Origin of the sequence: Stenotrophomonas koreensis (genome assembly GCF_001431525.1) — a bacterium.
Classification (GTDB): domain Bacteria; phylum Pseudomonadota; class Gammaproteobacteria; order Xanthomonadales; family Xanthomonadaceae; genus Stenotrophomonas; species Stenotrophomonas koreensis.
In genome coordinates, this window is sequence record NZ_LDJH01000006.1 from 55,162 (window position 1) to 497,147 (window position 441,986).

A 441,986-nucleotide genomic window follows, 5' to 3' on the forward strand; every position below is an offset into this window, starting at 1 on the left:
CATCGACGAGCGCTTCCTTGACGCGCATGTCGACGAGGAAATCTCGATCGGTGATTACATCCTGTCCGGCGGCGAGCTGGGCGCGGCGGTGATCATCGATGCGGTGACCCGGGTCCAGGAAGGGGCCCTGGGTGATGCGCTGTCGGCGGTGCAGGACAGCTTCGAGGGCGATGGCCTGCTGGACTGCCCGCATTACAGCCAGCCGGCCAGCCATCCATTGGGCGATGTGCCCGAGGTGCTGCGTTCGGGCAACCATGCCGCCATTGCCAGCTGGCGCCGCCAGCAGTCGCTGCTGCGCACGCGTCAGCGCCGGCCTGACCTGTTTGAACAGCACGACCTGTCCAAGGCTGACCGCAAGCTGCTGCAACAGGCCGACAGCGCGCAGGAAAAGCCCTAGGCCAGTGGCATTGGCTGTTGCCTTTGGTTACACTATGCGACTTCTTGCCGCCTGTTGATCGCGCGGCAGGGGCATAACAACAAACGTGCAGCGCAATCCGGTGACTGCATGAGATCCACGCTGTCGATATCGACACACCCACCCGAATAAACAATCGGTAGAGCCATGAGCAAGCTGAACAAGTCCATCGTTGCGGAGTTTGAATCCGCCCAGATCACCCGCGAACTGCCGCAGTTCAGCCAGGGCGACACCGTCGTGGTGAACGTCAAGGTGAAGGAAGGCAACCGTGAGCGTATCCAGGCCTATGAAGGCGTGGTCATCGCCACCAAGAATGCCGGCCTGAACTCCTCGTTCACCGTGCGCAAGATCTCCCACGGTTACGGCGTGGAGCGCGTGTTCCAGACCCACAGCCCGGTCGTTGACTCGGTGGAAGTCAAGCGTCGCGGCAAGGTCCGTCAGGCCAAGCTGTACTACCTGCGTGGTCTGGAAGGCAAGGCTGCCCGCATCAAGGAAGATCTGGCCAAGGCCGCCCAGGCCAAGGCTGCCCGCCTGGCTGCTGCCAAGAGCGAGTAATCAACCCGGCCGGCAACGGCAGGTTGAAAGGAAGGCCGCCGTCAAGGCGGCCTTCTGCTTTCTGCGTACCGGGTTTTCCAGCGCAAGCCGGTAGGCCGGGGAGGGCTGGCTTCAGCGTTCCGGGTCCGGGTCAGCCACCGGCGAAGGCGGCGTGGCCGGGACTTCGGCCGGGCTGGCGCCCACGGGCGCGTCTGCGGGCAGCATGTGTGCCCGGCGCCAGCGGCCCCAGCGGTAATAGGCCAATGACAGCAGCATCGCCAGCAGGGCGCTGACCGGGAAGCTCCACCAGATGGCATCGGCCCCGAGAACCGGCTGCAGCAGGTTGGCAAACGGTATGCGCACGCCCCACAGGGTCAAGGCCAGGATCAGCAGCGGCACCATGACCGCGCCGGTGGAGCGGACCACGCCGGAAACGACGAAATTCACCCCGAAGAACAGGAACGACCAGACCGCGATGTGGTTCAGGTGGCGGGCGATATCCAGTGCCGCGCTGGCACCGGGCAGGAACAGCGCCAGTGTCCAGCGGTCCAGCGCAATGATCGGTGCGATCAGTGCGCCAGTGAGCAGGAAGTTGAAGACCACCCCGTAGCGGGTGGTCGCCTCCACCCGTGACCACAGCCGTGCCCCCACGTTCTGGGCGGCCATGGTGGAGCAGGCCGCACCGATGGCCATCGCCGGCATCTGCACATAGGTCCACAGTTGCATCGAGGCGCCGTAGGCGGCGGCGGTATCGGTGCCATAGGCATTGACCATGCTCATCATCATGATCATCGCCAGCGAGATCAGCACCATCTGCAGGCCCATCGGGATGCCTTTGACCAGCAGGGTGCGCAGGATCACCGCGCTGGGAATGAACAGGGCGATGTCGCGCCGGCCCAGCCACAGCACGTGGCGCTTGTGGCGCAGGTACAGCGCCATGGCCAGCAGGGCGATGGCCTGCGATACCAGGGTGGCCCAGGCCGAGCCGGCAATGCCCAGCGCCGGCAAAGGGCCAAGGCCGAAGATCAGCAGCGGGTTCAGCGCGATATCCAGCACGACGGCCAGCAGCAGGAAGCGCAGCGGTGTGCGCGCATCGCCGGCGCCGCGCAGGGCGGCACTGAAAAAAGCAAAGGCATACAGCAGCGGCATGGCCAGGAAGATCACCCGCAGGTAGGCATCGGCCAGCGGCAGCGAGGCAGCCGGGGTGTCCATCGCGCTCAGCAGCAGGTGCGAGGCGAACTGCCCGGCAATGGCGATCAGCACCGAGAGGCCGATGAAAAAACTGGCGGCGGTGCCCATCACCTGGCGTGCCTGGCCGATCTGTCGACCTCCCATTGCCTGGCCGATCAGGATGGTGGCGGCCATGCCGATGCCAAACACCGAGCCGATCAGGAAGAACATGATGGTATTGGCGTTGGCCGTGGCGGTCAGCGCGCTCTCGCCCAGGAAGCGCCCGACCCAGATTGCATTGACCGAGCCATTGAGCGACTGGGCGATGTTGCCGGCCAGGATGGGCAGGGCAAACAGCAGCAGCGAGGACCCGATCGGGCCGGTGGTCAGGTTGCGTTGGCTGGCGGCCATGGGTGCAGCGCTGGCAAGGGGATGCCCACCCTACCACTGCCCCGGCACGCTGGTGGATGCGGTGCCTTGAAGCGGGTCGGGGGCGGCCCTATTTTGAGCTCAGAGCCGGCGATGGCGCCGTAGCGGAGTGGAAATTTGACGCAGCATCCTGAGCAGGCCCAGGCGGGTGCCGGTATCCGTCTGGATGTCTGGCTGTGGGCGGCACGGTTCTTCAAGACCCGCTCGCTGGCCAAGCAGGCCATTGAAACCGGCAAGGTCGAGGTAGCCGGGCAGCGTGCCAAGGCCTCGCGCAGTGTCCGCGTCGGCGATGCGCTGCAGGTGAGCCGTGGCGAGGAGACCTTCCAGCTCCAGGTGCTGGGCCTGAGTGACAGCCGTGGCCCGGCGCCGGTGGCCCAGGCCCTGTATGCCGAGACGGAGGCCTCGCGCCAGGCGCGCGAAGCGGCGCGGGCGCAACGGCAGGTCATGCGTGACGGGTTCCGCCCGCCGGAGCAACGGCCGGACAAGCGCGCACGGCGACTGATCCGCGCGCTGGGTGACTTGAACATGCTCTGAGCCTGGCCATTGAGGTAGCGGCCCGCTGAAGGTGTAGGTGCTGCGCGGGCCCGAGGCAACCCGGAGAGACCTCAACACCAGCAGCCAGGCGGGTGTTGAGGGTGGACAGTGGCAGCCTGGCGTACGTTCAGCGCTTGCCGCTGCCGAGCAGGCCGCTGCCCAGCTTGATCAGGTCCGAAACGCCGAACTGGCCGTCACCGTCCTGATCGATGATCCTGCCCAGCAGGCCACCGCCGATGCCGCCGGCCTGCTGCACATGCTGTTTTTCCTTGCCCAGGATCTGGCTCAGGCCGCCGGCGCTGGCCTGGCCACCGCTGCTGATCCGCTGGGCGATGAAGGCCATCACGATCGGGGCGAGGATTTTCAGCAGCTCGCTGGTCTTGCCCTGGCTCAAGCCGGTGGCCTGCGCCAGGCCTGCTTCGGCGCGGGCTTCGTTGCTGCCCAGGATATGGCCCAGGATACCGGCCCCGTTGGTGGCCTGCGGGCTTGCCGTCCCCCCGCCAAGCACGGCGCCGAGCACACTGCTGATGTCCAGGCCGCTGTGGTTGCTCTGCAGTGCGCCCAGCAAGGCTTCAGCACCCTGTGGTTTGGCCGCGTTGTTGCCCAGCGCGCCCATCAACAGCGGCAACGCCGCACTGATCGCGCCGGAGGCCTGCTGGCTGTCGATGCCCAGTTGCGCGGACAGCTGCTGCAGCGGTGCGCCCTGCAGCTGGGAGAGAAGATCGTCGGTCAGGCTCATGGCAAGGCTCGTTGCAGTGGGTTGGCACTGATGGTAGCGCTACCGGCCGCTCATTGTCGGCAAGGTCTGCCCGGCAACCGGCCTCGGCACAGGAAGGCTTGGCTGCCGGGCAAAAACAACACCGCCCGCAATCAAGCGGGCGGGGCTGCAGCCAGGCACAGGGCTGGGTGGTGGTTACGGCTCGATGTCTTCGGCACCCGGGGTGGCAGCCGGGAAGTCATGGCCGGGATGGGCGGGCGGAGCGAACGGATCGACCTGCATGCCGGCCAGCTTCTGCAGCGCGGCGGCAATGCCGGCGCCGTAGGCCGGGTCGGCCTTGTTGCAGTTGTCGATGTGGCGCTGCTTGATGAAGTCCGGTGCATCGCCCAGGGCGCGGGCGGTGTTTTCGAACAGGCGCTGCTTCTGGGCATCGTTGTAGCTGCGGAACAGCGCGCCGGGCTGGGTGAAGTAATCGTTGTCGTCTTCGCGGAAATTCCAGAAGTCGGCATCACCACTGATCTTCAGTGCCGGCTCGCGGTACTGCGGCTGTTCCTGCCACTGGCCGTAGCTGTTGGGCTCGTAGTGCGGCAGGCCGCCATAGTTGCCGTCGATGCGCATTGCGCCGTCGCGGTGATTGCTGTGCACCGGGCAGCGGGCAGCGTTGACCGGGATCTGGTGATGGTTCACACCCAGGCGGTAGCGCTGTGCGTCGGAGTAGGCGAACAGCCGCGCCTGCAGCATCTTGTCCGGTGACACGCCGATGCCCGGTACCAGGTTGCTCGGTGCGAATGCCGATTGCTCCACATCCATGTACCAGTTGTCCGGATTGCGGTTGAGCTCGAACTGGCCGACTTCGATCAGCGGGTAATCGCTCTTGGGCCAGACCTTGGTCAGGTCGAAGGGATGGAAACGGTAAGTTTCCGCTTCCAGCTCCGGCATGATCTGCACGTACATTTTCCACTTCGGGAACTCGCCGCGCTCGATGGCCTGGAACAGGTCACGGCCGTGGCTCTCGCGGTCCTTGCCGACCAGCACTTCGGCCTGGGCATCAGTGAGGCCTTCAATGCCCTGCTGGGAGAGGAAATGGAACTTGACCCAGAACCGCTCACCGTCGTGGTTGATGAAGCTGTAGGTGTGCGAGCCGAAGCCGTGCATGTGGCGGAAACTGCGCGGGATGCCGCGGTCGCTCATCACCACGGTGACCTGCATCAGCGCTTCCGGCAGCAGGGTCCAGAAGTCCCAGTTGTTGCGTGCGCTGCGCAGGTTGGTGTGCGGGTCGCGCTTGACCGCCTTGTTGAGGTCGCCGAACTTGCGCGGGTCGCGCAGGAAGAACACCGGGGTGTTGTTGCCGACCAGGTCCCAGTTGCCCTCCTCGGTGTAGAACTTCAGTGCGAAACCGCGGATGTCACGTTCGGCATCGGCCGCACCGCGCTCGCCGGCCACCGTGGTGAAGCGGGCGAACATCTCGGTTTTCTTGCCGACTTCACTGAAGATCCTGGCGCGGGTGTAACGGCTGATGTCACCGGTGACGGTGAAGGTGCCGAACGCGCCGGAACCCTTGGCGTGCATGCGTCGCTCGGGGATCACCTCACGGTTGAGGTTGGCCAGCTTTTCCAGCAGCCACACGTCTTCCATCAGCAGCGGGCCACGCGGGCCGGCGGTCTTGCTGTTCTGGTTGTCCACCACCGGGGCACCGAAGGCGGTGGTCATCGGGGTTACCGGGGCATCGCCATGGCGTTGGGCTGGCGTGGTCGAAAGGTCGCGCTGGGTCTGCGCGGCCTCAGCCGCGGACGGTGCGTGCTGGTACGGGCAGGTCGGCTTGCTGTCGTTGCTCATGGCGTGCTCCTGTAATCATCTGAATGGAATAACAGATGTCTGTTACAGGACTGTATCCCCTTGGCCGGTGGAAAGGCAGTTCAATGAATATGTCGGGGCAATAGTTTTTGGCTATCGGAACTGTTGCTGCCTACCGCCCTGGCCCCCGGGAGCGGGGCAGGACGGTGGCAATGGCATCGGCCGCAGCCTCAGCGCAGCGCTTTGAGCTGGTACAGCGCTTCCAGTGCCTGGCGTGGGCTCAGGCTGTCAGGATCGAGCTGGTCCAGTGCTTCCGATAGCGCATCCACGGGGGCCGGGAACAGGCCGAACTGCTGCGGTGCCGGCTCCTGTGCCGGGCGGCGGGCATCGTCCTGGCTGCGGGTTTCCAGCTCGGCCAGCCGGCGGCGCGCGGCGGCCACGGTCTGCCGCGGCAGGCCGGCCAGAGCGGCCACCTGCAGGCCGAAGCTGCGGTTGGCCGGGCCATCCTTGACCGCATGCATGAACACCAGCGCCTCGCCGTGCTCGACCGCGTCCAGGTGCACGTTGGCGATGCCTGACGGGCCGCCATCGACGGCTTCATCGGCCAGCGCGGTCAGCTCGAAATAGTGGGTGGCAAACAGGGTGTAGCAGCGGTTGACCTGGGCCAGGTGGCGGGCCACCGCATCGGCCAGGGCCAGGCCGTCGTAGGTGGAGGTGCCGCGGCCGATCTCGTCCATCAGCACCAGCGAGTGCTCGCTGGCGTGGTGCAGGATGTAGCTGGTCTCGGCCATCTCGACCATGAAGGTGGACTGGCCGCGGGCCAGGTCGTCACCGGCGCCGATGCGGGTCAGGATGCGGTCGACCGGGCCGATCAACGCCCGGCTGGCCGGCACGAAGCTGCCGATGTGGGCCAGCAGCACGATCAGCGCGTTCTGGCGCATGTAGGTGGACTTGCCGCCCATGTTCGGGCCGGTGATCACCAGCATCCGGCGGGTCGGGTCCAGCTGCAGGTCGTTGGGCTCGAACGGCACATCGCGCACCGCCTCGACCACCGGATGGCGGCCGCGCTCGATCACCAGGCCGGGCTCCTCGCGCAGCTCCGGGCAGCTCCAGTCCAGGGCCTGGGCACGCTCGGCAAACCCGGCCAGCACGTCCAGCTCGCTCAGCGCGGCGGCGCAGCGCTTGAGCGGTTCCAGCTCGACCACCAGCGCATCGAGCAGCTGTTCGTACAGCGCCTTCTCGCGCGCCAGAGACTTGTCGCGCGCGCTGAGCACCTTGTCCTCGAAGCCCTTCAGCTCCTCGGTGATGTAGCGCTCGGCATTGGTCAGGGTCTGGCGGCGGGTGTAGTGCACCGGGGCCTTGTCGGACTGGCCCTTGGAAATCTCGATGTAGTAGCCGTGGACGCGGTTGTAGCCGACCTTGAGCGTGCTGATGCCGGTGCTCTGGCGCTCGCGTGCCTCCAGCTCGACCAGGAACTGGTCGGCATGGGTGGACAGCCGGCGCAGCTCGTCCAGCTCCAGGTCAAAGCCGTCGGCAATCACCCCGCCATCGACCAGCTTGAGCGCCGGCAGTGGCGCGATCGCACGTACCAGCAGGTCGGCGGTGTGGCCGTGGCGGTCCAGTTCGCTGGCCAGTGCGGCCAGCCGCGGGGCATTGAGCGGGGCCAGCAGCTGGGCCACCTGCGGCAGCAGCACCAGGGTGTCGCGCAGGGTGGAGAAGTCGCGTGGGCGTGCCGAACGCAAGGCCACCCGGGTGAGGATGCGCTCGATATCGCCCAGGCCGCGGAAGGTATCGCGCAGGTCGGCATCGACGCCGCGGTTGATCAGCGTGGCCACCGCCTGGTGGCGGCGCTGCAGCACACCGCGGGTGCGCAGCGGGCGGTGCAGCCAGCGCCGCAGCAGGCGTCCACCCATCGGGGTGATGGTCGAGTCGAGCACACCGAGCAGGGTGTGACGGGTATCGCCATCGACCCGGTTGTCCAGCTCAAGATGGCGGCGGGTGGCGGCGTTCATTGCAATCGCATCGGCGGCCGTTTCGCTGCTGATCGCGGTCAGGTGCGGCAGCTGCTGCTTCTGGGTCTCCTCGACATAGCCGAGCAGGGCACCGGCGGCGGCAATGGCCTGCGGCTTGTCCTCGATGCCGAACCCGGTCAGGTCATGCAGCCTGAAAAAGGCCAGCAGCTGGCGGCGGCCCGAATCGGCATCGAACAGCCAGGGCGCACGGCGGCGGGCGCCGCGGCGCTGGGCCACGAAGGCCGGCCAGTTGTCCTCGTCGGGCACCAGCAGCTCGGCCGGCTCCAGCCGGGCCAGCTCGGCCTCCAACTGTTCCTCGGTCTCCACCTCGTTGACCAGGAAGCGGCCACCGGCCAGGTCCGCCCAGGCCAGGCCGAAGCCGCGCTTGCCGCGCGCTACCGCCATCAGCAGGGTGTCGCGGCGCTCGTCCAGCAGCGCCTCGTCGGTGACCGTGCCGGGGGTGACGATGCGCACCACCTTGCGTTCGACCAGGCCCTTGGCCAGTGCCGGGTCGCCGATCTGCTCGCATATGGCCACCGATTCGCCCAGCGCCACCAGCCGGGCCAGGTAGCTTTCATAAGCATGTGCCGGCACCCCGGCCATCGGGATCGGCGCACCACCGGAGCTGCCGCGCTGGGTCAGGGTGATGTCCAGCAGGCGTGCGGCCTTGCGCGCATCGTCATAGAACAGCTCGTAGAAGTCGCCCATGCGGAAGAACAGCAGCAGGTCCGGATGCTCGGCCTTGGCGGCAAAGAACTGCTTCATCAACGGGGTGTGTTCGGGCTGCTTGGCACTCACGCGGGGGTCCATCACTTTGTCGACGCAGGCCGCTGGCCTGCAGGGGCCGACCATTGTAGGGGAGGGGCCGGGAGCGGTGGCGATGGGCGCTGGAAGTGGCCGGGTAGCCTCCAGGAGCAGCAGGTGCACCGCAGCCGCTTGCCGCGTTGAGGCGACCTGCCCTGTAGTTGTCCACTGGCGCGGCAGGGGAGCGGCGGGTGCTGCAAAAACGCCGCCCTTGCGGGCGGCGTCTGTACATCGGGGCTCAGCGCACGTGGTCCAGGAACTGGCGGTGGCGTTCGTACTGGTCCAGCACGTCGTGGATCAGCTGCACCCGCGGCCAGCCCATCACGTCGTAGTCCTGGCCGCCTTCGCGCAGGTAGACCTCGGCGCGATAGTGGCGGGTGCCCTCCTTGACCGGGCGCCGGGGGTCCTGCAGGGCGAAACTGGGAGGGTCATACGGCTGGGGCCGCACGGCGTAGAAGAAGTCCATTTCCTCGCCGTGGCCGACCCGCAACAGGGCGCGGCCATCCTCGCCAAGGGTGACCTGCACCGGCAGTTCCTGCTTGCGCAGCTCGGCGGCCACTTCTTCCAGTGCCGGGATCACCTTGTCGGCAATGAAGCCGGTGACCTCGACCTTGAGCGGGTTGTGCGCCAGCAGGCGCAGGCGCGCGCGCCAGTCCTCGCTGGTGCCCGGAAGGATGCGCGCCTGACGCAGGATCGATCGTTTGGTCGCGTCCAGATGCATGGCCTTGAGCAGCCCCCAGCACATCAGGATCATGATCACGGTGAAGGGCAGGGCGCTGGCAATGGTGGCCGCCTGCAGCGACTCCAGCCCACCGGTCATCAGCAGGGCAATGGCCAGGCCACCGACCAGCATCGACCAGAAGATGCGCTGCCACAGCGGGGATTCCTCCTCCCCCTTGGAGGTGAGCATGTCGATGACCAGGGCACCGGAGTCTGCCGAGGTGACGAAGAACAGGGCCACCAGCAGCACGGCCAGCGATGAGGTGAGCAGGGTCATGGGCAGGTGCTCGAAGAAGGCGAACAGGGCAGTGGAACTGTCCGTCGACACTGTCTGCACCAGCTCCTCCAGGCCCTCCACGCGTACCATGTACAGCGCGGTATTGCCGTAGATGGTCATCCACAGGAAGGTGAAGCCCAGGGGCACCAGCAGGACACCGGCCACGAATTCGCGCACGCTGCGGCCGCGCGAGATGCGTGCGATGAACATGCCCACAAATGGTGACCAGGCAATCCACCAGCCCCAGTAGAACAGGGTCCAGCCGCCCAGCCAGCCGGTGGGCTCGTAGGCGTACAGGTTGAAGGTCATCGAGAACAGCTGTGACACATACATGCCGGTGTTCTGCACCAGGGTCTGCATCAGGTGGGCGGTGGGCCCGCATACCAGCACGAAGGCCAGCAGCATCACCGCCAGGACCATGTTCAGCTCGGACAGGCGGCGCACCCCGCTGTCCAGCCCGGCCACCACCGAGCCCGTGGCCAGCAGGGTGATCAGCACGATCAGCCCCATCTGCACCACGGTGCTCACTTCCAGCCCGAACAGGTAGTTCAGGCCGGCATTGATCTGCATCACGCCCAGGCCCAGCGACGTGGCCAGGCCGAAGATCGTGCCCAGTGCGGCAAAGGTGTCCACCGCATGGCCGATGGGCCCGTGGATACGGTTGCCGATCAACGGATACAGTGCCGAGCGGATGCGCAGCGGCAGGTTGTGGCGGTAGGCGAAGTAGGCCAGGGCCAGGGCCACCACCGCATAGATCGCCCAGGCATGGATGCCCCAGTGGAAGAAGGTGATGCGCATGGCCTGGCGGGCCGCGGCGGTGGATTCGGGGGTGCCGACCGGCGGTGTGGCGTAATGCATGATCGGCTCGGCCACGCCGAAGAACATCAGTCCGATGCCCATGCCTGCGGCAAACAGCATGGCAAACCAGGAGGCATAGCTGTAATCGGGCTGGCTGTGGTCCGGGCCCAACTTGAGCTGGCCATAACGGCTGAAGGCCAGGCTGATCACAAAGATCAGGAAGCCGGCCACGGCCAGCATGGTGAACCAGCCGGCATCATTGGCCGCCCAGGTCTTGGCCGCTGTGAACCAGCGGGTGGCCAGTTCGGGGGCGGCGATGGAGAAGGCGAGCAGGGCCAGAACACTGGCCGCGGTGGGAATGAACACCTGCGGAAGGATCCGCTGGCGGACGGGGGGCTGTTGCGGAGCAGGGCTCTGCATGGGTTCCTCCGTGGATGTGGATGTGGATGTTGGGCCGTCAGGTGGGGGTGCCTGGCAGCAGGGTGCCAACGATGGCGAGGGCTCAGAAATAGAAGCCTATGTTCACGTTCAGGCGCGAATGCCAGCGTGAGGGTGAGCCGTCATCGATGCCGATGCCCGGACCGCCGGCGAACCACATGTTGTTGCCGGCAATCCAGTCCACATAGGTGACCATGGGCCCCTTGTGCAGGCTGCAGCCGGTGACATTCTGCCACGAGTTGCGCAGGCCCGGCTGGCTGCCCAGCGGGCGGGTCATGCTCAGGTTGTTGTAGCAGGTCAGTTGTTCCAGCCTGCCGACCGCGCCGAAGTCGTAGGCCAGGTTGGCGGTGGGCACATCGGCATGGGCGGCCACCTCGAACGGTGCCTGGAAGGCAGACAGGGCGATGCGCTGGCCGGGCACGTCATGCCGGTAGCGGGCCCATTGCAGCTGGGTGGTCCATGGCCCGTGCTGCCACTGCGCGTGGACGGCTGCAGCGTACTGGCGATGGTGCTGGCGGCTGTGGATGTCCTGCAGCCGGCCGACAAGGCCGGAAGCTCCCAGCAACCACTGGCTGCCGGTGTCGCCGCCGCGGTGTTCGATGCGGGCATGTACACGGTCTCGCTCGCGGTAGGGCAGGGCGTCGGTGGCGGCGATGTCGAAGGAGTAGCGCCCGTAGCGGCGGGCATCGCCGTATTCATCGCCACTGAACCAGCCCAGATGCCACTGGGTGCTGCCGTGTTGCCGGCTCAGCACCAGGCCGGGGTCGTAGTCATCCTCCAGCCCGAGGTAGTAGCCGGAACCGAACCAGAAACTGTGCGAGGCGGTAGGCAACAGGCCAAAGGGTACCTGCTGGATGCCGGCTTTCAGGGCCGTGTCCGGAGTGAATTGCCAGCCCAGCCAGGCGTGGTGGATGGCATCGAAGCCGTCGTACCAGCGGTACTGGGCAGAAAAGGACAGAGGGCCGGTGCCGGCTTTCAGGTCGGCGCGCAGAAGTTCCAGGTCGATGCCGTCGGTGGAGCCGTAATCCAGCCAGCCGTAGTTGAAACGGATGGCGCCGCCGACGTCCAGATAGCTGTCTTTTTCTGTGCTGTTTTCGGCCATTGCGTTTCCGGTGAAACCTCCGGAAAGGGTGGCCGCGATGATCAGGGGGAGAGTCCTCACGAGCAGTTGCTGTGCCTCCATCTTCATTGCTGAAAACGGCCTAGTTTAGCGCCAACGGGCTTTTCCCCTGAAATTTTTCGAGTTTTTCACCATTTCAGGGGATTTTTTGCGGATTTCCTGCTGGCTTGCTGACCCGGCCTGCGCCTGCGGGGTGCTCCCGGTGCGGGCTGTGCCAAGCCATCATCATGCCTGGAACCCGGGGCGCAGGCTGTCGATGGGCGGGCCTGGCCGGGGTATTGCTCGAGGGTGTCTTGTTGTGCTGATATCGGCTCAGTCGCGTGGCGGATGCCCGGCCAGGGTGCGCGCGCCGGTAATGATCATCCGGATCATGTGGCTCATCTGCACGATCAGCTCTTCATCCCGGGTCGGCGGCAGGTCCAGGGCCGTGCTGCCCATGGCAAATACCAGCCGGGTGATGGCCTTGGCGGCCAGTGCCGGTTCCAGCAGCACCGCGCCGTTGTCGGCGGCGGCCAGCCGGATCAGGTCGCGTTGCAGCTCGTCTTCAAAGTAGTTGAGCTGGCGGTCCACTGCCTGCTTGTAGGCATCGGAGCCGGCGGTGCCCTCACGCAGCAGTACATGCATCAACTTGTCGTCGGCACGCAGCTGTTCCATGAAGGTTTCCACCGACAGCCGCACCACGCCGCGGTCGGAGCCGGCCGCGCGCTGCCGTGCCTGGCCGATGATCGTGCGCAGTGACTGCCCGGCCCGTTCGATCAGCGCGACGGTCAGCTCGTCCATGTCGCGGAACTGGCGGTAGAACGAGTTCGGGGCGATGCCCGCCTCACGGGCGACCTCGCGCAGGCTCAGGGTCGAGACACTGCGGTGCGGCCCGATCAGTGCCAGGGCGGCAGCGAGCAGGTCGTCACGGGAAATGCCAGCCTTGCGCGGCGCTGGCGTATCGAGGTCGTTGGCCGGGGCGTGGGATGTCATCGGGGCAATCGCGGTTATCAGCATGAATGATAGCGCGCCTGTGAATATACAGATGTATACACGCCTGTATGTGTGGCCGTATAGTCGCCACCCATGAAATACCGCTACCACAACCCGACGCCGCCGCCGATTCCGTGGGTCACTGAAGCCTTCTTTGATTTCTGGTCGACCCGCGTGCATCCGTTGTGGACCCTGCGCCGGCCGCTGGCCCGGCTGGTCAGCCGGCGTGCCGAAGGTTCGGCCGCGGTCACCCTGGTGCTCCAGCCCAACCGCCATTTCAGCGGCCTGCGTGCCGGCCAGCACATCAATCTCAGTGTCCAGGTCGATGGCCGCCTGATCACCCGTTCCTACAGCCCGACCGTGCTGGCCGATGGCCGGTTGGAAATCACCGCCAAGCTGGTCAAGGGCGGCAAGGTCAGTGCGTTGCTGGCCGGTGGCCTGCCGATCGGCGCGACCCTGGCCATCAGCCCGGCGTTCGGGCAGATGGTGGTGGCCGATGATGCCCGCCAGCCGTTGCTGCTGCTGGCCGCCGGCAGTGGCATCACGCCGATGCGCGCGCTGTTGCGCCAGCTCGATGCGGCCGGCATGCCGGTGGCGGTGGACCTGGTCTACTGGGTGCGTCAGCGCAGCGAGCAGTGCTTTGCCGGAGAACTGGCGGCACTGGCGGCGCGCCACCGCGGTTTCCGTTACCAGCTGGCCGTTACCGGCGATGACCCGGAACCGGCACCACGGGTGGACGGGTTTGATTTTTCCGGGATTGCCGGGCTGGCCGCACGCCGGGTACTGGCCTGTGGCCCCGCCGGTTTCGTGCAGGCGGCCGGGCAGCGCCTGGATGGCCAGGTGGCCGACTTCCAGGCCGAGGCGTTCAGCCTGCCGCCCATCGATGACGCCGCCGACGGCGAGGTCGAGCTGCAGCTGGCACGCAGCGGCCAGCGCCTGCGGATCCCGCGCGGCACCCCGCTGCTGGCTGCGCTGGAGGCGCAGGGCATCCACCCGCCGGCCGGCTGCCGGATGGGCGTGTGCAATACCTGCACCTGCGAAAAGCGTGAAGGCGTGGTGCGCAATGTCCTCAATGGCGATGTCACCGCCGAGCCGTCCACGGCCATCAAACTGTGCGTGAACCGCGCCAGTACCGACCTGATTCTGGAGTTGTAAGCATGTCTTCGGTAAACAACCGCCCCCTGACCCCGGCCGAGCTGGAGGCCTTCGGCAACGAGCTCGATGCGCTGCGTGCGCGCCATGTCGCCACCCTGGGTGATGCCGACGCCCGCTATATCCGCAAGGTCGAAGCGGCCGTGCGCTGGATCGGCGTGGCCGGCCGTGTGCTGCTGTATGTGGCCGCCTTCTCGCCACTGTTTGCACCGCTGCTGTTGTGGCCGGCGGGCATCCTCGGCGCGCTGCTGCTGGGACTGTCCAAGATCCTGGAAAACATGGAGCTGGCCCACAACGTGATGCACGGCCAGTACGACTGGATGGGCGATCCGGCGCTGCAGGGCAAGACCTACGAATGGGACATTGCCGGCACCTCGGAAAGCTGGCGCAAGACCCACAACTTCAGCCACCACACCTATACCAACGTGCGAGGCCTGGACGATGACATCGGTTACGGCCTGCTGCGCATCTTCCCGGAGCAGCGCTGGCACCCGTTCTTCCTGTTCCAGCCGCTGATCGCGATCATCTTTGCGCTGTATTTCCAGTGGGGCATCGCCATCCAGGACCTGCGCCTTGGCCGGCTGTTCCTGGGCAAGGCCACCGTGGGCCAGCTGTGGAAGCAGTCGGCGCCGGTGCGGCGCAAGGTGACCAAGCAGCTGCTCAAGGACTACGTGCTGTTCCCGGCGCTGGCCGGCCCGTTCTTCCTGACCGTGGTGCTGGGCAACCTGGTGGCCAACGGCATGCGCAACGTCTGGACCTACGTGGTGATCTTCTGCGGCCACTTCACCGCCGATGCCGAAACCTTCCCGAAGGAGTGCGTACAGAACGAAAGCCGCGGCCACTGGTACCTGCGCCAGCTGCGTGGCTCGTCCAACCTGACCGGTGGCAAGTGGATGCACATCCTCACCGGCAACCTGTCCCACCAGATCGAGCACCACTTCTACCCGGATGTGCCGGCCAACCGCTATGCGGCGATGGCGGTGGAAGTGCGCCAGATCTGCGAGCGCTACGGCCAGCACTACAACACCGGCTCCATGGCCCGCCAGTTCGGCCAGGTGGTCTGGCGCATCCTGCGCCATTCGCTGCCGAGCAAGCCGGCAGCCCGCCCTGCGCTGGTCGCCGAAGCGGCGCACTGAGCGGCAGCCAGCGCAGTCAACAGCAAACCCGCGCCTGGCGCGGGTTTGCTGTTTCCGGCAATTGGCTTGGCGATGTTCAAGTCCTGGGCAGTGTGGCCGCTCTGCGCTGCAATCCCCGCTTCCCGGTTACCTGCATGCGTATCGGCCACAAACTTACTGCCGGCTTCCTGCTGGTCATTGCGCTCATGGTGGCGCTTACCGTGGTCGGCATCATCCAGGTCAACCGGATTGATGCAGCGCTTACCCAGATCAATGAGGTCAGCAGCGTCAAACAGCGCCATGCCATCGATTTCCGCGGCAGCGTGCATGACCGCGCCATTGCCCTGCGCGATGTGGTGATGCTCGAGGATGGGCCATCCCGTCAGCAGGCACTGGCCGGTATCGATGCTCTGACGGCAGATTACCAGCGTGCCGCCAAGGCGCTGGATGAGGTGCTGGCGCGCGATGCCGATGCGCAGGATCACCCGTTGCTGCAGGCCATCCAGCTGAAACAGCAGCAGGTGGAGCCGGGAGTTGCGCGGGTGCGCGAACTGCGCCAGCTCGGGGCGCTGCCGCAAGACATGGCCGCTGCCATGGACGAGGTGCGTCCGGGCCTGGTGGACTGGCTGGCCAGCATCAATGCCTTCATCCGCTGGCAGGAAGAAAAAGGCCGCCAGGCCGCCGACCAGGCGCGCGATGTGGCCGCAGGGTTTGCCTGGTTGATGATCGGCGCCACGGTACTGGCCCTGGTGGTTGGTCTGATCATTGCCCGCCTGGTGGGCGCACAGGTGGTGGGTGCCTTCGGCGATACGGCGCGTGTGGCCGAGCGGATCAGTCATGGCGATCTGGATTTCGACATCCCCGCGGCCAAGGGACGGGACGAGGTGGCGCAGCTGCGTGCAGCGATGGCGCGTATGAAGCAGCGGCTGGTGGATGTGGTTCAGGCACAGTCGGAGATGGAACGGCAGCACGCCGCCGGTGCGATGGATTACCGTATCGATTCGACGCTTTTTCCCGGCCAGTTCGCGCGCATGGTCGAGCAGACCAACATGCTGGTAGCGGTGCATGTGCGTACCGAGAACGAATTGGCGCACCTGATGTCGCGATACGCCGAAGGCGACTTGAGCGAGGACATGCCGCGCTTGCCGGGCCAGATGGCAGCACTCAGTACCCACATGGATGGGGTGAAGGCCAATCTGATGCGCCTGCATGACGCCATCCAGCATCTGGCTGGCGCAGCGGCAGCCGGTGATTTCAGCCAGCGCGGAGATGCGCAGGCCTTTGATCATGACTTTCGTGCAATGGTCGAGCAGCTCAATGCCCTGATGGCCACCGTGGATGGCCATCTGGAACAGCAGTCCGGTTTCCTGCGCGCGCTTGCGTCGGGCGATCTGGGCGCGCGCCTGGCCGGCGCAGCGCAAGGTGTCTTTGCCCGCATCCAGCACGATGCCAATGTCTCGGCCGGCAATCTGGCGCAGATGGTGCGCGCCATTGTGGATGTGGCCCGCGGCGTGGAGGCCTCTGCCAACCAGCTGCTGGGTGACAGCAGTGCCATGGCCCCACGACAGCGCCCGCCAGGCGCAGGCCCTGCAGGCCGCTGCAGCCGGCCTGGGCGCACTGGCGCTGGCCATCCAGGACAACGCTGGCCAGGCCAGCGAGGCTGATGCCCTGGCAGGTAGCGCTGCCGGAGGGGCGCGCAGCAATGGTCAGCGCATGGAGCGTGCGGTGGGCCAGATGCAGGCCATTGCCCGGACGTCGGCACGGATGGTGGATATCGTTTCGGTCATCGATGGCCTGGCATTCCGCATCAACCTGCTGGCGCTCAATGCGGCCGTTGAAGCTGCCCGTGCCGGCGAGCATGGGCGTGGTTTTGCCGTTGTGGCCGACGAGGTGCGCCAGTTGGCCCAGCGTGAGGGCACATCGGCCAAGGACATCCGCACGCTGATTGATCTATCGCGCCAGCAGGTATCTGGAGGCGTGGCCGAGGTGGAGGACAGTGGCAAGCAGCTGGGCGACCTGGTGCGTGACATCGCAGCTGTCAGCGAGCGCATGACGCACCTGGCACAGGCAGCGCAGCGTCAGGGCCAGGAGGCTGTCGGACTGGGGGCAACCGTCACCACGGTCCTGCAGGCGACCGAGGTGATGGTGGACAGCACCCAGCGCGCCTGCCTGCAGTCCGAGCAGGTACGTTCGCTGGGTCAGTCGTTGTTGCAGGCGGCATCACGCTTCCGCCTGCCCTGATCGGCACAGGCGCCTGCCCGGCAGGACAGCTTGCCGGGCAGGCAGGCCTGCAAGTGGCCTCAGGGCGCCAGTTGAACCTGGTCGCGACCGCCGTTCTTGGCCTGGTACATCGCCGCATCGGCACGGGCCATCAGCCGCTGGTAGTCGGGGTGGCCATCGAAAGCGGCCACGCCAATGCTGGCGGTGAGCGCCAGCTCGCCGCCGGTGGGCAGGCTCAGCGGATTGCTGCTGACCAGCTTGCGCAGGTTTTCGGCGATCACCATCGCCTGCAGCGTGGTCACGCCCACCAGCACGACCACGAACTCCTCGCCGCCGTAGCGGAACAGGTAGTCGCTGCCGCGGGTGTGCTGGGACAGGGTCGCGGCCACATGCTGCAGCGCGCGGTCGCCGGTCTCATGCCCATGCTGGTCGTTGATCGCCTTGAAATGGTCCAGGTCGATCAACAGCACCGCAAAACGGGTGCCATTGCTGGTGGTCAGCTCGATCTCGCGGCGCAGCACGGTGGGCAGGAAACGGCGGTTGAGCAGGTTGGTCAACGGATCGCTGCCGGAATCGAGCTCGCCGATGCGCTCGAACAGCATGGTCTGCAGTGAGCGGATCTGTTCCAGCTGCTGGCGGAGGGCCGGCATCAGGTTCGCCGTCTGGGCGACGCCACCGGCCTGTAGCTGCGCCAGCAGCTGATCGGTCTGGGTGATCAGGCTGCTCAGGTGCTCGGTCTCGCTGTTCTGGCCGAAGCTGGGGATGCCCTTGTGGATGAACCACAGACCGAACTCGGAGGCGGCCAGCGGCTCGATCGTGGCCAGGCTGTCCGGACTGGCCAGCGCGTACAGCAGCTGGTTTTCCCAGTCCAGCAGCAGTGCACGCTGGCGCTCGCGCTCGGCGCTGACATTCTGCACCAGCGAAAACAGCCGGTAGGCAGCATCGGCACGCGCCGAGCGGTCCTTGGCCCGGGTATAGGCCTGGGTCATCCCCTCCTGGGCGATGCAGATCGAATGCAGCAGACACATGCTGGCGGCATGGGCGATCTGCCGGTCCTGGCTGCGCGCGTACAGCAGCTTGACCAGGGACACCAGCAGCACGCGCATGCCACGGCCGACCAGGTCCACCGGGATGCCGACGCGGGCATGCACATCGCCGATCACGCCCTGCAGGCTGATCAGCTGTTCCACCTGCCCGGCGCGGGCGCACAGAACCTGGACCAGCCAGCGCTGCATTGCCGGCTGCAGCCGGTTGCGCACCTGGTCATGATCCAGGAAGCGGCTGGCACGCGGGTCTTCCATCAGCGCAGCATAGAACTGCACTGCCAGCTCCGGTGGGGCATCGGTGGCCAGCCCGGACAGCAGCTCCAGGGCCGGGGCCGGGGTTTCCAGCAGGACCTGGCGCCAGGCGTGGGCCAGGGGGATGGCAGCGTCATCGAGGACGACAGGGGAGGTTGCGGGCATTGAAGGCTCTGCGGTCGGTCAACGTGCCAACCTTGATGATCGATCATTATCGGCCAGGCGTGGCCCGCGTTGAGCCCCGCCTGCAGCCCCGGGTACGGCCTGGTCAGCTGGCTGCCAGTTTTGTTGCATCGGCAACCGAAGCAGACGACAACGGCCACCCCGGGGGGTAGCCGTTGTCCTGTCTCCGGGCGGGCAGGCTCAGCTGCGCAGCGTCGGGTTGTCCCAGCCCGGGCGCGGCGCGAAGCGGTCGCCGTAACGGCCCTGCAGGGCCTTGAGCCGGGCCACCAGCACGTCCGCGCCGACACTGCGGATGTACTGGATCGGCCCACCGGTGAACGGTGCAAAGCCGGTGCCGAAGATCACCCCGGCATCGAGCAGGTCGGCATCGGCGACCACACCCTCGTGCAGGCACGCCACCGACTCGTTGAGCAGCGGCAGGATCAGCCGGTCTTCCAGGTCGCTGGGCATCTGGACATCCTTGGCCAGCGGCGGCTTGACCGCCTTGCCGTTGGTCCAGGTGTAGATGCCCTGGCCGTCCTTCTTGCCGCGCCTGGCCGGATCGACCGTGGCCAGCGCCGCGGGAATCTGCAGGCCCAGGAACGGGGCCAGCTCATGGCCGACACCGGCGGCCACGTCCAGGCCAACGGTGTCCAGCAGCTCGATCGGCCCCATCGGCATGCCGAAGTTGACCGCGGCCTTGTCGATCAGCGGGCCGGCAATGCCTTCGGCATACGCATTGGCGGCCTCGAGCATGTACGGGAACAGCACGCGGTTGACCAGGAAGCCCGGGGTGCCGGCCACCGGCACCGGGAACTTGCCCAGTGCCTTGCAGAACGCGGCCAGCCGGCGCTCGGTTTCCGCGGCCATGCCGTCGTGGTGGATGATCTCCACCAGCGGCATCTGCGCCACCGGGTTGAAGTAGTGCAGGCCGGCGAACTGGGCCGGGCGGGCGATGTGGTCGCGCAGCTCGGTCAGCGGAATCGAGGAGGTGTTGGTGGTCAGCAGGGCATCGGCCTTCATCTTCGGCTCCAGCACCGCGTACAGCTCACGCTTGGCCTGGGCGTTCTCGATGATCGCCTCGATCACCAGGTCGGCCCTGGCCACGCCGTCGCCATTGAGGTCGCCCTGCAGACGGGCGGCCACTTCCGGGCGTTTGGCCGGATCGCGCACCTTCTTCTCGAACAGGGTCTGGGCACGGGCCAGCGCGCCGTCGATGAAGCGCTGTTCGCGGTCCTGCAGGGTCACGTTGAAGCCCTTCAGCGCGGCAAAGGCGGCAATATCACCGCCCATCACCCCGGCACCGACCACATGCACGTGGCCGATACCCGATTCCTTGCCGCCCAGGCCCTTCAGGCGCTCGGACAGGAAATAAATCCGCATCAGGTTGCGTGCGACCGGGCCGGAGGCCAGCTTGACCACGGCCCGGCGTTCTGCCGCCAGGCGCGTACCGATGCCGGCGCCACCGGTCTTTTCCCAGGCGGCAATGGCCGCGTACGGGGCCGGGTAATGGGCCTTCTTCGCCTTGCGTGCGACCTGCTTGGTCATCTGCGGGGCCAGCAGCTTGCGCGCCAGCCAGGTGTTGCTGGCCCAGGCGGTGGCGCGTTGCTTGAACGGGCGCACGGCCCCCTTCAGTGCCAGTGCCGCGGCGGCATCTTCCAGCAGCGGCAGCTCCACCACCTTGTCCACCAGGCCATTGGCCCGCGCTGCCTTGGCCGACAGGTTGCGGCCGGTCAGGATCATGTCCATGGCCGCCGGTGCGCCGATCAGCTGCGGCAGCCGGGCGGTGCCGCCCCAGCCGGGCAGGATGCCCAGCTGCACTTCGGGCAGGCCGATGCGGGCGTTGTCGGCGGCCACGCGGTAACGGCAAGCCAGGGCCAGTTCGGTGCCACCACCCAAGCAGTGGCCGTGGATGGCGGCAACAGTCGGTACGCGCAAGGAAGCCAGCTTCTGGTAGACGTTCTGGCCACGGGCGATCGCATCGCCAACCGTGCCCTGCACATCGAACTGCTGGAATTCCTTCAGGTCGGCGCCGGCAATGAAGCCGGCGGCCTTGGCCGAAGTGATCACCACCGCCCGTGGCGGATCGATGGTGATGCGCTCGATCAGCGCATCCAGTTCCAGCAACACATCCTGTGACATGGCATTGACCGCGCTGTCCTTGCGGTCGAGGGTCAGTACCAGGACGCGGTCATCACGCAGTCGTGGCTGCCAGTGATTGAAGCGGAGCCCATCAAAGCCTGGGAGCATGGGACGTTCCATTCGGTTGTGTATGGATAAGGTGGCTATCATCGGAAGGTTGTTCGCCTGCCGTCAAATCCTTTGTCCACGGCGCAGCGGTTACGCTGGCCCACGGCAGGCCCGGACAACCGTGGTTGAATCCAGACAGGTGGAGTTTTCAAACCAGCGGGAACTTCTTTGCATCTTGGCAGTCTCAATGCCCGACTTCGGCTGGGCGGGAAGGAGCTTTGGCCCGTATGGCCGACGTAGTAATGCCACAAGAACCCGATCACACCCTGGTCGGGCGGGTACAGGCCGGTGAGCGTGCCGCCTTCGATGTGCTGGTGCGTCGCCACCAGCACCGGGTGCTGGCGCTGATCGGTCGGTACATCGCCGACTGGAGTGAATGCCAGGACGTGGCCCAGGAAGCCTTCGTGCGCGCGTTCCGTGCCATCGACAGCTTCCGTGGCGACGCCCAGTTCTCGACCTGGATGCATCGAATCGCCGTGAATACCGCCAAAAACCATCTCGCCGCGCAGAACCGGCGCCCGCCGGCCGCTGACATCGACCTGGTCGACGCCGAAGTGGCAAGCGACAGTGCCCGCCTGCGCGATACCGATACCCCCGAGCGCGAATTGATGCGCGAGCAGGTCGAGCAGTGTGTGTTGGCCGCGGTGGCACAGCTGCCGGCCGACTGGCGCCAGGCCTTCGAGCTGCGTGAGGTGCAGGGCCTGAGCTATGAGCAGATTGCGCAGGCCATGAACTGCCCGGTGGGCACGGTGCGCTCACGCATCTACCGCGCCCGCGAGGCGATTGATCAACAGCTGCGCCCGCTGCTGGAAGGGCGCAGCGCCACCCGTGAACGGAGCCGAGCATGAACCCGAACTCGCCTGACCACGACCCGGCCCTGCAGCGCGTGGATGCGTTGCATCGCCAGCAGTTGTCCGCCCTGATCGATGGTGAACTGTCGGCCGACCAGGCCCGCTTTTTGATCCGACGGCTGGAGCACGATCAGGAATTGTCGGCCTGCCAGGAGCGCTGGCAGATCGCCGGTGATGTGCTGCGCGGCCAGCTGGGGGCGGTGGCACCGGCTGATTTTGCCGCGCGCGTGGCGCTGGCGCTGCCGCCAGTGGTTGCCTTGCCCAGGACTGCGGCCGACCACCGGGCCAGGCCGCGGCGGTGGGTCGCCGGTGGTGCGTTGGCGGCATGTATGGCCCTGGTGGCGGTGCTGCTGTTGCCCGGCCGTGCGCCGGTGCCCGCTCCGTCGCCCCTGCTGGTGTCCGGGACGGCTGCGCCGGAGCTGCCGGTGAAGGGCGCCGAGCCGGCCACGGCGGTTGCCCCGGCTGCGGCACAGGCGCCACCGCTGCAGGCAGCTGTGGCGGCTGCAACTGTCGCTGCGCCCCGCGAAGCGACCGAATCGACCCTGGCCCGACGCGTACGGCCGGCACCACCGGCCGATGCGGCCGCAGCCCCGCCAATGGTGGCTGGGCAGATACCGCCTGACAGTGTGGCCTCGCCGTTCGCGCTGCCGATCGAGCCGGTGCATGCCCGGCCCTGGCCGCGCTCGCAGCTGGGGCGAGCGGATGCCTTCAATGTCCGCCTGCCCGCAGCCGGCAGCCCGTTCGCGCCACCGCGCGATGCGGCCGCCAGCAGCCACTGGCAGACGGTGCCGCAGCCTTGAGGCAGTGTCGGCAGATCCATGTCACCGCTGCATCCCCATTCGGCTGGCAGCAGCGGCTGCCGCAGGCCTGAATTTTCCTTTCATCACGAGGTATCACCCGGTATGAACCCCATCACCTTGCGTCCACGTGCGTTGCCGTTGTCGTGCCTGCTGGCCCTGTGCCTGCCGCTGAGTGCCTGTGCCAAGCCAGCCGAGCCCAGCGCACAGGCCGCCGCGCCGATTGCCACCCCTGCCGCGCCCGCGGCGCCGTTGGTCGCCGGCCTGCCCGATTTCACCCAGCTGGTCGATCGCGTCGGTCCGGCGGTGGTCAATATTGAAACCACCATCGTGCGCAGCCGTCAGGCCCGCCGCAATGGGCCTGACATGGACCAGATGCCGGAATTCTTCCGCCGTTTCTTCGGCCCCGAGTTCGGCTTCCCGGCGCCCGGTGGTGAGGGCGGCGCACCGGAGATCCGCGGTCGCGGCATGGGCTCGGGCTTCATCATTTCCGCCGATGGCTATGTGCTGACCAATCACCATGTGATCGACGGTGCGGCCGAGGTCAAGGTCAAGCTGCCCGACCGCCGCGAGTTCACCGCCACCGTGGTCGGCTCCGATGCCCAGTACGACGTGGCCCTGCTCAAGGTCGATGCCAAGGACCTGCCGGTGCTGGCCATCGGCGATTCCAACCGGCTCAAGCCCGGCCAGTGGGTGGTGGCCATCGGCTCGCCGTTCGGTCTGGACCACTCGGTCACCGCCGGCATCGTCAGTGCGGTTGGCCGCAGCACCAGCGCCGAGCAGCGCTATGTGCCTTTCATCCAGACCGATGTGGCGATCAACCAGGGCAATTCCGGTGGCCCGCTGCTGGATGTCTCAGGCCAGGTGGTCGGCATCAACTCGCAGATCTTCTCTGCTTCCGGCGGGTTCATGGGCATCAGTTTTGCGATCCCGATCGACCTGGCGATGAGCGCGGTGGAGCAGATCCGCAGTACCGGCAAGGTCAGCCGCGGCAGCCTGGGGGTCAGTGTCGGCGCGGTCAGCTCGGAGATGGTGCAGGGCTTTGGCCTGCCTGACAGCCGCGGCGCGCTGGTCAACGAGGTCGTGGCCGGCAGTGCCGCTGCCAAGGCCGGGCTGGAGGCCGGCGATGTGATCCGCGCGGTCAACGGCGTGGCCGTGGACAGCGCCTCGGACCTGCCGCCGCGCATCGGCCTGCTCAGCCCGGGCAGCAAGGTCGAGCTGGAAGTGCTGCGCGAGGGGCGCCCGCGCAAGTTCACCGCCACCCTCGGCGTGCTGGAGGAGGATGCCCAGCGTCCGGCCAACGGTGGCGAACAGGCCGCGCGTCCGGCCACGCCGGAGTCCGGCACGGTGGCCCTGCTCGGGCTGGACGTGGTCGAGCTGACCGATGCCCAGCGTCGCCAGGCGGGCCTGGAGGCCGGGCAGGGCGTGCGCATCGCCCAGGTCAGCGGCGATGCGGCGCGGCAGGCAAGGCTGACGCCGGGCATGATCATCCTGCAGGTCGGGCGCAACAAGGTCGGCTCGGTGGCCGAGCTGAACCGCCAGCTGGCCGGTTACAAGAAGGATGACGTGATCATGCTGCTGGTGCGCGCCGGTGGCGCCAATGCGTTCGTTGCGGTCAAGGCCGGGTAACCCCCGGCTGCCGGCTGGTACTGGATCAAGGCTCCGGCTGCGGCTGCGGCCGGAGCCTGCTGTATGAACCGCCGGGCTGGATCGGCCGACGCGATGGGCCACCAGCCGTGCGATAATGCCCCGTTATCTTTGACGACGCAGCGCCGCCGCCGCCACCTATGTCCCACGATTCGATGCAGTTCATCCGCAATTTCTCCATCATTGCCCACGTTGATCATGGCAAGTCGACCTTGTCTGATCGCATCATCCAGCTCTGTGGTGGCCTGACCGCGCGTGAAATGGAAGCGCAGGTGCTCGACAACAACCCGATCGAGCGCGAGCGTGGGATCACCATCAAGTCGCAGTCGGTGTCGGTGCCGTATACCGCCCGCAACGGCCAGACCTACTACCTGAACTTCATCGACACCCCCGGCCACGTCGACTTCTCCTATGAAGTCAGCCGTTCGCTGGCCGCCTGCGAAGGCGCGCTGCTGGTGGTGGATGCGGCCCAGGGCGTGGAGGCACAGTCGGTAGCCAACTGCTACACCGCCATCGAGCAGGGCCTGGAGGTGGTGCCGGTCCTGAACAAGATCGACCTGCCGACCGCCGACATCGAGCGAGCCAAGGCCGAGATCGAGGCGGTGATCGGCATCGATGCTTCCGAGGCGGTCGCGGTCAGTGCCAAGACCGGGCTGAACATCGAAGAGGTGCTCGAAGCGATCGTGCATCGCATCCCGCCGCCCAAGGACCGCGGCAGCAACAAGCTGCAGGCCCTGATCATCGACTCCTGGTTTGACAACTACCTGGGCGTGGTCTCGCTGGTGCGCGTGATGCAGGGCGAGATCAAGGCCGGTGACAAGATCCTGGTGATGTCCACCGGGCGCTGGCACCAGGTCGACAAGGTCGGCGTGTTCACCCCCAAGCGCAAGGAGACCAAGTCCCTGCGTGCCGGTGAGGTGGGCTGGATCAACGCCAGCATCAAGGACGTCCATGGCGCACCGGTGGGCGATACCCTGACCCTGCTGTCCGATCCGGCCGAGTCGCCGTTGCCGGGCTTCCAGGAAATGCAGCCGCGCGTGTTCGCCGGCCTGTTCCCGGTCGATGCCGACGACTATCCGGACCTGCGCGAGGCGCTGGACAAGCTGCGCCTGAACGACGCGGCGCTGCGCTTCGAGCCGGAAAGCTCCGAAGCCATGGGCTTTGGCTTCCGTTGCGGCTTCCTGGGCATGCTGCACATGGAAATCGTGCAGGAACGCCTGGAGCGCGAGTACAACCTCAACCTGATCAGCACCGCGCCGACGGTGATCTACGAGGTGCTCAAGAGCGACGGCGACATCGTGATGATGGACAACCCGGCCAAACTGCCGCCGGTCAATACCGTTGCCGAAATCCGCGAGCCGATCATCCGCGCCAACATCCTCACCCCCGAGGAGCACATCGGCAGCATCATCAAGCTGTGCGAGGAAAAGCGCGGCACCCAGATCGGCATCACCTACATGGCCAGCCAGGTGCAGATCAGCTACGAGCTGCCGATGGCCGAAGTGGTGCTGGATTTCTTTGACAAGCTCAAGTCGGTCAGCCGCGGCTACGCCTCGCTGGATTACCACTTCGTGCGCTTCGAGGCCGGCCCCTTCGTGCGCGTGGACGTGCTGATCAATGGCGACAAGGTCGACGCACTGTCGCTGATCGTGCACCGCAGCCATGCCGACCGTCGCGGCCGCGAGCTGTGCGAGAAGATGAAGGACCTGATCCCGCGGCAGATGTTCGATGTCGCCATCCAGGCCGCCATCGGTGCCCAGATCATTGCCCGGACCACGGTCAAGGCGATGCGCAAGAACGTGCTGGCCAAATGTTATGGTGGCGACGTTTCGCGCAAGAAGAAGCTGCTGGAAAAGCAGAAGGAAGGCAAGAAACGGATGAAGCAGGTGGGCCGGGTGGAAATCCCGCAGGAAGCCTTCCTGGCCGTCTTGCAGATGGACAACAAATAAGCCGCCGGCCTGGTGGTCCCCCTGCTGGCTGGCGCCAGGCAGTGACAAGGAACCTGCATGCAACTGTTCAAGTTTTTCGAGATCGCACTGGTGGTGCTCACGCTGGGCTCCGGGCTGGTGCTGCTGTTTGACCGCCTGTACTGGCGCAAGCGCCGGCTGGCGCGCGCCGGGCTTCTCGATGATGGCAGTGAGCCGGTGCTGGTGGACTGGTCACGCTCGTTCTTCCCGGTGCTGGCGGTAGTGCTGGTGGTGCGCAGCTTCGTTGCCGAGCCTTACCGCATTCCGTCCAGCTCGATGATGCCCAACCTGCTGATCGGCGATTTCATCCTGGTCAACAAGTTCTCCTACGGCCTGCGCCTGCCGATCAGCAATGCCAAGATCATCCCGACCTGGGAACCGGAACGCGGCGACGTGGTGGTGTTCAAGCCGCCGCATGACCCGGACCAGAACTGGATCAAGCGCATCATCGGCCTGCCTGGTGACCGTGTCGGCTTCCGTGGCAATACCCTGTACCTGAACGGTGAGCCGGTGACCTACCAGCTCAAGGGCAACTACATTGGCCAGGGGCCGGGTGCGGACATGACCGGCAAGTCGCTGCTGGTGGAAAACCTGCCCGGGCGCGAGCACACGGTGCTGGAAGACCTGCGTTTCGTCCACCCGTTTGGCCAGGGCGACTGGGTGGTGCCTGAAGGCCAGTACTTCGTGATGGGCGACAACCGCGACCACAGCGAGGACAGCCGGTTCTGGACCCAGACCAGCTTCCTGCCCGACGAGCTGTTGCGTGGCAAGGCCTTTATCATCTGGCTCAATTGCCAGGATTGGTTCTGCAAGGGGAGTTTCGATGCCTCGCGCATCGGGACGCGTATTCAATAAGACGGCGCTGGGCCGTTTTCTGCGGGGAGCAAGCACATGAAGCGCAAGCAGCAGGGGATCACACTGACCTCCTTCCTGGCCATCCTGGTGGTGGTCGGCTTTGCCCTGTTCGTCGGCATGAAGCTGTTGCCGATGTACCAGGAGTTCTATGCCGTCAAGGCGGCAATGAAGGGCGTTGCCCAGGAGCCGGGCAGCGGCAACATGGACCCGGCACGGGCGCAGGACCTGTTCTTCCGTCGTCTGGACATGAGCTATTCGGACAGCGTCAAGCCGCGCGATGTTAAGTTCGAGCGCATCGCCAGTGGCTGGAAGATGAAAGTCAGTTACGAGGTGCGCAAGCCGATGATGGGCAATCTCGACGTCGTGGGCCATTTCCAGGCCGAGCAGGAGTTGACGCGCAGCGGTGGCAACTAAACAGGTTTACCTCAAGGACCGGATCGGCCACCGGTTTGCCAATCCGGACCTGCTGGCACAGGCGCTGCGCCATCGCAGTGCCGGTGTGCCGCACAACGAGCGTCTGGAATTCCTGGGCGACAGCATCGTCAACCTGCTGATCGCGCAGACCATGTTTGAACGCTGGCCCAAGGCCGATGAGGGCGCGTTGACGCGTGCGCGTTCGGCGCTGGTGTGCGAGAGCGCGCTGGCGCTGATTGCCCGGCAGCTGGAGCTGGGCCCGCGTCTGCAGCTGGGACCGGGGGAGTTGAAATCCGGCGGTTTCCGCCGCGATTCGATCCTGGCCGATGCGGTGGAGGCGATCATCGCCGCGATCTATCTGGATGCGGGCTTTGAAGCCTGCCGCGCGGTCGTGATGCCGTGGTTCGAGGCCTCGATCGCCGAGTTGCCGGCAACCGGCAAGCCGGACAAGGATCCCAAGACCCGCCTGCAGGAATGGCTGCAGGCACGGCAGAGACACCTGCCCAATTATGAATTGATTTCCGAATCGGGCGATGATCACGCCAAGCACTTCCATGTGCGGTGTACCCTCCTCGACCCCACAATGGTGAGCGAAGGCGAGGGATCCTCGCGGCGCATCGCCGAGCAACAGGCAGCTGCGGCCGCCCTGGCCCAATTGGAACCGAAGTGAGCGATAACCCCCATCATCGTTGCGGCAGTGTTGCCGTCATCGGCCGGCCCAATGTCGGCAAATCCACCCTGACCAATGCCCTGGTCGGTGCCAAGGTGAGCATTGTCTCCAACCGGCCGCAGACCACCCGGCACCGCCTGCTCGGCATTGCCACCTTCCCGGAAGGCCAGCTGGTGCTGGTTGACACCCCCGGCCTGCACCGGGTGCAGAAGCGGGCGATGAACCGGGTGATGAACCGCGCCGCGCGCGGTGCGCTGGAAGGGGTGGACGTCGGCCTGCTGGTGATCGAAGCCGGCCGCTGGGATGAAGAGGACAGCCTGGCCTGCAAGGTGCTGGAGGATGCCGGCATCCCGGTGGTGCTGGTGGTCAACAAGATCGACCGGATCAAGGACAAGGGCAGCTTGTTGCCGTTCATCGCGCAGATCAGTGAAGGTCGTACCTTTGCCTCGGTGCACCCGATCTCGGCGCAGAAGCACAAGGGCCTGGAGGCCCTGGTCAAGGACCTGATGGGGCTGTTGCCCGAGGCCCCGCCGATGTTCGGCGAGGATGAGATCACCGACCGCAGCCAGCGTTTCCTGGCCGGTGAACTGGTGCGCGAGCAGCTGATGCGCCAGCTGGGTGAAGAGTTGCCGTATGCCACCACGGTGGAGATCGAGCGCTTTGCCGAGGACGGCAACCTGCTGCGCATCGGTGCGGTGATCTGGGTCGAGCGCGAAGGCCAGAAGGCGATCGTGATCGGCAAGGGGGGCATCCGCCTGAAGGAAATCGGTGCCAAGGCCCGCCTGCAGATGGAGCGTCTGTTCGGTGCCAAGGTGTTCCTGGAAACCTGGGTGCGCGTGCGTGAGGGCTGGTCGGACGACGAGTCCGCACTGAAGGCTTTCGGCTACGAGTAAGCCGCCCATGGCCGGTGTCGATGCCAGTGCCCAGCTGGTGCAAGCGCCGGCCTTTGTGCTGCATACCCGGCCGTGGCGCGAAACCAGCCTGCTGGTGGAAGTGCTGACCGCCCGGCACGGGCGCCTGGGCCTGATTGCCCGAGGGCTTGCCTCGGCGCGGGCGCAGCCACTGCGCGCGGCACTGCAGCCGTGGCAGTGGGTTGGGTTGGCGTATGTGCCCAAGGGCGAACTGGGGCAGCTGCGCGGCGCCGAGCCGCTGGATACCTCGCCGCGTCTGGCCGGTCCGGCCTGGCTGCCGGCCTTCTATGTCAATGAACTGATCCTGCGCCTGGTGCCGCGGCAGGACCCGCTGCCGGGGCTGTACCGCGCCTATGCCGAAGTCCGCCAGCAGCTGGGCGAGGGCAGTGGCCTGGCCTGGGCACTGCGTCGATTCGAGCGCGACCTGCTGATCGAACTGGGCCTGGGCATGGATCTGCACGAGGATTGCGACGGCGCGTCGATCGAGCCGGGTGCGCGTTATCTGCTGGATCCCGAACACGGGCTGCGACGTACCCCGGCTGACAGCCGTCAGCCAACGGCGGCCGGTGCGGCGATCATCGCGCTGGCCAATGACCAATGCCCGCCGGCGCAGGAATTGGCCAGCCTGCGCCTGCCGATGCGGGCCCTGCTGGCCCATCATCTGGGCGCGCGTGGCCTGCAGTCGTGGCAGATGGCGGCCAGTCTGGCGCGTTGAAACCGGCGCTGGCTCAGTTGAGCAGCAGCTGGTGGATCGCCTGGGTAAGACTGGCGCGCGCTGCCGGATTTTCCGGTTGCTGCTGCAGCTGCGCTGCCGCCGCGCCCAGCCGTGCGGCGCCGACGAAACCACAGCTGGCCTGCAGGCGGTGCAATTGCTGCTGCAGCTGGCCGCGGTCCTCATCGCGGAGTGCCTGGGCAATGGCATCGCGCACGCTGGGCAGTTCGCCCATGAACAGGTCACGCAGGGCCTTGATATGCGCCTGCTGGCCATTCAGGGCCGACAGCGCACGCGCCTCATCCCAGGCCGGCAGCGCCTGCAGGTCGGTTGCCACCGGAGGCAGCGCGGCGCGCACCGAGCGCAGCAGGGATTCGCGGCTCAGCGGCTTGACCAGTACGTTTTCAAAGCCGTCATCGCGCAGCTGCCGTGCCAGCGCATCGCAGGTGTCGGCGGTGTGCGCCAGTGCCGGGGTGAGCGGGTGGTAGCGGCGCAACTGCTCCAGCAGGTCACTGCCGCGGCCATCGGGCAGGTTGACGTCGATCAGCCACAACGCGTAGTCGTGCTGGCCGGCGCAGTCCAGCGCGCCCTTCAGGGTTTCTGCGCAATCGACCTGTGCGGGCAGGGCTTCCAGCGCGGTCTGCAGGAAGCTGCGGCTGATCAGGTCATCCTCGATCAACAACAGGCGCGGCAACGGGGGGGGAGTCTGGTGCATGGCTGTCATCCTTTTCAGCAGTGGTGATTCTGTGGCAGTGCCTGGGCAAGTGCAACGGCGGCTGGTTGCTTCTGCGACAATGGGCGCCCTTTTGTTCAGTTGTAGTGTCGCCGTGGCCCGTTCCCGCTCCCGCATTGACAAGACCCCTTTCCAGACCGAGATCCTGGACCTGAGCCACGATGGCCGCGGTGTGGCCCGACGTGAAGGCGAGGGTGGCAAGGTCACCTTCATCACCGGGGCCTTGCCCGGGGAGACGGTGATGGCCGAACAGAGCGCCAAGAGCCGGCATTTTGACGAGGCGCGCACCGTGCAGGTGCTTGTTGCCTCCGAGCACCGGGTACAGCCGCGCTGCGCCCATTTCGGCGTGTGTGCCGGCTGCGTGCTGCAGCATCTGGCCGAAGACCAGCAGATCATTGCCAAGCAGCGCGTACTGATGGACAACCTGCAGCGCATCGGCCATGTCAGCCCGGGCCAGGTGCTGCCGGCACTGGTCGGCGACAGCTGGGGCTACCGGCGCAAGGGCCGCTTCTCGGTGCGCCGGGTGGAGAAGAAGGACAAGACCCTGGTCGGCTTCCGCGAGCTGGATCCACGCTTTGTCGCCGACATCAGCCAGTGCCATACGGTGATTCCGCAAATCGGTGACAAGGTGTCGCTGTTGGCCGGGTTCATCGAAAGCCTGGAAGGCAAGCGCGACATCCCGCAGGTGGAGTTCATCGCCGGCGATGCCGCCATTGCGCTGACGGTGCGCCACCTGCAGCCGATGAGCGAGGCCGACAAGGCTGCGTGGACCGCCTTCGGCCAGCAGCACGGTTTTGCCATCTACCTGCAGCCCGGTGGCAACGAGAGCGTGCACCCGCTGTGGCCGGAAGCCGGCGCGGAGCTGTCCTTCCGGCTGGCGCCGTGGGATGTGGAGCTGGTGTTCCGGCCGCTGGATTTCATCCAGGTCAACGCCAAGCTGAACGTGGCCATGATCGAGCGCGCGCTGGCGCTGCTGGACGCCCAGCCGGGCGAACGCGTGCTGGACCTGTTCTGCGGCCTGGGCAACTTCACCCTGCCGCTGGCCCGTGGCGTGGCCCATGTCGTCGGTGTCGAAGGCGATGCCGGCCTGGTCGCCCGCGCCAGGGAAAATGCCCAGCGCAACGGCCTGGACAATGCCGAATTCTTTGCCGCCGACCTGACCCAGGATCAGCGCAACACCCCGTGGATGCGCCAGGGCTTTGACAAGCTGCTGCTGGATCCGCCGCGCTCCGGCGCCATCGATGTGCTGCAGCAGCTGCCGCTGGAGCAGTTCAAGCGCATCGTCTATGTCAGCTGCCACCCCGGTTCGCTGGCCCGCGATGCCGGCTACCTGGTCAACGAACGCGGCTTTACCCTGGTCAGTGCCGGTGCGATGGACATGTTCCCTCATACCGCGCATGTGGAATCGATCGCCGTGTTCGAGAAGCGCTGAAGCCCATGGCCATCGAAATCGAGCGCAAGTTCCTGGTCAGCGGTGATGCCTGGAAGGCGCAGGCCCATGCGGTGATCGAGATGGCCCAGGGCTATCTCAATCCGGTTGATGCGATCAAGGCCGGTGGCCAGAAGGCCTCGGTACGGGTACGCCTGGAGGGCGAGTCGGCGCGGCTGAACATCAAGTCGTGCGAGCCGGGCCATACCCGCCAGGAGTTCGAGTATCCGTTGCCGGTGGCCGATGCACGCCAGCTGCTGGCGCTGTGTGTGGGCGGTCTGGTGCACAAGCGCCGGCATCTGGTGCAGGTCGGCCTGCACCTGTGGGAAGTGGACGAGTTCCTCGGTGACAACGCCGGCCTTGTGGTGGCCGAAGTCGAGCTCGACGCGGCCGACGAGGTGTTCGTCAAGCCGGACTGGGCCGCTGCCGAAGTCACCGACCAGCGTCGTTACTACAACCTTGCCCTGGCCGACTACCCCTACTGCCGCTGGAGCAGCAGCGAGCGCGGTTGAACCGTGCCCGCTGCGCCTGCATTGGAGAAGCCCGTGATCACCATCGATATCTGGTCCGATTTTGCCTGCCCGTTCTGCTGGATAGGCAAGCACCGGCTGCAGGCAGCGCTGGCACAGCTGGGGCCGGCGTTCGGGCCGGTCAGCGTGCGCTGGCGTGCCTTCCAGCTGGACCCTGAGGCCAGCAGCGAGCCGGTGCCGCTGCGCCAGGCCTATGCCGCCAAATTCGGTGGGCCTGAGCGTACCGAGCAGCTGCTGGCCACGGTCCAGGCCCAGGCGCGTGCCGATGGCCTGGCGATGGATTTTGACCAGGGCCAGGTCAAGGTCAACACCCTGCAGGCCCACCGCCTGCTGCAGCTTGCCGCTGCGGAAGGGGACCCCCAGGCCGTGTCCGAGGCGCTGTTCCAGGCGCATTTCGCCCATGGCCGCAATCTGGCCGATCTGCAGGTGCTGACCGAGGCCGGGATGGCCGGCGGGCTGTCGGCCGCGCGGATTGCGCACTGGCTGGCCGGTGAGCAAGGCCTGCCGCAACTGCGCGCCGAACTGGCCCAGGGGCCGGCGCTGGGGATCACCTCGGTGCCGACCTTCGTGATCAACCAGCAATGGGCGGTGGCCGGTGCGCAACCGGTGCCGGCCTTTGTCCAGGCCTTGCGCCAGATTGCCGCTGAAACAGGGTTGCAACCGGCTCAACCTGCCGGGTCCGGATGCAACGATGACGGCTGCAGCCTCTGACACGGGCTGGATGCATCTGCGACAATGGCCGACCGCGCCGGCCGGTGCGGCGTAATCGAGGATCCTCTCCATGCTGGTGATCGGCGTCGCCGGGACCGAATTGAATGCAGTCGAGCGGCAATGGCTGCAGCATGATGCCGTTGCCGGCGTCATCCTGTTTGCGCGCAATTTTGCCTCGCGCCAGCAGGTTGCCGAGCTGACCGCAGCGATCCGCGCGGCCAGCCCGCGCCCGGTACTGGTGGCCGTGGACCAGGAAGGTGGCCGGGTCCAGCGTTTTCGTGATGGCTACAGCACCTTGCCGCCGTTGCAGGAACTGGCAGACAACTTCGCGGCTGATCCTGGCGGCAGCCTGGCGCGGGTGCGCGAGCATGCGTGGCTGATGGCCAGCGAGATCCGCGCCAGCGGCCTGGACCTGAGTTTTGCGCCGGTGGCCGATGTGGGCCACGGCAACCTGGCCATTGGCAACCGCGCCTTCCATGCCGATCCGGCCGTGGTCGCACAATGCCTGGCCGCCTATGTCGCCGGCATGCACGAGGCCGGGATGCCGGCCACCCTGAAGCATTTCCCCGGGCACGGCACCGTGCGCGAGGACACCCATGTGGCCATCGCCCGCGATGACCGCTCGCTGGAGCAGTTGCGGGCGCATGACCTGGTTCCGTTCGCCGCCGGTATTGCCGCCGGTGCCGATGCGGTGATGATGGCGCATGTGGTCTACCCGCAGGTCGACCCGGCACCGGCCGGCTGTTCGGCGCGCTGGATCAACCAGGTGCTGCGCGAGGAGCTCGGTTTCCGCGGCGTGGTGGTTTCGGACGATATCGGCATGGCCGCCTCGTTCCAGGCCGGCGGAGTGGCTGCCCGCGTGCACGCCCACCTGGATGCCGGCTGTGACCTGGTGCTGGTCTGCCACCCGGAGCTGGTCGAACCGGCACTGGACGCGGTCCAGGGCCGGGCCCTGAATACGGCTGCGGTAGCGGCCCTGCTCGGCCGCGGCGCCCTTGGCTGGGCCGGCCTGCTGGCTGATTCACGCTACCCCGGCGCACAATCCCTTTTGTTTGAAACTCCTGGAAGAACCGTCTGATGTCCAAACTCACTCTTGAACAAGCCGTGGCCCAGGCCGACCTGCTGGTCGACCGTCCCACCATCGACAAGGCCATCGCGCAGATCGCTGACGCCATTGCCCGCGATTACAAGGGCGAGATCCCGGTGTTCGTGTCGATCATGAATGGCGCGCTGCCGTTCTCCGGCCTGCTCGCACTGGCCCTGGGCGAGCGCGGCCAGGATGTCCAGTTTGATTACCTGCAGGCCTCGCGCTACCACGGCGAGACCGGCGGCCAGCTGGTCTGGAAGCACCGCCCGGTCAGCTCGCTGTACGGCCGCCGGGTGATCCTGGTCGATGACATCCTGGATGAGGGTTTCACCTTGCAGGGCGTGCGCCAGTGGTGCCTGGAGCAGGGCGCCACCGATGTGCGCATTGCGGTGCTGACCGTGAAGCAGCACGAGCGCTGCCTGGGTGATGTCAAGGCCGATTACGCCGGCGTGCAGCTGCCGGACCGTTTCGTGTTCGGTTTTGGCATGGACATCGACGAGAGCCTGCGTACGCTGCCGGCCATCTATGCGATGAAGCAGGCCTGATGGCGCGCCCGGCGCTGGCCTGCAGGCCAGCGCCGGCCCACCCGGCGGGCCGTTGCGGCCCGCTGGCGGCTTGATCTGCCTGGCGCCAGCCGCCAGGCCACCCTTTTGTCTGGAGTCCCATGCAACCCATTGCCTTGGCTGTGATTGGCGGTACCGGCGTGTATGCGCTTACCCAACTGGATGATGTCAGCACCGTGCAGCTGGATACGGCCTACGGTCAGCCTTCCGGCCCGATCCGGATCGGTACCCTGGCCGGGCAGCGGGTGGCGTTCCTGGCCCGCCATGGCGAAGGGCATTCGATTCCCCCGCACCGGATCAATTACCGCGCCAATATCGCTGCGCTCAAGCAGCTGGGCGTGCGCCGGGTACTGGCCCTGAACACGGTCGGGGGCATCACTGAAAACTGGGGGCCGCAGGTGCTGGGCTGCCCCGACCAGCTGATCGACTACACCTGGGGGCGCATCGCCACTTTCTGCGAAGAGGAAGGCAGCGAGGTGCTGCATGTGGATTTCGGCCAGCCGTACACGCCGTCGTTGCGGCGTGCGGTTCTGGCCGCCGCCGCCCGTGCCGGGGTGAAGGTGGTCGATGGTGGCTGTTATGCCGCCACCCAGGGCCCACGGCTGGAAACCAATGCCGAGGTCGCCCGCCTGCGTCGTGATGGTTGTGATCTGGTCGGCATGACCGGCATGCCGGAGGCGGGGCTGGCGCGCGAGGCTGGCCTGGACTACGCCTGCCTGGCCATCGTCGCCAACTGGGCTGCCGGTTGTGCCGGTGATGAAGAAATCACCATGGACGAGGTTTTGGCCAATGTTGCTGCCGCTTCGGCGGGGTTGCCGGCACTTGTGGCCCAATTGCTCAAGGAATGATTGATTCGTGCGTGAGGCTTTTGCATACTCTGGCGGTACGCGTCATCACGTACATCATCCATTCATTTGTTAAAGGTCACGCATCACCATGCCGAACGGTACCGTCAAGTGGTTCAACGACGCCAAGGGATTTGGCTTCATCTCTCCGGAGGATGGCAGCGCCGATGTGTTTGCGCACTTCTCCGCGATCAGTGCCAAGGGCTTTCGCTCGCTGCAGGAAGGCCAGCGCGTAAGCTATGACGTTGCCGAAGGCCCGAAGGGTGCCCAGGCTTCGAACATTACCGTGATCGACTGATCCAGTCCGGTTTCACGAGACAACCCCGTCTGGCGACAGACGGGGTTTTTTTTCGGGCGTTGGCGGTGGGGGAACAGATGCCGGTAAGCACGGTAGCCATCATCGGTTATGGCACGGCGGGACAAGCCTTGGCGGTACTGCTCGGGCGTAACGGTGTCGATGTGCAGGTGTTCGAGCAGGCCGGCGAGCCTGGCCCGGTAGGCGCGGGCTTCCTGCTGCAACCCAGCGGGCTGCAGGTGTTGTGGCAGATGGGACTGCTGGACCAGACGCTGCGCCATGGCGCGATCGTCAGCCGCTTGTTTGGCCAATCGGCCAGCGGCAAAACGGTGATGGACATCCGTTATGAGCAGCTGGACCGGCGTCTGTACGGGCTGGGCATGCAGCGTGGGGCCTTGTTCGAGCTGCTGGATGCGGCCTGGCAACCGCGGGGCCAGTTGCATGCCGGCACCCGCGTGGTCGAGGTTACGCCTGACCTGCGCCATATCCGAGACCAGCAGGGCCGCCACTACGGCCCGTTTGATCTGATCATCGCCGCTGACGGCGCCAACTCCTGCCTGCGCAGCGTGCCTGCCCCGGTCCGGCGTGATCGTGCCTATCCCTGGGGCGCACGCTGGTGCCTGCTTGATGCTGCGCAGTGGGAGCATGGTGATCAATTGCGGCAGCGCTACAGCGGTACCCACAAGATGGCCGGGCTGTTGCCGGTGGGAACGCGGCCGGGGGATCCCCATGCCAAGCTCAGCTTCTTCTGGTCGCTGCGCAGTGATGCGCAGCAGGCATGGGAACAGCAGGCGTTGTCACACTGGAAACAGGAGCTGGCCCAGCTGTGGCCGGAGTGCGCCGGGCAGCTGCAGGAAATCTCCAGCCACGGGCAACTGCTGCGCGCCAACTACCGTGATGCGGTGGTGCGTGCGTGGTCGCGCGGCAGGCTGGTGCTGGCCGGCGATGCGGCACACGCGATGAGCCCGCAGTTGGGGCAGGGGGTCAACATGGCCTTGCTTGATGCCTGGACCCTGGCCGAGCAGCTGCTGCACACGCACGATGTCGATCAGGCGCTGGCCAGTTACCAGCGCATCCGTCGCTCGCATATACGCATCTACCAGTTCTGGAGCCGCTGGCTTACCCCGCTGTTCCAATCCGATCTGGACAGCCTGGCGGTGATGCGCGACCTGCTGCTGGGGCCTCTGGGACATCTGCCACCAGGCAAGGGACACCTGCTGCGTGTGCTCAGCGGTACCCAGTCAGGTGTGCTGGGAAAACTGGCATTGGCCGATGAGTTCGTGCAGATCCTGCAGCAACACCGGGACAGGGTCGGGCCGGAATGAAAAACCGCCGTCATCGCTGACAGCGGTGTTGAGGCGGACAACCAAGCGCTCAGGGATTGTCGTCAGCAGCCTGTTTGGCCTTGTCGGCAGTCTGCTGCGCCTTGTCGGCGACAGTCTGTGCGGCGTTGGCCGTGCCCTGCGCCGCCTTGGCGGCCGCATCGCGGACGGCATCGCCTGCTTCATGCGCCGCTTGCTGGGTATGCGCGGCAGCATTATCCAACGCGTTCTCCGTCTTGCTCTCTGCGTTGTGCAGGGCCTGCTCGGTGTTGGCAGCGGCATTGTCCAGTGCCTGTTCGGTGTTGGCCGCCGCTTCGCGGGTCGCCTGCGCAGCGCGTTCTGCCGCATCGCGGGTCGCTGCGGCAGCATCGTCACCGGCAGCTTCAATACGGTCGGCTGCCTGCTCGGCTTCCGGCTTGTTGCAGGCGGTCAGGCCCAGCGCAAAGGTGGCGGCAAACAGCAGGGTAGTGGTGTGCTTCATGACGATGCCTCGATGAAGGGATGGAACAAACAAAGACAGGACACGTAAAGCGGCCGCCGGAATGGCTCCCGGCGGCCGTTGTTGTCGGAAGCGCTGTTACGGCTTGGCTTCTTCGGCGGCGCTCTTGGCTTCCTTGGCAACATCCTCGGCAGCCTGTGCGGCGTCCTTGGCGGCATCGGCGGCATCAGCCGTGGTCGCGGCAGCGGCCTGCTGGGCCTGATCCAACGCATGATCAGCCGCATTGTGCGCAGTATCGGCTGCGTTCTGGGCTACTTCTGCGGTGGCAGCACCCTCGGCCTTGAGTTCATCAGCGGTCTGCTGGGCTTCATTGGCAACTTCGCGAGCATCGGCAGCTGCTTCGGCAGCACGATCCTGTTTGGAGCAGGCAGCCAGGCCCAGGGCGATAAAACCGATCAGTGCGATGTTAAGGGTCTTCATTGCATCTCCAAATGGTGGGTGGGACGGGTTCGCATCCTAGGCAGGTGCACATTCAGAAGATGTCAAAGCAATGACCCGGGCAAAAAAAAACCGCCGACCATTGGTCGACGGTTCATGCTTTGTTTGTCGCCAGCCAGTGGCTGGCGGACAAATCAGGCAGCCGGGGCTTCTTCAGCAGCCGGAGCAGCAGCTTCTTCGCCTTCAGCAGCCGGAGCAGCGGCGTCGGTGCCTTCAGCAGCCGGAGCAGCGGCGTCGGCAGCGGTGGCTTCTTCAGCAACCGGAGCTTCCGGAGCAGCGACTTCGGTGGTGGCTTCAGCGGCCGGGGCTTCGACGGCGGCGACTTCAGCGGTTTCCTGCTTGGCGCAGGCGGTCAGGGCCAGGCCCAGGGCCAGGGCGATCAGCAGCTTGTTGATGCTCATGTGAGTATTCCTTGAGTGGTTTGGTGGGGCTGCGCGATTTCGCGCGGCGTAGACAATGATGACGAGGCTGATTCGAGAGTCAAGCGCCCCCCTATTCATTTTTTGAGGTTTGCTGCAATTTCCAATCAAATCAACTCGATGGCAAGCGCGGTGGCCTCGCCGCCGCCAATGCAGAGCGATGCAACGCCACGCTTGAGGCCTCGGTTGCGCAAAGCATTGACCAGGGTCACAACCAGACGGGCGCCGGAAGCACCGATCGGATGGCCCAATGCACAGGCACCCCCGTTGACATTGACCCTGGCCGGATCCAGGCCAAGCTGTTTGACTGGCGCCATCGCAACAACGGCAAAGGCTTCGTTGATCTCGAACAGGTCAACATCGGCAACATTCCAGCCGGCTTTGGCCAAAACGCTTTCGATCGCGGCGATCGGGGCGGTGGTGAACCACTCCGGCTCCTGCGAGTGGGTGGCGTGGGCCACCACCCGCGCCAGCGGCGCAATGCCCTGGGCGGCGGCGGTATCGGCCGACATCAGGACCAGCGCGGCGGCACCATCGGAAATCGATGACGAGCTGGCGGCGGTGATCGTGCCGTCCTTCTTGAAGGCCGGACGCAGTGTCGGGATCTTGCCGATGTCGCTCCTGCCCGGCTGCTCGTCGACGCTGAGCTGCACCTCGCCCTTGCGGCTGGCCACGGTGACCGGCGTGATTTCATCGGCGAAGGCACCGCTGGCGGCAGCGGCCTGCGCGCGCTGGACCGACTGGATCGCCCACGCATCCTGGTCTTCGCGGCTGAAGCCGTACTTGCTGACGCAATCTTCGCCAAACACGCCCATCGGCTGGCCGTCATAGGCATTGGTCAGGCCGTCGAAGGCCATGTGGTCCACTGCCTGGAAATTGCCGTAACGGTTGCCGCTGCGTGAGTTGGGAAGCATGTGCGGTGCATTGGACATCGATTCCATGCCACCGGCGACCACAACCTTGGCCGAGCCGGCGGCAATCAGGTCGGCGCCCAGCATGATCGCCTTCATGCCCGAGCCGCAGACCTTGTTGATGGTGGTGGCACCGGCCGACAGCGGCAGCCCGGCAGCAATGGCTGCCTGGCGGGCCGGTGCCTGGCCGAGGTTGGCCGGCAGGACGCAGCCCATGATCACTTCATCGACCTGCGCGGCAGGCAACTGGCTTTGTTCGACGGCGGCGGCAATCGCGGCAGCGCCGAGAGTGGTGGCAGGAACGCCATTGAACTGGCCCAGGAACGAACCGATGGCAGTGCGCTTGGCGGCGGTGATGACGATTTGGGTCATTGCGATGTTTCCGTGGAAAGAGCTATCGAAAGATGGTGAAGCCGGGAGCCGGGCCGGGCCATTGGACCAACGGTACATCCCTGCCAAATTCGGCAAAGATCACGCAGTATAGGCAGTATCTGGACCGCTGCATCCTAGCCTGATGCGGGGGGCGACCGAATCGGTTGTCAATACCTGGGGAGAGGTAATGAAAGTGCATCACAATGTCCCGTTGGCGCTGCTGGCTGGCAGCCTGGGCCTGGTGTTGTCGGCCTGTGGCGGAGGGGGCGGAGGCACCCGGCCTGATCCACCGCCGGCTCCGGCACCGGTTCCGCCCCCGGCGCCGCCCTCTCCGCCGCCGGCAAGCTATCCACAACCGGACTTCGACGCCCACCTGGCACTGACCGGGGCGCAGGCGGCCCGTGCTGCGGGGCTGACCGGCGCGGGGATCCGGATCGGCATCATTGATTCGGGGGTCAACCGCAACCATCCGGCGCTGGCCGGTCGCGTGCTGGCCAACTACACCTACCTGAACCCGAATACCAACAACCTGCGGGTCGATGATGTGGTCGGCCACGGTACGGTGGTCGCGCAGCTGGCCGCCGGCAATGCGGTGGCCAGTTGGCCGGGCGGGATTGCCCCCGGAGCGGGCGTGCTGTCGGCACGCATCATTGCCGACAAGGCGCCGGTCGACGATGGCTCGGGGCAGGGCAACGAGGTCAACGGTGCGCTGGGCCTGCTCGGTGTGCACAACGATCTGATTGCCGCCGGCATGCGGATCATGAACAACTCCTGGGGTGGCCTGTACTGGAACAACAGCAGTGCCACCGCGGCGATTGCCAGCGAGTACCGGCCGTTCATCGCCAACAACGATGGCCTGGTGGTGTTTGCCGCTGGCAATGAAGGGCGTGCCGACCCCACGGACATGGCGGCCCTGCCCAGCCAGCCCGGCTCGCTGGGCAGCCTGCCGGCTGCCGATCTGGAGCGTGGCTGGCTGACGGTGGCGGCGCTGGATACCGCCAGCCCCACCCAGCTGGCCAGCTATTCCAATGCCTGTGGACTGGCCGCCCGTTACTGCCTGGTCGCACCGGGCACGGCGGTGTACGTCGACCCCAAGGCCACCAGTGCCACGGCACCGGATTACTACTACGGGCGTGGCACTTCCTACGCCGCGCCGCTGGTGTCTGGTGCGGCCGCCCTGGTATGGGAGGCGTTCCCGTATTTTTCCAACGATGCGGTGCGCCAGACCCTGCTGGGTACAGCCACCGATCTGGGCAGCCCCGGCGTGGATGCGGTGTTTGGCAATGGCCTGCTCAACATCGCCGCGGCGATCAAGGGGCCGCAGCGTCTGGATTTCGGCGAACTGGCCGTGGACATGCGCGGGCAGGTTTCCGAATGGGGCAATCCGTTGTCCGGTACTGGTGGCCTGACCGTCAGCGGTGACGGTCATCTGCGTCTGGGCGCCGACCAGCACAGCTACAGCGGCCGTACCCAGGTGCTCGGAGGCACCCTGGAAGCCACCGCACTGGGCAACACGGCGGTGACCATCAGCCAGCCCGGACGGCTGCTGATCGGAGAGTCGGTCGGCGGCTCGGTCGACAACCGCGGCAGCCTGCACCTGCACCCGGCCGGCAGTGGCGTGGTACAGGTCGGCGGGGACTACCAGCATGGCAGCAACGCGGTGCTGATCCTGCAGGCCGGCGACCGGCTGGAGGTGGCCGGCACGGCCACGCTGCAGGGCGGTGCGGTCAGCGTTACCGGCAAGCGCGATTACGTCAGCCTGGGCCAGAGCTATGACATCGTCCGCGCCGGCGGCGGTGTGGCGGGGCAATTTGCCGCACTCACCGCACCGGCTTCGACCGTGTTCATCGATGGCCGCCTGGATTACCGCGCCGATGCCGTCAGCCTGACCCTGAACCGCCTGGATGTGACGGCCACCGCGATGGCGCTGGGCACGATCACGCCGGCCAGTCTCGGCTCGGCGCAACGCCTGGAGGCTGCCTTCAAACGCCTGGACGGGGCCGGCAGCGATGTCGTGATCCCCGATGGTTTCGTGCGTGCGGCCGGCGATATCCAGGCCATCACCAGCACCGGCGCAGCCGCGCAGACCCTGGACAGCCTGTCCGGCGACCTGCACGGGCAGGCGCTGGCCGCCAGCATCGAGCTGATCGGCAATGACCGTCGTGCACTGGCAGGGCAGGTCGCCACGCAACAGGGGCAGGGCAGCTGGCGGTTGCAACCGGCGCAGCGCCAGGGCAACGGCCAGCTTGGCAGCGGCTGGCAGGCCAGCGGCTGGCTGCAGGGCCACGGTGTGGCGTTGACCAGCGGGCTGCAGGTGGGCCTGGCGTTCGGGCAAAGCCGGCTCAATGCAGTGGATCAACGCGACCGGGGCCAGGATCGGCAGACCCAGGCGCACCTGTGGCTGGCGGGTCAGCACGGTGACCGTCATTGGCTGGCAACGGCTGCCAGTGGCCGGGTGGACCGGCGTATCGACCGCCGCCTGCAGCTGGGCAGCCAGGTGCTGGATGCGCAGGCACGCTATGACGCCGACCTGCACAGCGTGGCACTGGAGGCGGGCCAGCGCTGGCAGCATGGCCGTTGGCAGTGGCAACCCTGGTTGGGCACGGCCTGGGAGCAGGTCCGCAGCCGTGGTTTTACGGAAGCCGATACGGTCGGGCTGGGCCTGCAGGCCACGGCACTGGATGCCCGGAGACTGACCGCCAGTGCCGGTCTGCGCACCGGTGCCCAGCTGGCAGGCTGGCAACTGGATGCCCAGCTGCAATGGCAGCAGGTGCTCAAGGCCCGGGGGCTGGACTGGCAGGCGCGCTACCGCGTCGTGGATGCATGGTCGGCGCTGGATACCGCGGCGTTGCGGCAGTCACAGGGGCTGGTCGGGGTGGAGCTGGCACGCCCGTTTGCCGGTTGGGGCTGGCTGTCGCTGGGTCTGGAACATCGCCTGGGAGGCTGGGCCGACGGTCACGCGGCGCATCTTTCCTGGCACAGCCGCTTCTGAGCGGTGACCGTCGGGCGGCCATCGGCTGTCCCGGGGAGCTCCGCCCGGCCCGCGATGGCGGGCCGGAGCCGCCGGCAGCGGCTTACTCGCCACGCAGCCGGCTCATCCGCGGGGTAGCACGGCCCAGCGGCAGTTTCAGCTTGCCGATCGCAGCCAGGCGCTGCTCGGCGATCCGGTCGGCAGCCTGTTGCGGGGTGCAGCCGTGCTGCTCGGCGTGGTCGAACACCTTGCCCAGGTTGCTGTGGATGGAGCGGATCAGGCGCATCGCACGCTCGCGGTTGTAGCCATCCAGCTCCAGTGACACGTTCATCACCCCGCCGGCGTTGACCACGTAATCGGGGGCATACAGGATGCCGCGCCCGGCCAGGATCTGCCCGGCCTGGGCATCGCCGAGCTGGTTGTTGGCGGTGCCGCAGACCATCTGCACCTGCAGCCGGGCCACGCTGTCGGCAGTGAGCGCCGCTTCGTGGCCACAGGGGCAGAACAGGTCGGCCGGGGTGTCCAGCAGTTGTTCCGGATCGACCGCAGTGGCGCCGAACTCATTGACCGCACGCGCCACCCGTGCCGGGTCCAGGTCGCTGACCAGCAGGGTCGCGCCGTGGTCGCGCAGCAGCTTGGTCAGTTCCATGCCGATGTGGCCCAGGCCCTGGATGGCGATGCGCAGCCGCGACAGGTCCTCATGGCCCAGGCGCCGTGCACAGGTCGCGCGCATGCCCTGCAGCGCGCCATAGGCGGTGAACGGGGCCGGATCACCGGAGCCGCCATGGGCCTGGTGCACGCCGGTGACAAACGCGCTTTCCAGGTAGATGTGCTCCATGTCGGTGACATCGGTGCCGACATCCTCGGCGGTGATGTAGCGTCCGCCCAGCGCATCGACATAGCGCCCGAAGGCGCGGAACAGCACCTCGGTCTTGTCGGTTTTCGGGTCGCCGATGATCACCGCCTTGCCGCCACCGACATTGAGCCCGGCCATTGCATTTTTGTAGGTCATGGTCCGGCTGAGCTTGAGCACATCATCCAGTGCCTCGGCCTCGGTGGCATACGCGCGCATGCGTACCCCTCCCAGGGCCGGCCCCAGGGTGGTGTTGTGCAGGGCGATGATGGCGCGCAGCCCCGCATCGGGGTTGTGGCAGAAAACCACCTGTTCGTGGCCAGCGCTGCTCAGGATGTCGAAGATCATCGTGGAAACGGCTCCGAAAGCGTGTCGGCGGGGGCGTGGGGGAAACAAAAAAGCGATCACTACCGGGGGGGTGGTGTCGCTGCTGGCTGGCATTGTAGGCACAGTTGCCGCTGGCTGCATGGGCACGGAGCAGAGTCTGCTGCCGCTGCTGGCAATGGTGTGTGCACATCGCCGTGGCGGCGCGCTGATGGCGCAGGGCAGGTGGTTGGCGCCGGCCGGGCTCGGGCCGGTGGTGGCGGCCAGCGCCATTTCCGGCCCAGCATTGCCGCCGAGCAGGGGCGGGCGCTGCCTGCGTGGCGTGCGCCATTGCAGGAGCCATCGTTGTACCCTGTGCACCAATTTTTGTTGCGGATCCCCGGTGCCCCATGTTGTGGCTGCGTGTTGTCGTCATTGTTTCGTTGATTGCCCTGAACACGCTGGTGCATGTGCCGCCGTTGGTGTTGCTGGCCCTGGTCAAGGCCCTGCTGCCGTTTGCTGGCCTGCGGCGCTGGTTCAACCCGCTGCTGACCGGCCTGGCCGAGAGCTGGATTGCGGTCAACAGCGCGATGATTGGCGCTTTTACCCGGACCGACTTTCAGGTGGACCTGCCGGCGGGTCTGCAGCGCGATGGCCACTATCTGGTGCTGGCCAACCACCAGAGCTGGGTCGATATCGTCGTGCTGCAGAAGGTCTTCAATCGCCGCATCCCGCTGCTGCGGTTTTTCCTGAAGCGTTCCCTGTTCTGGGTGCCGGTGCTGGGCCTGGCGTGGTGGGCGCTGGATTTTCCGTTCATGGGTCGTTACAGCCGCCAGCAGATTGCACGCAACCCGGAACTGGGTCGGCGGGATATGGAAACCACGCGCAAGGCCTGCGCCAAATTTGCCGATATCCCGGTTTCGGTGATGAACTTTGTCGAAGGCACGCGGATGACCGCAGCCAAGCATGCCAGCCAGCAGTCGCCCTACCAGCACCTGCTCAAGCCCAAAAGCGGCGGCGTAGCCTTCGTGCTCGATGCGATGGGCTCCGGGCTGCAGTCGGTCATCGATGTCACCCTGGTCTACCCGGCCGGTCGGCCCTCGATGATCGACCTGATCGGCAACCGCGTTCCCCAGGTGAAGGTGCTGGTCCGCCAGCGGCCGATTCCGGCCGAACTGGTCGATGGCGATTACCAGGGCGACCGTCAGTTCCGGGTTCGCTTCCAGCACTGGATGAACACCCTCTGGGAAGAAAAAGACCAGCAGATCAGCCGCTTGTTGCAGGGCTGAGCGGCAGGCAAAAAGGCGCCGGGATGGCGCCTTTTTCATTGGCCGCGTTCCGCTGGGGGCAGTGCGGCAACTTTCCCATCCTGAATATTGCATGAGTGTTGTGATTGTGTTCACACTGTGGCGGCACGATGGATCGCCGGCCATGGTGTCGACGTGGGGGTTTACGGGCGTGTCTTCCGGCTTTCTGCTGTGGAGTACCACTTACATGAAGTTCTATGCTCTCGCCGTACTCGGTACGGCCCTGTGTTCTGCCGGTGCGTGGGCCCAGCAGCCTGCGCCGGAACCTGCGGCAGCAGACGCGATGATGGCCGGTATCGATGCGCGCACCGGCAAGCTGCGCCGCCTGACCGATACCGAAATTGCCCAGCTCTCGGCCAAGGCGCAGAGCGAAGCGGCCGCCGCTGCACGTAGCGGGCAACGCGCCAATGCTGCCTGGGCGGCGATCCCGTTGACCGGCGCCGAGGCCGAAAAGACCCTGCGGGTGCTGCCCAATGGCATGAGTGTGGCCAGCCTGCCGTTGTCGGCGATGCATTCGATGAGCGCACAGTTGAACGCGGATGGAACCCTGGTCATTACCGAAAGCGATGCCCACCCGGTGGCGGCACAGGAGGTCAGCGAATGAACAAGACCCTGCTTGCTTCGGCAACCGCCTTGTTGCTGGCCAGCGCCAGCGCCCAGGCAGCGGTAAACATCCAGCTGGTCAACCAGGATCCGGCCGGTCAGGGGCTCAATGACCCGCGGGTGATCAATCCGGTGGGCGGCAATCCCGGTACCACCGTCGGCCAGCAGCGCCAGATCGTCTACAAGTTTGCCGCCGACCTGCTGGGCTCGGTATTGACCAGCACGGTGCCGGTCAAGGTCGGTGCCAGTTTCCAGGGGCTGGCCTGCACGGCCACCGGTGGCACGCTGGGTTCGGCCGGTGCCTCCTGGGTGGCTGCAGCGCCGCCGACAGCCAATGCGCCGGGGATGATTTTCCACGGTGCACTGGCCAATGCCGTGTCCGGCAGCAACATCAACCCGGGGGCCGTGACTGACATCACCAGCCGCTTCAATGCCAACCTGGGCGGGCAGAATGCCGACGGTACGCCATGCATGACCGGTTCGGGCTGGTACTACGGCCTGGATGGCAATACCCCGGCCGGGCAGATCAATTTCCTGGATGTGGTCATCCATGAAATTGCCCACGGTCTGGGTTTTTCCGGCTTTGTCGGCTACACCAGCGGCGTGCTCGGTGAGCGCACCGGCATCACCGCCTACCGCGGTTACAGCGATGCCTACACCACCAATGCCTTCGACAACCTGCAGGCCCGCCGTTTCGACGACGCGGCGATGACTCCGGCCATGCGCGCGCTGTCGATCCGTACCCGTGGCGCACCGGCCTGGGCGGGGGCACAGACCAGCGCCCAGACCGCGCTGTGGCTGGATCCGGCCACGGTGCTGGAAGTCAGTGGCGGCAGTACGCCGCTGGTGACCCAGTTCTTCGGCGTGGCCTCGTTCGGCCCGACGGCCAGTACGGCCAACTTCAATGCCCCGCTGGTGGTGGTCAATGACGGCGCCGGCGATACCGCCGATGCCTGCGAGCCACTGCAGGCCGGCAGCTTGACGGGCAGGATCGCCTACATCAACCGCGGCGGTTGTTCCTTCGAACCGAAGGCGGTCAATGCGCAGAATGCCGGCGCGGTGGGCGTGATTATCGGCAACGTGGCGACTTCGGCCGATCCGGGCACCGCACCGGGCATGGCCGAAGACCCGAGCGTGACCGCGACGATTCCGACCATCAGCGTGAACCTGGCCGCCGCCACCCAGATCCTGGCGGGCGGTGAACTGCAGGCCCGCCTGGGAACCGTTGCCGGGCAACTGGCCGGTGCCGATGCCCAGGGGCGTGCACTGCTGTATGCGCCGGCCACGGTGGCCAGCGGCTCGTCGTTCTCGCACTTTGAAACCGCCCTCAAGCCCGATGCGCTGATGGAGCCGGCCAACACGCCCTCGACCAATGGCGCCTACATCGTCGACCTGACCCTGGCGCTGTTCAACGACATTGGCTGGGGGGTGGATACCAGCACCACCCGCATCAATGGCTGTGATACCGGTATTGCCCGCTTCACCAACCCGGGCCTGCTGATCGGTGCCAACCTGGTGGCCAATGAAAACGTGTGCCGGGTAGCGGCCAACGGCAACCGCGTGCGCTACCTGTCGTGCATGAACAACGTCGCCGACGACCTGCGTGACCTGGGTCTGATCAGCTCGGCGGATCGGCTCAAGGTACGTACCTGTGCCACCAAGGCCGGCAGCTTGTAAGCAGCTGCCGGTGCCCGCCCCTGCGGGTTGATGCTGAAACAGCAACGGGCGCCTGAGGGCGCCCGTTGCTGTTGCTGGGGCCGCGCAACGTGGCAGGCAGGCGGGGCAGTGCTGCCCACAAGGCACCAGCCCACGGATGCCACTGCTGCCGGCGGTGCACGGACAGGGCTGGCAGCGATGCCGGTGTTAACCTTGTGCCTTGTATTTTTTGTACCAGGTACAGTGATGACTTCGATTGAGCAGATCAACGCGATCGGTGTGGCCGGACAACCGTGGGGGGCGCCGGAAAAGGCGCGTTGGCAGGCCCTGCAGCAGGTGCAGCGCAGCTACGCCGATGAGGTGGTGACGCGGGTCCAGGCACTGGCCGGCAAGTGGCAGGTGCAGTGCTATGGCCAGCTTGACTACGGCGATGGCCAGTACCGGTTGCTGGCTCTGCGCAGCCAACCCTGGCGCCAGGACCTGCCGGTGGCGCTGGTGACCGGTGGTGTGCATGGGTATGAAACCAGTGGCGTGCATGGCGCCCTGCAGTTTGTCGAACAGCACGGTGACGAGTACGCCGGCAAGTACAACCTGCTGGTATTGCCGTGCATCAGCCCCTGGGGTTATGAGCGCATCCAGCGCTGGAACGCGCTGACCGTGGATCCGAATCGTTCCTTTGTGGCCGACAGCCCGGCACCGGAAGCGGCCGCGGCAATGACCCTGCTGGCCAGCATTGCCGAACCGGTGCGGGTGCATATCGACCTGCATGAAACCACCGACAGTGACGAGAGCGAATTCCGCCCGGCGCTGGCTGCACGCGATGGCAAGCCGTTCGTTGCCGGCAGCATTCCCGATGGTTTCTACCTGGTTGGCGAAAGTGAAAAGCCCCAGCCCGGTTTCCAGCAGGCCATCATCGCGGCCGTTGCGGCGGTGACGCATATCGCGCCGGCCGACGAGAACGGCGAGATCATCGGCGACAAGGTGGTCGCCCATGGCGTGATCAACTATCCGTGTCGCTCCATCGGACTGTGCGCCGGGATGACCGATGCCCCGTTCGTGACCACCACCGAGGTGTATCCGGACAGCCCGAAAGCCACCGCGCAGCAATGCAATGCCGCCCAGGTGGCAGCCGTACGCGCAGCCCTGGATTACGCGCTGGCCCACGCCTGAGTAGCGGCGCCGTGTACGCTGGCGCCGCGCCGGTGCGGTGACTGACGGCAGGTGCGCGGCGTTGGTTTGCAGGCACAATGGCCCGACTCCATCGATGAGCCGGACCCGATGTCTACTGCCGCAACACCGTTCCGCCTGGGCCTGATCCCCCAGATTGTCATTGGCCTGCTGGCGGGCATCGTGCTGGCCCTGGCCTGGCCCGGTGCCGGGCAGGCGGTCGGGCTGCTGGGGACGGTGTTCATCTCCGCGCTGAAGGCGGTGGCCCCGGTGCTGGTGCTGGTCCTGGTCACCGCGGCCGTTGCCAGCCAGCGTGCAGCCGGTGGCAGCCACATCCGCCAGATTCTGGGCCTGTACCTGGTTGGCACCGTGGCTGCAGCACTGGTGGCGGTGGCTGCCAGTTTCCTGTTTCCGACCACCCTGGTGCTGCAGGGGGACAGTGCGCAGGCCAGTGCGCCTTCGGGCATCGGCCAGGTGCTGCAGACACTGCTGCTGCAGGTGTTCTCCAACCCGTTCGACGCCCTGGTCAATGCCAATTACATCGGCCTGTTGGCCTGGGGTGTGGCGCTGGGCCTGGCCCTGCGCCAGGCCGGCGACACCACCCGCCAGGTGGTCAGCGACCTGGCACGTGCCATTACCACCGTGGTGCGCTGGGTCATCGTGCTGGCGCCACTGGGTGTCTTCGGGATTGTCGCCTCGACCCTGGCCAGCAGTGGCCTGGAAGTGCTGGCCGGCTACCTGCGGCTGCTGATGGTGCTGGTCGGGGCGATGCTGTTTGTGGCCCTGGTGGTCAACCCGCTGATCGTGCTGCTGGTCACCCGGCGCAACCCTTACCCGCTGGTGCTGACCTGCCTGCGTGAAAGCGGCATCACCGCGTTTTTCACCCGCTCCTCGGCGGCCAACATCCCGGTCAACATGCGTTTGTGCCAGAAGCTGGGCCTGCATGAGTCGACCTACTCGGTGGCGATTCCGCTGGGAGCCACCATCAACATGGCCGGCGCCGCGGTGACCATCAGCGTGCTGACCCTGGCTGCCGTGCATACGTTGGGCATTGCGGTGGATCTGCCCACGGCGCTGCTGCTCAGCGTGCTGGCCGCAGTGGGAGCCTGCGGCGCCTCCGGTGTGCCGGGTGGTTCGCTGTTGCTGATTCCACTGGCCTGCGGCCTGTTCGGCATCGACAACGATATCGCCATGCAGGTGGTGGCGGTGGGCTTTGTGGTCGGGGTGGTGCAGGACTCGGCCGAGACGGCCTTGAATTCCTCTACCGATGTGGTGTTCACCGCCGCGGTATGCCAGCGCCAGCAGGCCGGCAACGAGTGAGCGGCTGAGCGCTCCGACGCTGGCGGACCGGATCCGGGCCGCTGATGTCCTGCCTCAACGGCGCTTGCGCACCAGTGCGACCGAGGCGCTGGTCACCGCGCGGGTCAGTATTTCCATGCCCTGCACATCGCCCTTCCAGTGCTGCCAGTACAGCGGTACATCCTCGTACACGCGCTGGCGCAGGTAGACCAGCCGCCCGGCTTCCAGATGCCTGCGCACCAGCGGCAACGGGTTCATCGTCCAGCCCAGGCCGGCCAGGTTGGCATGGACGAAGGCGCGGGTGGAGGGAATCCACCATACCGGTGGCTGCAGCGGCGTGTCGTTACCAGCCAGGCGGCGTGCATGCCGTGCCTGCAGGTCATCCTTGCGGTTGAACACCAGTACCGGGGCATTGGCCAGGCTGCCGGCATTGACCCCCTTGGAAAAATACCGGGCATGAAATTCCGGGGTGCAGGTGGCGACATAGCGGATGCTCCCCAGGGCATGGATCTGGCAGCCCTGTACCGGCTCGGCCAGGGTAGTGACCGCGCCCAGCACTTCGCCCCGGCGCAGCAGCTCGGCGGTGTGGTCCTGGTCTTCCACGTGCAGGTCCAGGCTGGCGGTGGCACTGCGTGCAAACAGTACCGTGGCCTCGGGGAACCAGGTTTCCAGACTGTCGTGATTGACCGCCACCGGGATCGAGGAGCGTGGCAGATGCTCGGCATCGATGCCGATCCGGCTCAGTGCATCGTGTTCGAGCAGGGCAGTCTGCTCGGCCAGGCGCACCAGGATCTGCCCTTCGCTGGTGGCCCGTGCTGGACTCGTGCGCTGCACCAACAGCCGGCCGACCCGGTCTTCCAGTGCCTTGATGCGCTGGCTGATGGCCGACGGCGTCACATGCAGCACCGCCGCTGCACGCTCGAAGCTGCCTTCGCGTACCACCGCGCAGAGTGCCCGAAGCTGAGCGTGGTCCAAACGCATGCATTAGCCTTACTTAATTTGGTTAACCAAGTTTAGCTTAACTTCCTTATGGTGCATTGCGACAATGCGCCCATTCAGCGGCTGGGTCCACGCCGCTCCTGGAAGTAATCGGCAGGTTTCCCATGTTCAACGAATTCACAGCGACCCCGGGCCTGACCGCCTGGGTCAGTGGTGCCGCTACCGGTATCGGCCTGTTTGCCGTGGTCGGGGCACAGAGCGCCTTCATCCTGCGCCAGGGCATTGCCCGCAACCACATCCTGTCCATCATCGCCACCTGCGCCCTGATCGATGCCGCTTTCATCTTTGCCAGCGTGGCCGGGCTGCGCCGCCTGACCGAGGCGCTGCCGTGGTTGACCGGCGTGCTGCTGTGGGGTGGTGTGGCGTTTTTGCTCTGGTACGCGCTGCAGTCGGCGCGGCGGGCGATTGCCGGCAGCAGTGGCCTGCAGGTGGATGACACCCAGGCCAATTCGCGCAAGGCGATGGTGCTGGCTGCGGCCGGGTTTTCGATCATCAATCCGCACTTCTGGCTGGACATGGTGGTGATTGGCTCGATTGCCGACAATTTCGGCGCGGCGCGGATGAGTTTTGCCGCCGGTGTGGTCGGTGCCAGCCTGCTCTGGCTGACCCTGCAGGGCCTGGGCGCACGTGCGCTGGCCCCGCTGTTCACCCGGCCGCGCACCTGGCGTGTGCTGGATGGCTCGATCGCGGTGATCCTGTGCGTGCTGGCGCTGGGCCTGGCCTTCGGCGGCCTGCCCGAGGCGGCCCCGGCGGTATCGGCGTGAGCCGGAGCGCACAATCGCAGCCGATGGCTTGACCGTCACCGCCGCCGCTGTCAGCGTGTAGGCAGTCCGAGCAAGGTGTTGTGCTGTTGAAATCCGTCTGCCTGTCCCTGGGTCTGCGTCTGGCGGTGGTGGCGGGGCTGCTGCTGATGGCCGCCTGTGCCAGCCGCCAGCCGCGCGCACCGCTGGAAGTGGAACAGCTGCGCCAACGCATTGCCGCACGCATCCCGGCCGGGGTGGATGACCGTAGCGGCTGGGCGGCCGACATCCAGACCGCCTTCCATGCCCAGGGCATCGCCGGCAACGATGAGAACATCTGCGCCACCCTGGCGGTGATCGAGCAGGAGTCCGGCTACAAGGCCGATCCGGTGGTTGCCGATCTTGGCCGGCTGGCACGCGGCGAACTGGAACGCCGGGCCCGCGCCAAACGGGTGCCGCGGCTGGCCCTGAGCGCCGCGTTGAACCTGGCGTCGCTGGATGGGCGCAGTTACGGCCAACGCCTGGAGGCGGTACGCACGGAAGGCCAGCTCAGCGAACTGTATGAGGAAATCATCAGCCGTCTGCCGCTGGGCGCGCGCCTGCTCGGCGAGCACAACCCGGTGCAGACCGGTGGCCCGATGCAGGTTTCCATCGCCTTTGCCGAGCAGCACATGGACGGTTATCCGTATCCGGCCGGCAACGCGCGCCAGGAAGTCTTCAGCCGGCGTGGTGGGGTGTATTTCGGCATTGCCCACCTGCTTGGCTATGCCACCCCGTACACCCGCAAGATCCACCGCTTTGCCGATTACAACGCCGGCTGGTATGCCAGCCGCAATGCTGCCTTCCAGCAGGCGGTAGCGGTGGCCAGTGGCCGCCCGCTGGCACTGGATGGCGACCTGCTGCTGCCCGGCGCACCGCTGGACAAGCCCGGGCAGACCGAGGCCGCCGTGCGCAGCCTGTCGGTACAGCTGGGCATGGATGAGCAGGCGATCCGGCGCGAACTGGCCCGCGGCAACAGCCTGCACTTCAATGACAGCCCGCTGTTTGTGGCGGTGTTCGCGCTGGCCGAGAGAAAGCAGGGCAGCCCGCTGCCGCGTGAGCGCCTGCCCGGGATCACGCTGGAAAGCCCGAAAATCACCCGTGAACTGACCACCGCCTGGTTTGCGACCCGGGTGTATGAGCGCTACCAGCGCTGCATGTCAGCAAGCGCGGCCGGCTGAGCGCGGTTACCCGATGCGCTGGGTATGGCGCAGCTGTTTGCGCAGGTACATCGCCTCATCGGCCAGGCTGAGCACTTCGGTCGCATTGAGGCTGCCATCGACCCGGATCAGGCCAATGCTGGGGCCCTGGTAGTCGATGCTGATGTCAGCGCCCAGGGTGAACTGGCCACAGGTCATCGCCTCCAGGCGCTGTTCGATCTGGTCAATCACCGTATCGTGCTGTTCGTCGGCGAAGGCATGGCCCAGGCTGACCAGGATCACGAACTCATCGCCACCCAGGCGCGCGCAGTAATCTTCCGGACGCTGGGCCTGGCGCAACCGCTGGGCGATCTGGGCCAGGAAGCGGTCGCCGGTCGCGTGGCCCCAGCGGTCATTGATCTGCTTGAAATCATCCAGGTCGATGAAGCCGACCAGCAGCTGGGTTTTGGCCTGCGCGTGCAGCAGCAGGCGACGATCCAGCTCCTGCATCAGTGCACGCCGGTTGGGCAGGCCGGTCAGTGCATCGGTGTCGGCGGTGATCTTCAGTGCCTGATGGGCAATGCGCAGCTGTTCGATCAGCCTTTCACGCTCGATGTGCTGGCTGATCAACTCGGCGAACATGCACAGCAGACGTTCGGAGCCTTCGGCGATATCCACCTGGCCGGCGCTGGCCGCGCACAGGGTGCCGATCAGGCGGCCATCGGCCGCATGTACCGGGGTCGATGCATAGGTGCCGATGCCCAGTTCGCGGGCGGCCGCACTGTCGCCCCAGAGCGCGGCCACGTCATTGGTGCACGGCAGGTGCTGCAGCAGCGCCCGCCTGCAGCAGCTGCAGCAACGGCCGCACCAGTTCTTCCAGCGAGTGCGCCTCGCGCAGCGACTGGGTCAACGGGCCAACAAAGGCCGCATCGGGCAACGGGATAGATGGGGTCACGACAGGCGGGCTCCGTCCTGGCTACAAGAGACATCTGCAGGGTGCCATGATCCGCCTGTCGTGCTGGAAAGTCAGCGCAGGATCGCCGGGCCGTTCACCGGGCTGTAAGTGGCCGCACAATCACTGCTGCACTGGCTGTTGAGCATCCGCACCTGGATGGCACCGGTATTGGCCAGCGAGCGGAAGTGGCCCACACCGTTGTAATCACCACCGGCCAGGTTCAACGGGCTGCCGTCGGCCCAGTCCCAGTCATACAGGTAGGCGGTGCTGCCGTGGCCGACATCCAGCTGGGCAATGACATTGGCGGCCGGCGCATACAGGGCACCGGCATCGCAGCTGCCGGCCCAGCTGGTGGTGAAGCAGTGCACCTGGTCGCGCCGGCCGGCGGTGAGGGTGTAGAAGCGGATCGACGGCCAACTGGCCGGCAGGCTGCGCAGGCTGTTGCTGCCGCTGCCGGTCCAGCGGTTGTAGCCGTAGAAGCTCACCCCGCTGCTTGGATACAGGCCGAAGGTGTAGTGGTCGTAAGGAAAGGCATAGGCTTCGGCATTGCAGGTCTGCGCCACGGCGGACTGGTAGCCGGTCAGGCGGCAGGTCTGCAGGCCGCGGATGCCGCCGCCGATATTGATGAAGCGGCGCACCGTGGTCTGATGACTGTGGCGTTGGATCATGGCCATCGCCATGCTGCTGCCCAGCGAGTGGGCAATGATGTCCACCTGGGCCTTGCCGGTGTAGGCACGCACCTTGTCGATGAAGGTTTTCAGTGTCTGGTAAGTGGCCGGCTTGTGGTAGTTGCCCTGTGGTTTGGCGCGTTCGCTGGCGCTGAGCCAGGTGATGCCAAACAGCTCGCAGTCGTTGTAACCGGCGGCCTTGAATGTCGCATACGGGGATTGGCCAGGTGTGCTGTAACCGGCCACGCTGCCGGGCGGCATGTCAAAGCTGATCGCGCTGTCGCCATTGCCGTGGATGAAGATCACCGGAGTACGCGTGGCGGTGCAGTTGCCGCCGCCGAAGCCACCATGACCTACCCCGGGGGAAAAACCCCCGGCATATTGATCGCTGCTGCCGGTACAGGTGTAGCCGTTGTTGCTGCCACAGCTCAGGGCCTGTGCCGGTGCTGCCGGCAGGGAGCTCAGGCCCAGGGCCAGCAGCAGGCTGCTGCTGGCCGATGCCAGGTACTTGCCTGGCCAGCGGCGGGCGCGCTGCAGAAGATGATTGATGTGCATGGACAATGCTTCCTCGGTACTGGGAATGGGAACAGAACCGGCGGACCAGGCCGCGTGGGGGCGGTAAGCCCGATGCTGACGGTGCCGTGGCGCAGCGTCCATTGCCCGAAAGGGCAGCCGGGTGCCCCCGGCGCTGTGAAAATCCGGGCGGCTCCTTGTTTATGAATGTCAGGATCGGCCCATAATGAGCGCTGGCCTGCACTGTGGCGGGCGCCCCCCCTCTTTGAAAGGATATGCCCATGATTTTGCGTCGCGCTGGCCTGGTTGCTGCAGTCTGCTCGCTGGCCTTGTTGACGGCCTGTTCCTCCGGCCCGGAAGCAACGGTGAAGGGTTTCTACAAGGCCCTTGATGCCGGCAAGACCGACAAGGCCAAGGGTTATCTGTCCTCGCAGATCACCGAAATGCTGGGCGATGGCAAGCTGGACATGGCCCTGGCCGAAGGCGCCAAGAACATGGCCGACTGCGGTGGTGTGGACAGCATCGAGGTCAGCCTGAGCGGTGATGGCGAGGTGCGCCGCGGCAGCGCCGCGATCAGTTTCAAGGGGGAATGCCCGGGCAAGAACGATGACATCATGCTGGTGCGGGAAAACGATGAGTGGAAGATCGGCATCGGCAAGTAAGCCGTCGATGCGCCTGCCTGTTGCCCTGCTGGCGGCCGTGCTGCTGTGCGGCTGCCGCCCGTCAGCCACGCCGGTAGCGGTAACGCCCAGCGCCCAGCAGCAGGCAGTGCTGGCCCAGGCCGCACAGTTGCGCGATGGCGACCTGGTGTTTCGCCGTGGCCGTGACCTGATGAGCTCGCTGGTGCTGCAGCAGGACAGGCACAGCCGGTTTTCGCACGTGGGCATGGTCCGGCGTGAGGGTGGGCAGGTGTACATCGTGCATGCCATGCCTGACGAGCCAGGCAGCCCCGGTGGTGTCCGCCGTGAGCTGCTGGCCGACTTTCTTGCCCCGGCCCTGGCCAGCGATGCGGCCAGTTACCGCCAACCGGGGCTGGATCTGGGCGCCCTGGTGGCCTGGCTGGATGCCCAGCTGGGCAAGCCGTTCGACATGCGCTTTGCGCTCTCCGATGACGCCGCGCTGTATTGCAGCGAGCTGGTGCTGCGCGCGCTGGCGGCCGGCGGGCAAACGCCGTTGCCGGCCACGGTGCGTGCGCCGCTGCTGGACGAACAGGTGGTGACTCCGGATGCGCTGCGGCTGTTGGCCGGCCTGCAGCCACTGGCCGGGGTGTCTGCCGCCGCGCCTGACCCGGTGCTGGCGGTGGCCGCGCCCTGAAACCGGGCAGCGCCTGCTGCAGGCGACGAGCGCCCCGGCCGTGCGGCGGCCGGAGCGTGCCATGGATCAGGACTGTGCCTGGGCAATCCAGGCGTCGATGCGCTGTTCCAGCAGCGGCAGCGGCACCACCCCGGTGGTCAGCACCACGTTGTGGAACTGGCGCAGGTCGAACTTGCTGCCCAGTGCTGCCTCGGCCTTGTCACGCAGGCGGATGATCTCCAGCTTGCCGATCATGTAGGCGGTGGCCTGGCCGGGATTGACCACGTAGCGGTCCACTTCCGAGGGCGGGATGCCGTAATCGATGGCCTGCTGGCGGGTCCAGCGCTTGGCATGCAGGCCGGTATCGACCACCAGCCGGCGGGCCCGGAACAGGGCCGCATCCAGCTGGCCGAGCAGGCCTTCGACGTCGCCTTCGTACCAGCCATCATCGGCGGCCAGCTGCTCGGCATACAGCGCCCAGCCTTCGCTGAAGGCGGCGGTGCCGCCGAAGGCACGTACCTGGCGGAAGCGCGGGATCTGGCGGTTTTCCACGGCCAGCGCCAGTTGGTAGTGATGGCCGGGAACGGCTTCGTGGTAGGTCAGGGTGCGCAGGCCGAAGTTGGTCAGCCGCTCCGGGCGCAGCGGCATCTGGAACACGCCCGGGCGTGAGCCGTCCAGCGGTGGCGGGGTGTAGCTGGCCGCCGCTGCCGCCCAGCGATAGCGCGGGTAGGGCTGGGCCACCACCGGTGTCCTGGGCAGCAGGTCAAAGAACCTGGCCGCGCGGCTGTCGGCATCGGCCATGTAGCGGTTGATGTCGGCCATGATCGCGGCATGGCCGGCATCGGTATCCGGGTAGGCCAGGTCCTGCTTCAACTGCGCTATGCGCGCGTTGACGCTGCCCTCGCTGCGCCCGAGCTGGCGCAGCAGGCGGTCCATCTGGGCCTGGATTGTCTCCACCTCGCGCAGGCCGATGGCGTGGATTTCTTCGGCGATCAACGTGGTCGAGGTGAAGTTCTTCAGCTGGGCGGCGTAGTAATCGGCACCGCCTTCCAGGCGCCAGACCCCGGCGTCGCTGTTGCTCAGCGGGCGCTGGCGCTGCAGTTCGGCGATGGCGCGCTGCCAGGCCGGGTAGACCGCATCGCGCACCAGGGCGGTGGCTGTTTCCACTGCGGCAGCGTGCTGGCCCTGGGCCAGGCCGTCGATGCGGGCGCCACGTTCGGCCAGGGTGGTCACCAGCGGGTTGTCGCCGGCGGCCGGTGCGATGAACTGCTGCATCTGCGCCAGCGTGGCATCGATGATGAAATCCGGGGGCAGCACGCCGTTGTCGGCCATTGCCCGCGCTTGCGCGGTGGCCTGGTCCATGTGCACCGGCAGCAGTGCCAGCCGCGCCAGGTAGCTGTCCAGGTTGTCGGCGCTGGCCAGCGGATGGATCACCGTCAGCAGGTTGGGCAGGGATACATTGGCCCCGCTCATCTGCTGCAGCGGAAAGCGCAGGTGCTCATGCCGGGCGCTGTCCACCACCTGCTGCAACTGCTGCTGCATCAACTGCACCGATAGCTGCCGCCCCTCGTCCAGAGCGGCCCGGTCCAGCGCCTGCACTGCCTGCAGGCCCTCCCTGGCCAGGGCGACCCGGGCGTGGCGGCTGGCGGCATCGCGGCCGGTAATCTGCCGGTCCAGCAGGGCCTGTTGCGGGCCGCTGAAATAGTTGCTGGCGGTGGCGGCATTCGGGTCGGCCGCCATCCAGCGGTCAGTGAAGCCGGCAAACAGCGCATCGGCCGCCTGGTTGGCGGTTTCGCCCATCGTGCTGCCGGTGCCGGGCGTGACACCGGTGGCAGGGGTGGTTGCACCGGCGCAGGGCAGGGCCAAGGCCAGCAGCAGGCTGCAGGCCAGCAAGGAGGTGCGTGGCGCGATCGACATGTGGGCTCACCGGCGTTGATGGGGGTTGCCCATCGTGGCGGCTGGGAGGGCGCCCGGGCATGGGCCGCAGGTCATGCAACGGCGCAAGGCTGGGAAAGGGCCGTTTTCGCTGCCGTCTGCCTGCTGCCCCAACGATTGGCACTGATCCTGGGGGACAATGCTGGTTACAACAGGACCATCATCGTGCCGGCAGCCATGCCGGCGCCCACTACCGCAAGGAGTTTTCGCTTGAACAAGACCCTGCTCAGCCTGGCAACCGGCCTGGCGCTGGCCGTTTCCGGTCCGCTGGCCGCCCATGACACCACCCGCGACTGCCTGGACGATGCCTGCACCGTCACCAGCCTGTTTGCTGCCGATGACCAGGGCGGCGCCAGCGCCGGTGGCCCGATCGCCGCCCAGCGCATGGGCAGCTGGGGCATCGATACCGCCGGCATGGACACCAGCGTCAAGCCGGGCGATGACTTCTTCGGCTATGTCAGCGGCAACTGGGCTGCCAACACCCCGATCCCGGCCGACAAGTCCTCCTACGGCGCCTTCATGATCCTGCGTGACCTGTCCGAGGCCCGTGTCCACCAGCAGCTGGAGGGTTATGCGCTGGGCAACCCGGCCACCGACGGCGATGCGGCCAAGATTGCCGCGCTGTACCGTGGCTTCCTGGACGAGGCGGCCATCGAGGCGGCCGGCGCCACCCCGCTGGCGCCGTCGCTGACTGCGATCCGCGCTGCCGGCGACAAGACTGCCATTGCCGAGTTGATGGGCAAGCGCAATACCTCCTTCGGCGTGACCCTGTTCGGCGTGTCGGTGTCCGATGACCAGCGCGATCCGGACCGCTACACCCTGTACATGGGCCAGTCCGGCCTGGGCCTGGGTGACCGCGCGATGTACCTGGACGAGAAGTTCGCCCCGCAGCGCGAGCGCTACCTGGCCTACATCACCCAGATGCTGGAGCTTGGCGGCTGGTCGGAGCCGGCGGCCAATGCTGCCCGTGTGCTGGCCTTTGAAACCCAGATCGCCAACGCCCACTGGACCCGCGCCGAAAGCCGCAACCGCGACAAGACCTACAACCCGGTGACCCGCGCCGAGCTGGCTGCACAGGCCCCGGGTTTTGACTGGGATGTGTTCTTCACTGCGGCCGGCGTCGGCCAGGCGCAGCGCGTGGTGCTGCGCCAGGCCTCGGCCATCCCGGCGATGGCGCAGGTCTTTGCCGCCACCGACCTGGATACCCTGAAGGCCTGGCAGGCCTTCCACGCCATTGACGATGCCGCTCCGCTGCTGTCCAAGGCCTTTGTCGATGCCGAGTTCGAGTTCCGTTCGCGCTTCCTGGCCGGCCAGCCCGAGCCCAAGCCGCGCTGGAAGAATGCCGTCGGTCATGCCGAAGGCATCATGGGCGAGGCGATCGGCCGTGATTACGTCAAGCTGTACTTCCCGGCCGATGCCAAGGCCAAGATGGATGCGCTGGTGGCCAACGTGAAGGTGGCCATGGGCGAGCGGCTGAAGCAGCTGGAGTGGATGAGTCCGGCCACCCGTGCCGAGGCCGCCACCAAGCTGGCCGGCTTCGGCCTGAAGATCGGCCACCCGGATGTCTGGCGTGACTACAGCGCGCTGGAAGTGCGCAATGGCGATGTGGTCGGCAACACCCTGCGCGCCCGCGCCTTCGAGTGGGATTACCGCCGCGCCCGCCTCGGCCAGCAGGTCGACAAGGCCGAGTGGGGCATGACCCCGCAGACGGTCAACGCCTACTACAACTCGGTCAAGAACGAGATCGTGTTCCCGGCCGCGATCCTGCAGCCGCCATTCTTCGACCCGGATGCCGATCCGGCGGTCAACTACGGTGGCATCGGCGGGGTGATCGGCCACGAGATCATCCACGGCTTCGATGACCAGGGCCGCAAGTCCGATGGCCAGGGCTACCTGCGTGACTGGTGGACGGCCGAGGATGCGGCCAAGTTCGAGGCCCAGGCCGCCAGGCTGGGGGCGCAGTACGAAGCCTTCGAGTTCCCGCAGCTGCCGGGCATGCGCATCAATGCGCGGGTGGCGATGGGCGAGAACATTGGTGACCTCGGTGGCCTGACCATCGCGCTGGAAGCGTACCGCCGTTCGCTGGGCGGCCAGCCGGCCCCGGTGATCGACGGTTTCAGCGGCGAACAGCGCTTCTTCATGGGCTGGGCCCAGGTCTGGCGCACGCTGTGGCGTGACGAGGCGCTGCGTCAGCAGCTGGTCAACGGCACCCACTCGCCGGGCCATATCCGCGCGTTTGCCCCGCTGCGCAACATTGATGGCTGGTATGACGCCTTCGACATCAAGCAGGGCGATGCGCTGTATATCGCACCGGCAGAGCGCGTGCGGATCTGGTAACCGGCTGCCGCCAGCCAGATGAACAAGACCCCGGTCATTGACCGGGGTTTTGTTTTGCGCCGCTGGGGGATCGGCAATCCAGTGGCCAGCGGTGGCTGCGGCGTGCACGCCAGCGCCCGGTTCTGGCGGCTGAAGGCCCTGCTGCTGCGCGCTCGTCGCCGCTGTGCGCGGGGATGGCCGGCAGCGGCGCCCGGCGCGCTGCCGGCGCAGGTAGGGTCAACTTGGAAACGGCTCAGTATCGGGTGGTTACCATGGCGTGATGAATTCCCCCAAGCCTCGCCTGTGGACGCCCAGCTTCGCGCTGGCCTGCGCAGCCAACTTCCTGCTCGGCATGTCGTTCTATGTGCTGATGCCGACTTTGCCATTCCACCTGATGGCGCAGCTGCAGGTGGATGAGGCGGTGGCCGGCGGCATCCTGGCCAGTTATGTGATTGCCGCGCTGCTGGTGCGCCCGTTCTCCGGCTTCATCGTCGAGCGCATTGATGCCAAGCATGCGTATCTGGCGGCGCTGGCGGCGTACGTGCTGTGTACGGCCGGTTACCTGCTGGCGGCCTCGGTGCTGGCCTTTGTGTTCGTGCGCATGGGCATCGGCCTGACCTTTGCAATCCTGTCCACTGCCTCCAATACCCAGGCCATCGACATCATCCCCAGCCAGCGCCGCGGCGAAGGCATCGGCTACTTCGGCCTGATGAGCTCGCTGGCGATGGCCATGGGGCCGATGGCCGGCCTGTGGCTGATGGACCATTTCCCGTTTGCGCTGATCTTTGATGCCGCCATCGCCTCCGGTGTCGGTGGCCTGGTCATTGCCAGCTTCGTGCGTTCGCCGACCAAATCACGGGTGGTGCACTCGGCGGTGCTGTCGCTGGACCGCTTCCTGCTGGTGCGGGCAATCCCGTTGGCCTGCAACCTGGCGGTGATCGGTCTGGCTTACGGCATGCTGCTGGCGTTTGCCGCGGTCTATGGCCGCCAGGTCGGCGCGCAGAGCACCGGCTTGTTTTTCACCCTGATGGCGATCGGGATGATGGCCGCGCGCGCCTTTTCCGGGCGCCTGGTCGATGGCGGCAAGGTGGTGGCGGTGATCAATGGCGGTACCCTGGCGATCGTGGCGGGCCTGGCAGTGATGGTGATCTTCCCCGGGGCGGGCAGCTTCTATCTGACCGGTGTATTCATCGGCGCCGGCTTTGGCGTGGTCTATCCGGCCTACCAGACCCTGATCGTCAACCTGGGCAGCAACGCCCAGCGTGGCACCGCAGTGGCGACCTATTTCACCGCGCTGGATGTCGGCATCAGCCTGGGCATGGTGCTGGCCGGGGTGGTGGCTGCCCGGTTGGGAATGGCCGCAGCGTTCGCCAGTGGCAGTGCGCTGGTGCTGGTGGCCGGTGCCGCGTTTGCTTTTTTCTTTGCCCGCCGGCTGCCGGCCAGCGCGCACTAGTCATTCAAGTTTTGCCGATGCCGGCCGATCACAAGGCGCATAGGCAAAGGAGCGCTCCATGGCGATAGTGGTGGCAGGGACAATCTTGGTGCTGGTCCTGGTCGCAGTGCTGGTCTGCATGCGCCGGCAGCGGCCAGGGCCGGAGTGCTCCCGGGTGGTGGTCAATCCGCTCAGTGCCCCCCCCGCAGCAGGAGCAGGCCCAGGCCCTGGTCGCCGCCCTGGCACAGAGCGACACCGCCCTGCTGTGGTCGGCCCTGGACAGCGCGGACAGCCCGCTTCCTCCGCCCCCCGTGGTTGAAGGGCCGGGGGTGGCACAGGCACGGGCCCGCCTGCAGGCCGGTGCGCTTTCCGGCCAGGCATTGCCGCGGCGCCCGCAGCTGCTGCCGCAGCTGATGATGGCGCTCAATGACCCGGCCAGCACCGCGAGCAAGCTGGCCGGGATCATCGGCCAGGACCCGGTGCTGGCCGCCACCCTGATGCGCATTGCCAACAGTGCCGCGCACCGGCGCCGGCTGCAGCCGCTGGAAAGCCTGGAGCGGGTCGTGGTCAAGGTCGGGCACGAGGGCCTGGAGCGTTTGCTGTCCTCGGCCCTGGTCCAGCCGGTGCTGGCGCTGGAAGAGCGTGAGCTGCGCGGGTTTGCCTCGATCCTGTGGCGGCATGGCCGGCTGGCCAGTGCCGCCGCCGCCGACCACGCGCGGATTGTCGAACGCATCGATCCGCTGCCGCTGCAGCTGGGCTCGCTGCTGCCGGCGCTGTCGTGCCTGTTGGTGCTGCGTGCGTTGCCGGCGCTGGCCGACCAGCCGCTGGATGCCGGTGAGCGGCTGCAGTTGCTGCTGGCCAGCCAGTACCGGGTAGCAGCAGAGATTTCACGGCGCTGGGAGTTGCCCGAGACCCTGGCCCAGGCCCTGGAGGGAACGCCCGGGCAGACCCACGGTGCGCTGCAGTTTGGCCGGCGCATGGCCTGGGCATGGATGCAGGTCGAGGACGGGGTGCTGGACCAGGACCAGGCCCGTCAGGCGCTGTCGGCGCTGGCCAGCCCGCATGCGGTGGACTGGGTGTGGCAGCGCCTGCGCATCATACAGGACAACAGCTGACCCCGCCCGGCGTCAGCGCCAGGCAGGAAGCCGCCTGCGCTCATTGCGCTGCGCGCAGCACCGCTGCCATCGGGCAGGCGCCGTTCACAGCTGCGATTCGATCGGCAGCAGGCCCAGCAACCAGACCCAGCCGCGTAGCCACCAGCGGGTGTCGGGTTCGTGCGCGTGCAGGTGGCCATCGCCGTCGCGCCACTGCAGCCGGCCCTGCTGGTCCAGCCCGAGGCGGTAACTGCGATCGGACGCGGCCAGCCAGGCAAACTCCTGCTGCAGGCGTTGGCCCAGGACCGGGTCATCAAAGACCACGCCCATTTCGGTATTGACCGTGGCCGAGCGCGGATCCAGGTTGAATGAGCCGACAAAACCGCGCCGGCCATCGACCAGGTAGGCCTTGGTGTGCAGGCTGGCCGCGCTGGAGCCAAACGGCACGGCGATACCGGCGCGGCGACCGCGCCGCTTCAGTTCAAAGACCTGCACTCCGGCCTCGACCAGCGGCTGGCGGTAGCGTTTCCATCCGCTGTGCACTGCAGCCACGTCGGTGGCGCCCAGCGAGTTGGTGACCAGCTCGATGGCAATGCCCTGGCGGCGCATCGCGATCAGCGCCTGGTTGCCGTCCTGGCCGGGGACGAAATAGGGCGAGATCAACTGCATGCGTTCGGCGGCACTGCCGAGGTTGGCGATGATCCGCGTGACCAGCCAGTCCTGGCGCGGGCTGTTGCGGTGCTTGAGCGGTGGATCGGCCACTACCGCGATGCTGGCACTCCACTGCAGGCGGTGGCTCTGGCGTACCGCCGGCAGCGTGATCCGCTGCCGGACCCGGGCCAGGTACGGTGCCGCCTGGCTGAGGCGGCTTTCCCTTTCCAGCCTGAGCAGCAGCCGGTCCAGTTCGGCCTGGCTCTGCGGATTCAGGGCATCGATCGGTACCACCGCCTGGCTGTTCCAGTACTGGTCGAAAATGGTGCTGGCCTGGTTCACCGCCGGACCCAGCAGCATCAGGTCCAGGTCACGGAAGTTGACATCATCGCGGGCATTGAAATATTCCGCGCCGATATTGCGGCCACCGATGATCGCCACCTGGTTGTCGGCGATCCACGCCTTGTTGTGCATGCGTTGGTTGATCGAGAACACCCGCTGCAGCATTTCCAGCAGGCGCCAGAAGCCGCCGCGGTTGCGGATCGGGTTGTACAGGCGGACGTCGATGTTGGGATGGGCCGCGATCGCCAGCATGTGCGGGTCCAGGCCATGGGCATTGAGGTCATCCAGCAGCAGCCGCACGCGTACCCCGCGCTGGGCGGCCTGGTAGAGCTGGTCGGCGAGCAGATGGCCGGGGATATCGTCTTTCCAGATGTAATACATCACATCCAGGCTGCGACCGGCCCGTTGCGAGATCGCGCTGCGGGCGGCGAAGGCATCCAGGCCATCACTGAGCCAGAGCACCCCGGTCTGCCCCGGATGGGCGGTGAGCAACGGTGCGGCCTCGCGGTCCAGCGGCGTGGCCGGGCCGCTGGCCGGCAGCGTCCATGAGGGAGCACCGCTGGCGGCGGGGGTCAGATGGTCGGCCAGCAGCCAGCCACTGCCCACCAGCGCCACCAGCAGCAGCGGAAGGATCCAGGCAAGACGGCGCAGGCGGGCTTTGCTCATGCGCTGGATGGTAGACCGGGTGGTGGGCGTCGGCGAGGGGCAGCATGGCTGGTTTCCTTGCCCTGCCCAAGTTGGCATCATTTACCGATGAAACCTTTTCTGCAGTCCCCGGCCGTGCGCATGGGGCTTTCCATTTCCGTGGCCACGGGGCTGTATGGGTTGTCCTTCGGTGCGCTGTCGGTGGCGGCCGGGCTGGATTTCTGGCAAACCATGGGCTTGAGCCTGCTGATGTACACCGGTGGCTCGCAGTTTGCCTTTGTCGGCGTCCTGGCCGGTGGCGGTGCGCCGGCCTCGGCGGTCGGCGCGGCCAGCCTGCTGGGGGTACGCAATGCCATTTACGGCATGCAGCTCAATGCGCTGCTGCGTCCACGCGGCTGGCTCAAGCCGGTGGCCGCGCAGCTGACCATCGATGAGTCCACCGCCACGGCCAGCGCGCAGACCACGCCGGAGGAGCAGCAGCGCGGTTTCTGGACCGCTGCCATTGGTGTGTTCATTGTCTGGAACGTGTGCACCGCGCTGGGCGCCTGGGCGGGCAATGCCCTGGGGGACCCACGCCAGTTCGGCCTGGACGGTGCGGCGGTGGCAGCGTTTCTGGCCCTGCTGTGGCCACGCCTGCGCCAGCGTGATGCCCGCGCCATTGCGGTGTGCTGCGCACTGGTGACGCTGCTGGCGGTGCCGGTGGTCGCGCCGGGCCTGCCGATCCTGTTGGCCGCGCTGGTGGCCATTGGCTGGGGCTGGCTGCGCAGGGAGGGCCGCTGATGGACGGTCTGTGGGCCTGGTTGCTGCTGGGCGGGGTGCTGGCGTTTGCGACCAAGCTGGCCGGTTACCTGGTGCCGGCACGCTGGCTGGAAAGGCCGGCTGTGGCCGCAGCGGCCGGACGCCTGACCATTGGCCTGCTGGCCGCGCTGACGGTGATGAACACCTTTGCCCATGGCCAGCAACTGGCCTTCGATGCGCGGGTCGGCGCCCTGCTGGTGGCCGCGCTGGCGCTGTGGGCGCGGTTGCCGTTCCTGGCCGTGGTGGTGCTGGGGGCCGCGGCCGCCGCCGTTTTGCGCTGGGCTGGCTGGGGCTGAGGCCGGACGGCGCAGCTGCCGCCCAGGCTGGAGGCGTGCGGCGTCAGAAACGGGCGTCGCTGGGCAGGTAATGCCACTGCAACGGCGGCAGCTTGGACAGGCCGATACGGCCAATGCGCAGCCGGCGCAATGCAACCACCTTCAGCCCGGCCGCGGTGCAGGCGGTGATCAGGGCTGCGCTGTCAAAGCCCTTGCCGGCCACGCGCAGGCGCTGTTCGCTCTGCCAGCTGATCTTGGTGGCCGGGCCGGTGCGCAGGGAGGCCAGCACCTTGCCCTGGGTCCAGGTATCACGCGGGCCGGTGACATCGACCTCGAATTCATTTTCCAGCTGGCGGGCGTTCTCGCGCAGGTGGCTGATCATGCGTCCGTCCTGGCTGACCACCACCAGGCCATTGGCGATGTAAGGCAATGGCATGGCGATCTGCATCTGGTGGAAGTGGCGCTGCAGCAGGCGCACGCCACTGCTGTCATCACTGCGCTGGGTGGCCGGGGTAATCAAGGCCAGGATCTGCCCCGGGTCCATGCCCGAAGGCTTGTTGAAGATCATCGTGGCCTGTTCGATGGCATCAGTGCGGGCGCCTTCCAGCAGTTCCACCTGCTCGGTGGTGACCGGGGTCTGCGGCTGCTCCACCACCACACCGTCCACTTTGACCCAGCCATTTTCGATGTACTGGCGGGCCTGGCCGCGCGAGCAATCGAACAGTTCAACCAGGCGTTTGTCCAGGCGGACGGCTTCAGGGGACATGAGAGGTTTCCAGACGACGACCGGCAAGTTTAGTGCGCCAGGGCGCAGGATGCGCGCCGCGCCGGCGGCGGCATCAACCCTGCAGATGGGTCAGGTACAGCCGCAGGTCAAATTCCAGTTGGTGGTAATCGCTGCTGATATGCCGGCACAGGGCGTAGAAGGCCTTGTTGTGGTCGGCTTCGCGCATATGGGCCAGTTCATGGGCGGCGATCATTTCCAGGAACGGCGCCGGCGCATCGCGGAACACGCTGGCGATGCGGATTTCGCGGCTGGCCTTGAGCTTGCCGCCGTGGTTGCGCGAGATGGTGGTGTGGGTGCCCAGCGCCTGCTTCACCACCTGCAGTTTGCTGTCATAGACCACCTTGGCCAGTGGCGGGGCCGAGCGCAGGTAGCGGTTCTTCATTTCCTGCACATAGTCATAGAGCTGGCTGTCATTGCGTACCGCATGGCCCTGCGCGTACTTGTTGCCCAGGTACTCGCCCAGGCGGTCGGCCTCGATCAGGGCGCGCACCTGTGCCAGCACATGCGGCGGGTAACCGTTGAGGTATTTCAGGGCAGGGGCGGACATCGGGCGTGTTCAAGCGCAGCTGGCAGGCGGCTGGCTATCATAGGCGCCTGATTTGTGGAGGACAGCATCGTGGCCAAGGCCAATGCATTGCAGGCCCAGCTGCTCAAGGCTGGGCTGGTGAAAAAATCGCAGGTCTCGCAGGTGGCCAACCAGCAGGCCAAGGCACGCGTGGACAAGCACGACCCCAAGGCCGCAGCGATTGCTGCCGAGGCTGAATTGGCGCGTATCGAGGCGGAAAAGGCCCGGCTGGAAAAGGTCGAGCGTGACCGTCAGATCGCCGCCGAGCGCAACGCCGAACGTCGCGCCAATGAGTTGCGCGCCCAGGCCCGGCAGATCATTGCCGATAAAAAGGTCCTGGCCAAGGGCGAGGCCGAATACCGTTTCAACGATGGCGAGGTGATCCGCACGCTGCTGTTGACCGAGGCCGTGCGCAAGCAGGTGATCGATGCGGCGCTGGTGATTGTCCGTGACGGGGAAGGCTATTGCCTGCTGCCGCGGGTGGCTGCGGTGCAGGTGCGCGAGCGTGCGCCGGAGCTGATCGTGCTGGACAACGCCGGCCGCGACTATGTCGAACCGTCCACCGGCAATGCCGAGGACGATGCCTACTACGCCCAGTTCCAGGTGCCGGACGATCTGGTCTGGTAAGCAGGTACTGCGGTTGTATAAGGCCCGGCCGATCCCTGCGATAGGGCCGGGCTCTCGATTGGTTTTTGCGATCAATCAGATCCAAACAAACAAATTCACATCGAAACCGGCTATCGCGATGCTGGCGCCTCCCATATGGAGACCCTTTCATCATGAAGCTTCGCTCTTCGCTTCTTGCGCTGGCTGTTGCCGGCTCGCTGATCGCCACCGCCGCCAACGCCGGCAACCTGACCCGCGACAATGGCGCGTTGGTCGGCGACAACCAGAACTCGCAGACGGCGGGCGCCAACGGCCCGGTGCTGCTGCAGGACGTCCACCTGATCCAGAAGCTGCAGCGCTTTGACCGCGAGCGCATCCCCGAGCGCGTGGTCCACGCCCGCGGTACCGGCGCCTATGGCGTGTTCACCGCTTCGGAAGACCTGTCCGAGCTGACCCAGGCCTCGCTGTTCACCGCCGGCAAGCAGACCCCGGTGTTCGTGCGCTTCTCCTCGGTGGTGCACGGCAACCACAGCCCGGAAACCCTGCGTGACCCGCGCGGCTTTGCGGTCAAGTTCTACACCGAGCAGGGCAACTGGGACCTGGTCGGCAACAACTTCCCGACCTTCTTCATCCGTGATGCGATCAAGTTCCCCGACATGGTCCACGCCTTCAAGCCGGACCCGGACAAGAACTACGGCACCGACAAGACCCTGTTCGACTTCTTCCAGCATGTGCCGGAAGCCACCCGCACCCTGACCCTGCTGTTCTCCAACGAGGGCACCCCGGCCAGCTACCGCGAGATGGACGGCTCCTCGGTCCACGCCTACAAGCTGGTCGATGCCAACGGTCAGTTCCGCTATGTGAAGTTCAGCTGGAAGAGCCAGCAGGGCGTGCGCAACCACGACCCGAAGCAGGCCGCCGAGGTCCAGGGCCGCGACTTCAACCACATGTCGCGTGACCTGATCGAAGCCATCAATGCCGGCAACTTCCCCAAGTGGGATTTGTACCTGCAGGTGCTGGAGGCCGACCAGCTGGCCAGCTTCGAGTTCGATCCGCTCGATGCCACCAAGATCTGGCCGGAAGACCTGGTGCCCTCGCGCAAGATCGGCACCATGGAGCTGAACCGCAACCCGGCCAACATCTTCCAGGAGACCGAGCAGGTCGCCATGGCCCCGGCCAACACCATCCCGGGCATCGAGCCGAGCGAAGACCGCCTGCTGCAGGGCCGTCTGTTCTCCTATTCCGACACCCAGATGTACCGGCTGGGCGCCAACCACCAGCAGCTGCCGGTGAACCGCCCGCGGGTGGAGGTCAATTCCAACAACTCCGATGGCGCGATGAACGTCGGTGCCCGCAGCGGTGAAGTGAACTACGAACCCAGCACCATGACCCCGCGTCCGGAGGCCGTGGCTGCCCGCTACAGCAACCTGCCGCTGGAAGGTGTCACCCAGCAGCGCAAGATCGCCCGCGAGCAGAACTTCAAGCAGGCCGGCGAGTTGTTCCGTTCCTACAACCGCAAGATGCAGCAGGACCTGATCAACTCGCTGGGCGGTGCCCTGGCCGGTGCTGAAGATGCGGCCAAGCACACCATGCTGTCCTACTTCTACAAGGCTGATGCCGCCTACGGCGAAGGCCTGACCCGGGTTGCCAAGGGCGACATCGCCCGCGTGCGCGCGCTGGCTGCCAAGCTGGCTGATTGAGCGGTACTTGCCGGGCGGCCTTGAGCCGCCCGGTATCTGGCTGGCGCGGCCTCGCGGCCGCCCGGCTTTTTGAGTGGTGCGGCATCGGCCGCCTGCTTTCCACCGGCTGCGGCCACATGCCGCCCGGTCCCCCTTTCGATGACTGGAGCGTGCGATGCGACGTTTTACTGCACTCTGCCTGGCGCTGCTGCTGGGCCTGGCCGGCACTGGCGCACAGGCCGCTGCTGCCGGTTACGCAGTTGCCCCTGCCGACATCAAGAGCCAGCTGGATGCTTACCTGTTCGATGCCGCCCGTCGCGGTGACACCGCGATGCTGGCCGAGTTCATCCGCAGTGGTTATGACCTCGATCGTGCCGATGGCAAGGGCTATACCGCGTTGATCCTGGCTGCCTACAACGGGCGCAAGGACGCGGTGAGCCAGCTGCTGGCCGCCGGTGCCAACCCATGTGCCGAAGACAGGCGCGGCAACACCGCGCTGCTGGGCGCGATCTTCAAGGGCGAGGTGGTGATTGCCCGCCAGTTGATGGCCGCCGATTGTGCGCCCAACCAGCGCAACCATGCCGGGCAGACCCCGGCCATGTATGCCGCCCTGTTCCAGCGTGCGGAAATCCTGGAAGACCTGCGTCGGCGCGGTGCCGACATGCAGGCCCGCGATGCGGCCGGCAACAGCGTGCAGTCCCTGGCCCGCGGTGAGTTCGCCCCGCAGCGTTGAGCCGCATCGGGCGGGGGTAAACAAACAACGGCACCGTGTGGTGCCGTTGTCTGTCTGTATGGCAACCGGTTCAGGCCATCGAGCGGACCGGGTTGGCCTGGGCCTCCTGCTGCTGGCCCAGCCCGTGCTGCTGTAACTGCGACTGCGATGGATTCTGGGACTGCGCCAGCAGCTGTGCGCTGCTGTGTTCCAGCGGGGTGTGCATCGCGGTGGTGGTTTCCACCGCCACCCGCAGGTGGGCAGGATCGTGCGGGTTGCCCTGCACGGCAAAGGTACGGCTGGCGTCGTTGCTGAGCAGCACCGTATCGATGCGCTGGCCACCGGCGGCATGCATCTGCGTGGCCAGGCTGCCGGCCAGCTGGTCGCTCATCACATCGGAGCTGCGGCCGATCCTTGCATCCTGCGCCTGCACCCCGCGTTGGGCCTGGAAAAACAGGCTGCTGCCGGGGTGGGCCGGGTCGCTCATCAGCAGGCTGGTCTGGTTCTCGGCAGGGGCTGGCTGGCGCAGGCCGGCACCGGGGGCGACCGGGCCGCGCAGGCTGTCGATGGTATCGAGTACCCGGCCCGGCAGGCCGCGCGAACCTTCGGTGATGTCCTTGCGGATATCGCCGACCTTGTCGCGGTATTCCTCGATCATCCCGGCATTCTCGCGTGCCAGGGCCCGGCTCTGCGGGCGATCGAGTACCGAGTCGGGGCCGGCGAACTGGCTCATCTGGTGCGAGCCCAGCGAACGCGCAGCACCCAGCACGGCCGAGTCGGGCATCAGGGCCTGGGCCCAGCCGGCATTGCGGAAGCCGGACTGGTAGAGGGTGTCGATTTCCTTCTGGGTGGCATACAGCTGGACCTGGCCGTAGTGTGGCGAGGCGGCGCTGACCGCATCGGCAGCCATGGCGTGGTTGATCACCTTGCTGCCGCCTTCGGGGATGCGCTGGTTCAGGCTGACCGCACCGTAGGCATTGAAGGTTTCCCCCTTGAGGTCGAAGCGGTGCGCGGTGACCTGGGCCAGGGTGCCACCCAGCGAATGGCCGGTGACGCTGACCTCCGGTGTGCGGCCTTCTTCCTGGCCGATCCGGCGTGCATAGCCCAGTGCGCGTTCGGTCAGCGCCACCGCATCGGGTACCTGCAGGTTGTTGCGGGTGAGCACCATGCCGGCATCGGCCAGCACCCCGTCCTTGAAGATCTGCTCGGTACCGCGGTGGGCGACGATGATCTGGCCGTCCTGCTGGCTGCGGTAGATCGTGCCCTGGTAGCCGGTGCGCGGGTTGTCGGCGTGTTCGAGGATGCTGTAGTTGACGCCCTGGATGGTGACCGGCTTCTCATGCCCGGCCAGCTGGGTGCCGACCCTGCGGTCGGTGTAGGCATCGTTGGCCAGGGCGGCGTAGACGTGGCTGTTGGGCATCAGTTGTCCACCTTGTTGGCCTGCAGGGTGGCGCTGAACAGCTGATCGCGCAGCGTGGCAACGTAACTGCCGGCATCGGCCTTGCCGGGCTGGCCGTAATCGTCGATCTCGGCCACACGCGGATAGTCCGTGGCCGGGTAGAGACGGGTCACCGTCTGGCCTTCGGCAATGGCCCGGGCATCGATGAAGGCGGTGAAACGGGTTTCCCCGGCCGCGCCGGTGGCCTTGAGCAGGGTGCCGGCACCACTGAATTGCCACTGGCAGACGCCGCGGCCGTAGTAGTCCTCATCCAGCATCAGGTCCAGATAGACCCGGCCGCGGTACTGGCCCGGGCCGACCTGCTCCAGCGCCACCGGCTGCTGGTGGGTGATGCGCTCGGCGGCGCCGGTCAGCGGATTGACATGCCCGCACTGGTCTTCATTGACCACGTCGTACTGTGCCACGCCTTCGACCTGGGCGAACGGGCCGGGGACATCGGCCAGGGTCAGCAGCAGCTCATAGGCCTGACGGGGGGCAGGGTTGAGGGCGGCCCGGCCCTGTGCCGGGCTGGGGCCATCAGTGGGTTGGGGGGACATTGCGGCGGTCATGGCGTTCTCCGGGGTGCAGGCAGCCAGCAGAAGCGGCAATGCGCAAAGCAGTGAGGTAACCCGCATTGGTGTGCAATCCTTGGCTGTGTAGGTGACTTTGGGCAGTGCCCGGCAGGTCAGGTGACCGCCGCCGGGACAGCGCCATCACGCTAGCATGCAGCCATTGCGGGGTGACCGCAGCGGAGTGTGCTCTGGTGCACGGATTGCTGGATTGCCGGTGCTTTGGGCGGGCGTCAGTACCGCCGGCACGCGGCAGGCTGTTTGCTGGCCGGGCGATGACGTGGTATCGATCCTGGCCTGGGCCAGACAGTGGAGGAGGCCGCGATGGCAACCGGATGGGCCGGCGATGACGCCGTACAGCAGCAGATTGATGCCACTGTCGAGGACGCGGTGCAGCGTGCCCGCCGCCGCTTGGCCACCGGCCCCGGACGTGAGACCTGTGAAGAATGTGAGGCGCCGATTCCGCTGGCCCGGCAGCAGGCGGTGCCGGGCGTGCGCCTGTGTGTGGCCTGCCAGGAGGCCGCCGATGCCGAGGAGCAGGCCCACGCCGGCTACAACCGGCGTGGCAGCAAGGACAGCCAGCTGCGTTGAGCCCCTGCCGTAGCCGGCAACCTCGGCGCCGTTGCCGGCCCGGTGGCGGTTGCCCGGCCGGCCTGCTCAGGCAATCGATTCGACGATGCCACCGTCCACGCGCAGTGCAGCGCCGGTGGTGGCACTGGCCTGTGGCGAGGCGACATACACACTCATCGCGGCCACTTCTTCCGGGGTGGCAAAGCGGCCGAGCAGGCCGGAGGGACGGTTTTCCTGCAGGAAGCGCTGCTCCATCTGCTCGATACCGATACCGCGCTCGGCGGCCATTGCGGCCATCATCGCCATCGCACCTTCGGTGCGGGTCGGCCCCGGCAGGATGGTGTTGACGGTGACCCCGCTGCCGGCCAGCACCTTGGCCAGCCCGCGCGCGAGCCCCTGCATGGCCGCCTTGCTGACCCCGTAGTGGACCATTTCGGCCGGGATGTTCAATGCCGATTCGCTGGAGATGAACTGGATCCGGCCCCAGCCGCGCTGCTGCATGCCGCGGGCATAGTGGCGGGCCAGGCGCACGCCGCTGAGCAGGTTGACCTCCATCATGGTCTGCCACTGGGCATCGTCGATCTCGAAGAACGGCACCGCGCCGTAGATGCCCAGGTTGTTGACCAGGATGTCGACCTCCGGGCGCGCGGCAATCAGCGTGGCGGCGCCCTCGGCCGTACCGGGATCGGCAACCACACCGGTGGCCGGCGGCGGACCGGGCTGTTGATTGATCTGCTGCAACGCCGCTTCCACGCTCTGCGCGCTGCGCCCGCTGATGGTGACCGTTGCCCCGGCCTGACGCAGGCCAACGGCGATTGCCAGGCCAATGCCCTTGGTGGCGGCGGTGACCAGGGCGGTACGGTTATCCAGATTGATCTGCATCGGGGGGACTCCAGTGGGGGGGTGATACCCAACACAATGCGGGCGTTAGCTGCACAGCCAAGGCAGGCCCGGCGGATGCACTGTTCCAGCCACAGCCACAGCCACAGCCACAGCCACAGCGACAGCGACAGCGACAGCGACAGCGACAGCGACAGCGACAGCCGCGCAGGGCCGGGTACGGCGCAGGACGTGGCAGCAGGCGGGCAGGCAGTGGACGTTGACGGCTGCCAGGCAGGCAGACGCCTTATCCACCCCGGGTGTGGATGTGGCCGCAACAAACATGTGGATAACCTGCATCTTCCCTACTGCAGCAAGGCTTTGTGCTGGCAGGTGAAAGTTTCGCCAGCGCAGAGCAGCAGCGTGCAGGGTTTTCCACAGGCGATGTGCGTGGCGGCTGGTGGATCTTGTGGATATCCTCGAATATTTCTTTTGTAACAATGGCTTGTATGGCGTGGTGAAGTTTTGGTCAGGCCCGCGGACAGGTCCTGCAGCGCCGGCCCTGGCCAGATCATGTGCTTGTCCACTGTCGATGTGGATGCTGGATGCACAATGTTGTGGATATGTCGGAATAGTCTTTCAAAAACAGTGGCTTGTGTTGAACGGTGAAAAAAACGCCAGGGAAATGCACTCCGCCTTGCCGGGTTTTCCACAGCCGGTGTGGGTGGGTCGGGGAAGAGTGTGTGGGTAAGTCATTAATATTCAATACAAACAATAGCTTGCATTGAATGGTGAATAATTGGCCAAGGCGGTGTGGGCGGCTGCCGGGCAGAAAAAAACCGGCATCAGCCGATGCCGGTTTCCTGCTGGGCGGTGGGTGATGGCCGCGGTTACAGGCCCAGCTCGCTGCGGCCCTGGCGCAGGACGATGTCCACCGGAATGCCGGCCTTCTCGATCCGTGCCAGGTCGGCGGCCAGGTCGGTGCCGATCTGGCCATGGCTGTCCAGCAGTGCCTGGGCACCGGCGCGGTCGCCGTCGCCCTGCAGCATCAGGATGCGGGCAGACAGGTCGTTGACCGCCTTTTCCATCCTGTCAAAGTCCACCGCGTAGTGACCTTGCTCATCGCGGCTGAAGGCGCCGGCCTGGGCCAGGTAGTTGAAGGCCACCATGTTGGCCTGGCCGTGGGCCGAGGACGCACCGAAGCGCACCGAGCGGAAAATGCCGGCCAGGAAGGTGACGTAGTTGTCCATCCGTTTGGTCTTGTCCAGCTCCCCCATGTCACCCAGTGCGCTGATCATGTACAGGCCCAGGATGTCGGCCTTGCCTTCCTCGTAGGCGCTGTACAGCTCGCCCAGCGCTTGGCGTACCGTGCCCTGGCCGTCCAGGGTGTTCTTGATGCCCAGACCGTGGGCCACCTCGTGGAACATCACGTTCTCGAAGAAGGCATCGAAGGTGACGTGCTGCATCTGCGCCGGCGCGATCAGCTCGGCGGCAATGGTGGCCATGATGGTGTCGAACTTGGCGCGCATGCTGTTTTCCAGCTGCAGGCGGCGCGAACCCTTGGCCAGCTGCACCTGCTCGTCGTTGGGCAGGTTGATGGCGATGGTCTTGGCCCCGGCATTGGCATCGCCGCCGTAGTAGACGGCGAAGTAGGCGTTCAGATCGGCATCGGTGCCGGGCATCTCGGCCTTGTATTTTGCATCGACCGGCAGGCCGCGCTGCAGGGCCGGCAGGTGCTGGGCGAAACGGGCCAGCTTCTGGCTCCAGGCGATGTCCTTGACCAGCACGAAGGCCTCGAACGCGGTCTTGGTGCCGAACAGACGGTCCTGGTAGCTCTCGATCGGGCCGATCACCACATCGATCGGGCTGTCCTTCATGTCCATCCAGGCCATGTCGCTGGCCTGGTAATCATCGGACAGCAGAGCATCGGCACGCAGCCGCAGGTAGTGCGCGAAGCTGGGTGTACTGGCCACGCCGGCGGCCTGGCGCAGCAGTGCGGCGACCTGCTCCAGCTCGGCCTTGTAGGCCACCGAGTAGGGTACGACCACCAGCTTGCCGGCGTCGTCGCGGCGCAGCAGGGTGTACTGGCTGTCCTTGCCCGGCAGCTCGGCCGCAGCGAATTCTTCCCGCGTCATGTCGGCCGGATAGAAGCCGGCACCGGCCGGACGCTGCCCGATGCCGTCCACAAACGGCTTGTCGCCATCGAGCAGGTCCCAGGGGCCGTAGTTGATGTCGATGTAACGGGCAGTGGCCGGGTCGTTGGTCCTGGCCAGCAGGTCCTGACGATCGCCCCAGACCTGCTGCCAGAACAGGCCATCGATGATCTGGCCGGCATCGATCAGCAGGCCCACGGCCTGGCGGTCGCCTTCGGACAGGTGGGACAGGTCGGCGCTCAGGGTGACTTCGGCATAGCGGGCAACGCGCTCGGCCATGGCAGTGTTCTCGGCAGCAGTGGAAGCGGGAGGCGTTGCGGCTGGCGTGGCAGCCGGCTGGCAGGCGGTCAGACAGCCCAGGCCGAGGGCCAGGGCCAGGGAAAGCGGGCGCAGGGTCATGGTGGTGGTCTGCTGTGGATGTGTGGCCATCCTACGCCCCGGCGGCAGGCCGGTGGCAGCCAACCGATGGCACAACGCCCGGGCAATCCGGGCGTTGTGGGGGGGTATCCAGTGGGGCAGCTCAGCGGTGCGCTGCCGGCATCGATGCCCGGTAACGGGTCACCAGTACGGTGGCCATGACCGCACCCAGAACCGCAAGTGCCCCGCCGGCCACCCCGATCCACTGCATGCCCCGCTGCAGCGCGACCTGGCTGCCGAGCAGGGCGCCAGCGCCGATGCCGATGTTGAACAACGCCGAGAACAGCGACATCGCCACGTCGGTGGCATCGGAAGCCAGATGCAGCACCTTGGCCTGCATGTCCAGCGCGAACATGATCATCGCAATGCCCCAGATTGTCGCCACGGCGCACAGCACGGCTGGATGGGCCAGTGCCGGCAGCAGCGCCAGCAGGCAGCTGGCGATGCCGGCAATGCCCACCACCAGGAAACCACGCGGGTAGCGTGGGCCCAGGCGCGAGAACAGTACGCTGCCAATGATGCCCGCGCCGCCGTAGAGCAGCAGCACGCCAGTAGTCAGGCCGCTGGCATGGCCACCGATCTGCTGCACGAATGGCTCGATATAGGTGTAGACGGTGAACAGCGCGGTGACCACCACGATCAGCAGGGCGTAGAGCAGCATCAGCGGTGCACGGCGCATCAAGACCGGCAGGCTGGCCAGCGAACCGGTATTGACGCTGGGCAGCGCCGGCAGCAGCCGGGCCAGGATCAGCATCACCAGCAGCGCAACAGCGCCGATGCCGGCAAAGGTCATGCGCCAGCCCAGCGCCTCGCCGACCACCCGTCCCAGCGGGATGCCCAGCACCATCGCCAGCGAGGTGCCGGTGGCCAGCAGGCCCAGTGCCTTGGCCTGGCCACCGTCCGGGGCCACGCGCACCGCCAGCGCGGCGGTGATTGACCAGAACACCGCATGGGCCAGGGCAATGCCAATGCGGCTGGCCATCAGCAGCGGCCAGCTCCAGGCCACGGCCGAAACGGCATGGCTGGCGCAGAACAGCACGAACACGGCCAGCAGCAGCCTGCGGCGGTCGATGTGGCGGGTGGCCAGCATCAGCGGCAACGAGGTCAGCGCCACCATCCAGGCGTAGAGGGTCAGCATCAGCCCGGTGTGCTCCACCGGCATGCCGAAGCTGGCACCGATGTCGCCGAGCAGGGCGACCGGGGCGAACTCGGTGGTGTTGAAGATGAAGGCGGCCAGGGCCAGGGCAATCACCGCCGCCCAGCGCTGGCGATCGGTGGGGCCGGGCACGGCCGATGCCGGCGCAGTGGCCGGCGGACAAGCTTTGGAACAGGACATCAGGAGAGCAACTGCAACGCCGCCAGGCGGCAAGAACCGCCATTTTCCCACAGTGATGGCGGCAGCCCGCCGGTGCGGGTATGACCGGGATTGCGGCGTTTGTGGGCGCGCCTGCGCGTGCTGCCGGTCAGGGGTTCGTGCCATACCGCTGCGGCCTGTGCGCCGGCCGGCAGCGGCGCTGCCAGACGCCATCGCCGCTGCCTTCCGTGCCCGCCTCCGCTGCTGCCAGCCGTTTGGCCAGATACGTGCGTTGGGCTAGATTGGGCGACTGGACAAGACCTAAGGAGATGGGTTTGAAGACGTGGATGCAGGCTGTGGCAATGGTGACGGTGCTGGGTGGTTGTACCGTGGTGTCGCCAGACGTGGGGCAGGAAGCGGTGCTGGTGGACCGGCCGTGGATTTTCGGCAAGGGCGGCGTGCGCCTGGATGATGTGCGCAAGACCGGGCGTTCCTACACCTGGTTGTCCACCGAGAAGATCTATGTCGATACCACGCCGCAGACGATCAAGGTGGCCTTCAATGACTACTCGTCCTCGGACAACATCCTGCTCGACTTTGAAACCGCCATCCAGTACCGGATCACCAACAGCCCGCGCCTGCTCAGCACCAAGGGCGTGAACTGGTTCGAGAACAACATCCGCTCGCAGTACTCGGCCATCGTGCGCGACCAGGTCAAGCGGCATGACATGACCAGCATGATGAGCCGGCCGGAAACCGCTGCCGCCATCGATGCGGCGGTGACTGAAGCCATCCGCGCCGAGGTCAAGGAGCAGGCGATCGACGTGGAGATCATCAACATCACCCTGGGCCGGGCCCAGCCCAACCCGAATGTGCTGGAACAGATGAACCTCACCGCGGCCCAGCAGCAGCGGGTCAAGACGCTCAAGGAAGCGACCCTGGCCGAAGAGCAGCGCAAGCTGGAACAGGAAGCGGTGGCCGCGGCCGACAATGCCTACCGCAACCAGATGGGCCTGAGCCCGCAGCAGTACCTGGCCCGCCAGGTGGCCGAGATCAATGCCCAGGCCTGTGCCCAGGCCAAGGCGTGCTACATCGTGCCCAGCGGCACGGCGATCGTCGCCCAGCCGTAAACAACAACGCCCGGGGCGCGGATGCCGGCCCCGGGCGCGCTGGGGGCGTGCCGTGGTTCAGCCGCCGGCCTGCCAGCGGCCGCCAGCCGCGGCACACGAACCCGGCAGCTGCGCCAGGTCGGTGCGCTGGTAGTAGAACGCATCCATGCCCGAATTCATGAAGTTGCGGCAGCTGCCCTGGGCCGGGGTCGGGCAGCGGTTGCTGTATTCAATCTTCGCCGGGGCATTGCCGGTCTGGTTCAGGCCGTTGGCCAGGCCCTGGCAGGCCTGCTGGAATTCGGCCACCGACAGGCTGCCGTTGGACTGCATGCAGTCGCGGATGTCCTCGGTATGCCCGGCGATGGTGACCCTGCCGCTCAGAGTGCAGGCCTGCACCGGGCCGCCGCTGCCACGCCTGGCCGGCTGCTGGGCCAGTTGACGGCGGACGTGGGCAGCGGGGTCGAAGTTGGCCGGGTCGTCCAGCTCATCGCTGTCGTCCAGATCGTCCAGGCCGGCCTCCTCGCCATCATCGGCGGGGAGCGAGGGTGTGGCCATGGCGGTACTGCTGGCCTGCACGAGGGTGCTGGTGGCGGCATTGGTGTCCTGGCTGGCGGTACAGGCGGCCAGCAACACGAGGACGGAAAGCGGGGCAAGGGCGTGGCGCAGCAAAACGGTCGGCATCGGTCGGCCTCCATGGCAACAGGCCCGCAGGGTGGCAACCCGGATGCGGGCCTGTCAAAACCTCAGGCCTTGATCTGTGAACGCTGTTACGGATCGTTGGCCGCCACCGGTGCGGCACTGCCACCACCGGCAGAGGCCGCCGCCGGCGTGCTGCTGCTGTCCGCGGCCGGCGCAGGTGCTGCCTGCGGTTCGCTGCCGGGGCGCCAGCGGCGCAGCGCGCGCTGGAAGAACAGCGAATTGGGAATCTGCACGTAGTTGCCGCCGCCATGCGCGCCACCGGCTTCTTCCAGCGTGGAATAGATCAGGTTGACGTCGATCACGCGGCCGCGAAAACCCGGTTTTTCGCCGTTTTCGACAATCTCGATCATGTCGCCCAGACGGAACGGGCGCGTGGTGAAGATCAGCAGGGTGCAGAAGATGTTGGACAGCACGCTCCAGGCGGCAAAGAACGCCACCGCACCGACCGCGGCAAAACCGGTGAACGCCGTCCACAGCACCGTGGCCGATACCCCCAGCGCATCGAGCACCGCCAGCAGGGCGCCGACCCAGATCAGGAAATTGCTCAGGCGCTTGGCTGCCAGTTCCATCGAAGCCGGGAAGGTGTAGGCACGTCCCAGCCGCGACAGCAGCCGGCGGGCGATGAAGCGCAGCAGCCAGGCCAGCAGCAGGATCAGCACCACCTCCGCGGCGGTCTGGATCTGACCGGCCCAGCCCTGCAGCCAGTCGGGCAGTGTGCGGGCAATCATGGGCGCTCCTCCGGTGGGGTGATCAGGGCATCGAGGGTAGCGGCAAGCTGGCCATCGTGCGGCTCCGGGCTTACCCCGAGCAGGTGCGCCAGCAGCGGATAGACATCCACATTGTCGATCCCGGCGATGCGGTGGCCGCGCTTGAAGGCCGGGCCATGGACGATGAACGGCGAGTGCATCGCTTGAAGCTGGTTGTCATAACCATGTTCGCCCTGCAGGGCGTGGCCCTTGCGCTGGAACGCATCGCGGGTGGTCAGCTGCCACCCCGGGGCGGCCATGCAGTGGTAGCGCGGCACGCGCCGGTGTTTGCCATAGGCAAAGCGTGCCGGGATCTGCTCGCGGGTCATGCACTCAAAGTACAGGTGCTTGCCCAGCAGGGCATCGGCCTGGGCCTGGCCACCGGGCAGCGCATCGAAGGCGGCATAGGCGCCGGTCCAGATCGGGTCGATCAGGCTGGCGTCCAGGTGGTCGTCCAGGTACAGCACCTTGTCATCACCGGTGGCCAGCATGCCGTGGTCGGAAGCGATGACCAGGTTGACCGTGTCATCAAGCCGGCGTGCGCGCAGGCCGGCCAGCAGGCGGCCCAGCGCGGTATCGACCTCGACCAGGGCGCGGTCGAGCTGCGCCGAGTCCGGGCCATGGCGGTGGCCGGCGGTATCGACGCTGTCGAAGTACAGGGTGATGAAGTGCGGGCGCTGGTCGGCCGGCAGGTCCAGCCAGGCCAGGACGTTGTCCACCCGCTGGGTGGCGTCGACACTGATGTCGAACGGGTACCAGAACTCCGGATGCCGCCCGTGCACCGGGGCCTCGGAACCGACCCAGAACATCGCTGCCGAACGTCCACCCGCTTCACTGACCGTGGTCCACAGCGGTTTGCCGTCATTCCACCAGCGTGCATCGCCGGTGGTGGCGCGGTCGAACATCGAAAAGCGTGTCTCCGGGATGGTCGGGTCACGCATGAAGTTGGCCACCACCCCGTGCCTGTCCGGACGCAGGCCGGTCACCAGGGTGTAGTGGTTGGGGAAGGTGATCGACGGGTAGGACGGACGCAGGAACCCGGCGCGGGTGCCGTGCTCGGCCAGGTACTGCAGGGTCGGGGTCAATCCGCGCTCGGTGTAGTCGTTGCGCATGCCATCGATGGACACCAGCAGCAGCGGGTTGTGCGCCTGGCGCGGCATCACCGCGGTCACACCGGTGTGCGTGGATGCGGCCGCTGGCCTGGCGGACACACTGGCATGGGAGCCGGCGGTGCTGCAGCCCAGGCACAGCAGGGTGCTGCCCAGCAGGGCAAGGAAAAAACGGGGTTTCATGCAGACAGTACCGACAGCGGGGAACGGGGAATTGTCCCCGTACAGCCCCGTGCTGGCCAGTCATGCCGCAGGCGGGCGGATCGGCGTGCGTCTGGTCGTCCGCCGGCCGTACCGGCATTGCGGCCACGGCACAGGGTGTGGCGCGGGCACCGTCGGACGTCTCGTGCCCGACGGCGGCACCGCGCGGCTGCGCTCAGCGCATGGGGTCAGGCAGGATCCGCTTGAGCACATGGGTATTGCCAAGCACTTCGATCTGGCCGCCGGCATTGCAGAAGGCATCAACATCGGCAGCGATACGCTCGTGGCTCAGTTGTCCTGGCCCGTTCCTGCGTTCGCTCAGTGGGGTGTTGCGCGGTTGCTTGGCGGTCTTGCTCGATGGACGTGGCATGGTCCCTCCGGTCAGTGGTCAGTTGTGAAGCGTCAGTGCAATTCCCTTGCGCATGCGCGCGGAATATTCTTCGCGTGTACTGCGGCAATACGGCCCATTCATGGCAAAACGGCGACAGGTCCCGGGACGCTGCTCATAGATCGAACAGCGCATGTGCAGGTTGTCGATGGCAACACACCAGCCCTCCTCGTTGCGGGCCATTACATGCAGGCCCTCCGGGGTGGTTGCCGTGAGGTGGCCTGGCACCCGGTCTTCGGGCATCAGCACCACCGTCAAACGACAACATACCGCATCACAGTGGTGGCAGCTGGCAGTGGGGTCTGCAGCGGGAGCGGGGCAAGCGGACATGCGCGTCTCCGGAAGGGGGAGCCTGGCAGCGCCGCCATCAACAGGCAGGGCAGGATGCAGGCATGCCGCCGGGCGCGAGCCGGCAGGCGTAGAGCAGACAGGACCTGGGGCGACGGCTGGGCGTGGCGGCAGGAAGAAGGAGCGGTTGCCGGTTGGCAGGCCCGCCCCATCCTACGCGCTTTGGCTGCGGGCGTGTGAACCGTCACCGGTCCGCCAGGCCCGGCACCGCTCAGTCGGCGCCGGCAGCAGCGTGATAAGCCAGACCGTTGACCACACCGAAGGAGGGATCGCCGGTCACCAGTTGCGCGCCGGGAAAGGCCGCGGCAGCTGCGGCACGCAGGTAGGGCGCGCGCGACATGCCACCGGTGACGAAGACCACGGCCGGGTCATGGCCGATGTCGGCACGGACCTGGGCCAACAGGCTGTTGAGCTCGCGCAGATAACTGCTGGCGGCCTGGTCCAGCAGCGCAGCGTCGGTGCTCACTTCCAGGCCCGGTTCGATGAAAGCCAGCGCGTTGGCATGCAGGCTTTGGCTGCTCAGCGCAATCTTGCAGGCTTCCACCTCGCGGTACAGGCGCGCGGTGTTGCCGGTTTCCTGCAGCGCTTCAAGGCGCGGGCCGTAAGGGGCGGGGACCTCGTCGTACTTGTGGGTGCGGAAATCGCGCTGGCGCGGCATGTCCTGCACCATCGCCGCCTCGACGTAGTGATGGTTGGGCACCCGGGTGATGCCACGGCCGAACAGCGGCATGTAGCTGGACAGGCTCAGGGCCAGGTCGATATCGGTACCGCCGCGGGCAACACCCCAGGCGCGGTGCACCTGCGGAGCCTGGTCACCACCGACGCTGGCATGGGCGATGTCGGTGGTGCCGCCGCCGATATCCACCACCACCACGTCGTGGCGCTGGTGGCTGGCGGCGTGGTGGGCCATGGCCGCAGCGGCGGGTTCCTCGAGGAACTCCACCGCATCGAAGCCGGCCGCGGCGGCGGCCTCGCGCAGTATCGACAGCGCCTGCTCGTTGCCGGCATCGCCGATGGAGGAGCGGAACTGCACCGGGCGGCCCAGCACCGCGCTGCGGATGGTCCGACCGAACTGGCGGCTGGCGGTCAGGCGGATGTGTTCCAGGATGTGGGCGGCAATGCCGGCGATGGTCTGGCGCGCACGCGGGTGCAGCTGGTAGCCGAGCATCGACTTCGGGCTCTGCACCAGGTTGCCTTCCTCCTCGATGAAGTAGGCATCCAGCGCGGCATCGCCGTACACCGCGTTCTGCAGCAGGGTGGTGGAGCTGGCCGGCTCGCGCATGCGCGCTTCCATCCATTCCCGGCGCACGATGCGGATGGCCTCGCTGCGCATGGCCTGCAGCGTGCGGTTGCGTCCGGTGGCGCGGGCGTCACGGCTGAAGCCGTCCACCAGCTGATCAACCTGGGCGGCCATCGCATCGTCCAGTTCGAACTGGTCGGCATCGCGCATCACATCGGGAAACCACACCGTGGTGCGGAACTGCTGGGCGCCGTCAAAGTCCACCGGCACCACGGTGCCGTCCACCAGGGCGGCGGCGGCGCAGTTGCTGGTGCCAAAATCGATGCCGAGGCGCATGGGCCCACCGGGTCTGCAAAAGGGGGCGGGCACTGTGCGGCAAGCGGCCGGGGCAGGCAAGCCACGGCCGTTTGCCGATTCAGCTGAATGTGATCAGCTGTGGACCGGGTAGACGGCCTGGATGGAGCACTGGCCGGTGATGGCAGTGGCGATGTTGCCGCCGATGTCTTGCGGCGGCAGCAGGAAGGAGCCGGCATAGGCCAGGGCCGGGCTGCTTTCATTGACGAAGGTGTCGCGCACGGCCACCACGCGGTCTCCGGCATTGCCGCAGATCACACCCAGGCCCATGCCCGAGCGGAAGAACACACTCGGACTGGAGCTGAGCATCGGGCAGCTGCCCGACAGTTCCACCGCGTAGGTGCTGTTGCCGGCATTGCGGCGCGGCGAGACCTGGACAACAAGGCCATCGGGGGTTTCGTTCCAGCTGCGCATCTGGGCCGGGTCGAAGCAGTAGTCGGCGGTGCCGACAAAGCCACGGGCATAGCGGTCATCGCGGTTGATGCCGGCCTGGGCGGTCACCTCCACCGTGTCCAGGGTGGTGCCGTCGGCGCTGTGGCTGCCGTGTTGATTGCGCACGGCCTGACGTGCGGCCTGGGCGTATTGGCGGCTGTCGATCGGGGTCACGCTGGCCACCGGACAGCGGCTGCCGGCAGCGGTGACTGTTTCATTCGGACCACCGCAGACCCAGCCGCCGGGTGCGCGCAGGGACAGTTGGCTGTCACGATCCAGGCCAGGGCAGCTGGTCGCCAGTTGCACGCGGTAGTGCTGCTGGCCGGTGGCCACTACCACGGTGGTGTCATCGCTCTGGTACATGCCGGTGGTCTGGCGGGCATCCAGGCAGTGTGCGGCGGGGGCGGTACGTGGTTCGGCCATGGCCGGCTGGGCAACGGCCGTGGCCAGGGCGAGCAACAGGACGCTGGACATGATTACTCCTTGACTGTGCAGGGGTCATCGGAATGTAAGCCATGCCCGGGCCGGGTGCCAGCGGCCGGGCGGCTACACTAGGGCTTTGAAACAAGCCGTTGGAGGCTGCCATGTCGAACGTCCCCGCCTGCCCGCAGTGCACGCTGGAAAACACCTATGCCGATGGCGCACTGATGATCTGTGCCGACTGTGGCTTTGAATGGGCGGCCGGCGATGCCGATGCCACGACGGGGGTCGTGGTGCGCGACAGCAACGGCAATGTCCTGGTCGCCGGCGATACCGTGACCGTGATCAAGGACCTGAAGGTCAAGGGTTCCTCGATCCCGCTCAAGCAGGGCACGGTGATCCGCAACATCCGCCTGGTCGAGGACGATGCCGAACACATCGAAGGCAACTCGGACAAGATCAAGGGCCTGGTGCTGAAGACCTGCTTCCTGCGCAAGGCCTGAGTCATAGCCTGTAGTTGTCCACCGCGGCTGTGTGCAGCGGTGGACAAAGCCTGTGGAAAACCCTTGCCAGCCCCTGTGCGGCAAGGGTTTTTTTGTGCCTGATGAAAAAATGTCCAGATGCAGGAGGAGGACGCGTGCATTGTCCCGTCTGCCGCCATCGACCGGCCGATGTGCGTGGCTGCAGGCCCGGGTGGACAAGCCTTTTGGCAATCTGCGCAGCGCCTGTCAGCAGGCTGTGGCCAAGTGGCCGGGGAGGGCGCCGGCAGCGCCCTGCGTTGCTGGCCGGAGCATTTGTCCACGGCGGGTGTGGGCCAAGGTGCGGCAAATATGTGGATAACCGCAGCGGAGCATTGCCCCGCAAGGGTTTGCAGTGGCTGGTCAAAATTTGGCCAGTTGCCGGAACCTTGCCCACAGCCCATGTGCACAGAACCTGGGCAAGCATGTGGATAAGCCGCGGCAGGCCAGCTGGCACAAGGCTTCGCCAATGTTGGCGATAAATTGTCCAGTGTGCGCCGTGCCGCGGTTGCGCCTGCTAGTATCCCCAACCCGCCGTTGCGTTGTTCTGGCGCCCGCTTTTGCAGCGGCGCGCGCGCTGCCATGTCCAAAAAGACCTACCCGTCCTCGGCCGAGGCCCAGCTGTCGTTGGGCTTTGGCAATGACATTCCGACCCAGCGGCTCTACTTTGCCGTCGTGCCGGAGCCGGAGGTGTGCGAGCGGATTGGCGAATTGGCCGAGGCCCTGCGCAGTGAGCATGGGCTGCAGGCGGTGCTGACCGGCGAAGAGGTGCCGCTGATCATCCTGCAGCACATCGGCGACTTTGCCGGGGTCAATGCCCGTCTGCTCGGGCGTATCTGCCAGGCCGCGCGCAAGGTGCAGCGGCCGGCCTTCGAGGTCTGTTTCGATTACGTCGGCTCGTTGCCCGGTGATGGCCGCTACCCGTTCGCCCTGCAGTGTGGCCCCGGGGCCGACCTGCTGCTGGACCTGCAGGCCGATATCCTCAAGGCCATGCAGCCGGTGCTGGGCCGGATCCGGCCGGGGCTGCCGCCGCATATCCCGATGTTGACCGACAGCCGCCAGGTGGCCGAACAACCGGTGCAGTCGATGCGCTGGCTGGTGCGTGAGTTCGTGCTGCTGCGCCAGTTCCTGGGCCAGGATCGCGAAGAGCTGGAAGGCATCTGGTCGCTGGGTTGAGTGCTGTCGCCCTTGCTGCAGGCATCAGCTTGTGCCGATGATGGAGCGATGAGCGATTCCCCCCTTTTTCCACCACTGCAGCTGCCGGCGCCGATGCTGGAGCAGCTGCGCGCGCTGCATGCGCAACCGCCGCGGGCCTACCACCATTTCGGCCATGCCCAGGCGGTACTGCAGCACTGTGGCCAGGTGGCTGCCGGACCGGGCTGGCAGCAGCCGGCGGTGGCGCAGCTGGCCGCGCTCTACCACGATGCGGTCTACGTGCCCGGACGCAGCGACAACGAGGCGCGCAGTGCCGCGCTGGCCGCACAGGCGGTGGCGCGCTGGCTGCCCGATGCTGGCATCGATGTGCCGGCCCTGGTCCGCATGATCGAACTCACCGCCCGGCATGGCCAGCTGGAGCCGTCCCAGGTCAGTACCGACCAGGCCCTGTTCCTGGATTGCGACATGGCCATCCTGGCGGCACCGTGGCCGGTATTCAGCCGTTATGACGCCGACATCGCCAGCGAGTTTGCCGGGGTGGTGCCGCGCTGGCTGTTTGCCTGGCGCCGGCGGGCCTTTCTCAAGGCCCTGCTCAAGCGGCCGCGGATCTACCTCAGTGACTGGGGGCATGGCTGCTTCGATGCCCCGGCCCGGGCCAACCTGTCACGCCGTTTGCTGCAGGGCGTGGCGTGATGATTAGAATCACCGATGTCTGGTTGAACCCGCCTGGCGGGCAAGGTAATGACTGATCCTGTTGATGACCCACGGCCGCTGCCCCCTCAGCCGCCCGCCGATAACGAATGCTGTGGCAGTGGTTGCCCGTTGTGCGTGCTGGATCTTTACAGCGAGGAACTGGCTGCCTACCGGCTGCGTCTGGCGCAGTGGCTGCAACGCCATCCCGAGCAGGCGTGAACAACCCTGACCTCCGGCGTGTGCGCGGGTTGGCCTGGGCCGGTGTGCTGGGCTGTGTGTTTTTCCTGGTCGCGGCTGGCCTGTTGCAGCTGACCCGCAGTGACCTGGATCCCTGGCAGCACACCTTGAGTTTTTATCTGCATGGCCCCGGCAGCCTGTGGCTGTGTCTGGCTTACCTGTTGCTCGGTGTGGCGATGGCCGCCGGCGGCCGGCTGCTCTGCCGTCTGGCGCCGGCGCCGTCGCCTGCCGGGCAGGCGGTGATGGCCTGCCTGGCCGTGGCCGGTGTCGGGCTGGTCTGCGTGGCTACCGGTGACCGCCTGTTTCCACCGGATCAGTTGAGCAGGCCGGGCCTGTTCCATCATTTCACCGCCTATTGCGCGTTTGCCGCCGTGTTGCTGGCGCTGCCGGTCCAGGCTTTGCGCTTTGTCGCCCACCCGGGCTGGCAGCGCTGGGCCTGGACAGCGGCAATCGGCACCTTGCTGTGCTGGAGCCTGGCCTGGCTGCATGTCGCCGGCGTCGCCTGGCTGCCACGCGGCGGTGGCCAGAAACTGCTGATCGCGCTTCTGGTCAGCCTGCTGCTGGCGGCGCTGCTTGGCTTGTTGCATCGTCTTGCTGCAAAGCACGGCAACAGCAGGGACAATGCCGGCACGACTTTTTCAAGCGATGCAAACCACCACCATGATTGAACGCTTTGACTGCGGCCCGCGCCTGGCCGAAATGACCGTGCACAATGGCGTGGCCTACCTGGCCGGGCAGGTTCCCGAAGACACCAGTGCCGACATCACCGGGCAGACCGCCCAGGTGCTGGCCGAGATCGATGCGCTGCTGGCCCGTGCCGGCACCAGCAAGCAGCACATCCTGCGCGCCGAGATCTTCCTGGCCGACATCAACGATGCCCCGGGCATGAACGTGGCCTGGGATGCCTGGGTACCGGCAGGGCACGCCCCGGCCCGCGCCACCATGGAAGCCAAACTGGTGAACAAGGACTGGAAGGTGGAGATCGTCATCACTGCCGCCATTGCCTGATCCAGGCGGGCTTCTGGTGCAACGAAACCGGGCGCCGCAGGGCGCCCGGTTTCGTTGTTGCCGTTGCTCGGCTCAGTAGCGGTAACTGATGTTGGCCATCCAGGTGCGGCCCACTTCCAGGTCGGCACGGAACAGGTCACCGTTCGGGCCGGTCAGGCGGCCACGCTGGGCACCGAACAGGTTGCGGCCTTCCAGACGCACCTGCCAGGCCGGGTTGATCATCCACTTGGCGGTCAGGTCATAGGTGGTGAATGGCTTGATCCAGATGTTCTTCCACGGCTCGACAGCAAACTCTTCCAGGTACTTGCCCTGGTGGTTGGCCGACAGGCGGATTTCCGAGCCGCGTGGCAGGGCCCAGAACAGCGACGCATTGCCGGCCACCTTGGACTGGTACTGCAGCTGGTCCAGTGCCAGCTTCTGGCCCTGGTAGAGGTAGGAGGACTTGCCTTCCACCAGCATCAGGTTGAACGAGGCGCCCAGCGGGGCCAGTGCCGGATGCAGGGCCGCGAAACTGCTGTTGACCACACCCAGTTCCAGGCCGGTGTAACGGGTGCGCTCGCCATTGATCGGCGAGGTCACCGTCCATACCTGGCCATCGATGGTCTCCTGCTGGGATACCGACAGGATGTCATCGTCGATCTGCTTGTTGAACACCGTCGCGGTGAGCATGCCCAGGCCATCGCTGAAGTAGAACTCAGCGCCCAGATCCAGGTTGGTGGACCGGCGTGGCTGGATCTGCGGGTTGCCGCGGTTGATGGTCAGCTCCAGCTCGTCCACGTTTTCCACCGTGGCGATGGATTCGGGATTGGGGCGGCCCAGGGTCTGCGAGGCCGATGCCTTGAGCTTCCATCGCGGGCTGATTGACCAGCTGGCATTGAGGTAGGGCAGCCATTCGCTGGCGCTGTCACTGGCCTTGGCCTGGCCTTCCAGGATCTGCCCGCCCAAGGCCCGGGCCATGCGTGCGTCGAACTGGGTGCGGTCCAGGCGCAGGCCGGCAGACAGGCGCAGGGTGTCGGTGGAGTACAGGCCGTTGATGTAACCGGCCACGGTACGTTCGTCGTACTGGTAGTCATTGACCAGGCTGTTGTAACGCGACAGCGCCGGGTCCACGGCCAGGGTCGGAACCACGTTGTTCCAGAACTGGTCGGCATCCAGCCACAACGCCGGCTGGCTGTAGCCGGGGATGGCGAAGTCCGGGATGAAGGAGATGCCTTCCAGGGTGGCCTGGCGCTGGCGGTAGTAGGTCGCGTCGATGTCGCGCTGCATGTCCATCTGGCGCACTTCCAGGCCAGCGGTGAAGCCCAGGCCACGGTCGTCGGCATCGGCGTTGTGGCCGAAGTCCGCCCGCAGGTGCGAAACGTAGGAATGCGCCTCGCGCACGTCGCGGTAGGTATTGCGGTTGCTGAAGTTGGCCCCGTCCAGCAGGGCGCTGGCGTTGGCGGGGTCGAAGCTGGCCAGCTTGCCGGACATGTCGTAGTCCAGGCGGGTATTGGGGTTGTAGACGAAGGTCACAAACGGCCGGGTGGACTGGTACCAGGCGCGTGAACGGCCAGCATCCACACGCAGGCGGTTGTCATCGTCGATGGCCCAGTCCAGGTTGCCCTGCAGGCCCATCTGGTCGCGGTTGAAATCGTTGTAGCGCCACTGCGAGTCCACCCCGCGGATGCGGGCGCTGCCACTGCTGGCAGTCAGGTCCTGATGTTGGTCCAGGTTGAACACGCGGTTGGTGTTGCGGGTTTCCTGCTCATCGGAGTAGTAGGCAAAGCCAAACAGCGAGGCCTGCAGGCGTTCATTGGGGCGCCAATCCAGGCGCACGGTGCCGCCATGCTTGGTGAACATGTTGGTGTAGCTGTGGGCGCCGAAGGAGTCCGGTGCGGCCACGCCATTCCAGTCCGGTGAGGTCGGTGCCACCGCCGCGCCCTGGTCGTTGTAGTACAGGCGGTTGGTGACCACGTTGTTGGACTGGGTGCGCGGGCGCTGCTGGTACATGCCGGTGACCATCAGGCCGATGGTGTCGTTGGCAAAGGTCGGCGCCCAGCTCAGCTGGGCCGAGCGACCGTAAGGCGAGTGCTTGCTGTCGCGGCCGGCGCTGTTGTCATCGGGCACGTCCATGTAGGTGGAGTAGCTGCTGCCGACGGTGGCGGTGAAGATCGACTGGCCGGCGTCGAAGGCGCTGCTGGGCACAATGTTGATCAAGCCGGCCAGGGCGCCGGCATCGTGTTCGGGGGACAACGACTTGAACGCCTGCAGCTGTTGCACTGCGCCGCTGGGAATGACCTGCAGGTTGATCTTGCGGGTGCCTTCGCCGTGGTCGCCAGTGGTGGCGATGCTCAGCCCGTTGAGGGTGACCGGCACGTAGTCGGGATGGGCCGCGCGGATGGAGGCGAACTGGCCGATGTCATCGTTGTAGACGGTGGTGACACCGGCGATGCGGCGCAGGGATTCGGCAATGGTCAGGTCCGGCAGGGCACCGATGTCATCGGCACTGAGGCTGTCGACAATGCCCGCCGATTCGCGGCGGGCATCGATTTCGGCGCGGGCCTGCAGCTGCGAGCCGGTCACGGTGATGGCATCAAGCTGATGGGCATCGGTGGCCGGGGCGGTGTCATTGGCCAGCGCGGCGGTGGCCACCGGGGCCAGCGCCAGGGCCAGCGCGGTTGGCAGCAGGCGTGGGCGGAGGCGGGCAAGCGGAGGGGATACGGACGTTTTCACGAAGGCAATTCCTGTTTCAAGCATCAAGGCCATGGGGGAGGCGCAGGCGCAGCCCTCCCCGGGCAGGCCGGGGAGGGCTGGAACGTGGTGGGTGTCAGCGGGCGAAGCGCTGGTGGAAGCCGTCCAGGGCAATGCGGAAATCGTCGCGGGCCCGGAACTGGGCGTCGCTCAGATGGGACTGCTGCTCGGCTTCCTTGTACCAGCGGCCGTAGTCGGGGACCTGGGTGCTGTACTTGCCGTAGTGGGTGGAATAGGTGCGCACATGGATGGACGGATTGTCGTCATCCAGGTTGAACTGCAGCAGGCGCAGCCAGCCATCACCGGTCAGGGTCTTGCCCTGGTGCTGCGGGGCGGCCTGGCGAGCCACCTGGCCACGCGGCTGGAAGTCCGACAACAGGTGGTGAACCAGGTTGCCCTCATCGTTGCGGGCAATCCCGTGGCCCTGGCCGCCGATGTGGCCGCTGAGCACCAGGAAGATCTGGTCGTGCTGGCTGATGAAGTCATCCCAGACCATCTGCGGGTTGTTGTCCTGCGGATCGACCAGGCTCATATCCAGCGAGCCGCCGACGGCAAAACGGCCGGCGCGATCAGTGAACTTGTGGGTGGTGACGATGGTCGGCACACCCGGGTGCTGCTTGATCACCCGGCGCGCCCAGGCCAGCGAGCTGTCCGGCGCATCGAACTGCAGGCCGATGTGCAGCAGCTGGCACTGCCCGGCGTTGATCAGCTGGGCGCTGTCGGCACCGCCGTCATTGGAGGCCACATACCAGGGCTTGTCCTTGAACAGCGGGGACTGGTCAGAGAACACCGAACGGAAACCATCCAGGCCGCCGAAGTGGCGGATGCCCTGGTGCAGGCCGTAGGCGTTGTCCGGGTCGGGCAGGTGGCGATGGTCCACCCACACCGCGTCGTAATCGTGGTTGCCCGGCACGATGGAGAACGGCAGCGCACCGTCCAGCAACTGCATGCTGGCCAGGGCCATCGGGATCTCGTGGTTGCGTACCCCGTCCGGGAACACGGCCGGCTGGCCGTCGGTCTGTGCTTCGGTGGCGGCAATCAAGCCGCGGGCGGCATGGCCCGGGTCAACGCGCTGCACGCGGTTCTGCCAGATGTCGCCCAGGTGGGTGGCAAACACAATGTTGCCGCCGTTGCTGGCGGCATTGTCGGCAATCCAGCGGATCTGCTGCTGGAACATCCTGTGGCCGTCAACCGGGAAGCCGGCCGAACGCTGATGACGGAAATCCAGGTAGTTCTGGCTGTCAGGGATGGCGGCAATGGTGAAGCTGCCACACTGGCCATTGCGCCAGGCCGGGGACGTTTGCTCGGTGGCCAATGCCTGGCCAGACAAGGTGCAAGCCAACAGGCTGGCCAGCAGGGAGATACGCACAGTGGATGATGCAGGCACGGAAGACTTCTCGGACACGGGGGAGTCCAGGCCCGGTCGTCAGTGCATCGCATGATCAAGTGCGCCACACAGGCGCCTGCCCAGGTGGGGGTCATTGCAGCGCGTTTGCGTTACGCGCTGGTGACTTTGTGATGACCGTCAAATGTCACGCCTTGCGCCGGTGCAGTGGTTGCACGCGGCAGGGATGAGCCTGCTGCGCGCTGGCTGCTGCCGGCGCTGTGCGGCCTTGCAGGACAAAAGCCGGCCTGCAGGCACCGCAGGGGCACTTGGGCGGCGTCTGAGTGCCGGCAGGATGGCCGTTTGTGCAGGCGCTGGGCTGCTCAGGGTAACGCGTCGCTCCAGGCGGCAAATTCATTGCCGCCCGGCTCGACGAAATGAAAGCGACGGCCGCCGGGGAACTGGAAGATGTGCCGGGCAATCACCGCGCCGGCGGCGACCACCTGGTGCTGGGTTGCCTCCAGATCGGCACGGTAGAACACCACCAGGGCGCAGCCATCCAGCGCCGGGCTATCCGGCTGGAGATAAAGAAACCACCATCCAGCCCCTGGTCGGAGAACGCGCTGTAATCGGGCGCGTAATCGACCAGGACACAGGGTTACGGGAACGTGGTTGCCGTTCCAGCTACATGAAGTAGAAAACGGTTGGCGTCAGTTTGCCGGACGCGGTGGCGGCAAAGTCGGCAATGGTGCCCGCGCGCTGCCAGCCCAGCCGGGAGTACACCGTTTCGGCGGCCGGGCCTTGCTGGGTATCAAGCACCTGCAGGGAGCGCGCCCCGGCCCGCGCCACGATGGAAGCCAAACTGGTGAACAAGGACTGGAAGGTGGAGATCGTCATCACTGCCGCCATCCCGTAAGCGGCTGCGCCAACCAGACAAAAGCCCGCCAACCGGCGGGCTTTTTTGTGCAGCAGCGGCGGGGCTCAGGTGGCCGTGGCAGACCACACCGCCAGCTCGCTGCCGCCGGGCTCGATGAAGTGGAAGCGGCGCCCGCCGGGGAAGTCGAAGATCGCCTGTTCGATCACTCCGCCGGCCGCTTCGACATTGGCCTGGGTGGCTTCCAGTGCATCGCTGTAGAGCACCACCAGGACGCTGCCATTGCGCGAATGCGCCGGCGTGGAGGCCTGGAAGAAGCCGCCATCCAGGCCGGCACCGGTGATGGCCGCGTACTGGGGGCCGTAATCGATGAAGCCCCAGCCGAAGGCCTTCTGGAAGAATGCCTTGGTGGCTGCCAGGTCGCGGCTGGGCAGTTCGACGTAGTGGATCTTGTCGTGGGAGGGATGGGACATGGCGTGCTCCGGTTGGCAGGATGCGGCCGCATGCCGCGTCACCGAAGTGGAGCACGCGTGCGGGCCGGCTGTCACCGTTGGCGGCTCAGCCGCGCAGCAGGGTCTGCGTCAGCGGGTCGGGCTGGCCGTCGAACCACTGCGCCAGCGCCCGGGTCAGGCGCGGGTCGCCGGGCGCAGCCGCCAGCATCAGGGTCAGGCAGGAGCGCAGCTTCAGCGCATCCACGGTGCCGAGCACGGTGTTGGCATCGCGGCCGCACGCGTGCAGGGCATCGAGTGCGGCAAACAGGCGTGGCCCCAGCACCGGGTCGGCCAGCCAGGCCCGGGCCTCGTCCACGCTGTTGAGCGCATACAAACGCGCTTTCTGGCTGTGGCCCAGCCCGGCCAGCTGCGGGAAGACGAACCAGCTCCAGTGCGTGCGCTTGCGCCCGGCGCGCAGTTCGCCAAGCACCTGCTCCCAGACCGGTGCCTGGGCGGTGTGGAAGCGGGAGAGATCGATGTCCGTCATGTTCAAGCTGGGCGAAACGGTCAGATCAGTTTGAGATCGATGCAGTCCACCGGGCACGGCGGGATGCACAGCTCGCAGCCGGTGCACAGGTCGGCCAACACCGTGTGCATGTACTTGGCGCCACCGACGATGGCATCCACCGGGCAGGCCTGGATGCACTTGGTGCAGCCAATGCAGTCTTCCTCCACGATCACCGCCAACTGTGGCGGCTTGTGCGTGCCGCGCGAACGGTCATAGGGCAGCGGGGCCACGCCAAGCACCGTGGCCAGCTGGCGCGCGCCTTCGTCGCCACCGGGCGGGCAGCGCTCTACCCCGGCCTCGCTGCGGGCCATGGCCTCGGCATACGGGCGGCAACCCTCGAACCCGCACTGGCCACATTGGGTCTGCGGCAGCAGGCGGTCCAGGCGTTCTACAAGCGGGGTGGTCAGGCGCGACATCGGGCAGTTTCATGGACAACAGGCCGGCATTATCGCAGCCGGCAGCCATGGCTGCCCAATGGGCGGCCGGGCCGATTCTGTTGCTGTCGGCCGCGCAGGCACAAACGGTCCGGGGCAAGGCATGGCAGCATGGTGGCTCCCTTGTCCGGCCGGCCCCATGAGCGAGCAGCGTCACACCCGCGATGGCGTGCCCGCCAGTCGTATCCAGCTGCCGGACGGTCCCTGGCACAGCGTGTTCGAAGCGCTGTGTGCGTTGTTCCCGGCCATTGCTGCGGCCACCTGGGCACAGCGCTTTGCGCGTGGGCGGGTGCTCGACGGCGCTGGCCTGCCGCTGACGCTCCAGGCGCCCTATCGGCTGGGAGCGGTGATCCACTATTTCCGAGAGGTGGTCGAGGAGTCGGTGATCCCGTTCACCGAAGCCCTCGTCCATGCCGACGAACACCTCGTGGTGGCCTGCAAGCCGCACTTCCTGCCCGTGGTGCCGGCCGGGCGCTATGTGCGCCAGACCCTGCTGGCACGGCTGACCGAGCGGTTGGACAACCCGCACCTGGTGCCGCTGCACCGCATCGACCGCGATACCGCTGGGCTGGTGCTGTTCTCGGCCAACCCCGCCACGCGCGGGCGGTATCAGGCCTTGTTCCGCGAGCAGCGCATCCACAAGGACTACCTGGCCGTCGCCGCGCCGTTGCCGCATCTGACCTTTCCGTATGTGCACCGCAGCCGGCTGGTGCCGGGTGAGCCGTTCTTCCGCATGGCCGAAGTGCCTGGCGAGCCGAACAGCGAAACCGTGATCGACGTGGTCCATCGCGGCACCGACCACTGGACCTACCGCCTGCAGCCCATCACCGGGCGCAAGCACCAGCTGCGCGTGCACATGGCCGCCCTCGGCGCGCCGTTGCTGCATGACCGCAGTTATCCGCAGCTGCTGGATCCGGCGCCGGATGATGCGGAAAAGTCGCTGCAATTGCTGGCACAGCGGCTGGAGTTTGTAGATCCTTTGAGTGGTGTGGAGCGGCGATTCGAGTCATTCAGGTCACTGGCGTGCAGGCCTGCTGGTGAGTTGGCGGAATGACGGTTCACTCTGGATTTTTTGGGCGGCTGCGTGTTGCAGGCAATCGCTATCTCCCGACTCCTGGCTTTTCTTGCCGGCCGGGTTTGCTGCGGGGGATGCGGGGTGGTAGATCGCGAACGTGCCAGCTCATGTAAGCCAGTCCCAGCGCCCATAACGCCAACCCGGCAACGATCACCGGCCAGAAGAAGAAGATCCACAGCCATTGGTAGCTGGCAGAGGTGGACTTGACGCCAAGAGGTGGTTCCAGATGCAGCTCGACACGTTCTCCCAGCAGGGCTGGCCCAACCTGCAACACCGAGAACGTAACGGTCGAACGCCCACGCGGCAGCGTGGCCGGTGCCGGCTGAGTGGGGCCGCCAAATAGTTTCGGGTCGTCATCCGGCGCTTGGGGTCTCATGCCGCGGCTGATGGTGTGGGCACCGCGTCCGGTTCGTGGTCCGGCTTCGTAAACCACACTCTCGGTGGATGTGCTGACTTGGAGAATGACCGGCTGGCCTGGGTCATCCACATAGTAGCCTTGCGCCCGTTCCTCGTGGCTGTAGCGACCCAGTTCCGGCCGCTCCTGGCCCTGCGCATAAGCATGCCGGAGTTTAAGATCCACGTAGTCGGGGTGCAGGCGCAGTACATTCACCTGTGCGCTATGGCCGGGCTCCAGGGTGAGTGGAATGATGTAACTGTGCGAGGCAATACGGTTGCCTATGGTGCCCACCAATGTGTACAACGCAGCCAGTGCGAAAAGCCACCAGCCGATACGCGCAATCATGCGTTCCATCGTTACCTCCTTGTGCAGGTCTGGGGGCGCCAAGCCCCCGACATCCTGCCCACAGAGTTCCGTGCGTGGCAGCTGCAGTCAACAATCCTCGTCACAACAAGTGGAATTGAGGAGAGCTGCACTCTGGATCTTGCTGGTTCGCAACCGGCTATTGAGGCGGCAACGGGCGCTTGCTGGTTTGGGGCGATCACATCAACAGCTCAGGGATGACCATGCGTGCAGTGGCAGTCGGTTTGTTGTTGGCAACATTGGGAATGGCCGGTTGTGCCTCCATCCCCTTGAGTACCGCGCTACGTCTGTCGTCGATATCGCCAGCCACACTGGCGCAGGTGGATCCGTCGCAGGTGCGCGTGCGCATTGCCTTGCCGCAGGGTGTCGAGCTGGATGTGGCCAGCGCACGCTTGAATCTTGAAGTCAGCAGCGATGGGCACAGCCAGCGTGAGGCCTTGCCGTTGGTGCTGATCAACAAGGAAAAAGGCACCCGCAGCCCGGGTGTTTTCCGCAGTGACATGCCCGTTGTCATTTACCAGTTGCGTCTGGATGAGACCGGGCAGCAGTCCATGCGCCGGTTGCGTCAGGAACTGATGCGCCCAGGTCAAAAAACCATTGCGATGAGTGTGGACGCCCCGTTTGCCGGCTTGCCCAGCGGCACGCGGGAGGTCACGTTCTGGGTGGATACCAAGCTGTCGCTGGTCGATACCTGGATGCCGTTGATCGATGGCGCGACGGTCAAGGTCAGTTGGTCGTGATGGATGCAGGGTTTCGTTTCTAGAGTTTTTGCTCAGATGTATGTTTGAACATCGAAATTATTGGGGGATATGCTGTGGATGGAGTCGTTAGCTCAGATGTAAAGGATAAAATTTCAAGAATACGTGATGGTTGCAAGTTGATTCTTGATAACGCTTCTTCTCTTTATGACGAGGCGCAGATACTTGGTCAGGCAGGGGCTTTTCAGCGCTGCACATTTTTGCATCTGATATCTATCGAGGAGTGCGCGAAGATTGATTCTCTTGGTGCTGCTGCAAAGGGTTTAATAATTGGGTTTGATTTGGATCTTGATAGGTTGCATAAAAATTTGACCAGGCATGAGATTAAGAATCATATAAACTCTTGGAACTTCCCCTTCACGGCGGAGGAGGCTGATCATTCGGCAGGTGATAGAGATGCGGCCAGGGTGGCGGCAAATAAACTCAAGGGTGAATACCATAAGCTCGTCAATGGCATTAAAAACAATAGTTTATATGTTGACTTTGATGGGGTTGAGTATAGGAGGCCTCTCGAAAGTGTGGGTGAGTCCGCTGCGCTCTGGTGTCGAGATGTCAATGGTGAATTTCTTCGTAGGTCGGAGCTTTTTTTAAGGCTGCTTGATCGTATGGTTGAAGTTCCAGATGGCTACAAAAGACTGTGGGATGTTTGGGGTGGCCGGATTGTTGGATCAAAAGATGGCGAGGAACTTCGAGGGCATCTTTCAGCAATGCAGGGCGATTACGCCAGTTTTACGGGACAAGCCTCTCCATAAATTTTGGTTTGACGTATGCGCCATGAATCGAGATACAAAAAAAGCCGGCTCTCGCCGGCTTTTTTTGTACTTCACAGCAATGTCAGTTTGCGCTGATCAACGCACCGGCATGCCAGCCTGCGCACCGTCATCGGCATCGAGCAGGGCCAGTGCGCCGCCGTCGAAGCCGGCCGACAGGATCATGCCTTCGCTGATGCCGAAGCGCATCTTGCGTGGGGCCAGGTTGGCGATGAAGACCACATTGCGGCCGATGAGCTTTTCCGGTTCGCCGTAGGAGCCGCGGATGCCGGAGAAGATCTGGCGCTGGCCCAGGTCGCCGGCGTCGAGCTTGAAGCGCAGCAGCTTGTCCGAACCTTCGACAAAACCGCACTCCAGCACCTTGCCGATGCGCAGGTCCAGCTTGGCGAAGTCGTCGATGCCGATGTAGGCCGGGGCATCGCCTTCCACCTTGGCAGGTGCAGCAGCCGCTTCGGTCTTGGCCGGCTTGTCAGCCTTCTTTTCGGCCTTCGGGGTTTCGGTGGTGGCCGGAGCCTGGTTGAGGGTGTCCTTGGAGGCGTCGGTCATGGCGTCAATCAACTTCGGGTCAATACGGGTGAACAGCGGCGAGTAGGAGGCCGGCAGGGTCTTGCCGTCCAGTTCGACACGCTGGGTAAGGGAGAGTGTGGTGCCCAGATAGGCTTCGGCCTTGGTCACGGTGGCCGGCATGATCGGCTTGAGCACGGCAGCGATGTCGGCAAACGCCTGCAGGGCGGTGCTCAGCACGATGTGCAGCTCGGTGCGACGTTCCGGATCCTTGGCCAGTGCCCACGGTGCGGTCTGGGCGATGTATTCGTTGACCTGGTCGGCAGCGGTCATGGCATTGCGCACGACGCCAGCAAAGTTGTTCTGCTCGTACAGGCTGCTGGCCGTGTCAACGGTGAGCATCCCAACTGCACTACGAATTGCTACATGTTGAGTCCAGATATCACCCAACGCTTCGGTTTCAGCCGGAAGTGTCGGCTGGGTCCACAGCGTGTTGCCGAAGTGGGTATCGAGCAGCTTGGCGCAGCGGCTGGCGATATTGACGAACTTGCCGACGACATCGCTGTTCACGCGGGCCACGAAGTCAGACAGGTTCAGGTCCAGGTCGTCCACGCCGCCGCCGCTTTTGGCGGCGAAGTAGTAGCGCAGGGCTTCGGCTTCCAGGCCGACATCCAGGAAGGTGCGGGCCTTGACGAAGGTGCCGCGCGACTTGCTCATCTTCGCCCCGTCCACGGTCAGGTAGCCGTTGACGTGCAGGCGGGTCGGCACCTTCATCCCGGTGCCGTGCAGCACCGACGGCCAGAACAGGCCGTGGAAGTTGACGATGTCCTTGCCGATGAAGTGGTGCAGTTCGGTGGCCGAATCGGCCGCGGTGATGGCGGCAAAGTCATCGCCGGTCTTCGCACAGAGGTTCTGGAAGCTGGACAGGTAGCCGATCGGCGCATCCAGCCAGACGTAGAAATACTTGCCCGGGGCGCCGGGAATCTCGAAACCGAAGTAGGGCGCATCGCGGGAGATGTCCCAGGCGCGCAGGCCGCCTTCGGCATCCAGCCATTCGGCCAGTTTGGCCTTGACGCCCGGCAGGGCGACATCGCCGGCCAGCCATTCGCGCAGGAACTGCTGGAAATTGCCCACTTCAAAGAAGTAGTGCACCGAGTCGCGCATTTCCGGGGTGGCACCGGAAACCACTGACTTCGGCTCGATCAGGTCGGTCGGCCCATAGGTGGCGCCGCAGACTTCGCAGTTGTCGCCGTACTGATCAAGCGCCTTGCACTTGGGGCAGGTGCCCTTGATGTAGCGGTCCGGCAGGAACATGCCCTTGGCCGGGTCGTAGAACTGGGCGACGCTGCGCTTGGAGATGTGGCCGGCGGCCTCGAGCTTGAGGTACAGCGCTTCGGTCAGCGCCTTGTTGGCCGCCGAGTTGGTGGAGTCGTAGTGGTCAAAATCCACGCCGAAGGCGGCAAAGTCGGCCTCGTGGCTGGCCTGGATGTCGGCAATGTAGGCCTCCGGGCTCAGCCCGGCCTTTTCGGCGCCCAGCATGATCGGGGTGCCGTGGGTGTCGTCGGCGCAGACGTACCAGACCTTCTCGCCCAGCATCCGGCGTGCGCGCACCCAGATGTCGGCCTGGATGTAACCGACCAGGTGGCCGAGGTGGAGCGGGCCGTTGGCATACGGCAGGGCGTTGGTGACAAGTGCGCTACGGGTCATGACCGTTCGATGGGACGTGGGAACGCGACATTATCGCATGCCCGGCCGGCACCGCCGGTGCGGCTGCCCGGGGCGCGCGGCTCAGCGCCCGGGCTCGAATTGGAACACCTGCTCGATACCCACGCCCAGTGCCTGGGCGATCAGGAAGGCCACTTCCAGCGAGGGCGAGTAGCGGTTGGCCTCGATGGCGATGATGGTCTGCCGGGTGACGCCCACCCGCTCGGCCAGTTCCTGCTGGGTCAGCCCGCCTGCCTGCTGGCGCAGCTCGCGCAGGCGGTTGCCCAGGCGGCCGGTTGTCTTGCCCATGGCTCACATGCCCCAGCGGTGCAGGTACAGCTGGCTGGCCAGGGCCAGCACCTGGGACAGCACCCAGAATGCGAGCAGCACATGGACAAAGGCCGCGTTGCCCGGCACCAGCACGGCGACGCACAGGGCGCAGAACACCCCGCAGGCCAGCAGCCAGGATGCCAGCCGGCTGCTTTTCAGCTCGATCAACACGTCGCGCTCGTCGCGGCTCACCCCGCGCCCGCGCAGTTCGCGCAGGCTACCCAGGGCGAGCAGGGCATGGCCGATGACCTGGACCACCACCAGCACGACCAGCAGGCCGATGAAGCTGCCGATCTGCGCCGGCCCGATGGTGGCGCCGGTGGCGGGTACGACGCGGGCGAAGTACACCCCGAACACCGCACACAGGCTGGCCAATACCAGCCACAGGCTTTTTTCATGGAAAGACAGGGGCATGACGGACTCCCGGGCAAGTGCGGTGGATGTCAAATAAACCTGACATCTGCAGGCTGCGCCCGGTATGACGTGAATGTCAATTATTTTTTACATCGTACCGATGGTGCGGCCAGTGCCGGGGGCCACAACGCAACAACCCGGCCAGTGGCCGGGTTGTATGAGGCAGCGTTGTCGCCGGGGCAGGCTTACAGCCTTTCCCAGACCTGGGTCTTGCAGATGAAGGCAATGCAGCCGGACACCTCCAGCTTGCGGCCGCCTTCGATCAGGGCCATTTTCGAGTTGTAGACCTTGCCTTCGTCCGGCTTGAGGATCTTGCCGCCCTTCCACTTGCCGGCGCCGTCGGCGCGCATGCCGCGGATGATTTCCATGCCGGTGATCGGCTGGTTCTTGCGGTCGTCCTCGCACTTGTCGCAGACCGGGTTCGGGCGCGACGGGTTGAGCAGCTCGACGATGCGGCCGTTCAGAGTGCCGTTGCTGGTGCGGCGGATCTCGACGATGGACTTGGCGCGGCCGGTATCCGGATCGATCTGGCGCCAGCGGCCTTCGGCCGAGTTGTTGGCCTGGGCCAGGCCGGTGGCGAAGGTGAGCGGCAGGGCCAGCAGCAGGACCTTGATGGCAGTGTTCATGGGTTCCCCTCCCAGGGATGTCAGGTGAGCGGTGTGTTCATCGCGTCAAGGGCGAATGTACCCGCATTCGCGTGCGTACGGTATTTGCAATGCAGCAGGCAGTGCGGTCAGTTCATGCTCGTGACGGACAGGGGCAGATGTCCGGTTTTCAGGGCTGCGGCGCGCCCCACAGCGCGGCGATCCGCCGCGCCAGCGCGTAGGGTTCGGGTGCATCGCGGTTGCTCAGCAGCACGATGTCCAGCCGTTGTTCCGGGAAGCGGATCAGCACGTTGCGAAAGCCGATGCTCTCGCCGCTGTGCCAGGCCAGACCCGGGTGCAGCCGCCAGCCCAGGCCGTAGTGGCTGACATCCAGCTCGCCGTGGACCGGGTTGGCCGCGCTCAGTGCCTGGCTGACCAGGCTGGCCGGCAACACGCGCGGGGTATCCAGCTGGGCCAGCCAGCGCGCCAGATCCTCTGCCGAGCTGTAGATGCCGCCATCGCCGAGCACTGCGCTGGTCAGGCTCTGGTCGCTGCGCTGCCAGTGGCCATCGAGCTGGCGGTAGCCATAGGCACGAAAGGCAATCGCCGGGCCGTCATCGGTGCGCGCATGGGTGTGGTTCATGCCCAGCGGCAGGAACAGGCGCTGGCGCAGGAACTCGGCATAGGCTTGCCCGGAGGCTTTTTCCACCACCAGCGCGAGCAGGGCATAGCCGCTGTTGGAATAGCGGTAGCTGCTGCCCGGCGGGAAATAGGTGCGGTCCTGCCCGCGCAGGATGGCCAGCACGTCGGCGTCGCGCAGCTGCTTGTCAAGGCCGACGGGCAGATGGTCTTCGTAATCGACCAGGCCACTGGCATGCGTCAGCAGATGGCGCAGGGTCACCGTGCGGGTGGCCGGCGGCAGGCCGGGCAGCCAGCGTGCCAGCGGGTCATCCAGGCCCAGTACGCCGTCGTGCTCGAGCAGCAGCACCGCCATCGCGGTGAACTGTTTGCTGACCGAGGCCAGGCGGAAGTTGGTCCGGCCATCGACCGCCTGCCGGCTGTCCAGGTCGGCCAGGCCATAACCGCGGGCATGCAGCACCTGCCCGTTTTTGAGGATCAGCAGCGCCGCGCCGGGGCCTTGGCCGTGGTAATCGGCCATCAGTGTATCGCTGGCCTGGCGGCGCGCGGCATCGTTGTGGTCACTGGCGTGGACGGGCAGGGCGAAGGCCGAGGCGGCGGCCAGCAGCACGGGAAGGAAGCGTCGCATCGGGTTCACTCGGCCGGGGTGGAGGGGGTGGCGGTCTGGCTGTCGATCCAGCGCTGGATCTTGCCCTGCAGGATATCCAGCGGCAGCGAACCGTCACGCAGGATTTCGGCATGGAACTGGCGCAGGTCGAACTGCTCGCCCAGTGCCTGGCGGGCGTGTTCGCGCAGCTTGCGCAGCTGCCATTCGCCGGCCCGTGCCGACAGGGCCTGGCCGGGCATGGCCAGCGAGCGTTCGACCTCCAGCGCGGCATCGGCGGCACTGAGGTCGGCCTCCTTCTGCAGGTACTGCGCCGCCTGCTGGCGGCTCCAGCCCTGGGCATGCAGGCCGGTGTCGATCACGATGCGCGCGGTGCGCAGCAGGCTGGCATGCAGGTAGCCCAGTTGCTCGTGCGCCTGGTCATACAGCCCCAGCTCCTGCCCCAGCGCCTCGGCGTACAGGCCCCAGCCCTCGACGAATGCGGTATCGCCGGTATAGCGACGGAAGCGCGGCAGGGCGCTGCCATTGCCACGCTGGCCCAGCTGCAGGTGATGGCCGGGCAGGGCTTCGTGCAGGTACTGCTGGGTGATGGCCCAGCGCGGGCGGCTGGCCAGCTCGTGGGTGTTGATCCGCAGCGTGCCAGGCTGGTCGTTGCCGGCCGGCGGCTGGTAGCTGACCGCACTGGCGGTCAAGGCGCGCGAGGCGTCCAGCGGCAGGATCTGCAGCGGCGCCAGTTCCAGTGCCGGCATCACCGCGGCCAGTGGTGCGGCCAGCTCGCGCCCGGCCTGCTGGTAGGCCTGGACCAGGGCCTGGGCGCTGGGCAGCGCATGGGCCTTGTCGGTGTGCAGGGCGTGGATCGCGCGCTCGCGCCGGCCGCGGATGCGGTGGCTGCGCAGGGTGCTGGTGATTTCGCCCTGCAGCCGGGTCACTTCGGCCTGGGCCAGCTGGTGCAGCTGCTGCGGGTCCTGGCTGATGGTGGTGTACTGGACGATGTTGTGCGCATACAGCGCCGCGCCGCCGGGCAGGGCGCCGAGGCCATCGCTGTCACGGCAGGCCGGCAGGTACTCGGTGGCGATGAAGCCACGCAGTGCGCGGTAGGCCGGCAGGATGCGGTTGTCGATCATGCGCTGGTATTCGGCGCTGAGTCGCTCGCGGTCGGCGGCGCTGAACTCTTCCGGCATCGCCCGGATCGGGCCCCAGAACAGGCTGTCCTGGGCGGTGTCGGCGGCCAGCACCGCATCCAGCTGCGGCAACACTTTTTCCATCAGTGCCCGCGGCTGCACCACACCGGCGGCGATGCCCTGGCGCATGTTGTCGATGGCCTGGTTGAACAGCGTGGGGATGCCCAGCGAGCGCCGCGACCAGTTTTCGTAATCCTTGACGGTGTTGAACGGCTGGGCGCCGGCACCGGAGCCGAGCAGGGCGATGATCGTAGCCGGGTTGTAATAGGAATTGACCGGCAGCATCCACGCCGGGTGGTCGCGCCCGGCCAGTGCGGCGCGGGTATCACGCACGAAGATCTGGTAACTGAGCAGGTCCTGGCCCTGCAGGCCATCGGCGCCGATGGCCTCGGCCCGGGCCAGCCATTCCTGGTTGAACTCCAGGTACTGCTGGCGGAAGGCCAGCGACAGCGTGTTGGGCAGCTGGTCGTTGTAGCGGGCATCGCCCTGCAGGGTGGCCTGCAGGGGATCGAGCTTCATCAGCGCATCCCAGTACTGGGCATACAGCGCGTTGAGCCGGTTGGCCTTGTCGGCCGGGGCGCTGGCAGTGCGCCGCTGGGCTTCGGCCGGTGGCGCCGGCAGGCACAGCAGGCAGGTACCCAGGGCGAGCAGCACAGCGCGGGACAGGGACACGATCATCGGCAGCATCAAGCAGTTGCAAGCACTGCAGAGTGCCTGATAGCCACGCTCAATGACAGCTTGACAGCCTCGCCGGGCTGCGCCACAGGTAAAGGGTTCAGTTGCCGCTGCGTTCGCCGGCGCGGGTGAACGGCACCGTATCCGGGGCCACTGCACCGCCGGAAATGATGAAGCTCATCGCCTGGTCCACGCTCCAGTCGGTGGGGGTGAGCAGCTCGACCGGCACGATTTCCAGGTAGCCGGAGGTCGGGTTGGGGGTGGTCGGCACATACACCGCGGCCAGCTCGCGGCCGGTGCCGGTCTCGCGGATGACCCGGGTGACCAGGCCGACCGACTTCATCTCACGGTGCGGGAAGTCGATCAGCACCACGCGCTGGGTGCTGCCCGGCTTGGTCTGCAGGATGTCCAGCAGCTTGCGTGCGCTGTCATAGATGATGCTGGCCAGCGGGATGCGCTGGATCAGCGCCCCGGTCCAGGCCAGCAGCTTCTGCCCGACCACCCGCCGGCTCAGCGCGCCGACGACGATGATCACCAGTACCGTGGCCAGCAGGCCGATCACATCCTGCATCCACTCGGCCTTGAACCAGCCCAGCGACTCGGGAAAGGAGGCGGCCACCCGTTCGGAAAACGGCACCACCAGCGGGCGGCTCAGGCTGGAGAGCAGGACGAAGACAAACTTCACCACGACCCAGGTCAGCCAGATTGGCAGCAGGGTGAGCAGGCCGGTCAGGAACAGGCGTTGCAGCGAAGGGCGGTGGGGCTGGGGGACGGCATCGGGCGACATCGGCGCATTGTATCGGGGTGTGAAGACGCACGTGGCTTGTGCTCATTCATGTTCACGGGCGTGCTGTCGACCGGCGGGACTTTGCATTGGTGTTCTGGTTGTGTATAACACCGATTCTCAGGCGGCCAGCTGTGGCCGGCCGCCCTCCGCGCACCGGGTGCGCACTGACCGGGGAATGGGGGACTACGGATGGTGATGTTCAAACGGATGGCCTGGGCCGTGTCCGGGCTGCTTTGCCTGCTGCTGGTAGTGATGCTGGTCTCGCGCTACTGGCCGGCATCCGCCATGCAAAAGCAGGCCCGCGCAGCACTGGAAGGGCCGGTGGCCTGGCCGGGTGACAACGGCTGGGCGCTGCTGGAAACGCTCAGCCATGAGGACCTGGACATGGCCCAGCGCCAGGCCCTGGTCGATGACCGTGCCGCGCGCTTTGCGCAGTGGGTGCAGGCCACGGCGCCGCAACGCTACGGCGAGCCGGAGCCGGGCCCCGTGCAACATGGGCAGCTTCCCAAGCTGGCGCTGCCAGGGCAGCGCTGGATGGCGGACGAGGTGCTGTGCCGTGGCGGCAACCGCGACTGCCTGGCCCAGGTGAGGCGTGATCCGCAGGCGGTAGCGGCCGCGTTGCAGGCACGCCGTGGCGTGATCGAACGGGTGGCGGCACTGGCCGATTACGGCCACGTGCGCTCGCCGTACCTGGCCGATGTGGACATGCCGTATCCGGCACCCATCTCGCGCCTGTTTGACCCGCTGGCTGCACACGCGCTGGCCCATGCCCAGGGCGACAGTCCGCTGGCAATGACCGGGCTGTGCCGGGACATCGGTACCGCGCGCATGCTGCTCGGCCACAGCGACAACGTGGTGGTGGCGATGACCGGCCAGTCCATGCTCCAGGCAAATACCTTGCTGCTGGCCCAGGTGCTGGCCGAACTGCCGCCTGCCACCCCGCTGCCGGAGAGCTGCGCCGCCGTGCTGGTGCCGCTGTCGGTGGAGCAGATGAGCCTGTGCATACCGGTACGTGGTGACTATGCGATGGTGGGCGCGGCCACCCGACAAAGTTATGAGCATGAAGTAGGTGACACCGCCGGCGGCTCGTGGCTGTTCAATGTCGACAAGACCCTGAACCGCAATGCAGCCTACATGGGACAGGGCTGCCTGGCACCGCTGCGCCAGCGCGTGGCGCAGGATCTGCCGGCCCAACCCGATCTTGCGGTCAGTTCGCTCTGGCGGGTCGAATGCCCGGCCAATGCCATTGGCTGCATCCTCTCGGCCATCGCCGGGCCGGCGTACACCGATTACATCCTGCGCGCCCAGGATGCCGGCGCGCAGCAGCGCCTGCTGGCCGCGCTGGTCTGGTTGCGCGGGCAGCCGGGCGATGAGCCGCTGGCGCAACGCCTGCAGCGCCTGCCGCCGGAGCTGGTTTCTGCGCAGCGGCCGATCCGCCTCAGTGTCGATGGCCGCGCGCTGCAGGTGGACAGCTATTACCGCAAGGGTCAGCCGGCCAATGGGCCGGTCAGCCTGCCACTGCCGCAGGCCTGGTGGCCGGCGCCAGCCCCGGTCACGGCCGCGGCCGCGGACACACCCGCGCCGTGAGCGCGTGGCCGGGTCAGGGCCGGCCCGCTGCGGTGCGGGATGTCATCGGGGCCAGTGCTGGCGTGCTCAGCGCTGGTCCGGCTTCAGCCGGATGTACACCTGCTTGCGCACCCGGGCCACGACATCGCCCTGGGCATCAATAATCTCGTTCTCAAACCAGCGCAGCACCTTGTCGCCGCCACTGGCCTGCTGCCGGAGCTCATCAATCAGTGCCTGGCTGAGTTTGAACTCGGCAAATACCACCGCCTTGCCCGGTTTGATGAACTCGATTTCGCCGGCCTTGTCCCAGACGAAATAGGCCGGCCCCAGGTTCTTGAGCAGGGCCAGCATCCAGAACGGGTCGGTCATCGAAAACAGGTTGCCGCCAAAATGGGTACGCACGTAATTGACGTTCCACAGGCGCTGGCGCAGCTCGACCCGGATGGCGCGGTAGTCGGCGCTGATCGCGGTGACGTGGATGCCGGCAAACAGGTAGGGCGGCCACAGGTTGATGGCATGGCGGAAGAGCGTGGCGTTCATCGCGGACGGATTGCAAAACGAAAGCGCGCAGTCTAACAAACGCCCCCGTACGGTGAGTCTGCCGGCCCTGCGGAAACGACAACGCCCCGCTGGGCGGGGCGTTGTCAGTGATGACCTGGCTACCGTTGCCGGCAGCCCGCCTGGCCTGGGCTTCAGAACAGGATCGAGCTCATCCTGCGGCGGTAGCGGCTGACCAGGTCTTCGTCCTCGATCACCCGGAACGCATCGATCAGTGCCTTGCGTGGCAGGCCGTCGGCAAAGCTGCGGTCGGCGGCGAGCATGGCGATGAACTGCTCCAGCGCGGCCTCGTCCTCGCCGGCCAGCAGGTGCTGCACACCGCGCAGGTGGCGCGCAGCCAGGTCCTTGTCATCGTCGGCAATGCGCGCATCGAGCACGACCGGTGCCGGGGCATCGGCCAGGGCGGCGGCAAAATCCAGCCGGGCCCTGGCGCGTACCGCGCGGTCATCGGTGGACAGGTTGGCCGGCAATGCATCGATCAGGGCACTGGCCTCGCTGCTGGCGCCGGTCTTGAGCAGGGCCAGGGCGAGGTCGAGCTTGAGCTCGTCCTTGTCCGGCTCGGCAGCTACCGCGGCGCGGGCGGCGGCGACCTGTTCGGCCGGGGTCAGCTCCACCGCGGCCACTTCGCCCAGGTCTTCGCTGGTCTGCGGGGCCGGGGTGATGTTGTTGCGGGTCAGGAACTCACGCAGCTGGTTTTCCGGAATCACCCCCGGGAAGCCGTCGATGATCTGGCCCTGGTACATCAAAAACACGGTGGGCACCGAGCGGATCTGGAAGGCGGCGCCGACCTGCTGCTCCTTGTCCACGTCCACCTTGCCCAGCACGAAGGCGCCGTTGTACTCGGCCGCCAGCTTTTCCAGCAGCGGGCCAAGGGTCTGGCAGGGGCCGCACCAGGTCGCCCAGAAGTCGATCAGCACCGGGCGCTGCATCGATTGCTGGATGACCTCGGCCTCGAAACCTTCGGTGGTGACATCAAAAACGTGGGGCTGCGGGTGCATGGGCGCGGCTCGGTAATGGTTCAAGGAACTTGCAACATGGTGGTGGTGCCGGCACAACTCAAGCCTGTCCCTGCAGGCCGCGCGCGGGTGCCGGGGGATGCGGGCACAATGGGCGCCTGTACCCCGGATTGATCCTGCAATGCCCCAGCCTGTTTGGTCGCGATTTTCTTTCCCGGCCGCGTTGATCGCGGCCAGTCTGTTCGCAGCCGGTGTGCTGCTGGCATGCGTCCAGGTGCCCGAATACCGGCTCATGCAGCATCCGCTGGCGCTGCTGGGAACCTTGCCCGGCTGGCAGGGCGGGGTGTTCCGGTGGCTGCTGTTCGTGCTGCCCGGCCTGCTGATGGGCATCAGTGCGCTGTGCCTGCCGCCGGCGTTGCTGGCAACGCGCCCGGGGCGGATCAGCCAGCACCTGCTGGTGATTGCCGCGCTGGGATTCATGTTGATGGGCATGTTGCCGATTGCGCCGCACGGTCCGCTGGAAACGGCGATGCGTGCGCAGGCGACGGCCTGGCTGCTGTGGCTGGCTGCCGTCGTCGCGGCGCTGGTGATGCAGGCCATGGCCCTGCTGCAGGCCGGCCGCCAGCGTTGGGCAGTGGCCGCACTGGGCAGCGCGCTGTTGCTGCTGGTGCTGAGCCTGCTGCCGTTGCCGTGGTTGCCGGGCCCGGTCGCGCAGCTGCTGGCCTGGGCCGGCTGGATGGTCTGCGCGGCGGTACTGGCGCAGGTTGGCGCCAGAGGCCGGCCGGTGGTGACTTCCGATCCGGATTAATCCCTTGCCGCTCAATGGGGTGGGGGCAGGTCGGGGGGCTGGATTGGTAGCCCTTGCGGCACTGCGGTAACCTTCACGGTTTGTTGCCGTCCAAGCCCCCGTGTCCATGTCCAACGTAGAAATCAACGCCTACGACCCACAGCAGGTCGAATCCACCGCCCAGTCGTTCTGGGAGGCCAGCCGTGCGTTCGAGGTTGCCGAAACCACGGACAAGCCCAAGTACTACTGCCTGTCGATGCTGCCGTACCCGTCAGGGGCGCTGCACATGGGGCACGTGCGCAACTACACCATTGGCGATGTGATCAGCCGCTACAAGCGGATGACCGGCTTCAATGTGCTGCAGCCGATGGGCTGGGACGCGTTCGGCCTGCCGGCCGAGAACGCGGCGATCAAGAACAAGACCGCCCCGGCCAAGTGGACCTACGCCAACATCGCCCACATGCGCAGCCAGCTCAAGTCGCTGGGCTATGCCATTGACTGGACCCGCGAGTTCGCCACCTGCAGCCCGGACTACTACGTCCACGAGCAGCGCATGTTCGTGCGCCTGATGCGCAAGGGCCTGGCCTACCGCCGCAACTCGGTGGTCAACTGGGACCCGGTGGACAACACCGTGCTGGCCAACGAGCAGGTCATCGACGGCCGTGGCTGGCGTTCCGGCGCGCTGGTGGAAAAGCGCGAGATCCCGCAGTGGTTCCTGCGCATCACCGATTACGCCCAGGAACTGCTGGACGGCCTGGATGAGCTGGACGGCTGGCCGGAATCGGTCAAGACCATGCAGCGCAACTGGATCGGCCGCTCCGAAGGCCTGGAGATCGAGTTCCAGGTGCGCGATGCCGACGGCAGTGCGCTGGACCCGCTGCGCGTGTTCACCACCCGCCCGGACACCCTGATGGGCGTGAGCTTTGTCTCCATCGCCGGCGAACACCCGCTGGCCCAGCATGCTGCCAGCAGCAACCCGGCACTGGCCGCGTTGCTGGCCGAGCTCAAGCAGGGCGGCGTCTCCGAAGCCGAGCTGGAAACCCAGGAAAAGCGCGGCATGGACACCGGCCTGCGCGCCATCCATCCGGTCACCGGCGAGGAAGTGCCGGTGTGGGTGGCCAACTTCGTGCTGATGGGCTACGGCACCGGCGCGGTGATGGCCGTCCCCGGCCATGACCAGCGCGATTTCGAATTCGCCAGCAAGTACGCCCTGCCCAAGAAGCAGGTCATCGTGCTGAAGGACCCGCGCAACGACGAGGAGCGCAGCTGGTCGGCCGATGAGTGGAAGGACTGGTACGGCGACAAGACCCGTCAGATCGAGCTGATCAATTCGGCCGAGTTTGACGGGCTGGATTTCCAGGGCGCCTTCGAGGCACTGGCCGAGCGTTTCGAGCGCAAGGGCCAGGGCCAGCGCCGGGTCAATTACCGCCTGCGCGACTGGGGCGTGAGCCGCCAGCGCTACTGGGGCTGTCCGATCCCGGTGATCTACTGCGGCAAGTGCGGCGCGGTGCCGGTGCCGGAAGACCAGCTGCCGGTGCTGCTGCCCGAGGACGTGGTGCTGGAAGGCACCGGTTCGCCGATCAAGTCCGACCCGCAGTGGCGCAAGTGCCAGTGCCCGGAATGCGGTGCCGACGCCGAGCGCGAGACCGACACCTTCGACACCTTCATGGAATCGAGCTGGTACTACGCCCGCTACACCTCCCCGGGTGCGCGCGAGGCGGTGGACAAGCGCGGCAACTACTGGTTGCCGGTGGACCAGTACATCGGTGGCATCGAGCACGCGATCCTGCACCTGATGTACTTCCGCTTCTTCCACAAGCTGCTGCGCGATGCACGCATGGTCGACAGCAACGAACCGGCGAAGAACCTGCTGTGCCAGGGCATGGTCATTGCCGAGACCTTCTACCGCGAGCTGCCCAACGGCGGCAAGGACTGGTTCAATCCGGCCGACGTGGATGTGGTGCGTGACGAGCGCGGCCGCATCACCGGTGCCACCCTGCGCGCCGATGGCCAGCCGGTGGTGATCGGTGGCGTGGAGAAGATGTCCAAGTCCAAGAACAACGGCGTGGACCCGCAGACGATGGTGGGCAAGTACGGTGCCGACACCGTGCGCCTGTTCTCGATGTTCGCCGCCCCGCCGGAACAGTCGCTGGAGTGGAACGAGGCCGGTGTCGATGGCATGGCGCGCTTCCTGCGCCGGCTGTGGGCGCTGGTGGCCCGGCATGTCGAGGCCGGTGTGGTGTCCTCCGCGCTGGATGTGGCCAGCCTGACCGCACCGCAGAAGGACCTGCGCCGCAAGCTGCACGAGACCATTGCCAAGGTTGGTGACGACTACGGCCGCCGTTACAGCTTCAATACCGCCATTGCCGCGGTGATGGAGCTGCTCAACGTGCTGGGCAAGTTCGATGATGCCTCCGACAACGGCCGCGCGCTGCGCCAGGAAGCCCTGGAAACCGTGGTGCTGCTGCTCAACCCGATCACCCCGCACGCCTGTCATGCGCTGTGGCAGCAGCTGGGCCACGCCGAGACGGTGCTGGAAGACATCGCCTTCCCGCAGGCCGATCCGGCGGCGCTCAAGCGTGATGCGCTGACCCTGGCGGTGCAGGTCAACGGCAAGCTGCGCGGCACCATCGAAGTGGCTGCCGATACCAGCCGCGAGCAGCTGGAAGCCCTGGGCTTGGCCGAGCCGAACGTGGTCAAGTTCCTGGAAGGCATGAGCGTGCGCAAGGTGATCATCGTGCCGGGCAAGATCATCAACATCGTTGCTGGCTGAGCGGCCCGGTCCACACCTCCGGGTTCACACGGCATCGGGCAGACTGGCTGCCCGTTGCCGCCACCGTCCTGCTGCGCCACACTCCTCCCATGACTCGACTGCTCCTAAGTATCGCGCTTGCCGCCGGCCTGGCCGGGTGTGGCTTTCACCCACGCAACGCCCTGATGCTGCCGGCCGACGTGCCGGCGGTGCAGGTCACCTCCAATGTGCCCTACAGCGAGCTGACCAAGCTGCTGGAACGCAACCTGCGTGCCACCGGGGCGCAGATCATTGCGGCCAGCGCCCGCAACGATGACCCCACCGAGCTGGAGCTGGCCGCCGATGCGGCACGCCTGCAGGTGCTGTCCGAGCGCTGGGGCGATCTGCCGATCGCCATCGATGGCCAGGGGCGCACGCAGGAATACCGGCTGCGTTATGCCACGATCTTCGTCTTCAAGCGTGCCGACGGTTCGGAGCTGGTGCCGCAGCAGGTGATCGAGCTCTCGCGCGATTACGTCGCCCCGCCCACCGATGCCACCGGCACCAGCACCGAACGTGAAATCCTCGCCGCCGAACTGCGCCGCGAGATGGCTGCCTCGATCCTGCGCCGTATCGATGGTGTGGTGCGTTCGCAGGCGGCCAGGGGCACCCTGGATGTCCGCCAGGACAACAATGCACCTGTGCGCTGAGCGGCGGCAGCCTTTACTGCGCGGAGCGGCCTGATGGAGCTGCGCCCGGAGCAGCTGGCCGAGCTGGCCAGCGACAAGGCATTGGCGCCGGTGTACCTGGTTGCCGGGCCGGAACGGCTGCGGGTGCTGGAGGCTGCCGATGGCGTGCGCGCCGCCGCGCGCCACCAGGGCATCAGCGAGCGTGAGGTGTACGAGGCCGATGCCCGCGATTTTTCATGGGACCAGCTCGCCGCCGGTTTCAATGCCCCCAGTCTGTTTTCGCCGCGGCGTCTGGTTGAACTGCGCCTGCCCAGCGGCAAGCCGGGCAAGGACGGCAGCGAAATACTGCGCCAGTTCTGCGAGCAGCCAGCCGCTGACGTCGTGCTGCTGATCACTGCCGATGACTGGAGCCGTGCCCATCAACAGGGCAAGTGGTTCGAGGCCGTCAATCGTCTCGGCGTGGTGGCGGTGGCCTGGGCGATCAAGCCGCATGAGCTGCCGGAGTGGATCGAGCGTCGGCTGCGCCGCCATGGCCTGCGTGCCGAGCGCGAGGCGGTGATGCTGCTGGCCGAGCGGGTCGAAGGCAACCTGCTGGCCGCTGCCCAGGAAATCGACAAGCTGGCCCTGCTGGCCGACGGCCGGACGCTGGATCTGGCCACGATGCAGCAGCTGGTGGCCGAATCGGCACGCTACGATGTTTTCCGCCTGCTTGAAGCCAGCCTGTCCGGCCAGCCTGATGCGGTGCTGCGGATGCTGGCCGGGCTGCGTGCCGAGGGCGAGCAGGTGGCCGGGCTGCTGCCGATGGTAATCCGCGAACTGCTGGCGGCCGCCGCTTTCTCGCGCATCAGTGCCGACGGGGGCAATCTGACGGCCGAGTTCAAGGCACGTGGGGTATGGGAGGCGCGGCAGGCACCGTATCGGCGGGCGCTGGACCGGCATCCGGATCCACGGCGCTGGGAACGGTTGCTGGCCGAAGCCTCGCGGGTGGACCGGATGGCCAAGGGGCGGCTGGACGGTGATCCGTGGCTGGCCCTGGAGCGTCTGCTGCTGGCGGTCTGTGCTGCCCCGGCAGTACGCCTGCTGGCGCGCAGCAGCCCGCTGGCATGAGTGCGCTTTCCCCGCCGCTGACGGTCTATTACGGCGGTACCTTCGATCCGATCCACAACGCCCATCTGGCCATTGCCGTCGGGGTGCGCGATGCCCTCGCCGCGCAGGTGCACCTGGTCCCCGCCGCCGATCCGCCGCACCGGCCAGTCCCCGGAGCCAGTGCCGCGCAGCGGGCGCAGATGGTGGCCCTGGCCATCGCCGGTGTGCCCGGCCTTGAGCTGGATACGATTGAACTGCGCCGTGCCCAGCGCCTGCAGGGCCAGCCCTCGTATACCGTCGATACCCTGACCGAGCTGCGCCAGCGCGAGGGTTTTTCCCGCCCACTGGCGTGGTTGATCGGTGGCGACAGCCTGGCCAGTCTGCAGCAATGGCACCGCTGGACCGAGCTGTTCGAACTGGCGCATGTGATCGTGGTTGCCCGCCCCGGCAACCCGCTGCCGCAACCGTTGCCGCCGGCGCTGCGCAACTGTGTGCGTGGTGGTCAGTGGTGCACGGATGCGCAGCAGCTGCGCATCCATCCGCAGGGCTGTCTGTATGCGCTGCCACTGCCGCTGCAGGACGGCTCGGCCAGTGCGGTGCGCCAGGCCGTGGCGGCCGGGCTTCCGGTTGCCGGCCTGGTGCCGGCGGCCGTGGCCGACTACCTGGAGCAGCAGCAGCTGTACCGTGTGCACACCGGTTGAACGCGTGTGCGCTGCACTGCGCCTATAATCGCCCCCCTGATTCCCACGAGTTCTGCCGCTTTGAGCACCGAAGCCCAAGTCATCAAGACCCATATCCCCAATCCGCCGCCGTCGGTGTCGCAGTTGCTGGCCACCGCCCAATCCGCCCTGGAAGAGCTCAAGGCCAAGGATGTGGTCCAGATCGACGTGCGCGGCAAGTCCAGCGTGGCCGATTTCATGCTGATCGCCTCGGGTACGTCGAGCCGTCACGTCAAATCCATCGCCGAGGAAGTGGTGCGTTTTGCCAAGAACCTCGGGGTGATGCCGCTGGGCATGGAAGGCGAGCGCGAGGCCGAGTGGGTACTGGTGGATCTGGGCGATGTCATCGTCCACGTGATGCTGCCGCGCGTGCGTGAGCTGTATGCGCTGGAGCGCCTGTGGTCGGTGGGCGACAGCAAGCCGGGCAACGATGGGTTGCCTGCAGAAGACGACGCGCCGCAGGCCTGATGCGCGCCTGATCTGCCCCCGACAACGGCGCCAACAGGCGCCGTTGGCCTGTTTCCTGGTTCCGGAGTAGCGACAGCCATGAAAGCACGATTGATCGCTACCGGTGAGCGTGCGCCGGGTTGGGTGGCGCAGGGTTTTGCCGATTATCAGAAGCGGCTTTCGCACTGGCTGCCGCTGGAACTGGTCGAGGTTGAGCCGGGCCTGCGTGGCAAGGGGCGTGACCCCAGGCGCGCGATCGAGGAAGAAGGCCGGCGAGTACAGGCGGCCATTCCCAAGGGCGCGTATGTGGTGGCGCTGGATGTGCCCGGCAAGCCGCTGTCTTCGGAGCAGCTGGCCGCGAAAATGGAGCATTGGCGCGGACAGGGGCGGGACCTGGTGTTCCTGATCGGCGGCCCGGAAGGGCATGCGGCCGAAGTATCGGCGCTGGCCGATGAGAAGTGGTCGATCGGGCCGTTGACGCTGCCGCACATGATGGTGCGCCTGATCGTGGTCGAGCAGATCTACCGTGCCTGCGCGATGCTGGCCAACCACCCGTATCATCGCGCCTGAACCCGGATGCGCCCGGGCTGGAAATCCTGCCGCCAGGGCTTGTGCTGGGTGAGGCAAGCTCGTTACAATTTGCGCCCCCGCCCGAATAGCTCAGCCGGTTAGAGCACTTGACTGTTAATCAGGGGGTCGTTGGTTCGAGTCCAACTTCGGGCGCCAGATTGAAAAAACCCGCTACGGCCGTGGCGGGTTTTTTGTTGCCTTGCCGGCTGCGCCAGAACCGCTCGGTCTTGCTGATTCTGGCAGGCCGTGGTGCCGCCGCCGGCAGGTGGCAGATGGCACGCAAAAAGACTTACCTAATGTGTTCAAGCTGTGTAGAATGCGCGCTCCGCCCGAATAGCTCAGCCGGTTAGAGCACTTGACTGTTAATCAGGGGGTCGTTGGTTCGAGTCCAACTTCGGGCGCCAGATTCAAAAAAACCCGCTACGGCAGTAGCGGGTTTTTTGTTGTCGGCACGCCGGCCGGACGGGTCTAGTGGATCGCAAAGTTGATCGGTACCAGGCCCTGCGCGGCGGTGGCCTTGCCCTCGATCAACGGTGGTGCAAAACGCCAATGGGCCAGCACCTGGTTGCGTGCGGCCTGATCCAGCACACGATGGCCGCTGCTGCGCTCGATGGTCACTTTTTCGGCACGGCCGTTGCTGTCCACCAACACCCGCAGCAGCACCTCGCCCTGCAGCTGCTGGCGCAATGCCACCGGCGGATACGGCGGCGCTGGTGCGTGCAGCAGCTGCAGCGCACTGTGCTGGCCGCTACTGTCGATGGCGACGGGGTCGGCAGGGCTGCCCTGGATCTGGACCGGTGTCAGTGCCAGTGCTGCCTGGGTCACCGCCGCAGCGTCGACATGGTCCACCACCACCGGCAGGCTCAGCGGCAGCGGGACCGACGGCGCCGTGGGTGCTGCCACCGGGCGCGGGGGAACTGCAGGCGTGACCATTGGTGGTGGTGGTGGCGAAGGAATTTCCGGCGCGCGCCACTGGACCTGTGTGCGCTGTGCCGGCTCAGTGCTGGCCGGAGGGCTGGCCAGCGGGGCCAGCAGCAGGCCAAAGGCGGCCAGATGGATCGCAATGGCCAGGGCGCTGGCGGCAATCCGCTGCGGCTGCAGCGCGGTGTGCGGGGACGGCTTGCTTGCAACGTCAATCATGGTGACCTCCAGACAAGAGTGGGTACGGGTCACTGCACGGCCATCAGCAGGCCGCCTGATCACGCTGCCTGCAGGCACTGGCCGGCGGCAAGCGCCAGCCAGTGCTGCGTTTTGCTGCCGCTCAGGCTGGGCTCAGTTGCCCAGCTCGTAGACCACGTCCAGCTGCACCTGCACGCTGCTCTGGCCGGCTGCGATGGGCGTATCCATCTCGGCCTTGGCCGCGCTGCGCATGGCCATCAGCGGCATCGGCGCCGGGGTGTGGCTGCCCTCGCTCAGGCTGATGACACGGCGTACCTTCAGGCCCAGCGCGGAGGCATAGGTATCGGCCTGGGTACGGGCCTGGCGCAGAGCGTCCAGCCGGGCCTGCTGGTACAGCGGTTCGGGTTGATCGATCGCAAAGCTCGGCCCGTTGATCTGGTTGGCTCCCTGCGCGGCCAGGGCGTCGAGCACCTGGCCGAGCCGGGCAAGGTTGCGCACCTTGATGTTCAGGGTGTTGCTGGCCTGGTAGCCCTGGATCTGCGGCGGCTGGTTTTCGGCATACAGGTACTGCGGGCTCAGGCTGATGCCGCTGGTCTGGATGTCTCGCTCGGCGATCGCTGCCGCCTTCAGGGCGCTCATCACCCGCTGCATCTGCTCGGCATTGTTGCGCAAGGCGGTGTTGCTGTCGGCATGCTGGGTGACCACGCCGGCGCTGATCAGCGCCACGTCCGGCGTTGCGCTGGCCTGGGCGCTGGCGCTGATGCTCAGCACCGTGGCATCGGCGGCGATCGGCACCGGGGCAAGGCTCTGGGCCCAGCTGGTGACGGGGGTGGCGGCCATCATCAAGGCCAGGGAAAGGGCGGTGGGCAGCAGGCGCATGGGTAACTTCCTGTTGGAGGGTTGGATGACGTTGTGCGTTGGGCGATGAATGAGCAGTGAGTCGCACCGGTCGGGCCACGCCGGCAGCGTTGGAGTCAGCGCGCGCAGGTTATGCTTGCACAATGCTTTATCTTGCCTCGCAATCCCCCCGCCGTAGCGACCTGCTGGCCCGTCTGGGCGTCCCCTTCACCACGCTTGCACTGGACGTGGTCGAGCAGCGTGCCAGTGATGAAAGCCCGCTGGCCTACGTGCAGCGGGTAGCCGTGGACAAGGCCCGCGCCGGGGTGGCCCGGCTTGCTGGCCAGCCTGCGCCGTTCTGGGTGCTCGGTTCCGATACCGAGGTCGTGCTCGGTGACCGGGTCTACGGCAAGCCGGCCGATGCCGCCGATGCGGCCGCGATGCTGGCCAGCCTGGCCGGGCAGACCCACCAGGTGATCACCGCCGTGGCCCTGTGCGGCAGCGACGGTGGCTGTGAGGTGATCAGCGTGATCAGCGAGGTGACCTTTGCCGCGCTGGATGCGGCCGCGATTGACGCCTACGTGGCCACCGGTGAGCCGATGGGCAAGGCCGGTGGCTATGCCATCCAGGGGCAGGCCGAGCGTTATGTCAGCCGGTTGTGTGGCAGTTATTCCGGGGTGATGGGCCTGCCGCTGCAGCAGACCGCTGCACTGCTGCAGCGCCATGGCCTGTTGGCTGAGTCGTGACCGAACCAGGGGCATTGGATGTCTGAGGAAATCCTGATCAACGTGACCCCGCGCGAGACGCGGGTGGCCGTGATTGAAAACGGCATGCTGCAGGAGCTGCATATCGAACGTGGCTGGCGCCGCGGGGTGGTCGGCAACATCTACAAGGGGCGGGTGCAGCGGGTCATGCCCGGGATGCAGGCCGCCTTTGTCGAGGTGGGGCTGGAGCGCGCGGCGTTCCTGCATGCCAATGACGTGATCCGCCCGGTGCCGACCGATGTCAGTGATGCCGCCAGCGATGTGGTGGTCACCCAGCCCAATGCTTCCATTGTCGAACTGCTGCGCGATGGCCAGGACGTGGTGGTGCAGGTGGTCAAGGACCCGATCGGAAGCAAGGGCGCGCGGCTGACCACCCAGGTCTCGATTCCCTCGCGCTACATGGTGCTGCTGCCGCAATCGGCGGTGGTCGGGGTGTCGGCACGGATCGAGGACGAGGACGAGCGTGCCCGGCTGAAGCAGCTGGTCAGCGAGCTGTCGGCCCAGCATGGCGGCCACGGCTACATCGTGCGCACCAATGCCGAGGGCCAGCCGGCCGAGGCCATTGCCGAGGACATGGCCTACCTGGCCCGGGTGTGGAACGTGGTCGCCCGTCGCGGTCGCGAGGCCGAACCGCGCAGCATCATCTACGAGGACCTGAGCCTGCCGCAGCGCGCGATCCGCGACCTGATCCGGCGCGATGTCGACAAGGTCAAGGTCGACTCGGCCGAAACCTTCGCCCAGCTGCAGGCCTTTGTCGCCAAGTACATGCCGCCGCTGGCCGAGAAGCTGGAGCTGTACACCGGCGACCGGCCGATCTTTGACATGTTCGGGGTCGAGGACGAGATCGGCCGGGCACTGGACAAGCAGGTGCCGCTCAAAAGCGGTGGCTACCTGGTGATCGACCAGACCGAGGCGATGACCACGATCGATGTCAACACCGGTTCCTTTGTTGGCCAGCGCAACCTGGAAGAAACCGTGTTCCGCACCAACCTGGAGGCGGCCCAGGCGGTGGCGCGGCAGCTGCGGCTGCGCAACCTGGGCGGGATCATCATCATCGATTTCATCGACATGCTCGACCCCGAGCACCGCCGGCAGGTGCTGCGCACGCTGGAAAAGGCCCTGACCCGCGACCACGCCAAGACCACGGTGTATGACTTCTCGCCGCTGGGCCTGGTGGAGATGACTCGCAAGCGCACGGTGGAAAGCCTGGAGCGCCAGCTCTCCGAACCGTGCCCCGAATGCGGTGGCCGCGGTTCGATCAAGACCACCGAGACGGTGACCTACGAGATCTTCCGCGAGATCACCCGCGCGGTGCGCCAGTTCGAGGCCGCACGCCTGCTGGTGATTGCCTCGCCCAAGGTGGTGGCACGGATTACCGAAGAGGAGTCGGTGGCGGTGGCCGAGCTGGAGGAATTCCTCGGCAAGAGCATCCAGTTCCAGGCCGACGAGCAGTACCTGCAGGAGCAGTTCGATGTCGTGCTGCTGTAACGCGCCGGGCCTGCCGCAGCCGTGATCCGGGCGATGACGGCCACCACCCGGCAACGGGTTGGACGTGTGTTGCTGGCCGGGCTGCTGGCCTGGCTGTTGTTGTGGGCGCTGCTGGTGGTGGTGGCCGCGGTGGTGCTGCCGCAGATCCAGTGGTCGGCTCCGGCCGTGGGCCAGTGGCTGGGCGAGCGCGCCGGGATGCCGGTGCAGGTGGCGGCGGTGCGTTCGCACTGGACCCGCCGCGGGCCGGTACTGGAATTGCAGGACCTGGCCCTGGGCCAGGGCGGGCAGATCCAGGTGGGCAGTGCGCGGCTGCAGCTGGCCATCTATACCGGCCTGTTGCCCGACCATGCCTTGACCCAGGTGCATCTGCAGGGGCTGGACCTGCACGTGCGCCGGCAGGCCGATGGCCGTTGGCAGGTTGGCGGCCTGGCCCAGGTCGAACACAGCGATGGCGACCCGCTGGATGCCCTGGCGCGGCTGGGCGAGATCCAGATCAGTGGTGCCCGCCTGCATGTCGATGCGCCGGAGCTGGACATCCAGCGCAGCATCGAGCGGGTCGACCTGCGCCTGCGGGTGGATGGTGACCGCCTGCGTGCCGGCATGCGTGGCTGGTTGCGGCAGGATGACCCGCCGCTGCTGGCGGTGCTTGAGCTGGACCGGCGCCGTGGCAATGGCCGCCTGTGGGCCGGCGCCAAGGCCCTGCAGCTGGCCAGCTGGGAGCCGCTGCTGCAGCTGGACGGGGCGACCCTGGTTGCCGGCGGTGGCCAGGCCGATGTGTGGCTGGATATCCAGCAATGGCGGTTGCAGCAGGCCCATGCCGAGCTGGGCCTGCAGCAACTGCAGTTGCAGGGGGCGGCGGCGCAGTCGCTGGACGTGGAGCGGGTACAGGTCAGCGCGCATTGGCAGCGGCAGGCCGAGGGCTGGCAGCTGCAGCTGCCGCGGCTGCGGATCAATGACGAGCAGATGGATGGCCTGCAGCTGGTCTGGGGGCCGCAGATCCAGTTGCAGGCCCCGCGGCTGGCGCTGGGGCCATGGCTGCAGCTGCTGGCGCTGAGCGAACAGTTGCCGGCCACCACCCAGCAGTGGCTGCGCCAGGCACAGCCACAGGTGGAGCTGCGCCAGGTGCAGTGGCAGGGCGTGGCCGATGGCCCCTGGCGGGGCCAGGCCGAACATGTGCAGGTGGATTTTGCGGCGGTCGGTTCGGCCCCCGGGCTGCAGGGGCTGGCCGGGCAGGTGCAGGCCGACGAGCACGGCATCGAGGTGGTGCTCGATGCGCAACGTCCGGTGCAGCTGGACTGGCCGACCGGCTTCGGCGTGCAGCACCGGCTGCAGCTGGATGGTCGTATCGGCATCTGGCCGGAAAACAAGGATTGGCGCGTAGCCAGTAGCGCCTTGCGGGTGCAGGGCACCGATTACGGTGCCTGGCTGCGTGGCGGCCTGCGTTTCCATGCCGATGGCCGCTTGCCCAGGCTGGACCTGGCGGCGGACCTGGATGATGCGCCGATGACCGCGGCCAAGCGCTTCTGGGTACGCTCGAAGATGAGTCAGGGCGCCATCGACTGGCTGGATGCGGCACTGGTGGGCGGGCATGTCCGCGATGGCCAGGGCCTGGTCAGCGGTGAACTGGGCGATTGGCCGTTTGCCGACAACAATGGCCGCTTCGAGGCCCGTGCGCGCATCGATGAGGGGGTGGTCCACTTTGCCGATGGCTGGAATGACCTGGCCCAGGTCGATGGTGAGGTTGCCTTCCTCGGGCCGGGTTTCGAACTCAGTGGTCGCGGCCGTCTGGGCCAGGTGGCCGTGCCGGCATTCAGCGCGAAAATTGCCCGTTTTGCCCAGCCCCAGCTGCAGGTACGCGCGCAGGGCCTGGGCCAGGCGGCCGGGTTGTTGCAGCTGCTGCGGCAAAGCCCGTTGCACGCCGGCTATGCCAGCACCCTGGATGCGCTGGCTGTGCAGGGGCCGGCCCGGGTGCGTTTCAGCCTGGACCACGACCTGGGCAGCGGTGCGCCGGCCAGGGTCGGTGGCACGGTGGACCTGGAGGGCGTGCGCCTGGCCGACCGTCGCTGGGACCTGCAGCTGGAGCAGGTGCAGGGCCAGGCCGAATACGCCAGCCATGGGTTTTCCGCGCCGCGGCTGACGGCACGCATGAACGGTGCGCCGGTGACCCTGGAGCTGCGCGCCGGCGGCTACAGCCGGGATGCCCGGCAGGCGTTCCAGGCGCGTCTGGAGGGCGAGCACACGGTGGACGACCTGCTGGCGCGTGCGCCGGAGCTGAACTGGCTGGCGGCGTATCTGCAGGGGCGTTCGCACTGGCAGATCGGCGTGGATGTGCCGCGCGATGCCGGCAGGGACGGCCGTCCGATGGCCGTGCTGAGCCTGGCATCGGACCTGCGCGGCACCCGGATGCAGTTGCCGGCGCCATTGGCCAAACCGGCCGGGCTGGCGTTGCCGACCGTGGTGCGGGCGCCGCTGCCGATGGGCAGCGGTCCGCTGGAAATGGCCTTTGGCCAGCGTCTGGGGATGCAGCTGGAGCAGCGCGCTGGCGGTACCGCGGTATTGGCGACCCTGGGCAGCAGCCGCGCGCAGGGGGCGATGCCTGACCGCGGCTTGCTGGTCAATGGACGTACCGCACGCCTGGATGCCCTGGCCTGGCTGGGGGTGGCCAAGGGCAGCGGCGACGCGGGGCAGGACGCGCCGCTGGTGTTGCGTGAAATCGATCTGCACGCGGACAAATTGCTGCTGGCCGGTGGCGAGTTTGCCGCCACCCGGCTGCGGCTGACGCCCGGCAACGCACGGGTGGCGGTGCAGCTGGAAGGTCCGGCGCTGGCCGGGCAGGTGGTGGTGCCTGATGCCCAGGGTGCCACCGTGGTCGGCAGTCTCAGCCGCCTGCACTGGCGCACCGATGACAGCGCCACTGTGCCGCCGGTGGCCAGCGCGGGCAACGCGGCCGCCGCCAGTGGCAATGCCTTCGATCCGGCCAGCATCCCGCCATTGGCGCTGGATGTGGGCGATCTGCGCATCAGTGGGCGCGCGCTGGGTACGGCCTTGCTGCGCAGCCGGCAACTGGCCGACGGCATGCAGGTGGACGTGCTGCAGGTGCGCAGCCCCGGCCAGTCCATTGATGTACAGGGCAGTTGGCGTGGCATCGGCGCGCAGGCGCGCACCGCGCTGCAGGCACAGGTAAGCAGCCAGGACTTTGGCGCGCTGTCCGGGCAGCAGGGACAACTGCGCGGCGGCCAGGGCAGCGTCAGGCTGCAGGCGCAGTGGCCAGGTGGCCCGCAGGATTTTGCGCTGGCCGGCCTGCAGGGACGCCTGCAGCTGGACGCCCGCAATGGCCAGTTGCTGGAAGTCGAACCCGGTGCCGGGCGGGTGCTCGGGCTGCTGAGCCTGGGGCAGTTGCCACGCCGGATGCTGCTGGATTTCCGTGACCTGTTTTCCAAGGGGCTGGCCTTCAACCAGCTCACCGCCGATGTGCAGTTCGGCCAGGGCCTGGCCCGCAGCCAGGGGATTGAAATTGATTCGTCCGCCGCGCAGATCCGCATCCATGGCCAGGCCGACCTGGCCGCACAGACCTTCGACCAGACCGTGGAGGTCAACCCGCATTCGGGCAACCTGCTGACGGTGGTCGGCGCGGTCGCCGGTGGTCCGGTCGGTGCCGCCGTCGGTGCCGCTGCCAATGCGGTACTGGCCAAACCCCTGGGCGAGATCGGCGCCCGTACCTACCATGTCACCGGGCCGTGGAAAGAGCCGCAGGTGCAGGTGATCGAACGACATACCCCGCGCAGTGTGGTCAGCCCGGTCGCGGCGCCTGACGATGCAGCGCTCCTTGAAACAACACGAGAGTGAGATGACAGACAACATGCTCTGCCTGGCGCAGGACCGTTTGCTGGTACCGGCCGGCCTGGATCTGGATCGCCTGCACGCGGCCTTTGGCCAGCTGCTCGGACCGGGTATCGACTTTGGCGACCTGTATTTCCAGCATGCCCGGCGCGAGAGCTGGAGCGTGGAGGACGGCATCATCAAGGACGGCGCCCACTCCATCGAGCAGGGCGTGGGCGTACGCGCGATTGCCGGTGAAAAGACCGGTTTTGCCTATTCCGACGACATTGCCAGCCCGGCCCTGCTGGAAGCGGCACGCTCGGCACGGGCGATTGCGCGCAGCGGCAACACCGCCCGCGCGCATGCGCTGGCCAACCGCGCCGGGCGTGCCCTGTATCCGGCACTGGACCCGATCGATGGCATGGACAACGCCGACAAGGTGGCGCTGCTGCGCCGGCTCGATGGCTACCTGCGTGCGGCCGACCCGCGCGTGCAGCAGGTGATGGTCAGCCTGTCCGGGGGCGTGGACACCGTGCTGGTGGCCCGTTCCGATGGGGTGCTCGGCGCCGACATCCGGCCGCTGGTGCGGCTGAACGTGCAGGTGATTGTCGAGGCCAACGGCCGGCGTGAATCCGGCTATGCCGGTGGTGGTGGCCGCTACGGCTATGCCGGGCTGTTTGCCGATGGCCGTCCGGAAGGGCTGGCCGATGAAGCGCTGCGCCAGGCGCTGGTCAACCTGGAGGCGATCCCGGCCCCGGCCGGGGTGATGCCGGTGGTGCTGGGCGCCGGCTGGCCCGGGGTACTGCTGCACGAGGCGGTGGGGCATGGCCTGGAAGGCGATTTCAACCGCAAGGGCACCAGTGTCTACGCTGGCCGGATCGGCGAGCAGGTGGCCGCCAAGGGCGTGACCATCGTCGATGACGGCACCCTGGAAGGGCGTCGTGGCTCGCTCAACATCGATGACGAGGGCCAGCCGACCCAGTGCACCACACTGATCGAGGATGGCCGCCTGGTCGGCTACATGCAGGACAGCCACAACGCCAGGTTGATGGGCATGGCGCCGACCGGCAATGGCCGCCGCGAGTCGTTCGCGCACCTGACCCTGCCGCGGATGACCAACACCTACATGCTGGCCGGCCAGCACACCCGCGAGGAAATGATCGCCTCGGTCAAGCGCGGCCTGCTGGCAGTGAATTTTGGCGGCGGCCAGGTCGACATCACCTCGGGCAAGTATGTGTTCTCGGCCACCGAGGCCTACCTGATCGAGGATGGCAAGGTCACCGCGCCGGTCAAGGGCGCGACCCTGATCGGCAACGGCCCGGAAACGATGCAGAAGGTGCGCATGGTCGGCAACGACCTGGCACTGGATGCCGGCGTGGGCATCTGCGGCAAGGACGGACAGAGCGTGCCGGTCGGGGTCGGCCAGCCGTCGTTGCTGATCGAAGGCCTGACCGTCGGCGGCACCCAGGCCTGAGGCGCCGCCGTGGCCGGATCAGTCGTCCAGCAGGTCCTCGTCGCTGAGGTCGTCGAAGTCGAATTCAGCCTCGGCTTCGTCGGTGTCTTCCGGCGGCGTGTCCAGATCGGCGGCATCGGCCAGGCCGTCGGCCGCGCCGCTGGCCAGCAGCTCACGCAGTACCTGGAACAGCTCGCGGAAGGCGCGCGGCGGTTTGTTGCGGGCTTTTTCGGCCAGCGCGTTGCGCACCAGCGTACGCAGCTGCTGGCGGTCGGCGTCGGGGAACTGTGCAATCAGCTCGGCCAGCGCGGCATCGCCCTGGGACAGCAGGCGCTCGCGCCACTGTTCCACCCGGTGCATCTGCGCCACTTCGCGCCGGCTCACTTCGCTGGAGGCATCGAGCACGTCGCGGATGGCCTGCAGCGCTTCATCGCTTTCGCGGCGCATCTGCTTGGCCAGAAAGGCCAGCTGGCGCTTGCGCGCACCGTGGGAAGTGATGCGCTTGGTGTACTCGATGTGCGGCATCAGGTCCTCGGGAATCGGCAGCTTGGCCAGCTGCGCCGGGGTCAGCCCGACCAGCTGCTCGCCCAGGGCCAGTACCTCCAGCGCCTGGCGGCGGTTTTCGCTGCGGCTGATATCACGGTACTCACCGGTTTCTTCGTCACGTCCACGCATCGTCAAACTTTCCAGAAATCATGGCCTGGCCGGTGCCGGGCCCAAGCACACAGGATAAAGCATTGAACCCGATCGCCCTGAACACGGCCAAGGCCGATGACAGCGCCCAGCGCCTGGAACAGCTGGCCGATACCGCCCAGCGCATGCTCGAGCGTGCCCGCCAGCTTGGTGCCAGCCAGGCCGAGGTCAGCTGCAATGAAGACAGTGGGCTGGAGGTCAATGTCCGCCTCGGCCAGGTGGAGACGGTGCAGTCCAGCCGCGACCGCGGGCTGGCGATCACGGTGTATTTCGGCCAGCGCCGCGGCAGTGCCTCCACCGCCGACCTGGCCGATGCCAGCATCGAGGCCACCGTTGCCCAGGCCTGCGCGATCGCACGCTACACCGAGGCCGACCCGGCCGCCGGGCTGGCCGATCCGGCGCTGATGGCCAGCCAGTTTCCCGACCTGGATACCTGGCACCCGGCCGCACCCGATGCCGACCAGGCGCTGGCGCTGGCACTGGCCTGTGAACAGGCCGGGCGCGAATTCGATGGCCGGATCAGCAATTCCGATGGCGCCGGGGTGTCGAGCAACACCAGCCTGGCGGTGTATGCCAACTCGCACGGGTTTGTCGGCCGCGAGCGCAGCTCCAGCCATTCACTGAGCTGTGCGCTGATCGCCGGCAGCGGTGATGGCATGCAGCGCGATGGCTGGTACAGCGCCGCGCTGGCCTTTGCCGACCTGTGGCAGCCTCAGGCGGTCGGGCAGAAGGCGGCCCAGCGCACGCTGGAGCGGCTGGCGCCGCGTTCGCTGCCTACCGCACAGATGCCGGTGCTGTTTGCACCGGAAGTCTCACGTTCGTTGATCGCGCATCTGGTCGCGGCCGTTTCCGGTGGTGCGCTCTACCGCCGCGCCAGTTTCCTGCTCGACAGCGTTGGCCAGGCGCTGCTGCCGCCGTGGTTTGCGATCGAGGAACGGCCACTGCTGGCGCGTGGCTGGCGTTCGACCGCTTTCGATGCCGAGGGCGTGGCCACGCGTGATTCGATGCTGGTCGATGGCGGCGTGCTGCAGCGCTATGTGCTGGGTAGTTATTCGGCGCGCATGCTCGGCCTGCAGACCACCGGCAATGCCGGCGGCGTGCACAACCTGCAGGTACGCGCCAATGCCCCGGGGCTGCTGCAGATGGCCGCGCAGATGGGGCGCGGTTTTCTGGTCACCGAACTGATGGGCCAGGGCGTCAATGGCGTGACCGGCGACTATTCGCGCGGCGCGGCCGGCTTCTGGGTCGAGAATGGCGAAATCTGTTATCCGGTCGATGGCGTCACCATTGCCGGCAACCTGCGCCAGATGTTCCAGCGCATCGTTGCCGTCGGCGAGGATGTGGATCCACGTTCCTCGGTGCAGGTCGGCTCGATTCTGGTCGATCAGATGACCGTGGCCGGCAATCATTGAGTATGCTTGTCGCCAGTCGCGCAGGGGGACCTGCAGCCGCGACCGTGACTTTCCATCCGTCATAACCAACCTCCAGGGAATGCCATGACTTCGTACGAAAACCAGACCCCGCCGCCGCCGACCAACAGCGGTGATGACAATACCCTTGCCCTGCTGGTGCACCTGTCGGGCATCCTGCTCGGTTTCGTCGTGCCGCTGATCGTCTGGCTGGTGAACAAGGACAACCCGAACAAGGCCTTCCTCAACGACCAGTCCAAGGAAGCGCTGAACTTCCAGCTGACCCTGCTCGGTGTCTACATCATCGGCACCATCCTGAGCCTGATCCTGATCGGCGTGCTGATCAACCTGGCCGCGTGGGTCGCCTGCATCGTGCTGTCGATCATGGCCGGCCTGGCCGCGCAGAAGGGCGAGTATTACCGCTACCCGTTTGCGGTCCGCCTGATCAAGTAATCGATCATTGCAGCAAGCAAAAAGCCCGGTCAGTGACCGGGCTTTTTGTTGCGCTGGCGTGTTGGCTCAGTGCCGGCGGTGCACGGCCAGGCGTGCCAGGGCGCGCAGCGCATCGGCGTTGTCGCCATGGGCCTGCAGGCAGTGCAGCATCTGCGTTTCCAGCTGCACCAGGTACTGGCGTGCACCGTCCAGGCCAAGCAGGGCCGGGTAGGTGGATTTGTCCTGGGCCTGGTCCTTGCCGGCGGTCTTGCCCAGGGTGGCGCTGTCGGCCTCGATGTCCAGGATGTCATCGCGCACCTGGAAGGCCAGGCCGAGCAGCTCGGCAAAACGGTCCAGCCCGTCCAGGATGGCTGCATCATCGCTGCCGGCCAGCGCACCCATGTGTACCGCACTGCGGATCAGCGCGCCGGTCTTCAGGCCGTGCATCCGTTCCAGCCCGGCCTGGTCCTGGCCGGTGCCGGTAGCGGCGATATCCAGCGCCTGGCCACCGCACATGCCGGCGGCACCGGCCGCGGCACTGAGCGAGCGCAGCCAGCCAACGGCGATGCCGGGATCGACATCGGCGTGGGCCAGCAGCTCGAAGGCCAGCGCCTGCAGCGCATCGCCGGCGAGGATCGCGCTGGCCTCGTCAAAGGCGATATGGGTGGTCGGCTGGCCACGACGCAGCGCATCGTCATCCATGGCCGGCAGGTCGTCATGCACCAGCGAATAGGCATGGACCAGTTCCACTGCCGCGGCCGGGGCATCGAGCCGGGCGATATCGGCACCGGTACAGCGGCCGGCGGCATACACCAGCAGCGGACGCAGGCGCTTGCCACCGCCCAGTACCGAGTGGCGCATGGCCTGGTGCAGGCGTTGCGGTGACTGTGCGGCGGCGGGCAGGGCAGCTTCCAGCGCCTGTTCGACACGGGCGCGCCATTGTTCCAGCAGATCGTCGGTAGTCATGCGCTGGGAGGATCGAAAGCGACGGCGGTGTCGGGCTGGGCCGGATCGTTGAGCAGGTTCACCCGCAGCTGGGCCTGTTCCAGCGCCTGCTGGCACTGGCGGTACAGGCCGACGCCACGCGCATAGGCGTCCAGTGACTGTTCCAGCGGCAGTTCGCCGGCTTCCAGGGTGGTGACCAGTTGCTCCAGTTCCTGCAGGGACTGCTCGAACTGGGCAACCGGGGAGGGGGGGGGAGAAGACTTCTTGGTCATGGCCGCCAGTGTGGGCGGCTGGCCGGGTGGGGTCAATCCGCCGTTGGCCAGCAGCGCTGCAGACAGGCACCGGCCGCTACCCGTGGCGGGGAAAAACCCTGTGCCAGCAGCGCATCACCGGCGGCCAGCAGTTCGTCCCCATCCCACAGCAGGGGCAGCGACAGGCGTTGCCACGGCGGCAGGTGGGCCTGCTGCAGGCAATCCTTCAGCGCCGTGGCATGGGTACGCCCAGGCAGACGCAGACGCTCACCACCCTGGCGCAGGCGTACCTGCAGCACCCGCGAAAAACCGGGGGCGCCGTGCAGCTGCCAGACGCTGCCATCGGGCAGCGGCAAGGGCTGGCGGCCATCCCAGCTGGCCTGCCAGCCCGGGTCCAGCGCCGGTGCGGGTGCCAGCAGGTGCAGCTGGTCGCGCCAGCGGCGCAACTGCCAGCCACCGGCCCAGCTCACCCGGGCCTGGCGGTCATGCGCGCTGGCCAGCACCTGCTGGTCCAGCCGCTGATGCTGCTGGCCGGGCAGGGGCGGGGCCCCGCGCTGGCGCAGCCAGGCCCGGATCAGCCGGGCGCGCTGGTTGCTGGCCAGTGCGGTGAGGGCGTTGATCGGCAGGTAATCGTGACGGCCGGCCAGCTGTGCCAGCAGCTGCTGGTCGTGCAGGGCAAGCAACTGCGCATCCTGGGCGCAGCGTGCGGCACTGCCGGCCAGCGCCTGGCTGGCGTGCGGCCAGCGCCGGGCCAGCAGCGGCAGCACCTGCTGGCGCAGGAAGTTGCGGTCAAAATCCGTGTCGGCATTGCTCGGATCATCAATCCAGCGCAATGCGTGTGCCTGCGCGTAGCGGTGCAGCTGTTGCCGGCTGTAGTCCAGCAGTGGCCGCCACAGCGGGTGTGGGCCGATCCGGCTCCAGGGCTGCATCGCCGCCAGGCCATCGCAACCGGAGCCACGCAGCGCGCGCAGCAGGAAGGTTTCGGCCTGGTCCTCGCGGTGATGGGCCAGCACCAGCTGCTCACCGGCGCGCAGGGCGTGGATGAAGGCCTGGCGGCGGGCATCGCGCGCGGCGGCTTCCATGCCCTGGCCGTGGTTGTCCACCTGGACACGGATGACCTGCAGCTCCAGCTGCCACTGCGCAGCGAGCTGCTGGCAGTGGTCGGCCCAGTCATCGGCCTGCGCCTGCAGGCCGTGATGGATATGGATCGCGCGCAGGCCACGCCTGCCGATGGCCGGATCGGCCACCAGCCAGTGCAACAGCACGGTGGAATCAAGCCCGCCGCTGAAGCCGACCACCAGCGGTGCAGCGACAGGCGGTGGCGGCGGTAGCGGCGGCAGTGGCATGGCAGGCGGGGCGTGGCGTGGTGACCGCTGATGCCGCAGCTGCATCAGCGGTAGTGGCAGCGCGTTACGGCTGGGCCGCCGGGCGCTGGAACTGCTGCAGCCGGGGCAGGGTCACCGGGACGCCATTGCTGTCGCAGTTGCCGGCCTGGCACAGCGCCTGGCGCAGCCGCGGGGTGGCCTGGATGATCACGTGGTGCAGGCTGTTCTGCTCCAGCGTGCCATGCAGCGAGTGGCTGCCCGGGCCGCGGGCCCAGACGCCGACATCCTCACCGCCATGGGTTTCGCTGGTCATCGGCACCAGCGCTTCCTGCATGTAGTCCGGATGGGCGGTGTCGACCCGGGTCAGGTCCGGGCGGCCGGTGGCGGCGACCACACCGCGGGCGCGGTGCGGATGGGTCTTCGGTCCGGCCGGCTGGTGCCCGCTGGCGCCGGTATAGCCGGGGCCATTGGCATAGCTGAGCGTGGTGTAGGGCAGGCCCATCGCATCACGCGCCAGCTGCAGCGGGCCGTCGCCATCCTCACCGCCAAAGTCCTGGACCTTGCCCAGGATGTCATTGCCGCGGGCCGGGTAGCCGACGAAATTGAGCGTATGCGAGTGGTCGGCGGTGACGATGATCAGGGTTTCGCTCTCGTCGGTGGCCTCGGCCGCGGCGCGCACCGCATCGGACAGGGCGATGGTGTCGCTCAGTGCGCGGTAGGCATTGCCTGCGTGGTTGGCATGGTCGATCCGCGCGCCTTCCACCAGCAACACGAACCCTTCCGGGTTGCGCGACAGGTTGGTAATCGCGGCGCGGGTCATCTCCGCCAGCGAGGGCTCGCCGGCGCCGTCCTGGGCGCGGTCATGCTCGTACTGCATGTGGTCCGGCTCGAACAGGCCAAGCACGGCGGGGGCAGTGGCAGCCTGGGCCATGAACTGCTCCTTGTTCCAGACATAACGGCCGGCCGGATTGGCCGCCTGCCATTCGCTGATCAGATTGCGGCCATCGGTACGCCGGCCGTGCTGCTGCGGGTATTCCGGATCGGCCTCGCCGGTCGGGGTGAAGTAGCTGCGGCCGCCGGCCAGCAGCACCTGCGGGCCACGGCCGTAGCGCGGGGCATCGAGCAGCTGCTGGGCGATGTCGCGGCAGCCTTCGGCCTGGGCCTGGGCCGGGACGCCGGCTTCCCAGTTGCGTTCCGGGCTGTGCGCATAGGTGGCTGCCGGGGTGGCGTGGGTCAGGCGGGCGGTGGTGACGATGCCGGTGCCCAGGCCGGCAGCATCGGCCAGCTGCAGCCAGCTCAGTACCGGCTTGCGCAGCGAATCGACGCAGTCGGTGCGCTTGCCTGCGGCGACACCGATCGCGCCCATATGGGTCTTCACCCCGGAGGCAATCGCGGTCATGGTGCCGGCCGAGTCGGGGGTCTGCGCATCGGTGTTGTAGGTCTTGGCAAACGCGGTGGCCGGGAAACGCTCCCAGCTCAGCAGGTTCTCCTCGCCCGGGGCGCCAGCGCGCTGGCCTTCGAAAATGCGGGCGGCAGCCACCGTGGTCAGGCTCATGCCATCGCCGAGGAAGACGATCACATTCTTCGCCTGTCCGCTCATCGCGCCGCGTGCGGCCGCTTCGGCGGCGCCGTGGCGATACCACCACTGCGCGGTTTCACCCTGTGGGCGGCTGATGGCCGGCACATCGACGGTGAGTGCACCTGGCTGGCTGGTTGCAGCCGCGGCGGGGGTGGCAGGACTGCTGGCGCAGGCGCTGAGCAGCAGGGTCGACAGGGCGGTTGCCAACAACGTGGAGCGGGACATGGCATCACGATCAATCAGGGGATGCCCATTATGAGCCGGTTCGACGACAGTGGTGATACAGCGCTGTTCCATAAATGACGACCTGATGCCGCCGGTCATGCGGTATCGTGCATCGCCTGCAACAAGGACCCTCCCGATGAATCTGCTCAAGGCCTGGCTGGGCCGCCCTTTCTGGCAGCGCGTGGCTGCCGGTTTCGTGCTTGGTGCATTGGCCGGCTGGGCGCTGGGGCCCGCCGCCCAGGACTGGTTCGGTCCGCTGGGCGAGCTGTATGTCACCCTGATCAAGATGATCGCCGTGCCGCTGGTGTTCTTTGCGGTGATCAATGCAGTGTCCTCATTGCACGGGCAGCAGTCGGTGGCTGCGCTGGGGACGCGTACCTTCTTCTGGTTCGTGGTCACCGCCGCGCTGGCGGTCTGCGTGGCCTTTGCCGTGGGCAGCGTGCTGCAACCGGGCGTGGGCATGAGCGCACTGGCCCCGGACCCGGCCTGGACCCGGCGCGAGGTGCCGTCAATCGGCCGGGTGCTGCTGGATATCGTGCCCTCCAATGTGGTGTATGCGATGAGCGGCATCGGCACCAAGGTCAGCGCCGCCGGTGACACCGTGCTGGCCGCCGGGCGGGGCTCGATCCTGCCGGTGATCTTCTTTGCCGGCCTGCTCGGCTTTGCGATGGTCAAGCTGGGCGAGAAGGTCAGCCTGGCCCGCCAGCTGGTCGGCCAGCTGGCCGAGATGATGATCCAGGTCACCCGCTTCGTGCTGCAGCTGACCCCGATCGGCACCTTCGGCCTGATTGCCGGCCTGGTCGGCAGCTACGGGTTCGAGAAGCTGCTGCCGTTTGGCAATTTCGTGATCGCGCTGTACCTGGCCTGCGCGCTGCACATCGTGGTGGTCTACGGCGGGCTGCTGCTGGCCCATGGCTTGAACCCGCTGAAGTTCTTCCGTGGCGCCGGCCCCGGCATGCAGGTGGCCTTTGTCAGCTCCTCCAGCTTTGCCGCGATGCCGGTGGCGATGCGCTCGATCACCGACAACCTCGGGGTCAACAAGGATTACGCCGCCTTTGCCGTGCCGCTGGGGGCGAGCATCAAGATGGACGGCTGCGGGGCGATCTTCCCGGCGCTGTGCGCGATCTTCATCGCCCAGTACACCGGCATCCCGCTCAGCCCGGAGCAGTACGTGGTGATCCTGATCGCCTCGGTACTGGGCAGCTTCGGTACCGCCGGAGTGCCGGGCACGGCGGTGGTGATGGCCACCGTGGTGCTCAGTGCGGCCAACCTGCCGCTGGAGGTGATCGGCTACCTGCTGGCGATCGACCGCATCCTGGACATGATGCGCACGATGACCAATGTCACCGGCCAGATGCTGGTGCCGGTGATCGTGGCCCGCGAGACCGGCCTGCTGGATACCGCCCAGTACCAGCGCGCGCGTGCTGCGGGCGGGAGCCCGGCCGACCCGGCCGGGTGATCGGCCGCTGGCCGTTGGGATTACCCGCAAAGCCGCCGCAAGGCGGCTTTTTCATTGCCCTGTTGCCGCCGGGGTAACGCTGTAACAGGGGGTGTAACAGGGCTGTTACAGCGCCTCCGGGCCCCGGCCGGACAGGGCTCTGCGTCCCTTTCTGCGACATGAATGGCGGGGCCTGCTTCAGCTGGCGTTACCGCCAGTGAACACTGCGTTCGTGTCCATTTTCATTGCAAGCTGTTGAAATAAAAAGATATTTAAAGTTGGCACGGTTACTGCTTCGGTTCTGGTGAGTTGTCATCGGAGCCGCCAGGATGTCTGCATACCGCCACTGTTTGATTGCCGCTGCCAGCACGGCACTGCTGCTGGCCGCTGTGCCAGCACAGGCCTCCGGGGCGCGCCAAGGGGTAACGCCGCGTCCGGGTGAAATGGTGCTGCTGCGCGATGTCAGCGCCCGCACCGCTTACCGCCAGCAGCCACCGGGGATGGCCCTGATTGCCGACCCTTCGCCCCAGCGTGAGCTTGCCCAGACCCTGGGTACGCCCGATGGCATGCAGGAGCTGGACGAACAGGACTACGCCGATCTGGGGGCCAGTACACCGCCGTCGATGGCGGCCGCCTCCAGCACGGTCAGCCAGATCACCGGGCAGGCCCTGGGCAACAGCCTGGGCCGGGTGGTCGGGCGCAATGGCGTGCTGTCGGGGGATCGTCTGAGCGGGGCGATTACCGGCCCGACCGGGGCCATTGGGCGGGCCACCGGCAATATTGCCGAGCCGATCCGCAGCGCGCTGGCGCAGTTTCCGGTCGGCCAACCGGGCAGGCCGGGAGGCGGGCCATGAAGCGCTTCGTTGTGCGCTGCCGGTCTGGCGCCTGCCTGCTCGCCCTGGGGCTGTGCCTGCCCGGGCTGGCGCTGGCGCAGACCACAGCCGCTCCTGCGGATGGTTACAGCCAGATGCTGGGCTATCTGACCAACAGCCGCCTGGATGGGCAGGTGCTGGCCGGCGCCAATGGCTCGATCAAGCTCAACCAGGCCGCGGGTGACCTGAACCTGCAATACAACGGCCATGCCCTGGCTTCCGGCCCGCAGGCGCAGACCGCGCTGCAGGTCCAGCAGCGCGTCGATGACCACATCAACCTGGATACACCGCTGCTGGCCCGGGCCGAGCTGTCTGGGCAGGTACTGCAGGGCGGCAGTGGCCTGGCCTCGATCAACCAGGCCAGTGGCCAGGCCAATGCCCAGCGCAACCTGGTCGGCGTGGTCGCTGCCGCGCAGCTGGCGCACAGCCAGGAACCGGCCCAGGCCGCCACACCGCTGCCGGCACCGGGCAACAACACCGCGCGTCGTCTCACGGCGGCGGGGGTACGTGAAGCCATGGTCGGTGCGCAGGCACTGCGTGGTTACAGCGGTGTGCTGCAACTGAATCAGATCGCCGGGTCATTGAATGTCGTGGAGAACCGCCTGGGGCTCCATGTGCAGACCGGACCGTGACCAACCCAGGCCGTTTGTCGTAGTACCAACTGTCAACGAGAGAGAAAATCATGAACACGACGTACCGCAAACATGCTGTTGCCCTGGCCGTTGCTGCCGTGATCGCCGCACCGGCCGCCTATGCCCGCTCGCCGGGCCCGTCACACCCGCGTGGTCCGGACATCAACACCGAGATCAACACCGAGATCAACACTGAACTCAATACCGAGATGAACATGCGCTATGACCACGACCAGCGCCATGTCGTGCGTACCCATCGCGAAACCAGTGATATCGACCGCAACACCGATATCCAGCACACCGAGAACAGCAATACCGATGTGCGCCGTGAGGTGAATGACCACGAAGTCGGGGTCCGTCTGCGCAAGGATCTGTCGCTGAGCTCGGATATCGCCTTCTCCGGTGATCCGACCATCAGCGGCGATATCCAGATCGACTCGGCCGCCATTGCGGTGGTCGACAACCGCCAGAGCATCACCGGCAACAATGCGATGAACAGCCTGCTGGCCAACGATGCGGCCATCAGCGATGACGTCGCCGCCAATGCGTCGGGCAACCTGGGTTTCAACGTTGCCTCCGGTGACAACAACACCCAGGACAACGCTGCCTCGCTGTCGGCAGCCGATGCCTCCTTCAGCTTCGGCCTGGCCGATGCCGAGGTGTTCGTCAACCAGCATGGTTCGGGCAACACCACGATGAACATGGGCGTGACCAACGCCGCCGGCCTGTCGGGCAATGCCTTCAACGGCGCGGCCGGCAACATCGGTGTCAACGTCGCTGCCGGCAACAACAACGAGCAGAAAAATGCGTTGGCAGCCTCGGTGGCCACCAGTGCCTATGCGCAGTCCTCGATCAGCTCCAACCAGACCTCCAGCGGCAACTCGGTCGGCAACATGGGCTACTTCGATGAAGTGACCTCCACCACCCAGATCTCGCTGGGCGGCACGGTTGCCGGCACCACCAGCAGCAGCGGCAGCGGCGACTATGCCGGCAGCGGCAATTCCTACCAGAAGACCAACTTCTACGTGGACAACTGGACCGGCAACCGCCATACCGGCGGCAATCCCGATGGTCACAGCGACTGGGATATCGATACGCAGGGTGCGGTCGCCAACCCGAACCGTCCTGGCGTCGGTGGCATGGCCTGGGATACCGACGAGGAGGGCACCCTGGCGTATGAGGAGCTGGGCACCGCTGACCTGCAGGCCAGCCTGACCGGCACGGTGACCACCACCGACTTCATCGCGGTGTATGCCACCAATGCCGCCGGCCTGAGTGGCGCGGCCTTTGCCAATGCCTCGGGCAACATCGGCGTCAACGTCGCCTCCGGCACCGGCAACCTGCAGGCCAACAGCCTGGCACTGGCGGTGGCGCAACCCTCCACCGGCGGTGGCGGTGGCGGCGGCGAGTAACGCCGGCAAGTAACGCCGGCAAGGGAATGGCGGGGTTGTTTCCCTTCAACAGCTGAAACCCGGGGTCTCCGCCAGACACTGGGAATCGGGGTACTCCAGTTCCCACTCCCCCGGGGGCTGGGGTACCTGTCTTCTCGGGAGCGGAAGGATGATGCGCTACGCGGTGATCGCCATGTTGCTGTGGCCCGGGCTGGCCCTGGCCCAGCTGGTGAGTTTTTCCGGTGTGCTGCCCAATGGCGCGCTGTACCAGGCACCGGTACAGAGCATGCAGCAGCGCCGTTACGCCAACCTGGTGCGGCAACAGACCGATTACAGCTGCGGTGCCGCCTCGCTGGCGACGATCCTGCGTTATGGCTACGGCCTGGATGCCGATGAAGACACGGTGATCCAGGGCCTGCTGGGCGTGGCCGATCCGGAAGTGGTCGCACAGCGTGGTTTTTCACTGCTGGACATCAAGCGTTATGTGCAGTCGCTGGGCATGCGCGGACGGGGTTACCGGATCAACGAGCAGCGCCTGCGCGCGTTGCGGGTGCCGGCCCTGGCCCTGATGGATGTGGCCGGTTTCCGGCATTTCGTGGTCCTCAAGCAGGTCCATGGCGACACCGTGGAGGTGGCCGATCCGATCCTGGGCAACCGCAGTCTCAGTGTCGAGGAATTCATGGCGGCGTGGCCGTCACGTGCGGTGTTTGTGGTGATCGGCTCCGGCTTTGATCGCAACACCGTGCTGTTGCAACCGGTCCAGCGTCCCAGTGCGCGCAGCCTGTTGGCGCGCCAGGGGGTGCGACCGCTCAGTGAGGCCGAGCTGCTGGATTTTGGTTTCAGCCATGCCGACCTGTTTTGATCAGTTGATGAGGAGTCAACGCGATGAACGCGTGCCGCGCCAAGCGCATGAGCAGCAAGACAAGCGGGTGGCTGTTGCTGGGCCTGTTGGCCAGTACCGGCGCCCAGGCCGAAAACAGGGCCGACAGACCACGCCTGCAGGAGATCACCGATGCCGAACTGGCCGCGATGCGCGGCCGTTACACCCTGGCCGGCAATGCCGTGGCGTGGTTTGGCGTGAGCCTGATTTCGCAATGGCACAGTGCCGACGGCCAGCAGCTCAATGCCGGCCTGCAGCTGAACTTTGACCTTCGCTCCGGCAGTCCCCGCTTCAGTTACCAGCCCACCATCAGCATCGGCTATGACGACAGCAGCAGCGTCGCACTCAACGGCGGCAGCGTCCGCCATATCGACAGTGCGGGCCTGGCCAATGTCGATGGTTTCGTACAGGCGGTACAGCTGGCCGGCGATGGCAACCGGGTCAGCAACCAGGCGTTGCTGATCGTCCGTGATGGCAACCCCGGCGAAGCTGGAGCCGAACAGGGACCGCTGGCGCTGGATCAACAGGCTGGCCCTGCCAGCGTCCAGGCCTATGTCGATGGCCAGCGTGCCGGCGTGCTGCTGCAGCTGGCCGGGCAGGGCCAGGTCCGGCAGTGGCTGGGCAATGGCCAGATCGGCCAGGCCGTGGCCCTGGGCAGCGATGGCAGCTGGGTCAGCAACCAGCTGCGCATGGAGGTGGTACGCACGCCGATGAGCAATGGCGTTTCGCTGACACAAAACGTGGCCCAGGCACTGGCGAGCAGCCGTGGCCTTGGGCCGATCGGTGGGCCCTGACCGCGTCAGCGGCCAGGCAGCACCATGACTGATGAGGGCATATCCATGAAACCACTGGCGATGGCGGCGCTGGTTAGTCTGGGCTTGTTTACCCACCGCGCGATGGCGCAGGACGGGCAGCCCACCCCCGGTCCGGCAGGACAGCACGATGCCGACAGCGAGGAGCAGATGCAGGCCTTGCTCTCGCAGCTGGAGGCACTCAAGGCCAGCTACGCCCAGGAAGTGCGACGGCTGCGCGAACTGGACATGCAGGTGCAGGCCCTGCAGTCACGGCTGGGTGGGCGGGTGGCCGCGATGCCGGCCGCCCAGGCGCCAGCGGCGCAGGCCGCTGCCGCGGTCGCAGCCCCGTCGCCGCCAGCAGATGCGGTGGCGGCCGGCAATGTCGAGTCCGCCGGCCAGGCCGGCACGGCACAGGAGGCCGAACAGGCACGCAGCCAGGCCCTGCGCAGCGTGGAGGATGTCAAACAGCAGCAGTCGGCATTGTTCAACCGCCGGCTCAGCGTGGAAGCGGGCCTGAGCTATGCCCGGTATGACCGCAAGCAGCTCACCCTCAACGGTTTTCTGGCCCTGGATGCGATCTTCCTGGGCAATATCGGCATCGAGAACGTTGAATCGGATAGCGCTACGTTAAGCCTGGCCGCGCGCTGGGGGCTGACCCCGCGGCTGACCCTGAATGCCGAAGTGCCGTGGATCGAGCGCAAGACGGTGTACCAGAAAGGCGGTGCCGGCGGCTCGGCGGCGGCGATCGCCCAGGAAAGCTCGTCCGGCGGTGGCCTGGGCGATATGAGCCTGAGTGCCAACGTCAAGCTGTTCGCAGAACGCGAGCGCTGGCCGGAAACCGTGCTCACCGCCGGCATCACCGCACCGACCGGGCGCGAGCCCTATGGCGTGGACTGGAAGGTGATCGAGCGCGATGACGATGACTTCATCCGCTTTGCCGTGCCCGGCCGCCAGCCCACCGGCAATGGTGTCTGGCAGGCCAACGTCGGGCTGTCGATGGTCAAGACCGCCGACCCGGCGATCCTGTTTGCCAACGTCGGCTACATCTATTCCCGGCGCGCCAGCTTTGATGACCTGGATTCGAACCCGGACACGATCAACCCCGGTGACGTGAAGCTGGGCAATGTGTTCTACGCCGGTGCCGGGCTGGCGTTTGCCTTCAACGAACGCACCAGCCTGAGCCTGTCCTACAGCGGCCGCTTCAGCGCACGCGCCAAGACCCGCTACCGCGGCGGTGAATGGATGAAGGTGATTGGCAGCGATGGCAATGCCGGCACCCTGAACCTGGGCATGACCTATGCGATCAATCGGCGCGCGACCCTGGTGACCCAGCTCGGGGTCGGCCTGAGCCCGGATGCACCCGATTTCAGCCTGACCTTCAAACTGCCTTACGCGTTCTAGGCCGGCCGCTGGCCGCTCAGGGCATCTGCCGCTGGATCGCATGCCGGCGGCAGAGCCGGTAGATCGTCACCCGCGACAGGCCCATCGAACGTGCGGTGGCGCTGATGTTGAAATCGTTTTCCTGCAGGCAGCCGAGCAGGGCCTGACGCTCGGCCAGGCGGCGCGCATCATCCAGGATGCCGCCGGCAGCATGGGTACTGGCATTGGCCGTGGTCGCGCCGCCAGCGGCGGGCAGCTCCATCTCCTGCGGCTGGATCCATTCGCTTTCGCAGATCACCGCCGCACGCTGGATGCGGTTGATCAGCTCGCGCACGTTGCCCGGCCACGGCCAGTGGTTCATTGCCGCCACGCACTCAGGGCTGAAGCCGCGCGCCCGGCTGCGGTGGCGTTGGCGGAAATCCTGCAGGGCATGCTCGGCCAGCAGCATGATGTCCTGTCCACGCTCGGCCAGTGGCGGCAAGTGCAGCCGCAGCACATTGAGCCGGTAATACAGATCGCTGCGGAAACGTCCTGCACTGACGGCGCTTTCCAGGTCGATGTGGGTGGCGGCAATCACCCGCACATTGACCTTGACCGGTGTATGGCTGCCGATCCGTTCCAGCGTGCCTTGCTGCAGCACGCGCAACAACGCGGTCTGTGCATCGGCGGGGAGATCGCCGACTTCATCCAGGAAAACGGTGCCGCCATTGGCGTGCTCGAACAGGCCCAGACGGCGGCTGTTGGCGCCGGTGAAGGCCCCGCGCTCGTGGCCGAACAATTCGGACTGCACCAGCGAGGCGGGGATCGCGCCGCAGTTGATCGCCACCATCGGTTGCTGGCAACGGGCGCTGAGGCTGTGCAGGGCGTGGGCGGCCAGTTCCTTGCCGGTGCCGGTTTGCCCGGTGATCAGCACCGGTAGATCCACCGGTGCATATTTGCGCACGGTGCCGCGGGTGGTCAGCATCGCCGGGCTCTGCCCGATGAGCTTGTCCAGCGGGGTGTGGCCGGATTCGCTGCCATTGACCAGCAGGGCCTGCAGCCCGTCCACCAGCTGCTGCTGTTGCAGCGGAGCCTGCAGCACCAGGCTGCATTGCCGGCTCAATGCCCGCCAGGGCTGATGCTTGCCGGCATCGCCTTCGGGCAACAGGCACAGGCTGGGCAGGTTGGGGCTGCTGGCCAGGCAATCGAGCAAGGAGGGCAGGGCCTCGATGCTGCTCTGGCGCAGGTCAAACAGCAGGGCAACATGGTCCTGGCCACGCAGGCCCAGGGAGAAGGGTTGGTTTTGCGGCTGCTCGCGCAACGCCCAACCCTCGGCGGCCAGTAACAGCCGAGTGCTGTGTGGACACTGCCCGAACCAGATCAGGCAGCGTGGAGCTTCCTGCATCACTGCAGCCATCTCACTCCCCCAATTGCCATATACAAGCCGGTTACCCGGATGCCACGGCAGCAGCGAAAGGCGATGCTGACGCCATGGCCTGGAAATCTGTGATGACCATCAACCATACGCCATAAAAAAGGCCGCGCAAGCGCGGCCCGTTAATCACAGTGAAGCGTCTGTTTACATGTCAACGCGGCGTGCAGAGAGGAACTTGCCGCTCCAGTAGCCGTTGGCCATGCTGTCCACGCGCACGTCCTTGCCGCGGCTGGGGGCATGCAGGAAGCGGCCTTCGCCGACATAGATACCGACATGGTCAACGCGCTTGCCGTTGCGGCCAAAGAACACCAGGTCACCGACATTCAAGGCGCTGCGCTCAATGGCCTTGCCATTGGTGATGCTGGCCATGTCGCGCGAGACCCGCGGCAACTCGATGCCCAGCGCGGTACGGAAGACGTAGCTGACCAGCCCGGAGCAGTCAAAACCGCTTTCCGGTGAGCTGCCACCCCAGCGGTAGGGCGTGCCCAGCAGGGACATCGCGCGGGTGAGCAGTGACTGGCTCTTGCCGCTGGATTCGCCCTCGGCGTTGGCCGGGAGGCCCTGGCCGGCGTCGTAGGCGGCCATCAGGCGGCCGAGGTCGCCGGCAAACATGGCCGAACGATCCATCAACGGAATGGTGTCGCTGGCGGCCAGGTGCGGCAGCAGCGCGGCCAGGGTGGCGGTAGCGGCGGCATCGGCGCGGGCACGGGCACCGCTGGCAGCCGGAGCCGAAGGCGCCGGTACTGCAGGAGCCGCCTCGGTGCTGGCAGCAGGGCTGGTCGGGTTCTGTGGGGTGGCCTGTGCCAGTGCTGGCAGCGTCGTTGCCAGTGCCAGCAGGAGTAAAGCGGTCAGGCGCAGCGGGGGGCGCTTGGGCGCTGCGGGGTGCAGTCGTTCAGTCGTCACGCGGCGATCACAAAATGAGATTGGAGCGATAGTGCCGGACTTCTGACCAGAAAACGTAGTTTTTTCGTTAAATAATTGTTAAAAGATGCCAATTGGTTCACAGAACGCGCTTGGCGCCGCTGTAATGCCGCTGCCAATACGGGTTGTCCAGGGCATCCAGGCGCACGGTGCCGCCACTGCTGGGGGCATGCACGAAGCGGCCTTCGCCAACGTAAATGCCAACGTGCCAGACCTCGTCGCCGCTGCCGAAAAACACCAGGTCGCCACTGCTCAGGCGCTCGGCGGAAATCTTCGGTCCCTGCACCCTGGCCAGTTCCCGCGAGGTCCGGGGCAGGCGTAAATCCAGCATGTCGGCAAACACATAGGTGACCAGGCCGGAGCAGTCAAAACCGCTTTCCGGGGTGTTGCCGCCGTAGCGGTAGGGCGTGCCGACCAGGCCGAGGGCACGGATGGTGACCGAGGAGGCCGAAAAGCCATTGCCGCGGGCCTGTGCCGCTGCGGTGTCCGCCGTTGGCGGCCGGCTGGGCTGCGAGCTGCAGCCGGCCAGAACCGCCAGGCCCAGCAACGATGCGGCAATACGTGCGGGAACTGGCATGGGAGGCATGGAGTCCGGATAATGGTTGCCCTGTCGTTGCCGGCCATCATGTCGGCAACCCCGGTGGCAGATCAAGCCGCCTTTACCGGCTGCCCATCGGCAGCCCAACCCGAGTTTTGCCATGAAGATCGAAAAAGACCGCGTTGTCCGCTTCCATTACACCGTATCCGAAGTGGGCCAGGAGCCGATCGAATCGTCCAGGGACCGTGAGCCGCTGGCGATCCTGATCGGCCACAACAACATCATCCCGGGCCTGGAAAAGGCGATGCTGGACAAGCAGGCCGGTGATTCGATCAGCGTGGATGTGCCCGCTGCCGAGGCCTATGGCGAGCGTCGCGAAGGCCTGGGCCAGCGCGTACCGAAGAAGCATTTCGGCACCACCAAGGTGGCCGTTGGCCAGCAGGTCGTGCTGCAGACCAATTTCGGCCCGCGTGCGGTGACCGTGGTCAAGGTCGGCATGAGCGTGGTCGATGTCGACCTGAACCACCCGATGGCCGGCAAGGACCTGCATTTCGATGTGGAAATTGTCGAAGTGCGCGAGGCTTCGGAAGAAGAAATCGCCCACGGCCATGTGCATGGCGATGGCGGCCACCAGCACTGACGTGTGTGCTGCGTTTTGAGGTAAATGACGACCCGCCCCTGGCGGGTCGTTTACGTAGGGAACCCGGGATTAAGGAAGAAAGCCGATGTCGACCACGCCGCCGTTGATGCCACCGCCGTTGCAGCCCTTGCCGGCGCTGGAGCCCCAGAACCAGCGCCTGCCCGGGCTGGATGCGGTGCGCGGTTTTGCCCTGCTGGGCATCCTGTTGATGAACATCGAAGGTTTCAATGGCCCGCTATGGTTGTCCGGTGCCGGGGTCGAGCCTGACCAGGCCGGGCTGGACCGGCTGCTGGATACCTTCATCTATATCGTGGTGCAGGGCAGCTTCTTTCCGCTGTTCTCGTTGCTGTTCGGGATTGGCTTTGCGCTGATGGGCCAGCGCCTGCGTGCGCGCGGGGGAGCATTTACCCCGATTCACCTGCGCCGGATGGGCTGCCTGCTGGTGATCGGCCTGCTCCACGGCCTGCTGGTGTGGTCCGGCGACATCCTGCTGACCTACGCCCTGCTGGGGCTGTTGCTGCCGGCCTTTGATGTGCTGCCCAAACGCTGGCTGGGGCTGGCCGGCGCCCTGGGCATCGGCTGTGCGGTCATGGTCATGCTGCTGCTGGCCGGGTTGATGGCGATGATGGCCGCCAGCCCGGACAACCAGGCCTTCCTGCAGGCTGGCCAGCAGATCCAGGACGCCGTGCAGGCGCAGATGCAGGCCTATGGCCAGGGGACTTACTGGCAGGCGGTGAAGCAGCGCGGCAGCGACCTGTTGGCCGGGCTGCAGAACCTCTTTGTGATTGGCTCGCAGCTGCTGGGCCTGTTCCTGATCGGCGCCGCGCTGATGGCCAATGGCGCCCTGGCCGACCCGGCCGGACATGCGCGGCTGTGGGCATGGCTGCGCTGGGGGGCATGGCCGCTGGGCCTGCTGCTGAGCACCCTGGCGTGGTGGATTTCGCCGTTCAACCCGCCGTGGAGCCTGGCCTTTGACAGCCTGCTGGTACAGGCGATCAAACTGCTGGCCGGCAGCCTGATCGGCCTGGGCTGGCTGGCATGGGGCCTGCGCTGGCAGCAGCTGCTGCGCCCGTTGCGCGCGGTCGGACAGATGGCCTTGAGCAACTACCTGGCGCAGTCGCTGCTGTGCACCGGTTTCTTCTATGGCTACGGCCTGGGCTATTTCGGCCAGCTCCGGCGCAGTGAGCAGGTGTTGATGGTGCTGGCCGTGTTTGCGCTGCAGGCACTGCTGTCCTGGCTGTGGCTGCGCTGGTTCAACCAGGGGCCGGTCGAATGGTTGTGGCGGGCGGGCACCTATGGCCGCTTTGCTCCCCTGAAGCGGACAGGTCCCGGCGCGTGAGCGTGGATGACGTGGTGGTGGTCGGGGCCGGCGCGGTCGGTCTGGCCTGTGCGCTGGCCCTGGTGGAGCAGGGGCGCAGCGTGCGTGTACTGGAGGCCGGACGCATCGGTGGCGCGACCTCGTCGGGCAATTGCGGCACGATCACCCCTTCGCATGCGCCGCCGCTGGCGGCACCGGGCACCCTGTGGCAGGCCTTGCGCTGGTCACTGGACCCGGCCTCGCCCCTGTATGTGCGGCCTGGCCTGGACCCGGCGCGCTGGGACTGGCTGCGGCGCTTTGCGCTGCGCTGCAACCGGCATGACTGGCTGGCCGCTGCCACGGCGCGGGCGGCGCTGTTGTGTGATTCGCGCCAGCGCCTGGAGGACTGGGTGGCGCGCTATGACCTGCAGTGCGAATACCGGCCCAGCGGCCTGGACTATGTGTTTGCCGATGAACGCCATTTTGCCCAGCACTGCCGCCATCGCCAGGTCCTTGAGGGGCTGGGGATAGCCACCGAGGTGCTGGCGGCCGGCCCGTACCTGGCTGCCGAGCCGGCATTCAAGCCGGGCATCTGTGGCGCGATCCGGTTTCCCGGTGATGCCTGTCTGCGCCCGGAGAGGTATACCGCCGGGTTGGCCGCCGCCGCGCGTGCCCGCGGCGTGCTGATCCAGGAACAGTGCGCGCTGCAGTCCTTCACCCCGGAAAGTGACGCGGTGCAGCTGCAGACCAGCCACGGTGGCTACCGCTGCCGGGAGCTGGTGCTTGCCGGTGGGCCGTGGACGCCGCAGCTGGCCCGGGGCCTGGGCCTGCGGGTACCGATCACCCCGGGCAAGGGCTATTCGATCACCTGCCCGCGGCCGTCGCAGGTGCCGAGCCGGCCGGTGGTGCTGAAGGACCACTCGGTGTTCGTGATTGCCTGGGAGCAGGCCCTGCGCCTGGGCGGGACGATGGAACTGGGCGGTTATGACGACCGGCTCAATCCGACCCGGTTGGCGGCCATTGCGCGTGCCGCCCGCCGTTACCTGCACGATCCTGGCCTGGAGGGCGCGCAGCAGCCGTGGTATGGCTGGCGGCCGATGACCCCGGATGACCTGCCGTTGCTGGGCCGCAGCCCGGCGCAGCGGCGTGTCTGGCTGGCCGCCGGGCATGGCATGCTGGGGATCAGCATGAGCAGTGGCAGCGGCCAGTTGATCGCAGACCTGATCTGCCAGCGGCCCGCTGCCGTCGACCCGCAAGCCTATCGACCGGAGCGTTTTGCATGAGCAACGACACCTACGATCTGGTGGTTCTGGGCGCCGGTTCCGGTGGCCTGGCCGCCGCCATCCGCGCCGCCGGCCATGGCGCCCGGGTGGCGATCCTGGAACCGGCCGCGATCGGTGGCACCTGCGTCAACCTGGGCTGCGTGCCCAAGAAGATCATGTGGGAAGCGGCGCAACTGGCCAGCCATCTGCCGCGTGCCCGCGCGCTGGGGTTGGAGGTGCCGCTGCAGCCGGCGCTGGACTGGGCCCGGCTGGTCAAGGCGCGGCAGGCGCATATCGCGCGCATCCATGCCAGTTACCAGCGCCAGTTCGCGCAGGTGCAGCTCAGCGTACAGGGCTGTCGTGGGCAACTGCTCGGCGCCGGCAGGGTGGCCACTGATGACGGCCGCCAGCTGCAGGCCCGGCACATCCTGCTGGCCACCGGCGCGCGCCCGCGGCTGCCGGTTTTCCCCGGCAGCCACTGGCTGCACAGTTCCGATGATGTGTTTGCCTGGCAACAGCGGCCGCAACGGGTGGCGATCATCGGCGGCGGCTATATCGCGGTGGAGCTGGCCGGCCTGTTGCAGGCACTGGGCAGCCAGGTGCACCTGCTGGTGCGGGGCAACGTGCTGCTCAATGGGTTTGACAGCGAGTTGGCCCAGGCGCTGGCGGCGGCGATGGCCGCGCAGGGGATCACGCTGCACTTCGGGGTGACGGTACAGGGGCTGGACGGCCAGCCCGGCGCCCTGCAACTACGCGGCAAGGACCTGCCGGACGGCCACTTCGATGCGGTGATTGCCGCCACCGGACGCGAGCCGAATGTGCAGGGGCTGGGCCTGGAGCAGGCCGGGGTGGCGCTGGACCGGCGCGGCTTCATCGCTACCGATGACAACAGCCTGGCCACCACCGCCGAGGGGGTCTGGGCGGTGGGCGATGTCACCGGCCAGCTGGCGTTGACGCCACTGGCAGTGGCACAGGGCCGGCGCCTGGCCGATGGCCTGTTTGGCCGCGGTGCCGGCCCGGCGATCAATCCCGAGCTGGTTCCCAGTGTGGTGTTTTCGCATCCGCCGCTGGCCCGGGTCGGCCTGGATGAAGCCTGTGCCCGCGAGCGCTTCGGGCCTGTCCAGGTCTATCGCGCCAATTTCCGTTCGCTGGAGGAGGGCGCCGGCGGTGGCCAGCAACGCCACCTGTTCAAGGTGATCTGTGCCGGCAACGAGCAACGGGTGGTCGGGGTGCACCTGCTCGGCGAGGGCAGCGATGAAATCCTGCAGGGGTTTGCCGTCGCCCTGCAGTGCGGCGCGCGCTGGGAGCACTTCCGGCAGACCCTGCCGATCCATCCCACCGCCGCCGAGGAAGTGGTGCTGGCCAAGTAGGCGCTGGTATGCCCCGCGTTTGGCCCGATGCCGCGGCGCGGGGCGATAATGCCCGGCTTGTTCCAGGATCAATTGACGTGAGCGCAGCCCCCGATTCCCCGCTTGCCGCCCGTGCTGCCACGGCATCGCGGCGTCTGGCACTGTCCGGCCTGGCCCTGGCCGCGATCGGCGCGGTGGCTGCCTCGGGCAAGGCGATCATCGTCAAGCTGGCCTACCGCCACGGCATCGATGCGATGTCGCTGCTGGCTCTGCGGATGCTGGTGGCCTTCCCGTTTTTCGTGGCGATGGGGCTGTGGGCGGCCCGGCGTTCGTCCCGGACGTTGTCGCTGCGCGAGTGGCTGCAGGTCGCCGGCCTGGGTTTTACCGGTTACTACCTGTCCAGCTACCTGGATTTTCTTGGCCTGGCCTACATCAGCGCGACCCTGGAACGGCTGATCCTGTACCTGAGCCCGACCCTGGTGATGCTGATCGCGCTGGTGGTGCTGGGCCAGCGTCCCAGCCGGCAGCAGCTGCTGGCCCTGGCCGTCAGCTACGGCGGGGTGCTGCTGGCCTTCGGCCATGACATCGCCTTTGATGGCCGGCGCACCCTGATCGGCAGTGCGCTGGTGTTTGCCGGTGCACTCAGTTACGCCATCTACCTGTTCGGCAGCGGCCAGGTGGTGGCACGCATCGGTGCGTTGCGCCTGACCGCCTATGCCAGCGGCATCGCCAGCGTGCTGTGCGTGGGCCAGTACCTGTTGACCCGGCCGGCCAGCGGCCTGCTGGCTTTCCCTGCGCCGGTGTATTGGCTGTCCCTGCTCAACGGCACGCTGTGCACGGTGCTGCCGGTGCTGGCGATCATGATCGGGGTCAAGCGGATCGGCCCGGCGCTGGCCGCGCAGGTGTCGATGCTCGGCCCGGTATCCACCATCGTGCTCAGTGTCTGGCTGCTGGCCGAGCCGATGGGCCTGTGGCAGAGCGCCGGTACCGCGCTGGTGCTGGCAGGCGTGTTGCTGGTTGGCCGTGGTGCGGGGCGCGGCCGGTGAGCGCGGCCGACAGGATCCTGGCCGCGGTGCAGGCCATCGGCCCTGGCCAGGTCCGTTCGTATGCGCAGGTGGCCGCGGCGGCGGGCCTGCCCGGGCGTGCCCGCCAGGTGGCCCGGGTACTGGCCGGCAGTGAGGGCCGCCTGCCATGGCACCGGGTGGTACGCGCCGATGGCCGGATTGCCTTTGCGCCCGGCAGTGCCCAGGCGGCCGAACAGGCGGCGGCTCTGCAGGCCGAAGGCGTGGTCGTGGTCAATGGCCGGGTAGCCCGGGCATGGCGGCCGGCACCGGCACTGGATGCCTGGCTGTGGCAGCAGCCGGACCGGCCCCCGGTATGATGGCGGCAGATCGTTTTGTGGAGTAGTCATGCTGTCACGCATCCCCCCCGTGACCCGTGCGCTGTTGATCGCCAATGTGGCCATGTTTGTAGTGCAGTTGCTGCTTGGCGACCGCTTTACCGACTGGCTGGCGTTATGGCCGCTGGGCAGCCAGCCGCGGCATGCCTTTGAGAGCATCGGCACCTTCATGCCGTGGCAGTTGCTCAGCTACGGCTTCCTGCATGGCGATTTCATGCACCTGTTCTTCAACATGCTGGCGCTTTTCATGTTCGGCCCGCCGCTGGAAGCGGTCTGGGGCGAGCGCCGTTTTGCCACCTACTTCCTGCTGGCCATCGTCGGTGCCGGCATCTGCCAGTTGCTGCTGGCCGCACTGACTGGCAGCCAGGCCTCGGTGATCGGCGCGTCCGGCGCGGTGTATGCGCTGCTGCTGGGCTACGGCCTGCTGTTCCCCAACCAGCGGGTGATGCTGCTGTTTCCACCGATCCCGATGAAGGCGCGCACCTTCGTCATCCTGTTCGGTGTCGGCGCGTTGTTCCTGGGCATGACCGGATTGCAGCCGGGGGTGGCCCACTTTGCCCACCTCGGCGGGATGATCACCGGCTGGCTGTTGATCCGGCACTGGCGCAACGGCGGTGGCCGTCGCGGTGGTGGCTCCGGTGGCAGTGGCGGCAAGCGTGACCACCTGCGGGTGATCAAGTAAGCCTGCCGCAGCGTGCAGGGCCATGACCAAAGGCGCCATCACGGCGCCTTTTGTCATCGATGTGGCTGGAGTGGTTACGGCCAGATCTGCAGTTGTTGATCAGCCGGCAGCTGCATCGGCTGGCCGGCGCTGCAGCCAAAGGCCTGGCCGAAGGCTGGCAGGTTGGCCAGGATGGCGTTGACCCGCAGCGGGCCCGGCAGCTGCACCTGGCCGGTTTGCCGCGCCAGTGCCTCGCCGGGGGATACCGCCTGTGGCCACAGCTGTGCCCATGCGCTGAAGAACTGCTGGCGCTGCGTGCTGCCGGCCTGCGGCTCGATCTCCTGCCAGGTCTGCCAGGCCAGTTCCAGCCCGGACAGGTCGGCCAGCGCCGAATCACGTACCAGCGCCGGGTTGATCCTGGCATCGGCCACGCCGGGATACGCCAGCCCGGCCAGCTGCCGTTCCATCCGGCTGGTCAGCAATGCCCAGGCTGTCTGGTCGGCCGGTGTCCACCAGCTGCGCAGCTCGCCACGGGCATCGACCAGGGCGCCCTTGTGGTCGATGGCGCGGCTGAGCTCATGGCCGACCAACGCGCCGAAGCTGCCGAATTTGGCCGCCGTGGTTGCCGCCGGGTCAAATACCGGTGGCTGCAGCACCGCCGCGGTGGCAATCAGCCGGTTCTGGGCAATGTCATAGGCCAGTGCCGGCTGTTGCGGCAGCACCTCCCAGCGGCGGTCGGCATTGCTCTGGCCGATGCGCCGCATCTCCTCGCGCTGGCGCCAGGTGGTGGCAATGAGCATGTTGCTGCCGAAACTGCCGCGCCCCATCGGCTGCACGCTGTAATCCAGATCGCGCAGCGGCGCGCCGATCTCGATCTTCATCGCCTGCAGTTTGGCCCGCGCCTCGGTCCTGGCCGCTTCACTGAGGTGTGGGGTGGCGATCACGGCGGCGATCTGCGCATCGCGCAATTTGTCGATGATCAGCCCGGCCTGGCGGCGGTCGGCAGTGGTCAGGTGGGTGGCGGTGTACTCGCGGCCGAGCATCGGCCCGGCGGCGAGATTGATGGCCTGCAGCACCTGCTCCCAGCGCGCCGGCGGGGTGCTTTGTCCGCGCAGCAGCCGGCCCCGGAATTCAAACTCGGCCTCGCGGTAGTGGCGCGACAGGTACGGGGCCATCGAATCGCCCACCCGCCAGCGCAGGTAGGCCTTCCAGTCGGCAAGGGGGTGGTTGCCGACCAGCCGGTCGACGCTGGCAAACACCGCCGGTTCGGCCAGCGAGACCTGGCCGGCGCTGACCCCCTGGGCCTTGAGGAAATCGCCAAGGCGCAGGTGGCGGTACTGGCGGTCCAGGCCGGCCACGGCGACCGGGGCGTAGTTGTTGAACGGGTTGTTGATCCTTGCCAGCGCCTGCGACGGGGTGGCCAGCGCGGTTTCCAGTGCCAGCACCGCATCGGCCTCGCGCTCCAGGCGGTTGGCCGGGGTGCCGGTCAGGGCGAGGATCTGTTTGATGTAATCACGGTAACGGCTGCGCACATGCTGGATCGGGGCATCGTCACGGGTGTAGAAGGCCGGATCCGGCAGCCCGGTGCCGCCCTGCATGAAATATCCCAGGTGGCGATCCAGCGCCTTCAGGTCGATATCGGCGTTGAAGTTGAAGGCCACAGGGATACCGACCTGGTGCAGGGCGGCGATGGTGGCTGGCAATTCGCGGTTGCGGCCCAGCGCGTTGATCCGGGCCAGCAGCGGTGCGATCGGCCTGGAGCCATCCGCTTCCACCGCCGCCTCATCCAGGCCCGAGGCCCAGAAGTCGCCGAGCAGCTTCTGCACCTCGTTGGCCGGCTGTTGCGCGGCGGCATCGAGCAGCGCCTTCTGCTGGGTCTGGGCATTGCCGGCCAGTTGCGCCAGGGCACTGTTGGCACCGGTGGCCGGCAGTGGGTTGGCGGCCAGCCAGCCGGCATTGGCCAGGTGGTAAAAATCGCTGCAGGCCGGGGCCACGGCCGGGGCGCGTGCGGCGCGCCGGCGTTGGGCATCGGCATCGGCACTGGCTGTCAGGCCTGCCAGGCCCAGGCAGACAGTGATGGCAACAACAAGCGGACGGTTGGCGATCATGGGCGGCCTTGACGGGACGGCAGGCCTGGCAGTGTAGCAATCGCCCGGCGTGGTGCCGTCGGGCACAGACAACAACGGCCCGGTGTTGCCACCGGGCCGTTGCCTGCAGCAGCGAAGGCGCTTACCAGATCACGATATGGTCATCGCCCTGGCGGCTCATGGCGCTGCCAGGCTTGCACTGGAAGGCAGCGGCAAAGGCCGGCAGGTTGGACGGCGCGCCACTGGCACGGAACTGTGCCGGTGCGTGCGGGTCGGTGGCCAGGCGCACCTTGGCATTTTCCGGGGTGTACTTGGTGCGCCACACGGTGGCCCAGTTGGCAAAGAAGCGCTGGTCGCCGCTCATGCCGTCGATGGCCGCCACGTCCTTGCCGGCGGTGGCCAGCTTGTAGGCGTCATAGGCGGTGGCCAGGCCACCCAGGTCGGCGATGTTCTCGCCCAGGGTCAGGTGGCCGTTGACGTGCTGGTCGCCCACGGTATACAGGTTGAACTGGTTGACCAGCTTGCCGGTCAGGCTGGCAAAACCCTTGGCATCGGCATCGGTCCACCAGTTCTCGAAGTTGCCGGTGGCACCGAAACGGCTGCCCTGGTCATCGAAGCCGTGGGTCATCTCGTGGCCGATCACCGCACCGATACCGCCGTAGTTCAACGCGTCATCGGCGTTGGGGTCGAAGAACGGCGGCTGCAGGATCGCGGCCGGGAACACGATCTCGTTGGCCAGCGGGTTGTAGTAGGCGTTGACCGTCTGCGGGGTCATGGCCCACTCGGTGCGGTCCACCGGCTTGCCGATCTTGGACAGGTTGAACTGGTAGTTGAAGGCATTGGCCGCACGCACGTTGGCCAGGTAGCCCTCGCGGCTGGTGGCAAGGCCGGACAGGTCACGCCACTTGTCCGGGTAGCCGATCTTCGGGGTGAAGGTGGCCAGCTTGGCCAGCGCCTTCTGCTTGGTCTCGGCGCTCATCCAGGCCAGGTTCTCGATCCGGGCCTTCAGTGCGGTGGACAGGTTGCCGATCAGGGCTTCCATCTTGGCCTTGGATTCGGCCGGGAAGGCCACCTGGACGTAGATCTGGCCCATGGCTTCACCGGCGCCGGACTCGATGGTGCCCAGCACCTTCTTCCAGCGCGGGGTCTGCTCCTTCTGGCCGTTGAGGGTCTTGCCGTAGAACTCGTAGTTGGCGGTGACGAAGTCGGAGCTCAGGTACGGCGAGGCACTGTCGATGGTGTGGAAGCGCAGGTAGGCCTGCCAGGTGGCGATGTCGGTATCGCCCAGGGCGGCGCTGACTTCCTGGTGGAAGGACGGGATGGCCAGCGAGAACTTGGCCGGTGCGGCCACGCCCTGGGAAGCGAAGAACTCGCTCCAGCTGAAGTTCGGGGTCAGGGTATCGGCCTCGGCCAGGGTGACCGGGTTGTAGAACAGCGATACGTCGCGGCTCAGTTCGACACTGGACTTGGACGCCTTGGCCAGGCGGGTCTCGAAGGCCACGACCTTGTCGGCCTGGGCGGCCGCGTCAGCGGCAGCGACGCCGGACAGCTCCAGCACGCGGGCCACATGGGCGCGGTAGGCGTCGAGCTTGTCCTTCTTGGCCGCGTCGGTGTAGTAGGTGGTGTCCGGCAGGCCCAGGCCGCCCTGGCTGGCATAGGCGATGTTGTTGGCCGAATCGGTGAAGTCGGCTTCGGCGCCGAAGCCGAACAGCGGGTTGAAGCCCTGGGCGGCGCTGCTGCGCAGCCAGGCAGCGACCGACTTGCCGTCGGTCAGCGCGGCGATGGCGTCCAGGTCGGCCTTGATCGGGGTGATGCCGGCAGCGTTGATGGCGGCCTCGTCCATGCCGGTGGCCCAGAAGTCACCGACGATCTTCTCCACGCCGGAGGCATTGGTCATCGCGGCGGCCTGCTCGGCCAGCTGGCGCTGTGCGGTGACCGAACGCTCGTCCAGGATGGTGAAGGCACCCCAGCTGCTGCGGTCACCCGGGATCTCGTTGGCGGCCAGCCACTTGCCGTTGACGTGGCCGGCGAAGTCGGTGCAGGCATCGATGGACGGATCAAGGTCGGAGGCATGGAAGGCGTTGTAGGCCGGCAGCTTGCTCTCGTCCAGGGTGAAGGCGGGCTTGGCTGCTTCAGTGCCCGCAGCCGCTGCGGCAGGTTCATCGCCGCCACAGGCGGCCAGCACGCCGGCCACGGCCAGCGACAACATCAGAAGCTTGGGAGTACGGGTATTCACGGTGCTGGCCTCCGGCCGAAAAGGGCATGCCCATGCATGCTGGATGCTGCAGACGATACGCCTGTTGGCCCGGCTGCAGGGGGTGTCGGAGGTCATGCAGGGAAAGCGGCGCCTGGCGATGGCCTGCACCAGTCATTGCACTCAGGTGCCGGGCTGTACCATAGGCGCCTGTTTGATTACCGATCGAGTTGCCGTGTCTGCCCAGCCCCTCACCCCGCCGTCCTCCCGCGCCGTCCAGGTTGGCCTGAAGCCGCATCCGCGCATTGCCAATGTCATTGCCGTGGGGTCGGGCAAGGGTGGGGTGGGCAAGTCCACCACCACGGTCAACCTGGCTCTGGCCCTGCAGCAGATGGGGGTGCGCGTGGGGGTGCTGGATGCCGATGTGTACGGCCCCAGTGTGCCGTTGATGCTGGGCCTGTCCGGCCGGCCGGAAAGCACCGATGACAAGAAGATCATCCCGATGCGCGCGCTGGGGGTGGACACCATGTCCATCGGTTACCTGATCGAGGACGATTCACCGATGATCTGGCGTGGGCCCATGGCCACCCAGGCCCTGACCCAGTTTTTCAATGACACCCTGTGGGATGCGCTGGATGTATTGCTGATCGACCTGCCGCCGGGCACCGGTGACATCCAGTTGACCCTGTCGCAGAAGATTCCGGTGGCCGGGGCCGTGGTGGTGACCACCCCGCAGGAAGTGGCCACCCTGGATGCGCGCAAGGCCATCGCCATGTTCGAGAAGGTCTCGATTCCCGTTCTCGGCCTGGTAGAGAACATGGCCGTGCATGTGTGCAGCAACTGCGGCCATGCCGAGCACATCTTCGGCAGCGGCGGTGGCCAGGCCATGGCGGCACGGTACAACGTGCCACTGCTGGGCTCGTTGCCGCTGGATGCCGTCATCCGCGAGCAGGCCGACGCCGGCACACCGATCGTCGCTGCGCAGCCCGACGCTGCGGTCAGTCAGGGGTATGCGGCCGTGGCCAGGGCATTGATGGCGCAGCTTGGCGGCCTGCCGCGTGCGCAGATCGCGCTCAATACCCTGATCAGCTGAAGACCACTCTGCCGACCGCACAGTGACAAGGCGACCGCCACGGTCGCCTTTTTTCATGCCGGCAATAACGTCCCGCGCCATGGTTTTCATCGGCACAGCCAAATGACAAAGGGCGGCCATTGGCCGCCCTTTGCGTGTTGCTTCAGCTCAGATCGGAAGTGATCAGAACTTGTACTTCAGACGCACGTACGGGGTACGGCCGTACAGGTCGTACTGGGTAGCGAACGCCGGCATGTTGCCGTAACGGGTCGCTGCACCGGTGGTCATCAGCGCCGGCTTGGTATCGAACACGTTGGACACGCCGACCAGGATCTGCCAATCCGGCTGATCGTAGGAGAACGAGGCGGTGTGGTAGATACGGGCATCAGCGGTGATGTCACGACGCGAGTTCGGACGGCCCTGATAGGTGAAGGTATCGGTGATGTCGGTGTTGCTGGTCTCGCCGATGTAGCTGGCCAGCCAGTTCCAGGTCCAGTCGCCGCGCTTGAAGTTCATACCCAGGTTGGCCACCAGGTCCGGACGGCCGACGTAGTTCAGCTGGTCCGAATCGGACAGGCCGCTGGCTTCGGAGCTGTCGAACAGCTGGCTGACGTCTTCCAGGGTGTAGGTGACCTGGGTTTCCAGGCCGAACTTGCCGAAGCTGAACTCATGATCCCAGTTCAGGGTCATGTCCCAACCGCGGGTGCGCTGCTTGTTCACGTTCAGGTACTGAGCGTAAACGTTGGTGATGGCATGCGCCTGCGGGCCGGTAGCCGGGTTGCGCTCCATCAGGTCACAGAAGGCGTTCGGGAACACGGCAGCGCCGTAGCAGCCGGAAACGATCTGTGCGCCACTCAGCGAGGTGATCTGATCGTTGACCTGGTAGTCGAAGTAATCCAGGGCGATGCTCAGGTTGGCGAAGGCCGGGGTAAAGACGATACCGGCGCTCTTGGCCTTGGAGGTTTCCGGGTTCAGGTTGCCCGCACCGCCACTGCTGTAGATGGTGGCGCTGGACGCACCGGCAGCGGTGTAGGTTTCCGGGATGCCGATGGCGGCGCAGTTGGCGCGGACCTGGTCGTTGGAGCTTTCACCCCAGCGGATGCACGGGTCGATGGCGGTCTGGCCCTGGAAGCCGGACTGATTGCCCAGGTACAGCTCGTACAGGCCCGGGGCACGGTAGGAAGTACCGATGGTGCCGCGCACGCGCAGGGCCGAGTTGATCTGCCAGTTCATGCCCAGCTTCCAGACGTTGTCCGAACCGTCAACGGTGTCGTAATCGAACACGCGGCCGGAGGCATTGACGCTCAGCGATTCAATACCGGTCACGCCCTTGATCAGCGGGAAGTCCAGCTCCAGGAAGGCTTCCTTCACGCTGTCCTTGCCAGCGGTCTGGGTGGCGCTGGAGGAGCCCCACAGGTTGCCGTTGCGCGACAGTTCGCCCGGCTGGTCGTCGATCTCGTAGCGACGGTATTCCAGACCGAAGGCAGTGCCGATGGCGCCGGCCGGCAGCTGGAACATTTCACCGCTGAAGATGGCGTTGACGGTGGACTGTTCGTAGGTGGTGTTGCCGTTGTCCCACACGCCCAGAGCGGCAACCAGTTCATTGGCCTTGGTGCCGTTGAGGTAGCCCGGGTCGAAGTAGTTCAGGGTGGCGGTGCCGCTGTTGGCCAGGGTCAGGTCGCCGGTAATGCGCTTGTCGATGGCCAGGTTGTTGTAGTCGCCGTCAGACTTGCTGTAGTTGGCATTGACCTGCCAGCCCCAGGTGTCGGTGGAGGCGAACAGGCCGTCCAGCTTGTTGGCGATGTAGAAGTAGTCCACGGCCACCTTGGTGGCCGAGTGGAACGGCATGACCGGCATGGCGTATTCCACGTCACCACCGGCCGGGCCTTCGACCACCGGGAAGAACTGGCGCCAGGAGAAGTTCTCGGTCTCGCGACGGTTGAACAGGGCCTGGGCCTTCCAGTTCACATCACCGAAGCCGAAGTCTGCGGCGATGTAGGCCGACTTGCGCTCCTGGCGGTTGATGATGTGCGAATCACCGTAGCCGGCGAAGTTCAGCGGCTCCTGGTAGGACGCCTGGGCGCTGTTGGCATAGGTGGTGTTCTGGCGCGGGGCATAGCCCTGGAACGGACCGATGGTGCTGCCATCACGGGTCGGCACATAGCGCGTACCCAGGAAGTAGTCGTCAATCACGTTGTGCAGCAGGTTGTTGCAGCCGGCCAGCGAGGTGCCGGCGTTGATCGAGTTGTCTACGCGATCGATACGGTTGCCGTTTTCGTCCATGGCCAGGTCTTCACCGCAGGCCAGGAAGTCGCGCTCGCCGCGGGTCAGTTCATTGTGGCGGTACCACTCGGCAGCGGCGACGATCGAGCCGTTGTCGAAGTTCCAGCCATTGGCCAGCGAGGCCGAGAACACTTCGCCACCGCCGTGCTGCGGGATACGCGAGGTCACGGTCAGTTCCGGACGGTCGAAGTTCTTCTTGGTGATCAGGTTGACCACGCCGGCGACGGCGTCGGAGCCGTAGATCGAGGACGAACCGTCCTTGACGATTTCAGCGCGCTGCAGGATGGCGGTCGGGATGACGTTCAGGTCGAACGCGCCCACGGCACCACGGGTACCGGCCGGGCCCGGGCGCTGGCCGTCGAGCAGGACCAGGGTGCGGTTGGCACCCAGGCCGCGCAGCGAGAAGGTCTGCACGCCGGTGCCGCCGTCGACGACGAAGCCGCCGAACTGGTGGTTGATCTGGGTTTCAGCAGCGCCGATGGCCGACTTCTGCAGGAACTCGCCGACGTTGACCTGGCCCTGGGCCTGGTTGGCTTCGGCTTCAATGGTGAACACCGGGGAGGTGGTCTCGTAGTCCGGGCGGCGGATCAGCGAGCCGGTGACCTGGATGCGGTCCAGATCGGTGGCACCGGCCTTCGGGGCCTGCTGGGCCGGGGCTTCCTGGGCCATGGCCAGACCGGCAGTTGCCTGCAGTGCGGCTACAACGGCAACGGTCAGCGGCAGGCGACCGAAGCGGGAATTGGATTTCTTCATGTGTCTCTCCGGGGTTCTGTTACAGCTAATTTAATCCAGTGTATGTTGGGTCTTAACGTAAACGCAACATTAACATCACATTTTCAGCGCGTGATGGAACTGCTTTCTGTGCTGCTTGCATTCATCTTCGGGCTTAGAGACCGCCCGGGCCGCACTCGTCACGCAGGAAGTCCTCCATCAGGGTCAGCGTCTGCTGCACATGCCGCGGATACCACGGCATGCTGTGGGGCATGTCGGCGATCAGCTCGAAACGCGCCGGCACCTTGCCCTTGATGGCGTTGTAGAAACCGCGGGCATGGAAGGCCGGGGTGCGTACGTCACGGTCACCCACGTACAGCAGGGTCGGCAGCACGGCCTTGTCGGTGTTGAGCATGGGGTCCATGCCCTTCACGGTGCGGCCCTGCAGGATGCGCTGCAGGCGGTTGTCGCTCCAGCTGGTGCCCAGGCGGCCGAGGTCGGTGACCGGGGCGCCGGAAATCGCACACTGGTAGGGCGAGGGCGAGCGCACGGCGGCAGCGGCAGCGGCGAAGCCGCCATAGGAGTAGCCGAAGATGGCGATGCGGTCGGCATCGGCAATCTTCTGCTCGACCAGCCACTTGGCACCATCGTCCTTGTCATCCTGCATGGCCAGGCCCCACTGGTTGTCGCCGGCCATCCACAGCTCACGGCCCAGCCCGGCCGAGCCGCGGTATTGCGGGCGCAGGACGGCGTAACCGCGCGAGGTCAGGAAAGGCACCCAGCCCGAGCCATCCCAGCCGGTGTAATCGCGTGCCCAGGGGCCGCCATGCGGGTGGATGATGGTCGGCAGCGGTCCCTTTTCCGGACTCCAGCCAGCCGGCAGGTCCAGGATCGCCGGGATCTGCGTGCCGTCACGTGCCGGGTAGTTCACCCAGCGCTGCTCGCCAACACTGCTGGTGTCCAGGTTCGGGCGTTCCGAGCCCAGTGCGACCAGGCGGCGGCGGTCCACCAGAACGTGATAGCTGGGCGGGGTGTCATGTGCACTGACGCGGAACACGACGCGGGTCTTGTCCGCGTTGTAGTTGATGATGCTGACGTTCTTGCCGGCAAAGCTGCCCTGCAGTGCTGCCTGCAGCTGCTCCATGGTCGGGTCGGTGTAGACGGTGGTCACCGACGGGCCATTGACACGGAAGCCGAGGACCTGGTTGAAGTCGCCTTCGTGCTTGCCGAACACCACCCCGCCGATATCGAACTGCGGGTGGCTGGCCAAGACGTCAGGCAGGTACTGCTGGGTCTTGGGATCATACAGACGCAGCTGGGCGTGTTCGGAGAACTGGTCGGTGATGACGTAGAAATTGCCGGTCGCATCGTCGATGCCCTCGATGCTGACGGAGTAGCGCTCGGTCAGGCGGGTGCTCAACGGCTTGTGGACCACGAACTGGCCGCCAGCATCGCGGATCAGGACCTGCACTTCGTACTCCGAGCCGCCAACCGGCTCGATCTGGCTGCGGGTGAGCAGGTCACCGTTGCGCGGGTGGAACAGGCCGGGCGAGGAGCGGCCGCCACCACTGAACAGCAGTTCGCTGTTGCCGGTGCGCAGGTTGTAGCGCAGGTAATTGGAGCTGAACGAGGTCGGGTCCAGGCGCGAAATGATCACGTGCTCCGGATCCAGCGGCAGCGAGTTGGCCAGTGAGGCGGTACCGGCCAGCTCCAGGCAGCGCAGGGTGGCTTCGCTGACGCCGGTGGTGCGCTTGTTGCTGGCAAAGGCCTCGTCGAACTTGCTGTGTTCGAGGTTGGTCATGTAGGCCTTGCTGACGAAGGTCTTGGTCGAACCGGTGGAGTTGCCTTCACCGCAGCCGCCCAGGGCGCCAGTCCATTCCTGGCGTGCTATGGCCAGGATGTGGTCACCCTTCAGCGCGTTGGCGCCGATGAACTTCATGCGGTCGGCCGACGGGGTGATCCGGGTCGGGCCGGCCTCCAGTCGATCCATGTCCCAACTGGCCAGGGCGGTGTCCTGGCCGCTCTTGTCACCCGGGGCGGCGATCAGGGCCACCAGGGTCTTGCCATCCGAGCTCATCGAGACCGACTGGATCGCCGGCAGCTGCGCCAGCTGCTCGGCGGGAATCGGGCCTGCCACTGCAGTGCCGGCGATGAATGTTCCGCCAATGCTGAGGGAAATGGCCAGTGCGATCGCGCGCGGGGCCTTACCGACGGTGGCGAAATTTTTGATTACGGTCATGATTTAATGCTCTGTTCAGGCTTTGCATGCGGAAAACTAACAGAACCTGCGCATTTGTAACACTGGCAACAGCTGGTGCTGGCCGGGGCAGGCCTGTCAGAATCACGGCTGATCCGGCGCACGCCGGCCACCGTTTCAGGAGCCCCATGAGCATCAAGAGTGACCACTGGATCCGCCGGATGTCCGAGCAGCACGGCATGATCAATCCGTTCGAGCCAGGGCAGGTCAAGCACGGCGGCGATGGCAACCGCATCGTCAGCTACGGCACCTCGTCCTACGGTTATGACGTGCGCTGCGCCAACGAGTTCAAGGTGTTCACCAACATCAACTCCACCATCGTCGACCCCAAGCGCTTTGACCCGGGCAGCTTTGTCGATGTGGTCGGCGATGAATGCATCATCCCGCCCAACAGCTTTGCCCTGGCGCGCACGGTGGAGTACTTCAAGATTCCGCGCGACGTGCTGGTGGTGTGCCTGGGCAAGAGCACCTATGCCCGCTGCGGGATCATCGTCAATGTCACCCCGCTGGAGCCGGAGTGGGAAGGCCATGTGACCCTGGAGTTCTCCAACACCACCCCGCTGCCGGCGCGCATCTATGCCAACGAAGGCGTGGCACAGATGCTGTTCTTCCAGTCCGACGAGGTCTGCGACACCTCCTATGCCGACCGTGCTGGCAAGTACCAGGGCCAGACCGGCGTGACCCTGCCGCGCACCTGAGCGGGCGCAGGCGGGCAATGAAAAAGGCGCGGTTGCCCGCGCCTTTTTCGTGTCCGGTCGTGGCCGTCAGCGGCCGCGCTTGAACAGCATGCCGATGCCCACGGCCACCAGCAGGGCCGGCCACCAGGTGGCCAGCAGGGCGCCCAGGTTGCCATCGATCCAGCCCAGGTTGCGGGCCAGGAAGAACAGGCCGACAACAATCAGCACGACGGCGGCGAACAGGTTGGAACCCATGGTGGTGCATCCGGCAGGTAGTGGCAGGGGGGCTTATCCTAGCCGCGAACGCCAGTGCGCGACACGCTCGGCCAGCATATCGGGGGTAAAACGTTCGGCAGCACCGGAGCCCCAGACCGGGCCGGGCCAGGCGGCATCGTCACGGTGGCGGCCTACCACATGGATATGCAGCTGGGGCACGATGTTGCCCAGGGCGCCGATGTTGACCTTGTGCACGTGCGGCTCCTGGCGGATCGCCCGGCCGGCACGGTTGAGCTCGACCAGCAGCTGCAATTGCTGGGCATCGCTCAATTCGGGCAGTTCGGTCAGGCCGGGCAGCCGCGGCACCAGCACCAGCCACGGAAAACGGCTGTCATTCATCAGCCGGATCTGCGACAACGGGCCATCGGCAACAAACACACTGTCGGCAAGCAAGCGCGCATCAAGCTGGAAATCGCAATCCACCGTTGCAGTCTCGGTCATTTCAGTTTCTCGCTGAAAAAAGCCAGGGTGCGTTCCCGCGCCAGATCGGCGCTGGGGGCGTGGTAGTTCCGGCCGACTTCGCGGTTGAAGGCATGGTCGGCCGGGTACACGTATACAGGCATTGTGGGCTGCCTGGCACGGTGCAGTGCAACGACATCGGCAGGGATGGAGGCATCGAGCAGGCCGAAGTGGAAGATGCATGGCGCCTTGAACGGTGCATCCAGGAACGGCGCATTGCGCGCACCGTAGTAGCTGGCCGAGGGCAGGCCCAGGCGCTGCGCTGCGAGCATGGCCACGGTGCCTCCCCAGCAGTAGCCGGAGGTGCCGACCTTGCCGTACCGGCTCAGGTAGCTGGCGGCGCTGTCGACCACATCCAGCGCCCGTTCCAGGCCCAGTTCATCGACCAGTGCCAGGCCGCGGGCGACATCGTCCGGGCCGTAGTCCAGTTCCGTGTCCGGGGCGATCAGGTCGAAGAAGGCCGGGGCCAGTACCGCATAACCGGCCATCGAGGCGCGGGTGCAGACGGCGCGGATGTGCGCGTTGACACCGAAGATCTCCTGGATGATCACCAGCGCGCCGCGTGGGGTCCCCAGCGGCAGCTGCTCCCAGGCCTTGATCGTGCCGTGGGGGGTGGAAAGTTCGATCCATTGCGACATGAGGGGCTGCCTATGTGAAGAACTGCAGTGACAGTAGCAGGCCGGGCGTGTGGATGCAGGTACCAAAGGTGTGGGTCGGCGGTGGCTCAGGCGCAGGCCGGTATAATCGCCGGTTTGCGCTGCGGCCATCCCGGCCGCGCGCGCTGATTGTGTAGAGCCCCATGTCCCAATCCAATCCCAAGGTCGGATTCGTTTCCCTTGGCTGTCCCAAGGCGCTGGTCGATTCCGAACGCATCCTCACCCAGCTGCGGGTGGAGGGTTACAGCATCGTGCCGTCGTATGACGCCGCTGACGTGGTGGTGGTCAACACCTGCGGTTTCATCGAGTCGGCCGTGGTGGAGTCGCTGGACGCCATCGGCGAGGCGATGAACGAGAACGGCAAGGTGATCGTCACCGGCTGCCTGGGCAAGAAGTCGGAGATGATCCGCGAGCACTACCCGAACGTGCTGTCGGTGTCCGGCCCGCAGGACTACACCACGGTGATGGAGGCGGTGCACGCGGCCATCCCGCCAAAGCACGACCCCTTCGTGGACCTGGTGCCGGATTACGGCATCAAGCTGACCCCGCGTCATTACGCCTACCTGAAGATTTCCGAAGGCTGCAACCACCGCTGCAGTTTCTGCATCATCCCCTCGATGCGTGGCGACCTGGTCAGCCGCCCGGTCGATGAGGTGCTGCGCGAGGCCGAGCGCCTGGTCAAGGGCGGTGTGCGCGAGCTGCTGGTCGTCTCCCAGGACACCTCGGCCTACGGCGTGGACCGCAAGTACGCCCCCGGCACCTGGCGCGGCAAGGAATATGCCACCCGGATGAAGGCGCTGTGCGAAGGCCTGGGCGAGCTGGATGCCTGGACCCGCCTGCACTACGTCTACCCGTACCCGCACGTGGACGACGTGGTGCCGCTGATGGCCGAAGGCAAGATCCTTCCCTACCTGGACATCCCGTTCCAGCACGCCTCCCCGCGCATCCTCAAGTTGATGAAGCGCCCGGGTGCGGTGGACAAGACCCTGGAGCGGGTGCTGCGCTGGCGCGAGATCTGCCCGGACATCACTGTGCGTTCGACCTTCATCGTCGGCTTCCCTGGCGAGACCGAGGCCGAGTTCGAAGACCTGCTGGCCTTCCTGAAGACCGCCCAGCTCGACCGCGTCGGCGCGTTTGCCTATTCGCCGGTGGAAGGCGCCACCGCCAATGCGCTGCCGGACCAGCTGCCCGAAGAAGTGAAGCAGGAGCGTCTGGCCCGCTTCATGGAAGTGCAGGCCGAGATCTCGGCCGCCAAGCTGGAAGCCAAGGTCGGCACCGTGCAGCAGTGCCTGGTCGATGCGATCGAGGACGGCATTGCCGTGGCCCGTTCCAAGGCCGATGCGCCGGAAATCGATGGCCTGGTGCACATCCAGAACGGTGCCGAGGCCGGTCTGCGCGTGGGCCAGTTCGTGGATGTGGAAATCACCGACTGCGATGAGCACGACCTGTTCGGTGATGCTATCGCCGCCGAGCAGCCCACCGGCCCGGCGTTCAACCTCAAGGTGCTGTGAGCCGGGCGGCTGTCCCGGTGAACCGACAGGGCGGCCAGGTGCCGCCCTGTTGCGTTGGGGGTGGTGTTGCCTGCGTGTCGGCTGCCGAAGGCGCTGCACCTGTCGTGCGTGCAACAGGAGTGCTTGCCAACGGAGTGCTTGCATGAGCGGGCAGGGCAGTGCGCCGCGTCGCTTCGTGCCACCGTTGCGTGGTGAGGTGGAAGCGGAGTGCTTCGATCATCCACTGCTGGCCCCGTTCGGGTGCTGGCGCGCGCTGCTGGAAGCGCTGCAATGGCCGGACATGGCCGCCCTCAATGCTGCCGTGGCGGTGGCTGGCAAGTGGTTTGTGCGGCAGGACGAGGCGCTGCTGGCCGACGGGCTGCATTACGAGCAGCGCATCGCCGCCGGAGCAATCGCCACCCGCGAAGCGAACTGGCACGACTTCTTCAATGCCTTGGTCTGGGCGCGTTACCCGGCGATCAAGCGGGCGCTCAATGCGCGCCAGTGCGCGGCCATCGCCGAGGTTGGCACACGCCAGCGCAATCGGGCCCAGCAGGCGCTGACCCAGTTCGACGAGAGCGGGCTGGTGGTGCGGGTGCGCGACCGGGCCTTGCTGGCCGCCTGGGATGCGCATGACTGGCGCACGCTGTTTGTCGACCAGGCCGCTGCCTGGCAGCGTGGCGAGATGGCGGTTGCCGCCAGCGTCGGGCATGCCTTGCTGGAGCAATGTCTGTTGCCTGGACGACGGATCGTCGGCAAGGCGCTGGTGGTGGTCGCCAGTGACGATGCGGCCGCGATTACCCAGGTGGTGCAGGCCATCAGCGAAGGGCGTGTGCTGCAGCAGGCGGCCGAATTGCGACCGTTGCCGCTGGCCGGCATTGTCGGCTGGCATCGGCAACAGGACAGCGGTTTTTACGCCGATGCCGATTATTTCCGGCCGCGGCGTGCAGGGCGGGTCTATCCGCCCCCGCTGCGGGCGCAGGCTTGAGTCGGCGACTCAGCCGTCGTAGCTGACATCCACCACCACAAAGCCGGTGCGCCCGCCGGGCAGCTCGACCTCGAATTCGTCATCGATGCGTTTTTTCAGCAGGGCACGGGCCAGCGGCGAGTCAATGGAGATATAGCCGGTCGCCGCGTCGGTCTCGTCCGGGCCGACCAATCGATAGGTGACTTCGCTGCCATCGTCGATGCGCTCCAGCACCACGGTCGCACCGAAGAACACCGCTTGCGGATCGGACGGTGCGCCTTCAACCACGCGCAGCACTTCCAGCCGCTTGGACAGGTAGCGCACGCGGCGGTCGATCTCGCCCAGCTGCTTCTTGCGGTAGGTGTACTCGGCGTTTTCCGAGCGATCGCCTTCCGCGGCGGCATCGGCCAGGGCCTTGACCACCTCGGGCCGGCGCACGCGCCACAGCTCATCCAGCTCGGCCTTGAGCCGGTCATGCCCGGCACGGGTGATCAGGGCGGTGCTTTTCTCGCCCGGCGGGCGCCAACGGCTCATCGGTGGTGCGTTTCCAGCAAAAGAAGGGGGAGCAAGGATAGCCGCTGCCCCAGGCCTTGTGGCCCGGGTGTGGCTTTCAGGACGTGGCCGGTGGCAGGGTGGCCAGGGCCGCCTGCAGGCGCCGGCTCAGCTCCGGCTCCGGCGCGCTGGCCAGGCCCTGGGCGATCAGCTGGCGGGCGCCGTCGGCATCGCCGTGCAGGTCGGCGGTGAGCAGGGCGGCCTGCAGGGCCCAGCCGGCCAGGCGCGGCGACTGCGGCCAGCGTTGCAGCAGTGCGCGCAGGCCGTCATGGGCCAGTTGGCGTTGGCTGCGCGCCAGCGCTGCGTGTACCAGCTGCTCGCCGGTATCGGCCAGCGCCGGGGTGAAGCCGGGATCCTCGGCCAGCGCGCTGCGCCACAGTGCCAGCGCCTGGCTGGTCTGGCCCTGCTGCAGCCGGTGCAGCAGCCACTGGCCGGCATGGGCCTGGCGCTGCGCCAGCGGTGCCTCGGCCAGCAGGGCGTGCAGCCGGGCGTGTACCTCCTCGCCGACTGCGGCGGTGCGCACGGCCTGCTCCAGCAGCAGGCGCGCGGTCTGCTCGCGGCCGTCGTGCTGCAGCCGTTCGACCCGGGCCAGCAGCGCCTGGTCGGCCCGTTCGCCGGGTGAGGGCAGGCGCTGCTCGGCCGGTGCCCCCTGGGCCTGGAAGCCGAGGGCGTGGCGGTAGCTGTGCACCATCACCCCGAGCAGGCGGAAACTGGTGAACAGGGCCATGGCATAGCCGAAGGTGGACAGCGGCCAGGCCAGTGCCGCCGGCAGCCCGCGGTGGGCCAGGCCGAACAGCATCAGGGCGGCCAGTTGCAGTACGGCGATCATCAGCAGCGCGACCGCATACGGGCCGGCAATGCGTTGCAGGGTGAACACGGCGGTGGCCGGGTTGAGCGCCTGGCGCAGGCTGCCGTCCAGCGCCAGCGAGATCAGCCACACCGGGTGCAGCACGAACAGCACAACGATCAGGGCCAGCGTGGCCCAGGGACCGAACAGTTGCCCACACCACACCACCGAGGCCAGGCACAGGGCCATCAAGGCCACCAGCCGCAGCACGCCGCCATCGAGCAGCTCGCCGGGATGCTCGGGCGGGGCGGGGTTGCCGTGCGCGGCGCGGCGCAGGACTTCAAAGCCGTAACCATAGGTCGCCAGCCAGGTGATGCCGAGCATGATTGTTCCGACCAGGCCGGGCAGGGCGGCCAGCAGTGAAAACAGCGCCAGCGCGCTGCTGGCCAGCAGTACCGAGGCGTGCAGGGGGTAGAGCAGTACCTGCGGCAGCTGTTCCCAGAACGGCAGCTCGCGCGGGGGCGTGGAATGGGCGGAGCGGTGGTGCTGCATGGCGTTCCTTGCGTGCAGGGGCGGTCGGTGGAAGCGTCGGGCCGACAGTTGGCCGGCGCAGGCTCAGCGGCGGCCGAAGATGCCGCCGAGAATGCCGCGCACGATCTGGTTGCCGATCTGTGCGCCGAATTTCTTGCCGGTCTTGCCCATCACCGATTCGCCGATTGTCCCGCCGATGTTGCGCCCGATCTGCGCACCGACGTTGCGGGTGGTCTGCTTGGCCACCGACTCGACCACGCCCTGGCGGCGACCGTTGCCGAACATGAACTCACGGATCGACTGGCCAAGGCCACCTTCACCGTTCCTGGCCTCCGGCGCATTGGCCTGCGCGGCCAGCTGCTGGGCGCGGGCGGCGAGGATCTCCTCGGCCGATTCACGGTTGATCGCGGTGTCGTACTGCGCACCGACCGGGCTGGTCGCGCGCACCTGCGCGCGTTCGGCCTCGGTGATGGCGCCCATCCGGCAGCGTGGCGGCGCAATCATCGTCTCCTGCACCGGCGCCGGCACGCCCTTGTCCTGCAGGGTCGAGACCAGGGCGATGCCGGTGCCCATCGCGGTCAGGGTGGCACGCACGTCCAGCTTCGGGTTGGGAACAAAGGTTTCGGCCGCTGCACGTACCGCCTTCTGGTCGCGTGGGGTAAACGCACGCAGGGCATGCTGCACGCGGTTGCCGAGCTGGCCGAGCACGTTGTCGGGCACGTCATCGGGCAGCTGCGAGCAGAAGTAGATACCCACACCCTTGGAGCGGATCAGCCGCACCACCTGTTCGATGCGCTGCTGCAACGCGGCCGGGGCATCGTTGAACAGCAGGTGGGCCTCGTCGAAGAAAAACACCAGTTTCGGTTTTTCCAGGTCGCCCACTTCAGGCAGGGTTTCAAACAGCTCGGAGAGCAGCCAGAGCAGGAAGGTGGAATACAGCCGTGGCTTGAGGATCAGCTGGTCGGCGGCCAGGATCGAGATCATCCCGCGGCCCTGGTGGTCCACCCGCATCAGGTCGGCCAGCGCCAGCGCCGGCTCGCCGAAGAACTGCTCGCCGCCATCGGCCTGCAGCCGCAGCAGTGCACGCTGGATCGCACCGATGGAAGGCGCGCTGACCAGCCCGTACTCGGTGCTGACGGTCTTGCGCTCCTCGGCCACCAGGTTCAACAGCGCCCTGAGGTCATCCAGATCCAGCAACAGCAGGCCACGGTCGTCGGCCAGCTTGAAGACGATGTCCAGCACCCCGGCCTGGGTGTCGTTGAGTTCCAGGATGCGCGCCAGCAGGGTCGGGCCCATTTCACTGACCGTGGTGCGTACCGGGTGGCCTTGCTGGCCGTACAGGTCCCAGAAAATTGTCGGGTTGCCGGCCGCACTGTAGCCATCCACGCCGATCTGCGCCGCGCGCGCGGCCAGCTTCTCGTTGATCTGCCCGGGCATGGCCAGGCCGGCGACATCGCCCTTGGCATCGGCCATGAATACCGGCACGCCGATGCGCGAGAAGTTCTCGGCCAGGGTCATCAGGGTCACGGTCTTGCCAGTACCGGTGGCCCCGGCGATCAGCCCATGGCGGTTGCCGAAGCGCGGCAACAGGTGAACCGGGATGTTGTCGGTGATGCCCTTGCCGAGCAGGATCGGATCCATGGCGGTGCCTTGATGAATGGTTACTGCAGGCATTCTAGCCAGCGTCCGTCCGGCTTGTCTGGCGGCTTGTGGCTGCCGCCCGCCGCCGCTACCCTGCCTGCCTGCCCGTTGCAAGTGCCTGCCATGTCCAAGTTTTCTGTCGTGCTCCGTCCGCTGTCACTGTTGCTGGCCGCCGGGTTGTTGATGCCGGTGCCCGAGGCACACGCCCAGCGCGTATCGGCGCGCGACCGCGAGAAGATCACCGCGCTGCAGACCCGGATGACGCAGGCAGAACAGCGGTATGTCGCGGCCCTGGCACTGGTGGAGGCAGCCGACCCGAAGGGCGGGGGCGAAGCCGATGCCGCGCTGGAGGACATGGAGGATGTGCTGGCCGAGTGCGTGAACCAGCGCGGTTGCCAGCTCGGCGGCCTGCTGGCCAGCTACAAGCGCCTGCTCAAGGGGCAGGTCGATGGCACCACCAGCGAGGACGAGCTGGGCATTTCCAGTGGCCCGGTACTGGCCGACCCGGATCATGTCGCCCCGCTGGTGGCCGATGTACCCGAAGCGGCGCGCGCGGCGCAGCTGCTCAACGACCACCGGCATGCGTTTGACGAGATGGTCGAGTACAACCCTGCGGTGCAGGCCGGCATCCGCCGCTGGCTCACCGACATGCGTCCGGCGCTGCTGACCAGCTACGAAAACTACATGAACCTGCGTGCGGTGATGTGGCCTGAATGGGAAAAGCGTGGCCTGCCCGAGGCGTTGCTGTTCGGGATCATGGCCAAGGAGTCCAACGGCCGGGTGCATGCGACCTCGCGCGCCGGTGCGGCCGGGCTGATGCAGTTCATGCCGGCCACCGGGCGGCGTTTCGGCCTGGGCCCGGATGGCACCGGGTTTGATACCCGCTATGACGCGCGCAGCGCCGCCGAGGCCAGCGCCGCCTACATCAACGAGAGGATGGGGCCGTTGAACCGCAACATCGAAATGGCGCTGGCGGCCTACAACGGCGGCGAGGGCCGCGCCGCGCGCGTGTACCGGCAGTCCGGCGGGCAGAGCTTCTGGAGCCAGTGGTCCTACAATGAATTCCCGGCCGAGACCCGTGACTACGTGCCGATGGTGATCGCCGCGGCCTGGATCTTCCTGCACCCGCAGCAGTACGGAGTGGAGTTTCCGCGGGTCAATGCCCAGCCGACGACGATCAAGCTGGCCAAGTCCACCACCATCTACGAGCTGACCATCTGCCTGGGCAGCAACAACACCCGCGATGGCTACATGCGCGTGCTGCGCAACATGAACCCGCGTTACCAGGCCGATGGCTGGATTCCCGCCGGTACCACGATCAATGCCACCACCCGGATTGCCGGCCTGTACAACCGCTACTGTGTCTCCGGCCCGCGTGCGGACCTGGCGCGGGCGCTGATCACCGCCGATGTCAACGCCGCGATCATCCGCCCGCAGGCCAATGCCCTGCATGCCAGCGTGGCGGTGGGTGACATCAGCAATGCCCAGGACGCGGCGCCGGTGGTGGCCCCGCCGGCGGCGGCACCGGCACGCAGCACGCCGCGCAGCCACACCGTGGCCCGTGGCGACACCTTGAGTTCGATCGCCCGCCGCTACGCGTGTTCGGTCGGCCAGCTGGCCCGCGCCAACAACCTGCGTGCCCCGGCCTATGCGCTGCGTCCCGGGCAGAAGCTCAGCCTGGAGGGCTGCCGCGCGCGCTGATCCGGCCAGGCCGTCGCTGCGATGCCGGCCAGCCGCTTGCACCCAGGACCGCCCAACCGGGCGGTTTTTCATTTCCCGGCACGGGCGCTGGCGGTTGCAGCGATTTGTTCACGGTTTTCCCCTATATTTGATCCGCGTCACAGTTGTCCGGTGGGGATCGGGCAATCAATCCGGCAATGGATGCCGGGGGAACAAACGCCTTGGGGGGAGCCAATGAATCAGTTGACCGTGGTCAGGTTTCGTGTGCGTTATCGGTTGGGGGAGTACCTGGAAGTCGTCCGCCTGCAGGCGCAGGCATCGCCGGCGCTGGCCGCGGCGGGCAGCTGGCGGCGTGGCTGCTGTCTGGCGCTGTTGTCGCTGTTTGCCACCGGCGTTTTTTCCATCAGGGCCTGGCAGGCCGGCAGCAGCCATTTCCATATCGACGTGGCCGGGCTGCGACGGCGTTCCCGGCGCGGAGTGACCTTCATTGCCTGGGCGGAGGTCATGCAGATCTCTGAAACGGCGCACGGCTATCTGGTCAGGGGGACGCAGAGCTGGTTGCTGCTGCCGTTCCGGGGTCTTTCCAGCGAACAGCAGGGGGAGCTGATGCAGATGTTCCAGGTCTATGCCCGAACGTCAGCAGCAGCCATCGTCAGTGCCCCGATGGTGCCTGGCTGAGCGGGCAGGGTGCCGTGTGCGTGGCCTAAGAACATGATCACCGGTTGACCGCTGGCCGATGCTGGCTGTCGGCATGCGCTCGGTTCCGGCTTCCGTTAACCCTGGAACCGGGCGGCCTGCTCCAGGCAGCAGAGGCGAGGGGCTACAGGGCGCGGCTGATGGTGAAGCTGCCAAACACCGGTGGCTGGCGCTGGCCGTCGAATTCGCGGGTGCTGTGGTAGCGGGCCAGGGCGAATTTCCAGCGATCCTTCATCACCGCCAGGCCGTAGCCGCCCAGCGCCACCGCGTGGCGCTTGTCCACCCGGTGGCTGTTGCGCCAGGTGTTGCCATCCAGGGTGATGTCGCGCACCACCCAGGCGGCATTGGCGGTCATGAACGCATGCCAGGACCAGCCAGCGGTGCGGCCGCCACGGGTGGGCGCGGTGTTCTCGCCGGCCGGCCGCAGCGGGGTGCTGCCGAAGTCGTCGGGCAGCTTCCAGCCAACGCGCAGTTCGGCACCGGCGTTGGCGCGGGTGGACAGGTTGCCCAGTGCGCCGCCGTAGTGGCTGATCGCATCCCAGCCCCAGCCGGTGGCGCGGTGGCTGTCATCGGCCGGCCAGCGCTGCATGCGCTCGTGGGTGAGCATGAGCACCGGCTCGTTGTGCAGCTGGTTGTCCCAGCCCTGGAAGCGGTCGCCGCCGAGCAGGTCATGCACCGCGCCCTGCACCTGCTTGCCCTGGGCCCAGGGGCCGACCACGCCGAGGGTGAGCTGGGTGGTCTGCAGGTGGTTGTCGCGGCGGGCGTTGTAGCCAAAGCTGCCGATCAGCACGCCGGCATACGGGCGGTCCTGCTCGATCAGGTCCTGGCGCGCCGAATCCTTCGGGGTGTAGATGCGCTGGGCCAGGCTGAAGAGCATGTTCTGCTGGTCAAACCGGCCAGCGTGCAACTGCTCCAGATGGCGGTTGATCCAGCGCGCCGGCTTCGGCAGGCACGGGTCGTCGGTGTAATCGAGCAGGTTGGGCGAGACCAGGGTCAGCTGGGCGCCGTTGCTGTAGCCCTGGTCCTGGGCCTTGCCGCCGAACAGGTCGTTGTCGACGCGGAAATTGACCTGCGGCGGATGGGCACGCAGGGAATCATCCGGGCAGTATGTCGCGGTGCTGGCCGCTGCCGGTGCCCCCAGCACGCTCAACAGGCCGAGCAACCCGAGGGGAACAAGTCGTTGACGCATGGCAGCAGGCAATCCGGTGGCAGGGCAGGCGCTACCCTACCTGCCCGCTGCCCGGCCAGCCACCGGGCTGGTCGTACCGGACTGTTCTGAAAACGGCATGCGGCGCCCGTGTCAGCCGGTCAGCGTGGCCAGTTTCTGCCCCAGGCGTACCGGGCTTTCGGCCGCCAGCTGCGGGTTGAGCTCGGCCACGCCGCGCGGCAGCAGCACGATCACGGTGGAGCCGTAGTTGAAGCGGGCCATCTCGGCAAACCGTTCCAGGGTGATGCCCTGGCCACGCCAGTCCTTGCGGGTCACCCTGTCGCCGTAGGCCGGGATCTCCTCGCCGCTCCACACCGTTTCCACCCCGGACACCAGCAGGGCGCCGACCATCACCTGCACCATCGGGCCGAAGTCGGTATCGAAATGGCAGACCAGGCGTTCGTTGCGGGCGAACAGCCGCGGCACGTTGGCCACCGCATCGGTGCCGACGCTGAACAGGCGGCCGGGCACGTGCACGGTCTCGCGCAGGGTGGCGCGTACCGGCATGTGCACGCGGTGGTAGTCACGCGGGGACAGGTAGATTGTCGCGAACAGGCCATCGTTGAACGGCTTGGCATCGTCGGCATCGCCGAGCAGCTCGGCCGCGGTGAAGGACTGGCCCTTGGCCTGGAAGATGCGGCCGTGCTCGATCGGGCCGAGCTGGCTGATGTGGCCATCGGCCGGCATCAACAGCGCCTTGCGGTCCGCGTCCGGCGTGCGTGCGCCGGCCTTCAGGGCACGGGTGAAGAAGGCATTGAAGCTGGGGTAGCTGGCCGGGTCCGGGTTGGCGGCCTCGTCCATGTTGACGCCGAACTTCTCGATCACCGTGCCGATCAGCAGCTGGGACATCCTCGGGTCGGTCGAATACGCCAGGCGCCGTGCCCAGGAGGACAGCAGGCGGTGCGGCAGGGCGTAGGTCAGGGCAGTTACCAGACTCATGGGGCGGTCTTCCGGGTCAGTTCGGTCAGGTCGGCGGCAATGGCCGAGGCGTTGAAGGGCGGGCGGATCAGGCCGGCCAGCCGGCCCTGCGGGTCCAGCACGGCCAGGCTGGCCGAGTGGTCGACGCTGTAGTCATCCGGGTTGTTGGCAAAGTTCTCGCCCTCGGCCCTGGCAAACACCATGCCCAGCGAGGTGGCGAATTTTTCCAGTGCCGGCAGCTCGCCGGTGGCGGCCAGGGTGTCGGCATGGAAGGCATGGGCGTATTCGCCCAGCCGTGCCGGCGTATCGCGCTGCGGGTCGACGGAAACCAGCAGCAGGCGTGGCCGGGTGGAGTCGGGCAGGGTGCGCCATTGCTGCTGCGCGGCGGCCAGTTCCAGCAGCGTGGTCGGGCAGACATCCGGGCAGCTGGTGAAGCCCAGGAACACCAGCGTCCAGTGGCCACGCAGCTCGCCGGGTATCAACCGGGTGCCATCGGACTGGGCCAGGTTGAAATCGGGCAGTTCGCGCGGGCTGTTGTACCAGGTGATGCTGGAAATGTTGCCAGCATGTTCGCCGGCGGGCCGGTTGAACAGCTGGTTGCCGGCCACCAGCCCCAACCCGGCGGCCACGGCCACGGCCAGGATGATGATCGAATTGCGGTTGAACATGGGGGCGGTTTCCTGTGCAACGAAGCGCTCAATATACCGGGGCGGCCCCTATAATCGGCGGTCTTATTGCTTGTGACGTACCGACATGACCAGCCAAGTGGCCGCGCAACTCCACACGATCATCGACCTGATCCGCTACGGCGCCAGCCGTTTCAATGCTGCCGGGCTGACCTTCGGCCACAGTTACGACAATGCGCTGGACGAAGCCACCAGCCTGGTACTGCATGCGTTGCACCTGCCGCCGGACCTGGGCCCGGCCTATGGCGCGGCGCGTGTGCTGGAGGAGGAAAAGGCGCACATCCTGGGCCTGTTTCAGCGCCGCATCAGCGAGCGCGTACCGGCGGCCTACCTCAACGGCGAGGCCTGGTTTGCCGGCCTGAACTTCATCAGCGATGCGCGTGCGCTGGTGCCGCGCTCGCCGATCGCCGAGCTGATCCTGAACGGTTTCGAGCCGTGGCTGGCCGGGCGCGAGGTCACCCGCGCGCTGGACCTGTGCACCGGCTCGGGCTGCATTGCCATCGCGATGGGCCATTACTACCCGAACTGGCAGGTCGACGGCAGCGACATCAACGATGCCGCACTGAGCCTGGCCCACGAGAACCGCGAGCGCCTGCTGGCGCACAACGTCCAGATCCTCAAGTCCGACCTGTTCGAGGGGCTCAAGGGCCGGGTCTACGAGCTGATCGTCACCAACCCGCCGTACGTGACCAACCAGGAAACCGACGAGCTGCCGGACGAATACCGCCATGAGCCGGAGCTGGCCCTGCGTGCCGGTGACGACGGCCTGGACCTGGTGCTGAAGATCCTGCGCGATGCGCCGGAGCATCTGAGCGAGGACGGCCTGCTGATCTGCGAGGTCGGCGATTCGGAGCAGCACGTCAATGCGCTGCTGCCCGAGCTGGACCTGGCCTGGATCGAGTTCAAGGTCGGGCAGATGGGCATCTTCGCCGTCGAGGCTGCCGAACTGCGCCGTCATCACGCGCGCATTGCCGAACTGGCGGCTGCTCGATGAGCGCCAACTCCTTCGGCAAGCTGCTTACCGTCACCACCTTTGGTGAATCCCACGGTCCGGCCATTGGCTGCGTGATCGATGGTTGCCCCCCGGGGCTGGCGATCAGCCCGGAGGAGTTCACCCTTGATCTGCAGCGCCGCGCCACCGGGCGCTCGCGCCACACCTCCCAGCGCCGTGAGGCCGACGAGGTGGAAATCCTGTCCGGGGTGTACGAGGGCCTGACCACCGGCACCCCGATCGCGCTGCTGATCCGCAACACCGACCAGCGCAGCAAGGACTACAGCAACATCACCGCGCAGTTCCGCCCGGGCCATGCCGACTACGCCTACTGGCACAAGTACGGCATCCGTGACCCGCGCGGTGGCGGCCGTTCCTCGGCCCGTGAGACCACCATGCGGGTGGCGGCCGGGGTGATCGCCAAGAAATGGCTGGCCCAGCGCTACGGGGTCACCGTGCGCGGCCACCTGTCCCAGCTGGGCGAGCACCGCCCGGCCGGGTTTGACTGGTCGGCGGTGGAGGACAACCCGTTCTTCTGGCCGGACGCGGCCCAGGTGCCGGCGCTGGAGGCCTACATGGATGCGCTGCGCAAGTCCGGCGATTCGGTCGGTGCGCGGGTGGACGTGGTTGCCGAAGGCGTACCGGCCGGCTGGGGTGAGCCGGTCTACGGCAAGCTCTCGGCCGAGCTGGCCAGCGCGCTGATGAGCATCAATGCGGTCAAGGGCGTGGAGATCGGTGACGGCTTCGAGTCGGCCGCCCAGCTCGGCAGCGAGCACCGTGACCTGATCACCCCGGCGGGCTTTGCCTCCAACCATGCCGGCGGCATCCTCGGTGGCATCGCCACCGGTCAGCCGATCCGGGTCTCGCTGGTGCTCAAGCCGACCTCCAGCCTGCGCCTGCCCGGCGACAGCGTGGATGTGGATGGCAACCCGGTGCAGGTGGTGACCACCGGCCGACATGACCCCTGCGTGGGCATCCGCGCCACCCCGATCGCCGAGGCGATGGTGGCCCTGGTGCTGATGGACCAGGCGCTGCGCCACCGTGCCCAGTGTGGCGATGTGGCAGCGGTGTCGCCGCAGATTCCGGGCAGCATCGATGGCTGAGGCGCTGGCCCCGGCCAACGCCTTGCTGCCGGCTGCCATGCCGGTCAAACCGCTGTGCGTATCCGTTGCGGGGCCGTTGCCGGGCTACAAACGATAGGGGGCCGTTGTGCAGGTCGTGTGGCGGCTCCCTCCAACCCGGTTCCTGTTGCGCCTTCTTCCTCTCCCCCCTTTTCGAGTGTTCCCCCATGAGCAATGCATCCCGTCAGTTCCACGTTGCCGTTGTCGGCGCCACCGGCGCCGTTGGCCAGACCATGCTGGCCATCCTGGCCGAGCGCGGCTTTCCGGTCGGCAAGCTGAGCGTGCTGGCTTCGGCCCGATCGGCCGGCAACAGCATCGAGTTCAATGGCGACAAGGTCACGGTGCAGGACCTGGCCACGTTTGACCCGGCCGGTGTGGACATCGCGCTGTTTTCGGCCGGCGGTGACATATCGCTGGAATACGCGCCGAAGTTTGCCGCCGCCGGTGCGGTGGTGATCGACAACTCCTCGGCCTTCCGTTACGAGGACGACGTGCCGCTGGTGGTGTCGGAAGTCAACCCGGAGGCGATTGCCAACCGCCCGCGCGGGATCATCGCCAACCCGAACTGCTCGACCATGCAGCTGATGCCGGTGCTGGCGCCGATCCACCGCGCCGCCGGCATCACCCGGGTCAACATCGCTACCTACCAGTCGGTGTCCGGCGCCGGCCAGAGCGGTATGGAAGAGCTGGGCAAGCAGACCGCGCAGCTGCTGGCATTCCAGTCGGCCGAGCCGAAGAAGTTCCCGGTGCAGATCGCCTTCAACCTGATCCCGCACATCGATGCCTTCCAGGACAACGGCTACACCAAGGAAGAGATGAAGCTGGTCTGGGAGACGCGCAAGATCCTTGGCGATGACAGCATCCAGGTCAACCCGACCGCGGTGCGGGTGCCGGTGTTCTACGGCCATGCCGAGGCCGTGCACCTGGAGACCCGCGACAAGATCAGCATCGAGCGCGTGCGCGAGCTGCTGGGCGCAGCGCCGGGGGTGGAAGTGGTCGATGAGCGCACTGCCGGTGGCTACCCGACCCCGGTGACCCATGCCTCGGGCAACGACCCGGTGTATGTGGGCCGCCTGCGCGAGGACATCTCCCATCCGCGTGGCATCGCTTTGTGGGTGGTGGCCGACAACATCCGCAAGGGTGCGGCGCTCAACGCGGTGCAGCTGGCCGAACTGGTCGCTGCCCAGGCCTGAAGGGATGCCGGCACCGGCGCGGGCGTATGCCTGACGCCGGTTGCTGGGTATATTTGTGCGATGAATAAACGGGCACGGGGCGCAAGGCGCCCGCTTCAAGGCGCGATCGCGCTGGTTCTGGCGCTGGGTTCCAATGCCGCAATGGCCTTGGGCCTGGGTGACATCCGCGTATTGTCCCAGCCGGGCCAGCCCTTGCTGGCCGAAATTCCGGTGGTCAGTGCCGATCCGGGCGAGCTGGAAGCGGCAAAGGTCGCGTTGGCCTCGCCGGCCACCTTTGCCCGCGTCGGCCTGGAGCGTCCTTCCGGGTTGATCAGCGCGCTGCAGTTTGATTTTGCCCAGGATGCGCAGGGGCGGGCGGTGATCCGCGTGCGCAGCGCCACGCCGGTCGATGTGCCGGTGGTGAGCTTCCTGATCGAGGTCGACTGGGGCCGCGGCAGGCTGGTGCGCGAGTATTCGGCACTGGTGGACCGTCCGCATACCGCCGCAGCGATCCAGGCACCGCAGATCCAGGCGCCGAGCCTGGCGCCTTCCAACACCATCGTGCGCGAACCCGGGGCGGCTGCCCCCGTTGCCCTTGCGCCGATGCCACCGGCACCCGCGCCGGCTGCTGCGCCCACGCCCACAGTGGCCGCCGCGCCGCGCCCGGCGGCGGTCGCCGCACCGGCATTGCCGCCCAGCGGGGTGATCGCCGTGCAGGCCGGGCAGACCCTGTCGCAGATCGCCAGCGACGTTGCGCGTGGCAGCCAGGCCAATCTGGAGCAGGCCATGGTGGCCCTGCTGCAGGCCAACCCGCAGGCATTCATCGGCGGCAACATCCACCGCCTGCGCAGTGGTGCACAGCTGCAACTGCCCGATGCCCAGGCCCTGGCCGGTGTCGGCGCAGCGCAGGCGCGGGCGATCGTGCGCGAACAGACCGGCCAGTGGCAGCAGGCCCGGCGTCCGCTGCCGCAGCCCGCGGTGGCCCCGCCGGCAACCGCACCGGCAACGCCGGCCGCGGCGCCCGTTGCGGCCGTCCAGTCCAGTGGTGCCCGTCTTGAAATCGCCCCGGCCGTGGCCGTGGATGAAGCCGCTACGGCGAGCGTATCGGGCACCGAAGCCGGTGCCCAGGGAGACATGCTGGTGAGTGAGCAATTGCGTCAGGCCCGCGAAGATCTGGCCACCCGGGATGCCGAGTTGGCCGAGCTGCGCGAGCGCGTGGCCGAACTGGAAAAGCTGCGTGAGCAGCAGTCGGCGTTGATCGCGCTCAAGGACAATGAAATGGCCGCCGCACAGAAGCAGGTGGCCGACAGCAATGCCCAGAGCCCGTCCGAGGCAGGAGGGGCTGCGGCGTGGATCTGGGGCGGCGGCCTGCTGCTGCTCGGTGCCGCCTTTGCCGCGTGGCTGGCACGCCGGCGCAAACCGCGCGCGTTGCCGCCCTTGTCGGCCAGCGCCGCCGCCGAGCAGCCGCTGGATCAGCCTGCAGTGGCCGATGCTGCGCCTGAGCGGGTGGATGCCGAACAGCTGATTTCCGCCCTGCAGGCAACATCCGGGCAGCCGGCGAGCACTCCGGAGCCGCCGCAGGCAGCGCAGATCGATGATGCCCCGGCGATGCCAGCGGCTGCTGCGCCGCTGCAGGTCTTGCCGTTGCCGGCACAGGACGTGGCGGTTGCCGGGCCGGAAGTCCCGGACACGGATTTGCCGTCCCCTGCCGATGTCACTGAGGACCTGGCGGCCAAGCCGCCGGTCAATCAACCGGTCAATCCGCCGCTGCGGCCTGATGTGGTGTTTGATCCGTTCCAGCTGCCGGCCAACGAGCGCGAGCTGCCGATGACCGATGCCACGCTGGCAGATGACAGGCTGCTGCCGGCGCAGGGCGACGGGCAGTCCCCGCCTGCCGGCTTGCCGGTGCCCGGCAGTCGCGAGCGCCTGGAACTGGCCATTGCCTATCTGGACCTGGGCGATGCCGATACCGCGCGCACCCTGCTGGAAGAAGTGGCCGCCGCCGGTGACGGTGCCGCGCGCGATCAGGCGGTGGAATTGCTGGGGCGTCTGGGCTGAGTCCCGGCGGTTTTCAAGGGACGTTGCTGATGCGTTACGCGGCAGGAATCGAATACGACGGCAGCGCCTTCAAGGGTTGGCAGTTTCTGGGCGAGGGTGGCCCGAGCGTGCAGGCGGCACTGGAGCAGGCGCTGTCCTCGGTGGCCGATGTCCCGGTGAGCGTGATGTGCGCCGGGCGCACCGATGCCGGTGTCCACGGCCAGTGCCAGGTGGTGCATTTTGATACCGAGGCCGTGCGCGACCCGCGTGCCTGGACCCTGGGCACGACCACCCGGCTGCCGCCGGAAGTGGCGGTGCGCTGGTGCCAGCCGGTCAGTGCCGATTTCCATGCGCGCTTTTCGGCGCGGGCGCGGCGCTACCGCTACCGCATCCTCAACCGCGCAGTACGTCCGGCCCTGGGCCGTCAGTTGCTGAGCTGGGAGCGCCGGCCGCTGGATGCACAGGCAATGCACGAGGCGGCGCAGGCGCTGCTGGGCGAAAACGATTTTTCCGCCTTCCGCTCGGCCGAATGCCAGGCCACGCATGCGCGCCGCAACCTGCAGGCGATCAGCGTGCATCGCGATGGTGAGGTGGTCGAGCTGCAGGTACAGGCCAATGCCTTCCTGCACCACATGGTGCGCAACTTGGTCGGTTCGCTGTGCCTGGTCGGCAGTGGCGAGCGTCCGCGCGAATGGATGGCCGAACTGCTGGCCGGACGTGACCGCAACAAGGCCGGCCCGACCGCGCCGTCGGCCGGGCTGGTGTTTGTCGGCCCGCTGTATCCGGCGCTGTGGCAGTTGCCCGACGAAGTGACCGACCCGGCGCTGCAGCCATGAGCCTCACCCGGACCCGGATCAAGTTCTGTGGCATGACCCGCGCCGGTGACGTGCGCCTGGCTGCCGAGCTGGGGGTGGATGCGATCGGCCTGATCTTTGCCTCGGGAAGCAAGCGCCAGCTCAGCCTGGCCCAGGCGCAGGGACTGCGTGCGGCGGTGCCGCCGCTGGTGGATGTGGTGGCGCTGTTCCGCAACAACAGCGCTGAACAAGTGCGCCAGGTGCTGCGCCTTGTGCGGCCGAGCCTGCTGCAGTTCCATGGCGAGGAAGAGGAGGCGTTCTGCGCCAGCTTCCAGTGGCCGTGGCTCAAGGCAGTGGCGATGGGGGGCGGCCACCGCGTGCAGGCGTGTGACCTGCTGCAGCGTTTCCCCTCGGCCAGTGGCCTGCTGCTGGACAGCCATGCGCCCGGCGGCAGTGGTGGCAGCGGCCAGGCCTTTGACTGGGACCAGGTGCCCGAGGGGTTGCACCGTCCGTTCCTGCTGGCCGGTGGCATCGGCCCGGACAACGTCGCCGAGGCAATCATGCGCACCCGTCCCTGGGGGGTGGATGTTTCCAGTGGCATCGAGGCCGCGCCGGGGATCAAGGATGGCCAGAAGATGCGCGCCTTCGTCGAACAGGTACGCCTGGCCGACCAGCAACTGGCCTGCCAGGGCTAGGGTTGCACTGGCGCACAGTTCTGTCGCCGCCGGGCGATACGGCGGTGGCAGTTGCTCTATGATCGTCCGCTGCATTGCCGGGATAAGGCAGGGCTGACCTGCCAGCACCGCTGGCCAGGGGGGATCACCGGGGTCACAAGGAGGTTGTATGCAGCTTTTCCTGCAGGTCGTGCTGGCGTATCCAACGTTGCCGCTGAGCATCGTGCTGACCGTGTGCCTGCTGTACTGGCTGCTGGTGGCTGGCGGCCTGCTGGGTGATGGCCTGGGCCTGGAGGCTGGCGATGGCCTGGAGCTCGATGCCGGTACCCATGGCCTGGCTGCGATGCTGGCCCGCTTCGGTCTGGGCGGCGCACCGTTGATGCTGGTGCTGAGTCTGTTGACCTTCTTTGCCTGGACCCTGGTCTACCTGCTGCAGCTGCTGGTGCTGCAGCCGCTGCCGGATCTGCTGCGCTGGCTGCTGGGAAGCGCGGCGCTGCTGCTGGCTCCGCTGCTGGCGGCCTTTCCCACGGCGGTGGTCCTGCGTCCGCTGCGCCTGCTGCTGCTGCGCCTGCGCCCGGCGGCACAGCGGTCCCTGCTCGGGCGCGTGGCCGTGGTCAGCTCGCCCGAGGTCACCGCCCAGCAGGGCCGGGCAATGCTCGCCGACGGCGGCGCCGGCCTGTTGCTCCAGGTGCGCAGTGCACAGGGAACGACCCTGCTGCGCGGCCAGGCAGTGTTGCTGGTGGAGTACGACCGGCAGGCGTATTGCTATCACGTAGTGCCCGCTGATGCGTTGGAACCGGCATCGGCATCAAGGTCTTTATTTGAATCTGGCGACAAGGAGAGCAGTTGATGAGCATGGCTGTGTATGCACCGTTTGTGATCGGTGTCGGTGGTTTGCTGGTGGTCCTGGTCGGTCTTGCCGGCCTGTTCAAGGCGTTCTACCGCAAGGTGGACCAGGGCGTGGCGCTGATCGTCAACGACATGAGCGCCACGCCGAAGGTGCATTTCACCGGCGCCCTGATCATCCCGGTGCTGTACCGCGCCGAGCTGATGCGCATCAGCCTGATCACCCTGCAGATTGATCGTCGCGGCAAGGAAGGGCTGATCTGTCGCGACAACATGCGTGCCGACATTGCCGTGGCCTTCTACCTGCGGGTCAATGAAACCCAGGAGGACGTACTGCGCGTGGCCAAGGCCATCGGCGCGGACCGTGCTTCGGACAAGCATGCGGTCGATGAGCTGTTCAATGCCAAGTTCTCCGAGGCGCTGAAGACGGTCGGCAAGAAGTTCGAGTTCACCGAGCTGTTCGAAAAGCGCCAGGAATTCCGCGATGAAATCATCAAGGTGATCGGCAACGACCTCAATGGCTATGTGCTGGAGGACGTGGCCATCGACTACCTGGAGCAGACCCCGAAGGCGCTGCTGGACCAGAGCAACATTCTCGATGCCGAAGGCATCCGCAAGATCACCGAGCTGACCGCACGCCAGAACGTGATCACCAACGAGCTGGAGCAGAACGAGAAGCTGGCCATCAGCAAGAAGAACGTCGAGGCCCGCGAGGCGCTGCTGGCGCTGGAGCGGCAGCAGGCCGAGGCCGAGGCCCGCCAGCGCCGCGAGGTGGAGACCGTGCGTGCGCGCGAAGAGGCCGAGACGCTCAAGGTGCAGGAGGAGCAGCGCCTGCTGGCCGAGAACGCACGCATCGAAGCCCAGCAGCTGATCGAGATCCGCGACCAGAACCGCCTGCGTGAAGTGGAAGTGGCCGAGCAGAACCGTCAGCGCGCGGTGGCCATCGAGGCCGAGCGGGTGGCACGCGCCCGCCAGCTGGAGCAGGTCACCACCGAACGCGAAGTGCAGCTGCAGGGGGTGGAGCGCGACAAGGTGGTCGAGCAGGGGCGGATGGATGTGGCCAACATCACCCGCGAGCGGATTGCCATCGACAAGACCGTGGCCATGGAGGAAGAGCGGATCAAGGAAGTGCGCCAGGTTTCCGAGGCCGACCGCCTCAAGCAGGTGACCATTCTGGAAGCGGAGGCCAAGGCCCAGGAACTGCTGGTGCGCGAGATCAAGGAAGCACAGGCCCGCGAGGCCTCGGCCCGGCACAAGGCGGTGGAAATCACCACCCTGGCCCAGGCCGAGTTCGAGGCTTCCGGCAAGCAGGCCGAAGCCAAGAAGCTGCTCGCCGAGGGTATCCGCGCCGAACGTGCCGCCCCGGGGCTGGCCGATGCGCAGGTACGTGAGGCCGGCGCGCTGTCGATCGAGAAGGTCGGCATTGCCGAGGCGCGGGTGATCGAGGCCAAGGCCGATGCCAACCTCAAGCAGGGCCATGCCGATGCCCAGGTGCTGGCGCAGACCCTGCAGGCCAAGGCGCAGGGCGAGGAGGCAATGGGGCGTGCGAAGGCGGCGGCGGCCGAATCGATCGGCAGCGCCGAGGCGACGGTGGTGGAAAAGCGTCTGTTTGCCGAGGCCGAAGGCCTGACCCGCAAGTTCCAGGCCATCGATGCGCTGAGCGACAAGGCACGTGGGCATGAGGAATTCCGGATGATGCTCGATACCAGCCTGAAGCAGGCACTGGCCTCGATCGATGCCGGCAAGGAAGTGTCCAGGGAAAACGCCGAGGTCATCGCCACCGCACTGCGCAATGCCGATATCGACCTGGTCGGCGGCGATGGCGGCATGTTCGAGAACCTGATCAAGGCGGTATCGCTGGGCAAGTCGATTGAAGGCCTGGTCGACAAGAGCCCGATCGTGCAGGACCTGATGCAGCGCTACCTGGGCGTGGCGCGGCCGCAGGCGCTGGACCTGGAAAAGGCGGACTGAACGGAGTGCTGAGAGCGGCATGGCCAGCATTGGCCATGCCGGTTTCCCGGTACGGGCGGAGGGGCGCCGACAAGGCGTGCAAGGCAGGAAGCGTGGAGCATGTCAGAAATTCAGGATCAGGTGGCCAGCGGCGATACGGTGGATCAGGCAGTCGCCCTCGGCGGTGCCTACGAGGTACTGCGTCGACGGCTGGGTGAGCAGGGCCAGCAACTGCAGGCCGCGGCCGAGGCGCTCAACCAGCAGCGTCTGGCCGAGTTCGGCGACAGCCGGATGGCGGTGCTGGGGCGCTTCCGCATCCGTTCCGAGAACAACGCCGTTGGCCGCGACGTGGTCCAGGTGGGCAATGACTGCCTGCTGTTCGGCTACAACGTCTATATCGGGCTGAAGAGCCAGACCCGGGTCGAGGATGTGTTCAGCCTGTATCGCCTGGTCCAGGGCGCTGACGGCTATGACGTGACCCCGGTCGATCCGGCCGGCAGCTTCCTGGGCCAGCCGGAATTCGTGCGCGATTTCACCGACCTGTACGCCTACTACAAGCATGCCCGGCTGTTGCAGCTGATCGTGCGCGACGGGCGCCTGCTGGCCGCCTTCCAGATCGGCGAGCGCAGCACCGATGTGCGCGTGTTCCGTTGGTCGCTGGCTCCCGATGGCCGGCTGGAGTACCTGGATTCGCGCGGCGAGCGCGACATCGTGCTGCCGCCCCCCTTTGATTTCGAGTGGACCCGGGCCGGGCGCGAGATGATGGTCAATGGCCGCCATCCGCACCTGAACATCCTGGACACGCTGTTCGTGGAGACCCTGGGCGGGGATCTGACCATCAAGGTGGAGAACAACACCGATACCGGGCAGGGGATCTACAGCGAGCCGGTCGAGGATGCGACCCAGTCGCTGGATGATGCGCAGATCGAATTTGCCCAGCTCGGCACCCTGATCCTGCTGCGCGTACTGCCCTATCGTGAAACCCAGTGGCGCGGGCTGATCTACAACAGGCTCACCGGCCAGGTGCTGCGCAACGATGCCATTGTCCAGGCCTGTGTGCAGCTGCCCGAGGACCATGGTGTGATCTTTCCTGGCGGCTGTTACCTGCAAAGCGGGGAGTACCGCCAGTTCGAGGCCGGCCTGGAGGGGATGCAGTTCAAGCGCTGCATCCGCTCGCCCAATGGCGAGGATGTGCTGTACATCTTCTACGACCGTGAGCAGGGGCGCTCGGCATTGCTGGTCTACAACACCATTGCCCGCAGCCTGCAGAACCCGGTCATCGGCCATGGTTATGCCCTGCTGGCCGATGGCCGGCTGGTGCTGTTCCATGCCGAAGGGGATGCGCCGACCCGGATCCATCCGATGCAGGTCTGGCAGACGCCTTTCTACAGTGACGAGCATGCCGCCAGCCGCCCGGCCAGCAACACCTTCCTGGGGGCAATCGGCAACGCCGAGCTGGTGCGTGGCATTTCCAACCTGCTGTCGGTGGCGCGCAGCATTGCCAGTCCGGAAGTGTCGCTGCCGCGCTACCAGCGGCTGGTGGCCCAGGCGCGCAGCCTGTTTGACAGCCATCACTGGCTGGACAGCCCGCACTGCGGGGACATGTCCAAGCTGCTGCATGCCATCAGCAGCACCGGCGAAGCGGTACTGGACGAGTTCGAGAAGGTCCAGTCCATCGCCGCGCAATCTGCCCAGGGCATGGCCCAGGCCGGGCACGACCATCGTGCCCTGATGGCACGGCTGCAGCCGGAGAACTGGCAGCAGGTCGATGAATTCGTCCAGGCGCTCACCGCGATCGGCCAGCAGCGCGGCCAGCTGCTGGCCACCCGTGAGTTGCGCTACATCGATACCGCGGCCATCGATGCCATGCTCGCTGCCCTGCAGCAGGCCGGCGAGCAGGTCGGGGCGGCAACGGGACGCTTTCTGGCCAGCGACAGCGCCCTGCAGCCGTTCAACCAGCGCCTGCAGCAGCTGGATGCGGCCGCACAGGCAGCAGACAGTGCGCGCGAGATCGCCGAGCAGCTGGCGCAGATGCAGGCGATGGCCGCTGACCTGGACATGCTGGGCGAGTTGATGGCCAGCCTGCATATCGACGATGCCAGCCTCCACACCCGGGTGGTGGAATCGATCTCGGCCCTGTATGCCCGCCTGAACCAGGCACGCGCGCGTGCCGAGCAGCGCCGGCGCAGTGCCGGCAGTGCGGAGAACATCGCCCGGTTTTCTGCCCAGTTCGCGCTGCTGGAGCAGGCGATGGCCAGTGCGCTGGTCCAGGCCACCGATCCGGAAAGGGCCGACGAGCAGCTCTCGCGCCTGCTGGTGCAGCTGGAGGAGCTGGAAGGCCGGTTTGGCGAGCATGAGCAGTTCCTGGCCGATATCGTCGACAAGCGGCAGGAACTGCTGGAGGCATTTGACAGCCACAAGCAGTCCTTGCTGGACCAGCGACAGCGCAAGGCGCGTGCCGTGCTGGAGGCGGCCGACCGGTTGCTGGAGGGCCTGCCACGCCGCGCCGAGCGCTTCGAGCATGCCGAAGCGCTGCATGCCTTCTTTGCCGGCGACCCGCTGGTGCTCAAGCTGCATGAACTGAGCGAGCGCCTGCGCCAGTACCACGACAACGTCAAGGCCGACGACATCCAGGCCCGGCTCAAGGCCATTGCCGACCAGGCCGTGCGTGCGCTGCGTGACCGCAGCGAGCTGTACGAGGCCGGCGGCAATGTCATCAAGCTGGGGCCGCGCCACCGTTTCAGCGTCAACAGCCAGGCGCTGGATCTGACCCTGGTCCCGCACGGGCAGCAGCTGGCCGTGCATCTGACTGGCACCGATTACCTGCAGGTCATCCAGGACCCGGAGCTGGAGCAGGGGCGTGCCTATTGGCAGCTGAGTCTGGATTCGGAGTCGCCGGTGCTGTACCGCGGTGAGTATCTGGCCGGCAGCATCTGGTTGGCGGCACGTGCCGGCAGCGACGGCCTGGACATGCCCCGGCTGCAGCAGGCGGCCGCTGATCCGGCGCAACTGCAGCAGCTGGTGCGCGATTTTGCCGCGCCGCGTTACCGTCAAGGCTATGAACGTGGCATCCATGACCACGATGCGCAGCGGATCCTGCAGGCCCTGCTGCCGCTGCAGCAGGGAGCCGGGGTGTTGATCCATCCGCCGTCCATCCGCGCCCTGGCCGTGCAGTTCTGGGCCAGCCAGGCCGGGGCTGCCGAGGTGGCCGACTGGGCGCAACGCAAGGCCGGGGCCGATGTGCTGCAGCGCCTGTTTGCCGATGACAGTGCCCAGCGTCTGCTCGAACAGGAGATCAGTGCGTGCATCGAGGCCCATGGGCACAGCGCCGGGCTGGCATGGCAACCGCAGCAGTGCGCACAGGCAGCGGCGTACCTGGCCGAAGAGCTGGCTGCCGGCCAGCCGGTGTTTGCTTTCAGTTGCCAGGCACGCAGCCTGCTGGAACAGCTGCGCAGCCAGTTGCAGGCCGCCGGCGAACATCCACGCTTTGAACAGCTGCTGGCTGCCGCCAGCAGCGAGTCGGCGCGTTGGACCTTGGTTGCCCAATGGCTGGCCGCGTTGTGCCGGCAACCCCAGCTACAGGCCCTTGAACGCCATGTCGAGGAGGCGGCCGCACTGCTGCTGCATGGTCCGGCGCTGCATCACCGGATCAGCGAGGCCGGCCTGTCGCTGACCGTCAGCGGCTTGCTCGGTGAACACCCGCGCATCGTCGACGGCAACCTGGACGTGGCCCTGGATGATTTCCTGGCGCGCATGCAGCAGCATTTGCAGCAGTTCCAGCCCGGCTTTGCCGCCTACCAGCAGGTGCGCAACCGGATCATCCAGCGCGAGCGCGAACAGCTGCGGCTGGAGGAATTCAAGCCGCGCCCGTTGTCTTCGTTTGTCCGCAACAGGCTGATCAACGAGGTCTACCTCGGCCTGATCGGCGACAACCTGGCCAAGCAGATGGGCACCCTGGGCCAGGGCAAGCGCAGTGACCTGATGGGCCTGCTGATGCTGATCAGCCCGCCCGGCTACGGCAAGACCACGCTGATGGAGTACGTGGCCAGCCGCCTGGGCCTGGTTTTCATGAAGATCAACGGCCCCTCGCTTGGCCACCAGGTCACCTCGCTGGACCCGGCCCAGGCGCCCGATGCCACCGCGCGCCAGGAACTGGAAAAGATCAACCTGGCATTGGAAATGGGCAGCAACACCATGCTGTATGTCGATGACATCCAGCACACCCATCCGGAATTCCTGCAGAAGTTCATCTCGCTGTGCGATGGCACCCGCCGGATCGAGGGCGTCTGGCGCGGGCGCAGCCGCACCTATGACCTGCGCGGCAAGAAGTTCTGCGTGGTGATGGCCGGCAACCCGTACACCGAGTCCGGCGAGGTGTTCAAGATCCCGGACATGCTGGCCAACCGTGCCGACATCTACAACCTCGGCGATGTGCTGGGCGGGATGGAAGAGGCGTTCAAACTCAGCTACATCGAAAACAGCCTGACCTCCAACCCGGTGCTGGCACCGCTGGCCACCCGCGACATGGCCGACCTGTACCGGCTGGTGGACATGGCCCAGGGCAGGGAAGTCTCCAGCAACGACCTCGGCCATGGTTACAGCCAGGCCGAGATCAACGAGATCGTCGCCACCCTGCAGCGCCTGCTGCAGGTGCGCGAGGTGGTTTACCGGGTCAACCTGCAGTACATCGCCAGTGCCGCCCAGGATGACCGTTACCGGACCGAGCCGGCCTTCCGCCTGCAGGGCAGCTACCGCAACATGAACAAGCTGGCCGAAAAGGTCTCGCCGGTGATGAACGCGCAGGAGCTGGAGCAACTGCTGGATGACCATTACCAGGGCGAGTCGCAGCTGCTGACCACCGGCGCGGAGGAGAACCTGCTCAAGCTGGCCGAGCTGCGTGGCCGGCTGGAGCCAGCGCAGCAGGCACGCTGGGAGCAGATCAAGCGTGATTTCCTGCGCAACAAGGCCATCGGTGGCGACGATGCCGATGTCGGTGGGCGGATCGTGGCGCAACTGGCCGATATTGCCGCCGGCCTGCAGCACCGCACCGAGCCAGCGACGGCAACGGCAACACCCGCAGCGGCCGCGCCGCCCTGGGATGAATTGCTGCAGGCACTGCAGGCGCTGTCGCCACCGTCGCCCGGTACGCAGCCGCCGGGCAGTGCGGTCAGCGTCGAGCAGCTGTCGCCGTTGCTGCAGGCCCTGCGCGAGAACCAGCTGCAGCAGCTGCAGGCCAGCCGTGCACTGACCGAACTGGCCAGCCGCCTGGGCCAGCATCGTGGTGACGCCGCGCCTGCGCCGGCAGCGACGGCGGCCCCGCGGCCGCGCAATTCCGCCACCCGTCGCATCGACACCGCCCTGAACCAACATTTTTATGGCGAGCTGCCGCCGGAACCGGGCGGGGCGCTGGAATGACCCGGGAGTGTGCCGCGCCCCCGGCCAGTGGCTGGCCGCCGGTCGATCCGCAGGCGCCGGCCTCGGTGATGGCGGCGGCCGGCTATGCGCAGCCCTGGTTGTCGCGGCTGCTGGCGCTGCCGGCGGTGCCGGCCACCTCGGCAGCGGCACTGGCGCTGGTGGTCGAGCTGGAGCATCTGCAGCTGGCCCTGCTGGCCGACGATGCCCGTGCCCACCAGCGCCGGGTGGGCTGGTGGGGGCGACTGCTCGGCCGTGATGTGCAGGCGCAGGCGCAGGCGCAGCAACTGGCTGCCGGCATCGCTGCTGTCATCAGCCGTGCCGACGCCCATGCGCGCCTGCTGGCGACGGACATCCTCGACCAGCAGCAGTGGGCTGACACCCTGGCCCAGGCCGGGCCGGCACTGGAGGGCTGGCTGCAGGCGGCTGGCCAGTTCGAACAGGCTGCAGCGCTGGAACCAGCCATTGTCCAGGCGCTGCAGGCGCGGCGGTTGCACCTGCAGCGGATGGCGTTGATCGCCACCCAGTGGCAACAGCAGTGGTTGCAGCTGGTTGCCGCCGGGCAGCAGCTGCTGCAGCGCTATGCCGCGCTGCGCGATGTGCTGTTGCCGGCATGGCGTCAGCAGGCCGCGCTGCGTGCGCTGGACCCGGAATTGCATGACAAGATCATGGCCGAGCTGGCGCAGATGCGCCGCCGGCTGTCAGTGGCGGCCGAGCCGCCGTCCTCATCCTCGTGACCGCCCCAAGGGAGTTGACCCCGTGACCCAAGACCGCCTTCCCGCTGCTGCCGCCGATACCCTGGATCCTGCGCTGTTGACCCAGCTGGGCCTGGAAAGCGGCGACCTGGTACAGATCCAGCAGCTTGCCCAGGGCCTGGCCGATGCCGGTCCCGGTGGCCTGCACGTGTTTGGCAGTGAAGTGGCTGGGAAGAGTGCCGCGTTTTCCGCCCAGCTGCTGGATCAGGTGCGCAACCGCGACCTGGAAGCCTCCGGCGAGAAGCTCGGCGAGGTGGTGCGCATCGCGCGCACGCTCAAGCTTGATGCGGTGGGCCAGCGTTCGCGGCTGCCGGTGATCGGTGGCCTGATCGACCGCATGCGCGCCAGTCGTGGTGAATTGATGCAGAAATTCAGCGACAGCAATGCCCAGATCGAGCAGCTGATGGCCGATGTCGGCGTGCAGCAGGCGGCACAGTCGCAGCGGGTGCAGGAGTTTGACCGCATGCACGCGATGGTGCGCCAGGAGCGGCACGCGCTGGGCCTGCATGTGGCCGCCGGCAAGCTGCAGCTGGCCCGCATGGAGGCCGAACTGGCCCAGCTCGCCGGCCAGGAGGATCCGCTGTCGCGCACGCGCCGCAACGAGCTGGACCATGCCGTGCGCCTGCTCGACAAGCGCATCGGCGACCTGCTGGTGATGCAGCACGCGGCCGAGCAGTCATTGCCGATGATCCGCATGATCCAGGCCAATGCGATCCAGCTGATCGAGAAGTTCAACGCGGTACGCGACATCACCATCCCCTCATGGAAGCGCCAGTTCGCCATCCAGCTCTCGCTGCAGGAGCAGAAAAACGCGGTGGCACTGTCCAATGCGATCGACGATGCCAGCAATGAGCTGATGCGCCGCAATGCCGACCTGATGCGTCAGACCTCGGTGGATACAGCGCGTGCCAACCAGCGCGCGGTGATCGATCTGGCCACGCTGCGGCATGCCCATGAGCAAATGATCGCCACGGTGGAGGAGGTGCGCAGCATCCATCGCGAAGGCATGGCCCAGCGCCAGCAGGCCGAGCAGGATCTGCTGCGGATGCGTGAGGATATGCAGCAGCGCCTGGCGCAGATCACCCGCCAGGGCTGAACGGGCTCAGCGGGCGAGCTGGCGCCGCAGCCAGGCAATCAGCCGGTCCAGGCGCGGGTCGCCATGGTTGTGGCGCGTGCACAGTGCCCATTGCCCGCCGGTGGCGGCAAAACCCCAGGGCGCGAGCAGGCGCCCGCTGGCCACATCGTCGGCCACCAGTGGTTCGGGTGCGATTGCGACCCCCAGCCCGGCCACGGCTGCTTCCAGCAGGTAATACAGGTGGGCAAAGCCGGCGCCGAGCTGCATCTGTGTGCTGGCCAGCTGCTGGCTGGCCAGCCAGCTCGGCCAGGCCTGCGGGCGCGAGGTGGTATGCAGCACCGGTTGGGCCAGTACCGCCGACGGCGCAGCCAGGCGCAGCGTTGCGGCGCCTGGCAGCTGCGGGCTGAAGACCGGGCCGATGCGCTCCTCTGCCAGTGCATGCGCCTGCCAGTTGGCAGGCCACGGTGGCTGGCCGAGCAGCAGTGCCGCGTCCAGTCCCTCCAGGGCCGGGGCGAGGTCGCCCTCCAGTACCGCCAGATGCACGCGCAGCTCCGGCAGGTCGCTGGCCAGCCGGCCCAGCCGCGGGATCATCCAGCGCGCCAGCACGCTGCCGGAGCAGCCCAGCACCAGCGGGCCATCGTCAGGTCGCCGCTGCAGGGCCTGCCAGCTCTGGCGCAGCTGGTTGAACGCGGTGGTGGCGGCCTGCTGCAGCTGTTGCCCGGCCGGCGTCGGGCTGAGCCGGCGCCCGGTTTTTTCCAGCAGGGGCTGGCCCAGTGCCTGCTCCAGTACCTGCAACTGGCGGCTGACCGCGCCATGGGTGACATGCAGTTCGGCGGCGGCGGCGCTCACGCTGCCCAGGCGGACCGTGGCTTCGAAGGCGCGTAATGCAGTCAGAGGCGGCAAAGGTTGCGTCATTGTGTGAGTTTAACTCACGGGTCAAGCATAAAAGTCGCTTGTCCATGCGGGCTCAGGATCGCTAATGTGAGCCCATTGAAACAATCACGTTGCAGGTGACACATGGCCGCTGGGCATATTGCAGATTTCCATACCTATCCCGATGCCAACGGTCATTTCGGCCCGTACGGCGGCAGCTTCGTCGCCGAGACCCTGATCGGGCCGCTGCAGGAGCTGGCCGCCGCCTATGACGCGGCGCGGGTGGACCCCGGTTTCCAGCAGGCCTATGACAAGGACCTGGCCCACTACGTCGGCCGGCCGAGCCCGATCTATCACGCGCAGCGGCTCAGCCGCGAGGTCGGTGGTGCGCAGATCCTGCTCAAGCGCGAGGACCTGAACCACACCGGCGCGCACAAGATCAACAACACCATCGGCCAGGCGCTGCTGGCCGCGCGGATGGGGAAGAAGCGGATCATCGCCGAGACCGGTGCCGGCCAGCACGGCGTGGCCTCGGCCACCGTGGCCGCCCGTCTGGGCCTGGAGTGCGTGGTCTACATGGGCGCCACCGACATCGAGCGCCAGAAGATCAACGTTTACCGGATGAAGCTGCTCGGCGCCACCGTGGTGCCGGTGACCAGCGGTTCGGCCACGCTCAAGGACGCACTCAACGAGGCGATGCGCGACTGGGTCACCAACATCGCCGACACCTTCTACATCATCGGTACCGTCGCCGGCCCGGACCCGTATCCGCGGATGGTGCGTGACTTCAATGCGATTGTCGGGCGTGAGGCGCGCGAGCAGATGCTGGCCGAGTACGGCCGCCTGCCCGATGCGATCACCGCCTGCGTCGGTGGCGGCTCCAACGCCATCGGCCTGTTCCATGCCTTCCTCAACGACCCGGGCGTGGCCATTTATGGTGCCGAGGCTGCCGGTGACGGCATCCACACCGGCCGCCATGCCGCCTCGATCAGTGCCGGCCGCCCGGGCGTGCTGCACGGCAACCGCACCTATGTATTGTGCGATGACGATGGCCAGATCACCGAGACCCACTCGATCTCCGCCGGCCTGGACTACCCGGGAGTCGGCCCCGAGCATGCCTTCCTGGCCGACAGCGGCCGCGCCACGTACGTCGGCATCACCGATACCGAGGCGATGGAGGCCTTCCACCGCCTGACCCGGGTCGAGGGCATCCTGCCGGCGCTGGAGTCCAGCCATGCGGTGGCCCAGGCGATCAAGCTCGCCCGCGAGCTGTCGCCGGACAAGCTCGTGCTGTGCAACCTGTCCGGCCGTGGCGACAAGGACGTGCATACCATTGCTGCGCGGGAAGGGGTTCAGGTCTGATGCCAGCCGCACTTGCGTCCCTGTTGCTGGCCCTGGGCGGGGTTGCCGCGCCAGCCCAAACCTTCGATTGCGTGGCCGGGCTGTGCATCGGCCAGCCGTTCGACCTGGCCGCGGCCAGGGATGACTGGCAGGTGGAGGACTGGCCCGATCCGGACCAATGCACCCAGGTGTCCGGTGGCCACCTGCCTGCTGGCGTCGGCATGATGCTGCAGGATGGACGCATCGCGCGCTTCGAGATCGGCCTGTCCGACCCTGGCGATGCCGCACCCGAAGCACCGTTCGGCCTGCGTCGCGGCATGTCGCTGACCGAAGCGGGGATACGACTGCCCGACGAAGGGGTTGAGGTGGACATGCACAAGTATTCCTGGCCGCCCGGTCTTTACCTCGACTGGCTCGATGCCGCGCACGACCGCGCGCTGCGCGTCGAACTGCCGGGTGCGGAGGTCGAGGTGATCCTCTGGGGCCGCGTCGAGGCGGTCCAGCTCAGCGAGGGCTGCGTGTGACCGCCTGCCTGCCTGTCTTGCCCTTTCTCCGGATAGATTCCCCATGAGCCGCATTGATGCCTGTTTCGCCCGCCTGAAGGCCTCCGGCCGCAAGGCCCTGATTCCCTTCATCACCGCCGGTGATCCATCGCTGGAGGCCACGGTGCCGGTGATGCACGCACTGGTCGCCGCCGGCGCCGACGTGATCGAGCTCGGCGTGCCGTTTTCCGACCCGATGGCCGATGGCCCGACCATCCAGCGCGCCTCCGAGCGCGCGCTGGCCCGTGGTGCCGGCATGCGCTTCGTGCTGGAAGCGGTGGCGCAGTTCCGGCAGACCGATGCCACCACCCCGGTGGTGCTGATGGGCTACCTCAACCCGGTGGAGATCCGTGGTGCCGAAGGCTTTGCCGCCGCCGCGGCCGAAGCCGGGGTCGATGGTGTGCTGCTGGTGGACCTGCCGCCGGAAGAAGCCGATGAGCTGCGCGCGGCGTTTGCCGCCCGCCAGCTGGCGCTGGTGCTGCTGGCGTCGCCGACCACCCCGCAGGCACGCATCCAGCGCCTGTGCCGGGATGCGGCCGGGTATCTGTACTACGTCAGTTTCAATGGCGTGACCGGCGCCAACCAGCTGCTGGATATCGGTGCGGCCAGTGGGCGCCTGCGGCAACTGCGGCAGGCCTCGCCGGTGCCGGTGGTGGCCGGTTTCGGCATCAACGATGCCGCCAGCGCGGCGGCGATGGCCGTTGACGCTGACGGCGTGGTGGTGGGCAGTGCGTTGGTGGCTGCGCTGGCAACCGCGGCCGACCCGGCTGCGGCGGCTGGTGCGTTCCTGGCGCCGCTGCGCAAGGCGCTGGACGCCCTGTGACCCCTGGCGCGCCCTGCCGGTCATGGCTGGCAGGGCGTGTGGTGTCAGGCCAGACATCGTGCCGTGTGCACGGTGTCGAAAGTTCAACTCCATACGGATGGGTCTACACCGGTACGCTGCGCTAGACTGTGCCGGTTGCGGCCCTGGCCGCTTTGAACGGAAACCTGCTCCCGTATGAGTTGGCTCAGCAAGTTGATGCCCGCTGGCATCCGTACCGATACCGCTCCGGCGAAGAAACACAACATGCCCGAAGGGGTGTGGGACAAGTGCAGCAGCTGCAATGAGGCGCTGTACCGTCCGGAGCTGGAAGAGAACCTGATGGTCTGCCCCAAGTGCGGGCACCACATGGCCATCCGTGCCCGTGCCCGTCTGGCTGCCCTGTTTGACCCTGCCAGCACGCAGGAGATCGGTGCCCGCCTGGCGCCGGTGGATGTGCTCAGGTTCAAGGACTCCAAGCGCTATGCCGAGCGCATCAAGTCCACCCAGAAGGCGACCGGCGAATACGATGCCCTGGTCGCGCTGCGCGGCACCCTGAAGGGCCGGCCGCTGGTCGCCTCGGCCTTCGATTTCGCCTACATGGGCGGGTCGATGGGCTCGGTGGTGGGTGAGCGCTTCGCGCTGGCGGCAGAAACCGCGCTGGAAGTGGGCTGTCCCTTCGTCAACTTCTCCGCCTCCGGCGGCGCGCGCATGCAGGAGGGCCTGTTGTCGCTGATGCAGATGGCCAAGACCTCGGCCGCACTGGCCAAGCTGCGTGAAGCCGGGCTGCCCTATATTTCGGTTCTGACCCACCCGACCACCGGTGGCGTGTCGGCCTCGTTTGCGATGCTGGGCGATATCAACATCGCCGAGCCGTATGCACTGATCGGCTTTGCCGGCCCGCGGGTGATCGAGCAGACCGTGCGCGAGACCCTGCCCGAAGGTTTCCAGCGCTCGGAGTTCCTGCTCGAGCATGGCGCCATCGACCAGATCTGCGACCGCCGCCAGCTGCGTGACCGGCTGGCCGATCTGACGGCCCTGCTGATGAATCAGCCGGCCCATGCCGACCAGGATGTTGCTTGATGTCTGAACGTCGCTATTTTGGTACCGATGGCATCCGTGGCCGGGTTGGCCACGGCGTGATCACCGCAGAATTCGTGCTGCGCCTGGGCAATGCCCTGGGGCGGGTGCTTTCGGCCGAGGGCCGCCGGCGGCCGGTGGTGGTGATCGGCAAGGACACCCGGATTTCCGGTTACATGTTCGAATCGGCACTGGAGGCGGGACTGGTGGCCGCCGGTGCCGATGTGCAGCTGCTCGGGCCGATGCCGACGCCGGCCATTGCGTTTCTGGCCCGCACCCTGGGCGCCGATGCCGGGGTGGTGATCAGTGCCTCGCACAACCCGTATTTTGACAATGGCATCAAGTTCTTTTCCGCCCTGGGCGAAAAGCTTGATGACGCCACCGAGGCGGCCATCGAGGCGGCCATCGACCAGCCGTTGCTGACCGTGGATTCGGACCGGCTGGGCAAGGCGCGGCGCTCGGTGGAGGCGGTCGGCCGTTATGTCGAGTTCTGCAAGGCCAGCGTGGCGCGCGGGTTTGACCTGCGCGGCATGAAGATCGTGCTCGATTGCGCCCACGGGGCGACCTACCAGATCGCACCGCTGCTGTTTGCCGAGCTGGGTGCACAGGTCAGTGTGATCGGGGCCGCGCCCAATGGCCTGAACATCAATGACGGTGTCGGTTCGACCCATCCGCAGGCGCTGCAGCAGGCCGTGCTGGAACAGGGCGCGGACCTGGGCATCGCCTTCGACGGCGACGGCGACCGCGTGCTGATGGTCGATGACCAGGGCGCACTGGTTGACGGTGACGGGCTGCTCTACGTGCTGGCCCGGGCCTGGCAGGCCAATGGGCGTCTGCGCGGCCCGGTGGTGGGCACCCTGATGACCAACTACGGTCTGGAGCAGGCCCTGGCCGGGTTGGGCCTGGCCTTCGTACGTGCCAATGTCGGCGACCGCCATGTCCACAAGGCCCTGGTCGAGGGGGCTGGCATCCTCGGTGGCGAGGCCTCCGGGCACCTGCTGTGCCTGGATCGCGCCAGCACCGGCGATGCGATCATCAGCGCCCTGCAGGTGCTGGAAGTGCTGCGCAGCCAGGCGCTGACCCTGCGCCAGGCCTTGCAGGGGCTGGTCATGGTGCCGCAGGTCACCGAAAACGTGCGCCTGTCGGGCAACGCCAGGGCGGTGGTGGCTGCGCCGGGCGTGGTCCAGGCATTGGCACAGGCGCAGGCGGCCGTGGCCGGGCGGGGGCGGGCGTTCCTGCGTCCATCCGGTACCGAGCCAGTGGTGCGGGTGACCGTCGAGGCCGACAACGACCAGCTGGTGCGCCAGACCCTGGACGGCCTGGCTGCAGCGGTGCGCATGGCCGCGGCCTGAGTGCGCGGGGCAGGGCCGGCTGCATCCGTAGCAGCCGGTCCGCTTAGCCTGCCGGATTGAAAAATGCAATGACTTCAGTCGGGCCAGGTTGGGTTGGAAAAGCGCATAATCGCTGCCCGCCAACCACCCGGCGCTCGAGCGCCCGTGCCCTGCAGGCACGCAAACCATGAGTTCATCATGACCGCACGTATCCCGACCCTGGATATCACCCGTTACGACACCGACCGCGACGCGTTCGTGGCCGAACTGGGCGCTGCCTACCGCCAGTGGGGCTTTGCCGGCATCAGCAACCATGGCATCAGCCAGGAACTGATCGACAACGCCTACGCCGCTTTCCGCAAGTTCTATGCACTGCCGGAAGAGACCAAGAAGAAGTACCACCTGGCTGGCCAGGGCGGTGCGCGCGGCTATACCCCGTTCGGTATCGAGACCGCCAAGGACTCCAAGCACTTCGACCTGAAGGAGTTCTTCCACATCGGTCGTGAGATTGCTGACGATTCGAAGTATCGCGACGTGATGCCGCCGAACGTGTGGCCGGAGGAGGTGCCGGAGTTCAAGCAGTACGGCCTGGCCCTGTACAACGCCCTGGATGCGCTGGGTGCGCGCGTGCTGGCAGCGCTGGCCCTGCACATCGGCCTGCCGGAAGACTTCTTTGTCGACAAGGTCGATGTCGGCAACTCGATCCTGCGCCCGATCCACTACCCGCCGATCACCACCGAGGACATCCCCAACGTGCGTGCCGGCGCCCACGGCGACATCAATTTCATCACCCTGCTGGTCGGGGCATCCACTGCCGGGCTGGAAGTGCGCTCGCACGACGGTGAGTGGGTGCCGTTCACCTCTCAGGGCGACACCATCGTGGTCAACATCGGCGACATGCTGCAGCGCCTGACCAATCATGTGTACCCATCCACGATCCACCGGGTGGTCAACCCGGCCGGTGATGCGGCACGCCAGCCGCGCTATTCGGTGCCTTTCTTCCTGCATCCGAACCCGGACTTCCTGATCAAGACCCTTCCGGGCTGCATCAGTGCCGAGAACCCGGACCGCTATCCGCAAGCCATCACCGCCCACGGCTTCCTGGAAGAGCGTCTGCGGGAAATCAAGCTCAAGTAAGTGTTTGTTGGCTTGCAGTGCTGATGTTGGCGCCACCGGTTTTCCGGTGGCGTTTTCATGTCGATATGCGGCAGGCGCGAATGGATCGGCTATCCTTGCGCGCCTGAATCACCGAGGAGTGGCCTGATGCGTCGCAAGATTGTTGCCGGTAACTGGAAGCTGCATGGCAGCCGGGATTTCGCCACCAGCCTGGTGGGGAAGGTGGCGGCCGCACTGCCGCTGGATGGGGTGGAAGTGGTGATCCTGCCGCCGCTGCCTTACCTGGGCGACCTGGTCGAGGATTTCCAGCACACCACGCTGGCCTTCGGTGCGCAGGATGTCAGCAGCAACCAGGAAGGGGCCTACACCGGCGAGGTGTCGGCAAAAATGCTGGTGGATGTGGGGGCGCGTTTTGGCCTGGTCGGTCATTCCGAGCGCCGTCAGTACCATCACGAATCCAGCGAGCATGTTGCGCGCAAGTTCCTTGCTGCCGTCAATGCCGGGCTGCGGCCGATCCTGTGTGTGGGTGAATCGCTGCAGCAGCGCGAAGCCGGTCTGACCGAGGATGTGATCGCCTCGCAGCTGCGGCCGGTGCTGGACCTGGTCAGTGCTGCGGCCTTCGAGGGCGCGGTGGTGGCCTATGAGCCGGTATGGGCGATCGGCACCGGACGCACCGCCAGCCCCGCCCAGGCCCAGGCCGTACATGCCTTCATTCGTGGCGAAGTGGCGCGCTACGATGCTAGAATTGCCGACTCCCTGCCGATCCTGTATGGCGGTAGCGTCAAGCCTGACAATGCTTCCGAGCTGTTTTCGCAGCCGGATGTCGATGGTGGGCTGGTCGGCGGTGCTTCGCTGGTGGCGGCAGATTTCATTGCCATTGCCAGTGCAGTCACCCGCTAAGTTTTCGATACACCTTCCGCGGACTCAAAGCCCATGTTGATGATTGTCCTGAATGTGATCTATGTGCTCGTCGCCATTGCGATGATCGCGCTGATCTTGCTCCAGCGTGGCTCCGGTGCCGCGGCGGGTTCCGGCTTCGGTGCAGGCGCCTCCGGCACTGTTTTTGGCGCGCGTGGTGCGGCCAACTTCATGTCCAAGTCCACCAAGTGGCTGGGCGTGGCCTTTTTTGCCATCAGCATGTTCATGGCCTGGTACGCCACCCATGGCGGCCGCATCGAGGGGACTGACCTCGGGGTGATGTCGCAGGTGCCGGTGGCCGAGGTGCAGACGGCGCCGGTGCCGGCGGCTCCGGCGGCTGTCCCGGTGGCCCCGGCTGCAGTGGAGCCGGCGGCTGTGCCGGCTCAGGCGGAAACGTCGGTTCCGGGTGAAGAAACTGCCGAAAAGCCCGCACAAAACAACTGAAGGCGGTTACAATAGCCGCTGCACCGATCTTCATGGTGCAGGCATTGCCCAGGTGGCGGAATTGGTAGACGCACTACCTTGAGGTGGTAGCGACGCAAGTCGTAGGGGTTCGAGTCCCCTCTTGGGCACCAATACTTCAGAAGTACATTCGGAGCATGCGGACCTGCAGCCTGTCTGCTCCGTCATTTCCCATGCCAAAGCGCCGTTCGGCGTCGTAGGCAGAGGCAAGAGAGAATCGCTGTGCTGGCCGAATATTTGCCGTCTCTGCTGTTTCTGATCATCGCTACCGGCATCGGCATCACGCTGATGGCGGTCAGTCGTTTTCTTGCGCCGCGTAATCCTGATGCCCAGATGTTGTCGCCCTATGAGTGCGGCTTTGAGGCATTTGAAAACGCACGCATGAAGTTCGACGTGCGCTATTACCTGATCGCGATCCAGTTCATCGTCTTCGACCTGGAAATCATCTTCATCGTGCCGTGGACCCAGGTCTTTATGGATCTGGGTGCCCGTGGTCTGGTGACGATGGGCCTGTTCGTGGGCATGCTGTTTCTCGGTTTCATTTATGTGTGGAAGAAGGGAGCGCTGGAATGGGAGTGATACAGACTCTCGATGGCTTGATGCATAACCCGGTCCCGCTGGGACAGGTCGATGACATCCTGCGCCCCGAAGGCGAGAACCCGCTGCTGGAAAAGGGCTACGTCACCACCAGTGTCGATGCCCTGTTGAACTGGGCACGTACCGGTTCGATGTGGCCGATGACCTTCGGCCTGGCCTGCTGCGCGGTGGAAATGATGCACTGCGGTGCAGCGCGCCTGGACCTTGACCGCTATGGCGTGGTGTTCCGCCCGTCGCCGCGTCAGTCTGACGTGATGATCGTGGCCGGCACCCTGGTCAACAAGATGGCCCCGGCGCTGCGCAAGGTCTATGACCAGATGCCCAACCCGAAATGGGTGATCTCGATGGGCAGCTGCGCCAACGGCGGTGGCTATTACCACTATTCGTATTCGGTCGTTCGCGGTTGTGACCGTGTGGTGCCGGTGGATGTCTATGTGCCGGGTTGTCCGCCGACCGCCGAAGCGCTGGTCTACGGCATCCTGCAGCTGCAAAAGAAGATTCGCCGCGAACACACGATCGCGCGTTGACCTGTCCACCTTACAAGAGCACGCCAAGCCCCATGGCACAGCAAGCCTCCCCCTTCATCGACCGACTTGCAGCGCGTTTCGCCGGCGCGCAGGTCACTGTGGTTGAACCGCGTGGCGAAGTGACCCTGGATGTGCCGGTGGCCGATTGGCTGTCCACCTGCCAGGCGTTGCGCGATGAGCTGGGTTTTGAACAGCTGATCGACCTGTGTGGCGTTGACTACATGGGCTATGGCGACGATGAGTGGGACACTTCGGACGTTTCCTCTTCCGGTTTCAGCCGCGGCGTTGAAGGTCGCGGTGTCGGTCGTTTCGGCTGGGGGCAGGGCCCGCAGCGTGAAACCGCCGACGGTCCGCAGCCGATGGTCATGCCGAGCCGGCGTTTTGCGGTGGTGGCGCAGTTGCGCTCGCTGCAGCACAACCTGATCCTGGCCGTACGCACCTTTGCTCCGGACGATGGCCTGCCGGTGGTTGCCTCGCTGTGCGCTGTCTGGCCGGGCGTGAACTGGTTCGAGCGTGAAGCCTTCGACCTGTACGGCATCCTGTTCGAGGGTCATCCGGACCTGCGCCGGATCCTGACCGACTACGGCTTTGTCGGCCACCCGTTCCGCAAGGACTTCCCGCTGATCGGCAACGTCGAAGTGCGTTACGACGAAGAGAAGCAGCGCGTGGTCTACGAGCCGGTGACGTCGGTCGAGCCGCGTGTCGGTGTGCCGCGCGTTCTGCGTGATGATGCCCGTTTTGCCACCGCTGCCGGTGAGCGTGCCCAGCAGGAGGCAGCCAAGTGAGTGATATTGCCCAGGCTTCCCGCGCCTTTGCCAGCAATGCCGGCGAAGACCGTCAGGAAATCCAGAACTACACGATGAACTTCGGTCCGCAGCACCCGTCCGCGCACGGCGTGCTCCGTCTGATCCTCGAGATGGACGGTGAGACCATCATGCGCGCCGATCCGCATATCGGCCTGCTGCATCGTGGTACCGAAAAGCTGGCCGAATCCAAGCCGTTCAACCAGTCCATCGGTTACATGGACCGGCTGGATTACTGCTCGATGATGTGCAACGAGCACGCCTACGTGCGCGCGATCGAGAACCTGATGGGGATCGAGGCGCCGGTGCGTGCGCAGTACATCCGCACCATGTTCGACGAAATCACCCGCATCCTGAACCACCTGATGAACATCGGTACCGGTGCGCTGGACCTGGGTGCGATGGCGGTGATGCTGTACGCCTTCCGTGAGCGCGAGGAGCTGATGGACTGCTACGAGGCGGTCTCCGGTGCGCGCATGCATGCGGCGTACTACCGCCCGGGCGGTGTCTATCGTGACCTGCCCGATGCGATGCCAAAGTACAAGGAGTCGCGCTGGCACAAGGGCGCCGCACTGAAGAAGCTCAATGCTGCGCGCGAAGGCTCGATGCTGGATTTCCTGGAGAATTTCACCCAGGAATTCCCGGGCCGCGTCGACGAATACGAGACCCTGCTCACCGACAACCGCATCTGGAAGCAGCGTACCGTCGGCATCGGTGTGGTTGATCCGGAACTGGCCAAGGCCTGGGGCATGACCGGCGTGATGCTGCGTGGCTCGGGTATCGAGTGGGACCTGCGCAAGAAGCGTCCGTACGCTGCCTACGCTGACATGGACTTTGACATCCCGGTCGGCGTCCAGGGTGACTGCTACGACCGTTACCTGTGCCGCGTGGCTGAAATGCGCCAGTCCAACCGGATCATTGCCCAGTGCGTGAAGTGGCTCAAGGCCAACCCAGGTCCGGTGATCGTGGACAACTTCAAGGTCGCCCCGCCCAAGCGCACCGCGATGAAGGACGACATGGAAGCGCTGATCCATCACTTCAAGCTTTTCAGTGAAGGCTACAGCGTCCCGGCCGGTGAAACCTATGCAGCGGTGGAAGCGCCCAAGGGCGAGTTTGGCTGCTACCTGATCAGCGATGGCGCCAACAAGCCCTTCCGCGTGCACCTGCGTGCGCCGGGCTTTGCCCATCTGTCCTCGATTGATTCCTGCGTCCGTGGGCACATGCTCGCCGACGTGGTCGCCATGATCGGTACCTACGATCTGGTGTTCGGCGAGGTAGACCGGTGATCACGGTCGAAATGAACCTGCTGGCCGGCGCTTGCGCCGGCCTGGCTATTGGATTTGTTGATTTTGCATCTGAGGTCGGCTGATGAAGGCGACAGGAAATTTCGAGGCGGCGCGCGACGTCGACCCGATGGTGGTGTTGAGCGACAAGACTCGCGCGCACATTGATCACTGGCTGAGCAAGTTCCCGCCGGACCGCAAGCGTTCGGCGGTGCTGCAGGGGCTGCATGCTGCCCAGGAGCAGAACAACGGCTTTCTGACCGACGAGCTGATCGCCGGCGTGGCCAAGTACCTGGACCTGCCGCCGGTATGGGCCTACGAGGTCGCCAGCTTCTACTCGATGTACGAGCTGGAGCCGGTGGGCCGTCACAACGTGGCGATCTGCAACAACATCAGCTGCTGGCTCAACGGCGCTGACGAGCTGATCGCGCATGCCGAGAAGAAGCTCGGCTGCAAGGTCGGGCAGAGTACCGCTGATGGCCGCATCTACCTCAAGCGCGAGGAAGAATGCCTGGCCGGTTGTGCCGGTGCGCCGATGATGGTCATCAATGGCCATTACCACGAGCGTCTGACCAAGCAGAAGGTCGACGAATTGCTGGACGGTCTGGAGTAAGCGCCATGGCAAACCATCAATCCAACGGGCCGGTCGGCCCGGCGCCGCAGCCGCACAACGTGGTCTACACCACGCTGCATTACGACACCCCGTGGTCGTATGAGAACTACCTCAAGACCGGTGGTTACCAGGCGCTGCGCAAGATCCTGACCGAAAAGATTCCGCCGGCTGACATCATCGAGATGGTCAAGCAGTCCGGCCTGCGTGGTCGTGGCGGTGCCGGCTTCCCGACCGGCCTGAAGTGGTCCTTCATGCCCAAGGGCGATGTGCAGAAGTACATCCTGTGCAACTCGGACGAATCCGAGCCGGGTACCTGCAAGGACCGCGACATCCTGCGTTACAACCCGCATGCGGTGATCGAAGGCATGGCCATTGCCTGCTATGCCACCGGCTCCACCGCCGGTTACAACTACATGCGTGGCGAGTTCCACCACGAGCCGTTCGAGCATTTCGAGCAGGCGCTGGCCGATGCCCGTGCCAACGGCCTGATCGGCAAGAACGTGCTCGGCTCGGGCGTGGACATAGAGATCCACGGCGCGCTTGGCGCCGGCGCCTACATCTGCGGTGAGGAAACCGCGCTGATGGAGTCGCTGGAGGGCAAGAAGGGGCAGCCGCGCTACAAGCCGCCGTTCCCGGCCAACTTCGGCCTGTACGGCAAGCCGACCACGATCAACAACACCGAGACCTATGCCTCGGTGCCGGCGATCGTGCGCAACGGCGCCGACTGGTTCAAGGGCCTGTCCAAGACCAACAACGGCGGCCCGAAGTGCTTCTCAGTGTCCGGCTGCGTGCAGAAGGGCGGCAATTTCGAAGTGCCGCTTGGCACCACCTTCAACGAACTGCTGGAAATGGCCGGCGGCCTGAAGCCGGGTCGCAAGCTCAAGGGTGCCATCCCCGGCGGTGTATCGATGCCGGTGCTGACCGCCGCCGAGCTGGACAACCTGCCGATGGACTACGACACCATCCGTGCGCTGGGCTCGGGCCTGGGTTCGGGCGCGATCGTGGTGCTGGATGACAGCGTCTGCTGCGTCAAGTTTGCCCGTCGCATCAGCCAGTTCTTCCACAAGGAATCCTGTGGCCAGTGCACCCCGTGCCGCGAAGGCACCGGCTGGATGCACCGCACGTTGCAGCGCATCGTCGATGGCAAGGCCACGATGGAGGACCTGCACCAGCTCAAGACGGTAGCCGGCCAGATCGAAGGCCACACCATTTGCGCGTTCGGCGAAGCGGCGGCATGGCCCATCCAGGGGTTCCTGCGCCAGTTCTGGGACGAATTTGAGTATTACATCGTCAACGGTCATTCGATGGTTGACGGCAAGAACGCGGAGGCTGCTGTCGCATGAGCGCGCAACCGGTAAACACGAACGTGCCACCGGATCACGTGACCATCGAAATCGATGGTCGCGCCTTGGTTGTACCCAAGGGGTCGATGATCATCCATGCCGCCGACAAGGCCGGCATTCCGATCCCACGCTTCTGCTACCACGAGAAGCTGTCCATCGCTGCCAGCTGCCGCATGTGCCTGGTCGATGTGGAAAAGTCGCCCAAGCCGTCGCCGGCGTGTGCGACCCCGGTGATGGACGGCATGAAGGTCCATACCCGTTCGGACAAGGCGCTGAAGTTCCAGCGTTCGGTGATGGAATTCCTGCTGATCAACCACCCGCTGGATTGCCCGATCTGTGACCAGGGCGGCGAGTGCGAGCTGCAGGACCTGTCGATGGGCTACGGCCGCAGCATCAGCCGCTTCAACGAGCGCAAGCGCGTGGTTGCCGACGAGGACCTCGGGCCGCTGGTCGCTACCGAGATGACCCGCTGCATCCAGTGCACCCGTTGCGTGCGCTTTACCGACGAGATCGCCGGCACCCAGGAGCTGGGCGGGATGTACCGCGGTGAAAACCTGCAGATCGGCACCTATGACGGCAAGCCGCTGACCACCGAGCTGTCGGGCAACGTGATCGATGTCTGCCCGGTGGGCGCGCTGACCAACAAGGTGTTCCAGTTCAAGGCCCGCCCTTGGGAGCTGTCTGCGCACCAGTCGCTGGGCTATCACGACGCGCTGGGTTCGAACCTGCTGCTGCACGTGCGCCGCGGCGAAGTGCTGCGCACCGTGCCGCGTGAAAACGCCCAGGTCAACGACTGCTGGTTGTCCGACCGCGACCGTTATTCGCACCAGGGCCTGTACAGCGCCGATCGTGCCGACGTGCCGATGAAGAAGGTCAACGGCCACTGGAGCCCGGTCAGCTGGGCCGAGGCATTGAGCGAGGCGGCCCGGATCCTGTCGGCCAACAAGGGCGATGATCTCGGCCTGCTGGTGCACCCGGCCACCTCCAACGAGGAAGGCGCGCTGCTGGCACGCCTGGCCAAGGGCCTGGGTTCGAGCAATATCGACCACCGCATCAACCAGCGTGACTTCTCCGATGCCGCCACTGCTGCCGTCTTCGGCATGCCGGTTGCCGAGATCGAGAAGGCCGCCCAGATCGTGGTGTTCGGCAGCCACCTGCGCCATGAGCTGCCGCTGCTCAATGCACGCCTGCGCAAGGCCCAGGTTGACAACGGTGCCAAGGTCCACGCCATCAATCCGGTGGACTTCGACTTCACCTTTGGCTTGGCCAGCAAGCAGATCGTGCCGCCGTCACAGATGGCCGCTGCATTGAATGACCAAGGCCTGCGTGCTGCCGTGGCTGCGGCCAACGGCAATGCGCTGATCCTTGTCGGCGCCATCGCCGAGAACCATCCGCAGGCTGCCGTGCTGCGTCGCGCCGCTGCCGAGTTTGCCGCGGCCACCGGTGCACGCCTGTGCCGGATTCCGCAGGGTGCCAATGCCGTGGGCCTGTCCCACTACGGCGTGCTGCCGGCGGGCAAGGATGTCTCGGCCATGCTGGCCGCACCGCGCAAGGCCTATGTGCTGTATGGCATCGAGCCTGGCCTGGATTTTGCCGACAGCGCCACGGCGCGCAAGGCCCTGGCCGGTGCCCAGGTGGTGGCTTTCAGCCAGTACGCCTGCACCTCGACCCGTGATCTGGCCGACCTGATCCTGCCGATTGGTGCTTTGCCGGAAATCGAAGCAACCCTGACCAACCTGGATGGCCTGCAGCAGCGCACCAGCGCTGGCGGCAAGCTCCCGGGTGAGGCGCGCGAAGGCTGGCGTGTGCTGCGCGCACTCGGTGGTGAGCTGGCCCTGGCTGGCTTTGAATTCACCGACCTGGCCGGGCTGCGCGACAGCCTGGTCACCGAATCAGTGACGGTTGCCGCTTCGCCGGCTGCCACGCTGCAGGACGAGGGCCAGGAAGTGGTCGCAACCGCCGGCATCTATCGCGGTGACGCGGTTGTGCGTCGTGCGGCGGCACTGCAGGCGCACCCGCTCAACGTCGGGCCGCAGATGGCGGTCAATCCCGCTGATGCTGCCCGTCTGGGTCTGGTTGCAGGTCAAATGGCCAAGGTCGGTACCGATGCCGGCCGGGCGACCCTGCAGGTGGTTGTGGACGCCCGCGTCGCCGCGGGTGCGGTCTGGATTGAATCGGGCCACGGCGCAACCGCGCCGCTGGGTGCCGCTCGGGTGACGGTGGTGGCTGCATGAACGAGTTGCTGTTGAACCATGTTGCTGACCCGTTGGGTCAGTGGTTCGCCGGTCTGGGTGACCTGGGCGTGCTGGTCTGGACCGTGCTGAAGATCCTGCTGATTGCCGTGCCGGTGATCACCGCAGTGGCCTTCTACGTGCTCTGGGAGCGCAAGTTGATCGGCTGGATGCATGTCCGTCATGGGCCGATGTATGTCGGTGGCGGCATCCTGCAGACCTTTGCCGACGTCTTCAAGCTGCTGTTCAAGGAGCTGGTCGAGCCGGCCAACGCGCACAAGGCGATGTTCATCATCGCCCCGCTGCTGACCCTGGCGCCGTCGTTTGCAGCCTGGTCGGTGATCCCGTTTGACGGCCAGTTGGTGTTGTCCAATGCCAACGTCGGCCTGCTGTACCTGCTGGCGATGACCTCGCTGGGTGTGTACGGCGTGATCCTGGCCGGCTGGGCATCCAACTCCAAGTATGCGTTCCTGGGTGCCATGCGCTCGGCCGCGCAGGTGGTCAGCTACGAGATCTCGATGGGCTTTGCCCTGGTCGGTGTGATGATCGCCGCCGGTTCACTGAACCTGACGGCCATCGTCGAGGCCCAGAGTGGCAATGCCGGCCTGTTCGAGTGGTACTGGCTGCCGTTGCTGCCGATGTTCATCATTTACTGGGTTTCCGGTGTTGCCGAAACCAACCGCGCCCCGTTCGACGTGGTCGAAGGTGAATCGGAAATCGTCGCCGGCCACATGGTGGAATATTCCGGCGGTGCCTTTGCGCTGTTCTTCCTGGCCGAATACGCCAACATGATCCTGATCAGCTTCCTGATCGCGATCTTCTTCATGGGCGGCTGGTTGAGCCCGATCCAGGGCCTGGTCTCGGCTGATATCTCGCCGTGGATCAACTGGATCTGGAACGGCGGCTGGCCGTGGTTGTTCCTGAAGGTGTTCTTCTTCGCCAGTTCCTTCATCTGGTTCCGCGCCAGCTTCCCGCGCTTCCGCTATGACCAGATCATGCGTCTGGGCTGGAAGGTCTTCATTCCGCTGAGCATTGTGTGGATTGCGGTGACCGCGTTGATGGTGTTTTTCGGTGTGATTGAAAAGGGCGTCTGAGGATGAATCAGGTAACTCATTACTTCAAAAGCCTGTTGCTGCTGGAGCTCCTCGGCGGCCTGTGGCTGACGCTGAAGTACACCTTCAAGCCGAAGTACACGCTGATGTACCCGATGGAAAAGTTCCCGCAGTCGCCGCGGTTCCGCGGCCTGCATGCACTGCGCCGCTACCCCAACGGGGAAGAGCGCTGCATTGCCTGCAAGCTGTGCGAGGCGGTCTGCCCGGCGCTGGCCATCACCATTGATTCGGCCAAGCGCGAAGACGGCACCCGCCGTACCACCCGCTACGAAATCGATCTGTTCAAGTGCATTTTCTGTGGTTTCTGTGAGGAGTCCTGCCCGGTCGATTCGATCGTGGAGACCCACATCATGGAATACCACTTCGAAAAGCGTGGCCAGAACATCCTCACCAAGTCCAAGCTGCTGGCTATCGGCGATCGTTTCGAGAACGAAATCGCCGAACGCCGTGCCGCTGACGCTGCTTACCGTTGAGGTCAGGAAACATGGATTGGGTAAATATTCTTTTCTGGATCTTCGCCAGCGTGGCCGGTGCCGCGGCCCTGGCGGTGATCAGCGTGCGCAACCCGGTGTATTCGGTGTTGTTCCTCATCCTGACCTTCTTCTCGGTGGCCTGTACCTGGTTGCTGGTAGGCGCTGAGTTCCTCGGCGTGACCCTGGTGCTGGTCTACGTGGGTGCGGTGATGGTGCTGTTCCTGTTCGTGGTGATGATGCTGGACATTGACACCAAGAACCTGCGCGAGGGCTGGGTGCGCTACCTGCCGGTCGGCGCGCTGGTTGCGGTGGTGATGCTGGTGCAGATGCTGGCCCTGATCGGGGTCAAGGCCCGTTCGGCCACGCCGTTCCCGGTGGACAATGCCGCAGCCATTGCTGCCGATGAATCCAACATCACCTGGCTGGCACGCAGTCTCTACACCGACTACCTGCTGCCGTTCGAGTTCGCTGCTGTCATCCTGACCGTGGCCGTGGTCGCCGCGGTGATGCTGACCCTGCGTCGCCGTACTGGCGTCAAGAGCCAGAACCCAAGCCGGCAGACCATGGTCAAGGCCCGCGATCGCATGCGCATGGTCAAGATGGCGGTTGAAACCCCGGAAGTGCATACCGCACGCAAGCCGCTGGATGCACAGGAGGGTGGGCAATGATCACGTTGGGACACATGCTCGGCCTGGGTGCAGTGCTGTTCTGCATCTCGCTGGCCGGTATCTTCCTTAACCGGAAGAACATCATCGTTCTGTTGATGTCCATCGAGCTGATGCTGTTGTCGGTGAACATCAATTTCGTTGGGTTCTCACGAGAGCTGGGCGACACGGGCGGTCAACTGTTCGTGTTCTTCATCCTGACCGTGGCTGCTGCCGAAGCGGCTATTGGTCTGGCAATCCTGGTAACCCTGTTCCGTACTCGCCGCAGCATCAATGTGGCCGATGTCGATTCGCTGAAGGGCTGATCCACAGATGGATATCACTCTCTCCAAGAGTCTGTTGATCGCAGTGGTGCTGGCACCACTGTTCGGCAGCATTATTGCCGGCCTGTTCGGTCGCCAGGTCGGGCGCCGCGGTGCGCAGTACGTCACCATCGGTGGCGTGATGCTCAGCTGCGCCCTGTCCATTTACACCTTCTACCAACTGCTGTGGGGCGGTGCGAGCCCGTTCAACGAGAACGTCTACACCTTCTTCCAGGTCGGCAACTATGCCGCCCACGTCGGCTTCATGGTCGACAAGCTGACCGCGATGATGATGGTCGTGGTCACCTTCGTGTCGCTGCTGGTGCACATCTACACCATCGGCTACATGGAAGAAGACCCGGGTTACCAGCGTTTCTTCAGCTACATCTCGCTGTTCACCTTCTCCATGCTCACCCTGGTGATGAGCAACAACTTCCTGCAGCTGTTCTTCGGTTGGGAAGCGGTGGGTCTGGTGTCCTACCTGCTGATCGGTTTCTGGTTCAAGCGCCCGACCGCGGTGTTTGCCAACCTGAAGGCGTTCCTGGTCAACCGCGTTGGTGACTTCGGCTTCCTGCTCGGCATTGCCGGCGTGCTGCTGGCTTTCGGCACCCTGGACTACGGCACCGCCTTCGCCCGTGCAGGTGAGGCTGGTCTCACCCTGGCACAGCTCAAGCATGTGTGGCCGTCGCTGGCCGAGGGCGGCACGATCATGGCGGCGATCGGTGAGTGGTCGCTGATCACCACCATCTGCGTGTGCCTGTTCGTCGGTGCGATGGGCAAGTCGGCCCAGGTGCCGCTGCATGTCTGGCTGCCGGACTCGATGGAAGGCCCGACCCCGATTTCGGCGTTGATCCACGCCGCGACGATGGTGACCGCCGGCATCTTCATGGTCACCCGCATGTCGCCGCTGTTCGAGCTCAGCCCGACCGCACTGGAATTCGTGCTGTTCATCGGTGCGACCACCGCCTTCTTCACCGGCCTGATCGGCATCGTGCAGAGCGACATCAAGCGCGTGGTGGCCTACTCGACGCTGTCGCAGCTGGGCTACATGACCGTCGCGCTGGGTGTGTCGGCCTATTCGGCAGCCGTGTTCCACCTGATGACCCACGCCTTCTTCAAGGCCCTGCTGTTCCTGGGTGCCGGCTCGGTGATCATCGGCATGCACCATGAGCAGAACATGTTCAAGATGGGCGGCCTGCGCAAGTACATGCCGCTGACCTTCATCGGCATGTGGATCGGTACCCTGGCCCTGGTCGGTACGCCGTTCTTCTCCGGCTTCTACTCCAAGGACACCATCATCGAGGCTGCGGCGCTCAATGCCCACGCCGATGGCGCTTCCTGGGTGGCCACCTACGGCTACTGGGCCGTGCTGGGCGGCGTGATCGTCACCTCGTTCTACAGCTTCCGCCTGTTGTTCCTGACCTTCTACGGCAAGGAGCGTTTCCGCGACAACCAGCACGACGACCATGGCCATGACGCCCAGCACGACGACCACGGTCATCATGGCGCGCATGAGCCGCACGAGTCGCCGTGGGTTGTGACCCTGCCGCTGATGCTGTTGGCGATCCCGTCGATCTTCATCGGTTTCTTCACCGCCGGTCCGATGTTGTTCGGTACCGACTGGCAGGGCCATGCGCCGGCATCGCTGATTCCGGGCCAGGTCATGGGCTTCTTCACCGGTATCGTCGACTTCGCCGATCCGGCCCGCGACACCGTGGCCAAGGTCGGTGCCGAGTTCTGGCACGGTGCGGTCAACTACGCCATTCACGGCATGATGATGCCGGCCTTCTGGTTGACCCTGGCAGGCTTTGCGCTGGCCTGGGTGATGTATATCGCCAAGCCGGAGCTGGCCACCGCCGCGCGCAAGACCTTCGCCCCGGTGGTTTCCCTGCTGGAAAACAAGTACGGCTTTGACAAGCTGTGGATCGATGGTTTCGCCGGCGGCAGCATCAAGCTGGGCAAGGCTTCCCGTGCCGTGGACACCGGTCTGGTCGATGGCGTGATGGTCAATGGCTCGGCCAAGCTGGTCGAACTGTTCTCCAACCTGCTGCGCCGTACCCAGTCCGGCTACCTGTACCACTACGCGTTCGCGATGATCATCGGCCTGATTGCCCTGCTGGGCCTGCTGATGCATTACTGGCGCTGACAAGATGGAAATGACTGACGTGTCCAATTGGCCCCTTCTCAGTGTCCTCATCTGGCTGCCGATCATTGGCGGCGGCCTGATCCTTGCCCTGCGCAATGCCCAGGCGGCGCGCTGGGCCTCGATCGGCGTTGCCGCGCTGACCTTCGTGCTCAGCCTCGGCCTGCTCACCGGCTTTGATGCTGCCAACCCGGGCCTGCAGTTCATTGAACAGCGTGCCTGGATCCCGGCCTTCGACATCGGCTACAACCTGGGGGTGGATGGCATCGCCATCGCTCTGGTGCTGCTGACCACCTTGGTCGGCCTGCTCGCCCTGATCGGTGCCTGGGGTGTGATCAGCAAGCGGGTCAACCAGTACGTGGCCGCCTTCCTGATCCTGGAAGGCGTGACCGTGGGCATCTTCGCGGCAACTGACGCGATGCTGTTCTACGTGTTCTTCGAGGCCATGCTGATCCCAATGTTCCTGATCATCGGTGTCTGGGGCGGCCCGCGTCGCATCTACGCGGCGATGAAGTTCTTCCTGTACACCTTCCTCGGCTCGGTGCTGATGCTGGTGGCCCTGGTCTACCTGTACATCAAGGGTGGCAGCTTCCAGCTGGCCGATCTGTATGCGTTGCCGCTGAGCGCACAGGAACAGACCTGGATCTTCTTTGCCTTCCTGATCGCCTTCGCGGTCAAGGTGCCGATGTTCCCTGTGCACACCTGGCTGCCGGATGCGCACGTGGAGGCTCCGACTGCCGGTTCGGTGATCCTGGCCGCCATCGCGCTGAAGATCGGTGGTTACGGCTTCCTGCGCTTCAACCTGCCGATCGTTCCGGATGCTTCGCAGGAATGGGCATGGCTGGTGATTGCACTGTCGCTGATCGCCGTGGTTTACATCGGCCTGGTCGCCCTGGTCCAGGACGACATGAAAAAGCTGGTGGCGTATTCCTCGATCGCGCACATGGGCTTTGTCACCCTGGGCATCTTCATCGTGCTGCACCTTGTGCGTGAGGGCGGCAACCTGGATGCGGCCCGTCTGGCGCTGCAGGGTGCGATGGTGCAGATGATCAGCCACGGTTTTGTTTCCGGCGCGATGTTCACCTGTATCGGCGTCCTGTATGACCGCATGCATACCCGCCGCATTGCCGATTACGGCGGTGTGGCCAATGTGATGCCGTGGTTTGCCGTGTTCGCGATGCTGTTCTACATGGCCAACTCGGGCCTGCCCGGTACCAGTGGTTTCGTCGGCGAGTTCATGATTGTGCTGGCCAGCTTCCAGTACAACCCGCTGGTTGCGTTTGTGGCGGCAACCACGCTGATCGTCAGCGCCGGCTACACGCTGTGGCTGTACAAGCGCATCTTCTTCGGTGAAGTGGCCAACAGCCATGTTGCCGAGCTGAAGGACATCAACGGACGTGAATGGCTGGTATTGGGTGTGTTCGCTTTCTTCACGCTGGCCGTGGGCCTGTATCCGAAGCCGTTGACTGACCTGATGGAGCCGTCCATCGCTCAGCTGGCGATGCAGATTGCCACCAGCAAGCTGCCTTGATCGGCCCGACAAGTGAATTGATTTCAGGATTTGATGATGACAACGCCGACCCTACCGCCGATGTCCGTTGCTGATCTGGCGCCGCTCGCTCCCGAGCTGGTGTTGATTGGTGGCGCCTTCGCTTTGATGATCGCTGACCTGTTCATCAGCAACCGCAACAAGGTGTGGACCCACTTGCTGTCGGTGCTGGTGCTGGCCGCGGTCCTGTTCATGCTCGCCACCGGTGTGGGCGGGCAGGGCGAGGTGCTCAACGGCATGTTCGTCCGTGATACCGCTGCCGACGTGATGAAGGTGGTGATCGTGCTGGTCACCGGGATGACCCTGGTCTACGGCTTCAGCTACCTGCGCGAGCGCAACCTGTTCCAGGGCGAGATCGCGGTGCTGATCCTGTTTGCCACGGCCGGCATGATGGTGCTGGTCTCGGCCGGCAACCTGCTGATGGTCTATCTGGGGCTGGAACTGCTGGCGCTGTCGTCCTATGCGCTGGTGGCCTCCAACCGCGAAAATGGCCTGGCCTCCGAGGCAGCGATGAAGTACTTCATCCTCGGTTCGCTGGCCTCGGGTCTGCTGCTCTATGGCATGTCGCTGATCTACGGCGCCACCGGTACGCTGGATCTGTCTGATCTCAGTGCCGCCATTGCCACCTCCGAGGAGGGCGTGCTGCTGTTGACCGGCGCGGTGTTCATGATTGCCGGTGTGGCCTTCAAGCTGGGTGCAGCGCCGTTCCACATGTGGCTGCCTGACGTTTACCAGGGCGCGCCGGCACCGATTGCGATGTTCATCAGCTCGGCGCCCAAGCTGGCGGCGTTCGGCATGGCCTACCGCCTGCTCGAGCAGGGCGTGGGTCCGCTGGCCGAACAGCTGCAGCTGATGCTGGCGGTACTGGCGGCACTGTCGCTGGTGATCGGCAACCTGATGGCCCTGGCGCAGAGCAACCTCAAGCGCATGCTGGCCTTCTCCACCGTCTCGCACATCGGTTTCCTGCTGATGGGCATTGCCGGTGGTGGCCAGGATGGCTATGCCGCGGCGATGTTCTACGGCATTACCTATGCGCTGATGTCCACCGCGGCTTTCGGCGCGATCATCGTGCTCTCGCGCAAGGGCTTCGAGGCCGAATCGATCGACGATTTCAAGGGGCTGAATGCGCGCAACCCATGGCTGGCTGGCCTGGTGCTGTGCATCATGGCCTCCCTGGCCGGTGTGCCGCCGTTGCTGGGCTTCTTCTCCAAGATGTTCGTGCTCAGTGCCGCGGTCAACGGTGGTCTGCTGTGGCTGGCCATCCTTGGCGTGATTGCTTCGGTAGTGGGTGCGTTCTACTACCTGCGCGTGATCAAGGTCATGTACTTTGACGAGCCGGTCGGCGAAGCGCCGCCTGCCAATGACGACCGGGTGGTCGGCATCCTGCTCGGAGTCAATGCACTGGCCTTGCTGGTACTGGCAGTGGCCTTCAACCCGATCATGGCATGGTGTCAGCAGGCCTTTGCCCATCTGGCGTGATTTAGGGCTTCCCTGAAGCGTTAAGTTGGTGTAATATCCTCCCCACAGTAAACGCAGGGTGTCGTTGTCAAGCGCATCCTGCGCCACATCCGGAAACGGGGTGGCAAGCAACATCGGCCTGCCAGGGCTGGGATTGCTTGGGATTCATCGGTCAGTGCTTGCGCTCCGGGTGGTCCGTTGAGAGATTCTGTTGCGGGGTGGAGCAGTCTGGCAGCTCGTCGGGCTCATAACCCGAAGGTCGCAGGTTCAAATCCTGCCCCCGCTACCAGGTCCAAGTGACGGCAGGTTCAAGTGGTTGCCTGTTGCTCACTGACAAGTTCTGTTGCGGGGTGGAGCAGTCTGGCAGCTCGTCGGGCTCATAACCCGAAGGTCGCAGGTTCAAATCCTGCCCCCGCTACCAGCTTGATGTTGTGGCAAGGCTTGAGTTTTTCTCTTTCCTGTCGCATCATGTGCAACTTCTGTTGCGGGATGGAGCAGTCTGGCAGCTCGTCGGGCTCATAACCCGAAGGTCGCAGGTTCAAATCCTGCTCCCGCTACCAGTTGACAACGCATTTCCATGCGCGGTCATGCTGGGCTCCAAGGGTCTGTGCCCTTGATACCGGAATCCAGTATTACCGGAGTTGTACCGGATAAGGGCCCAGAGGGCCCTTTTTCGTTTTCTGGCGCCGGCAGGTCACCTGCGTGGCGCCTCTACCAAGAATTATCAAGGCAAGCCGTGAGCGACAAGGCAACTGAAATCGCCAACCTGCTGGCTCCCACCGTACAGGCGCTGGAGCTGGAACTGCTGGGCGTGGAATACCTGACTGCACCGGGCGGCGCGACCCTGCGGCTGTACATCGATGTGCCGCAGTCGCTGCTGGAGAAGCGCGGTGAAGTGGATATTGATGACTGTGAGCGCGTGAGTCGTGAGGTGTCGGCGCAGCTGGATGTTGAAGACCCGATCAGCGTCAACTACACCCTGGAAGTGTCCTCGCCAGGGTTGGACCGGCCGTTGTTCACCCTGCAGCACTACCAGCGTCACCAGGGCGAGTCGGCCAAGGTCACGTTGAAGCTGGCCAGCAATGGTCGTCGCCGTTTGCAGGGTGAAATCCTGTCTGTCGATGAACAGCGCAACGAAGTGACCTTCGGCGTGGACAACGCACCGTTTGTGGTCAGTTTCGATAACATCGACAAAGCCCGCATCATTCCGGACTGGGCCGCTCTGGGCCTGGCTCCATCCAAGCCGAAGGGCCCGGCGCCGAAAAACGCCGACAAGGCCACCAAGAAACCATCCAACCAGTCGGCGGCCAAGAAGCCGCGCGCGGAGTAAGCCAACAATGAGCAAGGAACTTTTGCTGGTCGTGGATGCGGTCGCCAATGAAAAAGGTGTGCCGCGTGAAGTGATTTTTGATGCCATCGAAGCTGCGCTGGCTTCGGCGGCCAAGAAGCGCTATCCCGACCAGGACGTGCTGGCGCGAGTGACCATCGACCACAAGGATGGCAGCTATCAGACCTTCCGCCGCTGGGAAGTGGTGGCCGACGATGTCGTGATGGAGTCGCCGGATCGTCAGATCCGCCTGATGGACGCCATTGAGGAGTCCGAAGGCGCGCAGGTCGGCGACTACATCGAAGAGCCGATCGACAACCCCGATTTCGGCCGTATCGCCGCCCAGGCTGCCAAGCAGGTGATCGTGCAGCGGGTGCGCGAAGCCGAGCGCCAGCAGGTGGTGGATGCCTGGATCGACCGTGTTGGCGAGCTGATCACCGGTGTGGTCAAGCGTGTTGAACGCGGCAATGTGTATGTTGACCTGGGTGGCAATGCCGAGGGCTTCATTGCCAAGGACAAGGGCATCCCGCGCGACGTGCTGCGTGCCGGTGACCGCGTCCGCGGCTACCTGGCCGAAGTGCGTTCCGAGCCGCGTGGCCCGCAGCTGTTCATCAGCCGTGCCGCACCGGAATTCATGATCGAGCTGTTCAAGCTGGAAGTGCCGGAAGTGGGCCAGGGGCTGGTCGAGATCAAGGCCTGTGCCCGTGATCCGGGTGACCGCGCCAAGATTGCCGTGCTCACCAATGACCCGCGTACCGATCCGATCGGTGCCTGCATCGGCATGCGTGGTTCGCGTGTGCAGGCGGTATCCAACGAGCTCAATGGCGAGCGCGTGGATATCGTGCTGTGGAACGAGAACCCGGCAAACTTCGTCATCAACGCGATGGCGCCGGCCGAAGTGCAGTCGATCATCGTCGATGAAGACCGTCATTCGATGGACCTGGCGGTGGCCGAGGATCGTCTGGCCCAGGCAATCGGCAAGGGTGGGCAGAACGTGCGCCTGGCCAGCCGTCTGACTGGCTGGCAGCTCAACGTGATGACCTCCGAACAGGTCCAGGCCAAGAGCGAGGCCGAGCAGGCCACTGCCCGTCAGCTGTTCATGGACAAGCTGGAAGTGGACGAGGAAATTGCCGCCATCCTGGTGGGCGAGGGCTTCGGCACGGTGGAGGAAGTGGCCTATGTCCCGGTCGGCGAACTGCTGGCAGTGGACGGCTTTGATGAGGACATCGTTGAAGAGCTGCGTGCACGTGCACGTGATGCCCTGCTCAATGATGCCCTTGCGGTGGAAGAGGCTGATGACGCGCCGGCAGCGGACTTGCTGGCTGTCGAAGGCATGGATGAGGCGACTGCCTTTGCCCTTGCGGCAAACGGTATTCGCACCAGTGAGGACCTGTCGGACCTGGCGGCCGACGAGATCCTCGAATTTGGCATCGAGGGCATGGACCAGGAGCGCGCCGCGGCGCTGATCCTGGCCGCTCGTGCCGAGGAGATCGCCCGCCTGGAGCGCGGCCAATGAGCCAGCGATGACCCCGCCCCTGGTCCGCCCAGGGCGTAGAATTCGCGCCCCTCTCCGCTAGTGTGAGGGGGGCGCAAGAACGATCATAGGATCTCAATGTCGCAGCAAACTACCATCCGCAAGCTAGCCGAACTGGTCAATACGCCAGTGGACACCTTGCTTGAGCAGCTGGCCAACGCCGGCATGAAATTCAGTGGCCCTGACCAGGTGGTGACATCCGCCGAGAAGGTCAAGCTGCTGGGTTTCCTGCGCCGCAGCCATGGCAAGACCGAAGAAGCGCCCAGCGCTGATGCCGGTGCTGCCAAGAAGATTACCCTGGCGCGCCGCAAGGTCCAGGAAGTCACCGTGGACAGCAACAAGGGCGGCCGTGGCAAGACCACCGTCAATGTGGAAGTCCGCCAGAAGCGCAGCATCCCCAGGAGCCCGGGGGGCAGCGCCAAGATGACCCCGGCCGAAGAGCGCGCCGACATCCTGCGCAAGCTGGAAGAATCGCGTCAGCGTAATCTGGAAGAGCAGCGCATGCTGGCCGAGAAGGACCGCATGCGTGACGAGGCGCGTGAGCGCGAGCGTGCTGAAGCCGAAGCGGCCAGGCAGCGGGTGGAAGACGAAAAGCGTGCTGCCCAGGCGGCTGCCGAAGAGGCTGCGCGTGCGCCGGCCCCTGTGTCGGCGCCGGCACCTGCTCTGGCGGCCAGTCGCGAGGCCTCGCCGCCGGCACGTGCCGCACGTCCGTCGGCACCTGCTCCGGCAGCTGCCCCGGCCCGCAAGCCTGCCGGCGGTGCTGCCGGTGCCGATGACCGCAACCGTTCCGGGCGCGGTGGTCGTGACGATGCCGGCAGTCGCTTTGGCGGCCAGCTGCATCTGTCGGCCGCTGACCGCAACCGTCGCGGCCCCTCCAGCAATGCGCCGGGCCGTGGTCGCCCGGGTGCCAAGGGCCCGGCCGGACGTCGTGGTTTTGACAACCGCAGCAGCAACAACAGCAATAGTGGTCCGCACGGCTTCGAGCGCCCGACCGCGCCGGTGGTGCGTGAGGTTGCCATTGGTGAAACCATCACCGTGGCCGACCTGGCACAGAAGCTGGCCCTGAAGGGCGGCGAAGTGGTCAAGGCGCTGTTCAAGATGGGCGTGATGGCGACCATCAACCAGTCCATCGACCATGACACCGCTGCGCTGGTTACCGAAGAGCTGGGCCACAAGGCGGTACGTGCTTCCAGTGACGATGCCGAAGACGCATTGCTGGCGCTGGTGGATACCGACCAGGGCGAAGCCACGCCGCGTCCGCCGGTGGTGACCATCATGGGCCACGTCGACCATGGCAAGACCTCGCTGCTGGATTACATCCGCCGCACCAAGATCGCCACCGGCGAAGCCGGCGGCATTACCCAGCACATCGGCGCCTACCATGTGCAGACGCCGAAGGGCGTGATCAGCTTCCTCGATACCCCGGGCCACGCCGCGTTTACCTCGATGCGTGCCCGTGGTGCCAAGCTCACCGACGTGGTCGTGATCGTGGTAGCCGCCGATGACGGTGTGATGCCGCAGACCAAGGAGGCGATCCAGCACGCCCGTGCGGCCAACGCGCCGATCGTGGTGGCCATCAACAAGATCGACAAGTCTTCGGCTGACCCGATGCGGGTCAAGAGCGAGCTGCTCACCGAGCAGGTCGTGGCCGAGGAGTTCGGTGGCGACGTACAGATGATCGAGATCTCGGCCAAGACCGGCCAGGGTATCGATGACCTGCTCGATGCGATCAGCCTGCAGGCCGAAGTGCTGGAATTGAAGGCCGTGACCGAAGGCCGTGCCTCGGGTGTGGTCATCGAGTCCTCGCTGGACAAGGGCCGTGGTCCGGTGGCTACCGTGCTGGTCCAGGCCGGTACCCTGAAGAAGGGTGACTACCTGGTCTGTGGCGTGCAGTACGGCCGTGTGCGTGCCCTGTTCGATGAAACTGGTGCACAGCCCGATGAGGCTGGCCCGTCGATTCCGGTCCAGGTGCTGGGTCTGTCCGGCGTGCCCGATGCCGGCGATGACTTCGTCGTGGTCGAGGACGAGCGCCTGGCCAAGGAAGTGGCGCAGCAGCGTGAGATCAAGCGCCGTGAGTCGCGTCTGGTGGCTTCGGCCGGCAGCCGCATGGAAGACATCATGGCGCAGCTGGGCAAGGGTGAAGGCCAGCAGGTGTTGAACCTGGTGATCAAGGCCGACGTGCAGGGTTCGGTGCAGGCACTGAGCCAGGCGCTGGTGGCCCTGTCCAATGAGGAAATCCGCATCGACGTGATCCGCTCCGGCGTCGGTGGCATTACCGAGTCGGACGCCAATTCGGCCGTTGCTGCCAAGGCGACGGTGATCGGCTTCAATGTGCGTGCCGATGCGGCTGCGCGCAAGATCATCGAATCCAACGGTGTTGACCTGCGCTACTTCTCGATCATCTATGACGTGATCGACCAGGTGAAGCAGGTGGCCTCCGGTCTGCTGGGTGTGGAGATCCGCGAGGAAATCATCGGTATCGCCCAGGTCCGCGACGTGTTCCGTTCCTCCAAGTTCGGCGCGGTTGCCGGCTGCATGGTCATCGAGGGCGTGGTCAAGCGTTCCAAGCCGATCCGCGTGCTGCGTGATTCGGTGGTGGTGTTCGAGGGTGAGCTGGAATCGCTGCGTCGCTTCAAGGAGAACGTCGATGAAGTCCGCAACGGCACCGAATGCGGTATCGGCGTGAAGGCTTACAACGACGTCAAGCCGGGTGATCAGATCGAGTGCTTCGAGCGTATCGAAGTCGCCCGCAAGCTGTAACGTATGCGCCAGGCCCGGGATACCCGGGCCTGGACAGGATTGACGGAGGCATCTATGCCGAAAAGTTTTCACCGTACCGACCGCGTGGCTGCCCAGCTGCGCCGTGAACTGGGTACCCTCGTGCACGACGCCGTACGCGAAACCGGCTTGCCGTCGGTCAGCGTCTCGGATGTGGAAATCAGCCGTGACCTGGCCCATGCCAAGGTGTTTGTCACCGCGCTGATGCCCGAACGTTCGGAAGAGGCGGTCAAGGGGTTGCGTGCGATGGCGCGCGAAATCCGCATGGAGCTGGCCCGGGCCATGAAGCTGCGGCATGTGCCGGAGCTGCATTTCCATTACGACCAGTCGCTGGATCACGGCGAGCGTATCTACAACCTGTTGCGTGACCTGCCTGAGTTGCAGGGTGATCAGCCGGCTGCCGATGACGGCGCTGAAGACGAAGAAAATCCGTCGCGCTGATCTGCGAGCTGGCCGCAAGGGCCTGTCATCGACCACGGGCGGCTGTCAGGCCGTCCGTATTTTTTTGTGTATCAGCCATGCGTGAAAAGATTACCTTCCGCCGTCTGGACGGCATCCTGCTGCTGGACAAGCCACAGGGATTGAGTTCCAACAACGCGCTGCAGGTGGCCCGGCGCCTGTTGCGTGCCGAAAAGGGCGGCCACACCGGTGCGCTGGATCCGCTGGCCACCGGCCTGTTGCCACTGTGCTTTGGCGAAGCCACCAAGATCGCCGGCCTGTTGCTGGGCTCGGCCAAGGCCTACGAGGCGGAAGTTGCCCTGGGCAGCACCACCGATACCGACGATGCCGATGGCCAGGTGCTGCGTACCCGCCCGGTGCCGGCGCTGGAGCGGTCACAGGTCGAACAGGCATTGCGCGGTTTCATCGGCTTGATCGAGCAGCGGGCGCCGATCTACTCGGCACTCAAGCAGGGCGGCGAGCCGCTGTATGTCAAGGCACGTCGTGGCGATGACATCCAGGCGCCGGTACGCCAGGTGCAGGTGGAGGCGATCGAGCTGCTGTCGCTGGACGGTGATCGCCTGCGCCTGCGCATTGTCTGCGGCTCGGGCACCTACATCCGTTCGATCGCGCGGGATTTGGGCGAGGTACTCGGCTGCGGCGCGCACATCACCGCGCTGCGCCGGCTCTGGGTTACGCCATTTGATGCCCCGAAGATGTACAGCCTGGAACAACTGCGCGAGATCCTGGCGCAGGGCGGCGAGGCGGCGCTGGAGGCATGCCTGCTGCCGGTGGGGCAGGGGCTGGCCCATTTTGCACGGATCGACCTGGATGACAGCCAGGCCCAGCGTTTCAACCTGGGCCAGCGCCTGCGCAACCCGGATTGGGCCGCGGGGTTGAATGCCGTGTTTGACCCGTCCGGGCGTGCAATCGGTCTGGGGCAGGTCGATGCCGAAGGGCTGCTGGCATCGCAGCGTCGCTTCAATGGCTGAATGACTTCGCTGCAGTGCATCAGCTGCCTTGTCGCTGACTCCGGCTGCCAGTACAATTTGGCGGCCTTGTTGGCTCCATGCCGACCGGGTCAATCCCATCCAAACCGGCGGGCATGTGTGGTTGCGTCAACAAGGACGCTTCTGCCGGCCTCGCATCTTTAGAGAAGCAATCATGTCGATCGACACCCAGAAGGTCATTGAAGAAAACAAGCGCAGCGCTGCCGACACCGGTTCGCCGGAAGTGCAGGTTGCCTTGTTGACTGCTCGCATCGAGCAGCTGACCGAACACTTCAAGGTCCACAAGAAGGATCACCACAGCCGTCGTGGCCTGCTGCAGCTGGTCAACCGTCGCCGCAGCCTGCTGGACTACCTGAAGTCCAAGGAAATCGGTCGCTACAAGGCTCTGATCGAAAAGCTCGGCCTGCGCCGTTAATCAGTTTCCCACCGCGGCGCAGCGATGCGCCGCGGTTTGTTTTTGGCTGTAGCTGTTCTGTACAAGTGCCGGATCCTCCCGGCAAACCGTTGGTGGCATGGGTTGCCAGCGGCCCAACTGAAGAAAGCATTCCGAAAGGACACCCCTCGTGGCAAAAATCACCAAAACCTTCCAGTACGGCAAGCACACCGTCACGCTTGAAACCGGCGAAGTCGCCCGTCAGGCCAGCGGTTCGGTCATCGTCAAGATGGACGACACGGTGCTGCTGGTCACTGCCGTCGCCGCCAAGAGCGCGCGCGAAGGCCAGGACTTCTTCCCGCTGACCGTGGACTACCAGGAAAAGTTCTACGCCGGTGGCCGTATCCCGGGTGGCTTCTTCAAGCGTGAAGGCCGTGCAACGGAAAAGGAGACCCTGATCTCCCGCCTGATCGACCGTCCGATCCGTCCGCTGTTCCCGGAAGGCTACAAGAACGAAGTCCAGATCATTGCCACGGTGATGTCGATGAACCCGGACGTGGACGGGGACATCCCGGCCCTGATCGGCGCCTCGGCGGCCCTGTCGCTGGCCGGCACCCCGTTCAAGGGTCCGATCGGCGCCGCCAAGGTCGGTTACAAGGATGGCCAGTACATCCTCAACCCGACCGTTACCGAATTGAAGGACTCCCAGCTTGAGCTGGTGGTCGCCGGTACCGCCAATGCGGTGCTGATGGTGGAATCCGAAGCGGCCCTGCTGAGCGAGGAAGTGATGCTCGGCGCAGTGACCTTCGGCCATCGCGAAATGCAGAAGGTCATCAACGCGATCAACGAGTTGACCGTTGAAGCCGGCACCAAGCCGAGCAGCTGGGAAGCGCCGGCCAAGAACACCGCGCTGATCAGCGCGCTGCAGGAAGCGGTCGGCGGCAAGCTGGCCGAAGCCTTCCAGATCCGTGACAAGCTGCAGCGCCGTGACGCCATTGCCGCCATCAAGAAGGACGTGATGGAAGCGCTGGCCGGCCGCGCCGAAAGCGAGGGTTGGAGCAGCGCCGAGCTGTCCAACGAGTTTGGCGAGCTGGAATATTCGACCATGCGTAACGCCGTGCTGGACACCAAGGTCCGCATCGACGGCCGTGCGCTGGATACCGTGCGCCCGATCACCGTCAAGGCCGGCGTGCTGCCGCGTACCCACGGCTCGGCGCTGTTCACCCGTGGTGAGACCCAGGCCATCGTGGTCACCACCCTGGGCACCGCCCGTGACGGCCAGGTCATCGACGCCGTTTCCGGTGAGTACAAGGAAAACTTCCTGTTTCACTACAACTTCCCTCCGTACTCGGTGGGTGAGTGCGGCCGTTTCGGTGCGCCGAAGCGTCGCGAGATCGGCCACGGCCGTCTGGCCAAGCGCGGCGTGCTGGCGGTGATGCCGACCATCGAGGAATTCCCGTACACCATTCGTGTGGTGTCGGAAATCACCGAATCCAACGGCTCCTCGTCGATGGCCTCGGTCTGTGGTTCCTCGCTGGCCCTGATGGACGCCGGCGTGCCGGTGAAGGCGCCGGTGGCCGGTATCGCCATGGGCCTGGTCAAGGAAGGCGACAAGTTCGTCGTGCTGTCCGACATCCTGGGTGACGAAGACCACCTGGGCGACATGGACTTCAAGGTGGCTGGCACCTCCGAAGGTATCTCTGCACTGCAGATGGATATCAAGATCGAAGGCATCACCGAAGAGATCATGAAGCAGGCGTTGGAGCAGGCCAAGGGCGGCCGTCTGCACATCCTGGGCGAAATGGCCAGTGCGCTGACCGCGCCGCGCGAGGAGCTCTCCGATTACGCCCCGCGCCTGCTGACCATCAAGATCCACCCGGACAAGATCCGCGAAGTGATCGGCAAGGGCGGCTCGGTGATCCAGGCCATTACCAAGGAAACCGGCACCCAGATCGACATCCAGGACGACGGCACCATCACCATTGCTTCGGTGAACAATGCCGCGGCCCAGGAAGCCAAGCGTCGCATCGAGCAGATCACCTCGGACGTCGAGCCGGGTCGTATCTACGAAGGCAAGATCGCCAAGATCATGGACTTCGGTGCGTTCGTCACCATCCTGCCGGGCAAGGACGGTCTGGTCCACGTCTCGCAGATTTCCTCCGATCGCGTCGAGAAGGTCTCCGACGTGCTCAAGGAAGGCGATGTGGTCAAGGTCAAGGTGCTGGAAGTGGACAAGCAGGGCCGTATCCGCCTGTCGATGAAGGCCGTGACCGAAGGTGAGGACGTGGCGGCCGCCGAATAAGGCGCTGTCCGTTCATGACCTGAAAAAGCGGGCCGCAAGGCCCGCTTTTTTGTTGCCTGCGGCATAACCCCAACCACAGCGGCGGGATAACCTGCTGGCAGCGCTGGCGCGGCAGCTGCAGGCTGGATTGGTTTGAAACGGAGCTGCACGGATGCGGCAGTTACAGCCAATCGATGGGCTGATGGTGCTGGCAATGGCCAGCGGTGCCGGGCTGGGCCTGTTGCTGCCCGGGCTGTTGATGCGCGGTTGGCTCTGGCTGTGCCTGCCGTGTGCGCTGCTGGTGGCCTGCAGGGCTGCGCAATGGCGCCTGCCGGCCTTGCTGCTGCTCGGGCTGGCCCTTGCGCAGCTGCATGCAGCGCACGTACTGGACCGGCAGTGGCCGGCCGCGCGCAATGGTCAGACCCTGACGCTCAGCGGGCAGATCATCGGTCTGGTCGAGCAGCAGCCCGGACGCAGTCGCTTTATGTTGCAGGTGGACCGGCCGGCCGCCAGACAGGCCGGCATGCGGGGGCGACGGCTGGCCGTGGTCTGGTCCGATCCGCTCGATGGCAGTGTCGATGCCCAGCGCCTGCAGCTTGATGCCGGGCAGTCCTGGCAGCTGCAGTTGCGCCTGCGCCGTCCCGACAGCCGGCACAATCCCGGCGGGTTTGATGCTGCCCGGCATGCACTGGCCGCCCGCATCCATGCCAATGCCTACGTGGTACCGGGCCGGCAATCCCTGCGCGGCAGTGGCCAGGGACTGCAGCCCTGGCGGGCGCGGATGTCGCGACGGATCGAGCAGGCGCTGCCAGCCGCACAGGCGCGCTTCGTGCGGGCGCTGGCATTGGGCGACACTGCTGGACTGGACGAGCACGATTGGCAACGGTTGCGGGTCACCGGGTTGACCCATCTGGTGGCGATCTCCGGCTTCCATGTCGGCCTGCTGGGCATTGTCGCGGCGCAACTGGCCTGGTTGCTGTGGCGTTGCTGTCCGCCGCTGGCGATGTGGCTGCCGCGGCCGCAGGCGATGGCCGTGGCGGCACTGTCCGGTGCGCTGCTGTATGCGGCGGTGGCCGGCATGGGGCTGCCGGCCGTGCGCACGGTACTGATGATTGCGGTGGTCTGTCTGGCGCGCCTGTCCCGGCGGGTGACGGGCATCTGGCAGAGTCTGTCATTGGCGCTGCTGGCGGTGCTGCTGGTGGATCCGCTGGCCCTGCTGGCTGCGGGTTTCTGGCTCAGCTTTGCCGGCGTGGCCTGGCTGGCCTGGAGTCTGCCGCATGGCCCGCTGCCGCCGTTGCGCGGTCTGCTTGCCGCACAGGCAGTGGCCAGTATCGGCCTGCTGCCGTTGACGGTAGTGCTGTTCGGCCAGGCATCGCTGGTCGGGCCATTGGCCAACCTGCTGGCCATTCCCTGGTGGTCACTCGTGGTGGTGCCGCTGTGCGTGCTCGGGCTGTTGCTCGAGGCGCTGCTCGCGGGCGCAGGCCAGTGGGCCTGGCGCTGGGCCGGGCAGGCGTTCATGCCCAGCTGGGAGCTGTTCGGGTGGATGGCCGACAGCCGCTGGGCACTGTGGTGGTTGCCGGAAAGCAGCCTGCTGGCAGCTGCCCTGGCGTTGCTGGGCGCTGCCTGGCTGTTGTTGCCGCGTGGCGTACCCGGGCGCTGGCTGGCCCTGCTGCTGTGGCTGCCGATACTGTGGCCGCAACGGGAACTGCCGGCTGCGGCCGGACAGCTGGATATGCATGTGCTGGATGTCGGCCAGGGACTGGCGGTGGTGGTGCGCACGGCCAACCATGTCCTGCTGTATGACACCGGTCCGCGCTCGCGCTCCGGTTTTGATGCCGGAGCCCGCATCGTGCTGCCGGCGCTGCATGCACTGGGGGTGCGCAGGCTGGACCTGCTGATGCTCAGTCATGGTGATGCCGATCATGCCGGCGGGCTGGAGGCAGTGCGGCAAGGCATCCCGCCAACGCGCGTGGTCGGGCCTGCAGGGATGCCACAGTCGATCCAGGGCAGCTGCCTGGCCGGTGATCACTGGCAATGGGATGGCGTGCGCTTTTCCGTGCTGCATCCGGGGCTGCATTTTCCGTACCTGGGCAATGACGCCAGTTGTGTGCTGCGCGTCGACAGTGCGCAGGGCAGCGTGCTGCTGACCGGTGACATCAGCCAGGTTGTCGAGCAGCGGTTGCTGCAGCAGGATCGGGCCGCCGTGCGCGCGCGCGTGGTGCTGGCCGCCCATCATGGCAGTGACAGTTCCTCGCTGGGCGGGTTCGTGCAGGCCACAGGCGCCGAGCTGGTGGTGGTCTCGGCCGGGGCAGGCAACCGTTTTGGTCACCCACATCCGGTGGTGGTCAGGCGCTGGCAGCATGCCGGTGCCGAAGTGCTCAACACGGCCGACAGCGGCGCGGTACGGATATGGCTCGACGGGCAGGGGCTGTCGGTGCGGCAGCGCCGGTTCTGGCGCCAGCGGCTGTGGGATGGCGGTGGTTGAGCGGTGCTGGCTGCTATCCTATCGCGCAGATAGCTTGTGGCCGATGGCCTGGGGGTTTGAACGTGTGGGAACTGGTCAAAGCCGGCGGTTGGCCGATGCTGCCGCTGATTGTGCTGGGCGTGTTGGGCGTTGCCATCATTCTGGAGCGGCTGTGGACCCTGCGCCGCAACGAGGTGCTGCCTCCGGGCCTGGGGCAGGAAGTGCGCAGCTGGGCGGCGCGCGGACGGCTGGAGCCGGCACACCTGCAGACGCTGCGTGACAACTCCCCGCTGGGCGCATTGCTGGCCGCTGCATTGGAAGCGCGCAACCGTCCGCGCGAGCAGATGCGCGAGCGCATCGAGGATACCGGCCGCCATCTGGTGCACCGGATGGAGCGCTACCTACCGGCACTGTCGACGATTGCCTCGGCCGGACCCTTGCTGGGTCTGCTGGGTACGGTGATCGGCATGATCCAGATGTTCCTGGGCCTGATGGACCATGGCGCCGGCGATGTCAGCCAGCTGGCCGGCGGCATCGGCAAGGCCCTGGTGTGCACGGCCACCGGCATGGCAGTGGCGATCCCGGCCCTGATTGCGCACCGTTATTTCCGTGCACGCGTCAGCGGTTATGTGGTGGAAATGGAAAAGGAGGCTGCCGCGCTGATGGATGCGCTGGATGGCCGTCCGGCGGTACTGGCTGCAGCGGCTGCTGCAGGCAAGCCGGCCGAGGCCAAGGGCGCTGCCCCCGTGCAGCAGCCGGCGCGGAGCTGACATGCGCATTGGCGACAACAGCAGCCAGGATGACACCCATATCGATCTGGTACCGCTGATCGACGTGATCCTGGTGTTGATCATCTTCTTTGTGGTCACCACCACCTTTGATGTGCGTTCCACCATCCAGCTGGAGCTGCCCAAGGCCAGCGAGCAGCCGGCCAGCGAACCGCTGCGTGGGCTGGGGGTGCTGATCAATGCCGATGGACGCTATTTCGTCAACGACCAGGAAGTGCTGCGTACCGATATCGAATCGCTCAAGCACGCGCTGGGGGAAGCGGCTGGCGATGACCGTCAGCAGACCGTGCTGCTGCGCGCCGATGCCCGCACCCCTTACCAGGCGGTGGTCACCGCACAGGATGCGCTGGGCCAGCTGGGCTTTCGCCGCATCGCCATTGCCACTGCGCCGGAAGTGAAGCAATGAGCCAGGCCGAAACTGCCTGGCAGACCTATGCCAGGTTGCTGCGTTTTGCCAAGCCTTACCGGGGCCTGCTGGCGATGGCGGTGGTCGGGCTGTTGATCGAGGCCGGTGCCGGCAGCTACTTCCTGGTGATGATGAGCCCGGTCACCAACAGCCTGGTCAATCCGAGCGAGATCAACGTTTGGATGCCATTGGCCATCGTCGGTCTGTTTCTGTTGCGCGGGGTAGCCGGCTACCTGACCGACATCGGCATGGGCAAGGCCGCACGCAGCATCGCGCGCGATCTGCGGATGCAGGTCCTGGACAAGTACATGCGCCTGCCCGGGCAGCGCTTTGATGCTGAGCCAGTGCCCTCGATGCTGGTACGCCTGGGCTCCGATGCCGACCAGGTGGCCCAAGCGGCGGTGGATGCGACCAAGGTGGTGGTGCAGCAGTCGCTGCAGGCGCTGGGGGCACTTGCGGTGATGCTCTGGTACAGCTGGCAGGTGACCCTGGCCATCTTCGTGCTTGCCCCGCCGCTGGCCTGGGTCATGAGCAAGGTGGCCAAGCGCTACCGCCGCATCAGCCACCGCATCCAGGAAAGCAGCGCCGAACTGATGCAGTCGGCCGACCAGACCCTGTCGGCCAACCAGGACGTCAAGATTTATGGCGCCCAGCAGGGCGAACTACAGCGCTACCAGGGCCAGGCCAATGTCCACCTGCGCCTGGCGGTGAAGGTGGAGGCCACGCGCAGTATTTCCTCGGCCATGGTGCAGCTGATCGGTTCGGTCGGCCTGGCCGCGTTGCTGCTGATTGCCAGCTACGAGGCAACTGCCGGGCGTCTGGCCGTGGGTGACTTTGTGACGCTGATGCTCTCGATGATGACCATCATCCCGGCACTCAAGCAGCTGACCAATGTGCAGAACATGACCCAGCGCGGCATTGCCTCGGCGCAGCGTCTGTTCAGCGTGCTCGATGCCGAGGATGAGCCGGACACCGGCACCCGTGCATTGCAGCGCTGCCGTGGCGAACTGGAGTTCCGTTCGGTCACCGCCACCTATGAGGGCCAGACCAAGCCGGCCCTGCAGGATGTCAGCTTCATTGCCCGCCCGGGCACGGTGACCGCGATTGTCGGGCGCTCGGGCAGTGGCAAATCCACCCTGATCAAGCTGATTCCGCGATTCTATGACGCACAGCAAGGCCAGATCCTGCTCGACGGGCATCCATTGCAGGACTATCGCCTTGCCGACCTGCGCCGGCAGATCGCGATGGTCGGCCAGCAGGTGATGCTGTTTGACGGCAGCATCGCCCAGAACGTGGCCTACGGTGAGCTGGAACAACGCAGCGCCGAGCAGCTGGACCAGGCCATTGACGGTGCCAATGCCCGTGAATTCGTCGCGCAGATGCCAATGGGGCTGGAGGAGCAGGTCGGTGCCAAGGGCGGGCGTCTGTCCGGCGGCCAGCGCCAGCGCCTGGCCATCGCCCGCGCCATGCTCAAGGATGCGCCGATCCTGATCCTGGATGAGGCCACCGCGGCGCTGGACAATGAATCCGAGCGCCTGGTGCAGGACGCGCTGCACAAGCTGATGCCCGACCGCACCACCCTGGTCATCGCCCACCGGTTGTCAACGATCGAGCATGCCGACCAGGTGCTGGTGATGGACCAGGGCCGGATTGTCGAGCGCGGCACCCATGCCGAACTGCTGGCTGCCGGTGGCCTGTACGAGCACCTGTACCGCATGCAGTTCCGCGACGGGCAGGGCTGATGGGCAGGCAGACTCCCGAGTACTGGTACCAGGATGGCGTGCCGGTGCCGCTGTGGGCCTCGGCACTGGCTCCGTTGTACGAAGCGGTGGTGCACCTGCGCGGCAGCCTGTACCGGCGCGGCTGGTTGTCACGCCACTCGCTGCCGGTACCGGTGCTGGTGGTGGGCAATATCACTGCCGGTGGCACCGGCAAGACGCCGCTGACCATCGCCGTGGTCGAACGCCTGCGCCGTGCTGGCTGGAAGCCGGGGGTAGCCAGCCGTGGCTACGGGCGTCAGCAGGCCAAGGCCTCCCGCTGGGTGGATGCCGGCACGCCTGCCACCCTGGGCGGCGATGAGCCGGTGCTGATTGCACGCAAGACCGGCGTGCCGGTGCGCGTGGATGTGGACCGGGTTGCTGCTGCCCGAGCCCTGGTGCAGGCCGGCTGCGATGTCATCATCAGCGATGATGGCCTGCAGCATTACCGGCTGGCACGCGATATCGAAGTGGAAGTGGTCGATGCCCAGCGCCGTTATGGCAATGGGCGGATGATCCCGGCCGGTCCGCTGCGCGAGCCGGTCGGGCGGGCGGCGCAGTGCGACTTCCGTATCGTCAACCTGGGGGTGGACGGGCGTGCGCAGGACGTGGGCTTTGGTCAATGGCCGATGCGCCTGGATATCACCCAGGCAGTTCCGCTGGCCGGTGGCCGCGAGCGCGCCTTGTCCAGCTTTGAAGGCCAGCGCGTGCATGCGGTAGCCGGCATCGCCCACCCGGAGCGGTTTTTCCAGATGCTGCGGCAACGGCAGATTGCCGTGGTGCCGCACGCGTTTGCCGACCATCACCAGTTCACCCCGGCCGATTTTGACTTCGGCAGCCGCTTGCCGGTGCTGATGACCGAGAAGGATGCGGTCAAATGTGCCGCTTTTGCCCAGCCCGGACAGTTCAGCGTGCCGTTGCAGGCCGAGCTGCCCGAGGCACTGTGGATCAGCCTGCTGGACCGCCTGGAGCAGCTGCGGCCACGCTAGTGTGTGCACTTGGTGCACACTAGCCCGCTCGTGTTTTGTTGAGCTGCCACCATGAGCGCCCCTGATTTCGTTGTTGCCATCCCGGCCCGCTACCATTCCTCACGCCTGCCGGGCAAGCCGCTGGCCTTGATTGCCGGTGAGCCGATGGTGGTGCATGTGGCGCGGCGCGCGTTGGCCGCCGGCGCACGCCAGGCCTGGGTGGCCACCGATGACCAGCGTATTGCCGATGCCCTGGCCGGCCTGGAGGGCATCCAGGTGGCAATGACCGCTGCCGGACACGCCTCCGGCACCGACCGGCTGGCCGAGTGTGCGGCCATTGCCGGCTGGAGTGATGACACCGTGGTGGTCAACCTGCAAGGCGATGAGCCGTTCGCGCCGGCCGCCGGGATCGTCGCCGTCGCCACCGCCCTGGTCCAGCAGCAGACGCCGATGGCGACCCTGGCCACGCCGGTTGCTGACGCGCCAGTGCTGTTTGATCCCAATGTGGTCAAGGTGGTGCGCGACGCAGGCGGCCGCGCACTGTATTTTTCGCGTGCACCGATCCCCTGGCCGCGCGATGCGTTTGCTGTCGATCGCAGCCGCTTGCCTGCGGGCAATCACTGGCTGCGCCATATCGGCATCTATGCCTACCGCGCCGGTTTCCTGCGCCAGTTTGCCGCGATGCCGGCAGGCGGCCTGGAACAGCTCGAATCGCTTGAGCAGCTGCGGGTACTGGAGGCCGGTCATGCCATTGCTGTCGGCCTGGCGCCACAGGCGTTCCCGCCGGGAATTGATACCGCCGAGGACCTGGCCCGTGCCAATGCCTGGCTGGCGGCGCAGTGACCGCCCTGCTGGTGGTGTGCCTGGGCAACATCTGCCGTTCGCCGCTGGGCGAAGGAGCGTTGCGGGCAGCGCTGCGGGCGGCAGGGCAGCAGGACCATGTCCACGTTGATTCGGCTGGCACGGCCGGCTGGCATAGCGGCAAGCCGCCGGATCCGCGTGCGCAGGCTTGTGCGCTGCGTCACGCTGTGGATATCGGCCAGCAACGTGCGCGCCAGCTGCAGGTTGAGGATTTTTTCCGGTTTGACTGGCTGCTCTGTGCCGACCGCGACAACCTTGCCGCTGCCCGCGCCATGGCACCGCCAGGACTGGAAAACCGCGCCGTACTTTGGCTGGAGTGGGCCGGGCTGGGCCAAGGCATGCAGCTGCCCGATCCGTACTACGGCAGCGATGCCGACTTCGAGCAGGTCTGGGACCTGGCCAGCGCCGCCGCCCGTGCCACCTGCCGACGAGTGGCACGGTAATTGCCTTTAGGCATAATCGGGCCATGGACGCTACCCAACTTTCCCAGGATCTGCCCGAATCGGCCACGTGGCTCAATGCCCCGCCGGCAACGTTGATGCATTTTCAAGGCCGGCCACTGGTGGTTGCCTTCGTCAATGCCGCCTCCCGCTGGTGCAGCCAGCGGCTGCAGGAGCTGCAGCAATGGCAGGCGCGTCATCCAGGGCGTTTGCAGGTGGTGGTGGTGCAGGTGCCACGCTTTGATTTCGAGCGCGATGGCCAGCGTTCCCTGGCCCTGTTGGCCCAGGACGGCATCCAGGCACCGGTATTGCTCGATACAGGTTGGGAAGCATGGCGGCGCTTTGCGGTGGACAGCTGGCCGACCCTGGTGATGATTGATTCCAGCAGCCGCGAGGTTGAACGGCTGGTCGGTCTCGGGCAGCCGTTGGAGCCGGCGCTGAGCAGCCTGTGCCAGGGGGTCAAGCCAGCACCGTCGGCACTGGACAACCTGCAGCTGCTGGCGGTTTCCACCGCCGGGCATGAACTGCGTCACCCGCGTGGGCTGCAGGTCACCCAGGATCGTCTCTACATTGCCGACACCGGCAAGCACCGGGTGCTGGAATGCAACCACCATGGTCGGATCCTGCGCCAGTTCGGCATGGGTACCGCCGATTGGGCCGATGGCAGCAGTGATGTGGCCGCCTTCAACCGCCCGCACGGGCTGGTCCTGGGGCATGGGCATCTGTACGTGGCTGATACCGGCAACCACGCCATACGCAGGATCAATGTGCTCAGTGGCCAGGTCGATACCCTGATCGGCACCGGCAAGGCCGGTACGCCACGCGAAGGGGTGCTGGCCCAGGCCGCCGACAGCCAGCTGCAGCAGCCTTCGGCGCTGGCCCTGCTGGACAACCAGCTGCTGCTGGCGATGACCGGCGACAACCAGGTCTGGAGCTATGACCTGGGCAGCCGCAAGCTGGCCTGTCGCGCAGGTTCGGGCGCACTGGAGCTGCGCGATGGCAGCGGGCCGATGGCCGCCTTTGCCCAGCCGGTGGCGTTGACCACGATGGATGGCACGCTGTATGTCTGCGATGCGCTCAGTTCGGCAGTGCGTTCGTTGCAGCTGCGTGGCGGGCTGGTGCAGACCGTTGTAGGCCAGGGGCTGTGGCAGCACGGCCTGGTCGACGGCAACCGTGCCGAGGCTCTGCTGCAGTTCCCGCAATCGGTGGCAGCCGACGCCGATGCGCATCTGCTCTGGGTGGCCGATGCCGGTAACGGCAAGCTGCGCAGGATCAAGCTGCCCGGGGCCCAGGTAACCAGTGTCGCGCTGGATCGTCCGCTGTATGGCGCCTCGGCGATCGCCGTCCAGGCCGGTGTGGTGTGGATCGCCGATAGCGAAGGTTGTGCTGTGCTGCGCTACGATCCTGCTACCGGCGAGCTCGCCGACATTCCGATTGGGCAATGAGCCATAGCAGTACGGCTGAACATGCGTTTGACGGCAAGGCCTTTGCAGCCAGCTTGAGCACCGCTCCCGGCGTTTACCGGATGTATGCCGCCGATGAGACCTTGCTGTATGTCGGCAAGGCCGGGGCGCTGCGCAAGCGGGTGGGCAGCTATTTCAATGGCTCGCCGAAAAACGCGCGCATCATGTTGATGCTCAGCCAGGTGGCACGGATGGAGGTGACCGTCACCCGTACCGAGGCCGAGGCGCTGCTGCTGGAAAACCAGCTGATCAAATCCCTCGGGCCGCGTTACAACGTGGCCCTGCGCGATGACAAGAGCTACCCGTATGTGCTGCTCACGCGCGAGCGCTGGCCGCGGATTGCGCTGCATCGTGGGCCGCGCAGCCACAACGGGCGGTATTTTGGCCCTTATCCGGGTGTCACTGCGGTACGCGAGACCCTGAACCTGATGCACAAGCTGTTTGGCCTGCGCAGTTGCGAGGACAGCGTGTTCCGCAATCGCACCCGGCCGTGCCTGCAGCACCAGATCGGACGCTGCCTGGCGCCGTGCGTGGAGCGGGTAAGCGAGCAGGAATATGGCCAGGCCATCCACCGGGCGGCGATGTTTCTGGATGGCCGCAGTGATGCGTTGATCCATGAACTCAGCCAGCAGATGCAGGCGGCCAGTGATGCGCTGGAGTTCGAACAGGCGGCGCGTCTGCGTGACCTGGTCAAGTCCCTGCGCAGCATGCACAACCGGCAGTTTGTCGATGGCCAGGCATTGGACCTGGATGCCTTGGCCTGTGCCATGGACGGTGCCAATGCCTGCGTGATGCTGCTGTCCTTCCGTGATGGCCGCAACCTGGGCACACGGGCGTTTTTCCCGCGCACCAATGGCCAGGACAGTGCCGAGGAGGTGCTGGCCGCGTTCGTGTCGCAGTATTACAGCGAGCAGGCCGCGCCGGCCGAGATCCTGCTGGACCGGGAGATCGAGGAGGCCGGCTTGATCCAGGCCGCCTTGAGCGAGGCCAGCGGCCAGCGGGTACAGCTGAAATGGAAGGTACGCAATGAACGTGCCGGCTATATCGAACTGGTCAGCCGCAATGCACAGGCGGCGCTGGTGCAGGAGTTGTCCAGCCGTGGCGCCCAGCGCGTGCGCAGTGAAGGGCTGCAGGCGTTGCTGGAGTTGCCGGCGGCACCGAACCGGGTGGAGTGCTTTGACATCAGCCACACCATGGGCGAGGCCACGGTGGCCTCCTGTGTGGTGTTTGATGCCAATGGCCCGGTGAGCAGCCAGTACCGCCGCTACAACATCACCGGGATCACCCCGGGCGATGACTATGCCGCGATGCATCAGGCACTGGAACGGCGCTTCCGCAAGGCCGTGGAGCAGGATGGCGTGCTGCCGGATGTGCTGCTCATCGACGGCGGTGCCGGGCAGCTGGCGCAGGCCCAGTCGGTCCTGGACGGGCTGGCGGTGCAGGGGGTGATGCTGGTTGGTGTAGCCAAGGGGCCGCAGCGGCGTGCCGGCGAGGAAACTCTGGTGCTGCCGGATGGGCGCAGCCTGCGCCCGGGCGCGGCCAGCCCGGGCCTGCAGTTCATCCAGCAGGTGCGCGACGAGGCACACCGCTTTGCCATTACCGGCCATCGTGCGCGGCGGCAGAAAGCGCGCAACACCAGCCGGCTGGAAGATATCGAGGGCATCGGGCCCCGGCGGCGGGCAGCCTTGCTGCGTCACTTTGGCGGGCTGGGGGGGCTCAAGGCGGCAGGGCAGGCCGAGATTGCCCGGGTCGAGGGCATCAATGCCGCGCTGGCAGCGCGTATCTACGCTAATCTTCACGGACTGCCGGAAGTAGTTCTGGCTGATGAGTCGACCTGAAGCAATGAATTTGACCCTCCCCACGTGGCTGACCCTGCTGCGCATCGTGATGATCCCGGTGCTGGTACTGGCCTTTTACCTCCCCTACAAATGGACCAACTTCGCCTGTGCGGCGGTGTTTGGCCTGGCAGCGATCACTGACTGGCTGGATGGCTGGATAGCACGGCGCTGGAACCTGCAATCGGCCTTTGGTGCCTTCCTGGACCCGGTCGCCGACAAGCTGATGGTGGCCGTTGCGTTGTTTTTGATCGTGCAGGGGCATCCCACGCCGTGGATGGCGTTCTGGGCAGCGGTGATCGTCGGTCGTGAAATCGCGGTTTCGGCCCTGCGTGAATGGATGGCCGAGCTCGGCCAGCGTGCCAAGGTCGGTGTGGCCATGATCGGCAAGATCAAGACCACGGTACAGATGATTGCGCTGCTATGCCTGCTTTATTCGGTGACGCCGGGACAGCAGAAGACCAGCGAGATCTGGCTGGGCGAACCGGTTTTCCACCTCGGTGACTGGCTGCTGGCGGCGGCGGCACTGCTGACCCTGTGGTCTGGCCTGCAGTACCTGTGGGCCGCCTGGCCGAGCCTGAAGGTCGACGAACAGGCCGCCCGTAAAAAAGTGAAATCCAAGCCGTAAATTGTGTTGACGTGTGCGTGAAGTGGTGTATTATTTCGCCTCCCAAGCGGGAATAGCTCAGTTGGTAGAGCGCAACCTTGCCAAGGTTGAGGTCGCGAGTTCGAGTCTCGTTTCCCGCTCCAGCTTGATTCCAGTGCCAAAACCTGGTGCATGCTGCCTCTGTGAAGCGGGTTGGGAAAAAATGCGGGAATAGCTCAGTTGGTAGAGCGCAACCTTGCCAAGGTTGAGGTCGCGAGTTCGAGTCTCGTTTCCCGCTCCAGCTTTATCCGGCCGCAAGGCCGTGGTCACCACCAGTCACCAAACGGTGGGGCATCCATGCGGGAATAGCTCAGTTGGTAGAGCGCAACCTTGCCAAGGTTGAGGTCGCGAGTTCGAGTCTCGTTTCCCGCTCCAAGATGCAGTGGCCAAAAACGCCTTCCAGCAGGCGTAAGCTTTGATTTGAAGTGCTTTGAAGGCAGGCAGTCAAGGCAACAAACGCTGGCGTGAAACGTGAAATGCAGGTATCATGTTCACATTCCAAGCGGGAATAGCTCAGTTGGTAGAGCGCAACCTTGCCAAGGTTGAGGTCGCGAGTTCGAGTCTCGTTTCCCGCTCCAGATCAATGCAATGTCCAGCATGCGAGGGCATCGCCTGGTAAGCAAACAGTCTTACCAACCAGTTGTTGGCCTGATGGCAGAGTGGTTATGCAACGGATTGCAAATCCGTGTACGCCGGTTCGATTCCGACTCAGGCCTCCATAAGATTCAAGCATTCAACCCGCGAAAGCGGGTTTTTTGTTGCCTGCGTTCTGGGTGCAAGGCGGCCACGCCGGGCTCGATATGCGGCAGATACGCTGGTTTTGCCGTGGGATGTCCTCCGTCATCGGCCGGGTAAGTTTTCTGTGCGGGTTCTGCTCTGGCAACGCGGTGCTGCAGGGGGAGCATCTGTGCCTGGCCGGTCAGGCCTGCTGCAAGGTTGTCCAGGCTGATCTGCCTGATCCTTGTCGAGGCTCTGGCAGCACTGTTGCCAGCACGAGGATGCCGCAGCAGTTTTCGCTGTGGATGCCGGCGCGGGTGGGCACGAGGCGGGCTGGTCGCGCGATTGGTTCAAGCACTACGACGTGCTGCAGGGTGCGGGCGCGGGCTGCTCAGCGGTTTTTCAATGCAGCAGCAGCCAGCTGCTCAGGGCGCTGCCCAGCGCGATGACCAGGGCGACCACGGTGCGTGGACGCATGATCCGTGCTGGCTGCTCCTCTGCGTCTGCCTGGCTTTGGCGACGGATCAGGCCGCCGGGCAGGCCGTGCGCGGCCAGTTGGCGGTCGCAGACACTGATGCACAGGCCGCAATCCAGGCAGTTGCCATCCACGCCATTGCGGATATCCAGCTTCAGGGGACACTGCTGTTGGCATTGCGCGCAGTCCAGGCAATCGCCGAGGCGATCAGGCGCAAAACGGGGCCAGCTGCCCGCGATGGCTGGGTTGGCGGCACGAAAGACGTAATCCTGCGCGGTGGTGGGATTGAGCAGGGTACGGCCACGGGCATGGATGCCGGGCAGGCCGGGGGCGCGTGCGCCGCGCGGTTCACCCCGGCGTAGCTGGTAGCGCACATGCGGGGTGTGTTGGTCGGTGATCCAGGGTTGCAGGCGGGCAAACGGGCACAGCTCGGTGCACAGGCGCGTTCGCAGGAAACGGATATTGGCCCAGGTGGCGGCGGCATAGAAAACCGCCCAGAACACCGTCCAGTGATTCCAGCCAGCGGCATCGGGAGGCAACAGCTGGCGGACCGGAGTGAAATAGCCGACAAAACTGATCCCGGTCCAGATGGCCAGCAGTGCCCACAACAGGTTGCCGCCGTGTCTGCCCAGTTGCATCAGCTGCTGGTACAGGCTGCCGAGAATGGATTGTGGGCAGAGCAGCCCGCACCACAGGCGACCGCCCAGGTTGGTCAGCAGGTAGAGCAGGGCCAGGCCAGATACTGCCAATGCCAGCAGGGCGGGCAGCTCGTCGGCTGCAAGTTCGATGCCCAGCAGGTAGGCATGACGGCCGGCCAGGTCAAACAATACGGCCGGCTCGCCGTTGATTGACAGCCATGGCAGCAGATAGAAGCTGCCCAGCAACAGCAGTGCGCTGAGTCTGCGCGGCCAGCTGAATGTCAGGGCCGCCGGTAGCGGTGGTCTTGGCATGCTCAATCCCACTCTTCATCCAGGCGTGATGGTGCCGGTGGAGCAGGGCGCAGCAACAACCAGGTCAGGCTGCTGGCCAGGCTGGCCACCCCCCAGAACATGAAAAACCCCAGGCTGTAGCCGGTCAGGCGGCTGTCTGCCAGTGCCGGCCAGCTGATCGCTGCCAGCGCAAGCGGATCAATCATCGCGAAAAACACCAGGGTGGCCAGTCCGGCGACAACAAAGGCCGGCCACACGATGAGGCCGATGGTGCGCAGCACGGTGGCAGATGAGGGCGACGAGGCGGGCTTGGGCATGTGGGCTCACAGCAGGGCCGCTGCGTGGAAAGCGCGCGGCTGAGGCAGGACGCCCAAGGCTAGAATCCGCGGCTGGCACTGACATTGATTCCAATCAATAGTGCCGCCGCTGCAATGGCCTGCTGGATTGATCCGCATCAAGGCCCGGCACGGGGAGGCATGGGATCCTGCCGGCATGGATACTCAACCTGCATCGGCAGCCAGTCTGGGCTGGAACTTCGATCCGGAGCTGCTGCGCCGGCATGATCGGCCCGGTCCACGCTATACCTCCTATCCCACCGCCCCGCAGTTCCACGACCGGTTCGGGGTGGATCAACTCACCGCGGCGGCGGCGCGCAGCAATGCCAGTGGCCGGCCGCTGTCGCTGTATGTGCATGTGCCGTTCTGCACCAGTCCGTGCTTCTACTGTGGCTGCAACCGGGTGATCACCCGCGACCACGGACGTGGCCAGGCCTATGTCGAGCGTCTGTTGGCCGAGGCGGCGCAGATGGCGGCCTTGTTTGGTCCCTGTCGCGAAGTGGTGCAGCTGCACTTTGGTGGCGGGACGCCCAATTTTCTCAGCCCCCAGCAGCTGCAGCAGCTGGTGGCCGGCCTGCGTCGGCTGTTCCGTTTCAGTGCCGACGCCAGCCGTGATATTTCCATCGAACTGGACCCGCGCATGATCACCCCGGCCCAGGTGGCCGAGCTGGGCGCCATCGGCTTCAATCGCGCCAGCCTCGGGGTGCAGGACATCAACCCGGTTGTGCAACAGGCGATCAACCGCATCCAGCCACTGGAGCAGACCGTGGCGGTGATGACGGCCTGCCGGCAACACGGCCTGCGCTCGGTCAATGTCGACCTGATCTATGGCCTGCCCGGCCAAACCCTGGCCGGCTTTGCGCAGACCGTGGATGCGATGCTGCAGCAGCGGCCCGAACGCCTGGCCATTTACGGCTATGCCCATCTGCCGCATCTGTTCCGTGCCCAGCGTCAGATCATCGAGGCCGATCTGCCCAGTGCCGAGGACAAGCTGGCCCTGCTGGGCATCGCGGTGGAAAAACTGACCGCTGCCGGTTACCAGTACATCGGGCTGGACCATTTCGCGCTGCCCGATGATCCTTTGGCAATCGCCCAGCGCCAGGGCCAGCTGCACCGCAATTTCATGGGTTACACCACCCATGCGCAGACCGACCTGATTGGCTTGGGGGTCAGTGCGATCAGTCACATCGACAGCAGCTACAGCCAGAACCCACGTGAATTGCCGGCCTGGGAAGTGGCCGTTGATGAGGGGCGCCTGCCGGTATGGCGCGGGATGGAGCTCAGTGCCGATGACCAGGTGCGGGCGGCACTGGTGCAGGAGCTGATGTGTCACGGCCAGCTGGACATCGCCGAATTCGAACGCCGGCATCAGTTGGTGTTTGCTGATTATTTCGCCGCTGACCTGCAGCGCCTGCAGGCCCTGCAGGACGATGGTCTGGCCCGGATGAGCAACGGGGTGATTGCGGCTACCGAATGGGGGCGGCCCTTGCTGCGTCTGCTGGCGATGTGCTTTGACCCGTACCTGCATGATCAGCGCAGCACGCAACGCTATTCGCGGGCAATCTGAGCGCTGGGCAGTATTCCGTGTTGTGGGCTTTTCAGGCACCCTATGCGGGTCTGCCCGGGTGGCGAAAGTGGTAGACGCAGCGGACTTAAAATCCGCCGGGGGCAACTCCTTACCGGTTCGATTCCGGTCCCGGGCACCACATGAAACCGCCGCAAGGCGGTTTTTTGTTTTCCTGTCTTCCGGGCGGACGTCCATCGTGCCGAGGGTGGGGGCGGCGCAGCAGTACAGGGCCCGCCTGTGGCAGCGGGTGGCAGCAGGTTGACCGCAGCGGACACCGCGGTGTGGCTGTGGCTGGCAGGGCGATCCTGTGTGTCTGCGCTGTTCCAGGGCCGCCCTGGTGGGCCGGCGGCGCAGCGTGCCGTGACCGGCGTTACGCTTGCCAGCCCCACGCTGTCGGGGTATTCGCTGCCAAAGCGAATGTCGCCATCCGCGGCACGCTTGTCATTTGTCCGTTTGCGCTTCGCGCCTGCCCGAGCGCGCAGCCTGGCCAGACCCATGCATGGCCGATGACGGCCTTGGGAAAGCGTGCGTGCGGCCATGCACTGAAGCCATTTCGTTCAAGCCGTGGGTTGGCTTGATGCGATCGGCGCATGCCGCAGCCGCGCACTGTAAGTGAGTGCTGCTCGAGTGATCGGCTGCGGGCGGTTTTCTGTGCTGATCCCGGCGGGTCAACAACAGAGGCCACGGTTTGAACTGTGCATCAGGAAGCTGCGCTATGACAGGTCGTGATGCTGCGCTACAGCATGAGCGTGCGGTGTTTCTGGCCGAAAATAGCCGCTGCTGTGGCGCGGTGGTTGTTCGTCATTGCTGATGCGCTTGATCGGCGTGTCGAGCTGAACAGATCCATGCTGCGCCACCAGTAAATCCCCTGGTTCAGGCCATGAAATCGACGGTGCAACCCATCTTGTCGACTCGCGGCTGTAGACTGCCCCCGTTCATTTTTTGAGAGTTCTCATGCATCGCTACTTGGTGTACCTGCTGGCCATTATTCTGCTTCCAGTGTCGGTGGTGCTTGCCTTCAAGTGGCCCTCCTGGTACTGGGGCTCAGCGTTGTTTGCAGCGATGATCATCATCGGCACGGTGGATATCCTGCAAAACCGCAGTGCCCTGCGGCGCAACTATCCGGTACTGGTTCATTTTCGCTACTTCTTTGAATCCATCGGCCCGGAAATCCGCCAGTATTTTGTGCAGAACGATCTGGAGAACGTGCCGTTCTCGCGCCAGGACCGCAGCCTGGTCTACCGCCGCTCGCGCAACGAGATGGATGTGCTGCCGTTCGGTACCCTGCGCAGCGCCTACCAGGTCGATTACGAGTGGATCAACCACTCCATGCGCCCGGCACGCATCGACAACACCGACTTCCGCGTCACCATCGGTGGACCGGGGTGCACCCAGCCTTACTCGGCCAGTGTGTTCAACATCTCGGCGATGAGCTTTGGTGCGCTATCGGCCAATGCGGTGCGTGCACTCAATGGCGGGGCCAAGCTCGGCAACTTTGCCCAGGACACCGGCGAAGGCAGCATTTCGCCGTACCACCGTGAGCGCGGCGGCGACCTGATCTGGGAAATCGGTTCGGGCTACTTTGGTTGCCGTGACGAGCAGGGGCGTTTCAACGAGGAGCGCTTCATCGCCAATGCGACCGACCCGCAGGTGAAGATGATCGAGATCAAGCTTTCCCAAGGGGCCAAGCCGGGCCATGGTGGTGTGCTGCCGGCGGCCAAGGTCAGCGAGGAAATCGCCTTGACCCGCGGGGTGCCGATGGGGGTGGACTGCGTGTCACCGCCGGGTCATTCGGCCTTCTCCAACCCGGTGGAGCTGCTGCAGTTCGTGGCCCGCCTGCGTGAGCTGTCCGGTGGCAAACCGGTCGGTTTCAAGCTGGCCATCGGTCATCCCTGGGAGTGGTTCGGCATTGCCAAGGCCATGCAGGAAACCGGCCTGATGCCCGACTACATCGTTGTCGATGGTGCCGAGGGCGGTACCGGTGCGGCACCGGTGGAGTTCATGGACCATGTGGGCGTGCCGATGAACGAGGCGCTGATGCTGGTGCACAACACCCTGGTCGGGTTGAACATCCGCCAGCACATCCGTATCGGTGCCGCCGGCAAGATCACCAGTGCCTTCGATATCGCGCGCACGATCTCGATGGGCGCGGACTGGTGCAATGCCGGCCGTGCCTTCATGTTCTCGCTGGGCTGCATCCAGGCATTGAGCTGCCATACCGACAAGTGCCCGACCGGGATTGCCACCCAGGACCGCGCGCGCTCCAGCAACCTGGACCCGACCCAGAAGACCGCCCGCGTGTTCAACTACCACCGCAATACGATGCGCGCGCTGGGTGAACTGCTGTCCGCTGCCGGCCTGACCCATACCGACCAGCTCGGGCCCGAGCACATCCTGCGCCGGGTATCGCCAACCCAGATCCGTTCGCTGGGCTCGCTGTACCGCTTCCTGGAGCCCGGTGAGCTGCTCGACGGTCAGCCCGAGCACAGCGTGTTCCGCGATTACTGGCCGCTGGCGCGCACCGATTCGTTCGATCCGCCGCAGCGGATCCAGCACCTGCGCGACAGTCGCCTGCATTGAACCGCCAACGCTGCTGACAAAAAGCCCCCGCCTGGGCGGGGGTTTTTTGTTGCGCGCTCGATGGACGTGGCCAGCTCAGTGCGGACGTGCCAGCCAGGCCAGGGCGCCCTCGGCTGCGACCAGGCCGGAGGCAAAGCAGGCGGTGAGCAGGTAGCCGCCGGTCGGGGCTTCCCAGTCGAGCATCTCGCCGGCACAGAACACCCCGTCAAGCCGGTTGAGCATCAGTGCCTGGTCCAGGCCTTCCAGGCGCACGCCACCGGCCGAACTGATGGCTTCGGCCAGTGGCCGCGCTGCGCGCAGGGTCAGGGGCAGGCGCTTGAGGGTGCGTGCCACCGCATCCAGGTCATCACCGGCCCCGCGGCCGAGGATTTCGTAGAGCAGGGCCGCCTTGACCCCGCCGATCCCGGCCTGCCGGCGCAGGTGTTCGCTGAAGCTGCGGCCGCGGCGTGGCGCGTCCAGATCCTTGCGCAGCCGCTCCAGTGAACGGCCGGGAACCAGGTCCAGTTCGAGCAGGGCCTGGCCGTCACGCTGCACAGCCTGGCGCAGGTCCGCAGACAGGGCGTAGATCAGGCTGCCCTCGATGCCGGCCTGGCTGACCACGCATTCGCCCTGCAGCTGCTGCGGCTGGCCCTGCAGGTCATGCCAGTGGGCGATGACCGGCTTGAGCGGGGCGCCGGCCTGGCGCTGGATGAAGTGCTCGCTCCAGGCCACATCGAAGCCGCAGTTGGCCGGTTGCAGCTCGGCCACTTCCACGCCGGCCTGGCGCAGGGGCGCAACCCACTGGCCATCGCTGCCCAGCTGCGGCCAGCTGCCGCCGCCGGTGGCCAGGATCACCGCGTTCGCACGTACGGCCAGCTCACCTTCCGGGCCGGCCAGCCGCAGCCGGCCATCGGCCTGCCAGCCGAGCCAGCGATGGTTCACCCGCAGCACCAGCCCCTGTTCCTTGAGCCTGCGTACCCAGCCGCGCAGCAGCGGGGCCGCCTTGCGGTCATCGGGAAATACCCGGCCCGAGCTGCCGACATAGGTGTCCACGCCGAGTCCGGCGGCCCATTGCCGCAACGCCGGGCCGTCAAACCGGTCCAGCCAGTGGCCGACCTGTCCGGCACGCTCACGGTAGCGCTGGTCAAACTGCGGCCGTGGCTCGCCGTGGGTCAGGTTCAGCCCGCCCTTGCCGGCGATCAGGAACTTGCGTCCGGGCGAGCCCTTGGCTTCGAACAGGGTCACCTGGCGGCCGGCGGCGAGCAGGCGCTCGGCGGCCATCAAGCCGGCAGGTCCACCGCCAATGATCGCGATGTCGGTTTCCAGCAGCGTCATCAGCGCGGCTCGATACCAAGCAGCTGCACCTCGAAGACCAGCGAAGCGTTGGCCGGCAACGGGCCGACCCGGCGCTCGCCATAGCCATACTCGGGCGGGATCATCAGCACCCGGGTGCCGCCCACCTGCATGCCGGCCACACCCTCGTCCCAGCCGCGGATCACCTGGCCACCACCGACGGTGAAGCTGAAGGGCTGGCCGCGATCAAGCGAGCTGTCGAACTTGGCACCACGCTGTTGTGGTGCATCGGCGTCGAACAGCCAGCCGGTGTAGTGCACGCTGACCGTTTGCCCGGCCTGGGCCGACGCGCCCTCACCGCTGCGCTGGTCGATGATTTCAAAGCGGGCGATCGGGTCGCTCGCTGGCAGCGCCTGTGGCGCCGGGGTGCAGGCCATCAGCGCAGCCAGCAGGGGCAGGGCAAGGAGGAGGCGGGGAGGTAGGGCCATGGGCGTAGTGCTTCAATCGACGTGTTGCCGGATCGACTAGGTTAACAAGCGATGCCGCTATCATGCTTGGCATGGCACGTCTGCTTTTCAAACTGCGCCACGTCGAGGCCGATGAATTCGACGAAGTGACCACCGCGCTGGATCAGGCGGGGGTGGACTGGTACCAGACCAGTGCAGGGCTGCTGGGCTTCAGTGCGCCGGCGCTGTGGCTGCGTGATGCGGCCGACTACGAGCGCGCGCGCGCGGTGATTGCGCTGAGCCAGCAGCAGCGCGCCGAGCGGCTGCGCCAGGCCCGGCGGGAGCAGGCGCCGGAAACCTTCACTGGCCAGTTGCGCCGCGCACCGCTGCAGGTCTTGGGCGGGCTGCTGTTGATCGTGCTGATCATCGGCCTCGTGCTTGGGCTGCCCTGGCTGCTGTGGCGCTGAGCCGGCCCGGCATCGTTACAATAAGCGCATGATCGTCAATACCGCCGCTTACCATTTCGTCGCCCTGGATGCGCTCCAGAGCCTGCGTGAAACCTTGTTTGAACGCGCGCAGCAGCAGGGCCTGAAGGGCACCATCCTGGTGTCGCCGGAAGGCCTGAACCTGTTCCTGGCCGGCACGGCCGAGGGCGTGGATGCGTTCTACGCACCGTTGCTGGCCGATGTGCGTTTTGCCGGCATGGTGATCAAGCGCAGCTACAGCCAGCACCTGCCGTTCGCCCGCCTGAAGGTCAAGCTGAAGAAGGAAATCATCAGCTTCCGCCGGGCCGATGGCCAGCCGCTGGATTACCCGCGCTCGCCGGGCGTGGCGCCAAAGACCCTGGCGCGCTGGCTGGCGCAGGGGCATGACGATGCCGGCAAACCGGTGGTGATGCTCGATACCCGCAACCAGCAGGAGGTGGCCCATGGCACCTTCAGCGATGCGTTGACCTTTGCCATCGACAAGTTCACCGATCTGCCGGCGGCGCTGGAACCGCATCGTGAAGCGCTCAAGGACAAGACCGTGGTGAGCTTCTGCACCGGCGGCATCCGCTGTGAAAAGGCCGCGCTCTGGATGGTAAATGACGGCATGGACAACGTACTGCAGCTTGATGGCGGCATCCTGGCCTATTTCGAGCAGGTTGGCGGGCAGAACTACGAGGGCGGCTGTTTCGTGTTCGACGAGCGCATCGCGCTGGATCCGCAGCTGCGCCCGCTCAAGGATGAGCCGTTGCCGCCGCTGCAGTCCCCGGCACAGGGACGAACCGAATGACCGTTGCACGCATCCCGTTGTCACTATTGGACCTGGCCCCGGTTGCACAGGGGCAGGAAGTCGCTGCCGCCTTTGCCCATATGGGGCAGCTGGCGCAGCTGGCCGATGCGCTGGGTTACCACCGCTACTGGCTGGCCGAGCACCACAACATGCCTGGGGTGGCCTCGGCAGCAACGTCGGTACTGATCGGGCATCTGGCCGGTCTGACCCGGCGCATCCGGGTGGGGGCCGGCGGCATCATGCTGCCCAACCACAGCCCGCTGCAGGTGGCTGAGCAGTTCGGCACCCTGGCCAGCCTGTATCCCGGGCGGATTGACCTGGGGCTGGGGCGTGCGCCGGGCACCGATCACGCCACCGTCCGCGCGTTGCGCCGTTACCAGGACCAGGCCGATCGTTTCCCGCACGATGTGCAGGAGCTGCTGCATTACCTGGAACCGGTGCAGCCCGGGCAGTCGGTGCAGGCGGTGCCTGGCGGCGGCATTGGTGATGGGCTGCCGGTGTGGCTGCTGGGTTCGAGCACGTTCGGGGCCCGTCTGGCCGCGCAGCTCGGCTTGCCGTATGCCTTCGCCTCGCACTTTGCACCGGACCAGCTGGAAGCGGCGCTGGCGTTGTATCGCAGCCAGTTCCGGCCGTCGGCGCGCCTGGCCAGTCCGTATGTGATCGTGGCGATGAACGTGGTGGCCGCCGATACCACCGCCCAGGCGCGTTACCTGTTCAGCAGCCTGCAGCAGTTGTTCGTCAACCTGCAGCGTGGCGCCGCGGGCAAGGTGCCGGCGCCGGTGGATGATATCGACCAGGTCTGGTTGCCGCACGAGCGTGCCGGGGTCGAGCGCGCACTGGCCATTTCCGCCGTCGGTGATTGCGGCCAGGTTGCCAGTGCGATGGCGGCGGTGGTGCAGCAGCTGCAGCCCGATGAGTTGATGATCACCGCCAATATCCATGACCCGGACGCACGGCTGCGTTCGTTCGAGCTGGCCATGCAGGCCTGGCGCAGCCTCAGCTGAGCAGGCTGTTGCCCAGCTGGGTCAGATAGGTCAGCAACTGGCCGGAGCTGATGCCGAAGAAGGCGATTGCCACCACGCCGCCGATCCAGTTGAGCAGCATCAGGCGTCCGTCGCATTCGAGCAGGGCCAGCGCAAACAGCATCAGTTGAAAACCGAACAGGTAGTTGGTGAAGGGAATGGGCAACGAGAGCAGCAGGCCCAGTACCAGCAGCAGCAATCCGGTGAAAATACGTGCCGGTAATGGTTCGATGGCCAGGCTCAGGCGGGGCTTGAGCAGGCTGTCCAGCCAGGTAAGTGGCCGCTGCAGCTTGCCGACAAAGCGGTGCAGCGTACTGCGCCTGGGGCCGCGCCGGGCAATGGCCCGTGGCAGCCACGGGCTGCGCAGCCCGATCAGCATCTGCATGCCGATCAGCATCACCAGCGGGCCGCTCAGTGCCCCTGCCACCCCGGGCAGCGGGATGAAGGCCGGCAGGATTGCCAGCAGCAGGAACATGCCGAACGCACCCTGCGCCAGGCCGCCCAGCACATCGGCGATATGCAGGCGCTGGCTGGGGTCGCCCTGGCTGGCGATGGCAAGCAGGGTACGGATGCCTTCATTGCGCGGGATGCCCGACGGGCTCGGCTCAGGGCGTGCGGTCATCATCATCGCAGTCGCTGAGCTGGCGCAGCATGATCTTGTCCACGCGGGCTCCATCAAGATCGATGACCTCAAAGCGCCAGCCTGACAGATCAAACCATTCGCCGGTCTGCGGGATGCGGCCGAAACGATCGATGCACAGGCCGGCAACGGTGTTGTAAGCGGCCTGTTCTGGCTCGGGCAGTTCCAGCCCGGCGATGACATCACGCAGGTCTTCCACCGGCAGCGAACCATCGACCAGCAAGGAGCCATCGGCGCGGGTGACCACCAGCGGTGCATCCTCGTCGTGGTCGGCGACCTGCAGTCGGCCAACCACGGCGCCCATCAGGTCGGAAATGGTGACCAGCCCCTGGATCTCACCGTATTCGTCCACCACCAGGGCCATCGACTGATGCTCTTCGCGGAAGATTTCCAGCAGCTTCATCGCATGGGTGGATTCGGACACATACACCGGCTCGCGCAGGTTCTGGAACAGGCCATCGTCCTTGCCGTGGGTGAGCAGGGTTTTGACTTCCAGAATGCCGGCGATGTCCTGGTCATTGCCGCGATAGACCGGGTAGCGTGAAAACGCATGCTCGCGCATGGACTCCAGGTTGGCCTCCTGGTCGTGGTGGGTGTCCAGCCAGGCAATCCGGTTGCGCGGGGTCATCAGGCTTTCGGCCGTGCGGTCACCTAGGCGCATCACGCGATTCATCATGTCCCGCTCCAGGCTGTCGATGACACCGGCCTCATGGCTTTCGGCCACCAGCATGCGGATTTCCTCCTGGCTGACGGCATCGGCCTGTTCCTTGCCCAGGCCCAGCAGGCGCAGCACCAGGCGGGTCGAGCGCGAAAGCAGCAGCACGAACGGGTAAGCCAGGGCGGCCAGCCAGGCCATCGGAACGGCCACCACGCCGGCGATCTGCTCCGGCCGGGTGATGGCCAGGCGTTTGGGCACCAGCTCGCCGAAGATCAGCGTCAGATAGGTGATCAGCGCGACCGCGGCAGCCTTGCCGGCGGCATCGGCATGGGCGAACTCCGGCGCAAAGCGCTGGATGACCGCGGCAAGTTCGCGGCCGATGGATTCGCCACCGAACACACCGGTCAGGATGCCGATCAGCGTGATGCCGATCTGCACGGTGGAAAGAAAGGCTTCGGGCTTTTCGGCCAGCGCCAGTGCGCGCGCGGCGCGCTGGCTGCTGTTGGCCTGTTGCTTCAGGCGGCTCTTGCGCGAGGTCATGACCGACATTTCGGACATGGCAAAGAAACCGTTCAGCAGAATCAGCGCGATGACAATCAGAAACTCAAACACGGGCCTTCCCCCGGTTGGTTGCCCAGGGCAAGGGGCGTGGATGATCGGTGCAGACAGCGCAAAAGGCAGCCCGCACCTGCGGGGGATAAGGGTCGTCGTCCATAGGTCGCACCCGAAGGTGCAGCAAGGATGCTAGCAGAGCAGGTGGTTGTTGCGTAAACGCCCGTTCAGCTTGCGGCAGGCGGGTTGTCATCAAGGTTTCGCAAAAACGCCAACGCAGCGTCATAATTGACAGCTGATGCCATCCCCTCCGTGATGGCGACCTCCAGGTTTCTTATGTTCTCACTGCAGACCATTTTTGGGTCCGGCAAGCAGTTCTATGTCTTGTTGGACGATGCCGCCCAGGCAGCCCATGACAGCGCCAAGGCGCTGCACACGATGATGCGCGAAGGCGAATCCCTGCCGGCGCTGGACGCTTTCAAGCTGGCCCGGCTGCGCGGTCGCGCCAGCTCTGAAAAGATTGGCCAGGCGCTGGTGGACAGCTTCATCACGCCGATCGAGCGTGAGGACATCGAAGCGCTGGGTTCGGCCCTGTACAAGATTCCCAAGCAGATCGAGAAGTTTGCCGATCGCTATTCGCTGGCGGTCAAGCATCTGGACCAGATCGACTTTGCCCCGCGTGCGGCGATGCTGGAACAGGCTGCGGCGGTGGTGGTGGAGATGGTCGCCGACCTGCGTCACATGAACCTTGACCGGATGACGGCGCTGAATGAGAAGCTGCGCGCGCTGGAAAATGAAGCCGACCGCCTGATGCTGGAGCTGTACCGCGACATCTACTCCGGTCGTCTGGATCACCTGCAGATGTTCCTGCTCAAGGAATTCTTCGAGATCCTGGAAAAAGCCATCGACCGCTGCCGTGGCGCCGGCGTGGTGGCTTACCAGATCGTGCTGAAAAACAGCTGACGGGGGCTGCAGATGCTCACCCTCGTACTGGTGGTGATCCTGGCGGCGTTGGTGTTTGAATTCATCAACGGCTTCCACGATACCGCCAACTCCATCGCCACGGTCGTGGCGACCAAGGTGCTCTCGCCCGGGCATGCGGTGATGCTGGCCGCTTTCATGAACCTGATCGGCGCGCTGACCGGTACCGCGGTGGCGATGACCATTGCCAATGGCCTGATCAATACCGAGGTCGTGGTGGTCACCCCGCAGGTGATCCTGTGCGCGCTGCTCGGCGGCATTGTCTGGAACCTGATCACCTGGTGGAAGGGGCTGCCGTCGTCTTCCTCGCACGCGCTGATTGGTGGCCTGTGCGGTGCCGCGCTGGCTGCCGCGGCCAACAACTGGGATGCGCTGATCTGGTCGCAGCAACTGGGCAACTGGGCGCAGAACAAGGGCCTGCTGTGGAAGGTGTTCGTGCCGATGATCACCTCGCCGATTGCCGGTTTCCTGCTTGGCATCGTCGTGATGTGCCTGCTGTGGGCGCTGATCCTGCTGTTGTCCAAGGTGGGCGGTGCCATTGGTCGCCTGGCGCGTCCGCGCTTTGTGAACATGTTCTTCGGCAAGGCGCAGATCGCCTCGGCTGCCTACATGGGCTTTGCCCACGGCCACAACGATGCGCAGAAAACCATGGGCATCATCGCAATGACCCTGATCAGCGCCGAGGCCACCGGTGTGCTGGATGACCTGCCGTCCTGGCTGGGCTTCCTGCATCCTGGTGCCAATGCCGACGGCGGCATTGCGCTGTGGATCGTGCTGACCTGCGCCATCGTGATGGCTGCCGGTACGGCTTCCGGTGGCTGGAAGATCATCAAGACCCTGGGCCACAAGATGGTCAAGCTGCACCCGATCCATGGTTTTGCCGCCGAGACCAGCTCGGCCACCATCCTGACCATGGCGGCCCACTTCGGCATGCCGGTTTCGACCACCCATTCCATTTCCACCGCGATCATGGGGGTGGGCTTTGCCAAGAACCCGCGCTCGCTGAAGCTGGGGGTGATCGAGCGCATCCTGTGGGCCTGGGTGCTGACCATTCCGGCCTCGGCGTTGTGCGCCTGGATCATCCTCAAGGGGATGGCGGCACTCGGCCTGGCCTGATTCGGGGGCGGTTGCTGCTGTGGATTGCCTGGAAGGCCCGCCGCGTGCGGGCCTTTCCTTTGGTCAGGAAAAAAGCAAACCCGCCATGCGGCGGGTTTGTTCATCCGGCTGGACAGCACGAAAGGGCTGGGCTTGGCCAGATCAGACTTCCAGCGAGGCCAGGTCGCCCTTGGTTTCCAGCCAGCCCTTGCGGTCACTGGCGCGCTTCTTGGCCAGCAGCATGTCCATCAGGGCATGGGTCTGGTCCAGGTCATCGACGGTGAGCTGGACCAGGCGCCGGGTGTCGGGATGGATGGTGGACTCGCGCAGCTGCGAGGGGTTCATCTCGCCCAGGCCCTTGAAGCGGGTCACGCTGGGTTGGCCCTTGCTCTTTTCGCGGGCGATCTTCTCCAGTACCGCGCGCTTTTCGTCCTCGTCCAGGGCGTAGAACACCTGCTTGCCGAGGTCGATGCGGAACAGCGGCGGCATCGCCACGAACACATGCCCGGCGCGGACCAGGGCCGGGAAGTGCTTCAGGAACAACGCGCTGAGCAGGGTGGCGATATGCAGGCCATCGGAGTCGGCGTCGGCCAGGATCACCACCTTGCCGTAGCGCAGGCCGGAGATGTCCTCCTTGCCCGGGTCACAGCCGATGGCGATGGCCAGGTTGTGCACTTCCTCGCTGGCCAGCACCGAGGTCGAGGCGACCTCCCAGGTGTTCAGGATCTTGCCGCGCAGCGGCATGATCGCCTGGAAATCCTTGTCACGGGCCTGCTTGGCGCTGCCGCCGGCCGAGTCGCCCTCCACCAGGAACAGTTCGGTGCGCGACAGGTCCTGGCTGATGCAGTCGGCCAGCTTGCCCGGCAGTGCCGGCCCGGCGGTGACCTTCTTGCGCACCACCAGTTTTTCGGTCTTCAGGCGGGCGCTGGCGCGTTCGATCGCCAGCTGGGCAATGCGTTCGCCCATTTCCACGTTCTGGTTCAGGGCCAGGGCGAAGGCGTCATGTACCGCACCCTCGACAAAGGCGGCGGCCTGGCGTGAGGACAGGCGCTCCTTGGTCTGGCCGGAGAACTGCGGGTCGGTCATCTTCATCGACAGCACGAAGGTGACCCGGTCCCAGACATCTTCCGGGGCCAGCTTGACCCCACGCGGCAGCAGGTTACGGAAGTCGCAGAACTCGCGCAGGGCCTCGGTCAGGCCGGTGCGCAGGCCATTGACGTGGGTGCCGTGCTGCGCGGTCGGGATCAGGTTGACATAGCTTTCCTGCACCAGCTCGCCTTCCGGTGCCCAGGCCAGGGCCCAGTCCACCACCTCGGTTTCCTTCTTCACGCTGCCGACAAACAGGTTGGGCGGCAGGATCTCGCGCTCGCCGATCTCGGCCTTGAGGTAATCGCGCAGGCCGTCCTGGTACAGCCAGCTGTCGGTCTCGCCGGTGGCCTCGTCGGTCAGGGTGACGGTCAGCCCCGGGCAGAGCACGGCCTTGGCACGCAGCAGGTGGCGCAGGGCACGCACATTGATCTTCGGGCTGTCGAAATACTTCGGGTCCGGCCAGAAGCGCAGCCGGGTGCCGGTGTTCTTCTTGCCGACGCTGCCGACCACTTCCAGCGGACTGGCGCGGTCGCCATCACGGAAGCTGATGCGGTGTTCTGCACCTTCCCGTTTGATGTGGATTTCCACCAGCGTGGACAGCGCATTGACCACCGATACGCCCACGCCATGCAGGCCGCCGGAGAAGGTGTAGTTGCGGTTGGAGAACTTGCCGCCGGCATGCAGCCGGGTCAGGATCAGCTCCACGCCGGGGATGCCTTCCTCCGGATGGATGTCCACCGGCATGCCGCGGCCGTCATCGGCCACTTCGCAGCTGCCATCCTTGAACAGGGTCACCGACACGGTTTTTGCGTGCCCGGCCAGGGCTTCGTCGACCGAGTTGTCGATCACCTCCTGGGCCAGATGGTTCGGGCGGGTGGTATCGGTGTACATGCCGGGACGGCGCTTGACCGGGTCAAGACCGGAGAGGACTTCAATGTCAGCGGCGTTATAACGGGTGTTCATGGGCGGCGTAACAATAAGTTGACGGGCAAGTGTGGCGGTTAAGACGAAAATTTGCACCCGGCATGTTCAGTGTCAGTGCGCCGCGAAAGCGCTATCATTGCCTCCCGGTTGGACAGTACTGCGCTTTTCGCCGTACCAGGCCGGCCTCCGATCAAAAGGAGTGATGCCATGAAGCCCCGTACCCTGCTGACAATTGCCGCCCTTGTGGCTGCGGCTGTCGCCATCCCGGCGGCGCTGGCCAGCAATCCGCCGCCGCCGGCGGCGGACAAGTCCACGGCAGATTCTGCCGAAAAACCCACTGATGAAGCCAAGGCCCGTGCTGCCCGCCGTGCTGCTGCCGCTGCTGCGCACCGTGCGCGTGGCGAGCAGGCGCCGCCGCAGCGCGAGGAAGAAGAGGAAGCCAAGCGCAAGCCGTAAGGCTTGCAGCTGCCGTTTGTGCGCCCCGGTCTGGATCGGGGCGCACTTTTTTGTTTTCGCAGCCAGTGGCCGGGTGGTCGCTGGTTTTCATTAAATTCTTGTTTCCGGGAGGCTTTAAGCCCCATGACTCCCCTGATTTTTGTTACCGGTGGTGTGGTGTCCTCGCTTGGCAAGGGCATTGCAGCGGCGTCGTTGGCCTCGATCCTCGAGGCGCGTGGCCTGAAGGTCACGATGATGAAGCTGGACCCCTACATCAACGTCGATCCCGGCACGATGAGCCCGTTCCAGCACGGCGAGGTCTATGTCACCGATGACGGTGCCGAGACCGACCTGGACCTGGGCCACTACGAGCGCTTCGTACGCACCCGTCTGAGCCGCAAGAACTCGGTCACCACCGGCCGGATCTACGAGAACGTGATCCGCAAGGAGCGCCGCGGCGATTACCTGGGCGCCACCGTGCAGGTGATCCCGCACATCACCGACGAGATCCGCCGCTGCATCGACGCGGCCACCGAAGGCTTCGATGTGGCCCTGGTGGAGATTGGCGGTACCGTCGGTGATATCGAATCGCTGCCGTTCCTGGAGGCCATCCGTCAGGTGCGCACCGAGCGTGGGGCATCCAAGGCGCTGTTCATGCACCTGACCCTGGTGCCGTTCATCGGCGCGGCCGGCGAGCTGAAGACCAAGCCGACCCAGCACTCGGTCAAGGAGCTGCGTTCGATCGGCATCCAGCCGGACGTGCTGCTGTGCCGTTCCGAGCAGGTCATTCCCGATGGCGAGCGGCGCAAGATCTCGCTGTTCACCAATGTCCCGGAACGCGCGGTGATCTCCGTGCCGGACGTGGACGTGCTGTACAAGATCCCGATGGGCCTGCACCGCCAGGGCCTGGACGAGATCGTCATCGACCAGCTGGGTCTGCGTGAAAAGGTCGGCCCGGCCGACCTGCATGAGTGGGAAGATGCCGTCGACGCCACGGTCCACCCGGACGATGCGGTGACCATTGCGGTGGTTGGCAAGTATGTCGACCACCAGGATGCGTACAAGTCGGTGGGCGAGGCGCTCAAGCACGGTGGCCTGCGCCAGCGCACCAAGGTCACCTTGAAGTGGCTCGAGGCGCAGGACCTGGAAGGCAGCGACATGTCCGCTCTGGCCGATGTCGATGGCATCCTGGTGCCGGGCGGCTTCGGCGACCGTGGCTTCGAGGGCAAGGTGCTGACCTCGCAGTACGCACGCGAGCATGGGGTGCCGTATTTCGGCATCTGTTACGGAATGCAGGCGGCCGTTGTCGACTATGCCCGCCATGTGGCCGGGCTGGCAGGGGCCAATTCCACCGAGAACGACCGCCAGACGGTACACCCGGTCATCGGCCTGATCACCGAATGGCGCACTGCCGCCGGTGAGGTGGAAAAGCGCGATGAGAAGTCCGACCTGGGCGGCACCATGCGCCTGGGTCTGCAGGAGCAGCGGCTGAAGCCGGGCACCCTTGCCCACCAGCTGTACGGGCGCGATGTGGTGGCCGAGCGTCATCGCCACCGCTACGAGTTCAACAACCGTTACCGAACCCAGCTGGAAGAGGCGGGCCTGGTGATCTCGGGCAAGTCGATGGATGACACCCTGGTGGAGGTGGTCGAGCTGCCGCAGCAGGTGCATCCGTGGTTCCTGGCCTGCCAGGCGCACCCGGAGTTTCTGTCCACCCCGCGCGAAGGCCATCCGCTGTTCATCGGCTTCATTGCCGCGGCCCGTGCGCGCAAGGCTGCCAGGGCCGGCTGAGCGGTTACAGATCCACCGCGGCAGGCACTTGTCTGCCGCGGCAGCTGCCACCATCTAGCGCTGGTCACGGCGTCTACGCCAACGAGGAAACAAGATGAAACTGTGTGGTTTTGAGGTTGGCCTGGACCAGCCGTTGTTCCTGATCGCCGGTCCGTGCGTGATCGAATCGATGCAGCTGCAGCTGGATACCGCCGGCAAGCTGAAGGAAATCACCGGCCGGCTGGGGATGAACTTCATCTTCAAGTCCAGCTTCGACAAGGCCAACCGCACCTCAGGCACCTCCTTCCGTGGCCCCGGCCTGGAAGAGGGGCTGAAGGTGCTGGCCGAGGTCAAGAAGCAGATCGGCGTGCCGGTATTGACCGACGTGCACGAGTACACCCCGATGGACGAGGTTGCCTCGGTGGTGGATGTGCTGCAGACCCCGGCCTTCCTGGTGCGCCAGACCGACTTCATCAAGAAGGTCTGCGCCGCCGGCAAGCCGGTGAACATCAAGAAGGGTCAGTTCCTCTCGCCCTGGGACATGGCCCCGGTGGTGGAGAAGGCCAAATCCACCGGCAACGAGCAGATCATGGTCTGCGAGCGTGGTGCCAGCTTCGGCTACAACAACCTGGTCAGCGACATGCGCTCGCTGGCGGTGATGCGCGATACCGGTTGCCCGGTGGTGTTCGATGCCACCCATTCGGTGCAGCTGCCGGGCGGGCAGGGGTCCAGCTCCGGTGGCCAGCGCGAGTTCGTGCCGGTGCTGGCGCGCGCAGCGGTGGCAGTGGGTATTTCCGGCCTGTTTGCCGAAACCCATCCCGATCCCAGCCAGGCGCTGTCCGACGGCCCCAATGCCTGGCCGCTGGACCGCATGGAAGCCCTGCTGGAAACCCTGCTGGAGCTCGATGCGGTGACCAAGAAGCACGGTTTTTCGCGCTTTGCCTGAGTGAACCGTTGTCAGTGGCGGCGCCCGGTGGGCGCCGTTGCTTTACCTGCTGCATGCTGGTCCGGTGGCCGATTTGGCGCAAACCGGCTGGGCAGGGGATAATCGCCACCGGCCGTACAGGCCTTCTTCCATTTTGACGGTAACGACCTCGATATGACCGCTATCCGCAGCATCCATGCCCGTGAAATCCTCGACAGCCGTGGCAACCCCACGCTGGAAGCCGAAGTCACCCTGGCCAACGGCGCCTTTGGGCGCGCCGCCGTGCCGTCCGGTGCCTCCACCGGCACCAAGGAAGCGGTGGAGCTGCGCGATGGCGACAAGACCCGCTACCTGGGCAAGGGCGTGCGCAATGCCGTGGCCAACGTCAACACCACCATCGCCCAGGCGCTGGCCGGTTTTGATGCCGCCGACCAGGCCGGCCTGGATGCGAAGCTGATCGCGCTGGATGGCACCGAGAACAAGGGCCGCCTGGGCGCCAATGCGCTGCTCGGGGTGTCGATGGCTGCCGCGCATGCCGCCGCTGCCGCTGCTGGCCAGCCGCTGTGGCAGTACCTGGCCGGCAAGACCGGCGTGGTCCCCAGCCTGCCGGTGCCGATGATGAACATCATCAACGGCGGTGCGCATGCCGACAACAATGTCGACTTCCAGGAATTCATGGTCCTGCCGGTCGGCTTTGATTCCTTCTCCGAGGCCCTGCGCGCCGGCACAGAGATCTTCCACGCGCTCAAGAGCGTGCTCAAGGGCCACGGCCTGAGCACCGCGGTGGGTGACGAGGGTGGCTTTGCACCGGACTTCCGCTCCAACGTCGAGGCGCTGGACACCATCCTGGAGGCGATCGGCAAGGCCGGCTACACCGCCGGTGAGGACATCCTGCTCGGCCTGGACGTGGCCTCCAGCGAATTCTTCGAAAACGGCAAGTACAACCTGGTGGGCGAGAACAAGCGGCTGACCAGCGAGCAGTTCGTCGACTTCCTGGCCGGCTGGACCGCCCAGTACCCGATCATCACCATTGAAGACGGCCTGGCCGAGAACGACTGGGCCGGCTGGAAGCTGCTGACCGAGCGCATCGGCAACAAGGTGCAGCTGGTCGGTGACGACCTGTTCGTGACCAACCCGAAGATCTTTGCCGAAGGCATTGCCAGCGGCACGGCCAACGCGATCCTGATCAAGGTCAACCAAATCGGCACCCTCAGCGAGACGCTGGAGGCGATCGCCCTGGCCGACCGCAACCGCTATGCCGCCATCGTCTCGCACCGCTCCGGCGAGACCGAGGACACCACGATCGCCGACATCGCCGTGGCCACCACCGCCACCCAGATCAAGACCGGCTCGCTGTGCCGTTCCGACCGTGTGGCCAAGTACAACCAGCTGCTGCGCATCGAGCAGGCGCTGGGCGCGCAGGCCCGCTATGCCGGCCGTGACGCCTTCGTTTCGCTCAAGCGCTGAGTGCTGCGATGAAAGACTGGCGATGGCTGCTGCTGGTATTGGCCCTGGTGACAGGGTTGCTGCAGCATCGCCTCTGGCTGGGCCCGGGCAATTCCGGGCAGGTCCAGGCGCTGCAGGCGCAGGTGGATGCGCAAAAGCGCGACAATGCGGGCCTGCAGCAGCGCAATGATGCCCTGGCTGCCGAAGTGATGGACCTGAAGGACGGCGAAAGCGCCATTGAGGAACGGGCACGCAGCGAGCTGGGCATGATCAAGCCGGGCGAGAAGTTTTATCGCGTGGTGGAATCGAGCGCGGCACCCAGCGCGCCGGCACCGTTGAGTGGCGGGGTGGGGCGATGAGCAGTGCGGTCTGGGCGGTTGTCCCCGCTGCCGGGCGCGGCACGCGTTTTGGCGGGCCCACTCCGAAACAATACCTGCAGGCCGGTGGTCAGCTGGTTCTTGCCCATACCCTGGCCGCGCTGCTGGGCAATCCGGCCGTGGCCGGGGTCGTGGTGGCCATCGCCGAGGACGATGCTGACTGGCCGGGCTGGGCGGCCCTGGGCGACAAGCCGGTGATCAGTTGCATCGGCGGCGCGAACCGCGCGCAATCGGTGCTGGCCGGCTTGCTGGCGCTGCCGGAAAGCGTGCGCGCCGATGATTTCGTGCTGGTCCACGATGCCGCCCGGCCGAACCTGCGCCAGTCCGATCTGAGCCGGCTGCTGGAAGTGGGGCGGGCCGATCCGGTCGGCGCCATCCTGGCCGCGCCGGTGCGCGATACCCTCAAGCGTGCCGGCGATGATGGCGCCATTGATGCCAGTGAGCCGCGGGAGCGTTTATGGCGCGCCTTTACGCCGCAGATGTTCCGCCGCCACCAGCTGGTGCGCGCGCTGCAGCAGGCCAGTGCAGCCGGGGTGGAGGTTACCGATGAGGCGATGGCCATGGAGCGGCTGGGCCTGCGCCCGCTGCTGGTGGAGTGTGCCGAAGATAATTTCAAGATCACCACGCCGGCGGACCTGGCCCGATTTGAATTTGAACTCTCGCGTCGCGCCTGAAACCCGGGTCGCGTGCGGGTCACGCTCCAGGAGGCAGTGATGAGCAATACCCCGTTTGTGCCGGTGCGTATCGGCACCGGTTTTGATGTGCATGCCTTTGGTCCCGGCGATCAGCTGATGATCGGTGGCGTGCCGGTGGCCCACAGTTGTGGCGTGCTGGCCCACAGCGATGGTGATGTGGTGCTGCACGCGCTGTGTGATGCGATGCTCGGCGCGCTGGCGCTGGGCGATATCGGACAGCATTTCCCGCCCACCGATGAGCGCTGGAAGGGTGCCGATTCGATGGCCTTCCTGACCCATTGCAACCAGCTGCTGGCTGCGCGCGGCTGGCGCGTCGGCAATGCCGACATCACCGTGATCTGCGAGCGGCCCAAGGTGGGCCCGCATGCCCTGGCAATGCGCGAGCGTATCGCCCAGGGCCTGGGGATCGGGCTGGATTGCGTCAGCGTCAAGGCCACCACCACCGAAAAGCTTGGTTTCACCGGCCGCGGCGAAGGCATTGCGGCCCAGGCTGCCGTGTTGCTGGTGGTGCAGCCGTGAGTGATCTGCCACGGGCATTTGGCCCGGCCGTGATGACGGCGCTGCTGCGCAGCAGCATCGAGGATTTCCAGGTCACCGAATTGCCGGCCTTTGCCCCCAGTGGCGATGGCGAACACCTGCTTGTGACCGTTGAAAAACGTGGCCAGAACACCGTCCAGGTGGCCAAATGGCTGGCGCAGTGGGCCGGAGTGGGTGAGGCTGCAGTCAGCTACGCCGGGCAGAAGGATCGCCATGCGCTGACCGTGCAGCGGTTCTCGATCCACCTGCCGGGCAAGCAGTCGCCTGATCCGGCCGGCTTTGTTGCTCCCGGGGTGCGGGTGCTGGAGTGGCATCGGCACAACCGCAAGCTGCAGCGTGGTGCCTTGACCGGCAACCGCTTCTTGCTGGTACTGCGTCAGCTGCAGGGGGAGCGCGCCGCAGTAGAGGCGCGCCTGGCCCAGATCGCGGCCCGCGGTCTACCCAACTGGTTCGGTGAACAGCGTTTTGGCCATGCCGGCGGCAATATCGGCCAGGCCCTGGCGATGTTTTCCGGCCGCCGGGTGCGGCGTGACCAGCGCTCGATCCTGCTTTCGGCGGCGCGGTCGCAGCTGTTCAACCAGGTGCTCGCAGCGCGGGTGGCGGCGGGGAACTGGGACACCGGCCTGGACGGCGAGGTGTGGCTGCTCAATGGCAGCCGCAGCGTGTTTGGACCCGAGCCATTCACTGCCGAGCTGGCCGCCCGGCTGGAGTCCTTTGACATCCATCCTTCCGGGCCATTGTGGGGTGCCGGCCCGCTGCGTAGTGAAGGCGCTGCGCGGGTTGTCGAGGAGGCCGCCGTGGCCGATGACCTGTCCCTGCGCCTGCGCGCTGGTCTGGAACAGGCCGAGCTGCGCCAGGAGCGCCGTGCGCTGCGCCTGAAGCCGGAGGGGCTGGCCTGGCGCTGGCTGGAGGAGGATTGCCTCGAGCTGCGGTTTGCGCTGCCGCCGGGCTGTTATGCCACGGCCCTGGTGCATGAGCTGGGCGAGGTGGTGGATGCCAGCCAGCTGGCGCGCAGTGCAGGCCCGGCGCCTTGCGAGGACGCAGCCGGCGCAGACTGAGCGCGGCTTCCGGGTGGATATTGATGCGCCCCTGTCGGTCTTGCCGGCAGGGGCGTGTTGCTTTTCAGCGCCGGGCCAGTAGTACCAGTACCGCGCCGGTGCCGCCCTGGTTGGGCGGTGCCGAGTGGAAGGCCAGTACATCGGCGCGCAGCCGCAGCAGGCGGTCGACCAGGTTTTTCAGCACCGGCACCCCGCCATCGGCCTGCAGGCCCTTGCCGTGGATGATGCGCACGCAGCCCAGGTCGTGGTCATGGGCCTCGAGAAGGAACTGGCGCAGCAGGCGTTCGGCCTGCGCGGCGGTGGCACCATGCAGGTCCAGCTCGTCCTGGACCGAGTAGTGGCCCTTGCGCAGGCGCTGCAGGGTGCGGTTGGGCAGGCTGTCGCGGCGGTAGCTCAGTACATCGCCGCCTTCCAGCGGCAGCGCCGATTGCAGCAGGCGTGCAAATTCGCCGCGTGCCTGCGCTTCATCCTGTTCGGCCATGCGCGCGCGTGGCTTGGGCCGTGGGCGTTGTTGGGCAGGAATCGACGGCGACTGTTCGCGCATCGGGGTAACCGCACCGATTGCTGCACGGAACAGGGCCGCCGGATCCTCGTCATCTTCGGGAAACATCGCAACAGCCTACCGCAGGACGCTGATCAAGCAAGCACATCGGCAGTGGGGCCGCTATCATGGGGCGGTAATCGAGGAACCCCATGCGCGTATTAGTTTCCAACGATGATGGCGTCGATGCCGAGGGCATCGCTGTGCTGGCCGGGCATCTGCGTCAGGCCGGTCACGAGGTGGTCGTGGTGGCCCCGGATCGTGACCGTTCCGGAGCCAGCAACTCGCTGACCCTGGACCTGCCCATCCGCGTGCGTCGCATTGACCACGCCACCTATGCCGTCGCCGGTACGCCGACAGACTGTGTCCACCTGGCGCTCACCGGCATGCTCGACTTCGAGCCGGATATCGTGGTCTCCGGGATCAACAATGCCGCCAACCTTGGCGATGACGTGATCTATTCCGGCACCGTCTCGGCGGCGATGGAAGGGCGCTTCCTGGGCCTGCCGGCGGTGGCGGTATCGCTGGTCAGCCACAACCACCAGCCCAGGCACTTTGAAACCGCCGCCCGCGCGGCGGTGGCGATCGTGGCGCGCTTGGTTGCCGACCCGCTGCCTACCGACACCATCCTCAATGTCAATGTGCCCGATCTGCCGTACGAGCAGATCCGTGGCTATGAAGCCGGGCGGTTGGGCAACCGTCATCGCGCCCAGGGCTGTGTGCCGCATACCGACCCGCGTGGCAATGTCGTCTACTGGATCGGCCTGGCCGGTGCCGAACAGGATGCCGGGCCGGGTACCGACTTCCACAGTGTGCGCAGCGGCCATGTGGCCATTACCCCGATCCACGTTGATCTGACCCGTTACCAGGTGCTGGACAAGGTGGCCGGCTGGGTAACCGGTCTGGATGCGAAGCTGGAGGAGAGTCAGTGAAGGCGATGATGCGCGTGCCTGCGCAGGCAGCGGGGATCGGCATGACCTCCCAGCGCGTGCGTGACCGTCTGGTTGATCGTCTGCGCGAAGCGGGGATCAGTGACGAGGCCACGCTGGAAGCCATCCGGGTGGTCCCGCGCCATCTGTTCATCGATGAGGCGCTGGCCAGCCGTGCCTACGAGGACACTGCGCTGCCGATCGGCCATGGCCAGACCATTTCCCAGCCCTGGGTGGTGGCGCGGATGACCGAGGCGGTGCGCCAGGTGATGCCGCGCAAGGTGCTGGAGGTGGGTACCGGTTCTGGCTATCAGGCCGCGGTGCTGGCCGCTCTGGGCCTGGAGGTCTATACCGTGGAACGCATCGGCGATCTGCTGCGCCAGGCGCGCAAGCGTTTCCGCGCCCTGGGCATCGAAGTACGCAGCAAGCACGATGATGGCCATCTGGGCTGGGCCGAGCATGGTCCGTTCGATGCCATCGTGGTCACGGCCGCTGCCGCCGCCCCGGCCCTGGTGGAGGGGCTGGTCGACCAGCTCGCCGTCGGCGGCCGCCTGGTAGCCCCGGTGGCGGGCACGGGCAATGGGCAGTCACTGCTGCAGATCACCCGCCAGGCCGATGGCAGCCTGCACCAGCAGGTGCTGGCGCCGGTGACCTTTGTACCGTTGCTGACAGGACTACTGGATTGAATACCCATGAACCGGCGGTGGACGCCGCCGCGGAAGGCTCGCTGGGCGAACAGGTCGCGCGACTGATCGACGAGCTGCCGCACGATCACCTGCGGCTTGACGAATTGCTCCAGCGTGTCGGCGACGAAGGACTGTTGCTGCTGACGGTGATGATGACCCTGGTGTTCCTGATCCCGGTCTCGATTCCCGGGGTCAGCACCGTGTTTGGCGCGGCAATCGTGTTGATCGGCATCAGCCGCCTCAGTGGGCGCGCACTGTGGCTGCCGCAGCGCATTGCCCAGCGGCCGCTGTCGGCGCAGAAGCTGCGCCCGGCACTGACCCGCGGCCTGGTCTGGATTGGTCGGCTGGAACGGATCAGCCGGCCGCAGCGTCTGGCGCGCCTGGCCAATGGCCGGATGATCGACCTGGTCAACAACCTGTGCTTCATCGCCGCGGCCCTGTTGCTGATGGCGCCATTTGGCTTCATCCCGTTCAGCAACACCCTGCCCGGGTTGGCGTTGCTGCTGTATGCCATCGGCATGATCCAGCGCGATGGTGGCGCTGTCCTGCTGGGTCATCTGGCCAACATCGCCACCGTTGTCTACTTCGGGTTTCTGATCGGCGGCGGCGGTGCAGCCATGCACGGGCTGTGGCAACATTTTTCAGGTTGAATGATCGACAGTGCGCCTTTGCGGTGCCGGTTGATGGATCTAGGAGTCAGGAAATGATCGAAGCAAGCCGCTGCAAGCGGATGCAATGGATGGCAGGTTCGCTGCTGGCCGCGGCACTGTTGACCGCCTGCGGTACCGCGACCGTGCGTCCGTACTCTTCTGCCGGCGCTTCCGGCAGGAGCAGCACTCCGGCGGTCCCCGCCCGTTCGGTGGCCAAACCCGGGCAGACGGTCACCATCCGCAAGGGCGATACCGTATATGCCCTGGCACGGATCCACTCCATCACGCCGGCCGATCTGATCGCCTGGAACAACCTGCGCAATCCTTCCAGCATCCATCCCGGTCAGGTCCTGCGCCTGTATCCGCCTGGTGCAGGGGTTGCCAGCACCGGCAGCAATGCACGGCCGGTCACGCCGGCAGCTGGCGGCACGACCACGCCCGCCACGCGTCCGGCGGTCAGCACGCCTGCGCCGGCGATCTCCGGCATCAGCTGGCGCTGGCCGGCCGAAGGTGCGCTGGTCGGGCGGTTTGTTGCCGGGGATGCCACCAAGCAGGGTATCGATATTGCCGGGGCCAGTGGCAATGACGTGCGCGCTGCCGCAGCCGGCACCGTGGTCTATTCCGGCGCCGGGCTGGTGGGTTATGGTGAGCTGATCATCATCAAGCACAACGACCAGTGGTTGAGTGCCTATGGGCACAACCGCAAACGACTGGTCAACGAAGGCCAGAGTGTGCGCGTGGGCGAGAAGATTGCCGAAATGGGGCGCACCAGTGCTGCCCGCGACATGCTGCATTTCGAGATCCGCCATAACGGCAAGCCGGTAGATCCGCTGCAGTATCTGCCGCGCAGATGATTGCCGGCAGCAAACCGGGTCTGCAGTAAAACCAAAGCCAGGCACTGCCTGGCTTTGGTTTGTTCCGGCGGGCGAGCGCAGGCTCAGGCAGGAATGATCAGCGCCGTGACGACCCTGCGCGCTTCGCTGGCCAGCACGTTGTAGGTGCGGGCGGCCGCAGCATTGTTCATCACTTCAATGCCGATGCCCTGGGCCAGGCAATGGGCCATGATGGCAGCAGGTGGGAAGATCTGCTGGCTGCCGGTGCCGACAATCAGCACGCTGGGAGCCATCGCCAACAGCGGCTCCAGGTCCTGGATAGTGAGTGCGCGCGCATCGGTGACTGCCCAGTTTTCCAGCAGCTGGTTGGGCGCGATGGCAAAGCTGGCGGTAAGTACACGATCATTCACCTTGGCACGCTGGCCGTCAGCGGCACGCAGCGCGTAGGCATAATCGGGGCGGTCGTGGCTCAGGTGCATGGGGTGACTCAGCTGCGCGGCAGGACGATCTGGCGCTTGTCCTTGCTCGGGCGGTACAGCACGACGGTGTGGCCGATATGCTGGACCAGGGCCGCATGGCTGCCATCGACGATGGCGGCGATCAGTTCCTTGCGGCTGTCACGATCTTCGGCCGCGACCTTTACCTTGATGAGTTCATGTTGTTCCAAAGCCAGGTCCAACTCGGCCAGAAACGCCTCGCTGACACCCTTGCCTCCGGTCTGGAGCAGGGCCTTCAAATCATGGGCCTGGCCACGGAGGAAACGGGTTTGGGCGGAGGTGAGCTGGATAGACATGCAGTAGTGACAGGTTGCTAGGGGCGATCAGGGTATCATGGCCGCCCCGAACCACCGTATTGCCCGATGTCGCGTAGCAAAAGTAGTCAACGCTGGTTGAAAGAGCACTTTTCTGATCCCTTCGTAAAGAAGGCACAGGCCGAGGGCATGCGCTCGCGTGCAGCCTACAAGCTGGAGGAGCTGCTCGAACGTGACCGGCTGCTGAAACCCGGCATGGTGGTGGTCGACCTGGGCGCCGCTCCCGGTGGCTGGTCACAGCAGGTGCGCAGGCAGATGGGTGACAAGGGCCGTGTGCTGGCGCTGGATATCCTGGAAATGCCGCCGTTGGCCGGCGTGGAGTTCCTGCACGGGGATTTCCGTGACGAACAGGTGCTGGCCACTTTCGAGGGCATGCTGGGCGGGCAGGGTGTGGACCTTGTTTTGTCGGACATGGCCCCCAATAAGAGCGGTGTGGATGCGGTAGACCAGCCGCGGATGATGTACCTGGCCGAACTTGCGCTGGAATTTGCCGACAACCATCTCAAGCCCGGTGGTGCTTTCCTGATCAAGCTGTTCCACGGGGCAGGTTTTGATGATTATGTGAAACAAATGCGTCGCCGCTACGACAAGGTGGTGATCCGCAAGCCTGAAGCTTCACGTAAGCGTTCACCAGAAGTCTATGCGCTTGGCCAAGGCAAGCGCGCCCAGATCAAGTAAGCTCGAACCTATGACCCAGCGTCACGATTTGAAGGGAACCCGGAGCCAATGAGGATGAACGACTTGACCAGAAATTTGCTGTTGTGGATGGTCGTCGCCGTCGTCCTGATGGTGGTGTTCCAGAGTTTTTCGCCGCGCTCCGGTGGCATGGGCGCCGCTGCGCCGACTTATTCACAGTTCCTCGATGAGGTCGATGCCGGCAATGTGGCGCAGGTCACCATCAGCGGCGATGCGCGCGAAATCACCTATGCCACCCGCAATGGCCAGCGCACCAGCGTCAATGCACCGTTCGACCGTGACCTGATCAATGTGCTGCGTGCCAAGAAGGTCGACATCGTGCAGGAGCCGGCCTCGGGCCCGGGCTTCTGGTCACTGGTGCTGAATTTCCTGCCGGTGCTGCTGCTGATCGGCTTCTGGATCTTCATGATGCGCCAGATGCAGGGCGGCGGTGGTGCCGGCAAGGGCGCGATGTCCTTCGGCAAGTCGCGTGCCAAGCTGCTCAGCGATGACCAGGTCAAGGTCACCTTTGCCGATGTCGCCGGTTGTGACGAGGCCAAGGAAGAAGTCAGCGAACTGGTGGAGTTCCTGCGTGATCCGTCCAGGTTCACCAAGCTCGGCGGCAAGATCCCGCGCGGCGTGCTGATGGTTGGCCCGCCGGGTACCGGCAAGACCCTGCTTGCCAAGGCCATTGCCGGCGAGGCCAAGGTGCCGTTCTTCTCGATCTCCGGTTCGGACTTTGTCGAGATGTTCGTCGGCGTGGGCGCCAGCCGCGTGCGCGACATGTTCGAGCAGGCCAAGAAGCATGCACCCTGCATCATCTTCATCGATGAAATCGATGCGGTCGGTCGTCACCGTGGCTCCGGTACTGGGGGCGGCAACGATGAGCGCGAGCAGACCCTGAACCAGATGCTGGTGGAGATGGACGGCTTCGAGGGCGGCGAGGGCGTGATCGTGATCGCCGCCACCAACCGTCCTGACGTGCTGGACAAGGCGCTGCTGCGCCCGGGCCGCTTTGACCGCCAGGTCATGGTCAGCCTGCCCGACATCAAGGGCCGCGAGCAGATCCTGCGCGTGCACATGCGCAGGATTCCCGCCGCCGATGATGTGCGGGTGGATCTGCTGGCGCGTGGTACCCCGGGTTTCTCCGGTGCTGATCTGGCCAACCTGGTCAATGAGGCGGCGTTGTTTGCCGCGCGCCGCAGCAAGTCCGAAGTGGGCATGAAGGATTTTGAGGACGCCAAGGACAAGATCTACATGGGTCCTGAGCGGCGCTCGATGGTGATGCGTGAAGAAGAGCGGCGCAACACCGCCTATCACGAATCCGGGCATGCGGTGGTGGCCATGTCCCTGCCCAAGGCCGACCCGGTGCACAAGGTCACCATCATGCCGCGCGGTTGGGCCCTGGGCCTGACCTGGCAGCTGCCCGAGCACGATTCGCTGAGCAAGTACCGTGAGCGCATGCTCGAGGAGCTGGCGATCCTGTTTGGTGGCCGCATCGCCGAAGAGGTGTTTGTCGGCGAAATGTCCACCGGCGCTTCCAATGATTTCGAGCGGGCGACCAAGATCGCGCGGGCGATGGTGACCAAGTACGGCATGTCCGATGCCCTGGGCACCATGGTCTACGCGGACGAGGAGGGTGGCTACGGCATCCACAGCCGGACCATCTCCGAGGCAACGCAGCAGAAGGTCGATGCCGAGATCCGCCGGATCCTGGATGAGCAGTACGCGGTGGCGCGGCGCATCCTGGAAGACAAGCGCGATGTGGTCGAGGCAATGACCGCAGCACTGCTGGAGTGGGAGACCATCGATGCCGATCAGGTCAAGGCCCTGATGGAAGGTCGCCAGCCGCAGCCGCCGGCCGGCTGGGTCAAGCCGGACGCTGCAGGCAAGGGCGATGGTGATGGTCCGCAGGCCGGTCAGGCGGTAGTGGCTGACCCCACCCCCGGCGAGCCGGGTCCGGCAGCCGAACAGCCGGCCAGTCAGCACTGACGGCAGGTGGCACTGCAGAAGGGTCGGCACTGCCGGCCCTTTTTTCATTTCGGTGCTGTGGATGCCGGCGTGTGGTTTTGTGGGCGACAATGGCGGACGATTCCTTGTTGAGAGAGCTGCATGTCGACGCCTCCGTTGCCCGAGCCGGTCAATCACACGGCTGAATTGGTCATCGCCACGATTTTCGGGGTGATGTACGGCTTGAAAACCGGTGATTATTTCAGTGGCATCTTCATCGGCATCGTCGCCGGCGTGCTGCTCAGCGGGCTGCATACCTGGGTTGTCGTGCGCCGTCGCAAAAGGGATGGCTCGTGATGTTTGACACCCGCCCCAGCCTGCGCTGCGCCGGCCGTCGCCTGTACCTGGACCAGCCGCAGGTGATGGGCGTGCTCAATGTCACCCCCGACTCGTTTTCCGATGGCGGCCTGCACCTGGATCCGGCGCAGGCCCTGGTACATGCCCGGGCGATGCTGGAGCAGGGAGCCAGCATCATCGATGTCGGTGGTGAGTCCACCCGCCCCGGTGCCACTGCGGTCAGCGAAAGCGAGGAGATTGACCGGATCGCGGCGGTGATCGAACGCCTGGCCGCCGAACTGGACGTGGTGGTCAGTGTCGATACGTTCAAGCCTGCGGTGATGCGTGCGGCCATTGCCGCCGGCGCGCACATGATCAACGACATCCAGGCCCTGCAGCAGCCGGGTGCGCTGGAGGTGGTGGCCGGCAGTGACGTGGCCGTGGTGCTGATGCATGCCGTCGGTGGCCCGTACCAGGCCGGCAGCAGCGTCGAATACACCGATGTGGTCGAGCAGGTGCGCAGCTTCCTGGCCCAGCGGGTACTGGCCTGCGAGTTTTCCGGGATCGCCCGCGAACGCCTGGTGCTGGATCCCGGCTATGGTTTCAACAAGGACAGCACGCAGAATTTCCAGTTGCTGGCCCGGCAGCAGGCGCTGTGCGGCCTGGGCCTGCCGTTGTTGGCGGGCCTGTCGCGCAAGCGCTGCATCGCCGAAGCAACCGGTCGCGAGATCGCCGCCGAGCGCGTTGCCGGTTCGGTGGCTGCGCATCTGATTGCCGTGCAGCAGGGCGCGCAGATTGTGCGTGTGCACGATGTCGCTGCCACGGTCGATGCACTGAAGGTGTGGCAGCGCGTGGCTGCGCTGCGCCCGCCTGCAGATATGCCGGAATCGGCCAGACCCGCATGGCCGGATGACTGTTGAGCGGCTTTGCTTGCCGCCAACCAGGTGATTGTTTAGTTTCAGGTCATTGTCCTGATGTGGTCCGGTGTCGATGACTGCGAGTACCCCGCTGCTGGTAACGTTCCTGGCTTACCTGATGGTGATGATCGCCATCGGTGTCTGGGCGTGGTGGCAGACCAAGAGCTTTGACGATTACATCCTCGGTGGCCGTTCGCTTGGCCCGGTGGTGACGGCATTGAGCGCCGGTGCCTCGGACATGAGCGGCTGGTTGCTGATGGGGTTGCCCGGTGCGTTGTATGCCAGTGGCCTGGCCGAAGCCTGGATTGCCATCGGTCTGTGCATCGGCCAGTACCTTAACTGGCGCCTGATTGCCGGCCCACTGCGGGTGTACACCGAGCGCACCCACAATGCGCTGACCCTGCCGGATTTCTTTACCCACCGCTTCAACGACCAGGCCCGCGTGCTGCGGGTGATCTCGGCGCTGGTGATCCTGGTGTTCTTTGCCGTGTACTGCGCTTCGGGCGTGGTGGCCGGTGCCCGCCTGTTCGAGCAGGTGTTCGGCATCGATTACAGCACCGCGTTGTGGATCGGCGCGCTGGCCACGATCGCCTATACCCTGATCGGTGGTTTCCTGGCGGTGAGCTGGACTGACACGGTGCAGGCCACGCTGATGATCTTTGCCCTGGTGCTGACGCCGGTGATGGTGGCCATCGGTGCCGGTGGCCTGGATGCGGCCGCGCTGGCCATTGAACAGGTCGATCCGCAGCGCCTGTCCTGGGTCGGTGCCGGCGGGCTGGTGGCGGTGATCTCGGCCCTGGCCTGGGGCCTGGGCTATGTCGGCCAGCCGCATATCCTGGCCCGTTTCATGGCCGCCGACAGCATCAGGACGATTCCGGCGGCACGTCGTATCGGCATGGTCTGGATGGTGGCCTGCCTGGGTGGTGCGATCGCCGTGGGTTTGTTCGGCATTGCTTACTACGCCCAGAACCCGGAGCTGGCCGGCCCGGTCAATGCCAACCCGGAACGTGTGTTCATGGCCCTGGCCGGTGACCTGTTCAACCCGTGGATTGCCGGTGTGCTGCTCTCGGCCATCCTGGCTGCGGTGATGAGCACCCTGTCGTGCCAGCTGCTGGTGTGCTCCTCGGCCCTGACCGAGGATTTTTACCGCGGTTTCGTGCGCCCGAAGGCCAGCCAGCGCGAGCTGGTCTGGGTGGGCCGGGCCATGGTCGGTGCGATTGCCCTGCTGGCCATCTTCATCGCCCGTGACCCGGACAGCCGTGTGCTCGGCCTGGTCAGTTACGCCTGGGCCGGTTTCGGTGCAGCCTTCGGCCCGGTGGTGCTGCTGGCCCTGTTCTGGGAGCGGATGACCCGCAATGGCGCGGTGGCCGGCATCGTTGCCGGTGCCCTGACCGTGGTGCTGTGGAAGTACACTGGCAGTGCTCTGTATGAGATCGTGCCCGGCTTCATTGCCTGCACCGTGGCCATCGTTGTGGTTTCGCTGCTGGGCAAGGCGCCGGCGCCGGCCGTCGTGGCCACCCACAGGGCGGTGCACGCTGAGCTGCGCCAGCACGGTTACTGACAGCAGTCTGGAGTAGTGATGGGTGCAGATGCCCGTCCATCGGGCATTGCCCTGATGGGCCCGACCGCCTCGGGCAAGACCGCCACCGCGATTGCGCTGGCCAAGGCCCTGGGGGGCGAAATCGTCAGCGTGGATTCGGCCCTGGTGTATCGGGGGCTGGATATCGGTGCGGCCAAGCCGGACCTGGCTGAGCGCGCAGGCGTGGTCCATCACCTGATCGATGTGCGCGACCCCTGGGATGCGTATTCGGCCGCTGACTTTGCCGCCGATGCCCGCGCAGCGGTGGATGACATCCTTGCCCGTGGCAAGCTGCCGATCCTGGCCGGTGGCACCGGGCTGTACTTCCAGTCCCTGTTGCAGGGGCTCTCGCCGATGCCGGCCGCCGATCCGGCCCTGCGCGAGCAGCTCGCTGCCGAGCTGGCCGAGCGTGGACTGGCGGCCCTGCATGCAGAGCTGGCAGCCATTGACCCGGTGGCTGCCGCGCGCATCCATGCCACCGACCCGCAGCGCACCCAGCGGGCACTGGAGGTCTATCGTCTGACCGGCAAGCCGATCAGCTACTGGCAGGCCATGCCGCCGGTGGGCCGGTTGCCGGTGCGGATGCTCAAGCTGGTGCTGGCACCGGCTGATCGGGCGGTATTGCATGAGCGCATTGCCCGCCGTTTCGACGCGATGCTGGCCGGTGGGCTGCTGGAGGAGGTGTGTCGTCTGCGCGCGCTGCCTGGGCTGGCAGCACATCCGGCGCCGCTGGAGCTACCGGCGATCCGTGCCGTGGGCTACCGCCAGGCCTGGCAGCATCTGGATGGCGAATTCGACCTGGCCGGGCTGCGCGAGCGCGGCATTGCCGCCACCCGGCAATTGGCCAAGCGCCAGCTCACCTGGCTGCGTGGTGAGCTGGACGCGCGCTGGTTTGACCCACATCGCCAGGCCGCTGAACTGGAGCAGGCCGTGGCAGGCTTTATCGGATCTGCAGTCAAGGCGGGTATCGGCACAGCGGTGTAACATGGCCCGTGTTGTGCTGGCCCTGCGTTCTGCGCCGGTCAGCCCCCTTTTCCAATAAGAACAATAACGGGAGAAACCATGTCCAAGGGACAGTCGCTTCAGGATCCTTTCCTCAACGCTCTGCGCCGCGAGCGCGTGCCGGTGTCGGTGTATCTGGTCAATGGCATCAAGCTGCAGGGGACGATCGAATCGTTTGACCAATTCGTGGTGCTGCTGCGCAATACCGTCAGCCAGATGGTCTACAAGCACGCCATTTCCACCGTGGTGCCGGCGCGCAATGTCCGCGTCGGGCCGTCCGGCGGCTATGTGCAGTCCGCCGATGGGGATGACGCCAATCACGCCGATGAGGCGCAGTCTTGAGTTCCAAGCAGGTAAGCCTGAGTGTTTGATCGTTCAAAACGCGGCGAACACGCCCTGCTCATCCAACCCCATGCCGGCAAGCTGGAAGAGGATGTACTGGAAGAATTTGTCGATCTGGCCCGCTCTGCCGGGGCCAGCATCGCCGCCACCATCACCGCGCGGATTGACCGTCCCAACCCGTCGATCCTGATCGGCAGTGGCAAGCTGGAAGAAGTGCGCGCCGCTGCCGACGCCACCGAAGCCGACCTGATCCTGGTCAACCATGCGCTGAGCCCGGTGCAGGAGCGCAACCTGGAGCGGGCACTGGGGCGGCGGGTGATTGACCGCACCGGCCTGATCCTGGACATCTTTGCCCAGCGTGCCCACAGCCATGAAGGCAAGCTGCAGGTGGAGCTGGCCCAGCTGCGGCACATTGCCACCCGGCTGGTGCGCGGCTGGACCCACCTGGAGCGCCAGCGGGGTGGTTCGATCGGTTTGCGTGGGCCGGGTGAAACCCAGCTGGAAACCGACCGTCGCCTGCTGCAGAAGCGGGTGGACCAGCTGCAGAAGCGGCTGGAAAAAGTCGAGGTGCAGCGCACCCAGATGCGCCGTGCCCGGGTGCGCAGCGAAATGCCGCGCGTGGCCCTGGTCGGCTATACCAATGCCGGCAAGTCGACCCTGTTCAATGCCCTGGCCGGCGCCCAGGCCTATGCGGCCGACCAGCTGTTTGCGACCCTGGACCCGACCGTGCGGAGGGTCGGCATTCCTGGTGGCAACGTGGTGCTGGCCGATACCGTGGGCTTCGTGCGTGACCTGCCGCACGAGCTGGTGGCCGCGTTCCGTTCCACCCTGAGCGAGGCGCGGGAGGCCGACCTGCTGCTGCATGTGGTCGATGCGGCCGATCCCCACCGGCAGGAGCGGATTGCCCAGGTGGACGAGGTGCTGGCCGAGGTCGGTGCCGGTGAGCTGCCGCAGTTGCTGGTCTACAACAAGATCGACCGGATTGACGGCGCACAGCCGCGTCATGATGCCCAGGATGGTATTGCCGATCCTGCCCGGCGTGAGCGGGTCTGGCTTTCGGCCCGCGATGGCATCGGCCTGGATCTGCTCACTGCAGCCCTGGGTGCACGTCTGGGTTTTACCCGCATTCGTGGGCAGGTGGTGCTGCCGCCCTCGGCCGGTCGCCTGCATGCGCGTCTGCATGCCCTGGGCGGCATTGTCGATGAGCAATACACCGATGAGGGCTGGGTACTGGAGATCGACCTGCCGCGCAGCGAGGCTGAAAAGCTGGCTGGCAGCGCCGATGGTGGCCCGCTCAGGCCATTGATCCCGCAGCCCGAGCCGGAATGGTAGGCTGCTGAAGCGCGTTTGGCGGCAGATGGCAAACGGCCGGACCGACTCAGCGGTCCGGTTTTTGTTTTTTACATCACACCTGGCCCCGGCAACCGGCATTGACCGCGATGGATGCCGGCGCGGCTTCCATCGACCGCCTGTCAGCCCTTCAGCCCTGCACCGTCAGCCGACGCAGGGTCAGACAGCAGCGATGACGCGATGGCGTGCCTGAGTGGCCTGCAGCGTCATCCTTTCCCTCGATCCGGTCCAGGTGTGCTGTTGGCTGCCAGGGCAAGGCGCTCACACGGCCGTGACCTGTGCCTGAAGGCCGTGCGCTGCCGGTTGTTTGGTGTTCCTGATGCGTGCCTGGCTTGCTCAGGCCCACTGCCCGTGCGGGCGGCTGATCCGGTCCGCTCCATGCGGCAGGCGGGGCCGGCTGGCGTATCGGCAGCGTGCTGCTGCGCCAGGCAGACAAGACAGTGCGCTGCATTTTGCGTTACAAGGTGGGCAGCTTCCTTGTCAGCCAGGCGATGGTAATGAGTGCGGTAATCGATGATGACACCCTGCAGGCACAGGCCCAGGCGCTGGGCCGTTACCTGCAGCAGCAGCACCTGAGCCTGGTCACGGCCGAAAGCTGCAGTGGTGGCTGGATTGCCAAGCTGGTCACCGACATTGCCGGCAGCTCGGTGTGGTTTGACTGCGGCATGGTGGTCTACAGCTACGAGGCCAAACAGGCGTTGCTGGGCGTACGCGCACAGACCCTGGAACACTTTGGTGCGGTAAGCCGCGAAACCGTGCTGGAAATGGTCAGTGGCGCGTTGGCACGCTCCGGTGCCGGCATCGCCGTGGCCGTGACCGGGATTGCCGGCCCGGGCGGCGGCAGTGAGGACAAGCCGGTGGGCACGGTATGGATCGGCTGGAAGCGCCGCGGTGGCTATGCCCGCGCCCAGGTGTTCCAGTTCACGGGTGATCGCGACGCGGTACGCCGGCAGACCGTGGCGGCCGCCCTGGCTGGCCTGCAGCAGCCGGACTGAGGAGTCGGCCGATGGCGATGTGGGACACGCTGGGAACGGTGCGCGATCTGGGGCGGCTGCAGGAAATCGCGGCGGTCCTGGTCAAGTACGGCTTCGGTGATCTGGTCCGCCGGATCGGCCTGGCTGACGTGATGGAGCGTGCGGGCAGGCTGTTGCACCTGCGCGGCAGCGAGCAGCATGCGCGCCTGTCCAGCGCACAGCGCGTACGTCTGGCCCTGGAGGCGCTGGGGCCAAGCTTCATCAAGCTTGGCCAGGTTCTGGCCACGCGTGTGGACCTGTTTACGCCGGAGTGGATTGCCGAGTTTTCGCGTCTGCAAAGCAATGTGCCGGCGCTGCCGTGGGCCGAGATCGAAGGCCCCTTGGTGCATGCGCTGGGGCATCCGCTGGAGGAGGCATTTGCGTGGGTGGAGCAGCGGCCGCTGGCGGCCGGCTCACTGGCGCAGGCCCACCGTGGCTGGCTGCATGACGGCACCGCGGTGGTATTGAAGGTGCGCCGTCCCGGCATTGGTGAGGTGGTCGAGGCCGATCTGCGGCTGCTTGCGCGGCTGGCGGACATCGTCGAGGCACGGGTGCCGGACCTGGCCCGTTTCCACCTGCCCGAAGTGGTCAGTCAATTTGCCACTTCATTGCGCCGCGAACTGGATTTTGTCGCCGAGTGCCGCAGCGCCGAGCGGATGGCGAAGAATTTTGCCGGCTACCCGCAACTGAAGATTCCGCAGGTGTACTGGCAATGGACGCGTTCCTCGCTGGCGGTTCAGGAGTTCATTGATGGCATCGCCGGCAATGATTACCTCGCCCTCGAAGCTGCCGGTCTGGACCGCCACCAGCTGGCCCAGGCCGGTGCCAGGATCGTACTGAAGATGGTGCTGGAAGACGGTTTCTTCCATGCCGATCCGCATCAGGGCAACCTGTTCTTCCTGCGCGACGGACGGATTGCCCTGATCGATTTCGGCATGGTCGGACGCCTGAGCGAACAGCGCCGCGGCGAAGTGGCGCTGTTGCTGCATGGATTGGCGCAGCAGCGGCCGGCACAGGTCAGCGAGGTGCTGCTCGAATGGGCTGGCGGGCTGGAAGTGGACGAGCCGGCGTTGTTGCAGGACATCGCGGTCCTGGTCGACAACTACCGTGGTCTGGCGCTGAAAGACCTGCGTGTGGGCAGCATGCTCAACGATGTGACCGTACTGCTGCGCCACTACGGGCTGACCCTGCCGCCGGACCTGGCCTTGATGGTCAAGACCTTCCTTACCCTGGACGGGGTAGGGCGGCAGCTGGATCCGGATTTCGACATGACCGCAGCGGCCACGCCGTTCCTGAAACGTGCCATCGGCCGGCGTTACCGTCCTGAAGCGTTGTGGCGCCGTGGCAGCGAGCATGCCGACAACTGGTGGGATCTGGGTACCAGCTTTCCGCGAGATGCACGCCAGATCCTGCAATCGGTGCGCCGCGGTCGGCTGCAGCTGCGGATTGAAACCCGGGCGATGGATCGTTTCGGCGAGCAGGTACAGCGGGCGGCCAACCGCCTGGTGGTCGGTGTCATCACCGCTGCGCTGGTGGTGGGCTCGTCCATTGTCATGCACTCGGTCGGTGCGCATTCCAGTGCCTGGCTGCTGTCGCTGGGGGTTGCCGGTTTTGTCGGCGCCGCGCTGTGCGGGGTGTGGATCGTGCTGTCGATCTGGCGTTCGGCCCGGCATTAGCACTTTGCACAACAAGGCCACTTGCCAGCCGGCCTGTTGGTAGTAATACTACTAACCATGGACCTGACCGACACCCAGCAGGCGATCCTGGCTCTGATCGCACAACGTATCGAATGTGAAGGCCTGCCGCCGTCACAGACGGAAATCGCCCGTGCCTTTGGTTTCAAGAGCGTGCGCGCGGCGCAATATCACCTGGAGGCGCTGGAGCAGGCCGGGGCGATTGAACGCCTGCCGGGCAAGATGCGCGGTATCCGCATCCTGGCCGCACCTGGGGCCAGTGCCGGGGCAGGAGACAGTGCCGTGCCGCCGGGCGGACAGGAGCAGCTGCTGCGGCTGCCGATCCTGGGGCGGGTGGCCGCCGGGTTGCCGATCGGGGCCGACCTGCCCAGCGATGATTACGTGGTGCTGGACAAGGTGTTTTTTTCGCCGGCACCGGACTATCTGCTCAAGGTGCAGGGCGATTCGATGATCGATGAAGGCATCTTCGATGGCGACCTGATCGGCGTGCACCGTACCCGCGATGCGCGCTCCGGTCAGATCGTGGTGGCGCGTATCGATGAGGAAATAACCGTCAAGCTGCTCAAGATGGGCAAGGATCGCATCCGCCTGTTGCCGCGTAACCCGGACTACTCCCCGATCGAAGTACTGCCCGGACAGGATTTCGCCATCGAAGGACTGTATTGCGGGCTGCTGCGGCCCAATCGCTGAACCCCGGCAGCGCAGTGCGTCCAATCCTGACTCCCGCATGCATGGCTTGGCCATTGCCGGGCACGGCGGGCGACAATCACCCTGATACCCGCTTGCTGGCGTCTCAGCCTGTGCGATCAACGCCCACTACAGTGGCCGGCAAGCAACACTCACTGACTTGAGGAACACCACGATGGATGAGAACAAAAAGCGCGCACTGGCTGCGGCTCTGGGTCAAATTGAAAAGCAATTCGGCAAGGGCTCGGTGATGCGCATGGGCGACCGCGTGGTGGAGCAGGTCGAGGTGGTGCCTACCGGCTCGTTGATGCTGGATATCGCGCTGGGTATTGGCGGCCTGCCCAGGGGCCGGGTGGTGGAAATCTATGGCCCGGAATCCTCTGGCAAGACCACCCTGACCCTGCAGGCGATTGCCGAATGCCAGAAGCTGGGCGGCACCGCCGCCTTCATCGATGCCGAGCATGCCCTGGATCCGATCTATGCCGCCAAGCTGGGCGTCAATGTCGATGATCTGCTGCTGTCCCAGCCCGATACCGGTGAACAGGCCCTGGAGATCGCCGACATGCTGGTGCGCTCCGGTTCGGTGGACATCGTGGTGATCGACTCGGTCGCCGCGCTGACCCCGAAGGCAGAAATCGAAGGCGAGATGGGCGACCAGCTGCCGGGTCTGCAGGCCCGCCTGATGAGCCAGGCGCTGCGCAAGCTCACCGGCAACATCAAGCGCTCCAACACGCTGGTGGTGTTCATCAACCAGCTGCGCATGAAGATCGGCGTGATGATGCCCGGACAGAGCCCGGAAACCACTACCGGCGGCAATGCGCTCAAGTTCTACGCTTCGGTACGCCTGGACATCCGTCGTATCGGTGCGATCAAGAAGGGCGATGAAATCATCGGCAACCAGACCCGGATCAAGGTCATCAAGAACAAGCTGGCCCCACCGTTCAAGCAGGTGGTCACCGAAATCCTGTACGGCGAGGGCATTTCCCGTGAGGGCGAGCTGATCGACATGGGGGTGGACGCCAAGCTGGTTGAAAAAGCCGGTGCCTGGTACAGCTATGGCGACGAGCGCATTGGCCAGGGCAAGGACAATGCACGTGGTTACCTGCGCGAGCACCCGGAGTTGGCCGCGCGTCTGGAGGCCCAGCTGCGCGAGAAGTACCAGCCGGCTGAAGCCAGCCGCGAAGAAGGCGACGAGTAACGGTTGTGGCCGCCGGGTGTGGCGCGCTGTCAGTGACGCAAAGCACCCGGCGGCCCCCTTTCAGCCTGTCCCTGGCCGGGCAGGCAATGGAAGATGGTGATGGATGATGATGATCAGGGCACCGCGCCAAAGCGCCGTGCCCGCCGGGTGGAGCAGACACCCGTCCAGCGTGCCTTGGGCCTGTTGGTACGGCGTGAACATTCGCGGCTGGAATTGACCCGGAAACTGGCGGTACGCGGGGTCGAGCGCGAGGATGCCCAGGCGGCAGTGGACAAGCTGAGTCAGGCCGGTTGGCAGGATGAACAGCGCTTTGCGCATTCGCTGGTACGCAACCGTGCGGCGGCCGGCTATGGCCCGTTGCATATCCGTGCCGAGCTGGGAACCCATCGCTTGCCGGCCGAGCTGGTGGCCGAGGCAATGACGCAGTACGAGGGCGACTGGCAGCAGAATGCGTGCGACCTGCTTGCGCGTCGTTTCCCGCATGGGGTCGAGGAAATGGTGCAAAAGCGCAAGGCCATGGACCTGTTGGCACGGCGCGGATTTCCGATGGAGATCATCCGCCGCCTTGTCCAGGGGCGGGTGCAGGACTGGGACGATCAGGCCTGATACCCTACGGGACTGAAAATTCCCCCACGCAAGCCCGGCACTATCACCGGGCCTGCCCAGCCGGCCCGCGATCGCCAGCCCACATGACCAACACCACCAAAATCTCCACCGCGAAAATCCGCAGCGATTTCCTCAATTTCTTCCAGTCCAAGGGGCACACCATCGTGCCGTCGGCACCGCTGGTGCCGGGTAATGACCCGACCCTGCTGTTCACCAACTCGGGCATGGTCCAGTTCAAGGACGTATTCCTGGGCGCGGAAAAGCGCAGCTATGTGCGCGCGGCCGACGTCCAGCGCTGCCTGCGTGCCGGTGGCAAGCACAACGACCTGGACTCGGTGGGTTACACCGCCCGCCACCACACCTTCTTTGAAATGCTGGGCAACTGGTCCTTCGGCGATTATTTCAAGAAGGAAGCCATTGCCTGGTCGTGGGAACTGCTGACCAAGGTCTGGGGCCTGGACCCGGAACGCCTGCTGGTCACCGTCTACCACACCGATGATGAGTCCTACGACCTGTGGCACACGATGATCGGCTTGCCGCCGGAACGCATTGTGCGCATCGGCGACAACAAGGGCGCCCCGTATGCCTCGGACAACTTCTGGCAGATGGCCGATACCGGCCCCTGTGGCCCGTGCACCGAGATCTTCTATGACCATGGCGCCCACATCGCCGGTGGCCCGCCGGGCTCGCCGGACGAGGATGGCGACCGCTACATCGAGATCTGGAACAACGTGTTCATGCAGTTCGACCGCCAGCCCGACGGCTCGCTGCAGCCGCTGCCGGCACCGTGCGTGGATACCGGCATGGGCCTGGAGCGCATTGCCGCGATCCTGCAGCATGTGCACACCAATTACGAGATCGACCTGTTCCAGGCACTGATTGCCAAGGCGGCCGAGCTGACCGGTACCCAGGACCTGGAAAACAAGTCGCTGCGCGTGATCGCCGACCACATCCGCGCCTGTTCCTTCCTGATTGTCGACGGCGTGCTGCCCTCCAACGAGGGTCGCGGCTACGTGCTGCGCCGGATCATCCGCCGCGCACTGCGCCATGGCTGGATGCTGGGTGTCCGCGGTGGGTTCTTCCACAAGCTGGTGCCGACCCTGGTGGCGCAGATGGGTCAGGCCTATCCGGAACTGACCGCTGCCCAGGCAATGGTCGAGAAGGCCTTGCAGGCCGAGGAAGAGCGCTTTGCCGAGACCCTTGATTCGGGGATGAAGATCTTCGACGAGATTGTTGCCGGACTCGGCGCTACCACCACCATCGCCGGTGTGGACGCCTTCCGCCTGTACGATACCTATGGCTTCCCGGTTGACCTGACCGCTGACATTGCGCGCGAGCGTGGCCTGTCGGTGGACATGGCCGGCTTCGAGGTGGCGATGGAACAGCAGCGCGAGACCGCACGCGCGGCCGGCAAGTTCGGTGGTGGCGTCAGCCTGCCGGCCGAGCTGGTGGCCCAGCTGCAGCCGACCCGGTTCCTGGGCTACGAGGCGCACACCGCCGACAGCCTGGCCGTGGTGGCCATCCTCAAGGATGGCCGTCCGGTGGATGTCATTGCCGCTGGTGATGCTGCCATCGTCTTTACTGCCGCTACCCCGTTCTACGCCGAATCCGGTGGCCAGGTCGGTGATACCGGTGCGCTGAGTGCTGCCGGTGTGCTGTTCAACGTCAGCGACACCCAGAAGTTCGCCGGCCAGTTCCACGGCCATGTCGGCACCCTGGAGCAGGGGACGCTGAAGGTGGGCGACAGCCTGTCCGGTGGGATCGATGCGGCCCGTCGTGGAGCGACCATCCTCAACCATTCGGCCACCCATCTGCTGCACGCCGCACTGCGCGAGGTGCTGGGCACCCACGTCCAGCAGAAAGGCTCGCTGGTCGCCCCGGACCGCCTGCGCTTTGACTTCTCGCACTTCCAGCCGATCACTGCCGACGAGCTGGCCGTCATCGAACGCAAGGTCAACGAGCAGATCCGTGCCAACAATGCGGCCGAAGTGCACCACATGGGCATGCAGGAGGCGCTGGATTTCGGTGCGATGGCGCTGTTCGGCGAAAAGTACGGCGAAAACGTGCGCGTGCTGAAGATGGGCGACTACTCCACCGAGCTGTGTGGCGGTACCCATGTCAGCCGTACCGGTGACATCGGCCTGTTCAAGATCACCACCGAAGGTGGGGTCTCGGCCGGCGTGCGCCGCATCGAGGCGGTGACCGGACAGGGCGCGCTGGACGTGATCGCTGCCGAGGAGGCCCGTCTGGCCGAAGTGGCCGCCATCGTTGGTGGCCAGTCGGCAGAACTGGTGGAAAAGGTGCGTGCGCTGGCCGCGCGCAGCAAGCAACTGGAGCGTGAGCTGGAGCAGCTCAAGGCCAAGGCCGCGGCCGGTGCCACGGCCGATCTCGGCAGCCAGGCAGTCGAGGTGGCAGGCCTCAAGGTCCTGGCGGTGCGCCTGGAAGGCTTCGATGCCAAGGCCCTGCGCGACGCGATGGACCGGCTGAAGCAGCAGCTGGGTGATGCGGTGATCCTGCTGGCCGGTGTTTCAGAGGGCAAGGCTGCGCTGGTGGCGGGTGTGTCCGGGGTGGCTCTGGGCAAGGTCAAGGCAGGGGCCTTGATCGCGCACGTTGCTGCCCAGGTCAATGGCAAGGGTGGTGGCAGGGCGGACATGGCCCAGGGTGGTGGTGACGACTCTCCGGCACTGGTTGCGGCTCTGGCTGCTGTGCCCAACTGGGTGGAAGTGCAATTGGGCTGAACCATGCATTTTATCTGGCTTGAAGTGCATGGACGGCAAACGTTAAGATTCGCCACATTCCTTCCCGATGGGAAAGGCGCCCGGATCGCGGGCGCACTGCCGGCGGAAGTTATTCGTCGGTACCTAGGAGATTAAAACCATGTTGATCCTCACCCGCCGCGTAGGCGAAACCTTGATGATCGGTGATGCCGTCAGTGTGACCGTGCTCGGGGTCAAGGGTAATCAAGTCCGTATCGGGATCACTGCCCCGAAGGATGTGGCAGTGCACCGCGAAGAGATCTATCAGCGGATACAGCGCGGTGACGAGCCGGCTGCAGAAAGAGAAGAAAATAACGAATAAAAGGCTTTACGGATTCTGCCGGCACAGGTAAAATTACCTCACTGTTTCGGTGATGACCGCAAGCAAGAAACCCGGAGTGATGCCCGAGTGGCCGAAGGGGCTCCCCTGCTAAGGGAGTATAGGGTCAAAAGCTCTATCGAGGGTTCGAATCCCTCTCACTCCGCCAGTTTTGAAAACACCTGCCAATGGCAGGTGTTTTTTTATGTCCGGCAGTAACGCCGCTCCTGAACGCCGCTCCTGATCCGGCAGGGTATTTTTCACCCATGTACTGAGTGGGGTGGCCTGATGGCATCTCCATGCTGGCGGGTTGGGCTGGCTCTCCCCCGGTTGTTGTGCGCCGCTGTTTCCTGCTGGCCGAGCTCGGTGGAGTGGGTATTGTTGTTGTATTTCAACGTGACCAGGATGCTGTAGATGCGGCAATAAAAAACCACGACCGAAGTCGTGGTTTTTTTAATCTGGTGCGCCCGGAGAGATTCGAACTCCCGACCGCCTGGTTCGTAGCCAGGTACTCTATCCAGCTGAGCTACGGGCGCAGATTTACCCTCGAAAGGGTGATTCAAGTTGGTGCGCCCGGAGAGATTCGAACTCCCGACCGCCTGGTTCGTAGCCAGGTACTCTATCCAGCTGAGCTACGGGCGCATTGGCAACTTGAATTTTGCAATTAAACTTGCAAGTTTGTTTTTTTCGTGTGTGGTGCGCCCGGAGAGATTCGAACTCCCGACCGCCTGGTTCGTAGCCAGGTACTCTATCCAGCTGAGCTACGGGCGCATGTACGACACAAAAACAACAAGCATTGCAGGATTCAACATGCAACTGACAGCGTGGTGCGCCCGGAGAGATTCGAACTCCCGACCGCCTGGTTCGTAGCCAGGTACTCTATCCAGCTGAGCTACGGGCGCATCGATGTCAGGAGCGAGATTATGCGCTGAGACAGCCAATGCGTCAATGGTTTTGTGAAAATTTCAAAGGGCCATTCACAGCAGTGCCTCGGCAATCGCAGCGGGGTGACGGATCCAGGCAAAATGATTGGCCGCTACCCCCAGCTGCGCGGCAGTGAGCATGGCCGTTTGGTGACGGCAGCCGGGTATCCTGGCGCGCAATGCTTCCAGTGAGGATGCTGGTGCCATCCAGTCGTCCTCAAGGCATACCGCAATGCAGCCGAGATCAAGGCCGGCCATGTCCTGCTGCACCTGTGCAGGTATCCGATAGCGCCCGCTGCGTCCCACCCGGGCCCAGTCTGCAACAAGCCGACGGGCTTCCCGGCCGCCAAAGCCCAGCCGTCTGCCCGGCAGGTGGCCCAGCAGCAGGGCCATGCCCGGAAGCAGGGTGTATGCCAGTGGCAGCCAGTAGCGGTGGGGTGGCGGAAAGCTTGCCCAGTGTGGTGAGCCGGCGGCGACCAGCCACAGCCGCTGCAGCCCGGGAATATGGCTGGCAAAACAGCAGCTGAGCTGGCCGCCCAGGCTGTGTCCGCCCAATGTATCGACAGGCATCCCATGAGCGTTCAGGCAGGCCACTGCGGCAGGAAGGTCGGTGGCCAGCAACTGGGCAAATCCCCAGTCCTGGCGGCGGCTGGCGCGCAGCTTGCTGCTGCCATGGCCGCGCCATTCGTGCAGGGTCACGCTGCAGCCGCGTTGGGCCAGGGCATGGGCAAGGGGCAGGTAGTGGCGTGCACTGACTCCCAGTGCGGGCAGCCACAACAGGTGGCGCGGCGAGGCTGTCGCCGCGGCGACATGCAGCAATTCAAAGCGATGCCCATCACTGGCAGTGACCTGCAGCGTGAGCGCAGGGGTCATCGTGCGGCGCCGATATGATCCAGTATGCGGACGCTGCTTTTGCCCGGCTGATAGCCCCATTGCAGGCCGCGGGCCACATAGCCGATGGCGCCTTCGCAGGCGGTGGCCAGAGGCTGCTGCCGGCACAGCAGGGCGGTGATCGCCGAGGCCAGCGTGCAGCCGGTGCCGTGTGCTTCCAATGGCAGGCGCGGGTGGGTGAAGCGGGCCACTGTCTGCCCATCGCTGAAGCGGTCCACAACCTCGTTGCCTTCAAGCAGGTGTCCGCCCTTGAGCAGTACCGCCTGTGCACCCAGTTGGCGCAGTTGTTCCAGTGCAGCGTCAGCGCTGGCTGCATCGCTGATCGGCTGGCCCAGCAGGAATTCTGCCTCGGGGATGTTCGGTGTGATCAGCGTGGCCAGCGGGATCAGTCGTTCGCGCAGTGCGCTCAATGCACTGTCTTCAAGCAGGCGGGCACCGCTGGTGGCGATCATGACCGGATCGAGCACCACAAATGCCGGCCGGTACGTTTCCAGTGCATCGGCCACGGCATGGATGACCTCGGCGTTGGCCAGCATGCCCAGTTTGACGGCGCCGATAGTGAAATCATCGAAGCAGGCATCGATCTGCGCGCGCAGGAAACCCACCGGCGGTACATGTACGGCGCTGACGCCGCGGGTGTTCTGTGCGGTCAGGGCGGCGATGGCGGAAAGCCCGTGCACGCGATGGGCAGCAAACGCCTTGAGGTCGGCCTGGATGCCCGCGCCGCCGCCGGAGTCCGAGCCGGCAATGGTCAGTGCCGAATAAGTAGTGGACATGTTCATGGCCACGATTGTGCCCGGTTTTTCCGCGCTGGCTAGAGGCTGCGCCACAGCAGGGCGTAGAGCATGTAGCTGGCGCCGGCCAGGCCGGTCAGCAGTGCCGGGGCATACAGTGCCTGGTAGGTGTAGGCAGAAAACAGCAGCGCCCCGGCCATGGATCCGGCCAGAAAACCGCTGATGATCAGGCCGCTGAGGGTCAACCGATGCATGGCCAGCGGCAGGCCACGCAACAGGTGGCCCAGACCGATTCCCAGATCGGTGAACATGCCGGTCAGGTGGGTGGTGCGGATGATTGCCCCGGAAAAGGTGGTTGCCAGGGCGTTCTGGATGCCGCAGGCCGCCGCTGCGATCCATGCCCCGCCGATATGCTGACGGGCAAACAGCGGTACGGCCAGCAGCAGCAACGCGCACTCGATGATCAGCATCAGCCCATAACGACGGCCCATGCGCAGCTGCTGGTTCTGGATGATCAATCCACTCAGGGTCGCTCCGGCGCAGAAAGCCAGCAGCAGGCCCCAGAGATGGCCGATGCTGCGCCAGTCGCCTTGAGTCAGCGCAATGCCCAGCTGGCTGGTGGTGCCGGTGAGGTGGCCCAGGCCTTGGTGTTCAAAGCCAAGAAAACCGACCACGTTGACCATGCCGGCCACTGCAGACAGGCTGACGGCTCCCAGCCAGACCCAGCGAGGTAATTGTGCCGTCTTCACGTGGGTCAGGGTTGTGCCGGCACTGCCTGGATGAACTGTCCGCTTTGCGGGTCATACAGGGCATGCCAGCCGATATCGCAGGCGACGACGATGGCGCGGGTGGGATCGTAGCCGGCGTTGTCGGTGGCAGGAAAGCCGCGGACATAGATCTGGCGCTGGCCACGGCTGATGATGCCGACATACTGGCGATCGCCAGTGAGTGCCTCGGGCAGGCGGCTTTGCAACTGGGGCAGCCGGGCTTCGAGCTGGTCGATATCGCTGCGTGACGGTGCCCAGAAATCGGTGATTTCCACCTCCAGGCCGCCGGGGCAGGCGCGCACCAGCTCGGCGGCGACCAGTGGCCGGGTCACTACCCAGCTCTGTCCCGGGCGCTGCGCGGTAGGCACCTGTCGGGGCGTGGCAAGGTTGCTGCAGGCGGACAGGACCAGGCTGGTTGCGATCAAGGCCGGCAGCCAGGGGCGTGCGGTAGCGGTAGGCATCACAGAACCTCCGAAGCAAAATCAGCCAGCCGCGAACGCTCGCCGCGGCGCAGGGTGACATGGGCGCTGTGCGGCCACGGTTTGAAGCGGTCCACCGCGTAGGTCAGGCCGGAGGTGGTTTCGGTCAGATAGGGGGTGTCGATCTGCTCGACATTGCCCAGGCAGACGATTTTGGTCCCCGGGCCAGCGCGGGTTATCAGGGTCTTCATCTGCTTGGGCGTCAGGTTCTGCGCCTCGTCCAGGATCACATAGCGCGACAGGAAGGTGCGCCCGCGCATGAAGTTCAGCGAACGGATCTTGATCCGGCTGGCCAGCAGGTCATTGGTCGCCGCGCGGCCCCAGCTGCCACCACTCTGGTTGCGGGTGAGCACTTCCAGGTTGTCGGTCAGTGCGCCCATCCACGGCGTCATTTTTTCTTCCTCGGTGCCCGGCAGGAAACCGATGTCCTCGCCGACACTGACCGTGGCGCGGGTCATGATGATCTCGCGGTAGCGCTGGGTATCCAGCGTCTGCGCCAGGCCTGCGGCCAGTGCCAGCAGGGTCTTGCCGGTACCGGCGGTACCGAGCAGGGTGACAAAATCAATTTCCGGGTCCATCAGCGCATTCAGAGCGAAATTCTGTTCGCGGTTGCGCGCAGCGATACCCCAGACGGCGTGGCCGTCGTGGCGGTAGTCGTCCAGCAGCGACAGCCGGACCCGGCCGCTGTCGTCGATGGCGTCCACGCGTAGCTCGGCATCCTCATCGCCGACCTGGTGCAGGAACTGGTTGGGATACCAGCTCTCCTCGGGTAAGGCGGTGATTTCATAGCGGGTGCGGCCGTGGTCGGACCAGCTGCGCAGGTCGGCGCCATGCCGCGACCAGAAATCCTCATCCAGCTCGGTGGCGCCGGTGTAGAGCAGGCTGAAGTCATCCAGCGCGCGGTCGTTCTCGTAATCCTCCGAGACGATGCCAGCAATGGCAGCCTTGATCCGCAGGTTGATGTCCTTGGAGACAAACACCACCGGGGTGTCGCCGGACTGTTCCTGCAGCGCCAGGATCGCGCCGAGGATGGCGTTGTCAGGCACATGTGCGGCAAAGCGTTTGCCGGCATCGAAGTCGCCGGTCTGGAAGCGCAGGCGGCCGGCGCTTTCATGTCCACGCAGGTTGATGCTGCCGGGCGCCTGCAGGGCAATGCCGCCGGACAGGTCCGACAGGCCCGAGCCCTCGACCAGCTCATTCAGGAAGCGGCTGACCTGGCGCGCATTGCGGCTGGCCTCGCTGGTCCCCTTCTTGCCATGGTCCAGCTCCTCGATCACCTGCATCGGCAGGTAGATGTCGTGCTCCTCGAACTTGAACAGGGCAGTGGGGTCGTGCATCAGCACGTTGGTATCCAGAACATAGATACGCTTGCCTGAGGTCATCGCGGATTCCTGTGGGAAGTGGGGTGCCGTGGCGGGGAGGCGCCGGCCGGATCAGCCGCGTGTTGCCAGCAGGGTCTCCAGTACGGCCTGGGCATGGCCGGCAACCTTGACCTTACGCCAGCTGGCCGCAATGTGGCCATCGGGGCTGATCAAGAACGTGCTGCGTTCGATGCCACGCACCTGTTTGCCGTACATGTTTTTCATCTTGATGACATCAAAGGCCTGGCACAGCGCTTCATCGGCATCGCTGATCAACGGGAAGTTGAAACCCTGCTTGGCGCAGAAGTTGTCGTGGGCGCGTACCGAATCACGCGATACACCAAACACCCGGGCGTCGGCTGCGGCGAAGCGGGGCAGCAGGGCGTTGAACTCCAGCCCCTCGGTGGTGCAGCCCGGGGTGCTGTCCTTGGGATAGAAATAGATCACCAGCCAATGCCCCAGCTGCTCGCGCAGGCTGCTGTGTGTGCCCCCGGACAGGGCCAGGGGGAGATCCAGGGTGGCGGCGTCCAGCAACTGTCCGTTGTCCATGCTGTCCTCGTTGATGATGGGATACAGGTGCGGCGCCGGGTCGGCGCCGCGGGGGATCAGAACTTCATCGGGTCCATGATCGCGTCCAGGTTCAGGTGGTCGCAGAACTCCAGGAAGTCATCGCGCAGCGCGGCGATGTGCGAATCGGCCGGCACACCGATGGTGATCTGTGCACTGAACATCTCCGCGCCGGTCTGCATGGCGCGATAACGCGTGCTTTGCAGGCTTTCGATGGTGATGCCCTGGCGGTCGAAAAAATCGGCCAGCTGGAACAGGATGCCCGGCTTGTCGGCGGCAATCACTTCAACGATGTAGGGCAGCAGGTTGGATTGCTGCGGTTTGGCCTGGGTGCGGTACCAGCTCACACGCATCCCGCTTTCCTCGCGCTCCAGGCGGCCAAGCATGGCCTCCAGCTTGGCCACCGCGTCCCATGAACCGGTTACCAGTGCGGTGAGCGAGACATCGCGGCCGACGGTAGCCAGGCGGATGTCGGCCAGGTTGCAACCGCTGTCGGAGATGCGTCGGGTCACACTGAGCAGGGGCGACTCCGGGTGGGTGGAGTAGGCAGTGATCAGGAGGTGGTTTTCGGCCGGTGAGGGCCGGGTATCGGTGTCAGTCAAGGCGGTTCCGGCAAGCAGGGGGATCGGGACGCCGTCATCAGGACGGTGTCCGCCACGAAGGAGCATATTGTCGCTGCTTTAGGGCCGCAAGTAACGTGTCCGGACCGGCGGCGGCCTTCGGCTGGGGGGGGCAAATTTGGCCTGGATCGACGCCGGTGGGTATCGAGCGCGGCGCGGATCAGGCATGCTTTGCCACGGAGCACGGCCGACAGGCTGGCGCACAGGCATGATCCGGCCGCTTGGACGGCTGTTAGCGGGAGAAAGAATCGATGCGTCATTGGGTGGTTGATGGCCGCGCCTGGCAGGCGGCGGCGTTGGCGGGCATGGTGGTGATGACGGCAACCGGTTGTTTTGGCAAGGGTGCGCGCGGTGATTTCGCGTTGCCGGCCGATCAGCGGCCGCTGGAAATCCCGCCGGCGCTGGTGGTGGCCGAAGCGGAGGGTTCCACGTCCGGTGCCGCGGTCAGTGCAACGGCCCCGCGCCCCGCGGCCAATGGTTTCACCATTGCCGGTGAGCGTGATGCGGTGTACCAGCGCGTCGGCCAGGTACTGGAAAGCATTGACGGGCTGCAGATTGCCAGCCGCGCGCAATTGCTCGGCTCCTATGATGTGGCCTACCAGGGCAGCAACTTCCTGGTGCGGATCGTGTCGGTGGATGCCGGGGCCTATGTCTCGGCGGTGGATCCGCGTGGTTTGCCGGCCACTGGTGAGGCTGCCACGGCAGTAATGGCGCAACTGAAGGCCGGCCTGGAAGGCTGAGCCGGTTGTGGCCTGATCGCCAATCAAAAAGGGCGCCAGTGGCGCCCTTTTTGTGTGTCAGCGCTCCAGATACTGGAGCTTGTCGGGGACGCCGTCCCATTGCCCGGCATCTTCCGGTGGGTCCTTGCGTACGGTCAGTACCGGCCAGCTGCGTGACAGCTCGGCATTCAGTGCGACAAAGCCTTCCTGGCCCGCCGGGACATCATCTTCAGGGAAAATGGCGCCGACCGGGCATTCCGGCTCGCACAATGTGCAGTCAATGCATTCGTCCGGATCAATGACCAGAAAGTTCGGGCCTTCATGGAAGCAATCCACCGGGCAGACTTCCACGCAATCGGTATGTTTGCACTTGATGCAGTTTTCGGTAACGACAAAAGGCATGGCAGGTGTCCTGCAGGTCGAGGCGCCGATTGTAGTGCGCGCATCGGAGGTGGCAAGGTGGGGCTGAAACAGAAAAACCCCGCGTGGCGGGGCTTTCTTTAGCGGCGACGCTGGTGCTCCCTAGGGGACTCGAACCCCTGTTTTAGCCTTGAGAGGGCCACGTCCTAACCACTAGACGAAGGGAGCGCTGTTGGTCGCGTCGTGCGATGAGCGGTAGTATAGGCAGGTCCTGTGTTCAGGGCAATCCTTGTTTTCACATTGGAACCGCCGTCATCAACCCGCAAGTTACCCCTCCATTCACACTGCGAGTCATCCCTCGTGATCAGCACACGATCTCGCGCAAGGACATCAGTCCCAATGCGCTGCGCGTGCTGTATCGCCTGCGTGAGGCCGGGTTTGGTGCCTATCTGGTCGGTGGCGCCGTGCGCGACCTGCTGGTCGCTGGCAATCCCAAAGATTTTGATGTCGCCACCGATGCCACGCCCGAGCAGATCAAGAACCTGTTCCGCAATTGCCGGCTGATCGGCCGGCGCTTCCGTCTGGCGCACGTTGTGTTTGGCCGCGAGATCATCGAAGTGGCCACCTTCCGTGCCAATACCGATGACGGTACCGGCGACCGTGAAGTCGAAAATGGCATGCTGGTGCGCGACAACGTCTACGGCAGCATCGAAGACGATGCCATTCGTCGTGATTTCACCTGCAACGCGCTGTACTACGCGATCGAGGATTTCTCCGTACGCGACTACACCGGTGGTTTTGAGGATGTGCAGGCCGGGATCATGCGTCTGATCGGCGAGCCTGAACAGCGCTACCGCGAAGACCCGGTGCGCATGCTGCGTGCCGTGCGCCTGGCAGCCAAGCTGGGTTTCACCATCGAGCCGGCAACCGCTGCGCCGATTCCGCAGTTGGCCCACCTGCTCGGTGATGCCGCCCCGGCGCGGCTGTTCGAGGAGATGCTCAAGCTGTTCCTCTCCGGCCATGCGGTGGCCAGTTTCGAAGGCTTGGAGCAGCACGGCCTGTTTGCCGAGTTGTTCCCGGAAAGTGCTGCGGCCCTGCGCACCAACCGCAGTGGTGCGTTGCGCCGGGTGATTGTCGAGGGCCTGGCCAATACCGATACGCGGGTCGCTGCCGGTGAGCCGGTATCGCCGGCCTTCCTGTTTGCGCTGCTGCTGTGGCCTGCGTATTGCCGGGCAATGGCGCGCTTGCAGAAGCAGGGCATGCCGGCCGAGGAGGCGGTGCGCCTGGCCGCCGATGTGGCCACCGCCGACCAGCTCGAACGGATTGCCCTGCCGCGCCGCTTCTCCCTGCCGATGCAGGAGATCTGGCTGATGCAGATGCGTTTTGCCAGCCGGCAGAAACGGCGGGTTTTCCGCACCCTGTCGCACCCGCGTTTCCGTGCCGCCTTTGATTTTCTGCTGTTGCGGCAGGCTGCGTCGGGTGAGCACGGCCAGGATGTGGTGTTCTGGCAGCAGGCACGTGAGCAGAGCGGTCGCGAGTTGGAGGCTTCCCTGGAGTCTTCGGCCGGCAGTCGCGGTGATCTGCCCGTGACGGCCGAGGGGGCGCGGCGCGCGCCACGCCGTCGCCGTGGCAGCCCGGCCGGGAGTGCGGATCCGGCCGCGGCCGAATGACTGCTGTGGTAGAGGCGTGCATCGGCCTGGGTGCCAATCTGGGCGATGCACAGGCCACGGTCGGCCAGGCGCTGGCCTGCCTGGCCGCCGATCCGGAGATCTCCCGGCTGCGGGCCTCGCCGCTGTACCGCAGCGCGCCCTGGGGGCGTCAGGACCAGCCTGACTTCATCAATGCCTGCGCGTGCTTCGTTACCGGGCTGACACCCCTGGCGCTGCTGGAAAAATTGCAGGCGCTGGAGTTGGCGCATGGCCGCCAGCGGCTTCCCGGGGGGCATTGGGGGCCACGCACCCTGGATCTGGACCTGTTGCTGTACGGCCAGCAGGTCATCGACCTGCCGCAGTTGCAGGTACCCCACCGTTGGATGCATGCGCGGGCTTTCGTGCTGGTACCGCTGGCCGATATTGCGCCACAGGCCGGGATTGCCGGCCATGGCACGGTTGCGGAGCTGCTGGTCGGCATGGATACAAGCCAAGTGGTGCCGATAGGGGGATAATGCTCCCCTTGTTGCCACTGCTTACTCCCCACATGAGCACATATGCTGATAGCAAGCCGCTGACCGTTCCGGGTCTGGCGCAGGCGCGCGCTGAAGGGCGCAAGCTGGCCATGCTGACCTGTTACGACGCCGGCTTTGCCCGTACCCTGGATGCCAATGGCGTTGACCTGATCCTGATCGGCGATTCGTTGGGCATGGTGGTGCAGGGCCACGATTCCACCTTGCCGGTGACTGTGGCCGACATGGTCTACCACACTTCCTGCGTGGCACGGGTGCTCCGGCGTGCGCTGCTGGTGGCCGACCTGCCCTTCGGTGCCGATGCCACTGCCGAGCGCGCCCTGGAGGCGTCGCTGCAGCTGCTCAAGGCCGGCGCGCAGATGGTCAAGCTGGAAGGGGCCGGGTTCAAGCTGGACATCATCCGCTTCCTGGTTGAGCGCGACATTCCGGTGTGTGCGCATCTTGGGTTGACCCCGCAGTCGGTACTGACCCTGGGGGGCTTTCGCGTTCAGGGGCGTGGCGATGCCGGTCAGCTTGTACTGCAGCAGGCGCGCCAGGTTGCCGAGGCCGGCGCCAGCCTGCTGGTGCTGGAGTGCATGCCCTCGCCGCTGGGCGCGCAGATCACCGCCGAGTCGCCCATTCCCACCATCGGTATCGGTGCCGGCGGCCAGTGCGATGGCCAGGTGCTGGTGCTGCACGACATGCTGGGCCTGGACAGCGGCCATCGCCGGCCGAAGTTCGTCAAGGATTTCCTGGCCGAAGGCGGCAGCGTTGCCGCCGCGGTGCAGGCCTACGTGGCCGCCGTGCGCGATGGTTCCTTCCCCGACGCCGAGCACGCCTACGCCTCATGATCGAGACTGTCACCCAACTCAAACGGCTGCGCGCGCTGGTGCGCAGCTGGAAGAAGGCCGGGCTCAAGGTCGCCCTGGTGCCCACCATGGGCAACCTGCACGAAGGCCATTTCAGCCTGGTCCGCCAGGCCCGCCGGCATGCCGACAAGGTCGTGGCCAGTGTCTTTGTCAACCCGACCCAGTTCGGCCCGAACGAGGACTTCGACCGTTACCCGCGCACGCCCGAGGCCGATGCTGCCGGGCTGGAAGCGGCTGGCTGCGACCTGGCCTGGATGCCCGGCGTCGATGAGATGTACCCGCTTGGCCTGGCGCACACCACCACCGTTTCGGTGAACGGCAACGTCGCCGCCGTCCTGGAAGGGGAGCGGCGTCCTGGCCATTTTGATGGGGTGTGCACTGTGGTCAGTCGCCTGTTCAACCAGGTGACGCCGGATGTGGCGTTGTTCGGCAAGAAGGATTACCAGCAGCTGGCGGTGATCCGTCAACTGGTGGATGAACTGCAGTTCCCGGTGGACATCATTGGTGCCGAGATCGTGCGCGAGCCTGATGGTCTGGCGCGGAGTTCACGCAACCAGTACCTGAATGAAACAGAGCGTGCCGTTGCGCCGCAGCTGCACCGGGTGCTGCGTGAGATGCGTGCGGCCTGTGCCGCCGGCCTGCCACGGCAACTGGTGGAGCAATCTGCCACCCAGGCGCTGGCCCAGGCCGGTTTCGTGGTCGATTACGCCGTGGTCCGCCAGCGTGACCTGGCCGAGCCGGTCGATGGCCAGCCCGGCGAGCGGGTCGCGTTGCTGGCTGCCCGTATCGGCACTACCCGGCTGATCGACAACATCGAGTTCTGAATGCAAGGCAGCAGGCGCTGGCGAGCATCCTCGCCGGCCCTGTTAGACTTGCCCTCTTTAAACAACGATGGCCGCTGCCTGCGGCACACACCATGCAACTGTCCCTGCTCAAGACCAAGATCCACCGCGCCACCGTGACCCACTCGGAGCTGAACTATGAAGGCTCCATCGCCATTGATGACAACCTGCTGCAGGCCACGGGCATCCGTGAGTTCGAGCAGGTGCACATCTGGGACGTGACCAACGGCGCACGCTTTTCCACCTATGCCATCCGCGCCGAGGCCGGCAGCGGCATCGTTTCGCTCAATGGTGGCGCCGCCCGCCATGTGCAGGTGGGCGACATCATCATCATCGCTGCCTTCGCCAGCATGAGCGAGGCCGAGGCTGATGCCTTCCAGCCGACGCTGGTGTATGTCGATGGCAATAACCGGATCAGCCATACCAATACCGGAATTCCGGTTCAGAAAGCCTGAGACGCACGCTGCGGGGAGTTGCAATGGCACAAGCCGGGTACAGGGACGCACTGGGTGCACATGCACGCCGTCTGGCGCAATCCAGCATTGAGGATCTAAACCGCAGACAGCCGGGAAGGGCGCAGCAGCTGGCGCTGCGTATCGGTCCGCTGTACGCCAATTTTGCGCGCCAGAGCTATGACCAGCCGGCGCTGGATGCGCTGTGGGCATATGGCCAGTCGCTGGAACTGCCGCAGGCGTTCCGCCGGCTGTTTGATGGGGCTCCGGTCAACCTGACCGAAGCCCGGCCTGCCCTGCATACCGCCTTGCGCAGTGATCTGGGGCGCGGTCCGGTGGCTGCAGCGGCGCGTGCGCAGGTGCTGGCCGCCGAGCAGCGCCTGGCCGCGATCGTGGCCGAGCTGGAGGCTTCGGGCATCACTGACATCGTCAGCATCGGCATCGGTGGCTCCGACCTGGGGCCGCGCCTGGTCTGCGATGCACTCAAGCCGCTGCAGGGCGCTCGGTTTGCCGTGCACTTTGTTTCCAATATCGATGGCATGGCCATCGAACGGGTCCTGGCCGGGCTGGACCCGGCGCGTACGGCCGGGATCCTGATTTCCAAGAGTTTCACCACGCAGGAAACCCTGTTCAACGGCGCGATCCTGCAGCGTTGGTTGGGGGATGCGGGCCGCCTGTACGCAGTCAGCGCCGACGTGCAGCGTCCACAGCAACAGTTCGGCATTGCTGCAGAGCGCGTGCTGCCGATGTGGGATTGGGTGGGGGGCCGTTACTCGCTCTGGTCCGCCGTTGGCCTGCCGATCGCCCTGGCCCTGGGCATGGATGCCTGGCGGCAGCTGCATGAGGGTGCGGCGCTGGTCGATGCGCATGTGCTGCAGGCGCCGCTGCAGCAGAACCTGCCGTTCCTGCACGGCCTGACCGAGATCTGGAACCGCAATGCATGCGGCCATGCCAGCCATGCGGTGATGTGTTACGACGCCCGCCTGGCCCTGCTGCCGGCCTATCTGCAGCAGCTGGTGATGGAGAGCCTGGGCAAGCAGGTGGGCGTGGATGGCCGGCCCGTCTGCGGCGATACCGTGCCTGTCTGGTGGGGCGGGGCAGGTACCGATGTCCAGCACAGCTTCTTCCAGGCCCTGCACCAGGGCACGCAGATGATCTGTGGTGAGTTCATCGGCTGCGTGCGCGGCGATGATCCGCATCCACTCTCCCACCAGGCCCTGCTGGCCAACCTGCTGGCACAGACCCAGTCGCTGGCCAATGGCCAGCCCAGTGCCGACCTGCAACGGAATTATCCCGGCGGCCGGCCAACCACCACCGTGCTGCTCGATGCGCTGACGCCGTACTCGCTGGGTGCGTTGATCGCCATGTACGAGCACTCGGTATACGTGCAGTCGCTGGCGTGGGGAATAAATGCGTTCGACCAGTTTGGTGTCGAGCTGGGCAAGCAGGTGGCCAGTGCGTTGCTGCCGGCCGTGCGTGACCGCTCGGTGACCGTGGACGATCCGGTGACGGCCGAGCTGCTGGCCCAGCTGCATCGCTGAGCTGCCACCGGTACGGCTCAGCCACGCCCGGGTGGCAGTTCCGGACTGGGGCGCTTGGCCAGCTTGCGCTGCAACGAACGGCGATGCATGCCCAGCAGGCGTGCGGCGGCGGAGATGTTGCCATTGGTCTCCAGCAGGGCCTGCTGGATGTGCTCCCATTCCAGGCGGCTGATGGGCGTCATTGTCTCCGGCAGTTCGACGCTGGTTTCGGCCTCGGTACTGCTGTCCTCGCCCAGGCCCAGTGCCCGCAGGATCACCGGCAGGCTGGCTGGCTTTGGCAGGTAATCATCGGCACCGAGCTTGATGGCTTCCACGGCCGTGGCGATCGAGGCATAGCCGGTGACCAGCAGGATGCGCATGTCCGGACGCAGCGCCCGCAACGGCTGGATCAGCTCCAGCCCCGAGTCATTGCCCAGTTTCAGATCCAGCAGGACAAACGCCGGCAGCTGGCTCTGCGCCAGTGCCAGCGCCTGGGTGCGGTCCGTGGCGGTATCGGCGTGGATGCCGCGCCGTGCCAGGCTGCGCTGCAGGGTGCGCAGGTACAGCGGGTCATCGTCGACGAGCAGGCCATCGATGTTCATTGGGCGTCCTGGTAATTAACCGGCAGGGTGAAACTGACGCTGGAGCCGGGTCCATCGGCGGGGCGCATCCATAACTGTCCCCCCAGCCGTTCAATGGTCGCATGCGACAGGGCAAGACCGACGCCGAGACCATCGCTCTTGCTGCTGTTGAACAATTTTCCCGGCAGTGCAGCCTGGCGCGGGTCAAAGCCCGGGCCGTAGTCGCGCACCTGTCCGTGCAGGTGTTGCCCGGCCAACTCCAGCTCCAGGTCGATGCGCTGCCTGCCAGCCTGCTGGCTGGCGTCGGCGGCATTGTTGAGCAGCACCATCAGCAGGTGGGCCACGGCAGGCTCGACGTGCTGCTGCAGTGGGGCAGTGGGATTGCGGTGCAGGTCAATGGTCGGGCGGACCAGCTGCCACTGCCAGATGACCTGCTCCAGGGTGATGGTTGCGCGCGCGCTGTGTTGTTGCGCCGGGGCTGCCAGTTCGTGCACCCGTTGCCGGCATTGGCCCAGGAGCAGTTGCGCGGTGGTGAGGTCTTCGTGCCATTCCTGGTTGGGTGCCTGTTCGGTCAGGTCGTCGATCAGCAGGGTCAATGTGGCCAGTGGGGTATTGAGCTCGTGCGCGACCGAAGCGGCATGGGTGGCCAGCGCAACGATGCCTTCGTTGCGGGTGAAGCGTTCACGCAGTGCGGCCAGTTCGGCCTCGCGGGTGCGCAGCGAACTGGCCAGGCGGGTGGCAAACAGCAGCACGACCACGCTGGACAGCAGGAAGTTGATCGCACTTCCCCAGCGTTGCAGTTGCGTCGGCGACAGGCTGGAGGCCGGCAGCTCGATGCCGGCCAGTGCGCTGGTCAGATACCCCAGTACGGCCGCTGCCGCTACCGCAAGGCTCCATGCCCGCGGCAAGGCCAATGCGGCCAGCGCAATCAGGATCACGAACAATGACCCGAACGGATTGGCGATGCCGCCACTGAAGCCGACCATCCAGGTCAGGACGGTGATGTCGACCAGGATGTGGCCGAAAGCAGTGGCCGGGGTGGGCTCACTGGCGCGTCTGGGCAGGTGCCACTGCACGATGGCATTGAACATCGCCAGTGCGCACACGCCGGCCCATAGTGGCAGCAGTGGCAGCTGCATCTGCAGCACGCTGCTGGCCACCAGGATGGCCACGGCCTGGCCAGCGGTGGCCAGCCAGCGCAGGCTGCACAGGGTGCGCAAAAACGGGGGGGGCGAGGAGCTCTGCATACTGTGGACGCTGGACAACGCGAGGATTGAAACAAGCCGCCAGTATGGCGTGGGCGGGTTAGAATAGGGCCATGTACGACGCCGTTTCCCGCCCAACTCCGCCCGCCGATGCCACTGCCTGGCCACGGCGCATCACCCACGCGGTCAATATCGGTGGTGTCCTCGTCGGCGGGGGCAACCCGGTGGTTGTCCAGTCGATGACCAATACCGATACCGCCGATGTCCAGGCCAGCGTTCGCCAGGTCGCCGAACTGTGGCGTGCAGGTTCGGAAATGGTGCGCTTGACCGTCAACAACGCCGAGTCAGCCGCGGCCATTCCGCGCATCGTCGACAAGCTGGCGATGATGGGCATCGAGGTGCCGTTGATTGGCGATTTCCATTACAACGGGCATCAGTTGCTGGCGGCCGAACCGGCCTGTGCACAAGCGCTGGCCAAGTACCGGATCAACCCGGGCAATGTCGGCTTCGGCAAGAAGAAGGACACCCAGTTCGCGCAATTGATCGAGTTTGCGATCCGCTATGACAAGCCGGTGCGGATCGGCGCCAACTGGGGCTCGCTGGACCAGGCACTGGCGGCGCGGCTGATGGATGAAAACAGCCAGCTTTCCGAGCCCTGGCCTGCGGCGCGCGTACTGCGTGAAGCACTGATCCGCTCGGCACTGGATTCGGCCCATACCGCCGTGGAGCTGGGTCTGGCCAAGGAGCGGATCGTGCTCTCGGCCAAGGTATCGGGGGTGCAGGAATTGATTGCGGTGTACCGTGATCTGGCCCAGCGCTCGGATTTTGCGCTGCACCTGGGGTTGACCGAAGCCGGCATCGGCTCCAAGGGCATCGTCGCCTCGGCCGCTGCTCTGGCCGTGCTGCTGCAGGAAGGGATTGGCGACACGATCCGCATCTCGCTCACCCCCGAGCCGGGGACTTCACGTACCCAGGAAGTGATTGTTGCCCAGGAGCTGTTGCAGACCACCGGGCAGCGTGCCTTTACCCCGATGGTAACGGCCTGTCCGGGCTGTGGCCGGACCACTTCGGAGTTCTTCCAGGAACTGGCCAAGGTGGTGCAGGCGCATGTGCGCCAGCAGATGCCGGTCTGGCGGATCACCCGGCCCGGTGCTGAAAACATGACGCTGGCGGTGATGGGGTGTGTGGTCAACGGCCCCGGAGAGTCGCGCCAGGCCAATATCGGCATCTCACTGCCGGGCAATGGCGAGGCCCCGGCGGCGCCGGTGTTCATCGACGGCGAAAAGGCGGTGACCTTGCGCGGGGACAACATCGCCAATGAATTCCTGGCGCTGATTGATGCGTATGTCGACCGACGTTACGCACCGGCAAGCGCGCAGTAACCCGCTATCGCGGCCCTTGCCGCGGCTGTGGTGGATGGCAGCCCTGACCGCGACGGGTTTCTTGGTCCATGCCTGGTTGGTCCATGTTGGTGCCTGGCAGGGAATTGATCACCGGCTGATGTGGTGGCTGCATGGTTGGGCCAGCCCCGGTTGGGATCGTTTTTTCCATGGGGTCACTGCGATCGGCCACGAGCGCGGCGTCATTCCGGTGGATGTATTGCTGGTGGTGCTGCTGTCGTTACGGCGGCGCTGGCGGCAGGCTTTCTTTGTGCTGGCCGCTACCGCGGGTTCGGGTGTGCTGAATTGGCTGGTTAAAATGCTCTTTGCCCGGGAACGGCCACAGCTCTGGCCGGCGTTGACTGATGCACACAACGCAAGTTTTCCCAGTGGTCATGCGATGGGTTCGTTCACGCTGATGCTGGTGTTGCTGATCCTGGCCTGGCCCAGCCGCTGGCGTTACCCGCTGTTGCTGTCTGCCAGCGGCTTCATTGTGCTGGTTGGCCTCAGTCGCCTCTACCTGGGCGTGCATTGGCCCAGTGATATTGTCGCCGGCTGGTTGCTGGCAGCGAGCTGGGTTTTTGCCATTTCTGCGTGTACAGCGCGTCAACAGGGTAGAGAACTGTGCCGCAGAACAGATATTTCCTAATGCCAGGCGCGCATCATGCTGACCATATTGGCGCAATCCAGGCCATAGCGTTGGCGAACGGCTTGCAGGACTCGGTGCCTAGACCACACCGGCAAGCCTTCATTGGCATCGTCGGCCTGGCGATGCACCATCAAGGAGGTGGTAAATGACGATCAGGGTTTACCTGCTCGATGATCATGCCCTTGTCCGCGCTGGTATGCGGATGATCCTCAGTAGTCAAACCGATATCGAGGTGGTCGGTGAGGCTGACAGTGGCGAGCTGGCCTTGCCGGAAGTGCGCAGGTTGCAGCCGGATGTGGTGCTGTGTGACCTGCACCTGCCGGGCGTCAGCGGTCTGGAAGTGACCGAGCGGATCATCAAGGGGCAACCGCATACCCGGGTGATCATTGTCTCGGTGCTCGAAGACGGGCCGATGCCCAAGCGCTTGCTGGAAGCCGGTGCTTCCGGCTATGTCGGCAAGGGGGGCGATGCCAGTGAGCTGCTGCGCGCGGTGCGGGAAGTGGCCCTGGGGCGGCGCTATCTGTGCTCCAGTGTGGCCCAGCACATGGCCCTGGCCCATCTGGATGGCGGCCAGTCGCCGTTTGATCTGCTGTCGCCGCGCGAGCTGGAGGTGGCGATGCTGCTCGTGCAGGGGATGCGTCAGGAAGAGATTGCGCGGCGCCTGAGCCTGAGTGCCAAAACCATCAATACCCATAAGGCGCGGCTTTTTGACAAGCTCAAAGTGCATGACACCATCGCGCTGGCGCGGCTTGCCAGCCAGTACGGGATGGCCGATGCCACCCACTCGCTGGATTGATCCGCGACTGGTTCAATCCCGGGTGTTGCTGGGTATCAACAAGAAGGGCGGCCAATGGCCGCCCTTCCTGTTTGCAGCTCAACGGCTTTGATCAGGCCGACTTGTCCTTGCCGGCAGTATCGGCGGCAGCGACCTCGGTACTGTCTGCAGGAGCCGGATCGATTGCCAGCTCGCCCTGCTGCGGTTGCAGCGTGGTGTCCTGATCGACCACTGCCTCGGCTGCGGCAACGGTTTCAGCAGCGACGGCCGTCGGTTCCACGCTTGCCGTTGTTGCGTGGCTGGTCTCGGCGAGGACGCTGGAACCGGCCGGTTCATCACTGGCCTCGGTGCTTGCTGTGCTGTCAGCGCTTGCCTCGACGCCAGTGGCCGGGACGGCCGGGCCTGAAGACACATGCGATGCCTCTGCCGGCTGGCTGACCTGCACAGCCTCGGTGGAGGCCGCAGGGCTGACCTGGGTCACCGCTGCCGTGCTGCCGGCATCGGCAGCAGTGGTGGCTGCCGGCTGCTGGGCCTGGGCTTGAACCGCAACTGCCGGACTGTCCGGAGTGCTGGCCTGGGCAGATTGCGGTGCCGTTGCTGCCGGTTCGGCCGCAGCCGTCGCCGTGGCGGTTACTGCCATGGCCAGGGTCTGCTCGCTGGTCTGCACCGGCTGGCCAAGGGGGGCAGTCCTGGCACTGCGTTGCTGCAGCCTAGCCGGGTTGGGCTCGTCATCAAAGTCGAACTCCATGCTGGGGGTAGTCACTGCCGGTTTGGCCGCGCGCTCGGTTGTGCCGGCATGCTCCTGGCCAGTGTCATCGCCCTCATGCTCGGCATCATCGCCCAGCAGGTCAGACAGGCTGTCGTTGTTTTCACCCTCTTCGCCGCTGGCGCTGCCTTCGTTGCCATTGCGGCGACGACGACGACCACCGCGACGACCACGGCGACGGCGGCCTGCTTCGGCGCTGCTTTCATCACCGGGCTCGGCATTGCCCAACACTTCTGCTGCCGGGCTGGCTGCCTCGTCATTGCCCTGTGCGGAGCTGTCGGTCGGCTCGGCGGCATTGGCTGCTGCCGGCGCTGCCTGTACGCCCGAAGCGGTGGCGATGACGGCAGTGCCGGTCATTGTTGCCGCGGCCACCGCAGTGCTGGCCACGTCAGTAGCCGGCAGGCTTTCAACAGCGGCGCTCTCGGCTACCGGTGCCGGTTGGGCGCGGCCGGTGCGCTCGCCACGCTCGGGCGCGGATTGCGGCTTGTCACCGCCCCTGTTCTGGCGCGGGTTGCTGCGCTCGCCACCCTGCTGGTTCGGTGTCTGCTGGCTGCCATTGCCTTGCGGATTGCCCGCTTGCTGGCCGCTGCCGGCAGTGTTGCTGCCCTGTTCCTTGCCGCGGTTACGGTTTTTCTGGCGCTTGCTGCCTTGCTGGCCGTCTTCACGCGGCATCTTTTCCAGGTCTGCGCGCACCGGCTGGGACTGGGCCATTGCCTGCTGGGCCGGCTTGTCGGCGTCCTGGCGACGGCGCTCATCGCGCGGCTTGTCCTTCTGCCGCTGCTGCGGGTTGTGGCCGTCCTTGTTGCCGCGATTGTTGCGGTTGTTGCGCGGGTTGCGGTTGTTGTCCGACTTTGCCGGCGCCGGGCGGCTATCGGTTTCGGTGGCACCGAACAGACGCTTGATCCAGCCGATGAAGCCGGTGCTGGCCGGTGCTTGGGGCGGTGCCGGCGCAGGAGCAACCGGCTGTACCGGGACCGGCTCACGCACCGGAGCGGGCTGGCTGTGCTTGACATTGGTGACTGCCGGGGTGGCCGGAATGTTCAGCTGTGCCTTGGTCAAGGCCAGTACCGGCAGCTTGCGTGGGGTGCCACGCTGGTAGCTGGGCTTGCTGGTTTCCTCGCCCAGCTCGTTTTCACGCAGGCGGGTAACCGTGTAATGCGGCGAGTGCAACTGCTCGTCGGCAACGATGATGATCGGTGATTTGTGCCGCTGCTCGATTTCGCGCAGTGCACCGCGCTTTTCGTTGAGCAGGAAGTTGGCAATCTCCACCGGGGCCTGGACCAGCACCTGCCCGGTGTTTTCCTTCATCGCATGCTCTTCGGTCACGCGGATGATCGACAGCGACAGCGATTCAATGCTGCGCATGCGCCCCTGGCCTTCGCAACGCGGGCAGACCAGCTGGCTGGATTCACCCAGGCTCGGACGCAGGCGCTGGCGGCTCATTTCCATCAGGCCGAAACGGCTGATGCGGCCCAGCTGGATGCGGGCACGGTCATACTTGAGCGCATTCTGCAGGCGGTTTTCGACCTCGCGCTGGTGTTTGGAGGAGGCCATGTCGATGAAGTCGATCACCACCAGCCCGCCGAGGTCACGCAGGCGCAACTGGCGGGCCACTTCCTCGGCCGCTTCCAGATTGGTGTTGAATGCGGTTTCCTCGATGTCGCCGCCCTTGGTGGCGCGCGCGGAGTTGACGTCGATCGCGGTCAGCGCCTCGGTCTGATCCATCACGATCGAGCCGCCGGACGGCAGGCGGACATGCCGCTCGTAGGCCGCTTCGATCTGCGATTCGATCTGGAAACGGTTGAACAGCGGAATGTCGTCCTTGTAATGACGCAGCTTGCGCAGGGTCTGCGGCATCACCTGCTGCATGAACTCGCGGGCGGTGTCATACATCTCCTGGGTGTCGACCAGGATCTCGCCGATATCGGCACGCAGGTAGTCGCGCAACGCGCGTACGATCAGGCGTGACTCCTGGTAAATCAGGAACGGGGCCGGCTTGGTCAGCGCGGCTTCGGCGATGGACTTCCAGACCTGCAGCAGGTAATCCAGGTCCCACTGCAGCTCTTCGGCATCGCGGCCAACACCGGCGGTGCGGATGATCACCCCCATGTCGTCGGGGATGTTGAGCTTGTCCAGCGCTTCCTTCAGCGCGGCACGGTCTTCACCCTCGATCCGGCGCGAGACACCGCCGGCGGACGGCGAGTTGGGCATCAGCACCATGTAGCGGCCGGCCAGCGAGATGAACGTGGTCAGCGCCGCGCCCTTGTTGCCGCGTTCTTCCTTGTCGACCTGGACAACGACTTCCTGGCCTTCACGCAACAGTTCCTTGATGCTGGCCTTGTTGTGGTCAACACCGGCCTGGAAGTAATCGCGGGAGATTTCCTTCAACGGCAGGAAGCCATGGCGGTCGCCGCCGTATTCGACAAAGGCCGCTTCCAGCGACGGTTCCAGTCGCGTGATACGGCCCTTGTAGATATTGGACTTCTTCTGTTCCTTGGACGGCTGTTCGATATCGATGTCGTACAGGGTTTGTCCGTCGACAATTGCCACGCGCAGTTCTTCAGCCTGCGTGGCATTGATCAGCATTCGCTTCATTGTGCGTTCCTCGCGCGCTGCTACCGCGCGGAACGCCATGGGGTTTCGCCTCTGGCCACTGTCCGGCCCTTAGTCGCGCATGCGCGGGGAAGGGGCCGGGCGTCCAGCGCTACGACACCACGGCAGGCCGCGGGAGCGCTCATTTAAGTTTTGGTGTGTTGCAGGACCGGCGGCGGTGCCAACTTCTGGCCTCGCCGCGCGGGACATGTTCAGCGCAGGCACTTGTGGTGCCAGGCGATGGCCGGGAAGGCCGGTGAGCCGCTAACATGGCCGCCCCGGGGGCGGTGGCAGCGAACTTAAGCCGGACCCGCTGGGGGCGGGGCTTTCGGCCCGTTCAACCCGCAGCGAAATCAATCCCTTATATCGCCGCTCGAGTGTAACAGAATACGTGCCTATATGAATGCTTCTGATGTGACCTCTCAGCCCGGTGCTGACAAACCCGGCGTGCGCATGGTGCGCGTGTCCGAAGACCGTGCTGGCCAGCGCCTGGACAACTTCTTGCTGGGCCAGTTGAAGGGCGCGCCGCGTTCACTGGTGTACAAGATCGTGCGTTCCGGCCAGGTGCGGGTGAATGGTGGCCGGGCCAAGGCCGAACGCAAGCTGGAAGCCGGTGACGAGGTGCGCATTCCGCCGGTACGGCTGGAGAGCGAGGGCCAGCAGAAGGCCGGTCCGCCGGAGGCGTTCATGAAGCGCCTGGAAGAGGCGATCGTGTTCGAGGATGAATACCTGCTGGCACTGAACAAACCCTCGGGGGTGGCCAGCCATGGCGGCAGCGGGATCAGCCATGGCGCGATCGAGACCCTGCGCGCATTGCGTCCGGGCAAGATGCTCGAGCTGGTGCACCGGCTGGACCGTGACACCTCCGGGCTGCTGATCGTGGCCAAGAAGCGCTCGGCATTGACGGAACTGCAGGCCCTGCTGCGCGAGGATCATGGTGCCGGCATCATCAAGCATTATCTGACCCTGCTGGTCGGGCGCATGCCCGACGGGGTGATGACCGTGGATGCGCCCCTGCACGTTGGTCTGCGCCAGGGCGGGGAGCGCCACGTCCAGGTCAATGCGATCGGCAAACCCTCGGTCAGTCATTTCACCGTGCTGGAGCGCCGCGGCGGCCATTCCTTTTGCCAGGTGCGCATCGAAACCGGCCGCACCCATCAGATCCGGGTGCACGCGCAGTACATCGGCCATCCGGTCGCCGGTGATGACAAATATGGCGATGAGGTGGTCAGCAGGCGCCTGCGCGAGCAGGTCGGGCTCAAACGCCTGTTCCTGCACGCCGCTTCGCTGGAGTTCCGCCTCGATGGTGGCAAGCGCCCGTATCTGCTCAGTGCACCGCTGGCACCGGAGCTGGCCCAGGTGCTGGAGCGTTTGGGGCGCTGACTGCCCGGCGCCGGTGCTGTTGGCCTACCACGCAAACAGCACCAGGCTGATGGCCACCAGGGCCATGCCGGCAATCAGGCCATACACCGTTTCATGGCCGGCGGCATGGCGTTTGGCGGCCGGCAGCAGCTCATCCAGTGACAGGAACACCATGATGCCGGCTATCAGCCCGAACACCCAGCCGTAGCTGGTTGCCGACAGCGCCTGGCCGAGCACGGCGTAGCCGATCAATGCGCCCAGTGGTTCGGCCAGGCCCGCCGCCAGGCTGATGCCAATGGCCAGCCGTCGCGACTGCGTGGCCGCAAACACCGGGATGGCGATGGCAACCCCTTCGGGAATGTTGTGCACCGCAATGGCCAGGGCCAGGGGCAGGCCCAGCGCCGGGCTTTGCAGGGTGGCAAAGAAGGTGGCCAGCCCTTCTGGCAGGTTGTGCGCACCGATGGCGATGGCAGTGAGCAGGCCGACCTTGCGCAGATGGACGGCGCTGTCGGCAGCCCGCTGCGGCTCGTCCTTGTCCAGACTGTGGTGCGGATTGGGCAGCAGCCGGTCCAGTACGGCGATCAGCAGCAGGCCACAGAGGAAGGCCGCCGTTGCCCAGGCCGGGCCAAGGCGGGCGCCATGCACGCCGGTGAAGGCAACGGTGGCCTTGGGCAGGATTTCAGCCAGTGAGACATACACCATCGCCCCGGCCGCGAACGCCAGCCCGAAGGCCAGTAGACGCAGGCTGGGGCGGCGGGTGAACAGTACCAGCGTCGCGCCAATGCCGGTGGCCAGGCCCGCGGCGGTGGTGACCAGCAAGGCGACGCCGAAGGCTGACATCCATCAACCGCCGCGACGCAGGCGTTCCTGTACCAGGTAGCAGTCGTTGGGCAGCTCGGCAGGCAGCCGGAAGGTCACCGGCACTTGGATGCTGGCGCTGACTGGCTGCCCGTTGCGGGTGGCGGCGCGGAACTTCCAGCCTTCCACTGCGGCCTGTGCGGCCTGGTCCAGTGCCGGGATGCCCGAGCTGGTCAGGACGACAACCTGTTCGGGGATGCCGGCCGGGCCGATGCTGACTTTCAGCACGCTGGTGCCTTCGCCGCCGGTACAGGCAACTTCGGCCGGGTACGCTGGCGGCGGGGTCGAGATGGCAGCGACCGGAGTGGGGGCAGGCGTGGCCTGGCTGGGGGCTGGCTGGTCGCCCTGGCAGGCAGCCAGCAGCAGGGCCGTAGGCAACAGGAGCGCAATACGTGGGTTCATGGCGGTTTACTCGGTCAACGCGCTGGTCTGGGCAGCGCAGATCACATCATTAAGGCTCAGCCCGCCAACGTCGTGTGTTGACCAGTGCACCAGCACCCGGTCGTAGTGCACCGAGAGGTCCGGATGGTGATCCTGGCGGTGGGCAATGTGGGCCAGTGCATTGACGAAGGACAGCGTCCGGTAATAGTCGGCAAAATTGAAGCGGCGCTGCAGCACTTTGCCATCAGCGACCAGTTCCCAGCCGGGAAGCCTGGCCAGATAGGCGTCCAGCTCGGCCACGCTGAGGCGATGTTCGGCGCCGGAGCGGGGAATGCAGCGGGCACTGTACAGGTCGATGGGCTGGGTCATGGGCTCTCCGGGTTGAATGAGGCGCGCCAACCGCCAGCGCGCAGGACAAGGCTAGAATAGTGCCATGATCCAGATCTCTGACAGCGCGCAGCGCTATTTCCGCCGTTTGATTGAACGTGAATCCGTGCCCGGCATGGGGGTGCGCCTGCAGGCCATCGAGCCGGGTACGCCGCAGGCCGACGCACGCCTTGAGTTCGCCGAGCCGGCTGACCTGGTCGGCGATGAATGGGCGATCGACTGTGACGGTTTCACCGTGTATGTCGCGGCCACCAGCGTGGCCTGGCTGGACGGTGCGCAGATCGATCTGGTCGACGCCAACGGTGGCCAGCAGCTGACGATCAAGGCGCCGCGGATCAAGGGCGATGCGCCGCCCGAAACGGCCTCGATGGTCGAGCGCGTGGCCTGGGTGGTCGAGAACGAGGTGAACCCGCAGCTGGCCTCGCATGGCGGCCGGGTCTCGGTGCAGGAAGTTTCTGCCGACGGCGTGGTGCTGCTGCGTTTTGGCGGTGGCTGTCATGGCTGCGGGATGGCCGATGTCACCTTGAAGCAGGGCATTGAAAAAACGCTGATCAGCAAGGTGCCCGGGGTGACGGCCGTACGCGATGCGACCGACCACGAAAGCGGTACGGCACCGTACATCCCGCGCACTGATGCCGGCTGATACGCCAGGTTGCTGCCGGTGAGCCAATCGCGCCGTCAGGACATCATCGACGGCATTCTCGGGCGCGTTCATTCCGCGCCCGATGTTTTTGTTCAACAGCGCTGGTCGCTGTGGATGCGGCTGTACCCCAGACCGGTACCGACGCGGCGCGATGCGATGATCGCCTGCCTGCAGGCCTGTCCGGTAGTGCAGAAGCGGCCGGCGCCCTCGGCCTGGCCGGCCTGGCTGGCGCTGCTGTGCTGGCAGATGGGTCCGGAGCCGGCGGCCGATCAGCGCATGCTGCGTCTGGTTGCGGCGGTGCTCAGTGCCGGGCTGCACCTGGGGTTTGTGCTGCTGTTGCTGTGGATAGCGCTGGTGCGCAGCTCGATGCCGATGACGGCGGGGGAGCAGCAGGGTGAACGGATGGCCCTGCGCTTCGTCTCCGCCGGACAGGAGCAGGGGCAGATGGCAGACGCGGGCAGTGGTGAGGCGGCAGTGGCAAGGTCGGCCGCTGCCAGCCAGCCAGCGGTCCAGCGGACTGGCGCATCACGCCTGACCGATGCGGCGGCGGCAGACGCGACGGTCGAGGTAGTGGCGGTTGACAGCGCTGCCACCGCTGCGTTGCCCACCGTCCCGGCCGGGGAAAGCCTGCCGCTGCAGACGCCAACGCCACTGGCGGCGGAGCCCGATGTGCGGCCCTTACCTCCGCCGCCGGTATTGGCGGCGGAGGTTTCGCCGGCAGCCGAGCTGCCAGTGATGGTGCAGACGCCACCACCGCTACGCGCCATTGCGCCGCGGCCGCTGGATTTTGTGCTCGAGCAGGCGCCGGAGCTGGCCGTTGTCGAACGTACGCTGGAACTGGCATCGGCCGTGCCGAAGGCAAGGTCTGTCGTGTTGCCGTCCGCACCGGTGGTCGTGGCGCCGCGCACCCTGGCCGTGCCTGAGCGCAGTATCCCGATGGCCATCGCGGCTCCCTCGGTGGCACCCGTGCCGGTAGGCCAGCTGGCGATTCCAGCGGTGCGGGATGCGCCGGCGTTGGCCGTGGCCGAGCGCGACATTGCCCTGCGGCAACCTGCGCCGCAACTGACCGGCGTGCAGCCCGCCGCGCCGCTGAAGGCGGGCAGTACGCTGGAGGTGCCGTCGGTGCCCGAGCATGAAGTCGCGCTGCGCCAGTTGGCCCCATCGATCGCCGGGCTGAAGGTAGTACCGTCGATTGCCGTTCCGGACGCAGCAGGCCGCGCACTGGCGGTGGCCGAGCGCGAAATCCACCTGCCCGCGCGGGCCACGCCGTTGCCTGTGGACGGACGCCTGCTTGCGGAGGGTGCCGAAGCGCCAGCGGCGCAACCCCGTGCCGAGCCGGCCGGCATGGCTGCGCCGCCGGTATCGGCTGGAGCGGCGGCCGCGACCGAGGACGGATACCGCGCTGCGGCCGGTACCGCCCAGGATTGGTCGCGGCGTACGGCCGGCAGCGATGACTGGTCCGCTGTCGGCCCCGCCACGGGGGATTCAGCCCGTGCGGGCATGCCCGCCGGGCTGCGCGCGGCAGACTTGCCACCGGCCCAGGCCAGGCGCGGAGCACCGGGCGGAGAGAATGACCAGTGGACGCGTCAACGCCTGGATGCTGGCGGAACATGGCTGCGCCGGCCGCCGCCCGGGCATCGCGCCGGGCGCTTTGACCGCTACTGGGTGCCCAATGAGTCGCTGTTGGCCGAGTGGGTGCGCCAGGGGATCCGACAGGTCGAGATTCCGTTGCCCGGTGGCAGCGGCACGATCAGCTGTGTGATCTCCTTGCTGCAGTTCGGTGGCGGATGCGGCGTGACCGACGTGAACATGCAGGAGCAGCCAGCGCGGGCACGGCCCGCGCCGGACATCCCGTTCAAGCCGGCACTGCAGGACGACAATGGCAGCCGGCAAGGGCTGCCGTAGCGGCGGGTGGCTCTGGCAGGCCCTTCAGGGCAGGGTGGTGAGATCGCGCAGCTGGCTGGGGCGGCTGGCAAACCAGGCCGCCACATCGGCGATTTCCTGGTCACTGAGGTCGGCTGCCTGCGGGTTCATCAGCACATGCTGGCGGCTGCCGTCACGGTAGCCGACCAGGGCGTGGGCGAGGTAATCGGCATACTGGCCACCGATTTTCGGGTAGCTGGGGTCAATCGGCGCATTGCCATCGGCGCCATGACAATCGATGCAGCTCTGGCCGGTGGCCTGGCCCTTGCGTTGGGCAACGGCCTGTCCGGCGGCTGCATTGGCGGCAGGCAGGCCGGCCGAAGGCGCCAGGCTGCGGCCGGTTTCAGGGTCACTCTGCGGGGTGCAGGCAGTGGCGCCGACCAGTACCAGGCTGGCCAGCAACAGGCGGGTGGCAATCAAGGGCATGGCGGCAGTCACTCCAGGCTGGACAGGTAGGCGGACAGATCGGCGATGTCCTGCTCGCTGAAACTGCCGGACTGTGCCTGCATGGTCGGGTGCACACGCTTGCCGTCACGGTAGGCGTGCAGGGCCTGGCTCAGGTACGCGGCCGACTGCCCGCCGATTCTTGGAACCTTGTAGCTGGGGTAGACGTTCTTGTAGCCGGTCACCCCATGGCAGCCCTGGCAGGTATAGGCCAATTGACGGCCATTGGCCGGGTTGGGGGTGGGCGGAGTCTGGGCCTGGGCCGGCACGGCCCACAGGGCCGACGGCAGGCAGACGGCCAGAGCAAGGCAAACGGTCAACGGCGTGATGCGCATTGGTAAGGTCCGGTGTGCAGGTGTCTGGTCGTTCCGCCGTGGGGACACGGAACGGGCTGAGTATAGCCTGCACATTCAGTGTTGCTGCAACCAGTGGCAGCAACCGGGGCCTATCAGCCGCTCAGACGGCTGCCAAAACGGGCGATGGTCAGCCACAGGCCGGCCGCGCTACCGACATTGGTCAGCAGGAACACCAGCAGGACCCGGGTAATCCGGTTGCGGTACCAGCCGGCCAGATGCTGGGTGTCATCGCGCAGCGCCATGAAGTCGGCATAGGCCGGTTTGCGCAGACGCGCCTCCACCAGTGAGGCGAAGGCGCCGGTCGGGATGCTCAGCCGGAACGGCTTGAACGGTGCGGCTACCAGGGCGGTCAGGATGCTCAGCGGGTGACCGCGCGCGGCCAGGCAGCCCAGACCGGCCAGCCCGCCAGTGAGCAAGGCCCAGGTGGCCAGCAGTTCGGCGCCCATGCCCATGCCGCCGGAGGCGAAGCCGTAGACGATGCCGCTGACAATCACGGCCAGCACCGCCAGGGTGAACCAGGGGATGTTGCGTTTGACCGGCACCGCTTCCAGTGCCTGGCGGATGCTGGTGGCATCGTCCTGGTCTTCTTCCAGGTGGCGTGCCAGACCGGCCAAGTGGCCGGCACCGACCACGGCCAGCACGTTTTTCGGCACCGCTGCGCCATCGGCTCCGGCCAGGTGGATTTCCTCGCGCAGGCGTGCGGCCATGTAGCGGTCACGCTCGGCGATCACCGCTTCGTACAGGGCCGGGCTTTGCCGGGAAAACTCGCCGAAGCTGGCTTCGAGCATGTCGCCCTGCTTGAGCTTTTCGATCTCCGCCTCGCCGACTTCTTCCTTGGACAGCAGGCCGGCGGCGATGCCGCTGACCAGCTGCAGCTTGCCCCACAGCCCAAGACGCTTGGAGGCGCGGCGGAAGGTCAGGCCGACCTCACGGTCGATCAGCTGCACCGGCAACTGGCGCTGGCGTGCGGCGGTGACGGCACGCTTGAGTTCGGCGCCGGGCTCGATCTCCAGTTGCTCAGCCAGGCGGCGCTGATATGCGGCCAGCGCCAGGTTGGCTGCAAACAACGGAATGCGCCCCTTGCGGATGACCTCCACCAGGTCCATCCGTGCCATCGCCTGCGGATCTTCCATCGCGGCCAGGCGCTGCCCGTCCAGCTCGACGGCGACGGCATCGAACCGGCCCGAGCCAATGGCCGCTTCCACGGCGGCGACACTGGCCGGTGACACATGGGCGGTGCCCAGCAGGGTGAAGTGGACACCATCGCGTTCCACCACGCGCACCGGCTGGTCAGCCAGCGCGCCGTCCAGGCCGGTAGTGGCCGGGGTTACATCAGTCATGTTCAACCTTCATTGTCCGGTGGGCAGGTATTGCCCGGTCCGAGCGGGCGCTGCATCTGCACGGTATCCAGCCAGCGCCCGTGCTTGCGGCCCAGGCCGACAAAGGTGCCGACATGGGTAAAGCCAAAGCGTTCATGCAGGGCAATGGACGCGGTATTGGAAGGCTCGCCGATCACCGCCACCATCTGCCGGTAGCCGCGCTGGGTGCAGGCATCAATCAGCGCGCCGAGCAGGGCGCTGCCGACGCCATGCCCTTGCGCAGCGGCGGCGACATAGACCGAGTTTTCAACTGTCCACTGATAGGCGATGCGGCTGCGGTAGGTGTTGGCATAGGCATAGCCGACCACCTGGCCATCCCGTTCGGCAACCAGGTAGGGAAAGCCGCGCGCGCAGATGTCCTGCATCCGCCGGGTCATTTCAGCTGTGTCCGGCACGTCGTATTCGTAGGTGTTGACCAGATCGGTGACCTCTACCGCATAAATGGCGGTAATGGCCGGCATGTCATCAACAGTGACGGGGCGGATGTGCACGGGCATCTGCAAGGCCTCAGTCGATGTAGCGGCGGGTCAGGTCGGCATAGGCATCAATGCGGCGGTCGCGCAGGAAGGGCCAGATCCGGCGCACATGCTCGCTGCGGCCCAGGTCCACGTCCACCACCAGCAGCGTGGCCTCGGTGCCGGCTTCGGCGATGAACTCGCCCTGTGGGCCAAGCACATGGCTGTTGCCCCAGAAGTCGATGCCCGAGGCGCCCAGTGGCGAGGTTTCGTGACCGACCCGGTTGCAGGACAGCACCGGCAGGCCATTGGCCACGGCATGGCCGCGGTGGCTGAGCACCCAGGCATCACGCTGGCGGGTCTTTTCTTCCGGCACATCCTCCGGATCCCAGCCGATGGCGGTGGGATACAGCAGCAGGTCCGCACCTGCCAGCGCCATCAGCCGTGCCGCTTCCGGGTACCACTGGTCCCAGCACACCAGCACGCCCAGGCGGCCGACCGAGGTGTCGATCGGGGTGAAGCCCAGGTCGCCCGGGGTGAAGTAGAACTTCTCGTAGAAGCCCGGATCATCGGGGATGTGCATCTTGCGGTACTTGCCGACCAGGCGGCCGTCGGTTTCCAGCACCACGGCGGTGTTGTGATACAGCCCGGTGGCGCGCTTTTCAAACAGCGAACCGACGATCACCACGCCGTGCTGGCGTGCCAGGTTGCCCAGGAACTCGGTGCTGGGGCCGGGGATGGTCTCGGCCAGGTCGAATTCGTCCACTGATTCGTGCTGGCAGAAGTAGGCGCCGTTGTGCAGTTCCTGCAGCAGCACCAGTCGGGCGCCCTTGGCGGCGGCTTCGGCAACGCGGGCTGCAATCACCGCGAGGTTGGCGGCAGCGTCGCCGTGGTTGCGCTCTTGGATCAGCGCGACGGTCAGGGTGCGGGAGCGGCTCATGAACAAAAATCCTGCGTGCGGGTGATGCGGCCGATGGCCGCATCAGGAGACAGTGGCGGGCGCAATGGCGTGCGCCCGCGGACAATTATGCGCTGGCCAGCAGGCCGGCCGGCAGCTGCATGGTGATGCAGTGCAGGCTGCCGTTCTGCCAGATCAAGGGGCGGCAGGGTACCTGGACGATCTCGCGGTCCGGGTAAGCCGCTGCCAGCACCTCGCGGGCCGCGTCATCGGCTCGATCGCCATAGGCCGGCATCAGTACCGCGCCGTTGAGGATCAGGTAGTTGGCATACGAGGCGGCCAGACGGCGGCCATCGTCCATCACCGGCTGCGCCCAGGGCAGCGGGAACAGCGTGTACGGGGCGCCTTCGCGGGTGCGCAGGGCTTCCAGTTCGCGGCCCATGGCCTGGAGCTCGCCGTAGTGGCTGTCATTGATGTCATCGCAGGCCTGGTAGACGATCGAGCTGGGCGAGGCAAAGCGCACCAGGGTGTCGACATGGGCGTCGGTGTCATCGCCTTCCAGATAGCCGTGGTCCAGCCAGAGCACGCGGTCCTGCCGGAGCCAGCTGGCCAGCCGGGCGCTGAGCTGCTCGCGGCTGGTGTCGGGGTGGCGTTCATGCAGGCACTGCCAGGTGGTCAGCAGGGTGCCCTGGCCGTCGGTATCGATGGCGCCGCCTTCCAGCGCAAAGTCGATGACTTCCCGCTGCGCATCGGCAAACAGGCCGGCGTCAAACAGTGCGCCGACCAGCTGGTCATCGCGGCTGGCCTCGAACTTGCCGCCCCAGCCGGTAAAACGGAAATCCAGCAGGCGGAAGCTGCCATCGGCGTTTTTGAGGGTGATCGGACCGGAGTCGCGCAGCCAGGTGTCGTCATAGGCCACCGTGACAAAACGCACGCGCTGCATGTCCACCCGGTTGGAGCGCAGGCGCATTTCGGCGTAGGTCTCCAGGTCGTCGTCAGCCACGCAGATCACCACCGGCTGGAAACGGGTAATCGCTGCCACCAGCGCGATGTAGGTCTCTTCAACCTGGCCCAGGCGGTCAGCCCAGTCGGTGTCGGCATGGGGCCAGGCAATCAGGATGGCCGACTGGGACTCCCATTCGGCCGGGAAACGCAGGTTCTCGGTCATTGATATTCAGGCAACTGCCGGCGCGCCGGCGAGGGAGGGGTGCCAGCAACTGGCAGGGGATTACAGCACCGGCGGCTTGGGGCCGATTTCTTCCGGTCGGGCCTGGGTGGCGACGACGTCGATGACCCGGGATTTTTCAAAGTAGACCACGAACTGCGGGTAGGTCCAGCGGTTGATGGTCGGCCACTGGCGTTTCTGGCCGCCACGTGGCTCCAGCCGCGCAGTCGGCTCGCCGAAGCTGGCCCGGACCTGGTCCATGCTCTGGCCGCGGGCCGGAATTACGCTGGCAGGCTTGTTGTTGGCCCGGTCAATCAACAGTGTGTCGGCGTGGGCGGTGCCAGTGACGGCGGTCAAGGCCAATGCGGTGGCCACAATCAGAAGACGCATCATGCTCTTACTCCCCAGCTTGAGATCAGGTTGCGATTACAGCAAAAATCGGGCAACAAAAAACCGCCACAGGGCGGTTTTTTGTGAATTCACGGCACTGTGACGCTGCCGTGAGGATCAGCAGAGCCGGGCAGGCTCAGCGCTGACGAGCCTTGAAGCGCGGGTTCGACTTGCAGATCACGAAGATCTTGCCGCGACGGCGGACGACCTTGCAATCACGGTGACGAGCCTTTGCCGACTTCAGGGAGGACAAAACTTTCATGGCATACCTCGGCGTAAACGGTGGTTATCTGGTAAGCGCGCCGCGGACATGCAATGTCGCTCCGGTGACAAGGCGCTTGTTCAAGCCCGCCATTCTACCGGCCCTCTGTGCCGCGGCACAAGTCTGTCGTTGGCGGCGGTTCGGCTGGAGGCTGCGGTAAGGAGTAGAATGGCGGCTTGTCCACCAGTGTCTCCCTCATGACCGAGCTTGCCACCGTTCTCACCATTGATGGCCCTTCCGGGGCCGGTAAGGGTACCGTCAGTCGCATTGTTGCCCGGCGGTTGGGGTGGCATTACCTGGATTCCGGTGCGCTGTATCGCGCGGTGGGTGTGGCGGCCAGCTGGGCCAATCTGGATATTTCCGATGCGGCGGCACTGGTGCGCTGCACCTTTGACACCCAGGTCGAGTTCGTCGAGCGTGCCGAAGGTGAGCTGCGGGTCCTGGTCAACGGTGTCGATGCCACCGATGAATTGCGCCTGGAGACTACCGGCGCGGTGGCTTCGGCCATTGCCGCCATCCCGGAAGTGCGCTCGGCCCTGAAGGAGCGTCAGCGGGCGTTCAGGCGCGCGCCAGGCCTTGTGGCCGATGGCCGCGACATGGGTACGGTGATTTTTGCCGATGCCCAGTACAAGGTCTTTTTGACCGCCAGCGCCGAGGAGCGCGCGCAGCGGCGGCATAAACAGTTGAGTCAGAAGGGTGTTTGCGTTAACTTTGACGACCTTCTGCGTGAAATCATGGCCCGCGATGCGCGTGATGCACAGCGTACCGTGGCGCCGCTGAAGCCGGCCGATGACGCCGTTGTAATCGATACCAGCGGTATGGGCATCGATGACGTCGTGGCCCGCGTGCTGGACCTGCTGCCGGCACCGGCGACCCCGTGAGGGGTTGTCGCATCACTACAGGTGCCGCCGCTGGCGGTACTGGCAGGTTGGCCACTTTCGGGCGGCTGAAGTTGTAGCAATTGCTGTAAACCCTTCCGCCCGGCAATGACGCCTGGCGGGTTCTTTCACTTCACACGCGACCTGCTGTACCGGGGTCGACTAACCGGGCGGACAGCCGGGCATCGATGACGATCCCCCTGTCTGTGTGTTCAATCTGAGTAATCTCAAATGACCGAATCTTTTGCCGAATCTTTTGCCGAACTGTTTGAAGCCAGCCAGACCAATCTGGCCAAGCTGAAGCCGGGCGCCATCGTCACCGGTACCGTTGTTGCTGTCCGCGGCGACGTGGTGGTGATCAACGCCGGCCTGAAGTCCGAAGGCATCGTGCCGATCGAACAGTTCCGTAACGATGCTGGCGAAATCGACGTGGCCGAAGGCGATCTGGTCAAGGTCGCCCTGGACTCGCTGGAAAACGGCTTCGGCGAAACCGTGCTGTCGCGCGAGAAGGCCAAGCGCGCAATGGTGTGGGACGAGCTGGAAGAAGCTCTGGAAAAGAACGAAACCATCACCGGTCGCATCAGCGGCAAGGTCAAGGGCGGCTTCACCGTCGACATCAAGGACGTCCGCGCATTCCTGCCGGGTTCGCTGGTCGACGTGCGTCCGGTCCGTGACCCGGCCTACCTGGAAGGCAAGGAGCTGGAGTTCAAGCTGATCAAGCTGGACCGCAAGCGCAACAACGTTGTCGTGTCGCGTCGTGCCGTCGTTGAGTCGGAGCACTCGGAAGAGCGCGAAGCACTGATGGACAAGCTGGTCGAGGGCGCCATCCTGAAGGGTGTGGTCAAGAACCTGACCGACTACGGCGCATTCGTGGACCTGGGCGGTATCGACGGCCTGCTGCACATCACCGACATGGCATGGAAGCGCGTGCGCCATCCGTCCGAAGTGGTCAACGTCGGCGACGAGCTGGACGTGCGCGTGCTGAAGTTCGACCGCGAGCGCAACCGCGTTTCGCTGGGCCTGAAGCAGCTGGGCGAGGATCCGTGGGAGAACATCGCCCGTCGTTACCCGGCCAACAGCCGCGTGTTCGGCAAGGTCTCCAACGTGACCGATTACGGCGCATTTGTCGAAATCGAGCCGGGCGTCGAAGGCCTGGTGCACGTTTCGGAAATGGACTGGACCAACAAGAACGTCAACCCGTCCAAGGTTGTGCAGGTTGGTGACGAAGTCGAAGTGATGGTGCTGGACGTTGATGAAGAGCGTCGTCGCATCTCGCTGGGCATGAAGCAGGTTGCTGCCAACCCGTGGGAAACCTTCGCTGCCATCCACAAGAAGAACGACAAGGTGTCCGGTCAGATCAAGTCGATCACCGATTTCGGCATCTTCATCGGTCTGGACGGTGGCATCGACGGTCTGGTCCACCTGTCCGACATCAGCTGGAACACCACCGGCGAAGACGTCGTGCGCAACTACAAGAAGGGCGACACCCTGGAAGCAGTTGTGCTGGCAGTCGATCCGGAGCGTGAGCGCATCTCGCTGGGCGTCAAGCAGCTGGAGCAGGACCCGTTCGGTCAGTACATGGCTTCCAACCCGAAGGGTTCCAAGGTCGAAGGCGTGGTGAAGGAAGTGGATGCCAAGGGCGCCACCATTGAACTGGCTGACGGCATCGAAGGCTACGTGATGGCCCGTGACATCGCCAACGAGCGTGTTGACGACGCCACCCAGTTCCTGAAGGTCGGCGACAAGGTCGAAGCCAAGTTCGTGGGCATGGACCGCAAGGGCCGCACCCTGCAGCTGTCGATCAAGGCCAAGGACGACGCTGAAATGCGCGAAGTGCTGGAGGAATACTCCTCTGCCTCGGGCGCCACCACCCAGCTGGGCGCGCTGCTGCGTGCACAGCTCGGCGGCAAGGGCGAGTAATCGTCCGGCTCAAGCGGTAAACAAGGCAATGGCCCGGGAGCTCCCGGGCCATTGTTGCGCAAGCTTCCATCTTCGAGCGTGCAATGACCAAAAGCGAACTGATTGAAATCCTCGCGCGGCGTCAGGCTCACCTGAAAGCCGATGACGTCGATCTGGCAGTCAAATCATTGCTTGAGATGATGGGAGGCGCCTTGGCTGAAGGAGATCGAATCGAAATCCGCGGCTTTGGCAGTTTCTCGTTGCATTACCGTCCCCCACGCCTGGGACGTAACCCCAAAACGGGCGACCCGGTGGCATTGCCTGGCAAGCATGTTCCCCACTTCAAGCCTGGCAAGGAATTGCGCGAGCGTGTCACCGACGTGGTGCCGCTGGAATCCGTGTTCAGTGAGCGCGACTGAACTTGCAACGCCTTTTGATACCTCCGGCACTGGCCTGCGGTATGCAGACATTTGCGTTGAAATTTCTCTGGTGCCGGTTGTTGCTGCCTTTGCGCATGTGCCTGCGCCTGTGCATGGTCACTTCATTGACATGCCCCAAGCCCCACTCTGGCGGCCAGTGCGTCCCGCGCTGCGTTAGTCTCCAATGTCAAGCTGAGTGATCTGCGATGGACTTCATCACCGAATGGTTGTGGTTTTTCCTTTTTGTGCCGTTGGCAGCGGTAGCTGGCTGGATAATTGGTCGCCGTGGCGGCGAACGGCATAACGACAGCCAGGTCAGCCGGCTGTCCAGTACGTACTTCCGCGGCCTGAATTACCTGCTCGGCGAACAGCCGGACAAGGCAATCGAGCTGTTCTTGCATATTGCCGAGCTGGACAAGGAAACCTTTGAAACCCAGCTGGCCCTGGGGCACCTGTTCCGTCGACGTGGTGAAGTCGACCGCGCCATCCGTTTGCATCAGGGCCTGGCCAACCGCAGTGACCTGAGTGACCCGCAGCGGGTGCAGGCCTTGCTCGCGCTGGGCGAGGACTACATGAAGTCCGGTTTGCTGGACCGGGCCGAAACGGTGTTCACTGATCTGGCCCGGATCGATCAGCGTGCACCGGCAGCGCTGAAGCATTTGATCGCCATTTACCAGGCCGAGCGCGACTGGGAAAAGGCCATCGACAACGCTACCCGTTATGAAGAGGTCACCGGTGAGCCGATGGGCAAGCTGATTGCCCAGTTCGAATGCGAGCTGGCCGAGCGTCATCGCGCGGCCGGACGCCTGGATCAGGCGCGTGAATCCATTGCGCGGGCCAACGCTGCCGATGCGATGAGTGTGCGTGCGGGCATCATCGAAGGGCGTCTTGAGAGTGATTTTGGCAACGATGAAGCAGCCGTCCGCGCATTTGAGCGCGCCGCCCGCAATGATCCGGATTACCTGCCGGAAATCCTGCCCCAGCTGATGAAGAACTACCGCGCGGTAGGCGACATCGCCGGAGCGCGGGCCTTTCTGGCGGAGATGACCGAGCACTACCGCGGGATTGCTCCGGTGCTGGCATTGACCCAGTTGATGGAGCAGCAGGAGGGTGTGGGCCCGGCGCGTGCCTATCTGGGGCGCCAGCTCAAGGACCGGCCGTCGGTGCGCGGGGAGTCGGCGTTGATCGACCTGACCCTGGCCGAAGCGGCCGATCCGGTGGCCACGCTGCAGGATCTGAAGCACATCACCGATCAATTGCTGGTCAGCAATCCCGCCTACCGTTGCACCAAGTGTGGCTTTGGTGCGCGCACCCATCACTGGCATTGCCCCAGTTGCAAGGAATGGGGTTCGGTCAAGCCGCTGATGAATTTTGCCGTGCTATGAATGATTTACAGGCAGGATGGATCCTGCTGGTCTTCTTTGTCTGCGCGCTGGGGTGTTGCTGGTTGGCACTGCATTATGCGCGCCGGTTCCAGCTGCTTGACCACCCGGGTGAGCGACGCAGTCATCAAGTGGCGACTCCTCGCGGGGGCGGGGCAGGGCTGGTTGCCAGTCTGCTGCTGGCCACGCTGTTGGCAGCGCTGGTAGTGCCTGCATGGCGGGTGGAACTGCTGGTTTTCGGCCTGGCGCTGGCCTTGGTTGCGGGCATCGGCTGGTGGGATGACCATCGCCCATTGCCCGCGCTGACCCGGCTGATCGTGCACATGCTCGCGGGCGGCCTGCTGGCCGCCCTGGTCTGGCGTGACGGTGCGGGTCTGGGCTGGTCGCTGGCGGCATTTGCACTGACCGTTGGCCTGATCAACATCTGGAACTTCATGGATGGCATCAACGGACTGGCGGTCAGTCAGGCTGGTCTGGTGGCACTGGTGATGGGTTATTGGCTGCCCGGCGGGCTGGCATCCAGCGCGTGGCTGGTGGCGTTGGCCTGTCTGGCCTTCCTGCCATTCAATTTCCCGCGCGCACGGATTTTTCTCGGCGACGTCGGCAGTGGTGCCCTTGGCTTGCTGATGGCCTGTTTGACGATCCTGGTGGTCCGCCGCAGCGAGAATGTGCAGCCGCTCGTCGCCTTGTGGCCAATGAGTGTCTTTCTCATTGATGCGGGATTCACCTTGCTCACCAGAATATGCCGGGGTGACCGCTGGATGCAGGCACATACCGAGCACCTGTATCAGTGGTACATCAAATCCGGCGCCACCCATGCTGCGGTTACCCTGTCCTATGGGCTGATTACCCTGTTGCTGATGGCAGCAGCGATGCTGATGGCCGGTGAATCGTTGGGCCGGGCCGTAGTGGCCTCACTGCTGCTCTGGGGTGCGGGTGTTCTGATATGGAAATGGCGACGTTCGGCATTGATCGACGCGGGCTGAGGGAGAAGGTATGAGCAGTTGGCGTTGGCAGGATGCGCTGGCCTATGTTCCACGGGTTGCCGTCATTGGCCATGATCTGGCCATGGTCTGGCTGGCATGGCAGCTGCTGCACTTTGTCCGCTACACGATCTGGGTGGATTCCCCCCCGTTGCCGTTGTTCAGCTGGACCACTGCGATCGTTCTGGTCGTGCAGGGGCTGGTGTTCTGGAAGGTCGGGCTCTACAAGGGGCTGTGGCGCTTTGCCAGCGTGACGGATATCGGCAATATCTTCCGGGCCAGTTTTCTTGGCGTTGCGGCCATTGTGCTGGTCCTGGCCTTCAGGCGTCTGGAGGGCGTGCCGCTGTCGGTGCTGGCCCTGTATCCGATCGTGCTGGCAGCGTTCCTGGGGATGCCGCGACTGGTCTACCGGGCCTGGAGTGACTATCGTGCCAGCCGCAGCGATGGCGCAATGCGGCGCGTGCTGATACTTGGTGCAGGCAGTACGGCATCGACGCTCATCCGTGACCTGCGCCGCTCCGGCGAATATGACCCGATTGGCCTGCTCGATGATGCGCCCCATCTGAAGGGGGCAAAGTTACACGGTCTTTCGGTTCTGGGTACCCTGGATGATGTTCCGGAAGTGGCACGCGAGACCGCCGCCAGACTGCTGGTCATCGCCATTCCCGGGCTGGACTCGGCCGGTTTGCAGCGTGTGATGGGGCTCTGCGAGGCAGCAGGCCTGCCTTACCGGATCGCACCGACCGTCGATGATCTGCTGGCCGGACGTGAGGCAGCGCTGAAGGAGGTCTCGATCGAGGACCTGCTCGGTCGCCAGCCGGTACAACCGGATTGGGCGTTGATCCGGCATTGGCTGGGTACCCGTTCGATTCTGGTCACCGGGGCCGGTGGCTCAATCGGCTCCGAGCTCTGCCGCCAATGCGCTCGTCACGGCGCGACACGCCTGGTGCTGGTGGAAATCAGCGAGCTGTTGCTGTCGACCATCGAGAGTGAGCTGCGGGCCAGCTTTCCATCGGTGGAGCTGATCTGCGTACTGGGTGATTGTGGTGATCCTGCGGTCATCAAGCATGCGCTGGCACGCGCACAGGTCGATGCGGTGTTCCACGCGGCGGCTTACAAGCATGTGCCGGTGCTGGAGGCGCAGCTGCGTGAAGCGGTGCGCAACAATGTTCTGGCCAGCCATACCGTTGCCGAGGCCGCCGTGCTGGCCGGAGTGGGGCAGTTTGTATTGATTTCGACCGACAAGGCGGTAAATCCCATCAATGCCCTGGGCGCGAGCAAGCGCGGTGCGGAAATGGTCTGCCAGGCATTGGACCGCAAGCAGGCGCGCACGCGTTTTGTCACGGTGCGCTTTGGCAATGTGCTGGGTTCTGCGGGCAGCGTGGTGCCGCTGTTCCGCAAGCAGATCGCCGCCGGTGGCCCGGTAACGGTCACCGACCCACGGGTTACGCGCTACTTCATGACCATCCCGGAAGCCTGTCTGCTGATTCTGCAGGCAGTTTCTTCGTCAACCAAGGGTGCGGTGTATACCCTGGACATGGGCCAGCCGGTACCGATTGTAAAACTGGCCGAGCAGATGATCCGGCTGGCTGGGCGGGTTCCCGGTCGCGATATCCAGATCGTTTTTTCCGGCCTGCGGCCCGGCGAGAAGCTGCATGAAACCCTGTACTACGCTGACGAGCACAACACGCCGACCGCGCACCCCAAGGTGCTGGAGACCAATGTGCGTTCGTTTGCCCATGAGCCGGTGATGCAGATCCTTGCCCAGATGCGTGAGGCATCCCGGAACTATGACCTGCTTGTGCTGGCCGCGTTGCTGGAACAGCTGGTGCCGGAATATAGCTGCCACCTGCTGGATGCCACTAGCGCAACCCAGCGCAAGGTGGTGCCTTTCGCCGCCCGGGAATCCCAGCGCAAGCAGTGAACTCCGGCCTGCTGCCGCGTGCCAGATAACCAGAAGCCAGTCGAGCCTGCCATCTCCGATGTTGTACGCGTCATGACGCGATGACGCGCCCGGCCAGGGCGCAGCCAGTGCGTTTGGCCTGGTTGCGCGCGCCCGCGTGTAGCTGCACACAGACTGCCGGCGCGCATGATGAATGGCTGTTTGGCTGCGCCGGGCCGGTGTTCGGGGCTGTCTGTGGTGTTGGCTGTTTTGTCAGGGCTGGGCCGTCAACAGTCGGCCGAAGACTGACGCTGCATTTTAGCGGCTGTGCCGCCGGCTGCTGGAGTGCGTCCTGCAGACGGTAATGCGTCGTTGCCCCTCGCAGCGGCTGGCGAACAGCAAAAAGGAGGCCTTGCGGCCTCCTTTCTGTTGCCCGGAGCGGGGGGCGATCGTGAGCGGCTGGCTTACAGTGCTTCGAAGATGCCTGCCGCGCCCATGCCAGTGCCGATGCACATGGTCACCATGCCGTACTTGAGCTGGCGGCGGCGCAGGCCGTGGACCAGGGTGGCGGTGCGGATCGCGCCGGTGGCGCCGAGCGGGTGGCCCAGGGCGATGGCGCCGCCCAGCGGGTTGATCCGGGACGGATCCAGGCCGCAATCACGGATCACCGCCAGCGACTGCGCGGCAAAGGCTTCGTTGAGCTCGATCCAGTCCAGCTGGTCCTGGCTCAGGCCGGCCTGCTTGAGCGCCTTCGGGATCGCGGCAATCGGGCCGATGCCCATCACTTCCGGACGCACGCCGGCCACGGAGAAGCTGACAAAGCGGGCCAGCGGGGTCAGCCCGTAATCCTTGATCGCCTGTTCGGAGGCCAGCAGAACGGCGCCGGCGCCATCGCTCATCTGCGAGGAATTGCCGGCGGTGACCGAGCCGCCGAAGGCGCCGTTGCGGAACACCGGCTTGAGCTTGGCCAGGCCTTCCAGCGAGGACTCGGCGCGCGGGCCCTCGTCGGTGTCGGCAATGCGGTTGCGGGTGATGATCTGGCTGCTGCTCAGGTCCGGCAGGTGGCTGACGATCTCGTACGGGCTGATCTCGTCACGGAATTCGCCGTTGGCAATGGCTGCCAGCGCCTTCTGGTGCGAGGCCAGGGCGAAGGCGTCCTGGTCTTCGCGGCTGATCTTCCATTCCTCGGCCACCTTCTCGGCGGTGATGCCCATGCCGTAGGCAATCGCCACGTGGTCGTTGTCGAACACGCTCGGAGCCATGGCGATCTTGTTGCCCATCATCGGCACCATCGACATCGACTCGGTGCCACCGGCCAGCATCAGGTCGGCGTTGCCCAGGCGGATCTGGTCGGCGGCCATCGCCACCGCTTGCAGGCCGGAGGAGCAGAAGCGGTTCACCGTCTGCGCGGCGACCGTGTTCGGCAGGCCGGCCAGCAGCACGCCGATGCGGGCCACGTTCATGCCCTGCTCGGCTTCGGGCATGGCGCAGCCGATGATCGCATCGTCGATGCGGTTGACGTCGATGCCCGGGGCCTGGGCGACGACACTGCGCAGCACGTGGGCGAGCATGTCATCGGGGCGGGTATTGCGGAACATGCCTTTCGGGGCCTTGCCGACCGGGGTGCGGGTGGCGGCGACGATGTAGGCGTCCTGGATTTGCTTGGTCATGTGTTCGATCTCTTCAAAAGGGTGCGGACAAGGGGCGGGGAGGGCGGCCACGGGTGTGGCCGCCAGCTCTTGCCGCACTCAGTTGCGCAGCGGTTTGCCGGTGCTGAGCATGTGGGCGATACGGGCCTGGGTCTTTTCCTGCTGTGCCAGCTCGACGAAATGCTTGCGCTCCAGGTCCAGCAGCCACTGCTCGTCGACCACGGCGTTGCGGTCGACCTTGCCGCCGCAGACCACGGTGGCGATGCGCTCGGCAATTTCGTAGTCATAAGGGCTGACGAAGTAACCTTCGCGCATGTTGACCAGCATCATCTTGAAGGTGGCGATACCGACATCGCCGGCCACGCGGATGGCGCGCGCCGGCAGCGGCGGGCGGTAACCGGCTTCGGCCAGGGCCAGCGCTTCGGCCTTGGCAATGTGCAGCAGCTCGAAGGCGTTGAACACGACCTTGTCACCGTTGCGCATCAGGCCCAGTTCCTGGGCATTGACCGCCGAATTGGACACCTTGGCCATGGCCACGGTCTCGAAGGTCTTCTTCAGTTCGGCAAAGATGTCGCCATTGCTGCCAGCGGCCTGGCTGGCGCGCACGGCAATTTCCTTCAGGCCGCCACCGGCCGGCAGCAGGCCGACGCCGGCTTCAACCAGGCCAATGTAGCTTTCCAGTGCCGCCACGGTACGGGCCGAATGCATCTGGAACTCGCAGCCGCCACCCAGGGCCAGGCCGCGCACCGCTGCCACCACCGGCACCAGGGCGTACTTGATGCGCTGGCTGGTGCGCTGGAAGTTGGCCACCATTTCCTCGAACTGGGCGACCTTGCCTTCTTTGAGCAGGCCCAGCGCACCGGCCAGATCGGCGCCGGCCGAGAACGGCTCGCCGTTCTGCCAGATCACCACGGCCTTGAACTGCTTTTCGGCCAGGCCGATCGCTTCCTGGATACCGTTCAGGACGTGGTCCGAGACGGTATTCATCTTGGTCTTGAAGCTGATCACGCCGATGCCGTCGCCATCGGTCCACAGGCGCACGCCGTCGTTTTCCCAGACGGTCTGGCCCGGGTCGAACTGTTCACCCAGTACCGGGTCCGGATAACGCTGGCGGCGGTAAACGGCCAGGTCAGAGCGCGGCTTGACCGCGTTGTCGGTCGGGCTGTAGCTGCCTTCGGCCGTATGCACGCCAGCGCGGCCGTCCAGCACCCAGGCCGGCAACGGGGCGTTGACCATGGACTTGCCGGCGGCGATGTCCTCGGCAATCCACTGCGCCACCTGCTGCCAGCCGGCAGCCTGCCAGGTCTCGAACGGGCCCAGCTTCCAGCCGTAGCCCCAGCGGATGGCCAGGTCGACGTCGCGCGCGGTGTCGGCGATGTCGGCCAGGTGGTAGGCGCTGTAATGGAACAGGTCGCGGAACAGCGCCCACAGGAACTGGGCCTGCGGATGCGAGCTGGCGCGCAGCTTGGCGAACTTCTCGGCCGGGTTGCGGGTCTTCAGGATTTCGACCACTTCCGGCGCGGCGCCGCGGTCAGACAGGCGGTAATCCTGTTTGTCCACATCCAGCACCATGATGTCCTTGCCGACCTTGCGGAAGATGCCGGCGCGGGTCTTCTGGCCCAGCGCGCCCTTGGCGATCAGGCCGTCCAGCCAGGCCGGGGATTTGAAGAAGGCGTGCCACGGATCATTGGGCAGGGTGTCGCCCATGGTCTTGATCACGTGGGCCATGGTGTCCAGCCCGACTACGTCCGAGGTGCGGTAGGTGGCCGACTTGGCACGGCCGATCAGCGGGCCGGTCAGGCCGTCCACTTCGTCAAAGCCCAGGCCGAACTGCTGGGTGTGGAAGATGGTGGACAAAATCGAGAACACGCCGATGCGGTTGCCGATGAAGTTCGGGGTGTCCTTGGCATACACCACGCCCTTGCCCAGGTGGGTGACCAGGAAGGTTTCCAGGCCTTCCAGCACCGCCTTGTCGGTGGTGGTGGCCGGGATCAGCTCGGCCAGGTGCATGTAGCGTGGCGGGTTGAAGAAGTGCACGCCGCAGAAGCGGTGGCGCAGCTGCTCGGGCAGCACGTCGGCCAGCTTGTTGATGCCCAGGCCGGAAGTGTTGGAGGCCAGCACCGCGGTGTCGTTCACGAACGGGGCGATTTTCTTGTACAGGTCCTGCTTCCAGTCCATGCGTTCGGCAATGGCCTCGATGATCAGGTCGCAGTCGCGAAGCTGGTCCAGACCGGTCTCATAGTTGGCCGGGGTGATCGCACCGGCCAGCGACTTGGCCGCAAGCGGGGCCGGGCTCAGCTTGGCCAGGTTGGCGATCGCCTTGAGCACGATGCCATCGGCCGGGCCTTCCTTGGCTGGCAAGTCGAACAGCACGGTATCCACGCCGGCGTTGGTGAGGTGGGCCGCGATCTGGGCGCCCATGACACCGGCGCCAAGCACGGCGGCGCGGCGGACAAGCAAAGAGTTGGACATGGCGTTGAACCTTCTGGTTGGTCTGCAACTACGGGTGGAAGGGAATCAGGGGGTGGCCGCGGCGCGGAAACCGGCCTCGGCAAATTGAATCAGTTCGTGTGCGGCGCGGGCGCGATGATCGGTTTCACTGATCCCGGCCGGGCGTTTGATCAGGCCGAAATCGGCCATTGCATAGGTCAGCGCGCCGGCCAGCAGGTCCAGGCGCCAGTACAGCTGCTCCTTGGAAAGCTGCGGCAGGCAGGCGGCGATGGCTCGGGCGAACTCGCGCAGTACGTGGCCGTAATGGTCAGACAGGAACTTGCGCAGGTTGTCGTTCTTCTCGGCGTAGGCGCGCGCAATCACCCGCACGAAGGCGCCGCCGTTGTGCTGCTGCCCGGCAATGGCCAGGGCCGGTTCGACAAACGCAGCCAGTACCGCGCGCAGCTGGCCGGGGTATTCGGCATTGGCGCGGGCCAGTTGGGCCAGGCGCGCTGCACTCATTTCATCCATGCGCCGGCGGAAAACCTCGTTGACCAGATTTTCCTTGGAGCCGAAGTGGTAATTGACCGCGGCAATGTTGACATCGGCCACGCTGGTGACCTGGCGCAGCGAGGTGCCGGCAAAGCCATGGACGGCGAACAGCTCCTCGGCAGCACTGAGGATGCGGTCCTTGGTGGAGAACTGGGCTGGCTTGGGCATGGCAGGCATCAATCAAACGATTGTTTGATCCTACGGGCAGGCGTGGGCGCCCGTCATGTTGCGGCGCAGCAGCATTCAGCGCCGGCTGTGCAAATCCGGGAGCTGGACGTTAGAATTGCCGACTGACTTTCTTTCCCAATCCGCGTGTTCATGCGGTTTGTACCTGTTTCCGGGTCGTCCGACCCAACCACCGAGGATATCCCCATGGCGCTCGAGCGCACCCTGTCCATCATCAAGCCCGATGCCGTTGCCAAGAACGTGATCGGCGAAATCTATGCCCGCTTTGAGAAGGCTGGCCTGAAGATCGTTGCCGCCAAGTACAAGCAGCTCTCGCGCGCCGAAGCCGAAGGCTTCTACGCCGTGCACCGTGAGCGTCCGTTCTTCAACGCCCTGGTCGAGTTCATGATCTCCGGCCCGGTGATGATCCAGGCGCTGGAAGGCGAGAACGCCGTGCTGGCCCACCGCGAGCTGCTGGGCGCGACCAACCCGAAGGAAGCGGCCCCGGGCACCATCCGCGCCGACTTCGCCGAGTCGATCGACGCCAATGCCGCCCACGGTTCGGATTCGGTCGAGAACGCCGCGATTGAAATCGCCTACTTCTTTGCCGGCACCGAAGTCGTTTCGCGCTAAGCGATACAGGGAGTGGTTGACGTGAACGAGGTTGTGATTCCGTCGGTGCTGGTGCCGGCTACCGCCGCTGCCGAACCGGTGGTGAAGAAGCAGAACCTGCTCGACCTCGATCGCGCGGGCCTGGAGAAGTTCTTCGACGAGGTTCTCGGCGAAAAACAGCGCTTCCGTGCCCATCAGGTGATGAAGTGGATCCATCATCGCTACGTCACCGATTTTGACCAGATGACCGACCTCGGCAAGCCGCTGCGCGCCAAGTTGCACGCGCATGCCGAGGTCGTCGTCCCGAACATCGTGTTCGACAAGCCCTCTGCCGACGGCACCCACAAGTGGCTGCTGAGCATGGGCAGCGATGGCAAGAACGCCATCGAAACCGTCTACATCCCGGACAAGACCCGCGGCACGCTGTGCGTGTCCTCGCAGGTTGGTTGTGGCCTGAACTGCACGTTCTGTTCCACCGCCACCCAGGGCTTCAACCGTAACCTCTCCACTGCCGAGATCATCGGCCAGGTGTGGGTCGCGGCGCGTCACCTCGGCAACGTGCCGCACCAGATGCGCCGTCTCACCAACGTGGTGATGATGGGCATGGGCGAGCCGCTGATGAATTTCGACAACGTCGTGCGCGCGATGAGCATCATGCGCGACGACCTCGGCTACGGCCTGGCCAACAAGCGGGTGACCCTGTCCACCTCGGGCCTGGTGCCGCAGATCGACCGTCTTTCGGTGGAGAGCGATGTCTCGCTGGCCGTTTCGCTGCATGCACCCAATGACGAGCTGCGCGAAACCCTGGTGCCGCTGAACAAGAAATACCCGATCGTCGAATTGATGGCCTCGTGCGCGCGCTACCTGCGTGCCAACAAGAAGCGCGATTCGGTGACCTTCGAATACACCCTGATGAAGGGGGTCAACGACCTGCCCGAACATGCCCGCCAGCTGGCACGGCTGATGCGCCAGTTCGACAACCAGGTCCAGGCCAAGGACTCGGGCAAGGTCAACATCATCCCGTTCAACCCCTTCCCGGGCACCCGTTACGAGCGTCCGAGCGAAGAGTCGATCCGGGCGTTCCAGAAGATCCTGCTCGATTCGGGTGTGCTGACCATGGTCCGCCGTACCCGTGGCGATGACATCGATGCAGCCTGTGGCCAGCTCAAGGGCCAGGTCATGGACCGCACCCGCCGCAATGCCGAGTTCAAGCGCTCGCTGCAGGCTGATGATGGTGCCGTCGCTGGCGCTTGAGCCACGCCTTTACTGGCTGCCAGCAGCGCTGCTGCTGACGGTTCTGCTGCTGTCCTTCCCGTTCCATTCGGTGGCCGCCGGCAGCGAGCCGGGTCCGCGCGTGCAGCCGCTGAGCGAGCGTCAGCTCAAGCGCCAGCAGGATCGCCAGCGCGAACGCGACCGGCTGTTGGTCCAGGCCGGCCAGGCCTTTGCTGCCGGCCAGCTGGAGCAGGCCGAGCGGCTTGCCAGGCGGCTAACGGCGCAGGATCGTACCGACCCGGATGGGTTGACCCTGCTGGCGGTGATTCATGCCGCGCAGGGGCAGCAGGAGTCGGCAGGCCGGATGTACCAACAGGCGCTGTCGCTGTCGCCGCGTCGTGGTGACCTGCTCAATAACTACGGGGCCTGGTTGTGCGGCCACGGGGAGTCGGCCGAGGCGCTGGTGCTGTTTGACCGTGCGTTGCTCGATCCGCAGGCGCCGTTGCCTGATCTGACGGCCAATATCGGCATCTGTGCCCAGAAGAGCGGGCAGTGGCAACGTGCCGAGCAGGCATTGCGCCAGGCCCTGGGCTATGACCCGGATCATCCGGCGGTATTGCTGGCAATGGCGCATCTGCAGCTGGAGCGCGGTGATGCGATGGCCGCGCGCGCCTTCTACCAACGTCGTCTGGCAGCTGCGCCGGCCGATGTTTCCGTGTTAAAACTCGCGATTCAGGTTGAAGAACAGCTGGGCGACAAGGCTGCTGCCGAGCACCATAAACTGCGACTGGAACAGGCACGGCGTGCCGACCAGGGCGCTGACGCAAAGGTTGATCAACGGTGACCACTGAGGCTGTTGTCGAGGGGAATGTGGATGCGGTAACGGCTGGGGAGCTGTTGCTGCAGGCGCGCCAGGGTAAAGGTTTGAGCCAGGCCCAGGTGGCTGAGCAGCTGCATGTCCCGATGCGCGTCATCGCGGCGCTGGAAGGCGGGCAGTGGGAGCGTCTGGGCGCGCCGGTGTTCATCCGTGGCCAGCTGCGCAGCTATGCCCGGCTGCTGCAACTGGATGCGGCGCCGCTGCTGGCGAGCGTGCCGGTTGCGCCGATGGATCCTGTGGTCATGGTCAGCGAGGGCCGGTCCCTGCCGCTGCGTCGCCCTGGCCAGGGTCTTGGCCGCAAGCTGCTGTACGGCGTTGCCGTACTGGCACTGGCTACGCCGGCCGTGTTGCTGCTGCGGTCGTACCTGCAGCCTGCGCCTGCCGTGGCATCGCTGGATGCGCTGCCGGCAACGGAAGTTGCCGGCCCGGCGGCCGAGCTGGCCCTGCCGGTGCGCGTCGAGGCTGCCGGCGCCCGGCAGTCGTTGCCACTTGTGGCCGATGCTGCGGCAACCGGCTTGCCATCAACACCGGCCCCGCCTGCTGCTGCGGCTGCAACCCCGACCGGCGAGGGGGGGCAGCTGCTGCTTGAATTCGCTGGCGACAGCTGGATTGAAATCGGCGGCCCGCAAGGGCAGGTGGTGGAGAAATCGCTGATCCCGGCCGGTCAACAGCGCCGTTATCGCGCCGAGGATGTGGCGCGGGTGCTGCTGGGCAATTCGACCCAGGTGCAGGCCAGCATTGATGGCCGTGCGATTGATCTGACCGCGATGGGTCGATCCAACGTGGCCCGCTTTACGGTATCCTCTGACGGTTCGGTGTCCCCGGTTGTCAACTGAGGGGCGCTGCTGTTTCCACATAGGCCCGGCCCTGGCGGCGGGTGAGAGTACGCATGGCGATCGACGATCTTCTTGACGAGCACGAACAAGGGCAGCGGGTCCAGGACTGGCTGCGCCGTAATGGCCTGAGCATTGTGGGTGGCGTGGTGCTGGGCATCGCCGCGATCTGGGGCTGGAACAACTGGCAGGCCTCGCGGCTGCAGAGTTCGGCCGCCGACAATGCGCGCTATCAGGCAGTCGTGGCGCAGCTGGCCTCCAGTGATCTGGAAGAGGCTGCACGTCAGGTCAAGGCGTTGGAAACCGAAAGCAGCGGCATCTATGTCGATCTGGCTGCCCTGGCGCTGGTCAAGGCCCAGGTCGAAGCCGGCAAGGTCGAAGAAGCCATTGCCGTGCTGCGTGGGCTCAAGGCCGAAGGTGAGTTCCAGGCGCTGGTCAATCAGCGCATTGCCCGTCTGCAGATCGAGGCCGGCAAGCCGGCCGAGGCACTGGCCACGCTGGGTAATGCCCAGGACCCCACCAGCCTGGAAATCATTGCCGATGCCCATGTCGCTGCCGGTGATGGTGAGAAGGCGCGTGACTTCTACACCAAGGCCCTGCTGGCCCTGAAGGCCGATGCGCCGCAACGTGGTCTGCTGGAAATCAAATTGAGCGATGTCGGCGGTGAAGTGCCGGCAACCGAAGACGCCACCGCGCAATGAGGCAGGTGCACATGTACAAGCGAATCGCCATGTTGGCCCTGGTGGGTGTGAGCCTGACCGGCTGTGCCAGCATGAAGGACTGGTTTACCTCGGACAAGGCCAAGGCCAAGAAGGCCAGCGAGCCGGCCGAGCTGGTCAAGTTCGATGCCAGCATTGAGCTGCGTCGGCTGTGGTCGGCCTCTGTCGGCAAGGGCGAGGGCCGTATCGGCATCGCCCAGGCACCGGTGGTGGCCGATGGCGTGGTGTATGCCGCCGCGCTGGAAGGTGGCGTGCATGCGCTGGACCTGAATACCGGCAAGAGCCTGTGGCACTGGCGCCCGGAGAAGGTGAAGGACAAGCCGGCGCTGCGCCTGTCCGGTGGTCCGGGCGTGGGTGGTGGTCTGGTCGTGATCGGCAGTCTTGATGGCGATGTGATCGCCCTGGATGCTGCCGGCGGCAATGAACAGTGGCGCGCCAAGGTGCGCTCGGAAGTGATTGCCGCACCGACCATTGCCAATGGCCTGGTGCTGGTGCGCGGCAATGATGGCCGGGTCACTGCGTTCGAGGCAAGCAATGGCAGCCAGCGCTGGTTCAATACCCAGGAATTGCCGGCCCTGACCGTGCGCGGCAATGCGCCGGTGCTGGCGGGGCCGGGCGTGGCTTTCGTTGGCAATGACGATGGCACCTTGAGTGCGCTGGCGATGAACGATGGCTCCCCGGTCTGGGAGCAGATGGTCGGTCCGGTCGAAGGTCGTACCGACCTGGAGCGGATGGCCGATGTCGATGCTGCCCCGGTGATCGATGGCAGCACCGTGTATGTATCCAGCTACAAGGATCAGACCCTGGCCATCGATGGCCCCAGCGGTCGTCCGTTGTGGGCGCGCGATCACGGCGGTGCCGGTCAGCTGGCAGTGACCTCCGGCGCGGTATTGTTGGCCGACGGCAAGGGCGTGGTCTGGGCGCTGGACAAGTACAGCGGTGCAGCGCTGTGGTCGCAGCCGGCCCTGGCGCGGCGCGAACTGACCGGTACGGCGGTATTTGCAGACTATGCGGTGGTCGGTGATCTGGAAGGGTATGTGCACCTGCTGCGCCTGTCTGATGGTGAGTTCGCCGGCCGTATCAAACACAGTGGTGAGCGCCTGCTGGCGGCACCACGCGTAGCCAATGGAGTCCTGCTGGTGCAGGACGTTGACGGAAAACTGGCCGCCTACGGGCTGCGCCAATAAAGGAGTTAAGGGATGTTGCCTCTGGTCGCCCTGGTCGGACGGCCGAATGTCGGCAAGTCCACACTGTTCAATGCGCTCACGCGCACCCGTGACGCCCTGGTTCATGACGAGCCGGGCGTTACCCGTGACCGCAATTACGGCACCTGTCGGCTTGATGCCGACAATCCGTTTTTGATCGTGGATACCGGCGGTATCGCCGGCGAAGAAGAAGGATTGGCCGGTGCAACTGCCCGCCAGTCCCGTGCTGCGGCTGCCGAAGCCGACCTGATCTTGTTTGTTGTCGATGGCCGTGAAGGCCCATCGGCGCTGGATGATGAAATCCTCGCGTGGCTGCGCAAGCTGGCGCGCCCGACCATGTTGCTGATCAACAAGGCCGATGGCGTCGAAGCGACGGGCATGCGTGCCGATTTTGCCCGTTACGGTTTTGCTGAAATGCTGGCGGTATCGGCCGCCCACCGGCAGGGCCTGGATGACCTGGTCGAAGAGGTGCTGGCGCGCCTGCCCGAAGAAGGCACCACCGAGACCCTGGATGACGACCCGGAGCGTATCCGGATTGCCTTCGTCGGCCGTCCGAACGTGGGCAAGTCGACCCTGGTCAACCGTCTGCTCGGCGAGGAGCGGATGATCGCCTCCGATGTGCCGGGTACCACCCGCGACTCGATCGCGGTGGATCTGGAGCGTGACGAGCGCAAGTACCGGCTGATCGATACCGCCGGCCTGCGCCGTCGTTCGCGCGTGGACGAGGCGGTGGAAAAGTTCTCCGTGTTCAAGACCATGCAGTCGATCGAGCAGACCCAGGTCGCGGTGTTGATGCTGGATGCCTCCGAAGGTGTCACCGATCAGGACGCCACCGTGCTCGGTGCCGTGCTCGATGCCGGCAAGGCGCTGGTGATTGCACTGAACAAGTGGGATGGACGCAGCGATTACGAGCGTGAGCAGGCTGAAACCCTGCTGTCGCTGAAGTTCCCGTTCGTGCCGTGGGCCGAGGTGGTGCGTATTTCGGCCACCCACGGTTCGGGCATGCGCGAGCTGTTCGCCGCGGTGCACCGGGCACATGCCTCGGCCACCAAGGAGTTTTCCACTGCCGAGGTCAACAAGGCGCTGGAAGTGGCGGTGGAAAGCAACCCGCCGCCAGCGGTGCGCGGGCATGTGTCCAAGCTGCGCTATGTGCACCCGGGCGGTTCCAACCCGCCGACCTTCATTGTGCACGGCACGCGCCTGAAGGAGCTGCCCGATTCGTACAAGCGCTACCTGGAGAACTTCTTCCGCAAGCGTTTCAAGCTGATCGGTACCCCGGTCAACTTCCTGTTCCGCGAGGGTGTCAACCCTTACGAGGGAAAGAAGAACCCGTTGACCGACCGCCAGATTGCGCGCAAGCGCCGCCTGCTCAAGCACGTCAAGGGCAAGTAAGCCGCGCCTGTCCGGGCGTCTGGCACGGGATCGACAACGGCGCGGGCAATCGCGCCGTTGTTGTTGCTGGCGGCATAATGTGGCCATGGACAGTATTGAAATTTCGCCGCAACAGGCCCTGGCACGGCAGCAGGCCGGTGCCCGCCTGATCGACCTGCGCGACCTGGATGAGCGTGTCACTGGCATGGCCGCTGGCGCCCACGCCATTGCCTTGGCCCAGGTGCTGGATGCGCCGCTGCAGGTGCTGCCGCAGCGTGATGAGGCCCTGTTGTTGATCTGCGCGCGCGGCCAGCGTTCGCTGCGTGCGGTACAGGCGCTGCGTGAGGCCGGGTATGCCCAGGTGCATTCGGTGGCCGGTGGTACCCAGGCATGGCAGGCGGCCGGGCTGCCAGTAGAGCAGCCGGAACTGGAGCCGGCGCAGGTGGATTTTCTGCAGCGTTACACCCGTCACTTCCGGCTGCCGCAGGTCGGAATGCAGGGCCAGCGTGCGCTGCAGCAGGCGCGGGTATTGGTTGTCGGCGCCGGTGGCCTGGGGTCGCCGGCTGCGTTCTACCTGGCAGCGGCCGGCATCGGCCATCTGCGCCTGGTTGATGATGACCGGGTCGAGCGCAGCAACCTGCAGCGGCAGATCCTGCATACCGACCACAGCGTTGGCCAGCACAAGGTGGCCTCGGCGCAACAGCGCCTGTTGGCGCTGAATCCGCATGTCCAGGTCCAGGCCATTGCGCAGCGGGTCAGCTCGCACAACATCGATGAGCTGATGACCGATGTTGATGTGGTGCTGGATGGCTCGGACAACTTTCCGCTGCGTTACCTGCTTAACGATGCCTGCATCAAGCACGCCAAACCGCTGGTGTATGCCGCCATCGAACGCTTCTCCGGCCAGGTGGCCGTGTTTGATGCCGGTCGCCAACGCGGAGTCGCACCGTGTTACCGCTGCCTGTTTCCGCAGCCTCCCGCGGCCGAGGATGCGCCCAACTGCGCCGATGCCGGCGTGCTCGGGGTGCTGCCCGGCCTGGCCGGGGTAATGCAGGCCACCGAGGTGATCAAGCTGCTGCTGGGCATCGGTGAGCCATTGGTTGGCCGGCTGTTGCGCTTTGATTCGCTGCAGATGCAGTTCCGTTCGCTGCGGCTGACCCCGGATCCGGACTGCGCGCTGTGTGCACCGCAGCGCCCGTTCCCGGGCTATATCGACTATGCCGCGTTCTGCTCGGGTCACTGACGGCGCTTGTCGGCCGCCGGTGTCGTCGGCTTGCCCACGCCGGGACAGGGCTGGCCCGGCGTCGTGCCGGCAGCACGAGGGTCGAGATCCCGGTAAACCGGGCTGCTGACCTGCGCCGCTGGCCGTCGCCGTGCAGGTGCGGTGCCGGTCGATTGGATGCGCGGGCCGTGCTGGCCGCTGCTGTGGACGATGGCAGCCAGCAGGGTGGGGGTGGGGGTCGCTGCCGCCGGCACGCACCGCCAGACAGGTTTGCTGGTCTGCCCGGGTGATGGTGTGGCGCGGAAGTCTGACGATTTGGGCCGAATCGGAGACAATAGCCTTCCGTTTCGCGCCTTGGTCCACACCCCATGACCGTCAATCCCCCCACTGTTGCCCGCATCCTGGATGGCAAGCGTATTGCCGAGCAATTGCTTGATGAACTCAAAACCCGGGTCGATGCCCGGCTGGCGCAGGGTCTGCCGCGGCCCGGGCTGGCGGTGATCCTGGTCGGTGGGGATCCGGCCTCGTCGGTGTACGTGCGCAACAAGCGCCGTGCCGCCGAGAAGGTCGGGATCGCTGCCCATGACTACGACCTGCCCGAAGGCACCAGCGAGGCCGAGCTGGCCGCATTGATCGACCGGCTCAATGCCGATCCGGCCATCCACGGCATCCTGATCCAGCTGCCGCTGCCGGGTATCCCGGATGCGAACCGGTTGATCCAGCGTATCGACCCGCGCAAGGACGTGGACGGCTTCCACCCGCAGAACGTCGGCCACCTGGCGCTGCGCGAGTTCGGCCTGCGCCCGTGCACCCCGCGCGGCATCGTCACCCTGCTCGGGCATACCGACCAGCCGGTACGCGGGCGCTGCGCCACCATCGTCGGGGTCAGCAACCACGTCGGCCGGCCGATGGGGCTGGAACTGCTGATCGCCGGCTGCACGGTGACCAGCTGCCACAAGTTCACCCCGAAGGAGGTGCTGGAGCGGGCGGTGCGCAATGCCGACATCCTGGTGGTTGCCGTCGGCATTCCTTCGCTGATCCCGGGCGAGTGGGTCAAGCCGGGGGCGGTGGTGATTGATGTGGGCATCAACCGGCTGGAGGATGGCCGCCTGGTCGGCGATGTCGGTTTCGACGCGGCGGCCGCGCGCGCCAGCTGGATCACTCCGGTACCCGGTGGGGTCGGCCCGATGACGGTGGCCACGCTGATGCAGAACACCCTGGAGGCGGCCGAAGCGGCAGGCTGAGTGTGCAGGGAACTGCAGCCGGGTGACCGGCTCGGCTGCAGTCAGCCGGGGGAGTGCCTAAACACAAGATTTAGGGGTAAAATGTCGCGCTTCCCCACACATACCGGGTACGCCGATGCTCCGCATCCAGGCTGAAGCACTGACCTACGACGATGTCTCCCTCGTTCCGGCCCACTCCATCATCCTGCCCAAGGATGTGGACCTGGGGACCCGCCTGACCCGCGACCTGCGTCTGCGCTTGCCGATTGTCTCGGCAGCGATGGACACGGTGACCGAAGCCCGCCTGGCCATCGCGATGGCCCAGCTTGGCGGCATCGGCATCATCCACAAGAACCTGAGCGTCGAGCAGCAGGCGCTGGAAGTGGCCAAGGTCAAGAAGTTCGAAGCTGGCGTCATCCGCGACCCGATCACCGTCGGCCCGGAAACCACCATTGCCGACGTGTTGGCGCTGACCCGCGCCCACAACATCTCCGGCGTGCCGGTGGTGGACGAGAACGGCCAGCTGGTCGGCATCGTCACCAACCGTGACCTGCGCTTTGAATCGGTACTCACCGATCCGGTGCGCCACGTCATGACCAAGAAGGACCGTCTGGTCACGGTCAAGGAAGGGGCGGCGTCGGACGAAGTGCAGCAGCTGCTACACAAGAACCGCATCGAGAAGGTGCTGGTGGTCAATGACGACTTCAACCTGCGCGGCCTGATCACGGTCAAGGACATCCAGAAGAAGAGCGACAACCCCAATGCCGCCAAGGATGCCGCCACCCGCCTGCTGGTCGGCGCGGCCGTCGGCGTCGGTGGTGACACCGAGCGCCGGGTCGAGGCGCTGGTCGCCGCCGGGGTGGACGTGCTGGTGGTCGATACCGCCCACGGCCATTCGCAGGGCGTGCTCGACCGCGTGGCCTGGGTCAAGAAGCACTTCCCGCAGGTGCAGGTGGTCGGTGGCAACATCTGCACCGGTGAGGCGGCCCTGGCGCTGTATGACGCTGGCGCCGATGCGGTCAAGGTCGGCATCGGCCCGGGCTCGATCTGCACCACCCGCGTGGTCGCCGGTGTCGGCGTGCCGCAGGTGACCGCCATCGACATGGTCGCCGAGGCCCTGCAGGACCGTATCCCGCTGATCGCTGATGGTGGCATCCGCTACTCCGGTGACCTGGGCAAGGCCTTTGCCGCCGGTGCCTCGACGGTGATGATCGGCGGCCTGCTGGCCGGTACCGAGGAGTCGCCGGGCGAGACCGAGCTGTTCCAGGGCCGTTCGTACAAGAGCTACCGCGGCATGGGTTCGCTGGCAGCAATGGAAAAGGGCTCCAAGGACCGTTATTTCCAGGATGCAGCCACCGCCGACAAGCTGGTGCCCGAAGGCATCGAAGGCCGCGTGCCGTACCGCGGCCCGGTCGGCGGCATCATCCACCAGCTGATGGGCGGCCTGCGCGCCACCATGGGCTACGTGGGTTGCGCCACCATCGAGGAAATGCGCACCAAGCCCAAGTTCGTCAAGATCAGCGGTGCCGGCCAGCGTGAGAGCCACGTCCATGACGTGCAGATCATGAAGGAACCGCCGAACTACCGCGTCTGATGAAGCAGGAACGAGTGAAGAGGAACGAGAAACCAGTGTTTCCGTTCCTCTTTTCTCATCGGTTCCCGGATCTTGCTCTCTATCCGTTCCTCGTTCCTATCCACTAGTTCCTGGCCTATCGCCCCATGACCAACATCCACAACGACAAGATCCTGATCCTCGATTTCGGTGCCCAGTACACCCAGCTGATCGCGCGCCGTCTGCGCGAGTTCGGCGTGTACTGCGAAATCTGGGCCTGGGACCATGACCCGGCCGACATCGCCGGCTTCGGCGCCAAGGGCATCATCCTGTCCGGTGGCCCGGAATCGACCACGCAAGCCGGTTGCCCGACCGCCCCGGCCGAGGTGTTTGCTGCCGGCGTGCCGGTGCTGGGCATCTGCTACGGCATGCAGACCATGGCCGCCCAGCTCGGTGGCAGCACCGAAGCGGCCGACCAGCGCGAGTTCGGCCATGCGCAGGTCAAGGTGGTGCATGCCGATGCGCTGCTGGCCGGCCTGAGCGACCACGACGGCGCGCCGCTGCTGGATGTGTGGATGAGCCATGGCGACCACGTGGCCACCATCCCGCCGGGTTTTGTCATCACCGCCGATACCGACCGTATCCCGGTCGCGGCGATGGCCAACGAACAAAAGCGCTGGTACGGCGTGCAGTTCCACCCGGAAGTGACCCACACCAAGCAGGGCACCGCGCTGCTGCGCCGCTTTGCGGTGGACATCTGCGGCTGCGCCACGCTGTGGACGGCGGCCAACATCATCGAGGACCAGATTGCCCGCGTGCGCGCCCAGGTCGGCGATGACGAAGTGATCCTGGGCCTGTCCGGCGGTGTCGATTCCTCGGTCGTGGCCGCGCTGCTGCACCGGGCCATTGGCGACAAGCTGACCTGCGTATTCGTCGACACCGGCCTGCTGCGCTTCCAGGAAGGCGACCAGGTGATGGCGATGATGGCCGAAAACATGGGCGTCAAGGTCGTGCGCGTCAATGCCGCCGACCGCTACTTCGCCGCGCTGGAAGGCGTGTCTGACCCGGAAGCCAAGCGCAAGATCATCGGCAACCTGTTTGTCGAGATCTTCGATGAGGAGTCGGCCAGGCTGTCCAACGCCAAGTGGCTGGCCCAGGGCACCATCTACCCGGACGTGATCGAGTCGGCCGGCTCCAAGACCGGCAAGGCGCATGTGATCAAGAGCCATCACAACGTCGGCGGCCTGCCCGAGCACATGAAGCTGGGCCTGGTCGAGCCGCTGCGCGAGCTGTTCAAGGACGAAGTGCGTCGCCTCGGCGTTGAGCTTGGCCTGCCGCGCAGCATGGTTTACCGCCATCCGTTCCCGGGCCCGGGCCTGGGCGTGCGCATCCTGGGCGAAGTGAAGCGTGAGTACGCCGAACTGCTGGCCCGCGCCGATGCCATCTTCATCGAGGAGCTGCGCAAGGCCGACCTCTATGACAAGACCAGCCAGGCCTTTGCGGTGTTCCTGCCGGTCAAGTCGGTCGGCGTGGTCGGCGATGCGCGTGCCTACGAATGGGTGATCGCCCTGCGCGCGGTGGAGACCATCGACTTCATGACCGCGCACTGGGCGCACCTGCCGTACGACTTCCTCGGCACCGTCTCCAACCGCATCATCAACGAGCTGCGCGGTGTTTCCCGCGTGGTCTACGACATCTCCGGCAAGCCACCGGCGACGATCGAGTGGGAGTGACGGGCACTGGCTGGCAATGTCTAGCAACGGCAGGCATTTCGGCTGAGGGTAAAAGAACTTTCCGCTAAGCGATAGACTGTATGTAAACACAGTATTGCAAGGACGCGGAACATGCCTCATGTGGCGGCCAGGACGGCCAGCCGGGATCGGGATACTGGTCGTTACCAGAGCCACCGACCCGAGCAAACCCTTCTCTATCAGATCGTTGACGAGTATTACCCGGCATTCGCTGCGCTTATGGCAGAGCAGGGAAAGGAATTGCCGGGCTATGTGCAACGGGAATTTGAAGAATTTCTCCAATGCGGGCGGCTGGAGCATGGCTTTCTACGGGTTCGCTGCGAGTCTTGCCACGCCGAGCACCTGGTCGCTTTCAGCTGTAAGCGTCGCGGTTTCTGCCCGAGCTGTGGGGCGCGGCGGATGGCCGAAAGTGCCGCCTTGCTGGTTGATGAAGTACTGCCTGAACAACCCATGCGTCAGTGGGTGTTGAGCTTCCCGTTTCAGCTGCGTTTCCTGTTTGCCAGCCGGCCCGAGATCATGGGGTGGGTGCTGGGCATCGTTTACCGCGTCATTGCCACGCACCTGGTCAAGAAAGCGGGCCATACCCACCAAGTGGCCAAGACGGGCGCGGTCACCCTGATCCAGCGTTTTGGATCGGCGCTCAATCTGAATGTTCACTTCCACATGCTGTTTCTCGACGGTGTGTATGTCGAGCAATCCCACGGCTCAGCGCGTTTCCGCTGGGTCAAGGCGCCGACCAGCCCAGAGCTCACCCAGCTGACGCACACCATCGCCCACCGGGTGGGTCGCTATCTGGAACGGCAAGGCCTGCTGGAACGGGATGTCGAAAACAGCTATCTGGCCTCGGATGCGGTGGATGACGACCCGATGACACCCCTGCTGGGGCACTCGATCACTTACCGTATCGCTGTCGGTTCACAGGCGGGGCGAAAGGTGTTCACTTTGCAAACTCTGCCGACCAGTGGTGATGGGGTCGTTTGCGGGAGGGGGCGGAATCCTACGCTAAGGCTTTGGCCAGCGATATTCTCCGGTGAGATTGATGTGTTCCCATCCGAGCGGCGAAACATGGGCCAAGAGATCGGGCGATAGCAGCTTTCCATCGCGTTTCTGGTTTGCAACGACCTCGCCGAGCTTCATGGTGTTCCAGAAGATGATGATGGCGGCGAGCAGATTCATGCCGGCGATGCGGTAATGCTGGCCTTCGGCGGAACGGTCGCGGATTTCACCGCGGCGGTGGAAGCTGATTGCCCGCTTCAGCGCATGATGAGCTTCGCCTTTGTTGAGCCCGATCTGGGCACGCCGTTGGAGTTCGGCATCCAGAATCCAGTCGATCATGAACAGGGTGCGCTCGACGCGACCGACTTCCCGCAGGGCTGTCGCGAGCTCGTTCTGCCGCGGATAGGAGGCGAGTTTCCGCAGAATCTGGCTTGGCGCGACGGTCCCGGCAGCAATGGTGGCGGCGATGCGCAGGATGTCGGGCCAATTGCGCTCGATCATGGCTTGGTTGACCTTTCCGCCGATCAACGCTCGCAGGTGCGCCGGGGCGGCCGACGGATTGAACGCGTAGAGCCGTTTGGATGGCAGGTCGCGGATGCGCGGAGCGAACCGGTAGCCGAGAATGGCACATGCGGCAAAGACGTGATCGGTGAAGCCGCCCGTGTCGGTGAACTGCTCGCGGATATGGCGTCCAGCATCGTTCATCAGCAGGCCATCGAGGATGTAAGGCGCTTCGCTTGCCGTTGCAGGAATCACCTGGGTTGCGAACGGCGCATATTGGTCGGAGACGTGGCTATAGGCTTTCAGGCCCGGGGTATTGCCATATTTCGCGTTGACCAGGTTCATGGCCTCACCTTGCTCTGTAGCGACGAAGAACTGTCCGTCGCTCGAAGCCGACGTGCCCATGCCCCAGAACCGGGCCATGGGTAACGCTGCCTGTGCCTCGACCACCATGGCCAGCGCCCGGTCATAGGCTTCGCCCTCGACATGCCACCGTCCAATGCGGATCAATTCCCAGAAGGTGTGGGTGTTTGTCGCATCCGCCATTTTGCGCAAGCCGAGGTTGATCCCTTCCGCCAAGATAACGTTCATTAGCCCGATCCGGTCAGCGCAGGGTGCTCCTGTGCGCAGATGGGTGAACGCTTCGGTGAAGCCGGTCGCCGCATCCACCTCCAGCAGGAGATCGGTGATGCGCGTGGGCGGGATCTGCTTGTAGAGATCGAGCACCAGATCTTCGGCGCCTGTCGGCGCGGCGGCTTCGAGTTTCTCGATATGCAGAACGCCGTTTTCAATCGACCCGCCCGGGATCGTGCCTGCGCGAGCGGCACGGCCAAGCTCGCGCAACCGCATGTCGAGGCGAGCTTGCCGGTCTGCCAGCCATTCCTCCGGCCGCAATGGCACAGCGAGACGACCGCCTTCCGCGATGGATTGTGCCGGAACGAGTGCGTGTTTCAGATCGCCATAGCGCCGGGACCTAGTAAGCCAGACATCTCCGGAGCGGAACGCATCGCGCAGATGGAACAGCACCGCGATCTCCCATAGGCGAGCGTCGCCAGCCCTCTGGGCCCGAAGGTGGCGATGCCATTTCGAGCTGGGCCGCAAGAAGCTGGTCATCGCGGCATCGTTCAAACCGGTACGAAGGGCCGTCACCGCTTCCAGAAGCGGCAGTGCAACGGGCGCAGCTCGCAGATCGAGCAGGCGCAACATGCGTGGAGCGTATCGGCGGAAGCGGTGATAACCGTCGAGCACATGATTGAGCGGATCGTCGGCCATGGTGGCGGTCAGCCTGGTTGCCATTGCAACAAGGGTTTTTAAGCCGTCCCACCCTGACCCACTCGCGATGACATCGCCCAGCGGCTGGCCATCATCCTGTGCATCGACCAGGGCGCCCCCGATCTCGGCGAAGGATTTCAGGGTGTCACGCACCACCCCCGCTTCGTCTGCGACCTTTGCATGGCAAATACGCTCCGAAGCACGGTAGAGACGGCCGACGATCCGGTCGTGGGTTTCGACCACTGCGTCGGCCAACATCGCCTGCCATTCCGAGACGCAAACAGCCAAGATCGCAAGCCGCCTGTCCTCCGGGAGATCGCGCATGCCGTCGGCATAATACCGTTCACCCTGCCTGCGCAGACGAGTCACCCGATGGGCAGGAACGCCGGCAAGCAGATCCTCGGGGAGATCGATGCGTTGCAGATATTCGAGCCGGTCGAGCAGCCGGTTGGCCGACGAAGAGTTCGAGCCAGGCTCGAACTGGCGCAGCCACACAAAACGGGTCACCCGATCATCAGCCGTCTCCTCGAGCAATGCCAGCAACTGTTCTCGGATCGACATAGGCAGCCGACTGGCGATCCTCGTCTCGATGCGTCGCTCGGCATCGACGAGAGCCGCGGCACAAAGCCGCTCGATCGTGGATGTCGCGGGAAGGACAGTGCGGGTGCGTCGGCACTCGGCTACGAAGCGACGGGCGATATCCTCGTTCGACACCGCCATCTCGGCTTCTCGGAACAACCATTCCTTCAGCTCGCTCGCACCACGTCCGGAGAAGGTGCGGAAGCCGTAGAGCCCCCGTAACTCGGCAAGATGCTCGTGCCGTGTTTCCTCGCGGGCAGCATAGTCTACGAGATCGTCGGCACCCAGGCCAAGCTGCGCTCCGATAAATTCGATGACCTCTGCAGGGATCAGTTCGCCTGGAGCCAGCACCCGGCCGGGATAGCGCAGGACACACAATTGCAGGGCGAAGCCGAACCTGTTGTGAGCGCGCCGACGCAGCCTGATATGCCCAAGGTCTTCATCACTCAGCGTATAGTGCTTGAGCAAATCCGTCTGTGAAGTCGGCAAGCGCAACAGCGCGTCTTTCTGCCGATCGGTTAGAGTGACGCGACGCGGCATACATGTTCCTTTTTCAAAATCTGATAGCGTTCAAGACGCTTTGTTTATGAAGCTGGTTGAGATACATTTCCAGAGGTCAATGCAATCGTGGCCGAAGCGCCGCCTCAAACCAACGTTTGTGATACATGCTGATCGGATATGCCCGCGTCTCCAAAGCCGATGGCTCGCAGTCTCTCGACCTGCAGCACGACGCCTTGCGCGCCGCAGGTGTCGAACGGGACAATATCTATGATGATCTTGCTTCCGGCGGTCGTGATGATCGCCCTGGCTTGACTGCCTGCCTCAAGTCATTGCGTGACGGCGATGTGCTGGTGGTCTGGAAGCTCGATCGCCTCGGACGATCGCTTGCCCATCTGGTCAACACGGTGAAGGAGCTGTCAGACCGCAAGATCGGCCTGCGGGTTCTGACTGGAAAGGGCGCTCAGATCGACACCACGACTGCGTCCGGTCGCATGGTGTTCGGAATCTTCGCCACCTTGGCCGAGTTCGAGCGGGATCTGATCCGAGAGCGCACCATGGCGGGTCTCGCCTCCGCGAGAGCGCGCGGTCGCAAGGGCGGACGAAAATTCGCGCTCACCAAAGCTCAGGTGCGTCTCGCGCAAGCCGCCATGGCCCAGCGCGATACTTCAGTTTCCGATCTCTGCAAGGAACTCGGCATCGAGCGCGTCACTCTCTACCGATATGTCGGTCCCAAAGGCGAGCTCAGAGACCATGGAAAGCATGTTCTCGGACTTACGTAGCAACTCGTTTCTTTTCGCAGGTTGAGCCACCTCCGCGCTTCATCAGAAAACTGAAGGAACCTCCATTGAATCGAACTAATATTTTTTTTGGTGAATCGCATTCTGACTGGTTGCCTGTCAGAGGCGGAGAATCTGGTGATTTTGTTTTTCGACGTGGTGACGGGCATGCCTTCGCGAAAATCGCACCTGCTTCCCGCCGCGGTGAGCTCGCTGGAGAGCGTGACCGCCTCATTTGGCTCAAAGGTCGAGGTGTGGCTTGCCCCGAGGTGATCAACTGGCAGGAGGAACAGGAGGGTGCATGCTTGGTGATAACGGCAATTCCGGGAGTACCGGCGGCTGATCTGTCTGGAGCGGATTTGCTCAAAGCGTGGCCGTCAATGGGGCAGCAACTTGGCGCTGTTCACAGCCTATCGGTTGATCAATGTCCGTTTGAGCGCAGGCTGTCGCGAATGTTCGGACGCGCCGTTGATGTGGTGTCCCGCAATGCCGTCAATCCCGACTTCTTACCGGACGAGGACAAGAGTACGCCGCAGCTCGATCTTTTGGCTCGTGTCGAACGAGAGCTACCGGTGCGGCTCGACCAAGAGCGCACCGATATGGTTGTTTGCCATGGTGATCCCTGCATGCCGAACTTCATGGTGGACCCTAAAACTCTTCAATGCACGGGTCTGATCGACCTTGGGCGGCTCGGAACAGCAGATCGCTATGCCGATTTGGCACTCATGATTGCTAACGCCGAAGAGAACTGGGCAGCGCCAGATGAAGCAGAGCGCGCCTTCGCTGTCCTATTCAATGTATTGGGGATCGAAGCCCCCGACCGCGAACGCCTTGCCTTCTATCTGCGATTGGACCCTCTGACTTGGGGTTGATGTTCATGCCGCCTGTTTTTCCTGCTCATTGGCACGTTTCGCAACCTGTTCTCATTGCGGACACCTTTTCCAGCCTCGTTTGGAAAGTTTCATTGCCAGACGGGACTCCTGCAATCGTCAAGGGATTGAAACCTATAGAAGACATTGCTGATGAACTGCGCGGGGCCGACTATCTGGTATGGCGCAATGGGAGGGGAGCAGTCCGGTTGCTCGGTCGTGAGAACAATCTGATGTTGCTCGAATATGCCGGGGAGCGAATGCTCTCTCACATCGTTGCCGAGCACGGCGACTACCAGGCGACCGAAATTGCAGCGGAACTAATGGCGAAGCTGTATGCCGCATCTGAGGAACCCCTGCCTTCTGCCCTTCTCCCGATCCGGGATCGCTTTGCAGCTTTGTTTCAGCGGGCGCGCGATGATCAAAACGCAGGTTGTCAAACTGACTACGTCCACGCGGCGATTATAGCCGATCAAATGATGAGCAATGCCTCGGAACTGCGTGGGCTACATGGCGATCTGCATCATGAAAACATCATGTTCTCCAGTCGCGGCTGGCTGGTGATAGATCCCGTCGGTCTGGTCGGTGAAGTGGGCTTTGGCGCCGCCAATATGTTCTACGATCCGGCTGACAGAGACGACCTTTGTCTCGATCCTAGACGCATTGCACAGATGGCGGACGCATTCTCTCGTGCGCTGGACGTCGATCCGCGTCGCCTGCTCGACCAGGCGTACGCTTATGGGTGCCTTTCCGCAGCTTGGAACGCGGATGGAGAAGAGGAGCAACGCGATCTAGCTATCGCGGCCGCGATCAAGCAGGTGCGACAGACGTCATACTAGATATCAAGCGACTTCTCCTATCCCCTGGGAACACATCAATCTTACCGGAGAATATCGTTGGCCAAAGCCTTAGCGTAGGATTTCGCCCTCTCCCGCAAACGACCCCGTGATCCGTTCGGTGACGGGATTGGCAAGGTAGCCGGGTCCAGCCTGCACGCCGGCGTGGCGGCCAGGGCCGATGAACGCAAGAAGCTCGAACGGCTGTGCCGGTACATCAGCCGCCCGGCGGTATCCGAGAAGCGGCTGTCGTTAACACGAGGCGGCAACGTGCGCTACCAGCTCAAGACGCCGTACCGGGACGGCACCACGCACGTCATTTTCGAACCATTGGATTTCATTGCAAGGCTGGCCGCCCTGGTACCGAAGCCCAGAGTCAACCTAACCCGCTTCCACGGGGTGTTCGCACCCAACAGTCGGCACCGGGCGTTGGTCACGCCGGCAAAACGGGGCAGGGGCAACAAGGTCAGGGTGGCTGATGAACCGGCAACACCAGCACAACGGCGAGCGTCGATGACATGGGCGCAACGGCTCAAGCGTGTTTTCAATATCGACATCGAGACCTGCAGCGGCTGCGGCGGCGCCATGAAAGTCATCGCCTGCATTGAAGACCCTATAGTGATCAAGCAGATCCTTGATCACCTGAAGCACAAAGCCGAAACCAGCGGGACCAGGGCGTTACCCGAAAGCCGGGCGCCACCGGCTGAGCTGCTCCTGGGTCTGTTTGACTGACGAGCCTGAAGGCCAACGATACCAATCAAAATGCTGCGTTCACAGCGCCGCGGCAGGGATCCGCCGTGCTGGTTGTCGGAAAAGGAGCCGCTAGTGGGAAAGAGGAGGGTAAATTTTCAGCGTTGCTGGCTCCCCGTCAGCCGGATTGGGTTGCATCGCAGGGGTGTCGAAAGAGTCAACTGCGGTCCAAAGCTGTTGGACTTGGGTGAAAAGGGCGTTTATTCTTCCTATACGTTGTCGGCAGCGGGCCAAAAAGGAATACGTCCATGCCCATCGAGGTGAAACCGGCTGTGAGCGCGGGTTCAAGCATATAGCCCGACAGGCGCGTATCCTTGCCGATCACGACACGATGGCGGTGGTCACCGCGACGAAAGACACGGCCAGCCGCCATGCCGACGCGCAAGGCGGTTTCCGCCGTCATCGCGCCTTCGTTGGCTTTGCCACGAATACCGTCTGTGCCGAAATATTTGCGCACCATAAGGTCGATTATCCTGTCGTCGGGTCGCCCTCAAAGGGGACATGCCTGCTGAACCGCGAATATAGAGAAATATCCCGAATGTGCAGTTAACGAATTCTTGCGGTTTCTTTCAGCGCCGCCAATACCGCCAGCCCGTCGCGCAAGGGGCGCGGCTCGTGTGTGCGGATGAAGTCAGCTCCACCTGCGGCGGCGGCAAGCTCTGCAGCGAGTGTCGCGGCCCCGACATCCCCCGGACCACGGCCTGTGAGCGCGCGCAGAAAGGATTTGCGCGAAACAGACAGAAGCACCGGCAAATCGAAGCGCAGCCGCAATTCATCGAACCGCGCCAGCACCGAGAGCGAGGTTTCGGGAGCAGCCCCCAGAAAAAACCCCATGCCGGGATCAAGGACAAGGCGGTTGCGTTTGATACCGGCACCCGTCAGCGCCGCGATGCGCGCGTCAAAGAACGCCGCAATGTGATCCATGATGTCGCCAGCGGGTGCCTCGCGCCGATCTGCCTGCCCGTCTTGCACCGAATGCATAACGACGAGTTTGGCAGATGATTTCGCCAATTGCGGATAGAACGCAGCGTCTGGAAAACCGCGAATATCATTGAGATAGGCCACACCACGCGACAAGGCATAGGCTTGCGTCGCGGGTTGATAACTGTCGAGCGAGACGGGAATGCCATCTGCCTTGAGCGCGTCCAGCACCGGCGCGATACGCGCGATTTCTGTGTCGGACGAAACAGGCGCGGCGTCGGGATTGCTGGATGCCGGACCGAGGTCGATCACATCTGCCCCCTCGGCCATCAGCTTACGCGCCTGCGCAATGGCTGCGTCTGGCGCCAGATACCGGCCTCCATCGGAGAAACTGTCCGAGGTTATGTTGACGATGCCGAAAATGATGAGCGATTTATTCATGGGGGCTTCTATAATAATAATAATCGAGCATGAGTCTCATACGGATGCTCGGGTCGAAAGGGAATCCCCAGGCGAGTAACCTGTTTGCGGTGATCCATTAGCTGCAGGAGCAGAAGAGCATACATCTGGAAGCAAAGCCAGGAAAGCGGCCTATGGAGCTGTGCGGCAGCGCTCAGTAGGCAATTTTTCAAAATATTGTTAAGCCTTTTCTGAGCATGGTATTTTTCATGGTATTACCAATTAGCAGGAAAATAAGCCATTGAATATAAAAGATAAAAATGTCTTGTTTACAATAGAGTGGGAATGAGCCGCTGCCAGCGGCGGTAAGCAGACAGGGCGCCTGTGGGCGCCCTGTTGCATGGTGTCTTCGTTGTTTTGCTGCCCGCCAGCGCTGGCCGCGGTGACCGGCTTATTCGCTGGGCTGGGCGCCGGCGCTCAGGCGCTGGCTGGCGGCCTTGCGGGCCAGTACCGCTTCGCGGTGGGCGATGTAGGCATTGGCGCCGAGGATCACCGCCGCACCGGCCACGGTCCAGGCATCGAGCACCTCGCCAAACAGCAGCCAGCCCAGGGTGGCTACCAGTGGCAGCTGGGTGAAGCTGATCGGGGTCAGCGCCGAGACGTCACCCAGGCGCAGGGCGCGGGTCCACAGCAACTGGCCGATGGTGCCGAGCACGCCGGTAGCGGCCAGCCACAGCCAGGCGACCGGGCTGGGCCAGACCCACTGCAGCAGCGCCGGCACCAACGACAGCGGCACCCAGAACAGGTAGGTGTACAGCACCACCGTGTCCGGGGAGTCGGTACGGGTGAGCTGCTTGATCTGGATGGCGACGATCGCGCTGAGGATGGCCGCGGCCACCGGCACCAGCAGGCCGAAGCTGAAGGCGTGGTGGCCGGGGCGGACAATCAGCAGCACGCCGATGAAGCCGGCCATCACCGCGGCCCAGCGCCGCACGCGCACCACTTCGCCCAGCCACAGCGCGGCGGCGATGGTGACAAACACCGGGGTGGAATAGGAAATCGCCGTGGCCTGGGACAGCGGCAGGTGGCCCAGTGCCCAGAAGCCGCACAGCATCGACACCAGGCCGATTCCCGAGCGCAGCGCATAGCGCGGCAGTTGCCGGGTTTTCCATACCTGCGGGCCGGCACCCAGCAGGATCGGCAGCATCGCCAGCAGGCCGAAGGCGTTGCGGAAGAACGCCACCTCGGTGGTCGGTACATGCGCGGTGGCCAGGCGGATGGTCACCGCCATCAGGCCGAAGCCCAGGGTGCTGCCCAGCATCAGCCAGGCCGCGCGCACGGCGGTGGAGCGGCTCACCACTGCGCGCCGATCAGGCGCGGTTCCGGTTCGATGGCCACGCCGAAACGCTGCTGCACCGAGGCGGCGATCTCGCGCGCCAGCGCCAGCAGCTGCGCGCCAGTAGCCTGGCCATGGTTGACCAGCACCAGGGCGTGGTCCGGCGAGACCCCGGCATCACCCTCGCGATACCCCTTCCAGCCGGCCTGCTCGATCAGCCAGCCGGCCGAGAGTTTGCGTTTCTCCGGCTGGCCGGCCGGGAATACCGGCATCTGCGGCCACTGCTGCAGCAGGGCCTGGGCCTGTTCGGCGCTGACAATCGGGTTCTTGAAGAAGCTGCCGGCATTGCCCAGCCGGGCCGGGTCGGGCAGCTTGCGCTGGCGGATGGCGATCACCGCATTGGCCACATCACGGGCACTGGGTAGGGTGACGCCATCGGCGCGCATCTGTTCCTCGATCCCGGCATAGCCGGTGCGCAGTTCACTGAGCAGCGGCAGGCGCAGTTCGATCGCGGTGATGATCCAGCGGTCCGGCTGCTGCTTGAACACGCTGTCGCGGTAGCCGAAGGCGCAGTCCTCCGGCAGCAGACGCTGGAACTGCCCGCTGTGGCGGTCCCAGGCCTCCACGGCGTGGATGAAATCGCCGGCCTGGGCGCCATAGGCGCCGATGTTCTGGATCGGTGCGGCGCCGGCAGTGCCGGGGATCAGGGCCAGGTTTTCCAGCCCGGACAGGCCGTGGTCCAGGGTCCACATCACCAGGGGATGCCAGCCCATGCCGGCACCGGCGCGGACGATGGCATGGTCGGCGCGGTGTTCGATGATGGCCACCGAAGTGTCGTCGATGACCAGCAGCGTGGCCTGCGGGTCGCTGACCAGCAACAGGTTGGAGCCACCACCGAGGGTGATCAACGGCTGTCCGGCTACTTCCGGGTGCGCCAGCGCCGCCGGCAGGGCCTGGCTGTCGTGCACGCGCAGCAGGCGCGGCGCGGTGGCCGCTACCCCGAAGGTGTTCATCGATTGCAGTGCGACATCGTGGTGCAGCTGCCAGCCTGGCGTACTCACAGGTGGGCTACCCCGCTGGAGGGCGCTTCGCGCCGGCGGCGGATCGATTCGACGCATTCGCCGATCAGTGCCGGGCCGCGGTAAACCAGCCCGCTGTAGAGCTGCACCATGGTCGCGCCGGCACTCATCTTGGCCGCCGCATCAGCCCCGGAGCAGATGCCGCCGACGCCGATCAGCGGGATCGACTCCGGCAGCCGGGTGCGCAGGCGGCGCAGCACCGCGGTGGAGCGCGCCATCACCGGTGCCCCGGACAGGCCGCCGGCCTCGCTGGCCAGTGGGTGGTTTTCCATGCCCATGCGCGCGATGGTGGTGTTGGTGGCGATCACCCCGTCCACCTGCAGCTCTGCCAGCACACGGGCGGCGGCATCGACATCGGCATCGCTCAGGTCCGGCGCCACCTTGACCAGCATCGGCACCCGCTTGCCATGGCGTGCGGCCAGGGTTTCCTGGCCATCGCGCAGGTGGCTGACCAGCTCGCGCAGGGCCTGTTCTTCCTGCAGCTCGCGCAGCCCGGCAGTGTTGGGCGAGGAGATGTTGACGGTGATGTAGTCAGCCAGCGCGTACACCTTTTCCAGACAGGTCAGGTAATCGGTATGGGCCAGCTCGTTGGGGGTGTCCTTGTTCTTGCCGATGTTGATGCCGAGGATGCCGCGATCACGCCGTGCCGCACGCACATTGGCCACCAGCGCATCGACGCCGGCATTGTTGAAACCCATGCGGTTGATCACGCCCAGGTGCTCGGGCACGCGGAACAGCCGTGGCTGCGGATTGCCGGCCTGCGGGCGCGGGGTCACCGTGCCGATTTCGACATAGCCAAAGCCCAGCGCGAACAGCGCATCGATATGCTCGCCGTTCTTGTCCAGGCCGGCCGCCAGGCCCACCGGGTTGGGGAATTCCAGGCCGAAAGCGCGGGTTGGCAGCGGTGCTGGCCGGCTGGCCAGCAGCCCCAGCGTACCGCTGCGGTAGGCAAGATCCAGGGCGCGCAGGCCGGCGCCATGGGCGCGCTCGGCATCCATGCAGAACAGGGCGGGACGGAGCAGGGAATACATACGGCAAGGCTCGGGTCAGGCGTTCAGGCTGAGCAGCATGGCCAGCCCGCCAAAGAAGAGGAAAAACGCCAGGATCCCGAGGATCCACAGCGCAATCGAGACCCAGCCCAGGATCAGCCCGGCCAGTGCCAGGCCATCGCCCTGCTGGGGCTGGCGACGGATCTGCGCCCGGGCCAGATGCCCGAACACGATGGCGCCGATACTGCCCAGCAGCGGGATCATCGACCAGCCAAGGATGCCCATCACCAGCGACGCCACCGCATAGCCATTGGTCGTGCTGGTCGGTACGGGTACAGGGGGCGTTGGCATTGCCGGGTTGTCTGCAAGGTCGGTCATTGGCTGGCGCTCGTGAAAGCCGGCTCCCGCACGGGCAGGCGGGAGCCGGCGCAGGCTTACAGGTCGAACTTGATGCCCTGGGCCAGCGGCAGCGAGTCGGAGTAGTTGATGGTGTTGGTCTGGCGGCGCATGTAGACCTTCCACGCATCCGAGCCGGACTCACGGCCACCGCCGGTTTCCTTCTCGCCACCGAAGGCACCGCCGATCTCGGCACCGGAAGTGCCGATGTTGACGTTGGCGATGCCGCAGTCGCTGCCGGCTGCCGACAGGAACTTCTCGGCTGCCTTCAGGTTCGTGGTGAAGATCGACGAGGACAGGCCCTGCGGCACGCCGTTCTGCATCTCGATCGCTTCGTCCAGGGTGGAGTACTTCATCACGTACAGGATCGGGGCGAAGGTCTCGTGCTGGACCACTTCATCGCTGTTCTTCAGGCCGGTGACGATGGCCGGCAGCACGAAGTTGCCCGGGCGGTCGATCGCGGTGCCACCGGTCTGCACGGTGCCGCCTGCGGCCTTGGCTTTCTCGATCGAGGCCAGGAACTGCTGCACCGCTTCGGGGCTGTTGAGCGGGCCCATCAGGTTGGCTGCATCCAGCGGATCGCCGATCTTGCCTTCGACCTGCTTGTAGGCCTTGATCAAGGTGGCCAGCACGTTGTCGTAGATCGATTCGTGCACGATCAGGCGGCGGGTGGTGGTGCAGCGCTGGCCGGCGGTGCCGACGGCGCCGAACACGATGCCCGGCACGGCCAGCTTCAGGTCGGCGGTTTCGTCCAGGATGATCGCGTTGTTGCCGCCCAGCTCGAGCAGGCAGCGGCCCAGGCGGGCGGCGACCTTCTGGTTGACGATGCGCCCGACCTGGGTCGAGCCGGTGAAGGAGATCAGCGGCACGCGCTTGTCCTCGACCAGCTTCTCCGACAACGCGGTGCCGGCGTCGTTGATCAGGAAGAAGATGTCCGGGAAGCCGCCTTCGCGCAGGGCTTCGTTGCAGATGCGCATGGACGCGATCGCGGTCAGCGGGGTCTTGTTGGACGGCTTCCAGATGCAGACATCACCGCAGATCGCGGCCAGGAAGCTGTTCCAGGCCCAGACCGCGACCGGGAAGTTGAAGGCCGAGATGATGCCGACGATGCCCAGCGGCTGGTACTGCTCGTACATGCGGTGGCCGGGGCGCTCGCTGTGCATGGTGTAGCCATACAGCATGCGGCTCTGGCCCACGGCAAAGTCGGCGATGTCGATCATTTCCTGGACTTCGCCGTCGCCTTCCGGCTTGGACTTGCCCATTTCCAGCGCGACCAGCGAACCCAGCGCGTCCTTGTGCCGGCGCAGGGCTTCGCCGCACAGGCGGATGGCCTCGCCACGACGCGGTGCCGGGGTGGTGCGCCAGACCTTGAAGGCCTGCTGGGCGCGGGCCAGGATGGTTTCGTAGTCCGCCTCGGTGGTGGCCTGGACCTGGGCAATGACCTCGCCGGTGGTCGGGTTGCGCGGGCTGATGGTCCCGGCACCGGTAGCGCTGGACCATTCTCCATCACCCAGGTAGGTACCGGAATTGGTGGCGTCCAGCCCTAAGGCCTTGAGCAGTTCAAACGACATGGAAACTCCAGATTACGTTACGAAAAGGTCACGCACCCGCGGCGCGTCCGGGGGGAGGTGGCATGTGGGCATGCCATCTTAACAGAGCGCTGAAACACTACGTTGGGCAGGGCTGGGGGCGTGTTGCCGGTGGCGTGGTGCGGTACCGGCGCCAGTGGCCGTGGGGGCCGGGCCTGCCGCGGCGCCGGTCACGTTGTGCGCGGGTGCGAGGGCTGCAGCGGGGTGGGGGCTTGGTACGGTTGCCCTGCGCTGTGAACTGCGGCTCCGGGCGATGGCCGTGAACGGAGAGCGGATGCTAGAATCGCCGGCCTCATGGCTCCGTAGCTCAGCTGGATAGAGCGGTCCCCTCCTAAGGGACAGGTCGCACGTTCGAATCGTGTCGGGGCCACCACCTTTGCACAGGTCGGAGAGCTGCCAGCGCCCATGCGCTGCGCCGCCCCGGCCTGTTGTTCATTGCAGGGCCTTGCAGCGTGATCCAGCGCAACAACCAGACCGCGTGGGGACTGTTCAACGGCGTGCTCGCCGGTGCCCTGTGGGGCATGGTGTTCCTGGCGCCGGCCTTGACCACCGCATTTTCTGCGCTGCAGCTGGCCGTGGGCCGCTACCTGCTATACGGCGCGGTGGCCTGTGCGTTGCTGCTGCCGTTGTGGCCGGCGCTGCGTGCGCAGGTCGATCGCCGCGCCTGGCTGGCCCTGGCCGGGCTGAGCCTGCTCGGCAACCTGGTCTATTTCGTGTTTCTGGCGATGGCCGTGCACTGGGCTGGCGGTGCGGCGGCCGCGCTGATCGTGGGCATGGTGCCGGTGGTGGTGGCGGCGGTGGATGCGCGGCGGCCAACGGCCCTGCCGTTGCGCCAGCTGGCACCGGCGCTTTGCCTGTGTGTGCTGGGCTCGCTGCTGGTGGCCTGGGCAGCACTCGGCCACGGCGGTGGAGCGATGGCCGATGCAGACCGGGATCTCGGCCAGCGCGTGCTGGGCCTGCTCTGCGCGCTGGCCGCGCTGGCCGCCTGGAGTGCCTACTCGATCGCCAATGTGGTGTGGATGCGGCGCTATCCGCGCCTGTCCGGGCATGCCTGGTCATTGCTGACCGGAGTGGCGACCGGGGCCATCGCCGTGCTGTTGCTGCCGCTGGCGCTGTGGCTGGGTCCGCTCGGGCAGAGCCAGGGCCAGTGGCTGCACTTTGCCGGCATCTGTGCGCTGCTGGCCGTCGGTGCCTCGGTGCTGGGCAATGCCTGCTGGAACCGGGCCACGCGCAGCCTGCCGCTGAGCCTGGGCGGGCAGCTGATCGTGTTTGAAACCCTGTTCGCACTGCTTTATGGCTTCATCTGGCAGCAGCGTGGCCCGACCCTGCTGGAGCTGCTGGCCATTGCGCTGTTGGTCGGCGGGGTCGTGCTGGCCGCACAGGCCCACGCCCGCTGGGAAAAAATCCACGGTTGAGCCGCGCAGGCCCGGCGCCTGGCCGCGGTAATGGCCGGTTGCGCTGGCGGCTTGCGCTGCCGCCCGACGCTGGCATCGGCGCGCGTTGGTCCGCGGCTGCCGCAGCGGCTGTGGCCGCTTGATCCGCGGGTTTTGACAGAAGATCGCTGACGATCACATTTGCAACCAAATCGGTGCATGTTCGCCGATGATGCGCGGAAAATTATTTTGCAATGCAACAGTTGACAGCAGCAGGCGCTGTGCGGTCTGCTCGCTGCATGTCGATCTGCCGCGCCACCGTTGATTCCACTGCCGCCGTGCTGGCGCCTGCTGGCGTCACCGGCATGACCATCATTACCACCACCACTTGGCTGGTGCGGCCCGTCGTATTCGTCTAACCCCCGAAAACAACGGCCCCGCACCGACCAGGTTGCGGGACTTCGCAACCTGCGGTGCCGGGCCTCAATCCCCCAGAGGTCTGTTGTGATGTCATCGTCCGCCGCTGCACCCGCTTCCTCGCCCGATGCCTTGGTCATCGCCCACAAGTTCGGCGGTACCTCGGTGGCCTCGGCGCAGCGTTACCGGCATGTCGCCGAGCTGCTGCTGCAGCGCCCGGAAACCACCCAGGTGGTGGTGGTCTCGGCGATGAAGGGTGTCACCGATGCGCTGATCGAGCTGGCCAACCTCGCTGCCCAGGGGCAGCCGCAGTGGCGTCAGGCCTGGCAGGCGTTGCGCCAGCGTCACCACGAGGCGGCCACCGAGCTGCTGGGCGAGGACTCGGCCGACCTGCTGCAGTGGCTGGACGGGCGCTTTGACAAGCTGGCCGGGTTGCTTGAGGCACTGGCGGTGATCGGTGGTCTGCCCGAGGAGGTGCTCGAGCGCGTCCAGGGCTTGGGCGAGGTGTTCTCGGCACAGCTGCTGGGCCGCTATTTCAACCGGCTCGGCCAACCCTGCGCGGTGCTCGATGCCCGCGATGTGCTGGTGGTTGCACACGGCGAGCTGGGGGTCAGCGTCGACTGGGAACGCAGTGCGGCCAACCTGGCCGCCTGGCGCGTGGACAACCCGCAGTCGCGGGTGGTGGTCACCGGTTTTGTCGCCCGTGATGGCCAGGGCCGGATCACCACCCTGGGCCGCAACGGCAGCGATTATTCCGGGGCGATCTTTGCCGCGCTGTTCGAGGCGGCCGAGCTGCACATCTGGACCGATGTCGACGGTGTGCTCTCGGCCGACCCGCGGGTGGTGCCCGAGGCGGTGACCCTGGCCGCGCTCAGCTATGACGAGGCCTGCGAACTGGCCTATTTCGGCGCCAAGGTGGTGCACCCGCAGACGATGAGCCCGGCCATCGCCCGGCAGATGCCGATCGTGATCCGCAACACCTTCAACCCGAGCCATCCCGGCACTCGGATTGCGTCCAGCAGTGAGCCCAGTGGCCCGATCAAGGGCCTGACCCTGAGCGAGCAGCTGGCCGTGCTCAACCTGGAAGGCAGCGGCCTGATCGGCGTGCCCGGTACCGCCGAGCGGGTGTTCGCCGCGCTGCGCCATGCCCAGGTCTCGGTGGTGATGATCTCGCAGGGCTCCTCGGAGCATTCGATCTGCTGCGTGGTGCGTGCCGGCGATGCCGCGCGCGGCCGCCAGGCCCTGCTGCAGGCCTTTGCCCATGAACTGGCCAACGGCCACGTGCACCGGGTCCAGCTCACGGAAGGGGTCAGCGTGCTGGCCGCCGTCGGCGACGGCATGGCCGGCCAGCCGGGTGTGGCCGCGCGCCTGTTCAATGCGCTGGGCCGGGCCCAGGTCAACATCCTGGCCATCGCCCAGGGCGCCTCGGAGCGCAACATCTCGGTGGCGGTGGCCAGTGCCGACGCCCAGCGTGCGCTGCGCGCGGCGCATGCCGGGTTCTGGTTGTCCGAACAGACCTTTGCCATTGGCGTGATCGGCCCGGGCAATGTCGGCGCTGCACTGATCGAGCAGCTGCTCGGTGCACGCGAGGGCCTGCGCCAGCGAGCCAACCTGGACCTGCGCCTGCTGGCGGTGGGCAGTCGCCAGCAGATGCTGCTCTCGCCCACGGCCCTGGCCAGCGACTGGCGCCAGGCCCTGGCCGGGCAGGCCGCGCCGCTGGACCTGCAGGCCTTCGCTGCGCACCTGCGCCGCAGCGAACTGCCGCACGCGATGATCATCGACTGCTCCGGCAGCTCGGAGGTGGCCGACCACTATGCCCAGTGGCTGGCCGCCGGCATCCATGTGATCACCCCCAACAAGCAGGCCGGGGCTGGCCCGCAGCAGCGCTATGCCGCGATCCAGGCAGCAGCGCGGGCCAGCGGTGCGCGCTTCCGTTACGAGGCCACGGTCGGTGCGGGGCTGCCGGTGATCACCACCCTGCGCGACCTGGTGGATACCGGCGACCAGCTGCACAGCATCGAGGGCATCTTCTCCGGCACCCTGGCCTGGTTGTTCAACACGTTCGATGGCAGCGTGCCGTTCTCGCAGCTGGTCAGCCAGGCGCGGGCGATGGGCTACACCGAGCCGGACCCGCGCGATGACCTGTCCGGCATCGATGTGGCGCGCAAGCTGGTGATCCTGGCGCGCGAGGCCGGCTTTGCGCTGGAGCTGGACGATGTCCAGGTCGAAAGCCTGGTGCCCGAGGCCCTGCGCAGCGCCGATGTGGAACAGTTCATGGCGCGCCTGGCCGAGGTCGATGCCGCGTTTGCGCAGCGCCAGGCACAGGCGGCTGCCGCCGGCCAGGTGCTGCGCTACGTGGCACGCTTCGTGCCGGGGCAGGGCGCGCAGGTGGGGCTGGTGGCCGTGCCGGCCGATCACGGCTTTGCCCACCTGCGCCTGACCGACAACGTGGTCCAGTTCACCACCGCCCGCTACTGCGCCAACCCGCTGGTGGTGCAGGGACCGGGTGCCGGGCCGGAGGTCACCGCTGCCGGCGTGTTTGCCGATGTGCTGCGGGTGGCCGCCGGTGAAGGGGCGCGGCTGTGAGCGGGGCGCAGGTTTGTGCCTGGTCCAGTGCATTCGCGCCGGCCTCGGTGGGCAATGTCGCCGTCGGCTTTGACCTGCTCGGGCATGCGCTGGCCGGTGTCGGCGATACCGTGCACGTGCGCCGGATTGCTGCGCCGGAAGTGCGCATCCTGGCCATCCGCCACACCCCGTTCGCGCTGCCACTGGAGGCAGTGCGCAACACCGCCGGGGCGGCGTTGATCGCGCTGCGCGAACAGTTGCAGCTGGCCCATGGCTTTGAGTTGGTGATCGACAAGGGCATCGCGCTGGGCTCGGGCATGGGTGGATCGGCCGCCTCCTGCGTGGCCGCGCTGGTGGCCGCCAATGCACTGTTGGACAGCCCGCTGGCGCGCGAGCAGCTCTACGACTTCGCGTTGACCGGCGAGGCGGTGGCCAGTGGTGGCCGCCACGGCGACAACGTCGCCCCGATGCTGCTCGGCGGCCTGGTGCTGGCCACCGCGCAGCGGATGGTGCCCATCCCGGTGCCGCAGGACTGGCACTGCCTGCTGGTACATCCGGATGCGGTGCTGGAAACCCGCCAGGCCCGGCAGGCGCTGGCCGGTGCCTACCAGCTGGCCGAGTTCGTCGCCCAGAGCGCCAACCTGGCCCAGGTCATCGCCGGCTGTTACCGCGCCGATGCGGCGCTGGTGCGTGCCGGGCTGGCCGATGTGCTGGTCGAGCCGCGCCGCGCCGGCTTGATTGCCGGCTTTGCCCAGGCCAAGGCGGCAGCACTGCAGGCCGGGGCGATGGGCGCGAGCATCTCCGGCGCCGGCCCCAGCGTGTTTGCCTGGTTTGAAACCGCTGCCGCTGCCAGCCTGGCGACGGCCCCTATACAGGCGGCCTTTGCCGCCGCCGGGCTGTCCAGCCAGGCCTGGATCAGCCCGATCAATGCCCCTGCCGCCCACCTGTGCCCATCCCCCGAGGACCTGCCGTGATGTCTGCTCCGCTGCGTTTTGTCTCCACCCGTGGCCAGGCGCCGGCGGTCGGCCTGTCTGCGGCGATTGCCGCCGGGCTGGCGCCCGATGGTGGCCTGTATGTGCCGCAGACCCTGCCGGAGATGCCGTCGCTGCAGGCTGGGCGTGAGCTGGCCCAGACCGCGCAGGCCCTGCTGGCGCCGTGGTTTGCCGGCGATCCGCTGGCCGCTGCGCTGCCGGCGATCTGCGATGCGGCCTTCGATTTCCCGGCGCCACTGCAAGCGCTGGCTACCCCGCACGACTGGCTGCTGGAACTGTTCCATGGCCCGACGGCGGCCTTCAAGGATTTCGGTGCGCGTTTCCTGGCCCAGTGCCTGGCCCGGTTGCCGCGTCCGGACGACCGGCCGCTGACGATCGTGGTGGCTACTTCCGGTGATACCGGTGCGGCCGTGGCTGCGGCCTTCCACGGCCTGCCCGGGCTGCGCGTGGTGGTGCTGTATCCCGATGGCCGGGTCTCGCCGCGCCAGGCGCACCAGCTCGGCTGCCTGGGGGGCAACATCCAGGCCTTCAAGGTCGCCGGCAGTTTCGATGACTGCCAGGCCATGGCCAAGCAGGCGCTGGCCGATACCGCGCTGCAGGCGCAGTGTCCGCTCAGCTCGGCCAATTCGATCAGCCTGGGGCGGTTGCTGCCGCAGATGGCTTATTACGCCCATGCCGCGCTGAGCCATCATGCCGCGACCGGCAGGCCGCTGAACCTGGTGGTGCCCACCGGCAACCTCGGCAACGCGATGGCCGCGGTGCTGGCCCGCGGCCTCGGCGTGCCGCTGGCGCAGATCGTGCTGGCCACCAATGCCAACCACGTGCTGCCGGACTTCTTTGCCGGCGGCGACTATCACCCGGGTCCCGGTGTGGCCACCCTGGCCAATGCAATGGATGTCGGCGCGCCGAGCAACTTCGAGCGCCTGCAGTGGTTCTACCATGGCGATGCGGCGGCGCTGCGCGCCGGCTTTGTGGCCCGCAGTGTCGATGATGCGCAGATCCGCGCCCTGATCAGCCAGCGCCACCAGCAGTACGGCGAGGTGGTCTGCCCGCATACCGCCTGCGGCCTGGCGGTGCTGCAGCAGCTGCGCAGCGAGGGTGTCGCTGCGCCCGGGCAGGACTGGGCGGTGGCGGCCACCGCCCATCCGGCCAAGTTCGAGGGGGTGGTCGAGCCGTTGATCGGGCAGGCGCTGGCGGTACCGCCGGCACTGGCGGCGTTGCTGCAACGCCCGGCCCATGCCGAGCCGCTGGCGGCCAGTTATCCGGCCTTGCGCGCTCGCCTGCTGGCCTGAGCGCCCAGTTGTCCACAGGGGTTGTGGAAATCTTGCCGGTTAACCTTGTGGACAACTTGCTGCAGGCCTTGTTCTGCCAGCATCCGGGGTGGGTTGGTGAAAATCTGACCATGCCCTCGGGGGCTTGCCTGCCGGCAGAAAGTATGGGCCGGATGAGTCAGTCCAGGCCGTCACTGGCCAGGCTTTCCAGGCCATCACGATCGAGGATTTCCACCACGCTCAGGTGGGGCAGGGCGATCAGCCCGGACTGCCGCAGCTTGGTGAAGGTGCGGCTGACCGTTTCCATGGTCAGGCCCAGGTGGTCGGCGATGTCGCCGCGCCCCATCGGCAGCGCAACGCGGTTGCCGTTGTGCTGGTGACGGGCCTGGCGATCAGCCAGGCGCAGGATGAAATCGGCCAGTTTTTCCGGCGGCTGCATCCGCCCCAGCGCCAGGGCGCTGTCCTGTGCCGCGTCCAGCTCCTGGCAGGCACGCTGCAGCAGCTTGCGCTCCAGGTGGGCATAGCGCAGGCGCAGTTCGCGCATCTGTGCCACCCCGACCCGGCAGACCCGGCTGTCGGCGATGGCCTCGATGTCATAACGGTAGGTATCGCTGCCGCTGAGCCCGACATAGTCGCCCGGCAGCACGAAGCCGGTGACCAGCCGTCGGCCATCGGCCAGCGTGCGCACCAGGCGCAGCGCGCCGGCGGTCAAGGTATAGACATGCAGGCGGTCTTCACCGGCACGGGCCAGGGTGGCGCCGTTGTCTACCGCGAAGGAGGTGGTGACCTGTTCCAGTGCCTGCACCTCCTCGGCCGACAGCGCCGAACACACAGCCAGATGGCGCACGGAGCAATGGATGCAGTCGCGCGCCGGAGCGCACTCGTCAAGGGATGCATCGGTGCTGGTTGGGGCAGCATCTGGTGGGGAGTAAGGCCAGGACATGGTGCACGCAGCGGGGCAGGTGCCCGCATTCTACTGCATGCCCCGAGCGGCCTGCGTATTAGAATAGGCCTTCGACCAACCGCATAGTTTGATGGAGTTCTACCGTGATCAAGCCCCGCACGCCTGCCGGCGTCATGGAACTGCTGCCGCGCGAGCAGATTGCGTTTCAGCGCATGCTGGACGTGATCCGCCGCAATTACGAGCGTTTCGGGTTCTTGCCGGTGGAAACCCCGGTATTCGAGCTGTCCGATGTCTTGCTGACCAAGAGCGGCGGCGAGACCGAGCGCCAGGTGTACTTCGTGCAGTCCACCGGTGCGCTGGCCAACGCCGCCGAAGCCGGTGACAAGAGCCTGCCGGAAATGGCCATGCGCTTTGACCTGACCGTGCCGCTGGCCCGATACGTGGCCGAGCACGAACACGAGCTGAGCTTCCCGTTCCGCCGCTACCAGATGCAGCGCGTCTACCGTGGCGAGCGTGCCCAGCGCGGCCGCTTCCGCGAGTTCTACCAGTGCGATATCGATGTCATCGGCAAGGACAGCCTGTCCATCCGCTATGACGCCGAAGTGCTGGCGGTAATCAATGCAGTGTTCTCCGAGCTGCGCATCGGTGAGTTTGCGGTGCAGTTGAACAACCGCAAGCTGCTGCGCGGTTTCTTCGAGTCCCAGGGCGTGGCCGACGGCGCGCTGCAGCTGGCGGTATTGCGCGAGGTCGACAAGATCGACAAGCGCGGCCCGGACTACGTGCGCGAGACCCTGATGGGTGAGGGCTTCAACCTGCCGGCCGAACGCGTGGCAAAGATCCTGGAGTTCATCGGCGTGCGCTCCAATGGTCATGCCGATGCGCTGGCGCAGCTCGATGCCCTGCTGGCTGACCCGGAAGCCACCGAGATGCTGCGTACCGGCGTGGCCGAGCTGCGCGAGGTGATCGAACTGGTGCATGGCCTGGGCGTGCCCGAGAGCGCCTACCGGCTGAACTTCTCCATCGCCCGCGGCCTGGACTACTACACCGGCACGGTCTACGAGACCCAGCTCACCGCGCACCCGGAGATCGGTTCGATCTGCTCCGGCGGCCGCTACGAGGACCTGGCCAGCCACTACACCAAGAGCAAGCTGCCGGGCGTGGGCATCTCCATCGGCCTGACCCGGCTGTTCTGGCAGCTGCGCGAGGCCGGGCTGATTGCCGGCATTGCCGAATCCAGCGTGCAGGCGATGGTCGCGCTGATGGATGAAGGTGCGATGGCGCAGTCGCTGGACATTGCCCGCCGCCTGCGTGCCGGCGGCATCAACACCGAGGTGCAGCTGGAGCCGAAGAAGATCGGCAAGCAGTTCCAGTACGCCGCCAAGGCCGGCATCCGCTTCGTCGTACTCGCCGGTGAGGATGAAATCGCCCGCGGCGTGGTGGCGGTCAAGGACCTGGTGCGCGAGCAGCAGTTCGAAGTCGCCCGCGAAGAGCTGGCCAGCACCCTGCAGGTGGAGCTGGAACAGGCCCGCGCGATGGCGCGTTGACGGGCCATCCGCCATCGGGCCTGGATCCGGTAGCTGAACACCCTGTAAAAGCCCCCGCTGTGCGGGGGCTTTTGCTTTGCTCAATGGGGAAGTGCATCCCGGACTCTAAACGGCGCCGTTATTGAAGTTGGTAAGGTTTTTGGCCGCAGCACGCATGCCTCCAGCCGCATGTAGCACAGGGTGATGTGCAGGAAATCAAGGATTGCTGACCGTTGGCAGCAGCCACATGCCCGCTTGCAGCCCGTGCGGTGGCTGATGCAGAAGGCGGGCAGCATCATCTACGCCTGCCTTACAGTCCGCGTGCGCGGCTGAGCTCTTGATCCTGCTGCTGATGCGGGCTTTGCTGGGGCTGTGCGTCGAGCTGTTCGGCTTGGCGGCTGCTGGCTTCCAGCGGCTGCGAGACCGCATGATTGCATTCGACAGCCGCACGACGTGCGGCCGGATCATTGCACTGTCCCTGGACGGCGAACACGCCGGTGCCATTCAGGCGCGCCACTACCGAGTCGATCCTGTCCATGCCGGCGGCCTTGCTCGCCAGCACCAGTTGTCCGGCCGTGCGCTCGACCTGATGGTTGTCGGCAAACAGTGGCTGCAATCCTGCGTGTGCGCGTTGTTTTTCCATATCCTGCAGCTTTTCCATGGCCTGCTGGAAGCGGGCGTTGTCCGGGCTGGATGCATCGCGCATGTCCGGTTCTGCCGCGTGCTGCGGCTTGGCCTCGGTAGCGGCGTCCAAGGCGGCAAGGGTCTTGCTGCCGGCTTTGCCGTCGTCCTTCAGTCCAGTGGCGCGCTGGAAGGCCTGCACTGCTGCGAAGGTGTCATCGCCGAAGTAGCCGGTACTGGCCAACGGCTTGCCGTCCTGGCCTCGATAGCCAAGGCCAGCCAGTTTTTCCTGCATGGCCCTGACCTCACCGCCGCGCTCGGTCCTGGTCAGCATCCCGTCGGCCATGGCGCTGCGCGTGGATGGATTCCGGGAGGCAGTGTCCTGGCTCAGGGTAAGGCGGTCATTGAGCATGTCGCCCAGATACTTCCGGAATTGATCCGGCTCCAGCTCGATATGTGTATGCACCGCGCCAGTGCCTGCGTTGGATTGCCTGATCAGCGGGGCACCGTATTCGACATAATCGCCGGTCTTGTACGGCGAACTGCCGCGCTCGCCATGCAATACCTGGCCCAACAACTCGCGCTCCGGGTGGCCGGCTGGCTGGCTCCAGATGCCGACGGAATTCCACTTGTCTCGTCTGATCTCGACGTGGCCAGCCACCGGGGTAGGGATCATGATTGTGCGCCGACCCTCTCGGTCTGTGAGAATAAGATCTTTGTGTACCAGTGGAGTGCCGTTGCGGTCGCCATTGGTTCGGACGGCTTCAAGTTCCCCTTCCACCATCTGTGAAGGGCGATCGGTCTGGCTCGCATCGTTTTTGCTGACTGCCTCACGGTTGGTTTTGGGGTGATGGATCTGGAGGTCACGGTAGGCGTCTTCGCCCGAGGTGCCATGGGCAATGGTGCGGTTGAGCTTGTTGTCGGCACTGCCAAACGGTTCGATAACACGGATACGCCCGCCGCTTGCGGCAGTCGGATTCAGTGAGGCGTTGGGTTGCAGTGTGACCGATGGTGTTTGCTCCTGCTGGCTGGGAGAGCCGGCCTCGGTACTTTTTTGTAGATCGTTGCGCTCCATTTTCAGCACTCCTTTGCTGCTATGGGAATTACTTGTTGATCAGTTTCTCCAGAACATCGGCGCGGTTGGCGTAGCGGTTGATCCGGCAGGACTGGGCATCCAGCAGTTGATCTTGCCCTTGGGAGGCAGGGTCAATGCGGCAGTGGCTATCGGTATCGCGCATGTAGGCAGCTTGTTCATCGGCCAGTTTGTCCTTGAATTCGCTGTCCGGGCCGTCAGCAATGGTTTCCCAAGCATTGCGCAAGCGTGCTTGTTGCCAATGGAATTCCTCATCCATGCAGGCTTGAATCGCGGTTGTCAACCCGCCGCTGGCGGCCGTGCAGGCTTTGTACTGCGCCCGCAGGTTGGCCCGGTTGTAGGAATCATCCGGGCGGCACGGGGTGCCGTCGCAATCCAATAGGGGGGTGTTGGCGCTGTTCGTCGCAGAGGGGGCGCATGGAGTTGCAGTGGTTTCCATCCGATGTGATGGGTTGTATGCCGGGGCATGTGCCTGCACTGCTGCAGGTGGGTCGGCTCGGGAGGGTTGGCAGGCTGCCAGCAGGATGCACAGGGCAAACACCGGCCAGGGGTGGCAACGGCCGGTGACGGCAATGGAAATTGGGGTGGTGTTGAATCGTTGCATCGTGGCTCTCCTGGAGAACGGGTCAGGTACAAGCATTGCAATGCAGGGCTGCCGTGGTGGTGAGACAGCAGACATGGTTGATGGTAGCGATCCTGCCCATCTGTACCAGCGGCATATCGGCACGATAGGTGCGGCGATGGGTAAGTAAAGACTGCGTTGCTGTGTCGGGCGTGTCTGTGTCCGTGGCCACAGTTGCCAGCCATGACGTGACCCGGCGTGATCAGGGGCGGGAATGTCTGCTGCGCTCAGTTGCGTTGTTGAGCCCTGTCTGGGAAATGGCATGGTCATGGTGGTGGGTGGCATTTGCAGGCAGGACCCACGCGGGAAAGGTGTGGACGAATGTCCGAGGGATTTTCTGGGTTTGCAGGGTGGTGCCCGTCGCCAATTCCGGGCCGGGTGCGCCGCTTCTGTGCACAGCTTTGCCGGGCTGTGACGACGTATGCGTCCGTACAGGCAGGAAGCGTGGCTGGCTCGGGCGTACCGATCAATCGTGCGCGGTCTGCCTGCCGGGCTGGGGTAAGGGCAGGGGCGGCCATCGCCTGCTGGGCGTCAACGCTGATGTTCGGTAGGGAATGGGGCCTGCATGAGTAGCCGCTGGCGAAGAGTTGGGTCAACCGGATTGTCGGCTTCGGCATTGACCTTGCCGGGCATTTGGACTAATGTAACAGCACGCTATTACATTGATACGCATGAAACCCCGTCCGCTGACCACCGCCGCCCGCCTCTCCGACCAGGATCTGCTGCCCCTGGCGCAGGCGCTGGCCACGCTGAAAACGCCCGAAGAGCTGACCGCCTTCCTGCGCGACCTGTGTACGCCGGCCGAGCTGGAGGCGATGGTCGACCGCTGGCGGGTGGTGCCGTTGCTGCGCGACGGGGTGCCGTATCGTGAAATCCATGAGCGCACCGGGGTGAGCGTGACCACCACCGGACGCGTCGCGCGCACCCTGGAGCAGGGTCATGGCGGCTATGCCGTCGCCATCGACCGCCTCGCCCCGCGCTGATCCGTTTTCCTTTTCGAGAGTCCCCCATGTCCCCGACCCCCTCAGCGCCGACGCGCGACCGTCTGCGCATTGCCATCCAGAAAAAGGGCCGCCTGGCCGATCCGGCGCGCGCGCTGCTCACCGCCTGCGGGCTGAGCTGGCGTGAATCGCGCGACAAGCTGTTCTGCTTCGGTGAATCGCTGCCGGTGGACCTGCTGCTGGTGCGCGATGACGATATCCCCGGGCTGATTGCCGATGGCGTCTGCGACCTGGGCATTGTCGGCTTCAACGAGCTGGACGAGCAGGCCAAGGCGCGGCGCCAGATCGGCCTGGCCGATGCCTACCAGCCGCTGCGCGCGCTGCCCTTCGGTGAATGCCGGCTGATGCTCGGCATTCCCGAGGAGTGGGAGTGGAGTGGGGTACAGATGCTGCAGGGCAAGCGTATTGCCACCAGCTACCCGGCCATCCTCACTGCGTGGCTGGCCGAGCGGGGCATCGCTGCCGAGGTGGTCGAGCTGTCCGGCTCGGTGGAAATCGCGCCCAGGCTGGGCACCGCCGACCTGATCGCCGACCTGGTGTCCTCCGGGGCCACCCTGCGCGCCAACCAGCTCAAGCCGGTGGAGGTGCTGATGGACTCCACCGCGGTACTGGCCGGGCCGGTGGAGGAGCTGACCGACATCCGCGCCGGGCTGATCGCCATGCTGCTGCGCCGGCTTGATGGCATCACCGCCACCCGCGAGCAGAAGCTGCTGATGTTTGATGCGGCCGAACAGGCGCTGCCGGCAATCAGCGCCCTGCTGCCGGCCGGCAGCGAGCTGATCCGCCTGCCCGGCAACGGCGTCACCCTGCGCTTGCAGGCAATGTGCCAGACCGGACTGAGCTGGCAGCAACTGGAAGAAATCGAACGCGCCGGGGGATCAAACCTGATGGTGCTGGCCGTGGAGAAATCGTTGGCATGAATACCCTGATCTGGAACCAGCTCACTGCGGCCGAACAGGCCGCCGCCCTGACCCGTCCGGTGCAGACCGTGGCCGAACAGACCCGGCAGACCGTGGCCGCGCTGATTGCCGAGGTGCGCGCTGGCGGCGATGCGGCCTTGCGCGCAATCACCCAGCGCTTTGACGGGGTGGCGCCGGAATCGTTCGAGGTCAGCGAGGCCGAATTCGAGGCGGCTGAAAACGCCGTATCGGCCGAGTTGCGCCAGGCGCTGGTCGAGGCGATTGCGCGCATCCGCATCTTCCACCAGGCCGGCATGGCCCAGCCTTATACGGTGCAGACCGCGCCGGGCGTGACCTGCGGCAAGGTGATCCGCCCGATCGCGCGGGTGGGCCTGTACGTGCCGGCCGGCAGTGCGCCGCTGCCGTCCACCGCGATGATGCTCGGTGTGCCGGCGCAGCTGGCCGGCTGTGGCCAGGTGGTGCTGTGCACCCCGCCGCGCAAGGACGGCACCGCCGATCCGGCGGTGCTGGTGGCCGCACGTCTGACCGGAGTGCAGCGCGTGTTCAAGCTCGGCGGTGCGCAGGCAATCGCGGCAATGGCCTACGGCACCGAACAGGTGCCGGCCTGCGACAAGCTGTTCGGCCCGGGCAATTCCTTTGTCACCGAGGCCAAGCAGCAGGTGGCCCAGAGCGGTGCGGCCGCAATCGACATGCCCGCAGGGCCCTCGGAGGTGCTGGTGATTGCCGATGCCGGCGCCAATGCCGCCTTTGTGGCTGCCGACCTGCTCTCCCAGGCCGAGCACGGCCCCGATTCGCAGGTGCTGCTGCTGTCTGACAGCGATGCGCTGATTGCGGCCGTTGCCATTGAAGTGGAGAAGCAGGTGGCCGTGCTTTCCCGCAGCGAGATTGCCCGCAAGGCACTGGCTGCCTCGCGCCTGATCCGGGTCGACTCGCTTGACCAGGCCTTTGCCATCTCCAACCGCTACGCGCCCGAGCACCTGATCCTGGCCCTGCGCGAGCCAGAAAGCTGGCTGGAGCAGGTGCAGGCAGCCGGCTCGGTGTTCCTGGGCGACTACACCCCCGAGGCACTGGGTGATTACTGCTCCGGTACCAACCACGTGCTGCCCACCGCCGGTGCCGCGCGGGCGTATTCGGGGGTCAGCGTGGCCAGCTTCCAGAACCAGATCTCGGTGCAGTCGGCCTCGGCCGAAGGCATGGCTGCGATCGGCCCCTGTGCGCTGACCCTGGCCCGTGCCGAAGGCCTGGGCGCGCACGCCAATGCGGTGGCCCTGCGCCTGGGGGTCAGCCCGTGAGCGAATCGGTCATCAACCTGGTGCGTGCGGACCTGGCCAGCTTTGGCGGCTATTCCTCGGCGCGCACCGCCAAACTGAGCGGGGAAATCTGGCTCAACGCCAACGAGGCGGCCTGGGCCAACCCGGGCGATGCCGATGGCAGCTGCCGGCGCTACCCCGATCCGCAGCCGCCGGCGCTGGTACAGGCCCTGGCCGATCTATATGGCGTGCAGCCGGCGCAGATGCTGGTTGGCCGCGGCAGTGACGAGGCCATCGACCTGCTGGTGCGCACATTGTGCGAACCCGGCCGCGATGGCGTGCTGTTCACCCCGCCGGTGTTCGGGATGTACGCGGTCAGTGCCCGCCTGCAGGGCGCCCGTGCGATCGAAGTGCCGCTGGTCGACAGCCAGGACGGCCTGGTGCCGGACATCGACGCGGTGATTGCTGCAGCCATCGACGGCAACGCCAAGCTGGTGTTCCTGTGCTCGCCGTCCAACCCCGGTGGGCGCAGTGTGCCGCTGGCGCAGGTGGTGCAGGTGGCCACGGCACTGGCCGGGCGCGCGCTGGTGGTGGTGGACGAGGCCTACGGCGAGTTCGCCGACGAGCCGTCCGCGGTCAGCCTGATGGCCGAGCACGCCAACATCGCGGTGCTGCGCACGCTGTCCAAGGCCCATGGCCTGGCCGCGGCGCGCATCGGCAGCCTGATCGCCGATCCGGCGCTGGTTGCGGTGCTGCGCAAGGTACAGGCGCCGTATCCCATCCCGGCCCCGTGCAGTGCGCTGGCCCTGGCCGGCCTCACCCCTGAGGCACTTTCGATCACCGCACAGCGGGTGGCGCAGGTGCGCAGCCAGCGCGCCCGCCTGCAGCAGGCACTGGCCACGCTGCCGGTCGTGCGCCGGGTGTATGCCTCCGATGCCAACTTCGTGCTGGCCCGCTTCGATGATGCGCAGGGCGCCTTCGATGCGCTGCTGGCCGCCGGCATCGTCGTGCGTGACCAACGCGCGGCTCCACAACTGGGTGATGCGCTGCGCATTACCGTGGGTACCCTCGAACAGAATGACCGCGTGATCGCCACGCTCTCCGCCCTGAAGGCTTCCACATGACCCCGATCCTTTTCATCGACCGCGACGGCACCCTGATCGAGGAACCGGCCGACCACCAGATCGATGCCTTCGAGAAGCTGCGCTTCGTGCGCAACGTGATCCCGGCACTGATCAAGCTGCGCGATGCCGGCTGGCAGTTCGTGATCGTCTCCAACCAGGACGGCCTGGGCACTGACGCCTATCCGCAGGAAACCTTCGACGGCCCGCACAACCTGATGCTGCAGGTCTTCCAAAGCCAGGGCATCACCTTCCGCGACGTGCTGATCGACCCCAGTTTCCCGGCCGACAACAGCCCCAACCGCAAGCCGGGCATCGGCATGATGGTCGGCTACCTGCAGGACCGTTCGATTGACTGGTCGCGCAGTGCGATGGTCGGCGACCGCCAGACCGATATCGATTTTGCGCGCAACCTCAACATCCGCGGCTTCCAGCTCGCCACCGAGGAATTCGGCGGTGACTGGGACTGGGACGGCATTGCCCACGAGCTGGCCGATGCGCCGCGGCGTGCACTCGTCCAGCGCAACACCAAGGAAACCCAGATCCGCATCGCGGTGGACCTGGATGCCACCGCCCCGTGCAAGTTCGATACCGGCTTGCCGTTCTTTGACCACATGCTCGAGCAGATCGCCCGCCACGGCGGTTTTGCGCTGGAAGTCGAAGCCAAGGGCGATTTGCACATCGACGAGCACCACACCATCGAGGACACTGCGCTGGCGCTGGGCCAGGCCCTGCGCGAGGCGCTGGGCGACAAGCGCGGCATTGGCCGCTACGGTTTCACCCTGCCGATGGACGAGACCCTGGCCTCGGCCGCGCTGGATTTCTCCGGCCGCCCATACCTGGTGTTCGAGTGCGGCTTCCAGCGCGAAAAGGTCGGCGACATGCCCACCGAACTGGTGCAACACTTCTGGCGTTCGCTCTGCGATGCTTCCGGCATGAACCTGCACCTGAGCGTGCAGGGCGACAATGACCACCACAAGATCGAGGCCGGCTTCAAGGCCTTTGCCCGTGCGCTGCGGCAATCCATCGCCCGCGCCGGTACCCAGTTGCCATCGACCAAGGGGGCGTTGTGAGTGCTGTGGACACCGTCGGCCTGATCGATGCCGGAGGCGCCAACCTGGGCTCGGTGCGCTATGCGCTGGAACGTATCGGCGTGCAGGTGCAGCTGGTGCGCGGGCCCGAGGAACTGGCTGCGGTGCCGCGGGTGATCCTGCCCGGGGTCGGCGCTGCCGCCGAGGGCATGGCGCGGCTGCACGCCCAGGGCCTGGTCGAGCCGTTGCGCCAGCTGGACAAACCGCTGCTGGGCATCTGCCTGGGCATGCAGCTGCTGTACGAGCACTGCGAGGAAGGCGATGTTGATGCGCTGGGCGTGCTGCCCGGCACCGTGCGCCGGCTGCGTCCGGCCACCGGCATCCGCGTGCCGCACATGGGCTGGAACAAGCTGCTGGCGCTGCGCGAATCGCCGCTGCTGGACAACATTCCGGCCGGCGCCAGCGCGTATTTCGTGCACAGCTATGCCGCGCCGCTGTCCTCGCATACGGTGGCGGTGGCCCACCACGGCGGGCTGTTCACCGCGATCGTGCAGCGTGACCATTTCTGTGGCGCGCAGTTCCACCCCGAACGCTCGGCTGCGGCCGGCGAACAACTGCTGCGCAACTTCCTGGCAATGGATTTCTCATGAGCTTTACCGTTTATCCCGCACTGGACATCCGCAACGGCGCGGTCGTGCGCCTGGTCCAGGGCGACTACAACCAGCAGACTACCTACGGCGATGACGTGCTGCCGCGGGCGCAGGCCTTCGCCGATGCCGGCGCAACCTGGATGCACCTGGTCGACCTGGATGCAGCCAAGGCCGGCGGTTACACCCTGAGCCAGACCCTGGGCGCGATCAACCAGCAGACGGGCCTGAAGATCCAGACCGGTGGCGGCGTGCGCTGCCGCGAGGATGTGGCCGCGATCCTGGCTGCCGGTGCGGCGCGGGTGGTGGTCGGCTCGGTCGCGGTGCGCGACCCGGATACGGTCATTGGCTGGCTGGAAGAATTTGGCCCCGAGCGCCTGACCATTGCGCTGGATACCCGCCAGGGCGCCGATGGTGTGTGGCGGCTGCCGGTGCACGGCTGGACCGAAACCGCCGATGTCACCCTGGACGAACTGGCCCGGCGCTACGCTGCCGCCGGCATGCGCCACCTGCTGTGTACCGACATCAGCCGTGACGGCATGCTGTCCGGTCCGAACATCGAGCTGTACCAGCACCTGGTCGCGCTGCTGCCGGGCGTGGCGGTGCAGGCCTCCGGCGGCGTGCGCGACCTGGCCGATGTGGCTGCGGCCAAGGCAGCCGGCTGCGGCGGTGCGGTGCTCGGCAAGGCGCTGCTGGAAGGCCGGCTGCAACTGACGGAGGCACTGGCATGCTGAGCCGACGCATCATTCCCTGCCTGGACGTGCGCGAGGGCCGGGTGGTCAAGGGGGTCAAGTTCCGCGACCACATCGACATGGGCGACATCGTCGAGCTGGCGCTGCGCTACCGCGACAGCGGCGCCGACGAGCTGGTGTTCTACGACATCACCGCCAGCCCGGAAGGGCGCAGCGTGGACCGTGGCTGGATCGAGCGCGTGGCGCGGCTGATCGACATCCCGTTCTGCGTGGCCGGCGGCATCAAGGACGTGGAAACCGCGCGCGCCATCCTGCATGCCGGCGCCGACAAGATCTCGATAAACACCCCGGCGCTGCAGCGGCCGGAGCTGATCGGCGAGCTGGCCCAGGCTTTCGGCCAGCAGTGCGTGGTGGTCGGCATTGATTCGATCAAGGAAGAGGACGGGCAGTGGCGCGTGCGCTCGTTCACCGGTGATCCGTCCAAGACCCGCAACGAGGCCCGCCGCACCCTGGACTGGATTGTCGAGGTACAGCAGCGCGGCGCAGGCGAGATCGTTCTCAACTGCATGGACAACGACGGGGTCAAGCGCGGCTATGACATCGCCCAGCTGCGCGCCGCGCGTGCACTGTGCAAGGTGCCGCTGATCGCCTCCGGTGGCGCCGGCAGCATGGAACACTTCGCCCAGGCGTTTGACCAGGCCGATGTCGACGGTGCACTGGCGGCCAGCGTGTTCCACTCCGGTGCCATTGGTATCGGGGCGTTGAAGGACTACCTGCGCGAACAGCAGATCGAGGTGCGTGATGTTTATTGACCCGCAAGCGGCCCAGCGTCTGGACTGGGCCAAGGGCGACGGCCTGCTGCCGGCGGTGATCCAGGACGCCGACACCCTGCGCGTGCTGATGCTCGGCTACATGGATGAAGGCGCGCTGGCGATGACCTGCGACAGCGGCAAGGTCACCTTCTTCTCGCGCAGCAAGCAGCGGCTGTGGATGAAGGGCGAAAGCTCGGAAAACTACCTGGACGTGGTGCGCATCGAGGTCGACTGCGACAACGACACCCTGCTGGTGCTGGCCCGGCCGCAGGGCCCGACCTGCCACCGCGGCACCACCAGCTGCTTTGCCACCGCACCGGGCAATTTCCTGGCCGAGCTGGACGCCCTGGTGGCGCGGCGCAAGGCGGAAATGCCCGAAGGCAGCTACACCAGCAAGCTGTTCAACAAGGGCACCCGCCATATCGCCCAGAAGGTCGGCGAGGAGGGCGTGGAAACCGCGCTGGCCGCCGTCGCCCAGGGCCCGGAGGAACTCGCCGGCGAAGCGGCAGATCTGCTGTTCCACCTGACCGTGCTGCTGCGCGAACGCGGCCTGGGCCTGGCCGACGTCGAAGCCCTGCTCAAGGCCCGCCACGCCGACCCGGGCCTGTTGCACGACTGACCGTGCTGCTGCGCGAGCGGCTTTGGCTGTGATCTGGTTCCCGATCGGTAAATTTTCCTAGAGAATAGGCTTCCTTTCTCTTTTGATTCCCGATCGGGAATTTTGCGTTAGACTTCGACCATTCCGTTGATGATTTTCCCGAGCGGGAACGGGGTCGATATGCAGCAGATCAGCAATGCCGCCCAACTGGGCCAGGCCGTCCGCGCTGCCCGCAAACAGGCCGGGCTGACCCAGGCACAGGTCGCCCTCACTGCCGGGGTGGGTCTGCGATTTGTCGTGGACCTGGAAGCCGGAAAGCCGACCGCACAGATAGGCAAGATCCTGCAGGTGATAACCACCCTGGGGGGCAGGCTGCGCCTGGATGGCTGGCCGACGCCGGCCGAAGGAGGTCAGCGATGACAGGATCAGGCACAGGTTCGCTCCAGGTCTGGATCAACCAGAGCCGTGTGGGAGAGCTGCGCATGGAGCGTGGCGAGCTGGTTTTTGCCTATGCGTCCGATTGGCTCGCTGCTGCCGATGCGCGCCCGCTCTCTGTGGCCCTGCCGCTGCAGGAACAGACTTTCGATCACCTGACAACACGTGCCTGGTTCGCCGGTCTGTTGCCCGAAGGCAACCTGCGCAAGGCATTGTCGCGACAGCTCCAGGTGTCCGAAGGCAATGATTTCGCCCTGCTCGATGCACTGGCTGGCGAATGCGCCGGTGCCGTCAGCCTGCTTGCCGAAGGGCACAAACCTGCCGATGACAGTACCCAGGATGTGCTGTGGCTGGATGATCAGGCGTTGGCACAGGAAGTGGAGCAGTTGCCGACGCGCCCGTTGGGCAACAGCCATGATGGCGTGCGCATTTCGCTGGCCGGTGTGCAGGACAAATTGGCTGTGGTGGTGGATGGGGGCAGGATTGGCCTGCCGCGTAATGGCACCCCCAGCACGCATATCCTCAAGCCAGCGATTGCCGGTTATGCCGATACCGTCCTGAACGAAGCGTTCTGCCTGCAACTGGCCAGCAAGGCCGGTTTGCAGGCAGCAGCCTCGTTCATTCGTGTGATCAACGGTAAACCTGTGCTGCTGGTACAGCGCTACGACCGGCTGATGGCAGCAACGTCGGTAGTACGCGCTCACCAGGAAGACTTTTGTCAGGCACTGGGCATCGTCCCGGAGCTGAAATACCAGAACGAAGGTGGTCCTGCGCTGGCACAGTGTTTTGATCTCGTACGCAGGGCGACGAACCCACCAGCGCGCCATCTGGAAGAGCTGCTGCGCTACGTCATCTTCAACGCCCTGATCGGCAACAACGATGCACATGGCAAGAATTTTTCCCTGCTCAGTGACCGCAAGGGGGGGCGCAGGCTGGCACCGCTGTACGACGCGATGTGTCTGTCCATCTACGCTGGCCTGAGCCAGAAGATGGCCATGAAGATCGGCAGCAAATATGCCTTTGACCAGATCCACCGCCGGCATTGGGAAGCCCTGGCGGCCGAGGCGGGGTTCTCGCCCAAGCTGACGCTCAAGCTGCTGTCGAAAATGGCAGGCACACTGCCAGGGCTGGCAGGGGAGCTGGCGCAAGCGCCCCCGTTCTCTGGCAACCCGACCATCGCAAGCATCGTGGGCGAGATCCAGCAGCGAGCCGCCATGACCCTGCGGCGGCTGGCACTGGCCGGCTGATCGCGCGCAGGTACACCGCGCCAGGCGCGCTGGCGCGCGCGGCCTTCTACAATGGCGCTCCCGTTTTTTCCGGAGCGCCGCATGCGCCACGTCCTGGTCGCCAGCCTGTTGCTGGCGCTGTCCCCGTTTGCCGCGGCGCAGTCGCCGTGCTTCACCGGCCTGGTGTTTGACGATGCCAATGGCGACGGTCGGCGCGGGCAGGGCGAGGCCGGTATCGAAGGCGTGCTGGTCAGCGATGGCCGGCAGATCGTGCGCACCGATGCCCAGGGCCGCTACCAGCTGGCGGCTTCCGATGCGGCGGTGGTGTCAATCATCAAGCCGGCCGGCTGGCAGCCGGGCCAGCGGGCCGACGGCCTGCCCGATACCTGGCGCCACCGTGATGACCCCGCCGCACTGCAAGGCCCTGGCCAGCCAGCGATGCCACGCCCCGTGCAGTGCCGTGGCTTTGCCTTGCAGCGGCAGACCCTGGCCCCGGCCACCCTGACCAGCCTGCTGTTTGCCGACAGCCAGACCACCGACATGACCGAGGTGGGCTATTACGCCCGCGACATCATCGAGCCGCTGATCGGCACGCACCGTGCCCACCTGGGCATGACCCTGGGCGACATCACCAACGATGACATGGGCCTGTACCCGGCGCTGACCGCCCAGACCACGCGCCTGGGCGTGCCGTGGCTGCACATCCCCGGCAACCACGACATGGACATGGACGCCAGCAGCGATGCCGATGCCCTGACCAGCTTCCAGCGTGCGCTGGGCCCGGACACCTTTGCCTGGGAAGAGCCGCAGGCGGTGTTTATTGGCCTGGATGACATCATCGCCCAGCCCGGCCAGCGCCCGGCCTACATCGGCGGCCTGCGCGAGGACCAGTTCGATTTCCTCACCCAGTACCTGGCCACGCTGGATGACAGCCGTTTGGTGGTGGTCGGCATGCACATGCCGCTGTTTGATGCCAACTTCCGCGTGGCCGACCGGCAGAAACTGTTCGACCTGCTGGCCCGCTTCCCCAAGCGGCTGGTCCTCAGCGGCCACACCCACACCCAGCAGCACCGCCATTACGGCCCGGCCGATGGCTGGCAGGGCGTAGGTGCGCTGCACGAATACAACGTCGGCGCGGCCTGCGGCTCGTACTGGTCCGGGGTGGCCGATGCGACCGGCATTCCGGTAGCCACGATGGCCGATGGCACGCCCAACGGCTACGGCCTGCTGCAGGTGGACGGGCAGGGCGGCTACACGCTGGAATACCGCGCCGCCCGTGCCCCGGCACAGGCGCAGATGCACCTGCACGCCCCGCGCGTACTGCGCCAGGGCGCGTACCCGGCCTGGGGCCTGTATGCCAATGTCTGGATGGGCCAGGCCGACACCGTGGTTGAGTTCCGCGTCGACGGTGGTGCGTGGCAGCCGATGACCCGCATCGACAAACCCGACCCGGCCCTGCTGGCCGAAAACGCCATCGACGACCTTGCCCCCGGCCTGCGCGGCTTTGACCGCAGCCCCGAGGCCGAACCCTCCACCCACCTCTGGCGCGCCCCCGTACCGACCAAACTGGAAGCCGGCGAGCACCGCGTGGACGTACGTGCCCAGCTGCCGGCTGGGGAGTACATGGTCAGCACCACGTATCGGCTGGAGCCGGCCAGCCGCTGATCGCTTGCAGCCACGGTGTTCGTGCTGCTGTGGGAATGCTGCCGGGTCGCGATGACTCGCCTGTGTGGGAGCGACCTTGGTCGCGACTGGCCGAATCTCACCTGCAGCGACAACTGTGACTAGAATCCATCAGGGCGCTGCCTGCCTGTCAGCCCGCAGCGCAATGTCTTGAAAGGATTCTGGGGAGTTTCCAATGGCCAACATCACCCGCGAACGCACAGGGTATCTGCTGCGTACGCTGTTCGAGCTGCTGCGCGCCAATCCGGAAGGGTTGAAAGCCGCAGAAGCGCTGGCAGCGTTGGAAAACACCGTGACACTTACCGACTACGAGGCCGGCGAGTACCCCGCCGGTGGCCGGCGTTTCGAGAAGATCGTGCGTTTTTCCACCGTGGATGCGGTCAAGGCCGGCTGGATGCTCAAATCCAGCGGTATCTGGTCGGTCACAGAAGAAGGTTGCAAGGCGCTGCAGCAGTTTCCGCAGCCGGGCGACTTCTACCGCGAGGCGGTGCGCCTGTACCAACAATGGCGCAAGGGCCAGCCCGTGGCCGAGGTGCCCGATGCCGTGGACGAGTTGGTCATCGAGCACGAGGCCAGCATCACCCTGGAAACGGCCGAGGAAACTGCCCGCGAGCAGATCCATGCCCATCTGGCGGCCATGCCGCCCTATGAATTCCAGGAGCTGGTCGGTTCCCTGCTCACCGCCATGGGCTACCACGTGGCCTGGATTGCCCCGCCGGGCAAGGACGGCGGTGTGGACGTGCTGGCTTTCAACGACCCGCTGGGCACCCGCCCGCCGCGCATCAAGGTGCAGGTCAAGCGCAATGCCAACTCCCCGCGCATCGACGTGATGGGCATGCGCAGCTTCATGGCCGTGCTGGGCGAGGGCGATGTCGGCCTGTTCGTGGCCCTGTCCGGCTTCACCAAGGACGCCGAGCTGGAAGCGCGCACCTCCCACCGCCGCATCACCCTGATCGATGCCGACCAGCTTATCGGCCTGTGGACGCGCCACCACGCCCAGCTTGATGACACCGCCCGCCGCCGCCTGCCGCTCAAGCCGGTCTGGTTCCTGGCGGCCGAAGACTGATTACCCCGGCACCTGCCCAGGCGGGCAGGGCCGTTCTCATACGAGGCAACACCATGGCCAAGGCCAAGAAAACCAAAGGCGACAAGAACGACGGGCTGGGCTTCGAGGCCGAGCTGTTCAAGGCCGCCGACAAACTGCGCGGCAACATGGAGCCGTCCGACTACAAGCACGTCGCGCTCGGGCTGATCTTCCTCAAATACATCTCCGATGCCTTCGAGGCCAAGCACCAGGCCCTGCTGGAAGAAGATGCGCAGGCGGCCGAGGACAAGGACGAATACCTGGCCGAGAACGTGTTCTGGGTACCCAAGCAGGCGCGCTGGTCGCATCTGCAGGCCAGCGCCAAGCAGCCGACCATCGGCACCCTGATCGATGACGCCATGCGCGCCATCGAAAAGGACAACGAATCGCTCAAAGGTGTGCTGCCCAAGGACTACGCCCGCCCGGCACTGAACAAGGTGATGCTGGGCGAGCTGATTGACCTGATCTCCGGCATTGCCCTCAACGAAGAGGGTGACCGCTCCAAGGACATTCTCGGCCGTGTGTACGAATACTTCCTGGGCCAGTTCGCCGGTGCCGAAGGCAAGCGCGGTGGCGAGTTCTACACTCCGCGCTCGGTGGTGCGGGTGCTGGTGGAAATGCTCAAGCCCGTGCCGGACCCAGCACGCGGTATCACCGGCCGCGTCTATGACCCCTGCTGCGGCTCAGGTGGCATGTTCGTGCAGTCGGAAAAGTTTGTCGCCGAACACGGCGGTCGCATCGGCGATATCGCCATCTATGGCCAGGAATCGAACTACACCACCTGGCGCCTGGCCAAGATGAACCTGGCTGTGCGCGGTATTGATTCGGACATCCGCTGGAACAACGAGGGCAGTTTCCACAAGGACGAGCTGCGCGACCTCAAGGCCGACTTCATCCTCGCCAACCCGCCGTTCAACATCTCCGACTGGGGCGGCGAGCGCCTGCGCGAAGACGTGCGCTGGCAGTTCGGCGTGCCGCCGGTAGGCAATGCCAACTACGCCTGGCTGCAGCATATTTATCACCACCTGGCACCCAACGGCACCGCCGGTGTGGTGCTGGCCAATGGCTCGATGAGCTCCAACCAGAGCGGTGAAGGCGAGATCCGCCGCGCCATGCTCGAAGCCGACGTGGTGGACTGCATGGTGGCCCTGCCGGGCCAGCTGTTCTATTCCACCCAGATCCCCGCCTGCCTGTGGTTTTTGACCCGCAACAAGAACGCGGGCCATGGCCTGCGCGACCGGCGCGGGCAGGTATTGTTCATCGATGCCCGCAACATGGGTGAGCTGGTGGACCGCACCCGCCGCGAACTTACCGATGAGGACGTGCAGAAGATCGCCGATACCTACCACGCCTGGCGCCGGGCAGGAGGCCCCAGTGTCGCGGAGGGCAGGACGCCCGGGAGCGACCGCGGCGAGACTGATGCCGGCGAGTACGCCGATGTGCCGGGCTTCTGCAAATCCGCCTCGATGGAGGACATCCGCAAGAACGGTCACGTGCTCACGCCGGGGCGTTATGTGGGCGCGGCAGATGTGGAGGACGATGGCGAGCCGTTCACCGAGAAGATGACGCGGCTGTCCGCGCAGTGGCGTGAGCATAGTGCGGAAGCGGCGCGGCTGGATGCGGCGATCGAGGCCAACCTGAAGGAGCTTGGGTATGGCGAGTGAGTGGAAGGAATTTTCTTTCAAAGAGCTGCTTGCCGAGCCTGTGCGTAACGGCATTTACAAAAAGAAGGAGTTTCATGGTCGCGGCGCAAAGATCGTGAATATGGGCGAGTTATTTGCGCATCCTCGACTACGCTCCGTGACGATGAGGCGTGTTGAGTTGAATGCATCAGAAGAGTCTCGATTCTTGCTCGAAGCTGGCGACCTAATATTCGCGCGCCGCTCACTGACTGCTGAGGGGGCGGGAAAGTGCTCCGTGGTTCTTGATGTCGATGAGGCAACAACCTTCGAGTCATCCATCATTCGTGCGCGTCCAGATAAATCCAAGGCCGACTCACTCTATCTGTACTACTTTTTCAATTCTCCGGTAGGTTTCCATTTGCTCGATACGATTCGCCGGCAAGTTGCTGTAGCAGGTATCACTGGGGGTGATCTTGCAAAGCTCGTGATTCCTATTCCCTCGTTAAATGAACAGCGCGCCATCGCCCATATCCTCGGCACGCTGGATGACAAGATCGAACTCAATCGCAAGCAGAACGAAACGCTGGAGGCCATGGCCCGCGCCTTGTTCAAGGCCTGGTTCGTGGACTTCGAACCCGTGCGCGCCAAGATGGAAGGCCGCTGGCAGCGCGGGCAGTCGCTGCCAGGACTGCCCGCGCACCTCTACGACCTCTTCCCCGATAAGCTTGTCGACTCTGAGCTTGGTCTGATTCCGGAGGGGTGGGGCGCAGGTTGTTATACGGATGTCGTTGAAATTATAGGCGGAGGAACCCCGAAAACATCTGTTGATGAGTACTGGGGTGGCGATATCTCTTGGTTCTCAGTGGTTGATACGCCTGCGCCTGGTAGCGTCTTTGTTGTTGAAACTGAAAAAAACATCACGAAAGAAGGTTTGTCGAATAGTTCAGTGCGCTTGATTGATCGTGGGGTGACGATCATTTCTGCTCGAGGCACTGTCGGTAATCTGGCGATTGCAGGTCGGTCAATGACCTTCAATCAGTCGTGCTATGGCCTGAAGGGTGTTGATGGGTTCGGCAATTACTACATATATCAATCGGCACAGCTGATGGTTGATCAGCTCAAAGCTATGGCTCACGGCTCGGTTTTTTCAACCATCACCCGGTCCACATTTGATTCAGTTCGCTGCATTCTTCCGTCTAAGGTCATTCTGGGCGAATACGAAAATGCGGTGGGCTGTATGTTCGACTCCATTCTCATGAATGTGCAGAAAAGTAGGAGTCTTACCTGTCTGCGCGACACCCTGCTGCCCAAGCTGATCTCCGGTGAGCTGCGCGTTTCCTCACTCAACGAGGACGCCACGCCGTGAAGCCGCTAAAGCCATGGATGGCTTTTGATGACCAGCTGCAGCAATTGCAGCAGCGCGGCCTGCAGGTCGAGGATGAGGCGGCGGCACGCTCGTATCTCAAGCGCCTGGGCTATTACCGCCTGAGTGGCTATTGGTACCCGCTGCGTGCCATCGACCTGGCGGCTTCGCAGGTGCAGGGGCGGGCAGTGCGTGCGGATACCTTCCGCGCCGGCAGCCGCTTCGAGGATGTGGTGCGGCTGTACGTCTTCGACAAGAAGCTGCGTTTGCTGGCGCTGGACGCGCTGGAACGCATCGAGACGGCAGTGCGCGTGGACATTGCCCACCTGCTGGGCGAGCGTGATCCACGTGCATATGAAAACCCTGACTGCCTGCATGGCAACTTTGCCAAAAAGGTCATTGCCAACGGCCAGAACCAGGGCAGGACAGAGCATCAACTGTGGCTGGATAAATATGCCTCGATGCTGCACCGCTCCCGCAAGGAGCCGTTTGTTGCCCATCATCTGCAGCAGTACGGCGCATTGCCGATCTGGGCGGCGATCGAGATTTGGGATTTCGGCCTGCTGTCCAAGTTGTTTGCCGGGATGCAGTATGCCGATCAACAGACCATTGCCGCGCTCTACGGCGCGCCGGATGGGCGCGCCTTCGCCCAATGGCTGCGCAGCCTGAACTTCATCCGCAACGTGTCTGCGCACCACAGCCGCTTGTGGAACATCAACGTGCTGGAGTTGTCACCGGTTCCAGCGGGCTGGTCGCCAGAACTGAACGGGGCGAGGCCGTTTTTCTACTTCTGCCTGATGCAGCACCTGTTGCGCGTGATCTGCCCGCGCTCGTGTTGGGGACAGCGCTTTGCGCACTTGCTGCACAATGAGTTTCCTGCCGCTTTCTCGCCGCGGGAATTGGGCGCAGTATCCGGCTGGCAGGCATGGCCGCTGTGGCAACAGCCGGAACCAGACAAATGAAAACCGACGCGTACACAAGAAGTGCAGAGGCGCCGGTCGTATTGCTGGCAATCATAGGAACATTGTTCCTACGCGTCAAATGAACTGGGGGATGGATGGCGTTCTTGTCGGAAGCTGAAATTGAACAGGCGCTGCTGGATCAGCTGCGTGGGCTGGGGTTTGCCTTGGAGGTTGAGGAAAGGATAGGCCCGGACGGCCTGTGTCCTGAACGCGAAAGCCATGGCGATGTAGTGCTCATGCGCCGCTTCGAGGAAGCCGTCGCCCGGCTGAATCCGGCCATCCCGGAAGATGCTCGCCATGAGGCGGTGCGCAAGGTAATGCAGTCCGAGCTGCCGTCCCTGCTGGAGGAGAATCGGCGTATCCACCGCCTGCTCACCGAAGGGGTTGATGTAGAGTACTACGCCGCCGATGGCACGCTGACCGCCGGCAAGGTCGCCCTGATCGACTTCGACAACCCGCACAACAACGACTGGCTGGCGGTGAGCCAGTTCGTGGTGATCCATGGCCAGCACAACCGCCGGCCGGACGTGGTGGTGTTCGTCAACGGCCTGCCGCTGGGCGTGATCGAGCTCAAGGCGCCGGGTAGCGCCGGGGCGAACCTGCTCGGGGCCTACAACCAGCTGCAGACCTACAAGCAGCAGATCCCGCAGCTGTTCCACACCAATGCCCTGCTGGTCACCTCCGATGGCATTGCGGCCCGTGTGGGCTCGCTGTCGGCCAACCTGGAGCGCTTCATGCCCTGGCGCACCACCGATGGCAAGGACGTGGCAGCCAAGGGCGAGCCCGAGCTGTCCACCGTGATCGAAGGGGTGTTCGAACATAGCCGCCTGCTGGCACTGCTGCGTGACTTCACCGTGTTCGGTGAAACCGGCTCCGGCTTGGCCAAGATCATTGCCGGTTACCACCAGTTCCACGCGGTGCGCCATGCCGTGGATTCCACGCTGCGCGCCGCCGCCCTGGGCCTCTGGCAGCGGGAAGACCCGGCCGACTATGGCCTGCCCAGCGTGGCCACGCAGAAACCCGGCGACAAGCGCGCCGGTGTCATCTGGCATACCCAGGGCTCGGGCAAGAGCCTGCTGATGGCCTTCTACGCCGGTCAACTGGTCAAGCATCCCGGCATGGCCAACCCGACCCTGCTGGTACTTACCGACCGCAACGATCTGGATGACCAGCTGTTTGCCACCTTCTCGATGTGCCGTGACCTGATCCGGCAGACGCCGGTCCAGGCTGACAGCCGGGAAGACCTGCAGAAGCTGCTCAACCGTGCCTCGGGCGGTGTGATCTTCACCACCCTGCAGAAGTTCGGTGAGGTGAGCGAGCCCTTGACCGAGCGCCGCAACGTGGTGGTCATCGCCGACGAAGCCCACCGCAGCCAGTACGGCTTCCGGGCCAAGCTTGACAGCAAGACCGGTGACATTTCCTACGGTTTTGCCAAGTACATGCGTGATGCGCTGCCCAATGCCAGTTTCATCGGTTTTACCGGCACGCCCATCGAGGCCGACGACGTCAACACGCCGGCCGTGTTCGGCAACTACATCGATGTTTACGACATCAGCCGCGCGGTGGAAGACGGCGCCACCGTGCCGATCTATTACGAATCCCGCCTGGCCCGCATCGAGCTGGACGAGGAAGAGAAGCCGAAGATCGACACCGAGGTGGACGAGCTCACCGAGGATGTTCCGGAGACCGAGCAGGAAAAACTGAAGAAAAAGTGGTCCACGGTCGAGGCCCTGGTGGGCAGCGACAAGCGTTTGGACTTGGTGGCCAAGGACATCGTTGAGCATTTCGAGAGCCGTGTAGCCGCGCTGGATGGCAAGGCCATGGTGGTGTGCATGAGCCGCCGTATCTGCGTCAAGCTCTACGAGGCCATCATCAAGCTGCGGCCGGAGTGGCACAGTGAGGATGACAATACCGGTGCGGTCAAGATCGTCATGACCGGTGCGGCCAGTGACCCGCAGGAATGGCAGCCACACATCGGCAACAAGGCACGTCGTGATTTGTTGGCCAAGCGGGCGCGCGATCCGAAGGACGCACTCAAGCTGGTGATCGTGCGCGACATGTGGCTGACCGGCTTCGATGCGCCGTGCATGCACACCATGTACGTGGACAAGCCGATGAAGGGCCACGGCCTGATGCAGGCCATCGCCCGTGTAAACCGTGTGTTCCGTGACAAGCCGGCCGGGTTGATCGTTGATTACATCGGTATCGCCCAGAGCCTGAAATCTGCCTTGCAGCAGTACTCGAACAGCGACCAGGAAAACACGGGCGTTGACGAGGCGCAGGCCATTGCGGTGATGCTGGAGAAGTACGAAGTGGTGCGCGATATGTACCACGGCTTTAACTATCTCACTGCCTTGAACGGCACCCCGCAGCAGCGCCTGGTGATGATGGCCGGCGCGATCGAGTGGATCCTGGACATGCAGCAGACGCTGGCTGCCAGGGAGACCGCCGAGCAGGGCAAGAAGGAGGCGCATCGTCGTTACCAGGATGCGGTGCTGGCGTTGTCCAAGGCGTATGCGCTGGCATCGGCTTCCGATGAGGCCAAGGCGATTCGCGAGGAGGTGGGCTTCTTCCAGGCCATCCGCGAAGCACTGGTCAAGAGCAGCACGGGTTCGGGCGTGACCCAGCAGGAGCGGGAACTGGCCATCCAGCAGATTGTCAGCCGCGCGGTGGTGTCCACCGAGATCGTGGACATCCTGGCCGCAGCGGGCGTCTCTTCGCCGGATATTTCCATCCTGTCCGACGAGTTCCTGGCCGAAGTGCAGCAGATGGAGAAGAAGAACCTCGCGCTGGAAGCCCTGCGCAAGCTGCTCAACGACGGTATCCGCTCACGCAGCAAGGCCAACGTGGTGGAAACCAAAGCCTTCTCGCAGCGATTGGAAGATGCGGTGGCGCGCTACCATGCCAATGCCATCACCACCGCCGAAGTGCTGGCCGAGCTGATCAAGTTGGCCAAGGACCTGCGTGCAGCGCGGCAGCGTGGTGAGGAAGCCGGTCTGTCGGATGAGGAAATCGCGTTCTACGACGCCCTGGCCGAGAACGACAGCGCGGTGCAGGTGATGGGCGATGACCAGCTGAAGGTGATTGCCCATGAACTGCTGACCAGCTTGCGCGAGAACGTCACCGTGGACTGGGCCCGCCGTGACTCGGCCCGTGCCCGCATGCGAGTGTTGGTAAAACGAATTCTGCGCAAATATGGCTACCCGCCTGATCTGCGCGATGCCGCTGTGCAGACCGTGCTGCGGCAGGCCGAGGCGCTGTCTGCGTCCTGGTCTGTTGCTTGATGCCTGCAGGCAGGGGAGCCAAGGGCGGATGATCGAATTCAATGACCTGTTGATCAAGGCTGGGCTGGATCCCTCGGAAGTGATGGTGATGCGTCACCGTCCTACGGAGAAAGAGTTGAGGGCGGTCCTGCCGTGGCTGGCGGCAGAGCGGCAGGAGCTCTACAACGCGTTCCAGTCAAACCACGGTGAGGTAGTCGAAAAGGCATTGACCAGGGCGAAGTACCTGGCTTCCTTCATCGGCCACGAATCCGGGCGGGCCGTCTTTGTCGGCTTGTACGAAGTGGCCGGTCACGAGCAGGTCACTGTCCAGCACTTTTGGGCATTGCCGGGAAACGCGGAATTGCAGCAGCTCGGTACGCGAGGGCCTAAGGATGGGCGTGCGTCATTCTGGTTTGACCTCCAGCTTTCCCCAATCCTGTCTGCGTGGAAGGGAAGGCTGGTGATTGACTGGACGGGCATCGAGCGATCCTGGTGGCGATGGGCATCGCGGAACCAATTCCCGGTGCGTGCGATTCATGAAGAAAGCCTGTTGGTCAAGGCCATGCCGGACTGGCAGAGCCTTTCGCTTGACTGGGCACAGTTGACTGTCTTGCCAAAGAGTTGGCAGCAGGTGTTGGCACAGTGGCGGGGCATCTATTACATCTTCGACAAGGCTTCCTGTCAGGGGTACGTGGGTTCGGCCAGCGGCAATGAGAACATTCTGCGTCGCTGGTTGAACTACGCCGCCAGTGGGGATGGGGGCAATCGATTGTTGCGAGGACTTGATCCGGAGCAGTTCGTTTTCAGCATCCTGCAGCGCGTCTCGCCCGATATGCCATCTGATGAGGTTGTCCAGGTCGAAAACTCCTGGAAACTGCGACTTCAGACGCGCTCGCCGTATGGACTCAATGACAATTGAATCCATGCTTGGGAAGGTGATCGCGCGCAAGCGCGCTCCTAAAAAGAGCGCTGGATGGCTTGCCTTTTGTGGGATCGACCTTGGTCGCGACAGGCGTGCGGGGGCGGGATTGTCGTAGTCTTGCCTGGCTGATTGGCTGTACCACTCGATCAAGGACGGATCCATGGCCCGCTTGTTCCCCAATTTCTCTGCCTGCCGTTTCGACACCCCCGGTGAGCGCCGTCTGGCCGAGCGTCTGCAAAAGAAGCTTGAAGACGATTACCTGGTCTGGTGCAACGTGCCGGTCGGGGCCAAGGCGGTGTATCCGGATTTCATCGTGCTGCACCCCAGTCGCGGCGTGCTGGTGCTGGAAGTCAAGGACTGGCGGGTGGAAACGGTGCTGGCCATGGACAGCACCCAGGCGCAGTTGCACACCGGGGCGGGCATCAAGAAAGTGCCCAACCCGCTGACCCAGGCGCGGCATTACCTGTTGCAGGTCACCGGTCTGCTGGAAAAGGACCGTGCCCTGCAGCAGGGCGCCAACACGCCGTATGCCGGCAGGTTGTGCATGCCCTATGGCTGGGGCGCAGTGCTCACCCGGGTAACCCGCAAGCAGTTCAACGAGGCGGGCTGGGCCGAGGTGATGGACCCGCAGCGGGTGATCTGTGCCGATGAAATGACCGACAGCGTGGATGCCGAAGTGTTCCAGCAGCGGCTGTGGGACATGTTCACCCAGGTGTTTCCATGCCGGCTGACCTTGCCGCAGATTGACCGCGTGCGCGGGCATCTGTTCCCGGAGCTGCGCATCACCCATGCACCGGGGCAGTTCGGCCTGTTTGGCCCGGGCGAGGACCTGCTGCCGGATTTGATGAAGGTGATGGACCTGCAGCAGGAGCAACTGGCCCGTTCGCTGGGCGAGGGGCACCGGGTGATCCACGGTGTGGCCGGCAGCGGCAAGACCATGATCCTGGCCTACCGCAGCCTGCATATTGCCCGGGCGGTGGACAAGCCGGTGCTGGTGCTGTGCTTCAACCGCTCGCTGTCGGCACGGCTGCGTCAGTTGATTGCCGAGCGTGGCGGCGGTGATCGTGTGGTGGTGCAGCACTTCCATGGCTGGTGCGGGGAAATGCACACCGCTTACCAGGTGCGCAAGCCGGTGCCAGGCCGGGGCGCGGAGATATACAACGCCGAGCTGGTGGCCAGCTTGATCCGCTCGGTGGACCAGGGGCAGGTGCCACGCGCGCAGTACGCGGCCATCCTGATCGACGAGGGACATGACTTCGAGCCGGACTGGTTTGCCCTGGTGGTGCAGATGCTCGACCCGCAGCACAACCGTCTGCTGGTGCTCTACGACGATGCCCAGTCCATCTACCGCGGTGGCAGGAAGCGGGCCTTCAGTTTTTCCAGCGTGGGCATCCAGGCCCAGGGCCGTACGACCATCCTGCGCCTGAATTACCGCAACACCACCGAGGTATTGGCCGTGGCGCGGGCCTTTGCCCACGAACTGCTGGCGGCGCGCGAGGCGGACGAGGATGGCGTGCCACAGGTGCTGCCCGAGTCAGCCGGTCGCCATGGCCCCTACCCGGAACTTCGCCAGTGCGCGCATGCCGGGGCGGAAATGGCCGAGCTGGTGCAAGTGCTGCGCGATGCCCATCGCGATGGCATGGCCTGGTCGGACATGGCCGTTCTGTATCGCACCAACTATCAGGCCAAGGGGCTGGAGACGGCCCTGCAGCGGGCGCAGATTCCGCTGGCTTCCGGCTTGAGCACGCAGGGTCGTGATGCGCTGTTTGCCAGCGGTGATACGGTCAAGCTGGTGAGCATGGCTTCCAGCAAGGGGCTGGAGTTTGTGCTGGTGGTGATTCCGGGGATTGGCCAGATGCCGCACCCCAAAGCCGGGGAGGGTGAGGATGCCCGCCTGCTGTATGTGGCCATGACCCGGGCGCTGGACCGGCTGATCCTGCTTTCCAGCCAACCTTCGGATTTCAGCCAGCGTATCGCCACTGCAATTGCCCAGGCCAAGGATGCGCTGGTGGGCATGGCTTGATAGTCATCGCGCGCAAGCGCGCTCCCACAAAAGCAACGTCCATGGCCGTCTGATCAAGACAGTTGACTCCTACAGGGGTGCAATGCCTGGCACTTTTGTTGAACTCCGGCCAGCAATGCTGGAGCAGCCCGATGGTCGCGCGCAGGCGCGCTGCTGCAGGAAGAAAAACACCCCGCATGTGCGGGGTGTTTTGTTGTGGCGGTCAGTGGCGTTCAGTCCGCGAACGGATCAGAACTCCTGCCACTGGTCGTCGTCGCTGGCGCTGGCGCTGGTGGTGGTGGCCGCACGTGCCGGTGCGGTGGCTTTGCCGGTGCTGCGGGGGGCGGCCGGGGTGGCGGTGTGACGGGCGGCCGGGGCCGGGCGTGCTGCGGTGGGCAGCGGGCGCGCGGTGGCTGCGGCGCTGCGCGTGGCGGTATGTACTGGCTGGCTGTGTTCTTCCAGCCGGAATACGGCTACCGCGTCGGCCAGCTGGTTGGCCTGTTCTTCCATCGCACGGGCGGCGGCGCTGGCTTCTTCGACCAGGGCGGCGTTCTGCTGGGTGGCTTCGTCCATCTGCATCACGGTCTGGTTGACCTGTTCGATGCCGGCGGTCTGCTCCTGCGAAGCGGCGCTGATTTCGGCCATGATCCCGGTGACGCGCTGCACCGAGTTGACGATTTCCTGCATTGTGCTGCCGGCGCGGCGCACCAGGGTGGAGCCTTGGTTGACCTTGCCCACCGAGTCGTCGATGAGGTCCTTGATCTCCTTGGCGGCAGCGGCCGAGCGCTGGGCCAGGGTGCGCACTTCACTGGCGACCACGGCAAAGCCACGGCCCTGTTCGCCGGCCCGTGCCGCTTCCACTGCCGCGTTGAGCGCCAGGATGTTGGTCTGGAAGGCGATGCCGTCGATGACCGAGATGATCTCGGCGATGCGGCGCGAGGATTCCTCGATCTGGCCCATGGTGTTGACCACCTCGCCGACCACCTGGCCGCCGGAGCTGGCCACGTCGGCCGCGCCGATCGCCAGCTGGTTGGCCTGGCGGGCGTGATCGGCGTTCTGGCGCACGGTGGAGGTCAGTTCCTCCATCGAGGCGGCGGTTTCCTCCAGGCTGGCGGCCTGCTGCTCGGTGCGGCGCGACAGGTCGCTGTTGCCGGTGGCGATCTCGCTGGCGGCGGTGTTGATGTTGCCGGTGGCCTGCTGGATGCGGCCGACGATGCCGGTCAGGTTGGCGACGGTGGTATTGGCGTCATCACGCATCCGCGCGAACACGCCCTGGTAGTCACCGTGCATGCGCACGCTCAGGTCGCCCTCGGCGATGCCGCGCAGCAGCTGCGACAGCGAACCCAGGTTGCCATCGGCCGTGGCCATCAGCTGGTTGAGGTTGGCCACCATCTCGCGGAAGCCGAACTCGAAGCGGGCCTCGTCGCCGCGCACGCTGAAATCACCCTGCACCGCGGCCTGGCTGATGCGCAGGATTTCCGCGCTGATGCCCTGGATGCTGGTCTTGACGCTGTCCATGGCATGCATCAACACCTGCTTTTCGCCGGGCATGCGCGGGAAATCCTGGCTCAGGTCACCGCTGGCGTAGCGGTTGGCCAGTTCACCTGCCGTCAGGGCGGCGGTGATGTGGTCATGCACCAGGGTATTGATGGACTCGGCCACGATGCGGTACTCGCCCTGCAGCTGCGAGACATCGGTGCGGAAGGACACCGTGCCGGCATCATGCTGGCGCGCCATTTCCTCCAGGCCGTCTTTCAGGCCGGTCACCGCTTCGCGGGTCTGCTGGATGGCCCGCAGCACATCACCGGCCTCGTCGGCACCACCGACCAGGCGCGCGCCATCGAGCTTGCCGTTGGCCAGGTCGCGCGCGGCGGCGGCGGCACGGCCCAGCGGACCGGTCAGGCTGCGGGTGAACATCACCGCCAGGAAGCCGCCGGCCAGCATGGCCAGGCCCAGTACCACGAACAGCACGGTGCGGGCCCGGGCGGCGGCGGTGGCCTCGGCCTGGGCCTGCAGCATCATCCGGCTTTCGCGTTCCAGGTTGGCGGTGACCGCATCGCGCCAGGCCTGCAGGCCGGGGATGGCCTTTTCATGCAGCTGGACCAGGGCCTGTTCCTGCTCGCCGGCCATGGCCAGGCGTATCACCTCGTCATTCAGCGGGGCGGCACTCTGACGTGCGCTGGCGATGGCTGCCACCATGCGCTTGCCGTCCTCACGGGCCGGCATCGCGGCCAGCTCGTCATAGGCGCGGGCAAAATTCTCACGGTTGGTCGCAATGTGGGTCAGCACGGCCTCGCGTTCGGCCTCGTTCTCGCTGAGCAGCAGGGCCTGCAGGTCGATGTAGAGCAGGTTGGCCGCGTCGTACAGCGTGTTGGACAGCCGGGTCTTGGTGGTGCGTTCCACCGCAATGGTGTCCAGGTGGCGTTCCAGGGTGGACAGCGACAGCGCCGCGCTGATCGCGATCACGGTCATCAGTACGAGCAGAAAGCCGAAGCCGGCAAACAGGCGCTTGCCTACGGTGAAGCGTTGCAGGAATTCATTCATGGGGGAGATCCGTCGGGGAGGTACGGGCAGGTGGCAGTAAACGCCGGATTGACCCTCCAGCAGCGGCAGCTGACACCCCGGGGAGAGGGTGGCGCTGCGTGTTGGCGGCAATCCGCGTTCCATTAACGGCACGTGGGGGCACGATCTGTAGCGGGCATGGCCGGGCATGCTGTCCGAGGCGTTGGTGCCGCTGGAAAACAGCGGGAAGCAGGTGCGCCAGCCCGCTGTTTTGAATATGAATGGAGTGGCCTGGCACTGGCCTTTCTGCTGCCGCGACAGTGGCCGGGTTGGCTGACGCGCCGTGGTGCAGTCAATGGCAACCGGATCGGCTGCAGGCAGTCGTGTTGTTGTATCCGTGCCACACCGCTGCAGGCCGATGCCCGGGCGGGGCTATGCGGAAAGCATCGCGGCCAAGGCCGCTCCCACAAGGGCGAGTCATGCTTTGTGTGAGCCTCGCCCGCCGCGATGCCCTGGCTTTTGCGGGAAGCGAGCTTGCTCGCGACGCTTTGCGCTTTTGCAGCAACCGCCCCGGCCGTATGCCCCGGTTTTGCGAGAGCGTCCCCGACAACAATGCTTTGCTCGCCGGCCATTGCACCGGCGGCGGCCCATCGCGCGCAGGCACGTCCGGGGGTGTCCTGCTGCAGGTGCCGGGGCGAGGGTTGGGATCCGGGCCGGCTCAGCGCCGGTGGCGCATCCACGCGTACAGCGGCAGCCCGGCCAGCACCAGCACCACACCCCAGAGCAGGGCTTCGCCACCGACACCGATCACCGCATAGCTGCTGAAGGCCAGGGCGCCAGCGGCGGTCAGGCGGGTGGCCAGGCCGTCACCGCGCCACAGCCAGGCCAGCGCACCGACCAGGTAGGGCAGCAGGGTGGCGGCAGTGGACAGCAGCACCGAGAAGGTGAACAGGTCCACCAGCGAGCGGTTGTAGTTGGCAACCACCAGTACGCTGGCCAGCCCGGCGCTGACCAGCACGCCGAAGGCCGGTGTGCCGCGACGGTTCTGGCGTTTGAATGCAGCCGGCAGCACGCCGTCGCGGGCGGCGGCCATTGGCAGCTGCGCGGCCAGCAGGGTCCAGCCATTGAGCGCGCCCAGGCAGGAAATGGCCATCACCACCGCCAGGACATGGCCGGCGGTGGGGCCCCACAACGCGCTGGCGGCATCGGCCATCGGCGCGCCGGAGGCGGCCAGCACCTCGCGCGGCAGCAGGCCGAGCACGCTGGTGCAGGCCAGCACGGTGGCCAGGCCGGCAATCGCAGTGCCGGCTACGGTGGCGCGGGAAATGGTGCGCGGGGCGTCCTGCACGGCATCGGCCGGCACGGTGGCTGCTTCCAGCCCGATCATCGCCCACAGGGTCAGGGCGACGGTGGCGGCGGTGACGCTGCCCAGCGATTGCCCGCTGGGGTTGAACGGCACGTAGTGGCTGCTGTCGATGAACCACAGCGCGACCAGCCCGAACAGCAGCAGCGGCACCACCTTGAGCACGGTGGTCAGCAACTGCATGCGGCCGGCTTCGCGCACGCCGCGCAGGTTGATGCCGGCGCACAGCCACAGCGCGGCCAGGCCACAACTGGCCGCACGCAGTGGGGTGCTGGTCAGCTGCGGGAAGATGGCGCCGATGCTGCCGGCAAAGGCCACCGCGATGGCCGCTATCGCGCACCACATCGAGATCCAGTAGCTCCAGGCCACGATGAAACCTGGCAGCTCGCCGAAGGCGTTGCGGGCATACACATACGGCCCGCCGGTCTGCGGCCAGCGCCGCGCCAACTGGGCAAAGGTCACCGCCAGCAGCAGCGCACCGCACAGGGTGATCGCCCAGCCCAGCAGGCTGGCCGCGCCGTAAGGGGCCAGCGCGGCCGGCAGCAGGAAGGTGCCCGAGCCGATCATGCTGCCGACCACCAGGGCGGTGGCCGACCAGAAACCCAGCGGACGCTTGTGTGCCACCGGGGCGGCGGGAGGGGGAGAGAGGGACATGCTGCAACCGGAAAACAGGGGAGGGCCGCATCAAGCGGGCGCATATTATCCGCCAGTTTCGCGCCGCAGTTGCGCCAGCCTGGCGGCGGGTTGGCTGCAACGCAGCCGGTGCTGCCCCGCTTCCAGGGTTGGCTGCCGCACAGCGGCAGTGGCTGCCTGGCGGCTGCCGGTGTCTGCCTAGGCAGTGCCTTGTGCGTATGGGCGCATGGCGTGTGTTGCACGGGCCGGGGGTGATTGGCCGCCGCGCAGCCGTTGCTGTGCGCTGGCCCTGACCCTGACCCTGACCCTGACCAGCGTCCTTGTGTCGGCGGACCGCGGCAACACGGCCCGTCCAGCCTGGCGGCTGCCGGTATCCGCCGGGACGGCGGGGTGTGTGTGCGGTCAATCGTGGGGGTGGGCGGAGATGTCGGCTGTGCCCCGGGGGGCGTTGCGTGCATCGGATGGGCGGGCTGTCTGGCGCTGCGCTGCAGGCAGCTCTTGCGCAATGCAGCTTCGCTGCTGGCCAACGTGGGTGTATCGGCGGCATTGCCGGTGCTGTGGGGGCGCGCCTTAGAAGATGGTGCGCAGGCCGTGGTCGGTTGTGCCCGCAGCGTGGCGTGCATCGAACCGGTTGTTGCTTTGCGCTGCGCTGGCAGTGCGTGAGCCACTCCGGCAGCATCGCTGGCCGGTGCCGGTGGATTGAGCGCATCGCCCGGGCCGCGCGCAGTTGCCCAGGGCTACGCGCAGGCCATGGCCGGGTGTGCGCCATTGCATCACTGTGTCTGATGTATGGGCTTGGCACTGCCGGCACCGGCATGACACCCTGCACGGCTTGCTCGGGAGTGGCCGTGAACCGGCCGACGCTGGTTGCTGATGAGAATTCTGCTGGTTTCGTTGATTTTGCCGTTGTTGGCTTTTGTGCTTTGGTGGCCGTTGACCGTTCTGCCGCGTGCGGCGCGCTGGCGCCGGATCGGGTTGTCGCTGCTGGTGGCCCTGCTGCTGCCGGCAATGGTGGTGGTCTGGCGTAGCGACATGCTCGGTTATGCGGCCATTTCCTGGCTGCAGGTCGGTGCCGGCGGCCTGGTACTGCTGGGCATGCTGTTGCTGGTGTTCGTGATCATGCGCACGGCCGGCTGGGCGGTGCATGCGCTGCTGGAGCGGCTGCTGCGGCGCACGCCGGGAATCGGCCTGCGGCGCTGGCATGCGCCATGGTTGACCCAGGGCGCGGTGCTGGTTGCCGCGCTGGCTGCCGTGCTGGGCATCGGCAACGGGCTGGCGGTGCCACAGGTGCGTGAGAGCGCGTTGCTGATCGAGCAGCTGCCGGCCGAGCTGGACGGGCTGCGCATCGCGGTGCTCGCCGACCTGCACCTGACCCCGGTCAAGGGCCGCGCCCGCAGCGAGGAGATCGTCCGCCGTACCCTGGCCGCGCGCCCGGACCTGATCGTGCTGCCCGGCGACATGGTTGATGGCCCGGTGGCCGTCAGTGGCCCGATGGCTGCGCCGCTGGCCGGGCTGCAGGCGCCATTGGGGGTGTGGCTGGCCCCGGGCAACCACGAGGTCTACCACGACTATGCCGACTGGATGGCCTTCTTCGGCCAGCTTGGCCTGCCGGTGCTGGAAAACCGTGCGGTCAGCCTGGAACACAACGGCGTGCGCTTTACCGTGTCCGGTCTGGGCGACCTGGCCGCGCGGCGTGCCGGTGCCTGGGGCAGTGGCATCCCCAAACCCGACCTGGAAGCGACGCTGACGCAGGTGCCGGCCGGTTCGCGCTTCCACCTGATGCTGGTGCACCAGCCCAAGCTGGCACGTGAGGTTGCCGCCAGTGGCCAGGTGGACCTGCAGTTTTCCGGGCACACCCATGGCGGCCACATCATCGGCATGGACCGCTGGCTGGTGGCCCCGGCCAACCACGGCTTCGTCCGCGGCGAGTACCAGCTGCAGGACATGCGCCTGCTCGTCAGCGCCGGTGCCGGTCAATGGGATGGCTTCAGCGCCCGACTCGGGGTACCGGCGCGGATTGACCTGATCACCCTGCGTCGGCGCTGAGCACGCACCGGTTTTGTTGCCAGCCCTGACGGACCGGGGCCGGGCACTGGCCGGGGCAGTACCCGCCCGGGTGTGCCGACGAGGGTTGAGTGGCTCAGCCTGCGCGGCGCTGGGCGCCGGCCTTCACTGCGGCGGGGCGGGTTTGTCCGGCAACAGCCGCGGCAGCAGGCTGACCACCAGCAGGGCGGCCACGGTGCTGGCCAGTGCCAGCAGGTGCATGCCCATGCCTACGGCCATGCCGATGGCTGCCGCCGCCCAGATCCCGGCGGCGGTGGTCAGCCCCTGCACGCGTTCTTCGTGGTCCAGCTTGAGGATGGCACCGGCACCAAGAAAGCCGATGCCCGAGACGATGCCCTGCATCACCCGGGTGACATCGGCCTGGCTGACCCCGGCCAGCAGCGGGGCCATCACGAACAGGGCCGAGCCGATGCAGACCAGGATATGGGTGCGCAGCCCGGCGGCACGGCCTTTGGCCTCACGCTCCAGCCCGAGCATGCCGCCGAGCACGATGGCAACCAGCAGGCGGGCAACGATGACCGTGGCGGTAGCCGGATCGGGCAGTGCCAACTCGGCAGCCAGCGTCTGGCTGAGGATGTCCAACAGCGGTGGGGAGGAATTGACCATGAACCTATCGTGGCCAACCCCGGATGCAGTACCGGTGAGGACGGCACTTGCCTGACGTACCGTGCTGCCCTGCATGCTGAGCGTGCCTGTTGCTGCAGAGCTGTCGCAGGAGCGGGTCTGCCCGCGACGGTTGCCGCGTCAGGCCTGCTGCAACAGCAAAAGCATCGCGACCAAGGTCGCTCCCACAGGGGGAGCCGTTGTTACTACCCAAGGCTTGCCGCAACAACCATGCAGGCCGGCGGTTGTGGGAACGGGCCTGCCCGCGACGGTTGCCGCGTCAGGCCTGCTGCAACAGGAAAGCATCGCGACCAAGGTCGCTCCCACAGGGGGCGGCTGTCGCGACCCAGGGCGCTGCTGCAACAGCAAAGCATCGTGGCCAAGGTCGCTCCCACAGGGAGCCTGCTGTTACTACCCAGGGCGCTGCTGGAACAACCATGCAGGCCGGTTTTTGTTGGAGCGGGCCTGCCGGCGACGGTTCAGGGCTGGATCTGGGTGAAGTCGGTGACCCGGGTGTGGCCGTTGGCGGCTTCGCCGCTGCGCGGGGTTGGGTAGTCGTCCAGCCGGTCCAGCAGCACGGTGTCCAGCCCGGCCTCGCGGGCGGCATCCAGCTCCTGGACCACATCGGACAGGAACAGGATCTGCGCAGGGGCCGCGCCCAGTGCCGCGGTGATGCGACGGTAGCTGTCCGCCTCGCGCTTGCCGCCGATCTCGGTATCGAAGTGGCCGGCAAACAGGGCGCCCAGGTCGCCGGCATCGGAGAAGCCGAAGAACAGCTTCTGCGCGGCCACCGAGCCGGAGGAATACACGTACAGCGGCAGCCCGGCGGCGTGCCAGCGGCGCAGCACGTCAGCCACTTCCGGGTACAGGTGCGCGGTGTAGTCGCCGTTGCGGTAGCCGGCCTCCCAGATCATCCCCTGCAGCGCCTTCAGTGCGGTGTGCTTGCGGTCGGCATCGATCCAGCCCTGCAGGGTTTCCACGATCACCGCGTCATCGCAGGTGCTGGCGGCGATCTCGGTAGCCACCGCATCCAGCCAGCGGCGCACAGCCGGCTGCTGGCCATGGGTGGCGACAAAGCCGGGCAGGGCGGCGCGCGCATACGGAAACAGCACGTTCTTGACGAAGGAGATCGAGGAAGTGGTGCCTTCGATATCGGTGAGGATGATGCGCGGTGCGGTCATGACAGGTTCCAGCAAGCAGACGGGCCGGGGTGACCGGCCCGTGGGGATCGATGGCGGCAGGCTCAGCCGGCAGTGGGCTGGTAGCGCGGGAATTGCTGCGCGATGGTGGTGCCGGTGAAGTGGCCGACCCAGCCATCGGGCGCGGTGAAGAAGCGGATCGCGGCGAAGTTGGGGTACTCGCCCATGTCAAACCAGTGGGTCACGCCATCGGGTACGGCGATCAGGTCGTCCTTGACGCACTCCACCTCGTAGACCTTGTCGTCCACGTGCAGGGTGAACAGGCCCGAGCCGGCGACGAAGAAACGTACCTCGTCTTCCTTGTGGTAATGCTCGTCCAGGAACTTGGCGCGGATCTCGGCACGGTTGGGGTTGTCCGGCGCGACCGAGGCCACGTCCACGCTCTGGAAGCCGTGCTGGGCGACCAGGCGGTCGATGTCCTGCCGGTAGGCGGCAAACACCTCTTCCTGGCTGGCACCGGGGGCGACCGGGTGCTGGGCCACCCAGCGCTCGAACTGCACGCCGATGCGGGCCAGCTCGCTGGCAATGGCCGCGCCGTCAGTGGTTTCCAGCAGCACGCTGGAGGGATCGTTGTCGTTGAAGATGCGCAGGCGGCTCATGGCGGTTTTCCGGTCAGTGGGGGGAGGGACGGGCACTGCAGGGAGGCGGTCAGTGGCCGGCGCGCAGCTTGCGCAGCTCCAGCTCGCAGTGGAGCAGGAACTCGAAGGCTTCCAGGTGGCGGCGGGCTTCGGCCATGTCGCGGCCCCAGGCATACAGGCCGTGGCCGTCGATCAGGTAGCCCCACAGCGGGCCGGCATCCAGTGCCGCCTCGACCTGGGCGGCCAGCACGTTCATGTCCTGGGTGTTGGCAAACACCGGCAGCTCGATGGCCAGCTCGTGGGTGGTGTTGCCGTGCAGCGCCTTGAGCAGTTCGTAGCCTTCCAGCCGGATATGGCCCTGGCTGGCCCACAGCCGCGAGGCAATGGTCTGCACCGGCGAATGGGTGTGAAGCACGCAGCCCACTTCCGGGAAGCGGGCGTAGAGCTGGGTGTGCAGCAGGGTTTCGGCCGAGGGCCGCAGCGGGCGGCCAACGGCCTGGCCGTTGAAATCCACCACCATGATGTCGTCTTCGACCAGCCGGCCCTTGTCCTTGCCGGACACGGTGATCGCGGCATGGCGCTGATCCAGGCGGTGGGAGAAATTGCTGCTGGTGGCCGGGGTCCAGCCGGCACGGGCCAGCTCGGCGATGTTGCTGATCAGCAGCTGGGCCAGCGCCGACAGGCGCTGGCCATCGTAGGGCAGGGAGGTGTCGTTCATGCGCGCAATTCTAGCGCGAGCGGGCCACCGAACGCTTGTTATCAATCGCGATGAATAGGAAAAGCAGCACCAGCACCAGGACCACCGCGCCGAGCACGATCTTGAGCGAGGCCGAGCCCAGCAGCAGCGCGCAGGCGAACAGCGCGCCGAGGCCGAGCAGGCGTTCGCGGGTGGTAGGCCGGTGGGCGGCGCTACCCTTGAGCAGCACCAGTCCGGCCGCGCCGTAGGTGACCACGATCAGGATCACCACCATCTCGATCAGCACCTCGAACTGGCCGGAGACGGTCGGCGCCAGCGTGGCGATGGTCAGCGCGCTCATCGCCAGGGCGACGAAGAACAGCCCCCAGGTGGCCGCACCGTTGCGGCTCTGGCGGCCGAAGATGGCCGGCAGGAAGCCGCGCTGGGCGGCGCGGGCGCCGGATTCGCCGGTTACCAGCATCCAGCCGCCGAGCGTGCCGGTGGCCTTGAGCGCGGCGGCCAGTGCGATCACCGGCACCGCCCAGGCGCCGAACATCTGCCCGGCGACCAGCGCAAACGGTGCCGAGGAGGCGGCAATCTGCTGCGCCGGCACGATGCCCATCATCAGCACCGAGGAAATCAGGTAGACCACCCCGGCAATACCGATGCCGCCGAGGGTGGCGATCGGCACGTTGCGGTCCGGGTTGCGCACCACCCCGGCCACCATCGCGCCGGTTTCCAGCCCGACAAAGGCCCAGAACACCGGCGCCAGCGAGGAGAACACCACCGCCGCATCCGACTGTCCGGACACATTCCACGACAGCTGGTAGACCTGCGGGTCGAAGTGGACCCAGCCAGCGGTGAGCACCACTGCCACCGGCAGCAGCCCGAACACCACGCAGAAGGACTGGAAGCGGGCAATCGGCCGTGGCCCGAGCAGGTTCAGCGCGAACATCGCCCAGATCAGTGCCAGCTGGCCGCCGAGCCGGACCAGGCTGTTGTCATCGCCAAACGGCAGGATCACCATCAGGTAGCCGAAGGCGGCCACCGCGATGGCGTTGTTGCCGATCCACGACTGCACCCAGTACAGGAAGGTGGCCAGGAAGGAGGCATTGCGGCCCAGCGAGGGGCCGATGTAGTCATCCTGCGCTTCCAGGTTGGGGTGGCGGCGGGCCAGCTGCGAAAACGCCGCACCCAGCATCATCGCCAACGCGGTGCCCAGCAGCCAGGCCAGCGCGGTGACGCCGCCGGACTTGGCCAGGGTGGCCGGCAGCAGGAAGAAGCCGGAGCCGATCATGTTGTTGGCGACCACGAAGGTCGCCAGCAGCGGGCCGATCTTGGCTGGAGAGACAGCGATGGACGCGTTGGACATTCGACACCGGAAGCTGGAAGGGGAAAACCGGACACCCCGGGCAGCCGGGGTGTCTGGCGCTGGCTGCGCTTACTTGCCGGCCGCAGGCTTGTTCAGGCGGCTGTGGCGCATGCCGTAGCCGAAGTAGATCAGCTGGCCCAGCACCGTCCAGCCGACAAACACCATCCAATGTTCGATAAAGGCCTGCCAGAACAGGAACAGACAGGCGGCGGCACCGAGCAGGCTGACCAGCCAGATCGCCGGCACCCGGAACGGGCGCGGCAGTTCCGGCTTGGTATGACGCAGCACCAGCACGCAGATGCAGACGGTGGCGAAGGCCAGCAGGGTGCCCATCGAGACCAGCTCGCCCAGTACGTTGAGCGGCAGCAGGCCGGCCAGCAGGCAGGCGACGATGCCGACCAGGATGGTGCCGATGTGCGGGGTGCGGTGCCTGGGATGGACGCGGCCGAAGATCTTCGGCAGCAGGCCGTCGCGGCTCATGGTGTAGAAGATGCGCGGCTGGGCCATCAGCATCACCAGGATCACCGAGGACAGGCCGGCGATGGCGCCGATTTCCACGAAGGTCTTCAGCCAGGCCAGGTCGGCATAGGTTTCCAGTGCGGTGGCCACCGGCTTGGCGGTGCCCAGTTGGGTGTAGTGCAGCATGCCGGTAAGTACGGCGCAGACGATGATGTAGATCACCGTGCACACCACCAGCGAGCCGAGGATGCCGATGGGCATGTCACGCTGCGGGTTCTTGGCTTCGCCGGCGGCGGTGGAGACCGCATCAAAGCCGATATAGGCGAAGAACACGATCGAGGCGGCACGGAATACGCCGTCCAGGCCGAACTGGCCCGGGCCGGTGTTTTCGGGAATGAACGGGGTCCAGTTGGCCGGGTCGACATGCTGGATGCCAAAGCCGATGAACAGCGCAATCACCGCGACCTTGATCGCCACGATCACCGCATTGACCAGGCTGGACTGGGTGATGCCGCGGTAGCACAGGGCGGTGATGGCAGCCACGATCAGCACGGCCGGCAGGTTGATGACCGCGCCGGAGACGGCAAAGCTGCCGTCCTTCCAGGCCAGTGGTGCTTCGGCCAGCTGCGCCGGGAAGGGGATGCCCAGGGTGGAGGTGAGGAAGCTGACCAGATAGGCCGACCAACCCACCGCCACCGAGGAGGAGGCAAACAGGTATTCCAGCACCAGGCACCAGCCGATGAACCAGGCCAGACCCTCGCCCAGGGTGGCGTAGGTGTAGGAATAGGCACTGCCGGAGACCGGCAGCATCGCCGAGAACTCGGCATAGCACAGGCCGGCAAACGCACAGGCAATACCCGCCAGCACGAAGGACAGCATGATGGCCGGGCCGGCGTGGTTGGCCGCGGCCTGGCCGGTGACCACGAAGATGCCCGCGCCGATCACCGCGCCCATGCCCAGCAGGATCAGGTGGCGCGCGGTCAGGGTCCTTTTCAGGGTGACTTCGCCATCGAGGCTGCCCTCGAAGGGTTCGCCGCCATCAATATGGCCGGCCGGTTCAACCGGTTTGACCCGTAACAGGGACTTGAGCATGCGTGGACTTCCTGAATTGAGTTGCCTCAGCCAGATGACTGAAGCGTGAATGCTCGAAGGTGCCAAAACTGGCTGCCGCTGGCAAGCCGATGAAGTCATGTCTGGCGATAATGCGCCAAGTCCTGCCAACAACCCTTGTCATGAGTGATTGCACTGCTGCACTGCGTCAGCAACTGGCCGCGCATGCGGCCGCCTGTCCGACCCAGGCCGGGCTGAGCGAAGAGTTCGGGCAACTGCTGGACGCGGCCGACAACCCGTTCCTGCGCAAGCGCCTGGCCGGGCATTTCACCGGCAGCGCCTGGCTGGTCTCGGCTGACGGCCAGCGCGCCCTGCTGATGCACCACCGCAAGCTCGGGCGCTGGCTGCAGCCCGGCGGCCACGCCGATGGCGACACCGACCTGGCGGCGGTGGCGCTGAAGGAGGCGCAGGAGGAATCCGGCCTGCCGGCCTTGCGGCTGGAGGATGGCCGGATATTCGATCTGGACCGGCACTGGATCCCCGAACGCGGCCAGGTGGCCGGCCACTGGCACTTCGATGTGCGCTACGTGGTGCGCTGCACCGGCAGCGAGCGTTTCACCGCCAACGCCGAATCACTGGCCCTGGCCTGGCGCGAGGTGAGCGAGATTGCCACCGATCCCGCCAGCGATGACTCGCTGGCGCGGATGGCACGGCGATGGCTTGGAAGCCAGGAACGAGTGGGATGAAGCGAGCAACGAGTAACGAGTGGAGAGAAAAGAGGGGCGAGTAGGGGCGTGAGGAAAGAGTTGAGAGGGAAGAGGAACGAGTGAGGAGCAGAGGCTCGCGCTCGTTACTCGTTACTAACCACTAGTTACTTGCTCCCAGTCACTCGTTCCTCGTTACTACTCACTCGTTCCTCGCTTCATGCTTCTCAGTAGAGCACGCGCGTGCGCAGGGTGCCTTCGATCGCGGCCAGTTCCTCGCGGATCAGTGCGGCCTGGGATTCATCCACCGAGATGTCGATCACCACGTAGCCGACCTTCGGGTCGGTGCGCAGGTACTGGCCGTCGATGTTGACGTTGTGGCGCGAGAACACGTCGTTGATGCGCGAGAGCACACCCGGCACGTTGCGGTGGATATGCAGCAGGCGCAGCGCGCTGGGGTGCTCGGGCAGGGTCACTTCCGGGAAGTTGACCGCCGACAGTGTCGAGCCGTTGTCCGAGTAGCGCACCAGCTTGGCGGCCACTTCCACGCCGATGTTGTCCTGCGCCTCCAGCGTGGAGCCGCCGACGTGCGGGGTCAGGATGACGTTGTCATGCCGGGTCAGCGGGCTGACGAAGGCATCGCCGTTGCCCTGCGGTTCGACCGGGAACACGTCCACCGCGGCGCCGCCGATGTGGCCGCTTTCCAGCGCGGCGTCCAGCGCATCGATGTCGACCACGGTGCCGCGCGAGGCATTGACCAGGTGCGCGCCCGGCTTCATCGCCGCCAGCTGCGCCGCGCCGATCATGTTCTGGGTGGCCGGGGTTTCGGGCACATGCAGGGTGACGATGTCGGCGCGGGCCAGCAGGTCCTCCAGCGAGGCTGCCGGCTGCGCATTGCCCAGCGCCAGCTTGGTCTCGATGTCGTGGTAGATCACCTGCATGCCCAGCGCCTCGGCCATGACCCCGACCTGGGTGCCGATATGACCGTAGCCGATGATCCCCAGGGTCTTGCCGCGCACCTCGTGGCTGCCGGCGGCGGATTTGGACCAGCCGCCACGGTGGCACTGCGCGTTTTTCTGCGGAATGCCGCGGGCCAGCATGATGGTTTCGGCAATCACCAGCTCGGCCACCGAGCGGGTGTTGGAATAGGGCGCATTGAACACCGGCACGCCGGCCAGCTGCGCCGCTTCCAGGTCGACCTGGTTGGTGCCGATGCAGAAACAGCCCACCGCGATCAGGCGCTTGGCATGGCTGAGCACCTCGGCGCTGAGCTGGGTGCGCGAACGGATGCCGATGATGTGCGCCTCGGCGATGCGCTCGATCAGTTGCTCTTCCGGCAGCGCCTTGGCATGCGCTTCGATCTGGCTGTAACCGGCCGCGCGGAAGGTGTCGATCGCCGTCTGGCTGACCCCCTCCAGCAGCAGAACATGGATGCCTTGCTTGGGGTAGGAGGTCTTTTTCGGCGACATGGCAGCGCGGACAGGTCGATGGGGGAGGCTCCAGTGTGCCAGATCTGGCCACCCTTTGTGCACTGCGCAATAAAACCCTGGCGTGGCGCAGCCCTTGCGGGGCAATGGTTTCATCTGCATCCATCGTTGTCGTACTGGACGCGACGGCGGCGCGCTGGCAGGCTTGCCCGCTGTCTTCCCTGTTGCCGTGCCGCCATGTCCGATCCACGTCTTGCCTCCCTGACTGCGGCTGTCCCGGGTCTGCACCTGAAGACCGCGCCGGACGACCTGGCCTTCTACGGGCGCGACTGGACCCGGCGCTGGACCCCGGCACCGCTGGCCATCGCGCTGCCCGACAGCGTGGCCCAGGTCAAGGCGGTGATGGCCTGGGCACATGCCAATGGCGTGGCCGTGGTGCCTTCCGGCGGCCGCACCGGGCTGTCCGGTGGCGCGGTGGCCGCCAACGGCGAGCTGGTGCTGAGCCTGGAGCGGATGAACAAGGTCATCGAGTTTGACCGCGTCGACCGCCTGATGACGGTGCAGGCCGGCATGGCCCTGGAAGCACTGCACAATGTCGCTGCCGAGCACGGCCTGATCTACCCGGTGGATTTTGCTGCGCGCGGCTCGTGCACGATCGGCGGCAACATCGCCACCAATGCCGGCGGCATCCGCGTGATCCGCTACGGCAACACCCGTGAGTGGATCGCCGGGCTGAAGGTGGTCACCGTCAGCGGCGAGCTGCTCGAGCTCAACCGCGGCCTGGTCAAGAACTCCTCCGGCTATGACCTGCGCCAGCTGATGATCGCCTCCGAAGGTACCCTCGGGGTGATCGTCGAGGCCACGGTGAAGCTGACCGATCCGCCGCCGCCGACCAATGTGATGCTGCTGGCGCTGCCCAGCTTCGAGGTGCTGATGGAGGTGTTTGCCGCCTTCCGTGAGCGGCTGCAGCTGGAAGCCTTCGAGTTCTTCACCGACCTGGCGCTCAAGCACACCACCGCGCACGGTGCGCTCAATCCGTTTGCCGAGGTCTACCCGTATTACGTGGTCACCGAGTACGCCGCTGGCGACGAGGCGGCCGAAGCGGCGGCGATGGCTGCCTTCGAGCACTGTGCCGGGCAGGGCTGGGTGCTGGATGGGGTGATCAGCACCTCGGTCGAACAGGCCCAGCAGATCTGGCGCCTGCGCGAAGGAATCACCGAGGCGGTGGCGCGCTACACCCCGTACAAGAACGATGTTGCCGTGCGCATCTCGCGGATGCCGGCCTTCCTGGCCCGCTGCCAGAGCCTGATCGGCGGCGCTTACCCGCATTTCGAGGTGGTCTGGTTCGGCCATATCGGTGATGGCAACCTGCATATCAACGTGCTCAAGCCCGATGGCCTGGGCCAGGACGAATTCGTGGCCCAGTGCGAGCAGGTGACCAAGCTGCTGGCCCAGGTGCTGGCCGAGTTCGACGGTAGCATCTCGGCTGAACACGGCATCGGCCTGGTCAAGAAGCCCTATCTGTCCAGCACCCGCAGCCCGGTGGAGATCGCACTGATGCAGTCGGTCAAGCGTGCGCTGGATCCACAGGGCCTGCTCAACCCGGGCAAGCTGTTCGACTGAGCGCCTGTGCGGTTACCCTTGGCCCCTGTTCCTGCTTTCCGGTTGACCCTGATGCTGCGTGCTGTCCTGACTGTTTCCCTGTTGCTTGCTGCCGGCCCACTGCTGGCCTCCAGCTTTGCCGGCACATCGGCCGGCTCGGCCTCCGATGCGTCCTCCGAAGGCTCCTCCGCTTCCAGTGGCAGCAGCTCCGGTGATGACAAGGTGGTGCTGGCCGCACGCGAGGAAGCAGCCGGTTTCATCGCCAGTGAGGGCGCAGTGCGCGGTGCGCGGCTGCAGGCCGCGCTGCTGCACCTGCGCGAAGGCGATGCACAGGCCGCGCAGGCCAGTGACCTTGAGCTGGCGCGGCAGATCCTCGCGCGCTGATCGCCCGGTTTGAACGTGCTGGCCGGCCGCCACTGGCCACGGGTTGTCTTCGTTCTGGCCCTGCTGTGGGCGCCGCTGGCCGTTGCGCTGGAGCTGCGCCTGGACCCGACAGGCCTCGATGCCACGCAACAGGCGCAGGCCCGCGCGTTGGTGGCCCAGGTGCAGGCGCGGCTTCCGGCCACCTGGCAGGCCGATCCGCGCCGGTTGCCGCTGCGCTTTGACCCGGCACTGCCGGCCGGGGTGGTCGGTCATCATCGCGCTGGCCAGCTGTGGCTGGCCCCGTCCGTGCTGGGTCAGCCGCCGGATGCCGCCGGGCGCGACCCGGCCCAGGCCGCGCTGATCCACGAGATCGCCCACGCACTGGACCGTGACGGTGGCCGCTGGTCGTCCGAACGTGCGTTCCGCCGGCTGGCCGGCTGGGACCGCCTCGGCAGCCATAACGCCTACACCCTGCGCAGCCCGGACCGCTACGAGCACCATTCGCCGGCCGAGAGCTTTGCAGTGAACCTGGAATGGTTCCTGCTCGATCCGCGCTATGCCTGCCGCCGCCCATTGCTGGCGCGCTGGTTCAGTGAACGCTTCGGCCCGCCGCCGGCGCAGCCGGCCTGTGCCGCGGCGCAGCCCTGGCTGGCCGCCAGCGTCGGCCAGGGGCAGATGCAGGTCGAATGGATCGACCCGGCGCGGGTGTATGCGGTGGACTACCTGCTGGCCGACAGCGGCGGCCCGCCGATGAGCCGGTTCGGCCACAGCATGCTGCGGCTGGTGATCTGTGCCGAAGGCCGGCCGCTGGGCGAGCGCTGCCGGATGGACCTGGCCGAGCACCGGGTGCTGTCCTTCCGCGCCTTTGTCGATGACGTGCAGGTTTCCAGCTGGCGCGGGCTCACCGGCGGCTACCCGTCGCGGCTGTTCCTGTTGCCGTTGACCAGCGTGATCGACGAATACAACCGGGTCGAGCTGCGTGACCTGCGCGCCTGGCCACTGGCACTGGACCGGCAGCAGATCGCCGACCTGCTGGCCAGCGCCGCCGGGCTGCACTGGCGCTATGACGGCGCCTACAGCTTCATCGGCAACAACTGCGCGGTGGAAACCGGCCGCCTGCTCGACACCGCCTTCGATCCGGCAGGCGGCAGCCATTACCGCAACACCTTCCCCAAGGGTGTGCTGCGCCAGCTGCTGGCCGATGGCCTGGCCGCACCGCAGGCGTTCGACGACCCGGCCGCAGCTACCGCGCAGGGACGCCTGTTTGTTTCGGCGCGCCAGGAATACCGCCTGCTGCTGGCCCGGCTGCACGCCGCCGGACAGGTGCCGGCGTTGCCGCTGGAACGCTGGCTCGATGCCCCGGCCCGGATGCGTGGAGCGATCCCGGCCGAGCCGACGCTGGAACAGGCCGCCGCCTGGCTGGTGCTGGAGCAGGCCGCGCTGCGCCGGCGTCAGCTGCGTGCGCTGCAGGCGCTGCGGCCGCAGCTTGCCGACAGCCCCGCGCTGGCCGGGGCGGTGGCCGGCTGGTTGGGCTGGCTGCAGCGGCTCGATGCGCCCGGCCGGCTGCCGGTGACCGGTTATGGCCTGCCGCAGGCGCAGGAACTGGCGCAGGCGCCGCTGGCAGAGCTGCTGGCGCAGGGGCCGGCGCACTGGCAGCAGCTGCAGCAGCAGGCCGAAGCGGCGCTGCCGGCAGCGCAGCGTGAGCAGCTGCAGCACGGACGGCAACGGGTGGCGCAGCTGTCGCACCAGGTGCGCGCGCTGGCCGCTGCCGGCGCTCGGTGAGAAATGACAACGGCGCCCGCAGGCGCCGTCATCAACGCACCTGGTGGTGATGCTCAGTCGGCGCGGCCGCCGAACTCGCCGGTGGTGGTGTTGACCAGGATGCGCTCGCCGTTGCTGATGTATTCCGGAACCATGATCTCGATGCCGGTGTTCAGCCTGGCCGGCTTCGGCCGCTTGGTTGCGGTGCCGCCCTTCAGTTCCGGCGGGGTCTCGACCACTTCCAGGGTGACGTGCTGCGGCAGCTGGATCGCTACCGGCTGCTCGTCGATGACCTGCACGTAGATGCCGGTCAGGCCTTCGGTGATGTAGCCGGCGGCATCGCCCAGCGCGGCCGGGTCCAGGGTGTAGGGGGTGTAGTCCTCGTCATCCATGAACACGAACGCATCGCCGTCCATGTAGGAGAAGGTGGACTGGCGGCGCAGCAGCTCCACTTCGGTCAGCTGGTCGTCGGCATCGAAGTTGGCATCCAGCTTTACGCCACCGGGCACCGAATACATGATGAAACGGAAGCGGACGTTGCCGCCGCGGCCCTGCGGCGAGGAGCGTTCGATGTCGCGGATCTGGTAGACGCCGTTGTTGTATTCGACGACGTTGCCCTTCTTGATGTCGCTGGCTTTCATGTCAGTGCAGTGTGCGCGGGAAAGCGGCAAAGGGTAACGGCAAGGGCGGGGGCTGGGAAGCGGGGCCGCGCGGGGCCCCGCTTGCCGGAGCTGGCCGCTTACTTCGGTGCCAGCCGGGTGGCACCATCCAGGCGGATGGTTTCGCCGTTGAGGTAGACGTTGCCGATGATGTGGCCGACCAGTGCGGCGAAATCTTCGGGGCGGCCCAGACGCGACGGGAACGGGATCGAGGCGGCCAGCGAGGCCTGCACGTTTTCCGGCATGCCATCGACCATCGGGGTCCAGAACACGCCCGGGGCGATGGTCATCACGCGGATGCCGAAGCGGGCCAGTTCGCGCGCCATCGGCAGGGTCATGCCGACCACGCCGCCCTTGGAGGCGGAGTAGGCCGCCTGGCCGATCTGGCCCTCGTAGGCGGCCACCGAGGCGGTGTTGATGATCACCCCGCGCTCGCCGTCCACGCCGGCGTCGTTGTGCTGCATCAGCTCGGCCGCGGCCTTGGCCACGTTGAAACTGCCGACCAGGTTGACCATCACCGTGGTCTGGAAGTTGGCCAGCGGCATGGCGGCCTCGCGGCCGAGCACGCGGCCGGCGCCGAGGATGCCGGCACAGTTCATCAGCACGTTCAGACCGCCGAGGAAGTCCCTGGCGGCGGCCAGGTTGGCGGCCACGCCGGCTTCGTCGGTGACATTGGTCGGGAAGAAGGCGGCGTTGGCGGCGCCCAGCGCGGCCACGGCCTCGGCGCCTTTTTCTGCATTCAGGTCAAACAGGGCGACCTTGCCGCCGTTGGCAACCAGGAACTGCGCCACGGCCAGGCCCAGACCGGAGACGCCGCCGGTGACAACGGCACGAACATCAGACAACTGCATTGCGGTTTTCCTGCCAGGTGAAAGAGGCTGATCTTACGTGGCAATCGCGGTGTTGCGCAGGGTGCGGGCAGACCTGGTGCGGCCCGGGCAGGGCCCGGGCAAGCGCTGCGCCGGCACCGGCTCACTCCCGGTCGGGGCAGGGCGTGCTGCACTGCTGGCGCAGTCGGGCGCCGAGCCGGTCGGCAGACAGGCCGGCGGCGAACAGGAAGCCCTGGCCATGGGATACGCCCAGCTGCAGCAGGCAGTCGCGCTGTGCGGCCGTTTCGATGCCTTCGGCCACCACCGCCAGCTCCAGGCTGCGGGCAATGCCGACGATGGCGTCGCAGACCGCCATGTCCGAGCGGTTTTCCGGGATGCCGGCAATGAACAACGGGCTGATCTTCAGCCCGTGGATCGGCAGCCGGCGCAGGTAGTTCAGCGCGCTGTAGCCCTGGCCGAAATCATCGATGGACAGGCGTACACCGAGCCGGCGCAAGGCATTCAGACATGCCGTGGTTGCCGGCACATCCTCGATCAACACCCGCTCGGTGAATTCCAGCTCCAGCGCATGGCCGGGCAGCTGGTGGCGGTTCAAGGCCGACTGCACCTGGGCCAGCAGCTCATCACCGGCAAACTGCCGGTAGGACACATTCACCGCCACCGGCAGCAGGCCCAGGCCCTGGTCACGCCACTGGCGGATCTGCAGGCAGGCCTGCTCCAGTACCCAGTTGCCGATGCGGACGATGTCGCCGGTATTTTCCGCATGCTCGATGAACAGGTCAGGGCGCAGCTGGCCCAGTTGCTCATGTTCCCAGCGCATCAGCGCTTCGGCCCCGATGATGCGGCCATCACGCAGGTCGACCTTGGGCTGGTAGACCAGCCCGAACGCCTGTTGCTCCAGCGCCTGGCGCAGCCGGCTTTCGATCTGCAGCCGGTCCTGCTGGCGCTGGGCCATGCCCTGGTTGAACAGGCACCAGCCGTTGCGGGAGGTTTTCTTGCAGTCATACATCGCCACATCGGCGTTCTGCACCAGCTGCGCGGCCGTGTCGCCGTGGCCTGGCGAACAGGCGATGCCGATCGAGGCGGTCACCGTGAAGCGTTGCGGCCCGAAGGCGAAAGCCGGGGTAAAGCTGGCCACCAGTGCGCGGGCCAGCTGCTCGGGCAGTTCATGGCCGTTTTCGGTGGCACAGATGACCAGGAACTCATCGCCGCCCAACCGCCCGAGCAGGCCGCGGTTGCCGATCGCGGTCATCATCCGGGTGGCGGCCAGGCACAGCAGCTGGTCACCGGCACTGTGCCCGAGCACGTCATTGATCAGCTTGAAATGGTCCAGGTCGATATACAGCGCGGCACAGCGCTGCCCCTGGTGGAGCCGGCGGGCCAGCTCCTCGAGCAGGCCATCGCGGTTGAGCACGCCGGTCAGCGGGTCGGTGCGTGCCTGCAGGCGCAGCATCTCTTCGGCACGATGGCGCTCGGTCACATCCTGCAAGGTGCCGACCAGGCGGTGTGCCTGCCGTTGCCCGGCCACCGTTTCGCCGATCATCCGGATCCAGAAACAACGGCCGTCGGCACCAAGGCCCTGCAGTTCAATTTCAAACCCGGGCTGTTGTGGGTGCTCCAGCGCATCGCGCAACAGCTGCTGGCTGGCCGGCAGCAGGCAGTCCAGCAGCGCCTGCATGTCCTCCGGTGGCGGCTGCCGGCCCAGGATGTGCTGGGCTTCGCGGGTCAGGTACAGCCGCGATGTGCTGCGGTCCCATTCCCAGCCACCGATATGGGCCAGTGACTGGGCGCGTTCAAACAGGGTGGCATCGCGCTTGAGATCGGTGATGTCGGAAAACAGTGCGTAGACATACTGCGGGCGGTCCTGGCCCTGCTCGAAGATCGGCACATTGGTCACCGACAGCCAGACCAGACGGTCGCTGTGGGGCTGGTGCAGGCCGATCACGGTGGAGGGAATGATCCGGCCATCGCGGAACGCCTGGCACACCGGCCACTGCTCCCGGCTGAGCTGGCGGCCATGCTCGTCGATGGTCATCCAGTGATGGTCGTTGTCGCCGGCCGGTTGCCGGGGCAGGTTTTCCAGACCCAGGATGCGATGGGCGGCCGGGTTGGCCGAACAGATGCGCAACTGGCGGTCAAACAGCAGCACCCCTTTATCGATGGACTCCATCAACAGGCGGTAATGTGACTCTGCCTGCCAGCGGCCGGTGAGCTGGCGGGCAACGGCGACAATGCAGCGCTGCTGGCTGAGCCGCACCGCGGCCGAGTGCACTTCCACCGGGAAGCGGCTGCCATCGCTGCGCATGTTGGTCACTTCGACCTGGTAACTGTGACCGCGGTTGAGTTCATCCCACACCGGTTGCAGGTGGTCCGGCGGCAGATCCGGGTTGAGCAGATGGATCGGGCGACCGACCACGCCCTGGCGGCTGCGCTGGTAAGCCAGGGTGCCGGCCTGGTTCAGATCCAGTACCGTGCCCTGCTCATCCAGCAGGCAGACCGGGTCGGGCAGGGCATCGAAGATCGCGCGCTGGTCGTGCAACTGGCGTTGCAGTTCGCTCACCTGTTGTTGCAGCAGCGCCCACAGCTGTTGCAGCGGCAGCACATCCACTTGGGGTTGTGCGGCACACAGCTGTTGCAATGCCTGCTGCAGCGACAGCAGCGTGGCAGGCAGTGCAGCGGGAGCGCTTTCACTCATTGACTGGCCAGTGCGGTACCGGTACGGCTGCGATTGGGGTGACCCAGCTGCTGGCTGAGCCATTGTCCTGTGGCCGCCAGGGCCGACAGATCCACGCCAGTGTGCAACCCCAGTCCGTTCAGCATATACACAAGGTCTTCACTTGCCAGGTTGCCACTGGCCCCGGCCGCATACGGGCAGCCGCCACTGCCGGCCACGGCCGCATCCACCGTGCGCACGCCTTCCTCCAGGCAGGCCAGTACGTTGGCCAGCGCCTGGCCGTAGGTATCGTGGAAATGCACCGCCAGCTGCGCCATCGGGATCTGGCTGGCCACCGCGCGCAGCATCGCCCGCGCCTTGGCCGGGGTGCCGACACCGATGGTGTCGCCCAGCGAGATCTCCACGCAGCCCAGCTGGTGCAGGGCGGTGGCTACCCGCACCACCTCGGCCACGGCGACCTCGCCCTGGTAGGGGCAGCCCAGTACGGTGGAGACATAGCCGCGCACACGCACGCCGTCGGCGCGGGCCTGGGCGATCACCGGGGCAAAGCGCTCCAGGGTCTGCGCGATCGAGGCATTGGTGTTGCGCTGGCTGAAGGCCTCGCTGGCAGCGGTGAACACCGCGATCGAATCGGCCCCGGCCGCACGCGCGCGCTCGTAGCCCTGCAGGTTGGGCACCAGTACCGGGTAGTCGACCCCGGGCCGGCGGCAGATCGCGCCCAGCACCTGGTCGGCATCGGCCAGCTGCGGAATCCAGCGCGGGCTGACGAAGCTGGTCACCTCGATAGCGGGCAGGCCGCAGGCGCCCAGGCGCTCGACCAGTTCGATCTTGACCGCCGGGGGCAGCAGGGCCTTTTCGTTCTGCAGTCCATCGCGCGGGCCGACCTCCATCACCCGCACGGCGTCATTGCCGGCGCTCATGCCGGCTGGACCCAGTTGGCCGGACGCTTGTCCAGGAACGCGGCCAGGCCTTCGCGGCCTTCGGCGCCGGCGCGCAGGCGGGCAATCAGTGCGGCATTGTGCGCGTCCAGCCGGGCCGGATCGGTTTCGTTGATGACGGCAGCCACCAGCTGCTTGGCGGCGCTGCAGGCCTGCGGGGCGGCCTGCAGCAGCAGCTGCAGCTGCGCGTCCACCGCCGCTGCCAGCCCGTCGGCCGGCACCACTTCGTGCACCAGGCCGATGGCCAGTGCGCGCTGGGCATCGAAGGCCTGGCCGGTGGCAAACCAGCGGCGTGCCTGGCGCGGGCCGATCGCGGCGATCACATACGGCGAGATCACCGCCGGCAGCAGGCCCAGGCGGACCTCGCTCAAGGCAAAGCGGGCATCGTCGCTGGCGATGACGATGTCGCAGCAGGCGGCCAGGCCGACACCACCACCATAGGCGGCGCCCTGCACCGCGGCGATGGTGGGCAGCGGCAGGCTGTCCAGGGTACGCATCAGGGTGGCCAGGGCCTGGGCATCGCCCAGGTTGTCGGCCTCGCTGGCCCGGGCCAGGCGGGCCATCCAGTCCAGGTCGGCACCAGCGCTGAACGAGCGGCCGTTGCCGGCCAGCACCAGCGCGCGCAGGCCGGGGTCCTGACTGGCCTGTTCCAGCGCCTGGGTCAGTGCGGCAATCAGGTGTTCATTGAAGGCATTGTGGCGCTCGGGGCGGTCCAGGGTCAGGTGCAGAACGGCACCGTGGCGTTTGATCGCAAGCATGTTTGGCTCAAGAGGACATCTGGCGCAGATGGTAGCGGCGGGCAAGCCATGCGCCATGACGCACTGCGGCGATGTAGAATTGATAACTATTCTTATCTTTGACCCGGAACTGTACCTGTGACGTTGTCCGAGCTTGATCTGCACCGCACCGCAACCGTGCTGATGGTTGTCGACGCCCTGCCCAACGACAGCATTGCCCGCCGGCTGCGTGAACTGGGCTTCGTTCCCGGTGAACAGGTCCGCCTCGTCGCGCGTGGGCCGGTCGGTGGCGAGCCGCTGTTGATACAGGTCGGTTACACCCGTTTTGCGTTGCGCCTGAGCGAGGCGGCGCGGGTCCAGGTGGAGGCAGCGGCATGAGCGGCAGCCCGTTGCGCCTGGCCCTGGTCGGCAACCCGAACTGCGGCAAGACCGCGCTGTTCAATCAGCTCACCGGCAGCCGGCAGAAGGTCGCCAACTACACCGGGGTCACGGTCGAGCGCAAGGAAGGCCGCCTGCGCGGGCCCTCCGGTACCGAGTACGCGGTGCTCGACCTGCCCGGCGCCTATTCGCTGGACCCGGCCAGCCTGGACGAGGCCGTCACCCGAGATGTGCTGCGCGGCTTCTACCCCGGCGAGGCGGCACCGGACGTGCTGATCTGCGTGGTCGATGCGACCAACCTGCGCCTGCACCTGCGCTTTGCGCTGGAACTGCGTGCACTGGGCAAGCCAATGGTGCTGGCGCTGAACATGGTCGATGCGGCGCGCAAGCGTGGCATCGCCATCGATGTGGCGGCGCTGGAGGCGGCCGTCGGCGTGCCGGTGGTGCAGACGGTGGCCGTCAGCAAGGAGGGCACCCGTGACCTGGTGGCCTGGGTCGACGGCCATGCGGCCAGCGCTGCCATCCCGGCGGCCTTGCCCCCGGCCACCACCGATGTGCATGCGCAGGTGCGGCAGATCCTGGACGCGGCGGTGGTGATGCCCACGCGCACGGCCAGGGTCGATGACACCCTGGACCGCTGGCTGCTGCATCCGCTGTTCGGCCTGCTGGCGCTGGCGCTGACCATGTTCCTGATCTTCCAGGCGGTGTACGCCTGGGCCACGCCGCTGATGGACCTGATCGACGCCGGTACCGGCGCGCTGGCCGGGTGGGCGGCGCAGGTGCTGCCGCCGGGGCCGCTGTCCAGCCTGATCAGCGACGGCATCATCGCCGGCCTGGGCGGCGTGGTGATCTTCTTGCCGCAGATCCTGATCCTGTTCGCCTTCATCCTGGCGCTGGAGGAGTCCGGCTACCTGCCGCGCGCGGCCTTCCTGCTGGACCGGATGATGGCCGCGGCCGGGCTGTCGGGGCGTTCGTTCATCCCGCTGCTGTCCAGCTTTGCCTGCGCGGTGCCCGGGATCATGTCCACCCGCTCGATCCAGGACCCGCGCGACCGCCTGGCCACCATCCTGGTCGCACCGCTGATGACCTGTTCGGCGCGGCTGCCGGTGTATGCGCTGCTGATCGGTGCCTTCATCCCGGCCCGTGACGTGGGCTGGTTCAACCTGCAGGGGCTGGTGCTGTTCGGCCTGTATGCCGCCGGCATCGCCAGCGCGCTGGTGGTGAGCTGGGTGATGAAGAAGTGGCGGAGCGACAAGCGCGAACACCCGCTGCTGCTGGAGCTGCCCTCCTACCGCATCCCGCACCCGCGCGACCTGCTGGTCGGGCTGTGGGAGCGCGGCATGATCTTCCTCAAGCGCGTGGGCGGCATCATCCTGGCGCTGACCATCCTGCTGTGGTTCCTGCTCAGCTTCCCGGCTGCGCCGGCCGATGCCACCGCACCGGCGATCGACTACAGCTTCGCCGGCCAGCTCGGCCATGCCATGGCCGTGCTGTTCGCGCCGCTGGGCTTCAACTGGCAGATCTGCATCGCGCTGATCCCGGGCATGGGCGCACGCGAGGTGGCGGTCTCCTCGCTGGCCACCATCTACGCGCTGTCGGCGCCGGATGACGATGCCGCCATCGATGCGCTGACCCCGGTCATTGCCGATGGCTGGTCGCTGGCCACCGGGCTGTCGCTGCTGGTGTGGTTCATCTACGCGCCGATGTGCATCTCCACCCTGGCCACGATCAAGCGCGAGACGGGCAGCTGGAAGCAGACGGCCATTGCCACTGGCTATCTGTTCGCATTGGCCTACGGCATGGCCCTGCTGGTCTACCAGGGCGCACGCGCGCTGGGCTGGGGCTGAGCGTGCAGGCACCGGCCACCATGGACCTTTCCCTGCTCTGGCAGTACCTGGTGATCGGGCTGGCGGTGCTGCTCAGCCTGGCGGTGGTGGTGCGCAAGCGCGCCCCGGGGTTGGAGCGCCGCATGCGGGCTGCACTGGCCCTGTGGCTGCTGCGCCCTGGCCGGGCTGCCGGGCTGCAACGGCTGGGGCGCTGGATAGCCCCGCCGCCGGCCGGCAGCGCTGGCAGCTGTGGCGGCTGCAACGACTGCGGGCCGGCACCGCGACAAAAACGCTGAGCCACCGTCACTGGCTGCCGTGCTTCAGCGCCCGGCCGCGCCCAGGCGGGCGATGGCCTGCAGCCAGCGCTGGCGCCGGGCCGGGCTGCTGCTGCGCACCGGGCCCAGCCGGGTGACCCGGACCGGGGCGATGCCGCAGAACTGCAGCACCGTCCGGCGCAGCTGGGCGATGCCCGGGTCACTGTAGAGCCAGCGGTAGTACCACGGTGGTGTATCCATCGTGGTGATCACCCGCGCGCTGCGTCCGGCCAGCAGCCGGTCCCACCACACCGAACCGCGCCGGTAGCGGAACGCAAACCCGGGCAGCAGCAGGCGGTCGAGAAAGCCCTTGAGCAGGGCCGGCATCGCGCCCCACCAGGTCGGATAGACCAGCACCAGGTGGTCGCAGGCCTGCAACGCCTGTGCAGCGCTCTCCAGGTCCGGCTCCAGTGGCTGCGACTGGCGGTAGCCATGGCGCAGCAGGGGGTCGAACTGCAGGCTGGCCAGCTCCAGCAGGGTCACCTGGTGGCCGGCACGCCGGGCATTGTCGGCATAGGTCCGGGCCAGGGCTGCGCACAGGCTGTCAGGCAGTGGATGGGCCAGCAGGATCAGGATAGAACGGGACACAGCACGCTCCGTGTGGGAAGGCCGGGCAGCCTGCGCTGTGCCCCTGGGGCAGAGTCAAACCCCGCTGGGGCATGGATCGCCGCCGGCCCCGCACTGGCCGCCGTGCTGGAGCCACAGGCGCAGCTCCTGGTCCAGCTGTTGCAGGCGTGCCTGCACCCGGGCCAGCCGCTCGCGTTCGAGGGCAAGCTGCTGCTGCCGACGCTGCAGCAGCGCCAGCACGGCCGGCCAGTCCAGCTGGCCATCGGCCTGCTTGAGCCGGGCGATGGTGGCCAGCGGGATGCCCAGCGACAGCGCCAGCCGGATCATCCGGATCCACGCCAGGTCCTGCTCGCTGTAGTGGCGGTAGCGGTTGACCCGCGCGATCGGTGGCAGCAGGCCGCGGGCCTCGTAGAGCCGGATCGCCTTGGCACTGGCGCCGCTCAGGCGGCTGACATCGGAAATGCGCATGCCGGCTCAGTCGCGGACCAGGCCGCCATCGACCACCAGGTTCTGTCCGGTCACCGCCCGTGCCCACGGGCTGGCAAAGAACAGCGCGGCGTCGGCGAACTCGGCCGGGGTGGTCACGCTGCGCAGCGGGGTGTTGGCGGCGATGTAGTCAAACACTGCCTCCGGGGTGGCGGCACTGGCATCGGTGCTGCGCAGCAGACCGCCGGAGAGCATGTTCACGGTGATCCCGTCCGGGCCGAGGTCGCCGGCCAGGGTACGGGTCAGCGACAGCAGCGCGGCCTTGGCCGCGGTGTAGTCGTGGTAGGGCACCACCGGGTTCTGGAACAGGTTGGTGCCAATGTTGATGACCCGTCCAAAGCGCTGCGCGCGCATCGCCGGCAGGGCGGCCTGCACCGTGTTCAGGGCGCCCCGTACGCTGCCTTCGAACTGGCTCTGGAAGGCGTCCCAGCCAATCGCATCGGCCTTGGGCCGGGCGTCGCCATTGAACGAGAACGCCGCCAGCGCGTTGTTGACCACGGTGGTCAGTGGACGCCCGAAATGGCCGGCCGCGGTGGCCAGCATCGCCTGCACCTGGGCTGGGTCGGTGACATCGGCCTGCAGCGCGATCGCCTGCCGTGGGCCGAGCTGCGCGGCCAGCGCCTGGGCAGCCTGGGCGCTGCGGTGGTAATTGATGATGACCTGGGCACCCTCACGGGCGAAGGCCAGGCTCAGGTGGTGGCCCAGGCCACGGGCTCCACCGGTGATCAGGACACATTGTTCGGACAGCTGCACGAGAAGGACACCCACGGGCGGACAGGACGGCACAGGGTAACCGCGTGTGCGCACCGGTGGGCGTACCGCAGGGTGCGTCTGCCGCAGTGGGCATCACGCCGGGCCTTGCCGCTGCTGCCTGGGCCATGCCGGGACGGCCCGGCATGGCCTGGCCCGCTGGAACTCAGGCTTCCTGACGCAGGCGCGCCGGTCCGCCCAGGGCCGGATCGCTGGTGCCCGGCCGGCCATCCTCCACCCGTCCTGCCAGGCGCAGGCTGCCGCTGGGGTAGTCCAGCTGCAGGTCGTACCAGCCGGCGGTCGGTTCGGCCGGCCAGCGCAGCCGGGCCGGCTGGCCGGCCCGTACCGACAGGGTGCTGGCACGGGCGCTGTTGGCATAGGTGCGCGGCTGGACCTGGCAGACCAGGGCCTGGTCACTGCGGCTGTCCAGCTGCAGCACCAGCTGCGCGCCGTCGCGCTCGATCCGGGCCTGCAGCGCCGTCTTGCCGGTGCCACGGAAATGGCGGTGGAAGCCGTTCGGGCCGAGCACCCACAGGTCGTACTGGCCGTTGTGCAGCGGCCAGCTGTCCTGTACCGGCTGGCCCGGTGTGACGGTGTAGCGGCGCGGCACGGCCTCCAGTTGCAGGCGGTCGTAGACATGCAGCACGGCAGCGGCGCCGTCGCAGGCCAGCTGCAGCCGGACCTGGCCAGGCGCGGCCGCATCGATCAGCTGCACCTGCGGCCGGTAAGGCAGCGCACGTGCCGGACGCACGCCGATGTCCTGCTGCGGCGGGGTCAGGCCATCGGGCAGTGGCGGGGTGGTGCGCCCGGACAGGCTGGCCGCACGCGCGGCACTGCGGCGCACATCCGGCAGCTGCGCACCGAATGGGCGCGCATCGGCCTGGCTGAAGTCGAATGCACCGAGCAGGTCGCCGCAGACCGCCCGGCGCCAGGCCGAGATGCCGTTGGCGGCAACCCCGAAGCGGGCTTCGAGAAGGCGGATCACCGAGGTGTGGTCATACACCTGGCTGTCGACCCAGCCGCCGCGGCTCCATGGCGAGATCACATACATCGGTACCCGCGGGCCCAGCCCGTAGGGGCGGCCGAACAGGTCATCGCGCTCGTAGCGCTCGTTGCCGGGCGAGCGCTGCCGGTGGTACTCCCCGCTGGTGTCCACCACCGACTGTCCGGCCCAGCCGCCGGGCCGCTGTGGGTCGGGCGAGGGGGGGGGGCGGCGGCATGTGGTCGAAGAAGCCGTCGTTCTCGTCGAACATGATCAGCAGCGCGGTCTTGCTCCAGACTTCCGGGTTGGCGGTCAGCGCGTCGAGCAGGCGGGCGGTGTAGGCCGCGCCCTGCACCGGGCTGGACGGGCCGGGATGCTCGCTGCCGGCGGCATCGGCAATGATGAAGCTCACCTGCGGCAGGCGGTTGGCCAGCACGTCGGCGCGCAGGGCATCCAGGGTGTGGGTGCTGACCCCGCGCTCGCGCAGCTGCTCATCATGCCCGGGCTGGCCCTGCCAGGCAGCGCGGAAGCGCTCGAAGCCGGCCAGCGGGTTGTCGGTGAAGTTGTCGGCCATGTCCTGGTAGATGCGCCAGTCCACCCCGGCCTGTTGCAGCTGTTCGACATAGGTCATCCAGCGGTAGCTGTCCGGATGGCCGCCGTATTCGGGGAAGTTGTCGTGCGAGTTGGCGATCGCCGGGCCGCCGTGACGGCCAGACGGATCATTGTGGCCACTCCACAGGAACAGCCGGTTCGGATTGGTGCCGCCCTGGAAGGCGCAGTGGTAGGCATCGCACACGGTGAAGGCGTCGGCCAGGGCGAACTGGAACGGCAGGTCGTCACGCCCGAAGTAACCCATCGCATGGTTTTTCTTGTGCCGCGGCCATTGCGCCATGCGCCCGTGGTCCCAGGCGTACTGGGCATCGGGCCAGCTGTGCGGGGTGCCTTCCATCCGCATGTGGTCAAACTGGCCGGTGGTGTCCAGCGCGAACGGGGTCAACACGCGGTCACCCTGCTCGCTGGGCTGCAGCCACACCGTGCGCTGGGGATGCCCCGGCAGGGCCGGGGCGGGAACAACGAACCGGTCACCGAAACCACGTACCCCGGCCAGGCTGCCGAAGTAGTGGTCGAAGGAACGGTTTTCCTGCATGAAGATCACCACATGCTGCAGGTCCTCCAGCGTGCGTGAACGCACGCTGGGGGCGATGGCAGCGGCCCGGGCAATGCTGGGAAGCAGGCTGCCGACACCTGCGGCGATGGAGGTTTGCAGCAGGCGGCGACGTACGACGTCCGTCATTGATCAGGCTCCGTTGCTGGTGGCTTACAGGTCGACGGTGAGCTGGAAGCTGGCCGTGCGCGGTGCACCGATGAAGGCAGCGTTTTCACCGTCCAGACCGGCCAGGTAGCGCTTGTCGGTCAGGTTGCTGATCACCAGCCCGGCCTTGACGCCCTTGAGCCTGGGCGACAGGTCGGTGAGGTCAAAGCCGAGGTTGGCGTTGAACACGGTCACCGCCGGCAGCTCGGCGCTGTTGGCCCGGTTGATCTCACGCGCGCCCAGGTAGCGGCCGGAGATGCCGGCAGTCACGCTCTCGCCCTGCCAGTCAGCCGAGGCCACCAGGATGTGTTCGGTCTGGCCCATCACCGCATTGCCCACGGCAATGCCCAGCGCGGCGTCACGCGCGGCATCGCCGCTGCCCACGTACTCGGACTGGTTCCAGGTGTAGGCGGCATTGACGCGCCAGCCGTTGTCCCAGCCGTAACCGAAGGCCGCTTCCACGCCATGGCTTTCCACGCCGCCGACGTTCTCGTACACGCCGTCGACCTGGCCGAGGTAGTCGATGCCGGAGACCAGGTTGGCCGGCAGGAACTCGATGCGGTTGTCGAACTTGATGTTGTACAGGGTGACCGAGGCGGTCAGCGGCCACTGGTTCAGGCGGAAGCCCAGCTCCAGGTTGTCGGCGGTTTCCGGCTCGACCCGTGCCAGCTCGGCCTGGTTGCTGCCACCGAGCACACCCTGCGGGATGGCGCGGAAGTTCTGCGAGAAGCCGGCGAAGAACTCACCGCCCTGGATCGCTTCCGGAGCGTAGGTGAAGCCGGCCGAGAACAGCGGGTCGGAGCTGGTATCCGAGCGCACCTTGCCGCTGTCGCCGATCACGCGGTTGCGGCTCTGGTCGAGCACGAACTGCTTCAGGCCCAGGCGGGCGGTGAAGCGGTCCAGGCGCATCACGTCCTCGATGTAGTACATCTGCTCGTCGGCTTCGTACGCATCGGCGAACTGCACCCAGTACGGGGTGGCGTCGAAGCTGATGTCGGTGCCGACGTTGAGCAGGCGGTGCCAGTCGCGGGTCACGGTGCGGTCGAACTGTTCCAGCCACAGGCCACCGCGCACGGTGTTCTCGATGCGGCCGAACGCGCGCGTCCACTCCAGGTCGGCGGTCAGGCCGTAACGCTCGTTGTCGTAGTGGGTGTGGCGGTAGGACATCGCCCCGGCCGCGCCGTTGGGGTAGCAGTTGGGTGCGTACTGGGCCGGGATGCCGGCCTGGCCGATGCAGCCGGCGCTGGCCTGGGCGGCCGACAGGTCCGGGTTGACGTAGTAGAGGTTGCCCAGCGGGCCACCACCGAACACGGTGCTGCCACCGGTGTATTCGGATTCGGGATTGCCGGCACCATCGGCGGTGACATCGACCAGGTACGGCGGCAGCCAGTCGCCACGGCCGTCCATCTGGTGGCCGTAGGCGGTCACGGTGGCCTTGACGCCGTTGCCGGCGTCAAAGGCGCCACGCAGGTAGCCGAAGGTGTTCTGGCGCAGCGCGGCCGAACCGGAGCGGAAGTTCTGGTCCAGGTACGGGATGCCGGTCAGGGTGCCGACCAGGTTGTCCTGGTCCGGGCGGCTGGCGAACTGGGCCAGCGAGACGCTGCCGTATTCCGGCTCGAGCGCATCGTTGTAGGACAGGTAACCCGACAAGGTCCACTGGTCCAGCTCGGTGACGAACTTGCCGGCCAGGTGGTCGCTCTTGGCCTGGCCCGAACCGTCGCTCCAGTCCACGTTGCGGGCGCTGGAGGCGCTGACCCAGGCGCGGGTGCTGTTGTTGAGCAGGCCGGTGTCATAGCGCACGTAGTACTTGCTGGCCTCGTGCTGGCCGGTACCGACGACAAAGCGCACGCGCTGCGCGTCCAGCGGGTCGCTGGTGAGGAAGTTCAGGGTGCCGCCCAGCGCCTCGTTGGAGCGCGAGGAGATGTCGGCCGTACCCTGGCTGATCTCGACGGTTTCCAGGTCCAGGGTGTCGATGTAGCGGTTGGCCAGCGAGCCGCCACCGTAGGACGAGCCGCCGTTGGGCAGGCCGTCGATGGTGGTGCCGATCTGCTGGGTGTCACGGCCGGTGACAAAGCCGCGGATGTTGATCTGGGTAGTCCACACCGAGGTGCCGTAGGGGTCGCCTTCGGTGACCACCACGCCCGGCGATTCGTTGAGGACGCCATTCACGCTGCCCAGCACCGGCTGGCGGGCCAGGGTTTCCTGGCGCACGGTGGTCTTGGCGTAGCTGGTCGCCTTGCCGATCACCTGGACCTGGTCCAGGGTGGCGGCGGCAGCGGTGCCGGCGGTGTCGACAGCAGCGGTGCTGTCCATGCCGTCATTGGCATAGGCGGCCATCGCCGGCACCAGCAGCAGGGCCAGCAGGGAAACGCGGGGAAGGGGCTGGATACGGGATATGTGAAGGATTTGTTAATGAGGTGGCCTTATTGCAAAGCAGCAACAAGTCATTTCCATGCCGCCGCGATGACAGAGCTGCGACAGCCGCAGGGCCGGACGGGGCCGCCGTGGGGGCGATGGCCATTGCCCGGCGGCGACGGCCCGGGGTGCGCGGTGCCGCTGCGGGCCTGGTGGCACGCGGGCATGCAGCGCCCGCTGCCCAGGCGTTACCATCAGCGGCATGAATGCTCAGCCGATCTTGAAAGTCGTCATCCACGGGGCCTCCGGGCGCATGGGCCAGGCCCTGTTGCGGCTGGCCGCGCAGATGCCCGATATCGACGTGGTGGCCGCCGTCGCCCGGCGCGCGCCCAGCCAGCGGGTGATCGACGGGGTGCCGCACTTTGCCGCCAGCGAGCTGTCCGGCCTGCCTGCCTTTGATGTGGCGATTGATTTTTCGCTGCCCGATGGCGTGGCGGCGCTGGCGCGGCTGTGTGCCGAGCGCGGTGCCGCCCTGGTCTGTGGCACCACCGGCCTGGATGCCGAGGGCGAGGCCGCGCTGGCCGCACTGGCCGGGCGCGCGCCGCTGGTCTGGGCCTCCAACTATTCGCTCGGGGTGGCGGTGCTGACCGACCTGGTCGCGCGTGCGGCCGCGCTGCTGGCCGATTGGGACTGCGACATTGTCGAGTCACACCACATTCACAAAAAGGATGCCCCTTCGGGCACCGCCTTGAGCCTGGGCCAGGCTGCGCAGGGGCAGGGCGTGCAGCCGCGTTACGCCAGCCTGCGTGCCGGCGATATTGTCGGTGAGCACACGGTGCAGTTTGCCGGCCTGGGTGAGCGGATCGAACTGGTCCACCGCGCCAGCAACCGCGACATCTTCGCCCGTGGCGCGCTGGAGGCGGCGCGCCGGCTGGTCGCGCGGGCGCCCGGCCGCTACAGCGTGGCCGAGCTGCTTACCGCCTGATCGTGATGGCTGCAGCGGCCTGGCTGCGCCGGTGCCGCTTGATCTGCTGCAACCTGCGCTGAGGGGGTGATTGAAATCCGCATCCGATGCTGGCGTGCACCCCCACCCAGGCGCTACAATTCCGGCTCGCCGAAACACGTCAAGCCGGACCGGTCCCCCCACCGTACGTCCGCGCTTTTTTGCAGCCAGCTTTCAGCTGACTGACGCAGGCGTGGGTTTGGCATCCCCCAGGTAGCCAGAGTGAGATTTCCGTGACCCAGCCCGCAATCCTCGTTCTCGAAGACGGCACCGTATTCGAGGGCGAATCCGTAGGCGCGCCCGGCCTGTCCGTCGGTGAGGTGGTGTTCAACACTGCCCTGACCGGCTATCAGGAAGTGCTGACCGACCCCTCCTACGCCCGGCAGATGGTCACGCTGACCTACCCGCATATCGGCAACACCGGCATGACCGACCAGGACGATGAAGCGTCCAAGGTCTGGTCGGCCGGCCTGATCGTGCGCGATGTGCCGCGCCGCCCCAGCAACTGGCGCAGCCAGGTATCGCTGCCGGAGTGGCTCAAGGCACGTGGCGTGGTGGCCATTGCCGGCATCGATACCCGCAAGCTGACCCGTATCCTGCGCGAGCGCGGCGCCCAGAACGGTGCGCTGATGGCCGGTGAGATCGACGTGGAGCACGCGCTGGAAGCCGCGCGCAAGTTCCCGGGCCTGAAGGGCATGGACCTGGCCCGCGTGGTCAGCACCGAGACCGGCTACAGCTGGAGCGAAGGCTCGCTGGACCTGGACGCCAATGCGTTCGTGACCCCGGCCAAGCGCTACAAGGTCGTGGCCTACGACTTCGGCGTGAAGACCAATATCCTGCGCATGCTGGCCGACCGCGGCATCGAACTGACCGTGGTCCCGGCCACGACCCCGGCGGCCGAGGTGCTGGCGCTGAACCCGGACGGCGTGTTCCTGTCCAACGGCCCGGGCGACCCGGCACCGTGTGACTACGCGATCGCCGCGATCAAGGTGCTGATCGAGAAGAAGATCCCGACCTTCGGCATCTGCCTGGGGCACCAGCTGCTGGCTCTGGCCGCCGGCGCGCAGACGATGAAGATGGCCCACGGCCACCACGGTGCCAACCACCCGGTGCAGGACGTGGACAGCGGCCAGGTGATGATCACCTCGCAGAACCACGGCTTTGCGGTGGACGAGGCCTCGCTGCCGGCCAACGTGCGGGTGACCCACCGCTCGCTGTTCGACCAGACCATCCAGGGCATCGCGCTGACCGATGCGCCGGCGTTCTCCTTCCAGGGCCACCCGGAAGCCTCGCCCGGTCCGCACGATGTGGCCGCGCTGTTTGATCGCTTCATCGCGCTGATGGATGCTGCGCGCGCCTGATCCTGCTTCGGCCCACCGGTTGTCCCGGTGGGTTCTGGCTGCTGGCGCAAGCTGCGCCGCGCCGCCCGCCCCTCCGCGGTTGTCCGCCCCCAAATTTGAGTACGACCATGCCAAAGCGCACCGACCTTAAGACCATCCTCATCATCGGCGCCGGCCCGATCGTCATCGGCCAGGCCTGTGAGTTCGACTATTCCGGCGCCCAGGCCTGCAAGGCCCTGCGCGAAGAGGGCTACCGCGTGGTCCTGGTCAACTCCAATCCGGCCACGATCATGACCGACCCGGAGATGGCCGATGCGGTCTACATCGAGCCGATCAACTGGCAGACGGTGGAAAAGATCATCGCCAAGGAGCGCCCGGACGCGCTGCTGCCGACCATGGGCGGGCAGACCGCGCTGAACTGCGCGCTGGACCTGGCCGACAACGGCGTGCTGGAGAAGTACAACGTCGAGCTGATCGGTGCCAAGCGTGAAGCCATCCGCATGGCCGAGGACCGCGAGCTGTTCCGCGTGGCGATGGGCGAGATCGGCCTGGAGTGCCCGCGCGCGGCCGTGGCCCACACCCTGGAAGAGGCGCTGGAGATCCAGACCCGCGTTGGCTACCCGACCATCATCCGTCCGTCCTTCACCCTGGGCGGCAGCGGTGGCGGCATCGCCTACAACCGCGAAGAGCTGATCGAGATCGTCAACCGCGGCCTGGAACTGTCGCCGACCACCGAAGTGCTGGTGGAGGAGTCGGTGCTGGGCTGGAAGGAATTCGAGATGGAGGTGGTGCGTGACACCGCCGACAACTGCATCATCGTCTGCTCGATCGAGAACCTGGACCCGATGGGTGTGCACACCGGTGACTCGATCACCGTGGCCCCGGCGCAGACCCTGACCGACAAGGAATACCAGCGCCTGCGCAATGCCTCGCTGGCGGTGCTGCGCAAGATCGGCGTCGATACCGGTGGCTCGAACGTGCAGTTCGGCATCAACCCGCGCGATGGCCGGGTGGTGGTGATCGAGATGAACCCGCGCGTGTCGCGTTCCTCGGCGCTGGCCTCCAAGGCCACCGGGTTCCCGATCGCCAAGGTCGCGGCCAAGCTGGCCGTGGGTTACACCCTGGATGAACTGAAGAACGAAATCACCGGTGGCCTGACCCCGGCCTCGTTCGAGCCGTCCATCGACTACGTGGTCACCAAGATCCCGCGTTTTGCCTTCGAGAAATTCCCGGCCGCCGATGCCCGCCTGACCACCCAGATGAAGTCGGTGGGCGAGGTGATGGCGATGGGCCGCACCTTTGCCGAGTCGATGCAGAAGGCCCTGCGCGGGCTGGAAACCGGCAAGGTCGGCTTCGACCCGACCGGCCTGGATCTGGCCAATGCCGATGACATCGCGCTGCTCAAGCGTGAGCTGCAGGCCCCGGGCCCGGAGCGGCTGTTCTTCGTCGGTGATGCCTTCCGCGCCGGGATGAGCGTGGAAGAGGTGTTCGCGCTGTCGCATATCGACCCGTGGTTCCTGGACCAGATCGAGGCGATCATCGCGCTGGAAAACCAGGTGACCACGGTCGGCCTGGATGGCCTGGACAAGGCCTTCCTGCGCACCCTCAAGCGCGCCGGCTTCTCCGATGCCCGACTGGCCCAGCTGGTCGGCACCACCGAATCGGCGGTGCGCGCGCTGCGCCGCGCCCACAAGGTGCGCCCGGTCTACAAGCGCGTGGACTCCTGCGCCGCCGAGTTCGCCACCTCCACCGCTTACCTGTATTCGACCTATGAGGACGAATGCGAAGCGGCGCCGACCAACCGCGACAAGATCATGATCCTGGGCGGTGGCCCGAACCGCATCGGCCAGGGCATCGAGTTCGACTATTGCTGCGTGCACGCCGCGCTGGCCCTGCGCGAGGATGGTTTTGAAACCATCATGGTCAACTGCAACCCGGAGACCGTGTCCACCGATTACGACACCTCCGACCGCCTGTATTTCGAGCCGCTGACCCTGGAAGACGTGCTGGAAATCGTCGAGCTGGAACAGCCCAAGGGCGTGATCGTGCAGTACGGCGGGCAGACCCCGCTGAAGCTGGCGCGTGCGCTGGAGGCCAATGGCGTGCCGGTGATCGGTACCAGCCCGGACTCGATCGACCTGGCCGAGGACCGCGAACGCTTCCAGAAGCTGGTCAACGACCTGGGCCTGCGCCAGCCGCCCAACCGCACCGCGCGTACCGAGGAAGATGCACTGACCCTGGCCCGCGAGATCGGCTACCCGCTGGTGGTGCGTCCGTCCTATGTGCTCGGCGGCCGGGCGATGGAAATCGTCTACGGCGAGGCCGACCTGGCCCGCTACATGCGCGATGCGGTCAAGGTTTCCAATGATTCGCCGGTGCTGCTGGACCACTTCCTGGATGCCGCGGTCGAAGCCGACGTGGACATCATCTGCGATGCTGAAGGCAACGTGCTGATCGGCGGGGTGATGGAGCACATCGAGGAAGCCGGCGTGCACTCCGGTGACTCCTCCTGCTCGCTGCCGCCGTACTCGCTCTCGGCCGCCACCCAGGCCGAGCTGCGCCGCCAGGTCACCGAGCTGGCCCGTGCGTTGAAGGTGGTCGGGCTGATGAACACCCAGTTCGCGATCCAGACCGACGCCGACGGCAATGACGTGATCTACCTGCTGGAAGTGAACCCGCGTGCCTCGCGCACCGTGCCGTTCGTGTCCAAGGCCACCGGCATGCCGCTGGCCAAGATTGCCGCCCGCTGCATGGCCGGCAAGAGCCTGGCCGAGCAGGGCGCCACCAAGGAGATCATCCCGTCCTATTACTCGGTCAAGGAAGCGATCTTCCCGTTTGCCAAGTTCCAGGGCGTGGATCCGATCCTGGGGCCGGAAATGCGTTCCACCGGCGAAGTGATGGGCGTGGGCCGCTGCTTCAGCGCCGCGTTTGCACGCGCCCAGGAAGCGGCCTCGATCAAGCAGCCGCCGCTGGGCAAGGCCTTCATTTCGGTGCGCGATACCGACAAGGCGCGCGTGTTGCCGGCGGTGGAAGGCCTGGTCAAGGCCGGCTACAGCATCGTCGCCACCCGTGGCACCGCGGCCTGGCTGCAGCAGCACGGCTATGCCAGCGAGGTGGTCAACAAGGTGGTGGAAGGCCGTCCGCACGTGGTGGACATGATCAAGAACGGTGAGATCACCTACATCGTCAACACCACCGAAGGCCGTGCGGCGATCACCGACTCGTTCTCGATCCGCCGCGAGGCACTGCAGAACCGTATTACCTATTCGACGACGGTGGCCGGCGCCAAGGCGCTGGTCCAGTCACTGGAACATCGCGGCACCGGCCCGGTCTGGTCGCTGCAGGAACTGCACAAGGAGTTGCAGGCGTGAGAGCACCGATTACCCTGAAGGGCGCCCAGCGCCTGCGTGAAGAACTGGATTACCTCAAGTCGGTCAAGCGGCCGGAGATCATCACCGCCATTGCCGAGGCCCGTGAGCACGGCGACCTGAAGGAAAACGCCGAATACCATGCCGCGCGCGAGCAGCAGGGTTTCATCGAAGGGCGGATCCAGCAGCTGGAAGGTGAGCTGTCCAACGCCGAGGTGATCGACGTTTCCAAGCTCAATGTCGGCAACAAGGTGGTGTTTGGCGCCACCGTGGTGCTGGCCGACGTGGATACCGACGAGGAGAGGAAGTACCAGATCGTCGGTGACCTGGAGGCGGACATCAAGCTGGGCCTGATCGCGATTTCCTCGCCGGTGGCGCGCGCGATGATCGGCAAGCTGGAAGGCGACAGCATCGTGATCGATGCGCCGGCCGGCCAGCGTGAGTACGAAATCGTCTCCGTCGCCTATCTGGACTGAGCCGGTGACCTCGGCAACCCTGTTGCTGCCGGCAACCGCGCAGCTGGCCGCTGCCGGGCTGCCGCCGCCGTTGGCGCGGGCGTTGGCCCGCGCTGACCTGCAGCTGCTGGGTGGTGACAGCCGTCAGCAGCTGTCGCGGCATTTTCCGCAGCTGCTGGCCGCTGACACGCTGTGGCCGGTGGCGGCGTTGACCCGCCAGTTCGATGCCGGCGATGCCGGCGATGGACGCTGGTTGCGGGCCGATCCGGCTTTCGTGGCTGCCGACATGCAGGGCGTGCGCATGCTTGCCCATGGCCCGGCGCTGGCGCTGGATGCCGGCCAGGTGCAGCAGCTGATCCAGGCCATTGCCCCGGTGTTTGCCGAGCAGGGCATGGCGCTGAGTGCACCGACGCCGGAGCGCTGGTACCTGCAGCTGCCTGCCGGTCTGGAGCTGCCGGTGTTTGCCGATATCGACAACGTGCTGGGCGATGACCTGTTTGACCACCTGCCCGGTGGGGATGCCGGCCGCCTGTGGCGCAGCCTGCTCAGCGAAACCCAGGTGCTGCTGCACCAGCACCCGTGCAACCGGCAGCGGGCCAGCCAGGGCCTGGCGATGGTCAATTCGCTGTGGTTCTGGGGGCCGGGCAGTCTGCCGGCGCAGGTACCCTCGGCCTTTGCCCAGGTGCGCAGCCCGGACCCGCTGCTGCAGGCCATTGCCGCGTTGGCTGGCCAGCCGGAGGGACAGGGGCAGCTGGTTGACCTTCGCCACCTGCGCCAGCCGCAGGTCATGATCGAGCAGGCCTTGTTGCCGCTGCTCGGCGCACTTGAGCGCGGCGAGCTGTCCCGGTTGAACCTGGATTTTGCCGACGGTCACCACTACCAGCTCAACCGCGGCCAGCGCTGGCGCTTGTGGCGCAAGCCCCAGACCACCTTGGTGCGTTGATGGCCAGCATGCAGATAGTCCGCCGCGCGCCGGCGGCTGCCGGGCAGTGGCCCGAACAGGTGCCGGCCCTGTTGCAGCGCATCTACGCCGCACGCGGCGCACACGATCTGGCCAGCGCGCAGCCGCGCCTGGCGCAGTTGCTGCCACCGCAGCAGCTGCAGGGCATCGACGCCGCCGTCGCCCTGCTGGCCGATGCCATTGCCGGCGACAAGCGCATCCTGGTGGTGGGTGACTTCGATTGCGATGGCGCCACCGCCACCGCGCTGGCGGTGCGCGGCCTGCGCCTGCTCGGAGCGCGCAATGTCGTCCACGCCGTGCCCAACCGGATCGTGCATGGTTACGGGCTGTCGGTCGGCCTGGTGGCCGAGCTGGCCGCGCTGCAGCCGGAGCTGCTGGTCACGGTGGACCATGGCATCGCCTGCCTGCCGGGGGTGAGCGCAGCCAAGGAACTGGGCTGGCAGGTGCTGGTCACCGATCATCACCTGCCCGGTGCGCAGCTGCCTGCGGCCGATGCCATCGTCAACCCGAACCAGCCCGGCTGTGGCTTCCCGAGCAAGGTGCTGGCCGGGGTCGGGGTGATGTTCTATGTGTTGCTGGCGCTGCGCGCGCAGCTGCGCAGGAGCGGGGCCTTTGCCGATGGCAACGGTCCGGACCTGAGCGTGCTGCTGGACCTGGTGGCGGTGGGCACCGTGGCCGATCTGGTGCCGCTGGATGCCAACAACCGCGCCCTGGTGGCGGCCGGCCTGCGCCGTCTGCGCGCCGGCCAGGGCAGCGTCGGCCTGCAGGCCTTGATCGCCGCCAGCCGGCGCGAGGCGCACAAGCTCTCGGCCAGCGATATCGGTTTTGCACTGGCGCCGCGCATCAATGCTGCCGGCCGGCTGGAGGACATGGCGCTGGGCATCGAGCTGCTGCTCACCGATGATGCCGTCCAGGCGCAGCAGATCGCGCAGACCCTGGAGAGCATCAACAGCGAGCGCCGTGCCGTCCAGCAGCAGATGACCGACGAGGCCGAGGCCGCGGTGGCACGCGCCCAGCCCGGCGTCGGCCAGGCCCCGATTGCCGCCTGCCTGTTCGATCCGGACTGGCATCCGGGGGTGATCGGCCTGGTAGCCTCGCGGATCAAGGACCGGCTGTACCGGCCGACGATCGCCTTCGCACCGGCCGAGCCGGGCAGCGCCCGGTTGCGCGGTTCGGCGCGCTCGATTGCCGGTTTCCACATCCGTGATGCGCTGGCCGCGGTCAATGCCGCCCATCCTGGCCTGATCGAAAAATTCGGCGGGCACGCGATGGCGGCCGGCCTGAGTCTTGAGCAGTCGCATCTGCAGGCCTTTACCCAGGCCTTCCAGGCCGAGGCGGCGCGCCAGCTGGCCCCGCACCAGTTGCAGGCGCAGCTGCTCAGCGATGGTGAGCTGGCCGAGCATGAGCTTGATGCGACGCACGCGCGGGCGTTGCGCGCGGCCGGCCCCTGGGGGCAGGGCTTCGAGGAGCCGTTGTTTGACGGTGTTTTTGCCGTGGCGCAATGGAAGGTGCTCAAGGAGCGGCATCTGAAGCTGGTGCTGCGCACCGCTGCCGGCCAGCTGCTCAATGCGATCTGGTTCGCCGGCTGGCAGGGCACCCCGCCGGCCGACAGGATGCATGTGGCCTATCGTCTGGCCGAGGATGACTTCCGCGGCGGCCAGGCCATCCAGCTGCTGGTGGAACACGCACAGCCGGCCTGAAGCCGGCTCCCTGCTATCCGACAGGGGGGGCGAACGCTTGGGCAGGGCCCTCAGGATGGTCAATAATGGCCCGTGGATGGGCTACTGCGGCCTGTCATCAGCAAGGGAATGTTCCATGAGCTCGATGAGCATCAAAATCGCCAGCCTGGCGCTGGCCTCGGGTCTGTTGCTGGCAAGCCAGCCGGCATTGGCCAGCCGTCCATTGGCGCTGGCTATCGGCCAGCAGGTGCGCGGTGAAATCACCAGCGCCAGCCCGATCAATGTCAATGACGGCAGCCGCAGCCAGCAGTACCAGCTCGAGCTGGACGCCGGCCAGGCGGTGCGCTTTGAAGTCAGTGGTGCACTGGATGCAACGGTCAGCCTGCTGCGTGATGGCGAGCTGATTGCGCGCAGCGGCGAACGTGGCGATGGCAAGGTGCTGACCGTGCGCGCGCCGGGCAAGGGCCGCTACCTGCTGGCAGTCAATGGCAAGGATGCACGCTCGTTTGGTCCGTTTGCGCTGAGCTCGGCGCCGATCCAGGCCTATGCCGGTGGCCCGGTGCCGATCGGCCAGACCATCAGCGACGTGGCCGACCGTGCGCGTGAGCTGCAGTTGCAGGTCGACGAGGCCGGCCTGTACGAGATCCGCATGGCGTCCACCGATTTCGATACCGTGCTGTCGCTGCACGGCGATGGCGTGGATGCCAGCAACGATGATGCCAACGGCAGTGATTCGATGATCACCCGCTACCTGCAGCCGGGCCGGTACCAGCTGCGCGCGGACGGTTTCATGGAGCAGATGGGGGGGCAGTACACCCTGGAAGTCCGCCGCCGTGCCCTGCCGGAGGGTGTTGCCCTGGCTGCCGATGGCGAACTGGAGCCGGGCACCCAGCTGCGTGCGCTGTATGTGGGCCAGCCGGTGAGCTACCGGATCAGCGTGCCGGGTGGGCAGATGCTGCGCGTGGACATGGCCAGCAATGACTTTGACAGCCTGTTGCAGTTGAACGGCGAGGGCGGGCTGGAGTTGACCGACGATGATTCCGGTGACCGCCTCAATGCACGGCTGATGAGCATGTTGCCGGCCGGGCAGTACCGGATCCAGCCCAAGGCTGCCGATCAGGGCACCGGCGTGTTCACGCTGAAGGCCGAGCTGATGGATGCGCCGGCCGATGCCGGTGGTGGCCGCCTGCAACCTGGCCAGACCCGCAGCGCCCGCCTGTACGGCGGGGCTGACAGCTACCAGGTGCAGATCGAGCGTGCCGGCTCCTATGTCATCGACATGCAGTCCGATGACATCGACAGCAGCCTGGAGCTGCTGCACAACGGTGCCAGCCTGGCCGAGGACGACGATGGCGGTGATGGCTTGAATGCGCGCATCGTCGAGCTGCTGCAGCCGGGCACCTACACCATCCGTGCCCGTGCGCTGTACAACTATGGCGGCAGCGAAGGCAGCTACCGCATCTCGATCAACCGCCGCTGACCGGTCCTGCGCCAGCCAGCAATGAAACGGGGCGCTTGTTGCGCCCCGTTTGTTTTGCCACAAGCAGCCGCGCTGGCTGGTGGGATCACTCGGCCGTGGCGGCGGCGTCGATCGCTTCGGCAGCGGCACTGCTGCTGGGGCTGGCGGTGGCCGCACTGGCCTGCAGCGTGAAGCTGCCGCTGTTGCCACCCAGGCTGCGCACATCCACGGTATAGCTGCCAGCGGCCAGGTTCAGGTCCAGCCGCGAGTTGGTGCCATTGCCGCCATCATCGTCCTCGGCAGTGATGCCATTGCCGGAGACTTCCAGCACGGTGTCAAAGTCACTGGAACGGGCATCGAAACTGACCCGGCTGTTCTGCGCCAGGGTGAAGCTGAAGCTGCGCATGCCCTCGCTGCCGACCAGGCCGTTGATGCGACGGTTCAGTGGCAGCTCGGTGCCGTCACGCACCACCGTACCCGGCTCCAGGCTGGAAGTGCCGATGGCCAGCTTGAACGAGCCGCTGCTTTCGCCCATCGAACGCACGCTGGCGGTGTACTGGCCCGGTTCCAGGAACAGCTGCAGGCGCGAATTGAGGTTGTTGCCACCGTCGTCGTTTTCTTCCTCGACCCCACGGCCGCTGACGGTCAGCACGGTGTCGAAGTTGGACGACTCGGCGGTGATGACGTAAACGCCGGCAGTGGCGATGGTGAACTGGTACTCCTGGCGTTCGTTGATCAGCCAGTCGATGGCATGTTCACCGGGGCTGAGCGGCTTGCCGTCGTAGGCCGCAATCGGCTTGGCAGTCAGTTGGTAAGGGCCGTAGGCGCTGGCCTGGCTGCCATTGACCGCGACGGTATAGGCCCCGGCTTCGGTGCTGCGAAAGGCCAGGCTGTTGCCGCTGCTGCCGTATTCGCTGGCCTGGGTGCTGGCCACCAGCAGCGGGCCCTTGAACACTGCCAGGCCGCCATTGAGCGCGCCGCCCAGCTGCAGCTCGACAGCCTGGTTGGCTTCCAGGTTCAGGGTATAGACCTGGTGGCGGCTGCCGTCGTTGTAGTTCAGGCCGCTGCTGGACGTCAGTTCGCCGCGAACCTCCTTGTCCAGCGGCAGGGTGTTGGCCGTGGCGCCGGCGATCTGCTTCAGGCCCGGAATCGGCAGTTTGTCGCAGCCACTCAGGGTCAGGCCGGCAATTACCGCCAGCGCCAGGGTCGAGGTTCGGATGGTCACAGGTGCTTCCTTCACATTGATGGGAAATCCAGCCAGGCGATGCCGGCCAACCGGCAGATTGTAGAGGCCGGCAGCGGTCAATGGCTGTGCGGCGGTTTGAACACGCAGGCGCGGGGTGGGGCGCAAGTTGCTAGAATTGCGCCATTGACCTTTTGAACTGGCCAGACATGATCGAACTGAACCCGATCCGCCAGCGCATCACCGATCTGACCGATCGGGTGGTGTCGCTGAGGGGGTATCTTTGACTACGACGTCAAGAAAGAACGCCTCGAAGAAGTAACCCGCGAGCTGGAAAGCCCGGATATCTGGAACAACCCCGAATACGCCCAGCAGCTGGGCCGTGAGCGCTCGGTGCTGGAAAAGACCGTCGGTGGCATCGCCTCGGTGCTCGATGGCCTGGAAACAGCTCGCGAGCTGCTGGAACTGGCCGAGATGGAAGCCGACGAGGACACCGCGCTGGCCGTGGTGGCTGATCTGGACGGCTACCAGAGCCATGTGGAGAAGCTGGAATTCCAGCGCATGTTCTCCGGCAAGATGGACAGCGCCAATGCATTCGTCGACATCCAGGCCGGCGCCGGTGGCACCGAGGCCCAGGACTGGGCCGAAATCATGCTGCGCATGTACCTGCGCTGGTGCGAAAGCCGCGGCTGGAAGACCGAGCTGATGGAAGTGTCCGGTGGTGATGTTGCCGGCATCAAGTCGGCCACGCTGCGGGTGGAAGGCGAATTTGCCTATGGCTGGCTGAAGACCGAAACCGGCGTGCACCGGCTGGTGCGCAAGAGCCCCTTCGATTCGGACAACCGCCGCCATACCAGCTTCACCTCGGTGTTCGTGTCGCCGGAAATCGATGACAACATCGATATCACCATCAACCCGGCCGACCTGCGTACCGACGTCTACCGCTCCTCCGGTGCCGGTGGCCAGCACGTCAACAAGACCGAGTCGGCCGTGCGCATCACCCATATCCCGACCAACATCGTTGTCGCCTGCCAGACCGGCCGCAGCCAGCACCAGAACCGCGACAACGCGATGAAGATGCTGGCCGCCAAGCTGTACGAGCTGGAGATCCAGAAGCGCAACGCCGAGAAGGACGCGGTGGAAGCGACCAAGTCCGATATCGGCTGGGGCAGCCAGATCCGCAACTATGTGCTGGACCAGAGCCGGATCAAGGACCTGCGTACCGGCATTGAACGTTCCGACACCCAGAAGGTGCTGGACGGCGACCTGGACGAATTCGTCGAGGCCAGCCTGAAGGCCGGTCTGGAAGTCGGTGCCAAGCGCACCGACGCCTGATCCCGGTTCAAGGCCACCGGCAACGGTGGCCTTGACGGTTGTGGCCACCATCGGCCACACGCGCCCCAGGGCGCATACTCCCCCATTGAATCCCTGTACGACATTGCCATGACCGACCCAATCCCCGCGCCCGCAGAACCTTCCGTCGACGAGAACAGCCTCATCGCCGAGCGCCGCGGCAAACTCAAGGCGCTGCGCGAACAGGGCATTGCCTATCCGAATGATTTCCGCCGCGACCAGCTGGCCGGTACGCTGCAGGCCGAGTACGCCGATGCCGAACGCTTCACCGCCGAGGCGCTGGAAGCCAGCGGCCGCACGGTGAAGATGGCCGGTCGCCTGATGGCCAAGCGGGTGATGGGCAAGGCCAGCTTTGCCCAGATCCAGGACGAGTCCGGCCGGATCCAGCTGTTCCTGCAGTCCAATGCACTGGGCGATGTCTATGCCGCCTTCAAGGGCTGGGACGTGGGCGACATCATCGCCGTGGAAGGTTCGCTGACCCGGACCAGGACCGGTGAGCTGTCGGTCAAGGCATCCAGCATCCGCCTGCTGGTCAAGTCGCTGCGGCCGTTGCCGGACAAGTGGCACGGCCTGGCCGATGTCGAGCAGCGCTACCGCCAGCGCTATGTCGACCTGATCGTGACCCCGGAATCGCGCGAGGTCTTCATCAAGCGCTCCAGGATCATCCGTGCCATCCGCGCCTGGCTGGACAACCGCGACTTCCTGGAAGTCGAAACCCCGATGATGCATTACATCCCCGGCGGTGCCACGGCCAAGCCGTTCACCACGCACCACAACGCGCTGGACCTGGACCTGTACCTGCGCGTGGCACCGGAGCTGTACCTGAAGCGGCTGGTGGTCGGCGGCCTGGAGCGGGTGTACGAGATCAACCGCAACTTCCGCAACGAGGGCGTCTCCACCCGCCACAATCCCGAGTTCACCATGATGGAGTTGTACGAGGCCTATGCCACGTACAACGAGGTCATGGACCTGACCGAGAACGTGATCCGCGATGTGGCGCAGCAGGTCATGGGCACCACCACGCTGGAATGGGACGGCGCCACCATCGACTTGGCCCCGGCCTTCCGCCGCTGGCGCATGGACGAGGCGGTGCGTCACTACAATCCGGAAATCACCCCGGCCGACTGCACCGACCGCGATGCGCTGCTGGCGCACTGCGAGCGCCTGAAGATCCGGGTCAAGCCGGGTTATGGCTGGGGCAAGCTGCTGCTGGAAATCTTCGAGGCCACGGTGGAGGACAAGCTGGTGCAGCCGACCTTCATCACCGCCCACCCGGTGGAGGTCTCGCCGCTGGCCCGTGGCAGCGACAACGATCCGGGTTACACCGACCGTTTCGAGCTGTTCGTCAACGGCAAGGAGCTGGCCAATGGCTTCTCCGAGCTCAACGACCCGGAAGACCAGGCCGCACGCTTTGCCGCGCAGGTCGCGGCCAAGGAGGGTGGCGATGACGAGGCCATGCACTTTGATGCCGATTACATCCGTGCCCTGGAATACGGCATGGCGCCGACCGGCGGCCTGGGCATCGGCATCGACCGCCTGGTGATGCTGCTGACCGGCCGCAGCTCGATCCGCGATGTGCTGCTGTTCCCGTACATGCGTCCGGAAGCCTGATCCAGCCCGGATGTGCGCCGATGAAAACCGGACGTGGCTGCCACGTCCGGTTTTTTTATGGACGCGGCACGGGGCAGGGGTAAAGTGTTGGTTTGTTCCATGTGGCTTGGCGCCGTCGCCGCGGCCGCGTGGCTACCACTGCACAGGCTCGAAAATGACCGTTGCCAACGCCGGGATGGCCTTCGATTTCCGCTCCAACGGTGCTCAATCTTGTGGTTTGCATCAACGAACAGGCCGTTATCGAAACGTGGCAGTCACTCAACGAACGCTGCCCATTGCCCCCAAGAAAACCAGCAGCGCCAAACCATAGCCGGCGAGCAGCGCCACGCTGATCACCCGGTGCCGTGTGTCGTCAAGCAAAGCCGAGACAACTGCACACGCCACGGACGCCAGCACTCCCGCGTAGAACAGCTGTAGCGCGGCAAACATCCTTGTACCGGCTGCGGATGTGAACAGCAGCCACGCAGAGCTCGCGGCGAACAGCAATGACAGCGCCGCCAATACACGCCAAGCCGTCTTCATCAGATCTGCTCCAGAGGGAATGCCCGGCTGCGCAGCGCAGCGGTGGAAGTGTCTTACTGGACGCGTACTGACACACCCGAGAACGCGGCCTCACCACTAAGCATATTGCTTCGGCAGAATCGCACTACTTGGAGCGCTCTAGTCTATCTGCGGCGGTTCTGTCAGTGGAGTCACACTACCCTGGGGCGCCTCGCGTTTTGTAGGCAGTGGTCACCCGCTACGGTCGTCCGCTATTGGCCGAAAGCGGACCTCGTAGTCATGCCATTCTTGCAAACAAAACCCCTTCCTCGCGGAAGGGGTTTTTTGTGTAACAACCGCTCAAATGCAATCAGGCGGCCGGCTTGTCACGCAGCTCGCGGCGCAGGATCTTGCCGACATTGGTCTTGGGCAGTTCGTCGCGGAACTCGACGATACGCGGGTGCTTGTAACCGGTCAGGTTGGCACGGGCGAAGTCCTTGACCTGCTCGGCGGTGAGGCTGGGGTCCTTCTTGACGATGACCACCTTGACCGCTTCGCCGGACTTTTCGCTGGGCACGCCCACGGCAGCCACTTCCAGCACGCCGGGCATCATCGCGATGACGTCCTCGATCTCGTTCGGGTAAACGTTGAAGCCGGAGACCAGGATCATGTCCTTCTTGCGGTCAACGATGTAGAACAGGCCCTTGTCATCCATCCTGGCCATGTCACCGGTGTGCAGCCAGCCGTCGGCATCGATGGTGGCGGCGGTGTCCTGGTCGCGTCGCCAGTAACCGCGCATCACCTGCGGGCCGCGTACGCACAGCTCGCCGACTTCGCCCAGGCCCAGGATCGCACCGTCCTCGCCCTTGACGCAGCAGTCGGTGGAGGGCAGCGGCTGGCCGATCGCACCGCTGTAGGCGGCCGCCTTGATCGGGTTGACGCAGACCACCGGCGAGGTTTCGGTCAGGCCATAGCCTTCGATCAGGGTGTTGTTGGTGACTTTCTGCCAGCGCTCGGCCACGGCGCGTTGCACCGCCATGCCGCCGCCGATGGACAGCTTCAGGGCGGAGAAATCCACACCTTCAAAGCCCTTGCTGTTGAGCAGGCCGTTGAACAGGGTGTTGACCCCGGTGATGATGCTGATCTTCTTGTCGCCGATTTCCTTGATGAAGCCGGCCATGTCGCGCGGGTTGGTGATCAGGATGCTCTTGACCCCGAGCTGGGTGAACACCAGCCCGTTCACCGTCAGCGAGAAGATATGGTAGAGCGGCAGCGCGGTGACACCCACTTCCTTGCCCGGCTCCAGCCCGGCAGGCGCAATCCAGGCGCTGATCTGCTGCATGTTGGCAATCAGGTTGCGGTGGGTCAGCACCGCGCCCTTGGCTACCCCGGTGGTGCCGCCGGTGTACTGCAGGAAGGCAATGTCCTCGTGGTCGCACTGCACGGCAGTGCGCTGGTGGCGGGCACCGGCCTTGAGTGCGGCCTTGAAGCGCACAGCACCAGACAGGCGGTAGTCGGGCACCATCTTCTTGACGTACTTGAGTACGAAATTGACGATGTGACCCTTGCCGCCGAGCAGGTCGCCCAGGCCGGTGGTAATGATGTGCTTGAGCGGCAGCTCGTCGACCACCTGGGCGACGGTGTCACCGAAGTTGTCCACCACCAGCAGGGCGGTGGCATCGGCGTCGCACAGCTGGTGCTTGAGCTCGCGGGCGGTGTACAGCGGGTTGACGTTGACCACGGTCAGGCCGGCACGCAGCGCGGCGAAGATCGCGACCGGGTACTGGATGCAGTTGGGCATCATGATCGCCAGGCGATCACCCTTCTTGAGCTTGAGCTCGCACTGCAGGTAGGCGGCGAATTGTTCAACCAGCACATCCAGCTGGGCATAGCTGACTTCCTTGCCGAAACTGGACAGGGCGGGCATCTGGGAAAAACGCTTGACCGCGGTGTCGAACACATCGCCGATGGACTGGTACTGTTCCAGGTCGATGTCGGCCGGGACGCCTGCTGGGTAGTTGTCCAGCCAGGTACGCTGATGAGTCATTTCCCCCTCCAGAGAAAATTGCTGTTGATCGGGGGTCGGTGCGCAGGGTGCGGCCGACACAAGCTGTCAGGATAACGTCACCCACGGATAAAGGAAAAGAGGAAAAATGCGCCTAATTTCTTGCAACTGGCTGCTTGGCGCGCTGTTGCTGCTGGTTGTTTCCGCCTGCAGCCGCAGCACGCCGGAACAGGTGCTGCGCCTGCAGATCACCCAGATGCAGCAGGGCATCGAACAGCGTGAGCCTGCGCGCGTCATCGAGCCGCTGGCCGATGACTTCCTGGGCAATGGCGGCATGGACCGGCAGGCTGTGGAGCGCCTATTGCGGGCGCAGTTGCTGCTCAACCAGCGGATCGAGGTGGTGCTGGGGCCCGTTGATGTACGTATCGAGGGGCAGAACGCCCAGGCTGATTTCACCGTGGTGCTGGCCGGTGGCAATGGCCGCCTGTACGAGCGTGGCCGCATCCACCAGGTCAGCACCCACTGGCGCGAGCAGGATGGGCAGTGGCTGCTCTACCGTGCGCAATGGGGCGATGGTCAACAGCAGTGACCAGGCCCGTGCGGAAAGCGAACGTCTCCGTGTGCTGATCTGCCGCCACAGTGGGGCACAGGGTTGCAGCCTGCGTGCAACCGCTCAGCAGGCGCCCGAGGTGGGTGATGGAGTGGGCTTGCGAGACAGCAGCCTGGTGCGTTGCTGCCGGCCCCGCGTACAAACGCGGGGCCGGCTTGCGCCTGTATCCGGAAGGCAAAGGCGTCAGTCGTGCGCAGCCAGCTGGCGCAGCACGTAGTGCAACAGGCCACCATGGCGGAAGTACTCCACTTCCTTGGGGGTCAGCAGCAGGACATCGACCTGGAAGTGGACCTGGCTGCCATCGCGGCGGGTGGCGCTGACTGTGGCCTGGCGGGCAGCACCGTTGTCCAGCCCGGTGATGTCGAACCGTTCGCTGCCATCCAGGCCCAGGCTGGCGATGCCCTGGCCATTGACGAAGCGCAACGGCAGTACGCCCATGCCGACCAGGTTGGAGCGGTGGATGCGCTCGAAGCTCTGCGCGATCACCGCCTTGACCCCGAGCAGGTTGGTGCCTTTGGCGGCCCAGTCGCGCGAGGAGCCGGTGCCGTATTCGCTGCCGGCCAGCACCACCAGCGGCACGCCATCGTCCTTGTAGCGCATGGCCGCTTCGTAGATCGACAGCTTCTCGGCGGGCGCGCCATTGGCCGGGTAGTACAGGGTGTTGCCGCCTTCCTCGCCGCCGAGCATCAGGTTCTTGATCCGGATGTTGGCAAAGGTGCCGCGCACCATCACATCGTCATTGCCACGACGGCTGCCGTAGGAGTTGAACTCCAGCGGCGACACCCCGCGTGACTGCAGGAAATGCCCGGCCGGCGAATCGGCCTTGATGTTGCCGGCCGGGGAAATGTGGTCGGTGGTGATCGAATCGCCGAACAGGCCGAGCACGCGCGCGCCATGGATATCCTCGACCGGGGCCACGGCCATGCTCATGCCCTCGAAGTAGGGCGGGTTCTTGATGTAGGTCGAACCGTTGTCCCAGTGATAGCGCTGGCTGCTGGTGGCGGCGATGGCATTCCAGCGGCTGTCGCCGGCGAAGACATCGGCATAGTTGGCGCGGTACAGCTCCGGGCCCAGGGTGCGTGCAATCAGCTCGCCGACCTCCTGGTTGGACGGCCAGATGTCGCGCAGGTAGACCTCCTCGCCATCGCTGTCGATGCCCAGCGGTTCGGTGCTCAGGTCAATGTCCAGACTGCCGGCGATCGCATAGGCCACCACCAGCGGTGGGCTGGCCAGGTAGTTGAGCTTGACCTCCGGATGGATGCGGCCTTCGAAGTTGCGGTTGCCCGACAGCACCGAGGCCACGACCAGGTCCTCGCGGCGGATCGCTGCGGAAACGTCGTCCGGCAGTGGCCCGGAGTTGCCGATGCAGGTGGTGCAGCCGTAGCCGACGACATGGAAGCCGAGTGCTTCCAGGTCCACCAGCAGGTCGGCGCTGCGCAGGTAGTCGGTGACCACGCGCGAGCCGGGGCCGAGCGAGGTCTTGACCCAGGGCGCGGCGCGCAGGCCGCGCGCCACCGCATTGCGCGCCAGCAGGCCGGCGGCGAGCATCACCGCCGGGTTGGAGGTATTGGTGCAGGAGGTGATGGCCGCGATCACCACCGCACCGTCATGCAGCTGCCAGGCGGCGCCCGAATCGGGGGCGTGCTCGCGCGCGGCCTCGCGCGCGCCGACCGCAGCGCCACCACCGCCTTCGTCCTTTAGCCGCTCGCATTCCTGCAGCGGGATCCGCTTGCGCCGGGCATCGGTGTAGGGGGTCAGGTTGTGCAGGTAGTTTTCCTTGACCTTGTCCAACGGCACCCGGTCCTGCGGCCGGCGTGGTCCGGCCATCGACGGCACCACCGTGGCCATGTCCAGGTCCAGTACGGCCGAATAGCTGGCCTCGGGGCTGCCCGGCTCATGCCACAGCCCCTGCGCCCGGGCATAGGCCTGGACCAGGGCGATGTGCTCTTCGCTGCGCCCGGACAGGCGCAGGTAGTTCAGTGCTTCGGCATCGATCGGGAAAATGCCGCAGGTGGCGCCGTACTCCGGTGCCATGTTGCCGATGGTGGCGCGGTCGGCCAGTGGCAGGTTGGCCAGGCCCTCGCCGAAGAACTCGACGAATTTTCCGACCACGCCGAACTGGCGCAGCATCTGGGTCACGGTCAGCACCAGGTCGGTGGCGGTGGCGCCCTCGCGCAGCCTGCCGCGCAGGCGCATGCCCACCACCTGCGGGATCAGCATCGACGATGGCTGGCCGAGCATCGCCGCCTCCGCTTCAATGCCGCCCACGCCCCAGCCGAGCACGCCGATGCCGTTGATCATCGTGGTATGGCTGTCGGTGCCGAACACGGTGTCCGGATAGAGCAGGGCCTGGCCGTCGCGCTCGCCGCTCATCACCACCCGGGCCAGGTGTTCCAGGTTGACCTGGTGGACGATGCCGGTGTTGGGTGGCACCACCTTGAAGTTGTCAAACGCGTTCTGGCCCCAGCGCAGGAAGCCATAGCGCTCGGTGTTGCGTTCGAATTCGATCCGGCCGTTGATGTCCAGCGCATCGGGGCTGCCAAAGGCGTCGACCTGGATGGAGTGGTCGATCACCAGTTCGGAGGGGATCTGCGGGTTGATCTGTTCCGGCCGGCCGCCCAGGGCGACCACCGCATCGCGCATCGCGGCCAGGTCGACCACGCACGGCACCCCGGTGAAGTCCTGCAGTACCACCCGTGCCGGCATGAAGGCGATTTCCACCGAGGGCTCGGCGGCAGGGTCCCATTGCGCCAGCGCGCTGATGTGCTCACGGCCGACGGTCTGGCCGCCGTCCTCGTGGCGCAGCAGGTTCTCCAGCAGGATCTTCAGGCTGTAGGGCAGGTGGTCGATCCGGTGGTGGCGGGCCAGCCGCGGCAGGGAGTAGTAGTGGTACAGATGCCCGTTGACGCTGAGGGTGTCACGGGTGTCGTAGCTGTCATGCATGGCTGGCATCCTTTGGTGGTCAGGGCTGAGCGCACTGTAGGAAAAGCGATGTAAGAACGGCGTGGTCACAAGCCTGAACGCAGCTTCACGGGTGTGGCCGCAGGGTGCTGGCTGTCGCCGGGATGCGCTGGGGTATGTCTGCTGGAGTATGTATAATTCATGCATACTTTAATCCGGGGGTATGCCATGGAAGCCACCGTTGCCGAACGCGGACAGATCACCCTGCCCAAGGCGGTGCGCGATGCACTGGGCCTGACCAAGGGCACCCAGCTCAAGGTCGAGCTGGAAGGCGGGCGGATCATCCTGCGCAAGAGCGTGGAGGACGCCATTTCCCGCGCCCGCGGCAAGTTCGCGCTCGATGGTTTCGACTCGGCCGAAGCGGCCGTGGCCGTGGTCCGTGACGAGCCCGGCGCATGATTGCCGTTGATTCCCCGGTCCTGATCGAGCTGCTCAGCAACGGTGCGCGCGCCGATGCGGTGGAGGCCTGCCTGCGCCAGGCGCTGGTCAATGGCCGGGTGGTGGTCTGCGGCACCACCCTGGCCGAGATCTGCGCCAGCTTGCGCGGCGGTGCCGAAGTGCTCGAGGCACTGGAGGAAATGGGCGTGCACTATTCGGCGATCGAGGCCAAGTCGGCCCTGCGCGCCGGCGAGATGCAGCGCCGCCATCGCCAGCGCAACCCCGGCGACAGCCGCCGGATTGACGATTTCATGGTCGGCGCGCATGCGCTTTTGCAGTGCGACGGCCTGATTACCTGGAATGACCGTTTTTATCGCGACTACTTCAAGGGCCTGAAGCTGATCGTGCCGCAAGCCTGAGCCCAACCTTTTTATTCATCCGTACCCCGGGAGTTGTCCATGTTGGAAGCCTACCGCCACCACGTCGCCGAGCGCGCTGCCCTCGGCATCCCGCCGCTGCCGCTGTCTGCCCAGCAGACCGCCGACGTCATCGAGCTGCTGAAGAACCCGCCGGCTGGCGAGGCGCAGTTCCTGCTCGAGCTGATCACCCACCGCGTCCCGGCCGGCGTGGACGATGCCGCCAAGGTCAAGGCCTCCTACCTGGCTGCCATTGCCTTCGGCAGCGAGAAGAGTGAACTGATCTCGCGCGAGCGCGCCACCGAACTGCTGGGCACCATGCTCGGCGGTTACAACGTCGCCCCGCTGATCGAGCTGCTGGACGACGCCGTTGTCGGCGCCATCGCCGCTGACGGCCTGAAGAAGACCCTGCTGGTGTTCGATGCCTTCCACGATGTGGAAGAAAAGGCCAAGGCCGGCAACGCCAACGCCAAGTCTGTGCTGCAGAGCTGGGCCGATGCCGAGTGGTTCACCTCCAACCCGGAAGTGCCGGAAAGCCTGACCATCACCGTGTTCAAGGTGCCGGGCGAAACCAACACCGACGACCTGTCGCCGGCCCCGGACGCCACCACCCGCCCGGACATCCCGATGCACGCCCTGGCGATGCTGAAGAACAAGCGTGGCGACGCCCCGTTCGTGCCGGAAGAAGACGGCAAGCGTGGCCCGATCCAGGAAATCCTGGGCCTGAAGGAAAAGGGCCACCTGGTTGCCTACGTCGGTGACGTGGTCGGTACCGGTTCCTCGCGCAAGTCGGCCACCAACTCGGTGCTGTGGTGGACTGGCGATGACATCCCGTTCATCCCGAACAAGCGCGCTGGTGGCGTGTGCCTGGGTGGCAAGATCGCCCCGATCTTCTACAACACCATGGAAGATGCCGGCGCCCTGCCGATCGAGCTGGACGTGTCGCAGATGAACCACGGCGACGTGGTCGAGCTGCGCCCGTACGAAGGCAAGGCCATCAAGAACGGCGAAGTCATCGCCGAGTTCCAGGTCAAGAGCGACGTGCTGTTTGACGAAGTGCGCGCCGGTGGCCGCATTCCGCTGATCATCGGCCGTGGCCTGACCGCCAAGGCCCGTGAATCCCTGGGCCTGCCGGCCACCGACCTGTTCCGCCTGCCGGTGCAGCCGGCCGACACCGGCCGTGGCTTCTCGCTGGCGCAGAAGATGGTTGGCCGCGCCTGCGGCCTGCCGGAAGGCCAGGGCATGCGTCCGGGCACCTACTGCGAACCGAAGATGACCTCGGTCGGCTCGCAGGACACCACCGGCCCGATGACCCGTGACGAGCTGAAGGACCTGGCCTGCCTGGGCTTCTCGGCCGACCTGGTGATGCAGTCCTTCTGCCACACCGCGGCCTATCCGAAGCCGGTGGACGTCAAGACCCACCACACCCTGCCGGAGTTCATCTCCACCCGTGGTGGTGTGTCCCTGCGCCCGGGCGACGGCGTGATCCACTCCTGGCTCAACCGCATGCTGCTGCCGGACACCGTCGGTACCGGTGGTGACTCGCACACCCGTTTCCCGGTGGGCATTTCCTTCCCGGCCGGTTCGGGTCTGGTTGCCTTCGCCGCTGCCACCGGCGTGATGCCGCTGGACATGCCCGAGTCGGTGCTGGTGCGCTTCAAGGGCGAGATGCAGCCGGGCGTCACCCTGCGTGACCTGGTCAACGCCATCCCGCTGTACGCCATCAAGTCGGGCCTGCTGACCGTGGCCAAGGCTGGCAAGAAGAACATCTTCTCCGGCCGCATCCTGGAAATCGAAGGCCTGCCGAACCTGAAGGTCGAACAGGCATTCGAACTGTCCGACGCCTCGGCCGAGCGTTCGGCTGCCGGTTGCACCGTGCGCCTGAACAAGGAGCCGATCATCGAGTACCTGACCAGCAACATCACCCTGCTGAAGTGGATGATTGCCGAAGGTTACGCCGATGCCCGCACCCTGGCCCGCCGCATCGAGAAGATGGAAGCCTGGCTGGCCAACCCGGAACTGCTGGAGCCGGATGCCGACGCCGAATACGCCGCCGTCATCGAGATCGACCTGGCCGACATCCACGAGCCGATCGTGGCCTGCCCGAACGATCCGGACGACGTGAAGACCCTGTCCGACGTGGCCGGTGCGCAGATCGATGAAGTGTTCATCGGTTCGTGCATGACCAACATCGGTCACTTCCGTGCCGCGGCCAAGCTGCTGGAAGGCAAGCGCGACATCCCGACCCGTCTGTGGGTGGCTCCGCCGACCAAGATGGATGCTTCGGAGCTGACCAAGGAAGGCCATTACGGCACCTTCGGCAGTGCCGGTGCGCGCATGGAAATGCCGGGCTGCTCGCTGTGCATGGGCAACCAGGCGCAGATCCGCGAAGGTTCCACCGCGATGTCCACCAGCACCCGCAACTTCCCCAACCGTCTGGGCCGCAACACCAACGTGTACCTGGGTTCGGCCGAGCTGGCCGCGATCTGCGCACGTCTGGGCCGCATCCCGACCAAGGCCGAGTACATGGCTGACATCGGTGTGATCAACGCCAACGGCGATGCGATCTACCGTTACATGAACTTCGACCAGATCGCCGAGTACCAGGAAGTGGCCGCCACGGTCTGATGCCTGGTTGATCGTTGATCGATTGCGGTAAGCAAGACACCCGGCGCAAGCCGGGTGTCTTGTTTCTGGATCCTGCCGGTAGTGATCGGGCCTGCCAGCAGATGTGCTCATGCGGCGGGCAGCAGCGCCCGCAAAAAAACAGGTTCATCGCAGGATACCGGGGAAGGCTGCGCGGATTTTCAAGAAGAAATATTCCTGATCGCGGTACCCGTAGGCGCGACGTTTGATGACCTTGATGGTGTTGTTGATGCCTTCCACGATGCTGGTGTTGAGCCGGTGCCGGCAGCGGGACAGGATTCCGTGCAGGTAAGCCTTGAGCTTGTGCGCGAAGTGCTCCAGGGCCGCAATGCCGCTGCCTTGGGCTTGTTCCAGCCAGTGATCCCAGGCCTTCCTGGCCCAGGATGGATGGCGGTAGAACCACAGCCGTTTGAGCTCGTCACGCATCAGATAGGTGGTCAGTAGCGGTTGGTTGGCCTGTAGCAGCTCGTCCAGTCGCACCCGCTGTGGGTGTTCAAGGTTGCGGCGATTGCGCAGCAGCAGCCAGCGGCTGGACTTGATCACCCGGCGCGCGGGCTTGTCCTGGCGCAGTTGATTGGCCTGATCCACACGCACCCGGTCGATCACTTCGCGGCCGTACTTGGCCACGACATGGAACAGGTCGTAGACGACTTCGGCATTGGGACAGTGGGCCTTGATCTCCAGCTCATAGGCGGTTGTCATGTCGATCGCCACCGCCCGGATCTGCCCGGCAACGCCGGCAGGCAGCTGCTCGAAGAAGGTCCGCGCAGTCTCGCGTGAGCGGCCATTACCGACCCACAGCACCTGGCGGCTGATCGGGTCGACCACCACCGTGGCATAACGATGTCCCTTGTGCAGGGCGAACTCATCCATGGCCAGGTAGTGGATCCGGCTCCAGTCCGGCGCGACCACGCTCTGCCGCAGCCAGGCCTTGTCCAGCGCCTTGACCGTATGCCAGCCGAGCCCGAAGAAGCGCGCGGTGGCCAGGATGTTGCTGGAAGCCAGCAGCTGGTTGACCGCCTCGGCCAGGCGGTTTGTTACCCGTTGATAGCGCCCCAGCCAGCTCAGCTTTTCCAGGCGCGGCCCACCGCACTGCTCGCACCATACCCGTCGGCGCGGCACCACCAAGGTTACCTGCAACGCCATCAACGGCAGCTCCCGGACACGACGCAGACTGGTTTCATGCACCTCCCGGCAGCGCCTGCCCCAGTGCCCGCAATGCATTCTCCGGCCCGTCGGCACAAGGCGGATGGCGACCGTCCAGCTGCCCTCGCTGGACAAGACACTGCG

394 protein-coding genes, 19 tRNA genes and 3 pseudogenes (1 of these 416 running past the window's edge) are annotated in these 441,986 nt (G+C 65.9%); 265 read left to right on the forward strand and 151 right to left on the reverse strand.

The window, feature by feature from the left end; translation table 11 throughout:
• Window positions 1–397: the 3' portion of a tRNA (guanosine(37)-N1)-methyltransferase TrmD gene (gene trmD, locus ABB25_RS02750; protein ID WP_057663413.1), read on the forward strand. It extends 350 nt beyond the left edge of the window; only the last 397 of its 747 coding nucleotides appear in the window; its start codon lies beyond the left edge, outside the window; the stop codon is at window positions 395–397.
• Between the two features lie 165 nt (window positions 398–562).
• Complete coding sequence (gene rplS / locus ABB25_RS02755) at window positions 563–970, forward strand: 50S ribosomal protein L19 (RefSeq protein WP_057663416.1); 408 nt, start codon at window positions 563–565, stop codon at window positions 968–970.
• A 111-nt stretch (window positions 971–1,081) separates the two neighbouring features.
• Here the strand turns inward: rplS and ABB25_RS02760 are convergent, their stop codons facing one another.
• The gene (locus tag ABB25_RS02760; protein WP_057663418.1) at window positions 1,082–2,530 is read right to left on the reverse strand and encodes an MATE family efflux transporter; all 1,449 of its coding nucleotides are present in this window, start codon (window positions 2,528–2,530) and stop codon (window positions 1,082–1,084) included.
• Between the two features lie 135 nt (window positions 2,531–2,665).
• Here ABB25_RS02760 and ABB25_RS02765 point away from each other — a divergent pair, with 135 nt between their 5' ends.
• Window positions 2,666–3,082 (forward strand): RNA-binding S4 domain-containing protein, encoded by a 417-nt coding sequence (locus tag ABB25_RS02765; RefSeq protein ID WP_057663421.1) that lies wholly within the window; start codon window positions 2,666–2,668, stop codon window positions 3,080–3,082.
• A 127-nt stretch (window positions 3,083–3,209) separates the two neighbouring features.
• Here the strand turns inward: ABB25_RS02765 and ABB25_RS02770 are convergent, their stop codons facing one another.
• The 6 genes from ABB25_RS02770 to fabR all read right to left on the reverse strand — a co-directional run bounded on the left by ABB25_RS02770 (window position 3,210) and on the right by fabR (window position 12,735).
• The gene (locus tag ABB25_RS02770; RefSeq protein ID WP_057663423.1) at window positions 3,210–3,821 is read right to left on the reverse strand and encodes a DUF937 domain-containing protein; all 612 of its coding nucleotides are present in this window, start codon (window positions 3,819–3,821) and stop codon (window positions 3,210–3,212) included.
• Between the two features lie 174 nt (window positions 3,822–3,995).
• Window positions 3,996–5,636, reverse strand: coding sequence for a catalase (locus ABB25_RS02775; protein ID WP_083488070.1), 1,641 nt, complete (start codon window positions 5,634–5,636; stop codon window positions 3,996–3,998).
• A 188-nt stretch (window positions 5,637–5,824) separates the two neighbouring features.
• Complete coding sequence (mutS, locus tag ABB25_RS02780; protein ID WP_057663426.1) at window positions 5,825–8,416, reverse strand: DNA mismatch repair protein MutS; 2,592 nt, start codon at window positions 8,414–8,416, stop codon at window positions 5,825–5,827.
• 232 nt (window positions 8,417–8,648) lie between these two features.
• A complete protein-coding gene (locus tag ABB25_RS02785; RefSeq protein WP_057663429.1) occupies window positions 8,649–10,625 on the reverse strand; it encodes a BCCT family transporter in 1,977 nt (658 codons plus the stop codon).
• A gap of 82 nt (window positions 10,626–10,707) precedes the next feature.
• Window positions 10,708–11,745, reverse strand: a complete 1,038-nt coding sequence (locus ABB25_RS02790) for a hypothetical protein (RefSeq protein ID WP_244477736.1) — start codon at window positions 11,743–11,745, stop codon at window positions 10,708–10,710.
• Window positions 11,746–12,075: 330 nt separating this feature from the next.
• Window positions 12,076–12,735, reverse strand: a complete 660-nt coding sequence (gene fabR, locus ABB25_RS02795; RefSeq protein WP_057663431.1) for an HTH-type transcriptional repressor FabR — start codon at window positions 12,733–12,735, stop codon at window positions 12,076–12,078.
• 93 nt (window positions 12,736–12,828) lie between these two features.
• Between fabR and ABB25_RS02800 the strand changes: the two genes are divergently transcribed.
• The 4 genes from ABB25_RS02800 to ABB25_RS14170 all read left to right on the forward strand — a co-directional run bounded on the left by ABB25_RS02800 (window position 12,829) and on the right by ABB25_RS14170 (window position 17,243).
• Window positions 12,829–13,890, forward strand: a complete 1,062-nt coding sequence (locus tag ABB25_RS02800) for a ferredoxin reductase (protein WP_057663434.1) — start codon at window positions 12,829–12,831, stop codon at window positions 13,888–13,890.
• 2 nt (window positions 13,891–13,892) lie between these two features.
• The gene (locus tag ABB25_RS02805) at window positions 13,893–15,023 is read left to right on the forward strand and encodes a fatty acid desaturase family protein (protein WP_057663437.1); all 1,131 of its coding nucleotides are present in this window, start codon (window positions 13,893–13,895) and stop codon (window positions 15,021–15,023) included.
• 134 nt (window positions 15,024–15,157) lie between these two features.
• On the forward strand, window positions 15,158–16,666 hold the full coding sequence (locus ABB25_RS02810) for an MCP four helix bundle domain-containing protein (RefSeq protein WP_057663439.1): 1,509 nt from the start codon (window positions 15,158–15,160) through the stop codon (window positions 16,664–16,666).
• On the forward strand, window positions 16,551–17,243 hold the full coding sequence (locus ABB25_RS14170) for a methyl-accepting chemotaxis protein (protein WP_169787796.1): 693 nt from the start codon (window positions 16,551–16,553) through the stop codon (window positions 17,241–17,243). Before ABB25_RS02810 ends, ABB25_RS14170 begins: the two co-directional genes overlap by 116 nt.
• A 59-nt stretch (window positions 17,244–17,302) precedes the next feature.
• Here the strand turns inward: ABB25_RS14170 and ABB25_RS02815 are convergent, their stop codons facing one another.
• Both ABB25_RS02815 and ABB25_RS02820 read right to left on the reverse strand, forming a co-directional pair.
• Entirely contained in the window at window positions 17,303–18,685 is a 1,383-nt protein-coding gene (locus ABB25_RS02815) for a GGDEF domain-containing protein (protein WP_057663442.1), read from the reverse strand.
• Between the two features lie 198 nt (window positions 18,686–18,883).
• Window positions 18,884–20,932 carry a 3-hydroxyacyl-CoA dehydrogenase NAD-binding domain-containing protein gene (locus tag ABB25_RS02820; RefSeq protein WP_057664420.1) on the reverse strand — a complete coding sequence of 683 codons (2,049 nt, stop codon included), beginning with the start codon at window positions 20,930–20,932 and terminating at the stop codon, window positions 18,884–18,886.
• A 227-nt stretch (window positions 20,933–21,159) separates the two neighbouring features.
• On the opposite strand from ABB25_RS02820, the gene rpoE reads away from it, so the two are divergent.
• The 9 genes from rpoE to recO all read left to right on the forward strand — a co-directional run bounded on the left by rpoE (window position 21,160) and on the right by recO (window position 29,759).
• Window positions 21,160–21,780 carry an RNA polymerase sigma factor RpoE gene (gene rpoE, locus ABB25_RS02825; protein WP_057664421.1) on the forward strand — a complete coding sequence of 207 codons (621 nt, stop codon included), beginning with the start codon at window positions 21,160–21,162 and terminating at the stop codon, window positions 21,778–21,780.
• The gene (locus ABB25_RS02830) at window positions 21,777–22,583 is read left to right on the forward strand and encodes a sigma-E factor negative regulatory protein (RefSeq protein WP_057663443.1); all 807 of its coding nucleotides are present in this window, start codon (window positions 21,777–21,779) and stop codon (window positions 22,581–22,583) included. Before rpoE ends, ABB25_RS02830 begins: the two co-directional genes overlap by 4 nt.
• 102 nt (window positions 22,584–22,685) lie before the next feature.
• On the forward strand, window positions 22,686–24,209 hold the full coding sequence (locus tag ABB25_RS02835) for a DegQ family serine endoprotease (RefSeq protein WP_057663446.1): 1,524 nt from the start codon (window positions 22,686–22,688) through the stop codon (window positions 24,207–24,209).
• 173 nt (window positions 24,210–24,382) lie between these two features.
• Window positions 24,383–26,176: a translation elongation factor 4 gene (lepA, locus tag ABB25_RS02840; protein ID WP_057664423.1), complete on the forward strand. Its 1,794-nt coding sequence runs from the start codon at window positions 24,383–24,385 to the stop codon at window positions 26,174–26,176.
• Between the two features lie 57 nt (window positions 26,177–26,233).
• On the forward strand, window positions 26,234–27,049 hold the full coding sequence (lepB, locus tag ABB25_RS02845) for a signal peptidase I (protein ID WP_057663449.1): 816 nt from the start codon (window positions 26,234–26,236) through the stop codon (window positions 27,047–27,049).
• A 36-nt stretch (window positions 27,050–27,085) separates the two neighbouring features.
• Window positions 27,086–27,463 (forward strand): DUF4845 domain-containing protein, encoded by a 378-nt coding sequence (locus ABB25_RS02850; RefSeq protein ID WP_057663452.1) that lies wholly within the window; start codon window positions 27,086–27,088, stop codon window positions 27,461–27,463.
• Complete coding sequence (gene rnc, locus ABB25_RS02855) at window positions 27,453–28,133, forward strand: ribonuclease III (protein WP_057663455.1); 681 nt, start codon at window positions 27,453–27,455, stop codon at window positions 28,131–28,133. Before ABB25_RS02850 ends, rnc begins: the two co-directional genes overlap by 11 nt.
• Window positions 28,130–29,026: a GTPase Era gene (gene era, locus ABB25_RS02860; RefSeq protein ID WP_057663458.1), complete on the forward strand. Its 897-nt coding sequence runs from the start codon at window positions 28,130–28,132 to the stop codon at window positions 29,024–29,026. Before rnc ends, era begins: the two co-directional genes overlap by 4 nt.
• Window positions 29,027–29,033: 7 nt before the next feature.
• Window positions 29,034–29,759: a DNA repair protein RecO gene (recO, locus tag ABB25_RS02865; protein WP_057663459.1), complete on the forward strand. Its 726-nt coding sequence runs from the start codon at window positions 29,034–29,036 to the stop codon at window positions 29,757–29,759.
• A 13-nt stretch (window positions 29,760–29,772) separates the two neighbouring features.
• Here the strand turns inward: recO and ABB25_RS02870 are convergent, their stop codons facing one another.
• On the reverse strand, window positions 29,773–30,471 hold the full coding sequence (locus tag ABB25_RS02870; protein ID WP_057663462.1) for a response regulator: 699 nt from the start codon (window positions 30,469–30,471) through the stop codon (window positions 29,773–29,775).
• Between the two features lie 112 nt (window positions 30,472–30,583).
• Between ABB25_RS02870 and rlmD the strand changes: the two genes are divergently transcribed.
• The 8 genes from rlmD to ABB25_RS02910 all read left to right on the forward strand — a co-directional run bounded on the left by rlmD (window position 30,584) and on the right by ABB25_RS02910 (window position 37,274).
• Window positions 30,584–31,921, forward strand: coding sequence for a 23S rRNA (uracil(1939)-C(5))-methyltransferase RlmD (rlmD, locus tag ABB25_RS02875; RefSeq protein ID WP_057663465.1), 1,338 nt, complete (start codon window positions 30,584–30,586; stop codon window positions 31,919–31,921).
• 5 nt (window positions 31,922–31,926) lie between these two features.
• A complete protein-coding gene (locus ABB25_RS02880; RefSeq protein ID WP_057663468.1) occupies window positions 31,927–32,430 on the forward strand; it encodes a CYTH domain-containing protein in 504 nt (167 codons plus the stop codon).
• A 36-nt stretch (window positions 32,431–32,466) separates the two neighbouring features.
• On the forward strand, window positions 32,467–33,159 hold the full coding sequence (locus tag ABB25_RS02885; RefSeq protein ID WP_057664425.1) for a DsbA family oxidoreductase: 693 nt from the start codon (window positions 32,467–32,469) through the stop codon (window positions 33,157–33,159).
• 70 nt (window positions 33,160–33,229) lie between these two features.
• Window positions 33,230–34,237, forward strand: coding sequence for a beta-N-acetylhexosaminidase (gene nagZ, locus ABB25_RS02890; protein ID WP_057663471.1), 1,008 nt, complete (start codon window positions 33,230–33,232; stop codon window positions 34,235–34,237).
• Window positions 34,237–34,791, forward strand: coding sequence for a hypoxanthine-guanine phosphoribosyltransferase (locus ABB25_RS02895; RefSeq protein ID WP_057663473.1), 555 nt, complete (start codon window positions 34,237–34,239; stop codon window positions 34,789–34,791). The genes nagZ and ABB25_RS02895 overlap by 1 nt, the downstream gene beginning before the upstream one ends.
• A 119-nt stretch (window positions 34,792–34,910) precedes the next feature.
• Entirely contained in the window at window positions 34,911–35,657 is a 747-nt protein-coding gene (locus tag ABB25_RS02900; protein WP_057663476.1) for an S-methyl-5'-thioinosine phosphorylase, read from the forward strand.
• 88 nt (window positions 35,658–35,745) lie between these two features.
• Window positions 35,746–35,952 (forward strand): cold-shock protein, encoded by a 207-nt coding sequence (locus ABB25_RS02905; protein WP_057663479.1) that lies wholly within the window; start codon window positions 35,746–35,748, stop codon window positions 35,950–35,952.
• Between the two features lie 77 nt (window positions 35,953–36,029).
• Window positions 36,030–37,274, forward strand: coding sequence for an FAD-dependent oxidoreductase (locus ABB25_RS02910; RefSeq protein WP_057663481.1), 1,245 nt, complete (start codon window positions 36,030–36,032; stop codon window positions 37,272–37,274).
• A 49-nt stretch (window positions 37,275–37,323) separates the two neighbouring features.
• Here the strand turns inward: ABB25_RS02910 and ABB25_RS02915 are convergent, their stop codons facing one another.
• The 4 genes from ABB25_RS02915 to ABB25_RS02930 all read right to left on the reverse strand — a co-directional run bounded on the left by ABB25_RS02915 (window position 37,324) and on the right by ABB25_RS02930 (window position 39,910).
• Window positions 37,324–37,752: a hypothetical protein gene (locus tag ABB25_RS02915; protein ID WP_057663484.1), complete on the reverse strand. Its 429-nt coding sequence runs from the start codon at window positions 37,750–37,752 to the stop codon at window positions 37,324–37,326.
• Between the two features lie 96 nt (window positions 37,753–37,848).
• Window positions 37,849–38,190 carry a hypothetical protein gene (locus ABB25_RS02920; protein WP_057663487.1) on the reverse strand — a complete coding sequence of 114 codons (342 nt, stop codon included), beginning with the start codon at window positions 38,188–38,190 and terminating at the stop codon, window positions 37,849–37,851.
• Between the two features lie 152 nt (window positions 38,191–38,342).
• Window positions 38,343–38,609, reverse strand: a complete 267-nt coding sequence (locus ABB25_RS02925; protein WP_057663489.1) for a hypothetical protein — start codon at window positions 38,607–38,609, stop codon at window positions 38,343–38,345.
• Between the two features lie 125 nt (window positions 38,610–38,734).
• On the reverse strand, window positions 38,735–39,910 hold the full coding sequence (locus tag ABB25_RS02930) for a thiolase family protein (protein WP_057663492.1): 1,176 nt from the start codon (window positions 39,908–39,910) through the stop codon (window positions 38,735–38,737).
• A 187-nt stretch (window positions 39,911–40,097) separates the two neighbouring features.
• On the opposite strand from ABB25_RS02930, the gene ABB25_RS02935 reads away from it, so the two are divergent.
• The gene (locus ABB25_RS02935) at window positions 40,098–42,902 is read left to right on the forward strand and encodes an autotransporter serine protease (RefSeq protein ID WP_083488072.1); all 2,805 of its coding nucleotides are present in this window, start codon (window positions 40,098–40,100) and stop codon (window positions 42,900–42,902) included.
• An 82-nt stretch (window positions 42,903–42,984) separates the two neighbouring features.
• Here ABB25_RS02935 and ABB25_RS02940 read toward each other — a convergent pair whose 3' ends face one another.
• Window positions 42,985–44,082, reverse strand: a complete 1,098-nt coding sequence (locus ABB25_RS02940) for a Glu/Leu/Phe/Val dehydrogenase dimerization domain-containing protein (RefSeq protein WP_057663496.1) — start codon at window positions 44,080–44,082, stop codon at window positions 42,985–42,987.
• A 365-nt stretch (window positions 44,083–44,447) separates the two neighbouring features.
• Between ABB25_RS02940 and ABB25_RS02945 the strand changes: the two genes are divergently transcribed.
• The 5 genes from ABB25_RS02945 to sstT all read left to right on the forward strand — a co-directional run bounded on the left by ABB25_RS02945 (window position 44,448) and on the right by sstT (window position 50,090).
• The gene (locus ABB25_RS02945; RefSeq protein WP_057663498.1) at window positions 44,448–45,326 is read left to right on the forward strand and encodes an acyltransferase; all 879 of its coding nucleotides are present in this window, start codon (window positions 44,448–44,450) and stop codon (window positions 45,324–45,326) included.
• Between the two features lie 205 nt (window positions 45,327–45,531).
• Complete coding sequence (locus ABB25_RS02950) at window positions 45,532–45,948, forward strand: post-PEP-CTERM-1 domain-containing protein (RefSeq protein ID WP_057663501.1); 417 nt, start codon at window positions 45,532–45,534, stop codon at window positions 45,946–45,948.
• Window positions 45,945–47,624, forward strand: coding sequence for a PA domain-containing protein (locus ABB25_RS02955; RefSeq protein ID WP_057663509.1), 1,680 nt, complete (start codon window positions 45,945–45,947; stop codon window positions 47,622–47,624). Before ABB25_RS02950 ends, ABB25_RS02955 begins: the two co-directional genes overlap by 4 nt.
• Window positions 47,625–47,849: 225 nt before the next feature.
• Complete coding sequence (locus tag ABB25_RS02960; RefSeq protein WP_057663512.1) at window positions 47,850–48,773, forward strand: M14 family metallopeptidase; 924 nt, start codon at window positions 47,850–47,852, stop codon at window positions 48,771–48,773.
• Between the two features lie 108 nt (window positions 48,774–48,881).
• Window positions 48,882–50,090: a serine/threonine transporter SstT gene (gene sstT / locus ABB25_RS02965; protein ID WP_057664429.1), complete on the forward strand. Its 1,209-nt coding sequence runs from the start codon at window positions 48,882–48,884 to the stop codon at window positions 50,088–50,090.
• A 54-nt stretch (window positions 50,091–50,144) separates the two neighbouring features.
• Here sstT and ABB25_RS02970 read toward each other — a convergent pair whose 3' ends face one another.
• Window positions 50,145–51,050 carry a LysR family transcriptional regulator ArgP gene (locus ABB25_RS02970; protein WP_057663515.1) on the reverse strand — a complete coding sequence of 302 codons (906 nt, stop codon included), beginning with the start codon at window positions 51,048–51,050 and terminating at the stop codon, window positions 50,145–50,147.
• Between the two features lie 122 nt (window positions 51,051–51,172).
• Between ABB25_RS02970 and ABB25_RS02975 the strand changes: the two genes are divergently transcribed.
• Together ABB25_RS02975 and ABB25_RS02980 are read left to right on the forward strand one after the other, a co-directional pair.
• Entirely contained in the window at window positions 51,173–51,832 is a 660-nt protein-coding gene (locus tag ABB25_RS02975; RefSeq protein ID WP_057663518.1) for a LysE/ArgO family amino acid transporter, read from the forward strand.
• A gap of 146 nt (window positions 51,833–51,978) precedes the next feature.
• Entirely contained in the window at window positions 51,979–53,028 is a 1,050-nt protein-coding gene (locus tag ABB25_RS02980; protein WP_057664430.1) for a DUF1615 domain-containing protein, read from the forward strand.
• Window positions 53,029–53,034: 6 nt separating this feature from the next.
• Here the strand turns inward: ABB25_RS02980 and ABB25_RS02985 are convergent, their stop codons facing one another.
• The 3 genes from ABB25_RS02985 to phaZ7 form a co-directional block, all read right to left on the reverse strand.
• Window positions 53,035–53,790 carry a sensor domain-containing diguanylate cyclase gene (locus ABB25_RS02985; RefSeq protein WP_057663521.1) on the reverse strand — a complete coding sequence of 252 codons (756 nt, stop codon included), beginning with the start codon at window positions 53,788–53,790 and terminating at the stop codon, window positions 53,035–53,037.
• A gap of 1 nt (window position 53,791) precedes the next feature.
• Window positions 53,792–53,941: a hypothetical protein gene (locus ABB25_RS14735; protein ID WP_160319402.1), complete on the reverse strand. Its 150-nt coding sequence runs from the start codon at window positions 53,939–53,941 to the stop codon at window positions 53,792–53,794.
• A gap of 71 nt (window positions 53,942–54,012) precedes the next feature.
• Complete coding sequence (gene phaZ7, locus ABB25_RS02990) at window positions 54,013–55,164, reverse strand: extracellular native short-chain-length polyhydroxyalkanoate depolymerase PhaZ7 (RefSeq protein ID WP_083488073.1); 1,152 nt, start codon at window positions 55,162–55,164, stop codon at window positions 54,013–54,015.
• Window positions 55,165–55,403: 239 nt separating this feature from the next.
• Between phaZ7 and ABB25_RS14490 the strand changes: the two genes are divergently transcribed.
• Window positions 55,404–55,784: a nuclear transport factor 2 family protein gene (locus ABB25_RS14490; RefSeq protein ID WP_152980955.1), complete on the forward strand. Its 381-nt coding sequence runs from the start codon at window positions 55,404–55,406 to the stop codon at window positions 55,782–55,784.
• 7 nt (window positions 55,785–55,791) lie between these two features.
• Complete coding sequence (locus ABB25_RS03000) at window positions 55,792–56,436, forward strand: YiiX/YebB-like N1pC/P60 family cysteine hydrolase (RefSeq protein WP_057663527.1); 645 nt, start codon at window positions 55,792–55,794, stop codon at window positions 56,434–56,436.
• A 66-nt stretch (window positions 56,437–56,502) separates the two neighbouring features.
• Here the strand turns inward: ABB25_RS03000 and ABB25_RS03005 are convergent, their stop codons facing one another.
• On the reverse strand, window positions 56,503–58,332 hold the full coding sequence (locus ABB25_RS03005) for a DUF885 domain-containing protein (RefSeq protein ID WP_083488075.1): 1,830 nt from the start codon (window positions 58,330–58,332) through the stop codon (window positions 56,503–56,505).
• 228 nt (window positions 58,333–58,560) lie between these two features.
• On the opposite strand from ABB25_RS03005, the gene ABB25_RS03010 reads away from it, so the two are divergent.
• The 3 genes from ABB25_RS03010 (at window position 58,561) to ABB25_RS03020 (ending at window position 63,213) form a co-directional block, all read left to right on the forward strand.
• On the forward strand, window positions 58,561–60,687 hold the full coding sequence (locus tag ABB25_RS03010) for a M13 family metallopeptidase (protein ID WP_244477737.1): 2,127 nt from the start codon (window positions 58,561–58,563) through the stop codon (window positions 60,685–60,687).
• A 259-nt stretch (window positions 60,688–60,946) separates the two neighbouring features.
• The gene (locus ABB25_RS03015) at window positions 60,947–62,119 is read left to right on the forward strand and encodes an MFS transporter (RefSeq protein ID WP_057663534.1); all 1,173 of its coding nucleotides are present in this window, start codon (window positions 60,947–60,949) and stop codon (window positions 62,117–62,119) included.
• Window positions 62,120–62,292: 173 nt separating this feature from the next.
• Entirely contained in the window at window positions 62,293–63,213 is a 921-nt protein-coding gene (locus ABB25_RS03020) for an HDOD domain-containing protein (protein ID WP_057663535.1), read from the forward strand.
• A gap of 84 nt (window positions 63,214–63,297) precedes the next feature.
• Here the strand turns inward: ABB25_RS03020 and ABB25_RS03025 are convergent, their stop codons facing one another.
• Entirely contained in the window at window positions 63,298–64,851 is a 1,554-nt protein-coding gene (locus ABB25_RS03025; RefSeq protein WP_057663539.1) for a phospholipase D family protein, read from the reverse strand.
• A gap of 87 nt (window positions 64,852–64,938) precedes the next feature.
• On the opposite strand from ABB25_RS03025, the gene ABB25_RS03030 reads away from it, so the two are divergent.
• Both ABB25_RS03030 and ABB25_RS03035 read left to right on the forward strand, forming a co-directional pair.
• Complete coding sequence (locus tag ABB25_RS03030) at window positions 64,939–65,610, forward strand: AzlC family ABC transporter permease (RefSeq protein WP_057663542.1); 672 nt, start codon at window positions 64,939–64,941, stop codon at window positions 65,608–65,610.
• Window positions 65,610–65,924, forward strand: coding sequence for an AzlD domain-containing protein (locus ABB25_RS03035; protein WP_057663546.1), 315 nt, complete (start codon window positions 65,610–65,612; stop codon window positions 65,922–65,924). Before ABB25_RS03030 ends, ABB25_RS03035 begins: the two co-directional genes overlap by 1 nt.
• Before the next feature lie 43 nt (window positions 65,925–65,967).
• Here the strand turns inward: ABB25_RS03035 and ABB25_RS03040 are convergent, their stop codons facing one another.
• Together ABB25_RS03040 and ABB25_RS03045 are read right to left on the reverse strand one after the other, a co-directional pair.
• Entirely contained in the window at window positions 65,968–66,669 is a 702-nt protein-coding gene (locus tag ABB25_RS03040) for an RNA pseudouridine synthase (protein WP_057663549.1), read from the reverse strand.
• Between the two features lie 73 nt (window positions 66,670–66,742).
• Window positions 66,743–67,237, reverse strand: coding sequence for a M48 family metallopeptidase (locus ABB25_RS03045; protein WP_057663551.1), 495 nt, complete (start codon window positions 67,235–67,237; stop codon window positions 66,743–66,745).
• 69 nt (window positions 67,238–67,306) lie between these two features.
• Between ABB25_RS03045 and ABB25_RS03050 the strand changes: the two genes are divergently transcribed.
• The 3 genes from ABB25_RS03050 to ABB25_RS03060 all read left to right on the forward strand — a co-directional run bounded on the left by ABB25_RS03050 (window position 67,307) and on the right by ABB25_RS03060 (window position 70,273).
• Window positions 67,307–67,882, forward strand: coding sequence for a DUF2058 domain-containing protein (locus ABB25_RS03050; protein ID WP_057664435.1), 576 nt, complete (start codon window positions 67,307–67,309; stop codon window positions 67,880–67,882).
• Between the two features lie 152 nt (window positions 67,883–68,034).
• On the forward strand, window positions 68,035–69,561 hold the full coding sequence (locus ABB25_RS03055) for a catalase (protein ID WP_057663555.1): 1,527 nt from the start codon (window positions 68,035–68,037) through the stop codon (window positions 69,559–69,561).
• A gap of 154 nt (window positions 69,562–69,715) precedes the next feature.
• Window positions 69,716–70,273, forward strand: coding sequence for an ankyrin repeat domain-containing protein (locus tag ABB25_RS03060; RefSeq protein ID WP_057663558.1), 558 nt, complete (start codon window positions 69,716–69,718; stop codon window positions 70,271–70,273).
• A 70-nt stretch (window positions 70,274–70,343) separates the two neighbouring features.
• Here ABB25_RS03060 and ABB25_RS03065 read toward each other — a convergent pair whose 3' ends face one another.
• Both ABB25_RS03065 and ABB25_RS03070 read right to left on the reverse strand, forming a co-directional pair.
• Window positions 70,344–71,675, reverse strand: a complete 1,332-nt coding sequence (locus ABB25_RS03065) for an XVIPCD domain-containing protein (RefSeq protein ID WP_057664437.1) — start codon at window positions 71,673–71,675, stop codon at window positions 70,344–70,346.
• On the reverse strand, window positions 71,672–72,259 hold the full coding sequence (locus ABB25_RS03070; RefSeq protein ID WP_244477738.1) for a hypothetical protein: 588 nt from the start codon (window positions 72,257–72,259) through the stop codon (window positions 71,672–71,674). The genes ABB25_RS03065 and ABB25_RS03070 overlap by 4 nt, the downstream gene beginning before the upstream one ends.
• A gap of 324 nt (window positions 72,260–72,583) precedes the next feature.
• Between ABB25_RS03070 and ABB25_RS03075 the strand changes: the two genes are divergently transcribed.
• Window positions 72,584–72,850: a DksA/TraR family C4-type zinc finger protein gene (locus tag ABB25_RS03075; RefSeq protein WP_057663564.1), complete on the forward strand. Its 267-nt coding sequence runs from the start codon at window positions 72,584–72,586 to the stop codon at window positions 72,848–72,850.
• A 66-nt stretch (window positions 72,851–72,916) separates the two neighbouring features.
• Here ABB25_RS03075 and ABB25_RS03080 read toward each other — a convergent pair whose 3' ends face one another.
• The 3 genes from ABB25_RS03080 to ABB25_RS03090 form a co-directional block, all read right to left on the reverse strand.
• Window positions 72,917–73,711: an SDR family NAD(P)-dependent oxidoreductase gene (locus tag ABB25_RS03080; RefSeq protein ID WP_057663567.1), complete on the reverse strand. Its 795-nt coding sequence runs from the start codon at window positions 73,709–73,711 to the stop codon at window positions 72,917–72,919.
• Window positions 73,712–74,538: 827 nt separating this feature from the next.
• The gene (locus ABB25_RS03085; RefSeq protein WP_211259279.1) at window positions 74,539–76,230 is read right to left on the reverse strand and encodes a dipeptidyl-peptidase 3 family protein; all 1,692 of its coding nucleotides are present in this window, start codon (window positions 76,228–76,230) and stop codon (window positions 74,539–74,541) included.
• 91 nt (window positions 76,231–76,321) lie between these two features.
• Window positions 76,322–77,506, reverse strand: a complete 1,185-nt coding sequence (locus ABB25_RS03090) for a sugar transporter (RefSeq protein ID WP_057663570.1) — start codon at window positions 77,504–77,506, stop codon at window positions 76,322–76,324.
• Between the two features lie 353 nt (window positions 77,507–77,859).
• Between ABB25_RS03090 and ABB25_RS03095 the strand changes: the two genes are divergently transcribed.
• Window positions 77,860–78,642 carry an SPFH domain-containing protein gene (locus ABB25_RS03095; protein ID WP_057663573.1) on the forward strand — a complete coding sequence of 261 codons (783 nt, stop codon included), beginning with the start codon at window positions 77,860–77,862 and terminating at the stop codon, window positions 78,640–78,642.
• A 57-nt stretch (window positions 78,643–78,699) separates the two neighbouring features.
• Here the strand turns inward: ABB25_RS03095 and ABB25_RS03100 are convergent, their stop codons facing one another.
• From ABB25_RS03100 to ABB25_RS03130, 7 genes are all read right to left on the reverse strand, one after another.
• The gene (locus ABB25_RS03100) at window positions 78,700–79,302 is read right to left on the reverse strand and encodes a hypothetical protein (protein ID WP_057663576.1); all 603 of its coding nucleotides are present in this window, start codon (window positions 79,300–79,302) and stop codon (window positions 78,700–78,702) included.
• 86 nt (window positions 79,303–79,388) lie between these two features.
• The gene (locus ABB25_RS03105) at window positions 79,389–80,048 is read right to left on the reverse strand and encodes a mechanosensitive ion channel domain-containing protein (protein ID WP_083488077.1); all 660 of its coding nucleotides are present in this window, start codon (window positions 80,046–80,048) and stop codon (window positions 79,389–79,391) included.
• A complete protein-coding gene (locus tag ABB25_RS03110; protein WP_057663578.1) occupies window positions 80,045–81,358 on the reverse strand; it encodes an alkaline phosphatase family protein in 1,314 nt (437 codons plus the stop codon). The genes ABB25_RS03105 and ABB25_RS03110 overlap by 4 nt, the downstream gene beginning before the upstream one ends.
• Before the next feature lie 193 nt (window positions 81,359–81,551).
• Window positions 81,552–81,746 carry a hypothetical protein gene (locus ABB25_RS03115; RefSeq protein WP_057663581.1) on the reverse strand — a complete coding sequence of 65 codons (195 nt, stop codon included), beginning with the start codon at window positions 81,744–81,746 and terminating at the stop codon, window positions 81,552–81,554.
• An 18-nt stretch (window positions 81,747–81,764) separates the two neighbouring features.
• Complete coding sequence (locus ABB25_RS03120; protein WP_057663584.1) at window positions 81,765–82,094, reverse strand: YkgJ family cysteine cluster protein; 330 nt, start codon at window positions 82,092–82,094, stop codon at window positions 81,765–81,767.
• Between the two features lie 229 nt (window positions 82,095–82,323).
• A complete protein-coding gene (locus ABB25_RS03125; RefSeq protein ID WP_057663586.1) occupies window positions 82,324–83,688 on the reverse strand; it encodes an Hsp70 family protein in 1,365 nt (454 codons plus the stop codon).
• A gap of 93 nt (window positions 83,689–83,781) precedes the next feature.
• Window positions 83,782–84,612 carry a DUF6491 family protein gene (locus ABB25_RS03130; protein WP_057663589.1) on the reverse strand — a complete coding sequence of 277 codons (831 nt, stop codon included), beginning with the start codon at window positions 84,610–84,612 and terminating at the stop codon, window positions 83,782–83,784.
• A 110-nt stretch (window positions 84,613–84,722) separates the two neighbouring features.
• On the opposite strand from ABB25_RS03130, the gene ABB25_RS03135 reads away from it, so the two are divergent.
• From ABB25_RS03135 to ABB25_RS03160, 6 genes are all read left to right on the forward strand, one after another.
• Entirely contained in the window at window positions 84,723–85,061 is a 339-nt protein-coding gene (locus tag ABB25_RS03135; protein WP_057663592.1) for a zinc ribbon domain-containing protein YjdM, read from the forward strand.
• Window positions 85,062–85,658: 597 nt separating this feature from the next.
• Entirely contained in the window at window positions 85,659–86,252 is a 594-nt protein-coding gene (locus ABB25_RS03140) for a 2'-5' RNA ligase family protein (protein ID WP_057663594.1), read from the forward strand.
• A gap of 48 nt (window positions 86,253–86,300) precedes the next feature.
• A complete protein-coding gene (locus tag ABB25_RS03145; RefSeq protein WP_057663597.1) occupies window positions 86,301–86,924 on the forward strand; it encodes an HD domain-containing protein in 624 nt (207 codons plus the stop codon).
• A gap of 48 nt (window positions 86,925–86,972) precedes the next feature.
• Complete coding sequence (locus ABB25_RS03150) at window positions 86,973–87,143, forward strand: oxidoreductase-like domain-containing protein (protein WP_057663600.1); 171 nt, start codon at window positions 86,973–86,975, stop codon at window positions 87,141–87,143.
• Window positions 87,140–87,829: a DUF998 domain-containing protein gene (locus tag ABB25_RS03155; RefSeq protein ID WP_057663602.1), complete on the forward strand. Its 690-nt coding sequence runs from the start codon at window positions 87,140–87,142 to the stop codon at window positions 87,827–87,829. The genes ABB25_RS03150 and ABB25_RS03155 overlap by 4 nt, the downstream gene beginning before the upstream one ends.
• A complete protein-coding gene (locus ABB25_RS03160; protein ID WP_057663605.1) occupies window positions 87,822–88,169 on the forward strand; it encodes a RidA family protein in 348 nt (115 codons plus the stop codon). The genes ABB25_RS03155 and ABB25_RS03160 overlap by 8 nt, the downstream gene beginning before the upstream one ends.
• Window positions 88,170–88,241: 72 nt before the next feature.
• Here the strand turns inward: ABB25_RS03160 and ABB25_RS03165 are convergent, their stop codons facing one another.
• From ABB25_RS03165 to rnfB, 7 genes are all read right to left on the reverse strand, one after another.
• The gene (locus tag ABB25_RS03165) at window positions 88,242–90,881 is read right to left on the reverse strand and encodes a TonB-dependent receptor (protein ID WP_160319403.1); all 2,640 of its coding nucleotides are present in this window, start codon (window positions 90,879–90,881) and stop codon (window positions 88,242–88,244) included.
• Between the two features lie 94 nt (window positions 90,882–90,975).
• Complete coding sequence (locus ABB25_RS03170) at window positions 90,976–92,268, reverse strand: metallophosphoesterase family protein (RefSeq protein WP_057663611.1); 1,293 nt, start codon at window positions 92,266–92,268, stop codon at window positions 90,976–90,978.
• A gap of 338 nt (window positions 92,269–92,606) precedes the next feature.
• On the reverse strand, window positions 92,607–92,768 hold the full coding sequence (locus ABB25_RS14740) for a VOC family protein (RefSeq protein WP_160319404.1): 162 nt from the start codon (window positions 92,766–92,768) through the stop codon (window positions 92,607–92,609).
• A 139-nt stretch (window positions 92,769–92,907) separates the two neighbouring features.
• On the reverse strand, window positions 92,908–93,120 hold the full coding sequence (locus ABB25_RS14840) for a hypothetical protein (protein WP_211259280.1): 213 nt from the start codon (window positions 93,118–93,120) through the stop codon (window positions 92,908–92,910).
• Between the two features lie 84 nt (window positions 93,121–93,204).
• The gene (locus ABB25_RS03180; protein WP_057663616.1) at window positions 93,205–93,570 is read right to left on the reverse strand and encodes a VOC family protein; all 366 of its coding nucleotides are present in this window, start codon (window positions 93,568–93,570) and stop codon (window positions 93,205–93,207) included.
• A gap of 85 nt (window positions 93,571–93,655) precedes the next feature.
• Complete coding sequence (locus tag ABB25_RS03185) at window positions 93,656–94,075, reverse strand: DUF1810 domain-containing protein (RefSeq protein ID WP_057664443.1); 420 nt, start codon at window positions 94,073–94,075, stop codon at window positions 93,656–93,658.
• A gap of 20 nt (window positions 94,076–94,095) precedes the next feature.
• On the reverse strand, window positions 94,096–94,512 hold the full coding sequence (rnfB, locus tag ABB25_RS03190) for an Rnf electron transport complex subunit RnfB (RefSeq protein WP_057663619.1): 417 nt from the start codon (window positions 94,510–94,512) through the stop codon (window positions 94,096–94,098).
• Window positions 94,513–94,633: 121 nt separating this feature from the next.
• Here rnfB and ABB25_RS03195 point away from each other — a divergent pair, with 121 nt between their 5' ends.
• Complete coding sequence (locus ABB25_RS03195; RefSeq protein WP_425477291.1) at window positions 94,634–95,584, forward strand: pseudouridine synthase; 951 nt, start codon at window positions 94,634–94,636, stop codon at window positions 95,582–95,584.
• A gap of 46 nt (window positions 95,585–95,630) precedes the next feature.
• Here the strand turns inward: ABB25_RS03195 and ABB25_RS03200 are convergent, their stop codons facing one another.
• On the reverse strand, window positions 95,631–96,356 hold the full coding sequence (locus tag ABB25_RS03200; protein WP_152980963.1) for a hypothetical protein: 726 nt from the start codon (window positions 96,354–96,356) through the stop codon (window positions 95,631–95,633).
• Between the two features lie 212 nt (window positions 96,357–96,568).
• Here ABB25_RS03200 and ABB25_RS03205 point away from each other — a divergent pair, with 212 nt between their 5' ends.
• Both ABB25_RS03205 and ABB25_RS14175 read left to right on the forward strand, forming a co-directional pair.
• Complete coding sequence (locus tag ABB25_RS03205; RefSeq protein ID WP_152980965.1) at window positions 96,569–97,105, forward strand: hypothetical protein; 537 nt, start codon at window positions 96,569–96,571, stop codon at window positions 97,103–97,105.
• A 44-nt stretch (window positions 97,106–97,149) separates the two neighbouring features.
• Complete coding sequence (locus ABB25_RS14175) at window positions 97,150–97,875, forward strand: AbiV family abortive infection protein (RefSeq protein ID WP_083488079.1); 726 nt, start codon at window positions 97,150–97,152, stop codon at window positions 97,873–97,875.
• A gap of 96 nt (window positions 97,876–97,971) precedes the next feature.
• On the opposite strand, the gene metG is transcribed toward ABB25_RS14175, so the two are convergent.
• From metG to ABB25_RS03240, 7 genes are all read right to left on the reverse strand, one after another.
• Entirely contained in the window at window positions 97,972–100,104 is a 2,133-nt protein-coding gene (gene metG, locus ABB25_RS03210; RefSeq protein ID WP_057663629.1) for a methionine--tRNA ligase, read from the reverse strand.
• Window positions 100,105–100,185: 81 nt separating this feature from the next.
• Window positions 100,186–100,410 (reverse strand): helix-turn-helix transcriptional regulator, encoded by a 225-nt coding sequence (locus ABB25_RS03215; protein ID WP_057663633.1) that lies wholly within the window; start codon window positions 100,408–100,410, stop codon window positions 100,186–100,188.
• A gap of 3 nt (window positions 100,411–100,413) precedes the next feature.
• Window positions 100,414–100,845 (reverse strand): hypothetical protein, encoded by a 432-nt coding sequence (locus ABB25_RS03220; protein WP_057663635.1) that lies wholly within the window; start codon window positions 100,843–100,845, stop codon window positions 100,414–100,416.
• A 185-nt stretch (window positions 100,846–101,030) separates the two neighbouring features.
• Entirely contained in the window at window positions 101,031–101,471 is a 441-nt protein-coding gene (locus ABB25_RS03225) for a DUF2147 domain-containing protein (protein WP_057663639.1), read from the reverse strand.
• 148 nt (window positions 101,472–101,619) lie between these two features.
• Window positions 101,620–102,696 carry a serine hydrolase domain-containing protein gene (locus ABB25_RS03230; RefSeq protein ID WP_057664447.1) on the reverse strand — a complete coding sequence of 359 codons (1,077 nt, stop codon included), beginning with the start codon at window positions 102,694–102,696 and terminating at the stop codon, window positions 101,620–101,622.
• 5 nt (window positions 102,697–102,701) lie between these two features.
• Window positions 102,702–104,531, reverse strand: a complete 1,830-nt coding sequence (locus tag ABB25_RS03235; RefSeq protein ID WP_057664448.1) for a DUF885 domain-containing protein — start codon at window positions 104,529–104,531, stop codon at window positions 102,702–102,704.
• A gap of 97 nt (window positions 104,532–104,628) precedes the next feature.
• On the reverse strand, window positions 104,629–105,315 hold the full coding sequence (locus ABB25_RS03240; RefSeq protein WP_057663642.1) for a DUF502 domain-containing protein: 687 nt from the start codon (window positions 105,313–105,315) through the stop codon (window positions 104,629–104,631).
• A gap of 195 nt (window positions 105,316–105,510) precedes the next feature.
• On the opposite strand from ABB25_RS03240, the gene ABB25_RS03245 reads away from it, so the two are divergent.
• Window positions 105,511–106,902, forward strand: a complete 1,392-nt coding sequence (locus ABB25_RS03245) for a hypothetical protein (protein ID WP_152980967.1) — start codon at window positions 105,511–105,513, stop codon at window positions 106,900–106,902.
• 66 nt (window positions 106,903–106,968) lie between these two features.
• Here the strand turns inward: ABB25_RS03245 and ABB25_RS03250 are convergent, their stop codons facing one another.
• Entirely contained in the window at window positions 106,969–107,421 is a 453-nt protein-coding gene (locus ABB25_RS03250; RefSeq protein WP_057663649.1) for a DUF4442 domain-containing protein, read from the reverse strand.
• Window positions 107,422–107,573: 152 nt separating this feature from the next.
• A complete protein-coding gene (locus tag ABB25_RS03255) occupies window positions 107,574–108,437 on the reverse strand; it encodes a tetratricopeptide repeat protein (RefSeq protein ID WP_057663652.1) in 864 nt (287 codons plus the stop codon).
• Between the two features lie 139 nt (window positions 108,438–108,576).
• On the opposite strand from ABB25_RS03255, the gene ABB25_RS03260 reads away from it, so the two are divergent.
• From ABB25_RS03260 to ABB25_RS03300, 9 genes are all read left to right on the forward strand, one after another.
• A complete protein-coding gene (locus ABB25_RS03260) occupies window positions 108,577–109,203 on the forward strand; it encodes a hypothetical protein (protein WP_152980969.1) in 627 nt (208 codons plus the stop codon).
• A 106-nt stretch (window positions 109,204–109,309) separates the two neighbouring features.
• Window positions 109,310–111,955 (forward strand): leucine--tRNA ligase, encoded by a 2,646-nt coding sequence (gene leuS, locus ABB25_RS03265; RefSeq protein WP_057663658.1) that lies wholly within the window; start codon window positions 109,310–109,312, stop codon window positions 111,953–111,955.
• A gap of 89 nt (window positions 111,956–112,044) precedes the next feature.
• A complete protein-coding gene (locus tag ABB25_RS03270) occupies window positions 112,045–112,623 on the forward strand; it encodes an LPS-assembly lipoprotein LptE (RefSeq protein ID WP_057663661.1) in 579 nt (192 codons plus the stop codon).
• Between the two features lie 33 nt (window positions 112,624–112,656).
• The gene (gene holA / locus ABB25_RS03275; RefSeq protein ID WP_057663663.1) at window positions 112,657–113,709 is read left to right on the forward strand and encodes a DNA polymerase III subunit delta; all 1,053 of its coding nucleotides are present in this window, start codon (window positions 112,657–112,659) and stop codon (window positions 113,707–113,709) included.
• A complete protein-coding gene (gene nadD / locus ABB25_RS03280; protein WP_057663666.1) occupies window positions 113,706–114,389 on the forward strand; it encodes a nicotinate-nucleotide adenylyltransferase in 684 nt (227 codons plus the stop codon). Before holA ends, nadD begins: the two co-directional genes overlap by 4 nt.
• Before the next feature lie 60 nt (window positions 114,390–114,449).
• The gene (gene rsfS / locus ABB25_RS03285) at window positions 114,450–114,875 is read left to right on the forward strand and encodes a ribosome silencing factor (RefSeq protein WP_057663669.1); all 426 of its coding nucleotides are present in this window, start codon (window positions 114,450–114,452) and stop codon (window positions 114,873–114,875) included.
• Between the two features lie 78 nt (window positions 114,876–114,953).
• The gene (gene rlmH, locus ABB25_RS03290) at window positions 114,954–115,424 is read left to right on the forward strand and encodes a 23S rRNA (pseudouridine(1915)-N(3))-methyltransferase RlmH (RefSeq protein WP_057663670.1); all 471 of its coding nucleotides are present in this window, start codon (window positions 114,954–114,956) and stop codon (window positions 115,422–115,424) included.
• Between the two features lie 79 nt (window positions 115,425–115,503).
• A tRNA-Asn gene (locus tag ABB25_RS03295) sits at window positions 115,504–115,580 on the forward strand.
• A gap of 171 nt (window positions 115,581–115,751) precedes the next feature.
• Window positions 115,752–115,828 (forward strand) — tRNA-Asn (locus tag ABB25_RS03300).
• A gap of 64 nt (window positions 115,829–115,892) precedes the next feature.
• Here ABB25_RS03300 and ABB25_RS03305 read toward each other — a convergent pair.
• Complete coding sequence (locus tag ABB25_RS03305) at window positions 115,893–116,564, reverse strand: energy transducer TonB (protein ID WP_057663673.1); 672 nt, start codon at window positions 116,562–116,564, stop codon at window positions 115,893–115,895.
• Between the two features lie 132 nt (window positions 116,565–116,696).
• Window positions 116,697–117,422: an SIMPL domain-containing protein gene (locus tag ABB25_RS03310; RefSeq protein ID WP_057663676.1), complete on the reverse strand. Its 726-nt coding sequence runs from the start codon at window positions 117,420–117,422 to the stop codon at window positions 116,697–116,699.
• Between the two features lie 122 nt (window positions 117,423–117,544).
• On the opposite strand from ABB25_RS03310, the gene ABB25_RS03315 reads away from it, so the two are divergent.
• From ABB25_RS03315 to tldD, 4 genes are read left to right on the forward strand one after another with little or no spacing between them, the layout of a single operon-like run.
• Window positions 117,545–118,126 (forward strand): Maf family nucleotide pyrophosphatase, encoded by a 582-nt coding sequence (locus ABB25_RS03315; protein ID WP_057663679.1) that lies wholly within the window; start codon window positions 117,545–117,547, stop codon window positions 118,124–118,126.
• 18 nt (window positions 118,127–118,144) lie between these two features.
• Complete coding sequence (gene rng, locus ABB25_RS03320) at window positions 118,145–119,632, forward strand: ribonuclease G (protein WP_057663681.1); 1,488 nt, start codon at window positions 118,145–118,147, stop codon at window positions 119,630–119,632.
• Window positions 119,633–119,665: 33 nt separating this feature from the next.
• Window positions 119,666–123,478, forward strand: a complete 3,813-nt coding sequence (locus tag ABB25_RS03325; protein WP_057663685.1) for a YhdP family protein — start codon at window positions 119,666–119,668, stop codon at window positions 123,476–123,478.
• A gap of 1 nt (window position 123,479) precedes the next feature.
• Entirely contained in the window at window positions 123,480–124,925 is a 1,446-nt protein-coding gene (gene tldD, locus ABB25_RS03330) for a metalloprotease TldD (protein WP_057663687.1), read from the forward strand.
• An 18-nt stretch (window positions 124,926–124,943) separates the two neighbouring features.
• On the opposite strand, the gene yjgA is transcribed toward tldD, so the two are convergent.
• The gene (gene yjgA, locus ABB25_RS03335) at window positions 124,944–125,579 is read right to left on the reverse strand and encodes a ribosome biogenesis factor YjgA (RefSeq protein WP_057663690.1); all 636 of its coding nucleotides are present in this window, start codon (window positions 125,577–125,579) and stop codon (window positions 124,944–124,946) included.
• Between the two features lie 62 nt (window positions 125,580–125,641).
• On the opposite strand from yjgA, the gene pmbA reads away from it, so the two are divergent.
• Window positions 125,642–127,009, forward strand: coding sequence for a metalloprotease PmbA (gene pmbA / locus ABB25_RS03340; RefSeq protein ID WP_057663692.1), 1,368 nt, complete (start codon window positions 125,642–125,644; stop codon window positions 127,007–127,009).
• A gap of 84 nt (window positions 127,010–127,093) precedes the next feature.
• On the forward strand, window positions 127,094–127,459 hold the full coding sequence (locus ABB25_RS03345) for a DUF4870 domain-containing protein (protein ID WP_057663695.1): 366 nt from the start codon (window positions 127,094–127,096) through the stop codon (window positions 127,457–127,459).
• 66 nt (window positions 127,460–127,525) lie between these two features.
• Here ABB25_RS03345 and ABB25_RS03350 read toward each other — a convergent pair whose 3' ends face one another.
• The 4 genes from ABB25_RS03350 to ABB25_RS03365 all read right to left on the reverse strand — a co-directional run bounded on the left by ABB25_RS03350 (window position 127,526) and on the right by ABB25_RS03365 (window position 131,763).
• Window positions 127,526–128,404 (reverse strand): polyprenyl synthetase family protein, encoded by an 879-nt coding sequence (locus ABB25_RS03350; protein ID WP_057663697.1) that lies wholly within the window; start codon window positions 128,402–128,404, stop codon window positions 127,526–127,528.
• Window positions 128,401–128,655, reverse strand: coding sequence for an exodeoxyribonuclease VII small subunit (locus ABB25_RS03355; protein WP_057663702.1), 255 nt, complete (start codon window positions 128,653–128,655; stop codon window positions 128,401–128,403). The genes ABB25_RS03350 and ABB25_RS03355 overlap by 4 nt, the downstream gene beginning before the upstream one ends.
• A 32-nt stretch (window positions 128,656–128,687) precedes the next feature.
• Window positions 128,688–129,980, reverse strand: a complete 1,293-nt coding sequence (gene tilS / locus ABB25_RS03360) for a tRNA lysidine(34) synthetase TilS (RefSeq protein WP_057663705.1) — start codon at window positions 129,978–129,980, stop codon at window positions 128,688–128,690.
• 64 nt (window positions 129,981–130,044) lie between these two features.
• Window positions 130,045–131,763, reverse strand: a complete 1,719-nt coding sequence (locus tag ABB25_RS03365; RefSeq protein ID WP_057663707.1) for an alkaline phosphatase family protein — start codon at window positions 131,761–131,763, stop codon at window positions 130,045–130,047.
• A 136-nt stretch (window positions 131,764–131,899) separates the two neighbouring features.
• Here ABB25_RS03365 and ABB25_RS03370 point away from each other — a divergent pair, with 136 nt between their 5' ends.
• From ABB25_RS03370 to ABB25_RS03400, 7 genes are all read left to right on the forward strand, one after another.
• Window positions 131,900–133,222 (forward strand): dicarboxylate/amino acid:cation symporter, encoded by a 1,323-nt coding sequence (locus ABB25_RS03370; RefSeq protein WP_057663710.1) that lies wholly within the window; start codon window positions 131,900–131,902, stop codon window positions 133,220–133,222.
• Window positions 133,223–133,530: 308 nt separating this feature from the next.
• On the forward strand, window positions 133,531–134,055 hold the full coding sequence (locus tag ABB25_RS03375) for a hypothetical protein (RefSeq protein WP_057663713.1): 525 nt from the start codon (window positions 133,531–133,533) through the stop codon (window positions 134,053–134,055).
• Complete coding sequence (locus ABB25_RS03380; protein ID WP_244477739.1) at window positions 134,052–134,705, forward strand: hypothetical protein; 654 nt, start codon at window positions 134,052–134,054, stop codon at window positions 134,703–134,705. Before ABB25_RS03375 ends, ABB25_RS03380 begins: the two co-directional genes overlap by 4 nt.
• Window positions 134,706–134,755: 50 nt before the next feature.
• Window positions 134,756–136,117 carry a hypothetical protein gene (locus ABB25_RS03385; RefSeq protein WP_057663715.1) on the forward strand — a complete coding sequence of 454 codons (1,362 nt, stop codon included), beginning with the start codon at window positions 134,756–134,758 and terminating at the stop codon, window positions 136,115–136,117.
• A 148-nt stretch (window positions 136,118–136,265) separates the two neighbouring features.
• Window positions 136,266–136,958: a C39 family peptidase gene (locus tag ABB25_RS03390; RefSeq protein ID WP_057663718.1), complete on the forward strand. Its 693-nt coding sequence runs from the start codon at window positions 136,266–136,268 to the stop codon at window positions 136,956–136,958.
• Window positions 136,959–136,981: 23 nt separating this feature from the next.
• Window positions 136,982–137,770, forward strand: coding sequence for a hypothetical protein (locus tag ABB25_RS03395; RefSeq protein WP_057663721.1), 789 nt, complete (start codon window positions 136,982–136,984; stop codon window positions 137,768–137,770).
• A gap of 45 nt (window positions 137,771–137,815) precedes the next feature.
• Window positions 137,816–139,171, forward strand: a complete 1,356-nt coding sequence (locus ABB25_RS03400) for a transporter family protein (protein WP_244477740.1) — start codon at window positions 137,816–137,818, stop codon at window positions 139,169–139,171.
• A 16-nt stretch (window positions 139,172–139,187) separates the two neighbouring features.
• Here ABB25_RS03400 and ABB25_RS03405 read toward each other — a convergent pair whose 3' ends face one another.
• The 3 genes from ABB25_RS03405 to ABB25_RS03415 form a co-directional block, all read right to left on the reverse strand.
• On the reverse strand, window positions 139,188–140,546 hold the full coding sequence (locus ABB25_RS03405) for a sigma-54 interaction domain-containing protein (protein ID WP_057663725.1): 1,359 nt from the start codon (window positions 140,544–140,546) through the stop codon (window positions 139,188–139,190).
• Window positions 140,547–140,708: 162 nt separating this feature from the next.
• Window positions 140,709–141,467, reverse strand: a complete 759-nt coding sequence (locus tag ABB25_RS03410) for a C40 family peptidase (RefSeq protein ID WP_057663728.1) — start codon at window positions 141,465–141,467, stop codon at window positions 140,709–140,711.
• Between the two features lie 97 nt (window positions 141,468–141,564).
• A complete protein-coding gene (locus tag ABB25_RS03415) occupies window positions 141,565–142,071 on the reverse strand; it encodes a C40 family peptidase (protein ID WP_057663731.1) in 507 nt (168 codons plus the stop codon).
• A gap of 112 nt (window positions 142,072–142,183) precedes the next feature.
• Here ABB25_RS03415 and ABB25_RS03420 point away from each other — a divergent pair, with 112 nt between their 5' ends.
• The 7 genes from ABB25_RS03420 (at window position 142,184) to ABB25_RS03450 (ending at window position 148,652) form a co-directional block, all read left to right on the forward strand.
• The gene (locus ABB25_RS03420) at window positions 142,184–142,663 is read left to right on the forward strand and encodes an FKBP-type peptidyl-prolyl cis-trans isomerase (protein WP_057663734.1); all 480 of its coding nucleotides are present in this window, start codon (window positions 142,184–142,186) and stop codon (window positions 142,661–142,663) included.
• Window positions 142,664–142,748: 85 nt separating this feature from the next.
• The gene (locus tag ABB25_RS14180; protein WP_244477741.1) at window positions 142,749–144,002 is read left to right on the forward strand and encodes a DUF418 domain-containing protein; all 1,254 of its coding nucleotides are present in this window, start codon (window positions 142,749–142,751) and stop codon (window positions 144,000–144,002) included.
• Window positions 143,936–145,243 carry an NAD(P)/FAD-dependent oxidoreductase gene (locus tag ABB25_RS03430; RefSeq protein WP_057663743.1) on the forward strand — a complete coding sequence of 436 codons (1,308 nt, stop codon included), beginning with the start codon at window positions 143,936–143,938 and terminating at the stop codon, window positions 145,241–145,243. Before ABB25_RS14180 ends, ABB25_RS03430 begins: the two co-directional genes overlap by 67 nt.
• Window positions 145,240–146,592 (forward strand): glutathione-disulfide reductase, encoded by a 1,353-nt coding sequence (gene gorA / locus ABB25_RS03435; protein WP_057663746.1) that lies wholly within the window; start codon window positions 145,240–145,242, stop codon window positions 146,590–146,592. Before ABB25_RS03430 ends, gorA begins: the two co-directional genes overlap by 4 nt.
• A gap of 77 nt (window positions 146,593–146,669) precedes the next feature.
• Window positions 146,670–147,617, forward strand: a complete 948-nt coding sequence (locus tag ABB25_RS03440; protein WP_057663749.1) for a DMT family transporter — start codon at window positions 146,670–146,672, stop codon at window positions 147,615–147,617.
• Window positions 147,614–147,952 carry an MGMT family protein gene (locus ABB25_RS03445; RefSeq protein WP_152980975.1) on the forward strand — a complete coding sequence of 113 codons (339 nt, stop codon included), beginning with the start codon at window positions 147,614–147,616 and terminating at the stop codon, window positions 147,950–147,952. The genes ABB25_RS03440 and ABB25_RS03445 overlap by 4 nt, the downstream gene beginning before the upstream one ends.
• 31 nt (window positions 147,953–147,983) lie before the next feature.
• Window positions 147,984–148,652 (forward strand): rhomboid family intramembrane serine protease, encoded by a 669-nt coding sequence (locus ABB25_RS03450; protein ID WP_057664454.1) that lies wholly within the window; start codon window positions 147,984–147,986, stop codon window positions 148,650–148,652.
• Window positions 148,653–148,726: 74 nt separating this feature from the next.
• On the opposite strand, the gene ABB25_RS03455 is transcribed toward ABB25_RS03450, so the two are convergent.
• The gene (locus ABB25_RS03455) at window positions 148,727–150,739 is read right to left on the reverse strand and encodes a M13-type metalloendopeptidase (protein WP_057663751.1); all 2,013 of its coding nucleotides are present in this window, start codon (window positions 150,737–150,739) and stop codon (window positions 148,727–148,729) included.
• 121 nt (window positions 150,740–150,860) lie between these two features.
• Window positions 150,861–152,927, reverse strand: a complete 2,067-nt coding sequence (locus ABB25_RS03460; RefSeq protein ID WP_057663754.1) for a M13 family metallopeptidase — start codon at window positions 152,925–152,927, stop codon at window positions 150,861–150,863.
• Window positions 152,928–153,147: 220 nt separating this feature from the next.
• On the opposite strand from ABB25_RS03460, the gene apbC reads away from it, so the two are divergent.
• A complete protein-coding gene (gene apbC, locus ABB25_RS03465; RefSeq protein ID WP_057663757.1) occupies window positions 153,148–154,005 on the forward strand; it encodes an iron-sulfur cluster carrier protein ApbC in 858 nt (285 codons plus the stop codon).
• A gap of 162 nt (window positions 154,006–154,167) precedes the next feature.
• Here apbC and ABB25_RS03470 read toward each other — a convergent pair whose 3' ends face one another.
• Complete coding sequence (locus ABB25_RS03470; protein WP_057663760.1) at window positions 154,168–157,020, reverse strand: TonB-dependent receptor plug domain-containing protein; 2,853 nt, start codon at window positions 157,018–157,020, stop codon at window positions 154,168–154,170.
• Between the two features lie 133 nt (window positions 157,021–157,153).
• The gene (locus ABB25_RS03475; protein ID WP_057663763.1) at window positions 157,154–159,217 is read right to left on the reverse strand and encodes an alpha/beta hydrolase family protein; all 2,064 of its coding nucleotides are present in this window, start codon (window positions 159,215–159,217) and stop codon (window positions 157,154–157,156) included.
• Between the two features lie 146 nt (window positions 159,218–159,363).
• Between ABB25_RS03475 and dcd the strand changes: the two genes are divergently transcribed.
• Window positions 159,364–159,933 (forward strand): dCTP deaminase, encoded by a 570-nt coding sequence (gene dcd, locus ABB25_RS03480; RefSeq protein WP_057663766.1) that lies wholly within the window; start codon window positions 159,364–159,366, stop codon window positions 159,931–159,933.
• 66 nt (window positions 159,934–159,999) lie between these two features.
• Here dcd and ABB25_RS14815 read toward each other — a convergent pair whose 3' ends face one another.
• The 3 genes from ABB25_RS14815 to ABB25_RS03490 are packed head-to-tail and all read right to left on the reverse strand — an operon-like array spanning window position 160,000 to window position 161,285.
• Complete coding sequence (locus ABB25_RS14815) at window positions 160,000–160,167, reverse strand: LiaI-LiaF-like domain-containing protein (RefSeq protein WP_169787798.1); 168 nt, start codon at window positions 160,165–160,167, stop codon at window positions 160,000–160,002.
• 33 nt (window positions 160,168–160,200) lie between these two features.
• On the reverse strand, window positions 160,201–160,629 hold the full coding sequence (locus ABB25_RS03485) for an HIT domain-containing protein (RefSeq protein WP_057663769.1): 429 nt from the start codon (window positions 160,627–160,629) through the stop codon (window positions 160,201–160,203).
• Window positions 160,626–161,285 carry a dienelactone hydrolase family protein gene (locus tag ABB25_RS03490; RefSeq protein WP_057663774.1) on the reverse strand — a complete coding sequence of 220 codons (660 nt, stop codon included), beginning with the start codon at window positions 161,283–161,285 and terminating at the stop codon, window positions 160,626–160,628. The genes ABB25_RS03485 and ABB25_RS03490 overlap by 4 nt, the downstream gene beginning before the upstream one ends.
• Before the next feature lie 161 nt (window positions 161,286–161,446).
• On the opposite strand from ABB25_RS03490, the gene rimO reads away from it, so the two are divergent.
• The gene (gene rimO, locus ABB25_RS03495) at window positions 161,447–162,814 is read left to right on the forward strand and encodes a 30S ribosomal protein S12 methylthiotransferase RimO (RefSeq protein ID WP_057663778.1); all 1,368 of its coding nucleotides are present in this window, start codon (window positions 161,447–161,449) and stop codon (window positions 162,812–162,814) included.
• 142 nt (window positions 162,815–162,956) lie between these two features.
• The gene (locus ABB25_RS03500) at window positions 162,957–163,781 is read left to right on the forward strand and encodes a DUF3025 domain-containing protein (protein ID WP_057663782.1); all 825 of its coding nucleotides are present in this window, start codon (window positions 162,957–162,959) and stop codon (window positions 163,779–163,781) included.
• A gap of 9 nt (window positions 163,782–163,790) precedes the next feature.
• Here ABB25_RS03500 and greB read toward each other — a convergent pair whose 3' ends face one another.
• From greB to ABB25_RS03515, 3 genes are all read right to left on the reverse strand, one after another.
• Window positions 163,791–164,294 (reverse strand): transcription elongation factor GreB, encoded by a 504-nt coding sequence (gene greB / locus ABB25_RS03505; RefSeq protein WP_057663784.1) that lies wholly within the window; start codon window positions 164,292–164,294, stop codon window positions 163,791–163,793.
• A 76-nt stretch (window positions 164,295–164,370) separates the two neighbouring features.
• Window positions 164,371–165,651 (reverse strand): DUF4013 domain-containing protein, encoded by a 1,281-nt coding sequence (locus tag ABB25_RS03510; RefSeq protein WP_057663787.1) that lies wholly within the window; start codon window positions 165,649–165,651, stop codon window positions 164,371–164,373.
• A 63-nt stretch (window positions 165,652–165,714) separates the two neighbouring features.
• Window positions 165,715–167,271 (reverse strand): helicase HerA-like domain-containing protein, encoded by a 1,557-nt coding sequence (locus tag ABB25_RS03515; protein WP_057663790.1) that lies wholly within the window; start codon window positions 167,269–167,271, stop codon window positions 165,715–165,717.
• Window positions 167,272–167,394: 123 nt separating this feature from the next.
• Here ABB25_RS03515 and ABB25_RS03520 point away from each other — a divergent pair, with 123 nt between their 5' ends.
• Complete coding sequence (locus ABB25_RS03520) at window positions 167,395–168,972, forward strand: transglycosylase SLT domain-containing protein (protein ID WP_057663794.1); 1,578 nt, start codon at window positions 167,395–167,397, stop codon at window positions 168,970–168,972.
• Between the two features lie 180 nt (window positions 168,973–169,152).
• Window positions 169,153–169,629, forward strand: a complete 477-nt coding sequence (locus ABB25_RS03525) for a YcxB family protein (RefSeq protein ID WP_211259281.1) — start codon at window positions 169,153–169,155, stop codon at window positions 169,627–169,629.
• Between the two features lie 142 nt (window positions 169,630–169,771).
• Here the strand turns inward: ABB25_RS03525 and ABB25_RS03530 are convergent, their stop codons facing one another.
• The 3 genes from ABB25_RS03530 to ABB25_RS03540 form a co-directional block, all read right to left on the reverse strand.
• Window positions 169,772–170,836 (reverse strand): lipid A deacylase LpxR family protein, encoded by a 1,065-nt coding sequence (locus ABB25_RS03530; RefSeq protein WP_057663800.1) that lies wholly within the window; start codon window positions 170,834–170,836, stop codon window positions 169,772–169,774.
• Between the two features lie 111 nt (window positions 170,837–170,947).
• Window positions 170,948–171,793, reverse strand: a complete 846-nt coding sequence (asd, locus tag ABB25_RS03535) for an archaetidylserine decarboxylase (RefSeq protein ID WP_057663803.1) — start codon at window positions 171,791–171,793, stop codon at window positions 170,948–170,950.
• Window positions 171,790–172,440, reverse strand: coding sequence for an SCO family protein (locus ABB25_RS03540; RefSeq protein WP_057663806.1), 651 nt, complete (start codon window positions 172,438–172,440; stop codon window positions 171,790–171,792). Before ABB25_RS03540 ends, asd begins: the two co-directional genes overlap by 4 nt.
• A gap of 85 nt (window positions 172,441–172,525) precedes the next feature.
• Between ABB25_RS03540 and prmB the strand changes: the two genes are divergently transcribed.
• The 11 genes from prmB (at window position 172,526) to ABB25_RS03595 (ending at window position 189,306) form a co-directional block, all read left to right on the forward strand.
• On the forward strand, window positions 172,526–173,452 hold the full coding sequence (prmB, locus tag ABB25_RS03545; RefSeq protein ID WP_057663809.1) for a 50S ribosomal protein L3 N(5)-glutamine methyltransferase: 927 nt from the start codon (window positions 172,526–172,528) through the stop codon (window positions 173,450–173,452).
• Window positions 173,449–174,552, forward strand: a complete 1,104-nt coding sequence (gene aroC / locus ABB25_RS03550; RefSeq protein ID WP_057663812.1) for a chorismate synthase — start codon at window positions 173,449–173,451, stop codon at window positions 174,550–174,552. The genes prmB and aroC overlap by 4 nt, the downstream gene beginning before the upstream one ends.
• 185 nt (window positions 174,553–174,737) lie before the next feature.
• A complete protein-coding gene (locus tag ABB25_RS03555; protein ID WP_057663813.1) occupies window positions 174,738–175,763 on the forward strand; it encodes an aspartate-semialdehyde dehydrogenase in 1,026 nt (341 codons plus the stop codon).
• A 141-nt stretch (window positions 175,764–175,904) separates the two neighbouring features.
• The gene (locus ABB25_RS03560) at window positions 175,905–177,800 is read left to right on the forward strand and encodes a FimV/HubP family polar landmark protein (protein WP_338062028.1); all 1,896 of its coding nucleotides are present in this window, start codon (window positions 175,905–175,907) and stop codon (window positions 177,798–177,800) included.
• 29 nt (window positions 177,801–177,829) lie between these two features.
• Window positions 177,830–178,615, forward strand: coding sequence for a tRNA pseudouridine(38-40) synthase TruA (truA, locus tag ABB25_RS03565; RefSeq protein ID WP_057663820.1), 786 nt, complete (start codon window positions 177,830–177,832; stop codon window positions 178,613–178,615).
• Window positions 178,612–179,268 (forward strand): phosphoribosylanthranilate isomerase, encoded by a 657-nt coding sequence (locus ABB25_RS03570; RefSeq protein WP_057663823.1) that lies wholly within the window; start codon window positions 178,612–178,614, stop codon window positions 179,266–179,268. Before truA ends, ABB25_RS03570 begins: the two co-directional genes overlap by 4 nt.
• A 148-nt stretch (window positions 179,269–179,416) precedes the next feature.
• A complete protein-coding gene (locus tag ABB25_RS03575; RefSeq protein WP_057663826.1) occupies window positions 179,417–180,097 on the forward strand; it encodes a hypothetical protein in 681 nt (226 codons plus the stop codon).
• Window positions 180,097–182,064, forward strand: coding sequence for a flotillin family protein (locus ABB25_RS03580; protein ID WP_057663828.1), 1,968 nt, complete (start codon window positions 180,097–180,099; stop codon window positions 182,062–182,064). The genes ABB25_RS03575 and ABB25_RS03580 overlap by 1 nt, the downstream gene beginning before the upstream one ends.
• Window positions 182,065–182,163: 99 nt before the next feature.
• Window positions 182,164–187,458: a DNA repair ATPase gene (locus ABB25_RS03585; protein ID WP_057663831.1), complete on the forward strand. Its 5,295-nt coding sequence runs from the start codon at window positions 182,164–182,166 to the stop codon at window positions 187,456–187,458.
• Window positions 187,455–188,192 carry a hypothetical protein gene (locus tag ABB25_RS03590; protein ID WP_057663834.1) on the forward strand — a complete coding sequence of 246 codons (738 nt, stop codon included), beginning with the start codon at window positions 187,455–187,457 and terminating at the stop codon, window positions 188,190–188,192. Before ABB25_RS03585 ends, ABB25_RS03590 begins: the two co-directional genes overlap by 4 nt.
• A 22-nt stretch (window positions 188,193–188,214) precedes the next feature.
• A complete protein-coding gene (locus tag ABB25_RS03595; protein ID WP_244477742.1) occupies window positions 188,215–189,306 on the forward strand; it encodes a toxic anion resistance protein in 1,092 nt (363 codons plus the stop codon).
• A gap of 6 nt (window positions 189,307–189,312) precedes the next feature.
• On the opposite strand, the gene ABB25_RS03600 is transcribed toward ABB25_RS03595, so the two are convergent.
• On the reverse strand, window positions 189,313–190,200 hold the full coding sequence (locus ABB25_RS03600) for a LysR family transcriptional regulator (RefSeq protein WP_057663837.1): 888 nt from the start codon (window positions 190,198–190,200) through the stop codon (window positions 189,313–189,315).
• Between the two features lie 102 nt (window positions 190,201–190,302).
• On the opposite strand from ABB25_RS03600, the gene trpB reads away from it, so the two are divergent.
• The 48 genes from trpB to ABB25_RS03840 all read left to right on the forward strand — a co-directional run bounded on the left by trpB (window position 190,303) and on the right by ABB25_RS03840 (window position 234,934).
• Window positions 190,303–191,520, forward strand: coding sequence for a tryptophan synthase subunit beta (gene trpB / locus ABB25_RS03605; RefSeq protein ID WP_057663840.1), 1,218 nt, complete (start codon window positions 190,303–190,305; stop codon window positions 191,518–191,520).
• A complete protein-coding gene (locus ABB25_RS03610) occupies window positions 191,520–192,023 on the forward strand; it encodes a hypothetical protein (RefSeq protein ID WP_057663844.1) in 504 nt (167 codons plus the stop codon). The genes trpB and ABB25_RS03610 overlap by 1 nt, the downstream gene beginning before the upstream one ends.
• 43 nt (window positions 192,024–192,066) lie before the next feature.
• Window positions 192,067–192,864, forward strand: coding sequence for a tryptophan synthase subunit alpha (gene trpA, locus ABB25_RS03615; RefSeq protein ID WP_057663845.1), 798 nt, complete (start codon window positions 192,067–192,069; stop codon window positions 192,862–192,864).
• Window positions 192,865–193,038: 174 nt separating this feature from the next.
• Window positions 193,039–193,923, forward strand: a complete 885-nt coding sequence (gene accD / locus ABB25_RS03620; protein ID WP_057663847.1) for an acetyl-CoA carboxylase, carboxyltransferase subunit beta — start codon at window positions 193,039–193,041, stop codon at window positions 193,921–193,923.
• Window positions 193,923–195,272, forward strand: coding sequence for a phosphoglucosamine mutase (gene glmM / locus ABB25_RS03625; RefSeq protein ID WP_057663851.1), 1,350 nt, complete (start codon window positions 193,923–193,925; stop codon window positions 195,270–195,272). Before accD ends, glmM begins: the two co-directional genes overlap by 1 nt.
• A 177-nt stretch (window positions 195,273–195,449) precedes the next feature.
• Window positions 195,450–196,388, forward strand: coding sequence for an isopenicillin N synthase family dioxygenase (locus ABB25_RS03630; RefSeq protein WP_057663853.1), 939 nt, complete (start codon window positions 195,450–195,452; stop codon window positions 196,386–196,388).
• Between the two features lie 126 nt (window positions 196,389–196,514).
• Window positions 196,515–197,267 (forward strand): triose-phosphate isomerase, encoded by a 753-nt coding sequence (tpiA, locus tag ABB25_RS03635; RefSeq protein WP_057663856.1) that lies wholly within the window; start codon window positions 196,515–196,517, stop codon window positions 197,265–197,267.
• Window positions 197,268–197,300: 33 nt separating this feature from the next.
• On the forward strand, window positions 197,301–197,729 hold the full coding sequence (gene secG, locus ABB25_RS03640; protein ID WP_057663859.1) for a preprotein translocase subunit SecG: 429 nt from the start codon (window positions 197,301–197,303) through the stop codon (window positions 197,727–197,729).
• A gap of 46 nt (window positions 197,730–197,775) precedes the next feature.
• A tRNA-Leu gene (locus ABB25_RS03645) sits at window positions 197,776–197,860 on the forward strand.
• A 109-nt stretch (window positions 197,861–197,969) separates the two neighbouring features.
• Window positions 197,970–198,326 carry an NADH-quinone oxidoreductase subunit A gene (locus ABB25_RS03650; RefSeq protein ID WP_057663862.1) on the forward strand — a complete coding sequence of 119 codons (357 nt, stop codon included), beginning with the start codon at window positions 197,970–197,972 and terminating at the stop codon, window positions 198,324–198,326.
• The gene (locus ABB25_RS03655) at window positions 198,317–198,871 is read left to right on the forward strand and encodes a NuoB/complex I 20 kDa subunit family protein (RefSeq protein WP_057663864.1); all 555 of its coding nucleotides are present in this window, start codon (window positions 198,317–198,319) and stop codon (window positions 198,869–198,871) included. The genes ABB25_RS03650 and ABB25_RS03655 overlap by 10 nt, the downstream gene beginning before the upstream one ends.
• A gap of 32 nt (window positions 198,872–198,903) precedes the next feature.
• The gene (locus ABB25_RS03660) at window positions 198,904–199,656 is read left to right on the forward strand and encodes an NADH-quinone oxidoreductase subunit C (protein WP_057663867.1); all 753 of its coding nucleotides are present in this window, start codon (window positions 198,904–198,906) and stop codon (window positions 199,654–199,656) included.
• On the forward strand, window positions 199,653–200,960 hold the full coding sequence (locus ABB25_RS03665; RefSeq protein ID WP_057663870.1) for an NADH-quinone oxidoreductase subunit D: 1,308 nt from the start codon (window positions 199,653–199,655) through the stop codon (window positions 200,958–200,960). The genes ABB25_RS03660 and ABB25_RS03665 overlap by 4 nt, the downstream gene beginning before the upstream one ends.
• An 82-nt stretch (window positions 200,961–201,042) precedes the next feature.
• Window positions 201,043–201,570, forward strand: a complete 528-nt coding sequence (gene nuoE / locus ABB25_RS03670; RefSeq protein ID WP_057663873.1) for an NADH-quinone oxidoreductase subunit NuoE — start codon at window positions 201,043–201,045, stop codon at window positions 201,568–201,570.
• Window positions 201,571–201,575: 5 nt separating this feature from the next.
• Complete coding sequence (gene nuoF / locus ABB25_RS03675; protein WP_057663875.1) at window positions 201,576–202,913, forward strand: NADH-quinone oxidoreductase subunit NuoF; 1,338 nt, start codon at window positions 201,576–201,578, stop codon at window positions 202,911–202,913.
• Window positions 202,910–205,147: an NADH-quinone oxidoreductase subunit NuoG gene (gene nuoG, locus ABB25_RS03680; RefSeq protein ID WP_057663878.1), complete on the forward strand. Its 2,238-nt coding sequence runs from the start codon at window positions 202,910–202,912 to the stop codon at window positions 205,145–205,147. Before nuoF ends, nuoG begins: the two co-directional genes overlap by 4 nt.
• Window positions 205,144–206,238 carry an NADH-quinone oxidoreductase subunit NuoH gene (gene nuoH / locus ABB25_RS03685; protein WP_057663881.1) on the forward strand — a complete coding sequence of 365 codons (1,095 nt, stop codon included), beginning with the start codon at window positions 205,144–205,146 and terminating at the stop codon, window positions 206,236–206,238. The genes nuoG and nuoH overlap by 4 nt, the downstream gene beginning before the upstream one ends.
• Window positions 206,239–206,240: 2 nt before the next feature.
• The gene (gene nuoI / locus ABB25_RS03690; RefSeq protein ID WP_057663886.1) at window positions 206,241–206,729 is read left to right on the forward strand and encodes an NADH-quinone oxidoreductase subunit NuoI; all 489 of its coding nucleotides are present in this window, start codon (window positions 206,241–206,243) and stop codon (window positions 206,727–206,729) included.
• An 11-nt stretch (window positions 206,730–206,740) separates the two neighbouring features.
• Window positions 206,741–207,397: an NADH-quinone oxidoreductase subunit J gene (locus ABB25_RS03695; protein ID WP_057663888.1), complete on the forward strand. Its 657-nt coding sequence runs from the start codon at window positions 206,741–206,743 to the stop codon at window positions 207,395–207,397.
• Window positions 207,394–207,699, forward strand: a complete 306-nt coding sequence (gene nuoK / locus ABB25_RS03700; RefSeq protein WP_057663891.1) for an NADH-quinone oxidoreductase subunit NuoK — start codon at window positions 207,394–207,396, stop codon at window positions 207,697–207,699. The genes ABB25_RS03695 and nuoK overlap by 4 nt, the downstream gene beginning before the upstream one ends.
• A 7-nt stretch (window positions 207,700–207,706) precedes the next feature.
• The gene (gene nuoL, locus ABB25_RS03705; RefSeq protein WP_057663894.1) at window positions 207,707–209,842 is read left to right on the forward strand and encodes an NADH-quinone oxidoreductase subunit L; all 2,136 of its coding nucleotides are present in this window, start codon (window positions 207,707–207,709) and stop codon (window positions 209,840–209,842) included.
• A 19-nt stretch (window positions 209,843–209,861) separates the two neighbouring features.
• Window positions 209,862–211,370: an NADH-quinone oxidoreductase subunit M gene (locus tag ABB25_RS03710; protein WP_057664458.1), complete on the forward strand. Its 1,509-nt coding sequence runs from the start codon at window positions 209,862–209,864 to the stop codon at window positions 211,368–211,370.
• Window positions 211,371–211,406: 36 nt separating this feature from the next.
• Window positions 211,407–212,867, forward strand: a complete 1,461-nt coding sequence (gene nuoN / locus ABB25_RS03715; protein WP_057664459.1) for an NADH-quinone oxidoreductase subunit NuoN — start codon at window positions 211,407–211,409, stop codon at window positions 212,865–212,867.
• A gap of 191 nt (window positions 212,868–213,058) precedes the next feature.
• Window positions 213,059–213,135, forward strand: a tRNA-Met gene (locus ABB25_RS03720).
• A 55-nt stretch (window positions 213,136–213,190) separates the two neighbouring features.
• Window positions 213,191–213,267 (forward strand) — tRNA-Met (locus ABB25_RS03725).
• A gap of 62 nt (window positions 213,268–213,329) precedes the next feature.
• A tRNA-Met gene (locus ABB25_RS03730) sits at window positions 213,330–213,406 on the forward strand.
• Between the two features lie 176 nt (window positions 213,407–213,582).
• Window positions 213,583–214,176 (forward strand): ribosome maturation factor RimP, encoded by a 594-nt coding sequence (gene rimP / locus ABB25_RS03735; protein ID WP_057663897.1) that lies wholly within the window; start codon window positions 213,583–213,585, stop codon window positions 214,174–214,176.
• Between the two features lie 7 nt (window positions 214,177–214,183).
• Window positions 214,184–215,689, forward strand: a complete 1,506-nt coding sequence (nusA, locus tag ABB25_RS03740) for a transcription termination factor NusA (protein ID WP_057663900.1) — start codon at window positions 214,184–214,186, stop codon at window positions 215,687–215,689.
• 96 nt (window positions 215,690–215,785) lie between these two features.
• The gene (gene infB, locus ABB25_RS03745; protein WP_057663903.1) at window positions 215,786–218,467 is read left to right on the forward strand and encodes a translation initiation factor IF-2; all 2,682 of its coding nucleotides are present in this window, start codon (window positions 215,786–215,788) and stop codon (window positions 218,465–218,467) included.
• Between the two features lie 54 nt (window positions 218,468–218,521).
• The gene (gene rbfA, locus ABB25_RS03750; protein ID WP_057663905.1) at window positions 218,522–218,926 is read left to right on the forward strand and encodes a 30S ribosome-binding factor RbfA; all 405 of its coding nucleotides are present in this window, start codon (window positions 218,522–218,524) and stop codon (window positions 218,924–218,926) included.
• A gap of 77 nt (window positions 218,927–219,003) precedes the next feature.
• A complete protein-coding gene (gene truB, locus ABB25_RS03755) occupies window positions 219,004–219,915 on the forward strand; it encodes a tRNA pseudouridine(55) synthase TruB (RefSeq protein ID WP_057663909.1) in 912 nt (303 codons plus the stop codon).
• Window positions 219,916–220,087: 172 nt separating this feature from the next.
• Complete coding sequence (rpsO, locus tag ABB25_RS03760) at window positions 220,088–220,348, forward strand: 30S ribosomal protein S15 (protein ID WP_057663912.1); 261 nt, start codon at window positions 220,088–220,090, stop codon at window positions 220,346–220,348.
• Between the two features lie 148 nt (window positions 220,349–220,496).
• The gene (pnp, locus tag ABB25_RS03765) at window positions 220,497–222,608 is read left to right on the forward strand and encodes a polyribonucleotide nucleotidyltransferase (RefSeq protein WP_057663918.1); all 2,112 of its coding nucleotides are present in this window, start codon (window positions 220,497–220,499) and stop codon (window positions 222,606–222,608) included.
• A gap of 151 nt (window positions 222,609–222,759) precedes the next feature.
• Complete coding sequence (locus ABB25_RS03770; protein ID WP_057663921.1) at window positions 222,760–225,072, forward strand: DNA internalization-related competence protein ComEC/Rec2; 2,313 nt, start codon at window positions 222,760–222,762, stop codon at window positions 225,070–225,072.
• Window positions 225,073–225,134: 62 nt separating this feature from the next.
• Window positions 225,135–225,821, forward strand: coding sequence for a MotA/TolQ/ExbB proton channel family protein (locus ABB25_RS03775; protein WP_057664462.1), 687 nt, complete (start codon window positions 225,135–225,137; stop codon window positions 225,819–225,821).
• 1 nt (window position 225,822) lies between these two features.
• Window positions 225,823–226,245 (forward strand): ExbD/TolR family protein, encoded by a 423-nt coding sequence (locus ABB25_RS03780; protein WP_057663924.1) that lies wholly within the window; start codon window positions 225,823–225,825, stop codon window positions 226,243–226,245.
• Entirely contained in the window at window positions 226,242–227,987 is a 1,746-nt protein-coding gene (msbA, locus tag ABB25_RS03785; RefSeq protein ID WP_057663927.1) for a lipid A export permease/ATP-binding protein MsbA, read from the forward strand. Before ABB25_RS03780 ends, msbA begins: the two co-directional genes overlap by 4 nt.
• A complete protein-coding gene (gene lpxK, locus ABB25_RS03790; RefSeq protein ID WP_057663929.1) occupies window positions 227,987–228,991 on the forward strand; it encodes a tetraacyldisaccharide 4'-kinase in 1,005 nt (334 codons plus the stop codon). The genes msbA and lpxK overlap by 1 nt, the downstream gene beginning before the upstream one ends.
• Before the next feature lie 51 nt (window positions 228,992–229,042).
• On the forward strand, window positions 229,043–229,813 hold the full coding sequence (kdsB, locus tag ABB25_RS03795; RefSeq protein WP_057663932.1) for a 3-deoxy-manno-octulosonate cytidylyltransferase: 771 nt from the start codon (window positions 229,043–229,045) through the stop codon (window positions 229,811–229,813).
• Window positions 229,810–230,274 (forward strand): low molecular weight protein-tyrosine-phosphatase, encoded by a 465-nt coding sequence (locus tag ABB25_RS03800; RefSeq protein ID WP_244477743.1) that lies wholly within the window; start codon window positions 229,810–229,812, stop codon window positions 230,272–230,274. Before kdsB ends, ABB25_RS03800 begins: the two co-directional genes overlap by 4 nt.
• Before the next feature lie 23 nt (window positions 230,275–230,297).
• Window positions 230,298–231,716: an NHL repeat-containing thioredoxin family protein gene (locus tag ABB25_RS03805; RefSeq protein WP_057663935.1), complete on the forward strand. Its 1,419-nt coding sequence runs from the start codon at window positions 230,298–230,300 to the stop codon at window positions 231,714–231,716.
• Window positions 231,713–233,572 carry an excinuclease ABC subunit UvrC gene (gene uvrC, locus ABB25_RS03810; protein WP_057663938.1) on the forward strand — a complete coding sequence of 620 codons (1,860 nt, stop codon included), beginning with the start codon at window positions 231,713–231,715 and terminating at the stop codon, window positions 233,570–233,572. Before ABB25_RS03805 ends, uvrC begins: the two co-directional genes overlap by 4 nt.
• 4 nt (window positions 233,573–233,576) lie before the next feature.
• Entirely contained in the window at window positions 233,577–234,197 is a 621-nt protein-coding gene (gene pgsA, locus ABB25_RS03815) for a CDP-diacylglycerol--glycerol-3-phosphate 3-phosphatidyltransferase (RefSeq protein ID WP_057663942.1), read from the forward strand.
• Window positions 234,198–234,243: 46 nt separating this feature from the next.
• A tRNA-Gly gene (locus ABB25_RS03820) sits at window positions 234,244–234,319 on the forward strand.
• A gap of 61 nt (window positions 234,320–234,380) precedes the next feature.
• Window positions 234,381–234,456, forward strand: a tRNA-Gly gene (locus tag ABB25_RS03825).
• A 58-nt stretch (window positions 234,457–234,514) separates the two neighbouring features.
• A tRNA-Gly gene (locus ABB25_RS03830) sits at window positions 234,515–234,590 on the forward strand.
• A 127-nt stretch (window positions 234,591–234,717) separates the two neighbouring features.
• Window positions 234,718–234,793, forward strand: a tRNA-Gly gene (locus tag ABB25_RS03835).
• A gap of 67 nt (window positions 234,794–234,860) precedes the next feature.
• Window positions 234,861–234,934, forward strand: a tRNA-Cys gene (locus ABB25_RS03840).
• 400 nt (window positions 234,935–235,334) lie between these two features.
• On the opposite strand, the gene ABB25_RS03845 is transcribed toward ABB25_RS03840, so the two are convergent.
• Both ABB25_RS03845 and ABB25_RS03850 read right to left on the reverse strand, forming a co-directional pair.
• The gene (locus tag ABB25_RS03845; RefSeq protein WP_083488085.1) at window positions 235,335–236,357 is read right to left on the reverse strand and encodes a 4Fe-4S dicluster domain-containing protein; all 1,023 of its coding nucleotides are present in this window, start codon (window positions 236,355–236,357) and stop codon (window positions 235,335–235,337) included.
• Between the two features lie 2 nt (window positions 236,358–236,359).
• Complete coding sequence (locus ABB25_RS03850) at window positions 236,360–236,653, reverse strand: hypothetical protein (protein WP_057663948.1); 294 nt, start codon at window positions 236,651–236,653, stop codon at window positions 236,360–236,362.
• Between the two features lie 175 nt (window positions 236,654–236,828).
• Here ABB25_RS03850 and hemN point away from each other — a divergent pair, with 175 nt between their 5' ends.
• From hemN to ABB25_RS03865, 3 genes are all read left to right on the forward strand, one after another.
• Window positions 236,829–238,238 (forward strand): oxygen-independent coproporphyrinogen III oxidase, encoded by a 1,410-nt coding sequence (hemN, locus tag ABB25_RS03855; RefSeq protein ID WP_057664465.1) that lies wholly within the window; start codon window positions 236,829–236,831, stop codon window positions 238,236–238,238.
• A gap of 52 nt (window positions 238,239–238,290) precedes the next feature.
• Window positions 238,291–238,377, forward strand: a tRNA-Leu gene (locus ABB25_RS03860).
• A gap of 815 nt (window positions 238,378–239,192) precedes the next feature.
• Window positions 239,193–240,818: an FMN-binding glutamate synthase family protein gene (locus tag ABB25_RS03865; protein ID WP_057663951.1), complete on the forward strand. Its 1,626-nt coding sequence runs from the start codon at window positions 239,193–239,195 to the stop codon at window positions 240,816–240,818.
• A gap of 75 nt (window positions 240,819–240,893) precedes the next feature.
• Here the strand turns inward: ABB25_RS03865 and ABB25_RS03870 are convergent, their stop codons facing one another.
• Together ABB25_RS03870 and ABB25_RS03875 are read right to left on the reverse strand one after the other, a co-directional pair.
• Window positions 240,894–242,132, reverse strand: coding sequence for a TIGR03862 family flavoprotein (locus tag ABB25_RS03870; protein ID WP_057663956.1), 1,239 nt, complete (start codon window positions 242,130–242,132; stop codon window positions 240,894–240,896).
• On the reverse strand, window positions 242,132–242,578 hold the full coding sequence (locus ABB25_RS03875; RefSeq protein WP_057663959.1) for an FKBP-type peptidyl-prolyl cis-trans isomerase: 447 nt from the start codon (window positions 242,576–242,578) through the stop codon (window positions 242,132–242,134). Before ABB25_RS03875 ends, ABB25_RS03870 begins: the two co-directional genes overlap by 1 nt.
• A gap of 71 nt (window positions 242,579–242,649) precedes the next feature.
• Between ABB25_RS03875 and ABB25_RS03880 the strand changes: the two genes are divergently transcribed.
• From ABB25_RS03880 to ABB25_RS03890, 3 genes are read left to right on the forward strand one after another with little or no spacing between them, the layout of a single operon-like run.
• Entirely contained in the window at window positions 242,650–243,003 is a 354-nt protein-coding gene (locus ABB25_RS03880) for a DUF6164 family protein (protein ID WP_057663961.1), read from the forward strand.
• Window positions 243,004–243,031: 28 nt separating this feature from the next.
• Window positions 243,032–243,811 (forward strand): sulfurtransferase, encoded by a 780-nt coding sequence (locus ABB25_RS03885; RefSeq protein ID WP_057663964.1) that lies wholly within the window; start codon window positions 243,032–243,034, stop codon window positions 243,809–243,811.
• Window positions 243,808–244,815, forward strand: coding sequence for an LLM class flavin-dependent oxidoreductase (locus tag ABB25_RS03890; protein WP_057663967.1), 1,008 nt, complete (start codon window positions 243,808–243,810; stop codon window positions 244,813–244,815). Before ABB25_RS03885 ends, ABB25_RS03890 begins: the two co-directional genes overlap by 4 nt.
• Here ABB25_RS03890 and ABB25_RS03895 read toward each other — a convergent pair.
• Together ABB25_RS03895 and ABB25_RS03900 are read right to left on the reverse strand one after the other, a co-directional pair.
• Entirely contained in the window at window positions 244,808–245,455 is a 648-nt protein-coding gene (locus ABB25_RS03895; protein WP_057663973.1) for an exopolysaccharide biosynthesis protein, read from the reverse strand. The two genes, ABB25_RS03890 and ABB25_RS03895, sit on opposite strands and share 8 nt — an antisense overlap.
• Window positions 245,439–246,743, reverse strand: a complete 1,305-nt coding sequence (locus ABB25_RS03900) for a hemolysin family protein (RefSeq protein WP_057663974.1) — start codon at window positions 246,741–246,743, stop codon at window positions 245,439–245,441. The genes ABB25_RS03895 and ABB25_RS03900 overlap by 17 nt, the downstream gene beginning before the upstream one ends.
• 276 nt (window positions 246,744–247,019) lie before the next feature.
• Between ABB25_RS03900 and ABB25_RS03905 the strand changes: the two genes are divergently transcribed.
• The gene (locus ABB25_RS03905) at window positions 247,020–247,646 is read left to right on the forward strand and encodes a DUF47 domain-containing protein (RefSeq protein WP_057663978.1); all 627 of its coding nucleotides are present in this window, start codon (window positions 247,020–247,022) and stop codon (window positions 247,644–247,646) included.
• Window positions 247,647–247,658: 12 nt separating this feature from the next.
• Window positions 247,659–248,780, forward strand: a complete 1,122-nt coding sequence (locus tag ABB25_RS03910; protein WP_057663983.1) for an inorganic phosphate transporter — start codon at window positions 247,659–247,661, stop codon at window positions 248,778–248,780.
• A gap of 141 nt (window positions 248,781–248,921) precedes the next feature.
• Here ABB25_RS03910 and parE read toward each other — a convergent pair whose 3' ends face one another.
• Window positions 248,922–250,811 (reverse strand): DNA topoisomerase IV subunit B, encoded by a 1,890-nt coding sequence (gene parE, locus ABB25_RS03915; RefSeq protein ID WP_057663985.1) that lies wholly within the window; start codon window positions 250,809–250,811, stop codon window positions 248,922–248,924.
• A gap of 168 nt (window positions 250,812–250,979) precedes the next feature.
• Between parE and ABB25_RS03920 the strand changes: the two genes are divergently transcribed.
• The 8 genes from ABB25_RS03920 (at window position 250,980) to truD (ending at window position 258,015) form a co-directional block, all read left to right on the forward strand.
• Window positions 250,980–251,228 (forward strand): hypothetical protein, encoded by a 249-nt coding sequence (locus ABB25_RS03920; RefSeq protein WP_057663987.1) that lies wholly within the window; start codon window positions 250,980–250,982, stop codon window positions 251,226–251,228.
• A gap of 123 nt (window positions 251,229–251,351) precedes the next feature.
• Entirely contained in the window at window positions 251,352–252,998 is a 1,647-nt protein-coding gene (gene pyrG, locus ABB25_RS03925) for a CTP synthase (RefSeq protein ID WP_057663989.1), read from the forward strand.
• Between the two features lie 94 nt (window positions 252,999–253,092).
• A complete protein-coding gene (gene kdsA, locus ABB25_RS03930) occupies window positions 253,093–253,923 on the forward strand; it encodes a 3-deoxy-8-phosphooctulonate synthase (protein ID WP_057663992.1) in 831 nt (276 codons plus the stop codon).
• A gap of 153 nt (window positions 253,924–254,076) precedes the next feature.
• Window positions 254,077–255,369 (forward strand): phosphopyruvate hydratase, encoded by a 1,293-nt coding sequence (gene eno, locus ABB25_RS03935; RefSeq protein WP_057663996.1) that lies wholly within the window; start codon window positions 254,077–254,079, stop codon window positions 255,367–255,369.
• Between the two features lie 8 nt (window positions 255,370–255,377).
• Window positions 255,378–255,707 (forward strand): cell division protein FtsB, encoded by a 330-nt coding sequence (gene ftsB, locus ABB25_RS03940; RefSeq protein ID WP_057663999.1) that lies wholly within the window; start codon window positions 255,378–255,380, stop codon window positions 255,705–255,707.
• Window positions 255,704–256,399 carry a 2-C-methyl-D-erythritol 4-phosphate cytidylyltransferase gene (gene ispD / locus ABB25_RS03945; RefSeq protein ID WP_057664002.1) on the forward strand — a complete coding sequence of 232 codons (696 nt, stop codon included), beginning with the start codon at window positions 255,704–255,706 and terminating at the stop codon, window positions 256,397–256,399. Before ftsB ends, ispD begins: the two co-directional genes overlap by 4 nt.
• A 39-nt stretch (window positions 256,400–256,438) precedes the next feature.
• Window positions 256,439–256,939 carry a 2-C-methyl-D-erythritol 2,4-cyclodiphosphate synthase gene (ispF, locus tag ABB25_RS03950; RefSeq protein ID WP_057664467.1) on the forward strand — a complete coding sequence of 167 codons (501 nt, stop codon included), beginning with the start codon at window positions 256,439–256,441 and terminating at the stop codon, window positions 256,937–256,939.
• Window positions 256,936–258,015, forward strand: a complete 1,080-nt coding sequence (gene truD, locus ABB25_RS03955) for a tRNA pseudouridine(13) synthase TruD (RefSeq protein ID WP_083488086.1) — start codon at window positions 256,936–256,938, stop codon at window positions 258,013–258,015. The genes ispF and truD overlap by 4 nt, the downstream gene beginning before the upstream one ends.
• Before the next feature lie 64 nt (window positions 258,016–258,079).
• On the opposite strand, the gene ABB25_RS03960 is transcribed toward truD, so the two are convergent.
• The gene (locus ABB25_RS03960; RefSeq protein WP_057664004.1) at window positions 258,080–258,625 is read right to left on the reverse strand and encodes a Smr/MutS family protein; all 546 of its coding nucleotides are present in this window, start codon (window positions 258,623–258,625) and stop codon (window positions 258,080–258,082) included.
• A gap of 83 nt (window positions 258,626–258,708) precedes the next feature.
• Here ABB25_RS03960 and surE point away from each other — a divergent pair, with 83 nt between their 5' ends.
• The 4 genes from surE to ABB25_RS03980 all read left to right on the forward strand — a co-directional run bounded on the left by surE (window position 258,709) and on the right by ABB25_RS03980 (window position 261,675).
• Window positions 258,709–259,488, forward strand: a complete 780-nt coding sequence (gene surE, locus ABB25_RS03965; RefSeq protein WP_057664007.1) for a 5'/3'-nucleotidase SurE — start codon at window positions 258,709–258,711, stop codon at window positions 259,486–259,488.
• 5 nt (window positions 259,489–259,493) lie between these two features.
• The gene (locus tag ABB25_RS03970; protein WP_425477305.1) at window positions 259,494–260,171 is read left to right on the forward strand and encodes a protein-L-isoaspartate(D-aspartate) O-methyltransferase; all 678 of its coding nucleotides are present in this window, start codon (window positions 259,494–259,496) and stop codon (window positions 260,169–260,171) included.
• Window positions 260,168–260,821, forward strand: coding sequence for an exopolysaccharide biosynthesis protein (locus ABB25_RS03975; RefSeq protein WP_057664010.1), 654 nt, complete (start codon window positions 260,168–260,170; stop codon window positions 260,819–260,821). Before ABB25_RS03970 ends, ABB25_RS03975 begins: the two co-directional genes overlap by 4 nt.
• A gap of 89 nt (window positions 260,822–260,910) precedes the next feature.
• A complete protein-coding gene (locus ABB25_RS03980; RefSeq protein WP_244477744.1) occupies window positions 260,911–261,675 on the forward strand; it encodes a peptidoglycan DD-metalloendopeptidase family protein in 765 nt (254 codons plus the stop codon).
• 83 nt (window positions 261,676–261,758) lie between these two features.
• Here the strand turns inward: ABB25_RS03980 and ABB25_RS03985 are convergent, their stop codons facing one another.
• Window positions 261,759–262,133: an Mth938-like domain-containing protein gene (locus ABB25_RS03985; RefSeq protein ID WP_057664013.1), complete on the reverse strand. Its 375-nt coding sequence runs from the start codon at window positions 262,131–262,133 to the stop codon at window positions 261,759–261,761.
• 8 nt (window positions 262,134–262,141) lie between these two features.
• Window positions 262,142–262,447, reverse strand: coding sequence for a ribosome assembly RNA-binding protein YhbY (gene yhbY / locus ABB25_RS03990; protein ID WP_057664019.1), 306 nt, complete (start codon window positions 262,445–262,447; stop codon window positions 262,142–262,144).
• A gap of 66 nt (window positions 262,448–262,513) precedes the next feature.
• Between yhbY and rlmE the strand changes: the two genes are divergently transcribed.
• From rlmE to ABB25_RS04070, 16 genes are all read left to right on the forward strand, one after another.
• A complete protein-coding gene (gene rlmE / locus ABB25_RS03995; protein ID WP_057664022.1) occupies window positions 262,514–263,143 on the forward strand; it encodes a 23S rRNA (uridine(2552)-2'-O)-methyltransferase RlmE in 630 nt (209 codons plus the stop codon).
• 54 nt (window positions 263,144–263,197) lie between these two features.
• Window positions 263,198–265,132 (forward strand): ATP-dependent zinc metalloprotease FtsH, encoded by a 1,935-nt coding sequence (gene ftsH, locus ABB25_RS04000; RefSeq protein ID WP_057664025.1) that lies wholly within the window; start codon window positions 263,198–263,200, stop codon window positions 265,130–265,132.
• A 120-nt stretch (window positions 265,133–265,252) separates the two neighbouring features.
• The gene (locus tag ABB25_RS04005; protein WP_057664028.1) at window positions 265,253–265,447 is read left to right on the forward strand and encodes an LPXTG cell wall anchor domain-containing protein; all 195 of its coding nucleotides are present in this window, start codon (window positions 265,253–265,255) and stop codon (window positions 265,445–265,447) included.
• Window positions 265,447–266,346 (forward strand): dihydropteroate synthase, encoded by a 900-nt coding sequence (gene folP, locus ABB25_RS04010; RefSeq protein WP_057664032.1) that lies wholly within the window; start codon window positions 265,447–265,449, stop codon window positions 266,344–266,346. The genes ABB25_RS04005 and folP overlap by 1 nt, the downstream gene beginning before the upstream one ends.
• Before the next feature lie 70 nt (window positions 266,347–266,416).
• Window positions 266,417–267,904, forward strand: a complete 1,488-nt coding sequence (gene putP, locus ABB25_RS04015) for a sodium/proline symporter PutP (RefSeq protein ID WP_057664034.1) — start codon at window positions 266,417–266,419, stop codon at window positions 267,902–267,904.
• A gap of 18 nt (window positions 267,905–267,922) precedes the next feature.
• Window positions 267,923–268,906: a tRNA (adenosine(37)-N6)-dimethylallyltransferase MiaA gene (gene miaA / locus ABB25_RS04020; protein ID WP_057664038.1), complete on the forward strand. Its 984-nt coding sequence runs from the start codon at window positions 267,923–267,925 to the stop codon at window positions 268,904–268,906.
• Window positions 268,907–268,984: 78 nt separating this feature from the next.
• Entirely contained in the window at window positions 268,985–269,266 is a 282-nt protein-coding gene (gene hfq / locus ABB25_RS04025) for an RNA chaperone Hfq (protein WP_057664041.1), read from the forward strand.
• A 21-nt stretch (window positions 269,267–269,287) separates the two neighbouring features.
• Entirely contained in the window at window positions 269,288–270,598 is a 1,311-nt protein-coding gene (gene hflX, locus ABB25_RS04030; protein WP_057664043.1) for a ribosome rescue GTPase HflX, read from the forward strand.
• Between the two features lie 515 nt (window positions 270,599–271,113).
• The gene (locus ABB25_RS04035; RefSeq protein ID WP_425477293.1) at window positions 271,114–271,611 is read left to right on the forward strand and encodes a CinA family protein; all 498 of its coding nucleotides are present in this window, start codon (window positions 271,114–271,116) and stop codon (window positions 271,609–271,611) included.
• Between the two features lie 17 nt (window positions 271,612–271,628).
• Window positions 271,629–273,305: an ABC1 kinase family protein gene (locus ABB25_RS04040; RefSeq protein ID WP_057664477.1), complete on the forward strand. Its 1,677-nt coding sequence runs from the start codon at window positions 271,629–271,631 to the stop codon at window positions 273,303–273,305.
• A 57-nt stretch (window positions 273,306–273,362) separates the two neighbouring features.
• Window positions 273,363–274,013, forward strand: a complete 651-nt coding sequence (gene lexA / locus ABB25_RS04045; protein WP_057664045.1) for a transcriptional repressor LexA — start codon at window positions 273,363–273,365, stop codon at window positions 274,011–274,013.
• A 172-nt stretch (window positions 274,014–274,185) separates the two neighbouring features.
• Window positions 274,186–275,208, forward strand: a complete 1,023-nt coding sequence (gene recA / locus ABB25_RS04050; RefSeq protein ID WP_057664047.1) for a recombinase RecA — start codon at window positions 274,186–274,188, stop codon at window positions 275,206–275,208.
• Between the two features lie 93 nt (window positions 275,209–275,301).
• Window positions 275,302–275,814: a recombination regulator RecX gene (gene recX / locus ABB25_RS04055; protein ID WP_425477294.1), complete on the forward strand. Its 513-nt coding sequence runs from the start codon at window positions 275,302–275,304 to the stop codon at window positions 275,812–275,814.
• 83 nt (window positions 275,815–275,897) lie between these two features.
• The gene (gene alaS, locus ABB25_RS04060; RefSeq protein WP_057664049.1) at window positions 275,898–278,552 is read left to right on the forward strand and encodes an alanine--tRNA ligase; all 2,655 of its coding nucleotides are present in this window, start codon (window positions 275,898–275,900) and stop codon (window positions 278,550–278,552) included.
• A gap of 139 nt (window positions 278,553–278,691) precedes the next feature.
• Window positions 278,692–278,892: a carbon storage regulator CsrA gene (gene csrA, locus ABB25_RS04065; RefSeq protein ID WP_057664052.1), complete on the forward strand. Its 201-nt coding sequence runs from the start codon at window positions 278,692–278,694 to the stop codon at window positions 278,890–278,892.
• 73 nt (window positions 278,893–278,965) lie between these two features.
• Window positions 278,966–279,058, forward strand: a tRNA-Ser gene (locus ABB25_RS04070).
• A gap of 290 nt (window positions 279,059–279,348) precedes the next feature.
• Here the strand turns inward: ABB25_RS04070 and ABB25_RS04075 are convergent.
• The 11 genes from ABB25_RS04075 to ABB25_RS04125 form a co-directional block, all read right to left on the reverse strand.
• Window positions 279,349–279,425: transfer RNA gene (locus ABB25_RS04075), tRNA-Arg, on the reverse strand.
• Window positions 279,426–279,454: 29 nt separating this feature from the next.
• A tRNA-Arg gene (locus tag ABB25_RS04080) sits at window positions 279,455–279,531 on the reverse strand.
• A gap of 52 nt (window positions 279,532–279,583) precedes the next feature.
• Window positions 279,584–279,660 (reverse strand) — tRNA-Arg (locus ABB25_RS04085).
• A gap of 54 nt (window positions 279,661–279,714) precedes the next feature.
• Window positions 279,715–279,791 (reverse strand) — tRNA-Arg (locus ABB25_RS04090).
• A 75-nt stretch (window positions 279,792–279,866) separates the two neighbouring features.
• Window positions 279,867–280,685, reverse strand: coding sequence for an alpha/beta hydrolase family protein (locus ABB25_RS04095; protein ID WP_057664054.1), 819 nt, complete (start codon window positions 280,683–280,685; stop codon window positions 279,867–279,869).
• Window positions 280,682–281,485, reverse strand: coding sequence for a bifunctional hydroxymethylpyrimidine kinase/phosphomethylpyrimidine kinase (gene thiD, locus ABB25_RS04100; protein WP_057664057.1), 804 nt, complete (start codon window positions 281,483–281,485; stop codon window positions 280,682–280,684). The genes ABB25_RS04095 and thiD overlap by 4 nt, the downstream gene beginning before the upstream one ends.
• Before the next feature lie 32 nt (window positions 281,486–281,517).
• Window positions 281,518–282,186: a YoaK family protein gene (locus ABB25_RS04105; protein ID WP_057664059.1), complete on the reverse strand. Its 669-nt coding sequence runs from the start codon at window positions 282,184–282,186 to the stop codon at window positions 281,518–281,520.
• 5 nt (window positions 282,187–282,191) lie between these two features.
• Complete coding sequence (locus tag ABB25_RS04110; protein WP_057664063.1) at window positions 282,192–282,665, reverse strand: hypothetical protein; 474 nt, start codon at window positions 282,663–282,665, stop codon at window positions 282,192–282,194.
• Complete coding sequence (locus ABB25_RS04115; protein ID WP_057664066.1) at window positions 282,665–284,065, reverse strand: PhoH family protein; 1,401 nt, start codon at window positions 284,063–284,065, stop codon at window positions 282,665–282,667. Before ABB25_RS04115 ends, ABB25_RS04110 begins: the two co-directional genes overlap by 1 nt.
• Before the next feature lie 51 nt (window positions 284,066–284,116).
• Window positions 284,117–284,593: a peroxiredoxin gene (locus tag ABB25_RS04120; protein WP_057664070.1), complete on the reverse strand. Its 477-nt coding sequence runs from the start codon at window positions 284,591–284,593 to the stop codon at window positions 284,117–284,119.
• Window positions 284,594–284,649: 56 nt separating this feature from the next.
• A complete protein-coding gene (locus ABB25_RS04125; RefSeq protein WP_057664074.1) occupies window positions 284,650–285,213 on the reverse strand; it encodes a glycine cleavage system transcriptional repressor in 564 nt (187 codons plus the stop codon).
• A gap of 269 nt (window positions 285,214–285,482) precedes the next feature.
• Between ABB25_RS04125 and ABB25_RS04130 the strand changes: the two genes are divergently transcribed.
• Complete coding sequence (locus ABB25_RS04130) at window positions 285,483–285,971, forward strand: hypothetical protein (protein ID WP_057664077.1); 489 nt, start codon at window positions 285,483–285,485, stop codon at window positions 285,969–285,971.
• A 57-nt stretch (window positions 285,972–286,028) separates the two neighbouring features.
• On the opposite strand, the gene fdxA is transcribed toward ABB25_RS04130, so the two are convergent.
• Both fdxA and ABB25_RS04140 read right to left on the reverse strand, forming a co-directional pair.
• The gene (fdxA, locus tag ABB25_RS04135) at window positions 286,029–286,352 is read right to left on the reverse strand and encodes a ferredoxin FdxA (protein ID WP_057664080.1); all 324 of its coding nucleotides are present in this window, start codon (window positions 286,350–286,352) and stop codon (window positions 286,029–286,031) included.
• Between the two features lie 111 nt (window positions 286,353–286,463).
• Window positions 286,464–286,538: transfer RNA gene (locus ABB25_RS04140), tRNA-Glu, on the reverse strand.
• Between the two features lie 20 nt (window positions 286,539–286,558).
• Between ABB25_RS04140 and pcnB the strand changes: the two genes are divergently transcribed.
• The 6 genes from pcnB (at window position 286,559) to pgi (ending at window position 292,175) form a co-directional block, all read left to right on the forward strand.
• Complete coding sequence (pcnB, locus tag ABB25_RS04145) at window positions 286,559–287,980, forward strand: polynucleotide adenylyltransferase PcnB (RefSeq protein WP_057664083.1); 1,422 nt, start codon at window positions 286,559–286,561, stop codon at window positions 287,978–287,980.
• Between the two features lie 5 nt (window positions 287,981–287,985).
• Window positions 287,986–288,474 (forward strand): 2-amino-4-hydroxy-6-hydroxymethyldihydropteridine diphosphokinase, encoded by a 489-nt coding sequence (gene folK, locus ABB25_RS04150; protein ID WP_211259285.1) that lies wholly within the window; start codon window positions 287,986–287,988, stop codon window positions 288,472–288,474.
• 32 nt (window positions 288,475–288,506) lie between these two features.
• Window positions 288,507–289,322, forward strand: coding sequence for a 3-methyl-2-oxobutanoate hydroxymethyltransferase (gene panB, locus ABB25_RS04155; RefSeq protein WP_057664091.1), 816 nt, complete (start codon window positions 288,507–288,509; stop codon window positions 289,320–289,322).
• The gene (panC, locus tag ABB25_RS04160; RefSeq protein ID WP_057664094.1) at window positions 289,319–290,164 is read left to right on the forward strand and encodes a pantoate--beta-alanine ligase; all 846 of its coding nucleotides are present in this window, start codon (window positions 289,319–289,321) and stop codon (window positions 290,162–290,164) included. The genes panB and panC overlap by 4 nt, the downstream gene beginning before the upstream one ends.
• A gap of 92 nt (window positions 290,165–290,256) precedes the next feature.
• Entirely contained in the window at window positions 290,257–290,637 is a 381-nt protein-coding gene (gene panD, locus ABB25_RS04165) for an aspartate 1-decarboxylase (protein ID WP_057664097.1), read from the forward strand.
• A 23-nt stretch (window positions 290,638–290,660) separates the two neighbouring features.
• On the forward strand, window positions 290,661–292,175 hold the full coding sequence (gene pgi, locus ABB25_RS04170) for a glucose-6-phosphate isomerase (RefSeq protein WP_057664099.1): 1,515 nt from the start codon (window positions 290,661–290,663) through the stop codon (window positions 292,173–292,175).
• Window positions 292,176–292,192: 17 nt separating this feature from the next.
• On the opposite strand, the gene ABB25_RS04175 is transcribed toward pgi, so the two are convergent.
• Window positions 292,193–292,756 carry a response regulator transcription factor gene (locus tag ABB25_RS04175; RefSeq protein ID WP_057664102.1) on the reverse strand — a complete coding sequence of 188 codons (564 nt, stop codon included), beginning with the start codon at window positions 292,754–292,756 and terminating at the stop codon, window positions 292,193–292,195.
• The gene (locus tag ABB25_RS04180; protein ID WP_057664105.1) at window positions 292,753–293,982 is read right to left on the reverse strand and encodes an ATP-binding protein; all 1,230 of its coding nucleotides are present in this window, start codon (window positions 293,980–293,982) and stop codon (window positions 292,753–292,755) included. The genes ABB25_RS04175 and ABB25_RS04180 overlap by 4 nt, the downstream gene beginning before the upstream one ends.
• A gap of 71 nt (window positions 293,983–294,053) precedes the next feature.
• Here ABB25_RS04180 and ispG point away from each other — a divergent pair, with 71 nt between their 5' ends.
• The 3 genes from ispG to ABB25_RS04195 all read left to right on the forward strand — a co-directional run bounded on the left by ispG (window position 294,054) and on the right by ABB25_RS04195 (window position 296,764).
• Window positions 294,054–295,322 (forward strand): flavodoxin-dependent (E)-4-hydroxy-3-methylbut-2-enyl-diphosphate synthase, encoded by a 1,269-nt coding sequence (ispG, locus tag ABB25_RS04185; protein ID WP_057664108.1) that lies wholly within the window; start codon window positions 294,054–294,056, stop codon window positions 295,320–295,322.
• A 34-nt stretch (window positions 295,323–295,356) separates the two neighbouring features.
• Window positions 295,357–295,968: a phosphatase PAP2 family protein gene (locus ABB25_RS04190; RefSeq protein WP_057664110.1), complete on the forward strand. Its 612-nt coding sequence runs from the start codon at window positions 295,357–295,359 to the stop codon at window positions 295,966–295,968.
• Between the two features lie 145 nt (window positions 295,969–296,113).
• Window positions 296,114–296,764 (forward strand): response regulator, encoded by a 651-nt coding sequence (locus tag ABB25_RS04195; protein WP_057664113.1) that lies wholly within the window; start codon window positions 296,114–296,116, stop codon window positions 296,762–296,764.
• Window positions 296,765–296,855: 91 nt separating this feature from the next.
• Here ABB25_RS04195 and ABB25_RS04200 read toward each other — a convergent pair whose 3' ends face one another.
• Window positions 296,856–300,104 (reverse strand): Rne/Rng family ribonuclease, encoded by a 3,249-nt coding sequence (locus ABB25_RS04200; RefSeq protein WP_083488089.1) that lies wholly within the window; start codon window positions 300,102–300,104, stop codon window positions 296,856–296,858.
• Between the two features lie 396 nt (window positions 300,105–300,500).
• Here ABB25_RS04200 and ABB25_RS04205 point away from each other — a divergent pair, with 396 nt between their 5' ends.
• Window positions 300,501–301,484, forward strand: coding sequence for an RluA family pseudouridine synthase (locus ABB25_RS04205; RefSeq protein WP_057664118.1), 984 nt, complete (start codon window positions 300,501–300,503; stop codon window positions 301,482–301,484).
• A 24-nt stretch (window positions 301,485–301,508) separates the two neighbouring features.
• Here ABB25_RS04205 and zupT read toward each other — a convergent pair whose 3' ends face one another.
• Genes zupT through ABB25_RS04220 form a run of 3 tightly spaced genes read right to left on the reverse strand, consistent with a single transcriptional unit; the run spans window position 301,509 to window position 303,071 of the window.
• Entirely contained in the window at window positions 301,509–302,303 is a 795-nt protein-coding gene (gene zupT, locus ABB25_RS04210) for a zinc transporter ZupT (protein ID WP_057664121.1), read from the reverse strand.
• Window positions 302,304–302,306: 3 nt separating this feature from the next.
• Window positions 302,307–302,723, reverse strand: coding sequence for an energy transducer TonB (locus ABB25_RS04215; RefSeq protein WP_057664124.1), 417 nt, complete (start codon window positions 302,721–302,723; stop codon window positions 302,307–302,309).
• Window positions 302,724–302,729: 6 nt separating this feature from the next.
• The gene (locus ABB25_RS04220; RefSeq protein ID WP_057664127.1) at window positions 302,730–303,071 is read right to left on the reverse strand and encodes a 4a-hydroxytetrahydrobiopterin dehydratase; all 342 of its coding nucleotides are present in this window, start codon (window positions 303,069–303,071) and stop codon (window positions 302,730–302,732) included.
• A 64-nt stretch (window positions 303,072–303,135) separates the two neighbouring features.
• On the opposite strand from ABB25_RS04220, the gene ABB25_RS04225 reads away from it, so the two are divergent.
• Together ABB25_RS04225 and ABB25_RS04230 are read left to right on the forward strand one after the other, a co-directional pair.
• On the forward strand, window positions 303,136–303,732 hold the full coding sequence (locus tag ABB25_RS04225; protein ID WP_057664129.1) for an NfuA family Fe-S biogenesis protein: 597 nt from the start codon (window positions 303,136–303,138) through the stop codon (window positions 303,730–303,732).
• Window positions 303,733–303,750: 18 nt separating this feature from the next.
• Entirely contained in the window at window positions 303,751–305,637 is a 1,887-nt protein-coding gene (locus ABB25_RS04230) for a hypothetical protein (protein ID WP_152980986.1), read from the forward strand.
• A 24-nt stretch (window positions 305,638–305,661) separates the two neighbouring features.
• Here ABB25_RS04230 and ABB25_RS04235 read toward each other — a convergent pair whose 3' ends face one another.
• The 8 genes from ABB25_RS04235 to ykgO form a co-directional block, all read right to left on the reverse strand.
• A complete protein-coding gene (locus ABB25_RS04235) occupies window positions 305,662–305,985 on the reverse strand; it encodes a c-type cytochrome (protein ID WP_244477750.1) in 324 nt (107 codons plus the stop codon).
• Window positions 305,986–306,089: 104 nt separating this feature from the next.
• Window positions 306,090–306,434, reverse strand: a complete 345-nt coding sequence (locus ABB25_RS04240) for a c-type cytochrome (RefSeq protein WP_057664137.1) — start codon at window positions 306,432–306,434, stop codon at window positions 306,090–306,092.
• A 113-nt stretch (window positions 306,435–306,547) separates the two neighbouring features.
• Complete coding sequence (locus ABB25_RS04245; protein ID WP_057664139.1) at window positions 306,548–307,795, reverse strand: TraB/GumN family protein; 1,248 nt, start codon at window positions 307,793–307,795, stop codon at window positions 306,548–306,550.
• Window positions 307,796–307,797: 2 nt separating this feature from the next.
• Window positions 307,798–308,331: a GNAT family N-acetyltransferase gene (locus ABB25_RS04250; RefSeq protein WP_057664142.1), complete on the reverse strand. Its 534-nt coding sequence runs from the start codon at window positions 308,329–308,331 to the stop codon at window positions 307,798–307,800.
• 10 nt (window positions 308,332–308,341) lie between these two features.
• The gene (locus tag ABB25_RS04255) at window positions 308,342–309,229 is read right to left on the reverse strand and encodes a carbon-nitrogen hydrolase (RefSeq protein WP_057664145.1); all 888 of its coding nucleotides are present in this window, start codon (window positions 309,227–309,229) and stop codon (window positions 308,342–308,344) included.
• Window positions 309,230–309,314: 85 nt separating this feature from the next.
• Window positions 309,315–310,355 (reverse strand): agmatine deiminase family protein, encoded by a 1,041-nt coding sequence (locus ABB25_RS04260; protein WP_057664148.1) that lies wholly within the window; start codon window positions 310,353–310,355, stop codon window positions 309,315–309,317.
• 60 nt (window positions 310,356–310,415) lie between these two features.
• A complete protein-coding gene (locus ABB25_RS04265; protein ID WP_057664151.1) occupies window positions 310,416–310,745 on the reverse strand; it encodes a hypothetical protein in 330 nt (109 codons plus the stop codon).
• 133 nt (window positions 310,746–310,878) lie between these two features.
• On the reverse strand, window positions 310,879–311,004 hold the full coding sequence (ykgO, locus tag ABB25_RS14185) for a type B 50S ribosomal protein L36 (RefSeq protein ID WP_005409283.1): 126 nt from the start codon (window positions 311,002–311,004) through the stop codon (window positions 310,879–310,881).
• Window positions 311,005–311,201: 197 nt separating this feature from the next.
• Between ykgO and cmk the strand changes: the two genes are divergently transcribed.
• The 6 genes from cmk (at window position 311,202) to ABB25_RS04295 (ending at window position 318,489) form a co-directional block, all read left to right on the forward strand.
• Entirely contained in the window at window positions 311,202–311,885 is a 684-nt protein-coding gene (gene cmk / locus ABB25_RS04270; RefSeq protein WP_057664154.1) for a (d)CMP kinase, read from the forward strand.
• A 228-nt stretch (window positions 311,886–312,113) separates the two neighbouring features.
• On the forward strand, window positions 312,114–313,802 hold the full coding sequence (rpsA, locus tag ABB25_RS04275) for a 30S ribosomal protein S1 (RefSeq protein WP_057664157.1): 1,689 nt from the start codon (window positions 312,114–312,116) through the stop codon (window positions 313,800–313,802).
• Window positions 313,803–313,885: 83 nt separating this feature from the next.
• Complete coding sequence (locus tag ABB25_RS04280; protein ID WP_057664161.1) at window positions 313,886–314,200, forward strand: integration host factor subunit beta; 315 nt, start codon at window positions 313,886–313,888, stop codon at window positions 314,198–314,200.
• 206 nt (window positions 314,201–314,406) lie between these two features.
• A complete protein-coding gene (lapB, locus tag ABB25_RS04285) occupies window positions 314,407–315,585 on the forward strand; it encodes a lipopolysaccharide assembly protein LapB (protein ID WP_057664164.1) in 1,179 nt (392 codons plus the stop codon).
• The gene (locus ABB25_RS04290; protein WP_057664166.1) at window positions 315,582–316,568 is read left to right on the forward strand and encodes a glycosyltransferase family 4 protein; all 987 of its coding nucleotides are present in this window, start codon (window positions 315,582–315,584) and stop codon (window positions 316,566–316,568) included. The genes lapB and ABB25_RS04290 overlap by 4 nt, the downstream gene beginning before the upstream one ends.
• Window positions 316,569–316,578: 10 nt before the next feature.
• Complete coding sequence (locus ABB25_RS04295; protein WP_057664170.1) at window positions 316,579–318,489, forward strand: polysaccharide biosynthesis protein; 1,911 nt, start codon at window positions 316,579–316,581, stop codon at window positions 318,487–318,489.
• 422 nt (window positions 318,490–318,911) lie between these two features.
• On the opposite strand, the gene ABB25_RS04300 is transcribed toward ABB25_RS04295, so the two are convergent.
• The 3 genes from ABB25_RS04300 to ABB25_RS04310 all read right to left on the reverse strand — a co-directional run bounded on the left by ABB25_RS04300 (window position 318,912) and on the right by ABB25_RS04310 (window position 323,246).
• A complete protein-coding gene (locus ABB25_RS04300; RefSeq protein ID WP_057664172.1) occupies window positions 318,912–320,117 on the reverse strand; it encodes an acetyl-CoA C-acyltransferase in 1,206 nt (401 codons plus the stop codon).
• 78 nt (window positions 320,118–320,195) lie between these two features.
• Window positions 320,196–322,568, reverse strand: a complete 2,373-nt coding sequence (locus tag ABB25_RS04305; RefSeq protein WP_057664177.1) for a 3-hydroxyacyl-CoA dehydrogenase/enoyl-CoA hydratase family protein — start codon at window positions 322,566–322,568, stop codon at window positions 320,196–320,198.
• Between the two features lie 45 nt (window positions 322,569–322,613).
• Entirely contained in the window at window positions 322,614–323,246 is a 633-nt protein-coding gene (locus ABB25_RS04310) for a TetR/AcrR family transcriptional regulator (protein ID WP_057664180.1), read from the reverse strand.
• A gap of 204 nt (window positions 323,247–323,450) precedes the next feature.
• Here ABB25_RS04310 and ndk point away from each other — a divergent pair, with 204 nt between their 5' ends.
• The 12 genes and pseudogenes from ndk to ABB25_RS14190 form a co-directional block, all read left to right on the forward strand.
• Window positions 323,451–323,876 (forward strand): nucleoside-diphosphate kinase, encoded by a 426-nt coding sequence (gene ndk, locus ABB25_RS04315; protein ID WP_057664182.1) that lies wholly within the window; start codon window positions 323,451–323,453, stop codon window positions 323,874–323,876.
• A 33-nt stretch (window positions 323,877–323,909) separates the two neighbouring features.
• Window positions 323,910–325,109: a dual-specificity RNA methyltransferase RlmN gene (gene rlmN / locus ABB25_RS04320; RefSeq protein WP_425477306.1), complete on the forward strand. Its 1,200-nt coding sequence runs from the start codon at window positions 323,910–323,912 to the stop codon at window positions 325,107–325,109.
• Window positions 325,084–325,911 carry a tetratricopeptide repeat protein gene (locus ABB25_RS04325; RefSeq protein WP_057664186.1) on the forward strand — a complete coding sequence of 276 codons (828 nt, stop codon included), beginning with the start codon at window positions 325,084–325,086 and terminating at the stop codon, window positions 325,909–325,911. Before rlmN ends, ABB25_RS04325 begins: the two co-directional genes overlap by 26 nt.
• Window positions 325,908–326,780 (forward strand): helix-turn-helix domain-containing protein, encoded by an 873-nt coding sequence (locus ABB25_RS04330; RefSeq protein WP_083488090.1) that lies wholly within the window; start codon window positions 325,908–325,910, stop codon window positions 326,778–326,780. The genes ABB25_RS04325 and ABB25_RS04330 overlap by 4 nt, the downstream gene beginning before the upstream one ends.
• A gap of 53 nt (window positions 326,781–326,833) precedes the next feature.
• Entirely contained in the window at window positions 326,834–327,478 is a 645-nt protein-coding gene (locus ABB25_RS04335) for a YfgM family protein (RefSeq protein ID WP_057664193.1), read from the forward strand.
• Window positions 327,475–328,683 carry an outer membrane protein assembly factor BamB gene (gene bamB / locus ABB25_RS04340; RefSeq protein WP_057664197.1) on the forward strand — a complete coding sequence of 403 codons (1,209 nt, stop codon included), beginning with the start codon at window positions 327,475–327,477 and terminating at the stop codon, window positions 328,681–328,683. The genes ABB25_RS04335 and bamB overlap by 4 nt, the downstream gene beginning before the upstream one ends.
• A gap of 12 nt (window positions 328,684–328,695) precedes the next feature.
• The gene (gene der, locus ABB25_RS04345; protein ID WP_057664200.1) at window positions 328,696–330,093 is read left to right on the forward strand and encodes a ribosome biogenesis GTPase Der; all 1,398 of its coding nucleotides are present in this window, start codon (window positions 328,696–328,698) and stop codon (window positions 330,091–330,093) included.
• 85 nt (window positions 330,094–330,178) lie between these two features.
• Window positions 330,179–331,315 carry a molybdopterin-synthase adenylyltransferase MoeB gene (gene moeB / locus ABB25_RS04350; RefSeq protein ID WP_057664204.1) on the forward strand — a complete coding sequence of 379 codons (1,137 nt, stop codon included), beginning with the start codon at window positions 330,179–330,181 and terminating at the stop codon, window positions 331,313–331,315.
• A 347-nt stretch (window positions 331,316–331,662) separates the two neighbouring features.
• Window positions 331,663–332,538 carry a bifunctional methylenetetrahydrofolate dehydrogenase/methenyltetrahydrofolate cyclohydrolase FolD gene (folD, locus tag ABB25_RS04355; RefSeq protein ID WP_057664206.1) on the forward strand — a complete coding sequence of 292 codons (876 nt, stop codon included), beginning with the start codon at window positions 331,663–331,665 and terminating at the stop codon, window positions 332,536–332,538.
• 115 nt (window positions 332,539–332,653) lie between these two features.
• On the forward strand, window positions 332,654–334,111 hold the full coding sequence (guaB, locus tag ABB25_RS04360) for an IMP dehydrogenase (protein WP_057664209.1): 1,458 nt from the start codon (window positions 332,654–332,656) through the stop codon (window positions 334,109–334,111).
• 125 nt (window positions 334,112–334,236) lie between these two features.
• A complete protein-coding gene (gene guaA / locus ABB25_RS04365) occupies window positions 334,237–335,802 on the forward strand; it encodes a glutamine-hydrolyzing GMP synthase (RefSeq protein ID WP_057664212.1) in 1,566 nt (521 codons plus the stop codon).
• A gap of 111 nt (window positions 335,803–335,913) precedes the next feature.
• Window positions 335,914–336,777, forward strand: a pseudogene (locus ABB25_RS14190) (IS91-like element ISCR2 family transposase); the annotation flags it as partial.
• Between the two features lie 45 nt (window positions 336,778–336,822).
• On the opposite strand, the gene ABB25_RS04375 reads toward ABB25_RS14190, so the two are convergent.
• Window positions 336,823–339,708 carry a Tn3 family transposase gene (locus ABB25_RS04375; RefSeq protein WP_001138082.1) on the reverse strand — a complete coding sequence of 962 codons (2,886 nt, stop codon included), beginning with the start codon at window positions 339,706–339,708 and terminating at the stop codon, window positions 336,823–336,825.
• 125 nt (window positions 339,709–339,833) lie between these two features.
• Here ABB25_RS04375 and ABB25_RS04380 point away from each other — a divergent pair, with 125 nt between their 5' ends.
• The 4 genes and pseudogenes from ABB25_RS04380 to ABB25_RS04395 form a co-directional block, all read left to right on the forward strand.
• Window positions 339,834–340,448 carry a recombinase family protein gene (locus tag ABB25_RS04380; protein ID WP_000904906.1) on the forward strand — a complete coding sequence of 205 codons (615 nt, stop codon included), beginning with the start codon at window positions 339,834–339,836 and terminating at the stop codon, window positions 340,446–340,448.
• A gap of 65 nt (window positions 340,449–340,513) precedes the next feature.
• Window positions 340,514–341,317 (forward strand): aminoglycoside O-phosphotransferase APH(3'')-Ib, encoded by an 804-nt coding sequence (gene aph(3'')-Ib, locus ABB25_RS04385; RefSeq protein ID WP_001082319.1) that lies wholly within the window; start codon window positions 340,514–340,516, stop codon window positions 341,315–341,317.
• Entirely contained in the window at window positions 341,317–342,153 is an 837-nt protein-coding gene (locus tag ABB25_RS04390; RefSeq protein WP_000480968.1) for an aminoglycoside O-phosphotransferase APH(6)-Id, read from the forward strand. Before aph(3'')-Ib ends, ABB25_RS04390 begins: the two co-directional genes overlap by 1 nt.
• A gap of 108 nt (window positions 342,154–342,261) precedes the next feature.
• A pseudogene (locus tag ABB25_RS04395) lies at window positions 342,262–342,882 on the forward strand (IS91-like element ISCR2 family transposase); the annotation flags it as partial.
• Window positions 342,883–343,057: 175 nt separating this feature from the next.
• Here the strand turns inward: ABB25_RS04395 and ABB25_RS14205 are convergent.
• From ABB25_RS14205 to amaB, 7 genes are all read right to left on the reverse strand, one after another.
• Window positions 343,058–343,360, reverse strand: coding sequence for a phosphoglucosamine mutase (locus ABB25_RS14205; protein ID WP_000251875.1), 303 nt, complete (start codon window positions 343,358–343,360; stop codon window positions 343,058–343,060).
• Between the two features lie 86 nt (window positions 343,361–343,446).
• Complete coding sequence (gene sul2 / locus ABB25_RS04400) at window positions 343,447–344,262, reverse strand: sulfonamide-resistant dihydropteroate synthase Sul2 (RefSeq protein ID WP_001043260.1); 816 nt, start codon at window positions 344,260–344,262, stop codon at window positions 343,447–343,449.
• Between the two features lie 409 nt (window positions 344,263–344,671).
• Window positions 344,672–345,541 (reverse strand): DMT family transporter, encoded by an 870-nt coding sequence (locus ABB25_RS04405; protein WP_057664481.1) that lies wholly within the window; start codon window positions 345,539–345,541, stop codon window positions 344,672–344,674.
• 32 nt (window positions 345,542–345,573) lie between these two features.
• The gene (gene murB / locus ABB25_RS04410; RefSeq protein WP_275452791.1) at window positions 345,574–346,617 is read right to left on the reverse strand and encodes a UDP-N-acetylmuramate dehydrogenase; all 1,044 of its coding nucleotides are present in this window, start codon (window positions 346,615–346,617) and stop codon (window positions 345,574–345,576) included.
• Entirely contained in the window at window positions 346,614–347,666 is a 1,053-nt protein-coding gene (locus tag ABB25_RS04415; protein WP_057664220.1) for a quinone-dependent dihydroorotate dehydrogenase, read from the reverse strand. Before ABB25_RS04415 ends, murB begins: the two co-directional genes overlap by 4 nt.
• A gap of 15 nt (window positions 347,667–347,681) precedes the next feature.
• On the reverse strand, window positions 347,682–347,975 hold the full coding sequence (locus ABB25_RS04420) for a DUF4190 domain-containing protein (RefSeq protein WP_057664483.1): 294 nt from the start codon (window positions 347,973–347,975) through the stop codon (window positions 347,682–347,684).
• Window positions 347,976–348,058: 83 nt separating this feature from the next.
• Complete coding sequence (amaB, locus tag ABB25_RS04425; protein WP_057664230.1) at window positions 348,059–349,591, reverse strand: L-piperidine-6-carboxylate dehydrogenase; 1,533 nt, start codon at window positions 349,589–349,591, stop codon at window positions 348,059–348,061.
• A 314-nt stretch (window positions 349,592–349,905) separates the two neighbouring features.
• On the opposite strand from amaB, the gene ABB25_RS04430 reads away from it, so the two are divergent.
• The 5 genes from ABB25_RS04430 (at window position 349,906) to thrC (ending at window position 356,248) form a co-directional block, all read left to right on the forward strand.
• Window positions 349,906–349,982 (forward strand) — tRNA-Arg (locus ABB25_RS04430).
• Between the two features lie 148 nt (window positions 349,983–350,130).
• Window positions 350,131–351,024, forward strand: coding sequence for an EamA family transporter (locus tag ABB25_RS04435; RefSeq protein WP_083488108.1), 894 nt, complete (start codon window positions 350,131–350,133; stop codon window positions 351,022–351,024).
• Window positions 351,025–351,489: 465 nt separating this feature from the next.
• The gene (gene thrA, locus ABB25_RS04440; RefSeq protein WP_057664233.1) at window positions 351,490–353,985 is read left to right on the forward strand and encodes a bifunctional aspartate kinase/homoserine dehydrogenase I; all 2,496 of its coding nucleotides are present in this window, start codon (window positions 351,490–351,492) and stop codon (window positions 353,983–353,985) included.
• A complete protein-coding gene (locus tag ABB25_RS04445; protein ID WP_057664235.1) occupies window positions 353,982–354,938 on the forward strand; it encodes a homoserine kinase in 957 nt (318 codons plus the stop codon). Before thrA ends, ABB25_RS04445 begins: the two co-directional genes overlap by 4 nt.
• Window positions 354,938–356,248 (forward strand): threonine synthase, encoded by a 1,311-nt coding sequence (thrC, locus tag ABB25_RS04450; protein ID WP_083488092.1) that lies wholly within the window; start codon window positions 354,938–354,940, stop codon window positions 356,246–356,248. Before ABB25_RS04445 ends, thrC begins: the two co-directional genes overlap by 1 nt.
• Window positions 356,249–356,405: 157 nt before the next feature.
• Here thrC and ABB25_RS04455 read toward each other — a convergent pair whose 3' ends face one another.
• Window positions 356,406–357,074, reverse strand: a complete 669-nt coding sequence (locus ABB25_RS04455; protein WP_057664238.1) for a Crp/Fnr family transcriptional regulator — start codon at window positions 357,072–357,074, stop codon at window positions 356,406–356,408.
• Window positions 357,075–357,274: 200 nt separating this feature from the next.
• On the opposite strand from ABB25_RS04455, the gene hisS reads away from it, so the two are divergent.
• Window positions 357,275–358,675 carry a histidine--tRNA ligase gene (gene hisS / locus ABB25_RS04460; protein ID WP_057664241.1) on the forward strand — a complete coding sequence of 467 codons (1,401 nt, stop codon included), beginning with the start codon at window positions 357,275–357,277 and terminating at the stop codon, window positions 358,673–358,675.
• A 289-nt stretch (window positions 358,676–358,964) separates the two neighbouring features.
• Here the strand turns inward: hisS and ABB25_RS14215 are convergent, their stop codons facing one another.
• Window positions 358,965–360,350, reverse strand: a complete 1,386-nt coding sequence (locus ABB25_RS14215; protein WP_083488094.1) for a peptidoglycan-binding domain-containing protein — start codon at window positions 360,348–360,350, stop codon at window positions 358,965–358,967.
• Between the two features lie 28 nt (window positions 360,351–360,378).
• Window positions 360,379–360,972: a lysozyme inhibitor LprI family protein gene (locus ABB25_RS04475; RefSeq protein ID WP_057664250.1), complete on the reverse strand. Its 594-nt coding sequence runs from the start codon at window positions 360,970–360,972 to the stop codon at window positions 360,379–360,381.
• Window positions 360,973–361,661: 689 nt separating this feature from the next.
• Between ABB25_RS04475 and ABB25_RS04480 the strand changes: the two genes are divergently transcribed.
• From ABB25_RS04480 to ABB25_RS04570, 19 genes are all read left to right on the forward strand, one after another.
• On the forward strand, window positions 361,662–361,973 hold the full coding sequence (locus ABB25_RS04480) for a YerC/YecD family TrpR-related protein (protein WP_057664252.1): 312 nt from the start codon (window positions 361,662–361,664) through the stop codon (window positions 361,971–361,973).
• Window positions 361,974–361,999: 26 nt separating this feature from the next.
• Window positions 362,000–362,911, forward strand: a complete 912-nt coding sequence (gene hisG / locus ABB25_RS04485) for an ATP phosphoribosyltransferase (protein ID WP_057664254.1) — start codon at window positions 362,000–362,002, stop codon at window positions 362,909–362,911.
• Window positions 362,908–364,203, forward strand: a complete 1,296-nt coding sequence (gene hisD / locus ABB25_RS04490) for a histidinol dehydrogenase (RefSeq protein ID WP_057664257.1) — start codon at window positions 362,908–362,910, stop codon at window positions 364,201–364,203. The genes hisG and hisD overlap by 4 nt, the downstream gene beginning before the upstream one ends.
• On the forward strand, window positions 364,200–365,285 hold the full coding sequence (hisC, locus tag ABB25_RS04495) for a histidinol-phosphate transaminase (RefSeq protein ID WP_057664261.1): 1,086 nt from the start codon (window positions 364,200–364,202) through the stop codon (window positions 365,283–365,285). Before hisD ends, hisC begins: the two co-directional genes overlap by 4 nt.
• Window positions 365,282–366,355 (forward strand): bifunctional histidinol-phosphatase/imidazoleglycerol-phosphate dehydratase HisB, encoded by a 1,074-nt coding sequence (gene hisB, locus ABB25_RS04500; protein ID WP_057664264.1) that lies wholly within the window; start codon window positions 365,282–365,284, stop codon window positions 366,353–366,355. Before hisC ends, hisB begins: the two co-directional genes overlap by 4 nt.
• 5 nt (window positions 366,356–366,360) lie before the next feature.
• Complete coding sequence (gene hisH / locus ABB25_RS04505) at window positions 366,361–366,963, forward strand: imidazole glycerol phosphate synthase subunit HisH (protein WP_057664489.1); 603 nt, start codon at window positions 366,361–366,363, stop codon at window positions 366,961–366,963.
• Complete coding sequence (gene hisA / locus ABB25_RS04510; RefSeq protein WP_057664267.1) at window positions 366,960–367,694, forward strand: 1-(5-phosphoribosyl)-5-[(5-phosphoribosylamino)methylideneamino]imidazole-4-carboxamide isomerase; 735 nt, start codon at window positions 366,960–366,962, stop codon at window positions 367,692–367,694. The genes hisH and hisA overlap by 4 nt, the downstream gene beginning before the upstream one ends.
• On the forward strand, window positions 367,688–368,464 hold the full coding sequence (gene hisF, locus ABB25_RS04515) for an imidazole glycerol phosphate synthase subunit HisF (RefSeq protein WP_057664270.1): 777 nt from the start codon (window positions 367,688–367,690) through the stop codon (window positions 368,462–368,464). Before hisA ends, hisF begins: the two co-directional genes overlap by 7 nt.
• Entirely contained in the window at window positions 368,454–369,083 is a 630-nt protein-coding gene (hisIE, locus tag ABB25_RS04520; protein ID WP_057664491.1) for a bifunctional phosphoribosyl-AMP cyclohydrolase/phosphoribosyl-ATP diphosphatase HisIE, read from the forward strand. Before hisF ends, hisIE begins: the two co-directional genes overlap by 11 nt.
• A gap of 159 nt (window positions 369,084–369,242) precedes the next feature.
• Entirely contained in the window at window positions 369,243–369,482 is a 240-nt protein-coding gene (locus tag ABB25_RS04525) for a helix-turn-helix transcriptional regulator (RefSeq protein WP_057664273.1), read from the forward strand.
• Window positions 369,479–370,744 carry a type II toxin-antitoxin system HipA family toxin gene (locus ABB25_RS04530; RefSeq protein WP_057664276.1) on the forward strand — a complete coding sequence of 422 codons (1,266 nt, stop codon included), beginning with the start codon at window positions 369,479–369,481 and terminating at the stop codon, window positions 370,742–370,744. The genes ABB25_RS04525 and ABB25_RS04530 overlap by 4 nt, the downstream gene beginning before the upstream one ends.
• Before the next feature lie 81 nt (window positions 370,745–370,825).
• The gene (locus tag ABB25_RS04535) at window positions 370,826–372,388 is read left to right on the forward strand and encodes a calcineurin-like phosphoesterase C-terminal domain-containing protein (protein WP_244477745.1); all 1,563 of its coding nucleotides are present in this window, start codon (window positions 370,826–370,828) and stop codon (window positions 372,386–372,388) included.
• A gap of 193 nt (window positions 372,389–372,581) precedes the next feature.
• Complete coding sequence (locus ABB25_RS04540; protein WP_057664283.1) at window positions 372,582–373,472, forward strand: restriction endonuclease; 891 nt, start codon at window positions 372,582–372,584, stop codon at window positions 373,470–373,472.
• A gap of 53 nt (window positions 373,473–373,525) precedes the next feature.
• Window positions 373,526–375,154, forward strand: coding sequence for a class I SAM-dependent DNA methyltransferase (locus tag ABB25_RS04545; protein WP_057664285.1), 1,629 nt, complete (start codon window positions 373,526–373,528; stop codon window positions 375,152–375,154).
• The gene (locus tag ABB25_RS04550) at window positions 375,144–376,478 is read left to right on the forward strand and encodes a restriction endonuclease subunit S (RefSeq protein WP_057664287.1); all 1,335 of its coding nucleotides are present in this window, start codon (window positions 375,144–375,146) and stop codon (window positions 376,476–376,478) included. Before ABB25_RS04545 ends, ABB25_RS04550 begins: the two co-directional genes overlap by 11 nt.
• Window positions 376,475–377,437 (forward strand): Abi family protein, encoded by a 963-nt coding sequence (locus tag ABB25_RS04555; protein ID WP_211259282.1) that lies wholly within the window; start codon window positions 376,475–376,477, stop codon window positions 377,435–377,437. Before ABB25_RS04550 ends, ABB25_RS04555 begins: the two co-directional genes overlap by 4 nt.
• A gap of 95 nt (window positions 377,438–377,532) precedes the next feature.
• Window positions 377,533–380,721, forward strand: a complete 3,189-nt coding sequence (locus ABB25_RS04560) for a type I restriction endonuclease subunit R (RefSeq protein ID WP_057664293.1) — start codon at window positions 377,533–377,535, stop codon at window positions 380,719–380,721.
• A 28-nt stretch (window positions 380,722–380,749) separates the two neighbouring features.
• Window positions 380,750–381,619 carry a GIY-YIG nuclease family protein gene (locus tag ABB25_RS04565; RefSeq protein ID WP_211259283.1) on the forward strand — a complete coding sequence of 290 codons (870 nt, stop codon included), beginning with the start codon at window positions 380,750–380,752 and terminating at the stop codon, window positions 381,617–381,619.
• Window positions 381,620–381,782: 163 nt separating this feature from the next.
• On the forward strand, window positions 381,783–383,645 hold the full coding sequence (locus ABB25_RS04570) for a DEAD/DEAH box helicase (RefSeq protein WP_057664296.1): 1,863 nt from the start codon (window positions 381,783–381,785) through the stop codon (window positions 383,643–383,645).
• A gap of 228 nt (window positions 383,646–383,873) precedes the next feature.
• Here ABB25_RS04570 and ABB25_RS04575 read toward each other — a convergent pair whose 3' ends face one another.
• Both ABB25_RS04575 and ABB25_RS04580 read right to left on the reverse strand, forming a co-directional pair.
• Window positions 383,874–386,168, reverse strand: coding sequence for a methyl-accepting chemotaxis protein (locus tag ABB25_RS04575; protein WP_057664298.1), 2,295 nt, complete (start codon window positions 386,166–386,168; stop codon window positions 383,874–383,876).
• Between the two features lie 676 nt (window positions 386,169–386,844).
• Window positions 386,845–388,143 carry an amino acid permease gene (locus tag ABB25_RS04580; RefSeq protein WP_057664300.1) on the reverse strand — a complete coding sequence of 433 codons (1,299 nt, stop codon included), beginning with the start codon at window positions 388,141–388,143 and terminating at the stop codon, window positions 386,845–386,847.
• A 912-nt stretch (window positions 388,144–389,055) separates the two neighbouring features.
• Between ABB25_RS04580 and ABB25_RS04585 the strand changes: the two genes are divergently transcribed.
• The gene (locus tag ABB25_RS04585) at window positions 389,056–390,168 is read left to right on the forward strand and encodes a metallophosphoesterase (RefSeq protein ID WP_057664301.1); all 1,113 of its coding nucleotides are present in this window, start codon (window positions 389,056–389,058) and stop codon (window positions 390,166–390,168) included.
• Window positions 390,169–390,291: 123 nt separating this feature from the next.
• Here ABB25_RS04585 and ABB25_RS04590 read toward each other — a convergent pair whose 3' ends face one another.
• From ABB25_RS04590 to ABB25_RS04615, 6 genes are all read right to left on the reverse strand, one after another.
• Window positions 390,292–390,792: an MgtC/SapB family protein gene (locus tag ABB25_RS04590; protein WP_182621923.1), complete on the reverse strand. Its 501-nt coding sequence runs from the start codon at window positions 390,790–390,792 to the stop codon at window positions 390,292–390,294.
• A gap of 476 nt (window positions 390,793–391,268) precedes the next feature.
• Window positions 391,269–391,970 (reverse strand): acireductone synthase, encoded by a 702-nt coding sequence (gene mtnC / locus ABB25_RS04595; protein ID WP_057664306.1) that lies wholly within the window; start codon window positions 391,968–391,970, stop codon window positions 391,269–391,271.
• A gap of 62 nt (window positions 391,971–392,032) precedes the next feature.
• Entirely contained in the window at window positions 392,033–392,587 is a 555-nt protein-coding gene (locus ABB25_RS04600) for a 1,2-dihydroxy-3-keto-5-methylthiopentene dioxygenase (protein WP_057664308.1), read from the reverse strand.
• Between the two features lie 49 nt (window positions 392,588–392,636).
• Window positions 392,637–393,284 (reverse strand): methylthioribulose 1-phosphate dehydratase, encoded by a 648-nt coding sequence (locus tag ABB25_RS04605; protein WP_057664311.1) that lies wholly within the window; start codon window positions 393,282–393,284, stop codon window positions 392,637–392,639.
• Between the two features lie 10 nt (window positions 393,285–393,294).
• Complete coding sequence (locus ABB25_RS04610; RefSeq protein ID WP_057664314.1) at window positions 393,295–394,614, reverse strand: amino acid permease; 1,320 nt, start codon at window positions 394,612–394,614, stop codon at window positions 393,295–393,297.
• Window positions 394,615–394,683: 69 nt separating this feature from the next.
• On the reverse strand, window positions 394,684–396,165 hold the full coding sequence (locus ABB25_RS04615; protein ID WP_057664316.1) for an amino acid permease: 1,482 nt from the start codon (window positions 396,163–396,165) through the stop codon (window positions 394,684–394,686).
• A gap of 140 nt (window positions 396,166–396,305) precedes the next feature.
• On the opposite strand from ABB25_RS04615, the gene ABB25_RS04620 reads away from it, so the two are divergent.
• Window positions 396,306–396,869, forward strand: a complete 564-nt coding sequence (locus ABB25_RS04620) for an NUDIX hydrolase (protein WP_057664319.1) — start codon at window positions 396,306–396,308, stop codon at window positions 396,867–396,869.
• 185 nt (window positions 396,870–397,054) lie between these two features.
• On the opposite strand, the gene serA is transcribed toward ABB25_RS04620, so the two are convergent.
• On the reverse strand, window positions 397,055–398,296 hold the full coding sequence (gene serA, locus ABB25_RS04625) for a phosphoglycerate dehydrogenase (RefSeq protein ID WP_057664322.1): 1,242 nt from the start codon (window positions 398,294–398,296) through the stop codon (window positions 397,055–397,057).
• Window positions 398,297–398,491: 195 nt separating this feature from the next.
• Between serA and ABB25_RS04630 the strand changes: the two genes are divergently transcribed.
• Genes ABB25_RS04630 through ABB25_RS04640 form a run of 3 tightly spaced genes read left to right on the forward strand, consistent with a single transcriptional unit; the run spans window position 398,492 to window position 402,001 of the window.
• Entirely contained in the window at window positions 398,492–399,877 is a 1,386-nt protein-coding gene (locus tag ABB25_RS04630; RefSeq protein ID WP_057664326.1) for an FAD-binding oxidoreductase, read from the forward strand.
• Window positions 399,878–399,928: 51 nt separating this feature from the next.
• Window positions 399,929–400,240: a DUF2388 domain-containing protein gene (locus ABB25_RS04635; RefSeq protein WP_057664497.1), complete on the forward strand. Its 312-nt coding sequence runs from the start codon at window positions 399,929–399,931 to the stop codon at window positions 400,238–400,240.
• 15 nt (window positions 400,241–400,255) lie between these two features.
• A complete protein-coding gene (locus tag ABB25_RS04640) occupies window positions 400,256–402,001 on the forward strand; it encodes a DUF7844 domain-containing protein (protein WP_244477751.1) in 1,746 nt (581 codons plus the stop codon).
• 53 nt (window positions 402,002–402,054) lie between these two features.
• On the opposite strand, the gene yeiP is transcribed toward ABB25_RS04640, so the two are convergent.
• The 5 genes from yeiP to ABB25_RS04665 all read right to left on the reverse strand — a co-directional run bounded on the left by yeiP (window position 402,055) and on the right by ABB25_RS04665 (window position 407,839).
• A complete protein-coding gene (gene yeiP / locus ABB25_RS04645; protein ID WP_057664331.1) occupies window positions 402,055–402,621 on the reverse strand; it encodes an elongation factor P-like protein YeiP in 567 nt (188 codons plus the stop codon).
• A 98-nt stretch (window positions 402,622–402,719) separates the two neighbouring features.
• The gene (locus ABB25_RS04650; protein ID WP_057664333.1) at window positions 402,720–403,490 is read right to left on the reverse strand and encodes an SDR family NAD(P)-dependent oxidoreductase; all 771 of its coding nucleotides are present in this window, start codon (window positions 403,488–403,490) and stop codon (window positions 402,720–402,722) included.
• A gap of 121 nt (window positions 403,491–403,611) precedes the next feature.
• A complete protein-coding gene (locus tag ABB25_RS04655) occupies window positions 403,612–406,164 on the reverse strand; it encodes a sensor domain-containing protein (RefSeq protein WP_057664336.1) in 2,553 nt (850 codons plus the stop codon).
• Window positions 406,161–407,063 carry a hydroxymethylglutaryl-CoA lyase gene (locus ABB25_RS04660; RefSeq protein ID WP_057664339.1) on the reverse strand — a complete coding sequence of 301 codons (903 nt, stop codon included), beginning with the start codon at window positions 407,061–407,063 and terminating at the stop codon, window positions 406,161–406,163. The genes ABB25_RS04655 and ABB25_RS04660 overlap by 4 nt, the downstream gene beginning before the upstream one ends.
• A complete protein-coding gene (locus ABB25_RS04665; RefSeq protein ID WP_244477746.1) occupies window positions 407,060–407,839 on the reverse strand; it encodes an enoyl-CoA hydratase-related protein in 780 nt (259 codons plus the stop codon). The genes ABB25_RS04660 and ABB25_RS04665 overlap by 4 nt, the downstream gene beginning before the upstream one ends.
• Before the next feature lie 117 nt (window positions 407,840–407,956).
• Here ABB25_RS04665 and ABB25_RS04670 point away from each other — a divergent pair, with 117 nt between their 5' ends.
• From ABB25_RS04670 to ABB25_RS04680, 3 genes are read left to right on the forward strand one after another with little or no spacing between them, the layout of a single operon-like run.
• On the forward strand, window positions 407,957–408,196 hold the full coding sequence (locus ABB25_RS04670) for a FeoA family protein (protein ID WP_057664347.1): 240 nt from the start codon (window positions 407,957–407,959) through the stop codon (window positions 408,194–408,196).
• Entirely contained in the window at window positions 408,193–410,043 is a 1,851-nt protein-coding gene (feoB, locus tag ABB25_RS04675; RefSeq protein WP_057664350.1) for a ferrous iron transport protein B, read from the forward strand. Before ABB25_RS04670 ends, feoB begins: the two co-directional genes overlap by 4 nt.
• Before the next feature lie 20 nt (window positions 410,044–410,063).
• Entirely contained in the window at window positions 410,064–410,318 is a 255-nt protein-coding gene (locus ABB25_RS04680) for a DUF6587 family protein (RefSeq protein WP_057664499.1), read from the forward strand.
• 24 nt (window positions 410,319–410,342) lie between these two features.
• Here ABB25_RS04680 and ABB25_RS04685 read toward each other — a convergent pair whose 3' ends face one another.
• The 5 genes and pseudogenes from ABB25_RS04685 to ABB25_RS04705 all read right to left on the reverse strand — a co-directional run bounded on the left by ABB25_RS04685 (window position 410,343) and on the right by ABB25_RS04705 (window position 416,770).
• The gene (locus ABB25_RS04685) at window positions 410,343–410,924 is read right to left on the reverse strand and encodes an NAD(P)H-dependent oxidoreductase (protein ID WP_057664353.1); all 582 of its coding nucleotides are present in this window, start codon (window positions 410,922–410,924) and stop codon (window positions 410,343–410,345) included.
• Window positions 410,925–410,978: 54 nt separating this feature from the next.
• A complete protein-coding gene (locus ABB25_RS04690) occupies window positions 410,979–411,371 on the reverse strand; it encodes a MerR family transcriptional regulator (protein WP_057664356.1) in 393 nt (130 codons plus the stop codon).
• Between the two features lie 6 nt (window positions 411,372–411,377).
• Complete coding sequence (locus tag ABB25_RS04695; RefSeq protein WP_425477301.1) at window positions 411,378–412,157, reverse strand: 3-oxoacyl-ACP reductase; 780 nt, start codon at window positions 412,155–412,157, stop codon at window positions 411,378–411,380.
• Between the two features lie 148 nt (window positions 412,158–412,305).
• Window positions 412,306–414,415 (reverse strand): annotated as a pseudogene (locus ABB25_RS04700) (phosphocholine-specific phospholipase C).
• 24 nt (window positions 414,416–414,439) lie between these two features.
• Window positions 414,440–416,770 carry a TonB-dependent receptor gene (locus tag ABB25_RS04705; protein WP_057664361.1) on the reverse strand — a complete coding sequence of 777 codons (2,331 nt, stop codon included), beginning with the start codon at window positions 416,768–416,770 and terminating at the stop codon, window positions 414,440–414,442.
• 280 nt (window positions 416,771–417,050) lie between these two features.
• Between ABB25_RS04705 and dapB the strand changes: the two genes are divergently transcribed.
• The 7 genes from dapB to ABB25_RS04740 all read left to right on the forward strand — a co-directional run bounded on the left by dapB (window position 417,051) and on the right by ABB25_RS04740 (window position 427,074).
• The gene (gene dapB, locus ABB25_RS04710) at window positions 417,051–417,773 is read left to right on the forward strand and encodes a 4-hydroxy-tetrahydrodipicolinate reductase (RefSeq protein WP_057664365.1); all 723 of its coding nucleotides are present in this window, start codon (window positions 417,051–417,053) and stop codon (window positions 417,771–417,773) included.
• Between the two features lie 251 nt (window positions 417,774–418,024).
• The gene (carA, locus tag ABB25_RS04715; protein ID WP_057664368.1) at window positions 418,025–419,152 is read left to right on the forward strand and encodes a glutamine-hydrolyzing carbamoyl-phosphate synthase small subunit; all 1,128 of its coding nucleotides are present in this window, start codon (window positions 418,025–418,027) and stop codon (window positions 419,150–419,152) included.
• A 107-nt stretch (window positions 419,153–419,259) separates the two neighbouring features.
• Entirely contained in the window at window positions 419,260–422,502 is a 3,243-nt protein-coding gene (gene carB / locus ABB25_RS04720; protein ID WP_057664372.1) for a carbamoyl-phosphate synthase large subunit, read from the forward strand.
• Between the two features lie 8 nt (window positions 422,503–422,510).
• Window positions 422,511–422,975 (forward strand): transcription elongation factor GreA, encoded by a 465-nt coding sequence (gene greA, locus ABB25_RS04725; protein ID WP_182622208.1) that lies wholly within the window; start codon window positions 422,511–422,513, stop codon window positions 422,973–422,975.
• A gap of 4 nt (window positions 422,976–422,979) precedes the next feature.
• Window positions 422,980–423,897: a hypothetical protein gene (locus ABB25_RS04730; RefSeq protein ID WP_057664379.1), complete on the forward strand. Its 918-nt coding sequence runs from the start codon at window positions 422,980–422,982 to the stop codon at window positions 423,895–423,897.
• A gap of 8 nt (window positions 423,898–423,905) precedes the next feature.
• A complete protein-coding gene (gene recJ / locus ABB25_RS04735) occupies window positions 423,906–425,615 on the forward strand; it encodes a single-stranded-DNA-specific exonuclease RecJ (RefSeq protein WP_425477302.1) in 1,710 nt (569 codons plus the stop codon).
• A 124-nt stretch (window positions 425,616–425,739) separates the two neighbouring features.
• Window positions 425,740–427,074, forward strand: coding sequence for a PPC domain-containing protein (locus ABB25_RS04740; RefSeq protein WP_057664385.1), 1,335 nt, complete (start codon window positions 425,740–425,742; stop codon window positions 427,072–427,074).
• 85 nt (window positions 427,075–427,159) lie between these two features.
• Here the strand turns inward: ABB25_RS04740 and ABB25_RS04745 are convergent, their stop codons facing one another.
• On the reverse strand, window positions 427,160–428,278 hold the full coding sequence (locus ABB25_RS04745) for an ABC transporter substrate-binding protein (protein ID WP_152980992.1): 1,119 nt from the start codon (window positions 428,276–428,278) through the stop codon (window positions 427,160–427,162).
• Window positions 428,279–428,445: 167 nt separating this feature from the next.
• Here ABB25_RS04745 and prfB point away from each other — a divergent pair.
• Together prfB and lysS are read left to right on the forward strand one after the other, a co-directional pair.
• Window positions 428,446–429,571, forward strand: a protein-coding gene (prfB, locus tag ABB25_RS04750; RefSeq protein WP_152980994.1) for a peptide chain release factor 2 whose coding sequence is annotated in 2 segments (ribosomal slippage) — window positions 428,446–428,520 and window positions 428,522–429,571 — 1,125 coding nt in all. Because the reading frame shifts where the segments join, the coding sequence is not laid out codon by codon here.
• Between the two features lie 108 nt (window positions 429,572–429,679).
• Complete coding sequence (lysS, locus tag ABB25_RS04755; RefSeq protein ID WP_057664388.1) at window positions 429,680–431,200, forward strand: lysine--tRNA ligase; 1,521 nt, start codon at window positions 429,680–429,682, stop codon at window positions 431,198–431,200.
• Window positions 431,201–431,458: 258 nt separating this feature from the next.
• On the opposite strand, the gene ABB25_RS04760 is transcribed toward lysS, so the two are convergent.
• Both ABB25_RS04760 and ABB25_RS04765 read right to left on the reverse strand, forming a co-directional pair.
• Window positions 431,459–431,722: a hypothetical protein gene (locus ABB25_RS04760; RefSeq protein WP_057664390.1), complete on the reverse strand. Its 264-nt coding sequence runs from the start codon at window positions 431,720–431,722 to the stop codon at window positions 431,459–431,461.
• Between the two features lie 328 nt (window positions 431,723–432,050).
• The gene (locus tag ABB25_RS04765; protein ID WP_057664393.1) at window positions 432,051–433,727 is read right to left on the reverse strand and encodes an AMP-binding protein; all 1,677 of its coding nucleotides are present in this window, start codon (window positions 433,725–433,727) and stop codon (window positions 432,051–432,053) included.
• Between the two features lie 106 nt (window positions 433,728–433,833).
• Between ABB25_RS04765 and ABB25_RS04770 the strand changes: the two genes are divergently transcribed.
• A complete protein-coding gene (locus ABB25_RS04770; protein WP_152980996.1) occupies window positions 433,834–434,274 on the forward strand; it encodes a nuclear transport factor 2 family protein in 441 nt (146 codons plus the stop codon).
• A 204-nt stretch (window positions 434,275–434,478) separates the two neighbouring features.
• On the opposite strand, the gene acnA is transcribed toward ABB25_RS04770, so the two are convergent.
• A complete protein-coding gene (acnA, locus tag ABB25_RS04775) occupies window positions 434,479–437,238 on the reverse strand; it encodes an aconitate hydratase AcnA (RefSeq protein WP_057664398.1) in 2,760 nt (919 codons plus the stop codon).
• Window positions 437,239–437,424: 186 nt separating this feature from the next.
• Here acnA and ABB25_RS04780 point away from each other — a divergent pair, with 186 nt between their 5' ends.
• The 3 genes from ABB25_RS04780 to acnB are packed head-to-tail and all read left to right on the forward strand — an operon-like array spanning window position 437,425 to window position 440,678.
• Window positions 437,425–437,655 (forward strand): AbrB/MazE/SpoVT family DNA-binding domain-containing protein, encoded by a 231-nt coding sequence (locus ABB25_RS04780; RefSeq protein WP_057664400.1) that lies wholly within the window; start codon window positions 437,425–437,427, stop codon window positions 437,653–437,655.
• Window positions 437,652–438,053, forward strand: coding sequence for a type II toxin-antitoxin system VapC family toxin (locus ABB25_RS04785; protein ID WP_057664402.1), 402 nt, complete (start codon window positions 437,652–437,654; stop codon window positions 438,051–438,053). The genes ABB25_RS04780 and ABB25_RS04785 overlap by 4 nt, the downstream gene beginning before the upstream one ends.
• A 39-nt stretch (window positions 438,054–438,092) precedes the next feature.
• Window positions 438,093–440,678, forward strand: a complete 2,586-nt coding sequence (gene acnB / locus ABB25_RS04790; RefSeq protein ID WP_057664404.1) for a bifunctional aconitate hydratase 2/2-methylisocitrate dehydratase — start codon at window positions 438,093–438,095, stop codon at window positions 440,676–440,678.
• Window positions 440,679–440,822: 144 nt separating this feature from the next.
• Here acnB and ABB25_RS04795 read toward each other — a convergent pair.
• The coding region (locus tag ABB25_RS04795; protein ID WP_057664504.1) for an ISL3 family transposase at window positions 440,823–441,986 on the reverse strand (1,164 nt) is incomplete at its 5' end.

Bases quoted from the DNA above. Each gene is read 5' to 3' on its own strand.
- rnfB (WP_057663619.1), bottom strand. From the start codon at position 94,512: ATGTCGCGCCTGACCACCCCGCTTGTAGAACGCCTGGACCGCCTGCTG.
- ABB25_RS04220 (WP_057664127.1), bottom strand. From the start codon at position 303,071: ATGACCCAGCCCATCGACCTGTACAGTGCCCGCTGCATTCCCCGCTCC.
- ABB25_RS04765 (WP_057664393.1), bottom strand. From the start codon at position 433,727: ATGACTCATCAGCGTACCTGGCTGGACAACTACCCAGCAGGCGTCCCG.
- ABB25_RS03865 (WP_057663951.1), top strand. From the start codon at position 239,193: ATGCATCGCTACTTGGTGTACCTGCTGGCCATTATTCTGCTTCCAGTG.
- ABB25_RS03980 (WP_244477744.1), top strand. From the start codon at position 260,911: ATGGCAGGTTCGCTGCTGGCCGCGGCACTGTTGACCGCCTGCGGTACC.
- lpxK (WP_057663929.1), top strand. From the start codon at position 227,987: ATGGGCAGGCAGACTCCCGAGTACTGGTACCAGGATGGCGTGCCGGTG.
- ABB25_RS02950 (WP_057663501.1), top strand. From the start codon at position 45,532: ATGAAGTTCTATGCTCTCGCCGTACTCGGTACGGCCCTGTGTTCTGCC.
- ABB25_RS03575 (WP_057663826.1), top strand. From the start codon at position 179,417: ATGCAGCTTTTCCTGCAGGTCGTGCTGGCGTATCCAACGTTGCCGCTG.
- ABB25_RS04120 (WP_057664070.1), bottom strand. From the start codon at position 284,593: ATGGACAACGGACAGTTGCTGGACGCCGCCACCCTGGATCTCCCCCTG.
- ABB25_RS03270 (WP_057663661.1), top strand. From the start codon at position 112,045: ATGACTCGACTGCTCCTAAGTATCGCGCTTGCCGCCGGCCTGGCCGGG.
- ABB25_RS04535 (WP_244477745.1), top strand. From the start codon at position 370,826: ATGCGCCACGTCCTGGTCGCCAGCCTGTTGCTGGCGCTGTCCCCGTTT.
- ABB25_RS02870 (WP_057663462.1), bottom strand. From the start codon at position 30,471: ATGCACCAGACTCCCCCCCCGTTGCCGCGCCTGTTGTTGATCGAGGAT.
- ABB25_RS03585 (WP_057663831.1), top strand. From the start codon at position 182,164: ATGTCAGAAATTCAGGATCAGGTGGCCAGCGGCGATACGGTGGATCAG.
- ABB25_RS03040 (WP_057663549.1), bottom strand. From the start codon at position 66,669: ATGTCCCCTGAAGCCGTCCGCCTGGACAAACGCCTGGTTGAACTGTTC.
- ABB25_RS04780 (WP_057664400.1), top strand. From the start codon at position 437,425: ATGGAAGCCACCGTTGCCGAACGCGGACAGATCACCCTGCCCAAGGCG.
- ABB25_RS03485 (WP_057663769.1), bottom strand. From the start codon at position 160,629: ATGACCGAGACTGCAACGGTGGATTGCGATTTCCAGCTTGATGCGCGC.
- ABB25_RS02800 (WP_057663434.1), top strand. From the start codon at position 12,829: ATGAAATACCGCTACCACAACCCGACGCCGCCGCCGATTCCGTGGGTC.
- nagZ (WP_057663471.1), top strand. From the start codon at position 33,230: ATGCTGGTGATCGGCGTCGCCGGGACCGAATTGAATGCAGTCGAGCGG.
- ftsH (WP_057664025.1), top strand. From the start codon at position 263,198: ATGAACGACTTGACCAGAAATTTGCTGTTGTGGATGGTCGTCGCCGTC.
- nadD (WP_057663666.1), top strand. From the start codon at position 113,706: ATGAGTGCGCTTTCCCCGCCGCTGACGGTCTATTACGGCGGTACCTTC.
- hisF (WP_057664270.1), top strand. From the start codon at position 367,688: ATGCTGAGCCGACGCATCATTCCCTGCCTGGACGTGCGCGAGGGCCGG.
- rlmE (WP_057664022.1), top strand. From the start codon at position 262,514: ATGTCGCGTAGCAAAAGTAGTCAACGCTGGTTGAAAGAGCACTTTTCT.
- tilS (WP_057663705.1), bottom strand. From the start codon at position 129,980: ATGCCACTGCCGCCGCTACCGCCGCCACCGCCTGTCGCTGCACCGCTG.
- rpoE (WP_057664421.1), top strand. From the start codon at position 21,160: ATGGCCGACGTAGTAATGCCACAAGAACCCGATCACACCCTGGTCGGG.
- ABB25_RS03130 (WP_057663589.1), bottom strand. From the start codon at position 84,612: ATGTCCAGCGTCCTGTTGCTCGCCCTGGCCACGGCCGTTGCCCAGCCG.
- truB (WP_057663909.1), top strand. From the start codon at position 219,004: ATGCGTGAAAAGATTACCTTCCGCCGTCTGGACGGCATCCTGCTGCTG.
- ABB25_RS03140 (WP_057663594.1), top strand. From the start codon at position 85,659: ATGTCCAAAAAGACCTACCCGTCCTCGGCCGAGGCCCAGCTGTCGTTG.
- ABB25_RS04205 (WP_057664118.1), top strand. From the start codon at position 300,501: ATGAATGCTTCTGATGTGACCTCTCAGCCCGGTGCTGACAAACCCGGC.
- der (WP_057664200.1), top strand. From the start codon at position 328,696: ATGTTGCCTCTGGTCGCCCTGGTCGGACGGCCGAATGTCGGCAAGTCC.
- ABB25_RS02940 (WP_057663496.1), bottom strand. From the start codon at position 44,082: ATGATCTTCGACATCCTGAGCAGCGCTGGCCACGAACAGGTGGTTTTC.
- ABB25_RS04240 (WP_057664137.1), bottom strand. From the start codon at position 306,434: ATGCGCATCACGCCGTTGACCGTTTGCCTTGCTCTGGCCGTCTGCCTG.
- greB (WP_057663784.1), bottom strand. From the start codon at position 164,294: ATGAGCCGTTGGCGCCCGCCGGGCGAGAAAAGCACCGCCCTGATCACC.
- glmM (WP_057663851.1), top strand. From the start codon at position 193,923: ATGTCTGAACGTCGCTATTTTGGTACCGATGGCATCCGTGGCCGGGTT.
- sstT (WP_057664429.1), top strand. From the start codon at position 48,882: ATGTCTACTGCCGCAACACCGTTCCGCCTGGGCCTGATCCCCCAGATT.
- ABB25_RS03400 (WP_244477740.1), top strand. From the start codon at position 137,816: ATGAAACCACTGGCGATGGCGGCGCTGGTTAGTCTGGGCTTGTTTACC.
- mtnC (WP_057664306.1), bottom strand. From the start codon at position 391,970: ATGACCGCACCGCGCATCATCCTCACCGATATCGAAGGCACCACTTCC.
- ABB25_RS04245 (WP_057664139.1), bottom strand. From the start codon at position 307,795: ATGACTGATGTAACCCCGGCCACTACCGGCCTGGACGGCGCGCTGGCT.
- ABB25_RS02850 (WP_057663452.1), top strand. From the start codon at position 27,086: ATGAAGCGCAAGCAGCAGGGGATCACACTGACCTCCTTCCTGGCCATC.
- pcnB (WP_057664083.1), top strand. From the start codon at position 286,559: ATGAGCGGTAGTATAGGCAGGTCCTGTGTTCAGGGCAATCCTTGTTTT.
- ABB25_RS03555 (WP_057663813.1), top strand. From the start codon at position 174,738: ATGAGCAATGCATCCCGTCAGTTCCACGTTGCCGTTGTCGGCGCCACC.
- ABB25_RS04265 (WP_057664151.1), bottom strand. From the start codon at position 310,745: ATGATGCGTCTTCTGATTGTGGCCACCGCATTGGCCTTGACCGCCGTC.
- ABB25_RS03510 (WP_057663787.1), bottom strand. From the start codon at position 165,651: ATGCAGCACCACCGCTCCGCCCATTCCACGCCCCCGCGCGAGCTGCCG.
- trpB (WP_057663840.1), top strand. From the start codon at position 190,303: ATGGCCGCTGGGCATATTGCAGATTTCCATACCTATCCCGATGCCAAC.
- ABB25_RS03920 (WP_057663987.1), top strand. From the start codon at position 250,980: ATGAAGCCCCGTACCCTGCTGACAATTGCCGCCCTTGTGGCTGCGGCT.
- ABB25_RS03500 (WP_057663782.1), top strand. From the start codon at position 162,957: ATGAGCGGGCAGGGCAGTGCGCCGCGTCGCTTCGTGCCACCGTTGCGT.
- ABB25_RS03875 (WP_057663959.1), bottom strand. From the start codon at position 242,578: ATGGCCCTACCTCCCCGCCTCCTCCTTGCCCTGCCCCTGCTGGCTGCG.
- pyrG (WP_057663989.1), top strand. From the start codon at position 251,352: ATGACTCCCCTGATTTTTGTTACCGGTGGTGTGGTGTCCTCGCTTGGC.
- ABB25_RS04005 (WP_057664028.1), top strand. From the start codon at position 265,253: ATGTCGACGCCTCCGTTGCCCGAGCCGGTCAATCACACGGCTGAATTG.
- ABB25_RS14840 (WP_211259280.1), bottom strand. From the start codon at position 93,120: ATGACGATCTCCACCTTCCAGTCCTTGTTCACCAGTTTGGCTTCCATC.
- ABB25_RS03315 (WP_057663679.1), top strand. From the start codon at position 117,545: ATGCTTTATCTTGCCTCGCAATCCCCCCGCCGTAGCGACCTGCTGGCC.
- ABB25_RS03880 (WP_057663961.1), top strand. From the start codon at position 242,650: ATGGCACGTCTGCTTTTCAAACTGCGCCACGTCGAGGCCGATGAATTC.
- ABB25_RS03460 (WP_057663754.1), bottom strand. From the start codon at position 152,927: ATGTTGTCGCTGGCCGTGGCCGGCGTGCTGGCCGCCTGTGGCGGCGAT.
- ABB25_RS03470 (WP_057663760.1), bottom strand. From the start codon at position 157,020: ATGAAGAAATCCAATTCCCGCTTCGGTCGCCTGCCGCTGACCGTTGCC.
- lepB (WP_057663449.1), top strand. From the start codon at position 26,234: ATGCAACTGTTCAAGTTTTTCGAGATCGCACTGGTGGTGCTCACGCTG.
- guaB (WP_057664209.1), top strand. From the start codon at position 332,654: ATGCTCCGCATCCAGGCTGAAGCACTGACCTACGACGATGTCTCCCTC.
- ABB25_RS02820 (WP_057664420.1), bottom strand. From the start codon at position 20,932: ATGCTCCCAGGCTTTGATGGGCTCCGCTTCAATCACTGGCAGCCACGA.
- ftsB (WP_057663999.1), top strand. From the start codon at position 255,378: ATGAAAGACTGGCGATGGCTGCTGCTGGTATTGGCCCTGGTGACAGGG.
- ABB25_RS04565 (WP_211259283.1), top strand. From the start codon at position 380,750: ATGATCGAATTCAATGACCTGTTGATCAAGGCTGGGCTGGATCCCTCG.
- ABB25_RS02915 (WP_057663484.1), bottom strand. From the start codon at position 37,752: ATGAAGCACACCACTACCCTGCTGTTTGCCGCCACCTTTGCGCTGGGC.
- ABB25_RS03185 (WP_057664443.1), bottom strand. From the start codon at position 94,075: ATGACGGACATCGATCTCTCCCGCTTCCACACCGCCCAGGCACCGGTC.
- bamB (WP_057664197.1), top strand. From the start codon at position 327,475: ATGAGGCAGGTGCACATGTACAAGCGAATCGCCATGTTGGCCCTGGTG.
- ABB25_RS02935 (WP_083488072.1), top strand. From the start codon at position 40,098: ATGAAAGTGCATCACAATGTCCCGTTGGCGCTGCTGGCTGGCAGCCTG.
- ABB25_RS03095 (WP_057663573.1), top strand. From the start codon at position 77,860: ATGCAGGCTGTGGCAATGGTGACGGTGCTGGGTGGTTGTACCGTGGTG.
- ABB25_RS03100 (WP_057663576.1), bottom strand. From the start codon at position 79,302: ATGCCGACCGTTTTGCTGCGCCACGCCCTTGCCCCGCTTTCCGTCCTC.
- accD (WP_057663847.1), top strand. From the start codon at position 193,039: ATGAGTTGGCTCAGCAAGTTGATGCCCGCTGGCATCCGTACCGATACC.
- ABB25_RS03520 (WP_057663794.1), top strand. From the start codon at position 167,395: ATGTCCAAGTTTTCTGTCGTGCTCCGTCCGCTGTCACTGTTGCTGGCC.
- tldD (WP_057663687.1), top strand. From the start codon at position 123,480: ATGACAGACAACATGCTCTGCCTGGCGCAGGACCGTTTGCTGGTACCG.
- ABB25_RS04190 (WP_057664110.1), top strand. From the start codon at position 295,357: ATGGCAGCCCTGACCGCGACGGGTTTCTTGGTCCATGCCTGGTTGGTC.
- ABB25_RS02905 (WP_057663479.1), top strand. From the start codon at position 35,746: ATGCCGAACGGTACCGTCAAGTGGTTCAACGACGCCAAGGGATTTGGC.
- ABB25_RS03085 (WP_211259279.1), bottom strand. From the start codon at position 76,230: ATGGCCACACATCCACAGCAGACCACCACCATGACCCTGCGCCCGCTT.
- rplS (WP_057663416.1), top strand. From the start codon at position 563: ATGAGCAAGCTGAACAAGTCCATCGTTGCGGAGTTTGAATCCGCCCAG.
- carB (WP_057664372.1), top strand. From the start codon at position 419,260: ATGCCAAAGCGCACCGACCTTAAGACCATCCTCATCATCGGCGCCGGC.
- metG (WP_057663629.1), bottom strand. From the start codon at position 100,104: ATGACCCGTAGCGCACTTGTCACCAACGCCCTGCCGTATGCCAACGGC.
- ABB25_RS04040 (WP_057664477.1), top strand. From the start codon at position 271,629: ATGTGGGACACGCTGGGAACGGTGCGCGATCTGGGGCGGCTGCAGGAA.
- ABB25_RS04680 (WP_057664499.1), top strand. From the start codon at position 410,064: ATGGACCTTTCCCTGCTCTGGCAGTACCTGGTGATCGGGCTGGCGGTG.
- ABB25_RS03145 (WP_057663597.1), top strand. From the start codon at position 86,301: ATGAGCGATTCCCCCCTTTTTCCACCACTGCAGCTGCCGGCGCCGATG.
- parE (WP_057663985.1), bottom strand. From the start codon at position 250,811: ATGAACACCCGTTATAACGCCGCTGACATTGAAGTCCTCTCCGGTCTT.
- ABB25_RS03110 (WP_057663578.1), bottom strand. From the start codon at position 81,358: ATGAAACCCCGTTTTTTCCTTGCCCTGCTGGGCAGCACCCTGCTGTGC.
- ABB25_RS04130 (WP_057664077.1), top strand. From the start codon at position 285,483: ATGCGTCATTGGGTGGTTGATGGCCGCGCCTGGCAGGCGGCGGCGTTG.
- folP (WP_057664032.1), top strand. From the start codon at position 265,447: ATGTTTGACACCCGCCCCAGCCTGCGCTGCGCCGGCCGTCGCCTGTAC.
- lexA (WP_057664045.1), top strand. From the start codon at position 273,363: ATGGACCTGACCGACACCCAGCAGGCGATCCTGGCTCTGATCGCACAA.
- ABB25_RS03205 (WP_152980965.1), top strand. From the start codon at position 96,569: ATGCGTGCAGTGGCAGTCGGTTTGTTGTTGGCAACATTGGGAATGGCC.
- secG (WP_057663859.1), top strand. From the start codon at position 197,301: ATGTTGATGATTGTCCTGAATGTGATCTATGTGCTCGTCGCCATTGCG.
- ABB25_RS03385 (WP_057663715.1), top strand. From the start codon at position 134,756: ATGAACACGACGTACCGCAAACATGCTGTTGCCCTGGCCGTTGCTGCC.
- ABB25_RS03655 (WP_057663864.1), top strand. From the start codon at position 198,317: ATGGGAGTGATACAGACTCTCGATGGCTTGATGCATAACCCGGTCCCG.
- ABB25_RS02895 (WP_057663473.1), top strand. From the start codon at position 34,237: ATGTCCAAACTCACTCTTGAACAAGCCGTGGCCCAGGCCGACCTGCTG.
- ABB25_RS04300 (WP_057664172.1), bottom strand. From the start codon at position 320,117: ATGACCAAGCAAATCCAGGACGCCTACATCGTCGCCGCCACCCGCACC.
- infB (WP_057663903.1), top strand. From the start codon at position 215,786: ATGTCGCAGCAAACTACCATCCGCAAGCTAGCCGAACTGGTCAATACG.
- ispF (WP_057664467.1), top strand. From the start codon at position 256,439: ATGAGCAATACCCCGTTTGTGCCGGTGCGTATCGGCACCGGTTTTGAT.
- ABB25_RS03255 (WP_057663652.1), bottom strand. From the start codon at position 108,437: ATGCACCCGCAGCCCCACGTTTTTGATGTCACCACCGAAGGTTTCGAG.
- ABB25_RS04180 (WP_057664105.1), bottom strand. From the start codon at position 293,982: ATGCAGAGCTCCTCGCCCCCCCCGTTTTTGCGCACCCTGTGCAGCCTG.
- ABB25_RS03890 (WP_057663967.1), top strand. From the start codon at position 243,808: ATGACCGTTGCACGCATCCCGTTGTCACTATTGGACCTGGCCCCGGTT.
- ABB25_RS03580 (WP_057663828.1), top strand. From the start codon at position 180,097: ATGAGCATGGCTGTGTATGCACCGTTTGTGATCGGTGTCGGTGGTTTG.
- ABB25_RS04035 (WP_425477293.1), top strand. From the start codon at position 271,114: ATGAGTGCGGTAATCGATGATGACACCCTGCAGGCACAGGCCCAGGCG.
- ABB25_RS03305 (WP_057663673.1), bottom strand. From the start codon at position 116,564: ATGATTGACGTTGCAAGCAAGCCGTCCCCGCACACCGCGCTGCAGCCG.
- ABB25_RS03415 (WP_057663731.1), bottom strand. From the start codon at position 142,071: ATGCCTCCCATGCCAGTTCCCGCACGTATTGCCGCATCGTTGCTGGGC.
- ABB25_RS04525 (WP_057664273.1), top strand. From the start codon at position 369,243: ATGCAGCAGATCAGCAATGCCGCCCAACTGGGCCAGGCCGTCCGCGCT.
- ABB25_RS04380 (WP_000904906.1), top strand. From the start codon at position 339,834: ATGCTGATCGGATATGCCCGCGTCTCCAAAGCCGATGGCTCGCAGTCT.
- hisIE (WP_057664491.1), top strand. From the start codon at position 368,454: ATGTTTATTGACCCGCAAGCGGCCCAGCGTCTGGACTGGGCCAAGGGC.
- ABB25_RS03310 (WP_057663676.1), bottom strand. From the start codon at position 117,422: ATGCGCCTGCTGCCCACCGCCCTTTCCCTGGCCTTGATGATGGCCGCC.
- ABB25_RS02830 (WP_057663443.1), top strand. From the start codon at position 21,777: ATGAACCCGAACTCGCCTGACCACGACCCGGCCCTGCAGCGCGTGGAT.
- ABB25_RS04405 (WP_057664481.1), bottom strand. From the start codon at position 345,541: ATGCTGGGCAGCACCCTGGGCTTCGGCCTGATGGCGGTGACCATCCGC.
- ABB25_RS03375 (WP_057663713.1), top strand. From the start codon at position 133,531: ATGTCTGCATACCGCCACTGTTTGATTGCCGCTGCCAGCACGGCACTG.
- ABB25_RS02770 (WP_057663423.1), bottom strand. From the start codon at position 3,821: ATGAGCCTGACCGACGATCTTCTCTCCCAGCTGCAGGGCGCACCGCTG.
- ABB25_RS03250 (WP_057663649.1), bottom strand. From the start codon at position 107,421: ATGAACGCCACGCTCTTCCGCCATGCCATCAACCTGTGGCCGCCCTAC.
- ABB25_RS03390 (WP_057663718.1), top strand. From the start codon at position 136,266: ATGATGCGCTACGCGGTGATCGCCATGTTGCTGTGGCCCGGGCTGGCC.
- ABB25_RS03000 (WP_057663527.1), top strand. From the start codon at position 55,792: ATGCGCCTGCCTGTTGCCCTGCTGGCGGCCGTGCTGCTGTGCGGCTGC.
- ABB25_RS04590 (WP_182621923.1), bottom strand. From the start codon at position 390,792: ATGGTCAATTCCTCCCCACCGCTGTTGGACATCCTCAGCCAGACGCTG.
- ABB25_RS03600 (WP_057663837.1), bottom strand. From the start codon at position 190,200: ATGACGCAACCTTTGCCGCCTCTGACTGCATTACGCGCCTTCGAAGCC.
- kdsB (WP_057663932.1), top strand. From the start codon at position 229,043: ATGAGCGCCCCTGATTTCGTTGTTGCCATCCCGGCCCGCTACCATTCC.
- ABB25_RS04305 (WP_057664177.1), bottom strand. From the start codon at position 322,568: ATGTCCAACTCTTTGCTTGTCCGCCGCGCCGCCGTGCTTGGCGCCGGT.
- ABB25_RS04480 (WP_057664252.1), top strand. From the start codon at position 361,662: ATGAAACCCCGTCCGCTGACCACCGCCGCCCGCCTCTCCGACCAGGAT.
- folD (WP_057664206.1), top strand. From the start codon at position 331,663: ATGACCGTCAATCCCCCCACTGTTGCCCGCATCCTGGATGGCAAGCGT.
- ABB25_RS04665 (WP_244477746.1), bottom strand. From the start codon at position 407,839: ATGCTTGCGATCAAACGCCACGGTGCCGTTCTGCACCTGACCCTGGAC.
- gorA (WP_057663746.1), top strand. From the start codon at position 145,240: ATGAGCAACGACACCTACGATCTGGTGGTTCTGGGCGCCGGTTCCGGT.
- rpsO (WP_057663912.1), top strand. From the start codon at position 220,088: ATGTCGATCGACACCCAGAAGGTCATTGAAGAAAACAAGCGCAGCGCT.
- nuoN (WP_057664459.1), top strand. From the start codon at position 211,407: ATGACAACGCCGACCCTACCGCCGATGTCCGTTGCTGATCTGGCGCCG.
- ABB25_RS03515 (WP_057663790.1), bottom strand. From the start codon at position 167,271: ATGGATCCGATCCTGCTCGGCAAGGGCATCACCGACAACATCCCGGTT.
- ABB25_RS14490 (WP_152980955.1), top strand. From the start codon at position 55,404: ATGATTTTGCGTCGCGCTGGCCTGGTTGCTGCAGTCTGCTCGCTGGCC.
- ABB25_RS04615 (WP_057664316.1), bottom strand. From the start codon at position 396,165: ATGCTCAAGTCCCTGTTACGGGTCAAACCGGTTGAACCGGCCGGCCAT.
- ABB25_RS03525 (WP_211259281.1), top strand. From the start codon at position 169,153: ATGCCGGGGGAACAAACGCCTTGGGGGGAGCCAATGAATCAGTTGACC.
- ABB25_RS02775 (WP_083488070.1), bottom strand. From the start codon at position 5,636: ATGAGCAACGACAGCAAGCCGACCTGCCCGTACCAGCACGCACCGTCC.
- ABB25_RS03060 (WP_057663558.1), top strand. From the start codon at position 69,716: ATGCGACGTTTTACTGCACTCTGCCTGGCGCTGCTGCTGGGCCTGGCC.
- guaA (WP_057664212.1), top strand. From the start codon at position 334,237: ATGACCAACATCCACAACGACAAGATCCTGATCCTCGATTTCGGTGCC.
- ABB25_RS03135 (WP_057663592.1), top strand. From the start codon at position 84,723: ATGTCGAACGTCCCCGCCTGCCCGCAGTGCACGCTGGAAAACACCTAT.
- ABB25_RS03195 (WP_425477291.1), top strand. From the start codon at position 94,634: ATGGCAGCATGGTGGCTCCCTTGTCCGGCCGGCCCCATGAGCGAGCAG.
- ABB25_RS04115 (WP_057664066.1), bottom strand. From the start codon at position 284,065: ATGACCTCAGGCAAGCGTATCTATGTTCTGGATACCAACGTGCTGATG.
- ndk (WP_057664182.1), top strand. From the start codon at position 323,451: ATGGCGCTCGAGCGCACCCTGTCCATCATCAAGCCCGATGCCGTTGCC.
- panC (WP_057664094.1), top strand. From the start codon at position 289,319: ATGATCGAGACTGTCACCCAACTCAAACGGCTGCGCGCGCTGGTGCGC.
- amaB (WP_057664230.1), bottom strand. From the start codon at position 349,591: ATGTCGTTTGAACTGCTCAAGGCCTTAGGGCTGGACGCCACCAATTCC.
- ABB25_RS03125 (WP_057663586.1), bottom strand. From the start codon at position 83,688: ATGCGCCTCGGCATCGATTTTGGCACCAGCAACTGCGCCGCCGCCGCC.
- ABB25_RS04280 (WP_057664161.1), top strand. From the start codon at position 313,886: ATGACCAAAAGCGAACTGATTGAAATCCTCGCGCGGCGTCAGGCTCAC.
- putP (WP_057664034.1), top strand. From the start codon at position 266,417: ATGACTGCGAGTACCCCGCTGCTGGTAACGTTCCTGGCTTACCTGATG.
- dcd (WP_057663766.1), top strand. From the start codon at position 159,364: ATGAGCATCAAGAGTGACCACTGGATCCGCCGGATGTCCGAGCAGCAC.
- ABB25_RS04785 (WP_057664402.1), top strand. From the start codon at position 437,652: ATGATTGCCGTTGATTCCCCGGTCCTGATCGAGCTGCTCAGCAACGGT.
- ABB25_RS02945 (WP_057663498.1), top strand. From the start codon at position 44,448: ATGTTGTGGCTGCGTGTTGTCGTCATTGTTTCGTTGATTGCCCTGAAC.
- holA (WP_057663663.1), top strand. From the start codon at position 112,657: ATGGAGCTGCGCCCGGAGCAGCTGGCCGAGCTGGCCAGCGACAAGGCA.
- ABB25_RS04600 (WP_057664308.1), bottom strand. From the start codon at position 392,587: ATGAGCCGCCTGCGCATCTTCAACGACAACGATCCCTCCAGCGTGCTG.
- ABB25_RS03080 (WP_057663567.1), bottom strand. From the start codon at position 73,711: ATGCAGATCAATCTGGATAACCGTACCGCCCTGGTCACCGCCGCCACC.
- ABB25_RS02960 (WP_057663512.1), top strand. From the start codon at position 47,850: ATGACTTCGATTGAGCAGATCAACGCGATCGGTGTGGCCGGACAACCG.
- miaA (WP_057664038.1), top strand. From the start codon at position 267,923: ATGGGTGCAGATGCCCGTCCATCGGGCATTGCCCTGATGGGCCCGACC.
- ABB25_RS02970 (WP_057663515.1), bottom strand. From the start codon at position 51,050: ATGCGTTTGGACCACGCTCAGCTTCGGGCACTCTGCGCGGTGGTACGC.
- pgsA (WP_057663942.1), top strand. From the start codon at position 233,577: ATGAATTTGACCCTCCCCACGTGGCTGACCCTGCTGCGCATCGTGATG.
- ABB25_RS04290 (WP_057664166.1), top strand. From the start codon at position 315,582: ATGAATGATTTACAGGCAGGATGGATCCTGCTGGTCTTCTTTGTCTGC.
- ABB25_RS04540 (WP_057664283.1), top strand. From the start codon at position 372,582: ATGGCCAACATCACCCGCGAACGCACAGGGTATCTGCTGCGTACGCTG.
- hisB (WP_057664264.1), top strand. From the start codon at position 365,282: ATGACCCCGATCCTTTTCATCGACCGCGACGGCACCCTGATCGAGGAA.
- asd (WP_057663803.1), bottom strand. From the start codon at position 171,793: ATGAGTCTGGTAACTGCCCTGACCTACGCCCTGCCGCACCGCCTGCTG.
- ABB25_RS04195 (WP_057664113.1), top strand. From the start codon at position 296,114: ATGACGATCAGGGTTTACCTGCTCGATGATCATGCCCTTGTCCGCGCT.
- ABB25_RS03235 (WP_057664448.1), bottom strand. From the start codon at position 104,531: ATGATCGTGTCCCTGTCCCGCGCTGTGCTGCTCGCCCTGGGTACCTGC.
- ABB25_RS03660 (WP_057663867.1), top strand. From the start codon at position 198,904: ATGGCACAGCAAGCCTCCCCCTTCATCGACCGACTTGCAGCGCGTTTC.
- ABB25_RS04690 (WP_057664356.1), bottom strand. From the start codon at position 411,371: ATGCGCATTTCCGATGTCAGCCGCCTGAGCGGCGCCAGTGCCAAGGCG.
- ABB25_RS04605 (WP_057664311.1), bottom strand. From the start codon at position 393,284: ATGAACGACACCTCCCTGCCCTACGATGGCCAGCGCCTGTCGGCGCTG.
- ABB25_RS02880 (WP_057663468.1), top strand. From the start codon at position 31,927: ATGGCCATCGAAATCGAGCGCAAGTTCCTGGTCAGCGGTGATGCCTGG.
- truA (WP_057663820.1), top strand. From the start codon at position 177,830: ATGCGTTACGCGGCAGGAATCGAATACGACGGCAGCGCCTTCAAGGGT.
- ABB25_RS04760 (WP_057664390.1), bottom strand. From the start codon at position 431,722: ATGAAGACGGCTTGGCGTGTATTGGCGGCGCTGTCATTGCTGTTCGCC.
- thrC (WP_083488092.1), top strand. From the start codon at position 354,938: ATGTCTGCTCCGCTGCGTTTTGTCTCCACCCGTGGCCAGGCGCCGGCG.
- ABB25_RS03230 (WP_057664447.1), bottom strand. From the start codon at position 102,696: ATGCGACGCTTCCTTCCCGTGCTGCTGGCCGCCGCCTCGGCCTTCGCC.
- ABB25_RS03075 (WP_057663564.1), top strand. From the start codon at position 72,584: ATGGCAACCGGATGGGCCGGCGATGACGCCGTACAGCAGCAGATTGAT.
- nusA (WP_057663900.1), top strand. From the start codon at position 214,184: ATGAGCAAGGAACTTTTGCTGGTCGTGGATGCGGTCGCCAATGAAAAA.
- rng (WP_057663681.1), top strand. From the start codon at position 118,145: ATGTCTGAGGAAATCCTGATCAACGTGACCCCGCGCGAGACGCGGGTG.
- ABB25_RS04420 (WP_057664483.1), bottom strand. From the start codon at position 347,975: ATGCCAACGCCCCCTGTACCCGTACCGACCAGCACGACCAATGGCTAT.
- ispD (WP_057664002.1), top strand. From the start codon at position 255,704: ATGAGCAGTGCGGTCTGGGCGGTTGTCCCCGCTGCCGGGCGCGGCACG.
- ABB25_RS04335 (WP_057664193.1), top strand. From the start codon at position 326,834: ATGGCGATCGACGATCTTCTTGACGAGCACGAACAAGGGCAGCGGGTC.
- ABB25_RS03850 (WP_057663948.1), bottom strand. From the start codon at position 236,653: ATGCCCAAGCCCGCCTCGTCGCCCTCATCTGCCACCGTGCTGCGCACC.
- nuoF (WP_057663875.1), top strand. From the start codon at position 201,576: ATGGCAAACCATCAATCCAACGGGCCGGTCGGCCCGGCGCCGCAGCCG.
- hisA (WP_057664267.1), top strand. From the start codon at position 366,960: ATGAGCTTTACCGTTTATCCCGCACTGGACATCCGCAACGGCGCGGTC.
- rpsA (WP_057664157.1), top strand. From the start codon at position 312,114: ATGACCGAATCTTTTGCCGAATCTTTTGCCGAACTGTTTGAAGCCAGC.
- ABB25_RS03240 (WP_057663642.1), bottom strand. From the start codon at position 105,315: ATGTCGCCCGATGCCGTCCCCCAGCCCCACCGCCCTTCGCTGCAACGC.
- ABB25_RS03160 (WP_057663605.1), top strand. From the start codon at position 87,822: ATGATTGAACGCTTTGACTGCGGCCCGCGCCTGGCCGAAATGACCGTG.
- hisD (WP_057664257.1), top strand. From the start codon at position 362,908: ATGAATACCCTGATCTGGAACCAGCTCACTGCGGCCGAACAGGCCGCC.
- trpA (WP_057663845.1), top strand. From the start codon at position 192,067: ATGAGCCGCATTGATGCCTGTTTCGCCCGCCTGAAGGCCTCCGGCCGC.
- ABB25_RS03985 (WP_057664013.1), bottom strand. From the start codon at position 262,133: ATGCACCTGAGCCACGACCGCCCCGATTATGCCTACGCGCTGCGTGCC.
- ABB25_RS03345 (WP_057663695.1), top strand. From the start codon at position 127,094: ATGACTTCGTACGAAAACCAGACCCCGCCGCCGCCGACCAACAGCGGT.
- ABB25_RS03970 (WP_425477305.1), top strand. From the start codon at position 259,494: ATGATGCGCGTGCCTGCGCAGGCAGCGGGGATCGGCATGACCTCCCAG.
- feoB (WP_057664350.1), top strand. From the start codon at position 408,193: ATGAGCGGCAGCCCGTTGCGCCTGGCCCTGGTCGGCAACCCGAACTGC.
- fabR (WP_057663431.1), bottom strand. From the start codon at position 12,735: ATGACATCCCACGCCCCGGCCAACGACCTCGATACGCCAGCGCCGCGC.
- ABB25_RS03325 (WP_057663685.1), top strand. From the start codon at position 119,666: ATGACGGCCACCACCCGGCAACGGGTTGGACGTGTGTTGCTGGCCGGG.
- ABB25_RS02930 (WP_057663492.1), bottom strand. From the start codon at position 39,910: ATGACCCAAATCGTCATCACCGCCGCCAAGCGCACTGCCATCGGTTCG.
- ABB25_RS14180 (WP_244477741.1), top strand. From the start codon at position 142,749: ATGTCGACCACGCCGCCGTTGATGCCACCGCCGTTGCAGCCCTTGCCG.
- ispG (WP_057664108.1), top strand. From the start codon at position 294,054: ATGTACGACGCCGTTTCCCGCCCAACTCCGCCCGCCGATGCCACTGCC.
- ABB25_RS04215 (WP_057664124.1), bottom strand. From the start codon at position 302,723: ATGAACCCACGTATTGCGCTCCTGTTGCCTACGGCCCTGCTGCTGGCT.
- ABB25_RS03120 (WP_057663584.1), bottom strand. From the start codon at position 82,094: ATGTCCGCTTGCCCCGCTCCCGCTGCAGACCCCACTGCCAGCTGCCAC.
- nuoE (WP_057663873.1), top strand. From the start codon at position 201,043: ATGAAGGCGACAGGAAATTTCGAGGCGGCGCGCGACGTCGACCCGATG.
- pgi (WP_057664099.1), top strand. From the start codon at position 290,661: ATGGCACAAGCCGGGTACAGGGACGCACTGGGTGCACATGCACGCCGT.
- thrA (WP_057664233.1), top strand. From the start codon at position 351,490: ATGTCATCGTCCGCCGCTGCACCCGCTTCCTCGCCCGATGCCTTGGTC.
- aroC (WP_057663812.1), top strand. From the start codon at position 173,449: ATGAGCGCCAACTCCTTCGGCAAGCTGCTTACCGTCACCACCTTTGGT.
- phaZ7 (WP_083488073.1), bottom strand. From the start codon at position 55,164: ATGCACATCAATCATCTTCTGCAGCGCGCCCGCCGCTGGCCAGGCAAG.
- uvrC (WP_057663938.1), top strand. From the start codon at position 231,713: ATGAGCCATAGCAGTACGGCTGAACATGCGTTTGACGGCAAGGCCTTT.
- ABB25_RS02925 (WP_057663489.1), bottom strand. From the start codon at position 38,609: ATGAGCATCAACAAGCTGCTGATCGCCCTGGCCCTGGGCCTGGCCCTG.
- rlmH (WP_057663670.1), top strand. From the start codon at position 114,954: ATGAAAGCACGATTGATCGCTACCGGTGAGCGTGCGCCGGGTTGGGTG.
- ABB25_RS03895 (WP_057663973.1), bottom strand. From the start codon at position 245,455: ATGACCGCACGCCCTGAGCCGAGCCCGTCGGGCATCCCGCGCAATGAA.
- yeiP (WP_057664331.1), bottom strand. From the start codon at position 402,621: ATGAAAGCCAGCGACATCAAGAAGGGCAACGTCGTCGAATACAACAAC.
- ABB25_RS04630 (WP_057664326.1), top strand. From the start codon at position 398,492: ATGTCCGATCCACGTCTTGCCTCCCTGACTGCGGCTGTCCCGGGTCTG.
- ABB25_RS03845 (WP_083488085.1), bottom strand. From the start codon at position 236,357: ATGCCAAGACCACCGCTACCGGCGGCCCTGACATTCAGCTGGCCGCGC.
- mutS (WP_057663426.1), bottom strand. From the start codon at position 8,416: ATGGACCCCCGCGTGAGTGCCAAGCAGCCCGAACACACCCCGTTGATG.
- serA (WP_057664322.1), bottom strand. From the start codon at position 398,296: ATGTCGCCGAAAAAGACCTCCTACCCCAAGCAAGGCATCCATGTTCTG.
- rimO (WP_057663778.1), top strand. From the start codon at position 161,447: ATGTCCCAATCCAATCCCAAGGTCGGATTCGTTTCCCTTGGCTGTCCC.
- hemN (WP_057664465.1), top strand. From the start codon at position 236,829: ATGGATACTCAACCTGCATCGGCAGCCAGTCTGGGCTGGAACTTCGAT.
- ABB25_RS03490 (WP_057663774.1), bottom strand. From the start codon at position 161,285: ATGTCGCAATGGATCGAACTTTCCACCCCCCACGGCACGATCAAGGCC.
- hisG (WP_057664254.1), top strand. From the start codon at position 362,000: ATGTCCCCGACCCCCTCAGCGCCGACGCGCGACCGTCTGCGCATTGCC.
- cmk (WP_057664154.1), top strand. From the start codon at position 311,202: ATGACCGAGCTTGCCACCGTTCTCACCATTGATGGCCCTTCCGGGGCC.
- nuoK (WP_057663891.1), top strand. From the start codon at position 207,394: ATGATCACGTTGGGACACATGCTCGGCCTGGGTGCAGTGCTGTTCTGC.
- nuoH (WP_057663881.1), top strand. From the start codon at position 205,144: ATGAACGAGTTGCTGTTGAACCATGTTGCTGACCCGTTGGGTCAGTGG.
- ABB25_RS04635 (WP_057664497.1), top strand. From the start codon at position 399,929: ATGCTGCGTGCTGTCCTGACTGTTTCCCTGTTGCTTGCTGCCGGCCCA.
- lapB (WP_057664164.1), top strand. From the start codon at position 314,407: ATGGACTTCATCACCGAATGGTTGTGGTTTTTCCTTTTTGTGCCGTTG.
- msbA (WP_057663927.1), top strand. From the start codon at position 226,242: ATGAGCCAGGCCGAAACTGCCTGGCAGACCTATGCCAGGTTGCTGCGT.
- ABB25_RS02815 (WP_057663442.1), bottom strand. From the start codon at position 18,685: ATGCCCGCAACCTCCCCTGTCGTCCTCGATGACGCTGCCATCCCCCTG.
- tpiA (WP_057663856.1), top strand. From the start codon at position 196,515: ATGCGTCGCAAGATTGTTGCCGGTAACTGGAAGCTGCATGGCAGCCGG.
- ABB25_RS03225 (WP_057663639.1), bottom strand. From the start codon at position 101,471: ATGAACACTGCCATCAAGGTCCTGCTGCTGGCCCTGCCGCTCACCTTC.
- lysS (WP_057664388.1), top strand. From the start codon at position 429,680: ATGACCGACCCAATCCCCGCGCCCGCAGAACCTTCCGTCGACGAGAAC.
- ABB25_RS04325 (WP_057664186.1), top strand. From the start codon at position 325,084: ATGATGGTGCCGTCGCTGGCGCTTGAGCCACGCCTTTACTGGCTGCCA.
- ABB25_RS04390 (WP_000480968.1), top strand. From the start codon at position 341,317: ATGTTCATGCCGCCTGTTTTTCCTGCTCATTGGCACGTTTCGCAACCT.
- ABB25_RS04575 (WP_057664298.1), bottom strand. From the start codon at position 386,168: ATGAATGAATTCCTGCAACGCTTCACCGTAGGCAAGCGCCTGTTTGCC.
- ABB25_RS02900 (WP_057663476.1), top strand. From the start codon at position 34,911: ATGCAACCCATTGCCTTGGCTGTGATTGGCGGTACCGGCGTGTATGCG.
- ABB25_RS04435 (WP_083488108.1), top strand. From the start codon at position 350,131: ATGGTGTTCCTGGCGCCGGCCTTGACCACCGCATTTTCTGCGCTGCAG.
- ABB25_RS03245 (WP_152980967.1), top strand. From the start codon at position 105,511: ATGTTCAAACGGATGGCCTGGGCCGTGTCCGGGCTGCTTTGCCTGCTG.
- kdsA (WP_057663992.1), top strand. From the start codon at position 253,093: ATGAAACTGTGTGGTTTTGAGGTTGGCCTGGACCAGCCGTTGTTCCTG.
- ABB25_RS03455 (WP_057663751.1), bottom strand. From the start codon at position 150,739: ATGATCGCCAACCGTCCGCTTGTTGTTGCCATCACTGTCTGCCTGGGC.
- ABB25_RS04175 (WP_057664102.1), bottom strand. From the start codon at position 292,756: ATGAACATCGATGGCCTGCTCGTCGACGATGACCCGCTGTACCTGCGC.
- ABB25_RS02785 (WP_057663429.1), bottom strand. From the start codon at position 10,625: ATGCAGAGCCCTGCTCCGCAACAGCCCCCCGTCCGCCAGCGGATCCTT.
- ABB25_RS02920 (WP_057663487.1), bottom strand. From the start codon at position 38,190: ATGAAGACCCTTAACATCGCACTGATCGGTTTTATCGCCCTGGGCCTG.
- ABB25_RS03005 (WP_083488075.1), bottom strand. From the start codon at position 58,332: ATGTCGATCGCGCCACGCACCTCCTTGCTGGCCTGCAGCCTGCTGCTG.
- csrA (WP_057664052.1), top strand. From the start codon at position 278,692: ATGTTGATCCTCACCCGCCGCGTAGGCGAAACCTTGATGATCGGTGAT.
- yhbY (WP_057664019.1), bottom strand. From the start codon at position 262,447: ATGTCTATCCAGCTCACCTCCGCCCAAACCCGTTTCCTCCGTGGCCAG.
- ABB25_RS04545 (WP_057664285.1), top strand. From the start codon at position 373,526: ATGGCCAAGGCCAAGAAAACCAAAGGCGACAAGAACGACGGGCTGGGC.
- ABB25_RS04620 (WP_057664319.1), top strand. From the start codon at position 396,306: ATGAGTGATTGCACTGCTGCACTGCGTCAGCAACTGGCCGCGCATGCG.
- ABB25_RS14205 (WP_000251875.1), bottom strand. From the start codon at position 343,360: ATGGTGCGCAAATATTTCGGCACAGACGGTATTCGTGGCAAAGCCAAC.
- ABB25_RS02835 (WP_057663446.1), top strand. From the start codon at position 22,686: ATGAACCCCATCACCTTGCGTCCACGTGCGTTGCCGTTGTCGTGCCTG.
- ABB25_RS04295 (WP_057664170.1), top strand. From the start codon at position 316,579: ATGAGCAGTTGGCGTTGGCAGGATGCGCTGGCCTATGTTCCACGGGTT.
- recJ (WP_425477302.1), top strand. From the start codon at position 423,906: ATGCAGATAGTCCGCCGCGCGCCGGCGGCTGCCGGGCAGTGGCCCGAA.
- ABB25_RS03405 (WP_057663725.1), bottom strand. From the start codon at position 140,546: ATGGCTGCAGTGATGCAGGAAGCTCCACGCTGCCTGATCTGGTTCGGG.
- acnA (WP_057664398.1), bottom strand. From the start codon at position 437,238: ATGCATGACAGCTACGACACCCGTGACACCCTCAGCGTCAACGGGCAT.
- ABB25_RS02790 (WP_244477736.1), bottom strand. From the start codon at position 11,745: ATGGCCGAAAACAGCACAGAAAAAGACAGCTATCTGGACGTCGGCGGC.
- fdxA (WP_057664080.1), bottom strand. From the start codon at position 286,352: ATGCCTTTTGTCGTTACCGAAAACTGCATCAAGTGCAAACATACCGAT.
- ABB25_RS02760 (WP_057663418.1), bottom strand. From the start codon at position 2,530: ATGGCCGCCAGCCAACGCAACCTGACCACCGGCCCGATCGGGTCCTCG.
- ABB25_RS03025 (WP_057663539.1), bottom strand. From the start codon at position 64,851: ATGAGCAAAGCCCGCCTGCGCCGTCTTGCCTGGATCCTTCCGCTGCTG.
- ABB25_RS04375 (WP_001138082.1), bottom strand. From the start codon at position 339,708: ATGCCGCGTCGCGTCACTCTAACCGATCGGCAGAAAGACGCGCTGTTG.
- ABB25_RS04770 (WP_152980996.1), top strand. From the start codon at position 433,834: ATGCGCCTAATTTCTTGCAACTGGCTGCTTGGCGCGCTGTTGCTGCTG.
- ABB25_RS03150 (WP_057663600.1), top strand. From the start codon at position 86,973: ATGACTGATCCTGTTGATGACCCACGGCCGCTGCCCCCTCAGCCGCCC.
- ABB25_RS03045 (WP_057663551.1), bottom strand. From the start codon at position 67,237: ATGTCCGCCCCTGCCCTGAAATACCTCAACGGTTACCCGCCGCATGTG.
- surE (WP_057664007.1), top strand. From the start codon at position 258,709: ATGCGCGTATTAGTTTCCAACGATGATGGCGTCGATGCCGAGGGCATC.
- thiD (WP_057664057.1), bottom strand. From the start codon at position 281,485: ATGAACATGTCCACTACTTATTCGGCACTGACCATTGCCGGCTCGGAC.
- ABB25_RS03540 (WP_057663806.1), bottom strand. From the start codon at position 172,440: ATGTTCAACCGCAATTCGATCATCATCCTGGCCGTGGCCGTGGCCGCC.
- ABB25_RS03905 (WP_057663978.1), top strand. From the start codon at position 247,020: ATGTTCTCACTGCAGACCATTTTTGGGTCCGGCAAGCAGTTCTATGTC.
- ABB25_RS04415 (WP_057664220.1), bottom strand. From the start codon at position 347,666: ATGTATTCCCTGCTCCGTCCCGCCCTGTTCTGCATGGATGCCGAGCGC.
- ABB25_RS03780 (WP_057663924.1), top strand. From the start codon at position 225,823: ATGCGCATTGGCGACAACAGCAGCCAGGATGACACCCATATCGATCTG.
- ABB25_RS03030 (WP_057663542.1), top strand. From the start codon at position 64,939: ATGAAACCTTTTCTGCAGTCCCCGGCCGTGCGCATGGGGCTTTCCATT.
- ABB25_RS04475 (WP_057664250.1), bottom strand. From the start codon at position 360,972: ATGCAACGATTCAACACCACCCCAATTTCCATTGCCGTCACCGGCCGT.
- ABB25_RS04610 (WP_057664314.1), bottom strand. From the start codon at position 394,614: ATGTCCAACGCGTCCATCGCTGTCTCTCCAGCCAAGATCGGCCCGCTG.
- ABB25_RS02810 (WP_057663439.1), top strand. From the start codon at position 15,158: ATGCGTATCGGCCACAAACTTACTGCCGGCTTCCTGCTGGTCATTGCG.
- ABB25_RS03590 (WP_057663834.1), top strand. From the start codon at position 187,455: ATGACCCGGGAGTGTGCCGCGCCCCCGGCCAGTGGCTGGCCGCCGGTC.
- ABB25_RS03910 (WP_057663983.1), top strand. From the start codon at position 247,659: ATGCTCACCCTCGTACTGGTGGTGATCCTGGCGGCGTTGGTGTTTGAA.
- recO (WP_057663459.1), top strand. From the start codon at position 29,034: ATGGCCGGTGTCGATGCCAGTGCCCAGCTGGTGCAAGCGCCGGCCTTT.
- ABB25_RS03570 (WP_057663823.1), top strand. From the start codon at position 178,612: ATGAGCCTCACCCGGACCCGGATCAAGTTCTGTGGCATGACCCGCGCC.
- ABB25_RS03105 (WP_083488077.1), bottom strand. From the start codon at position 80,048: ATGATTGCCCGCACACTGCCCGACTGGCTGCAGGGCTGGGCCGGTCAG.
- hfq (WP_057664041.1), top strand. From the start codon at position 268,985: ATGTCCAAGGGACAGTCGCTTCAGGATCCTTTCCTCAACGCTCTGCGC.
- ABB25_RS04260 (WP_057664148.1), bottom strand. From the start codon at position 310,355: ATGACCGAGAACCTGCGTTTCCCGGCCGAATGGGAGTCCCAGTCGGCC.
- ABB25_RS02805 (WP_057663437.1), top strand. From the start codon at position 13,893: ATGTCTTCGGTAAACAACCGCCCCCTGACCCCGGCCGAGCTGGAGGCC.
- zupT (WP_057664121.1), bottom strand. From the start codon at position 302,303: ATGTCAGCCTTCGGCGTCGCCTTGCTGGTCACCACCGCCGCGGGCCTG.
- ABB25_RS03220 (WP_057663635.1), bottom strand. From the start codon at position 100,845: ATGCCCCTGTCTTTCCATGAAAAAAGCCTGTGGCTGGTATTGGCCAGC.
- ABB25_RS03200 (WP_152980963.1), bottom strand. From the start codon at position 96,356: ATGGAACGCATGATTGCGCGTATCGGCTGGTGGCTTTTCGCACTGGCT.
- ABB25_RS03430 (WP_057663743.1), top strand. From the start codon at position 143,936: ATGGTTGTGGCGGGCGGGCACCTATGGCCGCTTTGCTCCCCTGAAGCG.
- ABB25_RS03870 (WP_057663956.1), bottom strand. From the start codon at position 242,132: ATGACGCTGCTGGAAACCGACATCGCGATCATTGGCGGTGGACCTGCC.
- ABB25_RS03805 (WP_057663935.1), top strand. From the start codon at position 230,298: ATGGACGCTACCCAACTTTCCCAGGATCTGCCCGAATCGGCCACGTGG.
- alaS (WP_057664049.1), top strand. From the start codon at position 275,898: ATGACCAACACCACCAAAATCTCCACCGCGAAAATCCGCAGCGATTTC.
- ABB25_RS04530 (WP_057664276.1), top strand. From the start codon at position 369,479: ATGACAGGATCAGGCACAGGTTCGCTCCAGGTCTGGATCAACCAGAGC.
- ABB25_RS03215 (WP_057663633.1), bottom strand. From the start codon at position 100,410: ATGGGCAAGACAACCGGCCGCCTGGGCAACCGCCTGCGCGAGCTGCGC.
- ABB25_RS04110 (WP_057664063.1), bottom strand. From the start codon at position 282,665: ATGCCTACCGCTACCGCACGCCCCTGGCTGCCGGCCTTGATCGCAACC.
- yjgA (WP_057663690.1), bottom strand. From the start codon at position 125,579: ATGCGTGGACGTGACGAAGAAACCGGTGAGTACCGTGATATCAGCCGC.
- ABB25_RS03055 (WP_057663555.1), top strand. From the start codon at position 68,035: ATGAAGCTTCGCTCTTCGCTTCTTGCGCTGGCTGTTGCCGGCTCGCTG.
- ABB25_RS14215 (WP_083488094.1), bottom strand. From the start codon at position 360,350: ATGGAGCGCAACGATCTACAAAAAAGTACCGAGGCCGGCTCTCCCAGC.
- ABB25_RS03015 (WP_057663534.1), top strand. From the start codon at position 60,947: ATGAATTCCCCCAAGCCTCGCCTGTGGACGCCCAGCTTCGCGCTGGCC.
- ABB25_RS04660 (WP_057664339.1), bottom strand. From the start codon at position 407,063: ATGAGCGCCGGCAATGACGCCGTGCGGGTGATGGAGGTCGGCCCGCGC.
- leuS (WP_057663658.1), top strand. From the start codon at position 109,310: ATGTCCAACGTAGAAATCAACGCCTACGACCCACAGCAGGTCGAATCC.
- ABB25_RS03960 (WP_057664004.1), bottom strand. From the start codon at position 258,625: ATGTTTCCCGAAGATGACGAGGATCCGGCGGCCCTGTTCCGTGCAGCA.
- ABB25_RS04650 (WP_057664333.1), bottom strand. From the start codon at position 403,490: ATGCAGTTGTCTGATGTTCGTGCCGTTGTCACCGGCGGCGTCTCCGGT.
- recX (WP_425477294.1), top strand. From the start codon at position 275,302: ATGGTGATGGATGATGATGATCAGGGCACCGCGCCAAAGCGCCGTGCC.
- ABB25_RS03770 (WP_057663921.1), top strand. From the start codon at position 222,760: ATGCGGCAGTTACAGCCAATCGATGGGCTGATGGTGCTGGCAATGGCC.
- ABB25_RS03695 (WP_057663888.1), top strand. From the start codon at position 206,741: ATGGATTGGGTAAATATTCTTTTCTGGATCTTCGCCAGCGTGGCCGGT.
- prmB (WP_057663809.1), top strand. From the start codon at position 172,526: ATGACCAGCCAAGTGGCCGCGCAACTCCACACGATCATCGACCTGATC.
- ABB25_RS03420 (WP_057663734.1), top strand. From the start codon at position 142,184: ATGAAGATCGAAAAAGACCGCGTTGTCCGCTTCCATTACACCGTATCC.
- acnB (WP_057664404.1), top strand. From the start codon at position 438,093: ATGTTGGAAGCCTACCGCCACCACGTCGCCGAGCGCGCTGCCCTCGGC.
- ABB25_RS03180 (WP_057663616.1), bottom strand. From the start codon at position 93,570: ATGTCCCATCCCTCCCACGACAAGATCCACTACGTCGAACTGCCCAGC.
- panB (WP_057664091.1), top strand. From the start codon at position 288,507: ATGAGCACATATGCTGATAGCAAGCCGCTGACCGTTCCGGGTCTGGCG.
- ABB25_RS03530 (WP_057663800.1), bottom strand. From the start codon at position 170,836: ATGCGTCAACGACTTGTTCCCCTCGGGTTGCTCGGCCTGTTGAGCGTG.
- ABB25_RS04655 (WP_057664336.1), bottom strand. From the start codon at position 406,164: ATGAGTGAAAGCGCTCCCGCTGCACTGCCTGCCACGCTGCTGTCGCTG.
- ABB25_RS03395 (WP_057663721.1), top strand. From the start codon at position 136,982: ATGAACGCGTGCCGCGCCAAGCGCATGAGCAGCAAGACAAGCGGGTGG.
- ABB25_RS02975 (WP_057663518.1), top strand. From the start codon at position 51,173: ATGTTCAACGAATTCACAGCGACCCCGGGCCTGACCGCCTGGGTCAGT.
- ABB25_RS03350 (WP_057663697.1), bottom strand. From the start codon at position 128,404: ATGACTACCGACGATCTGCTGGAACAATGGCGCGCCCGTGTCGAACAG.
- ABB25_RS03610 (WP_057663844.1), top strand. From the start codon at position 191,520: ATGCCAGCCGCACTTGCGTCCCTGTTGCTGGCCCTGGGCGGGGTTGCC.
- ABB25_RS04255 (WP_057664145.1), bottom strand. From the start codon at position 309,229: ATGAGCCGCTCCCGCACCCTGACCGTCGCGCTGATCCAAGAGCGCAAC.
- ABB25_RS03885 (WP_057663964.1), top strand. From the start codon at position 243,032: ATGATCGTCAATACCGCCGCTTACCATTTCGTCGCCCTGGATGCGCTC.
- ABB25_RS03380 (WP_244477739.1), top strand. From the start codon at position 134,052: ATGAAGCGCTTCGTTGTGCGCTGCCGGTCTGGCGCCTGCCTGCTCGCC.
- ABB25_RS02955 (WP_057663509.1), top strand. From the start codon at position 45,945: ATGAACAAGACCCTGCTTGCTTCGGCAACCGCCTTGTTGCTGGCCAGC.
- ABB25_RS03475 (WP_057663763.1), bottom strand. From the start codon at position 159,217: ATGACCGTAATCAAAAATTTCGCCACCGTCGGTAAGGCCCCGCGCGCG.
- ABB25_RS02980 (WP_057664430.1), top strand. From the start codon at position 51,979: ATGGCCGCCTGTGCCAGCCGCCAGCCGCGCGCACCGCTGGAAGTGGAA.
- ABB25_RS04200 (WP_083488089.1), bottom strand. From the start codon at position 300,104: ATGAAGCGAATGCTGATCAATGCCACGCAGGCTGAAGAACTGCGCGTG.
- ABB25_RS03260 (WP_152980969.1), top strand. From the start codon at position 108,577: ATGCCCCAGCCTGTTTGGTCGCGATTTTCTTTCCCGGCCGCGTTGATC.
- ABB25_RS04580 (WP_057664300.1), bottom strand. From the start codon at position 388,143: ATGTCCCTCTCTCCCCCTCCCGCCGCCCCGGTGGCACACAAGCGTCCG.
- nuoG (WP_057663878.1), top strand. From the start codon at position 202,910: ATGAGCGCGCAACCGGTAAACACGAACGTGCCACCGGATCACGTGACC.
- ABB25_RS03035 (WP_057663546.1), top strand. From the start codon at position 65,610: ATGGACGGTCTGTGGGCCTGGTTGCTGCTGGGCGGGGTGCTGGCGTTT.
- ABB25_RS04560 (WP_057664293.1), top strand. From the start codon at position 377,533: ATGGCGTTCTTGTCGGAAGCTGAAATTGAACAGGCGCTGCTGGATCAG.
- ykgO (WP_005409283.1), bottom strand. From the start codon at position 311,004: ATGAAAGTTTTGTCCTCCCTGAAGTCGGCAAAGGCTCGTCACCGTGAT.
- ABB25_RS04550 (WP_057664287.1), top strand. From the start codon at position 375,144: ATGGCGAGTGAGTGGAAGGAATTTTCTTTCAAAGAGCTGCTTGCCGAG.
- ABB25_RS04250 (WP_057664142.1), bottom strand. From the start codon at position 308,331: ATGCCCGTGCACATCCGCCCCGTCACTGTTGATGACATGCCGGCCATT.
- ABB25_RS14815 (WP_169787798.1), bottom strand. From the start codon at position 160,167: ATGGGTTCCAACCTGTTCGCCGCCGTCGTGCTGATTGTTGTCGGCCTG.
- rbfA (WP_057663905.1), top strand. From the start codon at position 218,522: ATGCCGAAAAGTTTTCACCGTACCGACCGCGTGGCTGCCCAGCTGCGC.
- ABB25_RS03560 (WP_338062028.1), top strand. From the start codon at position 175,905: ATGGCCTTGGGCCTGGGTGACATCCGCGTATTGTCCCAGCCGGGCCAG.
- ABB25_RS04310 (WP_057664180.1), bottom strand. From the start codon at position 323,246: ATGCCCAAGCCAGCCCAGTTCTCCACCAAGGACCGCATCCTCAGTGCT.
- ABB25_RS03365 (WP_057663707.1), bottom strand. From the start codon at position 131,763: ATGTCCCGCTCCACGTTGTTGGCAACCGCCCTGTCGACCCTGCTGCTC.
- dapB (WP_057664365.1), top strand. From the start codon at position 417,051: ATGAATGCTCAGCCGATCTTGAAAGTCGTCATCCACGGGGCCTCCGGG.
- ABB25_RS03070 (WP_244477738.1), bottom strand. From the start codon at position 72,259: ATGACCGCCGCAATGTCCCCCCAACCCACTGATGGCCCCAGCCCGGCA.
- ABB25_RS02910 (WP_057663481.1), top strand. From the start codon at position 36,030: ATGCCGGTAAGCACGGTAGCCATCATCGGTTATGGCACGGCGGGACAA.
- ABB25_RS04705 (WP_057664361.1), bottom strand. From the start codon at position 416,770: ATGGCCGCCTATGCCAATGACGGCATGGACAGCACCGCTGCTGTCGAC.
- sul2 (WP_001043260.1), bottom strand. From the start codon at position 344,262: ATGAATAAATCGCTCATCATTTTCGGCATCGTCAACATAACCTCGGAC.
- ABB25_RS03355 (WP_057663702.1), bottom strand. From the start codon at position 128,655: ATGACCAAGAAGTCTTCTCCCCCCCCCTCCCCGGTTGCCCAGTTCGAG.
- ABB25_RS03630 (WP_057663853.1), top strand. From the start codon at position 195,450: ATGACCGCACGTATCCCGACCCTGGATATCACCCGTTACGACACCGAC.
- lepA (WP_057664423.1), top strand. From the start codon at position 24,383: ATGCAGTTCATCCGCAATTTCTCCATCATTGCCCACGTTGATCATGGC.
- eno (WP_057663996.1), top strand. From the start codon at position 254,077: ATGACCGCTATCCGCAGCATCCATGCCCGTGAAATCCTCGACAGCCGT.
- recA (WP_057664047.1), top strand. From the start codon at position 274,186: ATGGATGAGAACAAAAAGCGCGCACTGGCTGCGGCTCTGGGTCAAATT.
- ABB25_RS04095 (WP_057664054.1), bottom strand. From the start codon at position 280,685: ATGACCCCTGCGCTCACGCTGCAGGTCACTGCCAGTGATGGGCATCGC.
- ABB25_RS03370 (WP_057663710.1), top strand. From the start codon at position 131,900: ATGAATCTGCTCAAGGCCTGGCTGGGCCGCCCTTTCTGGCAGCGCGTG.
- panD (WP_057664097.1), top strand. From the start codon at position 290,257: ATGCAACTGTCCCTGCTCAAGACCAAGATCCACCGCGCCACCGTGACC.
- ABB25_RS04570 (WP_057664296.1), top strand. From the start codon at position 381,783: ATGGCCCGCTTGTTCCCCAATTTCTCTGCCTGCCGTTTCGACACCCCC.
- ABB25_RS04225 (WP_057664129.1), top strand. From the start codon at position 303,136: ATGATCCAGATCTCTGACAGCGCGCAGCGCTATTTCCGCCGTTTGATT.
- ABB25_RS04740 (WP_057664385.1), top strand. From the start codon at position 425,740: ATGAGCATCAAAATCGCCAGCCTGGCGCTGGCCTCGGGTCTGTTGCTG.
- nuoI (WP_057663886.1), top strand. From the start codon at position 206,241: ATGAATCAGGTAACTCATTACTTCAAAAGCCTGTTGCTGCTGGAGCTC.
- ABB25_RS03115 (WP_057663581.1), bottom strand. From the start codon at position 81,746: ATGCCACGTCCATCGAGCAAGACCGCCAAGCAACCGCGCAACACCCCA.
- nuoL (WP_057663894.1), top strand. From the start codon at position 207,707: ATGGATATCACTCTCTCCAAGAGTCTGTTGATCGCAGTGGTGCTGGCA.
- moeB (WP_057664204.1), top strand. From the start codon at position 330,179: ATGGACAGTATTGAAATTTCGCCGCAACAGGCCCTGGCACGGCAGCAG.